This is a genomic window from Xanthobacter sp. 126 (genome assembly GCF_000526175.1).
GTDB classification, from domain to species: Bacteria; Pseudomonadota; Alphaproteobacteria; order Rhizobiales; family Xanthobacteraceae; genus Xanthobacter; species Xanthobacter aminoxidans.
In genome coordinates, this window is sequence record NZ_JAFO01000001.1 from 4,884,535 (window position 1) to 5,333,255 (window position 448,721).

A 448,721-nucleotide genomic window follows, 5' to 3' on the forward strand; every position below is an offset into this window, starting at 1 on the left:
CGCTTTGATGACGATCAGGCCGCGCCGAGGCTGAGCCGGCAATGATGCGCGTCAAATGGACGCCACGCGCACGGTCTCCCGGCAGCTGTCGCGAAAGGCCTTGGCGCTGCGGCGGAACAATGCCGCGTGCTGCCGCTGCGCCCGCTTGCGCAGTCGCTTCTGCGCCCGGTCCATGGCGAGGCCGAGCCGCTCCCGCGTGCCCTCCGCCAGCGCATCACCCGCCGCGTCCAGCATGGGCCGCAGGGTTTCGATGTCCTGATAGGCACCGAGCAGATCCCGCAGCCGCTGCGCGGCGCGGGCGCGCTTCGCCCCATGGCCGAAGGCCTCGGCGAGGAAACTCATCTGATACCGGTGGGTGACGACGCGCTTGCGCGCCTCGTGCATCGCCTCGGGCGTGTCGAAGGGCGCGCGGCGGGCGTGCCTGTAGGCCTTCACCAGCCCTTTGGCCACGTCCGCCTCCCGCGCCTGTGCCGCCAGCGTGTCGGCCAGCGCGGCACGGGCGGAGACGAGAAAGCCGCCGAGCGTGGCGCGATGCTCCCCGCCGTCCTCGGCGGCGTCATCGCCTAGCACCGCCTCGGCGTCGGTCTGGTCGCAGGCGAGGAGGAAACCGCCCTGGGCCATCACGTCCAGCGCATCGCGGGCCGCCACCTGGTCGCGGGCACCGGACAGCGCGCGCGCCACCTGCGCCGTGCGCCGCCGCTCGGCCTTCGCCTCGTCGCCCGGAATGAGGCGGAGCAAGGCGCGATACTGCTTCATGGCCTTGCGGGCGTCGTGCACCATCTCCACCGGATCAGGATCGGCCACCGCCGCGGCTACGGTCTCGATGGTCGCCGCGAGAGCGTCCGCCAGCGCGTCGCCCGCCGCGCGGGGCGGAGGCAAGGGCGGGGTCACGCGTTCGGCATCGAGGGTCGCGACATCCAGCATGGGCATTTTTGCTCCGGAACCGGGGCTCAACGGTCGCACACCGGGCCGGTTCCGTCCCGGTCCAGCATCAAGGCGGTGGCGATGCCACCTGCACCAGCGATGGCGCACAGCGCGCGGCCTGTCTCCATCACTCTCAACCGATGATACGCCCGTACCGCCAGGATTGCACCCGACGCGCCGATGGGATGGCCCCGCGCCAAGGCGCCACCTCCCGCATTCACCCGCGCCGCATCGAGCCCCAGCCGGCGGATGGCGACGAGGGCCTGTGCCGCATAAGCTTCCATCAGTTCCACATGATCCACCGAGCCCGGGGCGATGCCGACGCGAGTGCACAGGGCCTCCACTACCGCGATGGGCGCAAGCGCGGGCACGAGCGGATCGCCGCCGCGCGCCAGACATCCGGCAATCGTCACGTCCCCCGCCCGCCCGGGCCCCAGCAGGACGAGGCCGGCCGCATCCGCCTCCACCGCGATGGTGGCGGCGGTGACGCCATGGGACGCATCGCCCGCAAGCATCGGCAGCCGCGCCATCAGCGCGGGCGAGAGGCGGCGCGCGAAGGCATCGGCGGCAAGGCCGGCCACCGGCACGATCTCGCCCTCCGCCGCCGGCGCCGCCAGCGCCCGGCGGTGGCTCTCGGCGGCGAACGCCTCCTGCTCGGCGCGGGAGATGCCTTCCGCCTGAGCCATGCCGGCGGCGGAGGCATCGAGGGCGATCTCGCGTTCCGGCCAGGGGGTGAAAGCGGGCTGGCGATAGAAATCCGGCGGCCCGTCCTTCTCGCGCGGACGGTGGGCGCGCAGCGGCGCGGTGCTGAAGCTCTCCGCCCCGCCCGCCAGCACATAGCGCGCCTCTCCGGAAGCAATGCGCGCCGCGCCGAGGCGGATGGCATCGAGGCCGGAGCAGCATTGGGTGTCGAGGGTGAGCGCCGGCACACTTTCCGGCAGCCCCGCCGCCAGCGCGGCGACGCGGGCCATGTTGCCGCCGCCGGAGAGGGCGTTGCCGAGGATCACCTCGTCCACCGCGTCCGGCCCCACCCCCGCCGCCTCCAGCACCGGGCCGATCAGCGCCGCCGCCAGCTTGTGGGCCGGCACGTCGCGAAAGGCGCCGCCGCGCGGGGCGACCGCCGTGCGCATGGCGGCGAGGAGCGCGACCGTCATGGCAGAAGCTCGCAGTGGTCGGGCCACAGGCGGGCGATGGCGGGAAAGTCGGTTTTCCCCGTGGGCGTCAGCGGCCAGTCGGCCACCTGCGCATAAAGGCGCGGCACCTTGAACAAGGGCAGGCGGGATTTGAGGAAGCCGATGAGGTCGGCGCGGGCAGGCGCTTCCCCGTCGGCAGTGGAGAGGAAGGCCACCAGCCGTTCGCCGCGCTTGCCGTCCGCCACGCCCAGCACGGCGGCGGCGGCGATGGCGGGGTGGGTTTCCAGCACCCGCTCCACCTCCTCGGGAAAGAGGTTCTTGCCCGAGGTGACGATCATCCGCCGGGAGCGGCCGACGAGATGCAGGAAGCCCGCGTCGTCGAGGAAGCCCATGTCACCCACGCTCACTTCGTCGCCCTGCACGTACAGGTCGGGGCTGTCGCCGGTGGCGTAGTCCATGAACAAAAAGGGGCTCGCCACGAACACCCGCCCCGTCCGCCCCCCCGGCAGCCGCCGCCCCGCCGCATCGCGGATGGCGAGCCGCACGTCCGTGAAGGCACGGCCCACCGAGCCGGCGGGCACGTTTTCCGCCTCCTTGGCCACGGTCACGAAGGAGAGTTCGGAGGCGCCGTAGAATTCCGCGAAAGCGGCGTTGGGCATAAGGTGCGCGAGCATCTGGCGCCGCCCCGGCGGCCATTTCGCGCCGGAGCACAGCACGAGGGTGAGGCCCGGCAGGGTCTCGCCCTCGGCGGCGAGATGGTCCAGCAACAGCGCGATCTGCGTCGGCACGCCATAGAGCACGGTGGCGCCATGGATCCGTGCCAGCTCGGCGGCACTACGGGGGCGGAAGCTCGGGGAGAGCAGCACATGGGTGCCGGCATCGATGCCGCGCGCCAGTGCATAGAGGAAGAGCGAATGGGTGAGCGCGCCGGGGGCGAGGATCACGTCTTCAGGGCCGATACCGAACTCCGCCGTGTCCGCATCGAAGCTCGCGGTCCAGGAGCGATGCGCGCGGCGATAGCCCTTGGGCAGGCCTGTGGAGCCGGAGGTGAAGCCCACATAGAAGGGCAGGTCGGGAGCGGGCTCGGCGATCGCCTCCGCCGGGCCGGCGCCGATCGCTTCGGCCAGCCCCGCCGCGCCCTGCGCCGGATCGAGGCGGATGTCGCCCGCTTTCGCGCTCACGATCAGGCCCGGCCGGACCCGCTCTAGCACCTGCCGGCGCTGACCCTCCGGCCAGCCGGGATCGAGGATCTGCGCCTCCCGTCCCGCGCGGGCGGCGGCGAGGAACAGGATGGCGAGGGCCGCGCCGTTGGGCAGATCGAGCCCGATGCCGCCCGCCGGCGCTGCCGCGAACCGCGTCGCGCAGCGCGCCACCAGCGCGTCGAGGGCGGCGTAGGTCAGCGTCTCGCCGGCGCAGGTGAGGGCCGGCGCCTCCGGCCGCTCCAGAGCATGGCGGGCGAGATGGCGCGTGATGCTCACGGCCGGTGCGGCGCCGCGATCGACCAGTTGCGCAGGACCGTGGTGGCGAGCACGGCCGCGCCCACCGCCTTGATGAGGTCGCCCGGCACGAAGACGGACGTGCCGATGAACGCCTTGGCGAGGCTGATATGGGCCATCATCGCCAGCCCGGGAATGCCGAACGCATAGACCGTGAGGATGCCGCCGGTGATGGCGGCGATCAGCGCCGTCGCCAGCGCCGGCAGGTTGCGGACGGCGAGGCGCTCGGCGACGAGGCCGGTGACGAAGCCGCCAGCGACGTAGCCGATGAGGAAGCCGGCGGTCGGGCTCGCCAGGACCCCGAGGCCACCCCGCCCGCCCGCGAGCAGCGGCGCGCCGAGCAGCACCACGAAGACGAACAGCCCCACCGCCGCCGCCCCGGCGCGGGCGCCGAGCAGCAGGCCGGCGAGCATCACGCCGAGGCTCTGGGCGGTGATGGGCACGCCCGCCGCGATGGGCAGATAGATGGGCGGCACGAAGCCGAGCGCCGCGATCAGCGCGGCGATGAGGGCGATGCGCACCAGCGTGCGGGTCTCGAATGTCCGGTTATCCATGGGCAATATCCCCTTTTAAAATCTAGGCTTGCGCGCGGCGCGCGGCATGGGGCGCGGATGGCGCGGGGCGCCGAAGCCGCGGGCATCAAGAGCTTCCGCCACCTGATCGGACATGGCGAGCGCGCCGGAGAAGAAGGCGCCGATGAGGGGCAACCCCGGCCGGCGCGGGCTGCGCGCCCGCCAGGCTTCCTCGCGCCCCCGCCAGGTGTCGAGCAGAACCGGCACGAAGCGCAGCACCAGCGCCACCGCCAGCGCGATGCGCTCGGGATCGAGCCCGAAGCGCTTGAGCGGGCGCATGGGCAGGGCCAGCGCGTCCATCATGTCCTGCAGGCGGGTGGAGAGGGTGACGAGATCGGCGAGCAGCACCATCACGGCGATGCGCAGCACGCTCGCCAGCGCCACCTCGACGGATGCCGCCCACACTTGCAGCGCGAAGATGACCACGAGCAGCGGCGCAAGGCTGCGCCACTGGGCCAGCCGCCGGAGCCCCGGCCGGCCGAAGCTGGAATAGACGATGAGCACGGCGGCGAGCGCCATGGCCAGCAGCACCGGGCTGTCCAGCGGCACGATCAGCACGGAGAGCACCGCGAGCGCAACCAGCTTCACCCCGGCGGGCAGGCGATGCAGCAGGCTGCGGCCGGAGAGATAGCCGGCGATCACGGCAGCGCCCTCCCGGACGAGCGGGCCACGGCGATCTCGGCGCGGGCCCGCGCATCGGCCTCGTAGAGCGGGATGACCTCGGCCGGCGCGCCGTCCGCCGCCACCTCCCCGCCCTTCAGCCAGATGACGCGATCGAAGCCCGCGAACAGGTCCACGTCGTGGCTCGCCATCACCAGGGTCACATCCAGCGCCCCGAGGCGCGAGGCGAGGGTGAGGCGGGTGGTGAGGTCGAGGCTGGAGAAGGGCTCGTCCAGCAGCAGCACCGAGGGGCCGGCGGCCAGCGCCGAGAGGATGCAGACCAGCTGCTTCTGCCCCTCGGAGAGATCCGACACCGCCCGATCGCCCCAGCCGGCGCAGCCGTGGCGGGCCAGCAGCCGGTCGGCGGCGGCATTGGCCTCAGCCTTCGGCGTGCCCTGCTGGATGGGGCCGAAGGCGATCTCCTCCCGAACCGACGGGAAGATGATCTGGTGGTCCACATTCTGGAACACGAAACCCACCGTCGCCGGCAGCTTGCGGCGGTCGCGGCGGGTGTCGAGCCCCTCCACCGTCACCGTGCCGGTATCCGGCAGGATCAGCCCGTTGAGGAGGCGCAGCAGGGTGGACTTGCCCGAGCCGTTGTCGCCGACGAGGCCGATGCGCCGTTCGTTGAGGGTGAGGTTGAGATTGGAGAACACTGTGCGCGCGCCACGCGTCACCTCGACCCCGGCGAGCCGCGCAAAGGGCGCGGTGGCGGGGCGCGTGTCGGCGGCGGCGGGCATCTCGCTCATGAACTCTCCTGCTGGCGCTTCTTCCGATAAACGGTTCGCGCCGTGAGGCAAGAGCACCATGGGTATGGGAGGCGCCCCGAGGGTGCATCGCACACCGGAACGCCTCCAAACCCGGATTGATTTCCGCCGCCGCCGGGCGCATAAATCCCGCCGATCAAATCGATTAAAATCCGGCGCACCCGAACGCCGGAAGAGTGGAGAAAGCCATGTCCGGTCCTGCCGACCAGGGGAAAAACGGAACGATCGAGCGCAAGGGCGACCAGCCTGAGAAGCACGGCCTGAAGCTCAGGTCGCAGCTGTGGTTCGACAATCCGGACAATCCCGGCATGACCGCGCTCTATCTGGAGCGGTACCTCAATTTCGGCCTCACCCGCGAGGAATTGCAGTCCGGCAAGCCCATCATCGGCATCGCCCAGACCGGCTCGGACCTCTCCCCCTGCAACCGCCACCATCTGGACCTCGCCCACCGCGTACGCGCGGGCATCGAGGCCATGGGCGGCGTTCCGTTCGAGTTTCCGGTCCATCCCATCCAGGAGACCGGTAAGCGGCCCACCGCCGCGCTGGACCGCAACCTCGCCTATCTCGGCCTCGTGGAAATCCTCTACGGCTACCCGCTCGACGGCGTGGTGCTGACCACCGGCTGCGACAAGACCACCCCGGCCTGCATCATGGCCGCCGCCACCGTGAACATCCCGGCCATCGTCCTGTCGGGCGGGCCGATGCTGAACGGCTGGTGGAAGGGCGAGCGCACCGGCTCCGGCACCGTGGTGTGGAAGAACCGCGAGCGCTTCGCCGCCGGCGAGATCGGCTATGACGAGTTCATGGATGTGGTGGCGTCCTCCGCCCCGTCGGTGGGCCACTGCAACACCATGGGCACCGCCTCCACCATGAACGCGCTGGCGGAAGCCCTCGGCATGTCCCTGCCCGGCTGCGCCGCCATCCCGGCGCCCTACCGCGAGCGCGGGCAGATCGCCTACGACACCGGCAAACGCATCGTGGACATGGTGTGGGAGGATTTGAAGCCCTCCCAGATCCTCACCCGCGAGGCGTTCGAGAACGCCATCCGCGTCAATTCCGCCATCGGTGGCTCCACCAACGCCCCCATCCACCTCAACGCCATCGCCCGCCATGTGGGCGTGCCGCTCTCGGTGGACGACTGGCAGGCTGTGGGCCACAAGATCCCGCTGCTGGTGAACGTCCAGCCCGCCGGCGAATATCTCGGCGAGGAATTCCACCGGGCCGGCGGCGTGCCGGCGGTGGTGGCGGAGCTGATCGAGCAGGGCAAGATCCACGAGGGCGCGCTCACCGTGAACGGGCGCACCATGGGCGAGAACTGCAAGGGCAAGCTTTCCTGGGACCGCGAGGTCATCAAGGCCTACGACGCGCCCCTGAAGGAGGATGCCGGCTTCATCGTGCTGCACGGCAACCTGTTCGACAATGCGGTGATGAAGACCTCGGTGATCTCCGAGGAGTTCCGCGCCCGCTTCCTCTCCAACCCCAACGATCCGGAAGCCTTCGAGGGCCGCGCCGTGGTGTTCGACGGGCCGGAGGACTACCACCACCGCATCGACGATGCCTCGCTGGGCATCGACGAATACACCCTGCTGTTCATTCGCGGCACCGGCCCGCTCGGCTATCCCGGCGGCGCGGAGGTGGTGAACATGCAGCCGCCGGCCGCCCTCCTGAAGAAGGGCATCCATGCCCTGCCCTGCATCGGCGACGGCCGTCAGTCCGGCACCTCGGGCTCGCCCTCCATCCTCAACGCCTCGCCGGAAGCGGCGGCGGGCGGCGGCCTCGCGCTGCTGAAGACCGGCGACCGGGTGCGCATCGACCTCAACACCTGCACCGCCGACATCCTGCTCTCGCCGGAAGAGCTGGCCCAGCGCCGCGCCGACCTTCAGGGGCACGGCGGCTACAAGGCGCCGGAGAGCCAGACCCCGTGGCAGGAGATTCAGCGCTCCATGGTGGCCCAGTTCGACGAGGGCATGGTGCTGAAGCCGGCGGTGAAATACCAGCACATCGCCCAGACCATGGGCGTGCCGCGCGACAACCACTGATCGCGATGCGGACGGGTGGATGGGTCTTTCCCGTCCGCCCGCCCCGGTCCTAATCTCCCACCCCGCCGCCACGCCCCGGCGGCGCACGGGACTGACATCATGACCTCGCCCGCCGAAAAGCGCCGCGCCTTCCGCACGCTCCACGAGAGCGGCTGCTTCGTGCTGCCCAACCCCTGGGACGTGGGTACGACGCGCTATCTGGAGGCCGCCGGCTTCAAGGCGCTCGCCACCACCAGCGCGGGCTATGCTTTCTCCACCGGACGGCCGGACGGCGCCGTGGGGCGGGACGAGATGCTGGCCCACATCGCCGATCTCGTCGCGGCCACCGCTTTGCCCATGAATGCCGACTTCGAGGCGGGCTTCGCGCCCGACCCTGCCGGGGTGGCAGAGAGCGTCACCCTGTGCGTCGCGACCGGCGTTTCCGGCCTCTCCATCGAGGACGCGACGGGGGACGCGGCGCATCCGCTTTACGATCTCGACGACGCGGTGGCGCGGGTGCGCGCGGCGCGCAAGGCCATCGACGCCTCAGGCGCCGACGTGATCCTCACCGCCCGCGCGGAAGGCATCCTGGTGGGCCGCCCGGACCTCGCCGAAGTCATCACCCGCCTGAAGGCCTATGCGGCGGCGGGGGCGGACTGCCTCTATGCGCCGGGCATCAGGACACGGGACGACATCTCGGCCGTGGTGGAAGCGGTGGCACCGCTGCCGGTGAACGTGCTCATGCCGGGCGCGACGGGGCTCTCCGTCGCCGACCTCGCGGGGCTCGGCGCGCGCCGCATCAGCGTGGGCAGCACCCTGAGCCGCGTCGCCTGGGGCGCCTTCATCGCCTCGGTGGAGGAGATCCGCGACGCCGGCACCTTCGGCAAGTTCGCCGCCGCAGTGCCGTTCGCCGAGATCAACGGCTTCTTCCGCGCCGGGAGCGACAAGTGATGGCCGAAGATCACGCCATCCCCCTCGGCACGCCCGTGGACACCGCCCCCGCCCGCCGGCCGGAGCCGACCACGCTGGAGGGCCGCCACGTCCGCCTCGTGCCGTTCGATGCCGCCCGGCATGCCGCCTCGCTCTTCGCTTTGTCGCACGGGCCGGAGAAGGAGGCGCTCTGGGCCTATCTCTCCCCCGCGCCCTTTCCCGACGAAGCCGCCTTCACCGCCTATTACGCCGAGGCCGCGAAGAAGGCGGACCCGCTGCTCTTCGCCATCGAGGAAACGGGCAGCGGCCGGGCAGTGGGCCATGCCACCTACATGCGCATCGAGCCGGCGCAGCGGGTGATCGAGGTGGGCAACATCCTCTACACCCCCGCGCTCCAGCGCACGCGGGGGGCGACGGAGGCCATGTATCTCATGGCCCGCCACGCCTTCGAGGCGCTCGGCTATCGCCGCTACGAATGGAAGTGCAACGCGCTCAACGCCCCCTCCCGGCAGGCGGCGGCGCGGCTCGGTTTCACCTTCGAGGGGCTGTTCCGCCAGCACATGATCATCAAGGGCCGCAACCGGGACACCGCCTGGTTCTCCCTGCTCGACAGCGAATGGCCGCGCGCCAGGGCGGCCTTCGAGGCCTGGCTGGCGCCGGATAATTTCGATGAAAACGGCCGCCAGGTCCGGCGGCTGGAGGATATCCGGGCGGCCCTTTGAGGCGCGCCCGGCCAACATAAGAGGAACGCCATGGGTGGACGACTTCAGGGCAAGACCGCGCTGGTGACGGCGGCGGGACAGGGCATCGGCCGCGCCATCGCGGAGGCTTTCGTGCGCGAAGGCGCGAGCGTCATCGCCACCGACCTGGACGTCGGCAAGCTCGCCGGCCTCGCGGGCACGCAGACGCGGGGGCTGGACGTTCTCTCCACCGACGCGGTGACCGCGCTCGCCAAGGAGATCGGCCCGGTCAACGTGCTGGTGAACGCCGCCGGCTACGTCCATCAGGGCACCATCTTCGAGACCAGCGAGAAGGACTGGGACTTCTCCTTCGACCTCAATGTGAAATCCATGCACCGCACCATCTCGGCCTTCCTGCCGGGGATGCTGGAGACGGGCGCGGGCTCCATCGTCAACATCGCCTCGGCGGCCTCCTCCATCCGCGGCGTGCCGAACCGCTATGCCTATGGCACCACCAAGGCGGCGGTGATCGGGCTGACCAAGGCGGTGGCCGCGGACTTCATCCTGAAGGGCGTGCGCGCCAACGCCATCTGCCCCGGCACCATCCAGTCGCCCTCGCTGGACGAGCGCATCGCCGCCGTCTCGGCCCAGACCGGCCGCTCGCTGGAGCAGGTGCGCGCCGATTTCGTCGGCCGCCAGCCCATGGGGCGCCTCGGCACGCCGGAGGAGATCGCGGCGCTCGCGCTCTATCTCGCCTCCGACGAGAGCGCCTTCACCACGGGGCAGATCCACATCATCGACGGCGGCTGGGCGCTCTGACTCCAAGAAAGAGAACGCGTTATCCGCTCGGATTGCGATGCAATCAGAGCGGCGCGTGCTCTAGCGCGAAGGGATTTTCCAACATGCACATTCTGGTCATCGGCGGCGCCGGCATGGTCGGTCGCAAGCTCATCGAGCGCCTCGCCCGCGACGGCCGCCTCGGCGGCAAGCCCATCACCCGCATCACCGCCCACGACGTGGTGACGCCCAAGCCCCCCGAGGCGCCCTTTCCCATCGACACCCGCGTCTCCGACATCTCCGTGCCCGGCGAGGCGGCGGCGCTGGTGGCGGACCGGCCGGACGTGATCCTGCATCTCGCCGCCATCGTCTCCGGCGAGGCGGAAGCGGATTTCGAGAAGGGCTACCGCATTAATCTCGACGGCACGCGCCATTTGTTCGACGCGGTGCGGGTGATGGAGGGCTATACGCCCCGCCTCGTCTTCACCTCATCCATCGCGGTGTTCGGCGCGCCGTTCCCGGAGGCGATCCCGGACGAGTATTTCCACACGCCGCTCACTTCCTATGGCACGCAGAAGGCCATGGGCGAGCTGCTGCTGGCGGACTACACCCGGCGCGGCTTCTTCGACGGCATCGGCATCCGCCTGCCCACCATCTGCGTGCGGCCGGGCCTGCCCAACAAGGCCGCCTCCGGCTTCTTCTCCGGCATCATCCGCGAGCCGCTTGCGGGGCAGGAGGCGATCCTGCCCGTGTCGGAAGACGTGATGCACTGGCACGCCTCGCCGCGCTCGGCGGTGGGCTTCCTCATCCATGCCGCGACCCTCGACGGCGCCAGCGTCGGCACCCGCCGCAACCTCACCATGCCCGGCCTCGCCGTGACGGTGGGCGAGCAGATCGAGGCGCTGCGCAAGGTGGCCGGCGACAAGGCGGTGGCGCGCATCAAAAAGGTGCCCGATCCGGTGATCGAGACCATCGTCTCCGGCTGGCCGCGCAAGTTCGACGCCGCGCGCGCGACCGCGCTCGGCTTCAAGGCGGAAGGCTCCTTCGAGGAGATCATCCGCATCCATATCGAGGACGAACTCGGCGGCAAGATCGCCGACTGAGGACGGCGTTGCGCGCGGGCGGTTCTAGCCCGCGCGGCGCTTGAGCGAAAGCCGTGAAAAGCTCCCGCGCGGCGCCTGAGCCAAGGCGCCGCAAAGCCCTAGGCGGCGACCCCGGAGAGGCGGAGCGCGATGCGCTCCTCCAGCCGCGCGATGGCGGCGCCGATGTCCGGCAGCAGGCGGCGATAGGCGGTGCGGCGGGCCGGCGCGGGCAGGCTGCGGACGACTTCCGCGAGGCCCCAGGTCTCCAGCCGCAACAGGCCGAGGAAGGGCTGGCGACGGATGGCCCTGCGGCTCGCCTCGCCCAGCGCCACCACCACATCGAGGCGCGGCGCGCCGGAGAGCAGAAACACCCCGGCCGGTTTCGCGGAAAGCCCGTCGGCGGGGATGCTCTCCGCCTCCAGCGCGGCGACGAGGGCCGGATCGACCTGGCCCGGCGTGGCGGCGGCAGCGCTGAACGGGCGCAGATCGGGATGACGATGGAGCGCCACGGCTTCCGCCATCAGGCTGAGCGCCCCGTTGTCGGGGCACAGGAAGAGCACGGTCGGACGGCCGGGCATGCGAACCCCTTCATTTATAACGGGAATCGGTAAGCATCGCGCCCCCGCGCCCGCTGCTGATTCGGCACCCTAGACCGATGGTGGGACGAGGGTGTGACACCCCGGTGAGGGCCGCCGGAGGCTGATCGCTGGCGCGCTGGAACGTCCTGATAAGACTGGCGTTAACCATTCCGAAAATTTTCCGGGGGATGGATCACATGCTGGCGAACGTCGTGATTCGACACGGAATTCGCGCCGGCGCGTAGAATTTCGGAGAAGAGTCATGGCCAAGAAGCCGGAAGTCACCAGTGACGAAGTGAGCAGCCTCGCCGCGAAGGCCCTTCGCGATCCGGGCAGCCTCACCCACGCGGAGATCAAGTCCCTCGCGGCTTCCGCTCTGACCCAGTCCCCCGACAAGCCCAAGCCCGCAGCCAAGTCCGCTGCTGCGAAGACTGCCCCTGCGAAGGCGGCGGCTCCCAAGACTGCCGCTTCCAAGGCCGCCGCTCCCAAGGCCCCTGCCAAGGCGGCGGCTCCCAAGACTGTGGCTCCCAAGGCTGTGGCTCCCAAGGCGGCTACGCCCAAGGCTGCCGCGCCGAAGGCGACCGTGGTGAAGGCCGCGGCTCCGAAGGCGGCCAAGCCGGCGGCGGCGAAGGAAGCAGCGCCGAAGGCAGTGGCGGAGACCCCGGCCAAGGCGGCGAAGGCGAAGGCTGCGCCCAAGGCCGCAGCTCCCAAGTCTGCTGCTCCGAAGGTTGCCGCTCCCAAGGCCGCGCCCGAGGCCAAGGCTGTCGAGACGAAGGCCCCGGCCGCCAAGCCGGCGGCCCCGAAGGCGACGAAGGCTGCCGCTCCCAAGGCCGCCGCGCCGAAGGCTCCGAAGGCCGCCCCCGCCCCCAAGACTGAGGCGCCCAAGGCGGCTGCACCCAAGACTGATGCTCCCAAGGCCCCCGCCCCGAAGGCCGCCCGTGCCAAGGCCGCGGCGGTGAAGACGGCTCCCGCCCCCAAGGCTCCGGCCAAGGCGCCCGCGAAGGCCGCCGCCAAGCCGGCCCGCGCCAAGAAGGCCTGAGAGCCGGTCCTCAACTGAGGTCGCAGAAACAGGAACGCCGCCGCCGGGCATCCCCGGCGGCGGCGTTCTTTTGTTGAAGGTCCGGCAGGATCAGGGGGTGAGGACGCCCGTGCTGCCCAGGTTGAAGATCTGGACGCGCCGGTTGATGGCGGCTTCCGGATGCTTCACGTCCTGCAGGTTTTCCTCACCGAGGCCCACGGCCTGAAGCCGGCGCGGGTCCACGCGGAAGGTGGTGGCGAGCGCCTGCATCACCGCGTCGGCGCGCTCCTGGCTGAGCTTGAGATTATGCTCGCGCGTTCCGGTAGTGTCGGTGTTGCCCACCACCAGGAACTTGTAGCCGAGCAGGGTCGGGTTATGCATGGCATCGGCGATGGAGCCGAGCGTGCGGTAGGACGACGGCTTGATCATCGCGGAGTTGAGATCGAACTCGATCTCCACGTTGATCTGCGCCAGCTGGTCGAGCTGGACGGCCAGCGGCGGGCGGCTCTCGGGCGGGCCGGTATACTTCATGTGCGCGACGGCGAGGCCGCGCAGGGCCTCGGCCGAGACGTTCGGCACATCGGCGACGCTGGCCTGAAGGCCCTGAACGATCTGGGCGTTGGAGGTGGCGACCTGGGCCGAGGCCGGCGCGGCGAGGAGCACCGGCGCCAGCAGCGCGGCGGACAGCAGCAGGGCGGAACGCATCTGGAATTTCATCTGTCCCTCCCCCTTCACTGCTGATTGTAGCCGGCGTTGATGAGGGCACTCGTGCAGGCCTGGCTCACCACCTTGGAGGCTTCAAGCAGGCACGAGACGATGTTGCCGTCGCCGGGCACCATGCCGGGGCAATATTGCGCGCGGTCACGGTCGCAGACCTTGTAGACCTCGCGCTGCGCGGCGGCCCGCGCCTCGGTCATCTGGCGGATGCCCTCGTGGTTGGCGGCGCAGGCGGGGGAAAGGCGTCCCACATTCTGGCTGAGGCAGTTGTAGATGGCGCCGTTGCCCAGGTTCTGGCCGCGGCAGAGCTTCATGATGTCCTCGCCGCAATGCTGCGCCAGAAGGCCGGCGGCCTGCGCGTAACTCATGGTCTGCGCCTGGGCGCTGCCGGCGGCGCCTGCCGCGCCGAGCGCCATCAGGGCCGCGAAGGCCAATCCTCGAAGTTTCATATGTCCCCCCATAGCCCGGATTCGCGAGCTGAGGGGGAATTGACCACTCCGCCTCCCGCTTGGTCAACCAACCGGGGGCGCGGGCGTGGCGTGCTCAGGATGCCCGACGGTAAGTGCCTGCCTCGATCTCGTCGCCGGACGCCCCGACGAGGCCGAGGGGATCGGCGGCGAGCTCCAGATCGGGGGCGAGGTCACGGGCGGGCTCGACCTCCACCGGCGCGGCCTCGCGGCGCGGCGCGAGCGCGAGGTGGATGGTGAGCGCCATCACCGCCATGGCGGGCACCAGGATGGTCATGGCCAGCAGCGGCGAGGGCAGCAGCGCCGAGATGGACGTACCGATGAACCCGCTGCCGATCTGCAGGAAGCCGGTCAGCGCGGAGGCGGCGCCGGCGATGGAGCCGAAGCGGGCCAGCGCATTGGTGGTGCAGCCGGGCAGAAGCAGCGCGCAGCCGCAGGCCCAGAAGGAGATGGGCAGCATCACGCTCAGGGTCGAGAGCGCCACCACATGCGGGCCCACCGCCATGGCGATAGCGCCGGTGAGCACCAGCAGCAGGCCGGGCAGGATGAGCTGCTGCGCCTTGAATCGGTTGAGCAGCGGGCGGGCGATGAGGGTACCTAACATGAAGGCGCCAGTCTGCATCATCATGGCGACGCCGAATTGCGTGGGCGAGAGCCCCACCCGGTCGATGAGCACGAAGGGCAGCGCCGCCGCCAGCGTGTAGATGCCGCCCAGTGCCGATCCCGCGGTGAGCGCGGCGCGCATGAAGCCGCGGTCGGTGAGGAGGCGCCGGTAGCTTCGCGCGACGGCGCGGGGGGCGGCGAGGCGACGGTCCGGCGTGCGGTTGGTCTCCGGCACCCGCAGTACCAGGACCAGCATGAGGCTGAGCCCGAACACGGTCATGGCGACAAACACCGAATGCCAGCCGAAGGTGCCGAGCAGCAAGCCGCCGATGGTGGGCGAGACGGCGGGGCCGATGGCGAGAATGGTGCCGATGAGGTTCATCACCCGCGCCGAGGCCTGCCCGGTATATTGGTCGCGCACCAGCGCGCGGGACAGAGCGATGCCCGCCGCCGCGCCGATGCCCTGCAGGATGCGCCCGGCCACCAGCCAGCCGATGGTGGGCGCCAGCATGGCGACCACCGCGCCGGACAAATAGATGCCGAAGAAGCCGAGCGCCACCGGCCGCCGACCATAGGCGTCCGACAGGGGGCCGCAGACAAGCTGGGACACGGCGAAGCCGAAGAAGAAGACGGTGAGGGTAAGCTTCACTGTGGCAATCGACGTGCCGAACACCTCCACCAGCGTCGGCAAGGCCGGGGTGTAGAGGGAGAGGCTGACCGGGCCGAGCATGACCATCATGCCGCCGATGATCGACACCTCACGCTCGGTCATGAGCGGCGCGGGGGGGATCACCGCCGGAGATGGCGCCCTCACCGCCGCGCCTCCTTGAGCCGGGCCTCGCGCGCGCTCTCGCGGCCCGCGCAGTCGCGGGCGAGGTTGCCGCGGATGCGGTCGAGGAACTCACGCAACTGCGCGCGCTCCTCATCCGAAAACCCGCGGGTCGCCTCCTCGCGCGCCCGCGCCGCCGCCTGCTCGATCCCGTCCAGATAAGGGCGGGCCGCATCCGTGAGCGCGACGATCTTGGCCCGACGGTCGGTCGGGTCCGCCTCGCGCACCACCAGCCCCAGCGCCTCGAGGCGGTCCAGGAATCCCACCAGCGTCATGGGCTCCACGCTCATCTTCTCCGCGAGCGCCGACTGGCGCAGGCCGGGATTGATGTTGATGTGCGCGAGCGCCCGCGCCTCGCCGATGGTGAGGCCGAGGCCTGCACCGTCGAAGGCGCGGTCGATGCGGGCGCGATAGAGCCGCGCGGAATCCACGAGCAGGAAGCCGAGCGGCGGCGTGGTAGCAGGCGTGGGCGATCTCATAAGTGTCATATATAATAAGCTCCCCTTACTAACAACCCTATAGCCTCCTGATGCACGTCATTGCGTGCCCGGCCCGACGCGCTATGTGTGGAGCGACATCCCTCAGGGAGATTTGCGATGCCCTGGTCCCTGACCATCGGCCGTCTCGGCGAGACCGCCATCCGCATCCACGTGACCTTTCTCCTGTTCCTGGTGTGGATCTGGGCGGCCTATTACCGGTCCGGCGGGTCGCAGGCGGCGTGGGAGGGCGTGCTGTTCGTGGCGCTCCTGTTCTTCTGTGTGCTGCTGCACGAGCTGGGGCACGTCTTCGCCGCCCGCCGCTACGGGGTGAAGACGCCGGACATCACGCTCTGGCCGTTCGGCGGCATCGCCAATCTGGAGCGCATCCCGGAGAAGCCCTCGCAGGAGCTGGTGGTGGCCATCGCCGGGCCGGCGGTGAATGTGGTGATCGCGCTCGTGCTGCTGGCGGTGCTGAGCTTTACCTTGGCCGGCGGCGACCTCAAGGCGGAGGATCTGGCGAAGATCGAGGACCCGCGGACCTCCATGCTGGTCAAGCTCGCGGGGGCCAATATCTTCCTCGTGCTGTTCAACCTCATCCCGGCCTTCCCGATGGACGGCGGACGGGTGCTGCGCGCGCTGCTCGCCATGAAGATGGGCTTTGCCCGCGCCACCGCGCTTGCCGCCTCCATCGGCCAGGGCCTCGCCATCGGCCTCGGGCTGCTGGGCATCTTCACCAATCCGATGCTGATGATCATCGGCGTCTTCGTCTTCCTCGCCGCTTCCGGCGAGGCCGGGCAGGTGCAGCTGAGGGAAGCCTCGCGCGGGCATATCGTGGCGGACGCCATGATCACGCATTTTGAGACGCTCGGCCCGCAAGCCACGGTGGACGACGCGGCGGAGGCGCTCATCCGCTCCACCCAGAAGGAGTTCCCGGTGGTGGACGGCGCCGGCCACCTGCGCGGCGTGCTCACCCGCGACGCCATGATCCGGGCGCTCAAGGACCAGGGGCCGTCAACGCCCGTCATCGACGTGATGCAGCACGACATCCCGACTGTCGAGGCGCGCTCCAAGCTCGATGCGGCGCTGAAACTCATCACCAGCGCCCAGGTCCCCGCCGTCGGCGTCCTCGACACCGCCGGAGGGCGGCTGGTGGGCCTGCTCACGCCGGAGAATGTGGGCGAACTGATGATGATTCATGTGGCCCGAGACGCCAGAGCGGAGCGGGACAAGGGGCTGTCCACCTGATGTCATGAGCGACAGTCGCGAGGGCCTATTGCAGCAGTTCCCGCAATTGCGATTCCCGCGCCACGCGCTCGAACAGCTCGCGTTGGCCTTTCACCTTGTAGCTCGGCTCGCCACCGTCCGCAGGCAGTGCGCGAATGATGCGGTATAGGCCCGTGGGGGACAGAAAATCGCCGGCGAATTCGACGATCTGATCTATTGCGTATTTCCGGGACATGGTCAGCCTCCTACCGTGTCAGCCAGAGCACGAGCAGCACGCAGAAGATCGCGAAGGCGAGCAAGCCGCACAGGGCGGCAATGGATGTGAGCATGGGGTTCCTCGCCTTCGCGACTGAAACGCCATGCAAATCCAAATGGTTCGAATTCTTTTTCGTAATGACGGGATCTGGGCGGCACGAAGCCCGCAAAATCTTGCGCTCTACTTATCCAGCGTGGCAATGAGACGACGCGCAGGTCCGAGGGAATGCAGCGTTGCCGCCGCGGCGCGCGCCGGGAGCAGGTCGGCATCCTGAATCAGGATATCCAGAGGCAGCAGGAGACATGAACTTGGGCCGTGCCATGACCTGATTATTTCAAGCCATGAGAATTGAATATAACGACATACATTTAAAATTGCTCATTGATAATCTCGCATCTGGCGCGCATATTCATTTTGACTACATCGGAATGCCCCCTTACATATGTGGCATGGCTCGGCTGGCGTGGATGCGCGCGTGGAGGTGCGGCCACCGACTGCCGCAGGGCGCCGAACGAACGGCTCACAGAAGGCCCTCCAGAAGGGAGAGCGCGATGCCCGGTAGCCTCTACGAATTCGTGCACCTCAGAAACATCAGAAATTTTGAGAAGAAGATCGAGAGTGAAACGGACCCGGCCGTTCGCAAAGTTCTCGTTCGCCTGCTTGCGGAAGAAAAGGCGGAGCAGCGTCCTTCGCTTCCTCCCAAATCCTAGGCACGCGATCCGCCACCAGACAACGGCGCGGCCCTGTTGCGATTGACGCATTCGACCCGAGGCAACTTTATCTGCTCAGCAGGAAAAATTCATGCAAAGCTTGGCAGCGCTGGAACGGGCGATCAGATTATTTACTTCGATCGAAACGTCCTCCGTATCGGCCGATCGCGTTCTGATCCTATCGATTCTCGGAGACATCATCGCCGATTCGGATGCGTTTCGAATTCGCGATGGTCTCTCGTTGCGCCCCGTGACCCTTCAAAACGCCGGGTTTGTGCTGGTTTCAAATAACAACTGAAAACCCAGATCAGAATCACCATCTGCCTCTTCCTTCGGCGGAGGCCGATGTGAACCGAGCGGCTACCCCGCAGTGCCGCTCGGTTCATCCAATCCGTGTGGCAACCGGGGAGCCGCGACAGCGATTGTCCCAGGGCGGGAATGCGGTTCGGGCGCGGAACCCGCGCCAGCGGCTGGCGCCCGGCCTCACACCGAGCGCATCAGGCCGCCGTCCACCTTCAAATTCTGGCCGGTGATGTAGCCGGCGCCCTCGGAGGCGAGGAAGGCCACCGTGGCGGCGATCTCGGCGCTGGTGCCATAGCGGCCCATGGGCACGCCGGCGCGGCGCTCGTCGGTCTGCGGCAGGCTGTCGATCCAGCCCGGGAGCACGTTGTTCATGCGCACATTGTCGGCGGCATAGGTGTCGGCGAAGATCTTGGTGTAGGCGGCAAGCCCCGCGCGGAACACGGCGGAGGTGGGGAACATGGCCGCCGGCTCGAACGCCCAGGCGGTGGAGATGTTGACGATCGCCCCGCTCTTCTGCGCCACCATGACAGGGGTGACGAGCCGCACGGAGCGGATCACATTCATGAGATAAACGTCGAGGCCCTGGTGCCACTGCTCGTCGGTGATGGCGGTGATGGTGTCGCGCGGGCCGTGGCCGGCGCTGTTCACCAGCACGTCGATGCGACCGTAGCGGGCCATCACCTGATCCACGAACCGCGCGATGTCCTCGCTGTTCTGGTTGGAGCCAGTGACGCCGAGGCCGCCCAACTCCGCCGCCAGCGCCTCGCCCTTGCCGGACGAGGAGAGGATGGCGACGGCATAGCCGTCCGCCGCGAGGCGCCGCGCGCACGCCGCGCCCATGCCCGATCCGCCCGCAGTGACGACGGCGACCTTGACCTCTGCCATGTCGATCTTCTCCCTTTGGCGCATATCGCGCGCGCTCCCGACCGGAATGGCAGAAACAGCCACGTATAGGAAGGTCCTTCCGGCGAAGTGTCTGGTCTAACGTCCAAGTCTCCTTTATAGCCACGCTGGTTGCACTGCGAAGAGGAGCTGCTCGTGCGTGACCATGGGGTGTATCGCGGGCAGAATGCTGGCGCGGTGGAAGGTAAGCGCATCCTGCTGAGCGTGCTCGGCGTTTGCTTCTTCCTTTCCGCATGCGGCGAGGCGCAGAAACCGCAGGCGCAGGAGCCTCGGCCGGTGCGCACGGTCGTCGCCACCAACCGCGCGGCGAGCGACACGTTGAGCCTCACCGGCGTGGTGGAGGCGCAGAACGAGGCCACCTACGGCTTCCGCATTTCCGGCCGCATCATCGACCGGCTGGTGAATGTGGGCGATCGCGTCACCGCCGGCCAGGTGCTCGCCCGCCTCGATCCGCAGGACGAGCAGAACGCGCTGCGCTCGGCGCAGGCGGCGCTCGGCGCGGCCAATGCCAACCTCACCCAGACCCGCAACCAGTATGAGCGCCAGCGCCAGCTCCTCGCCCGCGGATTCACGCCGCGCGCCCAGTATGAGCAGGCCGAGCAGGCGTTTCTGAACGCCCGCGCGCAGGTGGACGACGCGGAAGCGCGCCTGCAGATGGCCGAGGACCGCCTCGGCTTCACCGAGCTGAAGGCCGACAGCGCCGGCGTCGTCACCCAGCGCCGGGCCGAGCCGGGCGAGGTGGTGCAAGCCGGCCAGCCGGTGATCGAGGTGGCGCGCCAGGACGGCCGCGACGCGGTGTTCGACGTGCCCGCCGCGCTGCTGTCCGGCATCCCCGGCGATCCCGAAGTGACGGTGGCCCTCGCCACCGATCCCGCCATCACCGCCACCGGCCGCGTGCGCGAGGTGGCCCCGCAGGCCGATCCGGTGACCCGCACCTTCCGCGTCCGCGTCGGCCTCAACAATCCGCCGGAGGCGCTGCGCCTCGGCACCACGGTGGTCGGCCGGGTGATGGTGGATCGCGGGCCGGTGGTGGAAATCCCGGCCAGCGCCCTCACCCGCCTCAACGACAAGCCCGCCGTGTGGGTGGTGGACCCCAAGTCCCAGACGGTGGCGCTGCGCACCATCGAGGTGCTGCGCTTCGGCCCGGCGTCCGTCAGCGTCGGCGAGGGGCTGAAGCCCTCCGAGATTGTGGTGACGGCGGGCGTGCAGGCGCTGCACCCGGGCCAGAAGGTGCGCCTGCTCGCGGCGCCGGCGGGAGCCAGCCTGTGAGCGGCGGCTTCAACCTTTCAGCCTGGGCGCTGAAACACCGCTCCGTCATCCTCTATCTCATGGCCATCTCCGTGGTGGCCGGCGTGATGGCGTTCCGCAACCTCGGCCGGGCGGAAGACCCCACCTTCGTCATCAAGACCATGGTGGTGCAGGCCAACTGGCCTGGCGCCACGCTGGAGGAGACGTTTCGGCAGGTCACCGAGCGGCTGGAGCGCAAGCTTCAGGAGACGCCGCAGCTCAACTTCCTGGAGAGCTACACCAAGCCCGGCGTCACCACCGTGTTCGTGAACCTGAAGGGCTCGGCCACAGCCGCCGAGGTGCCGGACATCTGGTACCATGTGAGGAAAAGCATCGCCGACATCCGCCACACCCTGCCGCAGGGCATCGTGGGGCCGTTCTTCAACGACGAGTTCGGCGACACCTTCGGCATCATCTACGGCTTCACGGCGGACGGCTTCTCCCATCGCGAATTGCGCGACTATGTGGAGGAGGCTCGCTCCGAGCTGCTGCATGTGCCGGACGTGTCGAAGATCGAGATCCTCGGCGCGCAGGACGAGCGCATCTTCATCGAATTCTCCATGGCCGAGCTGGCAAGCCTCGGCATCGACCGGCAGGCGGTACTCTCGGCGCTGGCGGCGCAGAACATCGTGCGCCCCTCCGGCGAGATCCAGACCGGCAAGGAGAACATATCCATCCGCGTTTCCGGCGCCTTCGCCTCGGAAGCCGACATCGCCAACGTGAATCTGGCGGTGAACGGACGCCTCATCCGCCTCGCCGACATCGCCACCATCCGCCGCGGCTTCGCCGATCCGCCCCAGCCCATGTTCCGGGTGAACGGCAAGGATGCCATCGGCCTCGCCATCGCCATGCGCGACGGCGGCGACATCCTCGCCATGGGCGCCAACATCGACCGCGCCATGACGCGCATCCTCGCCAACATGCCGGTGGGCATCGACGCGACTTTGGTGGCCGATCAGGCGGTGACGGTGAAGAGCGCCATCTCCGAGTTCATGGAGAGCCTGTGGCAGGCGGTGGGCATCATCCTCGTGGTGTCGTTCATCGCGCTCGGGGTCAGGGCCGGCGCCATCGTGGCGCTCGCCATCCCGCTCACGCTGGCCATCGTCTTCGCGCTGATGCAGCTCGCGCATATCGACATGCAGCGCATCTCGCTGGGCGCCCTCATCATCGCGCTGGCGCTGATGGTGGACGACGCCATGACCACCACCGACGCGACGCTGACCCGCCTCGCGGCCGGCGACGATCCGCCCACCGCCGCCTCCTACGCCTTCAAGGCCTATGCGGCGGCGATGCTGGCGGGCACGCTGGTGACGGTGGCAGGCTTCGTGCCGGTGGGCTTCGCCGCCTCCTCGGCGGGCGAGTACACCTTCACCTTGTTCGCGGTGGTGGGCATCGCCCTTCTCGTCTCGTGGATCGTGGCGGTGCTGTTCGCGCCGCTGCTTCAGGTGCTCATCCTGCGCCCGCCGGCGAAGGACAAGATCCCCGATCCCGACGCGCCGCCGAAAGGCGTGATGGGGATGTACCGCGCCTTCCTCATCCTCTGCCTGCGCCTGCGCTGGGTGACGCTCGCCGTCACCGCCGGCCTGTTCGTGCTGTCGGTGCTGGCGCTGCCGCTGATCCCGCGGCAGTTCTTCCCCTCCTCCGACCGGCCCGAGCTGCTGGTGGACCTCGCCTCGCCGCAGAACGCCTCCATCTACGCCTCGCAGAGCGTCGCCGAGGCGTTCGACAAGGTGCTGGCCAATGATCCGGACGTGGCCCGCTGGTCCACCTATGTGGGTCGCGGCGCCATCCGCTTCTACCTGCCCCTCGATGTGCAGCTGCCGAACGACTTCTTCGCCCAAAGCGTGATCGTGGCGCAGGACGTGGCCGCCCGCGAGCGCCTGCGCGCCAAGCTGGAAAAGGTGCTCGCCACCGATTTCCCGCAGCTCGTCGCGCGTATCGCGCCGCTGGAGCTGGGGCCGCCCGTGGGCTGGCCGGTGCAGTATCGCGTCTCCGGCCCGGACATCGAGAAGGTGCGCGCCATCGCCTTCGACCTCGCCAAGGTGATGGCCGAGAACCCGCAGGTGGAGACGGTCAATTACAACTGGATCGAGCCGGCGCGGCAGGTCTCCATCCGCGTGGACCAGGACGAGGCCCGGCTGCTGGGCCTCTCCACCGCGCAGCTCGCCGGCGTGCTCAACACCGTGCTTTCCGGCCAGCCGGTGACGCAGGTGCGCGACGACATCTACCTCGTCAACGTGGTGGCCCGCGCCACCGACGAGGAGCGGGTGTCGCTGGCCTCCCTCGCCACACTGCAGGTGCCGCTGCCCAACGGGCGCACCGTGCCCCTCTCGCAGATCGCCACCTTCGAGTACGGGCAGGACTATCCCGCCATCTGGCGGCGCGACCGGGTGCCCACCCTCACCGTCCAGTCGGACGTGAAGCGCGGCGTGCTGCCCGAGAGCGTGGTGGAAAAGCTCGATCCGAGGATCGAGTCCCTGCGCCGCACCCTGCCCGCCGGTTACGCCATCACAGCGGGCGGCACGGTGGAGGAGAGCGCGACCTCGCTCGCCTCGGTGGTGGCAGTGGTGCCGGTGATGCTGTTCCTCATGTTCACCGTGCTGATGTTCGAGTTGAAGAGCTTCCAGCGGCTCGTCATCGTGCTGTCGGTGGCGCCGCTGGGCCTCATAGGCGTGGTGGCGGCGCTGCTCGCCTCCGGCCGGCCGCTGGGCTTCGTCGCCATCCTCGGCGTGCTGGCGCTCATCGGCATGATCACGAAGAACGCGGTCATCCTCATCGGCCAGATCGAGGCGGACCGCGCGGCGGGCAAGACTGTGTGGGATGCGGTGGTCTCCGCCTCCTCCATGCGCTTCCGGCCCATCATGCTCACCGCGGTCTCCACCGTGCTGGGCATGATCCCCATCGCGCCCACCGTGTTCTGGGGGCCCATGGCCTTCGCGATCATGGGCGGATTGCTGGTGGGCACGCTGCTCACCCTCATCTTCCTGCCGGCGCTCTATGTGGCGTGGTTCGGACCCGACACCGGGCCGGAGCGCGTTGCGGGCGCGGGAAAGACAGCGCCGATCAAGACGCAGCCGGCCTGACCGGCACGCGGATGGCGGGCCTGCCCCGCCGCCGCCAAGGATCAAGAACACAGACGACCCGAGGATCGCCCGCCACGCCAAACGGCGACAGGCCCGCACCAGATGCGGCCTGCTTGTGAATGAGGTCTCAGATGGAACGGGAACCGGTACTCGTCGATCTCGCCCTGCAGGGCGGCGGCTCCCACGGGGCCTTCACCTGGGGGGTGCTCGACCGGCTCCTCGACGAACGCTGGCTCGAGATCGAGGGCGTCTCCGGCACCTCGGCCGGCGCCATGAACGCCGCCGTGCTGGCGGACGGCTTCGCCGCCGGCGGACGCGAGGGCGCGAAGATCGCGCTTGAGAGCTACTGGACCCACGTCTCCGAAGCGGCGCGCTTCAGCCCGTTCAAGCGCTCGCCCTTCGACAAGATGCTCGGCCGCTGGTCCATGGACACCGCGCCGGGCTTCATGATGATGGATTTCATGACGCGGATGTTCTCGCCCTACCAGTACAATCCCCTGGGCGGGAACGCGCTTGCGCCGATCCTGGAAAAGCAGATCGACTTCGAGCGGCTGCGCTCCTCACCGATCAAGGTGTTCATCACCGCCACCAACGTCCGCACCGGCCGTCCGCGCGTGTTCCGCAACGCCGAGATCACCCCGGACGTGCTGATGGCCTCCGCCTGCCTGCCCACGCTGTTCCAGGCGGTGGAGATCGACGGCGAGGCCTATTGGGACGGCGGCTATTCCGGCAACCCGACGCTGGCACCGCTGGTGAGCGAGCTGAAATCCGACGACACCATCCTCGTGCCCATCAACCCGCTGGAGCGGCCGGGCACGCCCAAGACTCCGGCGGAAATCCTCAACCGCCTCAACGAGGTGTCGTTCAATTCGGTGGCGATCAAGGAACTCTACATGATGGCGCTGCTCCAGCGCCACGTACACGAGCTTTCCGGCGACTCGGAAGCCTGCAACTGGGCGCGGATGCGGGTGCATGTGGTGCGCAACCCCATCATGAACGAGCTGGGCTTCTCCTCGAAGCTCAATGCCGAATGGGACTTCCTCACCTGGCTGCGCGACGAGGGACGCAAGGCCGCCGACCTCTTCCTCACCGAGCACGCCCACGACATCGGCAAGGCCTCCACCGTCAATTTCGACCAGCTGATGGCGGAGCTCTGATCCATGGGTCTCATCGGCATTCTGGTCGGCCTCGCCGTCCTCATCTTCCTGGCCTTCCGCGGCTCCTCCATCCTCATCCTCGCGCCCATCGCCGGCCTGATCGCGGCCGCCTTCTCCGGCGAGCCGTTGCTGGCAAGCTGGACGCAGACCTTCATGCGCAACGCGGCGGATTTCGTCGCGCAATTCTTCCCGCTGTTCCTGCTGGGGGCAGTATTCGGCAAGCTGATGGAGGATTCCGGCTCGGTCACCTCCATCGCCAACTACATGACGGAAAAGCTCGGCCCCAGCCGCGCCATCCTCGCGGTGGTGCTGGCCGGCGCCATCGTCACCTATGGCGGCGTGTCGCTGTTCGTCGCCTTTTTCGTGCTCGCGCCCATGGGCGTCGCCCTGTTCCGCGCAGCCGGCGTGCCCCGGCGCCTGATGCCGGCGGCCATCGCGCTCGGCACCTCCACCTTCACCATGTCGGCCATGCCCGGCACGCCCTCCATCCAGAACGCCATCCCCATGCCCTTCTTCGGCACCACGCCGTTCGCGGCGCCGGGGCTCGGCATCATCGCCTCGATCATCATGCTGGGCTTCGGCATGTGGTGGCTGAAGCGGCGGGAGAATGCGGCGCGTGCCGCCGGTGAGGGCTTCGGCTCGCTCATCGCCGCGCCGGATGAAAGCGCGGACCTCGCGGCGGACGACCCCATCGTGCGCGAGCGCGCCTCCACGGCCGGCCCGTTCGACCCCTCCGAGATCCATTCCAGCGATGAATCCCCCCGCGCGCCGCCGATCCTGCTGGCGGCGCTGCCCATCGTGGTGGTGATCGTCGTCAACCTCCTCATGTCCTTCGTGGTGCTGCCGCGCATGGACGTGAGCTTCCTCGCCGATCCCCAGTGGGGCGGCGTGACGCTCTCGGCGGTGGGTGGCGTGTGGTCGGTGATCGTGGCGCTGGCGGCGGCCATCGTCACCTGCATCATCATCAACTTCACCAGCGTGCCGGAGCTGCGCGCCACCATGACCGCGGGCGCCAACGCCTCGGTGCTGCCCATCCTGTCGGTGGCGAGCCTCGTGGGCTTCGGTGCCATCGTCGCGGCGCTGCCCGCCTTCACGGATGTGCGCAACTTCGTGCTGGGCATCGAGGGCGGGCCGCTGGTGTCGCTGGCGGTGGCCACCAACATCCTCGCCGCCCTCACCGGCTCGGCCTCCGGCGGCCTCACCATCGCCCTCGACGCGCTGGGGCCGACCTACATGAAGATCGCCCACGAGATCGGCATGGACCCGTCCCTCATGCACCGCGTCGCCGTCATCGGCTCCGGCACGCTGGACAGCCTGCCCCACAACGGCGCAGTGGTGACGCTGCTCTCCGTGTGCGGCGTGACCCACAAGGAAGGCTACCTCGACATCGTGATGGCCGCCGTGGTGGGCGCCCTCATCGCGCTGGCCGTGGTGATCGGGCTCGGCACGCTGGTGGGCAGCTTCTGAGCGGAAGGGAACGAAGCGATGCGCAAGGCGATCGTACGGCTGGTGACGCTGAGCCGCTGGGCCATGGTGCCGCTGTTCGCGGGGCTCTCGGTGGCGCTCGCCTTGCTCGTCGTCGCCTTCCTTCTGGAACTCGTGCGCTTCGCCATCGCCCTGCCGAGCATGAACGAGACGCACGTCATCATGGGCATCCTCACCCTCATCGACCTTGCCCTGGTAGGCGGGCTGCTGGTGGTGGTGATCTCCTCGGGCTACGAGAACTTCGTCGAGAAGATCGACCGCGCCGACACGCCCTCCTCGCCGGTCTGGATGACGCGCATCTCCTTCTCGGGACTGAAGCTGAAGCTGTTCGCCTCGCTCATGGCCATCACCGGCATCACGCTCCTGAAGGCGCTGATGCGGCTGGAGACGGACGTGAGCGAAGCCCAGGTGAGATGGCTGGTGGTCGCCAACATCATCTTCGTCGCCGCCTACGCCGTGCTGGCGCTGACCGACCGCTTCCACCCCTCCTCGCGCGAGGATTGACGGGGCGATCCCACCGCGCGGAGCGGCCCCACACCTACCCTATCGTCAAGTCCCAGCCGCGGCAAAGGCGCGCGATCTCTGGACTGGCGCGGCAAAATCGCTAATTTCGCGCCGCCGCCGGGCCGCATCCGCCACCCGGCAACCACCATTTCAAGCCGAACCTCATTTGCGGCAGCTCATTTCCGCGCGGGTTCGCCTGTTGATCGCCGAAGGACGTCGCGCCCCGTGACCCAAAACGCCCCCCAGCTTTCCCTGTCCCGCGACAAGATCAAGGTGCTGCTCCTCGAAGGCGTCAATGACAGCGCCGTCGAGATGATGCTCGCCGCCGGCTACACCAACCTCACCCGCCTGCCCAAGGCGCTGGACGGCGAGGCGCTGAAGGAGGCGCTGAAGGGCGTCTACCTGCTCGGCATCCGCTCGCGCACGCAGATCACCGCCGACGTGCTGGAGGCGGCGGACCGGCTCATCGCCATCGGCTGCTTCAGCGTCGGCACCAACCAGGTGGACATCGACGCCACCCGCATCGCCGGCATCCCGGTGTTCAACGCCCCCTTCTCCAACACCCGCAGCGTGGCGGAGCTGGTGATCGGCGAGATCGTGATGCTGCTGCGCCGCATCCCCAACCGCTCCGCCGCCGCCCATGAGGGCCTGTGGGACAAGTCGGCCACCGACAGCCACGAGGTGCGCGGCAAGACGCTGGGCATCATCGGCTACGGCAATATCGGCTCGCAGCTCTCCAACCTCGCCGAGGCGATGGGCATGCGGGTGATCTATTACGATCACACCGACAAGCTCCGCCACGGCAACACCGAGCCGGTGGCGACCATGGCCGAGGTGCTCTCCCAGAGCGACGTGGTGAGCCTGCATGTGCCGGAGACCCCCGCCACCCACGGCCTGATCGGCCGCGACGAGATCGCCGCCATGAAGAAGGGCGCCTATCTCATCAACAACAGCCGCGGCACGGTGGTGGACCTCGACGCCCTCGCCGACGCGCTGAAGGAAGGCCGGCTGCGCGGCGCGGCGGTGGACGTGTTCCCCGTGGAGCCCAGCGCCAACGGCCAGAAGTTCGTCTCCCCGCTGCAGGGCCTGCCCAACGTGATCCTCACGCCGCATATCGGCGGCTCCACCGAGGAGGCGCAGGAGCGCATCGGCGCCGAGGTGGCCCGCAAGCTGCTCGACTACAGCGACACCGGCTCCACCATGGGCGCGGTGAACTTCCCGCAGGTGCAGCTGCCCGCGCGCCCCACCGGCACCCGCTTCATCCAGGTGCAGCGCAATTTGCCGGGCATGCTCGGCCGCCTCAACGAGGTGCTGGCCCGCCACGCGGTCAACATCGCCGCCCAGTATTACGAGACCAATGCCGACATCGGCTATGTGGTGCTCGATGCGGACGCCTCCGCCGTGGACAGCCAGGCCATCCTTGGCGAGATCCGCGCCCTGGAAGGGACCATCCGCGCCCGCCTGCTCTACGAATACAAGGCCTGAGCCCGGAACCAACGACAAAAGACCCGCCGGCCGCGCCGACGGGTCTTCGATCCGGAAAGATGTTTCGCGCGGTCAGAACTTGTAGTTCACGCCGGCCTTGAAGGTCTGGATCTTGCTGTCGACCGAGCCCGCACCGATGGTGCCGTTGACCGTGTCGAGGACGGCATAATTGTAGTTGCCGAGATCCACGTAGAGATATTCGGCCTTCACCGTCCAGTTGTTCGTCACCGCGAACTCACCGCCGGCGCCGACCGTCCACCCCCAGGTGGTGGCCGCGCTGGAGGCGTTGACGATGCCCGTCGGATTGGTGACCGTGGCCTCGAAGACGCTGCGGCCATAGGCGGCGCCGCCCGTCACATAAGGCAGAAAGCGGTCGATGGCATAGCCGAGGCGCGCCCGGACCGTGCCGAAATAGCTGAGCGACGGCCCCGCGGTGAAATTGCCCACGGTGCCGGAGCTGTCCAGCGTCGCCAGCTCGCCCTTGATTCCGGACCATTGCAGGTCGGTCTCGACGCCCAGCACCACATTGTTGGCGAACTGGTAGTTGTAGCCGACCTGGCCGCCGGCGAAGAAACCGGAGGAATTCAGTGAGGCCTGGTCATAGCTGGTGAAGACGCCGCCATTGGAGGTGACCCCGGTGGCGGTGGGCTGGCCGCCGCCATAGCCCACGTTTCCGCCGATATAGAAGCCGGTCCAGGAGAAGACCTTCGTCGGAACGGCCTTCACCGGATACTTCATGGCGAGGTCCGCGGCGCCGGCCGTGACAGGAAGGGCAGCGAGGGCGGCGGCGCCGAGGAGGGGGAGGAGGTGACGATGCATGGCTCGGGTTCCGAACGAAAATAGACTGCTCATGCGCTGCGCGCCGGCCTATGGAGCCGACGGGAAAGCACTGCGGAATCCGGCGCGGTATCAGTGCGAAACCAGATCTCGTCCCGCGACATCTTCGCGAAGACCTGGAATGCCTTGCGGCCCGCCCTGCACTGAACGCTGATCCGAATGAGGGGATTTTTCCCCATCATGGTTAAAAATGACCTAAGCGGAGCTGCGCGGTGGGCGAAATCTGTCCGTCTTTCGTCTCAGGCGTGTGAATACATGCGCCGGCCCGGCACCGGCAGATCGGCGGTGAGGATGGTGCCGGTCTTCGATTCGGTGATGAAGAGCGTCCGGTTGTCCGGCCCGCCAAAGGCGCAATTGGTGGTGAGGTGCCCCTCCGGCGACCGGATGCGCAGCACCGGCTCGCCGAGCGCGCTGAACAGCCAGACCGAGCCGAGGCCCATGTGGCAGACGACGAGGTTGTCCTCCTCGTCGATGGCCAGACCGTCCGGCCCGCCGCCGCCCGAGAGCTGGATGAAGGTGCCCACCTTGCTCGCCGTGCCGTCGCGCATCAGCGGCACGCGCCATATGGCGTTGGCCCGCGTCACCGCGAGGAAGAGCACGGTCTCGGTCTTGTTGAGCACGAGGCCGTTGGGGCTGGGAATGCCCTTCAGCACGCAGTCGAGCCGCCCGTCTGTCCGCAGGCGATAGAGGCAACCGGACGGGTCGTGCAGGCCGGTCTGGCCCTGGTCGGTGAAATAGAGATCGCCATTGCTGGCGAAGATCAGGTCGTTCACGCCCTTGAAGCGCTGGAGCATCGCCCGTTCGAGATAGGGCTCCACCCGCCCGGTCGCGGGATCGAACAACATGATCCCGTGCCGGTGGTCGGTGATGAAGCCGCGCCCGTCCTTGTGGAACTTCAGGCCGTTGGGCTCGCCGTCATATTCCGCCTCGACGCTGACCTTGCCCAGCGGCGTCACCTTGATGATCCGTCCCCACGGGATGTCCACGACCCACAGATTGCCCTCGCGATCGAAGGAGGGGCCTTCAAGGAAGGTGGTCAGCGGCACGCCGCCGAACTGGACCTCGCTCCACTCGGAGCGGCGGCCCTCGATCCTGAGGGCATCGGGCATCACCACGAACGGGCGGGCGACCACGGCGGGCGGGGCGGCGTACATGCGTTTCCTCCTCGCGCGTCCGGCTGCGGGCGCACCGGCAGCCACTCGCCTCTGCGGGCGGTCGCGCGCTTGAGCTTTGCCTTCGGTTCTACACGCCAGGAGGGCCGGCGTGTAGCCGGATGAACGGCCGTATCCGTGTTGCCCGGGCACGCCAGCACCGCCGCCCGCACCGCCGAATGTCCCTTGCCAGCGGGCCGGTTTGCCTGCGTTCATACGGCCACGCTTGGCCGGATCAACGGCACGGCGACAGGGGGGATCGTCCATGGATTTCAGGCGTTCGGAACCAGGCGTCTTCCACGCCTTCGCACTGGGCCTCGCGGCAGCCCTCGCTTTGTCGGCGCCGGTGCAGGCCGCTGAAAACCTCGACCTCTATCTCGAAGGCGTGCGCGCCAAATACGGCCTGCCGGCTCTGGCCGCCGCCGTCACCCGCTCGGGCGAGATCATCGCGGCGGGGGCCGTGGGCAAGCGCGCCATCGGCCTCGACATCCCGGTGACGGTGGAGGACCGCTTCCATCTCGGCTCCGACACCAAGGCCTTCACCGCCACCGTCGCCGGAACGCTGGTGGAGGAAGGCAAGATCAAGTGGACGAGCACGCTCGGCGAGGTGCTGGGCGGCAAGGTGAAGGACATGGACCCGAAGCTCGCGGCGGTGACGCTGGAGCAGCTTCTCTCCCACACAAGCGGCATCCCCTCCGACAACGAGGAGATCGTCGGCATCTATTTCAATCCGGTGGGCTTCGAGAAAACCACCACCGCCTTGCGCCTCGACGCGCTGGAGCGCTGGAAGAAGCACGCCCCGGAGGTGCCCAAGACCGGCTCGCCATTCCAGTATTCCAACCTCGGCTACATCTTCGCCGGCGCCATGCTTGAAGAGGCTTCCGGCAAGCCGTGGGAGCGCCTGGTGGAGGAGCGCATCTATGCGCCGCTCGGCCTGAAGAGCGCCGGCTTCGGCCCGCAGGCCACCTTCGGCAAGTATGACGCGCCCATCGGCCACATGCTCGACGACAAGGGCAACGCCACGCCCATGGCCTGGGGGCCGTCGGCGGATATTCCGCCCGTGGTTGGCCCGGCCGGCATCGGCCACATGTCGGTGCTGGACTTCGCCCGCTGGGGCGACTGGAACGCGGGCCAGGGCAAGCGCGGCCCGCACATCGTCTCGCCGGAGACGCTGGCCGTCATCCACAAACCCCACGTCACCACCCCGCCGTTCAAGGACCCGCCCCCCGGCACCCCCTCCACCGGCGACTACGCCTTCGGCTGGGGCGTCGTGAAGCTCGACTGGACCAAGACGCCGGTGCTCACCCACAACGGCTCCAACAGCATGAACTTCGCCAAGATCCTGGTGGAGCCGGCGAGCGACATGTCGGTGGAGGCCGTCACCAACTATCCCGGCCAGAAGGCCGAGGCCGCCACCACCGAAGTGCTGAAGCACCTCTACGGGCAGTTCGCCCCGAAGTGAGGGTATGGGGCGCCCCGTTCCCCGGACAAGCGACGGCGCAACCGGAGCGCTGATCCGGGGTCCAGAGCAGGGCTCCCACGCAGCGTCATCGCCCGGCTTGTCCGGGCGATCCACGGTTGGGCCGTGTCGATCTTTCGGTCGTAGCTCACGCGGCTCGGTGGATCGCCCGGACAAGCCGGGCGATGACAAACGGATAGGATTGTGCCGGACCCGCCGGCGCCGCATGCCTCCGAGACGCTCCCACGCCGCCCCCTACCTCCCCTGCCCCTTGATCTCGATCAACGCTCTTCAGCCGGCTAAGGCCCATGTTTTCACGCGGTTTTTCAGCCGCGGATGGCGCGCGCCTCGGCGCCGAAGGAGCACAGCATGGCGAGCAACGACGACCTCCCGCCCGCGGCCGGCACCGACGCCATTCCCGCCGAGATGGAGCGCTCGCTGGCCGAGGAGCGCCAGCTGGCGGCGCAGGAGGCGGAACTGTCCGCCGTCGCCGCCTTGTCGGCCTCCCTTCAAGAGGCCCAGCCCACCACGGCGGCGGGCGTGGACGACGTGAAGGCCGGCATCGCCGCCATCCTCGCCGGCGCCTCGCCCGACGACGCCGTGCGGCTGCGCAAGTCGCTGGGCATGCCCAAGCCCACGGGCCATCCGCGCGTGACCAGCGACGAACTCTCCGACGACTGGCGCACCGGCGGCTATCCCTTCAAGTACAAGATGCTGCGGCGGGACTACGAGCAGCAGAAGTTCATCCTCCAGACCGAGCTTCTCAAGCTCCAGTCGTGGGTGAAGGATTCCCGCCAGCGGGTCATCATCCTGTTCGAGGGGCGCGACGCCGCCGGCAAGGGCGGCGCCATCAAGCGCTTCATGGAGCATCTCAACCCTCGCGGCGCGCGGGTTGTGGCGCTGGAGAAGCCGAGCGAGGTGGAACGCGGCCAGTGGTATTTCCAGCGCTACGTGGAACACCTGCCCACCACCGGCGAGATCGTGATGTTCGACCGCAGCTGGTACAACAGGGCCGGCGTCGAGCGGGTGATGGGCTTCTGCACGGATGACGAATATCGCGAGTTCCTGCGCCAGGCGCCGGAGTTCGAGCGCAATCTGGTGCGCAGCGGCATCCACCTCATCAAGTTCTGGTTCTCGGTGAGCCGGGAGGAGCAGCGCCGCCGCTTCAAGGAGCGCAAGGTGCATCCGCTCAAGCAGTGGAAGCTCTCGCCCGTGGATCTTGCCTCCCTCGACAAGTGGGACGACTACACCCGCGCCAAGGAAGCCATGTTCTTCCACACCGACACGGCGGATTCGCCCTGGACGGTCATCAAGTCCGACGACAAGAAGCGCGCCCGCATCAATGCCATGCGCTACGTGCTGCATTCCCTGCCCTACAAGGACAAGGACCAGAAGCGCATCGGCCCGCTGGAGACGCTGCTGGTGGGCCGCGCCAACACCGTGCACGAGCGCGGCGAGTATGTGATGGGCGGGCGCTAGACCATTTTCAAGCGAAGTGGATTCCGGTTCGCGTGAAGGACATGGGTCGCGTCGAAAACCTGAAGCCTTTCCGGCGAACCGGAATGGCTTCAGGCACACGACGCAACGGCACCCTGCGCCGCGGAATGCGGGGGGCGCCACGGCATGCCGCCGGTGGTGTCGGAATGACTTGTCTCGCCGACGGCATCGACGGTATGTCCTGTGCGGGCGCTGCCTTTTTCGCGCGGCGCCGGGGCCGCCCGAGGCATGGATAACACCACGCGTTCCGAACGCACGAAGGCCGCCGTCATCGAGGCAGCCCTCGCCATCATCGCCCGCGACGGGGCCGGCCGCCTCACCCTCGATGCCATCGCCAAGGAGAGCGGCGTCAGCAAGGGCGGGCTGCTGCACCAGTTCCCCAACAAGCGCGCGGTGCTCGCGGCCCTGCTGGAGTATCAGGCGGACTATTACACCAGGTTCGCCGAAGCCTTCGTGGCGGAGCACGGTGCAGCCTACGCCGAGCCGGCGCTCGCCGCGCAGATTGCCGTGTTCCGCGAGATCGTGAAGGGCTCGAACTCCATCGCCTTCGCCATCCTCGGCGTCGCGTCGCAGGAGCCGGCCTTCATGAGCCCGGTGCGCGAGCGCGACGAGCAGACCATTGCGCTCATCGTCAGCCAGGCGAGGGATCCGGGACGCTCGCTGGCCCGCCTGTTCTCCGCCCGCGGGCTCGCCCTCTCGGCCATGCTGGGCACCTGCCCGCTGGGGGACGTCGAGCGCGACCGGATGTTCGAATACCTGCTCGACGATCGAAACTGGCCAGCCGAGCCACCAGCCCCTGCGGACGCCGACAAGCCGCGGCGCTCCCTCCGGACCACCTCCTGACCTGCGCAGGCGGCATCCGGCATCCCCAGACACCGCGATTCCATCCCGGGACACCGCTGTGACGGACCAAGATACCGGGCCGAAAATATTTCGGATAAAAACCGTCCAGACGGTTTGTTGTCGGATCAATTTGAGCTAGACTGCAGGGGTTATTGCAGCCCGTCGCCGAAGCCGCTAACCGAAATCGGACCTCGTACCGATGCGGTGGCCTCCACCAACGGCAAAGCTGCCTCCCTCCGCCGGCGTGGCCGCAAACACCGCTGGTGGGGACAAGAGCTGCGGGCGGCATTGCCGCCCCCTTGCGCCGTCCGCAGCTCCCCCCTTCAAAGCTTCCATACAAGATCGCCACCTCGGTCAAAGCCCGCCGGACCGGTGCCGCGCGCAATGACGCGCCTTGCCTGCCCCCCCCCCCGCGCAGGCGGCTCGCCTTTTGTCGGAATGTGGAGTAGAAATAAGATATCCACATCTCACAGATGCGGAATAGGGCGGTGTCCCTGCGCCGTCCGTTGCGTCGCGTTGGGACCGAAGAGCGAAGACAAGATGAGCCTGACCCATCTCCAGCGCCTCGAGGCGGAGAGCATCCACATCATGCGCGAGGTCGTCGCCGAGGCCGAGCGCCCGGTGATGCTCTATTCGGTGGGCAAGGATTCGGCGGTGATGCTGCATCTCGCCAGGAAAGCTTTCTTTCCCTCCCCGCCGCCCTTCCCGTTGCTCCACGTGGATACCACCTGGAAGTTCCGCGCCATGTACGAGCTGCGCGACGAGGCCGCGCGCGACGCCGGCATGGACCTGCTCGTCCACCAGAATCCGGAAGCGCTGGAAAAGGGCATCAATCCGTTCGACCACGGCCCGCTCCACACCGACATGTGGAAGACGGAAGGCCTCAAGCAGGCGCTGGACAAGTGGGGCTTCGACGCGGCCTTCGGCGGCGCCCGCCGCGACGAGGAGAAGAGCCGCGCCAAGGAGCGCGTGTTCTCCTTCCGCTCGCAGAACCACCGCTGGGACCCCAAGAACCAGCGGCCGGAACTCTGGCACCTCTACAATGCCCGCAAGAACAAGGGGGAGAGCATGCGCGTCTTCCCCATCTCCAACTGGACCGAGCTGGATATCTGGCAATACATCCACCTGGAGGGCATCCGCATCGTGCCGCTCTATTTCGCCGCCCCGCGCCCCACCGTGGAGCGCGACGGACTGATCCTGATGGTGGATGACGAGCGCTTCCCCCTGCGCCCCGGCGAGGAGCCGCAGATGCGCTCCGTGCGCTTCCGCACGCTCGGCTGCTACCCGCTCACCGGCGCGGTGGAGAGCACGGCGAACACCCTGCCGCAGGTGATCCAGGAAATGCTGCTCACCACCACGTCCGAGCGCCAGGGCCGCGCCATCGACAAGGATGCCGGCGGCGCCGGCATGGAGAAGAAGAAGCAGGAGGGGTATTTCTGATGAGCGCGCCCCTCGACCCCGTCTACAAGACCGACGCCCTCATCGCCGAGGACATCGACAGGTATCTCGATGTCCACCAGCACAAGACCATGCTGCGCTTCATCACCTGCGGCAGCGTGGACGACGGCAAGTCCACCCTCATCGGGCGGCTGCTCTACGATTCCAAGATGATCTTCGAGGATCAGCTCGCCGCGCTCGAGGCCGATTCCAGGAAGGTCGGCACGCAGGGGCAGGAGCTGGATTTCGCGCTCCTCGTGGACGGCCTCGCCGCCGAGCGCGAGCAGGGCATCACCATCGATGTGGCGTATCGCTTCTTCGCCACCGAGAAGCGCAAATTCATCGTCGCCGACACCCCCGGCCACGAGCAATACACCCGCAACATGGTAACGGGCGCCTCCACCGCCGACCTCGCGGTAATCCTCGTGGACGCGCGCAAGGGCGTGCTGACCCAGACCAAGCGGCACTCCTACCTCGCCCACCTCATCGGCATCCGCAACATCGTGCTGGCCGTGAACAAGATGGACCTCGTGGGTTACAACCGCGAGGTGTTCGACAAGATCGTCGCCGACTACCGGGCCTTCGCCAGCTCCATCGGCATCACGGATTTCGTCGCCCTGCCCATCTCCGGCTTCAAGGGCGACAACATCACCGCCCTCTCCCCCAACACGCCGTGGCATGCCGGCCCGACGCTGATGGCGCATCTGGAGAGCGTGGAGATCGACGCCGCCCATGACGCGCAAAAGCCGTTCCGCATGGCGGTGCAGTGGGTGAACCGGCCGAACCTCGACTTCCGCGGCTTTGCCGGCCTCATCTCCGCCGGCACGGTGAAGCCGGGCGATGCGATCCGTGTGCTGCCCTCGGGCAAGACCAGCACGGTGGCGCGTATCGTGACGCTGGACGGCGATCTTGCCGAGGCCGTGGCCGGCCAGTCCGTCACCCTGTGCCTTGCGGACGAGATCGACTGCTCCCGCGGCGACGTGATCGCGGCGGCGGAGGCCCCCGTGCAGGCGGCCGACCAGTTCGAGGCGGTCATCGTGTGGATGGACGAGCAGCCCATGCTGCCGGGCCGCCCCTACTGGCTGAAGCTCGGCACCCAGACGGTCTCCGCCACCATCACCGAGCCGAAGTACCAGGTGAACGTCAACAACATGGACCATCTGGCGGCGAAGACGCTGGAGCTGAACGCCATCGGCTCCTGCAACATCGCCACCGACCGGCGCATCCCGTTCGAGCCCTATGCGGAGAACCGCGAGCTGGGCGGCTTCATCCTCATCGACAAGATGACCAACGCCACCGTCGGCGCCGGCATGATCCACTTCGCCCTGCGCCGGGCGGACAACGTCCACTGGCAGGCCACCGACATCTCCCGCGAGCACCATGCCGCGCTGAAGAACCAGAAGCCGGCGGTGGTCTGGCTTACGGGTCTTTCCGGCGCGGGCAAGTCCACCATCGCCAACCTGGTGGAGAAGAAGCTGGCCCGGATGAACCGGCACACCTTCCTGCTCGATGGCGACAATGTGCGCCACGGCCTCAACAAGGATCTCGGCTTCACCGCCGCCGACCGGGTGGAGAACATCCGCCGCGTGGGCGAGGTGGCGAAGCTGATGACGGATGCCGGCCTCATCGTCATCACCGCCTTCATCAGCCCGTTCCGCGCCGAGCGCGACATGGTGCGCGGCATGATGCAGCCGGGCGAGTTCTTCGAGGTGTTCATCGACACGCCGCTGGCGGAAGCCGAGCGGCGCGACGTGAAGGGCCTCTACAAGAAGGCCCGCGCGGGCCAGCTCAAGAACTTCACCGGCATCGACAGCCCCTACGAGGCCCCGGCCGCTCCCGAGCTGCGCGTGGACACCACCGCCATGGATGCCGAAGCCGCCGCCGAGGCCATCGTGCGGATGCTGATCCCGTAAGCGGGGCCGGTCAGACCGGCCCCGTCTCCTCCATCCGCACTTCCTTGAGCTTCTTGATGCCGAGCAGGCTCAGGGCGGCGTTCTCGTAGAAGGTTTCGCTCACGCCCTGCCGCACCTTGTGCAGGAAGTAGCGCTCGAAGCCGACCTTGGCGGTATGTACCCACGCGCCCTGCGACGACCAGTTGACGTTGCGCGGCGGGATCTGCGGCTGGGCGATGAAGGCGATGCCGCCGTCGCCGAAATCGGCAAGGCACACCGCGTTCCACGTGGCCACCGCCCGCGGCTTTTCTCCCGCGAGCAGGGCGGCGATGTTGGCGGCGGTGGCCGTGACCATGGATTCGATCATGAAGCCGGTCTTGGGCACGCCCACCGGCAGCGGCGTCTTGCCCATGGGCGGGATGGCGACGCACACGCCGATGGCGAAGATGTTGGGATAGGCCGGGCTCTGCTGGTGCCGGTCCACGATGACGAAGCCGCGGGGATTGGAAAGCCCCTCATGGCCGCACACCGCCGGCACGCCGCGGAAGGCGGGCAGGATCATGGAAAAGGCAAAGGGCAGATCGTGGGTGGCCTTCACGCTCGCATCCTCGTTCACCTCCTCCACGCTCATGCGGCCGGCCTCCACGCGGGCGACGCGGGCGTTGGTGATCCACTTGATGTGCTTCTCGCGCAGCGCGCCCTCCAGCAGGCCCTTGGTGTCGCCCACGCCGTCCAGGCCGAGATGGCCGATATAGGGCTCGGGCGTCACGAAGGTCATGGGCACGCGGTCGCGGACCTTGGCCTTGCGCAAGGCGGCGTCGAGGATGAAGGCGAATTCATAGGCCGGCCCGAAGCACGAGGCGCCCGCCGCCGCCCCGACCACGATCGGCCCCGGTGAATGCACCAGCGCATCGAACGCCGTGCGCGCCTCGGCGGCATGGTCGGTGAGACAGACCGACTGCGTATGGCCGGCGGGGCCGAGGCCCTCCACCTCGTCGAATGCGAGATCGGGGCCGGTGGCGATGACGAGATAATCGTAATCGAGCGTCGCGCCGTCGTTCAGCTCGATGGAATTGGTCTTCGGATCGAGCCGCTTCGCCCCCATGGGCATGAGACGGATGCCGCGTGACTGGAAGACCTTGGTGAGGTCCACCGTGATCTCCTCGGGCTTGCGCCAGCCGACGGCGACCCATGGATTGGACGGCACGAAGCTGTAGGTGGAGCCCTTGTTGACCACCACCACCTCGTGCTTCGCCCCCACCTTCTCCTTCATCTCGTAGGCCATGATGACGCCGCCGAGCCCGGCGCCGAGGATGACGATCCGCGACATGGTTTCCTCCAATTGGTGCGCCCGCCGGTCCTGCCGGCGGATGCCGGGCACGCTCGGGACCTGTTGACCCCACGTCGTGCCTCTTGACATTCAAGAATTAGAATTTCATTTTTTTGAATGTCAAGGGATTTGGACGTCGTCACGACGCACCGTCAAGGAGGAACCCCATGAGCGAAATCGCACAGGCCCGGGGCGGGTCCGGTTCAGGCTTCGCCTGTTCCCTGAAGGCCAAGGCATGGTCGCCTTACGTGGCCGGCATCCTCATCGGCCTTCTGCAGGTGCCGGCCTTCCTGCTCATCGAGACGGCGCTCGGCGCCTCCTCATCCTATGTCACCGTCGGCGGGATCGCGGCGTCGTGGATCGACCCGGCCGTGACCAACATCGACTATGTGGCCAAGCACATCGCCGCCACCGGCAAGAACTGGTGGCAGGTGGCGCTGGTCGTCGGCGTCGCCATCGGCGCGTTTCTCTCCATGCGCATCTCCGGTGCCCGCCGCCAGCCGATCTCGCCCATCTGGTCGCGGGCGCTCGGCACGTCGAGCCCCGGCGTCCGCTATGCGGTGGCATTCGGCGCCGGCTTCGTGATGCTGTTCGGCGCCCGCGTCGCCGATGGCTGCACCTCCGGCCATGGCCTGTCCGGCATGGCGCAGCTTGCCGTGTCCTCCACCGTCGCCGTCGCCGCCATGTTCGCCGGCGGCATCGCCACCGCGCTGCTCCTGCTGCGCCGCATCTGACGCGAACGGACCACAGGAAAGGCCAAAGCCATGTCTCTCGTCCAATCCATCGTCATCGGCCTGCTCATGGGCACGGTGTTCGGCGTCGCTCTCGAAAAATCCCGCGTGTTCGAGCCGGGCATGATCGTGGGGCAGATGCAGCTTCGCAATTTCATCATGCTCAAGGTGTTCCTCACCGCCGTCGCCACCGGCGCGCTGGTGATCGCGGCGCTGCACGGCTTCGGCCTCGTGAAGCTCGCCCCGAAGGCCACCTTCTATGCCGCCGATGTGGTGGGCGGCCTGATGCTCGGCGCAGGCATTGCCCTCGCCGGCGCCTGCCCCGGAACCGTGCTCGCGCAGGTGGGCGTGGGCTATCGCGATGCCCTCTTCACCCTCCTCGGCGGCATCGCCGGCGCCACCGCCTTCGGCTATGCCGAGCCGGTGCTGAAGCCGGTGCTCGCCGCTTCCGGGCCGGGCAAGATCACCTTCATGGACCTCACGGGCCTCTCCTATCCGGTGATGGCCGTCGGCCTCGCGGCGGTGCTGGTGCTGATCCTCGTGGGGCTGGAGGTGTGGCGGCCGTGGCGCGCCGATCTCGGCGCCGACGTGGACGGCGACTTCGGCCCCGCCGCGCCGGCCAAGGCCGCGCGCCCGCACCTCGAACCGGCGGAGTGATCGCCATGTCCACGCCGCGCATCGTCATCCTGGGCTCCGGCTTCGCGGCGCTGACCGCCGTGCGCGAGCTGCGACGCCGACGCGTCGGCGCGGACATCACGGTGGTGTCGCCCGCCCCCGTGCTCACCTACCTGCCGAGCCTCATCTGGGTGCCGGCGGGGCTGCGGCGGGCGGAGGACCTGACGATCCCCCTCGCAGGCTTCTTCGCCCGCCACGGTGTCCGCCACATCCCCGCCACCGTGGAGCAGGTGACGGACGGCGGGCGACGGGTTCACACCAGCGGCGGCGTCATCGAGACCGACGTACTGCTGATCGCCACCGGCGGCCGCTACATCCGCAAGCTGCCGGGCATCGAGAACGCCTTCATCCCCTGCGAGGGTATCGCCGTGGCGGACGCCCTGCGCCTGCGCCTCGCCGCCCTCGAACGGGGCACCATTGCCGTGGGGTTTGGCGCCAATCCGCAGGAGCCCTCGGCGGTGCGCGGCGGGCCCATGTTCGAATTCCTGTTCGGCCTCGACACCCTGCTGCGCCGGCAAGGGCGGCGGGAGGCGGTGGATCTGGTCTTCTTCAACGCCTCCACCCAGCCCGGCCAGCGCCTCGGCGCCAAGGCCGTCGGCGGACTCCTGAAGGAGATGGAGCGGCGCGGCATCAAGACCCACCTCGGCCACAAGCCGCTCAGTTTCGCGCCCGACAGGGTGGTGACAGAAGGCGGCGAGATTCCCGCCGACCTGATCCTCTTCACGCCCGGCCTCACCGGGCCGGCCTGGCTGGCCGAAAGCTGCCTGCCGCTCTCGCCCGGTGGCTTCATCGCGGCCGATGCCACCTGCGCGGTGCAGGGCCTCGATGATGTCTACGTGGCGGGCGACGCCGGCTCTTTCCCCGGCCCGGACTGGATGCCCAAGCAGGCCCACCAGGCCGACCTCCAGGCCCGCGCCGCCGCCCGCAACATCGTCGCCGCCCTCGCCGGCCGGCCGGAGCGGGAGACCTTCCGGCCGGAACTCGTCTGCATCGTCGATACGCTGGATGCGGGGATGCTGGTGTTCCGCGACACGCGGCGCAACTTCGCCTTGCCCCGGCTCGGCCCGCTGCACCATGTGAAGCGGATGTTCGAGGCCCATTACCTGCGCGCCTATCGCGCCGCCTGAGGCGGGTGCCGCCCCTTTCGCACCGCACAAAGATGCATTAAGCCCCCGGGACGAACGATCCCCATAGCCCCGGGTGCCCTTTTCCCATGATCCGCCTCGACAACATCAGCAAGCAGAACGGCCGGCAGCTCGTCTTCATCGAGGCGTCGGCGGCGCTGCTGAAGGGCGAGAAGGTGGGCCTCGTCGGCCCCAACGGTGCCGGCAAGACCACCTTGTTCCGCATGATGACCGGGCAGGAGACGCCGGACGAGGGCCAGGTCTCGGCCGATCGCGGCATCACCATCGGCTATTTCAGCCAGGACGTGGGCGAGATGTCCGGCCGCTCGGCCCTCGCCGAGGTGATGGACGGCGCCGGCCCGGTCAGCACCGTCGCGGCCGAGCTGAAGGAGATCGAGGCGGCGCTGGGCGATCCCGACCGCATGGACGAGATGGATGCCCTCGTCGAGCGTTACGGCGAGGTGCAGGGCCGCTTCGAGGAGCTGGGCGGCTATGCGCTGGAGGGCCGCGCGGCGGAGGTTCTCGCCGGCCTCGGCTTCTCCCAGGAGATGATGGACGGCGACGTGGGCAAGCTCTCCGGCGGCTGGAAGATGCGCGTGGCGCTCGCCCGCATCCTCCTCATGCGGCCGGACGTGATGCTGCTCGACGAGCCCTCCAACCATCTCGACATCGAGAGCCTGATCTGGCTGGAAAGCTTCCTCAAGGGCTTCGACGGCGCGCTGATGATGACGTCGCACGACCGCGCCTTCATGAACCGCATCGTCAACAAGATCGTCGAGATCGACACCGGCAGCCTCAATTCCTATTCCGGCGACTATGAGTTCTACGCCGGACAGCGGGCGATGAACGAGAAGCAGCAGCAGGCGCAGTACGAGCGCCAGCAGGCCATGCTGGCCAAGGAGATCGCCTTCATCGAGCGCTTCAAGGCCCGCGCCTCCCACGCCGCGCAGGTGCAGAGCCGGGTGAAGAAGCTGGAGAAGATCGACCGGGTGGAGCCGCCCCGCCGCCGCGAGGCGGTGGCCTTCGAGTTCGCCCCCGCGCCCCGCTCCGGCGAGGACGTGGCGAGCCTCAAGGGCGTCCATAAAAGCTACGGCAGCAAGGTTATCTACGAGGGGCTGGACTTCCACATCCGCCGCCGCGAGCGCTGGTGCGTGATGGGCGTCAACGGCGCCGGAAAGTCCACTTTGCTCAAGCTCATCGCCGGCTCCACCACGCCGGACGACGGCACGGTCAATGTCGGCGCCAGCGTGAAGATGGGCTATTTCGCCCAGCACGCCATGGACCTGCTGGAAGGCGAGCGCACCGTGTTCGAGACGCTGGAGGACGCCTTCCCGCAGGCCGGACAGGGCGCCCTGCGCACCCTCGCCGGCTGCTTCGGCTTCTCCGGCGACGACGCGGAAAAGCGCTGCCGCGTGCTCTCCGGCGGCGAGAAGGCGCGCCTCGTGATGGCCAAGATGCTGTTCGACCCGCCCAATTTCCTGGTGCTGGACGAGCCCACCAACCATCTCGACATGGCCACCAAGGAAATGCTGGTGGCGGCGCTGGCCGATTACGAGGGGACGATGCTGTTCGTCTCCCATGACCGGCACTTCCTCGCCGCCCTCTCCAACCGGGTGCTGGAGCTGACGCAGGACGGCATCCACCAGTACAATGGCGGCTACACGGAATATGTCGCCCGCACCGGTCAGGAAGCCCCGGGCCTGCGGAACTGAGGAACTGCGGGCAGCGGGGCGCTCACAGCGCCCGCTCGCCCGCCTCCATCACCTCGATCAGCGCCGGCACCACGGTGGCGCGCATCCTGCGGCCGTAGAACAGGCCGAAATGGCCGGCGCCCGCGACGCTGACGTGGCGGCGCAGGGCATCCGGCACGGCGCGGCACAGATCGTGCGCCGCCTCGGTCTGGCCGGGGGCGGAGATGTCGTCGTCCGTGCCCTCGACGGTCAGCAGCGCCCCGCGCAGTGCCTCGGCCCGCACCCTGTATCCGGCGATCTCCAGCGTGCCATGGGCGAGCGCATTGTCGCGGAAGATGGTGGAGACGTTCTCCATGAAGAATTCGGCCGGCACGTCCATCATGGTCCAGCACAGCCGGGAGAGCGGAAAGCACAGCGGATCGTCGCCATCGTCGAACAGCAGGCGCATGGGCAGCTCCCCGCCGGTGATGGACTGCCGCCAGAGGTAGAGGGCGAAGGTGTCGATCTGCCGCCACGCCGGGAATACGCGGCGCCCGGCGCCGGGCAGGCCCTGCGGCACCTCCTCCATCACCTGCGCCTCCAGCGCCTCCAGCGAGCGCTCCTGCAGCATCTTCCACAGGCGGGTGGGATTGCGCGCGGGGTCCATGGGCCCGCCCATCAGGCCGAGGCTCGCCACCGGCAGGCCTTCCTCCGCCAGCAGGCAGGCGGCGGCGAAGGCGGGCAGCGCGCCCTGGCAGACGCCGACGATATGCACCGGCCCCGTCACCGCCAGCGCGCGGGCCATCTGCGCCGTCTCCAGGCAGTTCTCGGCGAAGCCGAAGCGGCCGGCGCCGAGCGGGAGATAGCGCGCATTGGGCCATTCGGTGATGCCGACCCGTCCGGCCGCGGGCAACAGCGCGGCAACGAGGTCGCGCATCAGGAACGGGAAGCCGCCGGCGATGGGCGCCACCACCAGAACATTCCGGGCGGGGGCCACGCCATCGCGGGCATGCTGCCGCGAGAACAGCCGCAGCCGGCCGAACGGGAGGCTGGCCGGCACCGTATCGCACACCGTGCCGCTCGCCAGCCCGAATGCGCGATAGGCCTCCTCGGTCGCGCAGGGGAACGGGTCGGCCGCTGCGGGACGGAAGGGACGCAGATCGTCAAGCCACATGAGGCGCGGTCCGTCCTTTGCGGTCCGGGTGGGGGCGACGGCCTATCATAGCCGAACGCCCCCGGCGCACCATGGCCGGTGGAGGAGATTCTAAGCCGGCTTCAGAGCGACGCGGCCGCGCGGGCGGCCTGATCGTAGTGGCCGGAGAGGGTGCGCATCAGCGAGGCGATCTCGGAAAGCCGGGCCGGATCGATGCCGGTCGCGGCCACCGCATCGGCGAGCAGCGCCTCACGCACCTCGCGATAGCGCGCGCAGACGGCGCGGCCGGTGTCGCTCGCGGCCAGCGTCTTCTCCTTGCCGCGGCGGCCACCTTCCACGAGGCCGAGGCCCTGCAGCTTCTTCGCTGCATAGGTGACGAGGTGGGTATCCTCCACGTCGAGCACGAGGCAGAGGTCGGCGATGGTCTTCGGCCGGTCGCGATGGACCACGTGGTGCAGGATCAGAACGTCCAGCGCGGACAGGTCCGGGACGCCGGCCGCCGCCATGCAGCGCACCATCCAGCGGCCGTAGGCGTGGGTGAGCATGTTGAGCCCGAACTCGAACTCCGACAGCGCCGGCAGCGCCCCGTCCGCGAGATGGGCGGAGGAGACGATGGAGGGGCCGGCCTTGCGACGGGCTGCGCCCTCGGCGGCCTTGCTCTCGCCAGCCTTTTTGGGGGTGTCCTTGGTCACGGGATCGATCCTGACGAGACGGTCCTGGTTGGAGGACCGGGGGCGGTACGGCCCGCCCCCGGCCCGCACCTTCACTTCTTGTAGGTGGCGATGATCTCCTGGCCCGCCGGGCCGGCCTTGGCGAGCCACGCCTCGGTGAGGGTTCCGCCGATCTTCTCGAAGCCGGCCTTCAGCTCGGGCGAGGGCGGGGCGACCTTCATGCCCTTGGCGGCGAGGATGTCCATATAGGCCTTGGTCTTCTCCTCGGAGAGCTTCCAGCCGCGGGCCTCGGCGGCGGCGGCAGCCTTCAGAACCGCCTCCTGGGTCGGCTTGTCGAGGGCGTCGAAGGCGGCCTGGTTCACGAAGACGACGTTCTTCGGCAGCCAGGCCTGGATGTCGTAGAAATAGGGGATGCTCTCCCAGATCTTCACGTCGTTGCCGGTGGCGGACGAGGTGATGAGGGCGTTGACGACGCCAGTGGCGAGCGCCTGCGCCAGTTCCGCCTGCTGCACGGTGACGGACTGGGCGCCCACCGCCTCGCCGATGCGCGAGGTGCCGGCGTTGTAGGCCCGCCACTTGGCGCCCTTCAGGTCATCCACCTTGGCGACGGCGTTCTTGGAGAACAGGCCCTGGGGCGGCCACGGCACCGCGTAGAGCACCTTGATGCCCTGCGCCGCGAGCTTCTTCTCCACCGCGGGGCGGGAGGCATCCCACAGCTTCTTCGACGCGTCGTAGGAGGTGGCGAGGAAGGGCACCACGTCGATGCCGAAGATCGGGTCCTCATTCTCGTGGATGGAGAGGAGCACCTCGCCCGCCTGCACCTGCCCGGTGGCGACGGCGCGCTTGATCTCGGGCGCCTTGAACAGCACCGCGTTGGGCTGGAGCGTCACGGCGAGCTTGCCACCGCTGGCCGCCTCCACGTCCTTGGCGAACTGGGCGATGTTCTCGGTGTGGAAATTGTCGGCCGGATAGGCCGAGGCGAGGTTCCACTTGGTCTGCGCGGCGGCGGGCGCGGTGCTCGCCAGAGCGGCGAGGCCGGCGGCGAGGAGCGCGGGAGCAAGGGTGCGGAAAGGCGCCATATCTGGTCTCTCTCTGGTTCCTGGGAAGGTCTCGAACGTGTTGCCCTCATCGCAGCGGCGCGGGTCTGCGACCTTCGCCGCTGCGTTACGCTCATGTGCCGCGCGGGCTTTGCCGAAGGCCCGCGCGGAAACGCCCGAACTGCGGCATCAGCCGCCCGGGAACACCCAGCGCGGCAGCACCAGGGCGATCTCCGGAAACGTGGTGATGATGATGACCGCGATGTTGAGGAGAATGAAGAAGGGAAATGCCGCTTTCGCCACCGAGAAGGTATCGCGCCCGCTCATGTTCTGCAGCACGAACAGGTTGAAGCCCACCGGCGGGGTGATCTGCGCCATCTCCACGTGGATGACGAGGTAGACGCCGAACCACACGAGGTCGAAACCCGCCTGCTTCACCATGGGCAGCACGATGACCGCGGTGAGCACGATCATGGAGATGCCGTCCACGAGGCAGCCGAGGATGATGTACATCACGGTCAGCGCGAGGGCGAGCTTGCCGGGGGTGAGGTTCAGCCCCTGCACCCACTCCGCCAGGGCGACGGGAATGCCCGTATAGGCCATGGCCGCGGTGGTGAAGGCGGCGCCCGCGATGATGAGCATGATCATGCAGCTGAGCCGCGTGGCACTCATCACGCTTTCGACCAGCGTCTTCCAGGTGAGCGTGCCGCTCCACCACGCCAGCGCCAGCGCCCCGGTGACGCCCCATGCGGCGCACTCGGTGGCGGTGGCGATGCCCAGCACCAGCGACAGGAACACCGCCGCGATGAGCAGCAGGCAGGGCACGAGCCGCGCCGACTGCCGGAGCTTCTCGGCGAACGGCATGTGCGGGTCGCGCGGCGGCGTGCGGCTGGGATTGAGCAGCGACCACAGCATGATGTAGCCCGAATAGAGCCCCATCACGAGCAGGCCCGGCAGGAAGCCCGCCAGGAACACCTGCAGCACGGAGACGTTGGCCGTCACCGCATAGACCACCATGGGAATGGACGGCGGGATGAGCAGGCCGAGCGTGCCGGAGCCGGCCAGCGAGCCCAGGCTCATGCCCTTGTCGTATCCGCGCTTGTCCAGCTCCGGCAAGGCGATCTTGCCGATGGTGGCGCAGGTGGCGGCCGAGGAGCCCGACACCGCCGCGAAGATGCCGCAGCCGATCACGTTCACATGCAGCAGCCGGCCCGGCAGCCACTGCAGCCACGGGGCAAGACCCCGGAACATCTCTTCCGACAATCGGGTGCGGAACAGGATCTCGCCCATCCAGATGAAGAGGGGCAAGGCGGCGAGGGTCCACGAGGCGCTGGCGCTCCACACCGTGGTGGCGAGCACCTGGCCGATGGGCACCGGCGTGGTGAGCACCATGGCCAGCAGGCCGACGAGTCCCAGCCCGAGGGCAATCCACACGCCGGAGGCGAGAATGGCGATGAGGAAGACGAGGAGGACCAGCGAAAGCTGGATGAGATCGAGGTGCGGCATGGCTCAGACGCCGCCTCCCGATGCGATGCGCTCCACCAGTTCCTCGGGCGAGGAGACGGGTTCCTTCTCGTAGCGGGGGCGATTGCCGCGGGCGACGTTCACGAACTCGTCCACCATGGCGATCAGCAGAATGGCGAGGCCGGCGGCGTACCCCGTCTGGGGGATCCACAGCGGCACCGCGACGACGCCCTGGGACATGTCGTCGAAGCGCCAGGAATCATAGGTGAGGCGCCCGGCGTTCCAGGTGAAATAGGCGAGGAAGGCGATGGCGACGACGAGCGCGAACAATTCCAGCGCCTGCCGCCGCCGCCCGGTGAGCTGCTCCAGCAGCAGGCCGACACGGATCATCTCGCCATAGCGGAACGTGTGGGCGAGACCGAGGAAGGCCATGGCGGCCATGGACCAGGCGGCGAAGTCATCGCCGGAGGGAATGTTGATGCCGAACTGCCGGCCCACCGACAGGCCCATCATCAACAGGAAGATGATGATGAGAAACCCAGCGGCCACCACGCCGGACGCGAAATAAAGGCCATCGAGCAGCTTGCGGATCATCGCGGCGCCCCCGGGGTGCGCGCCGGGGTGTAAGCCGGGACCTGGGCGCAGATCCGCGCGGCCCCCGTTCGGTGACGGAATTCTTCGCTGGTCATCGGAACCCCTCTGGAGACCGGCGCCATTGTTCTGCCCGGCACGAAGACCCGGCATTCAGGCGCTCTTGAAGGGATGTTCTCCCGCCTTCGATATTTCGTCAACAAATTGTTGACGTTTTATCGGCCTCGTGACTTCCTTATTCCTGAGCGGGGCATCGTGCCTCGCGGGCGCGCCCTCGCTGCGTCCGAAACAGGGGAGCAGGAAGCCTGCCAACCCCGCCAGCCACCATCCAGACGGGAAACGGGGCCGATGTCGAGCGACGATGTGAAGACGAGCGCAGCCGCCGAAGCCGAAGCTGCGGCGGCCCCCTCTCCGTCCGCCTCCGCACCCTCCCCTGCACCTTGGGAATTCTGGATCGACCGGGGCGGCACCTTCACCGATATCGTCGGCCGCAAGCCGGATGGCAGTCTCGTCGCCCACAAGGTGCTGTCGGAAAATCCGGAGGCCTATCGCGACGCCGCGGTGCACGGCATCCGCGAAATTCTGGACCTTTCTCCCGGCGCGGCGATCCCGCCGGGGCTCGTTTCTGCCGTGAAGATGGGCACCACGGTCGCCACCAATGCCCTTCTGGAGCGCAAGGGCGACCGCACCCTGCTCGTCACCACCCGCGGCTTCAGGGACGCGCTCAGGATCGGCTATCAGGCGCGGCCGAAGATCTTCGCCAAGAAGATCGTGCTGCCGGACATGCTGTTCGAGAGCGTGCTGGAGGTGGACGAGCGGGTCCGCGCCGATGGCACGGTGGAGGCCGCCCCTGACCTTGCCACCGTACGCGCCGCGCTGGAGCAGGCGAAGGCGGACGGCATCGCGGCGGTGGCCATCGTCTTCATGCACGGCTACCGCTTTCCCGAGCACGAGCAGCAGGTGGCGGCGCTGGCGCGGGAGATCGGCTTCCCGCAGGTGTCCGTCTCCCACGAGGTCTCGCCCCTCATCAAGCTGGTAGGGCGCGGCGACACCACGGTGGCCGACGCCTATCTCTCCCCCATCCTGCGCCGGTATGTGCGGCAGGTGGCGGACGAGCTGTCCGGCGGGCGCAAAGCGGAGGGCGAGGCCATCCGCCTGATGTTCATGATGTCCTCGGGCGGCCTCACCGCCGCCGATCTGTTCCAGGGCAAGGACGCCCTCCTCTCCGGCCCGGCTGGCGGCGTGGTGGGCGCGGCGGAGACCGGGGCGCTGGCGGGCTTCGACCGCATCATCGGCTTCGACATGGGCGGCACCTCCACCGATGTCTGCCACTATGACGGAGAACTGGAGACCGCCTTCGACACGGAGGTTGCGGGCGTGCGCATCCGCGCCCCCATGATGCGCATCCACACGGTGGCCGCGGGCGGCGGCTCCATCCTGCATTATGATGGCGCGCGCTTCCGCGTCGGCCCGGATTCCGCCGGCGCCAATCCCGGCCCCGCCTGCTATCGCCGCGGCGGGCCGCTGGCCGTCACCGACGCCAACGTGATGCTGGGCAAGCTGATCCCGGATTACTTCCCGAAAATCTTCGGCCCCGCCCAGGACCAGCCGCTGGACGCCGAGGTGGTGCGCCGGAAGTTCTCGGCGCTGGCCGAGGAGATCGGTGGCGGCCGCTCCCCCGAGGAGGTGGCGGACGGCTTTGTCACCATCGCGGTGGAGAACATGGCCAACGCCATCAAGAAGATCTCGGTGGAGCGCGGCTATGACGTCACCCGCTACGCCCTGAACTGCTTCGGCGGCGCCGGCGGCCAGCACGCCTGCCTCGTCGCCGACGCGCTGGGAATGACCAAGGTGCTGCTGCACCCATTCTCCGGCCTCCTCTCCGCCTATGGCATGGGCCTCGCTTCCGTCCGCGCCCAGCGCACCCGCGCGGTGGGGGAGGAGATGGCCGCAACCGTCATTCCCGGACTGGTTGAGCTGAAGGCCGAACTGGCCGCCGCCACCTGTGCCGAACTGGCTGCGCAGGGCATCCTGACTGACTCGATCCTGACAGAGGCGAAAGCCCACCTGAGATATGGTGGAACCGATACTGCACTCCCGGTTCAGCTCGCCGACATCGCGTCGATGACCGCCGAGTTCGAGACCAAGCACCGGGCCCAGTTTGGCTTCGTCTCGCCGGAAAAAACCGTTGTGGTGGAAGCGCTTGAGGTGATTTCGGCGGGTGGCGGCGCCGGCATCGCCGAGCCTGACCTTCCGCTTGATGCAGGCACCCCTTCGGATACCTCCCAAACCCGCTTTTTCGCCCGCGGCGCATGGCATGACGCGCCCGTGGTGAAGCGGGAAAACTTCAGGCCCGGCATGGGCTTGCAGGGTCCGGCCATCGTCATCGAGCCGAACCAGACGGTGGTGGTGGAGAAGGGCTGGCGGGCGGAGGTCTCGGCCAAGAACCACCTGATCCTCACCCGGACGGAAAAACTCCTGCGTTCAGAAGCCGTTGGCACCCATGCCGACCCGGTGATGCTGGAGGTCTTCAACAATCTCTTCATGTCCATCGCCGAGCAGATGGGCGTGACCCTCCAGAACACCGCCTACTCCGTCAACATCAAGGAAAGACTGGACTTTTCCTGCGCCGTCTTCTCCGCCGAGGGCGATCTCGTCGCCAACGCCCCGCACATGCCGGTCCACCTCGGCTCCATGGACCGCTCGGTGGAAACGGTCATCCGCGAGAACGCCGGAAACATCCGCCCCGGCGACGTCTTCGCCCTCAACGCCCCCTACAACGGTGGGACGCATCTGCCTGATATTACAGTGGTAACGCCGGTTTTCGACGACGCCGGAAAAGCCATCCTGTTCTGGGTCGCCTCCCGGGGACACCATGCGGACGTGGGCGGCGTCGCCCCCGGCTCCATGAGCCCGCTGGCCACCCATATCGAGGAAGAAGGCGTTTATATCGACAACTTCAAGTTGGTCGCGGAAGGCACCTTCCGCGAGGCCGAACTGCGCGATCTGCTCACCTCCGCGCGCTATCCGGCACGCAATCCGGTACAGAATATCGCAGATCTCAAGGCGCAGATCGCCGCCAACGAGAAGGGCGTGCGCGAACTTCTGAAGATGATCGACACGTTCGGACTGGATGTCGTTCAGGCCTATATGGGGCACGTGCAGGATAATGCGGCTGAAAGCGTCCGCCACGTTCTCGATCGTCTTGACGACTGCTCCTTCCATTACGAGATGGACCAGGGCACCGTCATTAATGTCAAGATCTCGGTGGACAAGGAGAAGCGCGAAGCGACGGTGGATTTCACCGGCACCTCGCCCCAGCAGCCCACCAATTTCAACGCCCCCGCCCCCGTCACCCGCGCCGCGGTGCTCTATGTGTTCCGCGTCATGGTGGAGGACGAGATCCCCATGAATGCGGGCTGCCTGCGCCCCATCCGCATCGTGGTGCCGGAGGGCTGCATGCTGTCGCCGGTCTATCCGGCTGCGGTGGTGGCGGGAAATGTTGAGACATCGCAGGCAGTTACCAACTGCCTGTTCGGCGCGCTGAAGGCCATGTCCGCCTCCCAGGGCACCATGAACAACCTCACCTTCGGCAACGACGTCTACCAGTATTACGAGACCATCTGCTCCGGCTCCCCCGCCGGCCCCGGCTTTGACGGGACGGATGGCGTGCATGTGCACATGACCAATTCCCGCCTCACCGATCCGGAGGTGCTGGAGACGCGTTTTCCCGTTCTGCTGGAAGACTTTCACATCCGCCCCGGCTCCGGCGGGCGGGGGCGTTGGCATGCGGGATCAGGGACTTACCGGCGCATCCGCTTCCTTGAGAGGATGGACTGCGCCCTACTCTCCTCCCACCGCCGCATCCACCCGTTCGGCGTCGACGGAGGGGAAAAAGGCCAGTTGGGAGAAGGATTTGTGCGCCGGCTGGATGGCTCCACCGAGGTCCTTCAGGGCTGCGACCAGAAGGTGCTGGAGGAAGGCGAGGCGGTCATCATCGTCACTCCGACGGGAGGCGGATATGGCGATGCGAAGCTGAGGGAGAGGTAATCAAATCCTCCCACAGCCAACAAAAAAGGCGCCCGACGGGCGCCTTTTCGCTGCGGTGCGGCAAAATGTCAGTAGGCGAGCGCGCCGACCTTTTCCACCTGGATGGCGTCGCCGACGCGCACGATGCGCAGCGAGGTGCCATCGCGGCCGACCGGGCCGGGGAGGGAGACGATCTGCTCGTCGCCGGGCTGCTGGAGCACGGTGGACACGCGGACCACGGCCGGCGCAGCACCGGGCTCGCCGGCGGCGTCGAGGGTGGTCACCACCTGGTAACCCTTGGTATTACGAACAAAATAGGTGACGGCGGAAGCCTTGCCACCCAGATTGGTCACGATGGCCTGACGCTCGGCGGGGAGGGTCTCGCCAGCGAAGGCAGGGGCGGCCGCGATCACAGAGGTCGCGGAAAGGAGGCCGGCAACGCCGGCGAGGAGGATGTTCTTCATGTCAGCCTCGCTGCGCTCCGTGCGGCCCGCGGCCAAGATCTCGGTGCGCTTTAGCTGTGGTGCACCATAGCGGACTTGTTGCGATGCAGCACGCATATTTTCCGCATTCCAGAAATGCATTCCACGCAAATCTCCACCTACCTTGATACCCACTCAGCCCGGCGGCCCGAACAGGAGGCGCAGGCGGGCCCTGAATCCCCTGCTGACACCCCACTGCCGGTACATGTCCACCCAGGCATTCGAGACGATTCGGATGGGGTTCAGGCTCGATTCCACACCGGCCACGCCGAACACCAGCGGCTCGCCCTTCGGCGCCTCGGCGAAAGTGCCGAACACCCGGTCGAAGATGATCAGTACGCCGCCGAAATTGCGGTCGAGCACCGCGCTGTTGGCCGCGTGGTGCACCTGATGGTGGCGGGGCGTGTTCAGCACCCATTCCAGCAGCCCGAGATGGGGCGGCGCGGCGAGGTGGAGGAAGAACTGGTAGACGAGGCTCGCTCCCAGCATGCCGAACACCGCCAAAGGCGGGAAGCCGATCAGCACCAGCGGCAGGTAGAACACGAACCCGCCGGTGAGATGCCCGCCCCAGCCGAGCCTCACCGCCGCCGAGAGGTTGAGGCGGGTGGCGGAGTGATGGACGGCATGGGTCGCCCACAGCCAGCGCACCTTGTGCATGGCGAAGTGGTGGACATAGTAGCTCAGCTCCACCCCGAGGAAGAGCGCGATCCAGGCCGCGGCACCGCTCATGGGGATGTCGAACAGCCGGTGGCCGGAGACGAAGAACACCGGCGCCGCGACGATCCCCACGGTGAACGCGTCGATCACCTTGTGACCGACGGCGATGGCGAGGGAGGCGGCTGTCTCCCGCGGATCGTAGCTGTCGTGATGGTTGAGCCTGCGGAACAGGTATTCCACCAGCATCAGGGCGAGCGCGATCAGCGCGAAGGCGAGCGGATGGGGCACGGCGGTGCCTGTGGCGAGAATGCCGAACATAACGATGGTCCCGTGTGGAGCCCCCCTGCCCCGCCGCCTCGCCCCCCCGAGCGGTCAGCCGGGCCGCGACCTGGGGCGGAGGCCGCGACCCGGCTTTCCGAGCCTTCACGGCCCGGATCGGGAGATCAGGTCAGTAGCGGCTCACCGTGCCGGACCGGCTCACGCCGTTGCCGGCCGGGCCGGTGCTCGAACCCTGGTAGGAATAGGTGCCAGGGGAGGTGCGGGTGACGCTGCCGGTATGGGAAGCCGTGCCGCCGGCGGGGCCGGTGACGGTGGAGGCGCGGCTGCAGGTGCCGCCCGCGCAGCCGCCGGTGCCCGAGCTGTTGTAGGTGCCGCGCGGCGTGGTGGTGCTGCCGGTGCGCGTCCAGGCGGCCGCCTCGCCGATGCCCGAAAGCATGGCGAACCCGGCGACGGTGAGGATGGCGGCGGAACGGGAGAAGGGGATCAGGCTGGGCATCTCGGTCTCACTCAGGAGCCATCCCGGAGGGCATGGCCGGTTGCGATGGTGAGAGCGTGACGGCGGCCCGTTGCATCGCCTTTTCGTCCCAGTGAGGTGCTGTAACGTTTTGTATCCTCCACACGGCCGCGCATTGATGGCGGGCGCCCCTCCGGCGAAACTCGCCCCGTCCCAGCCGAGACCCCACCCCTTGGAGACCCGCTTTTGGCCCCGCGCACGCTGCTCATCGTCGAGGACGACCGCGAGATCCGCGCCCTGCTCGCGGACTTCCTCGGCCGCGAGGGCTATGGCGTGCTGGCGGCGGAGGATGGCGTCGCCATGGATCGCATCCTCGCCAGCGCTCGGCCGGACATGGTGATCCTCGACCTCATGCTGCCGGGCGAGGACGGGCTTTCCATCTGCCGCCGCCTCCGGGCGCGGGGCGGGATGCCCATCCTCATGCTCACCGCCAAGGGCGACGATGTGGACCGCATCGTCGGGCTGGAGATGGGCGCCGACGACTATCTGCCGAAGCCGTTCAACCCGCGCGAGCTGCTCGCCCGCATCCGGGCCGTGCTGCGCCGGGCGGACGGGACGCTGGCGGAGCCCGCGGCGCGCAACCGCCGCGTCACCTTCGCCGGCTTCGTGGCCGATCTCGACGCCCGCAGCGTCGCCGAGGCCCACGGCCCCCTTCTCGACCTCACCTCGGCGGAGTTCGAGCTGCTCGCCTGCTTCCTGGAACGGCCGAAGCGCGTGCTCTCCCGCGACCAGCTTCTGGACTGGACCCGCGGGCGCTCGGCCGACCCGTTCGACCGCACCATCGATGTCTCGATCAGCCGGCTGAGGCGCAAGCTCTCCGCCGTTTCGGAAGAGGCGGCCCTTCTCATCAAAACCGTCCGCAATGGCGGCTATCTGCTCACCGTCGATGTCCGCCAGCTCTGATCCGGCGATGCGCCGTCACCGCCGGTTCGGGCTCGGCACGCGGCTGGCGTTGATCGTCGTCGCCGGCCTTTTGGCGGTGCAGGTGCTGATGCTCGCCGCCTATGTGCTGGAGCGCCAGCGATCCTCCTCGCCCGTCGCCGTCCTGGTGGTGATGCAGCGGATCGCCGCGCTGGCGCAGTTGCTCGATCGGCTGCCCCCCGGCGAGCGCGATCTCGCCGTGCGCGCGACCGCCGGTCCGGGCTTCCTCGTCGCCATCCGGGCCGAGAAACCGGACATCGAGACGCCGCGCCTGCTGGGCTTTGCCGAGCGCCGGCTCCGGCTGCTCACGGGACTGCCGCCGGACCGCTTCATCGCGCTTTCCCTCGCCGGGGACGATCACCCCCACGGCCTCGTCGAGCGCCTGCGCGACCTGCGCGGCGCAAGGCTCACCGTGGCCTTTGCGCTGGCCGACGGCAGCTATCTGGAGATCGTGGCCGGAGGCGACGTGACGGTGCGCTTCCTCGGCCTGCCGGTGGGGTTTCTCGGCGGCATCCTCGGCTTCCTCGTGGCCCTCGCCGCCCTGCTCGCGGTGCGCCGGGAGACCCGCCCCCTCTCCGACCTCGCGGCGGCGGTGGAGCGGTTCGGCGCCCAGCTCCAGCCCTCGCATGTGAAGGAGCGCGGCGCCGCCGACATGCGGCTGGTGATCCGCACGGTGAACGCCATGCAGGCCCGCATCTCGGAGCTGGTGCGCATGCGCACTTTGGTGCTGGGGGCCATCAGCCACGATCTGCGCACCTATCTCACGCGCCTGCGGCTGCGGCTGGAGCTGATGCCGCCCGGCGACCAGGTGGAGAAGGCCCGCGCCGACCTCGACGGCATGCAGGCGCTGGTGGACGACGCCCTTGCCTTCGCCCGCGCCTCCTTCGCCCCCGCCTCAGGGGAGACCGTGGACCTCGCCGCGCTGGCGCGAGCCGAGTGCGAGACGCGCCGGGCGCAGGGCGCGGCCGTCACGCTCCATGGCGCCGACGCGGAGCGGGTGGTCGCCGGCAATCGCGGCGCGCTCGCCCGCGTGCTCGCCAATCTCGTCGGGAACGCCATCGCCTATGGCGCGTGCGCGGACATCACGCTTCAGGATCGCGGCGACGCGGTGGACCTCGTGGTGGAGGATCGCGGGCCGGGCATTCCCGCGGGCGAGCGGGAGACGGTGTTCGAGCCCTTCTACCGGCTGGAGCCCTCGCGCAACCGCGACAGCGGCGGCGCCGGGCTCGGGCTCACCATCGTGCGCCAGATCGCCGAGGGGCATGGCGGCCGCGTCACCATCGACGACCGCCCCGGCGGCGGCGCGCGCCTCACCGTGCGGCTGCCGAAGCCGGGCGTGAAGGAAGGCACGCCCTGAACCGGTCCGAGCCTGGGGCGAACCCGCTCACCGCTGCACCGAAATGTCCTCGCCCCTCAGGAAATAGGAGGCCGCGTCGAGATCGTCGGCGACCGACCAGGCCGTCTGTTCCGACGGGCGGTTGACCTTGATGTAGACCGTGCCGTCGCAGATGATCCGCGCGGTGCGCGGAAAGCTCAGTTCGGAGAAGGTGGCGGCGGTCCGGTCGGCGCCCAGAATGGGGCTGGTCTTCAATGCGAAGGTGCCGCTGGGATGGCCGAGCGTCAGGCTCCCGCCCTTCCCCGCCTTCAGCGCGCCGTCGCGCAGGGCCTGGTTGGGCACGGTCCCGGGGATGGCCGCGGCGGCCGCGAGGCAGGTGGACCCGCTCCCCGGCGCCGCCGAATGCATGATCGATTCAAGATAGAAGCGCGCGACGACATCCACCGTCTCGGCCTTCACCTCATGCCCGTCGAGGTCCGTGTAGGTCGCGGGCGCGGCGACCGAGACGGCGAAGGGCAGCGTCGCCTTGCCGATGGTGTCGATCGTGTACTGGTTCCAGCCGATCAACTGGGCGATCTTCAGCCGCAGCTCGGTGAGGCGGGCGAGCATGCCGGGCGGCGTCAGCACCGCTCCGGTGGGCGAGGGCAGTTCCAGTCCCGTGCAGCCCAGCCCGAAGTCCTCGGCCCGGAAGAAGCCGCAGATATTCACCATGTCGACGATGGTGACATCGATCTTGCTGCCGTCGCTCAACACGACGGTGTCCACCAGATTGCCGGTGGGAAAGGTCCGGCCGGTGAAACCGCCGCCCTGATCGCGGAAGTCCACCAGAATTTCCGCGCCCGTCCCCGGCACTCCGCCGATGGCGGTCTGGCCATCCACCAGCGCCTCGCCGTTGGCCACGTCGAGGGTCATGTACATCATCTTCTGCGTGTTGGTCGAATAGGCGCGCACGGTGAGGCGGCCGTCCCGGACGCCCGGGATCATGTTCTTCATCAGGGCGAACACCGGCACCCCGGCCGAGATGTTGCCGCAGTTCATCTTGTAGGTGACGGTCGCCGGCTGGTCGGGAAAGATCTGCACGAAGGTGTAGTCCACATCGGCGCCCTCGCGTGTGGAGGGCTGCACGATGGCGGTCTTCGACTGCAGGATGGTGTTGCCGCCGAGACCATCCATGCCCATCGGGTCGGGGGAGCCGCGCACGGCCAGCAGGAACTCTTCAAGCCCCTGGCCCGGCAGGGGGACGTTGCGCCCTTCGAAATAGAACCCCCGGCTGCTGCCACCCCGGATCAGGGTGATGGGGGCCAGCGTCTGCTCGAGATTGCGATCGAAGTGAAACAAGCCCATGGCGCCCGCCCGCCGCGCCGCCACATCGGGCGATCGCGTCCCTGATCTCGGCCTCCGAACGGAGACCCGGTGAACCGCTGCAAAGCTTGCGGCACCTCCAGGACGGCTGCGTTGACATAGGTCATCACGAGCGGGCGCGATCAGGCGATCGTCCCCCTTGCGGGACGGTCGTTCAGTCCTTCAGCGCCGCCTCGACGCCGGCGGCCACGGAAAAGAGGGCGGCATCCGTCCCCGGCGCGCCGGCCAGCATGAGGCCGGCGGGCAGGCCGCCTTCCCCGGTGAGGGGGAGGGAGATGGCGCAGCCGTCGATCATGTTGATGAGGGTCGGGTTGCGCAGGGCCATGAGATTGGCGCGGCCATAGGCGTCGTCGTCGGTCAGAAGGTCGGCGATGCGCGGCGGGGCGATGGCGACGGTGGGCAGGGCGAGAGCGTCGAAGCCGGCGAGCCGCGCGGCGGCGCGGGCGACGAGGCCGGCGCGGGCGGCGACCAGCTCCACATAATCCGCCGCCGACTGCTCGGAGCCGCGACGGACGCGCACGGAGACGCGCGGGTCGTAGCCCTCGCCCTTCTCGGCCAGCAGGCGGCGGTGGACCGCATAGGACTCGGCCGCGGCGAAGCCGCCCTTGGCATTGAGGGTGGCGATCTCGCCGAACTCGGGGAAGGGTGCGGAAACGATGTGCGCGCCGGCCCTGGCGAGACGCTCCAGCGCGGCCTCGAAGGCGGCGGCCACCGGCGCATCCAGCCCGTCGAGGGCGACCGTGGTCGGCACCAGAAGGCGAAGGCCCGCGACCGGACGCGCCGGCAGCGGCGCGTCACCGCCCGAAAGGATGGCATCGAGCGCCGCGCAGCAGGCCACCGAGCGGGCGATGGGGCCGATGGAATCGAGCGTCGTGGAGAGCGGGAACGCTCCGTCGCGCGGCACGCGGCGGGCGGTGGGCTTGAAGCCGACGAGGCCGCAGAAGGCCGCCGGGATGCGGCAGGACCCGCCAGTGTCGGTGCCGAGCGCCGCATGGGCCATGCCATCCGCCACCGCCACCGCGCCGCCGGAAGAGGAGCCGCCGGAGACGCGCGGCGTCGTCGCCCGCTCGAACGGGGCGGCGGGGTTGCCGGTATGGGGGTTCATGCCGAGGCCGGAATAGGCGAACTCGGTCATGGTGTTGCGGCCGACGAGCACGAAGCCGGCCCGGCGCAGGCGCGCCACGGCGGGGGCATCCGCCTTCGCCGGGGGAGAATCGCGCAGCACCTTTGAGCCCGCCGCCGTGACCTCGCCGGCCACGTCGAACAGGTCCTTCACCCCGACGGGGATGCCGGCGAAGGGCGAGGGCGCGGCCCCCGCCCTGCGCAGCAGGTCCTGCGCATCGGCGGCCGCGCGGGCCGCCTCCCGGTTCACCCGCACGAAGGCGCGCCCGCCCTCCCCGTCCGGGTCATCGATCCGGGCGATGCAGTCCTCCACCAGCGCCCGCGCCGTGGTGCGGCCGGAGGCGAGATCATCGGCGAGGGCGGCAAGGGTGGGCTGCATGGGGCGCGGGTCCAGAAAGGGAGAGGAATCAGGCCGGATCGAAATAATGGATTTCGAACAGGATGCAGCCTTTATCCGACTTGAACGGCCCATGCACGGCGCCCGGGGGACGCACCGCATAGGTGAAGGGCGCGAAGCTCTCGCCGCCCTCGCCCTTGTCGTCATTGCCGACCGTGAGGTCGCCGGAGACGAGGAACACCTCTTCCCAGTATTCGTGCACGAACGGCTTGGTGGTGAACACGCCGGGCTCGAACCTCAGGAGACGCGAGCGCGAGCCGGCGCGGTTCTCCTCGTCGAGGGCGCCGGCGAGGATCTTCTGCTGGATGCCGGAGGGATAGCCGGGGGGCACTTCCCACCCGGTGGTCAGGTCCAGGGTATGGAACTCGTCGTGGATCTTGTTGATCGCCATGGCTGTGTCTTCCGGTGGATCTCAGGTCACTCGGCCGCGCGGGCGGCGGCGAAGGGCTTCACCTCGTCAGAGAGGGCGTAGGAGGAGAGCATGTCGGCGAGCAGCTTTTCCGCCCCCGCCCAGTCATAGGTGCGGAAGGAATGGCCCTTCACCACGAAGGAGGCGCCCGCATAGAACATCTCGTACTGCGCATGGCGCGAGGCGAATTCCGAGCCCACCGCATCCCAGGCGAGCTTGTAGAACTTCACCTTCTCCTCGGCGCTCGCGGCCGGCGACTGCTGGGTCTTGCCGATGAGGCGGGCCAGCTCGGCGTTCTCGTAGTCGTGCACCGAAGAGGGCAGCATGATCATGCCGCCGCCAGCGAGTTCGCGCAGGGTGGTGATGAACTTGCCGTAGAGCTGCTGGGCCAGCGTCTGCGCGGCATAGAGGGTGTGGCGGTCGGGCACGAAATAGGGGCCGTAATAGCTGCCCTTGGCCTCCATGGCGGCGACGAAGGCATCCACCATAGCGGCCTCGGCGGCGAGCTGGCCGAGCGTCTCGCGCACCTGCGGGAAATTGGTGGTGCCGTTCACCTCGGTGATGCGGCGGGCGATGCCGAGCAGGAACTTCAGCTTCACCGAGAGGCGGATCTGCGCCTGGTAGTTCTGGTAGACGTGGGCCGGCGTCGCGTGGAACTGCTTGTTCGTCATGGCGATGTCGCGAGCGATGAAGATGCGGTCCCACGGCACCTTCACGTCATCGAAATAGAGCACCGCGTCGTTCTCGTCGAAGCGGCTCGACAGCGGGTTGTCGAACACGCTGGGCGAGGCCGCCTCATAGGACTTGCGGGAGAGGATCTTCAGGCCCTTCGCATTCATCGGGATGCAGAAGGAGAGCGCATAGGGCTCCTCGCCCTTCTGCAGGGGCTGGATGCAGGTGACGAACACCTCGTTGGCCATGATGCCGCCGGTGGCCAGCATCTTGGCGCCGCGCACGGTAATGCCCGAGGTGTCCTCGTCCACGACGGCGGCGGAGAGGAAGGGGTCGGCCTGCTCGGCCGCATTCTTGGAGCGGTCGGCCTGCGGGTTGATGATGACGTAGGTGAGATAGAGGTCGTTGTCGCGGGCGTAGCGGTAATAGTCCGAAAGCGCGCGGGCGCGGGCCGGGTCGTAGAGCTCGAACTGGTCGAGGCCCATATACATGCCGGAGATGCAGGAGGCGACGTGATCCGGCGCGCGGCCGAGGAAGCCGCCATGCAGCTCGGTCCAGGCCTCGAGGCCGCGGCGGCGGGTCTTCAGCTCCTCATAGCTGGTCGGAAGCTGCCAGATGCGGTTGGCGCGGGTGCCGGTATCGGTCTCGAAGGTCATCAGCTCCCGGTTTTCCGGGGCGCTGTGGAAGTCGAACATCTTCCCGACCGAGGCGATGGAGCGGCGGAAGGCGTGATGGGTGGTGGCATCGCCCACGCGCTGGCCTTCGATGAAGATTTCCCGGCCGTCCTTCAGGCTCTCGATATGCTCGGCACCGGTCTTGATCATGGCATGGTCCTCAAGTTCGGTTCAGCCGGCGACGGCCGCGAGCGTGCGGTAGCGTCCGGCATGGAAGATAAGCGGCTCGGCCACGGCCGAGCGATGGGCGACGACGCGTGCAATGAAAACTTCGTGATCGCCGCCGTCATGGATGGCGTGGGGCACGCACTCCAGATGCGCTGCCGCACCGGCAAGCAGCGGCGCGCCGCCATGGCCGCGCAGGTGGTCCACACCGGTCCACTTCTCGCCCTGGGCACGGGCGAAGCGGCCGGACAGATCCTGCTGGTCGTGGGCGAGAACGGAGATGCCGTAAGCCGCGGCCGACCGCAGAGCCGGCAGCGAAAGCGCCGTGCGGGCAACGGAAAACAGCACCAGCGGCGGGTCGAGCGAGACGGAATTGAACGAGCTCATGGTCATGCCGATGAGCGTGCCGTCAGCCGCCTCGGCCGCCACCACGGCGACGCCGGTCGCAAACGCCCCCAGCGTCTGGCGGAAGGCGCGCGGATCGAAGGCGGTGACGCTCGGAGAGCGGGGCGAAGACATGGGGAGCGGCGAAGACATGGGGCGATGTCCACATCACTAGATAGCTTTGTTATAAAGCTATTACCAAATGGCTGATAGACGTCAAGCCTCCTGCCCGGCTAAAAACATGTCCGCGCGCCGCCCCTCTGCAGGGAAAGGGTCTACGGTGCGCGGGAGCACGCGTTTCATGCCTCACACCAAGACCGGGCGCGGCCGGAGGCCACTGCCTTTGACGACGTCACGCGCCGCCTTGCTGATCGACGGGTCGGACACCGAGTTCCGCGAGTTGGTGCACGACATGCTGGCGTTCGCGGCTGCCATCCAGGAAGTGCGCAACCGCCTCGGCGGCCTCATCGGCCTGTCGGGCACGCAGTACACGATCCTGATGTCCATCGCCCGCCTGACCGGCAAGGTGCCGGAACTGGGCGTCGCCACCCTCGCCGAGCACCTGCATCTGTCGGGCGCCTTCGTCACCATCGAGATCAACAAGCTCGTCGCCGCGGGCCTCGTCAGCAAGGCCGTCAATCCCAGCGACCGCCGCCGGGTGCTGCTCGCCGTCACGCCCGAGGCCGAGCAGCGCCTCGCCGAGCTGACGCGGGTGCAGGCGCCGGCCAACGACACCCTGTTCGGCCCGCTCTCGGGGAGCGAATTCCGCGCGATGCGCGCCATCATCGCCAAGCTCGCCGGCACCGGCGAACGCACCCTGAAGCTGATCGATTATCTGGCCCCCGACGGGAAAATCGAGACGGCGCGCGAGCAGGTCTCCCCGCTGGTGTGAGGAGCGCGCCGCCCTCGCGCCCCGGACGCATCGCCGAATGCGCCCGCTCTTTCTCGCACCGTCATGCCCCGGCGCGTCCGGGGCATCCACCCGGCCGCCAGCTCGGTGCGCGGGCACCAAGAGCCGGCCCAGCCGCGCGGTGGATCCCCCGGACGAGCCGGGGGATGACAGCGTGTCTACAAATGCCCCGCCACGCCCCCGGCCCGCTCCGACACCATGCGGCCGTCGCTCATCTCCACGATGCGGTCGAAGATGTCCGACCAGCGCGGATCGTGGGTGACGACGCCCACCGCCACCTGCCGCTCGTCGGCGAGCGCGCGGAATACCTCCATCACCTGCCGGCCGCGCGTGCCGTCCAGCGCCGCCGTGGGCTCGTCCGCCAGCAGCAGCACCGGATCGTTGGCCAAGGCACGGGCGATGGAGACACGCTGCTGCTCGCCGCCGGAGAGCTGGGTGGGGTAATTGTCCTCGCGCTGGCCGAGGCCGAACTGGTCCAGCAGCTCCCGTGCCCGCTCCCGCGCCAGCTTCGGCCGCACGTCGTTGATCTCCAGCGCGATCTGCACGTTCTCAACGGCGGTCAGGAAGGGGATGAGGTTCGCCTTCTGGAAGATGAAGCCCACATGGGTGCGGCGGAAATCTCTCAGGCTGTTGAGCTTGGTCTGCGGATCGGCGATGGGCCGGCCGCGGAAATGGACGACGCCGGTGGAGGGCGGCTCCAGCAGGCCGGCGATCATCAGGAAGGTGGTCTTGCCCGAGCCGGAGGGGCCGACGATGCCGGTCAGCTCCCCGGCATTCAGCGCCAGCGTCATGTCGGAGAGCGCAGCCACCGCATTGGGGCCGGAGAGGTAGATCTTGCTGGCGCCGCGCACCTCCATCACCACGTCCGGCGACGGCGGGGCGAGGCGGGGGGCCGGGGCAGCTCCCGCGAGGGCGCTCATGCCAGCACCTCCTGCGCCCGCACCCGCATGGCGCGGCGGATGGCGAACCAGCTGGCGAACAGGCTGATGAGGAAGAGCGTGAAGGCGATCCAGGCGAGGTCGTCCGGCAGCAGCAGCACGGTGCGCGGGAAGTTGGGATAGAGGGTGAAGGAGATGGCCAGCGCCACCCCATAGCCCAGCACGCCGATCCACAGCGCCTGCTGCACGATGAGCCCGATGATGACGCGATCCCGCGCGCCGATGAGCTTCAGAAGCGCGATCTGGTTGATCTTCTCCAGCGTCAGCATGTAGATCGTCAGCGCGATGATGGAGCCCGCCACCAGCAGCGTCATGGCGGTGAAGGCGAGGATCTGCACGCGCAGCCGCCAGAGGCGGCCGTTCAGCAGCATGTCGCGCTCCTCGTCCTGGGTCAGCACCTCCACGTCGCCCCATGCCTTGATGCGGCGCTGCACCTCCTTCACGTCGGCATTGGGCTTCAGCTCCACCATCACCGCGGCGATGGAGCCGCCATCCCCCATCCCCATGCGCGAACGGCCCTTGGCGAGCCGGTTCAGCAGCACGGCCTCGGAGGGCAGCACGCGGTTGATGGATTGCGCATCAGGAATGGTGACGAAGAACATGCCGTCGCCGCCCATGTCCACTTGGCCCTTGGTGAGGCCCACCACCGTATAGTCGTCATGGCCGAGGCGGATCACGTCGCCCACGAGAAGCCCCGTGGACTGGTCGGCGATGGCCTCATAGCGGGTCGAGCGGAAGGCGCGCCCGTCGATGAGCGGGATCCAGGCGGCGGAATCCTTGGGGTAGTCCACCCCGGTCACGGCGAGGCGCACAGGCTTGCCGTCGATCGTGTATTGCTGGTTGTACTGGATGAAGCGGCGGGTGGAATCCACCCCCGGCACGCCCTCCACCCGCCGGTCGAGATTGGCCGGCACCGCCGAGGTCTCGGCGAAGGGGCCGGAGCGCCCGCCCTCCACCACCCAGAGGTCGGCGCCGATGTCGTTGATGATGAGCAGCGCTTCGTGGACGATGCCGCGATAAAGGCCGATCATCCCCATGGTGGCGCCCAGCAGCATGCCGATGCCCACCGCCGTCAGCGCGAAGCGCAGGGCGGAAAAGCGCATGTCCTTGAGGGCGATGTTCATGGGTGCGCCTCAGGGCAGCCGGGTGCCGAGGCTGACCGGCTGGAAGGCGTAGCGCCCCGCCGGGGCCAGCACCACGTCGGCCTCCTTCAGCCCGCGCGTCACCACCACGTTGGAGCCGCTGATGTAGCCGAGCGTCACCGGCGTCCAGCTGGCGCGACCGCGCTGGGCCAGCCACACGCCGGCCCGGCCGTCGCGGCGGATCACCAGCGATTCCGGAATGCCGATGACCTGCTCCGGCGATTGCGCCTCCACCGCCACATTGGCGCGCTGCCCCATGGCCCAGCTCTCGGGCAGGGAATCCAGCGTGATGTCGGCGGTGAACTCGCGCGTCTCCTGGTCCACCTGCCGCGACAGGCGCAGCACCTTGCCGTTCCATACCCGCCCCGGATCGGCGGCGAAGGTGATGCGCGCCGGCTGGCCGGCCTTGATGGTGGCGCGGGCGGATTCGTCGAAGCGGGCGGAAATGATGATGGAGGACAGCTCCACCACCTGCATCAGGTTCGCGCCGGGCAGCAGCAGGTCGCCGGGATTGCGCTCGCGGGAGATGACCACGCCGTCCAGCGGCGCGCTGATGGTGGCCTCGCCGAGGCGCGCCTCCAGCACCTTCACATTGGCCTCCTGCGAGAGGACCTGCGCCCGCGCCCGCTCGATGCCGGCCTCCGATCGCGCCATGTCCGCCTCGGCCTGCTTGAAGGCGGCTTCCGTGGTGGTCAGCTCCGCCTGCGAGGCGGCGTTGAGGCGCACGAGGGTCACGCGGCGCTCGTATTCGATCTTGGTCTTGTCGAGGACGGCCTGCGCGCGGGCGCGATCGGCCTGCGCCTCGATCACCATGCGCCCGGCGGCGCTCGCCTCCGCCTGAGCGGCGGCGAGCTGGTTCTGCAGGTCGACGGATTCGAGGCGGGCCAGCACCTGCCCGCGCTTCACCGTGTCGTTGCGGTCGGCCTCGATGACTTTGAGAAAGCCCTGGATGCGGCTCGTCACCACCACGCGGTTGATGGCGTCAAGGATGCCGGGGCCGTTGATCTCGAGGCTCATCATCCGCAGGCGCACCTCGTGGTAGGCCACCGGCACCGGCAGCACATACCACCAGAAGCCGGCGCCACCCGCCGCGAGGATGAGGAGCATGACCACGGCGAACCGCCGCCACCCGGCCGAATGGTCGGGCTTGAGGTGAACGGGCTGGACGCGCTCCGGCTTCACGGGCGCCCCCCGCGACGCGCGACGATGGGGGGTGCAAAGTCTTCGAAGAGGCTCACGCGGGCTGCTCCTCGTCCGCATCGACGATGGCGGTGCAGCCGTCGCCGCCGAGTTCCATCCGGTCCAGCACCTCTTCCAAGAGGCCGCGCCCTTCGGCGGGAGTCAAGGCGGTGAGGTCGAAGCCGAGGCGGTAGGCGAGCCCGTCCGTGCTCTGGAAGGAGCGCAGGTCGAACTCGTTGATGGCGTAGCGCATGAGCCGCGAACTGACGGGCGCGACCTTGATATGGCCGAGGTCCAGCACCTCGCTCTTGCCCTGCCGTTGCAGCGTGGAGGTGGTGGCGCCCCGCGCGAACCGGTCCGGGGCCTGCATGCCGGTCTGGTACAAAGCGAGGTAGGAGCCGGCGGCGATCACCTCGTCATGCACCGCGCCGTCCAGCGCCGCATATTCGAACGGCACATAGGGCATGGCCCGGTTGAGCTGGTCGGCGAGGCTTGCGGCCAGCGTCTCCAGCTTCGGCAGCGCGCGGGCCGGCGCCCGGAGCAAGGCCGAGCCGGCGACCCAGCTGATGAAGCCATTGAGCCGGCGGTCGGTGCGCATGGCGGCGGGCACGTTCAGCATCACGTCGTCCACCCCGCCGCGCGCCGCCACCGTCTGCGCGACGGCGGCGATGAGCAGCGCCGTCTCGGTGACGCCGGCCCCGCGCGCCCGGGCCTGGAGCCGCTGCTGACCATCGGCACTGAGGAAGGCGAACATCTCGCCGGACGGCCCGCCCTGGGTGAGGTCGAAGTTCGGCGTGAGGCCTTTGGCCCGGCGGCCGAAGTGCGGCACCGGCGGCGGGTCCACCGCATAGAGGCTGCGCAGATAGGCGTCGCGCTCGGCCATGAAGGCCGGGTCCGTCGCCCGCTCGAACGTGTTGACGTAGGTCGCGACATCCATCTCCGGCGGCGGCAGCGGGATGCCGAGGAAGGCCTGGAACAGCTCTTCCACGAACAGGCCGAGGGACCAGCCGTCGAACACCGTGTGGTGCCCGTGCGCCACCACCACGTCGCCCTCCGGCCCGCAGCGCAGGACGGTGATGCGATAGGGCGGGTTGGTGAAGGGGTCCATCTCGTCGTCCATCAGGGCGGCGATGCGGGCCTCCACCTCGGACTCGCTGGCCTCGGGCATATCCTCCACCACCAACGGCGGCTCGCCGGGAGGCAGAATGAAGACACGGGGGCGCCCGTCGTCGCCCAGCACGAAGCGCGAGCGCAGCGCCTCCTGCCGCTCCTCCACCAGCCGGAGCGCGCGGCGCAGGCGTTCGAGGTCCATGCGCGGGGTGATGCGGAAGGCGCGGTTGACCGTCCAGGCCGAGCGGCAGGCATGGCCGGTCTCGGGCTTCAGGAAGGAGCGCAGCAGCAGCCCCTGCTTGAGCGACAGCGGCACCTCGCGCTCGCCGCTCACATGCACCGGGGCGGACGCCGCCACCGACTCGGGCACTGCCGCGGCGGTGCGGCGCAGGGGCTCGGCGGGGGCGTGCCATGTGGCGTCGCAGACGCTTGCGGCAGTGCCGCCGAGGGCCTCCAGCGTGCCGGCGAAGGCGTCGAGGAAGGGGCGCCCGGCCCCGGCGTCGAAGGCCGCCGTGTCGAGGGCGAGGACGAGGCGCACGCCATCGCCCTCCGCCAGAGCATCGAGCCGCAGTTCATTGAACGGATCGGCCAGCGCCGCCAGCGGATCGGCGATGCCGAGCGCGGCGAGCGCCGCGGCGGAGGCCGCATCCACATAGGAGAAGCCCAGTTGCCGGAGCGCCGCTCCGGCGGCATTGAGCTTGGCGCCGAGGATGGCTTCCAGCGCCGCCGTGTCGATGGCCCGATGGTCGCGAGACATGGCGAGGCGCTGGCGGGTGCGACGCACCAGCCGGTCGGCTTCGCACAGCCGGTCCAGCAGCAGCGGCACGGAGGTGGAGACCGGGCCGAGCAGCCCGTCGCGTCGCGCCGGGTTGTGGCACTCGATGGCGAGCGCCGTCGCGCCGTGCCGGGTGGCGAGGGTGCGTGCGAGCGCGGAGAGCAGCAGCGCCTCCTGCTCGACCGCCGGCAAGGCGGCGAAGCCGGGCATGGCTATGTGGGCGGAGATGCGCCCCACCGGGCCGCGATTGATGCCGAAGCCGGCGGGCGCCAGCGCCAGCGAGCGCACACCCGTCGCGAGGGCTGGCGGCACGGCGCGCAGCACTTCCTTCCAGAAGGCGAGATGGCGCCCCTGCTCCGGCGCGCCATCGGCCGGGCGCCCCTCCGCCGCGAAGGCGGTGAAGGGCGCACCGGGTGCGGGGGCCGTCTCCACGGCCGCGATCAAAGCGGCGAGGGCGAGGTGGGGCGAGAGCGCATCCGCCGCCGCGCGGTGGGCGCGGGCATGGAGCGTCAGCGCGCCATCCGTCCCCTTCGAGACGCCGAACCGCCACAGCGGCCCCGGCTGCGTCACCGGCGCGAGGACGCTTGCGGAGGCGACCCATTCGAGATCGGGTGCGCCGTTGAGCACGATGGCGCCGGTCTCGGTGGCGGTGAGGCGCAAAGCGTCCTGCGCCGCAGTGAGGTCCGCCAGCGCCTGGGCCAGTTTTTCGAAGACCAGCCCAGCCGGGACGGCGCGCGAGGCCGCCACCTCCAACGCGCCGCGCACGGCCTGCGTGGTCATGGAGCGGGTGGCGAGGGCCAGCATCACCTCCTGCCGCACCAGCGGGCGGAAGGCGAGCGGGCCGGCGCTTCCGCCTGCCCCTTCGCCACCCGCCGCGAGGGCTTCCGCACTCGCCGCGCGGGCCTTCTGCGCCGCCTCGAAGGTGGCGGCCACCACGCCGGAGAGGCCGGTGATGGTGGGCGTCTGCAGGAACTTGGCCACCGGGATGTTCACATCCACATGGGCCTCGATGCGGTTCTTCAGCTCGAAGGAGGAGAGGGAATCGAGGCCGAGCTCCGACAGGCGCCGGTCTGGCGGGATGTCGGCGGCGGCCACCTTCAGCACCTTCGCCACCTCGCCACGGATGAGATCGGCCAGCATGGCGTCCCACTGCTCGCGGGGGGCGGCCAGCAGATCGGCCTGGATGCGCGAGCGGCCGGCGGAACGCTGCGCCAGCAGCGGCTTCACCCGCCCTGTCGCGGCGGTGCGGGCGAGCGCGCGGGCGATGGCGGACCAGTCGGCGCGGGCGAAGGCGGGGTTTTCCTCCTCCGCGCGCAGCAGCGTGCCGAGGGACGCCGCGGCTTCGGTGTCCGGCACCGGCTTCATGCCGATGCTTTCGAGATAATTGCCCAGCGCCTCGGAGCGGGAGACGAAGCCCGAGCCGGCGATGGAGCCCCACGCCACCGACGAGCCGGCGACGCCCCGCCCCTTGCGGAACGAACCCAGCGCGTTGAGGAAGGCATTGGCCGCCGTGTAGTTCGCCTGTCCGGGACTGCCGATGACCTGCGCCAGCGAGGAGAAGCCGACGAAGAAATCGAGCTTGGCGCCATGCTTTTCCACCGCGCGGTGCAGGCTCCAGCCGCCGCCCACCTTGGGACGAATGACGCGGCTGATCTGCGCCGCGTCGAGCTGGGCGAGGAACCCGTCCTCGATCACCGCCGCGCCGTGGACGATGCCCTTCAGCGGCTTGTCGGAGGCGGCATGGGACGCGATCACCGCCTCCACTGCTTCCGGGTCGGTGACATCGAGGGCGAGGGGCACGACTTCGGTGCCCCGCGCGCGAATGGCTGCGATGACCGGCGCCGCATCCTCATCCGGCGTGCCGTTGCGGCCCGCGAGCAGCAGGCGGCCGGCGCCCGCCTTGCTCAGATAATCCGCCACCGCGACGCCGAAGCCGCGCAGGCCGCCGGTGACGAGATAGCTCGCCTCGCCCGAGAGCTGCATGGGCTGGGCGAGGTCGATTTCCACCTCCACCTCCGGCTCGTCGAAGGTGAGCACCACCTTGCCGATGTGCTGCGCCTTGGCGAACAGCCGCATGGCATCCGCCGCCCGCGACACGGGGAAGCGCGTCGCCACCAGCGGCCGGTAGGCACCGCGCGCCACTTCCGCCTCCACCGCCCGCAGCAAAGAGGAGAGCCGCGCGGGGCGCTCGTCGGCGATGGTGGAGAGGTCGATGACGGAATAGGAATTGTTGTAATAGAGGGACTTGAGGCCGATGGGCTTGTCCTGCGCGAGGTCGCGCTTGCCGATCTCCACGAAGCGGCCGAACGGCGCGAGGCATTCCAGCCCCTTGTCGATGCCGGCGCCCGAAAGCGCGTTCAGCACCACGTCCACGCCGCGCCCGCTCGTGGCCGCGCGCACGTCCTCGGCGAATTCGAGGCTGCGCGAGTTCATCACGCAGGTGATGCCCAGCGCGCGCAGATGATCGCGCTTCGCATCCGAGCCGGCGGAGGCGAGGATGCCGGCGCCAATGTTGCGCGCCACCTGGATGGCCGCGAGGCCCACGCCGCCCGTGGCGAGATGCACCAGCACCTGCTCCTCCGGCAGCAGGCGGCCGATGTCCACCAGCGAATAGTGGGCGGTCATGAAGGCGGCCGGCAGGGTGGCGGCGTCCTTCAGATCCACCGTATCCGGGACATGCATGAGGAAGCGGGCATCGGCGGCGGCGAAGCGGCGCAGGAAACCCTTGCCCATGCCCATCACGCGGTCGCCGGGCGAAAAGCCGGTGACGCCTTCGCCCACCATCTGGATGGTGCCGGCGAATTCGAGGCCCAGGTTGCGCCACCAGGCGCCCGGCCCGTCCTGCTCGTCGGGCAGGATGGAGGTGGCGGCCATGATGTCGCGGAAGTTGAGGCCCACGGCCGCGACCTCCACCACCACCTCGCCCGCCTTCGGCGCCGGATAGGTGCACTCGCGCAGCACCACATTGTCGATGACGCCGGGCTGGGTCATCGTCACGGTGAAGTTGGAGCGGTCGGTTGCCGCCGCGATCACCCGGTGCTTCGGCGCCTGGGCCGAAAGCTCGCTCTGGCGCAGGCGTGGCACGAGGCGGCCGGCGCCGCGCAGCACGATCTCCGCCTCCGCGCTCTCCTCCGCCACCGCCTGGGCCAGCGTGACCCCGGCCGCGAAGGCCGCAGCATCCGCATCCACATGACGGACGGCGAATTCGGGGCATTCATTGGCGATGGTGCGGGTGAGGCCGAGGAGCGGCGCATCGGCGAGGCCGTCCGTGGTCATGGCGCCGTCGCCCGGCACCCGCCGCGCGGCGCGGCCGAGCACCACGAGGGTGGGCCGCAAAGGCGCGGTGCGCAGAAGGTCCAGCGCCTTGCCCACCGTGACGAGACCGTTGGCGGCCGGCTCCACGGCGGCAAGCAGCGCCTCGGTGGAGAGCGCTTCGGCCTCGGCGAGATGCGTGCCGGCGGTGGCGGCATAGATGATGCCGGCGAGCCCTTCCGGCGCCGCGAGCATCCCCTCCAGCCGGGCCGTGAAGGCATCGGCCTCCATGGCGAACAGAGGGGCGGGGTCCATGGTCTCCACCGTGGAGCCCTGCGCCTCCAGCGCCGCGGCCAGCGGCGCGGTTTCGGCCGCATCCCCGGTCACCAGCAGCCAGCGGCCCGTGCGCAGCGGGGCCGGCGCCTTGTCGGCATCGCTCTCATAGGTCTCGTCGATGACGACGGCGCCCTCGCTGGAGGACGCCTTCAGCGCGCCCAGCGTCTTCACCTGAAGGTTCTCCACCGCCAGCAGCGGCGTCCCGTCCGTCGCGTAGACGCGATAAATGCCGGTGTCGTCGCGTGGATCGGTGAAGAATTCGCAGATCACCTCGCTCGGCAGCGGGCCAGCCACCATCACCTTGCGGATGCCCACCGGGAGCATGAGGCGATACTTGCCGCCCACCTCGTCCATCTCCGGCAAGGGCTCGCCGGGGATCCACAGCCCCGCCTCCACGTCGTCCACCACGAGGCCGGCCTGCAGCACAGAGTCGAACAGGCCGGGGAAGGCGACAAAGCCGGTGCGCCGCGCCGCCTCGGCGCTGACGATGCGCGCCACCGCATGGCGCGGGCCGGGCAGCCAGAGCGCTTCCACCGCCTGGAAGCTCGGGCCGTAATCGAGCCCGTGGCGGGCGGTGAGGCGATAGAAATCCTCCCGCGTGATGGCGGGCGTTCCGGCGAGCACGGCCGGATCGAACGTCGCTTTGGGAAGCGTGAAGGCGTGCTGCCAGCCATAGGATTCCACCCGCAAGCGCCAGTCCTCCTCCGTGTCGCGCTTCAAAGAGGAGATGCGCAGGCGGCTGGTAACGGGATCATAGGAGGTGCGCAGCAGCACCACGTCGTCGGAACCGATGGAGAGCGCCTCCATGATCTTGAAGTCGCGCAATTCCACGGGGGCCGCGCCGAACAGCTCGCGCAGTGCCGCCGCCATCATCTCCACATAGCCCACGGTCGGGAACAGGCAGTCGCCGCCGGGACGATGGTCGGCGAGATATTTGAGGCTTTTGAGCGTGAGCTCGTTGGTCCAGGCCGGCTCCGGCCCGCTCTCGCGCCAGCCCAAGAGCGGGTGGCGGTCGGTGTCGAACAGGAATTGCCGTGCCTCCAGCGGCAGCTGCACCAGCCGCTCGGTGACCCACGGGCGGCGCGGCAAGGCCAGATGCTCGGCTCGGGCGGGGGCATCGGCCTCCCCGTCCTTGGCCGCCTCGGTCCAGTCGAAGGCGACGCCGTTCACATAGAGGTTCGCCATGGAGCGGGCCATGACGAGCCGGTCGTCGCCCTGCCGCTCCAGCGAGGGCACGGCCACGACAGACGCATTGCGCTCCTGTGCGATGCCGTGGATGAGCGGCGTCACCGTGCGGTGCGGCCCCAGCTCCAGGAAGGCGTCGATGCCAAGATCCAGGCAGAAATCGATGGCTTTCTTGTAGTTTACCGGCTGGCGCAGGTTCTGCCACCAGTATTCGCTGTCGAACCGCGTCTCCAGCATGGCGGTGACCGTGGAGACGATGGGGATGGACGGCGGCTTCCAGTCGATCTCGCCGAGGCCTTCGCGGAACTTCGCCTCGCAATCGTCGAGGTGGGGCGAGTGCCAGCCGAAATCCATGGTGAGGCGGCGGGCGGTGACATCCGGGAACAGCCGGCGCACCTCGGCGAGCACCGCGTCCACCGGGGCTTCCATGCCGGAGATGGTCTGGGCGGTGGGGCCGTTATAGGCCGCCACCACCACGCTGCCGTCGTCGGGCAGCAGAGGCGCGAGCTGGTCGTAGGTGACGCCCAGCGTCGCCATGGCGCCGCGCCGCGTGCTGCCGTGGGGGATGAGGCCGCGGTGGTAGATGATCTTCGCGCACGTCTCGAGGTCGATGCAGCCGGCGATGTAGGTGGTCGCCACCTCGCCGAAGCTGTGGCCCACCAGCAGTTCCGGCGTGAGGCCGCGCTCGCGCCACATGCGGTAGAGGCCGACCTGCATGGTGAAGATGGAGGCCTGAGTCACGTCCGCATCGTTGATGCGGGTCTTGTCCTCGGCCTTCAGCACCTCCTCCACCACGGACCAGCCGGTCCACGGCTTCAGCACGGCGTCGAACTCGTCCACGAAGGCGCGGTAGGTGGGCTCGGTGGTGAGCAGCTTGCGGCCCATGGCCCACCATTGTCCGCCCTGCCCCGAGAAGGTGAAGGCGAGCCGGCGCGGGCGAGCGCGGCCGGTGATGATGTAGGGGGCGACCGCCTCCGCCTCCTCGGCCGGCGCGTCGGCGCCCAGCGCCAGCATGCGCAGCTTATGGGGCAGGTCCTGCGCCACGCGGTCGGCCAGGATCACAGCGCGCTCGCTGAGATGATCGCGGCTGGTCTTCAGCACCTGCGATAGGCTGTCGTAGGCGACACCGGAAAGCGCGCCACCCTCGTCCACCGCCTCGGCCAGTTCCTCGGCCCAGAGCGCGAGCGCCGGCTTGCCGTTGGCGGAGAGGGGGACGAAGGCGGGGTCGTCGGACGGCACGGCGCGCGCGGGCGCTGCCTTCGCAGGACGTCCCCCGCCGTGCCAGCTCTCCACCGCCACCGAGGCGTTGGTGCCGCCGAAGCCGAAGGAGTTCACGATCGAGAGGCGCACCCCGTCCTCGGCATCGTAGGGGGTGGGCTCCACCGGCACTTTCAGGCCGAGGGCGTCGAATGGGATGTTGGGGTTCGGCCGCTCGAAATTCAGGTTCGGCGGCACGATGCCGTGGTGCGCCGAGAGCACGATCTTGATGAGGCCGGCGATGCCGGAAGCGGATTCCAGATGGCCGAGATTGGGCTTGAAGGAGCCCACCAGTACCGGCCGGTCCACCCGCCCGGAGCCGAACACGCGGCCGATGGCGCTCGCCTCGATGGGGTCGCCCACCGGCGTGCCGGTGCCGTGCGCCTCCACATAGCCCACGTCTTCCGGGTCGATGCCGGTCTGCTCCAAGAGGCTGTTCAGCATGGCCGTCTGGGCCACGTCGCTCGGGGCGGTGAGGGTCGGCGTGCGGCCGTCCTGATTGACCGTCGAGCCGCGCAGCACACCATAGATGCGGTCGCTGTCGGCCACCGCGCGGGCGAGCGGCTTCAGGAGCACGAGGCCGCAGCCCTCGCCGCGCACGAAGCCATCGGCGCGGGCGTCGAAGGTGTAGATGGCGCCGGTCGCGGACAGCATGTTGGCGCTGGAGAAGGCGACGAACGGGCCGGGGTCCAGCATCATGTTCACGCCGCCGGCCAGAGCCACGTCGCAGGTGCCCATGGAGAGGTGGCGGATCGCCTGGTCCACCGCCACCAGCGCCGAGGAGCAGGCGGTGTCGAGGGCGATGCTCGGGCCGTTGAGGTCGAGCCGGTGGGAGATGCGGTTGGCGGCGATGGAATAGGCCGAACCGGTGCCGGCGAAAATGTCGGTGGCAACGCGCCGGTAGCGCTGGGAATAGCTGAAGTCGGACGTGGAGATGCCCACGAACACGCCGGTGCGCTTCTTCTGCAGCGTGCGCAGGGTGATACCGGAATCCTCTACGGTCTCGAACGCCACCTGCAGCAGCAGCCGCTGCTGCGGGTCCATGGACATGACCTCGCGTGGGGCCATGTCGAAGAAAGCGGGATCGAAGTGGAACACGTCGCCGGTAAGAAAACCGCCCCATTTGGAATAGGAGCGCCCCGCGCATTCAGGGTCCGCATCGTAATAGTTGCGGTAATTCCAGCGATCGGCCGGAATTTCCCGGATGCCGCACCGTTTGCCGACGAGGAAGGACCAATAATCGGCCCCGCTGGCGATGCCGCCGGGAAAGCGGCAGCCGATGCCGACCACGGCGACGGCCAGGGATTCGGTGAGCCGGGGTTCGGCAAGCGTATGGGAGGCGACGGCTTTCAGCTCGCCGTCGAGCAGATCGACACTGTCCATCGGAAGCGCCCCTTCCGTGTGATCCCGCACCGCAAAATAGGCTCATACCAAAAATGTTGTCATCACCAATTCTTGAGTGAATGCATAAATACTTTTAAATGGTATTATAATACGAAGTATATTTACCAGACTACCGGTCATTCTGCTTCATTTCCGGGCAGCGTGAATGAAATGAATGCGCCAATACTGAAGCTTGCCCGCGACCCCACCTCCCTGCGGTTGTACCCACGCGAAAAGGCCGCCGGCACGCAGCGCGCCGGCGGCCTTTTCGGCGATGGTGATGGGGGCGGGCTCAGCCGTCCTCTTCCGCCGCCAGCAGCACAAGGTCGCTCAGGGTGAAGCGGTCGAAGTCGCGCAGCTCGCCCGGCGCGAGGATGGAAGCATCCGAATGGCGGGCCAGCGTCCACAGCGCCTCCGCGACGATGCGGCTGCCCACCGGGCCGAGATGCTTGCCCGCAGGCCCGGCCGGATCGCCCGCCTCGGCGAGGATGTAGAACCAGAGCGGCGTCGCCTCGCAGAACGGCAAGGTGGCAACCCGCTGGGCTTCCGGCAGAGCGGCGAGCAGCGTGTCGTCCCGGAGCGGCTTCAGGCCGAGATGCTGCGCCACAGCCTGCCCGCCGGGCAAACCGAGCCGGTAGCCGCGCGACAAATGCCGGAGCGCCGCCGCCTCCACCGTGTCCGGCGCGCCGGCGAGGATGGTGTCGAGCCGCCGGGCGCGCTGCGGCGCCTCCGCCTCCAGCGGCAGGAAGCCTTCCCAGGCGATGATGCGATCCGCCGGCAGGCCGTCCGGGCCGGAGCCGGAGGGGCCGAGGGCGGCGCGGGTGGACAGCGCCGCGGCTTCCGTGTCCCTCAGGTGGCGATTGTAGTCGTAGCTCGGCCGGGCAAGGCTGGGCGCGATGGCGAAGGCCGCCGCCCAGAATTCCACCGGGATGAAGATGTCCCCCGGCCTCTCCTGCCGCCACAGCAGCGGACCGTCGTGCAGCACCTCCTCCACCACCGCCGGATCGGCGATCTTGGGCAGGAGGTCGAACAGCACCATCCATTGGTAGCGCTGCCGCAGCGCCCGGCGCGCCGCCTCGAAGGAGCGGCCGGTGGCGACCAGCGCGTTGTGCGCCTTCAGGAAGGCGACGTGGAGCTGGCTGAGCGGCAGGCTGCGGTCGTTGCGCGCGTCGCTCATCCGCGGCACGCGATCACGGGCCGGGTCGAGGGCGCGGGGCAGGCGTGGCAGGTCGTTGCGCGCGCCCTTGCGCGGCGGCAGCGCCGGCTCTCCCAGCGGATTGCGCCACACCTCGCCCAGCAGCATCCGGCGCACGGCGGCGGGATCGCGCGGCGCATCATAGATGGATTCGAGGTCGAGGCAGCCGGATCGGCGGTTGAACAGGGTGGAGAAGGTACCCAGGGGAACGAAGGCCGGGGCGCCCGCGAGCGCCGCCTCCTCCGCCGGCCGGCGTTCCCAGACGAGATCGTTGAGCACGAACTCCACCAGGAAGGCATAGGCGGCGGGAATGTCGGCATCGCCCTCGGCGCGGCGGCGCGGCGCGCGCCCGCTTGGCGCCTCGGCGCAGGCGCCCATGGCGGTGGCGAGGCGGGCGAGGTCCTTCAGCGTCCGCGGTCCCTCGCCGATGCCGCGCGAGGGCGTCGCCAGCGTCGGGAACATGCGGCCGAAGCCATGGTCGCTCGGCCGCGCCCCCGCCTCGATGGCAAGGCTCCGGACGCGCGCGCTGATGGCCTCCCGGGTCGAGGGGCGCTGCTCGTCGCTTCCGGTGGTCATCTCAAGGGGCCTTTCGACACGCATTCTAGGGCACGCTCCTCTGATGCCCCCGCCCCGGGGCTCCCCCATACGTCACCATTTCAACGGTTCGGTCAGCATCATCCGAATGGGGGATGACCCCCTTTCGGACGTCTTGCAGCTTGAGGTGGTTGTGCAATGCTGCGCTCACGATCTCCGTGGGCCGCCCGCCGGCATCGGCGGGCGCCAGGGCAAGCCTCAAGGCACACTCTAAATCGCCGTCCGGTCCTCGCGGGGTGGACCATGGCGGCCCATCGGATCATGGCGACGCGATCGCCGGCCCGGCCGGAGATATCGCCGCGCGAAAAATGGGACGGACATGGGCGAACTCGATCACTACTCCCGCCTCGTCGGGGACGTTTACGAGCTTTCCGGAGATCCGCGTCAGTGGGGCATCCTGCTCGAAGGCGTCACCCGCTTCATCGACGGGCGCGTCGGCCAGCTCGCGGTCTTCAGCCTCAAGCAGCAGACCAAGCCCACCTGGCGCGTGTGGGGCCACGACCACAACGACTACAAGACCTTCCTCTATCGCCACGCGACGGAAGACCCCCGCCTCTCCTACATCCTCTCCAATCCCGGCCGCGTCATCTGCGGCGAGGACGGGGTGGACCCCGACCAGTTTCGCGCCTCCGCGCTCTTCCGCGAGGTGGTGGAGCCCATGGACATCGAGCATTCGCTCGTCTCCTACTTCGCCCAGGAAGCCGACGTGATGGCCACCATCTGCGCCATGCGCGGCCGCGCGCAGGGGCCGTTCGGGCAGGCGGAGCGGCAGAAGCTCGGCCTCGTGGTGCCGCACCTCAGGCGCGCGTTCGAGCTTTACGCGCTGCTCGACGAGGCCAAGGCCAAGGTGGGCGACATCGCCGCCGCCCTCGACATCGTGGATGCCGGTATCTTCCTGGTGGATGCGGAGATGCACGTCGCCCACGTCAACCGCGCCGGCGAGAGCATGGTGAAGTCCGGCGACATCACTGTCCGGCAGGGCAAGCTCGCCTTCCGCGACGACCGCGCCTCCCGGCAGGTGGCCTCCGCCGTCGCGCTGGCGCTGGCCGCCGCGCGGGGCGAGGCCAGCATCACCCATGCCGAGCACATGGAAGTGCCGCGCGCGGGCGAGGATGCCGGCCCCTACAGGGTGTCGCTGCATCCGCTGCCGGCGGGCGAGGGCAGCCCGCGCCTCGCCACCCGCTCGCAGATCGCGGTGGTGGTGCGCCAGCCCGGACGCGGCGGGGCTGACGTGGCACGGCGCATCCAGACCACCTTCAAGCTCACGCCTTCCGAGGCGGCGCTGGCGGCGGCGCTGGCGGTGGGGGCCTCCCTCGCCGACTTCGCCCAGCAGCGCAACGTGGCACTCTCCACCGCGCGCAGCCAGCTGAAGGCGCTCTACGAGAAGACCGGCACCAACCGGCAGGGCGAACTCGTCGCGCGATTGCGCGAGAGCGTCGACCTGTCGCTGGTCTGACGGTTCATCGCGCACCGGTTCATCGCGCATTCATGGCGCGTGGACATCATACGGCCGCGCCCGAGATGGCGCGGCCGCTCACGATTGAGGGGTTCAAACGGGCGTCTTCCGGCAGGGGCCGCAGACGCAGGACGATCCGGGGGCAAGAATGCTGGGGCGCAAGGGTCTGATCCTCGGGGCGGGGATCATCGGGTTTCTGGGGCTGGCCGCCCTCACCGACGCCATCATGTCGCGCAACGAGGCACCGGCCGAGCCGGGCAAGGCGCAACCGCTCGACCAGGGCTGGTCGAAGGAGATGCGCGAGCAGTTCTATTTCACCTCGCAGGGCTCCCAGCTGATGCCCTACGCCATGCTGCGGGCGCTGGAGCAGCCGCTGTCCGACAGGCCGTTCCTTGATCCCGCCCACGTGGCGGAGATGGGCTTCCTGCCAGCGGATGGCCCCTCGGCGCTCAATCCGGACGGCCTGCCCATCGGCTTCGTGAAGGACCCGCGCCCCGGCACGAGCGCGCTCGGCCCCATGGTGGGGCTCACCTGCGCCGCCTGCCACACCGCCGACATCGAGGCGAAGACCGGCGCGCGCATCCGCATCGATGGCGGCGCCTCGCAGGGTGACTACCAGCTCCTGATGGCGCGCCTCAGCAAGGCGCTCGACATCACCCTCGCCGATCCCGCCAAGTTCCAGCGCTTCGCGGCGCGGCTCGTGGCGATGGACCCCAAGGCCGTGCGCCCGGCGCTGGAAGCCCTCGCCACCGAGATCCGGCGGCTGGAGGCCGCCTCCTGGACGCCGGTGCCCTACGGGCGCGGGCGGCTCGATGCCTTCGGCCATATCCTGAACGCGGTCGCCGCCACCGCCCTCAACGAGCCGGCCAACTACCGCATTCCCGACGCGCCGGTGAGCTACCCCTTCCTGTGGACCACGCCCTGGCAGCGCTACGTGCAGTGGAACGGCGTCGCCGGCAACCCGCTCGGCCGCAACCTCGGCGAGGTGCTGGGCGTGTTCGGCCATCCGGACTTCGCCAACGGCAACCTCAGAGACGCCAGCTCCACCGCCCTCGGCGACAATCTGGTCCACCTGGAAGCCTGGGTCTCCACGCTGAAGCCGCCGCCGTGGCCGGAGAAGGAGCTGGGCAAGGTGGACGCCGCCAAGGCGAAGCGCGGCGCCGAGCTGTTCAAGGCCAATTGCGCCGGCTGCCACGGCGGCCCCGACTATCGCCTCACCCCGGCCGCCGAGACCGAGGGCGGGCGGCAGTGGCTGGCCGTCTCCATGGTGAACATCGACACCGTGAAGACCGACCCGAAGATGGCGATGAACTTCATCACCCGCTACGCCAAGCCCGGCCCCTTCACCCAATTGCCGCCCACCACACCCCGTCTGCCGGACGGGCAGGTGCTGGCCGGCTCGCTGCTGCTGGCGGCAGTGACCACCCTCACCGAGAACAATCTGCACGCCCGCGGCATCACCGGCGATGCGCGCAAGGCCGCCTATGGCTGGCGCTTCGCCCCCGGCAGCGACACGCCGCAATCCGGCTGGCTGCTGCCGCCGAGCTACAAGGCCGGCCCGCTCGCCGGCGTGTGGGCGACGGGGCCGTTCCTGCACAATGGCTCGGTGCCCACAATCTACGACCTGCTCTCCCCCGAGGAGGAGCGCCCGGCGGTGTTCTATGTGGGCTCGAAGCGCTTCGACGCGGAGAGACTGGGCTTCGTGTCTTCGTATGACTCCATTCCGGAGCCGGAGCGCGCCCGCGTTTCCCGCTTCGACACCGCCCTGCCCGGCAATTCCAACCGCGGCCACGCCTTCCCGACCGGAGCGAAGCTCTCCCCCGAGGATCGCTATGCCGTCATCGAATATCTCAAGGTCCTGGAGGGCCCCGATGTCCGTCCCTGAGGCCGCGTCGCGCGTGCGCCCCTACACGCCCTATCTCGACAAGCTCGCCGCCGTCCGCCCCGCCGAGCGCTGGCCGCTGGCGCGGGGCTGGATCGCCAGCGAGCCCCGCCCCTTCTTCGCCGAACTGCGCGCCCATGCGCCGGTCTACGAGACCAGCGAGGTGACGCTTGTCGCCAAACGGGCGGACGTGATCGAGATCCTGTCCGTGCCGAAGGTGTTCACCGTCGATCTCTACAAGCCCAAGATGGGCGACTTCATGCTCGCCATGGACGAGACGGTGGTGAACTACCGCGACAAGTCCGTGATGCGCGCCATCCTCGCCTGGGACGACCTGCCGAAGATTCGCGCCACCGTGGCCGAGGTGGCCGACGCCGCGCTGAATGCGGCGGGGTCCGAGATCGAGGCGGTGCAGAAGCTGGCGCGGCTCGTGCCCCTGCGCATCGTGCAGCGCTTTTTCGGCATCAAGGGGCCGGACGCCGACCTGCTCGACTGGTCCTATGCCAACCAGATGGACCAGTTCAACAATTTGCCCTACGACGACCGCCCGGACGCTGCCGCCATCCATCAGGCGGCGGAGGACAGCCGGGTGAAGCTGCGCGCCTTGTTCGCCGCCCTCATCCCGGCGCGCATCGCCGAGATCAAGGCCGGCACCGCGCCCGACGACAGCCTCACCCGCATCCTCAGCCTGAATCTGCCGGCGGCGGACCATTTCGGCATGGACCGGGTGGTCATCAATATCGGCGGCCTGCTCATCGGCGCTATCGAGACCACGGCGGAAGCCGTCATCAACGCCCTCGCCGAACTCTTCGCCCGGCCCGAAGTTCTGGCCGATGCGCGGGCGGCGGCCAGAGCGGGCGATGACGCGGTGTTCGACGGCTATGTGTGGGAGGCGCTGCGCTTCTCGCCCATCGTCGCCTTCATGTTCCGCGAGGCGGCGGCGACCTACACGCTCGCCAAGGGCACGGCGCGGGAGAAGGTGCTGGGCAAGGGCACGGTGGTGCTCCCCTTGAGCCTCTCCGCCATGTTCGACCCTGACTTCGTGCCGGAGCCGGACGCCTTCAGGCCGGACCGACCGTTCCACACCTACCTGCATTTCGGCTACGGGCACCACGAATGCCTCGGCCGCTATGTGGGCGGCACCATGATCCCCGAGATCGTGAAACGCGTGCTGCTGCGCCCCGCCGCCCGCCCGCTGGCGCCGGTGGACATGGCGGGCACGCCGTTTCCCCAGACCTATCGCATCGGCCTGACCTGACGGAGTAGAGTTGCGGGATGGCTCCCGTTCCCGACGTCCCTCCCGCCATCTGCCAGCCCGCGCCAGTCGCGAAACCCGCCTCGAAGCCTGCTGCCAAACCCGCCCCTGCCCCTTCGGGCAAGGCGGAGGAGGCACGGCAGGCGGCGGTGGCGAGGTATGGCGAGACGCTCTTTTACCGGGCCGGGGACGACCTCTTCGCCTTTCCGGTGCGCTATGCCCTCGCCCCGCCGGAGCTGGGCCTGCTTGGCTGCGTCATCCGCAGCCGCGAGACCGCCTTCGCCTTCCCCCTCTCGGACATGGCCACCGCCATGGCGGCCCATGCCGCGACGCCCGGCGTCGCACCCCCGCGCAAAGAAGGCGACCCGGCGCCGGATGACCCGACCATCCGGGTCACCGCCTTCTACCTCGGCCCCCACCCCGACTTCGCCGGCATGACCAGGACCATCGCCAGCGTGCGGCGGGAGGACAAAAGGCAGGGCTTCCTCAACGATCTGGAGCGGTTTCCGGCAGCGGGCGGCGATTATCTGGTGCGCATCTCGGAAGATCGCGGCGTGCTCGCCCGCCTGCCGGCGCGCCCCGACGCCGCCGACGCCCGCGCGCAGCTCTGGTTCCAGACGCCCGTCTGGTCGGCCGCCGTGGAGGTGCCGGCGAGCGCCCTGCTCCGCTGGGACACCATCCACGCCGCCATCGACGCCTTCGTCGCCGAGCATCTGGTGAAGGGCTATTTCAAGCGCTGAGGCCACCCGATACCGGCGCCGCACGCAACAAAGTTTTGATTCCCGCGCCCGTTCCCGGTAAGCCTCGCCGGCTGGAGGGCGCACCAGAAGCCTGCGATGTGGGCAGACCGGCTCGCGCTCTCCGTCCCCGAGTTGGAGGGGCGTTTCATCCGGCGGACGGACTTCATCCGCCAGGGCGTCGCGCTCCAGATGCGCGAACGCCATGACAAAGACAGACGCTCCCCTCTCCCTCGCAGACCTTCGTTCCGAGATCGACCGCATCGACGCGTCCATGCACCAGTTGCTCATGGAGCGCAGCGAGATCATCGATCGCCTGGTGCAGGTGAAGCACACGCAGGGCACCGAGGGCGGCTCCGCCTTCCGCCCCGCCCGCGAGGCGGACATGATGCGCCGGCTGGTGGAGCGCCACCGCGGCCTGCTCCCCCTCGACACGGTGGAGAGCATCTGGCGCGTCATCATCGCCACCTTCACCTATGTGCAGGCGCCCTATTCGGTTCATGCCGACCTCTCCGGCGGCGAGGCGCCCATGCGCGACAGCGCGCGCTTCCACTTCGGCTTCACCGTGCCCTTCCTGCCCCACATGGGCGCGCGCGGGGTGATCGATGCCGTGGCCGGCTCGCGCGGCGACCTCGGGCTGCTCGCCGCCGCCCCCTCTCCTTCTGCCGCCGATCCCTGGTGGACGGCGCTGGAAGCGGAAGGCGCGCCCAAGATCATCGCCCGCCTGCCGTTCGTGGAGCGCGACGACCACCCCGCCGGCCTGCCGGTGTTCGTGGTCTCCCACCCCATCGCGGATGCCGCCGTGCGCGAGGTCCGCGTCTATTCGCTGCGCGTGACGGGATGGAGCGCGGCCGCCGGCCGTGCCATACCCGCCTTCGCCGAGGTGGTGGTGGCGCCGGATGAAGCCCTCGACGGCGCCGCCTTGCTCGTGTCCCTGCCCCCCGGCCATGCCGTGGACGAGGTGACGGGCGCCCTCACTGAAGCGGGCGCGGGCATTCGCGCCGTCGCCGAGGTGGGCAGCCACGCCGCCACCCACAAGGTGGTGCGCCCCGCCGCCCGGCCGTGAAGAAAGATTGTCTGGAGTTACCCGAGATGTCCGCCGTGCTGAACGACCCGATCCCCACCGGCCGGCCTGAGCCGAAGCCGGGCGTGCTCGCCATCGAGGCCTATGTGCCGGGCAAGAGCCACGCGCCGGGGGTGGAGAAGGTGTTCAAGCTCTCCTCCAACGAGACCCCCCTCGGCCCGAGCGAGAAGGCCCTCGCCGCCTTTGCCGAGGCCGGCCGCCGGCTGGAGGACTATCCTGACGGCTCGGCGAGCGCGCTGCGCCAGGCCATCGCCAAGGCCAACGGGCTTGATCCCGACCGCATCATCTGCGGCGCCGGCTCCGACGAGATCCTGAACCTCGTGACCCACACCTATGTGGGCGCGGGCGACGAGGTGATCTATTCGGAGCACGGGTTCCTCGTCTACAAGATCGCGACGCTGGCCGCCGGTGGCGTGCCTGTCGTGGCGAAGGAGCGCGACCTCACGGCCGACGTGGACGCGATGCTCGCGCTGGTGACGCCGAAGACGCGCCTCGTCTTCCTCGCCAATCCGAACAACCCCACCGGCACCTATTTGCCGTTCGACGAGGTGAAGCGCCTGCACGCGGGCCTGCCCTCCAACGTGCTCCTCGTGCTGGACGCGGCCTATGCCGAATATGTCCGCCGCAACGATTACGAGACCGGGCTGGAGCTGGCGCTCTCCGCCGAGAACGTGCTCATGACCCGCACCTTCTCCAAGATCCACGGCCTCGCCGCGCTGCGCATCGGCTGGGCGGTGGGTCCGGCCCATGTCATCGACGCCATGAACCGCATCCGCGGGCCGTTCAACATGAACACCCCGGCCCTGCTGGCGGGCGCGGCGGCCATCGCCGATGCCGCCCATGTGGAGAAGTCGGTCGCCCACAATTCCAAGTGGCTGCCCTGGCTCACCGGCAAGATCGAGGCGCTCGGGCTGAAGGTGACGCCGTCTGTCGCCAACTTCCTGCTCATCCACTTCCCGGAGGAGCCCGGCCGCACGGCGAAGGAGGCGGATGCCTTCCTCATGCGCCGTGGCCTGGTGCTGCGGCAGGTGGCGAGCTACGGCCTGCCCAATGCCCTGCGCATGACGGTGGGCACGCAGGAGGCCAACGAGCTGGTGGTTGCCGCGCTGACCGAGTTCATGGCCGGCGGAGCGGCGGGGACCACCAAGGGGCCCGCCAAGTGATCCAGCCCCTCGTGCCCCGCCTCGCCATCATCGGCGCGGGCCTCATCGGCTCGTCGCTGGCCCGCGCCGCGCGGGAGAAGCATCTCGCCGGCACCCTCGTCGTCGCCGACGCCGACCCCGCCGTGTGCGAACGCGTGCGGCAGCTCGGCTTCGCCGACGTGGTGACGCAGGATGCGGGCGAAGCCGCGGACGGCGCCGACATCGTGGTCGTCGCCGTGCCGGTGGGCGCCTCGGGCAAGGTCGCCGAGGTGGTGGGACCGCGCCTCAAGCCGGGCGCCATCCTCTCGGACGTGGGATCGGTGAAAGGCTACGTGGTGGAAGCCATGGCGCCCTACGTGCCGGCCCATGCCCATCTCATCCCGGCCCATCCGGTAGCCGGAACCGAGTTTTCCGGCCCCGACGCGGGCTTCGCCACCCTGTTCGAGAACCGCTGGTGCATCGTCACCCCGCCCGAGGGCGCGGACCCGGCGGCCGTGGAGCGGATCGTCGCTTTGTGGCGCGCGGCGGGGGCGAACGTGGAGACCATGAGCGCCCAGCACCATGATCTGGTGCTCGCCATCACCAGCCATGTGCCCCACCTCATCGCCTACAACATCGTGGGCACGGCGGCGCATCTGGAGGAGACGCTGACCTCCGAGGTCATCAAGTTCTCCGCCGGCGGCTTCCGCGACTTCACCCGCATCGCCTCGTCCGACCCCACCATGTGGCGCGACGTGTTCCTGACCAACCGTGAAGCCGTGCTGGAGATGCTCGGCCGCTTCACCGAGGATCTGACCGCCTTGCAGCGGGCCATCCGCTACGGCGACGGGGACGTGCTGTTCGAGCACTTCGCCCGCACCCGCGCCATCCGCCGCTCCATCATCGAGCAGGGGCAGGAGACCGCCGCCCCCGACTTCGGCCGCCGCGCGGCGGAAAAGCCGAAGCACGAGGACAGCTGACCCTCGGGAAGAGTGCGCCGACCAATGTGACGCACGGACTATGACGCTCGGGCAGGCATTGTCACACCCGCGTGTCATATCCGCGTGTCCTGCGCCCTGTAGGGACCGGCGTCACCATTCCGCCGAAGTCTCGCGCGACCTGAGAGGGGTTCGCCCCGCCACAAGGAAGAAGATTCGGATGCTGGCGCGCCTGCTGCCCGTCGTCATGCTGCTCGCCGCGGCGCTCCTGCCCGGGGCGGCCGAGGCGCATCCCCATGTCTGGGTGACCATGAAGACCGAAGTGGTCTATGGCACCGACGGCAAGCTCTCCGCCCTCAAGCAGGCCTGGACCTTCGACGACGCCTTCACCGCCTTCGCCTTGCAGGGGCTGGAGAAGCAGAAGGACGGCACCTATGGCGACGACGTGCTGAAGCCGCTCGCCGAAGTGAATGTCACCTCCCTGAAGGAATACGACTATTTCGTCCGGGGGAAGACCGCCACCGGCAAGCTCGCCTTCAAGGACCCGGTGGATTATTACCTCACCTACGAGAACGAACTGTTGACCCTGCACTTCACCTTGCCGCTGGCCAAGCCCATCGCGGTGAAGGGCGCGGCCACCATCGAGATCTATGATCCGACCGTGTTCGTCTCCTTCTCATTCGCCGACAATGATCCGGTGAAGATGGTCGCAGCGCCCGCCGGCTGCACGCAGGAAGTCACTTCGCCGGAGCCGCCGGCCAGTTCGGCGCTCAACGAGGCCTTCTTTGCCGGCCTCACCGCCGGCAGCACCTATGGCGCGCAGTTTGCCGACAAGATCACGGTGAAGTGCCCGTGAGCGCATTCCCTGCGGCGGTCCCCGGGCGGATGCGCCGGGCGGGGATGATCGTTCTCGGGCTCGGCGCGGTGGTGCTGTTCGCCCTGCTGGTGGCGCTGGTGCTCTATCCAGACCTCGCTTTCGCGCAGGGTTTCGGCCCGCCCGGTAGCGGCGGACCGAAGGCGACGCCTTTCGGCCTCGGCGGCGGCGGCGCGCCGCCCTCCGGCATCACCGGCTTCATCCTCGCCAAGCAGTCTGAATTCTACCGCGCTCTGGTGCAGGCCGTGCGCGCGGCCAAAAAGGATGGCAATGCCACCTTCCTTCTCGCCGGCCTGTCCTTCGCCTACGGCGTGTTCCATGCCGCCGGCCCCGGACACGGCAAGGCGGTGATCTCCTCCTATCTCCTCGCCGATGGCGGCACGCTGCGCCGGGGCGCCGTGCTGTCGCTGGCCGCCGGCATGGTGCAGGCGGTGGCGGCCATCCTCTTCGTCGGCATCCTCGCGCTGGTGCTGGGGGCGACCGCCGTCTCCATGGCGCAGGCCATGACGGTGGTGGAGGTCGCGGCCTATGGCGGCATCGGCCTGTTCGGGCTCTATCTCGCGATCGTGAAGGGCCGCGCCCTCGTTGCTGCGGCGCGGGGCGATGTGGGCCACATCCATGCCGCCGACTGCGATTGCGGCGACAAACACGCCCCAGACCCCGCGCTTCTCGCCGGACAAGGCGGATGGAAGCGCGCCGCCATCGCCGTGGTCTCGGCCGGGGCGCGGCCCTGCTCGGGCGCCATCCTCGTTTTGACCTTCGCTTTGTCGCAGGGCGTGTTCATGAGCGGCGTCGCCGCCGCTTTCGCCATGGGCCTCGGCACCGCCGCCACCGTGACGGCCATCGCCGCCATAGCCGTCTATGGCAAAAGGCTCGCCGTCCGCATCGCCGGGCGCGACACGCGCTGGTCCATCATGGCGCGGCTGGGGGTGGAACTGGGGGCTGCGATCCTGGTGATGCTGTTCGGCTTCGGCCTGCTCACCGGCTACCTCGAAAGCGAGCGCCTGCTGCCGGGCTGATCTCCCGCAACGCAGCCAAATTCGGTTGCGATGCACCAAAATTCGTCACGCCCAGCTTTTCGGCAATTTCGTTGCGCCTTGAATTGGAACAACGAAATTGCCGGGTGCGACACTCCGTGCCAGCCTAAAGGCGAACGGTGCGCGTGATTTCCACGCGACGCCGTCCCCTGCCCGGCCCCGCTGGAGGCGTCGCGATGGCTCTGAAGCCTGTTTCGCTCGACGACAAATATGACCTGTCCCAGGAGCGCGTGTTCGTATCGGGCACGCAGGCCCTGGTCCGCCTCGCCTTGATGCAGAAGGAGCGCGACCGGCGCACCGGCCTCAACACGGCCGGCTATGTCACCGGCTATCGCGGCTCCCCCCTCGGCGGGCTCGACCAGCAGTTCCTGCGCGCCGAAAAGGTGCTGAAGGCCAACGACATCAAGTTCATGTCCGGCCTCAACGAGGATCTCGCGGCCACCGCTTTGTGGGGCTCCCAGCAGGCGGAGCTGCGCGGCGAGGGCAAGTATGACGGCGTGTTCGGCCTCTGGTACGGCAAGGGGCCGGGCGTCGACCGCTCCGGTGACGTGTTCCGCCATGCCAACAATGCCGGCACCTCCCGCCATGGCGGCGTGCTCGCCCTCATGGGCGACGACCACACCTGCGAAAGCTCCACCACCGCCCACCAGAGCGAGTTCCATTTCGTCGACGTGATGATCCCGGTGCTGAACCCCGCCGGCGTGCAGGAGATCATCGATTACGGCCTCTACGGCTGGGCACTGTCGCGCTTCGCCGGCACCTGGGTCGGCCTCAAGGCGGTGAAGGACACCATCGAATCCACCGGCATCGTGGACGGGCGGCTGGACCGCGTGCGCATCGAGCCGGCGCTGGGCTTCCAGATGCCCCCCGGCGGCCTCAACATCCGCCTCGGCGACACGCCGCTGGCGCAGGAGGAGCGGCTTCAGGAGTTCAAGCGCGACGCGGTGCTGCACTTCCTCAGGGCGAACCGGCTCAACCGCTTCATCACCTCCGGCGGCGCCCGCCCGCGCATCGGCATCGCCACCGTGGGCAAGTCGTACCTCGACGTGCGGCTCGCGCTCGACGAACTCGGCATCGACGAGGTGCGCGCCAACGATCTCGGCATCCGCATCTGGAAGGTGGCCTGCCCCTGGCCGCTGGAGACGCAGAGCCTCTACGAGTTCGCCAAGGGCCTCGACCTCATCATGGTGGTGGAGGAGAAGCGCTCCCTCATCGAGGTGCAGGTGCGCGAGGAGCTGTACGGCACCGCCAACCAGCCCGTCTGCATCGGCAAGAAGGATGAGCAGGGCCGCTGGATGTTCCCGGTGAAGGGCGCGCTAGACCCCAACGACATCGCCATCCAGCTCGGCCGCCGGCTCCTCGCCTACGGCGACATCCCGGACATCGCCGCGCGCGTGGCGGAGCTGGAGGAGGCGCAGCGGGTGCTCGCCGCCACCTCGGACGTGGCAACGCGCATCCCCTATTTCTGCTCCGGCTGCCCGCACAATTCGTCCACCAAGGTGCCCGAGGGCATGCGCGCCTATGCCGGCATCGGCTGCCACTACATGGTGCAGTGGATGGACCGGGAGACCACCGGCTTCACCCAGATGGGCGGCGAGGGCGCCAACTGGATCGGAGAATCCTCCTTCTCCAAGCGCGGCCACGTCTTCCAGAACCTCGGCGACGGCACCTACAACCATTCGGGCTATCTGGCGCTCCGCGCCTCCTGCGCCGCCAAGGTGAACGTCACCTACAAGATCCTCTTCAACGATGCCGTCGCCATGACCGGCGGCCAGAAGCATGACGGCGACCTCACCGTCCCCGTCATCGCCCGGCAGGTGGCGGCGGAGGGGGTCGAACGGGTCGTCGTCGTCACCGACGAGCCGGGGAAATACCCCGCCAACACGCTCTGGCCCTCAGGCCTCACCATCCATCACCGCGACGAGCTGGACGCCGTGCAGCGCGAGCTCGCCGCGGTGCACGGCGTCACGGTGCTGATCTACGACCAGACCTGCGCCTCCGAGAAGCGCCGGCGCAGGAAGCGCGGCCAGTTCCCCGATCCCGACAAGCGGGTGCTCATCAACGAGCGCGTCTGCGAGGGCTGCGGCGATTGCGGGGTGAAGTCCAACTGCGTCTCCGTGCAGCCGCTGGAGACCGAATTCGGCCGCAAGCGCGAGATCGACCAGTCGTCCTGCAACAAGGACTTCTCCTGCGTGAGCGGCTTCTGCCCCTCCTTCGTCACGGTGAAGGGCGCCAAGCCGAAGAAGAGCGCCGGGGCAGCGACGGGCGCGGACACTTGGCCTGAATTGCCGGAGCCGGCGCATCCCGAGATCCACGGCACCTATGGCGTCATCGCCACGGGCGTCGGCGGCACCGGCGTCGTCACCATCGGCGCCATCCTCGGCATGGCGGCGCATCTGGAAGGCAAGGCCTGCGGCATGATCGACATGGCCGGCCTCGCCCAAAAGGGTGGCGCGGTCTACAGCCACATCCGCCTCGCCAACGACCCCGCCGACATCACCGCCATCCGCGTGCCGGCGCGCGGGGCGGACGTGGTGCTGGGCGGCGATCTGGTGGTGGCCGGCACCAAGAAAGTGCTGGCGGCGGTGAAGCCGGGCAAGACCATCGTGGTGGTGAACACCCACGAGGTGCTGCCCGGCGACTTCACCCGCAATGCCGACTATTCGCTGCCCACCGAGCGCATCAAGCGCACCATCCGTGATCTGGTGGGCGAGCCGCAGACCCACTTCATTGAGGCGAGCCGCCTCGCCCAGGCGCTGTTCGGCAATGCGCTGGCGCAGAACGTCTTCATGGTGGGCTATGCCTACCAGTTCGGCGCCCTGCCCCTCTCGGCCGCCGCCATCGAGCGGGCCATCGAGCTGAACGGCGAAGCGGTGGCCATGAACAAGGCCGCCTTCCTGTGGGGCCGCCGCGCCGCCCACGATCCCAAGGCGGTGGAGGCCATCGCGACGCCCAAAGGGACTGTCTCCAGCGACGCCCGGCGCCTCTCCCAGAGCCTCGACGAAGTGATCGCCCGCCGCGTCGCCGACCTCACGCGCTACCAGAACCCCGCCTATGCCGCCCGCTACACCGCGCTGGTGGACAAGGTGCGCGCCGCCGAGCAGGCCAAGACGCCCGGCCGTGGCGGGCTCGCCGAGGCGGTGGCGAAGAGTTTCTACAAGCTTATGGCCTACAAGGACGAATACGAGGTCGCCCGGCTCTATGCGGACGGCGCCTTCCGCGCCCAGGCGGATGCGGCCTTCGACGGCGATCTCAGGTTCGAGTTCCACCTCGCCCCGCCGCTCCTCGCCCGCCGCAACGACGCGACGGGGGAGCCGCGCAAGATCACCCTCGGCCCGTGGATGATGAAGGGCTTTTCCCTGCTGGCGAAGCTGAAGGGCCTGCGCGGCACGGCGATGGATGTGTTCGGCTACACGGACGAGCGCAAGACCGAGCGGGCGCTGATCCCGGACTATGAGCGCACAATGGGCGAGCTTCTGGCGAAGCTCGATCCCGCCAACCATGCGCTCGCCGTCGCCATCGCCTCCATCCCGGAGAAAATCCGCGGCTTCGGTCCTGTGAAGGTGCGGCACCTCGAAGCCGCGAAGGCCGAGGAGAAGGACCTCCTCGCCCGCTTCCGCAACCCGCCGGCGCCGACGGCGGTGGCGGCGGAATAGGAGGTCTCCAGCGCCATAAAGGGCACTCCTTCCGTCGTCCTCCGGCTTGACCGGAGGACCCAAGGCACCGCGTGTCCCGGCGACTGGACGCCTGCTCCGGCGGAAAGATAGGCCCTCCGGTCAAGCCGGAGGGCGACGGCGGTGAGGGGAAGGCGGTGAGGACCCCCCTTAATTCCCGCCCAGGATGGCCTTCAGCTCCGTGCGGAACTCGCCCTCGATGTCCGGGCGGGACAGCGCATAGGCGACGTTGGCCATGAGGAAGCCGATCTTCGAGCCGCAGTCATAGACCGAGCCGTCGAACCGCACCGCGTAGAACGGCTCGGTTTCCTTCAGCTTCAGCATGGAATCGGTGAGCTGGATCTCGTTGCCGGCGCCGCGCTCCTGCTTGGCGAGCAGGTCGAAGATGCCGGGCTGGAGGATATAGCGGCCGGAGATGGCGAGGTTGCTCGGCGCGGTGCCGGCCTTGGGCTTCTCGACCATCTGGGTGATGGCCTTGGCGCCCTTCGCCGCATCGGCGCCGGTGCCGACGATGCCGTACTGGTGGGTCTGGTCGTCAGGCACCTCGTACACCGCCACCACGTTGCCCCCGGTCTCGTTGTAGGCCTCGACCATGGAGCCGAGGCAGCCGTGGCCGTTGCCATTGCCGGCCTTGGGCATGTGCAGCATGTCCGGCAGGAGCAGCGCGAACGGCTCGTCGCCGATGATGTCGCGCGCGCACCACACCGCATGGCCGAGGCCCAGGGGCAGTTGCTGGCGGGTGAAGGAGGTGGTGCCGGCCTTGGGCGTGTCGCGGTCGAGCTGCTCCAGCTCCTTGACCTTGCCGCGCTCCTGAAGCGTGCGCTCCAGCTCGAACTGGCGGTCGAAATGGTCCTCGATCACCGCCTTGTTGCGGCCGGTGACGAAGACGATGTGCTCGATGCCGGCGGCGCGGGCTTCGTCCACCACGTGCTGCACGACGGGCCGGTCCACCACCGTCAGCATCTCCTTCGGCACCGCCTTGGTCGCCGGCAGGAAGCGCGTGCCGAGGCCCGCGACGGGTAGGATCGCCTTGCGAATGGGTCTACGCATCTTGAGTAATGCCCCTCCTGAATACCCACGCCCGTCGTCTAGCACAGCTCGGCGCGGACGGCGCCCTGCGCGGCACGCCGCCGCCTGGAAACCTTTCCTGCCCCTATGGCAGCCGAGTGGCAACGGCAGAGATCTCGGCGGTGTTCCCCAACTTCGGTTAATGCCGCCCCAACAGCATACCAGCCGTTGAAACTTGCCATCCATTAACCGCGACGCAACCATATTGCCGCCCAGTAGGAGCCTCAGACGATCATCCCGGTGCCCTCGCGGCAGGCCGGAAACGGAAGGTTTTCAAGATGGCATCGACGACGCGCGAAAGGACCACCTTCGGAAGCGGCGTGGCCGTGACGCTCGCGCTGTTTGCCGGTCTCGTCAGCCCCGCCGCCGGACAGGCCCAGACGACCGGCTCCATCTTCGGCTTCCCGCCGGCCCAGCAGACCCCGCCGGCCGGCGCCGGCCATCCGCTGATGACGCCGCAGGCCATCGCCCAGGCCGAGGCGAACTTCCCCCAGTGCATCGCCAATCTGTGGCCGCTGGCCCAGTCCAAGGGCGTCTCCCGCCGCACCTTCGAGACGTACACCGCTTCGCTGCAACCGCAGATGAAGATCATGGACTATCTCGACAGCCAGCCGGAATTCTCCAAGCCCATCGGCGCCTATGTGAACATGCTCGTCACCGAGACGCGCGTGAAGAAGGGCCGCGAGATTCTGGAGCGCTACAAGCCCATCTTCGACCGGGCGGAAAAGGCCTATGGCGTCGACCGCTACGCCGTGACCGCCATCTGGGGCATCGAATCCACCTATGGCGACCCGGACGGCATCGGCCGGCGCAACGTGCTGGAATCCACCGCCACCCTCGCCTGCATCGGCCGGCGGCAGGACTATTTCCGCGATGAGTTCATCGCCACCCTGCAGATCCTGGAGAAGGGCGACGTGCCCTACGACCATCTGAAGGGGTCGTGGGCGGGCGCGTTCGGCCCCACCCAGTTCATGCCCACCTCGTTCCAGCGCTTCGCGGTCGACTTCGACGGCGACGGCAAGCGCAACGTGGTGGATTCCATCCCCGACATCATCGCCTCCACCGCCAACAATCTGAAGCTGGACGGCTGGGAGTTCGGCAAGGCGTGGGGCTATGAGGTGGCGTTGCCGCAGGGCTTCGACTACCGCCTCGCCAGCCGCAGCAACAAGAAGACGCTGGGGGAATGGAACGCCCTCGGCGTGCGCCGGGCCAACGGCGTCGCCTTCCCGCGCCCCACCGATACCGCCTATCTGCTGCTGCCGGGCGGCGCCAACGGCCCCGCCTTCCTGATGATGCGGAATTTCGACGCCATCCTGAAGTACAATCCGGCCGACGCCTACGCCCTCGCCATCGGCCATCTCGCCGACCGGCTGCGCGGCGGCGGCGCCTTCGTCCAGTCCTGGCCGAAGGAGGAGCGCGGCCTCTCCAAGGCCGAGCGGCAGGAAATCCAGGGCCGCCTCGCCCAGATGGGCTACGACATCGGCAATTTGGACGGCATCCTCGGCCAGAAGAGCCGCGTCGCCATCCAGGACTATCAGACCCGCGCCGGCCTGCTGCCGGACGGCTATCCCGACCTCGTCCTGCTCCAGCAGATGCGCCGGTGAAGGCGGGGCGCCGGCTTTACCGCGCCCCCTCCCAACCCGCCGTCGTCCTCCGGCTTGACCGGAGGACCCATGGTGCCGTTCGTCCCGAAGCCCCAACGTCTGCTAAGGCGGCGGGATGGGCCCTCCGGTCAAGCCGGAGGCGACGGGTGGGGACGCTGCGACGCCCCTCTCAGACCAGCCCGTCCACCGCCTCCGTCAGCCGCTCCAGATCCTCCGGGCGGGACAGGCGATGGTCGCCGTCCTTGATGAGGGAGAACACCACGTCGTCCTCGGCGAGGTAGCTCACGAGGCGCATGGCGTGTTCCCACGGCACGTCCTCGTCGCGCGCGCCCTGCAGGATGCGCACCGGGCAGCCGACCGCGAACGGCGCGCCGAGCAGCAGGTGGCGGCGCCCGTCCTCGATCAGCTCGCGGGTGATGACATAGGGGTCCTCGCCATAGAGCGTCGGCTTGAGGAAGCGGCCGGAGGTCTCGATCAGCTCGCGCACCGGGGGCGGGAACTTGTCCCACATGAGGGCCTCGGTGAAGTCCGGCGCCGGCGCCACCAGCACCAGCCCCTTCAGCCGCTTCTCCCCCCGCGCCGCGAGGGCGCGGGCGAGCAGCAGCGCGATCCAGCCGCCCATGGACGAGCCGATGACCACCTGTTCGCCGGAGGTGGCGTGGTCGAACACCGCCAGCGCCTCATTGAGCCAGCGCGAGACGGTGCTCTCCTCGAACGCCCCACCCGATGCGCCATGGCCGGAATAGTCGAACCGCACGTTGGCCTGCCCCCGCGCCTGCGCCCAGCGGGCGAGGTGCTCGGCCTTGGTGCCGGTCATGTCGGACTTGAAGCCGCCGAGCCAGAACAGCCCGGGCGCCGCGCCGGGGATGGCGCGGATGGCGATGGCGCGGCCGTCCACGTCGAGGGTCGAGGCGGTTTCGCCGGGGATGGTGTCGGTCATGGCGTCAGCTCAGGCGAAGGTGGCGAAATAGCGCGCGATGATGCGGGAATAGATGCGCGTCAGCACCTCGAGGTCGGCGACGGGCGTCGCCTCGTCCACCTTGTGCATGGTCTGGCCGACGAGGCCGAACTCCACCACCGGGCAGATGTCCTTGATGAAGCGCGCATCCGAGGTGCCGCCGGACGTGGAGGCCTCCGGCCGCCGCCCCGTCTCCGCCTCCACCGCGTCCGCCACCAGCTCCACGAAGGGTCCGGGCGCGGTGAGGAAGCTCTCGCTGGCGCCGGGCTGGAAGGCGAGATCATAGGTGAGGCCGGCGCCGTCCACCCGGCGGATGATCTCGGACTTCAGCGTCTCCAGCGAATAATGATCGTTGAAGCGCACGTTGAAGCGCGCGGTCGCCTCGGCCGGGATCAGGTTGAACACCGGATTGCCCACATCGATGGAGACCACCTCCAGATTGGAGGGCGGGAAGAAGTCCGAGCCGTGGTCGAGGGGCGCCGACGTCAGCTCGCCCACCAGCTTCAGGAGGCGCGGGATGGGATTGTCGGCGAGGTGCGGATAGGCGACATGCCCCTGCACGCCCTTCACGGTCAGGATACCGGAGAGGCTGCCGCGCCGGCCCACCTTGAAGGCATCGCCCATGGCCTCAGGGTTGGTGGGCTCGCCGAGGACGCAGTGGTCGATGACCTCGCCCTTCTCCTTCAGCCACTCCACCACCTTCACCGTGCCGTCGAGGGCCGGGCCTTCCTCGTCGCCGGTGATGAGGAAGGAGAGGCTGCCGGTCTCCGGCCGGCCATGGCTGAGCGCGGCGGCGAGGAAGGCGGCCACCGCCCCCTTCATGTCCACCGCGCCGCGGCCGAAGAGCTTGCCGTCCTCCACCGTGCCGGCGAACGGCCCGTGCAGCCAATGGGCGGGATCGCCCTCGGGCACCACGTCCACATGGCCGGCGAAGCAGAGGTTGGGCGAGCCGGTGCCGATGCGGGCGTAGATGTTGGGAATGGGAACGCCCCCGCTGTCGAAGGTCAGGCGCTCCACACGGTATCCGAAGGCCTCCAGACGGCGGGCGACGATTTCCAGCGCGCCGCCCGAATCGGGGGTGACGGACGGCGCCCGGATCAGTTCGGCCGCCAGCGTCAGCGCATCGGGGACGTTTGCCCGCAGCTCGGGCTTGACGGAAGCATCGGCGGTCATCAGGAAAGCCTCATCGCTACCGGGGGATGACGAGATAGCGGCAAAGGTGCGGGTCTTTCCAGCGCTTTTGTCGCGGTTTGGGGCGACCTTTACGCCTTTATCCCCCATCCGCCACGAGGCTGCCGCCTTCGGGCGACAGGAACGCCGCCGCGGAGGTTCAATATGAAGGTGAAGACGTCCGCGGCCTTTCTGGTCGCGCTCGCCCTGTCGGTTTTCCCCCTGGCCCAGGCCGGCGCCCAGCAGGCCGCCAGCCCGCCGGCGCAGGGGCAGCAGCAAGGGCAGCAGCAGGGCCACGGACAGGCTGCGCCTGCGGCGGCCACGCCCAATGCCGCCGCCTCGCCCCCCGCCGCACCCGGCACCCCCGCGCCCGCCGCAGGCGATGCAACGCCGACGCAACCGGCACCGAAGCCCGCGCCGGTGCCGCCGGACCCGACCATCGTCGCCGCCCGCGAGAAGATGGAGGCGGCCCGCTCCGCCCTCGATTCCATCGACGCCGCCCTCGCGGTGGAGGGCCTGCGCCCCGGCGACCTCGACGAACTCCGCCAGCGCCTCGATCCGGCCCGCAAGGACCTTGCCGCCGTTTCCGACCAGATCGCCCCCCGCGTCGCCGATGCGGAGAGCCGGCTCAGCGGCCTCGGCCCCAAGCCCGCCGAGGGCGCCACCGAAGAGCCGACCGTCGCCGCCGACCGCGAGCGGCTCACCAAGATCTCCGCCGAACTCGGCGCCGTCCTGAAGCAGAACCGCGCTTTGGTGCTGCGCGGCGACCAGATTTCCGACCGCATCAGCTCGCGCCGCCGCGCTTTGTTCACGGGTCAATTGTTCGAGCGGGTGGATTCCGTCATCGACCCGGACCTGTGGACCAACGCCTTCAACGCGCTGAATTCCGAGTTCCGCGCCCTGCGCTACTTCGGGAACGACTGGCGCGCCTATTCGGTGCGGCGCCTGTCGCCGCTGGCAGTGATGGGAATCCTTCTGGGCGGGCTCGGCATCCTGGTGGCTGTGGTCGCCGGCGGGCGGCTGCTGCGCAAGCGCCTGCGGACCCCGCCGCCGGAGCCCGGCGAGAGCTTCACCCGCCTGCGCTCGGCGCGCGAGGCGATGAAGGTGCTGTTCCTCAACGCCACCGTTGCGCCAGCCGCTGCCATGGCCGCGGTCGCCTTCATCGGCGCCTTCGAGATCATCCCGCCCCGTGCCGACGAGCTGGTGCAGGGCATCCTCATCGCCATCTTCATCAAGGCCATCGGCAATGCGGTGGGCCGCGCCTTCCTGGCGCCCAGCGAGCCGTGGCGCCGTCTGCCGACCCTCTCGGACGGCGCTGCCGCCCTCGCCTACCGCTATTTCTCCTTCACCGTGTGGACGCTGGCCATCGCCGCCGCACTAAACGCTTTCCACCGGGTGCTGTTCGCGCCCGTGGGACTGACGGTGGTGACGAGCGCGATCATGTCGCTGCTCATCGCCGGCTTCATCTCCCGCTTCCTCGTCGGCGCCGCCCGTGCGGAGGCCGATGCGGATACGACGAAGGACTCGGCGACCACCGACGCCGCCGCCATCGCAGCCACCGGCCCGGCACCGGCACCGCCGCGCTACATCCGCCTGTTCGTGTGGGTGGCGGTGTTCGCCCTCATCGGCGCGCTGGTGGCCGGCTACATCAGCTTCGCCGCCTTCGTCGCCGCGCGCATGGTCATCGCCGCCGCCGTACTCGGCGTGCTCTATCTGCTCTATGCCCTCATCGACGCCTTCTTCGGCGAGGGGCTTTCGGCCGAGACTCATCGCGCGCGGATGATCTCCAGCATGCTGGGCCTGAAGCCGGAGCGGGTGGAGCTGATCGGCGTCCTGGCGTCGGGCCTGCTCAAGCTGCAGCTGTTCGTGATCGCCGCTTTCCTCATCGTCGGCAGCTGGGGCACCTCCACCGCCGACATGATGGAGACGGTGGAGCGCGTGTCCTTCGGCGTGCGCATCGGCAACGCCACCATCACGCTGTGGAGCGTGGTCTATGCCGTGCTGCTGCTGCTCGTCAGCCTCGCGGCGGCGCGCGGACTGCAGAAATGGGTGTCGAGCGCGCTCCTGCCCCGCACCGGGCTTGAGCCCTCGCTGCAATCCTCCATCGCCACCATCGTCGGCTATGTGGGCACCATCGTCGCCGTCATGGTGGCCATGGGCCAATTGGGGCTGAACCTCGAGAACATCGCGCTGGTCGCCGGTGCCCTCTCGGTCGGTATCGGTTTCGGCCTGCAGTCCATCGTGTCGAACTTCGTCTCCGGCCTGATCCTGCTCGCCGAGCGGCCGATCCGGGTGGGCGACACCATCAACGTGAAGGGCGAGGAGGGCTATGTGCGCCGCATCTCGGTGCGCGCCACCGAGATCGAGACCTTCGAGCGCGCCACGGTGATCGTGCCCAACGCCGACCTCATCACCGGCATGGTGAAAAACTGGACGCACTCCAACACCACCGGCCGGATCATCGTCGCCGTCACCGTCTCCTACGACAGCGATGCGGAGGAGGTGCGTGACATTCTGGTCGGCTGCGCCTGCGACCATCCGCAGGTGCTCCAGACGCCGCCGCCGCGCGTGTTCCTGATGAAGTTCGCCGACGCGGGCATCGTCTTCGAGCTGCGCTGCGTGGTGGCCAACGTGGACTATGCGCTGACCGTGAAGAGCGACCTGCACTTCCAGGTGCTCTCGCGCTTCCGCAAGGCGCATGTGGGCATGGTGGCTCAGCCCTGGGCGGCGCTGGCCCGCGCGCCCCGCGACATGGTGCCCCCGCCGCCGGCGCCGCCCGATCCGCTGCAATAGGCCGGTGCCGGGAGGGCCGGGCGCGCTAACGCTTCCTCAACCCTCCCGGCGCACAAGACAGGGGGAATGCCGGGGGCCCGCCCCCCGAAAGCCCGCCCGAAAAGGCCAGCCGGAAGCCGAGACATGCGCGAACAGATCCTCCGCCGCTCCCTCCTCGCCGGTGCCGGCCTTGCGCTTCTCGCCGTCCTCGCCGGCTGCGCCACCACCGAGCAGATCGACACCCAGCCGGCCTTCTACATCAACCTCGCCAAGACCGGTAAGCCGGTGGACGCCGCCGCCGCGGCCTCGCTCCTCTCCGATTACCGCACCGCGCGCGGCCTGCCGGCAGTGACCATCGACGACACGCTGAGCCGCCTCGCGCAGGACCAGGCCAATGCCATGGCCAAGGCGGACAACCTCTCCCACGAGGTGGGCGGGCGCAATTTCATCACCCGCATCAAGGCCTCCGGCTACGACGCGAAGCGGGCGGTGGAGAATGTGGGCGCCGGCTACCACACCCTGGCCGAGGCCTTCTCCGGCTGGCGCGACTCTCCCTCGCACAACAAGAACATGCTGGAGCCGGGCGTGACCCGCATGGGCATCGCCACGGCCAACGCCCCCCATTCCAAATACAAGGTCTATTGGGCGCTCATCCTCGCCCAGCCAGACGACGCCTCGCGCTGAGGCGCCCGCGCCGGGGGCTGTTGCCCTGAACGCCCGCGCGCTTGCCTCATGAGCCTTCGGTCAAGCCCGCGCGGCGCCTGAGCGTGGCCCGCACGGCCTCGGTCGAAGGCCGAGGCCGATGGCGTGACAGCCAAGCTGCGCATGTTCGTGATCGTGCGGTACGGGCGGAGGGCTTTCCCGACGTGCCTTTCTCTGGCCTAATCAGCGCGTTGATACGTGACAGGCAGGAGAGGAAGATGAAGCGGATCGCTTTCGTCGTGTGCGCCTTGAGCGTCCTCGCCGGCCCGGCGCTCGCGTGCCCGGGCATGACCAACGCCTCCATCGGCGACACCACCACCACCGCCAGCAATCCGGTGACCCAGAAGGGCGGCTGATTTCGGCGCACCTGGCGCCTCGGCTTTCTCCCGGACGGAACCTCCGTTCCCCGGCCCTCGGGCCGGGGCTTTTTTATGCGCGGAACGCAAACGGCCGGCGGGATGCCCGCCGGCCATTGGTACGCTTTGGCCACGCTCAAACACCGCGCGGGCTGAAACCCGCCACGCCTTCACATATGGATGGCGCGCTTCTCCACGGCCATAGCCGCCTCCTTCACCGCTTCGGAGCGGGTGGGGTGGGCGTGGCAGGTGCGGGCGAGGTCTTCCGACGAGCCGCCGAACTCCATCAGCACCGCACATTCGTGGATCATCTCGCCGGCCTCGGGGCCGATGATGTGGGCGCCAAGCACCTTGTCGGTGGCGGCGTCGGCGATGATCTTCACGAAGCCGTCCGTGGTGTTGTTCACCTTGGTGCGGCCGTTGGCGGTGAAGGGGAACTTGCCGACCTTGTAGGCGACGCCTGCCGCCTTCAGATCGTCCTCGGTCTTGCCGACGGAAGCGACCTCCGGGAAGGTGTAGACCACGCCGGGGATCACGTCATAGTTCACGTGGCCCGCCTTGCCGGCCAGTTGCTCCGCCAGCGCCACGCCCTCGTCCTCGGCCTTGTGGGCGAGCATGGGGCCGACGATCACGTCGCCGATGGCATAGATGCCGGGCACGTTGGTGGCGAAGTGGTGGTCGGTGACCACGCGGCCGCGTGCATCCTTGGCGACGCCCGCCTCCTCCAGCCCGAGGCCGGCAGTGTAGGGGATGCGGCCGATGGCGACCAGCACCACGTCCGCCTCCAGCACCTCGGCGGCGCCGCCCGCGGCGGGCTCCACCGAGACCTTGAGCGTCTTGCCCTTGGTGTCCACGCCGGTGACCTTGGTGCCGAGCTTGAAGGTGAAGCCCTGCTTGTCGAGGATGCGCTGGAAGGACTTGGCCACGTCCGAATCCATGCCGGGCAGGATGCGGTCGAGGAATTCCACCACGGTGACCTGCGCGCCGAGGCGGCGCCACACCGAGCCCAGTTCCAGGCCGATGACGCCCGCGCCCACCACGATGAGCTTGCCGGGCACCTTGGGCAGCTTCAGCGCACCGGTGGAGGAGACGATGCGCTCCTCGTCGATGGTTACGCCGGGCAGCGGGGCCACGTCCGAACCGGTGGCGATGACGATGTTCTTCGTCTCCAGCACCTCGACCTTGCCGTCGGCATTGAGGGTGACTTCCACCTTGCCGGGGCCGAGGATCTTGCCGGCGCCCATGTAGACGTCGACCTTGTTCTTCTTCAGCAGGAACTCGACGCCCTTCACATTGCCGTCCACGCCGCGGTCCTTGAAGGCCAGCATGGCGGGCAGATCGAGCTTGGGAGCCGGGACGCCGATGCCCATCTCGCCGAACTTGTGGCCGGCTTCCTCGAACAGCTCGGAGGCATAGAGCAGCGCCTTGGAGGGGATGCAGCCCACGTTCAGGCAGGTGCCGCCATGGGTGCCGCGCTTCTCCACCACCGCGACCTTGAGGCCGAGCTGGGCCGCGCGAATGGCACACACATAGCCGCCGGGGCCGGTGCCGATGATGGTGAGATCGTAGGACATGCGGAGTTCCTTCAAGGTAAGGGGCCGGAGCGCGTCAAGGCGCGGCAACGGCCCTTTGCAAGGCGAGGCGGATACCGAGGCAGATCAGGAGTGCGCCGGTGACGCGATTGAACCAGCGGCCGAAGCGGACGAGCCCGTCGCGCACCGTCCGGCCGGTGAAGAAGAGGGTGACGAGGGCGAACCAGCACACCAGCAGCACGCCCATGGACAGCCCATAGAAGCCCTGCACCACCACGGGCGTCTCGGGGCTCACCAGCGTCGAGAACAGGGACAGGAAGAACAGCATCGCCTTAGGGTTCAGCGCATTGGTGAGAAACCCGAGGGCGAAGGCGCGCCTGTCGGACATGACACCGGCCGCCACAGGCGCGGCCTCGCCGTCCATGGCCGGCGCAGGCGCGGCCCAGGTCTTCACGCCCACATAGACGAGATAGGCGCAGCCCGCCCACTTCAGCACCGAGAAGGCAACCAGGGAGTGGGCGACGAGGAAGCCGAGGCCGGCCAATGTGTAGCTGGCGTGGAGAAGGATCGCGGACCCGATACCGAGGCTGGTGACGAGGCCGGCGCGCCGGCCGAACACCACGCTCTGGCGCACCACCATGGCGAAGTCCGGCCCCGGCGCGACCGCCGCGACGGCGAACACCGCCATGAGTGTGAGATATTCGGGAAGATGGCTCAGCATGGCCGGTTCCGAGCCTATCATTCAGCCGCGGGACGGTCGGCAAGCGCTTCCGCCTCGAACCGCAGGGCGTCGGCGCAGAAGTCGATCTCCTCGCCGTCTGGGCAGATCCATTCAAGGCTCGATCCGCCGGAGCCCACATGGGCGGTGGCGAAGAAGGCCGGATCGGAAAGGGGGCGGGTCGCCTCGCCCCAGGCGAACTTCTCAGAAAAGTCGAGGGTGGCGGAAAAACCGTCCGCATAGGTCAGCCGCACCAGCGGAAAGCGGGGCACCTCGACCGAGACGATGGTGTTTCCGAGCTTCATGCGATCTTCCCCGGCGACTGGCGCACGACGGCCTTCTTCCAGCAGGTGACCAATTCGTCTTCATGGGCCTTCGCCCAGTCCAGAACCGCCCTCAATTTGGGGGCGGGCAGCGATCCTTCCAAGACATCCCAGCTGTTCAGCGCGATCAAGGCCTGATGCTCGGCGAACCGGGCGTGGAAATGCGGCGGCGGATGATCGCTGAAGAAGAACTGGATGGTCACGCCCTCCACGATGGCGACGGTCGGCATTCTCACTTCCGTTCAGGTGGAGGATCAGCCGGAACGAGGCGCTCGACCACCCCCAGAAAGACCAGTCCCAAGACCACCGCGCCAGCGAAGAAAGCGAGCGCCCAGACTTGCTCGGGGAAGCTCTCGCTCATCATCAGGCCCGGACTGGCCATGACGATCTCGAACGCCCGTCCCCCGAACCAGCCGCTGAAGGCCGCGCAGACGGCTCCCGCATAGGCGAGAAGAAGGATGGCCAGACGCTTCCGGTGCCTAGCCATCCCCTTCACAGTCTCACAGATCCAGCACGAGGCGCGCCGGGTCTTCCAGGGTCTCCTTCACGCGCACGAGGAAGGTCACGGCCTCGCGGCCGTCGACGATGCGGTGGTCGTAGGAGAGGGCGAGGTACATCATCGGGCGGATCACGATCTGCCCCTTGATCACCACCGGGCGCTCCTCGATGCGGTGCATGCCGAGGATGCCCGACTGCGGCGCGTTGAGGATGGGGGTGGACATCAGCGAGCCGTAAATGCCGCCGTTGGTGATGGTGAAGGTGCCGCCCTGCATCTCGTCGATGCCGAGCTTCCCGTCACGCGCCTTGCGGCCGTAGCCGGCGATGGCCTTCTCGATCTCGGCGACGGAGAGCAGGTCCGCGTCGCGCACCACCGGAACCACGAGGCCCTTCTCGGTGCCCACCGCGATACCGATGTTGTAGTAGTTCTTGTAGACGAGATCCTGGCCGTCGATCTCGGCGTTCACCGCCGGGATGTCCTTCAGCGCCGCGATCACCGCCTTGGTGAAGAAGCCCATGAAGCCGAGCTTGGTGCCGTGCTTCTTCTCGAAGGCATCCTTGAACTGGCTGCGCAGGCTCATCACCGCGGTCATGTCCACGTCGTTGAACGTGGTGAGCATGGCGGCGGTGTTCTGGGCATCCTTCAGGCGGCGCGCGATGGTCTGGCGCAGCTTGGTCATCTTCACCCGCTCCTCGCGGGCGGCGTCGGTGGGCGCCGAGGGGGCGCGCACCGCCACAGGGGCGGCGGCGGGAGCCGCCGAAACGCCCGAAGCGATGGCGGCCAGCATGTCACCCTTGGTGACGCGGCCGTCCTTGCCGGAGCCGGAGACGTCGGCCGGGTTCACGCCGGTCTCAGCGGCGATGCGCCCAACGGCCGGGCCGTTGCTGCCGGCCGCAACAGCGGCGGCGGGAGCGGCGGCCGGCGCCGGAGCGGGCGCAGCGGCCGGAGCGGGAGCGGCGGGGGCAGCAGGCGCCGCCTCGGCGCCCGAGCCGGCACCGATATTGCCGAGCAGCGCACCGACGCCGACGGTCTCGCCGTCCTTGGCGACGATCTCGGAGAGGACGCCGGAGGCCGGAGCCGGCACCTCGACGGTCACCTTGTCGGTCTCGAGCTCAACCAGCGGCTCATCGGCCTTGACGGCATCGCCGGGCTTCTTGAACCACTTGCCGATGGTCGCCTCGGTAACGGACTCGCCCAGGGTGGGCACGCGGATCTCGGTCATTGTGTTCGCCCCTTGAGGGGGCCTCCCTCAGACTTCGGCTTGGGCCGGGCGTGGCGCCCGGCGCTCGATGAGCGACAGAATGGGCATCACCGCATAGGTGAAGCCCAGGTCCGCCTTGATGACGGGATCCCGAAGCGAGAGGCCGGTCGCGGCAGCCTCGTCGGGTACTTCGATGACGGCCATCCCCCAGATGCCCGCCGGGTCCGCCACCGGACCGACGGCGAGGGCCGTGCCGGCCTCCGCCTCGGCCTGCCAGAAGGCGAAGTGCGCACCCATGGCATCCATCTCGGCCGCGCTCGCGTCCGAGGGAAAGCTCGGGCGCGGCGGGGAAAGGCGGAGCAGGAAGTGCGGCACGGCGCGTCCTCTTTCGGGGCGGTTCTTCGGGTGTCGGATCAGCCCAGGGCTTCCTCGAGGAAGGCCTTGAGCTGCGCCATGTGCTTGGACATCAAGCCGGTGGCGGTGGCGGCGGACGCCGGACGGCCGGCGTAGCGCGGACGCCGCGCGGTGCCGCCAGCCTGCTCCAGCACCCACTCCAGATACGGCTGCACGAAGGCCCAGGATCCCTGATTCTTCGGCTCTTCCTGGCACCACACCACCTCGGCATTCTTGAAGCGGCCGAGTTCCTGCACCAGCGTCTTGAGCGGGAACGGATAGAGCTGCTCCACGCGCATCAGGTAGACGTCGTCCACGCCCCGCTTCTCGCGCTCCTCCAGCAGGTCGTAATAGACCTTGCCCGAGGACAGCACGACGCGGCGGATCTTGTCGTCCGGCTGGAGCTTGATGGCGCTCTCGTCCGGGTGCGACTGGGCGTCGTCCCACAGCACGCGGTGGAAGGTGGTGCCGGTCACCATGTCCGAGAGGTTGGACACCGCCCGCTTGTGGCGCAGCAGCGACTTGGGCGTCATCAGGATGAGCGGCTTGCGGAATTCCCGCTTCATCTGCCGGCGCAGGATGTGGAAGTAGTTGGCCGGGGTGGTGACGTTGGCCACCTGCATGTTGTCCTCGGCGCACAACTGCAGATAGCGCTCGAGGCGGGCGGAGGAATGCTCCGGACCCTGGCCCTCATAGCCGTGCGGCAGCAGGCAGACGAGGCCGGACATGCGCAACCACTTGCGCTCGCCCGAGGAGATGAACTGGTCGAACACCACCTGCGCGCCGTTGGCGAAGTCGCCGAACTGCGCCTCCCAGAGCACCAGAGTGTTGGGCTCGGAGAGGGTGTAGCCATATTCGAAGCCCAGCACCGCCTCCTCCGAGAGCATCGAATTGATGACCTCGTACTTGGCCTGGGTCTCGGACAGGTGGTTGAACGGCTTGTAGCGGGCCTCGGTCTCCTGGTCGAGCAGCACCGAATGGCGCTGGGAGAAGGTGCCGCGCTCCACGTCCTGGCCCGACAGGCGGACCGGGTGGCCTTCCAGCAGCAGGGAGGAGAAGGCGAGCGCCTCGCCGGTCGCCCAGTCGATGCCCTTGCCGTCCTCGATCGCCTTCTTGCGGTTGTCGAGGAAGCGCTGGATGGTGCGGTGGACCTGGAAGCCCTCCGGCACGGTGGTGATCTTCGCGCCGATGGCCTTCAGCTCGTCTTCCGGCAGGCCGGTGTTGCCGCGGCGCGGATCATCATCCTCATGGGTGGGCTTGAAGCCGGCCCAGCGGCCGTCGAGCCAGTCGGCCTTGTTGGGCTTGTAGGCCTGGCCGGCCTCGTGCTCGGCCTCGAGGCGGTCGCGCCACGCATTGCGCATGGTGTCCACCTCGCCGGCGGTCACGACTCCCTCGGCTTCCAGCTTCTTGGTGTACAGCTCGAGCACGCTCGCGTGCTGGCGGATCACCTTGTACATCTTCGGCTGGGTGAACGCGGGCTCGTCACCCTCGTTGTGACCGAAGCGGCGGTAGCAGAACATGTCCACCACCACCGGCTTGTGGAAGCGCTGGCGGAACTCGGTGGCCACCTTGGCGCAGAACACCACGGATTCCGGGTCGTCGCCGTTGCAGTGGAAGATCGGCGCCTCGATCATCTTAGCCACATCCGACGGATAGGGCGAGGAGCGCGAATAACGCGGATTGGTGGTGAAGCCGATCTGGTTGTTGATGATGAAGTGGATCGAACCGCCGGTGCGGTGACCCTTCAGGCCGGAGAGGCCGAGGCACTCGGCCACCACGCCCTGGCCGGCGAAGGCGGCATCGCCGTGCAGCAGCAGCGGCAGAACCTTGGTGCGCTCGGTGTCACCCAGTTGGTCCTGCTTGGCGCGGGCCTTGCCCAGCACCACCGGATCGACGATCTCGAGGTGCGACGGGTTGGCGGTCAGCGACAGGTGGACCTTGTTGTTGTCGAACTCGCGGTCGGACGAGGCGCCGAGGTGATACTTCACGTCGCCCGAGCCTTCCACCTCGTCGGGCGCCCAGGAGCCGCCCTTGAACTCGTGGAACAGGGCGCGGTGGGGCTTGCCCATCACCTGGGTCAGCACGTTCAGGCGGCCGCGGTGGGCCATGCCGAACACGATGTCCTTCACGCCGAGGTTGCCGCCGCGCTTGATGATCTGCTCCAGCGCCGGGATCAGGCTCTCGCCGCCGTCGAGGCCGAAGCGCTTGGTGCCGGTGAACTTCACGTCGAGGAACTTCTCGAAGCCCTCGGCCTCCACCAGCTTGTTGAGGATGGCGCGCTTGCCCTCGCGGGTGAAGGTGACTTCCTTATCGACGCCCTCGATGCGCTCCTGGATCCAGGCCTTCTCCTCGGGCGAGGAGATGTGCATGAACTCGACGCCGATGGAAGCGCAATAGGTGCGGCGCAGGATGGCGACCATCTGGCGGACGGTCGCGAATTCGAGGCCCAGCACATGGTCGATGAAGATCTTGCGGTCGAGATCGGCCTCATAGAAGCCGTAGGACGCCGGGTCCAGCTCCGGCGCCTCGCGCGGCGGGGTCAGGCCGAGCGGGTCGAGATTGGCGTGCAGGTGGCCGCGCATGCGGTAGGCGCGGATCATCATCAGCGCCTTGACGGAATCGCGGGTGGCCTGCTGCACCTCGGTGGCGGAGAACTCGACGCCGGACTTCTGCGCCTTGGCCTTCACCTTGTCGGCGATGGCCTTCTCCACCTCGATCCACTGGCCGTCCATGGCCGAGACCAGCTCGCCGTTGGCGTGCACCGGCCAGTTGGGCTTCTTCCAGGAGGCGCCGCGGGCGTTCTCGATCACCTGGTTGGGGTCGTCCTTCAACGCCGCGAAGAAGGCCTGCCACTCAGCGCTGACCGAATTGGGATCGGTCTCATAGCGGGCGTAGAGATCCTCGATCCAGGCGGCATTGGCGCCATAGAGGAAGGAGGTGTTCAGGAATACGTCGTTCTGTTCCGCGCGCGACATGGGCTTGTTCCCGGAAGACCGTGGCGCCTCACTCTCCTTGAGCGCATTTCGCGCGGAAAATGAAGCCCCAAGGCCGCTCGTCTGCCACAAATCCGGCGCCTGGCCCTTGCCGGACGCCCCGTCACCCCTGCGAGGCTCGTGGCGGCCTTCGACAGCAGTGCTCGACAACCTTCATATGGGCAGGGCGGCCACCGGCCGAAAGGCCGGGCCTCGCCCCGTCCGAACCGCGCTCGCCAGTCGCCGAACTTCATGGCGATTGCGCGGCGGATGCCTAGAGCGCGATCCGAGCGGATTGAATCAATCCGCTCGGTGAATCGCCCTCTAACTCCAAGAAAGAGAACGCGTGATCCGATCAGATTGCGATGCAATCTGATCGGCGCGTGCTCTTGCGGGAGCGGAATTCCAAGGCTTTCGCCTCGGTGGCTTTCGCCCAGGTCCCCCGCTCCCGGTCCATCCAAGTGGCGATCCCCCGGCCGGGCCGGGGGACGGCCCTCAGCCCTTCAGCACCTCGACGAGGGTCTTGCCGAGGCGCGCGGGGGACGGAGACACGCGGATGCCCGCCGCCTCCATGGCCGCGATCTTGTCCTCTGCGCCGCCCTTGCCGCCGGAGATGATGGCACCGGCATGGCCCATGCGACGGCCGGGAGGGGCCGTGCGGCCGGCGATAAAGCCCACCATCGGCTTCTTGCGGCCCTTCTTCGCCTCGTCGGCGATGAACTGCGCCGCATCTTCCTCGGCCGAGCCGCCGATCTCGCCGATCATGACGATCGACTCGGTCTTGGGGTCGGCGAGGAACATCTCCAGCACGTCGATGAACTCGGTGCCCTTCACCGGATCGCCGCCGATGCCCACCGCCGAGGTCTGGCCGAGGCCTTCCTGGGTGGTCTGGAACACCGCTTCGTAGGTCAGCGTGCCGGAGCGCGAGACGATGCCCACCGAGCCTGTCTTGAAGATGTTGGCCGGCATGATGCCGATCTTCGACTGGCCAGCGGTGACGATGCCGGGGCAGTTGGGGCCGATGAGGCGGCTCTTGGAGCCGGACAGGGCGCGCTTCACCTTCACCATGTCGAGCACCGGGATGCCCTCAGTGATGCAGACGATGAGCGGGATCTCCGCGTCGATCGCCTCGAGGATGGCGTCGGCGGCGCCCGGAGGCGGCACGTAGATCACCGAGGCATCGGCGCCGGTGGCTTCCTTGGCCTCGATCACGGTGTCGAACACCGGCAGGTTGAGGTGGGTGGTGCCACCCTTGCCCGGCGAGGTGCCGCCGACCATCTTCGTCCCGTAGGCGATGGCCTGCTGGGCGTGGAAGGTGCCGTTCTTGCCGGTGAAGCCCTGGGTGATGACCTTGGTGTTGGCGTCGATCAGCACGGACATCACGCAGCTTCCTTCTTCACGGCCGCGACGATCTTCTGCGCCGCATCATCGAGATCATCGGCGGGGATCACATTGAGCCCGCTCTCACGGATGATCTGCTTGCCTTCTTCCACATTGGTGCCTTCGAGGCGCACCACGAGAGGCACCTGGAGGCCCACCGCCTTCACCGCCGCGATCACGCCGTTGGCGATCACGTCGCACTTCATGATGCCGCCGAAGATGTTGACGAGGATGCCCTTCACGTTCGGGTCGGCGGTGATGATCTTGAACGCTGCCGTCACCTTCTCCTCGTTGGCGCCGCCGCCCACGTCGAGGAAGTTCGCCGGGCTCTCGCCGTAGAGCTGGATGATGTCGAGGGTCGCCATGGCGAGGCCCGCGCCGTTGACCATGCAGCCGATGGTGCCGTCGAGGGCGATGTAGGCGAGGTCGTACTTGGACGCCTCGATCTCCTTCTCGTCCTCTTCCGTCAGGTCGCGCAGCTCGACGAGCTTGGGATGGCGGAACAGGGAGTTGGAATCGAAGGACACCTTGGCGTCGAGCACGCGCAGGTTGCCATCCTTGGTGATGATGAGCGGGTTGATCTCCAGCATCGCCATGTCGGTCTCGACGAAGGCGGTGTAGAGCACCTCGGCCAGCTTGCTGGCCTGCTTGGCGAGATCACCGGAAAGGCCGAGGGCCTTGGCGATCTTGCGGCCATGGAAGCCCTGCACGCCGGTCACCGGGTCCACCGAGAAGGTCACGATCTTCTCAGGGGTGGAGTGGGCGACTTCCTCGATGTCCATGCCGCCTTCGGTGGAGACTACGAAGGCCACGTGCGAGGTGGCGCGGTCCACGAGCAGGGAGATGTAGAACTCCTTCTCGATGTCCGAGCCTTCCTCGATATAGAGGCGGTTCACCTGCTTGCCGGCCGGGCCGGTCTGGATGGTGACGAGGGTGCGGCCGAGCATCTGGCCGACGAATTCCTTCACCTCATCCACGGACTTGGCGAGGCGCACGCCGCCCTTCTCGCCGGCCTCGGGCTCCTTAAACTTGCCCTTGCCACGGCCACCGGCGTGAATCTGTGACTTCACCACCCAGAGCGGGCCACCCAGCTCCTTGGCGGCGGCTTCCGCCTCCTCGACCTTCAGCACGGGAATGCCGCGCGAGACCGGGGCGCCGAAGCTCTTCAGCAGCGCCTTGGCCTGATACTCGTGAATATTCATCTTCCGTGTCCCTCAGGGTTGCGATGTGTCCCTTTCCCCGCCCCGGTCCGTCCCGGGTCCCGCGCAATTGCGGGACCGCCCGGTCAAGACCGCCTCCACCGCAGAAGGGGGACCCGCGCCACCGCCCCGGCCCGAAGGACTGGAGCGAGGATGCGGTCTCCCCCGAGGAGGGGAACACTCGTCTCCTTCACCACGCCGGTTGTACCCCGGCACGAAAACGGCGCGCCTTGCGGCACGCCGTCATGAGCGAGATCACTTCCCGAGGCCGGGTGCGATCTTCAGGCAGGCCTCCACCAGTCCTTCGACTGCGGCGACCGATCTTTCGAACATGGCGCGCTCGGGCCGGTCGAGCTCGACCTCCACGATACGCTCCACCCCCCGCGCGCCGATGACGGCCGGCACGCCGAGATAGATGTCCCTGAGCCCGTACTCCCCATCGAGCCGTGCGGCGACCGGGAGCAGGCGCTTCTTGTCCTTCAGGTAGCTCTCCGCCATGGCGATGGCGGCGGCGGCCGGCGCGTAGAAGGCCGAGCCGGTCTTGAGCAGGTTGACGATCTCCGCCCCGCCGTCGCGCACGCGCTGGACGATGGCGGCGATGCGCTCCTCGCTGGTCCAGCCCATGCGGATGAGGTCCGGCACCGGGATGCCGCCCACGGCGGAATAGCGCACCAGCGGCACCATGGTATCGCCGTGCCCGCCCATGACGAAGGCGGTCACATCCTCCACCGAGACGCCGAACTCCTCGGCGAGGAAGAAGCGGAAGCGGGCGGAATCCAGCACGCCGGCCATGCCCACCACCTTCTCCGGCGGCAGGCCGCTGGTGCGCTGGAGCGCCCAGACCATGGCATCGAGCGGATTGGTGATGCAGATGACGAAAGCGTCAGGCGCATATTTGCGCAGGCCCGCGCCCACCTGCTCCATCACCTTGAGGTTGATGGCGAGGAGGTCGTCGCGGCTCATGCCCGGCTTGCGCGGCACGCCGGCGGTGACGATCACCACATCGGCACCGGCGATGGCATCATAGCTGGAGGCGCCCCAGATGCCCGCGTCGACCCCTTCCACGGGGGCGAGCTGGGCGAGGTCCAGGGCCTTGCCGTCGGGAACGCCGTCGGCGACGTCGAACAGCACGATGTCGCCCAACTCCTTCAGTCCAGCCAGAAGGGCGAGCGTACCGCCGATCTGGCCGGCCCCGATGAGGGCGATCTTGTTGCGGGCCATCCCAAATCCCCGGTAACCGCTGCGGAGCCGGCACATGAGACGAGCCGCCGCAGGAACGCGGCGCTTGACTACTCCCATCCGTCCGGGGGTTCAAGCCGGCCGCACTGCACAAATAGTGGCATCGAGCGGGATTTTGCCGCAAAAACGGGTCGTTTTGCGCTGATTTTCTGCTGATTTGCACCATGCGGAAAACCATCCCGCAGGGCGGTGCAGCGGCCTACCACCGGCGGGACGTGCGGCACCCCGTCCGGCGCCTCCCCGAGGTCGATCGGATCAGGCCTGCCCCTGAGGACGCAGGCGCAGGCATCGCCCCGAGACCTCCAGCGCGCCGGCATCCACCATCGCTCGCAGGGCGCGATAGAGCGCCTCGTGGGTCAGGCCCAGCTCAGCCGCCCATCGCATCTTGGGCTGGGAGAGTTCGAGAACGCCATGGCGCCCCTCAGTCTCAATGAAATGGACGATCCTCTCCCTTGCGGTCCGCAGAGCAAGCCGCTCGCTCTGGGCGCGCACGCGCCTCAATTCCCCGCTCAGGTGGCGGAGCCAGAGCGCCTGAATGTCCGCCCTGGCCAGAGCCTCCCGGAAGGTGGCGATGGGGATCGCCAAAGCGCAAACCGCAACGGCGGCGATGCCGTCGCAATGGTAGGCGGGCTGGTCGAGGCTTGCCTCGGCGAGGAATCCGTGCCGCGCCCGCTGGAAGACAACCTCGATCCCGGCCGGCGAATGGCGGACCATCCGGGCTTCGCCAGAAAGGACACAGAACATGAATTCCGGCGCCTTGCCGCGCCGGAACAGGTGTTCGCCTCTGGCGAAGGATCGCTCCGGAACGCGCCGCAGGGACAGGCTTTCGAGAAGCGGCCGGAGCAGGCCCGGTTCCATCCGTCACCCTTGGCGTTGATATGATCACCATCATAAGCGGCTGCGGGCAACCCGGCTAGGATCATCCCAAAACGGGAGGTTCCTTCATGCACCGGTTCATCATCGCCGCAGCAGCGGCCGCCACCCTGGCCACGGTCCCGGTCGCCATGGCCCAGCACGATCACGCCGGCAGAGGCGGCCAGCCCCACGACGGCGCGACCCCGCCAGCTGCTTCGGATGGCCGCGAATTCGTCAGAATGCCGGATCCTGTGGCGGAAAGGATGCTGGCGAACATGCGGGATCACCTGCAGGCGCTCCAGGAGATCAACGAGCAGCTTGGTCTCGGTCATTTGGATGCGGCGGCGCGCATCGCGGAGCAACGGCTGGGCATGTCGTCCCTCGGGCCGCATGGCGCGCAGGAGGTGGCTGGCTTCATGCCACAGGGAATGCAGGGCGCGGGGAGCGACATGCACCGCGCCGCGAGCCGGTTTGTCATCGTCGCCACCGATGCGGGCGTCTCTGGCGATATGCGACCCGTCTTCTCCGCCCTGGGCACGCTGACATCGGCGTGCGTCGCCTGTCACGCCGGCTACCGGGTCAGGTAACACAGCGCCGGAACGAAAAAATCTGCCCTCTCCCCGCACACGGCCGAGCGACCAGCCGGATAAAAAAAATTAAAACAACGTCAATATCAACGAACAAAAAGCAGGGAGAGGGCAGCCGGCCGGAGCACTTCGGGGCACTCCGGCGGAAGGGTGGCCCCGCGTTCGTCCGCGCGGCTGCGCGGAGGGGCGGGACGAGACGGTCTCAGCTTCCGGTCTTGAGCGAACCGAGCTGGACGAAGGCGGGCTTGGCGGCGGGGGCCGCCGGGCGGTTCGGATCGTGCTCCTTCAGCACCTTGAACACCCGTTCCGCCATGGGATTGGAGGCAATGAAGTCCGCATAGGCCTGCGACAGCATGGTCTGTGCGGCGGAATAGATCTCCTCCTCGCTCATGCCGTCGAACTCGGCCGAGACGAGGTACTGGCCCATGCGCCGCAGGATATGGAGGCGCAGCACCTGCAGCACTTCCGGCTGGTATTCCACCTGCAGCACTTCGAAGAATTCCTCGGCGCTTCCGAGAGACTTCAGCTTGTCGATGATGGACATGTCGCTCTTTCTCCTGTCGATCAGCCCAAGTCTGGTCAACCCAAGTCCGGGATGTCAGGCCGCCTCGTCCGCGCTCGCCGGCCGGCCGCGCTGGCGCTCGCCCTGCAGGTGGGTGAGGCGGGCCTCGAGGAACTCGATCCGGTCCAGCAGGGAGACGATGGCCTCGCCCACCGGGTCCGGCATGAGATGGTGCTCGAGGTCGATGCGGCCGTCGCCGAGCTTGCGGCGGTCCGAGGTGGGCTTCACCACCCGGCCGGGAATGCCCACCACCGTCATGGCCGGCGGGACATCCTCGATCACCACCGAATTGGCGCCGACCCGGCAGCCGGCCCCGACCGTGATCGGCCCGAGGATCTTGGCCCCCGCTCCCACCAGCACGCCGTTGCGCAGGGTGGGATGGCGCTTGCCCGACGTCCAGGACGTGCCGCCGAGAGTCACTCCATGGTACAGGGTGACGTCGTCGCCGATCTCCGCTGTTTCGCCGATCACCACGCACGCGCCGTGATCGATGAAGAAGCGCCGGCCGATGGTGGCGCCGGGGTGGATGTCCACATTGGTCAGGAAGCGGCCTAGCCAGGACAGGAAGCGGGCCGGGAACTTCACCCCCCGCCGCCACAGCCGGCTGGCGAGGCGGTGCCAGATGATGGCGTGGACGCCGGGATAGGTGAGCACGATCTCGAACGTGTGCCGCGCCGCCGGGTCCCGCGCCTTCACGCAGTTCACATCCTCGCGGATGAGCTGCCAGACCGTGAAGGACGCCGCCGGTGCATCCGGCGCGGCCGCCGTGGCGAGGGGCACCTCGGTACCGTGCCACTTCGGGCTTCCCATGATCATGGATCAGGCTCCCATCACGGCGGCGTGGCGGCGCTTCAGCGCTTCTTCGGTGAAGCTGTCCTCGTAGAGGCGGCGCAGCACCTGGGGCGTCACCGTCTCCTTGGTGCGCACCGAGAAGTCGCGCACCCGGGCGAGGATGGCACGGCCGCGCGCCTCGTCCACCGCCAACCCCTCGTCGGCGAGGGCCTTGGAGATGGCGGCAAGGCCGGAATGCTTGCCCAGCACCACGCGGTGGGAGCGGCCGAGCAGTTCCGGGTTCAGCGCCTCGTAGGTGCCGCGATCCTTCAGCAGGCCGGCAACATGAATGCCGCTCTCGTGGGTGAACACATCCTCGCCCACGATGGCTTTGGTGCGCGGCATGGTGCGGCCGGCGGCGGCCATCACTTTCTCGGCCAGCGGGCGCAGCGCGCACGGGTCAATGCCGCTTTCGGCACGGGCGGTCTGGCGCAAGGCGATGGCCACTTCCTCCAGCGCCGCATTGCCGGCCCGCTCACCAAGGCCGACCACGGTCACGCTGGCATGGCGGGCGCCGCCGGTGACGGCCGCGAGGGTGTTGGCGGTGGCAAGGCCCAGATCGTCATGGGCGTGGAACTCGATCTCGAGGTCCGTGGCGTTGGCGACGCGCCGCACCAGCGCATAGGTGGAGAAGGGATCGAGCACGCCCAGCGTATCGGCGAGGCGCAGGCGGAAGGCGCCCGCCTCCCGCGCCACCTCGGCCACCCGGCACAGGAAGTCGGGATCGGCGCGGGAGGCGTCCTCGCAGCCGATGGCCACCGTGAAGCCGAGCTTGGTGGCCAGCGTCGCCACATGCTTCAGGGCTGCGAGTGCCCAGTCGCGATCGCGGTTCAATTTGCCCTTGAGCTGGCGGTCGGAGGTGGGAATGGAGAGATTGACGTAGCTGACCCCGGCGGAGACCGCCGCGAACAGGTCCTCCTCGCTCATCCGGCACCAGGCGGCGACCCGCAGCGGCAGCTTGAGCGAGACGATGGAGCGCAGCGTCTCGATCTCCTCGTCGCCCATGGCCGGCGTGCCGGCTTCGATCTCGGGCACGCCGGCGGCGGCGAGCGCCTCGGCGATCTCGATCTTCTCCTTGCGGGTGAAGGCGACGCCCGGCGCCTGCTCGCCATCGCGGAGCGTGGTGTCGTTGAGGAAGACCGTGCGGGCGGCCGCTGCCCCCGCCGCCGAACCGCCGGCCTCCGCCGAGGACCGGCCGGAGCGCCCAGATGTCACCGATGGAGACTTCGCGAGCATGGTGTCTTCCTCAAGTCCCGTTGGCCCTGAACCGCGCCTGTGGTGAGCCGGAGCATCGAAGCCGCCCACCATTCGCCAGCAGCGCCTGACAGGGATCACGCAAACCGCGTGCCATTGCCGCAAGCCATTCTGGAATCGATGGAAATCAGGGAGCACCCAGCTGTCGCAAAGCCGACAGCCGGCAAGCTTGTCCGAGGTTCGACAGGATCACGACAGACGAGACACGTGCGACACACCGTGTTGTCGGTATCGAACATACGTATAATTACGTAGTTGCCCGGTCCCGTCCGGTCATTTCTTGCCGAAGACGGACGAATTCACGGGTGAGGGCAGATCATCGGACGGAACAGGCTGGCGGCACGCGCCGCTCAGGCCGGGCCGATCACCACCTTCACGTCGGCGGGCTTCGCCCAATAGGGTGCCGACGTCACCAGCACATGGGCGCCAGCCGCGGCATAGGCGGCGGCATTGGAGAGATTGACGCCGCCGGCCGCCGCCACCTTCGTGCCGGGAGAGCGTTCCACGGTGAAGGCGACCACCTGCCGGATGTCGTCTGGCGTCATCTTCTCGCACTGGAGCACGTCCGGCCGCGCGGGGAGCACGGCCTCCGCTTCCTCCGGCGTCTTCACCTCCACCACCACCTTCTTCTCCGGCGCCTGCCGGCGCAGCAGCGCGATGCCCTCGGCGGGATCGACGAGGAAGGCGGCGTGCTCGGGAAACAGCAGGAGGGTTTCCGACAGGCCGAGCCGGTGTGGGAAGGCGCCGCCGGAGCGGATGGCGGCGATCATCTGCGCCTTGGCACCGGGCAGGGTCTTGCGCGTCGTCACCACCGCCACCTCGGGCGACACCGCGCGGGCGGCGGCCACGATGTCGGCGGTGAGGGTGGCGATGCCGGAGAGATATTCCACCAGCGTCTGCGCCACCTTCCACGCCCGGAAGATGGGGCCGGCCGCGCCCTCGGCGATAAGGAAGGTGTCGCCCTTTGGCACCCGCGCGCCGCTCGCCGCCAGCAGGTCGGCCTTGGCGCCGGCGGCGATGAACAGCTCGCGCGCGAGTTCCACCCCGCACAGGGTGGTGTCGCCGCGCACGGCCATGGAGAGACGCGCCTCGCGGCCGGCGAGGCCGAGGCTTTCGGTCGTGAGGTCGCCATAGGGCGCATCCTCGGCGAGGAGGGCGTCCACCATGGCCTGCGTCCACCAGCGGTAGCTCATGCGCCCTATCCTCGCTCAGTCCCGATACAGCAGGATTAGCGTGGGCAGACCGCAGGGTCCACGAGACAAAGCGCGACGCGACACTTGGACGTCAGACCGGGGCCGCTGTCCGGGCCTCTTTGGTCGCGCGCCGCAACAGCGTAAGGCATTCGATGGTGGAGGCGAGATCCATCGCCGAGAAGCCGTCCAGCGTCTCGGGCGTCGGATCGGCGCCACGCGCGAGCAGCTTCTCCACCACGCCGGCCTTGCCAGCGGAAGCCGCATACATCAGCGCCGTGGCGCCATTGTCATTGGCGCTGTCGATGGCGATGCCCGCGTCCACCAGCGCGTCGATGATGTCGAGATGATCGCCCACGCAGGCGATCCACAGCGCGGTGTTGCCGTCCGCATTGCGGATGTCGAGGGCGGCACCGGCAGCGATGAGGGCCGCGACGGTGTCGCCGAGCCCCTCCGCGCAGGCCTTCATCAGCGGCGTCATGCCGTTCTCGGCGGTGGCATTCAGCCCGTCCGGCGGAAAGCCGCGGCTGGCGATCCAGGCCGAGAGCGCCGGATCGAGCGCGGCGGCGGACTGTTGCGCCTGCGCGTGGTTGAACCAGGCCTCATAGCCGCCGTCGACGCTCGTCACGTCGGAGAAGCCGAAATCCGACAAGGCCTGCGCATACTCCTGGCTGGCGTTGCCGTGATAGCAATAGATGACCACCGGCTGCGCCTTCGGCGTGGTGCCGATGATGTCGCCGAGATTGCCGAACGCCATGTTCCGCGCGCCCGCCACATGGCCGGCGGCGTAGGAATTGGCGTCGCGCACATCGAGCAGCAGGGCCTTGCCCGCGCCGACGATGGCCACCGCCTCCGCGACGCCGATGCGGCGGAAGGGCGTGCGCTGTTTCATGATGATCTCTCCCAATCCGGCGCCGATCCCGCTCAGGCGCCCCGGCCGGGATAGGCCGGCTCCGTGGTGATGCGGTCGTCGACGGCGGCGCGCCCGACGGTGAAGTGGTAGATGGACTGGAAGGCCGCGCCTTCGAGCCCCAGAAGCTGGTGCAGATCGTCATCGAAGAAGCAGCCGATGCCGGTGCCGCGGAAGCCCGCCGCCTCCGCTTCAAGATAGAGCGACTGGCCGACCATGCCCGCCTCCCAATGGAGATGGCGGTAGCGCCACGCCTCCGCCGTCACCAGCGGCTCGAACTCCGCCAACATGGCAAGGGCGAACGAGCTGTCGCTGGCGATGGCCTGATGGCAGCTCACGGTGCGGGCGATGCCACGGCAGTCGGTTTCCACCAGCCGATAGAGCGGCAGGTGCGCCGGCACGCCCTCCGGCTTTTCCCATGTGAAGTCGGAGCGCAGCGCGGCCTTGAGATCCGCGATCACGCCCGCCCGGCGCGGCAGGGCGTAGAGACCGGGGCTAAGCCCCTCCACGCGATGCACGAACAGAAGCGGATGGACACGGGCATCGAAGGGGGCGGCATCGAACGGCGCCGCCGCGCGCGGCAGCAGCGCATCCATGAGGCCGAGGAACACGTCGCGGGGCATGAGGCTGCCCTTGGCCGTGAAGCGCTGCGCGCTCCGCCGGCCGAGAATGACCGACGCCGCCCGCGCCTCGGCGGTCGCCTCGCGCGCCGGTAGAGCGGGAGCCGTCACCGCCTCCCTCGCATCGGCGCCTGCGCGATGCGTCGCGAGGCTCACCTGATCGATCACCGGCCAGCGATAGAGCGGATGCCGGTCCAGCACATTGGCCCGCCCCATCCAGCGCCCGCCGAATGGTGCCGCCGGCAGGGCCGGCAGATCGCCACCGACGGGGGCCAGCGCGATCAGGATGTCGGGATCCTCCCGCTCGGCCCCCGCGAAGTCCGCCGCCCGGTCAAGACCAACGCGACAGGCGATGTCGACGCTGGGGATGGCCTCCATCAGTCGCGCGGTCCAGCCGAGGCAGGAGGCGGCATAGCGCACGGCGGCCAGCGCGTGGCCGAGGTCCAGCTGGCAATAGCGGAAGGCGCGCTCGCCATATTTCCACGCCTCGCGCCAATGGATGGACGACAGCGCGAGGAACAGCGACGGCGCCCCGCCCGCCGGCCCGAATCTCTGCTCCATGGCGAAGCCGGAGGCGCCCGCCACCACCACCACATCCGGTCCCGGCGGCGCGAAGCGATGCTCCAGCACATGATCGCGGCTGACATAATGGTGCACGCCATCGTCGAGGCCGGCGATGCGCCCGGCGATCACATAGACCTCGGTGGGGTGCAGATTGCCGCTGGAGGGATTGCAGCGCAGCGCCCAGCGGTCGGGGCCGAGCTGCTTCCAGGCGGCGAGGCCGAAGGAAAGTTCGAGCAGCAAGGCGACGCCGGCAAGATCCAGCGGCGCGGGCGCCACCGTTCCCGACACCATCTGCGAAAAGGAGACGCCGAGCCCCTCCGCCGCCAGCGGCAAAGCGGTGCGCGGTGCGCCCTCATACTCCCGGAACGGATTGGGCTGCATGTCCCAATCCAGCGTCTCGGGGCCGGCGGCGTAGCCCTTCAGGCTGTGCTTGGTGCGGGCGTGGTAGGCCAGCGCCGCCTCGAAGGGACGCGCGGGGGGTAGCAGCGCGTTCATGTTCAGGACGCCTTCCGTTCGCCGGGGTCCGGACAGGGATGGGCCTCGCCGGGATGGGAGCAGCCCTCGAGCGGGCGCGCCCCCGGCACGGCCGGCCCCAGCAGGGAGGTGACGGGCTCGCGGTCGAAGCCGGCGCAGCGGGCGCCCTCCGCCTCCACCAAGGGACGGCGGATGAGCAATGGCTCCGCCAGCATCAGCGCGATGGCGGCCTCGGCCTCCACCGCCTCGGGCTTGACCTCGCCCGACTTCACCTTCGGCGCCGCCGGATTGAACCAGGTGGCGACCGGCGTCGCGCCGAAGAAGCTCTTCAGCCGCTCGGCCGTCCACGGCTCGGCCAGGAGGCTGCGGACGTCCAGCGTGTGACCGGCATTGGCAAGGGCGAGCTTCTGCCGGGCATTGGTGCCGCAGCCCGGCTTCTCCCAGAAGGTGACGTGGGCCACGGCGCCCTACTTCATCACAGAGAGCTGCACGAGCTGCGCGCCGCCATCGCGGCCGAGCACCGTATCCACCTTCTTGCGCACGCCCTCCAGCGTCAGCGGCTTCACCACTGCGCCATGGGCGCCGGCCTTGAGCCCGCTCACCGCCACCGCCTCTTCCGACTTGTCGGTGACGATGAGGATGCGCACGCCGGGAAACTTCGTCTTCATCTCGCCGATCAGCGCATCGCCGCGCGCCTTGAGCAGGCCGACGCCGAGCAGGACCACGTGCGGCATCAGCCAGCCCTGACCCTTCTCATAGGCCTCCTCGGGGGTGGCGAGCTCGTGGGTCTCGATCTCGTCGTGCAGCATGAACTGGAGCGCCGCGCGGGTGATCTCGTCCTCGTCCACCACGAAGACACGCCGCTGGTCCACCGCCTTGGACGTCTCAACGCCGATCTGCATCTGTCGCCTCGCTCATGACTTGCGTTTATCGCGCGCCGATCCCCGTCGTCGGCACCGCCCGCCTGCTGCGGCGGGCCGGGTTCGGGACCACGGCCGTCCGCGCGCGAGCGGGTTGATGGACCGTCAAGCAAGTTCCGTTCCTCGCCGGCAACGACAGTCCTGGACGGGATTGCTCCGGCAACGGCGCGTAGAGCGCACGGCATATGTCCCAATCCCGACACACGACCCACACCTGTCGGGTTCGACACACCATCCGAAAGGCCAAGGAAGGCCCCCTCGCACCCCCGGAATTTGATTGAGATCAAAGACCTGCGGGGAATCTGGCCGACTGGCACGCTGGTTGCTCCTGCCATGGCGCAACAGCGAGTGAGGGCTGAGTGCACGCCTAGGCCGGCTGCCAGCGATGCGCTCCTTCCCGTAACCCGCGGGGCGTTTCCGAATCGATATTGCTGACGAGAGAAACGGCCTCGCGCCAATTCGCGCGGTGGTCTTCCAAAGTAGGTTCGAAGGAGAGCAAGATGGCTTCGCTGCGACAGATCGCGTTTTACGGCAAGGGTGGCATCGGCAAGTCCACCACGTCCCAGAACACGCTTGCGGCCCTGACCGAGCTTGGTCAGCGCATCCTCATCGTGGGCTGCGACCCGAAGGCGGATTCGACCCGCCTGATCCTGCACGCCAAGGCGCAGGACACCATCCTTTCGCTGGCCGCGAACGCGGGTTCGGTGGAAGACCTCGAGCTCGAGGACGTGATGAAGGTCGGCTACAAGGACATCCGCTGCGTGGAGTCGGGTGGTCCTGAGCCGGGCGTCGGCTGCGCCGGCCGCGGCGTGATCACCTCGATCAACTTCCTTGAGGAGAACGGCGCCTACGAGGACATCGACTACGTGTCCTACGACGTGCTGGGCGACGTGGTGTGCGGCGGCTTCGCGATGCCGATCCGCGAGAACAAGGCTCAGGAAATCTACATCGTGATGTCCGGCGAGATGATGGCCATGTATGCGGCCAACAACATCTCCAAGGGCATCCTGAAGTATGCGAACTCCGGCGGCGTGCGCCTGGGCGGCCTGGTGTGCAACGAGCGCCAGACCGACAAGGAGTACGAGCTGGCGGAGTCCCTGGCGAAGAAGCTGGGCACCACGCTGATCTACTTCGTGCCGCGCGACAACATCGTGCAGCACGCCGAGCTGCGCCGCATGACGGTGATCGAGTATGCGCCGGATTCGGCGCAGGCCCAGCACTACCGCAACCTCGCGACCAAGGTGCACGGCAACTCGGGCAACGGCATCATCCCGACCCCGATCACCATGGACGAGCTGGAAGACCTGCTCATGGAGCACGGCATCATGAAGGCCGTGGACGAGAGCCAGATCGGCAAGAGCGCCGCCGAACTCGCCGCCGGCTGAACGAGGATCGACGGGTCGGCCCCCGCCGGCCCGTCCACCCGACGTCCGTCCCCGCGGCTTGCCGCGCATATTTGAACGGGACAGGGCGTGACCTTTGCGAATACGCCTTTTCACACACCGTACGCTGAAGACTATTTTAGGTTCCGGTCCCTCGCCGCAAGGCGGGGGACCTTTTGCGAGAACCTCCCCGCGGTGACGGCCAATACTTCGAAGTCTTCCCTCATGCCTTGCGGCTTCGTCGCCCCCAAGGGGCTTCGGCCCATCGTCCACTCCCCGACACATCGCCGATAAGCCTCAACGTCGTGTTCGCGACGCACCGTCGCTGCGCGCAATGCAACACTCCGCCCGCGCCCCCACGACGGCCCCATCTGTCACCTTCCCGACACGGACGCGCGTTGTTCCATGTATTCGCGTGTCGTCGAGACCCGACAATCGGCTGATCGGCATGACAAATCACTGAAAATGCGAGCGATTCACAAGTGACGCCGGCTTGGCACGCCGCTTGCCAGTCAGGGCTCAGGAGCCGTTGGGTTTGGCTCGGAGCGAATTCATGCACATCGTCGTCTGCATCAAACAGGTTCCGGATTCGGCGCAGATCCGCGTCCATCCCGTCACCAACACGATCATGCGGCAGGGCGTGCCGACGATCATCAACCCTTATGATCTGTTCGCGCTGGAAGAAGCGCTTCGCCTGCGCGACAAGTTCGGCGGCGAAGTCACGGTGCTCACCATGGGCCCGCCCTCCGCGGAAGATTCCCTGCGCAAGGCCCTGACCTTCGGTGCCGACCGCGCCGTGCTGCTGACCGACCGCTTCTTCGCCGGCTCGGACACGCTAGCCACCAGCTTCGCGCTCGCCACCGCCATCACCAAGGTCGGCCAGACCTGGGGCGTGCCGGACCTCGTCTTCACCGGCAAGCAGACCATCGACGGCGACACCGCCCAAGTCGGCCCCGGCATCGCCAAGCGTCTCGGCCTGATGCAGATCACCTATGTGGCCAAGATCGCCGAGTTCGATCCCGCCGAGCGCACCATCACCCTGGAGCGGCGCGCCGAGGGCGGCACGCAGGTGCTGAAGTCCAAGCTGCCCTGCCTCGTCGCCATGCTGGAAGCCACCAACGAGATGCGCCGCGGCACCATGGTGGACGCCCTGCGCGCCGCCCGCGCCGAGGTCGTGAAGTGGAATGCCAAGGACGCCGGCGTCACCGACCTCAGCTTCTGCGGCCTGAAAGGTTCGCCCACCATCGTGAAGCGCGTGTTCGCACCGAGCGCGCGCTCCGAGAAGGCCAAGTTCATCGAGGCCGGCGAGGGCGGCAACCTCTCCGAGGCGCTGATCGCCGAAATCTTCTCGCGCCAGCCCAGCCTCGAGGCCGACCTGACCGCGCTGGCGCGCGGCTTCTGACGGCCCCGGCCGCAGCGCCCGCGCGCCCTTCGTGACTCCCAGATCAAAGAGCCGACCATCATGAGCGAGCCAACCACCCCCAAAGCCCCCGCCGCCGGCGGACGCGCCTCCACCAAGAAGGAGCTGCCGGAACACTTCAAGGCGTACAAGCACGTCTGGGTGTTCATCGAGCAGGAGCGTGGCCAGGTCCATCCCGTGTCCTGGGAACTCATGGGCGCGGGCCGTAAGCTCGCCGACAAGCTGGGCGTGGAACTGGCCGCCGTCGTGGTCGGCGCCGAGGGCGAGACCGTGCGCGGCGCGGTGGCCGAATCCTTCTGCTACGGCGCCGACCTCGCCTATGTGGTGGCCGACCCGGTGCTCACGGACTATCGCAACGAGGCCTACACGGCCGCGATGACCGACCTCGTGAATACCTACAAGCCGGAGATCCTGCTGCTCGGCGCCACCACGCTCGGCCGCGACCTCGCCGGCGCCGTGGCGACCACGCTGCTCACCGGCCTCACCGCCGATTCCACCGAGCTGGACGTGGACGCCGACGGCTCGCTGGCCGCCACCCGCCCGACCTTCGGCGGCTCCCTCCTCTGCACCATCTACACGCTGAACTACCGCCCGCAGATGGCGACGGTGCGCCCGCGTGTGATGCCCATGCCGATCCGGGTGGAGAAGCCCATCGGCCGGGTCATCGAGCACAAGCTCGGCGTGGTGGAAGCCGACATCGTCACCAAGATCCTGAACTTCATCCCCGACCGCGATTCCAACAAGGCCAACCTCGCCTACGCGGACGTGGTGGTGGCGGGCGGCATGGGCCTCGGCTCGCCGGAGAATTTCCAGCTGGTGCGCAACCTCGCCATGGCCATGGGCGCAGAATATGGCTGTTCGCGCCCGCTGGTGCAGAAGGGCTGGGTCACCTCCGATCGGCAGATCGGCCAGACCGGCAAGACCATCCGGCCGCGGCTCTACATCGCCGCCGGCATCTCGGGCGCCATCCAGCACCGGGTGGGCGTCGAGGGCGCGGACCTGATCGTCGCCATCAACACCGACAAGAACGCGCCGATCTTCGACTTCGCCCATGTGGGCATCGTCACCGACGCCATCCGCCTTCTCCCGGCCCTGACGGAAGCCTTCGCCAAGCGCCTCTCGGCCCATTCCAGCGACAAGCTCGCCAGCTGACAGCCAGCGAAAGGAACATTCCGATGATCGACGAAAGGTTCGATGCGATTGTCGTCGGCGCCGGCATGGCCGGCAATGCCGCCGCCTACACCATGGCCTCCCGCGGCCTGAAGGTGCTGCAGCTGGAGCGCGGCGAATATTCCGGCTCCAAGAACGTGCAGGGCGCCATCCTCTACGCCGACATGATGGAGAAGATCATCCCGGACTTCCGGGAGGACGCGCCGCTGGAGCGTCACCTGATCGAGCAGCGCTTCTGGATGATGGGCGAGAACTCCCACACCGGCCTGCACTACCGGTCCGACGACTTCAACGAGGAGAAGCCGAACCGCTACACCATCATCCGCGCGCAGTTCGACAAGTGGTTCTCCTCCAAGGTCCGCGAGGCCGGCGCCCTGGTGGTGTGCGAGACCACGGTGACGGAGCTGGTGCAGGACGCCTACGGCAAGGTGATCGGCGTCAAGACCGATCGCGGCGGCGGCCAGATCCACGCGGACGTGGTGGTGCTGGCGGAAGGCGTCACGGGCCTCCTCGGCGCGCGGGCCGGCCTGCGCAAGATCCCGAAGCCCACCGAGGTGGCGCTGGCGGTGAAGGAGATGCACTTCCTGCCGCAGGAAGTCATCGAGCAGCGCTTCAATGTGAAGGGCAATGAGGGCGCCGTGATCGAGGCCGCCGGAACCATCTCGGAAGGCATGACCGGCATGGGCTTCCTCTACACCAACCGCGAATGCGTGTCGGTGGGCCTCGGCTGCCTGGTGTCGGACTTCCAGAAGAGCGGGGAGTCGCCCTACACGCTGCTGGAGAAGTTCAAGCGCCACCCCTCCATCGCCCCGCTGCTGGAAGGCTCCGAGGTGAAGGAATATGCCGCCCACCTCATCCCCGAGGGCGGCTTCAAGTCCATCCCGCAGCTTTATGGCGAGGGCTGGGTGGTGGTGGGCGACGCCGCCCAGCTCAACAACGCCATCCATCGCGAGGGCTCTAACCTCGCCATGACCTCCGGCCGCATCGCCGGCGAGGCCATCTTCCAGGTCAAGTCGCGCAAGGAGCCGATGACCACGGCGAACCTCTCGCTCTACAAGAAGATGCTCGACGACAGCTTCGTGATAAAAGACCTCAAGAAGTACAAGGACATGCCGCAGCTTCTGCACATCCAGTCGCAGAACTTCTTCCTCACCTATCCCCAGCTGGTCAACAAGGCCATGCAGAACTTCGTGCGTGTCGACGGCACCCCGAAGAAGGAGAAGGAGAAGATGACGGTGAAGTCCTTCACCTCCGCGCGGTCGTGGGCGGGCCTTTTCGGCGACGCCTTCAAACTCGCCCGCGCCTGGCGCTGAGGGATTTTCAGCTCAGCGCGTCCTGTTTTCCCACCTTGCGCGATGGGCCTTGCCCGTCGCCCGATTATCGGGAGATTTTTCATGGCCACCGAAACCGCCGTCCGTGTCGAGGACAAGCTTTTCCAGAACCGCTATCTGGTGGATGCTGGGCGCGCCCACATCAAGGTGCGGCCCCACACCACCCCCTCCGCCGCGCTGCGCTCCCTGCTCACCACCTGCCCGGCCCGCTGCTACGAGCTGAACGACAAGGGCCAGGTGGAGATCACCGCCGACGGCTGTGTCGAATGCGGCACCTGCCGCATCATCGGTGAGCCCTCCGGCGACATCGAGTGGAACTATCCGCGCGGCGGCTACGGCGTGCTGTTCAAGTTCGGCTGAGGCCTTCGGGCCCCAGCGGTAGCGAAATAGCGATCGGGAGCCGGCGCACGGCTTCCGGTACGCCATCTGGCGTCAAGTCGCCTTCGCCCCTAGATTAGGGGGCGGGAGGACGATTTCATGTCCGCATTTTCGTCAGGATCAACGGCCGGAGAGCCGGGGTTCGCCGAAGGTTTCGCATCCGACTTCGCCGTCGAGGCTCTCGACTGGCAGGGCCGGCCGCTGCGTTGCCAGGATTGTCCGCATGAGGACATCAAAGCCGAAGGGCGCTGCGATCTCGGCAAGGCGTGCGTCCTCGACCGTCGGCGCAAGCGCATCGACCGCTTCTTCGCGAACAATGCGGCGCTGGCCGCGCGCTATCTCGACCATCCCTATTTCGAGGTGCGGGCGCTGGCCGCCCGGCACGCCAGCGTCTTCCTCATCACGCCGCTGAAGGACGATGCCGAACCGGACGTGCGGATGGTCTGCGCCGAGCGCCTGCCCATCGCCCGCATTCGCGACATGCGTTTCGATCCCGAGCCGCGGGTGCGCATCGCCGTCGCCCAACGTCTGGAAGGCAGCGATCTCGTCGCCCTCATGTCGGATGTGGACTACACCGTGCGCATGGCGGCCGCCCGTCGCGCGCCGGTGGATGCGCTGGTCTATCTGATGCACGACCCGGAAGTGGACGTGCGGCGCATCGTGGCCGCGCGCCTCGCGCAGGTGCCCCTCGCCCGTATGGCCGACGACGCCGATCCGCTGGTGCGCGTGGTTGTCGCCGAACATCTCGATCCCGAACGGCTCGTCGCCCTGCGTGGCGATCCCGACATGCGGGTGCGCTTTGTCGTTGCCGAGCGGATCTCCCCGGCGTTCCTCGCGCCGCTCACCCACGACGACGTGCCGCCCATCGCCGAGGTGGCGCGGGAGCGCCTCACCGCCGGCTGAGCCGAGTTTCCCGCCTAACGATCCAACGGCCGGCCTCCCAGGACCGGCCATTTTCGTTTGCGCGCCTCATGACGCGAATGATTGGCGCTCGCGAAGTAGTTTTTGCTGCGACGCGGTATTTACTTGTGTTCAGCGCAAAAGACACGCTGCACTGCACGTATTCATCGACCTCTGGCGTCCAATTTGCATGTCGAAGCCGTTTCAGACTGGCAGAGCGAGCGGCCCTGCCCCCTTTTTCGCCGCTCGGAAATCGAGGATGCCATGGTCGAAGTCACAGCAAGCAACGTGAAATTCTCCGCCTATCGGGCTGATCCTGAAGGCGCGCCCAAGGGCGCGGTGGTGGTCCTGCAGGACGTCTACGGCGTCAATTCGGACATCCGCCAGATCGCCGACGGCTTCGCCGCCGCCGGCTATGTCGCCATTGCGCCGTCCCTGTTCGACAAGGTGAAATCCGACATCGAACTCGACGCCGCCGCGACGGACGAGGGCAAGGCGCTGACCGAGGAGGTCGGCACCGACTGGTCGCTGGAGGCGATCCAGGCCACCGTCGATACGGTCAAGGACGCCGGCAAAGTGGCCCTCGTCGGCTACGCCTGGGGCGGCTTTCTCGCCTACACCGCCGCTAACAAGGTGAAGGGCCTCGCCTGCGCCATCGGCTATCACGCCGAGGAGGGCATCCTCGACGGCATGTCCGAGAAGCGCCGCATCCCCACCCTCATGCACTTCGCCGAGGCCGATCCGACCATTGCCGAGGCGGACATGATCCAGTTCCGCGCCCGCCGGCCGGATGTGTCGGCCTTCTCCTATCCCGGCGCCAACCGCGGCTTCACCTACAAGGCGAACCCTGCTTATGACGCCTCCGCGGCCGAACAGGCCATGGAGCGCACCCTGTTCTGGATCTCCCAATACGTGGTCGGACAGGGCCCGGTGCAGCTGAAGAATGCCGGCGCCTATGCCCTCGCGAAGACCGAGAAGAAGGGCAAGAAGAAGTCCGAGGCCAACGACATGGGCCCGCCCATGGATTGACGCACGGAGGCCGAGCTTCGGCCTTCCGTCGCCGCGTGCCGGCGGGCGTTCCTCTTGACGCGCCGCCGGCCCGGACGTTTCATCCCGGTAGCGGGCGATGGGTCCGGTTCATCACCCCGGATCAGGGGACGCACATCCGCCGGAGCGTCGGACATGAGCGTGATCGAGCATGATTTCGGGGCAGGCAAGCGGCGGACGGAAAAGCGCTTCCGCGACCTCCTGAACCTCGATGCGCTGCACGAGCAGAACGTCCGTGCCAATCCCCTGCCCTATCTCGAGCGGGCGAGCGAGCGCATCTATCAGCTCGAAAAGACCATCTTCGAGGCGGCGCTGGCGGCCCGCCCGGCCTTCGGCGCCGAGGCCGACGACAAGGGGCCTGCCGTGACCCTCAGCAAGGCGGAATATGACCGCCTTCTCGCCTGCCGCGCCATCATCGATTCCGCCCTCGCCGAGATCCAGGCGCGGCCGGAGGAAGAGCCCCGTTGAGGCCCAGAAGTCCGTGAGCGCGCGGACGCGCCCACGGTGTGCACGTCAGTTATGGACGGAGGGCGGCGGGGTCCACTGATAGAGATCGCCCCAGCCGTTGAGGGCCTTCACCTCGTGGGTGAAGCCGAGGTCTCCGAGCGCGGCGGCAAAGCCCAGTTGCTCCCCGCTCTTCACGCTGGCGAGCAGCGGCACCTTCCGCCCCTGCAATTCACCGAGCAGCGCGGGGAGCACCGCATCACCCTTGGCGGCCGGCGCGACGGCGGCATAGGTGACATGGATCGCCTCGCTATTGCGGAAGCCCCATTCGAACGTGTCGCGCCGGGCGAGCAGCGCGCCGACGATGCCCTTCTCATTGTCCACCACCACCGGCGACAGGCCGGAGGTGCAGCAGGCTACGAGTTCGGACAGGAGCGTCTCCTGATCGGCTTCGTCTTCCGCGTTGAAGGGGACGGCGGCGGCCGCCTGCCGCAGCAGCCCCCACAGGCCCTGGACGTCGCTGAGGGACGCCATGCGGCGAGTCAATTCAGCCATGAAATGTATCTCCGGAGCAGACAGAAAAACAACATCGCCATCTTAGATCAAATGCTAGTAAATTCAATAATTACCGCTCATGATCCCAGAATAAGCAGATGCCTTCACCTGACCGCACGACAGTGTCATGAAGCATACGCCCACATCCCGGGGATGTGCGATGCGCGACACCCCGGCCCGCTGCCGGCCGCCGCCGCCGCTTGGCAAGAACCTTGCTGCGCGCACCGCGCGGGGACAGTCGATCGCCCCGCCAAACCCGTTTGGAGCCCCGGCCTCCGGAAAGTCCTTTCCCGGAGCGCGTCCTTTGGAGTGAGGCATGTCGACGAGCGAAGGTTTCTTCATTGACTGGGACGGCAATGCCCGCAGCGTCGATGATCCCGGCGGCGGATATCTGTGCGAGACCGACCGCGTGGCGAAATATGTGGCGGTGACGACCAAGACCGGCACGCTGGTGCACGAGGGCACCTTCTACAAGACCATGGAAGACATCGCGAAGGCCGGCATCAAGGCCGGCTTCGTGCCGGGCTCCCACCCCTGGGGCTCCAAGCAGGACGGCTTCTGAGCCTTCAGGCCGGCGCTGGCGACCGATCCGTGGCCGCCGGCGCCGGCTCTCCCCCCACACAGCAGACAACCCCGGAGAATTGGCGATGCTCCCGACGACCATTCTCATCGACGAGGCCCCGCGCTGCGTCGTCCGCCCCAACGACACAAAGGCCCTCAACCGCTTCCTGCGCAACGCGAAGGATTTCCTCCTCGCCGAGAAGCCGGAGGGCAAGATCACCCACCGCACCGCGGCCGAAGACGAGATGGCGAAGTGGAAGGATGCCCTCGCGCTGCACCAGGCCTGGGGCGGGTCCGACGAGGAATTCTTCGGCGTGCCGCTTTAGCGCCGCCCCCTCGCCACCCCTGCCGTTTCAGGGCCGCGCGGCGTGGCCCACGGTGTCGTGCGGATTGCCGGCGGTGTTGCGCATCCAGTCCGCGAGCTTCGCCATGGCGTCATAGATGGCGGTACGTGCGGCGGCATCCGCCACCGTCTCCTCCAGCGCGCCGCGCATGCACAGGAGCCAGGCATCGCGCTCCGCATTGCCGATGGAGAAGCCCATGTGCCGCTGGCGCAGCCGGGGATGGCCCTTTTCCGGCGAATAAAGCTTGGGGCCGCCGGTCCACTCGCTGAGATAGCGCTTCAGCACCTGCTTGGTGTTGCCGAGATCATCGGCGTGCATGGCGCGGATGCCTTCCGCCTCGGGCAGCGTGTCCATGCGCGCATAGAAGGCCTCCACCAGCCGATCGATGACGACCGCGCCGCCCAGGCGCTCATACATGGTTGTGGTCTCGGCGACGTCCGACATGATCTGTCCCTTCGGGCTCGGCCCCTATTCGTCCATGTTGGGCAGCAGGATGACCTCGGCCGGCGCACCGGCGCCTTGCGCCTCGACAAAGTCGAGAGCCGACACCAGCGAAAGTCCGCCATCGGCCTCCATCAGCACCACGGCGTCCGGCGGCATCCTGCCGAGCGCCTCGACCAGCTGAGCCACCGTCATCCGTCCTGCCCTCCTGTCGCGGCGCCGGGCTATTCCGGCCGTATCGGCGATCCCGCCTCGTCGAAGGCGACGATCACCGTGTCCTCATCCACCATGCGCACCTCGGCGCGCTTCAGCGTCCCGCTGCCATGGTAGCTGTAGCGATGGGCCAGCTCGACCTCGCCATAGACCATCTTGTCGAAGCCGGTCAGCTGGCCGGCCGCGTCGAACCAGGCCCGGATGAAGGTGTTGCGGTGGGTGAGCTGCGCCTCGGGGATGGGCTCCACCAGCCGGAACGGCATCTTCACGCCGGTATAGGTTATATAGAAGCGGCACTCGCCCAACATCTCCGGCGGCACAGCACTCGCGGCCTCTGAACTCATTCGCACGTCTCCCGACACCTGCACTTTCGCCATCACGACTGCCGATCAGTCGGGAGAAATCATGATTTCCATGGTCTCGTCGAAATCGTCATAGGGAAAGCCGGCGACCTCCGCCTCCACCAGCGGCACGCCGCACAGGCACACATCCGCACCCACGATGGCCACCGCTACCGGCTCCAGATGCGCCCCCTCGCACGCGCCCTCAGTGCAGGCGCCGCTCTCGATGTCGAACAGCGCCCCATGGCGGCCGCAGCGCAGATGCGTGCGCTCGGCATTGAAGAACTGGCCGCCGCCGATGTTGAGCCACGTGCCCTTGTGCGGACAGGCATTCACATAGCCCACCACCTCACGCGCGCCGGTGCGCACCACCACGATGCGGAACGGCCGCGCGTCCCCTTCCGGGGTCAGTCGGGACAGATCGAACGCCCTCGCCTCGCCGGGCGGCAGCTGGTGCGTCCCGCAGATGGCGAAGACCGCGATCTCGGCTTCGGTGTCCTGTTGCTCGGCAGATTGTTCGGCAGACATCACTTCCCCGCCCGCGCCCCCCGGAGGCGCCGGCCCCTGTCGCAAATGAAACAGTCCATGACCGGCTGGAGCAGCAGATCCGCGGCCGGCGTGAAACCACCCGGGATTAGCAGGAAGCGTGCCGAACGCCTGCGGCAACGACAATGGCCGGCGCGGGGCCGGCCACTCCGCTTCTGTCAGGTGCCTCAGAGCAACCCCAGCTCAAGCTGGACCTCGTCGCTCATGCGCGACTTGTCCCATGGCGGATCGAACACCAGCTTCATCTTCACGTCGCTGACGCCGGGAACCACCACCACCGCTTCCTGCACCCAGCCGAGCATCTGCCCAGCGACCGGGCAGCCCGGCGCGGTCAACGTCATGTCGATCTCGACCCCGCCATCCTCCTTGACCTCGATCCGATAGATCAGGCCAAGATCATAGATGTTCACCGGGATTTCCGGGTCGTTGACGGTTCTCAGCGCCGCGACGATGCCTTCGAGAAGAACGGCATCATCCTCGGCGAATTCTTCGAAATTGCGTACCTCGCCGTGGACGATCATGGTCGTCGGTGCGGCAAGGCCGTGCTCCACAGGCTGAGTCATGTGACCAATGCCTCCTGCCCCCTCATCGTACCCGATAACGTAGCAAGCACGATGCCAACGATGGCCGAGCTCTTCAATCCAGACCCTCGGCGAGGGCCGCGACAACTGGCCACCCGACCGCGCCGGTGGGGTCGAGCACCTTGAGCGCCTCGAGCTTCTCCACCGCCAGCTCCGGCTGGTTCTGGCGCAGGTGAATGAAGGCGAGCGCCTTGAGCGTGTAGAGGGCGAAGCGGCCCGGCCCATCGGGCAAAAGGTCGTAAGGCACCCAATTGCGCCAGTCCGTATCCCAGCCCGCCTGAGTCGCGGCCTCGACGAGCCCGCCCCGCGCCGCGGCTTCCGCCTCGTCCAGATTCCCCTGGTAGGTGTGGATCTTGTAGAGGCAGAAATAGACCGGCAGCTCGGACGGCGCCGTCGCGAGCGCCTGGCGGAACAGTTCGTCCGCGCGCGCCCGGTCCTTGCGATAGGCGATGACGCCCTGCTGCAGCAAAGCGTTCACCGGGCCGGACACCTCGCCGAAATTGATGACATCGGTGTTGGGAAGAAGATCGACGCTCACGTTGCTTCCCTTCGGTGGGGCGGGCGAAGGGCGCCGCTCTACTTGACCAGATGAGGATTGGGCGCGGCTTCGGTGAGCCGGGCGCCGCGGAAGGTCAGCGCCCGGCTCACCGCCTTAGCGATGACAAGGGCGCGGGCGTCCAGCCCGGTCCAGTCAGCTCCGCGGCCGCGTGGATCGATCTCCAGAAGCTTCACCCCGGCCGGAACCTCCGTACCGTCCCGCACCACGCCGCGCACCACGCCGTCGAACGGAGCGCGGATGGGCTCGTTGCCGAGGAAGCCGATATGGAAATCCTTGTAGACGCGGGTGCCGATCTCAATGGCCGTGTGCCAGCGGCCGGGCACGCTCGAATGCACGAAACGCTCGCTCGTCACGCCGCCGAGATCGCGGGGGATGTGGTCCGGCTCGTCCGTGGGACCGCGCTGGATCACCTGCCCCTCCTTGCCGGGGCGCGTCTCGATGGCGAGATCGCAATTGGTGCCGCCGCCGAACCCCGGCCCGAGGCCGATGGTGAGCCGCGCGAGGCGGCGCAGGTCCGGCGTCACCTGATACTTGTTCATGCGGGCATCGACGAGCAGCTCGATAGGCCCGAGGACGATGAGATCGAGCAGCCCCAGGGTGGTGACCAGCACATCGCCGCGCAGCAGGCCCTTGCGGACATCCACGCCGGTATCGGCCCGCACCGCGCGCACACCGTCCACGCGCACGTCGTCCTCATACAGAGCGTCGTGAAAGGCCATCTTGCGCCGGATCACCGGCGGCACCGGATCATGCGACAGCACAACGCCATAGCCGCCGCGATGCAGCTCGACGGCCACGGCCGACGCGATCTCGTTGGTGCCGAGTATGGTTGCAAAGCCATTGCGCGCCGCACCGCGTCCCTGCTGTAGCAAATCGCTCATAACGGTTCTCGTTTCCCCGGGGCGACAAGGCGTAAGCAAGAGGCGGGCCGTTTGGAACGGCCCCAGGCTCGGCCCCATGCCCCCGAGCTGCGCCCTCCGGCGGCCGGGTCTGCCCTCCCCGGCCGATCGCGCTGTCAGATTTGCGACAGCCCAGCCGCCTGTCCGGCCGCATTTGCACCAATGGCAAGTGGTGCCGCGCTTGCATGGGGCCGTCGCACATCGAAGGAGACAGCGCGATGGCCATGGCCGCAGACGAAATCGAGCGCCTCGTGAAGGAGGCTCTTCCAGACAGCCAGGTGATGATCATCGATCTCGCCGGCGACGGCGACCACTACGCCGCCCGCATCACCTCGGAAGCCTTCAAGGGCAAGAGCCGGGTCCAGCAGCACCAGATGGTCTATGCGGCGCTTGGCGAGCACATGGGCGGCACCTTGCACGCCCTCAAGCTGGAGACGCTGATCCCCAAGTGAGATCGTCCGCAGCGCCATACGCGTCGTGACGGGTTCCGGCCCATTTCACATCCACATTTTCATCCGCTTCGTTTCAATCAGGAGACTGCCCCATGGCCACCACTGCCGAACGTATCGAAGACATCATCGCCTCCAGCGATGTGGTCCTGTTCATGAAGGGTATTCCCGCCGCCCCCCAATGCGGCTTCTCGGCCGCCGTGGTGCAGGTGCTCGCCGGCGTCGGCGTGCCCTATCGCGCCGTGGACGTGCTGCAGGACCCGATGGTGCGCGAGGGCATCAAGGCCTTTTCCAACTGGCCGACCATTCCCCAGCTCTACATCAAGGGCGAGTTCGTCGGCGGATGCGACATCGTCCGCGAGATGTTCCAGGCCGGCGAGCTGACCCAGCTCCTCGCCGACAAGGGCGTCGCCGTCACCGCCTGACGGGTTGATCCAGAAAAAAGGGCCCGGACGCAAGAGCATCCGGGCCCTTTTGCTGCACTATGGAACGACCTCGAAAACATGCCGGGCCGGATGAAACAGTCGGCCCTCAAGTATTCGCAAAACCGAAAGCCCCCGCACCGGACATTCGTCCAGGCCGGCTCACGCCGCCTTGGTGGCCGCCTCGACCTTGAAGGCGTCCACATCGGCACGGGTCAGGCGGAACACGCCACGCCCGCCGGCCAGAGCCTGGTAGGTGAGCGGAACACGGTAGGACAGGAAATCGAACCATTCCTGCGGATTGAGGCCCTGGGGCCGCTCGCTGATCTCGGCGATGGTCCCGTTGGCCGCAAAGCGGGCGTGAATGATGACTGCTTCGTCGCTCATCTCATCTCTCCTCTCAACGTTCTTCACTGGCGCGGACCCGAAGGGCAAGACTTGGCCGCTCGAAGCCCGCACGACGACTTGATTACCCGGCACGCTTTTTGTTGAGCCCCCGGCAGCGCGCCACCGGAAGCTTTTGTCTTCAGTCACGGCCGGAAGGCTCCGCCCTTCCCGCCGCCGACAGTCCCGGCGCCCCGCGGGAGCGCCGCCCAGCGCGATCAGAAGCCCGAGAACTCGCCGAGCAGCTCGATGGTCACGTTCTCGGTGCCGAGCACGGTGACGTGCTTGGCGAGGCGGGACTTGGAGCCAACACCGACGATCGCGTCGAGGCTTTCGTTCTCCTCACGGGTGGTCTTGGAGAGGCCCTTGCGGCCTTCTTGGACGAACACGTGGGACGCGCTGCCGTCCTTGTCGCTCTTCTGGCGCTCCGCGAGCCCCGGCTCGACGGTGATGAGCGCCTCGAGGAGGTTCGTGCCCTCCCCGACTTCAATGGTCTTGCCCATGGGGAGGACCTTCAGCGTAACCGTGGACATCAACAACTCCTGTCGTTTCGTCTTAGTGTTTGGGGTGCGATTTTGTTGCGTTTCAGTAGATGGCGGCGCCCGCCCCTACATTGACCGAGGCATCCTTCATCGTTGCCACGATGAACTCGATCTCCTCCTCGCTCAGGTGGGTGTGGAACGGCAGCGCCACGGCGCGGTCGGCCACCTTCTCCGTCACGAGGAAGTCGCCCCGGCGATAGCCGAGGTCGAAATAGTGCCGCTGCACATGCAACGGCGTGCTGTAGCCGGCGGATTCAACCTTCTCCACCTTGAGATCCTCGACGATGGAATCGCGGCTCGACTTGGAGAAACGGGTGCCGAGATGGACCACGTAGAGGAACCAGTTCACCTCGGTCACGTCCGGCCCGATGAAGGGGTCCTTGATGCCCTCGAAGGACTGGACGTACTTCTGGTAGAGGTGCTCCACCGTGCGCCGCTGCTCGAGGATCTCATCGAGCCGGCGCAGCTGGGTCAGGCCCAGCGCGGCGGTGATGTCGCTCATCGCGCCCTGATAGGGCGCGCTCATGCTGACGACGACGGAGGACCGCTCCTCCAGCTTGTGGGAGCGGAAGCGCCGCAGCGCCACGGCGACGTCGATGTCGTCCGTCACCACCATGCCGCCCTCGCCGCACACGATGGGGAACGGCTGTGAGAAATCGAACACGGCCGTGTCGCCGAACGTCCCCACCAGCGCGCCCTTGTAGCGCGAGCCGATGGCCTCGGTGGAATCCTCGATGAGCGCCAGATTGTGCTTGCGGGCCAGTTCCTGGAAGTCCGTCCACGGCGCGGGATGGCCGTTGGTGTTGCCGGCGACGATGGCCTTGGTCTTGTCGGTGATCTTCGCCTCGGCCTTGGCCGGCACGAGGGTTCCCGCCCAATAGTCGATGTCGGCGAACACCGGGCGCGCGCCGGACAGGCTGATCGCGTGCACCGTCTCGCGGAAGGAATAGGGCGAGGCGATCACCTCGTCCCCCGGGCCGATGCCGTAGGCCTTCAGGGTGTAGAGCAGGCCGAGGGTGCCGCTCGGCACCGCGATGGCATATTTGCGGCCGAGATAAGCTGCGAACTCCGCCTCGAACTGCTCCGCGAGCGGTCCGCTGGACAGGCGCGGCGCCTGCATGGCCTCGGTCACGGCCTGCAGCTCGATGACGGTAATGTCCGGATCCGACAGGAGGATGCTGGTGGCCTCGCCACCCTCGGCCTCGCTCTCGCCGAGATCGAAATCGTCCAGGAAATCGGCGTCGCTCATCACGCGCTCCGCCGTGCGAGGATCACGCCTGTGGCAGCGCCGGGATCGGAGGTGATGTGGGCGCAGTGGTCCGCGGTGTCGAGCAGATGCACGTCGTATCTGGGATAGGTGCGGAACGGCGCCTCGGTGACGTCGGAGGCGTCGCACTGGGTCCAGGAGAGGGCCGGAAACCGCTTGCGCAGTTCGGCGAAGACCGGGCCCGCCGGCTCCTCGGCGGTGAGCACCTTCTCGATCTCGGTGAGGTCGCTGTCGCTCAGGGCCATAACCTTACTCTCCCGTGCCGGAATGAGACACGACCGGCGGCTTTGTCGCGGTCCGTCCCATGCCATGCAGGATCATTGCCAGTTTGGATCACTGCCAAAATCGACGTTCCGTGTCGTCGTTCAGAAGCTCCAGCAATTCCTTCAGCCGCTCGTGAATACTGTCGAGCTCCCAGAGGCGCTTGCCGTGGTTCTTGCGGAACAGCTGCCAGGAGGCCTGCTCCGGATCGAAGATCATCAGGGCGATGTCCACCACCCCGCCGTCGGGATCGATGTTACGCGAGCAGCACGCGCTCTCGATCCGGTAGCCGCCCTCCGTTGCGACGACGCGGGGCGTGACATAGCGATAGCGCTTGCGCGCCCTTATGGCGCGCTCGATGCGCTTCCTGTCGAGATCGTTCGGATGAGCGGGCAGCCTCATCGTCCTATCTCTCACGCTGTGTGGCGCGCGCGGCCGGCGCCGCGCCGCGAAGGGTCAGAGCGGCTGGATCTCTTCCTCGAGGCAGCCCACCACCAGGCGCTCGTTGAATTCGATGAGGTAGATGGGCGTGTTCGTGTCCGTGTGCTGGCCCACCTGCACGATCTCGCCGACGGTGCCGACACCCACCAGCAGCCCCTCGTCCGGCATGTCGGGATAGGACCCGTCATTGTAGAGATCGATGAGGGTCTTGACCTTCATGCCCCAGTCGTACTTGGGCAGGCGCGGTTCGAGCATCATGGCAATCAAACTCCGGGGGCGGGGGGCAGCGGGATGTCCTGTTCTTCGCGCGGAACGGCGCTTTCCAGTTCCTTGCGCTTCATGCCGACGCGGTTGCCGCTCTCGGTGAACTCGACGCCGTAGATGTAGAACTGCTGGAGGAAGGTACCGATGGAGACGACGTAGCCGATCTCGCCCTTCTTCGCGAGAACCTCGCCGATCTCCTTGCCGGCATAGGTTCCGTCGTTGCGGATGACCCGCTTCGCCTTCACCTTCTCGCCGAAATTGAAGTAAGGCGGCTCGGAAATCTCCACCACGTCGCTGTCGCGGACGATATTGCTCATAGCGGCATCTCCCTCAAGAGCTGCCCGCCCGCCTCGATGCGGGAGCGGGCGACTTCGCGCACGAACTCGTCGTCATCTTCCAGGAACCGGGCGAGCTGGGACGGCGCCACCCGGCCGGCGACCTCGTGGCGCACCCGCCAGTCCGCGTCGGACGCGAGGGCCGGAAGAAGGTCCGGGGCGAGGCGCTGGGCCACCTCCAGGCGGACGGCCGCGCTGCGGTCGCCGGCCATGCACATCAGCCATTCGGACGGCAGCCGCTGGGCCACCACCTTGCGCACCTCCGGCTCGGGATCGTCCACGAGGCGCGACAGCAGCGGCGGCGCGATGCGGCGGGCCACCACCAGGCGCACATAGTAATCGTCGTCCGCCAGCATGGGCGCCAGCTCCGCATCCTCCAGCAGCGAGACGATGCGGATGCGCACCTCGCGATGGGGATCGTTGCGCAGCGGCAGGATGAGCCGCTTGGGCAGCCGGCGCGCCGCATTCCAGCGCACGGTCTCCTCGGGGTCGTCGAGGAGCGGCTTCAGGAAGAACACGTCCGCATGCTTCGCCGCGATGGCGCGGACCTCGAAATGCTCGTGGCCCACGTAAGAATTGGCGAGCTTCGGATTCCAGTTGAAGAAACGGTCGATGCGCCGGGCGTAGCGGTCGTTCACGCAGGCTCGCCTCAGCTGGCACTTGCCGGCCGGCAGAAGGTCCGCCGCGTGGACGCAGCGCCGGCAGTCGATGTCTTCGCCGAGCCAGGTCTTGGCGTCCTCGATGTCGTCGTCAGTCTTCATCGTCCTGCCCCGCTCTGTTCAGCACGTCGAGCAAGAGCTTCGCGCCGATCTTGTCGGACGGATCGAGCTCGAGCAGCTTCATCACCGCGGCGCGCCCCTCGTCGAGATTGCCGAGGCGCATGTTGAGGTAGGCGTAGCCCTTCAGCGTGAACAGGAAGAAGCGCGGCATCAGGCGGTCGTAGCGGGAAAACTCCGCATCTTCGGCCCGCACGTCCCGCCAGTCGGCCGGGAGATTGGTCTCCCGCTGCGCCTTGGCGAGGCATTCCCGCGCCACCCCCAGGCACTCCCGCAGGCGGCCCTTGTAGAAGTAGAAGCGATAGAGGCCGATGAGCACCGCCGCATGGCCCGGGGCGATGGCCTCTGCCTTGCGCAGATGCGCTTCCGCCACTTCGTCCTGCTGGTAGGAGAGGCCGGCTTCCCACAGATGGAACTGTGCCTCCTCCGGCAACCCTCCGCCCATCACCGCGCTCGCAAGGAGTGCTTCGGGGGTCAGGATGTCGGGCTCGCCAAAGGCCTGTGCGGAACCCTTCATCCCCTGTCCCCGTCCTGTCCTTGAGCCGGTGCCGGTCGAACCCCGGCCCGGTGAAGCCCGGGGCGGCGCCAGGCCGCCCCGGAAGAGGGCTCTCCCCGCCGTCAGTGGGCGTGGGAGGAGCAGGTGGTCGCCTTGGGATCGTTGAAGACGAGCCCGGTCTTGGCGGCCGTGTCGGTGAAGTCGATGGTCACGCCATCGAGCAGCAGGCGGCTTTCCGCCGGCAGGAACAGCTTCACCCCGTCCTTCTCCACCACCACATCGCCAGGCTGCGGTTCGGGCAGCACGGAGATGTCGGCGTTGAGACCGGAGCACCCGCCGGGCGTCACATGCATGCGGAAGCCGGCGGTGGGGCCGCCGTCCGCCATGATCATCATGCGCATGAAGCGGGCGGCGGAGCGGGTCATGGTGAAGTTCATCGCGCAGCTCCTCAGGCGGTGGGCTGGTAGCGGGGATACGCGTTGTCGATCACGCAGGTATCGTCCACCGGACAGACCGCCGCGCACTGCGGCACGTCGAAGTGGCCGATGCACTCGGTGCACTTCTTCGGATCGATCACGAACGTCCCGTTCTTCTCCGAAATGGCCACGTTGGGGCATTCCGACTCACAGGCCGAGCAGCTCGTGCACTGCGACGCGACGATTTTGAGGGTCATGGCGATGCTCCTTGTCTTCGCCGGTCAGGCCGCGTTGATCAGCGCGCCCTGCCGGATCTCGGCGTCGCCACGCGCGGTGTGGACGATTTCGCCGGTCTTCACCTTGTTCAGGTATTCCTTGAACCAGGTGATCGCCGACTTCTCGATGAACTCGTGGGCGAAGGTGTCGACGGGCTCGATGCCGGCCTTGATGAGGTCCGCCTTCGGGCAGCCGCCGATCTTCGCCACGAACACCGCGTGGCAGTCGTTGATGGCGCGGATGATGGTCTCGAGGCTGTCCTCCTCGCCGTAGCCGCCCTGGCAGTACAGATCGACGCGGCGATGGCCGACGAACTTGGCGCCCGCCGTGGAAAGTTCCCACACCTGGAACTCCTTGGCGTGGCCGAAGTGCTCGTTGATGAGGCCCGAGCCCTTGGTGGCAACCGCGGTGAGCAGCTTGATGTCGCTCTGCTCGCCGGCGAGAGCCTCCAGCTCCTCCTGCTTCGCCGCCACCTTGGCGACGCGTTCTTCCTCGACGAGGGCCTGGTAGGCCTTGCGGCTGTCGAGGTCGTAATTGACCTCCATGGCCATGATCTTGTCGGTGGTGAACTCGGCGGAGCGGTCCTCGCCGAGGAGGCCCACGGCGTCGGCGCGGCACTGGCGGCAGTGACGCATCATGTTCATCTCGCCCTCGCACTCGTCCTGGAGCGCCTTGAGCTCCTGGGCGGTCGGGCCGCGCTGGCCGTTGAGGCCGAACACGGTGCCATGCTCAGGGGAGGAGATGAGCGGCATGATGTTGTGCAGGAACGCGCCACGCGACTTCACCGCGCGGTTCACCTCGACAAGATGCTTGTCGTTGATGCCGGGGATCATCACCGAGTTCACCTTGCACAGGATGCCGCGCTCGGTGAGCATCTCGAGGCCGAGCATCTGCCGGTCGGTGAGGAGCTTGGCCGCCTCATAGCCGGTGTAGCGCTTGTGCTTCCAGAACACCCAGGGATAGATCTTCGCGCCGACCTCGGGGTCCACCATGTTGATGGTGATGGTCACGTGGTCCACGTTGAAGCCGGCGATGGTGTCCACGTGGTCCGGCAGGGCAAGGCCGTTGGTGGACAGGCAGAGCTTGATGTCCGGGGCGGTCCGGTTGATCAGCTCGAAGGTCTTGAAGGTCTTCTCGGGGTTGGCGAGCGGGTCGCCGGGGCCGGCGATGCCGAGCACGGTCATCTGCGGAATGGTGGAGGCCACCGCCAGCACCTTCTTCGCGGCCTGCTCGGGCGTCAGCTTCTCCGAGACCACGCCGGGGCGGCTCTCGTTGGCGCAGTCATACTTGCGATTGCAGTAGTTGCACTGAATGTTGCACGCCGGGGCAACGGCAACATGCATACGCGCATAGTGGTGGTGGGCTTCTTCACTGTAGCAGGGATGGTTCTTCACCTTCTCCCAGATCTCGGTGGGCAGGTCGCCCTGGCCGGCCGACGAGCCGCAGCTCGCCTTGCCCGAACCACCCGAGGTGCCGCAGCCCTGGTGCTCGGCCTTGGCCTGCATGACCTCGGCCAGCTTATCGTCCATTCCGACGGCGTTCATGCCAACCGCGTTTTCTTGCTGTGTCGACGCGTGCATCTATCTGCTCCTCGCTTGCAGCAGGATCCCGATAAATCCTTGGCTGAGAGAGGAGCAACAGCCGTGCCAGCCCGACAGAGGACAGATACCTGATAAATATCAATCACCTAGAGGGGGAACATCTGGCTGTCGGCTTGTGAACATCGAGCCGCGACACGACTGACATGTTGGAAAAGTTACATGCTCGGCGTCGATTTACGGCCTGTCCTGGCGCGCATTTGATCGAGATCAATGCGAGCCCGAGAATCCCCTTCCCTCACCCGCTTCCGGGCGAAGGCGACAATCCCAAAAGCAAGGGGAGCATGCCCGGTGCCGGACATGCTCCCCCCTCACTCTTCACACCGGGCCGCAGCCCGCGTCAGGCCGACATGATGACGTCGAGCGCCTTCGGTAGCGACATGGCGATGGGCGTGATGGCGTGGGTGAGCAGGAAGCGCAACTCGTTCTTGGTGAGCGTGGCCTCGTCCACGATGGCGAAGTGCGGCGCGCGCGAGCGCTTGGCGATCTGCCGCGCATAGGTGCGCAGCATCTGGTCGTGGAAGCGACAGCCGAGGAACAGGAAGCTGCGCTCGGTGCGGCGGTTCTTCACCACGTCGGGGATGGGCGTCTGGATGTCGATCTCGGTGAGGACTTCCACATAGTCCGCGTCGGAGATCAGCCAGTTCTTCGCCGGCGCGGCGCTGCCGTGGGGCTTGTAGAGCACCGTCTTCCAGCCTTCGGCGGTGGCGCGGTCGCTCTCGGTGCCGGAGGGATCATAGAAGCGATACCAGCGGTCCTCGCCGATGCCGGCGCGGGTGATGCCCTGCGCCTCACCCCAGTCCGAACGGTCCGCGAAGGCCGCGCGCATGGCGCCGTCGTACCAGGTGTCCACGATCAGCGCGAGGGGCAGGCCCGCGAGGAAGGTGTGGAACGGCAGCGGCGGCACCTGCGGCCCAAACGCCTCCGCCATCAAGGCGGAGACGGTGTTGCGGTGCTTCATGCTCTCGATGTGCTGGGCCGCGGCCCAGCAATTGCCCTTGGCGCGCTTGGGCAGCGCCACCTTGGTGCCGAAGAAGACCGAAAGGTCTTCCGGCGTCACCGGGATGGCCGGGGCTCCGAGGGCGAGAAGGCCGGGCCCGAGGTAGGGCACGACCTTATCGGCGCGCAACTCCGCCGCCACGTCCTTCAGGACGGCTTCGGCGTCGGCGAGCTTCAGCGTCTCGATATTGGCGACGGAAATGTTCATCTCAGCTCACTCCTCCTCGCCACGCTTCTTCGCGTTGACGGTGATGGGCAGGGTGGTTCCCTCGGCCATCTCGGGCAGGTCGAGCACCCAGCCGTTGGCGATCTTGATCCAACCACCCCACAGGGACTCGTGCTCGAACTCGACGATCGGCTCCTCCAGGTCCTTCTTGGGGACGTAGATGGAAAGGCCGATTTCCGGCGAACGGCGAATCATAACTTTCATTTATTGGCTCCTTGATCGGGCTTTACTCGCCGCTGTGACCCGGCAGGACCGAAGCCCGAACGGGGACGCTGGTGATGCGCGCCGGGCGCGGGGCACCGCACGGAGCACGAAGGGGTGTGGCGTCGCGCGCCGGACGTTCGGCATGGCCGACATCAGACATGATCGGCGACGGCAGATGCATCGCCCGTGGCAGCCGCCCAGGCCGGCGACATGGCACGCAGGCGGGCCACGATGTCGGGCAGAACCTCCAGCACGCGGTCCACTTCATCGCTCGTATTCTCGCGCGACAGGGACAGGCGCAGCGCGCCATGCAGCGCGCTCGCGGGCAGGTTCATGGCGCGCAGCACATGGGAGGGCTCGGTGGAGCCGGAGGTGCAGGCCGAGCCGGTGGAGGCCGCGACGCCCGCCTTGTTGAGATTGTGCAGCACCGCCTCGCCATCGAGATATTCGAAGGCGACATTGGCAGTGTTGGGCAGGCGGTTGTCGCCGTCGCCGTTGAGGAGGGTGTGGCTGACCTGCTGCAGGATGCCCTGCTCCAGCCGGTCGCGCAGCGCCTTCACGCGGGTGCGTTCCTCCTCCATGTGGGCGAGGGCAAGCTCGGCCGCCGCGCCGAGGCCGATGATGCCGGGCACGTTCTCGGTGCCGCCGCGCCGCCCACGCTCCTGATGGCCGCCACGCACCAGCGGGCGGAACTTCACGCCCTTGCGCACATAGAGCGCGCCGATGCCCTTGGGGCCGTGCAGCTTGTGGCCGGAGAGCGAGAGCATGTCGATCTCGGTGGACTTGAGATCGATGGCGACCTTGCCAACCGCCTGTACCGCATCCGTGTGGAACAGGGCGCCAGCCGCATGGGCCTGTCGCGCGAGATCCGCCACCGGAAACAGCGTGCCGGTCTCGTTGTTGGCCCACATGACGGAGACCAGCGCCGTCTTCGGCGACAGCGCCGCGGCGAAGGCGTCGAGATCGAGCCGGCCCTGCCGGTCCACCCCGATGAGGTGGACCTTGATGCCGCGCGTCTTCTCCAGATGGGCAACGAGGGTGAGCACCGCCGGGTGCTCCACCGTGGTGGTTACGATCTCGTCCCGCCCCTCCTGGGTCTCCAGCGCGGAGAGGATGGCGGCGTTGTCGGATTCCGTGCCGCCCGAGGTGTAGATGATCTCGTGGTCGAACTGGGCACCGAGAAGGGCCTGCAACTGCTTGCGGGCCTTTTTCAGCGCCTCGCCCACATGCTCGCCGAAGGCGTGGGTGGATGAGGCGTTGCCGAAATGCTCCGAGAAGAACGGCAGCATCGCCGCGACGACGGCAGGGTCGGTGCGCGTCGTCGCGTTGTTGTCGAGATAGACCGGGCGCACGGCGCTCACCCCTCGGGTCGGCTGCGGCGTCTTGCTGTGTGGCAGGCCGTCAGCGGATGGGAGACGGCGCCGCCGGCGCCGGAACGGCCGGGGCAGCCGCGGCGGGAGTCGCAACGGGCTTGGGGGCGGCGGGCTTGGGGGCGGCGGAAAGCGCCGGGCCGGGCCCCTTCAGGCTCACCAGCGGCTTGTTCTGCGCGCCGGCGACGGGGATCAGCCGGATCAGCTCGCCGAGGCGCTCGACGATCTTGGACTGGATGCCCTCGATGGTCTCGCTCGCCAGTTTGCAAAAAACGCAGGCGCCGGTCATCTTGACCATGACCTTGGTGCCGTCGATCTCCACCAGCTCACAGTCGCCGCCGTCGCGGATGAGGTTGGGGCGGATTTCCTCGATCACCTCGCGGATGATCGCCTCGCGGCGGGCTTCACGGCTGAGCGCGGGCGCTTCGGTCTCGGCCAACATCGCAATATCCTCTCTGTGTTCTCTGTTCTGCCGCCCGTCGGAGGACGGCGCGCGGATGGTGGTCAGCCGAAGGATTTGCCGCAGGAGCAGCTGGAGGTGGCGTTCGGATTCTCGAAGGTGAAGCCGGAGCCTTCCAGGGCCACCACGAAGTCGATGGTGGTGCCGGCGAGCAGCTCGTGGCTCTTGTTGTCGACGAAGACGCGCACGCCCTCGCGCTCCACCACGGTGTCGTCGGGCTCGGCGTCGCTGACGAGGCCCATCTTGTACTGATAGCCGGCGCAGCCGCCGGTCTCGACCATGATGCGCAGGCCGCTGACGGGCTGGTCGGCATCATGGATCGCGTCGCGGACCGCATGAAGTGCGCTGTCGGTCAAATTGATCATTGCTCGACCTTCGCTTGAAAGACTGGTCTGGCGGGACAGCAGCAAGCCGCGTGCCAGACGGCAACGGGCTGATTTCTTTTGATTTTCAGGATCAGAGCTGTTGCCTTTGCGACGCGTGTCCGGTTTCAGACACGGCGCGGGCCGCTCCCGCGATCCGCACGCGCCGCGCCGGAACGGTGGCGCGCCGCCCCGCCGCCATGTCAGGCCATCGGCCTGCGATCCCCGCGTTTCCGCACCGTTGCAGGCTTCCCAAGCCCTGCGCGGAAGCCTCAGGCCGCCGCCCGCACGAGGGCCGATTGTCGCTGCCGGCGGGTTTCACCTCGGCCGCGACGCGAAGCGGCAAAGGGCTTGCATGAAGCGGAGCGCCTGCCCCTGCGCGGGTGGCACGCCGAACGCCTTCGGCGGAGGGCGGCACGCCTGCCCCGGATGATCCTGTCCGGGCAAGGTGCGCTGCTCGCGCCCGTGTTGAACCAAGACCCGTCTGAACAGTCGTGTGCTGAACCGGAGACCTTTTTGATGACCGCGATCGAGAACACCCCCCTGGGCCGGCTGGATAAAGAGGGGCGACTCCTGAATGCCGTGCTCAAGCAGCCCACCAAGCCTGGCCGCTTCGATTTCCGCGGCGACATTGCGCTGAAGTTCCAGCAGCAGCTCGCCGACGAGAAGCGCCCGCCGGAATACACCATGGAGCAAGTGCTGACCTTCGCCGAAGAGGGCAAGGCCACCATCCCGGTGCTGGCCGGCTACCTGCAGAATTTCGCCTTCCTCTCCGACGTGGTCGACGTGCTCGGCGACGCGCTGGCGCCCGATGGCAAATACTTCGTGTTCTGCAACAACATCGACCTGCTGGCGAAGTACCGCGTCACCTACAACGGCAAGACGTTCTACGTGCTCCCCTGCGACGAGAGCACCGTGTGGAAGGAGATGACCGACCTCCTCTCCATCGACAAGAACGACATCAAGAAGATGGACACCGGCGGCAAGACCGACGTGGTGCTCGATGCCGCCGCCGCGTGGCACGAGGACTACGAGATCATGACCTACGAGAAGGTCGTCTCCATCATGGAGCCGGTAAAGAACCGCAACGCGAACCGCCCGGTCTGATCCGGGGGTCTGCGCCCGTGCCGCCCGGCGGGACCGGGTGGCACGCCGGGCCGTCTTCGGCAGCGCATCGCGACACAAAAATGGCCGGGCAAGCCCGGCCATTTTCAGTCCCATAGGGAGTGCGTCTCAGACGCCGCCGCCCTCATCCGAGCAGGAGGTGATCTCCTCCTCATCGTCGTCCACTTCCTCGGCCAGCGTCACGCCGGTCACGCAGATGTCGTTGTCGAGCACGGTGAGGGCCACCGGAATGAGGCTCTTGCCCTTGCACGGTCCTTCGAGGCACACGCCGGTGCCCAGCTCGAACAGCGCGCCGTGCTTGCCGCACATCAGGCGGATGCCGTTAGGGTCGAGGAACTGGTTGCGCTCCCAGTCCAGTTGCACCTGATCGTGCGGGCAGCGGTTGATATAGCCGAACACCTGCCGGCCCCACCGCACCACGACGATCTTGAACGGCTGTTCGGTGCCGTCCTCCACCACCTGCATCAGCTCGAAGCCCCGCGCCCGCTGGCTGGGGATGTCGCTCATGGAGCAGATGACGTAGGCGACGGCGGCCGCCTCGTCCGGGCGGGCATCCTGTGGGGCTTCGTTGTCGATGACGGTCGGTTCCATCTTATCCTCGTTCACGATGCACGCGTCAGGACCGGGCCGCTGCCGGCACCGGGGGTAAGGGGAGCACCCGCCTCGGCCTTGGCCAGCAGGCGCCGGTTGGCGGCGAGGCAGAAGTCCCGCCAGGCGGCGGCGACGTCGCGCAGGATGGTCTGCACATAGTCGCGCGAGAGATGATGCTCGCCGGGAAAGTTGGAAAGCGCACAGGAGGTGCGGTTGAACGCGACAACATCGTCGAGCAGCGTCTGGATGAAGTCGCGGAACGGCAACTGCACGTCGCTCATCAGCGCGGAGCGGCCCTTCTCCACCGGCACGTCGGCCATGTCGAAGGGCAGTGTCTCGATGAGGTCGGCCGCGCGCTCATAGATGTCCTCGATGGCGCCGAGCATCGCCCTCTGGGTGAGCTGCTCGCGGTCCTGGCTGGCGAGCGCCCGGTTGAGGCGGATGCGATAGGCCTCGAACGCCGCATCGTTCTGGCCGGCGACCCAGTTGGCGAAGCAGGCGAGGCTGGCGGCATTCAGCGGCAGACCCTCGGGAATGGCCGCTCCCGTCTCCTCCGCCCGCTCGCGCGACAGGGCACGGTCGATGCGCCGCGCCGCCTCCAGCGCGCCTTCGAGGTAGCCTGCCCCCTGCGTCGCCGTCTCGGAGCTGCCGAGATGCAGCCGCCCGTCCCACAGCGGCCGCCGCAGCAGGGGATTGGAGAAGGCCACGTGCTCGCCCCTCGGCTCCGCCTTGTCGCGCGCCGAGCAGGTGAAGGCCTCGCCGGCCCAGTCCTGATAAAGCTGCTCGCCGCCTTCCGCCGCCGAGCCGAACACCTGCACCATCTGGCTGTCCATCAGCATGGACAGGCCATCGGCGAAGGCTTCGCGCAGATCGGGGGGAAAGCTCAGGAAGCCGCCGAGGGCCGCCTTGGCGCCGGTCACGTCGCAGGCGTCGAAGATCTCGCCGACGACCGCCTGCTCGTGGGTGACGAAGGCGTTGCCCGACTGGCCGGCGACCCGCCAGAAGGCGGAGGGATAGGCCATCACCACCTTGGCCTGCTGCGCCATCCAGGTGGGCGCGGCGCCCATGGCGTCGAAGGTCGCGCTGTCGAGTTCCGGGATGAAGCGCACCGTCTCCGCGACGAGGCGCGGCGGCAGCGCCACCACCACATGGCGTGCCTCGACGATGAAGAAGGCATCGTCCACCCGGAAGGTCAGGACCACATGGTCGCCCTTGTCCTCCACGCTGTGGAGCACGTGGTTGAGGCGCAGGCGCTCCTCGCCGATGCTTTCGGCGAGGACCGACACCAGACGCGCCATGCCGCCGGCCACCCGCCGTGCGCCGCCATGCACCTCCTGCGCGAACCCCTGCGGGTTCTTGTCCGCCTCGGTGAGGTGCAGCACCGTGCCTTCGTCATGCTGGGGGAAGGACGCAAGGCCGAGTTCCGCGATGAAGGCGGCAATGAGCGGCTGGGTGTCGGGCCAGAACCAGGTGGGACCCAGATCAAACGCCGCGCCGTTGCTGGAGGCGACCGCCGAGAGGATGCGCCCGCCGAGCCGGGGGCGCGCCTCGAACAGGGTGAAGCTGCGGTCCTGTTTCTTGAACTGCCGCGCCAGCGCGAGGCCGCAGAGCCCTCCGCCGATGATCGCCGTATCCAGCATGGAACAGTCCTCGCAAATCTTGCTGATTGGAGCCCTTGCAAGATTCGCGCACAGTCCCGGGAAATATGGCCTTGCGGGCATTTCCCACGCCCCACTACGGCAGACACGGTCGGCTTTGGGCCTCGCCCTGTGGGATCGCCCACCTCGGCTGCGTCGCATTTCCCGCGTGGTGCGACGGATTTCCGACACGGCGCCCGCCTTTACCTCCGCGCGATGGGGCGTCTTCTGGTCCGTCCGCGGGCGCGAACCCGCATCGACGCGAGACTTCCGGCGCCTTCACAAGACGAACCGAAGTCATGGCACCGACCCGCCCGACGGCTGGCACGAAACTTGATCCCGTCAGCGGACAGTTCGTTTGACCGATAGTGCCCCGGAGATTGGAAATGCTCGTCGCGTCCGAATTCGCCTCGTCCTCCCTTGACGATATCAAGGCTGCCCTTGCGGGTGGCACCCTGACCTTCTATTCCGTCGCCCGCCCGGTGAATGCCGACCATCCGGTGGACCGCAGCGGAAAGCTCGCGGCGTTCACCTTCGCCACCCCGGCCTTCACCACGCCCTCCGAAGACGGCTCGGAAGTGCCGAGCTTCGTCGATGCGGCGGTGAAGGCGGGCGAGGTGGGCACCCCCGGTTTCGCCCGTGCCGTGACCGCCGACGGCAAGACCGTCGCCGACTTCTCGGTCGGCCCCGGCGCCCGCGAGATCAAGCTCGCCGAAGTGTCCTGCTCGCCCGGCGCGCCGGTGAAGGTGGTGAAGTTCACCTTCAATCCCGAGGGCGGCTGGCCCGAGCGCCCTGATTATTACGACGCCCATCCGCGTCCCGGCTACAGCCTGCCCAAGGTGCGCTGAGCCACTAACCCGATGCCGTCCCGGGGCACCCCGCCCCGGGACGCGACTGCCCCCGGAAGCGAAGTCGCCTGCAGACCGTCCCACAGCCACAGGAGAGCCTTGCGTCATGTCCACCGTTCTTCCCGGATCGCTGGTGAGCACCCAATGGCTGGCGGACCATCTGTCGGCCCCGGACGTGAAGATTCTGGACTGCACCTGGCTGCATGAAAGTTCCAACATGGACGGCCGCACCCAGTATCGCGGACGCCATCTGCCGGGCTCGGTGCATTTCGACATCGATGCGGTGGCCGACAAGACCAGCCCCCTCCCCCACATGCTGCCGCCGGCGGCGGAGTTCGCCAAGAAGGTGGGCCTGCTCGGCATCGGCGACGGCGACAAGGTGATCGTCTACGACCGCATGTGCGGCGGCGCGGCCGCGGCGCGCGTGTGGTGGATGTTCCGCACCTTCGGCTATCACGATGTCGCCATGCTCGACGGCGGCTACGGCAAATGGGTGAAGGAGAAGCTCCCCTCCGACATGTCGCCGGTGCGGCCCGAGCCCAAGACCTTCACCGCAAGTCTCAATCCGGCCCTCGTGCGCTCCCTGGACCAGATGCTGGCGAACGTCGCCTCCGGCACCGAGCAGGTGATTGACGCGCGCGGCCCCGCGAAATTTGCAGGCAGCCAGGATGACGTGTTCCCGGTAAAGAAGAAGGGCCACATTCCCGGCGCCATCAACCTGCCCTGGGGCGACCTCATCGTCGAGGAGAGCGGGGAGCTGGTTCAGCCTGATGCCATCAAGGCGCGCCTCGCCTCCGCCGGCGTCGATCTGGCGAAACCCATCGTCGTCACCTGCGCCTCCGGCACCATCGCCTGCGTGGTCATGCTCGCCCTCTACCTCATCGGCAAGACGGACGTCGCGCTCTACGACGGCTCGTGGGCCGAATGGGGCCTGAAGGACGAGACGCCCATCGCGGCTGCGGCCTGAACGGGAGCGCACCATGGCCATCGACGACCTCACGCTCCTCGGTGACGGCGACGAATTCACGCTGCACGGCGCCGGCGACCAGACCCATTTCGTCCTGCGCTTCAAGCCGGACGGCATGGTTGCGGACATTTCCGGAGAGGACGCGGAACGGTTCCGCGGCGACTATGAAACGGTCCGGTCGCAGTATCCGGGCTGGAGTTCGGACCAGGTGCTGGCCCAGCTCTGGGATCAGGGCGGCTACAGCTGGCTCGCATCGCCGGAAGGCTGAGGCGCACGCCGCGCGCAGATGAAACACCGGTGAAAGCCAACGGGAGAACAACATGGCGACCACGCTCATCAAGACCACTTCCGACGGCCGCAAGCTCGAGGTCTCCGGCCTCGCGATCCTGTTCGACGGCCAGCTCGAAGCCTTCGACCTCACCGAGGTGAAGATGCACCCCAACCGCCGCAAGATCTGGGAGGTGCATCCGGAAGCCACCCACATCGCCGGCCGGGTGACGCTCACCAAGGAAGAGGCGGAAGCGGTCGAAGCCGCCTTCAAAAAGGCCGAGGCGGAGATCCTCGCCAGCCCCGCCGCCATCAACGAACGCTTCCGCATCGCCATGATGTGGCGGGCCCGCAGCGAAGGCATCGAGTGAAGAGCTGATACGCCCCGTCGGCGCGGCACACGGATCAGGTGAAGACGAAAGAGACCCGGCATGCCGGGGCTCTTGTCGTTTCGATGCCTACGAGAGCCGCCTATTCCGCGGCCTCCGGCAAGGCGAGCGGATCGTTGCCGTTGGCAGCCCCACGGGCGTTGCGCGCGAGGCGGGATTCGCCGTCCTCGGCGCCGAAGCAGATGTGGAATTCATCGCAATCCGAGCACACCGGCGCCGCGCACAGGGTGAAACCCTCGGAGCCGCAGACCATGCGGTAGAGGAACTTCTTCCACTTCATGTCCTGGCTGTTCTTGCGGGCGAGCGGGGCGAAGCGGCGGGTCATCAATTCCCGCAGCTCGGCGCGGCTCCTGAGCCCCAGATCCTGCCACAGATGGTGGGGGGACTGGCAGCGCCGGGAAATCATAGCAATGAAATGGGTCTGCAGCCGGCCGGCATCGGAAGAATAGATGCCGAGGATGTCGCGCACCGACTGCTCCTCGGGCGTCACCTCGATCGCCCGTGGATCGACCTGCGCGGCCAGCATCGGGGCGGACGCCGGAAACAGGATGGCGGCGAGGTCGAGGAAGGCCGCGCGGTCGAGGCCGATCGCATCGAGCCGGTCCCTGCCGTCCTCCTCCGCCTCGGCGAAGGCCAGGCCGACGATGGAGGCCGCCACGTGGACGTCGAACGCATCCGCAGCCGAAGAAGACGATGAGGCGATCAACCAGTCATAGACCTCTTCGGCGCGCATGGCGGCACTCCTTGAGCGACACGCGCGGGCCGGAAAGACCCGCGCTGGGGCACATCCGCCTCAGGCGGCGGCCTTCTCCAGGCCGTGGATCTGGCAACTGGCCGGGCAGACGCGCGCGCACGCACCGCAACCGATGCAGGCGCCCGTGTCGTTCATCACCATCACCTTCTTCTCGACCTCATCGTCCTCGTCATCATCGAGGGAGACGATGTCGCCGTCCTCGTTGATGCCCTTGAGGGTCATGACGTCGCGGCCGCACACCTTGTAGCAGCGGCCGCAGCCGATGCATTTGTCCTTATCGATGTCGAGCAGGTAGTCTGGCTGCCAGGCTCGACCATCCCTGGTTTCGTTAGACATCTGAAAATCGCCTTTCAAAAAATGCTAGGCGGCCTCGAGTCCCTTCAAGTCCGCGCGCTTCTTCTCAAGCTCGGAAAAGGCGTCGTGCGCCTTCTTGGCCACAACCATGATCTGCTCCCAGTTGATCGGGAGTTCTTCGGACAGATCGTGGAGGTCCATTTTGGACTGTGTCGCCTTGGCGGACAGCTTCTTGATCTCGGCCTTGAGTTCGTCCACGTCGCTCATGGGTGCACCTTGGGTCTGGTCAGTATTTCGCCACTTCGGGAAACTGGTTGATCATCTCCACGCCCTGCTGGACGAACTTCGTGCCCTCCTCGGCGAGCTTGCCGAGATTGTCGAAGCCGAACCGGTGCACGTCGCGCAGTTGCTTGTTGACGACGATCAGCCGTCCGCCGATGAGCACCATGCGGCCGAAGCCCTCGTGGCTCATCTTGAGCATTGGCGAGATCATCACCCGCGTCTCCTTCTCGATCATCAGGCAGATCGCGTTGAAGAACAGCTCCAGGCGCCAGATGGTCTCCGGGTCGGGATCGCCGATGAGGGGGAGCGCGCGGCGCGCCTCCTTGTCGACGATGTAGGGCTCGATCAGATCCAGATCGGCCTTTCCGTCCCACGCGCCGTGGGTGTCCTGGGCGCGCCAGACCTTGATGAGTTCCTTGATGAACGGGGAGTCAGCGGCCTCTGTCGGCTCGATGACTTGCGCTGCTTCGGCCATGACTATCCCTCACTCGTCGAAATCGAACGTGCGCTCCTGGCCCTTCGACATGACCTTGCGCAGCCACGGGGGCGGATTGCCCTGAAGGACCACCTCCAGCTTGCCGATGAGATCGGATATCTCCTCGGGCTGGTTGACCTTCATGGGATGAATGTTGTTGGCCACCACGCGGGCGGCGCCGGAGCCGCCGATGGCGGCCACGTAGAGGATGGTGCAATCCTTGATCGCATCGATCTTGGGCGCCAGCTTGTCCTCGTTGCCGTCTTCCTTCAGGTCACCGTCGAATTCGATGGCCTCGATGAAGTGATGGCCCTCCGGGCCGACCTCGTAGATGGCGATGTTCTTCGCCCAGCCGAAATGGGCATCGACCCTTTTGAGATCCTGGGTTGCGAATGCGACTTTCATGGAAGGCTCGCCTCTCTCGCGGTCTCGGTCCTTGCGGACTTCAGTGGTGGGCGGTGCTGGGTGCGGGCCCGAGATCGGGCGCGCCGGCGGGAACGGCACCATGCGCGGCGCCATGGCCGTGACCATCGCCGTCCCACGGGTTCTTCCACGTGTCGGGGGTCGCGTCGTGGTTCTGCTCGTGGTCGGCGATGCACATGTTGGCCAGCGTAAACATGAGGTCGCGCGTGCCGCGATAGCCGACCGTCATCTTGTGGCCAGAGCCGATGCGATCGAACATGGGAATGCCGATGCGATAGAAGGGGATGTTGAGCCGATCCGCCGCCTGGCGCCCATGGGAATGGGTGAGAAGGAGATCGCAGCCGCGCTCCTTCGCTAGCGTCTCCAGGTCCTCGAGATCGCCCAGCAGCACCTCGTCGCATGGCAGCTTCTCGAACACCGGCGACTGCGTCGTGGTGACGGCGGCGGTGATGTGCGTGCCCATCTCGTGCAGAGCGGAGGCAACATCGAACAGAAGGTCCGGCTCCGCGCCGATGGCGAGCTTGCGGCCGCCGAGGTGGAAGTGCGCATCCAGCATGGCATCCACCAGCTGGCCGCGCTGCCGGCGATAGCGGCGCGGCACTTCGCGTCCCGAGATCTGGCTCAGGAACATGAAGAATTCGTCGTTCGGCCCCAGCCCGCACAGGCGCTCGAACAGCCGATAGGGCGTGCCCGTCTTCTTCTGCATCGCCTCGGCCGCCGTCTTCATCTGGGTGCCGATGGCGATCGTCCAGGCGGCCTCGCCCATGGTGGCGATCTCGTCCACACCGATGCCGCCGATGGTGGTGGGCGTGAAGTCATCGGGAATATGCCCGTCGAGCGAGCCCGCGAGGTCCGGCAGGAAGGAGGGCTGGAGCCCGAAATCCTCCAGGATGCAGCGCAGTTCGTCGAGATCGCCGGGCTGCAGGTGGCAGCCGGGCAGCACATTCACCCGCTTCGGATTCTTGGGCGCATCCGGTTCCGGCTTCTTCACCAGCACCTCGACGATCTTGGCGACCGTCTTCTCCCAGCCGTCCTGGAAGGCGTCCTTGAAATCGGGGGTCGAGACATAGACCATCGGGAAGTCCGCAAGCTGCGGATACTTCGCGCGCACCATCTTGATGTACCCGTCCACGTCGTCACCCTTGGTCTCGGTGACGCCGGTGGAGCAGATGCCGATGATCTCGGGCTTGGTGCGGTTGTAGATGTTGAGGATGGCCTGCTCGACATTGTCGTAGCCGCCGAGCACGGTGGCGACCTCGCTCATGGCCGTGGTCTGGAGCGGGATCGCCTCCTTGAAGTGGCGCACGAACAGCACGAGGCCGAACGAGGTGCAGCCCTGCGATCCGTGGAGCAGCGGCATGGCGCCCCGGAGTCCCATGAAGGCGAGCGCGCCGCCGATGGGCTGGCTCATCTTCAGCGGATTGACCGCGCAGCTCTTCTTCCCCTGGACGAACTTGGCCATCTCGCCCTCCTATTCGGCGGCAACGAGCGTGGCCGGCGTGCCGAGCGGGGCGACGAGTTCGTCCAGCATGCCCTCGATCCGCTCGCCGCATTTCCCACAGCCGGAGCCGGCCTCGGTGCGGGCCGTCACCTCGGCGAGGTTGGAGGCGCCGGCGGCGACCGCATCCTCGATGGTGCCGACGGTCACGCTCTTGCAGTTGCACACCTTCTTGGCGCGGCGCGCGGCCTCGGCCAGCACCGGATCAGCCGGCGCGGGCTCCGCGACGCCGAGCGCCTCGAAGATCTCCTCGACGCGGCCCGAGCAGGCACCGCAGCCGCCGGACGCATTGGTGTGGGTCTTCACGCCTTCGACCGTGGTGAGGCTGTGCCCCTTGATGGCGTCCTCGATGGTGCCGAGGTCCACGCTCTTGCAATTGCAAATCTTCTTGGCGCGGCGCGCCTTCTCGGCAGCGACCGGATCGGCAGCCAGAGCGGCGGCCTCCGCCTCCATTTCGGCGATGGCGCGGTTCTGCCAGTTGTTGGCCGGATTGTCCCACGGGGCGGGCTTGCGCACCTGCTCCCAGATTGGGTTGTAGAGCGCCTTGTCGATCTCCTCGACGAGCTTCACCATGCCGATGTAGCCCATGTAGGCGTGGTGGCGCTCCTGGTTGATGTCGAGCCAGGGCATGGCGGCCTTGAGCGCGATGAACTGCGAGCGGCCGCCCGAGAGCATGATGTCGGCCTTCGCGTCCTTCAGCATCTTGTACATTTCGCGGGGCGTCATGTCGTCGATCATGTGGGCGTCCTGCCCCATCAGCTCCTTGATGCGCTCCTTGTCCTCCTTGGTGGACTTCTTGACCGAGGTGCCGACCAGCTCGAGGCCGGCTTCCTGCAGCGCCGCGACCACCGACCAGGACTTCACGCCGCCGGTGATGAGCAGAACCTTCTTGTCCTTGAAGCGATCCTTGAACTTGGCGATCGCCGCCCAGGCCTTCGCCTCCTCGCGCTCGATGAGCGCCTCGGTGCGGTCCATCAGCTCGGGATCGGCGCCGCGTTCGATGAGCATGCGGGCGATCTCGCGGAGCGAATCCGAGGAATCCTGGATGCCGTAGAAGGACCCCTCGAAGAAGGGGATGTCGTAGCGCTCCTCCATCTTGCGGGCCACGTTGATCATGGCCTTCGAGCAGACCATCATCGCAGCCTTGGCGCGGTGGGAGGAGGCCACATCCTTGTAGCGTCCATCGCCCGAGATGCAGGCGAGGATGCGGATGCCCAGCTCGTCGAGCAGCGGCTTCACCTGCCACAGCTCACCTGAAAGATTGTATTCGCCGATGATGTTGATGTCGTAGGGCGTGGTGTATTCCGGCTCCTCGGTGCCGATGACGTGCTCGAGGATGGCCTCGCCGGCCAGCTTGTTGCCGAGGTTCTTCGGGCCTACGAAGCCAGGCGAATTGATCGGGATCACCGGCGTGCCGAACTTCTCCTTCGCCGCCTTGCAGACCGCGTCGATGTCGTCGCCGATCATGGCGGGCACGCAGGTCTGATAGACGAAGACGGCGGGCGGATCGTACTTCTCGATGATTTCCTTGATGGACTTGAACAGGCGCTTCTCGCCGCCGAACACCACGTCCGTCTCGTTGATGTCCGTGGTGAAGCCGGTGCGCCAGATCTGCGAGCCGGAAGAGCGCGCGCCGCGGTTGTCCCAGCTGTTGCCTTCGCAGGCAATGGGGCCATGCACCAGGTGCGCGACATCGGTCAGCGGCTGAAGGGCGATCTTGGCGCCGTCGAAAGCGCAGCCGCCGGCGGCACCGCCGGGCTGGAGCTGCTTGGTGCACCCCTTCTTCTTTTCCGCTTCCGATTTGTTCTGGTTCTTCGCGCAGCCGGGCTCGTTGAACACTTGCTGGATCGTGGCGGAAACCGAGCTCATGGATCTCTCCTTCGGCGGACGGGCTGTGCAAAGATCGCGGGCGCGAACATCACATGGGGGGCGGACATAAAATGGGGCGGACTTCACTCTCCCTGTCGGGCCGGCCCGGGCGGGGCCCCGGGCCGGATCGATCACTTCACCTATGCGATCAACGGATGATGTCGAACGAATAGTCGGTCTTCGCAGGAACGATCGTGTTCTGATCGATGGTGTCGAAGATCTTGTCGAGGATGGTGATCAGGACGTTCATGCCGCCCTGATAGCCCCACACCGGACGGCGGTGGTGGTGGTGACGGTCGAACACCGGGAAGCCGATGCGGATCAGCGGGGTGCCCGTGTCGCGCTCGAGATACTTGCCGTAGGTGTTGCCGATCAGGAAGTCCACCGGCTCGGTGAAGAGCAGGGAGCGCATGTGCCAGAGATCGCGGCCGGGATAGACGTTGCAGTTCTGGCCGAAGGGCGAGCTGTCGAACAGCTTCTGGACCTTGTCCGCCCACTTCTGGTTGCCGTTGGTGGCAAGGACGTGGGTGGGCTCGGCGCCGAGTTCCAGCAGGAAGCTGGCGAGGCCCAGGCAGAGGTCGGGATCGCCGTAGATGGCGAACTTCTTGCCGTGGATGTGGGCGTTCGAGTCGGCGATGGCGTCGACGAGGCGGCCGCGCTCCTTGGCGAGCTCCTCCGGGATTTCCTTGCCGGAGATCCGCGAGATCGCCATGAGGAACTCGTCGGTGCCCTTCACGCCCACGGGGTGGTTGAAGGCGACGACTTCCTGGCCGTGGTTGGCGATGAGCGGCAGGGTCTTCTCGGTGCAGTATTCCTGCATGGAGATGGTGGCCTTGGCGTGGACAGCGTTGGCCGCCTCCTCAAGGGTGGTGCCGCCGTCATACATGCGGAACTCGCCGTCGGTCGGCGTGTCGAACACTTCCGAATTGTCGCCGAGGATGGTGTAGTCGACGCCCATCAGCCCGAAGATGCGCTTGACTTCACGCAGGTTGCCGACGGTGTAGCCGTCGAAACCGCCGATGAAGTTGATCTTCTCGTTCGGCTCGCGAACCAGCTTCGGGGCGGTGCCGGCCTTGCCGTCCCAGAAGTGCTCGAGCACGCCCTTGATGGCGTTGTCGTAGCCGGTGACATGGCTGCCGACGAAGGCCGGGGTGTGGGCGAAGGGAACGTCGTATTCCTGCGGGACCGAGCCCTTTTCCTTCGCCGTCTTGATGAAGGCGTTCAGGTCGTCGCCGATCACTTCCGCCATGCAGGTGGTGGAGACGGCGATCATCTTGGGCTTGTACATGTTGTAGGTGTTGGCGAGGCCGTCAATCATGTTGTTGAGGCCGCCGAACACCGCCGCGTCTTCCGTCATGGAAGACGACACGCAGGAGCTGGGCTCCTTGAAGTGACGGGACAGGTGGGAGCGGTAGTAAGCGACGCAGCCCTGCGAACCGTGCACGAAGGGAATCGTGTGCTCGAAGCCAACAGCCACGAACACCGCGCCGAGCGGCTGGCAGGCCTTGGCCGGGTTCACGGTCAGGGCCTCGCGGGCGAAGTTCTTTTCCTTGTACTCGGGAGTCTTGGCCCACTCGCGAATGCGCTCGACTTCGGCGGGATCGCGGGGGTTCTCGAACATCTTCTTCTTGTTGGCCAGCATCTGCTGGTACTCGGGACCGCGGAACAGCTCGAAGTGATCGAGCACGTTGTCTGCATTCTGTGGCATCTTGAACCCCTAATATGTGGGTCAAATATGGGAGCCCGTCCCGGGTGCCCCTCCCCGCGAAGGGAGGGGCTTCTGGTTCAGGCGCTCGAAAATCCGCCTCACTCGGCGGCGAGCAGCCCCGCCTGGCCGGGAGCCTGCTTCCACGGGGCCTTGGTCATCTTCCAGACGGGGGAGTTGATGGCCATGTCCATGTCGCGGGCGAAGATGGCGAAGCCATCGTAGCCGTGGTACGGGCCGGAATAGTCCCAGGAGTGCATCTGGCGGAACGGCACGCCCATCTTCTGGAAGACGTACTTTTCCTTGATGCCCGAGCCGACCAGGTCCGGCTGGACCTTCTCGACGAACTTCTCGAACTCGTAGCCGGTCACGTCGTCATAGATGAGCGTGCCATCCTTGACGTAGTGCTGGGCGGTGCGCTGATAGTCGTCGTTGTGGGCGAACTCGTAACCCGTGCCCACCACTTCCATGCCGAGGTCCTCGTAGGCCCCGATCACGTGACGGGGACGCAGGCCGCCCACGTACAGCATGACGGTCTTGCCTTCGAGGCGCGGACGATACTTGGCGATCACCGCGTCCATGAGAGGCGCGTACTTGGCGATGACGCGCTCGGCGCCTTCCTTGATCTTGTCGTCGAAGTAAGCGGCGATCTTGCGCAGCGACTCCGCGATCTTGGAGGGACCGAAGAAGTTGTACTCGCACCACGGAATCCCGAACTTCTCTTCCATGTGGCGGGAGATGTAGTTCATGGAGCGGTAGCAGTGCAGGACGTTCAGCTTCGCCCGCGGGGTGTTCTCAAGCTCGGCGAGCGAGCCGTCACCCGACCACTGGGCGATCACGCGCAGGCCCATCTCCTCGAGGAGGATACGGGACGACCAGGCGTCGCCGCCGATGTTGTAGTCGCCGATGATGGCGACGTCATAGGGCGTGGGCTCGAAGGGGGGAGCCTTGTTGGGGTCCAGCTTGTCGAACACCCAGTCACGCACCGCGTCGTTGGCGATGTGGTGGCCGAGGGACTGCGACACGCCGCGGAACCCTTCGCAGCGAACCGGAACGATGGTCTTGCCATCGTATTCCTTGGACTTCGACTTGGAGACGGCTTCGATGTCGTCGCCGATGAGGCCGATCGGGCACTCGGACTGGACGGTGATGCCGTTGTTGAGCGGGAAGAGCTCCTGGATTTCGTCCATGATCTTGGCGAGCTTCTTGTCGCCGCCGAAGACGATGTCCTTTTCCTGGAAGTCGGACGTGAACTGCATCGTCACGAAGGTGTCGATGCCGGTCGTACCGATATAGTAGTTGCGGCGGGCGGCCCAGCTGTACTGGCCGCAGCCCACCGGGCCGTGGGAGATGTGGATCATGTCCTTGATGGGACCCCACACCACGCCCTTCGAGCCGGCGTAGGCGCAGCCGCGGATCGTCATCACGCCCGGGATGGACTTGATGTTCGACTTCACGCCGCAGTCGGACTTGCCGGACTCATGGACATTGAGGTGCTTCGCGCGGCGCTTCGCGGTCTTCTCGGGATAAACCTTGAGGACTTCCGCGATGAGTTCCTTGTTCCGCGCCTTGATTTCAGCAACGTTTTGCGGTTGGGCCAAGCTCATTTCGCAATCTCGCTCTCGTTGGGTTGCCGTTTGGCAGGCCGGCCCCGCAATTGAGGCCGGCCCCAGGTCACTCGACGCGATGGCTTCAGCCGACGGCGAGTTCGGCGGCGGTCTTGCCGATCTGGCTCTCGTCCACGGCCTTCATGATGCCGTGCTCCATGAGCAGGTCTTCCAGCTCGTCCATGGTGATCGGGGTCGGGATGATGCCGTTGCCCGAGTTGCCATGCACCTTGGTCGCGAGGTTGCGGTAGTGCTGGGCCTGCGCCGAATCCGGCGCATACTCGATCACCGTCATGCGGCGCAGCTCGGCGTGCTGCACGATGTTGTCGCGCGGCACGAAGTAGATCAGCGTGGTGCCCAGCTTCTTCGCCAGGGACTCCGCCAGCTCGTACTCCTTGTCGGTCTGGCGCTCGTTGCACACCAGGCCGCCCAGGCGCACGCCGCCGGAGTTCGCATACTTCAGGATGCCCTTGGAGATGTTGTTGGCCGCATACATGGCCATCATCTCGCCGGACATCACGATGTAGATTTCCTGAGCCTTGTTCTCGCGGATCGGCATCGCGAAGCCGCCGCACACCACGTCGCCCAGCACGTCGTAGGACACGTAGTCGATGTCCTCGTAGGCGCCGTTCTCCTCAAGGAAGTTGATCGAGGTGATCACGCCGCGGCCGGCGCAGCCGACGCCCGGCTCAGGACCACCCGACTCCACGCAGCGGATGTCCTTGTAGCCGACCTTCATCACGTCCTCGAGCTCGAGGTCTTCCACCGAACCCGCGTTCGCGGCCAGCGAAAGGATGGTGTCCTGCGCCTTGGCGTGCAGGATCAGGCGGGTCGAATCCGCCTTCGGGTCGCAGCCCACGATGAGGATGCGCTGACCAAGCTCGGTCAGGGCCGCAAGCGTGTTCTGGGACGTGGTGGACTTGCCGATGCCACCCTTGCCGTAAAACGCGATCTGTCGCAGCGAAGCCATCTTGCTCTCCTTCGAAACCTTCAAACGAGGATTCGGTGGTCTCCGGACCGCCGCGGGGCACGCAGACGGAACCGGGGACGTTGCACTCCGGCGCGGATGCGGACGGGGCCCTTCCGGAGCCCACCAGCCAGCAGCCTGGCGCCTGACAGAGGAGTAGCAACGAGTGTGCCAGCGATTTCTTGGATGTTTTATCGCGCAAAATCAATATGTTGTAGATTTCATGCGGACATGTTCAGAACCCGACACACCCGTTTTGGCGGCCGACATGCCAGTTTAGGGCTGTTTGAAACAGGACACTGCCGGCCCCGCCCATACCCCTGTCGAAAGCCGACAATCGCCGCTCGGGTCCGCGTGTCGCATTTTCGACCTTGCCCCGCGACGGGAGCCCCCCAACGCAAAACGGGCCGGCAAAGCCGACCCGTTGCAATCCACCAAACAGAGAGCCCGCGCCCGTCGGCGCCGGCATCAGCCGATCATATCCTGCGCCTTGCTCAGGGCCGCGACGAAGCGGTCCACTTCCTCGCGGGTGTTGTAGAGGCCGAACGAGGCTCGGCAGGTGGCCGCGACGCCGAACCGCTCCAGCAGCGGCATGGCGCAATGGGTGCCCGCACGCACCGCGATGCCGTCATTGTCGATGAGCGTCGCAAAGTCGTGGGCATGGGCACCGGCGATCTCGAACGAGATGATGGCGCCCTTCTCCTTGGCGGTGCCGATGATGCGCACCGAGTTCAGCTCGCCCAGCCGCTCCTGCGCGTAGCGGCACAGCTCGTTCTCGTGGGCACGGATGCGCGCCTTGCCGATGGACTGGATGTAGTCGAGCGCGGCACCGAGCCCCGCGGCCTGCACGATGGCCGGCGTGCCCGCCTCGAAGCGATGGGGCGGATCGCCATAGGTAACGGAATCCTGCCGGACCATCCGGATCATCTCGCCGCCGCCGTTGAAGGGCGGCATGGCCTCGAGATGCTCATACTTGCCATAGAGCGCGCCAATGCCCGTGGGGCCATACAGCTTGTGGCCGGTGATGATGTAGAAATCGCAGTCGATGTCCTGCACGTCCACGTCGAGATGGACTGCCCCCTGGGAGCCGTCCACCAGCACGGGAATGCCGCGCGCGTGGGCGATCTTCACCACCTCCTTCACCGGGACAGTGGTGCCCAGCACGTTGGACATCTGGGTGATGGCGACCAGCTTGGTGCGATCCGTGAGCAGCTTCTCGAACTCGTCGAGAAGGAAGTTGCCCTCGTCGTCCACCGGCGCCCATTTCAGCACCGCGCCCTGATTCTCCCGCAGGAAATGCCACGGCACGATGTTGGCGTGGTGCTCCATGATGGAGAGCACGATCTCGTCGCCCGCCTTGATCCGGGCTTTACCGAAGGTGGCGGCGACGAGGTTGATCGCCTCCGTGGCGCTGCGGGTGAAGATGATCTCTTCCGGCCGCGCGGCGTTGAGGAAGCGCTGCACCGCGTGGCGTCCGCCCTCATAGGCCTCGGTCGCGGCATTGGCGAGATAGTGCAGGCCACGATGCACGTTGGCGTATTCGGAGGTGTAGACCTGCTGGATGCGGTCGAGCACCGCCTTCGGCTTCTGGGCCGAGGCGCCGTTGTCGAGATAGACCAGCGGCTTGCCGTTGACCTTGAGGTCGAGGATCGGAAAATCCTCGCGCACGCGCATCACATCGTAGGAACCGTTCGAGACCGCGGGGTGAAGAGCGGTCATGGTTCACTCCCGTCCCAGCAGCCAGGCGCGCGTCGCCTCGGCGAGGGCGGTGCGGATGCCCTCCTCGCCGATGGCGTCGATCACCTCGCCGACGAAGGCCTGGATGAGGAGCGCCTCGGCCTCCTTGGCGGGAATGCCGCGGGCCATGAGATAGAACTTGATCTGCTGGTCGAGTGTGCCGGTGGTGCAGCCGTGGCCGCACTGCACGTCGTCGGCGAAGATCTCCAGCTCCGGCTTGTTGCAGGATTCCGCCGTCTCGGTCAGCAGCAGCGCGCGGCTGAGCATCCGGGCGTCGGTCTTCTGCGCCGCCTGGCGCACGGCAATCTTGCCCTGGAAGATATCCTGCGAGGCGCCGTCCAGCACCGCGCGGAAGGACTCGCGGCTCTCGCCGGCCGGCGCCGCGTGATCGACGGAGAGCATGGTGTCGGCGTGCTGCTTGCCCGCGAGCAGGCTCACGCCGCCCATGTGGGCCTTCACGTTCTCACCCGCCAGATGCAGCAGAAGCTGGTTGCGCACCACGGCGCCGCCCGTGGTGAAGAAGGTGTTGGAGAAGCGCGCGTCGGCCCCAACCTTCGCCAGCACGGTGGCGAGATGGACGGCGTCGCTGCCTTCAATCGTCACCTTGACGCGCTCGAAAGTTGCGCCCGCGCCCACCACCAGTTCCAGCGCCGTATTGACCTGATACGCGATGCCCGCAGGCCCTTCATGGCTCTCGATGAGGGAAAGGCTGGCGCCATCTTCCACCACCACCAGCGAGCGCGTGAACGCGGCTACCGGGGTCTCGGCCGTGGTGACGAACACCAGCTCCACCGGCCGCGTGACAGCTGCGCCTGCGGCCACATGCACCACCACGCCGTCGCCCATGAGCGCGGTGTTGAGGGCGAGCACGGCATCCGAAGAGGCGACGGTTCGGCCGAGCCACGTCGCGGGGAGACCCGCCGGCTCAGCCAGTGCATCCGCCATGGAGGCGATGGTGAGGCCGGGCTCCAGATCCGAAAGGTCCGACATCTCCGGCACGAAGGTGCCGTTCACCACCACGAGGCGGCGGAAGCCGAGCGTCGAGAACAGGCTGCCGGCGGCCACCGCCTTCGCCTTGACATCCGCGTCCGGCAGCGGCGCGAGGGGCTTGGCGTCGCGCATCAGGGCGCGCAGGTCAGTGTATTTCCAGCTTTCCACCCGGCGGTGCGGCAGGCCCGCATCGGCGAAGGTGTCGAAGGCCGCGGTGCGCTGGGCCGCCACGTCGGGGCCGCCGGGCAAGCTGGCGCGGACAGCGGCGAAGGTCTCGGCCAGCGCCAGTTCGGCGCCGGTCTTCATGGGGCGGACGAGTGCCGGAGCTGGGGAAGCCATCACGCGGCCTCGCTCTGGTACTGGGCGTAGCCGGTGGCCTCGAGCTCCAGCGCCAGCTCCTTGCCGCCGGTGTGGACGATCCGGCCGGCGTTGAACACATGCACCACGTCCGGCACGATGTAATCGAGCAGGCGCTGGTAGTGGGTGATCACCAGCATGGAGCGCTCGGGAGAGCGCAGCGCGTTGACTCCGTTGGAGACCACCTTGAGCGCGTCGATGTCGAGGCCGGAATCCGCCTCATCCAGCACGCAGAAATAGGGCTCCAGCAGCATCATCTGGAGGGTTTCGTTGCGCTTCTTCTCACCGCCGGAGAAGCCCACATTCACCGGGCGCTTGAGCATGTCGGCGTCGATGCCGAGCGTCTTGCCCAGCTCGCGCACCTTGCGCACCAGCTCGGGGGAGGTCAGCTCCACCTCGCCGCGCTTCTTGCGCTGGCTGTTCACCGCCGTGTGCAGGAACGCCATGTTGGAAACGCCGGGGATTTCCAGCGGATACTGGAAGCAGAGGAACAGGCCGTGCGCGGCGCGCTCGTCCGGCGACAGATCGAGCAGGTTCACGCCCCGGAAGATGACCTCGCCGCCGGTGATCTCGTAGCCCGGCTTGCCGGAGAGGACGTAGGAGAGGGTGGACTTGCCGGCGCCGTTCGGCCCCATGATGGCGTGCACCTCACCGGGATTGATGATGAGGTTCATCCCGTTGATGATCTTGCGCCCCCCAGCGATCTCGGCATGGAGGTCCTTGATTTCGAGAAGGGGAGCCATGGTGAAGATCCTCTGGTTATTGTTGCCCGGCGACGCGACCTGAACGATGGGAAGGAAGGCGCGTCAGCCGACGCTGCCTTCCAGGCTGATGGAAATGAGCTTCTGCGCCTCGACGGCGAACTCCATGGGAAGCTGCTGGAGCACATCCCGGACGAAGCCGTTCACCACGAGCGCGACGGCATCCTCCTGCGAGAGGCCGCGTTGCATGCAGTAGAACAGCATGTCTTCCGAGATCTTCGAGGTGGTCGCCTCGTGCTCGAACTGTGCCGTGGGGTTCTTCGCTTCGATATACGGCACGGTGTGCGCGCCGCAGAGGTCGCCGATGAGGAGCGAGTCGCAATTGGTGAAGTTGCGCGCCCCGGCCGCCTTGCGGTGGGCCGAGACGAGGCCGCGATAGGTGTTGTTGGACTTGCCGGCCGAGATGCCCTTGGAGATGATCCGGCTCGTGGTGTTCTTGCCGAGATGGATCATCTTGGTGCCGGAATCCACCTGCTGGCGGCCGTTGGAAATGGCGATGGAGTAGAACTCGCCGGAAGAGCCCTCGCCGCGCAGCACGCAGCTCGGATACTTCCAGGTGATGGCCGAGCCGGTTTCCACCTGCGTCCAGGAAATCTTCGAATTCTTGCCGCGGCAGTCGCCGCGCTTGGTCACGAAATTGTAGATGCCGCCCTTGCCCTCGGCATCGCCGGGGTACCAGTTCTGGACGGTGGAATACTTGATCTCGGCATCATCGAGGGCGACCAGTTCCACCACGGCGGCATGCAGCTGGTTCTCGTCGCGCATGGGCGCGGTGCAGCCTTCGAGATAGGAGACGTATGAGCCCTTGTCGGCGATGATGAGGGTGCGCTCGAACTGGCCCGTATTCTTCTCGTTGATGCGGAAGTAGGTGCTCAACTCCATCGGGCAGCGCACGCCCGGCGGGATGTAGACGAAGGAGCCGTCGGAGAACACCGCCTGGTTCAGCGTCGCGTAGTAATTGTCGGTCGCCGGCACCACGCTGCCCAGATACTGCTTCACCAGATCGGGATGCTCGCGCAGGGCCTCGGAGATGGGCATGAAGATCACGCCCGCTGCCTTCAGCTCCTCCTTGAAGGTGGTGGCGACGGACACCGAATCGAACACCGCATCCACGGCGATCTTCGGCCGCTCGCCCTCGGGAATTTCGACGCCGGCGAGAATCACCTGCTCGCGCAGGGGAATTCCGAGCTTTTCATAAGTCTTCAGGATTTCCGGATCGACCTCGTCGAGGGACTTCGGCGCCTTGAACTTCTTGGGCTGCGAATAATAGTAGAGGTCCTGGAAATCGATCTGCGGGTAGCTTACGCGCGCCCACTCCGGCTCCTGCATGGTGAGCCAGCGGGCATAGGCGTCGAGGCGCCACTGCAGCATCCACTCCGGCTCTTCCTTCTTGGCCGAGATGAAGCGGATCACCTCTTCGGAAAGGCCCTTCGGCGCCTTCTCGGATTCGATATTGGTCTCGAATCCGTATTTGTACTGGTCGACGTCGATGGAGCGAACCTGTTCGACTGTGTCCTGTACGGCCGCCATCTGGTCCTCCGTTCAACTGTCAGGCTGCGGCGCCGTGCGCCGCGCGCAGGGGGTGAGGAGCGGAGCCCGGACGGCTCCGATCTCGTATTCGGTAGAGGGAATGCCCGCCGGGACCAGCAGGGATGGGTCCGTGCGGAACCGATCGGGCCGGCATCCCCGCCGCAGCACCGGGGGTCACGCCGGAACGCAGGTGTTCTCCACCGGGCAGACCACGGCGCACTGGGCTTTGTCGAAATGCCCCTCGCACTCCGTGCACTTCTTCGGGTCGATCACATACATGTCCCGCTTGAGGCTGATGGCAGCATTCGGGCACTCGAACTCGCAGGCACCGCACACGGTGCACTGGGACGCGACGATCTTGTAGGCCATGGGCTAGCTCCGCACTGTGCAGATTGGCAGGCGCAAAGCCTCTTTCAAGCAACGTGCCATCTGGCAACACGTTGATTTTTAATTGTTATTGTTTCTGTTCGGAGACTTTCCCGGCTGTCGTTCACCCGACAAGGTGTCGCAAGTGCGACAGCGCGCGCGTCTTGTGTCCCGGGCGCCGGGCCTGCTCGCCGGCCGCGTCCAGCCGGCACGAAAAAGCCCTCCCCGCCGGGCGGAGAGGGCCGATTTCGGTGCAGGTGCTACCGGATCAGAAACGCTTGATCTCGATGTCGTGCTTCTTGAGGGCGTAGCCGATCTGGCGGGGCGTGAGGCCAAGCAGGCGCGCGGCCTTGGCCTGAACCCAGCCGGCGCGCTCCATCGCATCCACCAGCCGCTCGCGCTCGGACAATTCCTCGTCGGCGTCGGCGGCACGCACCGGCATGGCCGGCGCGGACACGGGAACCGGCACGGTCAGCGGCGGCAGGCGCGGCACCGTGTTGGAATTGGCGGCCTCGCTGCTGATGGCGGAGTGCGACGGTATCACCGGCAGGGGGATATCTATGGGGCGGCGCGTCTGCGGCGCGTCCGCCGGGCTGCGCCACAGCAGCGCCGACAGGCATTCGTTGTGACGGCAGGCGAAATCGTCGCCCACGATGGCCCCGCCCTGCGCGAGGGTCGCGGTCCGCTGCACGCAATTCTCCAGCTCGCGCACATTGCCGGGGAAGCCGCAGCCCATCAGCACGTCCATGGCGTCCTGGTTGAAGTTCAGGTCGCGGCCGTTCTCGCGGTTGAAGCGGTCGAGGAATTCATTGGCCAGAAGGGGGATGTCGCCGCGCCGGTCGCGCAAGGAGGGCACGATCACCGGGATGACGCTGATGCGGTAATAGAGGTCGGCGCGGAACTCGTTCTTGGCCACCGCCTCTTCCAGGTTCTTGTTGGTGGCGGCGACGACGCGCACGTTCACCTTGAGGGTGTGGCTGCCGCCGACCCGCTCGAACTCCTGCTCCTGCAACACGCGCAGCAGCTTGGCCTGGAAGGCAGGGGAAATCTCGCCGATCTCGTCGAGGAAGAGCGTGCCCTTGTCGGCAAGCTCGAAGCGGCCCTTGCGCGCGCCGACGGCGCCGGTGAAGGCCCCCTTCTCATGGCCGAACAGCTCGGATTCCAGAACGGATTCGGGCAGCGCGGCACAGTTGAGCTTGATGAAGGGTCCCTTCGCGCGGGGGGAGAGTTCGTGGATGGCCTTGGCGATCAGTTCCTTGCCGGTGCCCGATTCGCCGCGCAGCAACACCGGCGAATGGGACTTGGCGACGATCATGATCTTGTCGAGCAGCCCGCGGATCTCGCGGCTGTCGCCGATGATGCCATCCACATAGACGCGCTTGCGCTCGCGGCCGACGGTGGACGGCTTCAGCTCCGACAATTCCTTCTGCAGGCGACCGCTTTCCGCCATCAGCCGCTCACGGTCGCGCGAGACGACGCGATGGAGCTGGACCGTCTGGCCGATGAGGTTCGCCACCATGGTGAGGAAGCGCACATCCGAATCGAGCCGGAACACGGACCGGCCGTCCCACACGCGGTCAATGGTGAGGGTGCCGATGACCCGAGAGGCGACCCGGATCGGCACGCCGATGAAGGAGACACGCGAGTCCTCGCTGGCGCCCAGCGCCTGCGCATCGGCCTCGCTGAAGGCGGGATGGGAGGCGACATTTTCCGCGATGAGGGGAACGGCGGTGGCGATCACCTGACCGATGGCCTTCTCCGGCAGTCGCGCCCGATAGCGCGCGTCCGTGCCTTCGTTCCAGCCGCCGCCGACGGTGATGTCGGGGATGCCGTCGTCTTCCAGCAGCGAAATCACGCCATGGCGCATCTGCATGAAGGACGACAGAAGATTTACCACGCTCGACAGCGTGGTTTCGAGGCGATTCGGAGCCGTCAGAATCTTCGAGATCTCGTAGATCCCGGTCAGAGCCACGTCGCTCAGCGAAACGAGGGGCACATGATGTCGAGGCTGCTCGCGCTCGATTTGCAACGCTTCCTGCTGAACCATGGTGCTCTCTCCATCACTCCAGGCACCGTCCCCACCCATTTTTTGTCTGATTAGCGACACTTTGATTTAGTTTCATTCGCATGTCGTGCCCAAGGTGAGGGCAAGATTTGATGCTTGTTTGAGCACGGGCACGTCAATTGTCGCATTTGCTGCGACAACTTGGCCATTTGAGGCGGCCATCGGGCGCCTGCTTGTCAGAGAAGGGACGAATTGACCGTCTCGCCGGCAAAAAGATTTCGCAGCGCGAAATCACTGGCCCTCTACTTGCCGCAACTTTCCTCACAATGCCTTTCGCAGTGCAGCGTAGAGGACGTGGGTACGGTGCCCCTTTCGGTCACCCGGCGCTCAGCGCGCCTCGAACAAGGCGAGCCGGGCGGCGGCAGTGTCCGGACGCTCGGCCCGCAGGAGACCGGTCATATCGGGCGCGGCGAGGGGGCGGAAGAACAGGAAGCCCTGTGCCAGTTCGCACCCGTTGTCGCGCAGGAACCGGGCCTGTCCCGCCGTCTCCAGCCCCTCGGCCACCACCCGCATGCCGAGCTTGCGGCCAAGCTCGATCACCGCGCAGACGATGGCCGTGTCGAAGCCATCGCGTTCGATGTCCTTCACGAAGCTCTGGTCGATCTTGATGGTATCGATGGGCAATTGCTTGAGGTGGATGAGGCCGGCATAGCCGGTGCCGAAATCGTCGAGGGCCACGCGCACGCCCGCGCGGTTCAGTTCGTCGAGGATCGGCGCCACATGGTCGGAACTGCGCCCGAGGAAGACAGTCTCGGTGATCTCCACGTCGAAATGGGACGGTTCCACGCCTGCGGCGTGGAACTGGCGCAGCAAAGTGGGCGCGAGGTCGCGGTTGGTGAACTGGGCGGGCGCGAGGTTGATGGCGACGCGGCCGCAATCGTAGCCGAGTTCGATCCAGCTGCGCACGTCGCTCGCCACCCGGCGCACCATGCGCTCGCCGATCAGCACCGCGAGCTCGGGGTCGGAGAGCGCGGCCTCGAAGGCGGAGGGCGAGAGGATGCTGTGCGGCGAGCGCCGCCAGCGCACCAAAGCCTCAACCCCGGCGAGGCGCCCCGTGATGAGCGACACCTTGGGCTGGTAGTAGGGCACGATCTCGTCATCGGCGAGGGCGCCGATCATGGCCCGGTTCAGCGCCACGCGCTCCAGAACCGCCTGTCGCATGGCCGGCGCGTAGACGACCACGCGGTTGCGGCCCTGCTGCTTGGCGGCATAGAGGGCGAGGTCGGCGTCCTTCATCAGCTCGCCATAGGTGCAATCGTGCTCGGGACAGGCCGCGATGCCGACGCTCGCGCGCGTCGTGAAGTGCCGGCCCGCATGCAGCAGCGGCCGGCGCAGCTCGGAGAGGAGACTCTGGGCGAGGCGCCGGCCGAGCCCCACCGGGTCCGGCCCCTCGACGGCGCAGACAAATTCGTCGCCGCCGAGCCGGGCGATCAGGGCCGGCTGGTCGACAAGGGCGTCGAGCCGGTGCGCCGTCTCCATCAGCACGGCGTCGCCGGCATCGTGGCCCAGGGTGTCGTTGACGTCCTTGAGCCCGTCGAGATCCATCAGCAGCACGCAGATGCCCTGCCCGGGCTTGCGCCGGGCGAGCGCGACCTCGAGCCCCTCGTGGAAGGCGGCCCGGTTGGGCAGGCCGGTGAGGGCGTCGTGGCTCGCCGCATAGCGCGCCTGCCGCTCGGCGGCGCGGCGGTCGGTGACGTCCACCAGGGCGGCGACGAGATTGGGCGACGGGCCGGAGGGCGTCACCGCGGCCGCCATCACGACCTGCCGCTCCTCGCCGTCGGCGAGCGTCACCGTGGTCTCGAACTCAGTGGCGATGCCGTCGCGCCGCAGGCGATCGCGAAGCGACTGGGCATCCTTGCCGCCGAGAGCGGCGTCCCACAGGCTGCCGGCATCGGGCAAATCGAGCCTCCCGCCGTAGAAGCGCCGCGCGGCCTCGTTCGACTTGACGTAACGGCCGTCTTCCAGCCGCGCCACCACCAGGGGAATCGGCACCGCTTCGAAAGTGTTCTCCAGGATGTCCTCGCTGGCGCGCAGCTTCTCGTTCGCCTCCCGCTCCGCCCGGACCAGCGACCAGAAGCGCCGCTCCGTGCGGTTGGCACGGGCAGCGACGAGCGCCAGCATGGTGTTGAGCACGGCGACGGCGAGGGCAAGGCCCACCCCCGTCTGCCAGCCCGACGAACGGTCGAGATAGCCGAAAAGCAACAGGGCGCTCGCCCCGAAGCCGCTGGAGACGAGCCAGCCGAACGGGATGGGAACGGCCAGATAGAAGACCGTCGGCAGCAGCATCACCACGAACAGGGCAAGGTCGCTGCGCGAACTCACCAGCACCGCGATGGCCGCCGATATGCCCCAGAGCCAGACGAGATAGTTGGCAGTCATCCGTCCCGGCGTAGTCGCGACCTGAACCGCCACCAGGCACAGCAGCGACAGCGCGACGACCACGAAGCGCGCACTCACTGCCGCCACGAAATGCCCGGTCCCGGCGAATCGCCAGTCGCTCAACAGGAACAGGGCGTTGAGGATGACCGAGGCGGCGAACAGGAAACGCCCGTGGCGCCGGGCCTCTTCGAGGTAGGCGACGCGGAATTGCCATTCTACAGCCTTGTCGACGAACTCACCGCCAAACGCGCTGAGACGAGCGTCCCCAGCGCCTCCGGCCCCGTCCGAGTTCCCGACCTGACCCCTGATACCTCTCATGTGACAGATTCTAATGGTCAATTCCGCCTTGCGCCAGCACGCGAGGGGCGCGGGGGGCGCGTAATCGTACCGCCGGCCACGATTTTCTTCGTACGTTTCTTTACATCCGCACGATTCGACAGGTCGTATCCACCGGTAATGTAATTTCGGGTGGAGATACACCCGGCAACTACTCTGGGATGCACGGATCAGAATTCACACCCGGATGCCTCCAGCGGACTCCCGTTCGGAAGCCGGGCGCGTTGCATGGCGCCCATTGCGTGCTGTACTGCGGCAGGACGACGCCAATGGAGCCGCCGATGCTGAAGGACAAGCGCATCCTCCTCCTCATCGGAGGGGGCATTGCCGCATACAAGTGCCTCGATCTGGCGCGCCGCCTCAAGGAGCGCGGCGCCACGGTCCGCGCCATCATGACCGAGGCGGCGGGGCGATTCGTGACACCGCTGTCGGTCGGGGCCATCACCGGCGAGCGGGTGTTCACCGACCTGTTCGATCTGACGGCAGAGCACGACATCGGCCATATCCGGCTGTCGCGGGAGGCGGACCTCCTCGTGGTTGCGCCGGCCACCGCCGATCTTCTTGCCCGCATGGCGCACGGCCTCGCCGACGACCTTGCCACCACCTGCTTGCTTGCCACCGACAAGCCGGTGCTCGTCGCCCCCGCCATGAACCCGCGCATGTGGGCGCATCCCGCCACCCGCCGTAACGTCATCCAGCTCAAAGCGGACGGGGTTTCGGTGGTCGGCCCCAATTCGGGCGCCATGGCCGAACGCGGGGAGTTCGGCGAGGGCCGCATGGCGGAGCCCATGGAGATCCTCGCCGCCATCGAGGCCCATTTCGACGACGGCGCGTCCCGCCTGCTCGCGGGCCGCCGCATCCTCGTCACCTCCGGCCCGACCCACGAGCCCATCGACCCGGTGCGCTACATCGCCAATCGCTCCTCCGGCAAGCAGGGCCATGCCATCGCCGCCGCCGCGCGCGCCGCCGGCGCCGAGGTGGTGCTGGTCTCCGGCCCGGCCGAGGCGGCGGACCCCGCGGGCGTGCGGGTGATCCACGTGGAGAGCGCCCGCGACATGCTGGCCGCCGTGGAAGAGAACCTGCCGGTGGACGCCGCCGTCTTCGCCGCGGCGGTCGCCGATTGGCGGGTGGCGGACGCGTCGGAGCAGAAGATCAAGAAGGACGGCGGCGGCGCCCCCACCCTGACGCTGGTGGAGAATCCCGATATCCTCGCCTCGGTCTCGCGGCACCACACCCTGCGCCCGCGCCTGGTGGTCGGCTTCGCAGCGGAGACCGAGCAGGTGGTGGCCCATGCGCGCGACAAGCGCCTGCGCAAGGGCTGCGACTGGATCGTCGCCAATGACGTGTCCCCCGCCACAGGCATCATGGGGGGCGACAGCAACACCGTACACCTCGTCACCGCCGCCGGCGTGGAGGATTGGCCCTCGGCCACCAAGGCCGAGGTCGCACGCCACCTCGTCGCCCGCATCGCCGCCGAACTCTCGGGAACCCATCCGTGACATCGCCTTCCGTGAAGATCCAGCGCCTGCCCCACGCCGCCGGCCTGCCCCTGCCCGCCTATGCGACCCCCGGCGCCGCCGGCATGGACCTCGCCTGCGCGCTCCCGGCCGATGCGCCGCTGCTGCTGGTGCCCGGCGCGCGCGCCGCCATTCCCACCGGCTTCGCCATCGCCCTGCCGGACGGCTACGAGGCGCAGGTGCGGCCGCGCTCAGGCCTCGCCAAGAACCACGGAGTCACCGTGTTGAATGCGCCGGGCACCGTGGATTGCGACTACCGGGGGGAGATCGCCGTCCTGCTCGTCAACCACGGCCGCGAGACCCTGGAAATCAGCCGCGGCATGCGGATCGCGCAGCTTGTCGTGGCGCCTGTCGTTCAAATAATGCTGGAAGAAATCGGAGAATTGAGCGAAACTGCACGTGGTTCCGGTGGTTTTGGATCCACAGGCCTCGGTTCCTCGTGATTTAGCCGTCGGTGGACGGCTGGGAGCAGTTTCATCTTTCGAGACGCCCGCCCTTAAAGGAAGCCGTCCCTCCGATGCCGCGCCTTTCCGACAAGAGCCTCCTCGCCATCGCCGCCGTGGTGGATGTGGCCGTCCATGCCCGTGGCGCACCGGTTGCCGCCAAGGCGCTGGCCGCCCGCCACGGACTTCCCCCCCGCCGGCTGGAGCCGGTGTTGCAGGCCCTCGTCCATGCCGGCGTCCTCAAGGGCGTGCGCGGCCCGCGCGGCGGCTACGAACTGGCGCGAGAACGCCGCCGGGTGTCGGTCGCCGAGATCGTGCGGGTGGTTGAAGGAGCCGAGGAGGAGAAGGAGATCATCCTGCCGCCGCTGGTGACGGAAGTGGTCCAGCCCGCCGTGGCTGCGGCCGAGGACACGTTCGACACCGCCCTCGACGGCGTGACCCTCGAAGACCTGTGCCGCGCCGCCGACGACAAGGGCCACGGCTCCGAGCACGAGAGGATCGACTTCGCCATCTGAGGCCCGGCATGCGGGCCGGCGACGGCCCGGCCGGACATGCGGGAATCGACCCGGGTGCAGAAAAGGGTTCTATTCCGCGAGCCAGAGTTCCCCCGAGGTAGAGCGTTCCCCACCCGCGAGGACAGGCCCCCGCCCTTTGTGCCGGACGCTGCGCGGCGCGCCGGGAGGCCCGCCCGGAGCAGATGAGACAAGACAAGAAGGAGATCGCCCATGGCACAACCCGCCGCCAAGATCGTGTCCTCCGCCCCCCTCGTGGGCCGGGGCAGGGTCTATGATTCCATCACCGAGACCATCGGCAACACGCCGCTGGTGCGGCTCAAGCGGCTGCCCGAGCTGCGCGGGGCCAAGGCGGACATCCTCGCCAAGCTCGAATTCTTCAATCCCATCAACAGCGTGAAGGACCGCATCGGCGTCGCCATGATCGACGCGATGGAAGAGGCCGGCGCGCTCGATGCGGACACAGTGCTGGTGGAGCCGACCTCCGGCAACACGGGCATCGCCCTCGCCTTCGTCGCGGCGGCGCGCGGCTACCGGCTCATCCTGGTCATGCCCGAGAGCATGTCCATCGAGCGCCGCAAGATGCTGACCCTGCTCGGCGCCGAGCTGGTGCTGACCCCCGCCAACCTCGGCATGAAGGGCGCCGTGTCGCGGGCCGAGCAGATCATCGCCGAGATGCCCAAGGCGGTGATGCCCCAGCAGTTCAAGAACAAGGCGAACCCCGAGGTGCACCGCCGCACCACGGCCGAGGAAATCTGGAACGACACCAACGGCAAGGTGGACGCCGTGGTGGCCGGCGTCGGCACCGGCGGCACTATCACCGGCATCGGCCAGGTGCTCAAGCCCCGCAAGGCCTCGCTCAAGATGATCGCGGTGGAGCCGGAGGATTCCCCGGTGCTCTCCGGCGGCCCTCCCGGCCCGCACAAGATCCAGGGCATCGGCGCCGGCTTCGTGCCGGAGGTGCTCGACCGCTCGATCATCGACGAGGTGGTGACCGTGGGCAACCAGACCGCCTTCGACACCGCCCGCGCCCTCGCCCGCTATGAAGGCATTCCCGGCGGCATCTCCTCCGGCGCCGCCGTGGCGGCCGCCTTGGAGCTGGCGGTGCGTGACGACATGGCCGGCAAGACCATCGTCGCCATCGTCCCCTCCTTCGCCGAGCGCTATCTCTCGACCGCACTGTTCGAAGGCCTCTGAGCCTCGGCCCGCGCCCCGGCACCGGCCGGGGCGCGGGCGCGCTCTGCTTTCTGCCCAAGCCTCTGGAGCCGCAGCAGCGCCGCATGGCGGGCCGGATCATAGCCGGCGCCACCGGCCCGCGCCGCCTTTCGCGCCGCGCGCAGCGCCCGTGCGATGCCCGCCGGCCCCTCGCAGAAGACCTCCAGCCCCCGCATCATCCGCCCCACCTGCATCTCGGCCGCCTCGGCCGCGAAGGCGTGCGCCCGTCTGCCCTTCCCATTCGCACCGGCCATGCCGCTCCTCCCTGATATCCGGCGATGCTGGAGCGGCGCTGGGGACAGGAGGATAAATTCCTATTTCGCGAACTCGGTAAAGCGGCACCATAGCTCCACTAAATCGTTGCCTCTAATAACTTTTAATTCCCTCTCCTACAAACGGCGGTTGCACTCTCTATCCACCTCCTCTTGCAAGGGTGGATGATTGATGTAGGAATTTTTACCTACAGTGAGCGCCGCCGATGAGCCCTTTGCCCGCCGCCCCCTCGGTCGCCCGCCCCTCCGCCGGCCCCGCCCGCGCCTCGCGGGGGTGCCGCCCGCCCGGCCCGAAACTTTGCTGCCATCTGGCCGTCGCGGTAGCTGCGGCGGACGCCGGAATGACCGTGGAGGCGCTGCTCTCGCACGGCCGCTCCACGGCGCCGGTGGCGCTGGCGCGGCAGCTCGCCATGTATCTCGCCCATGTGGGGCTCGGCCTGCCGCAAGCCACGGTAGCGGCGGCCTTCGGCCGGGATCGCTCCACCGTCGCCCATGCCTGCCGGCGCATCGAGGAATTGCGGGACGCGACGGCGTTCGACCAGAAGGTCGGCCGGCTGGAAGCCTGCCTGCGCTGGGCGGCGGAGGCGTGACCATGGCGACGGGATCTGCGCACGAAAGCGACGTGAAATCAGCATCTTCCGCCCGCCTTTCCGGGCGGGGGCGACGTCGGGCCGCAGCCAAGCCGGCGACGGACAAGCCGGGCTTCAACCCGGCGGAAAGCCCGCTCGCCTGGCTGGCGCGGCGGCAGGGCAAGGACGGCCGGACCCTGGTGGATGCGACACAGTTGCAGGCGGGAGAACGGCTCCGGGCCGATTTCACCCGGGCCAATCTCACCCCCCGGGTCACCAGCCGCTGGAGCGAGGTGTCGGGGGCCGGCACGCCGGAAGCTTTCACCGACATGGTGCTGGCGGCCAAGCTCCGGGTGTCCCGCGCGCTCACGGCGGTGGGGCCGGAGCTGTCCGGCGTATTGCTGGACGTCTGCTGTTTTCTCAAGGGGTTGGAGACGGTGGAGCGGGAGCGCCGATGGCCGGTGCGCACCGCCAAGGTGGTGCTGTGCCTCGCCCTCGACCGCCTCGCCGCCCATTACGGGATCTCCGCATCGGCCACCGGCCGCGACCGGGCGCCGACCCGCGCCTGGCAGGCTCCGGAGGCCGCTGAGGCCGAAAGCTAAGTCAGGACGAGGCCCTGGCAGTATCGCGGATGATCTGGAAGGCGGCGTCCACGTCGCCTTCCGTCGTCTCCATCGCCCCCGCCTGGAAGCGGATGGCGAGGTGGCCGTCGATGCGGGTGGGGGTGAGATAGAGATCGCCGCCGTCATTGATGGCGGTCAGCATCGCCAGCATATGGGCGTCGAGGTCGCGCCCGTCGCCGGGGTCGTGGCGGAAGGTGAAGAGGGAGAGCACCGGCGTGCTCGCCAGCGCGAAGCCCGGCTCCTGCGCGAGCCGCGCCGCCAGCGCCTGCGACCAGCGCACATGATTGCGCATCATCTCCCTGAGCCCGTTAAGTCCATGTGCCCGCAAGACAAACCACAGCTTCAGCGCGCGGAAGCGGCGGCCGAGCTGGACCGTCCATTCGCTGTAATTGGTGATGTCGTCGTGGCCGTGGGTCTTGAGGTACTCCGGCTGAATGGACAGGGTGCGCAGGTGGTCGTCCACACTCCGGAGGTAATGGGCGGAGCAGTCGAACTGCACCCCCAGCCATTTGTGCGGATTGAGCACGATGCTGTCCGCCGCTTCCACCCCCGCCCACAGATCCCGGAACTCCGGGCAGATCATCGCGGTCCCGGCCCAGGCGGCATCCACATGCACGAACAGGCCATGCCGGTGCGCGATTCGGATGAGTTCAGGTGCGGTATCGATGGCGCCGGTGCCGGTTCCACCGATGCACAGCACGAGCCCGGCCGGCCGGTGCCCGGCGGCGAGGTCGGCGGTGATGGCGGCCTCCAGAGCGGCCGGGTCCATGCCCCGGAGCGGCCCCGCCGTTGGTACCCGGATGAGGTTGTCGTGGCCGATGCCCGACACCCATGCCGCCCGATCGATGGAGGTATGAACTTCCGCCGAGGCATAGACCCGCAGCCGCTCCCGCCCCGACAGGCCGGTGGCGTTGCCGGTGAAGCCCAGCGCCCGCTCCCGCATGGTGAGGAAGGCGCACAGGGTGGCGGAGGAGGCGGAATCCTGGATGACGCCGGTGAAATCCGCCGGCAGGCCCACCGCCTGCCGCAGCCAGTCCAGCGCCACGCCCTCCAGCTCGGTCGCGGCCGGGGAGGTCTGCCACAGCAGGCATTGCGCGCCCATGGCGGAGGAGAGCATCTCCGCGATCACGCTGGCCGGGCTGGCGTTGGCGGGGAAGTAGGCAAAGAAACGCGGGTGCTGCCAGTGGGTCATGCCCGGCACGATGATGCGGCGGAAATCCTCGAACAGCGCCGCCATGGGCTCCGCGTCTTCCGGCGGGCTTTCCGGAAGCAGCGCCGCGATCTCGCCGGGCTTCGTGCGGGCGCGGACGGGCTGGTCCCTGAGCGTCTCGCGATAATCCGCCGCGAAGGTCGCCGCCTCGTGCGCCCAATGGCGGAAGGTGTCCCCGTCCATCTCCCCGACCATGTCCCGTCCCGTCCTCGTCACGCGCAGAGGGCCGGACATAGCCGACTTCACCGGCGCGGCAAACGCGCGGGTCCGCCGCAGCCGGCTTGAGCGGTGCAGGTGTCCTCCCGCCCACCCTCCCACCTTCGTGTCCGCCGCGGCCCCTTCTCCGTGCTAGTGTCTCAAGGGAAAGGGCTTTCCCCGGAGGCTCCGGCGCACTAAGACGGCGCGAAAGCTCCGGACGCAGGCGGCTGCCGCCCGCCGACGCGGAGCCCAGAAGACCGCAAGAGACGACCTGACCACAAGACGCGCCCAAGAGACGCAAGACGCGACGCAAAGGCGCGACGCAAGAACGAGGCCCGCGAGGATATGCCCCAGTACCGCTCCCGCACGTCCACCCACGGCCGCAACATGGCCGGCGCCCGCGGCCTGTGGCGCGCCACCGGCATGAAGGACGGAGATTTCGGCAAGCCGATCATCGCGGTGGTGAACTCCTTCACCCAGTTCGTGCCCGGCCACGTCCACCTGAAGGATCTCGGCCAGCTGGTGGCCCGCGAGATCGAGAAGGCCGGCGGCGTCGCCAAGGAATTCAACACCATCGCGGTGGATGACGGCATCGCCATGGGCCATGACGGGATGCTCTATTCCCTGCCGTCCCGCGAGATCATCGCCGACAGCGTGGAATATATGGTCAACGCGCACTGCGCCGACGCCATGGTCTGCATCTCCAACTGCGACAAGATCACCCCCGGCATGCTGATGGCCGCCATGCGCCTCAACATCCCGGCCGTGTTCGTCTCCGGCGGCCCCATGGAGGCCGGCAAGGTGCTGCTCTCCACCGGCGAGCGGAAGGTGGACCTCATCGACGCCATGATCTCGGCCGCCGACGACAAGGTGTCGGACGCCGACGTGACGGTGATGGAGCGCTCCGCCTGCCCCACCTGCGGCTCGTGCTCCGGCATGTTCACCGCCAATTCCATGAACTGCCTCACCGAGGCGCTGGGCCTCGCGCTCCCCGGCAACGGCTCGGCGCTCGCCACCCATGCCGACCGCGAGCGGCTGTTCGTGGAGGCCGGCCACCTCATCGTCGACCTCGCCCGCCGCTATTACGAGCAGGACGACGCCAGCGTGCTGCCGCGCGCCATTGCCTCGTTCAAGGCGTTCGAGAACGCCATGACGCTGGACATCTCCATGGGCGGCTCCACCAACACGGTGCTGCATCTGCTGGCCGCGGCCAACGAGGGCGAGGTGCCCTTCACCATGGCCGACATCGACCGCCTCTCCCGGCGCGTCCCGGTGCTGTGCAAGGTGGCGCCGGCGGTGGCCAACATCCACATGGAGGACGTGCACCGCGCGGGCGGCATCATGGCCATCCTCGGCGAGCTGGACCGCGGCGGCCTGATCCATACCGACCTGCCCACCGTGCACGCGCCGACCATGGCCGATGCGCTGGACCGCTGGGACGTGGTGCGCACGAAGAGCGAGAGCGTCGCCACCTTCTTCCGCGCCGCGCCGGGCGGGGTGCCGACCCAGGTGGCGTTCAGCCAGGCGCGCCGCTGGGACGACCTCGACCTCGACCGTGAGGCGGGCGTCATCCGCAATGTCGAGCACGCCTATTCCAAGGACGGCGGCCTCGCCGTGCTCTACGGCAACATCGCCCTCGACGGCTGCATCGTGAAGACGGCGGGCGTGGATGCGTCCAACCTCACCTTCGCCGGCAAGGCGCGCATCTTCGAGAGCCAGGACGCGGCGGTGGAGGCCATCCTCTCCACCGGGCGCATCCAGGCGGGCGACGTGGTGCTGATCCGCTATGAGGGTCCGCGCGGCGGGCCGGGCATGCAGGAGATGCTGTACCCGACCTCCTATCTGAAGTCGAAAGGCCTCGGGAAGCTCTGCGCCCTCGTCACCGACGGGCGCTTCTCGGGCGGCTCCTCGGGCCTCTCCATCGGCCACGTCTCGCCGGAAGCGGCCGAGGGCGGCAATATCGGCCTCTTGGAAGAGGGCGACACCATCGAGATCGACATCCCCAACCGCATCATCCGCGTGGCGGTGTCGGACGAAGTGCTGGCCGAGCGTCGCGCGGTGATGGAGGCAAAGGGCGCCGCCGCCTGGAAGCCGGAGAACCGCAAGCGCATCGTCTCCCAGGCGTTGCAGGCCTATGCGGCGCTCACCACCTCCGCCGCCCGCGGCGCGGTGCGCGACGTGAACAACATCCGCCGCTGAACGCAAACGGCGGCGGGCCTCCTCCCGCCGCCACCACCCCCGGGCCGGTCAGCCCATGGTGCTGCGGCAATAGAGATCGCGGCCGCCGTCCTTTGCCGCGTAGAGCGCGGCATCCGCCGCCGCGAACAGGTCGGCAAGATTCTCGCCCCGCGCGGTGGCCCCGCCGATGCTCGCCGTCACCCGGCCGCCGGAGGGATGGGGAATGTTCTCCGCCCTCAGCGCCGCCAGCAGCGCGGCCCCCACCGCATCGCAGCCGGCCTCGTCGGTGTCGGGCAGGATCACCGCGAATTCCTCGCCGCCATAGCGCGCCGCCGTGTCCTGCGCCCGGGCCGGCTGCCGCGCCAGCATGCCGCCGATGGCGGCCAGCACCGCATCTCCCGCCCGATGGCCCCACAGATCGTTCACCACCTGGTCGACGTCGATCACCAGCAGCGACAGCGGGCCGGCGAGGCGCCGGGCCCGGCGCACCGCGCGCTCCATCGCCTCGTCGAAGCTGCGCCGGTTGAGGAGGCCGGTGAGGTCATCCACCTGCGATTTGCGCGCAAGGTCGAGATTGAGGCGCAGCAGCTCCACCTCGTCAGCGGCCACCGCCGCGAGGTCCAGCAGCGGGCCGAAGTCGAACGCCTCCTGGTCCCTCGCCTCCCGCCCCATCACGCACAGCGAGCCGATGACCAGTTCAGGCGCCACCATCAGCGGCGCGCCGGCATAGAAGCGCAACGGCAGATGCGGCACGGCGGGATGGCCGGCGAGGCGCGGATCGCACGTCATGTCGCCGATCACCAGCGGCGCGCCGCTCTCCACCATCACGTTGCAGAGGCTGTCGCGCCGGGGGACGCTCGCCGGCACGAGATCCGACGTGCGCGATTTCTGCCACTGGTGGGTCGCGTCGATGAGGCTGAGGAAGGCGACGTCCGCCCCGTAGAGCCGGCGCGCCAGCCGGGTCAGGCGGTCGAATCGCTCGTCCGGCGGGCTATCCATGAGGCCGCATGTCGCAAGGACGGCGAGGCGGTCGGCCTCGTTGGCGGGGGGTGACCACACGGGCTGGGGACCTCGATCGATGACGCTGGGGCGGGCGGACCGGTCGGCGGCGAAGGTGGGGATAACTCCCGCTGAGGCGGGCAGGTACCCCCCGCCGGCGCAACGGGCGGGCAGGAGGCGCACAGGCGTCCACACAACCTGGGGGCGTGCCGCCCTTGCAGCGCCGGAGGTGGCGGGACGGATGATTCGCGGAGGGGAGGCATGCGAATCGCAAGATGATTCGCGGGCGCGGCGACGGCGCCCGACGCAGACGCATCGAATCGCGCGCAACGCACCTGATCGCGGGCACGACCCTGCGGGACCGATGGATGGAATGTCACGGGAGGGAGAAAGACCCGGAAAAGCCTGCTTGGTGCTTCAGGCCGGGTAGAAATTTGGTGGAGCCAGGCGGAATCGAACCGCCGACCTCTTGAATGCCATTCAAGCGCTCTCCCAACTGAGCTATGGCCCCACCGGGCCGCGGGCTGCGCACTTTCCGCTCGAACACCAAGGTCGAAAAACCTCGGTAGGAGAGCCAGTTAGCGCGCCGGGAAGTCCCGCGGCGGGGTGCCCGGCGATTGATGTCCGCCGAGCGAGAGCGGCCTTAAAGCACAGGCCGCGTCGGGTATCAAGCCTCTTCGTCGTCTTCGAGGCCCTCACCGATCAGATCGGAGACGTCGTCCCCATCATCTTCGTCTTCTTCGAGGAACGTGTCGTCGTCACCGGCCTCGATGTCGTCGTCCACGTCCACGTCGTCACCGACCACCACCTTGGTGGGGGCCGCAGCTTCCTCGTCGGCTTCCTCGAGGCTGATGACCTCGGCCTCGGCCTCCTCGCTGTCCGCCTCTTCGACGGCAGCTGCTGCACGCGGCTCCGCGCGGCTGCTGCCGCGGGCTGCGGGTTCAAAATAGGACCTCGGATAGGATTCCCCCGTGAACGGCGACACGATGGGGTCCTTGTTGAGGTCGTAAAACTTGCGCCCCGTAACCGGACAGATGCGCTTGGTGCCGAGTTCGGGCTTCGCCACGGCAAAGTTCCTCGGGAGCTGTATAAGGAGCGTGCTCCATTGGCGTTTCGTCCGCGCCCTGTCAAGGGCAGATCATCATGGCGTCGCAACAGCGTGACGCCGCGGGCAGGCGCGTGCTAGACGACGGCCCGCAAGGAATCCGCAAGGAACATGCGGCGATCGCCCCGGCCAAGGCCTGCGGCAGACCGCCCGAGCGAGGCAGGAATGGCCCATCCCGAACCCGCAACCGCAGGCGCTGCCGAGGCTCACGGCCACGGCACGGGCGAGGCCCGCCCCGCCACCGGGCGCCGCTCCCCCGCTTTGTCGGGCCGGGTCCGGGTGCCCGGCGACAAGTCGGTCTCCCACCGGGCGCTGATCTTCGGGCTGTTCGCGGAGGGCACCACCCGCATCACCGGCCTGCTCGAAGGCGAGGACGTGCTGAATACCGCCAAAGCCTGCGCGGTGCTTGGGGCCTGCGTCACCCGCACCGGCGAGGGCGCGTGGGAAGTGACGGGCACCGGCGGCCGGGGCCTCGCCTCCCCCGCCGCCCCGCTCGATTTCGGCAATTCCGGCACCGGCGTGCGCCTGATGATGGGCGCGGTGGCCGGCCAGCATGTCATCGCCGGCTTCGACGGCGATGCGAGCCTGCGCCGCCGACCCATGAAGCGGGTGCTCGATCCGCTCGCCCAGATGGGCGTCGAGGTGGTGGCGTCGGCCGAAGGCGGCCGCCTGCCGCTCACCCTGAAGGGCAGCAGTGCGACCAAAGCCATCACCTACGAGACCCCGGTGCCCTCCGCGCAAGTGAAGTCCGCCGTGCTGCTCGCCGGCCTCGGTGCCGAAGGCGAGACGGTGGTAATCGAGCGCGAGGCCACCCGCGACCATACCGAGCGGATGCTGGAGCATTTCGGCGCGGAGATTTCCGTCGAGCCCCACGGCGCCCATGGCCGCCGCATCACGCTGAAGGGCCGTCCGCACCTCGTCGCCGCGCCGGTGGACGTGCCGGCCGACCCCTCCTCCGCCGCCTTCCCGCTGGTGGCGGCGCTGATCGTGCCCGGCTCCGACGTCATCCTCACCGACGTGATGATGAACCCGCTGCGCACCGGCCTCATCACCACCCTCCTCGAAATGGGCGCGGACATCACCGTCGTCGCCGAGCGCACCGAGGGCGGCGAGCGGGTGGCGGACCTGAGGGTGCGCCATTCCCGCCTGAAGGGCGTGGAGGTTCCGCCCGAGCGGGCGCCGGCCATGATCGACGAATATCCCGTCCTCGCCGTCGCCGCGGCCTTTGCCGAGGGCACGACAGCCATGCGCGGCCTGTCCGAGCTGCGGGTGAAGGAGAGCGACCGCCTCGCTGCCGTGGCCGCCGGCCTTGCCGCCTGCGGCATCGCCCATGAGGTGAAGGGCGACGACCTGCTCGTCACCGGCGCCGCCACGGTCAAGGGCGGCGGGCCGGTGGAGACCCACATGGACCACCGCATCGCCATGTCCTTCCTGGTGCTGGGGCTTGCGAGCGAGGAGGGCGTCAGCGTGGACGACGTGGCCTTCATCGCCACCTCCTTCCCCACCTTCATGCCCATGATGCGCGGCCTCGGCGCCGTCATCGACTGACGGGGCAGCCATGGTCATCGCCATCGACGGGCCGGCCGCGTCCGGCAAGGGCACGCTGGCCCGGCGGCTCGCCGCTCATTACGGCCTGCCGCATCTGGACACCGGCCTGCTTTACCGGGCGGTGGCCGCGCGATGCATCGCGCTGGGCCGGCTCGCCGACGAGGCGGCATCCGAACAGGCCGCGCAGACGCTGGATGTGTCGGACCTCGATCCCGAAGCCCTGCGCACGGCGGAACTGGGCGAAGGCGCGTCCGTGGTGGCGGCGCGGCCGGGCGTGCGCGCGGCTCTCCTCGACCTGCAACGCCGCTTCGCCGGCCAGACGGGCGGCGCGGTGCTGGACGGGCGCGACATCGGCACCGTCATCTGCCCGGACGCGCCGGCGAAGCTCTTTGTCACCGCGCGGCCGGACGTGCGGGCCGACCGGCGCTTCCGCGAGTTGCTGGGACGGGGCGAGGATGTTTCCTATGACGCGGTGCTGGCGGACATCCTGAAGCGCGACGAGCGCGATTCCGGCCGCTCCAGCGCCCCCCTCCTCAAGGCGGACGACGCCGTGCTGCTCGACACCTCCGACCTCGGCATCGCGGCCGCCTTCGCGGCGGCGCTCGCCATCGTCGAGGCGCGCCGGGGCTAGGCGACCGGAACCTGCGGGCGGATCCGGGCAGCGAACACCTCCAGATCCGCCATGCGCTTGTCGAAGGCGGGCGCCAGCGGCTTCAGGACCAGCGCACGCGGCGCCAGCCCGCGTTCCAGCGCCGCCACCTGTTCCACCACGTCCGCCTCGGTGCCGATCAGAGAATCCGCGATCATCCGATCGAGATCGAACCACGGCGCCCAGTCCGGACGCACCTTTTCCGTGGTCGCCTTCATGCGCTCGACGAACGGGGCGAGGACGGCGCGCGCCTCCTCCTGCGCCCGTTCCCGGCTGTCGGCGAGGTGGAGGAAGCGCAGCAGGGTGAGGCACCGTCCCGCCTCAGGGTCGGCGGCGCGATACTGCCGGACGCTCTCCGCAATGCCGGCGAGGGGAAAGGGCGGCGCCGCCATGATGCCATAGCCGCGTCGGGCGGCGAGGGTCACCGTCTCGGCCGTCGCCGAGGCGATGTGGATGGGCACGGGCGCCTGAACCGGACGCGGCACCAGCTCAAGGCCGTTGACCTTGAAGAAGGCCCCGTCGCGGGTCACGGGACCCCCATCCAGCAGCGCGGCGACGAGATCGAGCGCTTCCAGCATCCGGCCGCGGCTATCCTCCCGGGCCACGCCGAAATGCGCCTCGTGCAGGGGAAACGGCCCGCCGCGGGCGACTCCGAGTTCGAGCCGACCACCGGAGAGGATGTCCACGGTGGCCGCGTCCTCGGCCACGCTGACGGGATGGTGCAGCGGCAGCAGCACCGCCGCGGCGCCGAGCCGGATGCGTGTGGTGCGGCCGGCGAGATAAGCGAGGATGGCGAGGCAGGAGGGGCTTGCCGCCTGCGGATTGAAATGATGCTCGGCGATCCACGCTTCCTCAAAGCCGAGAGCCTCCACCCGCTCAACGAGCGCGGTCTGCTCGGCATAGGCGGCGGCATAGTCCTGCCGGGGGTTTTCATAGGTGCAGAAGAGGCCCAGTCGCATGGCAATCCCCGGAGCGGAATGAGAGGGCGCCCGGCTGTGGCCGGCACCCGCGCGTGACATGACGCTATATTAATTTGAATACAGCTTTGGCGCCATGCTCCGGCCCCGCCGACCCGCGCTGCGACGTTTCGCCCTTTTCTCCCCGGCGGCGGCGCCCTATGCAGGACGCCGAACATCCGGAGCGCCCCATGGCCAGCTACGTCTTCCAGCCCCAGCCCCATCCGCATCTGCCCATCGTCGGCAGCGACGCGGTCTTCCCGGTGCATCGCATCTATTGCGTCGGCCGCAACTTCGCCGACCACGCGGTGGAGATGGGCCACGACCCCAACAAGGAGCCCCCTTTCTTCTTCCAGAAGAATCCGGACACGCTGGTGCGCTCGGGCTCGACCATCTCCTATCCCAAGCTCACCAAGGACCTGCACCACGAGGTGGAGCTGGTGGTGGCGCTGAAGGAAGGCGGCGAGGACATCCCCGTGGAGCGGGCACTCGACCATGTGTTCGGCTACGGCGTCGGCCTCGATCTGACGCGGCGCGACCTGCAGGGCGAGGCCAAGAAGCTCGGCCGCCCGTGGGAAACCGGCAAGGCCTTCGAGGAGTCGGCCCCCTGCTCGGCGCTCCTGCCGGTGGCGACCGCCGGGCACCCCGGCATCGGCCGCATCTTCCTGAAGATCAACGACCGGATGAAGCAGGAAGGCAACCTCAACCAGATGATCTGGAAGGTGCCGGAGATGATCGCGACCCTCTCCACCCTGTTCCGCCTCGCCCCCGGCGACCTCATCTTCGCCGGCACCCCGGCGGGCGTCGGCCCCGTGCACAAGGGTGACGTGCTGGAAGGCGGCGTCGAGGGCGTCGGCGAGATCCGCCTGACGGTGGACTGATCGGCAAGGTCGGTGAACAGGCCCGTGACGTCGTCACGGGCCTTGGCCGGCCGGCGCGGTGCCTGAACGACCCGCCCGGCGGCTTCAGGCGGCCCTGATCGCGAGCACTGCGTTCAGACCGCCGAAGGCGAAGGCGTTCACCAGGGCGATTTCCGCCGAGGCCGCCCGTGGCGCGTTGGGCACGCAGTCCACGTCGCACTCGGGGTCGGGCTCGCGGAAATTCAGCGTGGGCGGCAGGAAGCCGTTGCGCATGCCGAGCAGCGCCGCCGTCACGCCCAGCGCCCCCGAGGCGCCGAAGCAGTGGCCGGTCATGGATTTCAGGGACGACACCGGCACCTTGGCCAGCCGGTCGCCCAGCACCGTGCGCAGCGAGGTGGTCTCGGTCTTGTCGTTGAGCACCGTTCCGGTGCCGTGGGCCGCGACATAATCCACCGCGCCGGCATCCAGCCCCGCGTCGTCCAGCGCCGTGGCAATGGCGCGGGCGGTGCTCGAGGCATCGGGCGCCGTGAGGTCCGCGCCATCGGCGGTCATGCCGAAGCCGAGCACCTCGCCGAGGATGGTGGCGCCACGGGCGCGGGCCCGCTCCATCTCCTCCAGCACCAGCACGGCCGCGCCTTCACCCAGCACCAGCCCGCTGCGGTCCTTGGAGAACGGGCGGCAGGTGTCCCCCGCCAGCACGCGCAACGCTTCCCAGCTCTTCACCATGCCCAGCGTCAGCGGGGCCTCGCAGCCGCCGGTCACGGCCATGTCCAGCATCCCGCTACGGATCATCTGGAAGGAGAGGCCGATGGCGTGGGAGGCGGAGGAACAGGCCGAGGCGGTGCTGAAGCTCGGCCCGGTGATGCGGTAGGCCATGGAAATCTGGCTGGCCGCCGACGAGGGCATGACGCGCGGCACCGTGAAGGGCAGCGGGCGCGCACCGTCGCGCAGGATGCGCACATAGCCCTCTTCCAAAGTCTGGCAGCCCACCGCCGCGCCGAAGATGACGCCGGCCTTCTGCGGCGATACGCCCTCGGTGGCGCCGGCCGCCTCGGTCATCGCTTCCGCCGCCGCCAGCAGGGCGAACTGGCCGGACCGGTCGATTGTGGAAATCTGCCGCGGATTGAAGTGCGCCTCGGCGGAATAGCCGGGCACCTCCCCGACCACCCGCGTTTTCACCTGATCCTGCGGCACCAGCGTGAGCGGCCCGATACCGCCGCGCCCCTCCTGCAAGGCCGCGAGGTGGGCTGGAATGCCGAGGCCGAGGGCGGAAACGGCACCGATGCCGGTAATGGCGACCCTGCGGCTCATCGGGCCGGCTGCGCTGTGGAAACCTTGCCGCTCCGCGCGTCGATGAGCTGCTCGACGGCTTCGAGCAAGGCGAAGACCTTCACGTCATTGCTTTCCAGCACGCCTTGGGACGGCACCTCGATACCAAAGCGTTCCTCGATCTTGAAGATCAGCTCCACCATATCGAGCGACCCGATCCCGAGGTCCGCGACGCTGGTTTCGGCGTCGATGATGGTCGGATCGATGGATGCCTCTTCCGCGATGACCGCGAGGATTTCGGCCCTGCGTCCGCTGAATTCCGCCACGCAACTTCTCCGTACCCGGTCCACGGCGGCGGGGCCGCCGTCACCCCCTCCGGGAGGGGCTAAAATGCACAGCAGCACCGGAGCTGTCCACCTGCCGCCGCGTCGGGAGCCGGAACCCGCCCGCGCGCCGTGCCGTTGAGCCGGACACGCCCGCCGGTTGCGGGCGGCGAGGAGGCGCCATGACGCTCGAACCGCGACTCATTTCCGAGGCCGACGCAAGCCGCCTCGGCGTCATGCCGGGCTGGTGGGCCGTCGCCCCGGACGGCACGCCCACCGCGGGCCCGTATCCGACCCACGAAGCCGCCATCGTCGGCATCGCCAAGCGCGGGGCGGATCAGCCCACGGGCAGGGCCGGTCAGGACGGACCGCCACCGGAGGACTGAATGGGACAGGGTCTGAGACGCGCCATCGGCCCGCGCACGGTGCATCTGTGCGTGGACATGCAGCACTTGTTCGCTCCCGGAGGGCCATGGCCGACGCCGTGGGCGCCGCGCATCCTGCCGGTCATCGTGGAACTGGCAGCCTGGGCGCCCGGGCGCACGCTGTTCACCCGCTTCATCCCGCCCCATGCCCCGGAGGCGCTGCCCGGAAGCTGGCGCCACCTCTACGGCAAGTGGCGCGAGGTGACGCGGCAGGAGCTGGAGCCGGAGCTTCTGGAACTGGTGCCGGAGCTCAGGCGCTTCACACCGCCGGCACGGCTCGTCGACAAGACGCGCTATTCCGCCTTCTCCGCCCCGGCCCTGCTGCCGACGCTCGCCCATCTCGGCGCCGACACGCTGGTCCTTTCGGGGGCGGAGACGGATATCTGCATCCTCGCCACCCTGTTCGATGCGGTGGACTACGGCTACCGGGTGGTGGTGGCGCGCGATGCGGTCTGCTCCTCCTCCGATGCCGGGCACGATGCGGTGCTGGCCATGCTGTCGCAGCGCCTGTCCATGCAGGTGGAAGTGGCTGACGCGCAGGACATCCTCTCCGCCTGGTGCACCGCCAACGCCGCGTGAGGCGGGCCGCCCCCACGGTCGTCCTGCGTCCTGCTTACCGCCGCAGACCCAGCTTCAGGTCATAGGCGGTGAGCGCCGTCTCGTGCCCCGAATCGGCCCTCAGGCCCACATGGCCATCCGGCCGCACCACCAGCAGCGTGATGCCGGAGATACCCAGCCGCGCGGCATCGTCGACGGAGAGACTGGCGACGCCCGGCCCGCCGCCGGCCACCGCCGCCGCGAAGCTGGCGCCGTAGAGGGGGCCGGCACAGCGCTCTGCCAGCGCATGGTAAAGGCCGGCGAGCGTTTCGCCGCTCGCGCGCTCGCCGCCCAGCAGCAGGATGGTGTGGCCGGTGCGGTTGACGAGATCGTCCAGCATCAGCACCGCGCCGTCGGCCGTGCCCACCGCGATGCGGTCGGGCAGGCGCTGGCCGGGGGCCAGTCCCGGACCCGCGTCGCCCGCCACGATGGGCGAGGCGGCATAGTCCACGTCCAGCTCGGCCTCGGCCACCGCCTCGTGGTGGCGCGTCTGCGGATCGGCGAGCACCTCGCGGATGATGGCATTGCGCGCCTGCCGGTCGGCGGCGTCCTTCAGCATCTGGGCGCTGTCCGCCTCGTCGCCGGAGGCGGTGATGCGCTGGGCGACCGGCCGGCGCTCGGCCTCGTAGCTGTCGAGCAGCGTGTCGGCGCAATGGCCCTGCGCCACCAGCGCCAGCTTCCAGGCGAGGTTGAAGGCGTCCTGGATGCCGCTGTTCATGCCGTGCCCCTGGATGGGGCTGCAGGTGTGGGCGGCATCGCCCGCCAGCAGCAGGCGGCCGGACCGGTAGTGCTGCGCCACCCGCGTATAGCACTGGAAGCGGACGGGATTGGCGACATCCACGAAGCGCGAGGCCGGCAGGTAGCGTGCGAGGGTTTCCGACGCGTCCGCCACCAGATCGCTGTCGGGGCCGCTCGGCCGCACATAGGCGCGCCAGCGCTCGCCCGGCAAGGCGGTGAGGATGAGCGGGATCTCGTCCAGAAAGGCGTAGTTCGCCTCGAAGGCGTGGGGGAAGTCGGTGAGGGTGGCGTCGAACACCGCCCACGGCTCCTCGATGGGATGGCCGTCCTGCCCGATGCCGGCGAGGGTGCGCACGGCGCTGCGGTGGCCGTCGCAGCCCACCACCCAGCGGGAGCGGATCACCTTGGTTTCACCGCCGCTCTCCAGCATGGCGACGACGCCATCGCCGTGCGCCTCCAGGTCCACGAGCTTGGTGCCACGCGTCACCCCACCGCCGAGGCGGACGAGATAATCGGTAAGGATCTGCTCCGTCACCTCCTCGGAGATGCCGAGATTGTAGCCGTAGCGGCTGCCGGCGAGGCCGAGATCGATTTCGCCCAGCACCGCCCCGTCCGCATGGATGCGGGCGACGCGCTGCTTCACCCCGGCATCGAGCAGGGCATCGGCAAGGCCGAGGTGGTCGAACACCTCGATGGAGCGCGGATGCACCACGGTGGCGCGGTCCCAGGCCAGCGGCGCGTCGTGGGCGTCGATGATGAGGCTGTCCACGCCCCGCCGCTTCAGCTCGGCACCGAGCAGCAGCCCGGTAGGGCCGGCCCCCACCACCAGGACGGTCACGTCAGGAACCACGGCATTCTCCCCTTTTCCGGCAATGGAGCACGGCCTAGCTGAAACGCAAAGGGGGGCGGGTCTGGGGGCTCAGGCCGGCGGGGGCTGGCGGCGCCGGGACCAGAAGGGCGCATCGCGCCAGCGGGTTTCCATCAGCGCGTAGTGGCGGCCGAGGTCGGCGGTCTCGCCTTGCAGCGTGCGGTAGTCCTCGTCCCAGCCGGCGAAGGCCGAGCCATCCCCCGCCAGCGCCGCAGCCACCCCCGCACCGGCCCGCGCGCCCATGAGGATGGCGGCGGAGATGCCCTGCGAGGACAAGGGATCGAAAGTCATGGCCGCATCCCCCGCCACGCACCAGCGTGGGCCGTGGAGCGTGCGCGCGGCTGCGGTTTCCGCCGGGTAGGTCCGGGGCACGGCCGCGCCGGCCCCCTCCCCCGCTAGGCGCCGCATGTGAAGCGTTTCCGACAGCCGCCGCGCCCACCCGGGGACGCCATCCCCCAGAAGGTCGGCATCGGTGAGGAAGGCGAGGACGCGCCGGCCGCCCGGCAGCGGCGTCGTGTACCACCAGCCGTCCGCCACCGCCTCCACGCTGGTGCCGCGATAGGGGTGGGCATCGGCCAATGTCGCCACCAGCGCCACCTGACGGTCGAAGGCCTCCCGCCCCGAACCCATGTGCCGCGCGACGGCGGCGGCCCGCCCGGTGGCGTCCAGCACGAAGCGCGCGGCGAGGCGCCGGCCGTCCCGCAGCGTGATGTTCCAGCCATCGGAAACGGCGGCGATGGTCTCCAGCCGCCCCGCCACCAGCGTCGCGCCGGCCGCCTCGGCACGGGCGCGGGCATCGGCGTCGAAGCGGGCGCGGTCGAGCAGCCAGCCGCCACCGAGGGGATTGGCGAGGAAATCCGTCTCGATGAGGTCGTCGCTGGCCCAGCACGAGCGGGTGCCGTAGGCGGCAAGGTGACGGTCCTCGTCCAGCAGTCCCGGCCCGAAGGCGGCATCCACCAGCCCCGCCATGCCCGGCGGCAGGCTCTCCCCCGGCCATACCTGGCTGCGCGCATCGTGGAGCAGCACCACCCGCGGCCCCCGCCCCGCCGCGGCGATGGCGGCCGCCGCGCCCGCCGGGCCGGCGCCCGCCACGAGGAGATCGCACCTCATCCGATGAAGACGAGGCCGCCCGGATTGGGCAGCCCGTCGGCAAAGTCGGAGACGATGCCCACCTCGCCCTTCAGCTCCACCTTCTTGATGAGCCGCCCCCGCGTCTGCGAGGTGAAGAGATCGCCCTTGAGATTAAACGCCAGCCCGAACGGCATGGTCAGCTCCGCCCCGCGCAGGATGAGCGGGATGGGCGCGCCGAGGGGGTCGAAGCGCTTCACGCCATTGTCCAGCTGGTCCGCCACATAGAGGCGGTAGGAGGTGTCGTAGGCCATCTGGCGCGGGTTGCGGAAGCCGGTGAGCCAGTTGAGGTTGATGACCTCGCCGGTGGTCGCGTTGATGCGCGCCACCGAGGTTCCGCCCCAGCTCACCAGCAATGCACCATCCGGCGCGATGATGATGCCGATGGGCGAGACCAGCCCCGCCTCCGGCGGCACCAGCACGCGGCTTTTCCCATCCGGCGTGATGAGGGAGACGAAGCCCTTCTCCACCCAGTTGGCCACATAGAGATTGCCCTGCCGGTCGGCGGCGATGCCCATGGGCTGGGAGAAGCCCTCCGCGAACAGGGAGACCTCGCCCTTGGGCGTCACCCGCCGCACGTAGCCGGCATTCATGCAGGAGACGTAGAGATTGCCGTCGAGGTTGCGCGTCATGCCCTCCGGCCGCTCCAGCGGGGCGGAAAGGGCCATCACCGTCACACCGCCCTCGGCATCCACGAGGCGCAGGCTGTTGTCGTCGGAATTGGCCACGACGAGGGGAAAGGTCGCCGCCTGCGGATAGAGCGTGTTGGCGCCGTAGCTCACGTCCGGCTCGCGGGCAAAGCCCACCAGCGTCTCCACCTTCATGCGCGCCGGGAAGGCGCCATCGCGCGGGCCGGGGCGGTCGGCGACGACGCCGAGGCGGAACCAGTCCTGCGCCATGGCGGCGAGCACCGGCGGGCGGGTCAGCGCGCTGATGAAGCGCTCCCAGTCTCGGCGGCGGGCGTAGGCGGCGCGCCGCTCATCGATGGCGCGGGCGGTGTCCATCACCACCTTGTAGTCGGCCTCCGATAAGACCGTGTTCGGCACCCGCGCCGGCCAGAAGGCGGGCAGCACGGGAGAGATGGAGGACTGGTAGCCCGAGCGGCAGCTCGCCCAATCCGCCTGCCACGGCAGGCCGAGCCATTGGGTGATGCCGCCGGGGCCGAGGCGGGAGAGCGGGCCGGACTTGGACAGCGCCTCCGGCGAGGTCATGTCCGGGCCGTAGTCGGTGAGGTCCACTGTGCGGGCGGTGGAGGCGAGGCGCATGTCGGCCGTCCAGATCCACGGCACGCGGGCGATCCACGGGAATTCCTGCCCCGGATGGAACGGCCCGCCGACACACGCCTCCAGCGCCGCGCGGTCCAGCGCCGCCGGCTGGCCGCCGAGGGCGATCCCCTCCAGCCGTCCCGCGCGGGCCGGGCGGCCGGGGGTGAAGCGGCCGGCGGCCCAATTGCGCAGATGGGCGTATTGCAGCGGCGTCAGCGTCATCCACTGGCGCGGCTCGATGACATCGGGCGGCAGCACCAGATGGTCGCCATAGAGCTGCGGCTCCAGATCCGGCCGCACCTCGGGCGCGGCGGGGTCGCGGAACAAAGCGAGGATCTCCGCGCGGAAGGCGGCGTTGGCCGGCGATGCATCCGCGAGGCGGGCGCGGATGGCGGGGTGGGCGAAATCCTTCGCCGATCCGTAGCCGAATTTGGCGAGGAAGCCGGCGTTCACCCATTGCAGATCGGACAGGCGGGCGAAGATGGGCCAGACGTGCTCCTCGAACACGGTGGCGGGCGCCTTGCGCTTGCCGGCGGCGACCAGCGTCGCCTCCACCACGTCATGGAGCGTCACGAGGCTGGTCGCGATGGCCGGCGCGTAATTGGGGCCGACGCTGATGAGCCACGCGGGATCGGCGCGGAATTCCCGGCCGCCCATGCGCACCACGGCATCCACCGGGCCGTCGCCGGTGTCGTCGGCCCAGCCGTCATTGTCGGCATAGCCGCTCATGGGCGGTGCATCGGGGGCTGGGTGGCAGCGGCCGGAGGCGGGCATCACCACGAGGTGGCCGTCGGCGTCGGTCATCACCTCGCCGAGATTGACCGACTGGCCCTGAAAGGCGCCGCCATCGAGCCGCTGGGGCTTGGCCCCCGGCCCGGTCACGGTGCGCGGACCGGGAACGATGGCGAGGCTGGTGCGGTCCGCCACCTTGGCGTTGCGGCGGCCGGCGGCGGGGGCGCCGGGCAGGTCGAAGGGAATGTCGATGCCGTACCAGAGCGCCTTGGTATTGGCGACGGTGAGCGTCCAGGACACCTCCGCCTCGCGCGCCGTCACCTCGCCCAGCACGCGGCCCTGCGCATCATAGGCGTAGAGCCGGAACCGCGCGGCCTGCTTGGCCATGGCTCCGGCGTCATCCTTGAAGGGACCAACGGGCACGCCCCCCGGAACCTCGGGGCCGAAATAGAAGGCGTCCTTGCTGTTGCCCACCCGTGCCACGCCGATGGCGGGATGAACGGCGATGCGCGCCACCCGCTTCGGATCGATCCCGCCGGGGGCGGCGGATGCGGCGGCCGACGCCTGCGTGGCGGCCGTCACTCCAGCCGAAAGCCCCGCCGAGAGCCCCGCAACGAATGCGCGACGCGACAGCACCCCGTCCCCCATGGCCCCCTCCCGCTTGCGAGCGGCGCGAGACTATGCGGGCCGGGGCGGCGGCGTCCAGAGCTTGGCGGTAGTCGGATCAGCCGAAAGCGGTGCCCACATAGAAGGCGACCCGCGTGAAGGCGGCTTCCGCGCCCTTGGCGGCCCGTGCCTCATCCCCGGCCGAGAGCGGCACCGCATCCAGCGCAGCGACGAAGGTCTTCCAGTGGAGGCCCCGCCCCTCGGGCGCGGCGGCCAGATGCCGGGCGCCGAAGCGCTCGTCGAGGCCGAGGGCGGCGGCGGCCTTCAGCAGGAAGGCGGCGCCGAGGTTCGAGCCCTCCGCCACATAGAGCCAGCCGAGCGCCTCCGGCAGCGGCGCATCCGGGCCGAGGCCGGGCGCTTCGGCGGGCGCGGGCACGGGAAGGCCGAGATCGGCGAGATCGGCGGCGATGTCGGCGAGCCGGCGGCGGCCGGGAAGGTCCGGCAGCAGCGCGCCGAGGGCCGGGCTGTCATAGAGCGCGGCGATGTCGCGATGGAACAGATACTGCACCGTGAGGAAGCGCCCGTAGCGTTCGCGGCTCTCGAACGGCCGCCCGGCCATGATGGCGCTGTCCAGCCGCTCATGGGCGACATGGGTGAGGGCCTTGAGCGCCGAGGCACGGCTTTCGGCGCGGGCGGGGGAGCGGTCGAGTTCGGCGGTGGTCATGGCAGCCTCAATATTTGAACTATTCTCGATCAAAACAGATAATCTTGCGTGTCACAGGGGGTCATGACCTGTCTAGGTGGATATGCCGTATCCTGCAAGACGCTGCGGAAGCGTCTCCGACAAAGCGGGAAAGTCATCGCTGCACACGCGACGCCACGAAATCGACGGATGCCGCATCATCACATCAAACGACGGGCGGTGCCAGCTTTGCCATTCGGTGACAACAACTCCCGAAACGGGAGCTTTGCTGGAAAAATTCCAATCAACATTCGGAACGTTCGCGGCGGGGTGGCGATAGAAGCAGAGGGGCCGGCTGCGGCCCGGTCGAGTTCGCCGCAGCGTTGATGTAGGCTCGCCGCGGAGGCCGGCGCGCCGTCCGGCCCGAGGAGGAACGTCCATGCGTCCGTTCACCAAGTCTGCCCACTCCGTTCGGGCAACGCGCTCCCTTCCCCTTCTCGCCGCGCTCCTCACCGGCCCGCTGCTCATCGCGCCGGCCCTGGCTCAAGCCCCGGCGGCTGCGCCCGCGGCCGCCCCGGCCGCGAAGGTGGTGAAGGCCGACATCATCAACAACGAAGGCAAGACCATCGGCTCCGCCACCGCCACCGGCACGGAGCGCGCCACCATCGTGCGCGTGGCCCTCTCCCCCGGCGCGCTGCCGCCCGGCTGGCACGGCATCCACTTCCATCAGGTGGCCAACTGCACCGACACCGCCAAGTTCCTGGATTCCAAGGGCCATGTGAACCATCACGACAAGGCCCACGGCCTGCTCAACCCCAACGGCCCGGACCAGGGCGACCTGCCCAACATCTATGCCAATGCCGATGGCTCGGTGAACGCCGAGGTGTCCAGCACCACCGGCCTCACCGACAAGGATGGCCTCGGCCAGCCGGGCGGCTTCGCGCTGGTGATCCACGCCAGCCCCGACGACTTCATCACCCAGCCCATCGGCGGCGCCGGCGCTCGCATCGCCTGCGCCGCGTTCAAGCCCTGAGGGAGGCGGCACCCGCGACGCGGGATGTCGTCGTGGCACATCGTCATGGCTGGGCTCGTCCCGTAAGTTGGCTGTTGCCGACTCCCACCGCTAGGTACGGAACCCGCAGGAATGCGGGTTCCGGCTAGCCACGTGGTTTGGCCGGGAGCACCTTTTGAGCAGTGCGCCATCGGCCCGACGTGGGCGCCCCGCACAAGCCCGGGCTTGACGAGCTGCCCCAGCTGGACAGGCCGGGACGAACCCGGCACCCTTTTCTGATCGTTCGGTCCGGGACTGCCCCTTTTCGAGCCCGGCGGAGATTGCCCCCAATGACCACCAGCGCCACCCCACAGCCGCCCGTGAAGGCGTCCCCTGCCTTCCCGTTCGACAATTCCTATGCCCGCGACCTCGCCGGCTTCTATGCGCCCGTCCTGCCGACGCCGGTGGAAGCGCCGGCCCTTGTGAAGGTCAACACCGCCCTCGCCGAGCTGCTGGGCCTCGACCCCGCCCATCTTGCGACGCCCGAGGGTGTGGCGGTGTTCGCCGGCCTCGCCGTGCCGGAGGGGGCGGAGCCCATCGCTCTGGCCTATGCCGGGCACCAGTTCGGCCATTTCTCGCCGCAGCTCGGGGATGGCCGCGCCATCCTGCTCGGCGAGGTGGTGGGCCGGGACGGGCTGCGCCGCGACATCCAATTGAAGGGCTCCGGCCCCACCCCCTTCTCCCGCCGGGGCGACGGGCGGGCCGCGCTCGGGCCGGTGCTGCGCGAATACATCGTCAGCGAGGCCATGGCGGCGCTGGGCATTCCCACCACGCGGGCGCTGGCGGCGGTGACGACCGGCGAGCGCGTGGTGCGCGATCGCGCCCTGCCCGGCGGCGTGCTGGCGCGGGTGGCGGCGAGCCACATCCGCATCGGCACCTTCCAGTTCTTTGCCTCCCGCAAGGCGTTCGATGCGGTGAAGCAGCTCGCCGACTACACGATCGCCCGCCACTATCCCGACCTCGTGGGGGCAGAGACCCCCTATCTCGCCTTGCTCGACGGCGTGATCGGCCGCCAGGCGGCGCTGGTGGCGCGGTGGCTGTGCGTGGGCTTCATCCACGGGGTGATGAACACGGACAACATGTCCGTCTCCGGCGAAACCATCGATTACGGCCCCTGCGCCTTCATGGACGCCTACGACCCCAACACGGTCTTCTCCTCCATCGACGAGATGGGCCGCTACGCCTATGGCAACCAGCCGGACATCGCCCACTGGAACCTCGCCCGCTTCGCCGAATGCCTCATCCCCATCATGGGAGAAGACCGGGAAGCCGCCATCGCCGCCGCCAATGCGGCGCTCGGCACCTTCCCGAAGCGCTTCTATGCGGCCTACCACGCCGGGCTTGCCGCCAAGATCGGGCTGCCGGAGGCGGGCGAAGCGGATGTGGCCCTCGCCCATGACCTCCTCAACGTGATGATCGGCTCCAGGGCCGACTTCACCCTCACCTTCCGCCGCCTCGGTGCGCTGGCGGAGGACGAGGACGCGGGCGGGCCGGTGCGCGACCTGTTCCTCGACCGGGCAGCCTTCGATGCCTGGGCCGAACGCTGGCGCGCGCGCCTCGCCGAAACCGGCCGGTCCGGCACCGACATCCGCGCCGGGATGGATGCGGTGAACCCGCTCTTCATCCCCCGCAACCATCTGGTGGAAGAAGTCATCGCCGCCGCCATCGAGCGCGGCGACCTTAGCCCCTTCGAGCGGCTGAACACGGTGCTGGCGCGGCCCTATGAGGAGCAGCCGGACTTCGCCGCCTATGCGGGGCTGCCACCGTCCATGGAGGGGTATCGGACGTTCTGCGGGACGTGAGGGGGGCTCTCTTCCCCGCAAGGGGAGAGGGGAGCACGGCCCGAGGCTCCTGCGCTGGACCCCGGATCGGCGCTCCGGCTGCGCCGTCGCTTCTCCAGGGCACAGAGCCAATATCGCCGTCGTCCTCCGACTTGATCGGAGGACCCATGGTGACGTTTGTTCTGCGCTTCGGCTGCCCGCTCAGGCGAAGGGATGGGCCCTCCGGTCACGCCGGAGGGCGACGGCGGTTTGGGCCGCCCTCGCGTCCCGGACGCATGCAGCGCCAGCGGAATGCGAGCCGGGACGGATCCGCCGAAGGCGCTTCTTCAAACTACCGCTCTCAGGCATTGCCCCGCTGCGCGGGAACTCGTGCGCTGGTCCCCGGATCAGCGCTCCGGCTGCGCCGTCGCTTGTCCGGGGCGCAGAACCCGCATGGCCGTCGTCCTCCGACTTGATCGGAGGACCCATCGCGCCGTTTGCCGCGCCCTTCGGCCGCCCGCTTCGGCGGAGGGATGGGCCCTCGATCAAGTCGGAGGGCGACGCCGGGAAAGAAGGTCGGCGCAGAAACAAACGCGCGGCCCAAAAGAAAAGGGCGCGGCCGAAGCCGCGCCCTTTCCCAATTCCCGGATGGGAAGATGGATCAGAAGTCCATGCCGCCCATGCCACCCATGCCGCCGCCGGGCATGGAGGGCATGCCGCTCTCGCGCTTGGGCAGCTCGGCGACGAGCGCCTCGGTGGTGACGATCAGGGCCGCGATGGAGGCGGCGTCCTGGAGGGCGGTGCGCACGACCTTGGCCGGATCGACGATGCCGGCGGCGATCATGTCCACATACTCTTCCGTCTGGGCGTTGAAGCCGAAGGACGGATCGTTGGACTCCTGCACCTTGCCCACCACGATGGAGCCTTCCACGCCGGAATTCTCGGCGATCTGGCGGATGGGGGCCTCGAGGGCGCGCAGGACGATCTTGATGCCGGCCTTGATGTCGGCATTGTCGGAGGTGACCTTCTCCACCGCCGCCTTGGCGCGGAGCAGGGCGACACCACCGCCGGGGACGATGCCCTCTTCCACCGCAGCGCGGGTGGCGTTGAGCGCGTCGTCAACGCGGTCCTTCTTCTCCTTCACCTCGACCTCGGTCGAGCCGCCGACGCGGATCACCGCGACACCGCCCGCGAGCTTGGCCAGACGCTCCTGGAGCTTCTCGCGGTCGTAGTCCGAGGAGGTCTCCTCGATCTGCGCCTTGATCTGGTTCACGCGGGCCTCGATGTCGGCCTTCTCGCCGACGCCGTCCACGATGGTGGTCTTTTCCTTCTCGAGGATGACCTTCTTGGCGCGGCCGAGCTGGGCGATGGTGACGTTCTCGAGCTTGATGCCGAGATCCTCGGAGATCACGGTGCCGCCGGTGAGGATGGCAATGTCCTCAAGCATCGCCTTGCGGCGATCACCGAAGCCGGGAGCCTTCACGGCCGCGACCTTCAGGCCACCGCGCAGCTTGTTGACCACGAGGGTGGCGAGCGCCTCGCCTTCCACGTCCTCGGCGATGATGACGAGGGGACGGCCGGTCTGCACCACGGCCTCGAGGACCGGCAGGATCGGCTGGAGGCCGGAGAGCTTCTTGTCGAAGATGAGCAGGAAGGGCTCTTCCAGGTCGGCGATCATCTTCTCCGCATTCGTGATGAAATAGGGAGAGAGATAGCCGCGGTCGAACTGCATGCCCTCGACCACTTCGAGCTCGGTCTCGGCGGTCTTGGCTTCCTCGACGGTGATGACGCCCTCGTTGCCCACGCGCTGCATGGCGCCGGCGATCATCTCGCCGATGGAGGCATCGCCGTTGGCGGAGATGGTGCCGACCTGCGCGACTTCCGCGGAGGAGGAGACCTTCTTGGCGCGGGCGCGGATGTCGGCGATGGCCGCGGCGACGGCGAGGTCGATGCCGCGCTTCAGGTCCATCGGGTTCATGCCGGCGGCGACCGACTTGGCGCCTTCCTTCACGATGGCCTGGGCCAGAACGGTGGCGGTGGTGGTGCCGTCGCCGGCGAGGTCGTTGGTCTTGGAGGCGACCTCACGCACGAGCTGGGCGCCGAGGTTCTCGAACTTGTCCTCGAGCTCGATCTCCTTGGCCACCGACACACCGTCCTTGGTGATGCGGGGGGCGCCGAAGCTCTTCTCGATGACCACGTTGCGGCCCTTGGGGCCGAGGGTCACCTTCACCGCATTGGCGAGGATGTCGACGCCGCGCAGCAGCTTCTCGCGCGCGTCCGAGGAGAACTTTACTTCTTTGGCAGCCATAACGGCCTCCTTGTGATTCTGTTTCGGTGGACCGGCTCAGAAGCGCGGACGCATCACTTGGCGATGACGCCGAGGATGTCGCTTTCCTTCATGATGAGCAGGTCCTGGCCGTCGATCTTGACCTCGGTGCCGGACCACTTGCCGAACAGCACGCGGTCGCCGGCCTGCACGTCGAGCGGGACGAGCTTGCCGCTCTCGTCACGGGCACCGGCGCCCACCGCGATCACCTCGCCCTCCTGGGGCTTTTCCTTGGCGGTGTCGGGGATGATGATGCCGCCGGCGGTCTTCTGCTCGGCTTCGATGCGCTTGACGACCACGCGGTCGTGCAGAGGACGGAAGGACATGGGTCGTTACCTCTTCGGGGGGAGCGCGAGCCTTGGCCCGCCGTTCTGGCACTCCCGAATGAAGAGTGCCAAGCTCGTCGCGGAGATAAGGGCGCGCCCGGCGAACGTCAAGGCGCGCTGCAGCAATCGGTGGGCTAGCAAAGCGGTAACGAGCCGTGGGATAAGCTGTTCAGGAGCTGAGGCTTGACGGCGGGCGGGGGCGATGCGGACGGCATCGACGTCGACGGCGCAAGCCTTTATGGTCAGGCGACTGCCTGGGTGGTCGCATTCTTGTTCCAGGCGGCGGGAGGCCTCGGAAAGCACATGACGAAGATGGTTGCGGGATCCAAGTCTGCTTTCGAGCGATCTGTGTTCGGGCGGTCCGCGTTCGGATGGACGGCCTTCGGGCGGCCGCGCGCCGCGCTGGCCGGCGCTGCCCTTGCCGTGCTGGCCCTCGGCCTCGCCGGCTGCGAGACCACCCCTTCCGCGCCCCCGCCGGCCGCGCGCCCGGTCTTTACCAGCCCGATCCCGCCCGACCGGCTCGTCGGCCGCTGGGGCCTCGCCGCCTATCACCGGCCGGACGACGCCACCCGCACCGAGGCCCAGGCCAAGGCCTCCTGCGGCAACCAGCCCTATGTCATTACCGCCGGCACCAATGGCGGCGTGATGATGTATCTCGCCGACGACAACAAGCTGACCGAGCTGGTCTCCAAGCAGGTGGGCAACGGCCCGGTCTATATCGGCCCGCCCGACGACCCGGCCGGCGGCGAGCGCGACCGTCAGGTGGTGCGCTTCGACAACAACATCCTGGTGCTGAAGTTCGTCGATCCGGAAGTGGCCAAGCGCTACGGCACCATGGTCTACGTGCGCTGCTCGTGACCTGAGGGGCCGCGCGCCCCTCTTCTGCGCCGGAGGCTCACCGCCCGAAGGCAGCAAAAAAACCCAAGCATGGCTCAGCGCCCGAGGGCGCTGAGCATGGCGGACCCGCGGTTGGTGGGGTCGAACACGTGCAGGCCCAGTTCCTCGGCCAGTTCCCGGAAGGCGGCGATGCCGCGCACGGAATTGCCGCGCCCGTCGAGCCGCGGTGAATAGGTGGCGATGCCGAGCTGGCGGTTGACCACCCCGAGGATGCCGCCGCCCACCCCGCTCTTGGCCGGCACGCCCACGTCGAACGCCCAGTTGCCGGCGAAATTGTACATTCCGCAGGTGAACATCACGGCCAGCGTGGCACGCACCGCGTCCACCGCGAAAGCCGTCGTGCCGGTGAGCGGGTTCTCGCCGATATTGGCCAGCGTCGCCCCCATGCGGGCGAGGTCGCTGGCCGTCACCAGAATGGAGCACTGGCGGAAATAGAGGTCCAGCGTCGCGTCCACCCCGGCGGTGAGGGTGCCGGCGCTGGTGAGGAGGTGCGCGATGCCGCGGTTGCGGTGGGCCGTCTCCGCCTCCGAGCGGAACACCGCCTCGTCCACCGCGAGCCGCCGCCCCGCCGCCGCTGAAAAGCGATCCAGCACGAACTCCAGCGCCTCGGCGCCGAGATGCTCCACCAGCAGGCCGGAAACGGTGATGGCCCCGGCATTCACCATGGGGTTGAAGGGCCGGTTGGTCTTGGCATCGAAGACTATGGCGTTGAAGGCGTCGCCCGAGGGCTCCACCCCGACGCGGGAGAGCACCTTTTCGCGGCCGGCCACTTCGAGGGCGAGACAGAAGGCAAATGCCTTCGAAATCGACTGGATGGTGAACGCCACGTCGGCATCCCCCACCGAGACCACTTCTCCCTCCACCGAAACGGCGGCGATGCCGAAGCGGTCCGGGTCCACCAGCGCCAGCTCGGGAATGTAGTCGGCGAGGGCGCCGGAGATATCGGTGCGGCTGCGCTCATAGGTGTGGCGCACCACCGTCTCCAGACCGTAGCCGGCCGGCACCGCGGGAGCCGCGTGCGGGCTCGCATCCATCTCTTCCCCCTTGCCGACCACAGGCATGGACCAGGCGGCCGCGTCCCGGTGAGCAAAGCACAAGCCGTGCCACAGCGGCCCGCCCGACCCGTCCAGTCCGTTGCGCCGCAAGGAGGAAACCGCATCAGCTGGAATTAGTCTATTTCTAGTCTTGGTGCAGATCAGAACAGTTATCGTTTTGAGACAATCCAATATTATCCGACCTCGGCCCCTGCATATTGCCCCTGCGGTATCTGCTTAATAAAAGAGAATGAAGTATTCTCAATTGCGTCGAGCCCCGCGATGCCCGTCTTTGCACCTCATCCGTACGATCATCGCCGCCAGAACAAGGGCTCCCTGGGTCGCAAAAGCCGGCATAGTCTCGCCGGGAAACCGTTCACGACCATCGCGCTTACGGCCAGATCTCTGCTCACCACATCCGCTTTGATCGTGCCCGTCAGCTTCGGCACGGCACAGGCGCAGGAGGCGGCGCCGTCCGTCGCGTTGCCCACCGTGAACGTCGAGGGCGTGGCCGAGACCGCCTGGGGGCCGGTGGACGGCTATGTGGCCACGCGCTCAGCCGCCGGCACCAAGACAGACACGCCGCTCATCGAGACCCCGCGCTCCATCTCGGTGGTCACGCGGCAGGAGATGGACGACCGGGCGGTGCAGAACGTGGTGGACGCCGTGTCCTACACCGCAGGCGTGCTCACCGGCGCCTACGGGTATGATCCGCGGTTCGACGACATCTACATCCGCGGCTTCGCCGTAACCTCGCGGGGCGACTTCCGCGACGGCCTGTCCCAATTCTCCGGCAATTTCGCCTATTGGCGCACCGACCCCTCCGGCCTCGAGCGCATCGACGTCATCAAGGGACCGGCCGGCGTGCTCTACGGCCAGACCGTGCCGGGCGGCCTCATCAACCGCATCTCCAAGATGCCGGTGGACAAGACCTTCGCGGAAGTGGAGGCGCAGCTCGGCGACCCGGCCTGGTCGCAGGCCGCGTTCGATGTGGGCGGCCGGGCCAATGCGGACGGCAGCGTGCTCTACCGCCTCACCGGCCTCGCCCGGGCGGCCGACGGCACCGTGAGCTACACCACCAACAACGCCCTCTACCTCGCCCCGTCGGTGACGTTCCAGAACGACACCACGCGCCTCACCATCCTCGCCAACGTGCTGGACAGCCGGGTGCCGTCCAACACCCAGTATTGGCAGACCCCCACCACGCTCACCCGCATCCCCATGGGGACTACCTACAACTCCATCCAGCAGGCCCAGGAGCAGATCGGCTATATGCTGGAGCACGCCTTCAACGACGTGTGGAGCGCCAAGCAGAACGTCCGCTACGGCCACATCGACAACCAAAGCCTGTGGATGGACGCCAACGGCGTCGTGACCGGCCCGCTCATCTCCATGACGGCGGCCAACTACATCGAGACCGTGGACAGCTTCCAGGCCGACAACCAGTTGCAGGCCAAGTTCACCACCGGCCCGCTGGAGCACAAGGTGCTCGGAGGCGTCGACTATCTGTGGGCCAACAGCGATTACGGATATGGCGAGGGTCCGGGCGGGACCGTCAACATCTTCAATCCGGACGCGCCCAACCTGCTCGTCACGCCGGCGATCACCGGCACCTACGGCGCCGGCATCAGCCAGGTCGGCCTCTATGTCCAGGACCAGGTGACGCTCGGCGGCTGGCATCTCGTCCTCGGCGGACGGCAGGACTTCGCCTCCACAAGCCAGAGCACCGCCGGGATCGACACCGCCAGCCGCGACGACCAGGCCTTCACTTGGCAGGCGGGCCTCCTCTACGAATTCGCCAACGGCGTCTCGCCCTATGTGAGCTATGCTACCTCCTTCCTGCCCTCCATCAATGTGGACGCCAGCGGCAAGCTGCTGGAGCCCTCCACCGGCGAGCAGTACGAGGCGGGCGTGAAGTATCAGCCCAAGGGCGGGCGCAGCTTCTTCACCTTGTCGGCCTACCAGATCACCCAGAGCAATTATGCGGTGCCCGACCCGGTGAGCTTCAATTACCTCCCCATCGGGAATGTCCGCGTGCGGGGCTTCGAGGCGGAGGCGCTGATGGAGCTGGCGCAGGGACTGGACCTCACCGCGGCCTACACCTTCACCCAGGGCAAGATCATCGACAGCCTGGAGCTGAACACCATCGGCAACACGCCACCCAACATGCCGGCGCACATCGCCTCGCTCTGGGCCAAGTACACCGTGCAGGACGGGGCGTGGAAGGGCTTCGGCGTGGGTGCCGGCATCCGCTACATCGGGCCGTTCTTCTCGGACGGGACCAATCTCTACAAGAACGGCGCGCAATATCCGGTGGACGCCGCGCTCTATTATGAGAAGGACGACTGGAACTTCCAGTTGAATGCGAAGAACGTCTTCGGGCAGCAGAACGCGCTGTTGAACGAGGGCTACTGGTACTGGCAGCAGGGACGCTCGGTGATCGCCTCCGTGCGCTATCGCTGGTGAGCCCCGTGGCGAAGCCGGCACCGGCGAAGCGCTTCAGCCTGCGGCCGGGGCTGGTGTGGGCGCACCGCATCCTCGGCCTGTCCACCGCGCTGTTCCTGGTGATCGCCGGATTGACGGGCAGCGTGCTCGCCTTCCACCACGAGCTGGACGCATGGCTGAACCCCTCCGCCTACCGCGCAACGGCGGTGGGCACGCCCCTCTCGCCGGAGGCGCTGGCGCGCGCCATCGAGGCCGGCCATCCCGACCGGCGGGTTTGGTACATGTCGCTGGAGAGCGAAGCCGGCCATGCCGCCAGCGCCGCTGCCCTCGGCCGCATCGATCCAGCCACCGGCGAATCGGTGCCCATCCCGGCGGACGTGTTCCAGGTGGATCCGGTGAGCGGCGAGGTGCTGGCGGCGCGCCTGTGGGGGGCGTGCTGCTTCTCCGCCTTGAACATCATCCCCTTCCTCTACGAATTCCACCACAACCTGAGCCTTCCCGGCGCCTACGGCATCCTGCTCATGGGCGTGGTGGCGGTGCTGTGGCTGGTGGACGGCTTCGTCGGCTTCGCGCTGACCCTGCCGCGCGGGCGGCCGTTCCTCGCCAAATGGCGGCCGGCCTTCGCCATCAAGGGCGGCAGCGCCTTCCGCCTCAACCTCGACTGGCACCGCGCCGCCGGGCTCTGGCTGTTCGTGGTGCTGATCGCCCTCGCCATCTCCTCGGTGGCGATGAACCTGCGCCGCGAGGTGGTGGAACCGGTGGTGAGCCTGTTCTCGAGCCTCACGCCAACCCCCTTCTCCGCCCCGCCGCGGGAGAAGCTCGCCGAGCGCACCCTTTCCTTCGACGCCATGCTCGAGACCGGGCTCAAGGAGGCCCGCGCCCGCGGCTGGCAGGAACCGGCAAGCGAGATCTTCTTCTCGCCCCACTACGGCGTGTTCGGCGTCGCCTTCGGCGACCACGACGACCCCATGGACACGCGCTGGCTCTATTTCGACGGCGCGACGGCGGCGTTCAAAAACGCCATCATCCCCGGCGTCGGCACGGCGGGGGATGTCTTCATCCAGCTCCAGTTCCCCATCCATTCGGGCCGCGTCTTCGGCCTCACCGGACGCATCATCATCGCCGTGATGGGCGTGGTGATCGCCGGCCTCGCCATCACCGGCGTCGCGGTGTGGTGGATGAAGCGCAAGGGGCGCGTGGGGCGGAAGGCCAAGGCGCGGGCTGCGGGGGCCGACGCCCGGACGAAGGCGATGCCGGCCGAGTGAGGTGGGGGTTAAGCCCTCACTCGTCCATCTTCAGCGCGGCGATGAAGGCTTCCTGCGGAATCTCCACCTTGCCGAACTGGCGCATCTTCTTCTTGCCTTCCTTCTGCTTGTCCAGAAGCTTGCGTTTGCGCGTGATGTCGCCGCCATAGCACTTGGCGGTCACGTCCTTGCGCAGGGCCTTGATGGTCTCGCGGGCAATGATCTTGGCGCCGATGGCGGCCTGGATGGGGATGTTGAACAGATGCTGGGGGATGAGATCCTTCAGCTTCTCGCACATCACCCGGCCGCGCGCCTCGGCCCGCGTGCGGTGGACCAGCATGGAGAGGGCGTCCACCGGCTCGGCATTGACGAGGATGGACATCTTCACGAGGTCGCCGGGGCGATACTCGGTGATCTGGTAGTCGAACGAGGCGTAGCCCTTGGAGATGGACTTCAGCCGGTCGTAGAAATCGAACACCACCTCGTTCAGCGGCAGGTCATAGGTGACCATGGCGCGCGCGCCCACATAGGTCAGCTCGATCTGGTTGCCGCGCCGGTCCTGGCACAGCTTGAGCACGCTGCCGAGATAATCGTCCGGGGTGAGGATGGTGGCGCGGATCCACGGCTCGTGGATCTCCTCGATCTTCACCACGTCCGGCATGTCGGCCGGGTTGTGCAAATCGATGGTCGTGCCGTCCGTCATCTCGATCTGGTAGATGACCGAAGGGGCGGTGGCGATCAGGTCGAGGTTGAACTCGCGCTCCAGCCGCTCCTGGATGATCTCCAGGTGCAGCAGCCCGAGGAAGCCGCAGCGGAAGCCGAAGCCGAGCGCGGCCGAGGTCTCCATCTCGAAGGAGAAGCTGGCGTCGTTGAGGCGCAGCTTGCCCATGGCGGCGCGCAGATCCTCGAACTGGGCCGCATCTACCGGGAACAGGCCGCAGAACACCACCGGCTGCGCCGGCTTGAAGCCCGGCAGCATCTCCGCGCAGGGGCGCTTTTCCTCGGTGATGGTGTCGCCGACGCGGGTGTCCGCCACTTCCTTGATGGAGCCGTTGAGGAAGCCGATCTCGCCCGGTCCCAGCTCGTTCAGAACCACCATCTTGGGGGTGAACACGCCCACGCGGTCCACGTCATAGGTGGCGTCGGCGGCCATCATCTTGATGCGCTGGCCCTTCTTGAGCACGCCGTCGATGATGCGCACCAGCACCACGACGCCGAGATAGGTGTCGTACCAGCTGTCCACCAGCAGCGCCTTCAGCGGCGCGTCGCGGTCGCCCATGGGGGGCGGCAGGCGGGTGACGATGGCCTCCAGCACCTGATCGACGTTGAGGCCGGTCTTGGCGGAGATGCCGATGGCGTCCGACGCGTCGAGGCCGATCACGTCCTCGATCTGCGCCTTCACCTTCTCCGGCTCGGCGGCGGGCAGGTCCACCTTGTTGAGCACCGGCACGATGTCGTGGTTGTTGTCGATGGCCTGATAGACGTTGGCGAGCGTCTGCGCCTCCACGCCCTGCGAGGCGTCCACCACCAGCAGCGAGCCCTCCACGGCGGCGAGCGAGCGGTTCACCTCATAGGCGAAATCCACGTGCCCGGGGGTGTCGATGAGGTTGAGGACGTAGGTCTCGCCGTCCTTGGCCTTGTAGGAGAGGCGGACCGTCTGCGCCTTGATGGTGATGCCGCGCTCGCGCTCGATATCCATGCTGTCGAGCACCTGCTCCGTCATCTCGCGCTCGGAGAGCCCGCCGGTGATCTGGATCAGGCGGTCGGCGAGGGTCGACTTCCCGTGGTCGATATGGGCGACGATGGAGAAGTTGCGGATGTGCTTCTGGGCGCTGGCGGTCATCCGCGCCGCATAGCATCGGCGCGGGGCGGCCACAAGGCGAAGGCGCGATTAGGGTCGCGCTGGGACGCGCAACGGCGGCTTGCGCCACCTTCTCCCGCAAGGGGAGAAGGGAAGACGGGTCCTGCCGGCCTCCACAATGGAGAGCCATCCCACCCGTTAGCGCCCCCTCTCCCCTCGAAGCCGGCGATTGCCGGCTTCGAACTCCACGAGCCAAACTCGGCAACAGCCGAGTTTGGGCGGGAGAGGGCTGGGGTGAGGGGTATGCCTCTCCGGTTGCCGGGCCGTGTGAGGACCGGAACCAGCCCCCTCATCCGCCGCGCGGCATGCGCCGCGCGCCACCTTCTCCCGCGAGGGGAGAAGGGAAAGACCGCGTCGGCGGATCGTCAGGCTTCAAGAAAAACCTGCGCTCAGAGCCCCATCAGGCGGCGGGACTTGGAGGTCGGGTCGGGTTCCTCCGTCGCGTCCGCCTCGGGGCCGGGATCATCAGGCAAAGGCGGCAGGGCGACGATGGCGTCGGCCTTCTTTCCGGTCTCGGGCTTGCCGTTCTGCCTCGCCCGAGCGCGGGCATTGTCCGCGCCATTGCCGGCGGGCGGGGCGAGGATGACCGGCACCGGCTCCGCGGCCTTGCCGGTCTTGGGATCGGGACCCTTTGAGTCTGCGATTTTCGATGCGGGGGTCGCGCCGGCGGCGACGGGCTCAGGCGGCACGGGCACCTCGGCCCCCACCGCCGCCGCTCCGGGGGCGGCAGCCTCCGCCGCAGCAGTCTCCGCCGCCTTCGTCTCCACGGCCTTCTGCTCGACGCGCTTCTCCTCGGCCAGCTTCTGCTCCGCGATCTTCTTCTGCTCGGCGATCTTGGCGTCCTCGCTGGCGCGGACGGCGGCGATGGCCGCCTTCACCCGCTCGGCCTCGTGCTCCAGGATCGGGGTGGCGGAGACGCCGGGTGGTACCTCCCACACGAAGGCGTCGAGCCGGCCGGACACCGGCGACACCGGCGCCCAGCGGTCGGAAACAACCCCATCGGCGATCCAGGCGGGATCGCGATTGGCGCGCACGGCGCGGGCGGTCCACTCGCGGGCCTTGCCGATATCGGCATGCTCGGCCGCTTCCAGCTCCGCCATCAGCAGGCAGACGCGCTGGCTGGGATCGTCCAGCAGCGGCTCCAGCACGAGGCGGGCCTGGCGGAATTCCTGCGCGTCGATGGCCGCGCGGGCGAGTGCGATGGCGCTTTCCCGCTGGGAGGGCGCCTTGTTGGCGAGGGTGCGGATGCGCTTCAGGCGATCCAGCACCGCATCGCCGGGACGCAGATAGGCCTCCACATCGGCGAGTTCGGGATGCGGGTTCGCCGCAAAGGCGGTCTCGACGATCTTCGCCGCCTTGCGCAGCTCCCCGGCGGCGCCCAGCAGGCGGCCTGCGCAGGCGGCGGCGGGCACGAGGGTGGGGGCGAGATGCACCGCCTCCACCGCCTTCTCGCGGGCGACCAGCGGGTCGGTCTGTTCCAGCGCGATGGCCTCGGCGGCGAGCAGCACGGCGCGGCGGCGCTTGTACTGGGCCTTGTCGATGCCCTTCTGCGCCATCTGGCGTTCGAGAACCGTGCGGGCGCCGGCATAGTCCCCGGCGGCGCAGCGCGCCTCGATCACCGCATCGGCGGCCCAGCCGAGCATCGGGGCGGCCGAGGCGGCCTCCTCGGCGATGGCATAGGCGGCGGCCTTGTCGCCGGCCTTGCGGGCTTCCATGTGCAAGCCGCGCAGGCCGAGGAGGCGGGTGGAGGGATCGTCCACCATGGCGCGGAAGGCGGCGATGGCCACTTCCGGCTTGCCGTCGAGCTGGGCGGCCTGGGCGGTGAGGAGATGGGTCAAAGGCTCGTGCGGCAGGAGCCGCGCGGCGTCATGGCGCGCCTGCCGGACGGCGGCATTGTCGCCGATGCCCACCGCGAGCAGGCCGCGCGACACCGCTTGCCAGCCCTTCTCGCGCTTGCGACGGCGGGAGAAGGCGGCGATCAGCTTGGGCGAGCGGACGAGCAGCGAGAGCAGCCGCCAGAGCAGCAGCAGCACCCCGGAGACGACCGCGATGACGGCGAGGGCCACCGGCACGGTGGTTTCCACCCGCCAGCCCTCCCACACCACGGCGATCTCGCCCGGCCGGTCGGCGAGCCAGGAGACGCCGAAGGCGGCGGCGGCGAGGAGGATCAGGAGCAGGACGAGGCGGATCACGGCACCTTCCCCGAAATGGCAGCCAGCTGCTGCTGGAAGAGAGATCCGGCGGCCTTGACCGCGGCGGCCCGCGCCTCGATGTCGCGGATGACGGCGAGGCGCTGCTGCACGCTGTCGGGCAGCTGTTTCAAGGTCTTCAGGGCCTCGTCGAGCTGACCGGCGCGCACCTGGGTGACGGCTGTGCCGAGGAGCCCTTCCGAATCCACCGAGCCGGGGCCGGTGGCGGGGCGCACCTTCACGAGGTTTTCGGCCGAGGACATCAGCCGGTCCATCAGCGAAGCGCTGGTATTCGCCGGGGCGGGCGCGGCGGCGCCGAGGGCGGCGGCCCCTTCCTGGGCGAGGCGGGCGGCGAGCGCGGCGGAGGGCGCGAACCCCTTCTCGGCTGCGGCGGCGAAGGCGTCGAGCTGGCCGGCATTGGCGCCGAGCGTGGCGCGGGCGGCGGCAAGTTCGGCGGCGAAGGGGCGGCCGGAGACCACCGCATCGCGGAAGGCGGCGACCACCACGAGGCTGGACGCCGTGCGGTTGAACTGGGTGGCGGCGGCGCTCGCCTCCTCGATCTGCTTCTTCAGCGCGTCGAAGCGGGGGCCGATGGCCTCGGCCTGCTTCTCCAGCCCCTGCACCTGCGGCCCGAGGGCCTGCGTCTGGGTGGCGAGGGCCTGCACCTGCGGAGCGAGTGACTGGGTGGCGCCGATGAGCGCTTGCACCTGCGGGGCCAGAGCCTCCACCTTCGCGCCCGCCTCGCGGGTTCCGGTGGTGGCGGCGGCGACAGCCGTGCGCAGGGCGCTGTCGCTGCCCTTCAGGGCGTCCACGTCGCGGCGCAAGGCGGCCAGCGCCTCGCGGCCCTGCTCGGCGGCGGTCTTGAGATCGTCCACGCTTTTCACAAGCGCCGGAGGGATGGCGGGAGCTGCGGGGGCAGCGGACGGCGCGGCGGCGGGCGCGGCCTTCAGCCCGGCGAGGGCCTCCTGCACCGCCTTCAGCGTGGCCTCGTCGCGATCGAGTCGCTCGGAGAGGGCGGCGATGGCCCGGGGATCGACGGCGGGCCGGGCCTCCAGCGCGGCGATGCGCGACTGGAGCGGCGAGAGGTCCACCTTCGGCGCGGCCACCGGGGCCGGGGGATAAAGGATGGGCAGGGCGTACCACAGCCCGCCGGCCGCCGCGCCGCCGCCGATGAGGCCGGCGATCAGCGCCGCGAACACGGTGCCGCCGCCGCCCTTGCGAGGGGCTTCCGGAGCCGGATGCGGCGGGGGCGAGGGGTCGGCCGGCGTGTCGCCGTCCTGCCGAACCTCGGTCTCGGCCACCTGCTCGGCGCTCTTCTCGGGGGCTTCAGTGCCGACAGAAGCGTCGGCCAAAGCGGGAGCCGCCACGGGCTCTTCAGCCGGCGTGCCGGACGCGGCCGGCTCGGACGTAACCGGGGCGCGGGCGATCTCCTGCGCCTTCAGGTCGAGCGTGGGCGGAGTGCGGGGCGGTCGGGAGGAGAAGTTCTCCGCCTTCGGATCGTCGCTCGCCGGCGTATTGGTGGCCATCGGCGTCGCTCGTGCCTCCCTATTGGGTTCGGACCCGTCTTCGGGACCGGGATAGACCGGCCGGGGCCGGGCCGCAACCGCGGCGCCCGCCCCCGTCCCTCACAGCCGCGTCACAGCAGCGCGAACAATGCGTCCTCATTGGGCGCGGCGGCGACTTCCACCACCAGACCCTTGCGAACGAACGGCTCGGCCACCTGCTCGGACAGGCACAGTTCCCTCACACCGGTCAACGTGTCGTTAAGCCCCGCGCCTTCGACGCACCTGAGGAGCGTCTTCACCGTCCGCTGGGAGAAGTGCAGCGCGGCCTTAACGGTTCCGCTCTCAAGGGCCGCACGGGCCTCCTCGCTCAGGGCATCGGCCGGTTCGGCAGCATAGACGATGGCGAGGTCCAGCGAGATGCCGGGGGCGGCGAGCAGGCCGGCGAGATCGGCGGCGCGGTCCTCCCCCGCCGGGTTCAGCACCCGCGCGCCGGAAGGAAGTACCGCCGCAATGCGCCCGGCCAGCGCCGAGGCATCGCCGTCGCAATCGGTCACCTGGGCAAAGCCGATGGCACGGGCCTCCTTGGCCGTGCGCGGCCCCACCGCGAAGGCCGGCAGATGCAGGAAGCGCTTGCCGTCCGGGTGGGCGGCGAAGGCCGTCACCCCGTTGATGGAGGTAAAGGCCACCGCATCGAACGGGCGGTCCGGCAATGGTGTCGTGGTGGGGGCGATCCGCAGCATGGGATCGACGGTCACGTCATGCCCCAGCGCCCGAAGACGCTTGGCGGTCTGGTTCGCCGCAGGCAGCGGCCGAGTGACGAGAACATGCATGGGCAAAATCAATCGAGCGGAAGAACGGGGCAGAACAACGGCCGACGCGACCCGTGCCGCGCCGAAAAACACCGGACGCGGCGGCAGCCGCGCCCGAAACCCGAACTCCGGCGCGACCGAAATGGCCGCGCCGGAAACTCACAATCCCAGCGCGCGGGCCGGGGCGCTGGCGCGCAATTCGGTGCCCAGCGCGGTGCCAAGCGCGGCGGCATCGGCAATGGGTGCCGCGCCGGAGGCTTCCGCCGCATCCGCCCCATCGGGCGTCATGACGAGGCCGGAGAGGCGCACCTGATCGCCCTCCACCCGGGCGAGGCCGGCGATGGGGGTGCGGCAGGAGCCGTCGAGGGCGGTCAGGAACGCGCGCTCGGCGGCCAGCGCGATGCCGGTGTCGCGGCAGGCGATGGCGGCGATGGCCGCATTGGTGGCGGGATCATGCACGCGGCATTCGATGGCCACGGCCCCCTGCCCCACCGCCGGCAGGAATTCCGAGGTGGCCAGCACCGCGCTCGCCACCTCGGCGAGGCCGAGCCGCGTGAGGCCGGCGAGGGCGAGCAGCGTGCCGTCGAAATCCCCGTCCCGCACCCGTGCGAGGCGGGTGTGGACGTTGCCGCGCAGCAATTCGACCTTGAGGTCCGGCCGCAGGCGCCGCAATTGCGCCTCCCGCCGGAGCGAGGCGGTGCCCACCCGCGCGCCGGCCGGCAAATCGGCGAGGCCGGCACCGGATTTCAGGATCAGCGCATCGCGCACGTCGGCGCGCGGCAGGTAGCCGGCGAGGTGCAGGCCCTCGGGGAGATAGGTCGCGACGTCCTTGGCGGAATGCACGGCGAGGTCCACGCGGCCGTCCAGCAGCGCTTCCTCTAGCTCCTTGGTGAAGAGCCCCTTGCCGCCGGCCTCGGACAACGCCCGGTCCTGGATCTGGTCGCCGGTGGTGCGGATGACCTCGACGGCGACCTCGGCCGGCGCGACGTTCAGCGCCTCAGCCAGGGCCGCCTGCACCGCATGGGCCTGCCACAGGGCAAGCGGGCTGCCACGGGTGCCGATGCGCAGAACAGGGGATTTTCCGCCGGACATTTCTTCCAATTTCGTATTCTCGTTCAGGGATGCGTAGAATGCGCGAGGGATTCGAAACGGGATAGGCGGCGTTGCGGCGCAGCGCAATGGCGGCGCGCAACGTGGTGCGCGCGCCCTTGGGAGGATCAAGGTTTGCCCGATCTCATGGTGCTCGGCATCGAGACCACCTGCGACGAGACGTCGGCCGCGGTGGTGACGCGCTCGCCCTCGGGCGCGTCGGACATCCGCTCCAACGTCATCCGCTCGCAGGTGGAAATCCATTCGCCCTATGGCGGCGTGGTGCCGGAGATCGCGGCGCGCGCCCATGTGGAGGTGCTGGACCATGTGATCGCCGAGGCCATGCGGCAGGCGAACGTGGATTATTCCGAGCTTTCCGGCATCGCGGCTGCGGCCGGTCCGGGCCTCATCGGCGGGGTCATCGTCGGGCTCACCACCGCCAAGGCCATCGCGCTCGCGGCCAAGAAGCCGCTGGTGGCGGTGAACCACCTTGAAGCCCACGCCCTCACCGCGCGCCTCACCGATGGCGTCGCCTTCCCCTATCTCCTGCTCCTCGTCTCCGGCGGGCACACACAGCTCCTCGCCATCGAAGATGTGGGCAAATACACCCGCCTCGGCACCACTTTGGACGACGCGGTGGGCGAGGCCTTCGACAAGGTGGCGAAGATGCTGAGCCTGCCCTATCCGGGCGGCCCGCAGGTGGAGGAGCAGGCGAAGCACGGCTATTCCGCCCGCTTCGCCTTCCCGCGCCCGCTTCTGGGGCGGCGCGAGCCCGATTTCTCCCTTTCCGGCCTCAAGACCGCGGTGCGGCTGGAGGCGGATCGCCTGGCCCCCCTCTCGGACGAGGACGTGGCGGATCTGTGCGCCAGCTTCCAGGCGGCGGTGGTGGACCTCATCGCCGACCGCGTGCGCGCCGGCGCCCGCGCTTTCCGCGACCGGCTGGGGCGCGGCCCCACCGCTTTGGTGGTGGCCGGCGGCGTCGCCGCCAACGGCATGATCCGCGAGAACCTCGCCAAGGTGGCCGCGGAGCTGAACACCCGCTTCGCCATGCCGGCGCCGGTGCTGTGCACCGACAATGGCGCCATGATCGCCTGGGCCGGCGCCGAGCGCCTCGCCCGTGGCATCCGCGACCGCCTCGACGTGAGCCCGCGCGCCCGCTGGCCGCTCGATCCGGCGGCCGCCGCCTCCGCCACCGCGCGGGCCTGACACGGTGTCGGGTTCCAGCTTTCGCCGCATCGGCGTGATGGGCGCGGGCGCCTGGGGCACCGCTCTCGCCAATGCCGCCGCCCGCGCCGGGCGCGAGGTGGTGCTGTGGGGGCGCGACGCGCAGGCCATGGCCGACATGGCGTCGGCCCGCGAGAACCGGGCCGATTTGCCGGGCCTCGCGCTTGATCCCGCCGTCTCCCCCGTCTCCGACCTCGATTTGATCGCCGATTGCGACGCCGTGCTGCTGGTGGTGCCGGCGCAGGCCTGCCGGGAGGCGCTGGGGCATCTCGGCTCCCGCGTGCCGGCAGGCCTGCCCGTCATCTCCTGCGCCAAGGGCATCGAGCGCGGCACCCGCGCCTTCATGAGCGAGGTGATCGCCGAGGCCCTGCCCGGCGCCCGCCCCGCCGTGCTCTCCGGCCCCAGCTTCGCCACCGACGTGGCGGCCGGCCTGCCCACGGCGGTGACGCTGGCGGCGGGCGACGGCGCGCTGGCGAAGGATCTCGCGCAGGCGCTGGGCTCCTCCACGCTCCGGCTCTACCACTCCACCGACGTGCGCGGTGCCGAGATCGGCGGGGCGGCGAAGAATGTGCTGGCCATCGCCGCCGGCATCGTCGCCGGCCGCCGGCTCGGGGCCAGCGCCGCCGCCGCCTTGGTGGCGCGGGGCTTTGCCGAGCTGATGCGCTTCGGCGCCGCCTATGGCGCCCGGCCGGAGACCATCACCGGCCTCTCCGGCCTCGGCGACCTCATCCTCACCACCTCCGGCCCGCAATCGCGCAACTTCGCCTTCGGCCGCGCGCTGGGGGCGGGCGAGGCGGGCGCGGGAAAGCTGGCGGAAGGCGCCTTCACCGCCAGCGTGCTGGTGGAGATGGCGGCGGCCAAGGGCGTGGACGTTCCCGTCAGCGCCGCCGTGGACGCGGTGCTCGCCGGCCGCCTCGGCATCGACGGCGCCATCGAGGCGCTGATGGCCCGGCCGCAGCGCGCGGAGTGATCCAGACAGGGGCGACTTTAAACCGGCCGCGCGGGCTTATGCCTTCAGCCGGTCGAAGGTGCGGCCCATCTCCTCGCGGCTCACATGGGCGATGATGGCGGGGTCGAGCACATCCTCGCCGGCGCGGAAGGCGGCCTCGGCGTCGGGGTGGGCGAGCGCGATGCGCAGGGCGCCGAGCAGGTCGTAGAGCGCCCACGGCTTGCCGGCATCCCGCAGGGCCGACTGCAGCGCCCCCTGCACCAGTGCCCGCACCGTGCGATGGGATTCGGAGACCGGCACCTCGTCCGCCTCCCCCTCCAGCGCGGCGATGCAGGCCTCGGCATCGAAGGAGACGTGGCCGCGACAGGCCAGCGGGCGCACCGGATAGATGACGCAGATGCCCTCGGCGAGGAACGGGCATTCCCCGCCCAGCGCCATGGTGCCGGAGGCGGCGGGCGCGGTCGCCTGCGCGACGGCGAGGCGGGCGGGAAGGTCAATGCCCACCTTGCGGAAGCCCTCGGCCATGGCGCGGACATAGCGCGCCACCATCAGCACCTCGGGCATGGTGGCCGCCACCTGGATGCGGCAGCAGGTGCCGCAACCCTTGTGGCAGGCGAGCGGCGGCAGATCCTTGGTCTGCTCGGTCACATTGTGCTCGTAGCTGGAGAAGGCCTGCATCCAGATGCGGTCGACGATCTCGGCCGAGCCCGCATGGGCACCGAGGGTCGCGCCGAAGGCGGCGTGCTGGGCACGGAAAAAGGCGGCAGGACCATCGGACGCGGGGTCCGTCCCGGAAGCGATCGCCACGGCAAGCCTCCAAAAATGCGTCGCGCCCCAAACGGGCGATCCGGCACGCTGGCCAAAAGCCAGAGCCGGAGCATTGAGATGGAACAAGCTATGTACGTTCGGGAATAGCCATCAAGTCCGGGAAACTGCGTAGGGGTCCCGCCCTCCCTCACTGGAGAGGGCGGGAGGAGGCCGTCAGAAGTAGGTCGCCACTCCGCTCGTGTGCTCCACCGATGGCGGGTTGACGAAATAGGGGCTGACGAGGCGGCGCCATTCCTGGAACTCGGGCGAGTTGCGGAAGTGGACCATGTGGTCCTCGACGCTCTCCCAGGTGACGAGCAGGGTATAGCGCGTGGGCGTCTCCACGCCGCGCGCCAGCGACATGCCGATGCAGCCGCGCGACTTCTGGAAATAGGGCGCCGCCTCCCTCACCGCCGCCTCGAAGGCCGCCTCGGAGCCTTCCTTGATGTCGAGCGTGGCAACCTCATAGACCATGTGCGCTTCCTTGATGTGATGCGGCGACCGTCCGCGCCGCCGGCGGAGATTAATCCCTCGGCCTTGCCAAGCAAGGCGGGAAACGGCACATCCGAACCATCGATTGCGAACGCGAGCATTGCCATGGCCCACTGGCTCTACAAGTCCGAACCCTTCAAATGGTCCTGGGAGATGCAGGTGAAGGCGGGGGCCAAGGGCACCCACTGGGACGGGGTGCGCAACCACCTCGCCAAGCAGCAGCTCCTCGCCATGAAGATCGGCGACACCGGCTTCTTCTACCATTCCAACGAGGGCAAGGAGATCGTCGGCATCGTCGAGGTCATCAAGGAGGCCTACCCGGACCCCTCCGACCCCACCGGCAAGTTCGTGATGGTGGACATCAAGGCGGTGAAGCCGCTGAAGACCCCCGTCACCCTCGCCGCCGTGAAGGCCGAGCCGCGCCTGTCCGAAATGGCGTTGATGAAGTTCTCCCGCCTCTCGGTGCAGCCGGTGACGGACGAGGAATGGACCCTCGTCTGCGCCATGGGCGGCATCAAGGGGTGAGCCGCCCCATCACCGACCCGAACGCCTTCATCCGCGCCGAGACGCGCCTGCGCCCAGTACCGTTGGTGCCGGAGGTCTCTCTCCATGTGGCCGACGAGGCAGTGCCCATCTGGCATCGCACCGAGGAGGAACTGGGCGAACTCGGCCTGCCGCCGCCCTTCTGGGCCTTCGCCTGGGCCGGCGGGCAGGCGCTCGCGCGGCATGTGCTGGACCATCCCGAGACGGTGCAGGGAAAGCGCGTGTTGGATTTCGCCTCCGGCTCCGGGCTGGTGGGCATCGCCGCCATGAAGGCGGGGGCGACCTCTGTGACGTGCGCCGACATCGACCCGTTCGCGGTGGCCGCCATCGCGCTGAACGGGGCGGCGAACGGCGTCGCCCTCTCGCCCACGCGGGACGACCTCATCGGCCGCGACGACGGCTGGGACACGGTGCTCGCCGGCGACATCGCCTATGAGCGGGACCTTGCGGAAAAGGTCTTCGCCTGGCTCCTCGCCCTCGCCGGGCGCGGCGCGACGATTCTCATCGGCGATCCCGGCCGCACCTACCTGCCCCAGGACCGGCTGACGAAGCTGGCGGAATATTCGGTTCCGGTGACACGGGAGCTGGAAGACATGGAGATCAAGCGCACGGCCGTCTGGCGGCCGGCGTAGGACGCGCCCGCTCCCCGGACAAGCGAGGGCGCAGCCGGAGCGCTGATCCGGGGTCCAGCGCAAGAGTTCCGCGAAGCGGACAAAGCGCGAGAACGGTGGGGGTTCGGAAACGCCTTCGGCGGTCCGTTGCGCTGGACCCCGGCTCGCATTCCGCTGCGCTCCATGCGTCCGGGGCGCGAGAGCGGTTCTCGGGACAAGCGACAGCGTGTCCGATACGCGAGGGCTGCCCCTCAGCACTCCACCCGGTTCGGGCAGAACGCCTTGTGAAGGGCGGCGATCACCGCCAGCACCTCCTCGCGCGCGATGCGATAGAACACGCTGGTGCCCTCCCGGCGCGCCTCCACCAGCCCATCCGACCTCAGCCGCATGAGTTGCTGCGACATGGGCACCTGCTCGATGGCGAGTTCGTCGCGCAGCTGCGCGACGGATTTCTCGCCATCCACCAGCGCGCACAGAACCAGCAGGCGCTGCGGGTGGGACAGGCTGCGCATCAGTTCGGCGGCCCGCTCCGAAGCGGGGATCATCTCGACAACATTCATAGTCTTGAATTTATGATAATCGAATGTTAGATGCAATGGCAACGCGGGACACCCCGCACGGAAGGGACGCCCCAAAGAGCGCCTCAACGAAGCAGGATCTCGGGAGCAGGATAATGTCTGTCGATCGCATCGTCATGATGTTTGCGGGTTTTATGGTGCTGGCCTCGCTCGGCCTCGGCCTCACCGTGTCGCCCTATTTCTTCTGGCTCACCGCCTTCGTAGGCGCGAACCTGATGCAGGCGTCGGTCACCGGCTTCTGCCCGGCGGCCATCCTCTTGAAGAAGCTGGGCGTGAAGCCCGGCGTCGCCTTCACCTGAACTCCCGTTTCTGACCCCCGCCCGGCGCGAGGCCGGGCAGAGAGAGCCACCATGTCCCTGCGCTTCATCCCGCCCGCCGCGGCCTTCGCGGTGGCGATGGCTGCCCTTTTGCCTGCGTATGGCGCCTTCCCCGGCACCGCCCGCGCCGCCGATTTCACCGTGCGCAACGTGGAGGTGCCGGAGCTGAAGGGCGTCTTCGGCGAGGTCAAGAGCCGCACCGTGGTGCCCGCCCGCGCCCGCATCGGCGGCACCGTGCGCTCCGTCACCGTCTCCGAAGGCGACAAGGTGAAGGAGGGCGACGAGATCGCCCTGGTGGTGGACGACAAGAACGCCCTCTCGCTGAACGCCGCCGACGCCAAGATCAAGGAGCTGGCCTCCCAGCTCGAGAATGCGAAGATCGACTTGGACCGCGCCCAGCAGCTCGTCGCCCGGGGCTTCGCCAGCCAGGCGCGGCTCGATACCGCCAAGACCCAGTTCGACGTGGCCACCAACCAGGTCACGGCCTCCCAGGCCGACCGCGCTGTGGTGCTCCAGCGCGCCCGCGAGGGCGCCGTGCTCGCCCCCGCCGATGGCCGCGTCCTCACCGTTCCGGTGACGCCCGGCAGCGTGGTGCTGGCCGGCGACGAGATCGCCCGCATCGCCTCCGGCCCCTATTATCTTCGCCTCTCTTTGCCGGAGCGTCACGCCGCCTCCATCCGCGAGGGCGGCACGGTGCGCATCGGCGAGCGCGGCATTTCGCAGGACAAGGCCGGCTCTCCCGCCACCGCCCGGCCGGGCCGCATCGTGAAGGTCTATCCGGAGATTTCCGCCGGCCGCGTCATGGCCGACGTGGAGGTGAACGATCTCGGCAACTACTTCGTCAACGAGCGCACGCTGGTGTGGGTGGAGATCGGCAAGCGCGCGGTGCTGGCCGTTCCGGCCGCCCTCATCCGGACCCAGCACGGCATCGATTATGTGACGCTGGCCACCGCAGGCGGGCCACTCGACGTACCCGTCATCCTCGGCGAGCGGTTTGCCGGCGACGACGGCGAGCGGGTGGAAATTCTCACCGGCCTCAAGGACGGGGACGTGATCTCCGCGGCGGGGCACTGACCATGAGCGAGACCTCCAAGGGCGAGATCCATTCGGGCGAGACCCGCCCCCTCGGCATCGCCGGCGTGCTGACGCGCACCTTCATCGCCTCTCCCCTGACCCCGCTGCTGCTGCTCGCGGCCTTCGCCTTCGGCCTCATCGCGCTCGTCACCCTGCCGCGCGAGGAGGAGCCGCAGATTTCCGTGCCCATGGTGGACATCCGCGTCTCGGCCCAGGGGCTGAAGGCCGAGGATGCGGTGAAGCTCGTCACCGAGCCGCTGGAAACCATCGTCAAGGCCATCGACGGGGTGGAGCACGTCTATTCGCAGACCGAGGACGACGGCGTGGTCGTCACCGCGCGCTTCCTCACCGGCACCAGCCCGGATGCCGCCATCCTGCGCGTGCACGAGAAGGTGCGGGCCAATCTCGACCGCATCCCGGTGGGCATCACCGAGCCTCTGATCGTCGGCCGCTCCATCGACGACGTGGCCATCCTCGTGCTCACCCTCGTGCCCAAGCCCGAGGCCGCGAGCCGCTGGACCGCCAACGACCTCACCCGCGTGGCGCGGGAACTTCAGGCCGACATCTCCAAGCTGCCCGACATCGGCCTCACCTACATCGTGGGCGAGCAGCCGGAAGAGATCCGCGTCGCGCCCGATCCCGAGCGCCTCTCCCTCTACGGCATCACCCTGGCCCAGTTGCAGGGCAAGCTCGAAGGCGCCAACCGCACCTTCAACACCGGCACCGTCCGCGAGGCCAATGGCCAGCGCACCCTCGTCGCCGGCCAGACGCTGCAGACCCCCTCCGAGATCGGCGGCATCCTCCTCACCTCCCGCGATGGGCGCCCGGTCTATGTGCGCGACGTGGCGAACGTGACCCTCGCCACCCAGCCAGCCGAGCACTACGTCACCCATATCGAGAAGGGGCCGGATGGCCTCACCCGGCGCCCGGCGGTGTCGCTCGCCATCGCCAAGCGCCCCGGCACCAATGCGGTGGTGATCGCCGAGGAGGTGCTCAACCAGATCAAGGCGGCAAACGGCTCCACCCTCCCCGCCGACGTGGAGGTAAAGGTCACCCGCAATTACGGCGAGAGCGCCAACGAGAAGGCCAACGAGCTGCTGCTGCATCTCGGCCTCGCCACCGTCTCCATCGTCGTGCTGGTGGGCTTCGCCATCGGCTGGCGCGAGGCGCTGGTGGTGGCGGTGGTCATTCCCACCACCATCCTGCTCACCCTCTTCGCCGCCCGCCTCATGGGCTACACGCTGAACCGCGTGAGCCTGTTCGCGCTCATCTTTTCCATCGGCATCCTGGTGGACGACGCTATCGTCGTCATCGAGAACATCGCCCGCCACTGGGCCATGAAAGACGGGCGTTCCCGCGCGCAGGGCGCCATCGACGCGGTGGCGGAGGTGGGCAATCCCACCATCGTCGCGACGCTGACCGTGGTGGCGGCGCTGCTGCCCATGCTTTTCGTCTCCGGCATGATGGGTCCCTACATGAGCCCCATCCCGGCCAACGCCTCGGCGGCGATGGTCTTCTCCTTCTTCGTCGCCGTCGTCCTCACCCCCTGGCTGATGCTCAGGATCGCCGGCCGGGCGGGGCAAGGTGATGGCGGCACCCATGGCGGCGACCATGGCGGCGACCATGGCGAAGCCGCCGACGGCGGCCGGCTGGGGCGCTTCTATGTCAGGGTGGCCCGCCCCATCCTCGCCTCCCGCGCCCGCTCAGGTGCCTTCCTCGCCACCGTTGGGGTGGCGACCCTCGCATCGCTGAGCCTCTTCTACACCCACGCGGTGACGGTGAAGCTGCTTCCGTTCGACAACAAGACCGAACTGGCCGTCATTCTGGACATGCCGGCTGACACCCCTGTGGAACGCACCGATTCCACCCTGAATGCCATGGTGAACGCGCTCTCGGACCTGCCGGAGTCCGTTTCCTTCCAGACCCATGCCGGCACCGCCGCGCCTTTCAATTTCAATGGCTTGGTGCGCCACTACGGCCTCCGGGCCGCCCCCAAGCAGGGCGACATCCAGATCAACCTGAAGGAGAAAGGCGAGCGCTCCCGCACCAGCCACGAGATCGCGCTGGACGTCCGCAAGCGATTGAAATCAATCGCACTTCCGCCGGGCTCGTCGCTCAAGGTGGTGGAGCCGCCCCCCGGCCCGCCGGTGCTCGCGACCCTCCTCGCCGAAATCTATGGCCCCGACCCGGACACCCGCCGCGCGGTCGCCCGAAAGGTACGCCAAGCCTTTGAAAGTGTTCCATTTATCGCCGACGTGGACGACAGCTTCGGCACCCCCGGGGAGCGCGTTCGCCTGGCCATCGACCAGGACAACCTCGAATTCTACAAGGTGGAACAAGGGGATGTGTACGACGCCATCCGCGGTATCTTCGCCGGCGGCACCCTGGGCTATTCCCACCGCGGCGGCGGCCGGGCGCCGATCCCGATCCGGCTCGAAATGTCAAAGGGAAACAAGGCTGTAGACGAACGCACCCTGGCGACGCCCGTGCCTGCCAACGCCCTGCCCGGCGGGCGCGGGGTGGTGGAACTGGGCGACGTGGTCCGCGTCGTCCGCGAACCCGCCTCCTTCCCCATCTTCCGCCACAACGGCCGACCCGCCGAGATGGTCACGGCCGACCTCGCCGGCGCCTACGAGGCCCCCGTCTATGGCATGATGGCGGTGTCCAAGGCCTTGGAAAACATGGATTTCGGCGACCTGCCCAAGCCGGCGATCGCCCTCCACGGCCAGCCCTCCGACGAGGCGAAGCCGACCCTCCTGTGGGACGGCGAGTGGGAGGTGACGTGGGTGACGTTCCGCGACATGGGCGGTGCCTTCATCGTCGCCATCCTCGGCATCTACATCCTGGTGGTGGCGCAGTTCGGCTCGTTCAAGCTGCCGCTTGTCATCCTGACGCCTATCCCATTGACATTCATAGGAATAATGACCGGACACTGGCTGTTCGGCGCGCCCTTCTCGGCCACTTCCATGATCGGCTTCATCGCCTTAGCCGGCATCATCGTGCGCAACTCCATCCTGCTCGTGGACTTCATCCGCCACGCCCGCACACCCGGCCGTCCGCTCGAGGAGGTGTTGCTGGAAGCGGGTGCCATCCGGTTCAAGCCCATCCTCCTCACCGCCTTGGCGGCGATGATCGGCGCGGCGGTGATCCTGACGGACCCGATCTTCCAGGGTCTCGCCATCTCCCTGCTGTTCGGCCTCGCCTCGTCCACGGCGTTGACCGTGCTGGTCATCCCGGCCATCTACGTGGTGCTGAGAGGCCAGCGCTCGGCCGGACCGAAAGGGATGTGACGCGGAACGGTGGACAGCCGGAAAATCCCGTCCTCGCCGGGATTTTCCCCGCTTGACAGCATGGGGCCCCAAATCATAAATGGCGCCTCCCACGGTTCGGGGCCGTAGCTCAGATGGGAGAGCGCTGCAATCGCACTGCAGAGGTCAGGGGTTCGATTCCCCTCGGCTCCACCAGTTAAATCAATCAAGCTATTGAAATACAACAACTCTTGTTGACCGCAAGAGCCGCAACCCCATTGCCAACCCCACTCACAGACACCGGCTTTACCGGGATGGTACTGGACATCCCAGGACTATTGTCCCGTTGAACGAAAAAGGGGCCGCCTCTCGGCAGCCCCTCGATCTGCACGGCGGTGGGTTCGGGTCAGTGCCTGCCGAAGAGCGCCGGCAGTTCCTCGGGAACAACATCGACGGGCTTGATGGCGCTGCCCTGAAGCTGCTGGATGACGAGCGTCAGCGGATTCTCCGCGTCGCCTTTGAGCTTCAGGCTGTCGTTGAACATACCGAGGTGGCGGCCGATATCGACCAGCGCCGCGCGCTTGTCGGCGATCTTGATCTTCTTCAGGTACCCGAGCGCGGCGGCCAGAATAAGCGAGACCGATGGGGCGTTGGAAGCCGCCGCGGGCGCGCTTTCGGTTGGCGTGATCGTCGCGTTCATCATGCACCACACTGAATTTCTGGAGAGGCCGACTTTCGTGGGGCTGGCCCCTCTGCGTTCTGCTTCAAGGCCGTGGGACTAGCGCCCGCGATCGATCTCTTCCGCGATCTCGCCGTGACTTTTGTTGGTCCACTCCGGCAGGGGCCGTGCCGTCGGGTCGAGCGTCCAACCACTGCACCAGTCATACCGGGACCGGACTTGGGGCCAACGGCCCACGCCTCGCGTAGGGAGTGAGGCACGGCACTCGCCGTCCGGCCACGCATCCTGCGGACGAGCAGGAAAAAAGTGGACGCACGTGGCGCACGATGCGTCGGTCGGCGACAGGTTCCAGCGGCGATCGTCATACTTATTGAAGCGGGTCATGATCACCTTACAAAAAAGCGAAAGCGCGGCAGCCGATCAGCCACCGCGCCGTCCCCTTGCCATATCTCTTGTCCGACGTGGTCGCGGACAACGTGCGCTGGGTTCCCGACGAGCCAGCGCTGATCTTCAACGGCCGGACGCGGACCTGGCGCGACTTCGCCCGAGACATGGCTGCGATCCAGAACGGCCTTGCGTCCCTCGGTGTCGAGCACGGCAGCCGCGTTGCCGTGCTCGACCGCAACAGCGACGACTACGTCCTGCTCGGCTATGCCCTTGCGGGCATGGGAGCGGTCCTCGTCCCCGTCAACATGTGGCTGCGGGCGCAGGAAATCTCCTACATCCTCAACAACGCCCAGCCCGTGCTGGTCGTGACCAGCGAGGAGTTCGCCGACCTCGCGCTGGAAGCGATCGAGCCGTTGTTCGATAAGCCGAGGAGGGTCTTGCGGGGTGCGGAGCGCTCGGGGGTAGTGACCTTTGCGCAGATGTGCACCATGATTCCGGATGGTCCGGTGTCGCGCGCCCGCACCTGGGACGATCCCCATCTCGTGCTTTACACGTCCGGTACGACAAGCCGGCCCAAGGGCGCCATCATCTCTCACCGCCGCACGATCCTGGATGCGCTCAATGCGCTTCCAGTCTTCGGCATCCGTCGGAGCGAGCGGTTTTTCTGCTACATGCCGCTCTTCCACACGGGTGCATGGGATTATCTCAAGCTCTACTTCATGCGGCGCGGGGCCGCCGTAATCGCGGAACGGTTCGAACCCGAGAGCGCGGTCAAGCAGATCGAGACCCACCGCTGCAACGGCATGTTTGGGGTGCCTCTGGTGCTTCGCCAGATGACGGAAGCCAAGGCATGGGCGACCAGCGACATGAGCTCCATGCGGTTGATCGCCTATGCCAACTACGATCCGTCGACGCTCATCCTGAAGATCGTGGACGCCTTCCGTGCGCGTGGAGCCGAGAACATCGGCATTGCGAACGCGTATGCGGGACTGCGCCATGTTCGGCCTACCACAGAAGACTACATCAAGCTTGAAGACCCCAAGGCAATCGCGCTCGCTGCGGCGTACAAGGCCAAGTTTGGCGACGCACCGGGCGAACTCACCATCCTCAGCTATGACGCCGTTCACATCCTGAAGGCGGCGTTCGAGAAGGCCGGTTCGATAGACAATGCCGCCGTCAACGCCGCCCTGCGCAAGCTCAAGGTGGCGGACATTCCCGCTCTCGTGACCCGCTACACCCCCCAGCCTGACGGGCGCCTGTTCGACGACAAGGGACAGGTCGATCTGCGCGGCGTGGTCAGCGTTTGGAAGGGCAACGGGTGGCAGCCTCTCCTCAAGGCCTCGCAGTGACCGGCTGATTCAACGGAGGCGCCTGTCATGCTTGAACTGCTGCCGCAGCAGCTCCTGAACGGAATCGCGCTAGCCTTCGCCGCGGGCGATGACGGGGAGCTGTGGCGCTTCGTCGACATTGAGGCTGAACAGATCGGGCCGCGCATAGTGGCCGATGGGGTCGAAATCCAGCTTGGCGCCGATGATGTCGTCGAGATCGACCTCGGCGGTGAGGATGCCTTCCTCGTCGAGCAGCGGGCCGGCCAGCACTTCTCCCAGCGGGCCGACGATCACCGAGCGGCCGTGCATCATCCAGGCGTCGGAGGCGGCCTCGATGCGGCTGGCGTAGTCTTCGGGGAAGTCCGAGCGGCGCATCACCTGGCAGGCGCTGATGACGAAGCAGCGGCCTTCCATCGCCACATGCCGCATTGTGGAGATCCAGGTCTCCCGGTCGTCGGCGGTGGGCGCGGCCCAGATCTCGACGCCCTTGCCGTAATATGCCGCGCGCAGCAGCGGCATGTAGTGCTCCCAGCAGATCGCCCCGCCGAGCTTGCCGTAGGGCGTGTCGACAACGGTTAGGGTCGAGCCGTCGCCGAAGCCCCACACGAGGCGCTCCGAGCCGGTCGGCATCACCTTGCGATGCTTGCCGAGCAGTCCCTCCGGGCCGAGATAGAGCACCGTGCAGTGAAGCGTTCCGCCATCGCGCTCGATGACGCCGACCACCACATGGATGTCGTGCTCCGCGCAGGCCGCGGCGAGCTGGTCCACTTCCGGTCCCGGCACCGTGATGGCGCCGCGCACGTAGCGGACGAAATCCGCCCGCCCCTCGGCCGTCCGCCGGCCGACGCTGCAGCCGAAATCCAGCCCCTTGGGATAGCCGCCGACGAAGGCCTCGGGGAACACCGCGATCTTCGCCCCCGTGGCGGCGGCTTCGGCGATGAGGGCGACCGTGCGCTGGGTGGCGGCCGGGCCGTCGAAGGGGATGGTTGCGGCCTGGACAGCGGCCACCTTGATGCTGGGCATTTCGCTCATTCCTTGTTGTGTGCTGCGCCGTTCCACAGCGGGCGATCGAGGTCGAAGAGGTCGCGCGTGCGCGTGTAGGCCGTCGGGCCGTGCATCCGGGCGACGAGATCGAGGGCGAGGCCGTCCACCCGCGGACGGGCTGGATCGCCGGTCAGCACATGGGCAGCATAATGGGCGTGCAGCACCTCGCCGACGACCAGAAGCTGGCCCGGGCCGGTCTCCAGCAGATGGGTCATCAGGCATTCGAGGGCGACGGGGGATTCGGCGATGCGCGGCGGACGCACGCCGATGCTGGGGACGGCCGAAAGGCCCGCCAGCGCGATCTCGTCCACCTCGGGCGGGGCATCCACACAGGTCGCGTTCATGGCCTCGACGAGGGCGTGGGGGACGAGATTGACGACGAATTCCCCGGTCGCGCGGATGTTGGCGGCCGTGTCCTTCTCCGGCTCCGGCCGTGCGAGGATGCCAAGGGCGACCACCGGCCGGTCCGCGCCGAAGACGTTGAAGAAGGAATAGGGCGCTGCATTCACGACGCCATCGGCGCTCATGGTGACGACCCATGCGATGGGTCGCGGCAGGACGGTGGAGGCCAGCAGCCGGTAGCGCATCTCGGCGGAGAGGAGGCTGAAGTCGAAATGGCGCGTGGCGGGGCCATCCGAGGGCGCCGCGGCCTGTGTCTGGGTATCGGTCATGATGTCCCTGCGGCCGGCGTCAGGCGCTCCGGCCAGCTGGCGGACCACGGCCCTCGCGCGTGGCAGGGCCATCGTCTCCATGGTGACGGACGGCGGCCTCAGGCGCGAAGGATCTTCACGCTCTTCACATCGAAGCTGCCGGTGGCGATCTCCTTGTCCACCTCGCCGGCGATGGCCGTGTTGATGAACTTCGGCACGTCGGGCATACGCGGCAGGAGCTTGGCTTCCACGCCCCATTTGGCGAGGGTCTCCATCTGCGCGAGCTGGGCCGGAGAGAGGGCGACCTTGATGTCGGTGAAGGTCTTCGCGCTCCACGCCGGATCGTAGCTCGACGCCTTCTGGAGCACCGGCTCGGGAATGTTCTTGGCCGGCTCCAGCGAGCGGAACCAGCTGTTCGCCAGATCATTGTTCTGCGCGGCGAAGAACAGCGCCTGCGCGTTGGCGAGCAGCAGACGGCGCAGCACGTCCGGCTTCTGGACAAAGCGGTTGTTGGCGGCGAGCACGATGACCGGGCTCAGGTTTTCCGAGACGACCACGGCATTTCCCGTGCTCTCGAAGAAGCTCACGAAGGGATCGTAGGTGAAGAACGCATCGATGCGCTGGGCGCCCACGGCATCGGCCAGTTCCGCCGGGCCGACGTTCACGAAGGTCATGTCCTTGCCGGGCACGAGGCCGGCCTTCAGCACGGCATCCTGCGCATTCTGGAAGGCGGTGATGCCGAAGGTGCCGTAGACCTGCTTGCCCTTCAGGTCCGCCATCTTGGTGATGCCGGACTTCTTGGTCGCCAGCACCGCCGAGCGGAAGCGGGCCTGCGAGGAAACGGTCGTGACCGGGGCGCCGATGGCCATGGTGGTGACGGCGGCGAAATCGGAGAGCGTGCCGACATCACCCGCGCCGGAGACCAGCGCCTCGGTGATGGCCGGCGAGGCGGCGAGCTGGATCATCTCCATCTTCAGCCCGTTGCGGGCAGGGATGTCCGTGCGCATCAGCACATGGGCGATCTGGGCCGACACGGTGGTCGTGTTGAACCAGCACATGCGGACCACGTCCCCTTCCTGCGCGCGCAGGATGGAGGGGGCGGCCAAAGGAAGGGTGGCGGCGAAGCCTGCGGCCAGCTGGCCGAAACGGCGGCGTGAAAGTCCTGAGGTCACGATTATTCCCCTTTTTGCCATTCCGGCTTGAGCGTTTCCCACAGGTCGTTGACCGTGGAGACGAACCATGGATCGGAGCGCATCTCGGCCGTGCGCGGGCGCGGCAGCGGCACCAGAACCTCCTCGCGCACCCGCCCCGGACGGGGGCTCATCACCACCACGCGGTCGGCGAGGAACACCGCCTCATCGATGCCGTGGGTGACGAAGATCACCGTCTTACCCGCCTCCGAGGAGATGCGGGCGATCTCCTCCTGCAGCAGCACGCGGGTCTGTGCGTCGAGGGCGCCGAACGGCTCGTCCATCAGCAGGATGTCGGGATCTGGCGCCAGCGCGCGGGCGATGGCGGCGCGCTGCTTCATGCCGCCGGACATCTGGTGCGGGAACTTGTCCTCGAACCCATTGAGCCGGACCATGGCGATGAGCGCGCGGGCGATCTCGGCCCGCTCAGCCCTGCCCATGCCCTTGGCCTTGAGCCCGAATTCCACGTTCTGCTGAACCGTCATCCAGCCGAACAGCGCGTAGTCCTGGAACACGACCGTGCGCGAGGGATCGGGCTTGGTGATCGGCCGACCATCCTGGAGCAGTTGCCCGCTGGTGGCGGACTGGAAGCCAGCGATGATGCCGAGCAAGGTGGACTTCCCGCAGCCCGACGGTCCCAGCAGCGAGATGAACTCGCCGCGGCGGATGCGCAGCGTCACGCCATCCAGCGCGACGACGGGCTCCTCGGTCTTGGACCCGTAGACCTTCCCGACATTGCGGATGTCGATCTGCACGTCCTCGGGCGAGAACTGGGAGGAGAGACCGGAAGAGATGGCGGGAGAGATGAGTGCGGCATTCGCGGTCATGGCTCGTTCCTCAATTGCGCTCGGAGGGCGCCCAGGCATTCACCCGCCGCTCGATCCGCTCGAGGATGGCCGACATGGCGAAGCCGACGAGGCCGATGGTGACCATGCCGGCCACCACGTTGTTGATCTGGAACAGCATCCGGGACTGCTGGATCAGGTAGCCGAGGCCCGTCTGCGCGGCGATCAGCTCCGCCGTCACGACGCACATCCAGCCGACACCGAGGGCGATGCGAAGGCCCGGCAGGATGATCGGCAGCGAGGCGGGGATCAGCACGTCCCAGAACAGCTGCCAGGGCTTGGCGCCGAGGCAGAGGGCCGCGTTCATCTGGTTGCGGTCGAGGCCGCGCACCGCGGTGTAGGTGGCGACGAAGGCGGGAAAGACCGCGCCGAGGAAGACGAGGAAGTAGGACGCTGCATCCCCGAGCCCGAACCAGAGGATGGTGATGGGGATCCACGCCAGCGGCGGGATCGGCCGCAGGGCTTCCACCACCGGCCGCACGAAATCCGACACCGAGCGCCACCAGCCGCAGACGAGGCCCAGCGCCAGCCCGACCACACAGGCGAGCAGGAAGCCAACGGCGACCCGCTGAAGGCTGGCGGCAAGATGGATCCATAAGGAGCCATCCACGGCCATCCCCCACAGGGCCTGCGCCACGGCGAATGGCGACGGCAGGAGGAAGCCATCCACAAGCCCAAGCCCCGTCACCGCCTGCCAGAAGGCGAAGAAGGCGGCGAGGCCGAGGCCGGCGCGGACCGACTTGTCGGCGAGAAGTCGCGACCAAGGCATCTTCCGGGCCGCCGGCACCGACCTGTCGGGAACCGCTGTCATTGCGCCCGCTTCAGCGTTCGCTCCCATCGGAACATCCTCCTTCAGCCCGCCAGCCGGCGGCTCGTCCGTGCGATCAGCCATGACCAGAGGCTAAGATATGTCGGGTAATTCCGTCAATTCGTCAATGCCGGAAAAATGGCGATTGATCGGGCAATAACGCTGACATATGCGATCAAACAGGCAGCAAGTCGCACATTCTTTAAGCGCAGATATCGACTTTTTGTCGGATAAAACCGATGCTAGACCTCACCAGCCAGATCGGACATGGTGCACCCATCGGGGGAAAGTGACAGTGACGGCGGACATCGAAGAGAAGCTGGCCCGGATCGGCATCACCGGGACGCTCTACAAGCTCTATCTGACGGCAGTCGGCCTCGGCGGCGCCTCCATCACCGAGGTCGCCGCGAAGGCGGGCCTCGCGCGCACCACGGCGCACGACGCGCTGGCGAAGCTGGAGGAGGAGGGGCTGATCCGGTTCGTCGACCAGGGCAAGCGGCGCTTCGTGGTCGCCCAGGACCCCGGCGTGCTGCTGGAGCGCATCGAGGCGCGCCGGCAGATGCTGGAAGACGTCATGCCGGTCCTGCGGTCCATGTATCACCACGAGACCGGCAAGCCGAACGTGCGCTTCCATCCCGGCCCGGAGGGCATCCGCACCACCTTATGGGACACCCTTTCCGGCGGTGACACGGTGCTGCGGGCGACGCTTTCCATGAAAGAGCTGATGGCCGAGCCGGGCCTCGACGAGATGGAGCGCTATCTCACCGAGCGCGCGCGGCGGGGCATCTGGCTGCACGTGATCCGCTCGGCGGAGCGCGACATCGCCCCCATCTGGCCGTCGAGCCAAGAGCAACGGCGCGAACTGCGTTACGCGCCGCCGGCCCACCAGTTGGCGATGACCTGCTTCATCTACGGCAACAAGGTCGCGCTCATCTCCTCCGCCCGTGAAAGCTACGGCATGATCATCGACAGCGCCGAGTTCGCGGCCTTCCAGGCGTCCATGTTCGACGCCATGTGGAGCCTCAGCATCCCGACGTGACGCGGGGCATCATCCCTCCGCCCGTCGCAGAAGCCGCAGGGCATTGGCGGTCACGAGCACGGTCGCGCCGGTGTCGGCGAGGATGGCCGGCCACAAGCCGGTGACGCCGGCGACGGTGGTGACCAGAAACACCGCCTTCAGCCCCAGCGAGATGCCGATGTTCTGGCGGATGTTGCGCATGGTCCGCTGGGACAGGTCGATCATGCCGGCAATGTCCCGGACGCGGCCGTGCAGCACGGCGGCATCCGCCGTCTCCAGCGCCACGTCGGTGCCGCCCCCCATGGCGATGCCGATGTCGGCGGCAGCCAGTGCCGGAGCATCGTTGATGCCGTCACCCACCTTGGCGACGATCTCACCCTGCCGCTTCAGCTCGGAGACGATGCGCTGCTTGTCCTCCGGTAGAAGCCCGGCGCGCACCTCGATGCCGAGCGCGCGGCCGATGGCGGCGGCGGTGCGGGCGTTGTCGCCCGTCAGCATCATCGTGCGCAGCCCGCGTTCCTTCAGCGCCGCAAGTCCCGCCGCCGCATCCGCGCGCGGCTCGTCGCGCATGGCGATGGCGCCCGCGAGCACATCGCCGACGATGACGAGGGACACGGTCTTGCCCTCGTCGTTCAGCCCTGCAAGGCGATCTTCCGTCTGCGGATCGAGCGCCACCCGCGCAACCCCCGCTGCGACGGAGCCGAGGAACACCTCGCGCCCCTCAACGATCCCCGTCACCCCCTTGCCGCCCAGCGCACGACCCTCGCTCGCGACGGGAATGGAGAGGCCATCGGCGGCAGCACGGTCGAGAATGGCCTTCGCCAGGGGATGGCTCGATCCGCCCTCCAGAGCGGCAGCAAGGCGCAGCACCTCCGTTTCGGGCAGCGCGAGGCCGATCACGTCCGTCACCTTCGGCCGTCCCTCGGTCAGGGTGCCGGTCTTGTCGAGACAGACCACAGTGACCTTGCCCGCCGTCTCCAGCACCGCGCCCCCCTTCAGGAGCAGCCCGCGGCGCGCGCCGGCGGACAGGCCCGATGCGATGGCCGCGGGGGTCGAGATGACCAGCGCGCACGGGCAGCCGATGAGCAGGATGGCGAGGCCCTTGTAGACCCATTCGCCCCAGTCGCCGCCCAACAGCAGCGGCGGGACGGTCGCCACGAGAGCGCCGATGACCACGACGGCGGGGGTGTAGACCCGCGAGAAACGGTCGATGAGCCGCTCGGTGGGCGCACGCGCCTCCTGCGCCTCCTCCACCAGCTTCACCACGCGGGCGATGGTGTTGTCCTCGGCCGTCGCAGTGACGCGCACGGTGAGCGCCGCATCGCCGTTGACGGTGCCGGCGAACACACCCGCGCCGACGCCCTTGGTCACGGGCGCGCTCTCGCCGGTGACCATGCTCTCGTCGATCCCGCCCTCTCCCGCGACGACCTCGCCATCGGCCGCGATGCGGTCGCCCGGACGCACGAGGATGGTATCACCCACGGCGAGCTGCGCCGCCGGCACTTCCACGAAGTCGCCCCCCCGCGCCACCAGCGCCGTCTTCGGCACCAGGGCCGCGAGCGCCTTGATGCCATCGCGCGCCCGGCCCGCGGCGAAGCCTTCCAGCAGCTCTCCGACAAGGAAGAGGAAAACGACGGCCGCAGCTTCCTCCGCCGCGCCGATAATGACCGCGCCAACGGCAGCAATGGTCATCAGCGTTTCGATGGTGAAGGGCATGCCGACCGCTGCGGCTGCGAACGCACGGCGGGCGATGGGCACGAGGCCGACCAGCATCGCGGCGATGAACAGGGGGGTCTGAACCTGCGGCAGGATGAGGCCGGCCAGGAAGGCCGCCGCGAAGGCGGCACCGCTGGCAAGGGTCAGTCGCGCCTTGCCGTTGGACCAGAACCCGCCCTCTCCCGGTTCCGCGCCATGGGCGTGATCGTCGCCGGCGGTAGTTGCCGTTCGATCTGGAGGAGGGCTGGAGTGGTCGTGCCCCGCATGGGGATGATCCGCATGATCATGATCGCAGCACGCCTCGGGGGCCGCGGCAGGAGCGGACGTGCGGGCCGGCTCGGCGTTCGCGAGGGCGAGGCCATAACCCATGGGCTTCAGCCGCGCCGGCAAGGCCGAGAGATCGGCACCGGAAACGTGCCGCACGACCAAGGTCGCCGCCGCCACGGACACGCTCGCCTCCGCCACTCCGTCCAGACGGCTTGCCACGGCCTCGATCTTCGCTGCGCAGGATGCGCAATCCATGCCCGAGACGCGATAGCGAGTCTGAACCTGCCCGGCTGTCATGATGCCGCCTTTCCTTTGGTCATGGTGGCAGCCTAAATGCTCTAGTAACTAGAGGAGCAACCCCCATGGCTCCGGTGCAGGCGCACCTCACAATCGGCGAAGCCGCCCGTATCAGCGGCGTGAAGGTGCCCACCATCCGCTTCTACGAGGAGACCGGCCTGCTGCCGCACCTGCCGCGCAGCGAGGGCAACCGCCGGCTCTATGACGATGCGCAGGTGAAGCGCCTCGCCTTCATCCGCCATGCCCGCGAGCTGGGCTTCGGCCTCGATGCCATCCGCACGCTGCTGACCTTGCAGGATCGCCCCGACCAGCCCTGCGCCGAGGCCGATGCCATTGCCGGCGCTCGCCTCGACGAGGTGCGTCGGCGCATCTCCTCCCTGAGGGCGCTGGAAGCGGAGCTGGAGCAGATGGTGCAGGCCTGCGCCCACGGCGAGGTAGCAGAATGCCGCGTCATCGAGACGCTTGCCGACCATGGTCGGTGCAGTTTCCACCGCGACATCGAGACCTACCGCGACACGGCTCCTCAGGCGGCCACGCAAGTGCACGCGAGGACAAAGGGGCGACGCTAGCGACTACTCGGCCTCGTTGCCGGTGTCCGTCCTCCCGCCGAGCGCGCTACGCCGCAGGCGACTCGGCGAAGTGCTCGTCCAGCGCCGGATGGCGCGGCTGAAACTGGCGTTGGAGCCGTATCCCACCTCCGCCGCCACGGTCCGAATGGCGCTGCCAGTGGCGGTGAGGCGTGCGATGGCCTGCTCAGCGCGCACCTTGTCGATCAGCTCGGACAGGCTGGTCCCCTCGGCGGCCAGCCGGCGTTGCAGGGTGCGCCGGCTCATGAACGCGAGTTCGGCGATGCAGGCGAGGCTCGGCTCGGTGCCGGCTTCCATGAGGGCCGGCAGGATGGTGGTGATGGAGCCGGCCAGCGTGCCATCGCCGCGGATCACAGCAGAACCTGCGGGGACGGCAACGTCGGCAACCTGCCGCCCGTTCACATAAGGCCGGTCGAGCAACGCATCGGAGAAGACCATGGTCACGGTGCGGTTCGCCGCCGGGGCCACCTCGCAGCCGAACTGGGCGCTCATGCCCTCAACCCCGTGGCGCGGGTGAGGCGTCAGTTCCATCCGCTCGATCAGCGGACCCTCATGGCCCGTGCGCAGGGCCACGGTGCGGATCAACGCGGCCACATACTGGTGCACGAAGGACAGGTGCTCGGCATCCACGGGCACGCGAAAGGCGTGGCGTACCGCTCCGCCGCCGGGATCGGGCGTCAGGGTGAACAGCTCGTGGGAGCCGTGGTGCAGATAGGCGCGCGCCACCTTGGTGAAAGCCTCCCGCGGCGTGCGGGAGGTCATGACGATCTGGCCCAGAAAACCGAGCTCCTCGATCCCGGCATGGGCGACCATACGGCAGGGCACATCATGCCCCTCCCGCCGCACGACCTCCATCAGCAGGCGGATTCCAGCCATGAGGGGGATCGGACGGTCACGATCCTCGATCAGCCCCGCCGGCAGCCCGGCGTCGAGCAGCATCTGGTCGAGCGAGTAACCGCTATCGCACAGCCAGACCATGAGCGGCGCGATGGCCGCGGCGCGCACCAGAGGCAGTGTCGTGGTCACGGGTGCCCTCGTCTTCCAATCTCTTTCTCGACCGGCTTGGCTCACGGCGACCCGCCCTAGCTGCCGCCGCTCAAGCTGGACATTAACAGAGCCTGTTCACACGCTTTAACCGTGGCGCGCAAGATCAAAACCCGCACGGCGTGTGGACTTGGCTTCACACCCGCGCGAACGAGGGCCCTGTTACGAAACGTCAACGATTGCAAGGACGCACGCGAAAACCCGCATTCCATCAGAAAAGCCCTTGCGCAAGCCCACACTGCCGTTGCTGCGTGGCCACACCTGGCCGGGAATAGCGTGGGCGGGGCAGTTCCGCCCACGCGGCTGCGCTAGGATGGCGCGGCCGGCGCATGACAAGACCCGGCGGGGCGCCCCAGGACGGCGCCGGCTCAAGACGGGGGAATTATGGTCCGGGGGCATCAGTTCGAAACAACGGCCGCACACCGCTCGGCCGGGTCAGACGGCACAGCTCGCACGCGCCGGGGGGCGCGAATGGGATTACGCGCCGCGCTCGCCATCCTGGCCGCGGGCGCGATGCTGGCGATGGCACCCGCGCGCCCTGCCCACGCTGCGGACCTCAGCACGGCGCCCGCTGCGCAACCCCCGGCGGCGTCCGGCTGGCAGTATCAGGCCACCCTGTACCTGTGGGCGACCGGCATCGACGGCGACATCGGCATCCGCCGCCTGCCGGCCATTCCGGTGGACATCACCTTCGGCGACGTGATGCAGAACTTTCAGGGCGCGGTGATGGGCAACTTCATCGCCAAGAAGGACAACTGGACCCTGTTCGCGGACGTGTTCTGGTCGCAGCTCGGCACCAGTAAGAACCTGTCGACCGCCGGCCAGCCCCTCGTTGATTTCTCCCAGCGCCTGTTCATCCTGTCCGGCGCCGCCGGCTACCGGCTGCCGGTTGGCGATGCCGATTTCGACCTCTCCGCAACCGCCGGCTTCCGCTATCAGCAGCTGTCGGCCAACACCTCCCTCAGCTCCATCTTCGTGCCCTTCGCCATTTCCGAATCTGACTCCAAGGACTGGCTCGACCCGACCTTCGGTCTCGCGCTGCAGTGGAAGCTCAACAAGCAGTGGTTCCTGAACGCGCTTGCGGACGTCGGCGGCTTCGGATTGCCGGCGAGCTCCAAGCTCTCGGCGCAGGGCCTTGTGGCGGTGGGCTACAACTGGAATGAATCCTGGTCGACGGCGCTCGGCTATCGGGCCCTCTACACCGACTATGAATCCATCACCTCGCCCACCCGCGACTTCCGCTACAACACCACCATGCATGGGCCGTTCATGAGCATCGGCTACCACTTCTGAGCACACTTGCCGCGCCGAGGCGACGGCAGCCGCCTGGGCGCTGGCTGCGCTTTCTCTTGCGCTGCAGCGAGACTTGGTCTAGCTAGCCCGGCCTTCCGCACCCGCATACGGCAAGGAGGCCCGATGACCGCCTGCGGCCTCGATTTCGGCACCTCCAACACGACCCTCGGCCTGAACGGATCCAACGGCCCGCGCCTCGCGCGGCTGGAGGGCGCATCCGACACCCTGCCGAGCGCCATCTTCTTTCCCTGGACCGGCACGCCGCTGGTGGGCCGCGCCGCCATGGCCGCGTATGTGGGCGGCGAGCAGGGCCGCCTGATGCGCGCCCTGAAATCCGTGCTCGGCACGTCCCTCATCGAGGAGACGACGCCGGTCGGCCGCCGCCGGCTCGGCTTCAAGGGCGTCATCGGGGAGTTCCTCGCCGAGGTAAAGGCGCGCGGCGAGGCCGAGGCCAACGGGCCGCTGCGCGAGGTCGTCCTCGGCCGGCCGGTGCATTTCGTCGATGGCGATGCGGACGGCGACAGGCGCGCCGAGGAGACGCTGGGCTCCATCGCCCGCGACATCGGTTTCAGCGCCCTCTCCTTCCAGTTCGAGCCCATCGCCGCCAGCCTCGACTATGAGCGGCAGGTGGCCGGCGAGGAGCTGGCGCTGATCGCCGATATCGGCGGCGGCACCTCGGACTTCTCCATCGTGCGCATCGATCGCGGGCACCAGAACCGCGCCGACCGCGCCTCCGACATCCTCGCCAACGAGGGCGTGCGCATCGGCGGCACGGACTTCGACCGGCACTTGTCTCTGGCCGTGGTGATGCCCCTGCTGGGCCATGGCAGCCCGCTGAAGCGCAAGGGCCTCGCCATGCCGGCGGCGCTCTATCACGACCTCGCCACATGGTCCGCCATCAACCGGCTCTATGACGGGCGCACCGCGCGCTCCATTCGCGAGCTGGAACGCGCGGCGGCGCAGCCGGAGCTGGTCTCGCGCCTCGCCCGCGCCGTCGAAGAAGAGCGCGGCCACGGCCTCGCGCTCGACGTGGAGGCGGCCAAGATCCGCGTGGCCGAGGAGGGCGCCACGGAACTCGATCTCGCGGTGCTGGAGGCCGGGCTTTCGGTCGGCATTTCCCATGACGACCTCATCGCCCACACCGGGCTCCTCGCCGAGCGAATCGCCGGGCGGATCTCGTCCTGCCTCTCCGCCGCCGGACTGACGGCGGACGCCATCGATGCCCTGTTCCTGACCGGCGGCTCGACCCGCCTCGCCCATGTGCGCGCCGCCATCTGCGCCTGCGTCCCGCAGGCCCGGGTGATCGAGGGCGACACCTTCGGATCGGTGGGCACCGGTCTCGCCATTGAGGCGGCGCGGCGCTACGGCGGCTAAGGGTTCGCGCCGCCCACAGGTTGCGCGCATCCGCCCAACGGCCATGCTTCACGGCCATGCTTCCCTTGGGCGCGCGGGCATGCTGTTCTCTCCTCCGGACGGCGGCGATGACAAAGACCGGCCGCAGGAGGAAACATGAGGTACGCCATAGCCTTGGGCCTCGCGCTCGCCGCGACGGCCCTGTCCGTGACCACCCCTGCCGCCTATGCCCAGACGCCGGCCGCACCGGCCCAGGCTGTTCAGGCGCCGCAACCGCCCCTCACCGGCACCTGCTCGCAGCAGCGGCTTTGCCAGCTCAAGAAATTCTACGAGGTGGCCAACTTCAGGATTGGCGGCCGCTACGACCTGTCGAGCCCGGACAAATGGGCGAACGGCGGCGAAGGCGGCACGACGCTGGAATCCCTCGGCGCCGGCCCGGCGAAGACAGCCTACATCGCGCTCGGCACCCCGAAGCGCAACGCCGCCGGCGAGATCACCAACGCCGTGGTGATCAATTCCTTCTATTCCGGCGACGCCACCGACATGTACGCCCAGTGGGTGGAAGGCACGGCCCTTTCCGGCGGCTCGGTGATCGGGCCGGGCAAGCCCATCGATACCGACCAGTACTACGTGGTGCTGGTGGACGCCCTCGGCCTGTGGGGCACCAGCAAGCCCTCGGAAGGGCTTGGGCAGAAGTTTCCGCAATACAGCTACCAGGACATGGTGCAGGCCAATTACCGGATGCTGCGCGACCATCTGAAGGTCGCCCGCGCCTCGCTCGTCACCGGCGTCTCCATGGGCGCAACCCAGACCTATGTCTGGGGCGTGATGCATCCCGACTTCATGGACGGCCTGATGCCCATCGGCGGCACCAGCCAGTCGGACGGCGAGGACCCGGTGGGCAACTGGACCTTCCAGCTCATGTCCGCGGCCATCGAGAGCGACCCCCAGTGGCGCGCCACCGGCGGCAACTACTACAACCTGCCCAAGGACAAGCACCCCAACCAGGGCGTCGCCTTCGGCTGGTCGATCCTCAATCTCACCGGGTTCGACTTCCAGCACCGCTCGCAGCAGGACTGGTCGACGGTGCAGCGGGACGTCTTCTACTGGAACCCGCCCAACCCGCAGGCCGGCTCCTCCATCGCCGCCCGCTCACTGCTGTTCGATGCGGTCGATCTGCTGTGGCGTAATCGCGCCGGCGAGACCTACAACATCAATGCGGAGCTGAAGCGCATCAAGGCGCGCACCCTCGTGATGCACATCGAGAACGACCAGTGGCTCACCTTCGACCGCGCCAAGCGCACGGTGGAGAAGGTGCCCGGCGCGGACTTCGTGCATGAGAAGAGCCCGGTCGCCCATTACGGCGTCTTTCCCATCCTGAAGAACCGCCAGTTCGATCCCACCGTGGCCGCCTTCCTCGGCGACGTCTCCCGCCTCACCCGCAATCGCGAGATGGCGGCGAAGACCTACCGCACGCCCTCGGTCGCGGCCGACATCACACCCGACAAGTCGTTCTGGAACAGCTTCGTCACCTATCCCTTCCCGGTGAAGAAGACCAAGGCGAAGGACAGCCGCGGTGTCGAGTGGGACATCGGCTACATGGACGAATATGCGGGCACGTCTGCCAATCCCGACGTGCTGGTCATCGTCCACGGCAAGGGCGCATTCGGAGGCCACTACGGCAACATCATGCGCATCGCGCTGGAGCGTGGCCTGCGTGTGATCGCCGTGGACATGCCCCATTACGGCATGTCCGGCCCCGGCAACCTCGACAAGAGCCCCGCCCGCACCCTGCAGGACATGCGCGACGTGCTGCACGAGGTGGTGGTGAACCAGCTGAAGGTTCCGAAAGCCGCCTATCTCGGCCATTCCATGGGCGGGCAGATCGTGCTCGGATATGCCCTCTCCTGGCCCGAGGCGGTGACCAAGCTGATCCTCGAAGCACCGGCCGGCCTTGAGGAATATCCCCGCGAGGTCACGATCACGCCGGGCAAGAAGCTCGATTTGTTCGATCCCGCCTTCGCCCACGATTTCGACGCCTGGAAGAAGGCGTGGGACCAGACCGGCCTGCGCGAGCGGGAGAAGAACCTCACCGCCCCGCAGATCGACGATTTCTATCACTTCCGCAGCCGGGATCCCGTCACCGGGGCGGTGACTCCCCAGCGCAACGGCTACTTCCTGCGCGACAGCGAATATGCCCGCCTCCACACCGCCCAGCGCATCGGCATGATCAAGGGTGATCCGCGCGAGCTGCAGCAGTGGGTGGACGTGTTCACCTTCGACATCTACGCCATGGTGGCGGAGCTTCAGGAGAAGGATCCCAAGAGCCTTTACAAGCGGCTGACCGAGATCAAGGTGCCCATCTTCCTCGCCTTCGGCGACAAGGAGCCCTTCATCCCCGGCACCGCCTTCAACGGGCTCACCGACCTCTCCCGCCAGCTCGTGTTGCCCTTCATGCGCCGCATGAACACGGCGGGGCGCGACGTGCAGGTGAAGATCTATCCCGGCACCGCCCACTTCATCCACACGGACGAGCCGGTCGCCTTCGCCGAGGATGTGGTGGACTTTGTGGAGACCGGCCGTGTGCCCACCGGCGCGCCGGCGAGCATCGACCGCCTCATCCACGGCGCCCCCGCCGCCGCAGAGGCCGCCCCGGCCAAGGCTGCGGCGCCGACCGGATTGAACAAGTAGATGTCGCCACAAGGTTTGCGCTCCGGACCCGGAGCGCAAACCGCCCTCGGCGCGCCCCTGACAAGAGGCCTCCATGCAGACGCTCGACGTGAACGGCCTTCGCCTCGCCTACCGGGAATGGGGCGCGGGGGACACGACCGTCCTCTTCATCCACGGCAACCTCGCCAGCAAGGAATGGATCGAGCTGGCGGCCCCCCACTTCCCGCGCGGCGTGCGCACCGTGGCGGTGGACTGGCGCGGCTGCGGCGACAGCGACAAGCCGGCGCCCGCCGCCGACTTCTCCAACTATTCCATTGCCCAGCACGCCGACGACATGATCGCGGCGCTGGATGGTCTCGGCATTTCCTTTTGCCACCTCGCCACCCACTCCACGGGCGGCATCATCTCGACGCGCATGATCCTGAAGGCGCCGGAAAGGTTCGGCCGTGTGTTCTCCCTGTCGCCGGTCGGCCCACAGGGCATCGACTTCCCGCCCGAGAAGACCGCCTTCTTCGGCCAGATGAAGGAAAGCCGCGACCTCACCCGCCAGATCATGGCCGCGACCGCGCCGAGCCTGTTCGTGGATGAGACGCTGTTCACGGGCCCTGCCCGCTTCATCCCCGACGCCGGGCCGCGTGCCGCCCTGTTCGACCGGATCGTCGATCAGGTCTGGGCGGTGTCCGACGGCATCTGGTTCGGCACGCCCGACACCCTCACCAAGGAAGCCAAGAGCGGCGAGCTGAAGGGGAAGATGGCGACCATCCGCCATCCCCATCTCGTGGTCTGGGGCATGCGTGACGGCGTCATCAAGGAAGCCGACATGGTGGAGATGGCTGCGGTGATGCCCGATTGCCGCTTCGTCGCCGTCCCCGGCATCGGTCATTCCATGAATTTGGAGGCGCCGGAGCTTTATGCCGGCTATTTCGGCGCGTGGTTCGGCGGGCTCTGACCCTGCCGCCCTCCGCGCCTGTATCCGGGCGCGTCCAGTCCCGGAACCGGTCACTTCGCCCACCTCGAGCCCGAGCCGGTGACGCTACCGGAGCTTGACCACCGCGTCGCAGGTGGGGTTCAAAGGCAAGGGGGGCGCCGGATCATCCGGAGACCGATCGCGGGCCGAGCCGCCCTGCGCATCGGCCCCTGATGCCCGCCGATATGGAGTCCGCAGCCCATGTGGGACCGCCATCCGATCCGGCTCTCGCTCGTCCACATGCTGCCCAAGGTCGCCGACGTCCAGGGCGTGCCGCTCGCGCCACTGTTCGGCCGGGCCGGGCTTGCCGATGCGACGCCCCGTGATCGCGCGCTCGATGACACCTCGCTCGGCGGCGATCGCGTGGTGGCCCGCGGCCAGATCTCGACCCTGCTGTTCCATCTCGCCCGGCGCAGCGGGGAGGCCGCCATCGGGCTCGATCTCGCCGATGCGGCGGATCCCACGCGGCTGGGCCTGGCCGGCCGTGCCCTGTTCGCCGGGCGCACCCTGCGCGACTGCTTTTCCGCCCTTCACCACCAGATGCCGGACCTTCAGGGCGGCGTCTCGGTCGCGATCGAGGAGCGCGACGGCGTCGCGCGCTGGCGTCACCGTCTCGCCGACAGCGATCCCGAGCACGCGCAGGTGCTGAACGAGGGCGTCGCCACCTTCATCCTGCGCGCGATGCGCGCCATCGCAGGCGCGGACGCGGCGCCGCTGCACATCCGCTTCGCCCATCGCGCGAAGGCGCCGCCCACGCTCTACGAGGATCGTCTCACTGCCGGCGTCAGCTTCGGTTCGGGAGACGGAATCGAGATCACGTTCGATGCCCGATGGCTCGACAGCCCAAACGTGCTTTTCGCCCCGGCACCCGATGGGGGCGGTGCGCCACTCGCCGCTGTTAAGCTGAGCGACGATGCCCTCGTCGGCATGATCGAGACCCTGTTCGACAGCGCCGCCCTCACTGGCACCCTCTCCCTTGTGGATACGGCCCGCAGCCTCGGCCTGTCGCCCCGCACCCTGCAGCGGCGGCTCGCCCGGCTGGGCACGTCCTACGAAGAGCAGTTGGACCTCTGGCGGCACGCGCAGGCGCGGCTGCACCTCGGCGGTTCGTCGGTGCCGGTCGCGTCGGTGTCGCGCGCCCTGGGCTATGGCCATCCCGCGCATTTCGTCCGGGCATTCCGGCGCTGGGAAGGCCGCACACCCCTCGCCTTCCGGACCTCCGCACGGCTCGACCTGTAAGCGCCGAGTTGGCGCCAAATGGCAATTGAGAAGCCCCCGCCGCTCCCGCTAGAGCAAGAGCCGGCTAAGACCGTGACATGCGTGGGACATGAACGGGCGCAGGCCGAGCGCGGAACGGTCACTGGCGGAGAGGTCATGCACGGGCAGAGCGGCTGCGCCGTCGCACATCAGGGGACTGGCTCCGTCGAGGACGCACCAGCCGCGGCCGGCGATCCGGACATGATCCGGATCGCCGGCGGGCTGTTCCGCATGGGCTCGAACGATCATTATCCGGAAGAGGCTCCCGTCCATCAGGTGCATGTGGATGCCTTCCTCATGGATCGCACCCCCGTCACCAACCGCGCCTTCGCCCGCTTCGTCGCCGCGACGGGTTACGTGACAGTCGCCGAGCAGGCGCCACGGCCTGAGGATTATCCCGGTGCCAATCCCGCGCTGCTGGTGCCCGGCTCGCTGGTGTTTCGCATGCCTTTGGACGCAGGCGATCCCGACGACTGGACCCGCTGGTGGAAATTCGTGCCCGGCGCATACTGGCGCCACCCGCAGGGACCCGGCAGCGATCTAACCGGCATCGAGGACCACCCCGTCGTCCACATCTGCCACACCGATGCGGCCGCCTATGCGGCATGGGCCGGCAAGGCGCTGCCCACCGAGGCGGAATGGGAATTTGCCGCGCGCGGCGGGCTCGACGGCTCTGCCTACGCGTGGGGGGACGAACTCGTCCCCGGCGGCGTTCACCGCGCCAACACATGGCAGGGGCGCTTTCCGGTAGAGAACCTCGCCGAGGACGGCTTCGTCGGCACATCTCCCGTCATCGCCTTCCCGCCCAACGGCTACGGCCTCCTCGACATGATCGGCAATGTCTGGGAGTGGACCGACGACTGGTATCGCCCGCGCCATCCCGCTCCCGCGGAGAAATCCTGCTGCCTGCCCCGCAACCCGCGCGGCGGGACCATCGAAGACAGCCTGGAATGGGCAGCCCCCGGTCTCGCCCTGCCCCGCAAGGTGCTCAAGGGCGGCTCGCATCTTTGTGCGCCCAGCTATTGCCGTCGCTATCGGCCGGCCGCGCGCCAGCCGCAATCCGTCGATACCGGCTCCGTGCACATCGGATTTCGATGTGTGCGTCGCCTCACCAGCTGACGAGGTATCAGGTGACTGATCGTAACGAGAAGACTGAAGAGAAGGTCCCGAGCCGCCGAGATGTGCTGGCCGGAAGCGCCGGCTTCCTCGCGGCCGTTGCCGGTCTCTCTTTGCTCGCCCCCAGCGCGCGGGCGCAGGGCGCGCCGCGGCCCCACATTCTCTACATTCTCGCCGACGACCTCGGCTTCGCCGACGTGGGCTTCCACGGCTCGGACATCAAGACGCCGAACATCGACCGTCTCGCCGCCGGCGGCGCCAAGCTCTCCCAGTTCTACACCCAGCCCCTCTGCACGCCGACCCGCGCGGCGCTGATGACGGGGCGCTATCCCATGCGCTACGGCCTTCAGGTGGGCGTGATCCCGTCCGGAGGCACCTACGGCCTCGCCACCGAAGAATTCCTGTTGCCGCAGGCGCTGAAGGAGGTGGGCTATCGCACCTCCCTCGTGGGCAAGTGGCACCTCGGCCATGCGGACCAGAAATACTGGCCCCGCCAGCGCGGCTTCGACAGTTTCTACGGTCCGCTGGTGGGCGAGATCGACCATTTCAAGCACGAGGCGCACGGCGTCACCGACTGGTACCGCGACAACACGCTGGTGAAGGAAGAGGGCTACGACACCGACCTGTTCGGCGCTGAGGCGGTGCGGGTGCTGGGTGCCCATGATCCCAAGACACCGCTCTTCCTCTATCTCGCCTTCACCGCTCCGCACACGCCCTATCAGGCGCCGCAGCGCTATCTCGACATGTACGCGCACATCGCCGATCCCTCACGGCGTGCCTATGCGGCGATGGTCACCGCCATGGACGATCAGATCGGCCATGTGGTGGCGGCCCTCGAGGCCCGCGGCATGCGCGAGAATACGCTCATCGTCTTCCATTCGGACAATGGCGGCACCCGCAACAAGATGTTCGTGGGCGAAGGGGCGCTGGCCGGCGATCCGCCGCCCAACAACGCCCCCTATCGCGACGGCAAGGGCTCCCTCTACGAGGGCGGCACCCGCGTGGTGGCGCTCGCCAACTGGCCCGGCCGCATCAAGCCGGGGCAGGCGGACGGGGTGATGCACATCGTCGACATGCTGCCGACCCTCGCGAAGCTCGCGGGGGCAGACCTCAAGCAGTCCAAGCCGCTCGACGGCAAGGATGCCTGGGCGGCGCTCGCCGCCGGCGCCCCCGGCCGCGACGAGATGATCTACAATGTGGAGCCGACCACGGGCGCCGTGCGCGAAGGCAAATGGAAGCTCGTCTGGCACGTCCTGCTGCCGCCGAAGGTGGAGCTGTTCGATCTCGACGCCGACCCTGAGGAGAAGACCGACCTTTCGGCGCAGAACCCCGCGAAGGTGGCCGAGCTGAAGGACAAGGTGGTCGCCCTCGCGCGCACCATGGCGCCGCCCCTGTTCTTCTACAACGCCCTCAAGGCCACCCTATCCGCCCCGCTCGCGACGCCAGACGCCGGCCTCTACGAGCTGGAAATGGAGGACGACTGACGCCTTGCCGCCGCCGCGGCCGGGCTGAAGAGCGAGCCTTCAGCTTTGCATTGCCGTCGGCAGCACGATCTCGGCCCGTAGGCCGCCGTCGGGGCGATTGGCAAGGGTCAGTTCGCCGCCATGGGCCTTGACGATGCTGCGGGCGATGGCGAGGCCGAGGCCGATGCCGCCGGTCTCGCTGCTGCGCGAGGGTTCCAGTCGCACGAAGGGCTGGAACGCGTCCTCGAAGCGATCTTCCGGCAGGCCCGGCCCGTCGTCCTCGACCCGGATGGAGACGGTGCCCGGCCCTGTCTGGCCAACGGTGACTTCAGCGCGACGCCCATAGCGCACCGCATTGTCCACGAGATTGCGCAAGGCCCGCCGCATGGCGACCGGCCGGCATGGCAGCAGGACGTGAGCGGCCATCTGGTCCACCATCCGCGCATCTGCGCCGACACCGGCGAATTCCTCCACCACGTCCGCGCACAGATCCGCGATGTCCACCGTCCGGGTCTCCTCGCTGGTCGCTTCGGCGCGGGTGAAGGCGAGGGTCGCCTCGCAGATGGCGACCAGCTCGTCGATGGTCGCGACGATGTCGTTGCGCACCTCCACGTCGTCCACGAACTCCGCCTTGAGACGCAGGGTGGTGAGCGGCGTGCGCAGATCGTGGCTGATGGCGGCGAGCAGGCGCATGCGATCGCGCACGAACTGGCTGAGGCGCTGCTGCATGGTGTTGAAGGCGCGCGTCGCCGCCGCCACCTCGGACGGTCCACGCACGTCGAGCGGCGGGACACTTTCGCCGCGGCCGAACCGTTCGGAGGCATCGGCAAGGGAGCGCAGGGAGCGGGTCTGAAACCGCACGCAGGCCACCGTTACCAGCGAGACGGCCAGCGCCGAGATGAGGAAGGAGAGCACGATGGGCCGACTCCAGATGCCCGGCAGGCCCACCACCGCATCCACACGCAGCCAGCGCTGGCCCGAGAGCGGCACGCTGAGCGCCACAACGCCGAGACCCGGCCGCAGAGGGCGACTGGGCCCACCCGTGCCACGGCGCAGCCAGGGAAAGTCCTCGCTGCTGCGCTCGGGGCAGCGGCTGTCCCACAGGCCGTCGGTGTCGATGTGCACCGCTGGCGCTCCGTTGCCGACGCCATGCAGGCGCCGCGACAGGAGGCGGGCGAGCCCTTCCTCCGTGGAGGTCATCTCGTGCGGGTCGGGCGGGTCGGCGGAAACCCATGCGCAGGTGCCGCGCGTGGTGAAGGCGCCCGCGAGCCGGTCGGCCTGCTCCTGCGGCATGGATTCGATGAGGCGGGTGAGCGTCACCGTCTGGCTGAGCGCCTGCCCGCGCACGATGCCCGCCACCACCGCGTCATGCTCGCTCTGGAGAACTAGCACCAGCAGCACCTGCGCCAGCGCCAGAGTCGCCACCAGCAGCAGCACCAGCCGCCCGGCGAGGCTGCCGGGCCAAAGGAACAGCAGAAGCCGGTTCGCAAGTCCTCTCACGCCTCCACCTCCACCGGAGCGGCAAAGACGTAGCCATCGCCCCACACCGTCTTGATGAGGGTGGGGTTCTGCGGGTCGCGCTCGATACGGCGCCTCAGGCGGCTCACGAGGTTGTCGATGCTGCGGTCGAACACCTGGGCCGGGCGACCGGCGGTGATGTCGAGCAGCTGGTCGCGCGAGAGCACCACCGAGGGGCGCGTGACGAAGGCGAGCAACAGGCGGAATTCCGCGCTGCCGAGACGCACTTCGCTGCCGGTCTCGTCCAGCAGCACGCGCCGGCCGGGATCGAGCTGCCAGCGGTCGAAGCGGTAGAGCGCGGGATCGCCCTGCTGCGCCCGCGCCGGCCCCTGCGCCCGGCGCAGGATGGCGCGGATGCGGGCCAGCAGCTCACGCGGATTGAACGGCTTGGTGACGTAATCGTCGGCGCCCAGTTCCAGCCCGACGATCCGGTCGGTCTCCTCCGCCACCGCGGTGAGGAGCACGACGGGAATGTCGCTCGCCTGCCGCAGTTGGCGGCACAGGGTGAGCCCGTCCTCACCCGGCATCATGATGTCCAGCACCACGAGGTCGAAGGTGCCGGTGCGCATCTGCTGGCGCATGTCCACGCCGCCGGATGCGACGCTGACCCGAAACCCGTTCCGCGTCAGGTATTTGGCCAGGAGTTCGCGAATTTCGCGATGATCGTCGACGACCAGGATGTGCGGCGTGCGTTCCATCTTGCCGTTGGGCTGCCGTTCTCTCGGGTTGGGACGCGGGCGCCGGCCGCGTTCCCTTCGGTGCGACTTGAGCCGACCGGCAGGCGCCCGGCCACCGCGAAATTGTATCCAACTGTATCAGCGCCGCCGCGTGGGACGAACATTTACGAAGCGACCGCCGCGGGACAAATTTTCCGGACGCGGATAAGGCATGAACATCCGCAACGAACCCGTAGCCAGACCGCCCCGCGCGTCCAGCCAGCACGCTCAGGTTTCGTCTGGAGTTGCAAAGATGTCGTTTGCCGCCGTGCGCCGCACGCTGATCTTTCTCCACCGCTGGATCGCGCTGATCCTGACGCCCGTCTTCCTCGTCATCATCGTCACCGGCGCGGTGCTGTCCTTTCGGCCCATCGTGAACAGCGGACAGGGACCACAGCCCGGCACGACGGTGGACGTCGCCGCCCTCACCCAGATCGTCGGCACCATCGAGAGAGCCGGAAAACCCGGCGGGATCAGCGTGGTGGAGGGCGGCCGCACGCTGCAGGTCCTGTCACAGGACCCGGCCGTCGCGGGCAGCTGGGACGTCGCCAGTGGCGCCCACACCCCCGCGCCGTCCGGCGGCATCGACATCTTCCGCACGGCCGAGGGGCTGCACAAGACGCTGCTGCTCGGCCTCGGCATCGTGGTGGAGATCGCAAGCTTCCTGATGCTCGGGATCATGGTGGCCGGGCCCTTCCTGGCGTGGCTGCGCTTCCGCAACAGCCTGATGGGCTGGCACACCGCCATGGGCTGGCTCCTGCTGCCGCTCACTCTGACCTCGCCGGTGACGGCGGTGATGCTCTCGCTGCACATCGGCACCGGATCGCGCCCCGAGCTACCAAGGACCAAGCGTCCGGTGAGCATCACCCAGGCGCTCGCCATCGCCGGGCCTGATCTCGACCTGAGCCGTCTCGCCGGAGCCCGCCGGTTCCGTGGCGGCACGGTGATGCTGCAGATCGCGCCGGATGCGACCGGCAGGAACGGGGGCGGCTTTGTGGTCACCGATACCGGCGTCACGCCGCTCGTCGGCGGCCCGAACCTTGTCAAGCAGATCCATGAGGGCACCTGGGGCGGCGCCTGGTCGGGCGCGCTCAATTTCGGAATTTCACTGGTTCTTCTAGGTCTTACCGTCACCGGCCTGTGGTCCTGGGTCCGGCGCAAGGCGCGCAACCGGGTGCGTCCAGTGGCAGCGGGCGGCGATATCCTCGTCGCGCATGCCAGCCAGACCGGCACCGCCGCGCGGCTCGCGGGGGCAGTGTTCGAGGGGCTGATGGCCGGTGGGGAGAAGGCGACGCTTGCGCCCCTCGGCGCGCTGAAGCCGGCCGACATCGCCCGCTTTCCCCTTGTGCTCCTCGTCGCCTCCACCACCGGCGAGGGCGAGGTGCCGGACGGCGCCCGTGCGCTGCTCAGGCAGTTGAAATCCAGCGATCTCAAGGGGGTACGCTTCGCCATGCTCGCCCTCGGCGACCGCAGCTACGCCAACTTCTGCGGCGGCGGCCAGCGGGTGAGGGCGGCCTTGCTGGCGGCGAGGGCGGACGAGGCGGTGCCCCTCAGGGAAGCGGATGGCGAGCCATCCGGTGCCTTCCTCGCCTGGGTGGACGCGGTGCGCAGCGAACTCGCCCTGAACTGCACCATCGCCGGCCTGCCATCGGTCTCTCCGCCGGTCGCCTTTACCGTCGCCGACCGCCAGCGCCTCGATGTGCCCGGCACCGACAACGCGCGAGAAACATGGAAGATTTTTCTGCAGAGCGCGGAAGATCTCGCTTTCCGTCCCGGCGATCTGGTGCGCATCGCGGCGGATGCGGGAGAGCGGCCGCGTTCCTATTCGGTGGGCAGTTCCAGCCGGGTCGATCCGCGTCGTATCGCCCTGACCGTCCGGCTGCATGAATGGACCGCAGAGGATGGCGGGCGGCACCTCGGGCGGGTCTCCGGGTTCCTGTTACGTGAAGCGGAACAAGGGGTTACGGTCGAGGCCCGGCTTGATCCGCATCCCGGCTTCAACCCGCCGGCCGATCCCTCCTGGCCCATCATGATGATCGCCGCCGGCTCCGGCATCGCGCCCTTCCCCGGCTTCATCGCGGAACGGCGCGCCTCGGGGCGGGCGGGGCCGGCGTGGCTGATCTTCGGCAACCGCCATCGTGACGGCGATTTCCTGTGGCGCGATATGTTCGAGACGGCCCTCGCCGATGGCACGCTGACCCGCATGGATACTGCATTCTCGCGCGATTCCGACGACGGTGCGCGGGTGCAGGACCGGCTCCGACAGCATGCTGCGGAGGTATTTGAATGGCTCGTTGAGACGAAGGCCATCGTCTATATCTGCGGTCGCCGGGCCATGGCGGAGGCGGTATTAGAAAACCTTGCGCAGGTGCTGGTGACGGAGGGCGGGCTGAAGCCGGAGGCCGCGCGGGCGGAGATCGGGCAGTGGGTCGCCGAAGGGCGGGTCCGCGTGGACACGTTCAACTGATGGCGCATATTGGCGCACTTTCACCAGGTGTCAGGTGGGTGTCAGGTCGGCATTCGGTGCAGGTTCGGGACGAGATTCAATTTCGGGGCGGGAAGGCAGGTTGCGCGTGCATGGTTTAGACGGCCAGACCGACCCGGCGGCCCCCTCTCCGGCCGGATGTCCCCCGGTCGCGAGACCCGTGGGGGAGAGACCCGTGGGGTGGCGGCCTCGGCGGGCGAGATCCCTGCGGGCGGCCCTGGGCGTCGTCGGCACACTCATGCTCTCCGCCTGCGCGGTCGGGCCGGAATACGACACGCCGGAGCTGACCCTCCCCGGTCACTGGGGGGCGACGGCGAAGCGGGCGGAGGCGGCGCCGCAGCTGAAGGCATGGTGGCGGCGGATGGGCGACCCCATGCTCGATGCGCTGATGACGGAAGCGGTCGCCGGCAATCTCGATGTCGCCACCGCCAAGGCCAATGTCCGAGCCGCCCGCGCCTCCTACCACCAGCAGATGGGAACGCTGTTCCCGCAGATCACCGGCAATGCCTCCGGCACGCGGGGCGACAGCGGCGGCGGGGTGAGCCCCAATGGCGACATCACCGTCTCCAACGGCTACGGCCAGTATCAGGCCGGCCTCGATGCCAGCTGGGAGGTCGACCTGTTCGGCGCCAACCGCCGCGGGGTGGAGGCGGCGGCCTACAATGTGGATGCGGTGGTCAACAGTCTCGACGCGGTGCTGCTGACGCTGGTGGGCGATGTCGCCTCCTATTATGCGGACGTGCGCGGCTATCAGGCGCAGATCGCCCTCGCCCGCAGCACCGCCGCCTCGCAGAAGGAGACGGAGGCGCTGACCCGGCGCAAGCTCGATGCCGGCGCCGCCTCGGCCGTGGACCTCGCCAACGCCTCCGGCCTCGTCGCCTCCACCGAGGCCAACATCCCGGAGCTGGAGGCGTCCCTCGCGGCGGCCATCCACCGCATCTCGGTGCTCACCGGCCAGCCGCCGGCGGCGCTCATGCTGCGCCTGTCGCGGGTCAAGCCGGTTCCGACCCCGCGCCTGCCGGTGCCGCGCGGCATTCCCGCCGACGTGCTGACCAACCGGCCGGACGTGCGGGCGGCCGAACGGCAGCTCGGCCAGACCACCGCCCTCATCGGTCAGGCGGAGGCGAACCGCTACCCGTCCATCAGCATCACCGGCAACATCGACACCACCGGCTCGCGGCTCGGCGATCTCGGGCGCGCCTCGTCCATCAGCTGGGCCTTCGGGCCGACGCTCACCGTGCCGATCTTCACCGGCGGCCAGCTCAAGGCGCTGGTGGACGTGGCAGAGGCCAATCGCGACGTGTCCTTCATCGCCTACAAGGCGAGCGTGCTGACGGCGCTGGAGGACGTGGAGAACGCCTCCGTCTCCCTATCCCAGCAGCGCCTCAAGACCGGCAAGCTGACCATCGCCGTCACCTCCTACGGGGAGGCGGCGCGGCTCTCCCGGACGCTCTACGAGAACGGCTCCACGAGCTTCCTCGACGTGCTCACCGCGGAGCGCTCGCTCTATTCCGCACAGACCCAGCTCATCCAGAGCCGGGTCGCGACTACCAAATATTACATCGCCCTCAACAAGGCGCTCGGCGGCGGCTGGGACGGGGTGGTCGACACCTCGAAGCCCGAGGTGGTGGACCAGAACACCGGCCCCCACTTCGCCCGCATCGTGCCGCCCGCGAGCAGTGACGGGAGCGCCCGACCGTGAATGCCCTGCCGCCCCTCGACGAAACCCGCACGGCGCCGGCCGCCGGCGCGACCCGCACGAAGAAGAAGCCCAGCCGCCGGCTGTGGCGCTGGGGACTGCTCGCGCTCCTCATCGCCGCCGGCGCCTACGGCTACAGCCGCTACACCGCCCCGGTGCCCGGCACCGGGCTGATGACCGCGCCCGTCACCCGCGGCAATCTGGAGGAGACGGTGCTGGCCTCCGGCACGCTGAAACCCTCCAACCTCGTGGCGGTGGGCTCGCAGGCCTCGGGCCGCATCCTCTCCATCAAGGTGAAACTGGGGGATGAGGTGAAGAAGGGCGACCTCATCGCCCAGATCGATTCCGTGACCCAGGAGAATTCCCTGCGCACGGCCGAGGCGGCGCTGGCCAACACCCGCGCGCAGAAGGCCGAGAAGGAAGCGACCCTCGTGCTGAACGAGCAGACCCTCGCCCGCCAGAAGACCATGGTGGCGCAAAAGGCGGTTTCCCAGGCGGACTTCGAGGCGGCCGATTCCGCGGTGAAGGTGACGCGCGCGCAGCTCGCGGCGCTCGATGCCCAGATCATCTCGGCGCAGGTGGCGGTGGACACCGCCCGCGCCAATCTCGGCTACACGCAGATCACCGCCCCGGCGGACGGCACCGTGCTCGCCCTCGTGGCGCAGCAGGGCCAGACGCTGAACGCCACGCAGACCGCGCCCACCGTGGCCATCCTCGGCCAGCTCGACGTGATGATGGTGCGCGCGGAGATTTCCGAGGCCGACATCATCAAGGTCGCGCCCGGAATGCCGCTCTGGTTCACCGTGGTCGGCGCGCCGGACGAGCGCCACAACGCCAAGCTCGGCTTCATCGAGCCGGCGCCGGAAAGCCTGAAGAACGACAGCATCTTTTCCACCACCAGCAGCAGTTCGTCGTCCTCGTCATCGTCCTCCACCACGTCCTCGGCGATCTACTACATCGGCGTGTTCGACGTGCCGAACCCCAAGGGGCGGCTGCGCACCTACATGACGCCCGAGGTGCACATCATCCTCGGGCGGGCCGAGAACGTGCTCACCGTGCCCTCCACCGCGCTGGAGCGGACCGGCAAGGGCTGGCGCGTGCGCGTGCTCAATAGCGACGGCACGGTGGAGCGCCGCCCGGTGGAGGTTGGCCTCAACGACAAGGTGACGGCGGAGATCCGCTCCGGCCTTCAGGAGGGTGAACGCGTGGTGACGGGCGAGGCGGTGGCCGGCGCGGCCGGCGCCCAGCAGCAGCGCCGACCTCCGGGGCCGCCCATGGGCGGCCTCTGAGATGGCCATGAGCATGAACGCCCCGCTCGCCCAACCCGTGGCCGAGGCCGCCCCGCGCGAGGCGCCGCTGATCCAGCTCAAGGGCGTGTGGCGCGAATATCCCTCCGGCGAGGGCACCATCGCAGCGCTCAAGGGCATCGACCTCGATATCGCCCGCGGCGAGATGGTGGCCATCGTCGGCGCCTCGGGCTCAGGCAAGTCGACGCTCATGAACATCCTCGGCTGCCTCGACCGGCCCACCTCCGGTAGCTACCGAGTGAGCGGCAAGGAGACCGCGGCGCTGGAGCCGGACGAGTTGGCGGCGCTCAGGCGCGAGCATTTCGGCTTCATCTTCCAGCGCTACCATCTGCTCGGAGAACTCTCGGCGCTGGGCAATGTGGAGATCCCCGCCGTCTATGCCGGCGCCAACAGGGAGGCCCGGCGCGATCGGGCGGAGGCCATTCTCGCCCGGCTCGGCATGGCGGATCGCACCGGCCACCGGCCGGGCCAGCTCTCCGGCGGCCAGCAGCAGCGCGTCTCCATCGCCCGCGCGCTGATGAACGGCGCCGACGTGATCCTCGCCGACGAGCCCACCGGCGCGCTGGATTCCCGCAGCGGCGCCGAGGTGCTGCGCATTCTCGACGAGCTGAACGCCGAAGGCCGCACCATCATCATCGTCACCCACGACATGACGGTGGCCGAGCGGGCGCAGCGCGTCATCGAGATTCGCGACGGCGAGATCGTCGCCGACCGTCCCTCGTCCGCTGCTCGCACCCGCATGGCGAGCGTGCCCAAGGCCGCCGCCGCGCCGCCCTCGCGCATCGCCCGCTGGCGCGCCTTCGGCGACCGGCTCTATGAAGCCTTCATCATGGCGCTTTTGGCCATGAACGCGCACCGGCTGCGCACCTTCCTCACCATGCTGGGCATCATCATCGGCATCGCCTCGGTGGTGTGCGTGGTGGCGCTGGGCGAGGGCTCGCGGCAGAAGGTGCTCGCCAACATTTCCGGCCTCGGCACCAACACGCTGGAGATCTTCGCCGGCCGCACCTTCGGCGACACACGCTCGGGCAAGATCACCACCCTCGTGGTGGCCGATGCCGACGCCCTCGCCCGCCAGCATTATGTGGCGGCGGTGACGCCCACCGTCTCCAAATCCACCACCGTGCGCTACGGCGGCACCGAGGCGAGCGCCCTCGTCAACGGCGTCGGCGAGGGCTATTTCGCCGCCAAGGGCGTCAAGCTGACCCAGGGCCGGCTGTTCGACGCCGACAGCGTGCGGGGGCGCGAACTTGATGCGGTGATCGACGAGAACACGCGCCGCACCCTGTTTCAGGACGTGCCCGGCGGGCCGCTCGGCAAGGTGATCCTCATCGGCGACGTGTTCGCCCGCGTGGTGGGCGTCGCGGCGCCGCAGCAGGGCGGGTTCGGTTCCAGCCAGAACCTCTCCGTCTATCTGCCCTACACGTCGGTGCAGTCCCGCTTCGTGGGCTCGACCTCGCTGCGCTCCATCACCGTGAAGGTGGCCGACGACGCGCCCATGGACGTGGCCGAGCAGCAGGTGACGCGCTTCCTCCTGCAGCGCCACGGCACCAAGGACTTCTTCATCATCAACACCGACGACATCCGCAACACAATCACCGCCACCACCGAGACCATGACGGTGCTGATCGCCGCCATCGCGGTCATCTCCCTCATCGTCGGCGGCATCGGGGTGATGAATATCATGCTGGTGTCGGTGTCGGAGCGGGTGGGGGAAATCGGCGTCCGCATGGCGGTGGGGGCGCGGCAGAGCGACATCCTCAATCAGTTCCTCATCGAGGCGGTGCTGGTGTGCCTCGTGGGCGGCGTCACCGGCATCGGGCTGGCGCTGGGGTTCGGCGTGCTGTTCGCCTATTCGGGCTCGAACTTCACGCTGATTTATTCGGCGAGCTCCATCATCGCCGCCGTGGTGTGCTCCAGCCTCATCGGGGTCAGCTTCGGCTATCTGCCCGCGCGCAACGCCTCGCGGCTCGACCCGGTGACCGCGCTGGCGCGGGACTGACGCGCCCTCACCGCCGCCGCAGCCAGCGGCCGAAGCCGCGCCGCGGACGCGCCTTGCGGACAGCCGCCTCCCGCTGCGCGGCCTCCGCCTGCGCCGCCTCGGCCTCCTCCGTCTCGGCATGGCGCACCCGCTCCAGCGCCCGATCCGCGATCGCAACGAGGGCGGGATCGCCCGACGCGCGCAAGCCCTCCGCCGCCAGCCGGCAGAAGTCCGGGACGGCGGTCTCCATCGAGCGGGCGAACCAGGCGATGGCCTCTTCCGCCGCGCCGTCCGCATAGCGCGTGCGGGCATAGTCGAACTGGCCGCGATAATCCCCGCCCAGCGCCGCGCGGCGATACCAGCGGCGCGCCGCCGCCGGATCGACCGGCCGGCCCCAGCCCTGCTCCAGGAAGCGGCCGACCATGGCCATGGCCTTGGGATGCCCCCGCCGCGCCGCCCGCACGAACCAGTGGAGCGCAAGGGCCGGATCACCGGTGAATTCGGCGGCATTCACTAGCAGCGTGCCGAGGTTGAACTGCGCCCAGACATGCCCTTCGACAGCGGCCGCGCGATAGCGGCGCCCGGCCTCCTCGAGGTCGCGCGGCACGCCCCAGCCCAGCTCATGGCAGCGCCCCACCATGTTCACGCCGTCGAGGCTGCCCGCATCGGCGGCGATGACGAACCAGCGGTACGCGGCCTGCGGATCGCGCGGGACGCCGGTGCCGTCCAGCAGCATCTGGCCGTACACCACCTGCGCGCTCAAGATGCCGTTATGCGCCGCCGCCCGCACCAGCGCGGCACTCCGCGCCGGCTCGGCCGAAAGCTGCGCGCGCAGCTCATCCGCGCTCATGCCCTTCAAGGCGCTGTAGGAAATCCGCTCGTTCATCATGCCGCCCCGTCGCCGTCCCCGAGGGGTCGGAAGACGGGCGATTGACCGTCGCGCCGAGCCGCCCTGTCAATACGGCGGCGGCAGTTCTTAAATGGAAGAATTATGAATTGGAATGGCTACAGGCGACGTAATCATGTGTAGCTCTACGTATTACATCGTCTCCAGTAGCCCCTTTTCCGCCTTTCTTAGACCCGATCAAAAACATAATCGTTGCGCTGCGGAATGTGTCGACCTTATACCTCCTGCAACAGAATGATGACCGCGATTACATGGCCCCGATGAGAGCGGCCAGAGATTTCCTACAGCCAAGATCACGCCGGACAGAGCAGGACTGCGTTTTGAAGCCATTCGTTTCTACCAGATATTCCATCACAACTTATTCGCGAACATCCTCATCTCTAAAATATTGACGATGTGAGCCCGTGGCGCGCCGCCGCCAATTGCCGGGCCTTCTCACCTCACGGGGAAAGATCATGGGAGCGTTGAGCACACTTCGGCCCGCCATGTCGCGTACGACGGTGGGCGCCGGCCTTGCGATGACACTGTCGGCGGTGCCGCTGGCGGAGGCCTTCGCGCAGCAGGCGTCCGCGCCCACCGGCACCGACGCGGACCTGCCGACCATCGTCGTCGACGCCGATGGCGAGCCGGTCAATTCGCTTGAGGCGACCACCGGGCTCTCGCGCCTGCCCGGCACGCTCCAGGACACGCCGCAGACCGTCACCGTCATCTCCCAGCAGACCATGCAGCAGCAGGGCGTGACGACGCTGGAGCAGGCGCTGCGCAACGTTCCGGGCGTCACCGTCGGCATCGGCGAGGGCGGTGGCGGCATGAACGGCGACCAGTTCCGCATCCGCGGCTTCCAGGCCAAGGGTGACGTCTTCGTCAACGGCCTGCGCGACTTCGGCGTCTATGTGCGCGACAGCTTCGCCTACGAGAACGTGGAGGTGTTCAAGGGGCCAAGCTCGGAGAGCTTCGGCTCCGGCACTACGGGCGGCGCCATCAACATGCAGCTGAAGCAGGCGCATCGCGGCGACAAGTATGACGTGGACGGCCAGTTCGGCTCCGGCCCGCTCTATCGCGGCGTGTTCGACTTCAACAAGCAGATCGATGACACCACGGCCGCCCGCATCGTCGGCATGTTCAACGATCAGGACATCGTGGACCGCGACCATGTGGAGGCCAACCGCTACGGCCTCATGGGCTCGCTGGGCTTCGGCCTCGGCACCAACCAGACGCTCTATCTCAACTATCTCTACCAGCATGGCGACCGCACGCCGGATTATGGCGTGCCCGTGGTGACGCCGCTGTTCAACGACGTGAAGAAGTTCGGCGCCGTCGGCCAGCCGGTGACGGAATGGGGCGTCCCGCGCTCCAATTTCTACGGCAAGGAGACCGACCGCGACATCACCAACACCAACATGTTCACGGCGAACTACAAGAACGAGATCAACGACTGGCTGACCTTCACCAACGACAGCCGCGTCGGCTACTACACCCGCGATTTCGCGACCTCGGTGCCCGGCTGCAGCAACGGCTCCACCAACACCGTGCCCGCGACGCCGAAGACCTATGCCGCGAGCTGCACCGGCCAGTTCTTCGCGGGCAACAATCCGGCCATCACCTTCGGCGGCGGCAATCCCGGCTATCTGCAGGAGAGTCTCGCGGCCGAGAATGTCGCGACCATGGTCGCCAAGTTCAACACCGGATTCCTGCGGCACGAGCTGGTGGCCGGCATCGACTATTACTTCGTCAGCGACAGCCGCAACCTGATTGCCCTCTCCGGCAGCAAGGGGCTTTCCACCATCTGGAACCCGGTCTACGCCAATACGACCGGCTACTTCCTCTATGAGAACCCCTTCGGCAACAATGGCCAGAAGATCAGCAACACCTACGATTTCGGCGCCTTCGCCAGCGACCGCATCTGGTTGACGGACCAGCTCTCCATCCTCGGCGGCATCCGCTGGGACAATTACTCCACCGACTACAAATACTGGTGCGTGGACGCGCAGGGAACCTCCACCGTGCCGGGCTGCCTGAACAGCAAGGGCACCTGGATCTATGCCGATTCCGACACCCGCTTCTTCAGCCCCAAGGCCTCGCTGATCTGGGAGCCCACCAAGACCCAGACCTATTATGTCTCCTACGCCAAGTCCTTCAGCCCGCAGGGCGGCTTCCCGACCAACGACGTGACCGTCGTCAACCCGGTGCAGAACAATCTCTCGCCGGAAGACAACGAGACGTGGGAGGCCGGCGCCAAGGTCTCGGTGCTGGACGGCAGGCTCGGCCTCACGGCTGCGCTCTTCCGCATCGACAAGAGCAACGTCTTCTACACCGATCCCGTCACCGGCGATTCCGTGGAGAGCGGCGAGAACCAGCGGGTGCAGGGCATCGAGCTGGGCGTGACCGGCACCATCACCGACGCCTGGACCATCCAGGCCGGCTACGCCTATTATTCCAGCGAAATCCTCACCTCGACCACGCTGAGCTATGTGGGCAACGAGGTGCCCTTCGTCTCGCCCAACAACTTCACGCTCTGGACCACCTACGACCTCATCAAGGGCGGCGTGGTGCGGGCCATCCCCGGCCAGCTTCTGGTGGGCGGCGGCATCACCTATGCCGACGGCTATTTCACCAACAGCGCCAACACGGCCATCATTCCCGAGACCTTCTCGCTCGACGCGCTGATCTCGTACAAGCACGAGAACTACCGGGTGGCGCTCAACGGATACAACCTCACCAACGCGCTGAACTATTCGGCCGGCTGGGGCAACCGTGCCATTCCCGCCTCGGGCCGCTCGTTCACCCTGAGCGTCGGCTACACCTTTTAGTGGCCCTTCGCTGACCCCTCACGATCCGGCGGCGCGGTCAGATGGCCGGGCCGCCGCTCCCCGTTTTTGGATGCGCGATGCTCGTTGAAATCCCGAACCTGCTCGATGCGGCCGAAGTCGCCCATTGCCGCCGCGTGCTGGAGGGCTCGCCCTGGGTGGACGGCCGCGTGACGGCCGGCGCGCAGGCGGCGAAGTCCAAGCAGAATTTGCAGATTCCGGTGGAGTCGGCCGAGGCGCAGGAGCTGGGCGACCTCATCCTGAGGGCGCTGGGCCGCAACGGGATTTTCAACTCGGCGGCCATGCCGCTCCATGTGCTGCCGCCCATGTTCAACCGCTACGACGTGGGCATGAAGTTCGGCGCCCATGTGGATGGCGCCATCCGGGCCATCCCCGGCGCCCGGCGGCGGATGCGGGCGGATGTCTCCACCACCGTCTTCCTCACCGATCCCGCCGACTATGATGGCGGCGAACTCCTCATCGAGGACAGTTACGGCGTCCACGAGGTGAAGCTGCCCGCCGGCCATGCGGTGGTCTATCCCGCCAGCAGCCTGCACAGCGTGCGCGAGATCACCCGCGGCAGCCGCTGGGGCTCCTTCTTCTGGACCCAGTCCATGATCCCGGACGATGGCCGCCGCGCGCTGCTCTACGACCTCGACCTCGCCATCATGGCCGTGCGCAGCCGCCTGCCGGACGACGAGCCGGCGGTGCTCCAGCTCACCAATGTCTACCACAACCTGCTCCGGAGCTGGGCGCAGATGTGATCGAAAGCCCGCGCGGCGTTTGAGCGAAGGCAACGGGGAAGCCCGCGCGGCGCCTGAGCGAAGGCAGCGGGAAAGCCCCCCGCGCAGCGTTTGAGCGTCCCGCCATGCGGCGCCGGTCGGAGACCGGGGACGCCCGCGCTACTGGTTGATCTCGGGCTCCACCAGCCGCGCCAGATTGCGCAGGGAGTCCTGCCAGCCGAGATAGCAGGCCTCGACGGGAATGACGTCCGGGATGCCGGTCTGGGTGATCTCCACCTCGGTGCCCATGGCGACCTTCTTCAGCACGATGGTCACGTCGATATCGCCGGGCAGGGCGGGCGTGTCGAAGCGGTCGGTGTAGCGCACACGTTCGCCGGAGACCAACTCGTGAAACTCCCCGCCGAAGGCATCGCTGTGGCCGGTGGTGAAGTTGCGGAACGACATGCGGAAGGTGCCGCCCACCACGGCGTCGAGATGATGCACCGTGCAGGTGAAGCCGTTGGGCGGCAGCCACTTGGCGAGGGCATCGGCCTCGATGAAGGCGCGATAGACCTTCTCCGGGCTGGTGGTGAGGATGCGATGCAGGCGAACGGTGCCGGGCATGTCTCTTCTCCCTGTCAGAGGCGGCGGCGCCGCCCGTCACCCCAAAAGGACGAACGGCGCGCGACGCACCCGACACCCGCGCGCCGTTTTCCCGCTCACCCCACCTCAGGCAGGCGGTGGATGTATTTGTCGAGGGTGATGGGATAGTCCCGCACCCGCACCCCCGTCGCGTTGTAGAGCGCGTTGGCCACCGCCGCGCCCACCCCGCACAGGCCCAGCTCGCCCACGCCCTTCGCCTTCATGGGCGAGGATGTGGGATCGGCCTCGTCGAGGAAGATCACCTCCTGGTGCGGGATGTCCGCATGCACCGGCACCTCGTAGCCGGCGAGGTCGTGGTTGACGAAGAAGCCGTGGCGCGTGTCCACCGCCAGCTCCTCGAACAGCGCGGCGCCCACCCCCATGGTCATGGCGCCGATCACCTGGCTGCGGGCAGTCTTGGGGTTGAGGATGCGCCCGGCGGCGCACACCGCCAGCATGCGGCGCACCCGCGCCTCGCCCGTGGCCGCATCCACCGCCATTTCCACGAAATGGCCGGCGAAGGTGGATTGCTGGTAGCGCTTGCCGAGGTCGCCATATTCGATGGTGTCCTCGGCCGTCAGCCCGTCCGCTCCCGCCGCCTCGGCCAGCGGCACGGCCCGGTTGCCGGCGCGCACCTCGCCATCGGCGAACACGGCTTCCTGCGAATTGAAGCCGAGGGTGCGGGCCACCTCCTCGCGCAGCTTCATGCAGGCGGCGTAGACGCCGGAGGTGGCGTTGTTGGCGCCCCACTGGCCGCCCGAGCCGCAGGAGGCCGGCAGATCCGAATCTCCCAGCACCACGCGCACCTTGTCGAGCCCCACGCCCATCATCTCCGCCGCCGTCTGGGCGAGGATGGTGTAGCTGCCGGTGCCGATGTCGGTCATGGCGGTTTCCACCGTCACCCGGCCCTCGCCGTCGAGCCGCACCCGCGCGCCGGACTTCATGAGCAGGTTGTTGCGGAAGCCCACCGCCATGCCCATGCCAATCAGTTGGTCACCGTCGCGCACCTGCCCGGGCTTGGGATTGCGCCGGCTCCAGCCGAACCGCTCCGCGCCGAGGCGGAGGCACGCGACCAGCTGGCGCTGGGAGAAGGGGCGGTCGGGGTTTTCGGGATCGCGCTCGGTGTCGTTGAGGACGCGGAACTCCACCGGGTCGAGGCTCAGCTTCTCCGCCATCTCGTCCATGGCGATTTCCAGCGCCATCAGGCCCGGCGCCTCGCCAGGGGCGCGCATGGCGTTGCCCTCGGGCAGATGGAGGGTGGCGAGCCGCATGGCGGTGAGGCGATGGGCGCCGGCATAGAGCAGGCGTGTCTGGTTCACCGCCGTCTCCAGCCCGCCGCCGGGCAGGTCGCCGGACCAGCTCTCATGGCCGATGGCGGTGATGCGCCCGTCCCGCCCCGCGCCGATGCGGATGCGCTGGATGGTGGCGGGGCGGTGGGTGGTGTTGTTGGCCACGAGGTGGCGATGCAGCGCCACCTTCACCGGCCGCCGCGCCGCCCGCGCGCCCAGCGCCGCGAGCAGCGCATCCGCCCGGACGAACAATTTGCCGCCGAAGCCGCCGCCGATATAGGGCGAGATCATCCGCACCCTGTCCTTGGGCAGGCCGAGCATTTTCGCCAGATCGCTCCGGCCCCATTCGATCATCTGGTTGGAGGTCCACACCGTCAGCCGGTCGCCGTCCCAGGCGGCGGTGGAGGCGTATGGCTCCATCATGGCGTGGGTCTGGTCGGGGGTGGAATATGTGGCGTCGAGGCGCACGGGGGCGGCGGCGAAGGCGCCGTGGAAGTCGCCCACCGCCGTATCGGCCGGCCCGCCCATGCCGTCGCCCTTCTCAGGTCTAACGGCGCCGTCCATGGCCTTGGCGAGGTCGAAGGCGCCGGCGGCGGGGGCATAATCCACCTTCACCAGCGCGGCCGCGGCGCGGGCCTGCTCGAACGTATCGGCCACCACCAAAGCCACCGCCTGGTGATAGTGCTCCACCTCGGGACCTGCGAGGAGCAACGCCGTATTGTTGTTGCCCTTCTTCAGCGGCCCGGCATTGGCGGCCGTGACCACGGCGACGACGCCCGGCGCCCCCTCCGCCGTCGACGTGTCGAGCGCGGTGATGCGGCCCCTGGCGATGGTCGCGCCCACCACGAAGCCGTGGGCGGCATTGGGGGCCACGTCGTGCCGCTCATAGGCATAGGGCGCGGTGCCGGTGGTCTTCAATGGCCCGTCGATGCGGGAGACGGGTTGGCCGATGATCTTCAGCTGGTCGATGGGATTGTCGGCGGCGGGTGTCTCGAACTTCATGGCTCAATTCCTCCCGTCCGCGAGCACGGCACCGAGGGTGCGCTCCACGAGCGTCACCTTGAACGCATTGTCTGGCGTGGGCTTCGCGCCGGCGAGCAGACGCTCGGTCACGGCCTTGGCGCCGCGCGGCAGCTCGGCCTCCGCCTCTTCCACCCGCCACGGCTTGTGCGCCACGCCGCCCAGCGCGATGCGCCCGGTGCCATCCTCCTGGATCACCGCTGCGACGGAGACGAGGGCGAAGGCGTAGGAGGCGCGGTCGCGCACCTTGCGATAGACCTGCCGCCCGCCCACCGGCTTCGGCAAGGTGACGGCGGTGATGAGTTCACCGGGCTCCAGCACGGTCTCCATATGGGGGGTGTCGCCGGGCAGACGATGGAAGTCCGCCATGGCGATCCGCCGCGTGGCGCCGGTGGGCTGCACGGTCTCCACCACCGCGTCGAGGGCACGCATGGCCACCGCCATGTCGCTCGGATGGGTGGCGATGCAGGCCTCGCTCCCGCCGATGATGGCGAGCTGGCGCGAATAGCCGCCGAGCGCCGCGCAGCCGCTCCCGGGCGCGCGCTTGTTGCAGGCCTGCGCGGGGTCGTAGAAGTAGGGGCAGCGCGTGCGCTGGAGCAGGTTTCCGGCGGTGGTCGCCTTGTTGCGCAATTGCGCGGAGGCGCCGGCCAGCAGGGCGCGGGAGAGCACCGGATAGTCCCGCCGCACCCGTGCGCCGGCGGCAAGATCGGTGTTGCGCACCAGCGCGCCGATGCGCAGGCCGCCGTCCTCGCTCGCCTCGATCTTGTCGAGGCCGAGACCGTTCACGTCGATGAGGTGGGCCGGCGTCTCGATCTGCAACTTCATGAGGTCGAGGAGATTGGTGCCGCCGGCGATGAAGCGGGCGCCGGGGGTCGCTGCCGCCGCGCCCGCCGCAGCGGCCGGCGTCAGGGCGCGCTCGTAGGTGAAGGGCTTCATGCGCGCCTCCCCGCCACCTCGACGATGGCCTCCACGATGTTGGAATAGGCGCCGCAGCGGCAGATGTTGCCGCTCATGCGCTCGCGGATTTCCGCCTCGGTGAGTTCGACCGGTGTGGTGAGGTCGCCGGTGACGTGGCTGGGAATGTCGGCCTTCACCTCGGCGAGCACCGCCACCGCCGAGCAGATCTGCCCCGGCGTGCAATAGCCGCACTGGTAGCCGTCATGCGCCACGAAGGCCGCCTGCATGGGGTGGAGCTGGTCGGGCGTGCCCAGCCCCTCGATGGTGGTGACGCTCTGGCCCTCGTGCATGAGCGCGAGCGACAGGCAGGAATTGATCCGCCGTCCGTCCACGATCACCGTGCAGGCGCCGCACTGGCCGTGGTCGCAGCCCTTCTTGGTGCCGGTGAGGTGGAAGGTCTCGCGCAAGAGGTCGAGGAGCGTGGTGCGGGTGTCCACCTCCACTTCGCGGATGACCCCGTTGACCGTGAGGGAGACGCTCGCGTGGCTGGCGCCGGCCCCGGCCGGCAGCGGCATGGGCTGGGCCTCGGCGCCGCCGGGAAGGGAGGAGGCGACCGCCGTGGCGGCCCCGGCGAGGATCATGTCGCGCCGGTTGATATCGAGATCGCGGGTGCTCGCCATGGGTGCCTGATCCTCCTTCGGATGGGTGCCTGTGGCTGATGGAATCGGGTGCGGAGCGGCGCGAGCGCGGCCGTTGCCGTCAGGATGCGCATGGATTGGGACGGCCTGCCAGACGACGCCAGCCGAACCGGCGTCCAACGCCGGTTCGAACGTTCGGTTCCGCACTGCGGGATCACGGAACCGTCAGGTCGTCGCGGGCAGCGAGGGCCGGGCCTCGTCCGGCCACGTTGAGGGCAGGCCATGACGGTGGTGACGATTGCGCCTGCGGCGCCGGAACCTCTCAGTGACCCCCGCCGCCTCCGGCGCCGGGCTTGGGGCGCTTCATCAGAGGCGCGGCGATCACCAGAGCGACGAACAGGAAGGTGAGCAGGTAAAAGACATCCGAGAAGGCCATCACCAGCGCCTGCTGGCGCACGATCGCCGCCATCTGCTTCAGCGCCGCCGCCGAGGCATCGGAACCGAGCTTCGCGAAGCCGGCAGTGATGGTGTCGAGCCGTTCCACGGCCGCCGCGCTCGCCCAGTCCACACGCTCGTGCAGGCGGGCGAGATGCAGGTCCCAGCGGTTGTTCAGCACCGTGTTGATGAGCGCGAGCCCCACCGCGCCGCCGAGGTTGCGCATGAGGTTGAACAGGCCGGAGGCGTTCTTCATCTGCGCCGGCGGCATGGTGCCGAGCGAGATGTTGTTGATGGGGATCATCGCGATCATCAGCCCCACGCCGCGCAGGATCTGCGGGATGAACAGCTCCCAGAAATCCCAGTCCTTGGTGATGTAGGTCACCCACCAGGTGCCGACGGCAAACGCGGCGAAGCCGGCCCCCATCATGATGCGCGGGTCGATCTTGGTCATCAGCCGCCCGGCGATGGGCGCGGTGAGGAACATGGCGACGCCGGTGACGAACATGGTCTCGCCGATCATCAGCGCCGAGTAGCCGCGCACCCGGCCGAGGAAGACGGGATAGAGATAGGTGAGCCCGTAGAGCCCGATGCCCATGATGAAGCTGAAGGCCGAGCCGATGGTGAAATTGCGGTTCTCGAACGCGCGCAGGTCCACCACCGGATGATCGGTGGAGAAGACGCGAGCGAAGAAGGCGAGGGACGACACGGCGCACACGATGGCGAAGGCGACGATGTACTGGTCCTCGAACCAGTCGTTGGTCGGCCCCTCCTCCAGCACGAATTCGAGGCTGCCGAGGAAGCCCGCCATGAAGATGAGGCCCCACCAGTCGAACTTGTCGAGCAGCGCGAAATCCGGCTCGTCGAAGTCGATCAGCGTCACCGCCGCCAGCACCACGAACATGCCGGGAATGACGTTGATGAGGAACAGCCAGTGCCAGGAGAACAGGTCCGTGAGATAGCCGCCCACCGTCGGGCCGATGGTGGGCGCCAGCGTCGCCACGAGGCCGATCATGGGCGCCACGATGGGCTGCTTCTCGCGCGGGAACACCGTGTAGGCGGCGGCGAAGACGGTGGGGATCATGCCGCCGCCGAGGAAGCCCTGCAGCGCGCGGTAGACGATCATCTCGTTGATGGAGGAGGCGGTCGCGCACATGAAGCTCATGAGCGTGAAGCCCGCCGCCGAGGCCGCGAACAGCCAGCGCGTGGACAGCGCCCGCGACAGGAAGCCCGACAGCGGGATCATCACCACCTCAGCGATGAGGTAGGCCGTCTGCACCCAGGAAATTTCATCCGACGAGGCCGCGAGGCCCGCCTGGATCTCCGATAGGGAGGCGGAGACGATCTGGATGTCCAGGATCGCCATGAACATGCCGAACACCATGCACAGGAAGGCGAACATGCGCCGCCCGTCCACATGCGCGGCGGGGGCGGCAGGAGGCGCGGCAGAGGGAGCGCCCGCTGCGGATGGCTTCAGTGTCAGGGTGTCGGCCATGGCCGCGCCTCCTGTCCGGGCTCAGGACGCGGGCGAAGGGGTGGGCGCGGCGGCCGTGGAGGTGGCGGGGGTGGACTTGGTGTCAACCGTCGCCGTCACCGACATGCCGGGGCGCAGCTCGTGCTTGGCCAGCACCCTGGGATCGATGGCGATGCGCACGGGAATGCGCTGCACGATCTTGGTGAAGTTGCCGGTGGCGTTCTCCGGCGGCAGCAGGCTGAACACCGAGCCCGAGGCCGGCGACACGCTCACCACCTTGCCGGCGAACTCATGGTCCGGATAGGCGTCCACATAGACATCCACGCTCTGGCCGGGCTTCAGGCGGCCGAGCTGGGTCTCCTTGAAGTTGGCGTCCACATAGACGCCCTCCAGCGGCACCACGGCGACGAGGCGCGTGCCGGTCTGCACCAGCTGGCCCACCTGCGCGGCGCGGTTGCCGACCACCCCGTCGATTGGGGCGCGCACGATGGTGAAGTCGAGGTCGCGCTTCGCCTGGTCGCGGGCGGTCTTCAGCTCGTCGAGCACATGCGACGCCTCGGTGCGCTGGGCGGCGAGCACCACCACCTGCGCCTGCGCGGAGGCGATGGCGGCCTTGGCGGCCTCCACGCTGGCGGCGGTCTTGTCCTTGTCGGCGCGGGCATTGTCGACGGTGGAGCGGCTGGCGAAGTCGGAGCGGGCGAGCTTGTCCTGCCGGTCGAATTCCGCCTGCGCGCGCTTCTGGTCGGCCTCGGCCGAGGCGAGCTGCGCCTTCATCTGATCGACGGTGGCGTGGGCCGCCGTCTCCTGCTGGTCGAACCGCAGGAGGGTGGCCTGCTGGGTGGCGATCTTGTTCTCCGCCGCCTGGAGGGCGAGGCGATAGTCGCCGTCATCGATGCGGGCGATCACGTCGCCGGCCTTGACCCACTGGTTGGTGTCCACGTCCACGCTCTTCACATAGCCGCCGACCTTGGCCGCGATGACGGAGGTGTCGGCCGCCACATAAGCGTCGTCCGTCGACACCTGGAAGCGGCCCACCTGCCACCAGTTGAGGCCATACCAGCCGCCGGCCACCGCGAGGACGGCCAGGACCGTGCCGAAGATGAAGGGCTTGCGCGAGCGCGGCTTCGAAGGGTCCTTGGCGGGTCCCGGAACCTCCGCTTCCACCGCAGGCGCGGCGGGATGGGTCTCCTCCCGCCGCGCCTTGAGCACGGTCACGCCAGCCGAGGGGGTTTCGGGCTGCGCATCCGGCTGCGGTGCGGGTGCAAGAGCGGGCGACGCCGCTTCTTTCTTGATGATCTGAGCCACCTTGGTCTCTCCCGGCCAGCTGGGGCCTGACTGAACGGTTTAGTCAAAATCTGCAGCCATCATATTGAACTGAACGGTTTAGTCAATTACTTTGACAAAATGTTGGAACGGTCCCATGCAGGAACCCGCCGAAGGAGGGCGGACATGAACGAGGCACTCGAACGCGCCAAGGAGCGCGCCACGGACGGGAACGCCCCCTCTCCCGCCGAGCAGGATATGGAGGCCAAGAAGCGCCTCGACATCATCGACGGCGCGCGCCGCGTGTTCTTCCACAAGGGCTTCGACGGCGCCAGCATGGACGAGATCGCCCGCGCGGCGTCCGTGTCCAAGGCGACGATCTACGTCTATTTCCAGAGCAAGGCGGACCTGTTCCGCGCTCTGGTGGAGGCTGACCGCCGGCAATCGGCGGAACGCCTCTTCGAATTCGACGAGGCCGACGCCGACGCCGAGACCCTGCTGACGCGCATCGGCGTGTCCTTCATGAGCATGATGATCCGCCCGAACCACATCCGTCTCGTCCGCATGGTGTTCGGTGTGGCGGAGAAGTTCCCGGCCATCGGCCAGACTTTCTTCGAGACCGGCCCCTGCTACGGCGGCCGCCGTCTCGCCGAGCTTCTGCGGCGGCAGGTCGAACTCGGCCAGCTCGACGTGGACGACTGCCAGGCGGCCGCATTCGAATTCTTCAACCTGTGCCAGGGCAATCAGGTGAAGGCGCTGATGTTCGGCCTGTCCGACGCGCCGACGCAGGAGGACATCGAGCGCACGGTCGCCCGCGCCGTCCGGGTGTTCCTCGCCGCCTACGGGCTGAAGGAGAAGCCCACCGGCTGAAGCCCTCGCATTCGCCGGGCGTTTCGGGTGGGCCTGACCGGCTTCCGGCCGTATCCCTTGGCCATCGCGTCCCCTGCGCGGGAGAACCGATTGTCCGCGACGCACCGCCAGAACCGGGTGACGCCCCTCGGCATGTTCGAGGCGGTGCCCGCGCGCGGCCTGTTCATGGGCAACCGGGGCAATCTGCGCCGGCGGGACGGCACGCAGAAGATCTGGCACGCGCGCGGCTGGGTGTGCTGCGTCACATCCTTCCGGGGCCGGCGGATCGATCTTGATGATCCGCGCCGCTACACGCCGCTCTTCTTCATGGACGAGGCGGTGGCGCTGGCCGCCGGTCATCGGCCCTGCGGCGAATGCCGGCACGCGGATTATCAGGCGTTCAAGCAGGCGTGGCGCCGGGCCTTCGCCCTTCCCGAGGATGCGCCCCTGCGCGCTGGCGACATGGACAAGGCGCTGCATAAGGCCCGCATCGCGCGCGGCCATCAGGTGACGCACGTCGCCGCCCTGCGCGATCTGCCTGCCGGCACCTTCGTGGCGCTGGACGAGCGGCCGGGCGAGGCCTTCCTCGTGGACGCGGGCGCGCTCCACCGCTGGAGCCACGCCGGCTACGGCGCGCCTGCTTCAGTCGCATCCGGCACGGTCGTGACCGTGCTCACACCCCGGCCCACGGTGGCGGTGCTGCGGGCCGGCTATGCGCCGCGGATGGCGGCGCGGGGATGAGCGGCACCGCGAGGTGCCAAACCGCCCTGCCCCCCTCACTCCGCCGCGGCGGAGATGTTCTTCAGCGGCTGCTCCACCTCGCGCACGAGGCTTTCGCTGGAGATTTCCGAGAGGTTGCGCGCGCCGGTGAGCGTCATGGCCACCCGCATCTCCTTGGCGAAGAGATCGATGAGGTTTTCCACGCCCTTCTGGCCGTCGGTCGCCAGCGCATAGACGAAGGCGCGGCCCAGCAGCACGCCGTCCGCCCCCTGCGCCACCATGCGCACCACGTCGAGGCCGGAGCGGATGCCGGAATCGGCGAGGATGGCGAGGCTCCCCTTCACCTTGTCGGCGATGGGCGGCAGCGCGCGGGCCGAGGAGAGCACGCCGTCGAGCTGCCGGCCGCCATGGTTCGACACCACGATGCCGTCGGCGCCGAAGCGCACCGCGTCCTCGGCGTCCTCGGGATCGAGGATGCCCTTGATGACCATCGGCCCCTTCCAGAACTCGCGGATCCATTCGAGGTCGCGCCAGCCGATGGAGGGATCGAAATTGGCGCCGAGCCAACCGACATAATCCTCCAGCGTGGTCTTGTTGCCGCGATAGGCGGAGACGTTGCCGAGATCGTGCGGCGTACCCATCAGGCCCACGTCATAGGCCCAGAAGGGATGCAGCGCGGCCTGCACCATGCGGCGCACGGCGGCATTGGGGCCGGACATGCCGGAATGGGCATCGCGATAGCGCGCGCCGGGCACCGGCATGTCCACGGTGAAGACCAGCGTGCGGATGCCCGCCGCCCAGGCGCGCTCCAGCGCGTTCTTCATGAAGCCGCGGTCCTTGAGCACATAGAGCTGGAACCAGAAGGGCTTCTCCACCTTGGCGCGCACTTCCTCGATGGGGCACACCGAGACGGTGGAGAGGGTGAACTGGATGCCCTTGTCGAGCGCGGCCTTGGCCGCCTGCACCTCGCCACGGCGGGCGAACATCCCGCACAGGCCGACCGGGGCCAGCGCCATGGGCATGGCGAGCTTTTCGCCGAGCAGCGTCGTGGACAGGTCCACCTCGCCCACGCTCTTCAGCACGCGCTGGCGCAGGGCGAGCTGGGTGAGGTCGGAGACGTTGCGGCCCAGCGTCACTTCCGCATAGGCGCCGCCGTCGATGTAGTGGAACAGGAAGGGCGGCAGGCGCCGGCGGGCGGCTTCGCGATAGTCCGAGGCGGAGGAGATGATCACGGCGTCAGTTCTTTCTCTTGCTGGTTCTGGCGTTGGGCGACGCGGGACGAGCGACGGCGGCGCGCCGCGTCGTCCTCGATCTCCCGCAGGGTTTCCTCGACGAATTCGAGATGCAGCAGCGCGGCCTTGCGCGCCTCTTCGGGCCGCCCCGCGATGATGGCGGCGGCGATGGCGCGGTGCTGGTCGTCCAGCGCCTGCGCGGTGCTCGCGATGAGGTACAGCTTTTCCAGGCTGCGGGAGATGGAGTGGCGCAGCAGGTCGAACAGCCCCGCCATCACCTGCCGCATCACCGCATTGTGGGAGGCTTCCGCCACCGCCATGTGGAAGGCGGAATCGGCTTTCGCCTGCGTGGCCGCATCGGTGGCGCCGGCGGAGATGACATGCTCCAGCGCCGCCTGAAGGTTGGCCTTGTCCTGCGGGCCGGCGCGCAGGGCGGCGTGGAAGGCCATGTCCGCGTCCAGCGACTTGCGGATTTCCATGACGTCGTGCCAGTAGCCCGGCTCCCCCGCCGCCTCGGCCGCCAGCGGACCGAGCGCCTGCGCCAGCGGCGCATCGGCCGGCGCGGCCACATAGGTGCCCCCACCCCTGCGGCTCACCAGCCGGCCGCGACTCGCAAGATGCCGGATGGCCTCGCGCAGCGTGGGCCGCGACACGTTCAGCTCCGCCGCCAGCGCCCGCTCGGCCGGCAGGCGCGCGCCGGGCTGAAGGCCGCGTTCGGCGATGAGGGCTTCGATGGTGTCGGTCAGGTCGGCCAAGGGGCGGCTCCCATGCGGCATCGGGATATTGGTCAGTCCAATATCGCCATATGGCGCGGGAAAACTCTATGAACGGAGTGACGCCATGCCGCAAGTAGAAAATTGGCCTGACCAATTTACGGGCGCAACAGGCTCAGTCCGCCCATTCCGGATCGGTGGTGAAGGCGATGGTCAGCCAGCGGTCGGGCGTGTCGTTGCCGATGGCGGCGCCGATCTCGTCGCGGATCACGTCCCACTGCTCCAGCCGCATGGCCGGCCAGCCTTGGGGCACGATGAAGTAGAGCTCGATCTGCCGCCCCCGCCCGACCCGCGCGACATAGGAGCGGAAGGAGAGGAAGCCGTAGCGCGCCACGACGGCGGCGGCCACCGCATCCACATGCTCCTTCAGCGCAGGCGGGGTCACGAGCAGAATGTCCGCCAGCGCCTGCTTCACCGTGGCGAACGGCAGGGGGATGATGACGAGGCAGACCACCGCCAGCGCCACCGGATCGATATAGGGCGAGATCCACGCGCGCGGCGTGCCCTGCACCGCGAGGCCGACGAGGAACGCCACGAGCAGCGCGAAGGTGAGCCCGGCCGACATCAGCCACGCCTTGGCGTCGAGCGCGAGGAAATCGGAGCGGATCGTCCGGTTCGCCCGCCGCACGAACAGCGCCATGAACAGCGCCACCGCGACCGTGATGACCGCGTAGAGGATGGCCTGGTCGAAATCGAGCGCCCGGCCGCCCGACATGAGGCTGCCCACGGCATTGATGAGCGCATAGACCGACGCGCTCATGAGCAGGATGCCGTTAAGCCCCAGCACCATGGGCTCCAGGTGCCAGAACCCCATGGTGAAATGCGCGACGAGCCCCTTGGCCGAGGCCCCCGGCGCGGTGGAGGTCGCAATCAGCCGCGCCACCACGAGGGCGAGCACCGTCATGCTGGCGTCGGTGAGGGCGTAGACGCCATCGAACACGATGGCATAGGAGCCCGACAGCAGGCCGAACACGATGCCCAGCAGCGCCAGCAGCAGGGTCACGCCGATGGATATGCGCAGCACCCCCGGCTCGGTCATCCCCGCCCCTCCCCGCCCTCGTTCGGGACACAGACTATCCCGCGCCGGCCCCGGCTTGAAATCGCCGCGTTGAGGCGGGAAGCCGCGTGCAGGACGGGCCTCGGCAACGACAGCGGCGGGTCAGGACGACCCCACCACCTTCGTCTCCCTCACCTCGCTCGGGGCGCGCCGGCAGGGCATCGCTTTTCCTTATATGCGGATTGGAAAACGGTATTATTCCTCCATATCCGGCCTTCCTAGAGTGACCATCGACTTTGCGCCAACCCAGCCTCGGGGCGGCTCGCCAAACATGCAAAAGCGATGCTCACATTCCCGAACGATGCCAAGCTTCTGATCTGCGGACAGCTGACCGACGGGGCGGACCATGTTCCGATCCTCGACAAGTTCAGCACCAAACCCTGCGGCGTGGTCCACATCCCCTCGCGGGCACAGGTGCGCGAGACCGTGGTGCGCATGCACCGCGCCCATCTTGCCGACAGGCTCTCCCCCTATGAGCGCGGCCAGATTCTGGAGCGGGCGGCCGGCGAGGTCGCGGCGCGCGCGGAGCACCTCATCGACATGCTCCAGCGCGAGGCGGGGTTTACCCGCTCCGACGCTCTCGGAGAAATCAACCGCACCGTCGACACGCTGAAGCTCTCCGCCATCGAGGCTCGCCTTCTCACCGGGGATGTGGTGCCTTTTGGCGGCGCGCCCGGCCAGAAGAACCGCTTCGGTCTCACCATCCGCGTGCCGGTGGGCATCGCCTGCGCCATCACGCCGTTCAATGCGCCGCTGAACACGGTGGCGCACAAGGTGGGCCCTGCGCTCGCAGGCGGCAATGCCATCATCATCAAGCCGTCGCTGCACACCCCCTCGCCCTCCAATTTCCTGGCCGAGGCGCTGATCGCCGCGGGCCTGCCCCCGGACCTGATCGCGGTGCTGCATGGCGGGGGTGAGGTCGTGCGCTGGATCGCCGAGGAGCCGCTGGTCAGTTTCTTCGCCTTCACCGGCAGCACCGAGGTCGGCGGCATCATCCAGGGCTACGCGGGCCTGAGGCGGACCCAGATGGAGCTGGGCTCCATCGCCTGCACTTATATCGGCGATGACGCGAACCTCGACGCCGCCTTGCCGAAGGTCGTCGCCGCCGCCTATCGCAAGGCCGGACAGGTGTGCACCTCCATCCAGCTTCTCATGGTGCATCAGGCGCGCCTTGCGGAGGTGGGAGAACGCCTGCGTCCGCTCGTCGAGGCCATCGCCTATGGCGATCCGCGCGATCCGAAGACCGGCGTGGGTCCCGTCATCAGCCTCGAGTCCGCCGAGCGCATCGAACGCTGGATTGCCGAGGCGGAAGCCGCGGGCGCGCGCCGGCTCGTGGGCGGCCCCCGCCGAGGCGCGGTCGTGCCCCCCACCCTGCTCGAAGGGGTTTCCGCGTCCACGCCCCTCGGGTGCCGGGAGGTGTTTGGCCCGGTGATGTCGCTGGTGCCCGTCAGATCCCTGGACGACGCCATCGCCCGCATCAATTCCACCCCCTACGGCCTCGCCGCGGGCCTGTTCACCAACCGCATCGACGACGCGGTGAAGGCGGCATTCGCGCTCAGGGTGGGCAACGTCTTCATCAACGAGACATCCAGCTCGCGGGTGGACCTCATGCCCTATGGCGGCTCGAAGGACAGCGGCTTCGGTCGGGAGGGACCGCGCCACGCGGTGCGCGAGATGACCGAGGAGCGCCTCGTCAGCTGGACCGTGTGAGCCCGCAGAAGCAACTCAGGGCCGGGAAGAGAAAACAAAGAAAAATGAACACCGTTATGCGGTGAAGGGAGGACGACATGAAGAAGACGCCTTTGAACGGTTGGAAATCATCTCTTGCGGTGACGCGCCGTCGTGCGCTCGCGGTCGGCGGAGGGCTGCTCATGCTGGCCGCCGCCGGCAGTGCACGCGCGGATGACGGAGCGGTGAAGATCGGCATCATCACGCCCAAACAGGGGCCGAGCGCGGCCATCGGCCTGCACATGGCCCGGGGCGCGGAGCTCGCTGTGGCACTGGAGGGGGGGAAGGTCCTCGGCCGGCCGGTGGAGACCGTCTGGCTCGACGAGGCAAGCCCGCAGATCTCCCAGCAGAACATGCAGCGCATGGCCGACGAATATAAGGTCGCCGGCGTCGTGGGCGGCAATTCCAGCGCCGCGGTTCTGGCCATGATGAGCGTCGCCCAGCGCGAGAAGGTGCCGCTCATCGCCGCGGGCGCCGCCGCGCGCGAGATCACCGGCGCCAATTGCAACCGCTATACGTTCCGCACCCAGGCGCCGGCGCTGGTGCAGCTGAAAAGCGTGTTCGGCGACCTGAAGGGCAAGAAGATCTACTTCATGACGCCGTCCTACGCCTTCGGCCAGGACGTGCTGCGCTCGGCCCGCTCCCTGCTCCAGGAAGCCGGCGCCACCGAGGTCGGCAACGACGAGGTGCCGGTCAATACTGCGGACTACAGCTCCTACATCCTGAAGATCCGGCAGGCGAAGCCGGACGTGGTGGTGGGTGCGCTGGTCGGCCTCGACCTGTCCAACTTCATGAAGCAGTGGAACGAGCTGGGCATGAAGGGGCGCATCCCGATCTACGAGGTCGCGGTCAGCGACACCGACTTCTGGGATATCGGCGCCACCGCCGCCACCGGCACCCATGTGAAGCCCTGGTATTACAACGACCCCAAGAACAGCGAGCGCGAGAAGGCCTTCACCAAGGCGTACATCGAGAAGTACGGCCAGCCGCCCTCCGACAAGGCGTGGTCGGGCTGGGTCGCCATGCGCGCCCTGCTGGAATCCATCGACAAGGCGAAGTCCACGAGCCCGCAGGCGGTCGTGGCGGCGCTCGAGACCTGGCAGGCGAAGGACGGCGTCGTCCCCTACGGATTCCGGGCCTTCGACCACCAGCTGGTGCGCCCCGCCGTGGTGGTGCGGCTGAAGGACAAGATCACCGACAAGTGGGACTACATGGACGTGGTGCGCTGGACCTCCGACACCGCGGACACGACCGAGAAGGCCTTCGGCACGAAGGCCGAGATCGGCTGCACCATGGACCCGTCCTAGGCCCTGACCGAACAACAAGCTGACCAGAACGGGAACGCGTCATGGAGATCATCCTGTCGCAGGCCGCCAACGGACTTGTATTGGGATTCATCTACGTCCTGATCGCCGTCGGCCTGTCCATCACCTTCGGCATGCTCGGCATCGTGAACTTCGCCCATGGCGCGTTCTTCGCGCTGGGAGCCTATTTCGCCTACGAGCTGAAGATGCGGTTCGGCTGGCCTGCGGTGGTGTTCGCGCCCCTGCTGGTGGCGGCCATCGGCATCGTGGTCGAAATCGTGGTGATCCGGCGTCTCTACGGCAAGGACCCTCTGGTCAGCCTTGTCATCACCTTCGCCCTGGCGCTCCTGATCGAGGCGATCATCCGCTTCGTCTGGGGCGCCGACGGCAAGCCGCTTGCGCCGCCGGAGTTCCTGAGCGGCTTCGTCGAGCTCGGCCCCATCTTCATGACGCAGTACCGCGTGGCTGTCCTCGGCTTCACCATCCTCGCGCTCGTGGCGTTGTGGGCTTTCATGAATTTCACGCCCTACGGCCGCATCCTGAAGGCCGGCAGCCGCGATCCTGAAATGGTGGATATGCTCGGCATCAACCTGCCGCACGTGCTCACCGGCGTGTTCGGCCTCGGCTGCGGTCTCGCCGCTCTCGCCGGAGTGCTCGCCGGCCCGCTGTGGACGGTGTCTCCCTCCATGGCTGCCAACGCCATCATGCCCGCCTTCGTCATCGTCGCCATCGGCGGTCTCGGCTCCTTCGCCGGAGCGTTGGTGGCGGGCCTCGCGGTGGGGGTCGTCATGTCCCTCACCATCCAGTTCTGGCCCCAGGCCTCCACCGCCTCGATGTATGCCCTGATGCTTCTCGTGCTCCTGCTGCGTCCGCGCGGCCTGCTCGGCACCCGCTGGGAGCGTTTCGAATGAAACCGCTCCTGCGTGCACTCACTTCGCCGGTGGCGATTGCCGGCGTGACGCTCGTCGCCCTCACCGGCCTCGCCGTCCTCACCGGCGCCGCCATCAACCACGTCACCCAGATCGCCATCTATGCGCTCTACGCCGTGGGCGTGAATGTGCTGATCGGGTATCTCGGGCTGGTGCCGTTCGGCGCCTCCCTGTTCTTCGGCTGCGCGAGCTACGCGGTGGCGCTCACCCTCGGGCGCGTCCTCGGCAACGAGATACTGGCGCTCGCCTGGGCCATCCTGTTCTCGCTGCTGCTGTCCGCGGTGCTGGGCGCGATCATCCTGCGGCGCAAGGGGCTCTATTTCTCGCTCATCACCCTCGCCTGCTCGCAGGTGGCGTTCGAGATCGCCTTCAAGTGGACCGAGATGACGGGCGGCGAGAACGGCATCCAGAACGTGCCGCGCCCGCTGTTCCCCGATGCCGTCGCCTTCCACTGGTTCACGCTGGTGGTGGTGGTGCTCGGCCTCGCCGTGCTGTGGCAGCTGGCGCACACGCCATTCGGCCGGCTGATGCAGGCCGTGCGCGACAACGAGCAGCGCACCACCATGCTCGGCTACAACACCTTCGTCATCCGCTGGATCGGCTTCTGCATCAGCGGCATGGCGGTGGGCGCGGCCGGCGGTCTCCTCGCCATGATGCTCCAGGGCGCCTATGCCGACAACATGAGCTGGCAGCGGGCCGGCGACCCGGTGCTGATGGCGGCGCTCGGCGGCGTGCATCATTTCCTCGGCCCGATCTGGGGCGCCATCACCTTCCTCATCCTGGAGAACGAGCTCAGCGTCATCACCGAAAACTGGTGGCTGATCTTCGCGCCCATCATCATCGTGTTCGCGCTTCTGTCGCCGGAAGGCATGGCCGGCATTGTCCAGCGCTTGCGCCGGCGCGAAGGCTGGGCGCTGACCCGCAAGGGCATTCCCCCGCGTCCCGCGGTCATCCGTCCCTATGTATCGGCGCTGGCCGGCAGGGGCGCGGCGTCGAGCGAGCCGGTGCTCTCGGTGCGCGGGCTCAGCAAGAAGTTCGGCTCCATCGTGACGCAGGCCGACATCTCCCTCGATGTCCACGCCAACCAGCTGCACAGCATCATCGGCCCCAACGGCGCGGGAAAGACCACCTTCTTCAACATCCTCACCGGGCTCATCCGCCCGGATGACGGCCGCATCCTGTTCGAAGGCGCGGACATCACGACGCTGAAGCCGCACCAGCGCGCCCAGCGCGGCATCGCCCGCTCGTTCCAGATCCTCAGCGTGTTCCCGCATCTCACCGTGTTCGAGAATGTGCGGATCGCCGTCGCCCGTTCCCGCGGCTTCTGGCACGGCTGGTGGCGCGACGCGTACCGCGATGACGAGACCAACATGAAGGTGTGGTCCGCCCTCGCCGCCGTGGGCCTCGCCGACCGGGCGGCGGACCTGTCCTCCGAACTCTCCCACGGCGAGAACCGCCTTCTGGAGATCGCCATCACCCTCGCCGGCAACGCCTCGGTGCTGCTGCTCGACGAGCCGCTGGCGGGCCTCGCCGAGACCGACCGAAAGGTGGTGAGCGACCTCATCGTGCGGCTGTCCAGGAGCCATACCGTGATGCTCATCGAGCACGACATCGATCGCGTGCTCTCCCTGTCGGATCGCATCACCGTGCTGCACCAGGGCCGGCTCATCGCCGATGGCAAGCCGCAGGTCGTGGCCCGCAATCCCGAGGTCATCTCCGCCTACATGGGCAAGGCCAAGGGTGACGCCGGCACCGAACGCGAGAGCGTGCGCCCGCAGGTCCGCACGGAGGCTCCCGCCGCCGCGAAGCCGGTGCTCCTCTCCTTCAAGGACGTCTGCGCCGGCTACGGCGGCGGCACGGTGCTTGAGGGCCTGGACCTGGAGGTGCGGGAATCCGAGGTGGTGGCGCTGCTCGGCCGCAACGGCGTCGGCAAGACCACGGCGCTGCGCACCATGATGGGCGCCATCCACGCCCACGAAGGGCGCGTCACCTTCGCCGGCGAGGACATCACGGCACTTCGGGCGGACCGCATCAACCGCATGGGCATTTCCATCGTGCCCGAGGGCCGGCGGCTGTTCCCCAATCTCACGGTGCAGGAAAACCTGGCGCTGGCCGCCCGCACGGGCGGTGCCGGACTGGACGAGGTCTGCGATCTCTTCCCCAAGCTGCGCATCCTCATGCGCAACAAGGCGGAGAACCTCTCCGGCGGCGAGCGGCAGATGGTGGCCATCGCCCGCGCCCTGATGGTGCCGAGCCGCCTCATCCTGCTCGACGAGCCCTATGAGGGCCTCGCCCCGGCCGTGGTGCAGGAGGTGAAGGAGGCGGTGCTGAAGCTCACCACGCGGGCCAGTCTCGTCATCGTCGAGCACCACGCGGAGGAAGTGCTGGCCATGGCCGACCGCGCCTACGTGCTGGTCAACGGCCAGGTCGCCTTCGCCGGCACGGCGCAGACCCTCGCCCACGACATTGCCTTGCAGGACCGCCTGCTCGGCATCGCGGCCGCCTGATCTCTTTCACAAACAGCGGCGGGCGCGGGCCCGCCACGGAGAAGACGAAAATGACCCTTGTCGTTGCCGACCCCCATGCCCACGCCGACGCCACCAGCAAGCCCGAGGCGGTGACGCGCAATCTCGGCGAACTGTTGTGGATCCAGTATCCCGGCCATCACGGACAGGCGCTCTCCAAGGCCATCGTCACGCCGGACCTCGTGGGCAGCCGCTTCTTCGACCACCGCATCTCCTGCTACGAGCCGGGCGCGTTCGTGGAGAGCCACGTCCACAAGGTGCAGGAGCAGATCTATCACGTGCTCTCCGGCGAGGGCGTGCTGGTGGTGGATGGCGAGCGCCGCCTCGTGCGGTCCAACGACGTCACCTACATCCCGCCCGGGGTGGTGCACGAGTTCCATTGCACCGGCACCGACACGCTGGTTTTCCTCGTCATCACCAGCCCGCCCACCGACGATGAGCCGGCGGCGAAGGGCGGAGCCGGCGCATGAGCCGCATTCTCGTCACCGGCGGCGGCGGCTGGCTCGGCAGCGCCATCGTCCGCGCCCTCCTGGCGCGCGGCCACGCGGTGATCGCCACCGACGTGGTGATCCCCCCGGCGCTGGAGGCGCTCGCCGCCTCCGACCCGCACCTGACCTGCGCCACCGCGGATCTCGGCGAATGGCCGCAGGTGGTGGGCCTGTTCCGCGCCCATGCCCCCGACGCGGTCGTGCACTGCGCGGCCATCGTGGGCGTCGTGCAGTGCGCCGACCTGCCGCTGAAGGCCATGCGCGTCAATGTGGAAGGCGCAGTCAACGTGTTTGAGGCCATGCGCCTCTCCGGCGTGAAGCGGATGGTGCACGTCAGCACGGAGGAAACCTACGGCGACTTCACCGCGCCGGTGATCGACGAGGACCACCCGCAGAAGCCCACCAGCATCTACGGCCTCACCAAGCTGGCGGTGGAGCACTATGGGCGTGCCTACGGGCGCGACCACGGCCTCGAATGCATCAATGTGCGCACCTGCTGGGTCTACGGCCCGCATCTGCCGCGCCCGCGGATGCCCAAGACCTATATCGACGCCGCGCTGAAGGGTGAGGCGCTGCGCATTCCGGCCGGCGGCGATCTGGCCGTGGATCAGGTCTACATCTCCGACACCGTGGCCGGCGTGGTGCTGGCGCTGGAGAAGCCGGAACACCGCTTCGACGCCTACAACATCGCCACCGGCGCCGCGCCCACCCTCGCCGACGTGGCGGGGCTGGTGAATGCCGCCGTCCCCGGTGCGCGCATCACGGTGGACCCCGGCCCCTATCTCCACGGCGGCCGCATCCTGACCGCGCGCAAGGGCGCGCTCGACATCTCCCGCGCCCGCGCCGAACTCGGCTACGCGCCCCAATACGACATCGCGCGCGGCATCGCCGAGATGATCGCCATCAGCCGGGCCGCAGCCGGCCTCTGAAAGGAATGCGCACCATGAGGCCCCTGGCCATCGTCATCGGCGGAACCCGCGGGATCGGCCTGTCCTGCGTCAACCGCCTCGTCGCCGACGGATACGCCGTCGCCAGCACCTATGTCTCGGCCGGTGCCCCGCCCGAGCAAGAGCACGTGCGCGCCTATGCGGCGGACGTGACGGACGAAGCCTCCGTCGCGGCCCTGTTCGCGGCGGCGAAGGCCGATTTCGGGACTGCGCCGCGCGCCGTGGTGGTGAATGCCGGCATCAACGTGCCACCCGCCCCGCTCGCCGATTTCCCGAGCGCGGATTTCGCCCGGCTCCTGAGCGTGAACCTCACCGGCGCCTTCAATGCGCTGCGCGAGGCGGCGCGCCATGTGGAGGACGAGGGGGCCATCGTCGCGCTCTCCACCTCGCTGGTGCGCCGGCCGCTGCCGGGAGCCGGCCCCTACATCGCCACCAAGGCGGCGGTGGAGGCGCTCGTCCGCTCGCTCGCCATCGAGCTGGCACCCCGCCGTGTGCGGGTGAATGCGGTGGCGCCCGGGCCGGTCGATACCGATCTCTTCCGCTCTGGCAAGAGTGATGAGGCGGTGAAGCGCTCGGCCGCCCTCAGCCTGTTCAATCGGGTCGGCCAAGCGGATGAGATCGCCGAGGTGGTCAGCTTCCTCGTCTCCTCCAGGGCGAGCTGGATGGACGGGCAGATCGTCCAGCCCAACGGCGGCCTGGTCTGAGCTAGCGCCATGCCCGTGCCCGCCCCACTGTCCAGCGCCATCCCGCGCCAGATCGTTCTTGCCTCAGGCGGGAAGGGCGATGCGCGGCGGCTCCGGCGTGGCCCGGTCGGGCTCCTCCGGATCGGACAGCTCGACCCCCTGCCACCGGCCGCGCTCCACCAGTTCGCGGACGAGCTGGATCAGCTCCGCCCGCACCAGGGCGGTCGCGTCGGACATCTTGTCGGCGGGCTGGGAGAACATGTAGTTCGGCCGGGTAATGGACGCGTTGCTGATGCGCAGGCAGCGCCAGGTCTTGCTCTGCGCGGACCCGTGCACATGCACCGCCGCCATGGGCTTGATGGTCGCGCCCATGCCCTGCGACAGGCACGACATCAGGAGCGGCAGGGAGTCGATTTCGGCGAGGGGCATCAGCTTGATGTTGAGCCGCTCGTACTCGATCTCGATGCGCCGTCTCAAGCCATGTCCCTGGCTGGGCAGGATCAGGGGCAGGTCGACGATCTCCTCCAGCGTGATGGTATCGCGCCGGCGCGGGAAGAGTGGACTGTTGCACGGCAGGATGACGAACAATTCCTCGGTCAGCAGCGCCGTGCGGCTCCAGTCCGGCACGGCGGCGGGACCGAACAGAATGGCGAGGTCCAGCTGACCGCTGATGGCCATGTGCTGGATGTGGCCGCTCAGCCCCTCCACGATGTTCACGCAGACGCCCGGAAACCGCTCCTGCATCCGCTCGATCAACGGCATGCCCACTTGGCACAAGGTGGTGGGCGCAAGGCCGACGCTGACCCGGCCGGTGGTCTCCGCCGTGTTCTGGCGGGCGAGCGCCAGGGCATGGTCCAGCTGGCGCAGGATGAACTTGGCGTGGCGGAACAGGGTGTGGCCGTTGCTGGTGGGGCTCACGCCCTTGGCGGAGCGCACCAGCAGGGGTGCCCCCACCTCCTGCTCCAGCCGCGCGATCTGCTGGCTCAGGGCCGGCTGGGCGATGAGAAGCTGGCGCGAGGCCTTGGCGAAGCCCCCGCACTCCACGATCGCGACGAAGTACTTGAGCTGTCGCGTATCCATGCGCGCGTTCCCTCCTCCACCCGTTCTTCTTCTGGCCGCCCCTCCGGCTGGCACGAGCGGATGCCCTGGAGAGACGGCGCCCGCAATGAAGCGCCTATTCGGCAATGTCGCAAGAGCTTTGACGCCCCGCCGCCGGATACCGCATGACCGACGAATAGATCCCTCCGCGCGGCTTCCAAGGGGACCAGCGAGCCCCAACACCCACCATCATTTCATATTGCGAGTTCATATATCGCATTATGAAGTGAACCCGAGATCAAGAGAAACGGCGCCGGGCGCCGGTCAAGGAAGAGGACACTCCCATGCCCAAGGGCGCAGAACTCATCACCGAATTCCTCATCAAGGAAAAAGTGCCTTACGTGGTCGGCATCTGCGGGCACGGGAATGTGGGCATGCTGGACGTGCTGCATCAGGCCCGCTCGGACATCACGCTCATCTCCCCCCGGCATGAGCAGGTCGCCGCTCACATGGCAGATGGCTATTTCCGGGTGAAGCACGCGCCGCTCGCCACCCTCACCTCCTGCGGTCCCGGCTCCGCCAACATGGTGATGGGCACGGCGGTGGCGCTCACCGATTCCTCCGCCTTCCTCGCCATCACCGCCAACGTGCCCACCAGCCAGTTCAACCGCAGCCCCTTCCAGGAGCTGAACCGGCACAACCAGGCTGATTTCGCCAACGTCATGCGCCCGGTGGTGAAGCGCTCGTTCCAGCCGACGCGGGTGGACATGCTTCCGCTGGCCCTGCGCCAGTCCATGAGCACCATGCTGTCGGGCCGGCCCGGACCGGTCAATCTCGACGTGCCGTTCAACGTGTTCCAGGAGGAGGCCGATATCGGCCTCGAACCCGGCGCGCCTGCACTCATCAACGAGCGCCGCAGCGCCGCGGCACCGGAGGACGTGGCGACCGCCGTCGACCTCATGCTCGCCGCCGAGCGGCCCGTGCTGTTCATCGGCCACGGCGTCGCGCTTTCCGAAGCTGCGGATGAGCTCACGGCGCTGGCGCACCTTCTGTCGATCCCGGTCATCAGCTCGCCGAACGGCATGGGCTGCCTCGACATGGAGGACCCGCTCTCCCTCGGCTTCATCGGCCGCAACGGCGCCTATCCCGCCAACCAGGCCGGACGCACCTGCGATCTGGTGATCGCCGTGGGCGCGCGGTTCGACGATCGCTCGGCCTCCTCCTGGATGCCCGGCTATTCGTGGAACTTCCCCACCTCCAGGCTCATCCATGTGGACGTGGACCACGCCGAGATCGGCCGCAACTACGCGCCGACCCTGCCGATCCTCGCCGATGCCCGGTCCTTCCTGCGCCAGGTGCTGGCGGAACTCGACCGGCGCCGCGTTCCGGCCGGCGCGCGGCTCGCGCCCTGGCATGCCCTGATCGCCGGCTGGCGTGCGGAATGGGAGGCATTCGTCGCGCCCGGTTTCGAGATCGACAGCACACCCATCCGCCCCGAGGCCATCGTGCGCGCCTGCGCCGAGGTGCTGCCGGACGACGCCATCCTCACCTTCGATGCTGGCGTTCACCACAATTGGTTCATGCAGTTCTGGAAGGCCCGCCGGCCCCAGACCATGCTCAACAGCTGGGGCTATTCGGGCATGGGCTTCGGCCCGGCGAGTGCGCTCGGGGCGAAGCTGGCGGCACCCGACCGGCCCGTGGTCTCGGTGTGCGGCGACGGCGGCTTCACCATGGTGCCCCACGTGCTGTGCACGGCGGTGGAGTACAACATCCCCGTGGTCTGGGTGGTGTGGAACAACTTCGCCTGGGGCGCCATCCGCGACATCCAGTATGGCCTGTTCGAGGGCCGCGAGCTGGGCACCGCCTTCTATCGCGGCGAGAACGGCGAGCCCTACAATCCGGACTTCGCGCTGTGGGCCAAGGCGGCGGGCGTCGAGGCCGTCACCATCACCCGCACCGCCGATTTCGCCGAGGCCCTGCGCATCGCGGTGGCGTCCGGCCGGCCCTATCTGATCGACGTGCATGTGGACGCCAACGTCCGCCCGCCCGCGACCGGCGCCTGGGCATTGCCGCCTGTTCCGCACAAGGAGCCGGTGTTCGGCCGCCGCCTGCTGCCCGGCGATCTCGACCATGCGTTCTGAAGACCAGAGCAGCCCCGCCGCCGCGCCGGATGCCTACGACGTGGTGGTGATCGGCGCCGGGGCGGCCGGCCTCGCTGCGGCGGCCACCGCGGCGGCGCGGGGGTTGTCCGTGGCCGTGGTGGAGAGTTCGCCCTTCGTGGGTGGCACCTCCGCCATTTCCGGCGGCATGGTCTGGGCGCCGGGCAACGACAAATCCCCGCAATTGAACGACAGCCCGGACGCCGTGCGGCGCTATCTCGGCGCCACTGTGCCGGGGGATGCCGGGCGGGAGGCGCGGGAGGCCTTTCTTGCGCGCGCCGGGGAGGCCGTGGCCTTCCTGGAGCGCAACACCGCCGTGCGCCTGCGTCCGGTGCCATCCTATCCCGATTATTATCCCGACGTTCCGGGGGCGACGGCCGGCGGCCGGGTGCTGGAGCCGGTACCGTTCGATGCGCGCCGCCTGGGCCAGGCCTTCGCCCTGCTTCGGCCGCCCCTGCCGGAATTCACCCTGTTCGGCGGCATGATGGTGAGCCGCGCCGACATCCCCCACTTCCGCAAGGTGGGGCGCTCCCTGAAATCGACGCTCCGTGTCGCCCGGCTGATGGCCGCCTATGCCCTCCAGCGGCTCTCCGCCCCGCGCGGGACCACCCTCTATCTCGGCAACGCGCTCATGGCGGCGCTGCTGCGTTCCGTCCTCGACCGGAAGGTGTCGCTGCTGCTCGCGACGGCGGCGGTCGCGCTGGAACGGGACGAGAATGGCCGCGTCTGCGGCGTCACGGTGGAGAAGAACGGGGCGCGCAGGGTCGTGCACGCCAGACGCGGTGTCTGCCTCGCCTCGGGCGGATGCTCGCGGGATGACGCGCTCCGGGCCGCGCACCTTCCGGCCGCCGCCGGCCGCCTCACCGCCACCGTCGCTTCGGGCGCACCCGCAGGCGGTGTGAGGCTGGCGCTGGAAGCCGGCGCGCGCCTCGCCGAGCCGGCCGGCAACAACGCCTTCTGGGTGCCAGCCTCGCGCTTTCGCCGCGCCGATGGCAGCGAGGCGGTGTTTCCCCACACCGTGACGGATCGCGGCAAGCCGGGCCTCATCGCGGTGGACGCCACGGGTCGGCGCTTCGTCAACGAGGCCTTGTCGTATCACGAGTTCGTCCTCGCCATGCTGCGCGCGGGCAATCGGGCGGTGCCGGCCTTTCTCATCTGCGACAAGGACTTCCTCTGGACTTACGGCCTCGGCCGCATCCGCCCCTTCACCCTGTCGGTGCAGGCGGAACTGGACAGCGGCTATCTGAAGACAGGCGCCACCATCGAGGCGCTCGCCGAGCGCATCGGCGTGCCGCCGGACGTGCTCGCGGCCACGGTGACGCGCTTCAACGCCCATGCACGGGACGGAAAAGACCCCGAGTTCGGGCGCGGCGGCGACATCTACCAGCGCCATTTCGGCGATGCGGACGTCAAGCCCAATCCCAATGTGGCGCCCATCACCGCCGCCCCGTTCTACGCGGTGGCGGTGCATCCGGCCGATCTCGGCATGTCGCTCGGCCTCGCCACGGACGCCGGGGCGCGGGTGCTCGACGCGAACGGCGCGGCCATTCCCGGCCTCTACGCCTGCGGCAACGACATGAACTCCATCATGAACGGGGCCTATCCCGGCCCCGGCATCACGCTCGGGCCGGCCATCACCTTCGGCTACGTCGCTGCCACCAGCCTCGCCGCAGCCTGACCCCCAAAACCAAAAAAACGGAAGGACACGCCATGTTCGAGAACGTGCTCATCACCGGCGCCAACGGGCTGCTCGGCCGGGCGGTGGTGAAGGAGATGCAGGGCCGCACCCGTGTCACCGGCTTCGACCTCACGGCCGGCGATGCGCCCATCTCATGGGAAACCGGCAACCTGACCGATGCCGCCGCCGTCGCCCGCGCGGTGAAGGGCAAGGACGCCATCCTCCAGATCGCCGCCATCCCCAACATCTGGTCGGGCGGCGGCGAGAAGATCATGCAGGTCAACGTGGTCGGCCTCTATCTGCTGCTGGAGGCGGCAGAGGCAGCCGGGGTGCGCCGGGTGGTGATCTGTTCGTCGGATTCGGTGCTCGGCTACACCGTGCGGGAAGGCAAGATGGTGCCTCCATCCTATCTGCCCGTGGACCTTGCTCATCCGCTCAATCCCACCGATCCCTATGCGCTGAGCAAGCTGATGGGCGAGGAGGCGGGGCGCAGCTTCGCCACCCGTGGCATGGAGATCGTGGTGCTGCGCCCTGTCTTCGTCGCCTATCCCGAGATGTATGGCGAGATCCGCGCCCGCGCGGCCGCGCCCGAAACCTATCGCGGAACCCCGGCGGGCGGGCCGTCGTCCGCCGGCGGCGGGCCATGCTGGCACCATGTGGACCCGCGCGACGCGGCGCGCGCCTTCCGGCTGGCGCTGGAGATGAAGAACGTCACGTTCGAGCGCTTCCTGCTGTGCGCCAACGTCACCCTTTCCCCCGAACCGACGCTGAAGCGCCTTGCGCGCCTCCTCGGCCGCACGCCGGAGGTCCGGCGGCCGGAGGTCTACGCCCGCAACCCCTTCGCGCCGATCTATGACCTCGACCCAGTGCGCGAGCGCCTCGGCTTCGACGCGGAATTCGACGCGCGCGCCATCGCCATACCGGCCGCGGCCTGATGGTGACGTGACTCCGCTTGCCGCATTGCCGGCCCCCTTCCGGCGATGCGCGCAACAGGTGTATGGAAGGCACAAGTCAACCTTTGGCGAGGAAAGGACCGCGCCCATGCCGCCAGCCGTCAGCAAGGAGGACAAGGGCGAGACCACCGGCGAACGCGGTGGCGTTCAGTCCATCGAGCGTGCCGTCGCGATCCTGACCGAGGTCTCGCGCAACTACGGCATCAGCCTTGCCGATCTGTCCCGTGCCGTGGGTCTGCACAGCAGCACCACCTTCCATCTGGTGCGGACGCTGGTCGCCGAGGGCATGGTGCGGCAGGATCGCGAGACCAAGCGCTATCACCTCGGGCGCACCATCTACCAGCTCGCCGCCAGCGCCTCGAGCGAGGTGGAGCTGGTCTCCGCCGCGATGCCCTTCCTGGAGGACCTCGCGACCCGGACCCGCGAGTTCAGCCATCTCGCCCTGCGCAGCGGTCATGACATCATCATCGCCGCAAAGGTCGCGGGAGACGGCGCCTTCCAGATGACCGAACGCAACGGCTCCGTGCGCCCCGCCCATGCGACGGCAGTCGGCAAAGTGCTTCTTGCCGCCATGGGCGATGGGCAATTGGCGCGCTACCTGGAGAGTGCCCCCTTCGCGGCCTTCACCGCGCGCACCATCACCGATGCCGAACGGCTGAGGGCGGAGATCACCAGCGTGCGTGCCGCAGGCATCGCCTATGACGACACCGAGTTTCACGACGAGGTCCGCTGCCTCGCCGTCCCCATCCGCGACTTCCGCGGCGAGGTGGTGGCGGCAGCCGGCGTGTCGGGGCCGGTCTGGCGGCTCAGCCTGCCGCGGCTGCACGAACTCGCCGCGCAGGTGAAGGACACATCCGCGCTCATCTCCCGGGAGCTTGGCCACCGGTCCGGGACGCTCTGACACCCCAACGTCCCGCTGCACGATGGGCTGTCCCCGGCTCCGCCGCCGGACGCTGCCGCACGCCCGCAACTCGAACCGCAAGGAAGCGATCAAGGTAACGCCAGCCGGCACGCGAATCCCTGCGTGCGCCTCCGAGCGTCGCCACCTCCGCATGCCACGAGCACGGCGCAGCCCCGCTCCGGTCGTAGGCCATCACCCCATCGGCCTGCCGATCCGGCGTCAGGGGCTCAACACGAACGAATGCTCGAACCCCACCCCGATGGTGATCTGGTTGGGGCTTCCGGACAGTGTCGTCACGGGGCTTGCCGCCGCGGCCCCCGCCAAGCGCTGGTAGCTGCCGTAGAGGGTGGTCGTCCAGTCCGGGGACACCTCATAGGACAGGGACGAGGTGAGGCCGACGGACTTGATGCCGCCACCGGGCGCGTAGGGTGCGATGTGGCCGTTCAGCACCGCGGCGAGGGGCGAAACACCGAACTCCGTCTGCATCAGCGTGCTGTCGGCCAGCGACAGGCGCGGCCCGATGGACCAGGTGAACAAGCCCTTCTTCTGCACGACATCGGCCGAGAGGTTGGCGGCAAGGCCACCGGAGCTGCCGAGGCCCTGGAGCACCTCCACGCGGGTCCGCAATACGCCGGCTATTGGCCAGTATTCGGCGAATCCGCCCCCCTCCAGCGCCCAGGAATAGCCCGGCAGTCCAAGCAGGACGCCGCTCGGCCGCCCCTCGCGGATGCCCGCGAGCGGGCCGAGGCTGAAAGCGCCAAGATTGAACAGGCTGAAGCCGAAATTGTCGTCGGGCGCGCCGAAAGTCGCCGGCTCGTCTGCGCGCCGGATGTCGAACGAGGGTGAGAAGAACGGCCCGAAGGTCCGCGCACCGTCAAAGGACGGCCCCAGACTGAAGCTGCCGCCAAGCGTTACGATCCACGCGTCGGCTGCGGCGGACGTGGTCGAAGCCGAAGCCGTGCCGGCATCCTGCGCCTGCGCCCCGCACGGGACCGAAACGGCCAGCATCAGGAAGAGTGCGGGAAGCGGCCTAGCCATCGCCGGCTCCAGCCACCTTGTCGATCTTGATCGCAAGCTTCTTGATGCGATGCCAGAGGCTGCGCTCGGTGATGCCGAGTTTCTCGGCGGCACGGGCCTGCACGCCGCCGCTGTCCTTGAGGGCCTTCAGCACGAATTCGCGCTCGATGCGGGTCAGCTCGCCGTCGAGATCGCCGTTGAGCGTGTGAGGCTGTGCATCGGCTTCGCCGGTCGCCTCGAACAGCAGCAGGTCGCTGGGACCCACCAGATCGCCCCGCGCCACGATGGCCGCCCGCTCCATGCAGTTCTGCAGCTCTCGCACGTTCCCCGGCCAGCGGTAGCGCGTCAGCAGGGCCTGCGCCTCGGGGGACAGACCCTTGATGCGCTTGCCCATGTCGCGCGCCGCGGCGGCAAGGAAATGGTCGGCGAGGAGCACGATGTCGTCGCTGCGCTCGCGCAGCGGCGGCAGGGGGATGGGGAACACCGCGAGGCGGTAGTAGAGGTCCATGCGGAAGGTGCCGGCCGCGATCTCCTTCTGCAGATCCTTGTGGGTGGCGGCGATGATCCGCACGTCCACCGATACGCTCTTGCTGCTGCCTACAGGTTCGAAGCTCTGCTCCTGCAAGGCGCGCAGCACCTTGGCCTGAACCGGCAGCGGCATGTCGGCGATCTCGTCGAGAAAGAGCGTGCCATGGTCGGCGGCAGCGAAGCGGCCCTCGCGGGCGCCGGTGGCTCCGGTGAAGGCGCCTTTCACGTGGCCGAACAGTTCGCTCTCGATCAGGGTCTCCGGAATGGCGGCACAGTTGACGGCGACGAAGGGCAGGTCGCGCCGTGGGCTGTTGTAGTGGATGGCCCGGGCCACCAGCTCCTTGCCGGTGCCGCTCTCGCCCAGCAGCAGCACGCTGGCGCGGCTTGGCGCCACCTCCGTGACTTGGCGCAGCACGTCGCGGAAGGCCGGGCTGTCGCCCACCAGATTGTCGAAGCGGTAACGTCCCTCCAGCTCGGAACGCAGCCGCGCATTCTCGCTTTCCACGGCCTTGAGCCGCAGCGCCCGCGCCATGGTGGCGACCACGTCGTCGAGGTCGAGGGGCTTGGCCACATAGTCGAAGGCGCCGTCCTTGACGAGGTCCACCGCGCCCCGCACGGAAGCATAGGCTGTCATGATGATGACCGGCAGGTCGGGCCGCTCCTGCTTCAGCGCCTTCAAGAGGTCGCTGCCGCCCCGCCCGGGCATGCGCAGGTCGCTCAGCACAAGGTCCACCGGCTGGCTGGCGCAATAGGCGAGCGCCCTGGCGACGGTGTTGGTGGAAACGGCTTCGAAGCCGCGCTCGGCGAGGGCTGCCTCCAGCACCTCCCCGTGGCGGACCTCGTCGTCGACGATGAGTATCTTCGCGGCCATACGCGGCATCACCCCTGTTTGCCGAGCGGAAGGCGGATGGTGAAGATGGCGCCGCGCTCCGGTGCGTCGGCACACGTCACCTCGCCGCCATGCACCTCCACGGTGGACCGCACGGTCGCGAGCCCGAGGCCGGTGCCGTTCACCTTGGTCGTCACGAAAGGCTCGAAAAGGGTGGCCCGCACGTCTTCCGGGATGCCGGGGCCGTTGTCCTCCACATGGAGCACGGCCGCGTCCGCCCCGAGCTCCGCACGCACGATGATGTGGCCGCCATCGCCGGCGGCGTCCATGGCGTTGATGATCAGGTTCAGCAGCGCCTGGTGCAGCAGATCCTTGTCGCCCTGGATCGGCAGCGGGTGGTCCGGCAGGCGGGCGATGAGGCTGATGTTGCGGCGGCGCAGCTCCGGCGCCACGAAGTCGAGGGCCGGCCGGACGATGAAGATGACGAGATCGAGCGGGACCGCGGTGCATTGCGGGGGCCGGGCATAGTCCAGCAGGTCCTTCACCAGCCGGTCGATGCGCTGCACCTCGTCGAGGACGAACATCATCAGCCGGTCCTCGCCGGGCGCCATGGGGGCCTTGCGGCGCACCAGCTCCGCCGATGTCTTGATGATGCCGAGCGGGTTGCGGATCTCGTGGGCGATCACCGCCGCCGCCTGCCCGAGCGTCGCGAGCTGGGCCCGGTGGCGCGTGGCGGTCTCCCGGTCGCGCAGGGTCTGGAGCTGCTCGGTCATCGCATTGAAGCCGCTGGCCAGCGCCTCGATCTCGCGCCCGCCGGTCTCGCGCACGCGGATGGCATAGTTGCCCTCGGCCACCGCGCGCACGCCGCGGGTGAGGTCATGCAGGGGGCGGCTCATGCGCCTTGAGATGCTGAAGCCCACCAGCAGAGACAGCACGCCCGCGACCGCCGCCAGGGCGCCGAACAGCGAGACGGTGCCGAGGCGTTCGAACGTCGCCGACGTGCCGTTGAGCCGGCAGGCGATGATGCCCACGAGACGTCCGCTGTCGTCACGAAGGGCGCTGAACGCCGCCGCCGGCCCCAGGCCGAAGCTGCGCCTCTGGATGGCGAGGGGCGCGCCGGCGCTGAGGGCCGCCAGCGACTCCGGTGGCACCGGCAGCGGGGTCCGCTTGAGGTCTTCGAGATCGCGCAATTCACCGCCCTCGGTCACCTCGATCAGATGCAGGTCGAGCGAGCGGATGGTCTGCGGGGCGGTGAAGAACTGCTCATCCAGCAGATTGGCGATGAAGAGGAAGCCCGCCTGGTCGCCGATGCGCACCGGCTGCACCGCTCCGACCATCATGGCGCGGTGCCCGCCCTGCCGGACGAAGAAGATGGACGCGACCGCCTTGAGCGGCAAAGGCTGCATCAGTTCCAGGTCGCCGGTCGAGAACAGGACCGTGCCGTCGGCCGAGTAGAGGCGCACGAAATCATAGCCCACGGTGGTGAGCAGGTCGGCGAACGGCGCGATGGGCTCGGTGCCGCCCCGCGACACGGCGGCGGCGACGACGGCGGTGGCGCGCTGGGCCTCCTCGCGGCCCTCCGCAGCCTCGTTGGCCATGAAGGTCGCGATCTCGCCGATCCACTGCTCCACGTTGCGCTCGAACGTCACCGAGATGACCTCGGCGGCGATGAAGCTCGCCACCAGCACGGGCGGCACGCTGACCATGACGAAATAGAGGGTGAGCCGCAGCCGCAGGGGCAGCAGCGACCACCAGTTCAGCCAACGCGAACCGCGCCGTCGCGTCATCCGTCCTAGGACCTCTTGTTCCCGGCGCTGGCCTTCAGGGTGGGCGCGGCGTCGCAGCGTTGCAGCGTGGCGGCCGCGCGGTGCCAGTGGAGGGCGTGGCCGAACGCCTTGATCCCAATGAAACCTGTCACGACGATGGCGTCGGCGCCGTCCGGCGCGATGGCCACGGAATAGCGTGCGCCGGCCTCCGGATCGTAGATCCAGCCGCCCTCCCAACCGTCACCGCCCGGCGCGACGCCGGACATCACCTCCATGCCGCAGAGGGGGCGATCGCGCAGGGTCAGGTCGGCATTGTTCTCGTCGCGTACGGGCTGCGCATGCTCGTCCAGCGGGGACTTCAGCCACACGATGCGTCCACAGAGCGCGTCGCCGCACGGTGCGATCTCAACGGCGCCCTCGCCATCCTCGGTCATCCAGACGCCGGTGACGTCCGGCCCGGCGCAGGCCGGGGTCACCAGACCCAGCGTCAGAAGGCCGGCGATCAGGTTTCGCATGGGGTCAGCTCCGGTTTCGCAACGGCATAGGCTTCGGCATCTTCCCCATGGCCGACGAGCGCGACGCCCAGCAGGATGAGGCCGATGCCGGCGGCGGAGCGCGCGTCCACCGTCTCGCCGAACGCGAGCCATGCGAACAGCGGCACGCTCACATAGCTCAGCGCCGTCAGGGGGAAGGCGCGGCTGAGGGCGGTAGTGCGCAGCACCAGCATCCACAGCACGTAGGTCGCGAGGTAAAGGCCGACGGCCAGCCACGCGAACGCGGTTCCGGCTGCGGCGGCGAGGAAGTCCAGCCCCAGCGGAATGTCGCCGATGGCCTCGGCGGCGCCCTTGAAGGCGAGCTGGGTCGCGGTGTCCACGGCGAGGAAGACGGCGACGAGGATCAGGGTCGCGACGGTGGCGGGACGCAGCGTCATCGCGCGCCCTCCCTGCCCAGCCGTCGCAGGTCGGGGTCCCAGCGGGGGAAGGCCAATAACGGGGCGGCGAGGCGCAAGACCGCATGGAGTGCCCGATTGCGATGCTTCACCAGATGCGTGCGCGGCTCCAGCGCGCTGCCGAAGCGCAGCTTGGACGCATAGGCGGTCTGCCCGGTCTGCAGGTAGCGCCGGCCGATGCGCTGGCAGAAGCGCACGTTTTCCAGCCAGCTCAGGGCGTAGAGATCGTGCGCGGGGCCGAGCGGATAGGCCATGCCGAGAAACTTGTCGATCACCCGGTCGGGCTCGACGAACAGGAGGTTGAAGGCGGCAAGCTGCCCACCCACCCGATAGCAGGCGAAAACGGCATCGGTGCCGAGCGCCCGCGACACGGTTTCGAAATAGCCGTCCGGCAAATCCTCGAAATCGCCGTAGCGCACCTGGCTGCGGGTGCGGGTGGCCTCATAGAGCGCGCGCACCTCCCCTTCCATACCGGCGAGGGAGGTGCGCCACTCCACCTCCACCCGCTCGGCCCGCTTCATCTTGCGCCGGAGATCCTTGCGGGTGGCCGGCGAGAGGCGGGCGAGATAGCCATCGAGATCGCCGGTGCCGTCGAGGTCCAGCACCGCGACCGGCAGGCTCTCCACCGCGAAGTAGCGGGCGGCGGCCAGATGCGGCGCCAGCAGCGCCAGCTCGCGCGGCGCGAGGTCCTTGAACACCACGAGCCCGGTGCCGCGCCGCGCCGCCTCTGCCTCGACAGCGGCGATGAGGCCTGCGACGGCCTTCGCGCGTCCGGCCTCGCACAGGCGCGGGCTCAGCGCCACCGGGCAGGCGTCGGTGAAGGTCGAGCCGACGCCGAGCATCCGCCATTCCATGAGACCGGGTGCGCGGCGCGCGAGGCGATCGCAGAAGGCGGCCAGAGGTCCGTCCTGCAGCGGAGTGTCCAGCCGGTATTTCAGGGCGAACAGCGGGGCCGCCGCGGCAAGGCCCGCGCGGTCGCCCACGCTGACCGCCGCCAGCTCAAGGGCGGCCGGTGGGGAGGTCTCGCAGGCCGCGAGATAGGCCCACCCCTCGCTTTCGGGCGGGCGGGCGGCCTTCCAGGCCGTGGCATCGATGCCGGCCATGCCGGACACCATGCGGACAAGCGGGGCAACCGGCGCGCGGGCCGTGTCGCCGGGCCAGTCGCCGACCAGGGCATCATGCGACATGCGCCACCTGTCCCTGGGGAGGCTGTGTGGGGGGCGCCTGTGTGTGGGGCGCCTGCCGTTCGGCACGGCCGGCCGTCGCCCGGCGCGGCTCGCTTGCGGGTTGGCGCAGCGGCGCCTCCACCACGCCCCGGATGAAGGCCGAGATCCGGTCGGTGACGAGATGGCGCTGCCGGTCGAGGGTGACGAGGTGGTAGCTGTCGTCGAGCACCAGGCAATCCACGGTGCCGCCGAGGCGGCGTTGCAGCAGCACGGCATTGTTGAAGCTCGCCACATCGTCGTGGCGGGCATGGGCGATGAACACGGGCTGGCGAATGCTGCCGAGCTGCGGCTTCAGCATCGCCACCAGCCGCCACAGCTGCCGCAACGCCGCGGAGGGCGTGCCGAGGCTGCCGGCATCGGTATCGCCCAGCCGCATGGCGCGCACGATCACGCTGCGGATGCGTTCATCCTTGAGGCCGTAGGGCTCGCGCTCCACGAAGCGATAGCGCCGGCCCAGCGGCGTGTTGATGAGCAGGCGCAGCAGGAAGCCGTAGCGGGGGATGGACCAGCCGTCATAGCGCAGGGTCGGCGCCAGCATCACCACGCCGTCCACGCTCTCGGGATTGCGCGCGGCGAGCAAAGCGGCGAGCAGGGCTCCCATGGAGAGGCCGCCCACGATCACCTTGGTGCAGCGCGCTTCCAGCGTCGCGAGGGCAGCCTCGGCGCTGGCGTACCAGTCCTCGATCGTCGTCGCCGCGAGCTCCGCCTCGGTGCCGCAATGGCCTGCGAGCTGGCAGCACAGCACGGTGGCGCCGGTGGCGGCGAGCCGTCGCGCCACCTCGCGCAGTTCCACCGGGGTGCCGCCGAGGCCGTGGATGAGCAGCACCCCGACGGGGCCGCCCTCGATCATGATGCTGCGGTCGAGAGGCATGGGTTTCTCACAGGCTGGATGCGACGAGGGCGACACCGGCGGTGACGAGGGCGGCCCCGGCGTATTGCCGCGGCGCGATCCGCTCGCCGAGCCACAGGCGGCTCGCCACCGTGACGCCGAGGATGTTGAGGCTGGCGACGGGAAAGGCGATGGCGAGCGGCACCAGCGCGAGGATGCGCGTCCACACCAGGAACTCGATGGCGTAGATCGTCAGCCCCGCGATCAGCCATGGCTCGGCCATCAGCCTTACGGCGAAGCGCCCCACGCCGGTGCTGACGGCCGGAAGGCGGTCGGCGCCGCGCTTGAAGGCCAGCTGCCCGGCCACGTCGCAGGCGACGGAGGCGGCGAACAGGGCGACGAGGGACACGCTCATTGCAGGATGTCCCCCATGTGCCGGAGGATGCGGCCGTTGGTGACGCCGTTGACGGCGTTGGCGTTGCCGCGGGGATCGCGCCGCTGGTCACGGTCCAGATAAGCGCAGAGGGCGCGCAGCGCGCCATTGTCGCCCTCCGGCGAATAGTCGCCGCACACATCCATGCCCAGAACCGGCCGGTGCTCGGCGAAGACGGTGATGGCCTGAAGCACCTTGTGGAGGGGAAGCCGGCCCTGATCCCAGTTGGTCACCGCCTCGTCCGGGCCCAGCACATCCTTATCGAGGGTGATCCAGAGTGGAGTGTGCGGCAGCTCGGCGGCGATGGCCTCCACCCGTTCCGCGAAATCGCCGTCCTCGAGGCCGTCCCAGCGCAGGCCGTCGGCCCCGATCCCCGCCGCGCCGCGCACGCTCGCGACCTCGAAGCCGGGTCCGGCATAGAAGGTGGCGCCGGCCGCAAGCGGATGCATCTGAAGGCGCCCGGAGCGCAGCAGCGGCAGATCCGCGCCCTTCAGCTGCGGCGCGCTGAGGTCGGAACTGCACGGGCCCAGCGTCACCACCCGCGCCACGTTCCGCTGTTCCAGAAGGCGGCTCACCCACGAGCCGCAATTGAGCGTGCGGGGAAAGCGGGTCCAGTCCGGATGGTTGTCGAAATGCACGACGCTGACCGGCTGATCGAAGCGCGACACCAGAAGGTGACTCAGGTGATGGAAGTCGCCCGAGCCGTAGAAGCAGATCTCGCCGCGCGTCGGCGGGCCGAGCCGGTCGGCCAGCGTCCTGAGCGCGCTCCGGCCCGCCAGAAGGCGCAGCCGGGGCGCAAGGTCGCGGGCAAGGAACAGGTCGGCGTCACAGCCGGGCAGGCCGGCCATGACCTCGTCCTGCACGGTGAGCGCACCGTCCAGATCAATGACCTTGATGCGCATGGTGCTCACCGGGGCGTCACGCGGGTGAACAGCTGGTCCATCAGCGCCAAGGCGAGGTCGATCTCGGCGTGGCTGATGGTCAGCGACGGCGCCAGCGTGATGACGTTCTTGTGGTAGCCGCCAATGTCCAGCACCAGCCCGAAGCGCTCGCCGCCATGGACGAGATCGCCCTTCAGCGCCTCGTCCACCATGCGGTCGACGATGGCCTTGGAGGGGGTGAAGCTGTCGTGCGGCTCGCAGATCTCCACCCGCAGCGCGAGGCCGAGGCCGTCCACGTCACCGACGATGGCGTGCTTCGCCTTCAGCTCCTTCAGGCCGTCGAGGAAATGCGCGCCCTTCTCGGCCACGGAGGTGGCGAAATCCTCCTCCTGCATCATGCGCATGGCCTCGAGCGCCACCGCGGTGCCGAGCGGATTGGCATTGAAGGTCGAATGGGTGGAGCCGGGCGGAAACGCCTGCGGATTGATGAGTGCCTCGCGCGCCCACAGGCCGGACAGGGGATTGAGCCCGTTGGTGAGAGCCTTGCCGAACACGATGATGTCCGGCGCCACGCCGAAATGCTCGATCGACCACAATTTGCCGGTGCGGTAGAAGCCCATCTGGATCTCGTCCACCACCAAGAGGATGCCGTGGCGGTCGAGCACCTCCTTCAGCTCCGGGAAGAAGTTCGGGGGCGGGATGACATAGCCGCCGGTGCCCTGGATCGGCTCCACATAGAAGGCGGCGTATTCGCACTTGCCGGCCTTGGGGTCCCATACGCCGTTGTATTCGCTCTCGAACAGACGGGCGAACTGCTGCACGCAGTGGTGGCCGTGTTCCTCCTTCGTCATGCCGCGCGGGCCGCGGAAATGATAGGGGAAGGGGATGAAGTGGGCGCGCTCGCCGAAATGCCCGAAGCGGCGGCGATAGCGGTAGGACGAGGTGATGGCCGAGGCGCCCAGCGTCCGGCCGTGGTATCCGCCCTCGAAGGCGAACATCAGGCTTTTGCCGTCGCAGGCATTGCGCACCAGCTTGAGGGAATCCTCGATGGCTTGGGCGCCGCCCACGTTGAAATGCACCCGCCCCTTGTGCCCGAAGCGCGCCAAGGCGCCTTCGGCGATCTCGGCGGCCAGCTCGATCTTCTCGCGATGCAGATACTGGCTCGCCACCTGGGGCAGGCGATCGAGCTGGCGGCGCATGGCCTCGTTCAGACGCGGATTGGCATAGCCGAAATTGACAGCCGAGTACCACATCTGAAGATCAAGGAAGGCGCGGTCCTCGTCATCATAGATAAACGACCCCTCGCACCGCTCGAATATCTTCGGCTCCTGGGTGTAATGGACCGTATCCCCATGAGAACAATAGGTCTCCTCCAGTTCACGCAGGCGGGTGCACTCGGCGACGGACGTTGCGACTTCGGTCTGGCGACCGACTTCGGTCTGGCGATCAAGCATGGATGTCCTCGAACATAAGACGGGAGGGGGCCGCATGGCGGCGCGCACGGAACGGGTCCAGGAAAGCCAGGGCGTCGGCGAAGCCGGAAATTGCGCGGTGGGGGATGCCCTCGGCGGCGCAGAAGGCAGCGAGCGCGCCCTTGGCCAGGACAAAGTCGGCGCGGCGGGCAAGGCAGAAGTCGGATCGCCCGTCGCCCACCAGCACCACCCGGCGATTGGCTGGCACGGCGGCGCATTTGCAGGTGCCGCTTGGGCACTGTTCCCCGCGATTAGAAAAAGCCGCCTGCCAGCGGCCATTGGCCGTTTCCACCAGCCGATTACTGGTGACCGGCAGATCGATCCCGTTGGCGTGCAACAGGTGAATGATGGCGAGATCGAACCCGTCGGACACCACGGAGACGGTCGCGCCGCAGAGCCAAGCCCGGGTGACGAAGGCGGCGAAGTGCGGATCGAGCTTCACATCGGCGAGGGCTGCCAACATGGCGGCGCGTGACGCTTCCAGCAAAGCGACCTGCCGCGACATGCATTCCCGCGAGCCGATGCGGCCTGCGCACCATTCTTCTTCGATTTCCTGCCAGCTCCCATCCGCGAATGTCGCGAGCAGAAGATCCGTGGTGTCGACGAGGCTTATGGTGCCGTCAAAATCGAGAGCGAAGTGAAGTTGCATTTGGCCTCACGGACTGCGCGCTGTTCCCAACGCAAGCGTGGTGCCAACTGCTAACTGACTGATGCAAATACGTTATCCACGGAAGCGCGATGGCGGGCTGCCCCGAGATACGAAGGTTCCTCCAAAAATTGGAGAAGGGGATGTCGCCGCGAGAAGACAGGTCTGGCTGGCCCACGCCTGTACCGTGCACGGGGTGAGCCAGCGTCGGGCGTGCAAGGCCCTGAGCGTCGATCGCACCAGTACGCGTCTCGCTCTGGCACATCCTCCGCGCCTGGCATTGGCAAGCCGAAAGCAGGCGCTGTGACGGGCTGCCGGCCATTCTGAAACGTCGACTTGGCAGTGCATTTGCGCGGCAGCAGCCAGCGGGTGCCCCGCGCCTTAGAATCGATATAAATCATTGGTGTTGATAGGAAATTTCATTTTGCGCTAGATCTCACTCCGGTGTGCCGGGCGACCTTGCAGGATGATGTGCGCGCAGCCTGCCACCCACAGGCGGGGGCTGCCATGGGATGAACGGCGCCGGCGCGAGCGGAGGATAGGGCTTCAGTGGGTTGGGATATCGCCACATTGTTCAAGCGGCACGCGAGGGATATCGCGCAGGCGCTGCGTCGGCGTGGCCTGACGGCGGACATGGCGGCCGACCTCACCCAGGACACCTTCGTCCGCGTGCTGGCGTCCCCGCCGGCCGAAACCGCTCCGGTGAGCAACCCCGCCGCCTATCTCTTCCGGGTGGCGCGCAACCTCTCCATCGACCACCAGCGGCGCGAGCGGCTTCTGAACCGGGTAGACCTTGGGGCTGAAGGCTTCGAGGCGATCCTCGATCCCTCGCCGTCCCAGGAAGCGGCCGTCTATGACAGGCAGAAGCTGGCCTTGACCGCAGCGGCACTGGCCGAGCTGCCGGAAAGGACCCGGCGGGCCTTCGAACTGCACCGCATTGAGGAGATGACGGTCGCGGAAGTGGCGGCGGAGCTTGGCCTGTCCCGGTCGCGGGTCTGGGCCCTTGTGCGGGAGGCTTACGAGCATGTCGACCTGCGGCTGAACGGCCTTTGAGCGGCCGGCATCTGTGGCGCTGAACATTCGCGCGGGCCATTCGTATAATGATAGGAAGCGAGCGATGCTGCCGCCCTGGCAGCCTGCCTGCACGAGGAGCCTATGAGCGGAATTCCGGAAGAGCGCGTGCTGTTTCGGGAAGCCGCCGATCTGGCCATCCGCCTGCAGGATGATCCCGCCAACCCGGTCTCGCTCGAGATGGTTCGCGCCTGGGCCGCCCGCAGCCCCCAGCACGCCGCAGCCTGGGCGCGCGTCGCCCAGATCCATGGCATGACCGGCAGGGTCCTCGGCGACCAGCGGAAGGCCGCCGACGGCCACAGCGCGCTGACCCGCCGCACGGTCATCATCGGCGGCGTGATCGGCCTCGGCGCCGCCGCTGCGGGGACATGGCTCGGCCCCGAGGCAATCCGCCATGCCCGCGCGGACGAGGCCACATCCACGGCCGAGATCCGGCGCGTCGCGCTCACCGATGGCAGCTTGATCACGCTCGGCCCGGACAGCTTGGTGGCCTTCTATTTCTCCGAAGACAGGCGGGAGGTCACGCTGCTCGACGGAATGGCCTTCTTCGAGGTCGCGCGCGACCCGGCACGGCCGTTTTCCGTCCTGTCTGGATCGGTGTCGGCGACGGCGATCGGCACGGCGTTCGACGTGTCCAGCGATGGGGGTTCCGTGTCGGTTTCGGTCGATCAGGGAGAGGTGGAGGTGCATGCGCCGAACGCGATGCTCAGCGCTGGCGCGCGCCTGACTGTCGGCGACTGGATCACGCTCGATTCCTCCTTGCAGAAGGTCTCCCGCGGCGTGCGCGATGCCTCCCAGATCGCCGCGTGGCGGGAGGGCATGGTCATCGCGGATGGGGAGACCGTCTCGGCCATGGTGGCCAGAATCGCTCGCTGGCAGCCGGGGCGTGTCGTGATTGCCGACCCCTTCCTCGGGTCGCGCGTGGTGAGCGGGGTATTCGATCTGAGTGATCCCATACGAGCCCTTGAGGCGGTGGTTCGCCCCTTCGGCGCGAGGGTGCGCCGGATCGGCCCCTATGCGACGGTGATTTCGCCCGTCTGAGAAAAAGTGCCCGGACTGCAGGAGATTTCGGACCTCCGCTCGTAAGGCTCCATAGGGGCTCAGCAACCAGCCACACGGCCATGCGAGCCCCCGTGAACGCGACGGAGAAGCTGGGACATGCGGCCAGGGTCTGGGACGAGGGGTTTCGCCGGCATTGGGCGGAAGGTCATGGCCGCAACGCTGTTGGCGACGACGGCGATCCTGGCGCAGGGTGTGCTCATGGGCACCCAGGTTCATGCCCAGCCCAGCGTGCAGATCACCTTCAACATCCCGGCGGGCCCCCTGAGCCGGGCGCTGGCGACCTTCGGAAAGCAATCGGGGACGCAGGTGTCCTACGAGGCGGCGATCGCGAACGGCAAGACCTCGCCCGGATTTCAGGGGACCGCGACGCGCGAGCAGACCCTGGCGCGGCTTCTTCAGGGGTCGGGACTTTCCTACGCATTCTCCGACGCGACGAACGTCCTGATCACCCAGCCACGCCCCCAGTCCGGCGCGATGGGAAGCGATGGCTCGATTGTCCTCGATACGGTCAATGTCGAGGCGGAAGCGATCAACAATTGGGACGCGCCGGCGCCCTATGCCGGGGGCCAGGTTGCCACGGGCGCACGGCTCGGCGTGCTCGGAAACGTCAGCATCATGAATGCGCCCTTCAGCATCACCAGCTACACGTCCAAGGTGATCGAGGAGCAGCAGGCCGTGACGGTGGCCGACGTGATGGCCAATGATCCCTCCGTGCGGGTCTTCACCAATGGCATCAGCTCGTCGGCTGGCGCGGGCGAGGTCTTCTTCATCCGCGGTTTCAGCGTGACCAACCAGAGCATCCTGATCGACGGCTATGGCGGCATCTCGCCCGATCGCCTCATCCCGGTGGAAACCATGGAGCGCGTGGAGGTGCTGAAGGGGCCGAACGCGCTTCTCACCGGCTACACGCAGTATGGCTCCCTTGGCGGGTCCATCAATGTGGTGCCCAAGCGCGCCACGGACGAGGCCATCACGCGCCTCACGGCAAGCTATTTTTCCGATACCCAGCTTGGCACCCAGATCGATGTCGGGCGGCGCTTCGGCGCCAACAAGGAATGGGGCGTGCGCGTCAACGGGATCTTCCTGGATGGCGACACGTCCGTGGACGGCCAGGACGCCCGGCTTGGCGCCGCCACCCTGGCCCTCGATTATCGGGGCGAGGACCTGCGGGCGAGCTTCGACGCGGGCTATATCGACCAGAAGACCTATGCCCCCACCGGCGCCGCCGGCTTCGGCTTCGCCTCCGACATCGCCATTCCGCGCGCGCCGGACGCCAGCAAGCAGATCTACCAGGACTGGGAATATTCCGGCACCAAGACGGCCTATGGCCTCGCCAAGTTCGAGTATGACATCAACCCGGCATGGACACTCTATGGCGGCATCGGTGGCAGCACCTACAGGCAATCCATGCTGTCCACGGACATCTATGTTCTCGATTCCGCCGGGAACGCAACGGCCACCGCCTATTATAGCCCCATCAACGGTGGTGCCGTTTCCGCACAGGCCGGCCTCCGCGGCGCGTTCGCCACCGGCCCAATCGGCCACAAGATCAATCTGAACACTTCGTACCTTTACCAGAACCTGTACCAGGAAAGTAACTATTACGGATTTTTCTCCTTCGACACGAACATATACAACGCCCCCACCGTAGCCGCCCCGTCCACTGCGGGCTTCAGCGACGACCCCCCAAAATACTGGGACATCAACGCACCCGCCGTGACGCTGACGGACACGCTCTCCGTCCTTGACGAGCGCATCCTGTTCACCGCCGGGGTCCGCTATCAGCAGATCAAGGTCGATGTGTTCGATCCGGATGGAAGCATCGCCCAGGCTTATGACAAACAGGCGGTGACGCCCGCCTTCGGCCTCGTTGTGAAGCCGGTTGAGCGGATGTCGCTCTATGCCAACTACATCCAGGGCCTCCAGCAGGGACCCATCGCCTATCAGGGCACGGCGAACGCCGGCGAGGTCTTCCCGCCGATGATGACGGAGCAGATGGAAGCCGGCATCAAGTATGATTTCGGCGCCTTCACCGCCACCGCCAGCATTTTCCAGATCACCAAGCCCAGCAGCATCATCACCACCAACGCGGCCGGGGAGTCCGTCTTCAGCGTCAATGGCGAGCAGCGGAACCGGGGTGTCGAGGTCAACGTCTTCGGCCAGCTTTGGGAGGGCCTGCGCCTGCTCGGCGGTGTCGCCTATACTCAGGGCACCCTCACCCAGACCGATGACGGCCTCTATGACGGCAATGCGGCGGTTGGCGTTCCCAACTGGCAGACCAATCTCGGCATCGAATGGGATCCACAGGCCATTGCCGGCCTGACGCTGTGGGGCCGAATGATCGCCACCAGCTCGCAATATGTGAACCAGGCCAACACCCAGCAGATCCCAAGCTGGATCCGCTTCGATCTTGGGTCGCAATACAAGACGCAGGCCTTCGACCATCCTCTCGCACTGCGTTTCGCGGTGGAGAACGTCTTCGACAAGAGCTATTGGGCGGCTGTGAATGATGGCTGGGTCTCGACCGGCCTTCCGAGAACCTTCAAATTCTCCGCCGTGATGGATTTCTGAGGCAGAAGCTGGCCAACAGGGGCGTCTACCTCGCGGGCGACTGCAGCCAACGCGAGAGATTTGGCCGTCCGTCGGTGAAGATTAGATATCGGCCGGAAGCGGCCACGCTGCGAGGCCGGCGACGTACTCACTCCCCAGGGTCCGGACTCGATTGAGCCCGCATGCGCATGTCGCGGCGAGGAGGACGCCTGAGAGGACGTTTCGGGCGAGCCTGTCGTAGCGGGGGGCGACACGGCGTGAGGCCAGTCAGCGCGCTCGGAGCCGTGCAGCAATGCGTGCCACTTCGGGATTGTCCGGCTGAAGGTCCGCCAGGCGTTCCGCAAGCGCGCGGGCGCGGCTGACGTCTCCGGCGCCCAGCGCCGCATTGAGGACAAGTCCGATCAGCGCCGGATCGTTCGGGCTCTGCTCCAGCCCCTGCCGGGCCACGTCCTGTGCTTCGGTTTGGCGGCCGAGCGATTGCAGGGCGATCGCCTCCACATAGGCGTAGCGCGCTTCGGCGGGCGCCAGCGCGCGGGCGGCGGCCAGCGCCACGAGGGCGTCGTCGTAACGTTTCTGCCGCACGAGGGTGAGCCCGAGCGCATGGTGGAGGGCGGCGTCATTGCGCATGGCGAGGCCCTCGCGCAGCACCGTTTCGGCCTCCGCCTCGCGCTTCTGCCGCCGATAGAGGTCCGCCATGTTGATGCGCAGGGGCGCGAAGGTCGGATCGAGCTTGAGACCGGCGCGGTACTCCATCTCCGCCCTGGCTCCATCGCCCCGGCGCAGAAGGAAGGTGCCGAGATTGGCCCGCGCATCCGCCCGGTCCGCATTCAGCCTCTGGGCTGCCTCGTATTCGCTGAACGCAGCGAGGAGGCGGCTGCGCTCAGGCTCGCCCACCTCATCCAGCGGGACATCGGCGAGCTGGTCCGCCGCCTCCAGCCGCGCCGCGGCGGACGGATCTGAAAGAAGCGGCGATGCCCTCCGCCAGCGCTCCGCGCGCGGCAGGCCGGCCGCCGCCCGCAGCCCCGCCACACGAACCATGGGATCGGGATCGGCGAGGGCTGCCCGAACCGCGTCGTCGCTTATGCGCGCCGGGAACTGCGCCAGCGCCCCGACGGCGGTGGCCCGAACGAGGCCCGGCACGTCCCGATTTCCAGCCAGCGCGACAAGGGCCGCACGGGCCTCTGCTGCCCCAAGGCGCGCGGCATGAAGCGCCGGCCCCCAGCTCTGGAAGCCCTTGCGCTCCGGCCCATGCCAGCGCTCGAGCGCCTCGGCAGCCCAGCTCGCAGGCTTTTTCGTGTGGCAATCGGTGCAGGCATTGGGCGTGCCGAGCGCAACGGAGAGATCCGGGCGCGGAATGCGGAAGGAATGGTCGTGGCGTGCGTCGACCACCATGTAGGTGCGCTTCGGCATATGGCAGCCGATGCAATCCGGCGTCGCTGGCCCCGGGGCGTGGCCGGTGTGGCTCTGGACCGCGAAGCGCTCCGGCAGGTGACACTGGCCGCACACCGCCGCGCCGGGCGCCTTCAGGGCCGCGGTGTGCGGATCGTGGCAATCGGTGCAGGCGACGCCGCGCTTGTACATCAGGCTCTGCTTGAAGGCGTGATCGTTGAACACCTCGTCCTGATTCTGCCCGTCGGGCTCGAACAGGCCCTGCTCCAGCAGCACGGGCATGTGGGTCTGCGTCAGCGGCTGGCCGGGCTGCCAACTCTCGGACGTGACGCCGCGGCGGGCGTGGCAGCGCGCGCAGGTCTCGACAACGTCCCCAGCCGCCCGGTCCACACCATGGGCCGGGCTTCCGGTCTTCGGATCGGGGGTCCAGTCCACGACGGGCCGGGGTGCGGCCGCACTGGCAAATCCCGCATGAGACGTCGCGCGATCGCGCGGCCCCTTCGCCCAGGCGAGGTGTCCGGCCCCGGCGCCGTGGCAGCTCTCGCAACCGACGCTGATCTCGGAGAGGCGCGTGTCGAAGCGGTCGGCCGCCGCATCGTAGGCCTTGCGCAGCGCCGTGGAATGGCATTCCGCGCACATGTGGTTCCAATTCTGCTGCGGCCCGGACCAGAACAGCGGGTCGCCGGGCAGGGGCGCGTCGTCGCCATAGAGGTGGAACCAGCGCTGGCCGCCCTCGGAGGCCGGTCGGGTGTCATAGGCAAACGGCAGCGCCTGCACGCGCCCGTCCGGCATGGCGACCAGATACTGCTGAAGCGGGTAGAGCCCGAACGTATAGGCGATGGGGTAGATTGCCTGCTTCCTGTCCGAGCCAGCGATCTCCACGCGATAGCCTGTCCCCACTCGGAAGAAGCGAGCGCTCACCGGACCTTGACCGACCTCCGCCCCGTCGAAGCGCCCCTTGACGGTTGCTTCGGTTGGAAGGCTCATCGCGCCGGAATGCTGCGAGGCCAGCCAGGCCTTGGCCTCCGCCGCATGACAGCCCGCGCACGCCGCCGAGCCGACATATCCCTCCGGCGCCTGCGGCGTTAACGCCCCGATGCCGCCGGATGAAAGTTCGGCAGGTGCGGCCAGGGCACCCGCTTGGCGGTCTCGGTCGCTCCGCGCCGCAGCGATGAACGAAATCATCAAGGCTGTGAGGACACCAGCCAACAAGACTGACAGGATGCTCCTGAGCCGCATCCTCTTCTACCTTCCACTGTACAGGTCCAGCAACGAAGACTATGTCCCGGAGCGGTCTCGCCGCCCCGCCGGGGCCGACCTCATCTCTACCGCACTCATCGCCCCCACGCATCAGCCAAGGTCGCGTACCGACAGGCGACCATAGCTGATTTCGCCTTTAGAGATCATTGGACGGCCGTGATCGGGCGCGAGGGCGGCCGACGCGACCTTCTCCTCGCTCAGCCAGCGCGGTCCCCTCGCGTGGCACGACCTCAGCGCTCAAATTTTAAGTGAATTGACTGGCGTCAAGGCTATAATCGGACCTGTGACATCCTGATCGACATGTAATTATGTTCAGAGGTTACAGAGTAACGACGCCAGACTGATCATGTAGTGATGGTAAATTCGAGACGCGGGATGGAAGCGGGTCCGCTGACGTGAGCGGATATCTGGTCCGGCACCGGCCAATGCCATGCATGAGAAGAAGAACGCGATCACAATCGCCAACCAGGGAGGTCCGCCATGAAGCCAGCCACTCTCTTTTCGATGGCCTGCATCGGCCTCGGCGTAGCCATCGCTGGCCCCGCTGCAGCCCAGCAGACCCAGCCTGTGGGGCCGTACAAGGACTTCAAGGGCAAGATCGAGCTTGATGTGCGCGACTCGGTGGCGGATTGGGGTCCATTCACGCCCAGGAAGGCGCCGGAAGGTGCGCCCAACATCCTGTTCGTGCTTTATGACGACACCGGCCTGGCCGCATGGTCGCCCTATGGCGGGCGGATCAATATGCCGACTTTGGACAAGCTGGCTGCGGAAGGGCTGACCTATACGCAATGGCATACGGCAGCGCTGTGCTCGCCCACGCGCTCGACGCTGCTGACCGGCCGCAACCACACGCTCAACGGCATGGCCGCGATCACCGAGGGGGCCAACGGATTCCCCGGGGCGAGCGGGCGTATTCCGCCGCAGGCTGCGACCATCGCCGAAATCCTCAAGGACAATGGCTACAGCACCTTCTGGCTGGGCAAGAACCACAATGTGCCGGAGCAGGACGTGGCTTCGGGCGGAAATCGCAGCACCTGGCCCCTGGGCATGGGCTTCGACCGATTCTACGGCTTCATCGGCGGCGAGACCAATCAATGGTATCCCGATCTCGTCGAAGACAATCGCTTCATCGAGCCGCCTTCTGCACCGCAGGACGGCTACCATTTCTCGAAGGATCTGGCCGATCAGGCCATCCGCATGATCCGCGACCAGAAGGCCACCAATCCTTCGAAGCCGTGGTTCATGTGGTACAATCCCGGCGCCAATCACGCTCCGCATCAGGCGCCGCAAGACTTTATCGACAAGTACAAGGGCAAGTTCGACGACGGCTACGAGGCCTATCGCAGCTGGGTGCTGGCGCGCATGATCGAACGGGGCGTCCTGCCCAAGGACACGCAGCTGACGCCGCTCAACCCGCTACCGGCGGACGCCGCCTATGCCCCGGACATGGTGCGGCCCTGGGACAGCCTCTCTCCTGACGAGAAGAAGCTGTTCTCGCGCCTCGCCGAGGTCTATGCCGCCTTCTCGGAATACACCGATGTCCAGATCGGCCGCATCATCGACTATCTGGAAAAGTCCGGCCAGCTTGAAAACACCATCGTCATCTACGCGGCGGACAATGGCGCCTCCGGCGAGGGCTCGCCGAACGGCTCGGTCAACGAGAACAAGTTCTTCAACGGCTATCCCGACGATATCGCCGAGAACATGAAGCTGATCGACAAGCTCGGCGGCCCCGACACCTACGAGCATTTCCCCACTGGCTGGGCCGCCGCGTTCTCCACCCCGTTCCAGATGTTCAAGCGCTATTCGCAATATTCGGGCGGCACGGCGGACCCCCTGGTCATTTCCTGGCCGAAGGGCATCAAGGCGCGCGGCGAGATCCGCAATCAATACCACCACTCGGTGGATATCGTGCCGACCTTGCTTGATATCATCGGCATCGAGATGCCCAAGGTCTATCGCGGCGTGGAGCAGTTCCCCCTGTCCGGCGTCTCCATGCGGTATACATTCGATGCCGCGCCCGATGCCCCGACGCAGAAGAAGCGGCAGTTCTATGCGATGCTGGGCACGCGCGGTATCTGGGAAAATGGCTGGCTGGCGTCTGCCGTGCACGCGCCGTTCACGGGCAAGGGCAAGTTCGATCAGGACCGCTGGCAGCTTTACAACGTCGAGACGGACCGCTCGGAATCAAAGGATCTGGCCGACGCGCACCCCGAGAAGCTTGCGGCGCTGATCAAGGCCTGGAACGAGGAGGCGCGCACCAATCTGGCGCTGCCGCTCGATGACCGCACCGCGCCGGAGATGCTCGGCGTGGAGCGCCCCAGTGCCGAGCCGGCGCGCGACCGCTACATCTATTACCCCGGCACGGCGCCGGTGCCGGAGGGCGTTGCGGTCAACGTGCGCAACCGGTCTTACAAGATCCTCGCCAATGTGGAGATCGACACCCCCGACGCGTCCGGCGTGATCTTCGCTCATGGTTCGCGTTTCGGCGGGCATGCCTTGTTCATCAAGGATCACAAGCTCTACTACGTCTACAACTTCCTCGGCATCAAGCCGGAGCAGACCTTCATTTCCAATGTCGATCTGAAGCCCGGCAAGTACACGCTGGGGATGGAATTCACCCGCACAGGCGCCGGCCCGCACAGTGAATCGCTCGGCACGACCAAACTCTACATCGACGACAAGGTCGTGGCCGAAGGACCCATGCGGACCCAGCCAGCCAAGTTCACGCTCTCCGGCGACGGCCTCTGCATCGGCTATGACAGCGGCGATGCGGTGAGCCAGGACTATACGTCGCCCGGCACGTTCAGGGGTGGCACCATTCAGGGCGTGGCCGTGACCGTGGAGAAGGCCGCCTACACCGATCTTGCCCAGGAGGCCCAGCGTGCGCTTGCCCGCGATTGAGGCCGTCGGCACATCGCAAGCGGCCAGTGGCCATCTGGGTGCGGCCACCGTTCCGAGCAGCTTGAAGAGAGCCAGCAGCACCACGATCGCTTCACCGAAAAACGGAGCAGCTTCCTCGATCACCCATCAGGCCCGGAGGGGGGAGTCGGCGCTTTTCGTGAACGAGCTGGCCCTCAGAGGAAGCCGCGCTTCCCAGGGCCATGAACTGTGGTGAGACGGCAGCGCGGCGGCCTCAATGGTCAGAAGACGAGAGGTTCGGCTTTCGTACGATGCCTGCCATAGCGAGATCCCAGGCCTGGCCAAAATAAAGGTCCTGAGAGGCGAGATCAGTGAACTGGGAGTCGCCGAGCATGGCGCGGATCATCGGCTTGATCGAGGTTGCGTACAAAAGCTGATCGGCGATGAACAGGGAATCGCCCGCGACGACGAGGCCCTTGCTCTGCGCGCTTCGGACCAGATCCGCGAAGCGGACCATGAACGGATCTTCCGCGGCAGTGGGTGTCCCCACGCCGCCGGCTGGCACGGCCTCGGCGAGCGCCACACGGTTCAGGGCGAGCAATTCCGGGCGCATGTTGATGGAAAGGAGCGTGCGCGCATAGGTCCGCAGCCGTTCCAGGGGCGCCCCATCCACGCCCATCGCCGCGTCGATCTCGGCCATGACGCGGGTGCGTAGCTGATCCATCAGCGCCGTGAACAGCGCCGCCTTGGAGGGGTAGCGCCGATAGATGGTGTCCTTGCCAGCACCGCATTCGGCCGCGACCTGCTCCATGGTCGTCGCAGCAAAGCCCTGGGAGGAGAACAGGCGCGCGGCCGTGTCGAGGATCCGCTGGCCAAGTTCCTCCGCAGCCTGCTTCGTCGGCCGTCCACCGCGAGGCCGCGCGATCTTGGCAGCGGGATTGGCGGCAGGATTGGCAGATGCAGGACCGCGTGGGCGGGAATCGCTTGCGACCACCCCGCGCTTCACCTCGGCCTTCCCCGGTCTCATCTTGCTTGCCCCATCGCATGTCACGAAATGATTTAGAAGAAATCTAACCTGATCCAGAAACCAAACGCAACCGTTCCGTTGCTGAATCGCCACAAGCCACGTCGGGCAGACTTTCCGCCATCAAAATAACTGGACGATATCGTCCCGTTTCTGATACCGACTGATTGTGGTCAGGATGGTGTCGCGAGACGAGGCTGCGTGATGCGGAAGCTTTGCGGAAATTGCATATTATTTGGAATTTCTCTAAATATTCTTTGCCCGATCGGCGCCGCCCAAGCGCAGGATGCGACCATGCTTGGCACGGTCGTGGTGGATGCGACCGATGGCGAGAGAGCGTCGAACGAGACCATCGTCGCCCGCAGGGATGCCGCCTCGACCAAGACCGAGACGCCGATCGTCGAGACCCCCCAATCGGTTGATGTCATCACGCGCAAGCAGCTCGACGACCAGAACCCGCAGACCGTCGGCAATGCCCTGCAATACACTGCGGGCGTCTTCACCCCGGATGCGACGACGCGCTTCGACGGCCTGTTCATCCGCGGCTTCGGCGGCTTCGGGACATCCACCACCTTCGTCAGCTTCATGGACGGGCTGCGCCTGCCCCGCGGCCAGGCGTTCGGCCAGTTCCAGATCGACCCTTACCTGCTCGACCGGATCGACGTGCTCAAGGGGCCGTCGGCGGTGCTCTACGGGCAGGTGAGCCCCGGCGGGCTCGTGAACATGGTGAGCCGCGATCCAAGCGCATCGCCTTACAACGAGCTGAGGCTGGAGGCCGGCTCCTACGGCCGGGCGCAGGCCGGCTTCACGACGCAGGGCGCGTTCGATGATAAAGGCGTCTGGCAATACAGCCTGTCGGCCATCGGCCGCATCTCCGGCACGCCCTATGACGGGGTGAGCGAGCAGCGGATCGGCGTGGCCCCCGCGGTGGCCTGGCAGCCCGACGCGGACACGCGGCTCGTCCTGCGCGCCTTCTACGAGAACGATCCCGACGGGGGCTATTTCAACTCGATCTATCCCACCTTCCTGTCGCCGCCCAAGTATCGCAGCTTCCTGAACAGGAATTTCAACGTCGGCGATCCGACCTTCGACAGCTATACCCGCGAGCAGGGCGGCATCGGCTATTCATTCGAGCACCGCTTCAACGACTTCGTCGAGATCCGCTCAAGCGCCCGCTATACTGACGTTTCGGCCGAAACGCGCGGCATCCAGATGGCCGGCGCCATGACGTCCGGCGGCATCCTTCCCCGCCAGGCGGTGATCTCGACCGAGCAGGCCGGGGGTGTCGCGACCGACAACAACATGGTCTTCACCTTCGCCACCGGGCCGCTCAGCCACAAGGTCGTGGCGGGCCTCGATTATCAGTCGTTCTCCAGCGACTGGACCTACCAGTGGGGCTCGGCCCCGAGCCTCAACGTCGTCTTCCCCGTCTACGGCGTGACGCCCGGCCCCTTCCTCACCCTGATTGACAATACCCAGACCGTGCAACAGACCGGCCTTTATCTCCAGGATCAGATTGCGGTCGGCAACTGGCGTGCGGTGCTTGGCATTCGCCAGGACTGGACATCCCAGGAGACGGAGAACGACCTCGCCGGTGGCGCCACGACCAAACAGTCCGCTTCCGCCACCACATACCGCGCCGCGCTGCTCTATCTGTTCGACAACGGCCTTGCCCCCTACGCAAGCTATGCGACCTCGTTCGAGCCTGTGATCGGGGTGAATGCCGAGGGAGACCCCTTCATCCCCACCGAGGCCGAGCAGTTCGAGGTCGGCGTGAAGTATCAGCCGACCTTCATGAATGCGCTTTTCACGGTCTCCGCCTTCGACATCCGCCAGCAGAACGTGCTTACGCCCGGTCCCGTACTGGGCTTCAACATCCAGACGGGTGAAATCCGATCCCGCGGCCTGGAGTTTGAGGCCCGCGCCGATCTCAGCGCCAACCTTGAGATGATCGGCGCGCTGACCCTGCTCGACACCGAGGTGACGGCTTCGAGCGTCGCCGCCTACATCGGCAAGCATCCGCAGGCCGTGCCCAATTATTTCGGCGCGCTCTGGCTGAACTACAAATTCACCGATGGGGCGCTGAAGGGGCTCACCACCGGCGCCGGCCTCAGGGTGATCGGCCCAAGCTATGCCGATGATTCCAACCTCATCAAGGTCGATGGCTTCGCTCTGGTCGATCTCTCGCTGCGCTATGATCTCGGGATGCTGAGCCCGCAGATGAAGGGCGCGACCGCGACGCTCGACGTCCGCAATCTGTTCGACACGGTCTATTACACGAGCTGCACCTACGACATCTATTGCCAGTACGGCAGTGCGCGAACCTTCCTGGCGGGGCTGCGCAAGACATGGTGACGGGCCTCACCCGCAGGCGCCTGCTCTGCGTGACCCTCGCCGGCCTGCCCCTGCTCCGGGTGAGGGCCAGCGCAGCGGGCACGCTTCAGGTCACGGACATGCTGCAGCGGACGGTCACGCTGAAGCGCATGCCCGAGCGGATCGTGCTGCTCGACGCGCGCGATGCCATCAGCATGGCCCTGCTCGATCCCCGGTCCATGCAGCGTGTGGCCGGCTGGGCCGCACCAGAGACGCTCGACAGCGATGCGCTGCTCGCTGCCCTGAAGGCAAAGGCCGGCCGGGACATCCCGGTCGTCGGCGGGCTCACGCCGGGCAGCATCTCGGCCGAGGCCATCATCGCGCTGAAGCCCGATGTGGTGGTCACCACGCGCAACACCGAGGGCGCCAACGGCGAGCTCTCGGCGCAGCTCGGCGGCTTTGGCATCCCCGTCCTGTTCAGCGACAGCGCCAGCAGCGACAGCGGGCGGAGCGCCGCCGACGATCTGCCCGCGCTGATGCGCATGTGGGGCCGGCTGCTGGATCAGGACGCCCGCGCGGAGGACTTCCTCGCTTTCACCCGCGATCGCTTCGCGGCGGTTGCCGCATGCGTCGGGACGGCGCCGACGCGCAAGGTCTATCTGGAGGTCCAGTCCACCTATGACGATTGCTGCTGGGCCGCAGGCCGGCAGGTGTGGGGGGAGCTTCTGACCCGTGCAGGCGGCCGGGTGCTCGACGCCGCGACCGCGCCCTGGTTCCAGAAGCTCCATGTGGAGCAGCTCATCGCCGAGCAGCCAGATCTCTACATCGCGTCCGGCGGCGCCTTCGCCCGCGGAACGCGGCCGCCCATCGCACCTGGCCTTTCCATCCGAGAGGCGCAGGCCGGCCTTCAGGCCCTCGCTGCCCGGCCGGGTATGGACCTCGTGGCGGCAGTGAAGGCGCGCCGCGTATCCGGCATCTGGACTGGCCTCGTTGTCATCCGTCCGCTCAACATCCTGTTCGTGGAGCGCGTCGCGCGGTGGCTCCACCCAGATGCGTGCCGGGCCATCGACCCGGAAGCCACCCTGCGGGAGCTGAACGCCCGCTTTCTGTCGATACCCCTCGAAATGCCGTTGTGGGCGAGCCTCGACGGCACGACCCCTTAAGCACGCGTGAGGCCAGCCATGCTTTCAGCCCGCACCACCGTCGCCTTTCCCCGCATCGCCACGTTCCTGCCGGCGATCCTGGAGTCGCTGGCGGCCCACGACATGCCCGTCACGGCGCGGGAGGACACGTTCGTCGCCGTCTGCCCGTTCGGCGAGGCGCTGCTGACGCCCGGCCGGGAGAGCCTCGCCATCCAGATCCGCGCCGCATCCGGCCCGGAGCTGAACCGCGTCCGCCACGCGGTGACGGGCCTCGTCGGCTTTGTGGCGAAGAGCGAGGCGCTCCGGATCGTCTGGGCGGGCGACGCGGTGGGGCCGACCTTTCCGCCCGATCTGCGCATCCTCACCGTGCGCGACGTGCAGGCGATCACGCCGCGTATGCGTCGCGTGATCTTCGAGGGGCAGGATCTCGCCCGTTTCGACACGCGGGCGCAGATCCACACCCGCCTGCTGTTCCAGCCCGAGGATGCCGTCACCCCCGAATGGCCGATGCTGGACGACGCCGGGCTGATCGTGTGGCCCGGCGGCGTCCAGCGCCTGGGCTCGCGCGTCTATACCATCCGCCGTGTGGAGCCAGCGAACGGCCTGCTCTGGATCGACTTCTTCGATCATGGCGGCAACGGCCCGGGCGCCCGATGGCTGCGCCGCGCCGTGCCCGGCGACGTTGTGGGCGCGCTCGGCCCGGCCGCGCACGGCCCGAAACCGGCCCGTCGGATCCTGCTGGTCGGCGACGAGACCGGCCTGCCTGGAATCGCCCGCATCCTGGAGGATGCACCCGACGATATGGAGGGGCTGGCGCTCGTCATCGTCGCCGACGAGAGCGAACGCCAATTGTTCAGGATGCCGAAAGGCGTCGAGATCCAATGGCTGCTGCGCACCTCTCCGGCCGTCAACGGCGCGCAGACGCCGCTGTGCGCCGCCGTCCGGGCGCTGGACTGGAGCATCGGCCATGAGGACCTGTTCGTTTGGGTCGGCTGCGAGTTCCACGATTTCCGCGCCATACGCCACTTCCTGCGGGACGAGACGAAGCTGCCGGCATCCCGGATCGTCGCCTTCTCCCACTGGCGCCGCGGGATGAGCGAAGAGGACATCATCGCCATCGGCGGCGATGCGGTGGCCGCATGAGCGCGCCTCCACACGGCGCGGGCCTGCACTTGCAGATTCCAGATTCCGCTGCGCCCGGCCTCGCCGCCATCTATCAAAGACGCACGCACCGCAAGCAGGTGGCATTGCTCCTCGCGGCAGCAGCACTTCTCTGCTTCATGCTGATCGACCTCGCCGTCGGGCCGGCCGGATACGCATTTGCGGACATCATCCGCGCGCTGACGGCCCCCTCCTCGTCTCCCCCGGAGGTGCGCGCCATTCTCTGGACCATCCGGATGCCCACCGCCCTCATGGCGGGCGTGGTCGGCGCGTCCCTCGCGGTCGCCGGGGGGCAGATGCAGACCGTGCTCGCCAATCCGCTGGCGTCACCCTTCACGCTGGGCATCTCGGCCGCCGCGGGGTTCGGCGCGGCGCTCGCCCTCGCGTTCGGCTTCGCCATACTGCCCGCCTTCCTCGACTATGTGGTCCCACTGAACGCGCTTTTCATGGCGCTGCTTGCGGCGGGCCTCATCCACGCCTTCAGCCTGCAGCGCGGCGCCACCACCGAAAGCATCGTCCTGCTGGGGATCGCGCTCGTCTTCTCATTCAATGCCTTCCTCACCCTGGTGCAATTTTTCGCCTCCGAGCAGGCGGTCGCCGCGGTCGTCTTCTGGACCATGGGCAGCCTGACCAAGGTCACCTGGGCCAAGCTCGCCATCTCGACCATCGTGCTCGCCGCCGTGCTGCCGATCTTCGCGCACCGCGCCTGGTCGCTCACGCGCCTGCGCCTGGGCGAGGACAAGGCGGCGAGCCTCGGCGTCAATGTCCGCCACCTGAAGCTCGAGACCATGGCTCTGGTGGCACTGCTGGCGGCGGTGCCAGTCGCCTTCGTCGGCACCATCGGCTTTGTTGGCCTCGTGGGTCCCCATATCGCGCGCCTCCTCATCGGCGAGGATCAGCGCTTCTTCCTGCCCGCATCCGCCCTGTGCGGCGCAGCGCTCCTGTCGGCCAGCTCCATTCTCAGCAAGACGCTGATCCCCGGCACGCTCCTGCCCATCGGCATCGTCACTGCCCTCATCGGCGTGCCCTTCTTCGTGCTGCTGATCCTGCGCAGCGTGAGGACGGGGCCATGAAAACGGATATGAGCGAGGCGCTCGGCGTTCGCCTCGTCGAGGTCGGGGCGGGATATGGAAGAAGGCCGGTCATCGACGGTATCACCACGCCGCGTTTCACCGGTGGCGATCTCGTCGCGGTGCTCGGCCTCAACGGATCGGGCAAGTCGACGCTGCTCAAGCGGATGGCCGGCCTTCTCGAAGGCCCCGGGCGGGTGGAGCTTTCCGGCGCAGGCCGCGCCGATATCGGCTACCTGCCCCAGGACCTCCCGTCACCTGCGGGCCTCACCGTCTACGAATCCGTTCTCCTCTCCGCGCGGCGCGATGCGGGCTGGAGCGTCCCGGCCGCGGAGCTGTCCCGCGTGGAGGCGACGCTGGCGATGCTCGGCCTGACGCCGCTCGCCTTCCGCGGGCTCGACACCCTGAGCGGCGGCCAGCGACAGCTCGCCTCCATCGCCCAGTCGCTCGTCCGGCAGCCTCGCCTCCTCCTGATGGACGAACCGACCAGCGCCCTCGATCTGCACCGTCAGTTCGAGATCCTGAAGATCCTTCGCAATCTGGCCGAAGCACAGGGCGTCATCGTGTTTGTCTCGCTGCACGATGTGAATCTCGCCCTGAGGTTTGCGAGCCACGCAATGGTGATCGCGAACGGGACGCTGACGGCTTGCGGATCGAGCTCCGCGATTATCTCAACAGAAATGATGGAATCGACATTCAGAGTTTCTGCGCGGATTGAGACTTGCTCGAAGGGCATATCAATCATCATTGTCGATGATGATTGATATTTTTCTAACGCTGCGACATTCATTTTGTGATTTAGATGCAGCTGAACTCGATCTCCATTTTTCACGCTGGTTCTGAATGCCCGCCTCTCCGCGAAGGCGCCTAAAAAAACTTGCAGAAGACGTATCGTGCCCCGGAAATACTCCGGAAAACCTCCCGACGTTGCAAAATCGCGCCGAACCAGGCCCAATACCTAGAAGGTCGGAGTGATGAACTTGGACAGCTCGAGGCGCACCTGACTGCGCTCGGTTGCGTTTCCAGTCGGCACCCCGGCGAGATATTCCGTCCCGCCCCAAAACTGGGAATAGCCGACGGCAGCCGACCAAGAGGGAGCGAAGGCGTAGGAGAGCCAGGCCTGGAACTGATAGGTGGGATCCTGTGACAGGGTCTGGGTCCCGTTGCCAGCCTTGCTGTTGTCCCCGTACCAGACCACGTCGCCTGTCAGCTGAAGGCGAAGCCACTGGCGAGCCCTTGGTACCAGCCGGCCTGCATATCCAGCTTCCAGCGGTTCTCACCCAGGTTCAGCACCTCGCCTGCACTGTACTGGCCGATGGGCAGGAACAGATACGGCATGATGCCGATATAGGTCTGCGTCGCCTTGTTGTTCACCACCCAGATCGTGGTCGCGAGGATGGGATCGCCGAGGCCGGCGGCGGCGTCGAACGGGGCGCCACCGAGCCGGCCGTTGTAGAGGGTGCCGGCCGGGATGAGCACCTGCGGCGCTACCGTGAAGCCGCCGATGTCGAAGTAATGCACATAGCGCAGAATGTTGACGTAGGAATCAAGACCGGTGCCGTTGGAGATGGTCTACTGTGTCAGCCACGACCTGATCACCGGGCGGAAGGATAGGCCCGGCAGCAGCAGCCAGACAGACGCGCCGCCGACGGCCAGTGCCGCCATGACGATCAGCGCGCCGCCATAGCCGATGATGATCCCCCGCGCCGGATAGCGGTCGGCAATCCAACCGCCGAACAGGTTGCCGGCCGTCATGCCGAGGCCGAACACAGCCAGGGCCACCGGGATCAGGGTCACAGGCAATCCCGCGGCATCTGTCACGATCGGTCCGATGAAGGTGTAGACGGCGAAGATGCTGCCGACGCCAATAGCGGCGACCATCATCATGCCCCACACGGATGCCTTGCGAAGCGCCGACAGTTCCTGGATCACCGGCACCCCGTCCAGCGCAGGCGTGCGCGGCACCCACTGGCGGAGGGCGGCAAAGGCGAGGGCAGCGAGGATCGCGACGGCGAGGTAAGTCTCGCGCCATCCCAGCGTCTGCCCCATAAAGGTGGCCAGCGGCGAGCCGAAGATGGTGGCGACGGTCAGGCCCGTCATGACGATGGCGAAGGCTCGGCCCGCCTGGCCGGCGCCGACCACATGGGCTGCGACCACGGCGCCGGCACCGAAATAGGCGCCCTGCGGCAAGCCGCTGATGAACCGCGCCGCCATAAGCCAGCCAAGGTCGCTGGCCACCGCGGACAGAAGATTGCCGACGATGAACAGGGCCATCAGTGCCAGCAGCAGCGTGCGGCGATTAAGCCGGGCGGCCGTCAGAGTGACGAGGGGCGCGCCGGCGACCACGCCGAAGGCATAAGCGGTGATCGCACCGGTGGCCTGCGGCACGGTAAGGCCGAGGCCTTCGGAAAAGAGCTGGATGATGCCCATGCTCGCGAATTCCGAGGTGCCGATCACGAAGCTCCCCAAGGCAAGCGCGAGCAGCGTCCGCGTGTCGCCGCGATCGGCGGCGGTGTCACGGGCATGGGGACGAGTCGAGGACCGGTCGATATCGACCGGCAAGGCGGCGGGAGAACAGGCGGACATGTCTGTGATCCTTTCATTGCGGGCCGGCCGATGGGCGGTGGCCGTCGCCCGTTGAGATCGCATGACACCGGCGCGCTGATTAGACGGCCGCTTTTCACCGGATTTGGGAGATCGTTTCACAGATCGTGGGACGGAAGTCCGACGGCGTGTTAGGTCTCGCCCTACGGGCAAGCCAGATCAAAGGTCCGCCATGGACAATCGAGCCGGCGAGATGATGGTGTTCGTTCGCGTGGTGGAAGCGGGGAGCTTTTCCGAGGCGGCCCGGCTGATGCTGATGACGCCGTCCACGGTGTCCAAGCTGATCGCCCGACTGGAAGCGCGGCTAGGGGTGCGCCTGATCGAGCGATCGACCCGCCGGCTGGCGCTGACCGGAGAGGGCCAGTTCTATTACGAGCGCAGCCAGGCCCTGCTCGGCCAGCTCGATGAGACCGAGCAGCAGATCGCACAGGGTGGTGCCGAGGCCGAGGGTGTTGTGCGCGTCACGTCATCGGTGAGCTTCGGCTCCGCGGCCCTGGAGCAGATCCTGCCGGCCTTCTTCGAAGCCTATCCGAAAGTGATCGTCGACCTCTCCCTCTCCGACGAGGTGGTCGACCTCTATCTCGATCGCACCGATGTGGCGATCCGGGTGGGCAAGCTCATGGATTCCAATCTGATGGCCCGCAAGATCGGAGAGACACGGCGGCGCATCGTCGCCTCCCCGGCGTATCTCGCGCGCCACGGCACGCCCGCCACCCCGGAGGATCTCGTCCACCACAACTGCCTCGGCTTCAATTTTCGCCGGGCGATGCCGGTGTGGCCCATGCGCGAGGGCGGACGGATCATCGAGCGCATGCTGAGCGGGTCGCTGCTGGTCAACAACGGCGACACGCTGCGGCGCATGGCGATCGCGGGCGTGGGCATCATCAGGCTCGCCGACTACCATCTGCGCGAGCCCATCGCCCGGGGCGAACTGATCGAGCTTCTGGCGGACAGCGACCTCGGCGTCGCGGACGAGATCCATGCCCTGTTCCGGGGCGCGCAGTTCCTGCCCGCGCGCGTCCGGGCGTTCCTGGATTTCGCCGTTCCGCGCATGCAGATGTTTCTGGCGCACGGATAGGCACTTCCACACGATCTGCCCGCGCACGCGATGCCGCGCGTCGGCGGCGGGCCGCCGACGCGGGCCGATCGGAGCACGGCCTCACGCTGCGCCGGGGAGCGGCGCGGCCGGATTGACGAGGCCGCGCTCCCGCAGTTCGGCCCAGAACCCCACCGGGATGACTTCGCGCAGTGCGGCGCCATCCTCGGCGATCCGCTCCGGACGGCTGGCGCCGGGAATGACCGCGGCCACCGCCGGATGGGCGAGCGAGAACTGCAGTCCGGCCGCCTTCATCGAGATGCCGTGGTGATCCGCGATGGCCTTGATCGCCGCGATGCGCGCGCTCATGGCCGGCGTCACCGGAGCGTACTCAAAGTTCGGGCCGCCGACGAGCGCGCCAGAGCTGTAGGGGCCGCCGACCACGATGCCGAGGCCCTGCTCCTCAACCATCGGCATCACCCGCTGCAGAGCCCGGTCATGGTCGAGCAGCGTGTAGCGCCCGGCGAGGAGGAAGCCGTCGGGGCGCGGCTCCTCCAGCGCCAGAAGCAGCTCGATGGGCTCGACCCGGTTGACGCCAAGCCCCCAGGCCTTGATGACGCCCTCGTCGCGCATCCGGTCGAGCGCGCGGAAGGCGCCCTTGCGCGCCTCCTCGAACCGGCCGAGCCATGCGTCGCCATAGAAGTCCTGCGCCACATCATGGACGAAGGCGATGTCGATATGATCGACCTTCAGGCGCCTGAGGCTGTCCTCGATGGACCGATAGGTGGCGTCTTCCGAATAGTCGTTCACGATCTTGTTCGGGCGGCCATACTTGAAGACCTCGCCCTTCTCCCCGAGATCGCGGGCGCTGATGTCCTCGATCTCATCGAGGATCACACGGCCCACCTTGGTACTGATGACGAACTCTCGCCTCGGCTTGTCGGCCAGCACCTCGCCCATGCGCATTTCGGCGAGGCCCGCACCGTAGAAGGGCGCGTTGTCGTAGTAGCGGATGCCGTCATTCCACGCCGCCTCGACCGTGGCGCGCGCCTCCGCCTCTGGGATGTCGCGGAACATGTTGCCGAGCGGCGCTGCGCCAAAGCCGAGCTGCCCGAGCAGGAGATCCTTTAGTGCCATTAGTCTGAACCTTCCATCTGTGGTCCGAACCCAACGTTCGGCGTCACGGAAGGAATAGGGCGCGCCGGAGATCCGAAATAGGCGGGCAGTGATCTCAAGACTTTGGAAGGCGGTTCATAGGTGACGCCGGTCGGCGTGCTCTTCGCACTCGCGCCCGCCGACTGGTTGAGAGGTCTCAGCCGGCCCGCGGTGCAACCAGTTGCACCGGATGGGAGCCGGTCGGAAAAATTTCAGAACGTGCGTTGTACGACGGCGGCCGCGCTATGTCCTGAATTGTCACGATGGTGCATGTTAACAACGACATGACGTCCCGCATCAACCCACCACCGACTGCGCCAACCGCTGAAGGCATTGGCGCTGCGTTATCAGGTTGGGAACGACGCCAGAGATTTAATCCTCGGGCAGGCTCGGTGAGCACCACGGGCAACCGCTCATTAGCTCCGAGCGGTGCAACCGGTTGCAACACCGCAGGCGTCCAACGTCTGCGCAGCTAGCCACCGTCCTGGCGCCCGCCGCGCCTTACGATGGTCAACGAGGCGTTGGGCAAAGGACTTTGACGCACTTTGCCCCTCCAACGGCGACGCCATCCAAATATCAGGCTCGGCAGACCCGGTGAGCACCACCGGCATGCTCATCGGTCCGATCGCATTCTTGCAACCGGTTGCACCAGCAGGTCGCGACTGGCGGTCAGCTACCACAGGACGTGCCGGAAGAGGCACGGCTTGCCTTCGAAAGGCTCCTTGGCCAGGCGAGCGATCAGGTGCTCCGGGCCACGGGCCGTGCGCCGCTGCGTTCGAACCATGAACTTAAGATTGTCACTTGGTCGTTCACACGCTGCCCGGAGGAGGTCCAGGAGCGGCTCGTGGGTGCCGTGGAAGGCTACGCCCAAAAGCAAGCTCATCCCCTGCATGGCGGCGCGCTGAAGTGCAAGACCGTCATTATCCAGGGAGCGGGCCGGGCAGTGACCGGAGAGGAGCGGCTGCGTCGCCTTCTACGCTCGCTGGCAGCTCTTCACCCCGATACCGATACGATGAACGCCCTGGGTATGATCCTGTCGCGAAGAGCCGAGGCGCCCGGCGCTCTGGATCGCGAGCTGACAACAGGCATTGCCGCGGTCCTCGCCCAGCAATTGGAACGGCTTCTTGAACGGAAATCGTTCAAAACTCTGTTCTTCAACACCCTTTCGGCCCTGGCGGGGCTATTTCGCTATCGGGAAATCGACCGAACCGTACTGCTGGAAGGCATAGACCCGGTCGCGAGCCGGATACACGGCACCATCACCCAGTTCATTTCAAGTTTCAGCACCCAGCAGCAGTTCGACAGAAAGACGCAAAATGCCCTGTCTCTGCTGCAAAGCATCCAATCCTATCTGGAGGGCGGTGGAGAAACGCCATTCCAACGTCAGCGCTCTTCCAGGCATTGAGCCCGCGCCCCCGCGCGGCTGTCTTTTGGTTGCATTGGCTGCTGTTGAGGCCGGTGTGGAGGCATCCGGCCGCTCCAAAGGTGGACGTCCGCCCGAGTGGCAGCGCGATGCCGCGGGAGCCGAGATTCTTGCGGCGTGGGCCGGACTGACTAGCCGCACCATAAGTGCAAAGAGCCCCGCGCTCTTCGACTTCCTCTCTGATCTCTCCACGATCTTCGGCGAAGAAGACCTGCTGCGCATCGCTAATTCTGACGAGCACCGCAAACGCATTTGCAGGCTCGCGCGGAAGGTCGCCCCTACGACCTAAAAATCGATAGGTTTCGGGCCGCTCGCTGTCGCCCGCCGTCGCGCAAAGTCTCCGAATAACCGGAGACCCCAACCCTATGCACGCCGTCCCCCGCCTGATCCCCCTCAACGATGCGCTCGCGCCCCTCGGCGTCTCGCGCGCTTCGGCCTACCGCCTCGCGGGCTCCGGCCAGCTGGAGCTGCGAAAGGTCGGCCGCGGCACCTTCGTGACCGCCGCCGAGCTGGAGCGCTTCGTGTCCGCCGCGCCCGTCGCGAAGATCGCCCCGCCGCGCCGCTGAGGACCGACTCCCACACACAAGAAGTGCCGTCCCCCATGGGTGGCAGCCAAGCTCTTTGACAAGTTAGGAACACACATTGCCGCCGCGGCTATTCGCGTCGGCAGGATCGAACAATGAAGGGAGACGAACAATGACGCGCTAGCAGAGCATTTGAAACGAAAATGGGCGCCCGACAGCGCCCACTCCGAAATCTAAAAAACAGGATGGCGTAATGTACTTCTTCGAGCACGGCAATGTCAACGGAACCATCATCGGCTCTGGCGGGCGGTGGATGATCTTCTTCTCCAAGCCCATCGGCATGATGCACGATGGGCGCGTCTTCCCCAGCAGCGCCGCCGCCCTCGCCGAGGTCCGGGCCGCGTCGTGAAGCGCCTCCCGGCCCACGTCCTCAACGCGATCCGGCTTAGGGGGGAGATTGCCACCCTGATCCGGAGCCGCTCCGAGACCGGAAGGGAGTTCCCGCCCGCCGCCGGCCTCGCCCACACCCTTGCCCGGCTCGCCGTGGTTCTGGATCGGGATGGCCCGACCGTTTTTGGTGTCCAGCGAGCCGCCCGCGTGCTCGGCGCGGGCGTGCTTCCGGAGGGCTTGGTGCTCCCGGAGGTTCACCGGGCCTCCTCCGAGGCCAAACTCGGGAGGGGCTGGCGCCTCCCCGCTGCCGACACGATGGGCGTACTCCTCGGTGTATCGGAGCTGGAGCGCGCGGCACTTCGGCTGCGGCTGGTGGGCTCCGAGGACCTGCCCACCTGTGACCGGCGGCGCGCCGCAGAGCGCGCGCGCAAAGCCCGAACGAGGGAGGCTGGCGGAGCAACGCCCCGCCATGCAGCTCTCAGTTCGACGAGACCTTGGGAAGTCGCAGGAGTCTCGCGCGCCACATACTATCGGATGCAGAAGGCGATTGAGACAAATTCGTCCGCGTCTCCTTCTATTAAGAATAGGCGTGCGGACGAAACCGTCTCACGGGCTGCCGCAAACAATTCTGCTCCGGCGCTTGGAGCGCCGGCCAATGCCTCCCTTCGCCAACCCTTCGAGCCCGCCCCTCCAGCCCCGCCGATCATTCCGGACGGGATTCGCGACAGGGCGATGCGGGCCGCCGTCCTGCCGCATCCGCGGGTGCTCACGGCCCTGAAGGACGCGGCCGGGCCGATCGATATCGAGAACCTCGCCCTCGCTGCCGAGCTTCGCCGGGATGCGTGTCGCCGCGTCGTCGCCGATCTTACCGCATCGGGCATCGCCATCAGGACCGGCCGCGATGAGATCTCGGTCTCTGCCTCCTTGGCAGCGCTCTCCAGCGAGGCCGCCGCTCCCAACGAACATAGGTGAGAGTCATGCTCAACAGGAAGAACACTCGGGAAGGCGATGACGAATATTCGGGCGTCATTGCGCAGATCACCCCGCGCTCCCGCGTCGTGATCTGCCACGACCGCCTCCAGTTCATTGTGCAGGTCCGCGGCGGCGCCGCGTGGCGCGGACGCCGATTCTACTCCACCCGTGCCGCCCTGCTCGCCCAGCTCCACGAGGTGGTGGGCGACGTGGCGCCGGACGCGATGACGCTCCTCGCCCGCCTGCCGCCCTTTGCGCGGGATTACCGCGCCACACACGCCCCTCACGCGGCGCCGGAGGTCGCCGAGCTGGAGGTGTGCCCCTGCTAGGCGGGAAACGGGCGTGAGGGGCCTCGCCGTCGATCTGGAGGCACACGGGGCGCGGCCCTTACCCCCACCCCCGGCGCGGGTCCTCCCCGGCACCTGTGATCCGCCGTGACGAGGCACCGCATTATTTGAGCGTATCTCGACTGTCGAAAACCACATTTCCATTTCCACGATGTGAAATACATGCCGGAAACTGCATTTCCCGAGGAGGCCACGGCCGATCAGCTTGCCGCCCTCCTCGGCGTCACGGCGAAGACCATTCGGAATCATGCTGATCGCGGCGTTGTCGTGAAGGCCTCGCGCGGGAAATACTTGCTCGCTGCGTCCATCCGCAACCTGCTCGCGGATGCCAAGAAGGCGAGCCGTATCAACGACTTGGATCGCGAACAGCTCGCTCTTGTCCGGGAAAAGCGCAAGGCGGCCGAGCTGCGGAATGCCCAGACGGAGGGGGACCTGATCGAAGCGGCCGAGGCCGAGGAGGTGCTGGACTCGATCGTCGCGACCTTCCGTATCGGCCTCGATGCCCTTCCGGCCAGAATTACCCGAGACGTCGCGCTTCGGAAGCAAATAAAAGCGCAGTGCGACGCTACATTGACCGAGGCGAGCCAAAAACTTCAGGAGTTTTCCGACCCGTACCCAACCGCGCAACCTCCCAGAACGAAGGACGCTCACGATGACTGAAGAGGAGCAGATGACCAAGAACGAGATTCTGGCGCTCCTCTTTAGGCGTGCCGCTGAAATGACCCGCGAACCGATTGTGTTCGACGACGCCGAGACCACCGACGACACCACCAAGAACTGAGGAGACCACATCGATGTCCATCTTCAATAGCATCTCCCGCGCCTTCAAGGGGCCGAAAGAGCCGACCGCCGCCCAGATCAAGATGCTGCTCGCGAAAGCCGAGGTTGAGGTCGCGGAGGCTTCGACGGCCGTGGAGGCCATCGCGGCTCGATTGCCGTCCGCCGTCATGGCCGGCGAGGATGGGGTTGCGGCGCACCGGGAAGAGACCCGTAAGGCAGCCGAGAAGCTCTCCTACCTGAGGCAGGCGCAGGCCGTGCTCGCCGACAAGCTGGCTTCGGCTCAGGAGCAGGAAGCGGAGGACGCCCGCCGGGCCGCGTACGGCAAGGCGGATACCGCCCAGCGCGCCGCTCAGGTCGAGCTGGTCGCCAAGTACCCTGTCGCTGTGGCGGAACTGATCCGCCTCCGGGAGCTGGTCGCGGAGGCCGACCGCCTCCGCGAGGTCGCGAACCTCGATTTGCCTCAGGGTGCCTCTCCGCTCCTCGAAACCGAAGCCATCCGGGACGTGCAGGCGGCGCCTGCTCGGATCGTGTCCGAGGAACTCGTGGATGCGTGGTTCATGACTGAGGGCGACACCCCGGTGGACGCCGGTCGCGTGACGCGCCAGCAGGGCCGCCGTGGGGTCATCTATGCCGAGAGCGCCTTCGTCCCGTGCGAATTGCGCCGCGTCCGGAAGGTCACGAGGGCGCCGTGGTGCCCCCCGGTCTACGGCTCGCGGCTCGCGGACCTTGAGCTGCCGGACCTGAAGGCGGAGCCCGGCACGCCCCCGAAGCCAGTCACGGAATTCGTGCCCCTCGAAGTCGTGGATGCCGCGGAGTGATCACAGGGCCGGCGCCTCGGCGCGCCGGCCGCCATCCTCAAAGGAGATACAGGACATGACGACTAAGCCCCCCGGCACCCTCGCCGACGCCATCGCGCAATTGCGTGGCAAGCCCGCCGCGCCCCAGCCGGCGACCCTTGGCGAGGCCCTCGCGGCCGTTCGTGGCACCAAGGCCGCGACCGACGCCCCGACGCCCCCGAAGGCCGCCCACCGCCTCGCCGAGGGGGATGGCGATCCCCTCCCCGGCCTCCGCTCGTGGCTCAAGGACCGCCGCCATGGCCGCTGATCTCGCCAGCGCCTTGATGGCCGTCCGTGCTCGCCGAGCCGAAGAGGAGGAAGAGGAGCCCGCCGAGGTGGGCGAAGTCGATCATGAGCGCGAAGACGAGGCGGACATGGACGGTCTGGAGGATGCGGCCCGGAGGAGCCGCGACGCCAACCTGTCCCGAACCGGCCTGATCGACTTCGCGCAGTTTCGCGGTGTTCGACTCTCCCCCGAAGAGCAGGCTGCTCCGTTGGATGATTTGCGCAAGTTTGTGCTGGATCGCCTTGCAGGTCTTGCGATAATGTAGTGCAAGCCCTATATTATCTCTGTCGGAACTCCCATCTGACAGAGCTTCACAAAGGCTCCGGAAACCCCCACGCAGTCATCGGCGTGGGGGTTTTTGTTTTGGTAAAAGGCTAGGCTAGCAGCATCAGTCGATTTTGCAGGCCTTCATTATTTTGCCCAGCGCACTCTTTGAGCCGGATGCGTTAAAAGTGGTCTCGTGATAATTCTTCCCAAGCAATGTTATCACAACTGCCACAGAAGTTTTTGCATCTCTGACTTCTTTTAGAACATTCGCCTCAACATCAGACACTATTACCATACTTCCATCCACGTCATTAACCGTCCCATCAAGCTCTATAACACTTCCTTTGTCAATTTTGATGCGCAATTTTGGCCCAGCCGCATTCATCAACTTGAGTGTTTTTTCGTCTGACACCTTCTCGGGCGTGAGAAATAGTGCCTCAGGCGTTTTTTCAGCCCGGCAACGCAGACCGAAGCCGTAGCGCCCCTTGGCTGTCATCGCAACGTTGAGTGGCGCGTCGTCAAAGGCTCCCCCCGACGAGTCGGTGATCCATTGTGCGTGTGCGGAAGAGACCGAAATCAGAACTGCAACGGCAGCAATCAACGCCCGCATTATCCCCCTCCCCTTGTGGAGACGGGATGATGCAACTTTTCTCAGCGTAAATCACGCGGGCCAAGTTGAAGCAGCCGCGACCTATGGGGCGGAGCTAGCCCGCAATCTTCACCCCACAAACGTGCCCCATGCCTCCGTGAGCTTCCGCCGCTTCTCCAGCGCGTCAGAGCGGCGATAAGCCGCCTCGGTCGCATCGCCCACGGCATGGGCGAGCGCTGCCTCCGCAACTTCCCTCGGGAACACGGTGGCATCGCCCGCCCAATCCCGGAAGCTGGACCGGAAGCCATGGACGGTCGCGTCAACCTTGAGCCGCCGCAGGAGCGCCGTGAGGCTCATATCCGAGAGCGGCGCGCCCTTCCTCTGCCCCGGAAACACCAAGTCGTCAGGCTCTTGCTTGATCTGTGCCAGCGTCTCCAGAATCTCCACCGCGCGGGGGCAGAGCGGGACGCGGTGTTCCCGGCCCGCCTTCATGCGTGCCGCCGGCACGGTCCAGAGCTTGGCCTTGAGGTCCATCTCACTCCAACGCGCTCCCCGGACCTCTCCGGACCGGGCCGCCGTCAGGATGGCGAACTCCAGAGCGTAGGCGGACATGCCGCGCACGAGCCGCAGGCGCTTCACGAGGGCCGGAACGTCGCCATAGGGCAAAGCCTCATGATGCCCGCGCTGGAGCTTCTGGCGCTTCGGTAGCGTCAAAGCGAGGTGGCCCTTCCACCGAGCCGGGTTCTCGCCGGAACGCAGGCCCTTGGCCTTGGCGGCATCTAGGACGGCCTCAATCCTCCCACGGACTCGGGAGGCGGTTTCGTTCTTCTCGCTCCAGATGGGCGACAGAATCTTCAGCACGTCCTCGGTGCTGATCTGGTCAACGGCTGTGTCCCGGATGCTCGCGCAATAGCCCGCCTTCAGAAAGGCCCCATCCTCGCCGCGCTCAAGACTGAGAGTGGAGCGCCATTGCGCAACGTGCTTGGTGTTCCGCCATGCGGGCTCCATGGCCTTGATATGGGCTTCCGCAACCTCACCGAAGGTCGGGACCGATGCCGCCGCCCTGGCGTTGCGTGAGGCCGCGATGGGGTCCACCCCGGCGGCAATCTGCTCCCGCACCCTAACGGCGGCCTCGCGGGCCGCTGCCAGCGAGACGCTGATGGCGCTGCCCAAGCCCATTTCCCGAAGCTTCCCGGTCCCCGGCTCCGTTGGGGCGGACTTCCAGCGGAAGAGAAACACCCACCGGCGAGCGCCTGATTTGTCCACCACGAGATAGAGGCCACCGCCATCCGCGTGCCGGCCCGGCTCTTTGATTGTCTGGACTTGCCGGGCGTTCAGGCGGTTCAGAGCGATGGCCATGGGGCTCTCCGTTGGGGCGGGCGGGACGCCACAGATTCTGCCCTAACGCCCATCCCAACGCAAAACCGCGACGCAGGGGTACAGAGTGAGACACGGAGGAACACCAACGCCAGCGAAAAGCCTTATGGGCGTTACATTCTGAGGCTTTCGGGGATGATGCGAGACAAGCAGTTGGCGGAGAGGGGGGGATTCGAACCCCCGATACGGTTGCCCGTATGCCGCATTTCGAGTGCCGCTTTATGGGATTTGCGGGAGTTTGCGCGAGCTTGTGACGAATGGGTAAGACTCCGCAATATCAATGCGTTGAACCCTGCCCAAGCCTGCGACACCCAAGGTCGGATTTGCACCAACTTGCCCCCGTGTGCTTACTAGGTGCTTACTGGAATCGAGGCAGTAAGCAGGATGCCCAAGCTCACCAAGAGGCTGGTGGACGCCACAGCGCCCGCCGACACCGACGTGTTCCTGTGGGACGACGACGTGAAGGGCTTCGGCCTGAAGGTCACGCCCTCCGGCGGCAAGAGCTATGTCCTCCAGTACCGGACCCTTGAAGGCCGGTCCCGGCGATACCGCATCGGCCGGCATGGCTCGCCCTGGACCGTGGACGGCGCACGGGAGAAGGCGAAAGAACTTCTGCACGGCATTGCCCATGGGACTGACCCGCTCGCCGAGCGCGTTGCGGCCCGCACCGCAGCGACAGTTTCCGACCTCGCCGACCTGTACCTCCTGGAGGGTCCGGCCTCCCGCCCGAACAAGAAGGCCCGATCATGGGAAACCGACCGGGCCTTGCTGAAGGCGCACGTCCGGCCGCTACTCGGCACCCGCACCGTAAAGAGCCTCACGCGCGCCGACATCGGGCGATTCCAGATGGATATTGCCGAGGGCAAGTCAGCCCGAACGACGGATGCCAAGCGCGGTGCCAAGAGGGTGGTGGGCGGAAAAGGCATCGCGGCTCGCGCCACCGCGACCCTGAAGGCCATGCTCTCCTTCGCGGCCGAGCGCGGCATCATCACTGAGAGCCCAGCCTCTGGCGTGCGCCTCCTGAAGCAGGAGAAGGTGGAGCGCTTCCTGTCCGAGAAGGAGGTGGCGCAGCTCGCCGACACTATCACGACGTTGGAGGAAGCCGCCAAGCTGCCGCCCGCCTATGCCGGCATCTTCCGCATGCTGATGCTCACCGGCTGCCGGCTGGGGGAGATCGAGGGCCTGCGGTGGGACTGGATCGACGCCGAGCGCGGGATGATCCGTTTTCCGGACAGCAAGACCGGAGCGAAGGTGACGCCCCTTCCCTCCCCCGCTGCCGACGTGCTGGCGCTGTTCCCCCGGCGCGACGACGACCCCTTCGTGTTCCCGGCGACGCGCGGGGCGTGGGGACGCATCTCAGGTATCCCGAAGGCCTGGCGGGAGGTACGGACCGCCGCGAAGATGCCGGAGCTACGCTTGCACGATCTGCGGCACTCCTTCGCCTCCTTCGCGGTGGCGGACGGCGCGTCGCTGTATCTGGTGGGCAAGGTGCTCGGCCACAAGCAGGCGAGCACGACCGAGATCTATGCCCACCTGCGGGACGATCCGCTCAAGGCGGTGGCCGACGCCGCGTCGCAGAAGATCGCGGCGGCGATGAGGGCAGTCAAAAAAAGCTGATGCTGGGATTCACCGGCCGAAGGTTCTCCTCCTCGGCGATTGCTTCATCTATCGCACGCAGGGCCTCTTGGCATTCGATGATGCTCTTGATCCTGCCGTCTTTGTCGCCTTGTGCGATGACGCTGGTGCGGCGCGTCTGAAGCACGTACTCGCGAAGCTCCTTCAGCACCGCGATCTGCACGTCCACATCTGGCATGGTCTTCTCCTAGGTTTGGATCTGCTAATTGCGATTACAAAGCCGATACATTCGCTCAAAAAGAACAACCAAAAGGCTCCGATTCCCAATCTGGGAAATAAACCGGCCCGTGAACGATGACCTCGCGACGGGGCGAATTTGTCACTTCCCCTCTCCAGTATGCTCTAGCGTGACTTTCCCACTGGTCTGGCTCGCAATCTAGCCAGCTAGTATCGGCAATATGTACGGTAGATCCAACAACAATCTGAGCCTTTACAATCAATCTACATTCATTCGCAAACCATGTACGACATGCAAGCTCTGCATCATCACTACAATCAAACAAAAATATCGAGTGCTTCCTCGTGGGAAGAAACGGAAACTCTGCCAACCGAATTTTTTCCCACGCGTCTTCCTTATCAGGATTACTGTTAAACGCACCGTAAGATGTAATAGCTCCATCTAATTCTAGTTCTCGAATATATGAAATGCTATAAACTATCCCCTGCCCAAGGCGGGCAGTGTTAAGTAGTATTCCTTTTGCATGAGTAGCATGCCATAAATATATTGGCATTATTCTGAAAATATGCCCCCTAACATTCATTTCGTGCAGAGCATTATTCATTTTTTGACTTCCTCAACCTGACCCCCGGCCCCTCGCCGTTCTCGGCCACAAAGATCACGCCTGCGGCCTCTAGGGCTGCGCGGATGGCGGCGAGAGTATCCGGAGCCCCGCCACTATGGCCATTCTCGAAGCGAGTGACAGTCATGGCTGACACGCCCGCCAATGTGGCCAGCTCACGCACGCCAAGCCCTAGAGCTGCGCGGGCCATCTTGCACTGAGCGGGAACGATCGTCGCGCCTGTTGACACTGTAAACACTCTCCTGCATGTTTACCCTGTAAACACATTCCATATCACAGGAGCACGCGCATGGGCACCCATGACCGCGAACGGGAGAAGTATGTCCGCCAGTTCGAGATGGTGGAAACGACGGACCTACGCGCCTGCCTAGGCGCGGCCATCGAAGCGCTGGTGGATATTCTGGATCGACTGGAGCCAGAGCCGGACCTGGAGCCCGACAACGACGACGAGCCCAGCCTCGGCTGGTGCAATGGCGCGCCTACCTCGCGATACGGCGGAGATGACGACCGCGAGGCCGAAGACGAACACGATGAAGACGGCGGCGACCGCGAGCCGAGCCTCGGCGCTCCGGAGCGAGCGGCCTTCCGTCACGGATGGGTTCCCGCTGGCGACGGCACCCTGTACCCGGCCTGCAACTATTCTCAGGTGGCATGGGCAGCCGGCGCATCGAACGACCGAGAGCTGGGCGACGACAACGGCATTGCCGACGACGGCGGCCTGCAAGAGCAACTGCGGGGGGGGTGGTGATGATCGGCCGTCGCTCTTTCCTCCTCCGCGCCGCGCCGGCTTTGCTTATCGCCAAGCCGGCCCTCGCCTCCGCCGTCTGCACCCTGGAGGCGCCGACTGAGACGCCTCTGGATCGTATCCACCACCACATGAAGGGGCTGGAGGAGGCATTCTTGGACTACTACGGCCCCGGCACGCCCATCCATCCGTCCTTCACCGAGACCTCGCCCGCGAACCTCCAGCGCGACCCGACCATGGCTGCCTACGCCATCGTCCGCGCCGGCCCGACGCTCTATCCGAGGGCGACGGCGATTCTGGCCTACAACGATGGCGAGCCGTTGCTGGCTGCGGATCGCGCAGCTCACCGCTCATAACAGTCAGGTTTCGGGTTCGGTCGAGAGTGCCGCCGCGCAGGCGCCCCCAGCATCCGGCACCGATCCGTGCCGTATAGGATCAAGGGGTTAGGCCGCAACAGCAGGTATTCCCAAGCTCGCGCAGGGTGACGATGTATAGGCCGGGTTGACAAAACTACTCCTGTGAGTTCTTTTACCATAATGAACTCATAGGAGGCTTTTTAGTGCCCAGCATCGATCAGATCCGCGAGGCGGCCAAGGTTCGCTTCAGCGATGTCGCCTTCGCTATCGGCTCCACGCCTAAGGCCTTGCGGCTGTGGCTCGACAGGGGGCTCATCCCCTTGGATTCGGACGGGGCGGACGGGTGGCGCCTTTTCACCACCTATGACGTAGCCGTCCTTGCGTTGGCGAGGAAGATGGCCGACTTCGGCATCGCCGTCGATCAGGCTGGCCAAATTGCAAGCACTATTGTTGGCCTCGTCAAGGCCGGCTCCTTCGTCGAGCGCTATTTCATCGGAAAGATGCTCATCATCAAAAGAGACGAGACGCTCTCTTATTCAATCGACAATGATATTGGGCATCTCACTACACCGGCGCTGGTTATTCCTATTCACGACGTCATCGTCAATGCAATCGATCGAGCCCGAGCTAATCGATATCCAGAAACGGCAAAGGCCCACCGCGACGCAAAAGAAAAAGTCAAAGAGATGGAAGATCTGATCCTTAAAGATATCGCCAAGATGAAGAAGGAGACCTGATGTGAGCGATCTCCCCCAGCACCTCAATCGCCGGTGGTTTCGCACCACGGAAGCTGCGGAATATCTGGAACACGTCACGGGCGTCCCGCACGCCCCCGCCACGCTCGAAGGCTGGCGCGTCCGTCCGCCCAAGGGTGGTGGGCCGGAATTCCACCGCGTCGGCCGGTGCGTCACCTATTTTCGCGAGCAGCTCGACCTCTTCGCCCAGCGCCGCGTCGGCAAGCCCCTCAACTCCACCAGCGAGAATAGCCATGCACCCCTTCTTTGATGATCCCGAGGTCACCCGCATCCTGGACCACCTGCACGGCCTCGGCGGGAAGTATGCCGAGTTCATGCTCGCTGGCGTGGCCCATCTCGGCGACGCTGCCGGCCCGAACGAGTGGGACAAGCTGCTGAACCGGACACAGGAAATCATCCGTCAGCAGATCGAGGGCATGTTTCAGGGCGAGACCGATCCGGTGGCCCCGCACGCGATGGAACTGATGGTCGCCACCTGCAATGACGGCCTCTTCAAGGCCCTCGCCCTCGCGACCCAGCCGGTGGAGGGAAGCGCCTGATGATGGACACCCTCGAAAAGCCGGGCGCCGAAGTGGCTGGTACCCACCTCGGCGCCCCTTTGGAGATGGATTGGTCCCCTACTCCGGAGCCGGACTTTAGCTTCGGCCCTCTCCCTTCGCTACTGGAATGTGAGGCACTCGCGCAGGGCTTTCCCTCCCGCGAAGGGCTCGCGTCCCTGCGCGCCGCAGGGGTGTCGGATCGCATCATCGGCGATCTGCACATCACCGGGGCCAACGCCCGCTTCTTCTCCCGGCGCCGGTGGGACTACGACCCCTCCGGCATCCCGGTCTTGCTCGTCATGGTCCACGACCGCTACGGCGAGGTGGTGGACGTGATCGCGTGGCCCATCGGCCGGCCGGAGAAGTGGGCGCGGCTCACGGCGAAAGCCAACATCCTCGGCGAGGCCGCGCTGCACCTCGCCCACACCGACCCCCTGCCTGCCTACCGCACGCCGCTTGGCTGGCTCGCCGGAGGCGCGATCGGTGTCTGCATCCTCGATGCGACTTACGTGTGGAGGAAGCTCCGCTCCGGCCCTCCGCTCTCCGGTGAGGATCTGGAGCACGCGAAGGAAATTCAGGTGGCGCTCGCGCCTCCGGAGCCGCCGAAGGTCTACGTCCGCCAGCCCGTCAAGGGGAGGAAAGCCGCCTGATGGACCCCATCCCCCTGGACGCATTCGCCCGGCGCGGCACCCCGCCGCCTCGGAAGTCGCCCACCATCTTCACGGCCACCGACTTGATGGCCGAACAGTTCGAGCCCGTCAGCTACATCGTCCCCGGCTATGTGGCAGAGGGCTGCACACTCCTCGCCGGACGGCCGAAGTTGGGCAAGTCCTGGCTCTGCCTCGAATGGGCTCTCGCCGTCGCCGAGGGCGAGGTGTGCCTCGGCAACATCCGCTGCACGCAGGGCTCAGTGCTCTATCTCGCGCTGGAGGATAACCGGCGGCGGCTCCAGCGGCGGCTGCGCAAGCTGATGCTCGCCGGGCACGACGCCCCGGAGCGGCTGCTCCTCGCCACCGAGTGGCCCCGCGCTAGTGAAGGTGGTGTGGAGGAAATCCGGCGGTGGATCGATGAAACCTACGATGCGCGCCTCGTGATCGTGGACGTGCTGGCGATGTTCCGCCCCGCGCGGACGAACAAGGAACAGCCCTACGAGGCGGACTACAACGCGATCAAGGCGCTCCAGTCGCTCGCCGCAGAGACGGGCGTCGCCATCGTCGTGGTGCATCACACGAGGAAGGGCGCGGGCGATGCCGACCCCTTTGAGAAGGTGAGCGGCACGCTCGGCCTCACCGGCGCCGCTGACAGCGCCATCATCCTGGACCGAGACGGCAACGGCGCCAGCCTATATGCCCGCGGCCGAGACATCGAAGAGGTGGAAAGCGCGGTGGAATTCGACACCACCACTTGCCGGTGGCGCGTAATGGGTGAAGCATCCGAGGTGCGTCGCTCCGACGAGCGGACGCATATCCTCGACGTTCTGAAGGACGCCGACGAACCAATGGCCCCCAGTGACTTGGCGGGTGCCCTCGGATGGTCGAACAACAACGTCCGCGTGATGCTCTTCCGGATGGCGAAGGCGGGCGAGGTTGTTAAGTCCGGAAGGAAGTACGTTCACCCGGAGCGGATGGACCTCCTGAAGGGCGCGCGCCCGGATGACGAGGAGGAGGACTGAAAAGCATTACCGCCATTACCGGTGTTACAGCCCCTCGGCATTACACCCCCTGTAATGGTGACCACCTGTAACATCGGTAATGCCGGTAATGATCTGATTGGCTGGGTCTGCGGGGGCTTCCCCGTGGACCCTTTTCCATGTCTGAATCATTCTCTATCTATCTATTAATATTGATATCAGAGCTTACACACTATGATGGATGCACCCAGATACCTTCTTGACACTAACATCTTCAACATGATCGAAGATGGCCGCCTAGATCCTTCAATCCTAGATGGGGCAACACTCTATGCAACCCACGTCCAGATTGACGAGTTCAAGCAATGCTCACGTTCTGAACGGACCGCCGCGCTCCTGTCGCGCTTCCACGACCTGGGGCCAGAAAAAATTGAGACAGCCGGTCTAGTCTGGGACGTTTCGCGGTGGGATGAAGCCTGCTGGGGCAGCGAAGAGCTTTTGCAGAAGGTATTCGACAGAATTACAGAGCTGGATTCCCACGCGAGGAAGCGGGCGCGTGATCCGGTAAAAAATTGTTGGCGCGATGCACTACTCGCCTCTACGGCAATATATCGCGGCATAGTACTCCTGACGGCCGATGCCAATCTCGCGACCGCCGCAGAGCAGTTCGGCGCAACCGTGAGGCTTATCCAGAGCCGCTGACCTGGCCAGATTTAACGCGAGCGCCGCAAGCGGATTTCGTCCGCGCAGGACGCTTGCAGGCGCCATCATACTCACCAAAAGACTCACAAAGTCATGAGGCACCCACGGGATGCCATATAGTTGACCGCCTAGTATTTCGTCCACGATATAGTGGACATGCTCCATCGCATCCGCCAGTTCTTCGCTCCCGATAAGAAGTCGCTTGCCTCCCCGGACAGCGACTTGCTGGCGTTGTTCAGCGTCCCTGTCGCCACATCTTCGGGCGTGAGCGTTGGGCCTAGCTCGGCTCTTCAGGTGCCTGCCGTGGCATGCGCCGTGCGGGCTATCTCGGAAGCGGCGGCCACGCTGGACGTGAAGGTGATGCGCCGCGACGGCGAGACTGAAGCCGAGGTTGCCGACCATCCCGTCGCCGGCCTCCTGCGCGACCGCGTGAACGACTGGACGCCCGGTGCCGAGTTCATCCGGGACATCGTGGCATCTGCGCTGCTCTACGATCAGGGCGGCCTCGCGTGGGTGAACAGGGTGGGTGGCCGGCCGGTGGAGCTGATCGCCTACGATCCCGCCCACCTGAAGGCGCAGCGCCACGAGGACGGCAGCGGCGCCTATCGCTATCAGCTTAACGGCCGGGAGATTCCCGCGTCTGAGGTAATCCACCTCCGCAGTCCCTTCGGCCGCTCGCCGGTCACGCTGGCGCGGGAGAGCATCGGCCTTTCCATCACCTTGGAGAAGCACGCGGCCAAGCTCTTCGGCTCCGGCGCCCGCCCGGCTGGCATGGTGAGCTTTAAGGAGCGCATGACGCCGGATGCCATCCAGAAGGCGGCAGCGGCCTTCCGCGCCATGCTCGCCAGCGAGAAGACGGGCAACACGGCCTTCATGGATGCCGGCGCCGACTACAAGCAGTTGGTCCTCTCCTCGGTGGACAGCCAGTTCGCCGAGCTGGTGAGCTTCCAGATCCTACAGATTGCACGCGCCTTCCGCGTGCCGCCGCAGATGCTGTACGACCTGACGCGCGCCACATGGTCGAACGGCGAGCAGATGGGGCGCGAATTCCTCGTCTACACGCTGGAGCCCTGGCTTCGCGCTCTGGAGGGCGCCCTTCGCCTCGTGCTCTTCAGCGATGAGGAGTACCCGACGCACCGGGTGCATTTCGAGCGGGACGATCTGACCCGCGCCGACCTCGGCACCCGCGCCACCGCCTATTCCACGCTCATTTCCGCCCGCGTCGTGAACGCGAACGAGGTGCGCCAGTGGGAGGGCCTCGCTCCTTATGACGGCGGCGACGCCTTTGCCAATCCGAACACCGGAAGCAATCAGGCCGGAGCTGCTGCTCCGCAGGCGGACGGCGGCCGTCCGTTGGGAGGCGCAGCCTGATGGAACGCCTCTTCCTCGACACCAAGTTCATCACTGACGACACCGGCGCCGTGTCCGGCATCGCATGGCCCTTCGGCTATCCCGACCGTGTGGGCGACGTGGTGGAGAAGGGCGCATTCAAGGGCGCGGTGGGCAAGACCCTGCCCATGCTCTTCGCCCACGACCAGCGCGACACCGTGGGTGTGTGGGACGCCATCGCCGAGACGGAGAAGGGCCTGGAGGTTCGAGGCCGGCTCCTTGTGGATGACGTGGCCCGTGCCCGTGAGGTGCGCGCACTGGCGAAGGCCGGAGCCGTGTCGGGCCTCTCCATCGGCTTCATGACCAAGAAGGCCGCGCCCCGCAAAGGCGGTGGGCGGACCATCTCCGACCTCGACCTCTTGGAAATCTCGATTGTTGCCGCGCCCGCGCATCCCGGCGCTCGGCTCACCTCTGTGAAGGATGCGGAGCACTCAGACATGACGGAACAGACCGCGGCGGACACCACGCCGGAAGAAAAGGCGGCCCCCGTGGACGTTGCCGCCCTCGTGACCAAGGCGCTGGAGCCCGTGACCAAGGGCATCGGCGAGCGAATGGACAAGATCGAGGCCAAGCTCAATCGCCCGGCTGGCGGCGAGCGAAAGGATGATGAACCGGCGCCGGAGCTGAAGGCGTTTCGCACCTACCTGCGCATGGGGCCGAACGCCCCCGCCGATGAGGTGAAGACCCTCGTCGTGTCCTCCGATCCGCAGGGCGGCTATCTCGCTCCCGCCGAGATGAGCACCGAGTTTATCCGCGACCTCGTGGAGTTCTCGCCGGTTCGCTCCCTTGCCAGCGTCCGCACCACTGGCTCGCCATCGGTGCAGTATCCGAAGCGCACCGGCATCACGAATGCGAAGTGGAAGGGCGAGCTTCAGGCCAGCGAAGCTTCGGAGCCGTCGTTCGGCCAGCTTGAAATCGTGGTGAAGGAGGTAAACACCTATGTGGACATCTCCAATCAGCTCCTCGCCGACAGCGCTGGTGCTGCGGAAGCCGAGGTGCGGCTCGCCCTTGCTGAGGACTTCGGCCAGAAGGAAGGCCTTGCCTTCATCGAAGGCGACGGCGTGCTCCAGCCGATGGGCCTCCTGACGGACACCGGCATCGGCTACACCGCCAACGGCCACGCGACGAACCTTTCCGCCGACGCTCTCATCACGCTCATGTATGCCCTGCCTGCGGCCTATCGCCAGCGCGGCACCTGGCTGATGAACGGCAGCACGCTCGCCACCATCCGCAAGCTGAAGGATGGGCAGGGCAATTACCTCTGGCAGCCCTCCTATGCCGCCGACGTGCCCGAGACCATTCTCGGTCGCCCCGTGGTGGAAGCGGTGGATATGCCGGACGTGGCCTCTGGCGAGCATCCCATCATGTTCGGCGACTTCGCCACTGGCTACCGGATCGTTGACCGCCTGGCGCTCTCGATCCTGGTGAACCCCTACATCCGCGCCACGGAAGGCGTCACCCGCATTCATGCGACCCGCCGTGTTGGTGCTGGCGTGGTGCAGGCGGCAGCCCTCCGCAAGCTGAAGATGGCCACGAGCTGAGGAGGCCAACATCATGCGTGACATTGCATCCAACATCGCCGTGCGCGCCGTCATCGCCCCCGTGGTGGTTTCGGACAACACCGCTGCCGTGGGCACCGTCGTTGACGGACTTGGCTTCAACAGCCTCGCCTACGTGATCGCTACCGGCACCCTTGCCGATGCCGACGCCACCTTCATCGTGCTCCTGGAGGAAAGCGACGCCTCCGGCTCCGGCTTCACCGCTGTGGCGGACGCGGACATGATCGGCACCGAGGCGCTGGCCAGCTTCACCTTCGCCAATGACGGCGTGGTGCGGAAGCTCGGCTACATCGGCCACAAGCGGTACACGCGCCTCACCATCACCCCGTCCGGCAACAGCGGCAGCGCGCCTGTCTCGGCGGTGGCTGTGCTCGGTGGCGCGAGCGTTCGCCCGCAGGCCTGATCTTTGGGCGCCAGTTTCTGAGGGCACGTAGCGACCTGCCCAACAGCGGAAAGCCCGCCTCCCCGGCGCCCACCGAGCAGTCGGTTTCATGGGGGGACAAGGCGGGCACGGTCGCGAGCACCAGCGGTCTCCATCCCGCCAAGGACTCACCGGACCCGGAACCACGGGACCAAGGGAGGGGCCTCAATGGGGCTCCTCCCCCACCACCTAGGAGAACACGGGCATGGACCCGCACGCAGACGAATTCGACGCGGCCACGAACCTCGGCAGGAAGGCCCGCAACGTGACGCCCTCCGGATCCGACGTGGACCTGGACCCCATCCCGAAGACGGTGCTCTGCACCACTGACGGGACGCTGGCCTATGTGCCCGTGGACAATGCGGACGGTGGAGTCGTGAGCCTGACTGTCATGGCCGGCTACATTGCCATGCATCGCCCTCGCCGCATCAAGTCCACCACGACTTGCACCGTCTGGACGGTGGAGTGAGCCATGCCCGTGCGCGCCCCTCGCATCTGCGGCTGCGGCTATCGCATCGCCTCCGGCGAGCGGTGCCCGTGCGAGCGCAGGCGGAAGGCCGAAGCGGACAAGCGCAGACCCTCGGCTCGGGAGCGTGGGTACAGCACCAAGTGGGATGTGGAGCGTGCGGCGTACCTGAAGGCGAACCCGACCTGTGTGCGCTGCCCCAGCCCGGCGACCGTCGTGGATCACAAGGTGCCCCATCGCGGGGACATGAAGCGCTTCTGGGACCGGGGCAACTGGCAGGCCCTCTGCCGTCCCTGCCACGACCGGTGGAAGCAGAGCCTGGAGCGTCGCGGATGACGAAGCGCAGGGGGTACCGGGGGGTGGTTTCCGACTTCCCATGCTCGGCTTGGGACCGGCGGGGGTCCATCGCGCGAGATCGAGCCCAATTCATGCTTTTCAGTGATGATAAGCGCCGAACTTATAAGGTTCAGTGATGGCATACTCGACTGACCAGATTGTCGATACGCCCGACCTCAAGGCGCATTTGAACATCACCACGTCGGACGACGACGCCTTGCTGGCTGCCTATCTCGACGCCGCCCGCGGGGTGGTGGAAGGCTGGTGCGGCCCCTTCAACAACTACGAGGGTGGGGACTTTCCGCCCGCCCTTGTCCACGCCGTGAAGATGTACGCGGGCCATCTCTACGAAAACCGGGAGGCCAGCACCTTCTCGGGCTCTGCAACTGAGGTTCCGATGGGCTTTTTCGAGCTGATCGGACCCCACCGGAAGTGGGCGTTCTACGATGGCGAAGGCTGACACCAACGGCCTCGCCAGCCTCAACCGGCGGCTACAGGCCATCCCGAAGGCGGTCAAGGAGGCGGTGCAGCCTGCCTTGCAGAAGGCCGGCGGAGAGCTTGCCGGGGACATGAAGCGCCTGGCGGAGCGCTCCCGCGACACCGGCGACCTGATCCGCAGCATCGCCGTTACGCCGGCTGGGCAGAAGACACCCCCCTACTCCCAGCCCGGTGGCGAGCAGGTGGTGCCTGAGAACGCCGTCATGGTGACGGCCGGAAACACGTCCGTCCGCTACGCCCACCTTGTCGAGTACGGAACCACGAAGGCCGAGGCGCAGCCGTTCTTCTGGCCTGCGGTTCGGCTCAACAGGAAGAAGCTCACCGGCCGCATCAAGCGCGCCGTCTCCAAAGCAGTAAAGAACGCGAGGTAAGTTATGACTGCATCTACCACGGCCGGTGCGAAGATCTACATCGGCACCACCACCGAAGCTGCGAACCTGACGGCTTTTCAGGCTGACAGCTACACCGAGATCAAGGAGGTGGAAGACCTCGGCGAGTTCGGCGACGAAAGCTCTGAGGTGGAGTTCACCTCCATCGGGGATAGCCGGAAGCGCCGCTACAAGGGCACCCGCGACGCGGGCGTTCTGGAGCTCGTTTGCGGCCGTGACCCTCTCGACGCAGGGCAGGTTGCGGCTCTGGCTGCGGAGAAGGTGAAGGACGCCTACAACTTCAAGGTCGTCGTGAACGACGCCCCTGTCGGAGGCACCCCCACCACATACTTCTTCCGCGCCCTTGTCATGAGCGCGAAGAATAGCTTCGGAACTGTCGATAATATCGTGAAGGTCACGTTCAGCCTTGCGATCAACTCGGCCATCCTCGAAGAAGTCGCGGAAGAAGCGTGATGATGGAAGGGCACGTTCCCGTTATCCTTGGGGGCACTCAGGTGACGTTGGTGCCTTCGCTGGGCGCAGCAGTCGCTCTGTGCCGCAGCCATAAAGACTTCGCCGCGCTCCTTGAGCAGGTGGCGAAGTACGATCTGGAGGCATGCACGGCAGTAGTTCACCACGGCCTCGCGCGCACCTCAGACGAGTGGGAGCAATCCGCCGAAGAGGTGTACGAGACCGGGATGGTGGAGCTTGCGCCCCATCTTATCCGGTTCGTCGGCATCCTCGCCAATGGCGGCAAGCCCCTGCCCAAGGAGGAGGAGAAGCCCTCCGGCCCTTTCGGCGCGTGAGCCATCGCGATTACCACGCCTGGCTTTTCAGGGTGGCGACGGGATGGCTCGGGTGGCGGCCGGATGACGCTTACATGGCGGACATGGCCGACATTGAAGAGGCCTACCGCGGGCGCATGGACATGTTGAAAGCCATCTTCGGCAGCAACGACGGCAAGGCGGAAGAAGGCCCCAAGGTTTCCCTCGGCGAAAAATTCAGGGCGGCCATGTCAAAGCGTGGAACAGAGAAAGTAGTGAGCAGACCGTGAGCCCCGACCTTGCATTGCAGAAGGCACTCCTCGCCCGCCTCGCCGCCACGGCCGACGTGACGGCGCTGGTGCCCGCTGCGAATATGGTGGACGGCTTCGGCATCCCCCAGCGCTTCCCCTCGATTGTGCTGGGCGAGGGGCAGGTGGTGCGCGAGCCGTTGACGCTGGAGGCGCGACACCGGCGCATCTATGCCACGCTGCACATCTGGACGAAGAGCGCGCCCTCGGCACGCACCATTGCCGGCGCCGTCACCGCGGCGGTGGAAGGTTCGCCTCTGGTGGACCTTGAGGACGGGCACCATGCCATTTCCACGGTGGTGAGCGACACCCGATTCCTGCGCGACCCGGACGGCGAGACGGCGCACGGCGTGATGACGGTGGACTGCCTCATGGAGGTGGCGACATGAGAGCCGGCACCCTAGATCGCAACATCGTCATTCAGCGCGCGACCGAGGCGCGGGACGCCTTCGGAGTTGTCACCACCACATGGGCTACGCTCGCGACCATGCGCGCCGCGCTGGTGCAGGCAAGCACCACCGAGTTTCTTCAGGGCGCAGGCATTCAGGGCGACGCGGCCGTGATCTTCCGCACCCACTACCTGGATGGCGTGACGGTGCGCGACCGCGTGCTCTACGGCGACGTGGCGCACGACATCAAGGAGGTGAAGGAGATCGGCCGGCGCAAGGGCCTTGAAATCCGCACCGTGGCGAGGAACGCCCAATGAGAGGACGCAAGCCAGCCACCATCGAACCCGGCTCTTCGCCGGTGATGAAGGCACCCTCCCCGCCCGCATGGCTCCCGAAGGCCGGAAAGGCCGAATGGAAGCGGGTATGCCCGATCCTCGTGGATGAGCGGCGCACCCTCACCACGGCCGACTTGCCGACGCTCGCAGCCTATTGCGCGGCGGTAGCGCAGGTGCAGGAGGCGACCTCCATCCTGGAGGCCGAGGGCTTCACCTATCGCGGGCCTCAAGGTCCGAAGAAGCACCCCGCAGTGAGCATCCGCCACGACGCCATGACGCAGATGCGCCAGCTCGGCAGCGAACTGGGCTTGACGCCGGTGAGCCGCAGCCGGCCGGCTATGAGGGACCGAGATGATTCCGAAGACGCATCCGGCCTGGATCTTTGATGGATCGGATATCCCCGACCCGCTCGGCCATGGCGACCGGGCGGTGAGGTTTCTGCGCGCCCTGAAGCATCCGAAGAACCCGGCGCCGGGCCAGCCGTTTCAATTGGACTTCTGGCAAGAGCGCATCGTGCGCCGCATCTATGGCCCGCGGCATCCGGACGGCTCGCGCATCGTGAAGACGGTGGTGTTGCTCCTGCCGCGCGGCAATCGGAAGACCTCCCTTGCCGCGGCCCTCGCGCTCCTGCACGCCCTCGGACCGGAGCGTGTCCCCGGTGGCGAAGTCATCAGCGCGGCGGCAGATCGAAAGCAGGCCCGCCTCGGCTATACCGAAGCCCTTGGCATCATCCGCTGCGACAAGCGCCTCGGCGCCGTGACCTCCTTGCAGGACTACCGCAACCGGATCACGAGCAAGAAGTGGGGCAGCTTCTATGAGGCCATCTCCTGCGATGCCGGGACGCAGCACGGACGCACGCCCGTGTTCGTCCTCGCCGACGAACTGCACGCCTGGAAGAAGCGCGACCTTTGGGACGTGCTGAAATCCGGCCTCGTGAAGGTGAAGGGCTCGCTCCTGATCGTCGCCACCACGGCCGGCCGGGGGCAAGAGAACATCGCCCACGACATTGTGGAGGACGCCCGCAAGGTGGCCCGTGGCGAGGTGGACGATCCGTCGATTCTTCCCGTGCTCTTCGAGGCCGGGAAGGATGAGGACTGGCACGACGAACAGGTGTGGCATCGGGTGAACCCCGGCCTCGCCCACGGCTACCCCGACCTTGAAGGACTGCGGCAGCTTGCGCGCGAGGGCGAGCGGCGCATCGGCGATCGGGAGGCATTCCGCCAGCTCAACCTCAACGTCTGGCTGGACCATTCCGCCGAGCCCTTTGTCGAGATGGACGTCTATGATGAGGGGAATGGCGAGGTGGACCTCGGCGCCCTGGAGGGCGAACCGTGCTGGCTCGGGGTGGACCTCTCTTCCAACCGCGACCTGACGGCCGTGGTGGCGGCTTGGCGCGACGCCGACGACGGCTTCATCGTGCATCCGTGGTTCTTCTGTCCGGAGGACAACCTCAGGGAGCGCGCCGACCGGGATGGAGTGCCCTATCCCTCGTGGGCGAGCGAAGGCTTCATCGTGCCGACGCCCGGCAACGTGGTGGACTTCCGCCATGTGGAAAATGCCATCCGCGATCTATGCGCCCGCTTCCGGGTGCAGGAGATCGCCTTTGATCCACACCTCGCGCGCAACAGCCTGAACACCCTCTTGGAAGAGGGATTGCCCGCGGTGGAGATGCGGCAGGGATGGGTCACGATGGCGCCCGCGGTGAAGGAGTTGGAGCGCGCCATTGTGGGCCGGCGCCTCGCTCATGGCGGGCACCCGGTGCTGCGCTGGAATTTCGAGAACATCGCCGTCCACACCGATCCGGCCGGCAACAGGATGTTTCACAAGGGCAAGAGCCGGGACCGCATCGACGGCGCCGTGGCCTGCGCGATGGCGGTGGCGCGGGCGGCAGCGGGAGATGCAGGCGGCTCCGGTTTCGATGATGCCCAGGGAACCGACGAACTCATGAGGTGGCTCAATGGCCAATGAAGACGAGCGGCTTGTCGTAGCCCTTGAGGCGCGCATCCGGGACTTTGAGAAGAATTTCGACAAGGCGCAGCGCACAGCCAATTCGCGGTTCAACGCCATCGAGAAGCGCGCGCAGGCGTCTGCATCGAACCTGAAATCGGCATTCTCCGGCGCGGGAACGTCCATCGAGGCGGTGTTCGCCACGCTTGGTGGTGCGGGCATCATTGCGGGCGGTGGCCTTGCCGGCATCGTCGCCACGCTCAAAGGCGCGGCCACATCGGTGGCAGACCTCGCCGCAGAAGCGCAGAAGGCGGGAGTGTCCTTCGGCGCCTTTCAGGAGTTGAAGTACGCAGCCGAGCAGAGCCGGGTGGGCGTTGATGCCCTGACGGACGGCCTCAAGGAGATGCAGCTCCGCGCCGACGAATTCATCCGCACCGGCGCCGGATCGAGCGAGGAGGCATTCAAACGCCTCGGGTACACGGCGGCCGATCTAAAGAAGAAGCTCGCCGACCCTGCGGCCTTGTTCGAAGAGATCATCACCAAGCTCGGCCGATTCCAGAAGGCGGCACAAATCCGCATCGCCGATGAAGTCTTCGGCGGCACCGGTGGCGAACAGTTCGTCCGCCTCCTTGAGCAGGGCGAGGGTTCCCTCGGTCGGGCGCGCCAGCGTGCTCGCGAGCTGGGCATCGTCATCTCCGACGACGTGGGCAAGAAGGCGCAGGAGATCACGCGGCAGTTCGACGAGCTGGCCACGCGGATCGAGGTGGCTCTCAAGAGCGGGGTGCTGGAGGGCGCGACCGCCCTGGAGAAGTACAAGGCCGAGATCGCTGCCGTTGCCGCGCTCCTCGGTGCCATTGGCGCCGGCGCCTTGCTCGGTCCCCTCGTGGCGTCGCTCGCATCGGCGGCGGCCGGAGCTGTGGCAGCGGGAACGCAGATCACTCGCCTCACGGCCACCATCGTTGCGGTGACGGCGGCGCAGCGGGCGGCGACGCTGGCGACCGCTGGCCTGAGCACCGCCCTGCGGCTCCTCGGCGGGCCGACCGGGATTGCCATCGCGGCCGTGCTCGGAGGCATTGCCCTTCTCGCCCTGCGGCAGGATCAGGCCAAGCAGGCGACCGAGACGCATCAGAAGGCCATGGCAGAGCTGGACAAGGCCATCTCCGATGTGAGGGCCAAGGTACCCGGTGCCGAGGCGGCCCTGAAGTCCCTTGCCGATCAGCATGTCGATAATGCCAAGAAGGCGCTCGCCGACGCGCAGGCGGAGTACGAGTACGCCAAAGCGGTGGCCGCGCGGCAGAACCTCGGCGGCTGGGCTGGCAAGTACGGGACGAAGGCTCCCGCTGACAACACAGGCGAGATGGCGGCAGCGGCCGAGGCGAACCTGAAGCGGGTGGAGGAAGCCCAAAAGCGCCTGGACGAACTGGAGGCGAAACGCGCTCAGGGCCTTGCGACGAAGCCGGGGGCGAACCCCGACACCAGCTTGCCCGGCAAGGGCGCCGAAATCGTGAAGTCGGCGCAGGAGCGCGTGACCGCCCTGGAGGTGGAGCGCAACGCCCTCACCATGACGAAGCAGGCGGCGGCCGAATACACCTTCATGATGGAAGCCGAAGCACAAGCTCGGCAGGCCAACATCAAGCTCACCCCGGAGCAGAAGGCGAAGCTTGAGGAGCTGGCGAAGAAATACGCCGAGGTGACTGCGCAGATCGAGAAGACGAAGGAAGCGCAGGAGCAGCTCAACGAGATCAAGAGCATGGTGGGAAGCTTCTTCAGCGACCTCCGCTCTGGAATGGAGAGCGGAAAGAGCGCGGCGGACTCTTTCTCTGACGCCCTCAAAAACCTGATGAACCGCATCCTCGACATGATCCAGCAGAAGCTACTGGAGCAGCTCTTCAAGATGCTTTTCTCGACGGGCTTCGGTTTTTCCGAAGGCGGAACTGTCGGCAACACCACGGGTGCGAGCTTCACCAAAGCGGCCACAGGCGGGCTCATTTCCGGCCCCGGAACAGCAACATCGGACAGCATTCCCGCGATGCTCTCCGATGGCGAGTTCGTCGTGAACGCCAAGTCGGCGAAGAAGTTCGCCCCCCTTCTGGCTGCCCTTAACTCCGGGAAGATCCCCCACTTCGCCAAGGGCGGCAGCGTCGGCGGAGGCATGGCTTCCGCGATGGGCGGCGACCTCGTGGTGAATGTCGAGAACTATTCCGGCGCCGACGTGAAGGCGGAGAAGCGCCGAGGGCCGGACGGGCGGATGAACCTTCAGATGGTGATCGGCTCTGCCGTGAACAAGCACATCGTGAGTGGCCGGGCCGATGGCGCGATGCGTAGCCAGTTCGGTACCGCGCCCCAGACCGTAGAGAAAGGATGAAACATGGCAGTCACTTGGCCTCCCACTCTGCCGCAGAAGCCCTTTCGGGGGCAGTGGAACGAACAGTCTCAGGATGACGTGGTGCGGTTCCAGCCAGAGAGCGGCCCGCCGATTGTCCGGCGCAGGAGCACGGTGCAGACCTATGTCGCCACGGCCACGTTCCGGATGACGAATGAGCAGATCGCCGACTTCATGGTGTTCCACAAGGAGGATCTGAAGGGCGGAGCGCGGCGCTTTTCGTGGGCGCATCCTGTGTCGGGCGCTGCGGCAGAATGGACGTTCGAAGAGCCCTACAGCTACCGGCACGTCGATGATGACGTGTATGACCTGGCGGTGACGCTCAGGCGGATGCCGTAATCTGCTTACTGTGCGCTTACTAGGGAAACTTCCGCCGCTGGTGGAAGTCTGCTAAGTGCTTGATTCTGGCGGAGAGGGAGGGATTCGAACCCCCGATACGGTTGCCCGTATGCCGCATTTCGAGTGCGGTGCATTCGACCACTCTGCCACCTCTCCGCAGCGCCGGCGCCGGAGTTCCGCGAGGGAAATCCATGACGCCGGTGGCGTGGTCGTGCGCTTCTAGCGGACGTTGGGGCGAAGGACAAGCGGTCGCGCGCAGGTCCGTCGCGGGAACATGAACCGATCTGCGCGGCCGGAGCTGGGACCCCCCAGAGTCCAGCGCCACCATGGGGCGAGGCGCGACCCTCACACCGCCTTCAGGTGCCGCAGCGGCCGGCCGGAGGAGATGCCCTGGGCGGCGGCGATGATGGCGGCGGTGTCGAGGCCGTAATGGGCATAGAGGTCGGCGAGCGTCCCGGTCTGGCCGAAATGCTCCACCCCCAGCGCCCGCACCCGGTGGCCCGCCACGGCGCCGAGCCAGCCCAGCGTCGCGGGATGCCCGTCGATGACGGTCACGAGCCCGCAATGGCGCGGCAATGCCGACAGCAGCCGCTCCACATGGCTCTGCGCCCCGGCAAAACCGCGCTCGCGGGCGCGGGCGGCCGCCGTCCAGCCGGCGTTCAGCCGGTCGGCGGAGGTGACGGCGAGGAGGCCCACGTCGCGCCGGTCCTCGGCGATGAGGGCCATCGCATCGATGGCTTCGGGCGTCACCGCCCCCTGCACGGCGATCACCACATCGCAATTGGGGCCGGGCTCGCGCAGCCAATAGGCGCCGTCCACGATGGCGCGCTTCTGCGCGTCGGTGAAGACGCGCTTCGGCTGCTCCAGCGGGCGGGTGGAGAGGCGGAAATAGACCGAGCCGCCGGTTTCGTCGCGCAGCCAGTTGCGCTCGTCGGCGGCGCCATCCCCGTCGCGCTGCACATAGTCGAAGGCGAATTCCATCAGCACCGCCAGCTCGTCCACGAAGGCCGGCTCGAAGGCGGCGAGGCCATCCTGCGCCATGCCGATGAGCGGCGTGGCGATGGACTGGTGCGCGCCTCCTTCGGGCGCCAGCGTGATGCCGGATGGCGTCGCGACGAGGATGAAGCGGGCATCCTGGTAGCAGGCATAGTTCAGCGCATCGAGCCCGCGGCAGATGAAGGGGTCGTAGAGCGTGCCCACCGGCACGAGGCGGGCGCCGAACAGGGAGTGGGAAAGGCCGAAGGCGGAGAGCGTCAGGAACAGGTTCATCTCGGCGATGCCGAGTTCCATGTGCTGGCCCTTGGGCGAGAACTCCCAGGCGAAGGTGGAGGGGATGCGCTCGCGCCGGAACACGTCGGCCAACGCCTCGTGGGCGAACAGGCCGCGCCGGTTCACCCACGGCCCCAAATTGGTGGAGACGGTCACATCAGGCGAGGTGGTGACGATGCGGTCCGCAAGCGGGCTCTCGCCCTTGGCGAGGTCCTGCAGGATGAGGCCGAAGCCAGCCTGGGTGGAAATGCTGGGATTGGGCGGCGGGGCGAGCGCGGGCACGGCGAGCGCGGGGTCGGCATAGCGGCGCGGACCGCCCTGCGCGAAGGGCACGCGATCGAGGAAGGCGCGCAGATCGCCTTCAGGGCACTTCAGCCCCTCGAACGGCTCCCATTCGCGCCCCGTCCCGACGTTCATGGACGCGCGCAGCGCCTCCATCTGGGTCGGGGTCATGAGGCCGGCGTGGTTGTCCTTGTGGCCGGCCAGCGGCAGGCCGAAGCCCTTCACCGTGTAGCACAGGAACGCCACCGGCCGGTCGTGGTCGATGGCGTCGAAGGCGGCGATGAGGGAGGCGATGTCGTGGCCGCCGAGATTGGTCATCAGCGCGGACAGCTCGGCGTCCGAGCGCCGGGCGATGAGGGCGGAAACTTCGCCCTGATCGCCGAGGTCGTCCATCAGGCGCTTGCGCCAAGCAGCACCGCCCTGAAAGGTGAGCGCGGAATATTCGGCGTTGGGGCAGGTGTCGATCCAGCGCTTCAGGGCTTCCCCGCCCGGCTCGGCGAAGGCGGCCTGCTGCAGGGTGCCGTATTTCAGCACGACCACCTGCCAGCCCATCGCCTCGAAGATGCCGGTGAAGCGCTCGTAGAGGCCTTCGCGCACCACGCCGTCGAGGCTCTGGCGGTTGTAGTCGATGATCCACCAGGTGTTGCGCACCTCGTGCTTCCAGCCCTCCAGAAGCGCCTCGAAGACGTTCCCCTCGTCCAGCTCCGCATCGCCCACGAGGGCGATCATCCGCCCCTTGGGGCGGTCGCCGGCGAGGCCGTGGGCGTGGACGTAATCCTGCGCGAGGCTGGCGAACAGGGTCTGCGCCACGCCGAGGCCCACCGAGCCGGTGGAGAAGTCCACGTCGTCGGCATCCTTGGTGCGCGAGGGGTAGGATTGCGCGCCCTTGAAGCCGCGGAAATTCTCCAGCCGCTCCCGGCTCTGGCGGCCGAACAGATACTGGATGGCGTGGAAGATGGGGCTCGCATGGGGCTTAACCGCCACCCGGTCCTGCGGGCGCAGCACATGGAAATAGAGCGCGCACATGATGGCGGCCAGCGAAGCCGAGGAGGCCTGGTGGCCGCCGACCTTCAGGCCGTCGGTGCCGGGCCTGAGGTGATTGGCGTTGTGGATCATCCAGCTCGCCAGCCACAGCACCTTCTTCTCCAGTTCGCCGAGCACCGCGAGATCGGCGGCCGAGGGCGGGGCGGGCGGGGTCCGGGGGGCGGGAGAAGCGGAATGGGGGGAGGCCATGGCGTTTCCTCGGCGTGTGTCTTCGGCGATTTCTTCTTCAGCGGGCGAGCCGGAGCACCTGCCGCAACCGATTGTAGCGTGGGCGGAGCGGCGTTTCCGGTCGAATCGGCCTTACCTTGCCGCGACCTGCGCCATAAAATGCCGTGTGACGCAGCCGACGGAGCAGGATCATGCGCCTCGACGCCATCGACCGGAAGATCCTCGCCGTCCTGCAGGCGGATGGGCGCAAGAGCATCGCGGAATTGTCCGGGGAGGTGGGGCTTTCCCCCTCGCCGTGCCTGCGGCGGGTGAAGGCGCTGGAGGAGGCGGGGCTGATTTCGCGCTATGCGGCGGTGCTGGACCAGCGCAAGGCCGGGCTGCCGGTGAGCGTGTTCGTCTCCATCAAGCTGGAGCGCCAGCAGGAGGAGGCGCTGGATGCATTCTCCGCCGCCATTCGGGGCTGGCCGGAGGTGCTGGAATGCTATCTGATGACCGGCCCGCGCGATTACCTTTTACGGGTGGTGGCGGCCGATCTCGACGCCTATGAGCGCTTCCTGAAGGAGAAGCTCACGCGGCTCGACGGCATCGCCTCCATCGAAAGCTCCTTCGCGCTGGAACAGGTGAAATATTCCCACGTCCTGCCGCTGCCGTGACGGCCGGACGCGCAAGGAGGATCAGATGGCCATACGCGTCGGCATCGGCGGCTGGACGTTCGAGCCGTGGCGCGGCGTCTTCTATCCGGAAGGCCTGCCCCACGCGAAGGAGCTGCCCCACGCGGCATCCGTGCTGAAGACCATCGAGATCAACGGCACCTTCTATCGCACACCCTCCGCCAAATCCTGCGCCGACTGGGCGCGGCAGGTGCCGGACGGCTTCGTGTTCGCGCTCAAGGCGACGCGCTACGTCACCCAGCGCCGCGTGCTGGCGGAGGCGGAGGAAAGCGTCGGCAAGTTCATCACCAGCGGCATCGTGGAGATGGGCGACCGGCTCGGCCCCATCAACTGGCAGTTCCCGGCGACGAAAGCGTTCGACCCGGACGACATGGCCGCCTTCATCGCCTTGCTGCCGAAGGCGCGCGAAGGGGTCGCCCTGCGCCATGCGCTGGAGGTGCGGCACCCCTCCTTCGCCGTGCCCGAATTCGTCGAGCTGGCCCGCAAGCACAACGTCGCCATCGTCTTTGCCGACCACGAGACCTATCCCGCCATCGCCGACCTGACGGCGGACTTCACCTATGCCCGCCTCCAGCAGACCGCCGAGGCGGTCGAGACCGGCTATGGGGCCGCCGACCTCGCGCGCTGGGCGAAGGCCGCGAAGGCGTGGGAGGCCGGCGCCGTGCCCGAGGGCCTGCCGCAGGCGGGGGCGCCCGCAAAGGCGAAGGGAAAGACGGCGGCCAGGCGCGATGTCTTCCTCTACCTCATCGGCGGTGCGAAAGTGCGCAACCCGGCCGGCGCCATCGCTTTGCAGCGGCAGGTGGACGGCGAGTGAACAGCCGTTGACCTCAATCAACGCCGGACGTGTGCACTGCGGTAAAGAGATGATGCAGAGACGGTTCCCGACGCCCCGCGGGAGTGCCATCCTCCACCGGCATCGCGGGGGCGTGCCAGCCTCCTGAAGGTGTCCCTATGAAGCGCTCCCTTGCCATCCTCGCCGTCATCGTCGCCCTCGCGGCCGCAGGCGGCGCCGGGGCGTGGTATCTCGCGCACCGCAGCCGCGCCCTGCCCCCCGGCTTCGCCGAGGGCAACGGGCGCATCGAGGCCACCGAGGTGGACGTGGCGACCAAGGCCGCCGGCCGCCTGCTGGACGTGCTCGCCGAGGAAGGCGACTTCATCAAGCAGGGGCAGGTCATCGCGCACATCGACGTCTCGGACCTCGAGGCGGCCCTGCGCACGGCGGACGCTCAGGCGGCCCAGGCGCGCCAGTCCCGCGACACCGCCTTCCATGTGGTGGAGCAGCGCAAGGGCGAGCTGGACCTCGCCACCAAGGAGCTGGAGCGGCAGGAGACGCTGGTCGCGAAGGGCTTCGCCACCGAGCAGAAGGTGGACCAGTATCGCACCACCAAGCTCACCGCCGCCGCGGCCCTCGCCGCCGCCCAGTCGAGCCTTGCGGCGAGCGAGAGCGCCATCCGCGCCGCCGAAGCCGAAGTGGACCGCCTGAAGCGCCTTGTCGCCGACGGCACCCTCATCGCCCCCAAGTCCGGCCGGGTCATCTACCGCCTCGCCGAGCCGGGCGAGGTGCTGGGCGCCGGCGGCAAGGTGCTGACCTTCATCGACCTTTCCGATGTCTACATGACCATCTTCCTGCCCGCCGCCGACGCCGGGCGCATCGGCCTCGGCACCCCTGCGCGCCTGATGCTGGAGCCGCTGCCGGACCGCGCCGTGCCGGCCGCCGTTTCCTTCGTCTCGGCCCGCGCCCAGTTCACCCCCAAGCAGGTGGAAACCCAGCGCGAGCGCGACCGCATGATGTTCCGCGTGAAGCTCCGCGTCGCCCGGCCGCTGGTTGAGAAGTATCTGGATCATGTGAAGACCGGCGTCACCGGCGTCGGCTACGTGCGGCTCGATCCCGCCGCCCAATGGCCCGCGTGGCTCGACTCGGACCTCGTGCGCGACGCCGCCGATGCGCCGAAAGAAGCGGGAACGAAGGGTACGGGAGCCAAACCGTGAGCGAGGCCGCTCCGGCGGCACTCCCGGACGCCGTCCGGCTCGCCGGCATCCACCACGCCTACGGGAAGACGCGCGCGGTGGACGGGGTGGACATCACCATCGCGGAAGGCTCCGCCGTCGCCCTCGTCGGGCCGGATGGAGTGGGCAAGTCCACCCTGCTCGGCCTCATCGCCGGGGCAAAGCGCATCCAGACGGGCAAGGTCGAGGTGCTGGGCGCGGACTTCGCCGCGCGCAAGGCGCGGGAAGAGGCGCAGCCGCGCATCGCCTTCATGCCGCAGGGGCTGGGGCGCAACCTCTATCCCAACCTCTCGGTGGCCGAGAACATCGCCTTCTTCGCCCGCCTGTTCGGCGAGGATGCGGCGGCCAAGGGCGCCCGCGTCGCCCCCCTGCTCGCCGCCACCGGCCTCGACCCGTTCGCCGACCGGCTCATGCGCAAGCTCTCCGGCGGCATGAAGCAGAAGCTCGGCCTGTGCTGCGCGCTGGTACACGACCCCGATTTACTGCTGCTGGACGAGCCCACCACCGGCGTCGATCCCCTCTCCCGTCGCCAGTTCTGGGACTTCGTGGACACCATCCGCGCCGACCGCCCGCACCTGACCCTCCTCGTCGCCACCGCCGACATGGAAGAGGCCGCCCGCTTCGGCCGCGTGGTGCTAATGGACCAGGGCCGCATCCTCGCCGACGGCAGCCCGGCCGAGCACCTCGCCCGCACCGGCCAGCCAACGCTGGAGCGCGCCTTCATCGCTTTGCTCCCGGAAGGCCAGCGCGGCAACGGCGAAGCCGCGCTCCCGGTCGCGGCCATCCCGGCCGACGCGCCGGTGGCCATCGAATCCCGCGGCCTCACCCGCCGCTTCGGAGACTTCGTGGCGGTGGACGATGTGAGCTTCACCATCCGCCGCGGCGAGATCTTCGGCTTCCTCGGCTCCAACGGCTGCGGCAAGTCCACCACCATGAAGATGCTCACCGGCCTGCTGCCGGCAAGCTCCGGCGAGGCGCTGCTGTTCGGCGTGCCGGTGGACCCGAAGGATATCGAGACGCGCCGGCGCGTCGGCTACATGTCGCAGGCCTTCTCGCTCTACGGCGAGCTCACCGTGCGGCAGAACCTGGAGCTGCACGCCCGCCTGTTCGCCTTGCCGGAGGACGCGGCGGCCAAGCGCATCGCCGATCTCGTCGCCACCTTCGATCTCACGGACCATCTCGACGACCTCTCGGACGGCCTGCCCCTCGGCGTGCGCCAGCGCCTGTCGCTGGCGGTGGCGGTGCTGCACGAACCGGAGGTGCTGATCCTCGACGAGCCCACCTCCGGCGTCGATCCGGTGGCCCGCGACGGCTTCTGGGACCACCTCCAGCGGCTCTCGCGGGATGAGGGCGTGACCATCTTCGTCTCCACCCACTTCATGGGCGAGGCGGAGCGCTGCGACCGCATCTCCTTCATGCATGCCGGCCGCGTCATCGCCACCGGTACGCCGCAGGCGCTGAAGGACGCGCAGCACGCGGCGAGCCTGGAGGAGGCATTCGTCGCCTATATGGAGATGGGCGGCCGCGCCGCCGGCACCGAGGCCCGCCTGCCCCCGCCCCAGCCACGGCCGGCGGGAAAGCCTGCCGCCTTCTCGCCCCGCCGCCTCGCCGCCTATGCCTGGCGCGAGACGCTGGAGCTGAAGCGCGATCCGGTGCGCCTCGCCTTCGCGCTGCTCGGCACCGCCTTCCTGATGATCATCTTCGGCTACGGCATCACCCTGGACGTGGACAAGCTGCGCTTCGCCGTGCTCGACCGCGACCAGACGCCGGAAAGCCGCGCCTATATCGACGGCTTCGCCCACTCCACCTATTTCCGCATCCAGCCGCCGCTCGCATCGCCGGACGACCTCGACCAGCGGCTGAAGTCCAACGCCATCGCCTTCGCCATCGAGCTGCCGCCGAACTTCGGCGCCGATCTGCGCTCCGGCCGGCAGACGGAAGTGCTCGTCACCATCGACGGCGCCATGCCGTTCCGGGCCGAGACCATCAAGGGCTATGTGGAGGCGGTGCACACCATGTTCCTCGCCGATGCGGCGCAGATGGCGGGGCGCAGCTTCTCCGCCTTCGCGGGGCTGGAGATGCGCTACCGCTACAACCAGTCCTTCCGCAGCCTCGATGCCATGGTGCCGGCCAACATCGCGCTGATGCTCATCTTCATCCCGGCCATCCTCACCGCGCTCGGGGTGGTGACGGAGAAGGAGCTGGGCTCCATCACCAACCTCTACGTCACGCCGGTGACGAAGCTCGAATTCCTGCTGGGCAAGCAGGCGCCCTATGTGGGGGTGGCGCTGTTCAACTTCGTCGTGATGGTGCTGATGGCGCTGTTCCTGTTCGGGGTGCCGCTGAAGGGCTCGTTCCTCGGGCTGGCGCTGGGGGCCTTCGCCTATGTGCTGGCGACGACCGCCATCGGGCTCGTCTCCTCCACCCTCACCAACACCCAGGTGGCGGCGCTGTTCGGCACCGCCATCGGCACCATGATGCCCGCCACCCAGTTCTCCGGCATGCTCCAGCCGGTGGCCTCGCTGGAGGGCGGGGGATGGGTGCTCGGCACCTTCTTCCCCACCACCTATTTCATGCGGGTGAGCGTGGGCGCTTTCACCAAGGGGCTGAGCTTCACCGAGCTTCTGCCGTTCGTCATGGCCACCGCCGCCTTCTGGCCGGCGCTGCTGGCCATCGCCTTCCTCATCCTGCGGAAGCAGGAGACCTGACATGGCCGCGCCCGCCCCCTCCGCGAAAGCCCCCGCCCCCCGCCGGCTGCCGCTGGCCAACGTCCACTGGCTGGTGGGCAAGGAACTGCTCGGCCTGTGGCGCGACCGGGCGCTGTTGGTGCTGGTGGTCTATGCCTTCACCGTCGCCATCGTGCTGCAGGCCAACGGCATGAAGCACGATCTCAACCGCGCCGCCGTGGCGGTGGTGGACGAGGACAATTCCGCCCTCTCCAACGCCATTCTCGACGCGCTGCTGCCGCCCTCCTTCCAGCGCCCGGTGCCCATCGCCCCGCAGGACGTGGACCCGATGATGGACGCAGCGCGCTACACCTTCGTGCTGAATTTCCCGCCCAACTTCCAGGCGGACGTGCTGGCCGGACGCAGCCCCGAGGTGCAGCTGCTCATCGACGCCACGGCGCTGATGCAGGCCGGCCTCGGCGCCAACGACATCTCCGCCATCTTCCAGACCGAGGTGAACCGCTTCGTGCTGCGTCATTCGGAAGGGGTGGCGAGCCCGGTCAATCTCCAGATCCGCGCCGCGTTCAACCAGGGGCTGGAATCCTCCTGGTTCACCGGCACCATGGGCCTCATCACCAACATCACCATGCTCTCGGTGCTGCTCGCCGGCGCGGCGCTGATCCGCGAGCGCGAGCACGGCACGCTGGAGCATCTGCTCGTGCTGCCGGTGCGTCCCTCCGAGATCATGCTGGCGAAGGTGGTGGCGAACGGCGCGGTGATCCTCGTCGCCACTTTGGTCAGCCTCATCGCGGTGCTGAAGTGGGTGCTGGGCGTGTCCATCGCGGGCTCGATCCCGCTGTTTCTCGCCGGAGCGGCGCTCTATCTGTTCTTCACCGCGTCGCTGGGCATCTTCCTCGGCACGCTGGCCGGGTCCATGCCGCAGTTCGGGCTGCTGTTCTTCCTCGTGGTGCTGCCCATGAACATGCTGTCGGGCGGGTTCACGCCGCTGGAGAGCATGCCCGAATGGCTGCAGGTGGCCATGCAGGCCTCGCCCTCCACCCAGTTCGTGGCCTTCGCGCAGGCCATCCTCTACCGGGGCGCGGGGCTGGAAACGGTGTGGCCGCGCTTCGCCGCCACCTTCGGCATCGGCGCTTTGTTCTTCGCCGTGGCGCTGGCCCGCTTCCGCACCTTCCTCGCCGCGCAGCAGTGAGGAAGAGGGGAAAGGCTCAGATGTAGTCGACGAAGGAGGCGAGCTGCTCCTGGGAGAGGTCGCGCATCTGGGCGAGGGTGTAGGTGTCGAGCACCGTGCCGATGGCGTCGCGCACCCGCACCATGAGCAGGCGCACCTCGCAGGTGGCGATGTCGCAATCCTCGCACGGCTCGTAGGCGTTGCGGCTGGCGCAGGGGAAGGGCGCCAGCGGTCCGTCGAGGGCGCGGATCATCTCGCCGACGATGATGTCGTCCGGCGCCTTGGCGAGCCGGTAGCCGCCGAGCTTGCCCTTCTTGGACGAGAGGAAGCCGGCGTTGCGCAGCTCGCCGAGGATCACGTCGAGGAATTTCTTCGGGATATTGTTCGCCTCGGCGATATCAGCCACCTGCGTGGAGCCGCCGGGCGGCAGACGCGCCAGGTGCACCGCCGCCTTGAGACCGTATTTTCCCTTTTTCGTCAGCATGGAGCGCCCTCTTTCGGGCTTATGGGGACATCGCGCGTCGCCGTCAACGGCGGCCACGTGAAATTCGGGGCGGCGTCACTTGCCGCCGGAGCCGTCCTTCAGCTCGTAGCGGCTCATCAGCGGCGCCTGGGCGATGGCGAAGGCGAAGGTCAGCGGCAGATAGCCGAAGGTCTTGAAGGTGACCCAGGTGTCGGTCGAGACCGACCGCCACACGATCTCGTTCAGCACCGCCATGACCAGGAAGAAGATGCCCCAGCGGATGGTGAGCTTGCGCCAGCCCTCCTCGGTGAGCTTCACCATCCCGTCGAAGACGTAGGGCAGGAGCGGCTTCTTGAAATAGAGCCCGCCCAGCAGCAGCACGCCGAACAGGGCATTCACCATGGTCGGCTTCAGCTTGATGAAGTGATCGTCCTGCAGCCACAGCGTCAGGCCGCCGAACACCATGACCACCAGCGCCGACACCAGCGGCATCACCGCGATGCGGCGCGCCAGCACCCACATGGCGCCGAGCGCCAGCAGCGTCGCCACCATGAAGACGCCGGTCGCCACATAGATGCCGCCACGCCCGTTGGCGATGAAGAACAGCACCAGCGGGCCGATCTCCAGGCCGATCTTGAGCCACGGACTCATCTTGCGGGAGGCGGGCGAGGAGGCGGGCGCGGGCACTGGGGCTTGTGATTGGGTCATTCAGGCGGGCCGGCAGGAGAAAAGTACCGCCAATCCCGGCGGTTCAGCCGGAACGGCGCGACGTCCCCCATGTGGCGCGTGTTAGGCCAACAATCAAGCCGCGCGCGGGTTCAGCGCAGCGGACCGAGGCACGCGACCAGCTCCGGCCCCTCCTTCGGCACCCGCGCCTGCAACCGGGCGGCGAGGCGCTGGACGCCGGCGGTAGGGTTGCCGGCATCGCGCCGATGGGGATTGGGCAGCATCACCGCCAGCAGCGCCGCCTGCCGGGCATCCACCTGCGCCGCCGGAACGCCGAAGGCGCGCTCCGCCCCCGCCTGCACACCGAACTCCCCGTTCGGCCCCCATTCGGCGATGTTGAGATAGATCTCGATCAGCCGCCTTTTGCTCACCACCAGATCGAGCCAGATGGCGAGCGGCATCTCGATGGCCTTGCGGATGAGGGCCCGCCCCGGCCAGAGGAACAGGTTCTTGGCGATCTGCATGGGGATGGTGGAGGCGCCGCGCGTGTCCTCCAGATCGTCGGCCTTCTCGATGGCCTCCCGCAGCTCGGCGATGTCGATGCCGATGTTGTGGCAGAAGCTGGCATCCTCCGAGGCGATGACGGTGCGCACCAGTGCCGGCGACATCTTCTCGATGGGCGTCCACACGCGCTCCACCCGCTCGCCCGTGATCCAGCGGCCGATCATCAGCGTCGAGACCGGATTGACCACGTTGTAGAGGACGGCGAGCAGCAGCGGGATTACGGCGAGGACGACCACCACCCGAAGCACCAGACGGATCATCCTCAGCCCTCCCCACCGCCATGCGGCTTGACCTTGCCCCCTGGTTGGGGCACCCGGTGGCCCCCGTCAACGGTGCGCCCCGCTTGGGCGTTCCCACCTTGCCCTTCTCAGCCACGCTAGGCCAAACGGTGACCTCTTCCCTCAAGGATCGGCTCGACGCCGCCGCCGCCATCACCGAAACCCGGCTCGCCGCCGCGCTCGGCGATGCGGCGCTGCCCGGCGAACGGCTGCGGCCGGAGCGCCTGATGGGCGCCATGCGCCACGGCGCGCTGGGCGGCGGCAAGCGGCTGCGGCCCTTCCTGGTGATCGAGGGGGCGGCCCTGTTCGGCCTCACGGCGGAAGCCGCCGTCACCGCCGCCACCGCCATCGAGTGCGCGCACTGCTATTCCCTCGTCCATGACGACCTGCCGGCCATGGACGACGACGATCTGCGCCGCGGCCGCCCCACCGTCCACAAGGCCTATGACGAGGCGACCGCCATCCTCGCCGGCGACGGGCTGCTGACGCTCGCCTTCGACCTGCTGGCGGGCGAGGACGCCCATCCCGATCCGGCGGTGCGCATTGCGCTGGTGCGCGCGCTGGCGCGGGCGGCGGGCATCGGCGGCATGGTGGGCGGGCAGATGCTGGACCTCGCCGCCGAAGGGCGCTTTTCCGGCGGCACGCCCCTCGCCCACGGCGAGGACGCCATCCGCGACCTGCAGGCCATGAAGACCGGCGCCCTGCTCGCCGTCTCGGCCGAGGCGGGCGCGCTCCTCGGCGGCGCGGACGCGGGCCAGCGCGCGGCGCTCCTCGCCTATGGGCGGGCGCTGGGCGCGGCGTTCCAGATCGCCGACGACATCCTCGACGTGGAAGGCACGGCGGAAGAGGTGGGCAAGAAGGTGGGCAAGGATGCCGCCGCCGGCAAGGCGACGCTGGTCTCCCGCCTCGGCCTGCCCGAGGCGCGCCGGCTGCTGGACCGTCTCGTGGCGGAAGCGGCGGACGCCCTTGCCCCGTTCGGCGCGCACGGCGAGATCCTCGCCGAGGCCGCACGGTTCGTGGCCGCACGGCGCAGCTGAGCGCATTTTAGAGGGGAGCGGCCGGCGAACCGGCCGCCTCCAAAGGCGTCCTCAGAGGGCCATCCTCAGATCGCGAGGTCGCGCCTGTCCTCGACGGTGGAATCGGCGCGCATCCGGTAGACCATCGGCACGCCGGTGAGCACCTCGCGCTTCATGATGCCTTCGGGAGACAGCTTCTCCAGCACCATGATGAGGGCGCGCAGCGAATTGCCGTGGGCGGTCACGATCGTGGTCTCGCCCCGCAGCACGCGCGGTAGGATCTCCTGATTGTAATAGGGCAGCGTGCGGGCCACCGTATCGCGCAGGCTCTCGCCGCCGGGCGGGGGGATGTCGTAAGAGCGGCGCCACACATGCACCTGCTCCTCGCCCCACTTGGCGCGGGCGTCATCCTTGTTGAGGCCGGAGAGGTCGCCGTAGTCCCGCTCGTTCAGCGCCTGGCTGGCCAGCGTCTCCACGCCCTCCTGACCCATCTCGCCGAGCACCAGCGACAGGGTGCGCTGGGCGCGGGAGAGGAGCGAGGTGAACGCCACGTCGAACTTCAGGCCTTCGGCCTTCAGGAGCGCGCCCGCGCGCTTTGCCTCCGCGACGCCCTGCTCGGTGAGGTCGGGGTCACGCCAGCCGGTGAAAAGGTTCTTCAGGTTCCACTCGCTCTGCCCGTGACGGACGAGGACGAGGATGCGATCCGACATGAAAAGTCTCCAGACACTCAGAAATCGGCGAGGCCGAGCACGTCGGCCATGGAATAGAGCCCCGGCTCCCGCTTGGTCTCTCCGCATTTCGTCCAACGGGCGGCGACAAGCGCGCCGTTGGCGAAGAGCGTGCGGTCCTCGGCCTTGTGAACCAGTTCGATGCGCTCGGCGGCGCCGGCGAAGATCACCATGTGCTCGCCCACCACGGAGCCGCCGCGCAGGCTGGCAAAGCCGATATTGCCCTTCACCCGCGGGCCGGTGATGCCGTCGCGGCCGCGCTCGGAGCAGTCATCGAGCCTGCGGTTGCGGCCCGCCGCCGCCGCCTCGCCCAGCAGCAGCGCGGTTCCCGAAGGGGCATCCACCTTCCGGTTGTGATGCATCTCCACGATCTCGATGTCGAAGTCGTCGCCCAGCGTCGCCGCCACCCGGCGGGTCAAAGCGGCGAGCAGGTTCACCCCGAGGCTCATGTTGCCGGACTTGACGATGACCGTGCGCAGCGCCGCATCGGCGATGGCGGCATTGTCCTCGTTGGAGAGGCCGGTGGTGCCGATGACATGGGCGATCCCGGCCTCGGCGAGGCGGCCGGCGAGGCGCACCGTGGCGGCGGGGGTGGAGAAGTCGATCACCACGTCGGCGCCGTTCAGCGACGGAGCGACGTCGCTTTCCACGGTGACGCCGTTCGGAGCCGCGCCCGCCATCAGGCCCGCATCCTCGCCGAGATGGGGGGAGCCGGCATATTCCAGGGCACCCACGAGCTTCAGCCCCTCGGTCTCGGCGATGGCGCGGATGAGGGTGCGGCCCATGCGGCCGCCGGCCCCGGCGATGACGATGCGCAGATCGGTCACGGGTGTGTCCTTAAGATGGGCCGCGCTCAGGCGGGCGGCAGCTCGCGCCCGGTATAGCCGGAGATGATGAGGAAGTCGGCCACCGACGCCTCCTGCCGGATCGCTCGCGCCTTCTGGTAGGCGGGAGAGAAATAGCACGCGCGCGCCGTCGCCACGTCCTTGAACGCGGTGACGACATACCGTGAACGGCCATGGCCTTCCAGAAGATGATTGCGCCCCCCGCGCACCAGGAACCACGCACCGTATTCGGTGAAGGCCTCGGCAGCGGTAGCGGCATAGTCCTTGTACCGATCGGGATCGGTCACATCGACCTTGACCATCCAGTAGCCGCGCGGGTTGTCGGCCGTGCCCTCCGGCGGCTCCGGCGAGGGCTGCGGGCCGTCGAAGCCCTCCACCGCGGCGAGGTCGGCGATGGCGGTGGCCCGGCGCAGGTCGCGCACATGCTGGTAGTCGGGCGCGTCGTAGAGGGTCAGCGCGTCTTCGTAGGAAGGCATCTCCACCAGCACGTTGCGATGGCGCTTGATGCCTTCGAGCTGCTCGAAATCGCCGCCGCGGATCACGAACCGGAAGCCGTGCGACCGGGCGTAGGCGAGGTTCGCCTCCCGGTAGGTGATGTAGTCCACCGGATTGACCACATCGAGATTGAGGAACCAGTAGCCCTTTGCCATCGCTCCGCCCCCGTCACGCACCCTGAAGTTCGGCAAGGATTGCCTGTGCCGCCGCGACCGGGTCCTCGGCCGCCGTCACCGGACGGCCCACCACGATACGGTCGGCGCCCGCCGCCAGCGCCTCGGCCGGCGTGGCGATGCGCTTCTGGTCGCCCACCGCCGCCCCCTTCGGCCGCACGCCCGGCGTCACCACCCGGCGGTCGGGGCCGAGGATGGCGCGCACCATGGCGGCATCGGTGGGGGCGCAGATGACGCCGGCGATGCCGGCATCCCGCGCCTGCCCGGCGCGCAGGCGCACCGTCTCGGTGACGCCGCCAACGACGCCGGTGGCGGCGAGGTCGGCATCGTCATAGGAGGTGAGCACGGTGACGCCCAGCACCTCCAGCTTGCTCCCGGCGGCGCCGCGCGCGGCGGCGGCCATGGTCATGGGGTAGGCGTGCACGGTGAGGATGTCGAAGCCCCGTTCAGCTGCGGCGGCAGTGGCCCGCTCCACCGTATTGCCGATGTCGTGCAACTTGAGGTCGAGGAACACCTTCTTGCCGGCGGCGATGAGGTCGGCGGCAAGGTCGATGCCCCCCGAAACCGCCAGCTCCAGCCCGACCTTGTAGAAGCTCACCACGTCGCCGAGCCGGGCGACCGCGGCCTCGGCCGCGGCGACGGAGGGATAGTCGAGGGCGACGATGAGCTTGTCGCGGACATCCGCGCGGATCGGGGTGCCCTGAACAACCTGCGTCATGCCGTCTCCTCCATTGCGCGCCAGCGGTCCGGCTGCCGCGCGGGACCCGCGCGGAACCAGCAGCCGCCCCCGACCGGTGGCTGGTCGTGGGCGCGGGAGATGGGGTAGCCCGCCAGGTGGCACAGAAGCAAGGTGCCGACACCACCATGGCCGACGAAGAGGAGGCGCTGTCCCGCCCCGCCGAAGGCCGCAAGCGCCGCTTCCACCGCCGCGACGATGCGCGCCTGCGCCTCCACCGCCCGCTCCCAGCCGCGCACGCTCTCGGTGGGGCGGGCGAAGAAGGCGTCGGCCATCTGCTGGAATTCGGCTTCGGGCAGGTAGCCGGTGGCGGAGCGGTCGTTCTCCTCCATCCCGTCGCGGATGACGACCGGAAACCGGAGGGGCGTGGCAATGAGCGCCGCCGTCTCCTTCGCCTTCTCCTCGGTGGAGGAGATGACATGGCTGATGCCGGAGAGATCGAAGCGCGCGGCAAAGGCCAGCGTGCGCGCCCGCCCGACGGCGGACAGGCCCCAGCGCGGCACGGGGATGGCCGGGTCCACCTGGACCTGAGGATGGGTCAGATAGAGGAAATCCGTCACGGGCGGCACCGGCGGCGTAAGGCCGGCGCCGGACCGGCCGGGAAGAGGATCAGGGCCGGCGATAGGCCCAGACGCGGGCCGGGGGAATGTTGCGCCACACCCGCGGCGAACGCTCGCCCTCGATGGCGCCCGGCAGCAGCGGCACGGGCGAGACCACCGCATAGGTGAACTGCACGAAAGGCATACCGGAATGGGAGAGGTCGAACGCCTCATTGACCATCCGGTGGCGCTCGCTCTCCGGCATGGTGAACAGCGGCAGCGACGAAATGGTGCCCACCGCCTTGCCGGGCAGGCGATCCTTCAGCGTCTTGCCGAGCTGGTAGGCATCGCCGTTGATGACGGTGACGCCGGGATAGCGCAGGCGCAGCAGGGCGCAGAATTCGGGATTGTACTCGATCAGGAACAGGCGCTCGGGGGCGAAGCCCCGCTGGATCAGCGCCTTGGTGACCGGGCCGGTGCCGGGTCCAAGCTCGATGACCGGGCCGTCCATCTTGGGATCGAGGTAGCTCGCCATCATCTTGGCGAGCGCCGGGCTCGAAGGCGCGACCGCGCCGGTCTTGAGTGGATTCTGGAACCACGACTGCAGGAAACGCACCTCGTCCTTGAGGTTCGGCTTCTGGAGCAGGGGCTTCTGGAGCGGCCTGCGGTGGTCGTGGGACTGGAGCATCAACTGCACCTCGGGGCGCCCGAGCGGGTCGGATATCAGGCGCTTAGACGGGAAAGGGGGCCGGGTCAAGGTTCGCGGTTCGGGCGCAGGGCCCCGTGAAGCAGGTTGTCGAGGGCTGTCGCGAGGAGATCCTCCTCGGAAGCAACGAGAAAGGCGGAGCAGGTGAGCTTCAGGCTGACCATGCCATGCAGGACGATCCAGAAGGTCAGCGCGAGGCTCTCGATGTCGAGCCCGTCCCGCAGCCGCCCGGCGGTCGCGAGATCCTGGAACACGCCGCCGATGAGCGCGAATGCCGCCGCCCCGGCCGCATCCTTCCCCCCCAGCGCGGTGGCTGCGAAGCCCGGCTCCATGAAGATCAGCCGGTAGGTCTCGGGCTCGACGCGCCCGAACGCCGCATAGGCGAGCCCCAGGGCCTTGAGCCGCTGGAGCGGGTCCACGGTCTTGCCCGCCTCGGCCAGGGCGTCGAGCAGGGCGCGCATGCCGGCCTCACCGAGTTCGCGGGCGATGGCCTCGCGATTCTCGAAATGGAGATAGAGCGCCGCGGCCGAATAGCCGGCGGCCTCGGCGATGCGGCGCATGGTGAGCGCTTCGAACCCCTGGTCGAGAACGATCCGGCGTGCCTCGGCGAGGATGCGAGCGCGGGCGTCTTCCTTCCGGCGGGCGCGCGGCGAACCACCGGAGGGCGGAGGCGAGGACTTCACTTCGGACACGACGGCTCCCTGCCGCTTGACATGAACGATGTTCAGATTATGAACGATGTTTAGTGAACATTGTTCAGGGCCCCACCATAATGACCATCCCCGCTCCCCTGCAAGCCGTGGACGCGCCCCGAATCGCCCTCGTCGGAGCAACCGGCGCCATCGGCGGCAGCATCGCCCAGGCCCTGAACACGGCCGACACGCCGTTCGCCGTAATCGGGCGCTCCGCCGCCGGCCTCTCTGCCGCGTTCCAAGGGCACCCCCTCGCCAGCCCGCGCGTCTGGAACCCGGAGGACATGGCCAGCCTGCGGGCCGCCGTGCGCGGGATGGATACGCTCGTCCACATGGTGGGCGTGCCCTATGACGCCTTCCACCTCCACCCCCGTCTCATGCGGTCCGTGGTCGAGGCGGCCGAGGCGGAAGGGGTGCGGCGGGTGCTGCTCATCGGCACCGCCTATCCCTTCGGCCGGCCGCAAGCGGCGCGCGTGGACGAGAGCCATCCACGCATGCCGCACACCTTCAAGGGGCGGATGCGCAAGGAGCAGGAGGACATCCTGATGGAGGCCGACGCGCGCGGCGCGCTGCGGGGACTGGTCCTGCGCCTGCCCGATTTCTACGGCCCCGGCGTGGAGCGCAGTTTTCTCGCCGACATTTTCGCCGCCGCCGCGGCGGGGCGCCGGGCCAAGGTGGTGGGGCCCATCGACACCCCGCACGAATTCGTCTTCGTGCCGGACGTGGGGCCGGTGGTGCGGGCCCTGCTCAGCCGGGAAGAGGTTTTCGGCCGCAGCTACAATCTCGGGGGCGCGGGCACCATCACGGTGGGGGAGGTGGCCCGGCAGGCCTTCGCCCTCGCCGGCCGCACGCCGAAGCTGATGGTCGCGGGCAAGACCATGCTGCGCCTCGCCGGCCTGTTCGATCCGGTCATGCGCGAGCTGGTGGAGATGCACTATCTGATGACCACGCCGGTCATCTTCGACGGCAGCGCCCTCGAACGGGCCATCGGCCCCGTCGCGAAGACGTCCTACGCGGAAGGCTGCGCCCGATGCATGGCAGCGGCGCGCGCCGGCTGACCGCCGGCGGGGATCAGGCCCCCTCGCCGGCCGCGCCCTGGAAGAACTCCTTCACCTTGGCGAAGAAGCCGGCGGATTCGGGATGGGTCTCGCCGGAGCTTTCCTTGTCGAATTCGGCGAGGAGCTCCCTCTGACGCTTGGTCAGCTTCTGCGGCGTCTCCACCACCACCTGCACATACATGTCGCCGGCGGAACGCGAGCGCAGGATGGGCATGCCCTTGCCGGAGAGGCGGAAGCGCTTCTGCGACTGGGTGCCCTCCGGAATCTTCACCTTGGTCTTGTCGCCGTCGATGGTCGGCACCTCGACCGCGCCGCCGAGCGCCGCCGTGACCATGGAGATGGGCACGCGACAATAAAGGTCCGCTCCCTCCCGCTGGAAGAAGGCGTGCGGCTCGATGGACAGGAAGATGTAGAGGTCGCCCGCCGGCCCGCCGCGCACGCCGGCCTCGCCCTCGCCGCCGAGGCGGATGCGGGTGCCGTCCTCGACGCCGGGCGGGATCTGCACCGAGAGGGTACGCTCGCGCGTCACGCGCCCCGCACCGGCGCAGGCGCCGCACGGGTCCTCGATGACGCTGCCGCGGCCCTGGCAGGTGGGGCAGGTGCGCTCCAGGGTGAAGAAGCCCTGCGCATGGCGGATCTTGCCGGCGCCGCCGCAGGTGCGGCAGGCCTTCGGCTGGGTGCCGGGCTTGGCGCCGGTGCCGTTGCAGGCCTCGCAGGCGACGGAGGTTGGGATCTTGATCTGCGCCGTCTTGCCGACGAACGCTTCCTCAAGGGTGATCTCCATGTTGTAGCGCAGGTCCGAGCCGCGCCCGCGCTGCTGGCCGCCACCACCGCCGCGCCCGCGGCCCATGGTGCCGCCGAAGAGATCGTCGAAGATGTCGGCGAAGGAGGAGGCGAAATCGTTGCCGAAGCCGGGGCCGCCGCCGCCGTTCTCGAACGCGGCATGGCCGAAGCGGTCATAGGCGGCGCGCTTCTGGGGGTCCTTCAAGACCTCGTAGGCCTCGTTGACCTCCTTGAACATCACCTCGGCTTCCGCATCGCCCTGGTTGCGATCGGGATGCCACTTCATGGCGAGCTTGCGGTAGGAGGCCTTCAGCACCGTCTCGTCGGCGCCGCGATCGCAGCCGAGGGTTTCGTAATAGTCGCGCTTGGCCATGGCCTCAGAAGACCTCACTCAATTTCTCCGGCAGCGTCCGATCGATGATCGTCACTCCGGGCTGCTTTTCGCATTGCGCCATGCTTCGCCGATAATTCATCCAGGCGCCATTGGCCATACTTGTCGGCGACGTGCGCTTGTCCAAATGCTCATGGGCGAGGAGGGCAACCGCGGCCAAAGACGCAATCAACCCTGTACAAGAGATGCCGCCCTCGTCCACCACCTTGCCGTGCAGCACATCGAACTCGTCGAGCAGCGCGAGATGAAGTGTCATGAGGCGGCGAGGCTTGTTGGTCTTGATCGCGTCGAGGAGCACCATTTCCGCGGTGATCGCCCGGTCGTAATGATATTGGGCGGTCAGGCGCCTTGGCTGGTCCGCACCTGCCGATGAAACGATAAAGGCGCCCGCTGCGGCGCCTATCAAGACCGTTGCCGCACGCTTCATCGTCATACCGCGATCCGATGCCTGCCCCGGTTCGCGCCGGGGCAGGCATCTTTCTGGACTCTCGTCCGTTTGGGCGAAGGGATCAGGCCGACTTCTTCTTGTCGTCGTCGACCTCGGTGAACTCGGCGTCCACCACGTCGTCCGCCGGCTTGGCGCCCGCCTCGGCACCCGGCTGCTGGGCCGCGTACATGGCCTCGCCGAGCTTGAGGGAGGCCTGGGCCAGGGTGTTGGTCTTGGCGGTGATGGCCTCCACGTCGTCGCCTTCCAGCGAAGACTTGAGGTCGTTCAAAGCCGCCTCGATGGCACCCTTCTCCGCCGCGCCGACCTTGTCGCCATGCTCGGCGACGGCCTTCTCGGTGGAGTGGACGAGGGCTTCCGCGTGGTTCTTGGCTTCCACCAGGGCCCGACGCTTCTTGTCCTCGGCCGCGTGGGCCTCGGCGTCCTTCACCATCTTCTCGATGTCGGCGTCATTCAGGCCGCCCGAGGCCTGGATGCGGATCTGCTGCTCCTTGCCGGTGCCCTTGTCCTTGGCGGAGACCTGCACGATGCCGTTGGCGTCGATGTCGAAGGTCACCTCCACCTGCGGCACGCCGCGGGGCGCCGGGGGAATGCCCATGAGGTCGAACTGGCCGAGGATCTTGTTGTCCGCCGCCATTTCGCGCTCACCCTGGAACACGCGGATCGTCACCGCGGTCTGGCCATCCTCAGCCGTGGAGAACACCTGGCTCTTCTTGGTGGGGATGGTGGTGTTGCGGTCGATGAGGCGGGTGAAGACACCGCCCAGCGTCTCGATGCCCAGCGACAGCGGGGTCACGTCGAGCAGCAGCACGTCCTTCACGTCGCCCTGGAGCACGCCCGCCTGGATGGCGGCGCCGATGGCGACCACCTCGTCCGGGTTGACGCCCTTGTGGGGCTCCTTGCCGAAGAACTGCTTCACCACTTCCTGCACCTTGGGCATGCGGGTCATGCCGCCGACGAGGACGACCTCGTCGATCTGCCCGGCGGTGAGGCCGGCATCCTTCAGCGCGAGCCGGCAGGGCTCGACAGTCCGCTGGATGAGGTCGTCCACCAGCGCCTCGAACTTGGCGCGGGTGAGCTTCATGGTGAGATGCTTCGGGCCGGTCGCATCCGCCGTGATGAAGGGCAGGTTGATCTCGGTCTGGGTCGCGGACGACAGCTCGATCTTGGCCTTCTCGGCGGCTTCCTTCAGCCGCTGGAGGGCGAGCTTGTCGTTGCGCAGGTCGATGCCCTGCTCCTTCTTGAACTCATCGGCGAGGTAGCCGACGAGGCGCATGTCGAAGTCCTCGCCACCGAGGAAGGTGTCGCCGTTGGTGGACTTCACCTCGAACACGCCGTCGCCGATCTCCAGCACCGACACGTCGAAGGTGCCGCCGCCGAGGTCATAGACCGCGATGGTGCCGGCCGACTTCTTGTCGAGGCCGTAGGCCAGAGCGGCCGCGGTGGGCTCGTTGATGATGCGCAGCACCTCAAGGCCGGCGATGCGGCCCGCGTCCTTGGTGGCCTGACGCTGGGCGTCGTTGAAGTAAGCGGGGACGGTGATGACCGCCTTCTCCACCTTCTCGCCCAGGAACGACTCGGCCGTCTCCTTCATCTTCTGCAGGATGAAGGCGGAGATCTGCGAGGGGGAATACTTCTTGCCGTCGGCTTCCACCCAGGCGTCGCCGTTGTCGGCGCGCACGATCTGGTACGGCACAAGGTTCTTGTCCTTGGCGACGGTCGGGTCGTCATAGCGGCGGCCGATGAGGCGCTTCACCGCGAAGAAGGTGCGCTCGGGATTGGTGACGCTCTGCCGCTTGGCAGGCTGACCGACGAGACGCTCGCCGTCCTCCGTGAAGGCGACGATGGAGGGCGTGGTGCGCGCGCCCTCGGCGTTCTCGATGACTTTCGGGGTGGACCCCTCCATCACCGCGACGCAGGAATTGGTGGTGCCGAGGTCGATACCGATGATCTTGGCCATATGATTCTCCTTGCCGGCAGGCCGACCGGGCCCTTGCGGCACCCGAGGTGGAGGGCCGCGAGCCCCTCTCGCGACCGATCCGCCGGCCCCCTGAAACTTTAGAATTGGGGTTCGCCGCGAAAACGGCGATCGAGGCGCATATAGGGGGGGTGATTTGGCCCCGCAAGGCATGGTAGCAGGCGCCACGCTCCATTTTTCACAGCCGCGCGAGGAAAACGGATGGCCCCCTTCAAGCCAACCGCCGGGCCCGGTCCCGGAGCCGATCCGCGCACGGCCCTCATCCTCGTCGATCTGCAGGTGGACTTCCTGCCCGGCGGCGCCCTTGCGGTCCCCGGCGGCCATGGTGTCGTGCCCCTCGCCAACCGGCTCGCCGCAGGCTTCCGCAACGTCGTCCTGACGCAGGACTGGCACCCGCAGGGGCACATTTCCTTCGCCTCGACCCATCCCGGCCGAGCGATCTACGACATGATCGATCTGCCTTACGGCCCGCAGATCCTATGGCCGGACCATTGCCTGCAAGGCACGCCCGGCGCCGCCTTCGCGCCGGGTCTGGACGTGCCCCACGCGCAACTGGTGGTCCGCAAGGGCCACCACAAGGCCATCGACAGCTATTCCACCTTCTACGAGGCCGACCGCACCACGCCCACCGGCCTTGCCGGATACCTCCGGGAGCGGGGGATCGATACCGTCTATCTCGCCGGCCTCGCCCTCGATTTCTGCGTGTCGTGGTCGGCGGTGGATGCCGCGCGGCACGGATTTACCACCTACGTGATCGAGGACGCCTGCCGGCCCATCGACGTGGACGGCTCGCTCGCGGCCGCCCTGGCCGACATGGACAGGGTCGCGGTCCGCCGGCTGGCAGCGGCGGACCTTCTCGCCTGATCTGAGGACCGCGACGGCGGATTATCCCTGGTCGGCGGCGGTCATCATGCCGAAGGGGGCGCCGGTGGCGTCGCAGACGATGGCGATGCGGCCGACGCCGGGAATGTCGAAAGGCTCACGGATTACCTGCCCGCCAGCCGCTTTCAGCAGGTCCACGCGCGCGCCCACATCGTCCACATTGATGTAGCTGAACCAGTGGGGCGGCACCTGCGGCGGCAGGATCTCGGTCTTGTCCATCATCCCGGCCACCGGCTCGCCGCCGAGGGTCGCGACGTAATAAGCGTGGCCGCCGTCCATGGGCATCTCGCTGAAGGTCCAGCCCAGCGTCGCGGCATAGAAGGCCTGCGCCTTCTCCACGTCGTCAGTCATCAGCTCGTTCCAGTAGAATTTCCCGTGCGGGCCCATCGGCGCCTCCCTCGAACCGGCCGGATGGCCGGCGGCACTATGCCCGAGGCACGGCGCCGCCGCCACGCAGGGCGAGACCTACTCCACGATCAGGATGATCCGCCGCGAGCGCGGCTCCACCACCGCCGCCTCATTGCCGGGCAGGGTGACGTAGCGGTATTGGGAGAGGCCGGCGCCCGGCGTGTATCCGGCCTCGTCCAGCGTCTGGTAGCCCTCGTCGTCGAAGTCCGCGCCGTCGCCCGGCTGGCCATAGTCCTCCTGTGCCACGGCCTGCCCATAGCGGCCATAGGGCTCCCGGGCGGCACCGAAGCGGCGCAGGTCCACGTCGGGCGGCACCACCGCGCCCACCTCGGCGACGAAGCCGCCGGAAATGTACGCCGGCGGAACCGGGTGGCGGACCACATAGGTCTGGATGTAGCGCCGCTGCACCGGCGTAAACGTCACATAGCCGCCGGGCACCCCCACCGTGGTCTGGGCGGCGGCGGGGGAGACGCCCCCGGCGACCACCAGAGGGAGGAAGGCGACCGCGACCAGACCGGACAGCATCACCGGACGCGCCCGGCCTCGAGAAAAAAGACCATTCGACAGGAGATGATTGCGCATGACGACAACTCCTCTTCCCGACCCCAGCACCGGAAAGGCATCGTCCGCGGGGATTCTGTCGGCATATGGCCGAAACCTGAGATGAAATATATAGTTACCACCTTGTTAAAACCGGCGTCGGGACAAGGGAAAGCCACCATGCCGCTGCCGCCTCTTCTTCAATCTGCCAAGATCACGTGCGCAAAGATCACGGCGTCCGGGCGATGACGGAATCTGCGGCAGCGCCGGCTCCCCTCGAACTCCAGCCCGGTGCCCTCTGGTTCCGCGAGGCGCTGGACCGGGACGCGCAGGCGGCGCTGCTCGCCGACATCCGCGCGGTGCTCGAAGAAGCGCCCCTCTTCATCCCCACCATGCCCCGCTCCGGCCAGCCGTTTTCCGTGCGCATGAGCAATTGCGGGCCGCTCGGCTGGGTGTCGGATGCCGCGGGCTACCGCTACCAGAACTTCCACCCGGACACGCGCCGCCCCTGGCCGGCCATGCCGCCGCGACTGATGGAGCTGTGGGAGCGCCTCGCCGGCGGATCGGCGCCGCCCGAGGCGTGCCTCATCAATTATTACGCCCCGGACGCCCGCATGAGCCTGCACCAGGACCGCGACGAGGCCGACTTCACCGCGCCGGTGCTGTCGGTGTCGCTGGGCGATACCGCCGTCTTCCGTGTGGGCGGCGAAACGCGGCGGGGGCCGACGCGCTCCATCCACCTCTCGTCTGGCGATGTCTTCCTGCTGTCCGGGCCGAGCCGCCTCGCCTTCCATGGCATCGACCGCCTGCTGCCCGGCACCTCCCGGCTGGTCGAGGAGGGCGGGCGATTCAATCTCACGCTGCGACGCGTCACCGCCGCGTGATCGGCCACTTTTCCGCCACGTCATTCACAGAAAAGCCGGATTGCCGCCGGACACAGGCAGACCGGCCCGCAGGCGAAGGCCCGCTTTGGCCGGGTTCCGCCGGAGCCCTCGATGCGCCTCGCCTTCACGTCCGCCTTCCTCTCCGCCGCCTTCGCCGTCCTCTTCGCCTTATCGCTGGCCGCCCCGGCCGGTGCGACGGAGGTGATGTATCCGCGCGGCTCGGCCCTTGGCCTCGTGCCGCCGCCCGGCATGGTGGAGAGCAACCAGTTCGCCGGCTTCGAGGACGACGCGACGAAGTCCTCGATCCTGGTGGTGGACATGCCGGCCGATGCCTATGACCAGCTCCTGCCGGGCTTCAGCGCACAGGCCCTGAACACGCGGGGCGTGACCCTGGAAGACCGCGAGGACTTCCCCCTGAAGGACGCGAAGGCGGTCCTGTTCATCGGCCGCCAGACGGCCGGGCCGGTCACGGTGCGCAAATGGGTGCTGCTGGTGGGCAGCGACAAGGGCACGGGCATCGTCACCGTGCAGGTGCCCGAGGCGGGCGCGTCCAGCTATCCCGACAAGGTGGTGCGCCAGGCGCTGTCCACCATCACATTCCGCAGCGTCGCCGATCAGGCAACCTCCCTGCCCTTCGCCGTCACCAACCTCGCCGGCTTCCGCCCGGTGCGGGCGCTGGGCGGCACCACCCTGCTCCTGACCGACGGACCGAAGGATGCGCTGGACGGCCCCGACCAGCCGGTGTTCGTCGTCTCCATCGCCGGCGGCGCGCCGCGCGACGACGAGCGCCGCCAGTTTGCCCTGCGCGCCCTTTCCACCATTCCCGGCGTGAAGGACCTCAAGCTCGACCGCGCGGAGCCCCAGCGCATCAACGGACAGGCCGGCTTCGAGGTGATGGCCACCGGCACCGACGCCCGCACCGGCGTGCCCATCAAGGTGGTGCAGTGGATCCGCTTCGGACCCACCGCCTACATCCGCATGGTGGGCGTGACCAAGCTCGACGCCTTCCCCGACGTCTACGACCGCCTGCGGGCGCTGCGGGACGGCGTAGAGTCCCGCTAGGCGCGCATTGCGCCGGTACCACCCGCGGGATTACCCTTCGCGGTCACTTCCTCCGCCGGGGACCGCTCATGCCCATGTCCGGGCGCAAGGATGCGCCGAGGGAACCGCTGCCCGACAGCCCGCTCGCCGGCGCGCTTTCCCTGCCGGGGGCGGGGACGGACTTCGGCGCCATCGATGCGGACGAGGCGTGGATCGCCGTCATCCGCAAGATGGACGAGACCTATGCGGAGCTGGTCCGCCAGCAGGTGGAGCTGGAGGCCAAGAACACCGCGCTGGAAGAAGCCCAAGGCTTCATCGCCGGCCTCCTCGGCTCCATGACTGACGTGCTGGTGGCGTGTGACCTCTCCGGCCGGGTGGAGCAGGTGAATCTCGCCGCCGAGCGCGCCTTCGGCCTCAGGGCCGACGCCCTCCTCGGCCGCCCCCTGTCCGAGTTGCTGGACGCCGCGTCCGAAACCACGGCGGCGGATGTGCTCGCCACCGTCGCCCGGCGCCAGCGCATCGCCGACCGGGAATTTACACTGGCGACGCCGGACGGCCCGCTCGCCATTGCGGTCAACGGCGCGCTGAGGTTCGATCCGCGCGGACGGGCGGTGGGCATCGTGCTGGTGGGCCGCCCCATCGGCGAGCTGCGCGCCGCCTACGGCGCCCTCGCCAAGGCCCATGAGCACCTGAAGCGCACCCAGCAGCAGCTGGTCCATGCCGAGAAGATGGCGTCCCTCGGCCGCCTCGTGGCTGGCGTCGCCCATGAGCTGAACAATCCCATCTCCTTCGTCTACGGCAACGCCCATGCGATGAAGCGCTATGCCGAGCGGCTGATCGCCTATCTCGATCAGGTCCATGCCGGCGCGGACGCGGCCGCCCTCGCCAAGGCGCGGGGGGAATTGCGCATCGACCGGGCGCTGTCCGATATCCCCGCCACCCTCTCGGGCATGCTGGAGGGCGCCGAGCGGGTGCGCGACATCGTAGCGGACCTGCGCCGCTTCTCCTCCGACCGTCGCGAGGCGCGGGAGGTGTTCGACCTCGCCGGCGTGGTCCGCTCGGCGGTGGACTGGGTGGCCAAGTCCCAGATGCCAGACCTTCCCATCACCGTCGCCGTGCCCGAGGGGCTGGAGGCGGTGGGCCATCCCGGCCATATCCATCAGGTGATGATGAATCTCGTGCAGAACGCTGTGGACGCCATGGAAGGCCGCCCCGACCGCCGCCTGGAGATCACCGGCGCCCGCTTCCAGACGCCGGACGGGCTGCAGGTGGTGGTGCGGGTGCGCGACACCGGGCCGGGCATTCCCGACGCGCTCATGGACCGCATCTTCGACCCCTTCTTCACCACCAAGGCCGTGGGCAAGGGCACCGGTCTCGGTCTGTCCATCTGCTATCGCATCGCCGAAGAGCACGAGGGACGGCTCGAAGCCGCGAACCATCCGGACGGCGGCGCCATCCTCTCCCTCGTGCTGCCAGCGGCGCCATGATGCGGGACCTGAACGCGCCCTTCACCGTGCTCTGGCTGCAATCGGGCGGCTGCGGCGGCTGCACCATGTCGCTGCTCTGCGCCGAGGCACCGGACCTTGCCGCGACTTTGGCCTCCGCCAACATCCACTTCCTGTGGCATCCGACCCTCTCGGAGGAGACGGGGGACGAGGCCATCGCCGTGTTCGAGGCGGTTCTGTCCGGCGACATCCGGCTCGATGCCCTGTGCATCGAGGGCGCGCTGCTGCGTGGGCCGAACGGCACCGGGCGCTTCCATACGCTCGCCGGCACCGACACGGCGACCATCGACTGGGTCCGCCGGCTCGCGGCGGTGGCGGAGCATGTGGTGGCGGTGGGCACCTGCGCGGCCTATGGCGGGGTGACGGCGGCTGGGGTCAATCCCGCCGATGCCTGCGGCCTCCAATATGACGGGCGCCGGCCGGGTGGAGCATTGGGCGCCGATTTCCGCGCCCGTGCCGGCCTGCCGGTCATCAACGTGGCCGGCTGCCCGACCCATCCCAACTGGGTGACGGAGACGCTGATGCTACTCTCCGCCGGGCTGCTGCACGGCGGCGACCTCGACAGCTACGGACGCCCGCGCTTCTACGCCGACCACCTCGTGCACCACGGCTGCCCGCGCAACGAATATTACGAATACAAGGCCAGCGCCGAGAAAATGAGCGACCTCGGCTGCATGATGGAGCACCTCGGCTGCCTCGGCACCCAGGCCCATGCGGACTGCAACACCCGCCTGTGGAACGGCGAGGGCTCCTGCACCCGCGGCGGCCACGCCTGCATCAACTGCACCGCGCCCGAGTTCGAGGAGCCGGGCCACGCCTTCATCCAGACGCCGAAGATCGGCGGCATCCCCGTGGGCCTGCCCACCGACATGCCCAAGGCATGGTTCATCGCCCTCTCCTCGCTGGCCAAGGCGGCGACGCCGGAACGCCTGCGCCGCAATGCGGTGAGCGACCATGTGGTCACCCCGCCCGCCGTCCGGGACATCAAAAAGCGATGACCGAGGGCACGAAACGGCTGGTGGTCGGCCCCTTCAACCGCGTGGAGGGCGACCTGGAGGTGCGCCTCGACGTGGCGGACGGGGCCGTGAAGCAGGCCTTCGTCTCCTCACCCTTGTTCCGGGGCTTCGAGCGCATCCTGGAAGGGCGCGATCCGCGCGACGCCCTCGTGATCGCGCCGCGCATCTGCGGCATCTGCTCGGTGTCGCAATCCCATGCGGCGGCGCTGGCGCTGGCGGGGCTGGAGGGCGTGGTGCCCACCGACAACGGGCGCGTCGCCACCAACCTCATCCTCGCCACCGAGAATCTGGCCGACCACCTCACCCATTTCCACGTCTTCTTCATGCCGGACTTCGCCCGCGCGGCCTATGCCGACCGGCCGTGGTTCGCGCAGGCCGAGCGCCGGTTCAAGGCGGCGCACGGGCTGAGCGTGCGCGATGCCCTCGCCACCCGCACGACGCTGCTCCACGTCATGGGCCTGCTCGCCGGCCGCTGGCCGCACACCTTGGCGCTCCAGCCCGGCGGCGTCGCCAAGGGGGCGGACGCGCGGGACAAGATGCGGCTGCTGGCCACCCTCGGCTCCGTGCGCGCGGACCTTGAGGCCCGCCTCTTCGGCGCACCGCTGGAGCGCGTCGCGGCGCTGGCCGACGCGGAAGAGCTGGACGCGTGGCGCCGGACGGGGCCGGACGGTGATTTCCGCCTGTTCCTCACCATCGCCGAAGACCTCGGCCTCGCCGCGCTCGGCCGGGCCGACGACCGCTTCCTCTCCTACGGAGCCTATCCGCAGGAGGAGGGCCGGCTCTACACGGCCGGCACCTTCGCAGGCGGTCGCCTCGGCCCGGTCGACACCTCGGCCATCGCCGAGGATCATTCCTTCGCCCGCATGGAGGGGCGGGAGGCGCCGCATCACCCGTTCGAGGGCTCGACCTTTCCCGATGGCGCGGACGAAACCGGCTACACCTGGTGCAAGGCACCCCGCCTCGCCGGCCTTCCCTTTGAGACCGGCGCTTTCGCCCGGCAGGTCATCGCCGGCCAGCCGCTCGCCCGCGACCTCGCGACCAAGGAGGGCGCCAATGTGCGCTCGCGCGTTGTCGGCCGGTTGGTGGAGACCGCGCGCACGCTGATCGCCATGGAAAACTGGGTGCGCACGCTCCGGCCCGGCGAACCCTGGTGCGCGCAGGGTGCCCTGCCCCAGACCGGCCGCAGCTTCGGCCTCACCGAGGCGGCGCGCGGCGCGCTCGGCCACTGGATGGTGGTGGAGCGCGGCCGCATCGCCCGCTACCAGATCATCGCCCCCACCACCTGGAACTTCTCCCCCCGCGACGCCTCCGGCCAGCCGGGACCGCTGGAGACCGCCCTCGTCGGCGCGCCGGTGCGGCAAGGGGAGACGACGCCCCTCGCCGTGCAGCACATCGTGCGCTCGTTCGATCCCTGCATGGTCTGCACGGTGCATTGAGCAGCCATGGACGGGGCGGGCATCGCGGGCGAGACCATCGAGATTTCCGGCATCGTGCAAGGCGTGGGCTTCCGGCCCTTCGTCTATCGCCTCGCCCTGCGCCTCGGCCTCGACGGCACGGTCTCCAACGCCGGAGGGCGGGTGCTGATCCATACGGGTGGGCCGCGCGCGGCCCTCGATGCCTTCGCCGCGGCTCTGGTGGCCGAGGCCCCTCCGCTGGCGCGCATCGAGCGGGTGGAGCGCCGTCCGGCCGCCGTGCCGGAGCCGGGATTCCGCATCGTGGAAAGCGGGGCCGGCACGGTCTCCATCGGCGTGGTACCTGACGTGGCGACCTGCCCGGCGTGCCTTGCGGAGATTACCGATCCCAAGGCCCGGCGGCATCGCTACGCCTTCACCAATTGCACGGACTGCGGCCCGCGCTTCTCCATCGTCGCCGGCCTGCCCTATGACCGGCCGGCGACCACCATGGCCGGCTTTCCCATGTGCCCGGCCTGCCGCGCGGAATACGAGAACCCCGCCGACCGGCGCTTCCACGCCCAGCCCATCGCCTGCCCCGCCTGCGGCCCGCGCCTTTGGCTGGAGCGGGAGGGGGCGGAGAGCGCCTCCGCCGATCCAATTCCCGAGGCTGCCGAACTGCTGCGGTCAGGCCATATCCTCGCGGTGAAGGGCATCGGCGGCTTCCACATCGCCTGTGACGCCACCGATGCCGCGGCCGTCGCCACCCTCCGCGCGCGCAAGCACCGGCCGACCAAGCCGCTGGCGGTGATGGCCGACCTTGCCACCGCGCACCGCCTCTGCATCATCTCACCGGAGGAAGAGGCGGCACTGCTCGCCCCCTCCGCGCCCATCCTGCTGCTGCCGCTCCGGCCGGATGCGGACCTCGCCGCCGGCCTCGCGCCGGGCCAGAGCCATCTTGGCCTGATGCTGCCCTATACGCCGCTGCATCATCTGCTGATCGCGGCGACCGACCGCCCGCTGGTGATGACCTCCGGCAATCGCTCCAGCGAGCCGCAGATCTTCCGCGATGACGAGGCCCGAACCGGCCTTGCCGGCATCGTGGACGGCTTCCTCATGCACGACCGCCCCATCGCCCGCCGGCTCGACGACAGCGTGGCGCGCTTCGCCGCCGGCGGGCTCCGCGTGATGCGGCGCGGGCGGGGCTTCGCGCCGCTTCCTCTCGCGCTCCCGGAGGATTTCGCCGATGCGCCGCCGGTGCTCGCCATGGGCGGCGAACTCAAGAGCGCGCTCTGCCTCACCCACGGCGCCCGCGCCCTCCTCTCCCACCATCTGGGCGACCTCGACGAGCCGGCCACGGGCGATGCCTTCGAGACCGCTTTGGCGGACTATTCCGCCCTCTTCACCCACACGCCGCAGGTGATCGCGGCGGACCTCCACCCGGACTATCGCGCCAGCCGCCTCGCCGCCGCCATGGCCGAGGCGCGGGGGCTCAAGCTGGAAAGCGTGCAGCATCACCACGCCCACATCGCCGCCGCCATGGCCGAAAACGGTTGGCGACGCGCGGATGGCAAGGTGGTGGGCATCGCCCTCGACGGGCTGGGGCTGGGCGAGGACGGCACCGTGTGGGGCGCCGAGGTGCTGGTCTGCGACTATCGCGAGAGCCGACGCATCGCCCGCCTCTCCCCCATCCCCATGGCCGGAGGCGATGCCGCGAGCCGCGAGCCGTGGCGGGTGCTGCTCGCCCATCTCGACCGGGCGCTCGGCCGCGCCGTCGTTGATGGCGACGCCAGCCTCGCCGCGCTGTTTGCCGGAAAGCCGGTGCCGACCCTGCGGGCGATGATGGACAAGGGGCTCAATGCCCCCCTCGCCTCCTCCGCCGGCCGGCTATTCGATGCCGTGGGCGCCCTCCTCGGCCTCGCACCCGACTGGCTCTCCCACGAGGGCGAGGCGGCCATGGCGCTGGAGGCCGTCGCGGCGGGGGAGGCCGCGCCCTACCCGTTCGCCATCGCACCGCAGGGCAACCTCATCGAGATCGATCCCGCCCCGCTCTGGCGCGCCCTCCGCGCCGACCTTGCCGCCGCCCGGCCGCTCCCGGAGATGGCCGCCGCCTTCCATGCCGGTCTGGCGGAAGCCTTCGTCTCCGTCACGGCGCAGGCGGCAGACGAGGCCGGTACCCATGCCGTCGCACTCTCCGGCGGGGTATTCCAGAATGCCCGGCTGCTGGAGGAGACTGTCGCCCGGCTGCGGTCGCGCGGCCTCACGCCTCTCATCCCCGCCGAGCTGCCGGCCAACGACGGCGGCCTCGCCTTGGGGCAGGCGGTGGTCGCCGCAGCGCGACATATGGCGTGACGCCATACGGGCGGAGCCGTTCCCGTCCGGCGCGGGCGGGACTATGGTGGGGGTTATGACCACGCCCCATCGTCCCCACCCGCACAGCCGCCCCGAAGGCCGCGCCGCAGGTGTCATGAAAACCTTCCTCCTCGCCGGCTCCACCCTGCCCGCCCCCGGCCTCGCGCCGGGCCTGCATGTGGTCGCGACGCCCATCGGCAACCTCGCCGACGTGACGGTGCGCGCGCTGGAGACTCTGGCGGCGGCCGACGTGATCGCCTGCGAGGACACCCGCATCTCCCGCCGGCTGCTCGACCGCTACGGCATCCAGACCCACCTCATGGCCTATCACGACCACAACGGCGCCAGCGCCCGGCCGAAGCTGCTGGCCCGCCTCGCCGCCGGCGAGCGGGTGGCGCTGATCTCGGACGCGGGAACGCCGCTGGTGTCGGACCCCGGCTTCAAGCTGGTGGTGGAAGCTGCGGAGTTGGGCTTCCCCGTGCATCCCGTGCCCGGCGCCTCGGCTTTGCTCGCGGCCCTTGTGGCGGCGGGCCTGCCCACCGACTGCTTCCTGTTCGACGGCTTCCTGCCGCCCAAGGCCGGCCAGCGCCGCAATCGCATCTCCGCCCTCGCCGCCGTGCCGGGCACCCTTGTTTTCTATGAGACTGGCCCCCGCCTCGCCGAGAGCCTCGCGGACCTTGCCGACGTGCTCGGCCCACGCCGTGCCGCCGTCTGCCGCGAACTGACCAAGGCGTTCGAGGAGGTGCGGCGCGCCGATCTGCCCACCCTCGCCGCCCACTATGCGGACGCCGCCGACCCCAAGGGCGAGATCGTCCTCGTCATCGGCCCGCCCCTGGAAGAGGTGGCCGGCGATGCGGACGTGGACGCGGCGCTCATCCGCGCCCTCAAGGATACGTCGCTGAAGGATGCCGTCGCGGTCGTCGCCGGCGCCACCGGCCGGCCGAAGCGCGAGGTCTATGCCCGCGCCCTCGCGCTCACGCAGGCGCGTGGAGACGAAAAGCCCGGGGACGCCGACGCGGATGCCTGAGACGCCGGCCGGCCCTCCGCCCGACGCGGGCAAGCTGCGCCGCCGCGCCGCCCACGCTCGCGGGCTCGCGGGAGAGGAACGCGCCGCGACCCTGCTCGGCGCCCACGGTTTCCACGTGCTCGCCCGGCGGGTGCGCACCAAGGCGGGTGAGATCGACCTCATCGCCCGGCAGGGCGACCTCCTCGTCTTCTGCGAGGTGAAGCTGCGGGCGCGGCTCGATGATGCCGCCTTCTCCCTCCAGCCGCGCCAGCGCCGGCGCATTGCGGCGGCCGCTGAGACCTACCTCGCCGATCACCCGGAGCTTTCTGCGCTGAACATGCGCTTCGACGCCGTGCTGCTCGCCCGCACCGGGGAGGCCGAGCACCTGCCCGGCGCTTTCGAGATGGACGTGTGAGCCGAGTGGCGGTGGGCGCCACCCGACTATAGATAGGATCCAAGCCCCCATGGGGCAGCGGGAGATTGCCATGGCCCTGAAGGTCGCGGTCCAGATGGACCACATTGCCAGCATCAATATTCAAGGGGATTCCACCTTCGCCCTTCTTCTGGAGGCGCAGCGGCGGGGCCATGCGCTGTTCCACTACACGCCCGACCGCATGGCCATGCGCGACGGCGAAGTGTTCGCCGCCGTGGAGCCGCTGACCGTTCAGGACGAAGCCGGCGCCCATTTCACCCTCGGCGCGCGCGAGCGCATTCCCCTGACCGAGATGGACGTGGTGCTGATGCGCCAGGATCCGCCCTTCGACATGGCCTATGTGACGGCGACCCACCTGCTGGAGCGCATCCACCCGAAGACGCTGGTGGTGAACGACCCCGGCCATGTGCGCAACGCGCCGGAAAAGATCTTCGTCACCGAGTTTCCGGACCTGATGCCGCCGACCCTGATCTCCCGCGACCTCGCGGAGATCAAGGCCTTCCGCGCCGAGTTCGGCGACGTGGTGATGAAGCCGCTCTACGGCAATGGCGGCGCCGCCGTGTTCCGCCTGACGGCCGACGACCTCAATTTCGGCTCGCTCTACGACCTCTTCTCCGCGACCTTCCGCGAGCCGTGGGTGATCCAGCGCTTCCTGCCGGCGGTGAAGCACGGCGACAAGCGCATCATCCTGGTGGATGGCGAGGCGGCGGGCGCGGTGAACCGGGTGCCGAGCGAGGGCGACTTGCGCTCCAACATGGTGCGCGGCGGCGCGGCGCGGCCCACCGACCTCACCGACCGCGAGCTGGAAATCTGCGCCCGCATCGGCCCCTCGCTGCGCGAGAAGGGGCTGATCTTCGTCGGCATCGACGTGATCGACGGCAACCTCACCGAGATCAACGTGACCTCCCCCACGGGCCTGCGCGCCATCAAGCGCCTGGGCGGGCCGGACATCGCTGCGCAGATCTGGGACCGCATCGAGGCCCGCCGCGCCGCCTGAGACCACCGTCTAATCGACACCAACGCGGCGGCGCCCTCGGCCCGCCGCGCGAACCGCCGTGCCGGTGTGGGCGTTATCCGTCAGGACGCACCGCCGGACATAACAGGACCGACCATGGGACAGCCCTTCACCGCCTCCATCCCCCACCGCCTCGGCAAGGCCGAGGCGACGCGGCGCCTCCAAGCGGGGCTGACCGGCGTGCGCGACCGCTTCTCGCGCCACATTTCCATCCTGGAGGAAACCTGGACCGGAGAGCAGTTGGACTTCCGCATCGCCGCGCTGGGACAGACGGCGAGCGGCAAGCTTCAGGTGGCGGACGACGCCGTGCACCTCTCCGTGGAGCTGCCCTTCATGCTGGATCTCGTCGCCCGCAAGGCGAAGGACCTCATCCAGAAGCAGGGCCGCCTGATGCTGGAGAAGAAATAGGCCCGCTCAGGCCGTTTCCAGTTCCAGCGTCAGCGTGTCGATGGAGAAGGAGCCGTCCGCCTCGAACTCGAAGTGGGTCGCCACGTCCGCGCTGGCACCCGCCATCAGCGAGCGGATGGCGGCGACATGCAGCTCCGGCGTACGGATGCGCGCCACCCAGGAGGCGAACTCCAGCCTCAGGCGCCGGTGCGCCGTGCGCACCACCCGGAACCCCGCCTCCTCGGCGAGGCGGCTCCATTCGGAGGCGCTGTAGTCCCGCCCGTGGGAGGGATCGCGCAGCAATTCCACCGTCTGCAGGAAGGTGTCGGCCACCGGCCATTCGGGCGCGATCACGTCCATCATGACCACCTGCCCGCCCGCCTTCACCACTCGCCGCACCTCCGCGAGCGCCTGCGGCACGTCGCGCCAGTGGTGCGCGCTGTAGCGCGAGGCCACCATGTCGAAGCTACCGTCGGCGAAGGGCAGGCGCTCAGCGACGCCCTGCCGCGTGGCGATGTTCGCGAGGCCGCGTGCCTTCGCCTCGGCCGCGACAGCACCCAGCATGTCCTCGGACAGATCGTAGGCCACCACCTCGCCCGCGAACGGCGCGGCGGTGAAGCTCACATGCCCGCCGCCGCAGCCGAGATCGAGCAGCCGGGCGGGCCGCGCCTCTTCCACGAGGGCCTTGAGCGCATCGAGATCAGCACCCCGCGCATGCACGGCGCTCGCCACATAGGCGGCGGCCTGCGGACCGAACATCTCGACCACATGGGCCTCGTGACTGCGCGCGCCTGCACCCTCGGCGGCCATGGCTGATTTCCCCGATCCTCTTGCTACCTCCAGCATAGCCGGGGCGGCGTTTGACGCAAGCACGATTGTTCCTCTTTCGTTCTTGCGAGCGGGCCCGCCCTCCGCTACCTTGAGATGCAGACGGGCAGCAGGCGGGGGGCGGCTGTGATCCAGCGGGTGGCGACAGTCGCGTTCGAGGGCGTCGAGGCGCGCCCGGTGGATGTTCAGGTGCATGTGGCGGCCGGCCTGCCGGCCTTCACCATCGTCGGCCTGCCCGACAAGGCGGTGACGGAGGCCAAGGAGCGGGTGCGCGCAGCGCTCATCGCGTCAGGGCTTGCGCTTCCGGCGCGGCGCATCACGGTGAACCTCGCCCCTGCCGACCTGCCCAAGGAAGGCTCCCATTACGATCTGCCCATCGCGCTGGGGCTGATGGCCGCCATCGGCGCCATCCCCGGCGATGCCCTCGCCGGCTTCACGGTCGTGGGCGAATTGGCCCTGGACGGCGCCATCGCGGCCGTGGCCGGCGTGCTGCCGGCGGCCATCGGCGCCAACGCCCGGGGCCACGGGCTCATCTGCCCCGCCCCCTGCGGTGCCGAGGCCGCGTGGGCCAGCCCCGACATGGACATTCTCGCCCCGCAATCCCTCATCCAGCTCGCCAACCACATGACCGGACGCCAGGTGATGGGCCGGCCCGAGCCACGGATGAAGCCGCCGGGAGACACCATGCTCGACCTTCGGGACGTCAAGGGCCAGGAGACCGCCAAGCGGGCGCTGGAGGTGGCCGCGGCCGGGGGCCACAATCTCCTGTTCGTCGGACCGCCGGGCGCCGGCAAGTCCATGCTGGCGCAGCGCCTGCCCTCCATCCTGCCGCCGCTGTCGCCGGCGGAGATGCTGGACGTGTCCATGATCGCCTCGGTGGCCGGCACCATCGAGGACGGCGCGCTGATGGACCGCCGCCCGTTCCGCGCGCCGCACCATTCGGCCAGCATGGCGGCCATGGTGGGCGGCGGCGCCAAGGCCAAGCCTGGCGAGGTCTCGCTCGCCCACAATGGCGTTCTGTTCCTCGACGAACTCCCGGAATTCACGCCGCAGGTGCTCGATTCCCTGCGCCAGCCGCTGGAGTCGGGCGAGGTCCTGATCGCCCGCGCCAACCATCGCGTCACCTATCCCGCGCGCTTCCAGCTCATCGCCGCCATGAACCCCTGCCGCTGCGGCCGCGCCGGGGAGCCCGGCTTCACCTGCAAGCGCGGACCACGCTGTGCCGACGAATATCAGGCGCGGCTCTCCGGACCCTTCCTCGACCGCATCGATCTCCATCTCGAGGTGCCGTCGGTCTCGGCCTCGGACCTCGTGCTGCCGGCCCCGGCCGAAGGCTCGCGGGAGATTGCGGCGCGGGTCGCCATGGCGCGGGAAATCCAGCTGGAGCGCTATGCCGCCCTCGGCCGACCCGATGTGCGCACCAATGCCGAGGCTTCGGGGCCGTTGCTGGAGGCGGTTGCGACGCCCGATTCGGCCGGAGCGATCCTGCTTCGCGATGCCGCCGACGCCATGCGGCTCAGCGCCCGCGGCTATCACCGGGTTTTAAAGGTGGCGCGTACCCTCGCTGATCTCGATGGCGCGGACGGGGTCGGCCGCCGCCATCTGGCAGAAGCCCTCGCCTATCGCGCCGCGGCGGAACGGCCAAGGGCGGCGGCCTAGAGTGGCTGCGGCGTAGACCGGCTGCCGCGCAGAAATTGTCCGGCACCACAGCGGTGCCGGACGGGAGCGGAACGACCGCCGCCTCAGCGCATGGCGTTGACGGCGAGGCCCTCGATATAGGTGATCTGGGCGAGGTCGCCCGGCTGCACCTTCTGCACGTCTGCCAGCACCTTGTCGTTGGCGGCGCGCACCACGCGGACGTTGCCGTCCGGCCCCTCGAAGGTCACGGTGCCGGCGGCCGGGTCGAGGCCCACGAAGATGGAGGTCAGCGTGACCTCGCGGATGCCGAAGCCCTCCGGCCAGCCCGGCAGGCCGTCAGTGATGACGACCTCCGCCATCACTTCGCCCGGCTTGCCCTGGTGCGCCTTGCCGAGCGCGGTGACGACGCCCGGCGCCACGCGGATGAGCAGGTTCTCGCCCACCCGGTAGAGCGAGAGGTCGCCCAGCAGCGGGGGCGCGATCACCGCCCAGCGGCGGCCCGCGGGATCTTCCAGCACCACACGACGGGTAACGGGATCAACCGACACGAACTTGGCCTTATAGGCGAGCACGTTCACCTGCCCGATGCCCTGCACGAACACCTGGGTCACCTCGACCGGCATCGGACGCTGCTGCGCCTTAGCGCCCACCGGCCCCACAAGAGCGAGGCCGGCAAGGAGCGCGGCCGAAAGGTGCATGCGCGTGGAAATCATGTCGTCCCCCCAACGAATCACAGGCGCGGACGCGCCGGAAGCCTGCCGCTATCACCTGAGGCGCCGTAGCGGCAAGGCGGGATCGCGAGGCGCTGGCGCGGCGGGTCCACCCATTGTCACAATCGCGTCGGAAAACTATGGTGATGCTGGCGTTCAAGTCCTGGGCACCCGCCTGAAGCGGGGCAACTTCCAGGTCGCTCCTCGCAGCCAGTGCGGCGCGTCGGCCGGGCAGTACGCTCTGGACGGCGCACGGGCGGAGGAACGATACCAAGCGTTGGGTGAGGCACGCCCGCCGTCGGCGGCGGCCCGGAGTGGGGCTCGTTGCGATGAAAAGAATGGGACAGCCGGATCCCGGCTTCAACCTGCCAGCCCTGTTCGGCCGCGGCTTCGACGTCGCCCGCGACGCCGCACGGGATTTCGCCCGCGATTTCGCCAAGGACCTGAAGAAGGATTTCGGCCGCGAGGGCCCCACGCCCATGTTCGGGACCGAACCCGGTGCCTTCCCCTTCCTGCGGCCGCAGCACGCCGCCCCCGGTGCGCGCGCTGCCATGCCGGCGCCGCAGAAGCTGGTGACGGATTTCCGCGCCTATTCCGGCCTGCGCCACCGCGACGCCGTGCCGACCGCGCCGGAAAGCATCGTCCTCGGCCGGCTCGGCGCGCTGGAGGTGCGGCTCGCCCGCACCGCGCGCGACGTGCGCCGCGCCCAGCGCCTGCGCTACAAGGTGTTCTACGAGGAGATGTCGGCCACCCCCGACGCCACCACGCGCCTCGCCCGGCGCGACATGGACAGCTTCGACACCATCTGCGACCACATTCTCGTGCTGGACCACGACGCCGGCAAGATCGTGCTCGGCCGGCGCAAGCCCAAGGTGGTGGGCACCTATCGCCTGCTGCGGCAGGAGGTGGCGAACCGCCACGGCGGTTTCTACACCCAGGGCGAGTTCGATGTGGGCGGGGTCATCGCCGCCCATCCGACCCTGCGCTTCCTGGAACTCGGCCGCTCCTGCGTGCTCAAGCCCTACCGCAACAAGCGGACCGTCGAGCTGCTGTGGCACGGGGTGTGGACCTACATCCTGCGCAACAAGATTGACGCCATGTTCGGCTGCGCCAGCCTCGAGGGCACCGACCCGGCGGAACTCGACCTGCCGCTGTCCTTCCTGCACCACAACGCCATGGCCCCGGAAGAGTGGCGCGCGCGGGCCGTGGAGGGACGGCACGTCTCCATGAACCGGATCGCCAAGGCCGACATCGACATGAAGAAGGCGCTGCAGGCGCTGCCGCCCCTCATCAAGGGCTATCTGCGGCTTGGCGGCTTCGTCGGCGATGGCGCGGTGGTGGACCACCAGTTCGGCACCACGGATGTGCTCATCATCCTGCCGGTCTCGGTCATCAGCCCGCGCTATGTGGAGCATTTCGGGCCCACCGCGAATCGCCACGCCATCTGAGCGTTGGCAGGCCGCGCCGGGCCGTGCATAAGCTGCGCCCTCAGGAGAGGGCGCCATGATCGAGATCACGCCCCGCATCGCCATCGCCGAGGACGAGATCGAGCTCGCCTTCGTGCGCGCGTCCGGGCCGGGCGGGCAGAACGTCAACAAGGTATCGAGCGCGGTCCAGCTGCGCTTCGATGCGGCGCGCTCGCCCAACCTGCCGGAGGGCGTGAAGATGCGCCTCGCCCGCCTCGCCGGCCGGCGCATGACGCAGGATGGCGTCATCGTCATCCAGGCCCAGCGCTTCCGCACCCAGGAACGCAACCGGGAAGATGCCATCGAGCGGCTGGTGGAGCTGATCCGCGCCGCCACCGTGGTCATGCCGGTGCGACGGCCCACGCGCCCCACCCTCGCCTCCAAGGAGCGGCGCCTCGCCGCCAAGGACCGGCGGGGTCAGGTGAAATCCATGCGGCAATCGAAGCCGGATTCGGACTGAGAGTCGGTCAGAGAAGAAGTCAGCGCGCCGCCTTCAGCAGGCGGTCGGCGGCGGCCCGGGCCTCCTGCGTCACAGTCGCGCCGGCGAGCATGCGGGCGATCTCCTCGCGCCGCGTGCTGGCGGTGAGGGCGTTGACGCGGGTGGTCACCGGCGCATCCGGGTCCACCACGTCCATGGCGCTCGCCTTGGCGATGAGGAGGTGGTTGCGCGCCCGGGCGGCCACCTGCGGCGCGTGGGTTACGCACAGCACCTGCACCCGCTCGGCGAGACGGCCGAGGCGCTGGCCGATGGCGTCCGCCACCGCGCCGCCCACGCCGGTGTCGATCTCGTCGAAGATCAGCGTCGGTGCCGAGCCGCGATCCGCCAGCACCACCTTCAGCGCCAGGAGGAAGCGCGCCAGCTCACCGCCGGAGGCCACCTTCATCAGCGCGCCGGGTCGCGTGCCGGGATTGGTGCGCACCCAGAACTCCACCTGGTCCTGTCCGCCCGGTCCCGCCGCGGCAGGGTCGGTGGTGACGCGGGTGATGAAGCTCGCCCGCTCGAGCTTGAGCGGCGGCAGCTCCGCCGCAACCGCCTTGTCGAGCACGGCGGCGGCGCTGTGGCGCGCGCGGGAAAGGTCCTCGGCGGCGGTCCGATAGGCGGCCTCGGCTTCGGTCACGCTCGCTTCCAGCCGCGCCAGCGTGGCGGCGCTGCGGTCGAGGCGCTCCAGATCGGACTGATAGCGGGCGGCAAGGGCGGGCAGGTCGTCGGCGCTGACATGATATTTGCGGGCGGCGGCGCGGAGCGCGAACAGCCGCTCCTCGATCCGCTCCAGCTCGCGCGGATCGAAATCGGCATCGGCACGAGCGGCTTCCAGATGCTGGCGCGCCGTCTCCAGCGCATCAAGCGCCTGGTCGATGGCCTCGACGGCCGGGCGCACCAATGCCTGTGCGTCGCCGGCGCGGCGCTCCAGCCGGCGCACGGCGGCAGCCAGCGACGGCACGGGCGAGCTGCCGCCGGAGACCGCATCCAGCGCCTCGTCGAGATCGCCGGCGATCTTCTCCGAGCGCATCATGGCGGTGCGCCGTTCGGAAAGCGCGAGTTCCTCGCCCGGCTCCGGACCCAGCGCGGAGAGTTCTTCCACCGCGTGGCGAATGAAGTCGGCCTCGCGGGCGGCAATTTCCAGCCGCTCCCGTTCGTCTTTCGCCTCGGCAAGCGCAGCGCGCCAAGCGCGCCACAGGTCGCCCACGGCCGTGACCTTGCCGCTGAGGGCGCCGAAGGCATCGAGCAGGAGCCGGTGGCTCGCGGCGTCCACCATGGCGCGGTCGTCATGCTGGCCGTGCAGCTCGATGAGGCTCGCGCCGATGAGGCGCAGCGTCTGCACGCTCACCGCCTCCTCGTTGACGCTGGCGCGGGTGCGCCCGTCGGCCATCTGGATGCGGCGAATCACCAGCGGCCCCTCGTCGGGCAGCTCGGCTGCGGCGAGGATGGCGTGAGCTGGATGGTCGGCGGCGAGATCGAAGGTGAGCGTCACCTGCCCCTTGGGCTGGCCGTGGCGCACCAGAGCGCCGTCGCCCCGCCCGCCAAGGGCGAGGGACACAGCATCGAGCAGTATCGATTTGCCGGCACCCGTCTCACCGGTCAGGACCGTGAGGCCCTCCGACAGGGTGAGATCGAGCTTCTCGATAAGGACGATGTCCCGGATCGAGAGCGTCGCCAGCATGGAATATCAGCCAAGCCCCATCTTCTTGAACGCCTGGCTGATCCAGGACGCCTTGTTCTCCTGCGGCTCGGCCCCTCCGGACTGAACCAGCTTGTAGGCGTCCTTATACCACGAGCTGTCGGGGAAGTTATAGCCAAGCACGGCCGCGGCCGTCTGCGCCTCGCCGACGATGCCCATGGCCATGTAGCACTCGGTGAGGCGATAGAGGGCTTCCTCCACCTGCCGGGTCGTCTGGTACTGGGTCACGACGACCTTGAAGCGGTTGATGGCGCCCGTGTAGTTGCGCTGCTCCAGATAGTAGCGGCCGATGGCCATCTCCTTGCCGGCGAGCTGGTCGCGGGCGACCTCGATCTTCCGCTTGGCGGTGGCGGCGTACTCGGTGTTGGGATATTTGCGCACCACATTCTCGAGCGCGTCGAGGGCCTGGCGCGTCTTGCGCTGGTCGCGGGTGATGTCGGGAATGTTCTCGTAGAGCGCCGAAGCGACGAGATACTGGGCGTAGGCGGCGTCGGCCGAGCCAGGGTAGAGCGCGATGTAGCGCTTTCCGACGCCGATCGCCTCGTCGTACTTGCCCGCCTCGAAATAGGAATAGGTGGTCATGAGCAGCGCCTTGCGCGCCCATTCCGAATAGGGGTGGGCCTTGTCCACGTCCTCGAAGCGCTTGGCCGCCTTTTCCGGCTCCTGCCGGCGCAACAGGGTCAGGCCCTCGTTGTAGATCTTCTCGGCCGGCTCATCGGGGGGAATGGTGTCGTCCTTGTCGCTGGCGCAGCCGGAGACGAGGAGACCCATGGCCACGGCAAGCACCAGCATCCCGCCGCGCACGAGCGCAGACGTCAGCGCGGCACCACGCAGGAGGGCGCGCATGGGCAGGACATCGTTCAAGAATCGCATCACGGTTCAGCTTCCGTCCCGCGCCTCAAGGCGCCGCTTGTAACCGAAGGATCGCGCCGGGGAAAACCGCACGGCCGGCAAACTGCCAGCCGGGCATATCCGCCCCACTCCTCGACACGTTCCCTGCTCGTTTCCCCCCATTTCGGGCCACGGCAGGCACTGCCTGCGCGCGTCCGGAATACCTCGACCCCCGCGCCCATGGCCACGGCAGGAAAACAGCCCCTCCGCGCTATCGGTGCTTTCAGTCGGCAATGTGGCGGCGGGCGCTCGCGCGTGCCTTCGGCGGCGAGAGTGTGGCCGCCCCGCCACGCCGGCTCACGCTGCGCGAGGGCGAGCGGCATCTAAATCGGAACGGGGTTAAGACTTCGCAAGCGCGCGGCCGGTCTCGCCCTCCGGGCCGAGGCGACCGGCCCAGGCCAAAACAGAAGCGGCGCCCGAGGGGGCGCCGCAGCTTCAGGATGAGGAAGACCCGATTGGAAGATCAGATTTCCGGGGCGAACACCGGAACCGGGCTGGAGACGCCCATTTCGGCACCCACGGTGTCGCGGACCGGCCGGACCGGAGCCTCGACGAGGGCATAGTTGGCGCGGTCGGCGAGCAGGGCGTCTACCACCTGGAAGTTCAGCTTGTGGCCGCCGCGGAAGGAGCGATAGCGCGCCAGCAGGGGCATGCCGGCGAGGGCGAGGTCGCCCACCGCGTCGAGCGCCTTGTGGCGGACGAACTCGTCGGAGAAGCGCAGACCCTCGGGGTTCAGCACGCCGCTCTCGTCGAGGCAGACGGTGTTCTCAAGGGCGGCGCCGCGGGCATAGCCGGCAGAGCGCAGACGCTCCACATCCCTGAGGAAGCCGAAGGTGCGGGCGGGCGCCAGTTCGCGGCGGAACACGGCCGGAGACATGGTGGCGGCGAAGCGCTGGCGACCGATCAGATCGTGGCCGAACTCGATCTCCACCTCGAGGCGGAAACCGGCTTCGTAGGGCAGAAGCTCGCCGAAGGACGCGCCGTTCTCGACGCGGACGGGCTTGAGCACCTTGAGGAACTTGCGGCGGCCGCGCACTTCGGTGACGCCGGCGGCATCGATGGCGGCCACAAAATCGCCCGCGCTGCCGTCGAGGATCGGAACTTCGGGGCCGTCGATCTCGACCGTGGCATTGTCCACGCCGAGGCCGCTCAGGGCCGCGAGGACGTGCTCGACGGTGGAGACAAGGGCGCCGGAGCGATCGCCGAGAACGGTGGCGAGGTCGGTGGCCTGAACGGAACGGCGGCTGACGGTGGCCTTGCGGGGCGCCTGATCGGCGAAGGAGCGGATGAAGACGACACCAGTGTTCGCGGACGCGGGCTTCAGGGTGATGGTCGCTTCGACCCCGGCGTGAACGCCGACACCCTTGAGTGCGATTTCGCGAGCCAGAGTGGTCTGCATCTTTGGTGCGTCCCGTTTCGGGGAAGTTTCCGGCTAACGGGTGTGTCCCGCCTGCCGCACTCCTTCCCTCAAACCTTCACCTTGGGTCCCAACTTTCGCCCCGGTTGTACAAAGAAATTGTCAACACGGTCGGCGAGTCGGTCCCTCAGGATGGGTGCACCCTAGTCGTCACGGGGGGTGACGCCAAATCACGCTTGCTTACCCTCTGTTACGAACGCCATTTCTCAATTTCTGATTAACCATCAAATAGTTAGTGGCACGTTTCAGGGCGCCGGACAAGCCTCTGTTACAGCCGTTCGGAGGGTCCTGGGCAATCGAATCGGGAGAGATGTGGCGCGAAAGCCACAGGGTCCGGGCGTCTCGAAGCCGCCCGTGGGCGAACAGATCGGTTGCCGCGGATTGGCCGCGAAAAGGGCGGCAGGGGGGCCGGCAGCCGGCACCGGGGAGACCGGCGCCGGCCGAACTTTCATCGAACGTCCGTTCACCGGACCTCAGTTCGCCTGGCGGCGCAGGAAGGCCGGGATTTCCAGCTGGTCGTCGTCATGGTGCGGGCCGGGACGCGAGGGCACCTCGGCGGCCGGACGCATGGGCGGACGCTTGGCGAACTCGGACACCGGCGGCTCACCGCCACGCGAGGGCATGGTCGGGCGGGCATCGCGCGGCTCGCCACGGCCTTCGGCGCGGGGATCGGGACGCTGCTGCTCGGGACGGCGCTCGGGAGCGCGCATGCTGGGCTGCTCGCGGCGCGCGGGCTCGGGTTCCGGCTCCTCGCGGCGACCGACGTGGGCGAGGCGCTGCAGCAGCGTCATGCGCTTCTTGTCCGGCTGGGCCTGCTCCACCGGCGGCTCGCCCCGCTGGGCGCGGATCTGGTTCTGCGCGGGCAGCGGCAGCTCGTCGACACGGGGCATGCGCGGGGAACGCGGACGCTGGCCGGCCGGCGGGATGTAGGGGGCGAACTCGTCCTCCACCACCGGCGCGGGCTGGGGCGCGGGCTCCGGCTCGGCGAAATAGGTGGGCTTGGGCGGCGCGGTGCGGATGGTCACGTCGTCGATGGCGACAGCGCGGTCGGCCGGGGCCTGCTGGGACTGAGCCGGCGGGGCATAGGCCTGAGGCGCATAGGCCTGCGGCGCCTGGCCCTTCTGGGCGGCGTCTTCCATGGCGATCAGGTCTTCGGCCTGGATCGCGGCCACGGCGCTGCGGATCTGCGCCTCGCGGGTGGCCTCGACGGCGGCTCGGCCGGCGTTGGAGATCTTGCGACCGCCCAGATCGGGGAAGCGGTCGGCGACCGGCTGGAGCTGCTCGGGGATCACCGCCGGGTCGATGCCGGTGGCCACCACCGAGACGCGGATGATGCCGTCCAGCATCTCGTCGAAGGTCGCGCCGAGGATGATGTTGGCGTCGGGGTCCACTTCCTCGCGGATGCGGGTCGCCGCCTCGTCCACCTCGAACAGGGTCATGTCCTTGCCGCCGGTGATGGAGATCAGCAGCCCGCCGGCGCCGCGCATGGAGGTCTCGTCCAGCAGCGGGTTGGCGATGGCGGCCTCAGCGGCCTGGATGGCGCGCTTGTCGCCGGAGGCTTCGCCCGTGCCCATCATGGCCTTGCCCATGTCGCGCATCACGGCGCGCACGTCGGCGAAGTCGAGGTTGATGAGGCCTTCCTTCACCATCAGGTCGGTGATGCAGGCGACGCCCGAATAGAGCACCTGGTCGGCCATGGCGAAGGCGTCGGCGAAGGTAGTCTTCTCGTTCGCCACCCGGAACAGGTTCTGGTTCGGGATGACGATGAGGGTGTCGACGCTCTTCTGCAGCTCGCTGATGCCGTGCTCGGCGACGCGCATGCGGCGCTGACCCTCGAAGTGGAAGGGCTTGGTCACCACGCCGACGGTCAGGATGCCCAGCTCGCGGGCCGCGCGGGCCACCACGGGGGCGGCGCCGGTGCCGGTGCCGCCGCCCATGCCGGCGGTGATGAACACCATGTGCGAGCCGGACAGGTGATCGCGGATCTCGTCGATGACTTCCTCGGCGGCGGCACGGCCGACTTCCGGCTGGGAGCCGGCGCCGAGACCCTCGGTCACCGCCACGCCCATCTGCACCACGCGCTCGGCCTTGGTGAGGGCGAGGGCCTGGGCATCGGTGTTCGCCACCACGAACTCCACGCCGTGGAGCCCGGAGGTGATCATGTTGTTAACGGCGTTGCCGCCGGCGCCGCCCACACCGAACACCGTGATCCGGGGACGAAGCTCACGAATGTCGGGCATCTGAAGGTTGATCGTCATGCTATTGCTCCGTCCCGATCGGCCCTGTCCGCCGCTCGCGAATCCTTGATGACCTCTTTGTTACGGCAGCTTTCGTTAACCATGTCTAAAAGCTGTCCTTCAGCCAGCGGCCAACGCGACCGAAATAGCCCGGTCCCTCGCCCACTGCCGCCTGCCGCCGGCGCGGCTCGAAGTGTTCGAGCCCTGCCACCTGCGGATAGACGAGAAGACCTGCCGTCACCGCGAAGGCGGCGCCGCGCGCAGCCTCGGGAAGACGGGAAACGCCAAGCGGGCGGCCGATTCTGACCTGCGGTCCGATGACCCGCGCCACGAGATCGGCAAGCCCCTGAAGCTGCGCCGCGCCGCCGGTGAGCACGATGCGCCGGCCGGCATCCCCGGCATGGCCGGAGGCCCTGAGGCGATCGCGCAACAGTTCGACGATTTCCTCCGCCCGCGGCTTCACGATGGTGACGAGCCGGGACTTGGGGACCATGTGCGGCTGGTCGCGCGAATCACCCGACAAGGGCGGCACGGTCAGCATGTCGTGGTCGTCGGAGGAGACCGCCACCACGGCGCCGTGCAGCGCCTTCAGACGCTCGGCATCGGCAAGGCGCGCGGGCATCCCGCGGGCCACGTCATTGGTGATGTGCTGGCCGCCCAGCGCCACGCCGTCCACGTAGAGACAATGGCCGCCGGCGACGATGGAGAAGGTGGTGGTGCCAGCGCCCATGTCGATGAGGGTGACGCCCAGTTCCATCTCGTCGTCGGTGAGCGAGGAGAGCGCCGCCGCATAGGGCGCCGCCACCATGGCCTCAATGGAGAGGTGGCAGCGCTCAACGCACAGCACGAGATTCTTCAGCGCGGTGAGGTCGGCGGTGATGACATGCATGTCGGCGCCGAGCTCGCGGCCGAGCATGCCGCACGGCTCGCCGATGCCGCGCCGGCCGTCCAGCGAATAGCCCACCGGCAGTGCGTGCATCACGGCGCGGCCATCGCCCACCGCATAGGTGGAGGCGGCTTCCAGCACGCGGCGGATGTCGAATTCCTCCACCGCCGGGGCGGAGAGGCGCACCGCGGCCTCGTAATGCTGGGAGGCGAGCCGGCCGCCAGAGACGCCGACCACCACCGAGGCGATCTGCACCCCCGAGGCACGCTCGGCCATGTCCACCGCCTGGCGGATGGCGAGTTCCGCCTTGGCCATGTCCACCACCGCGCCACCCTTGATGCCGTGGGCGCGGGTGTGGCCGATGCCGAGCACGTCGATGGCGTGGGTGCGGCGCGTCAGCACGTCGGATGCGCCGCGCGGCTTCAGCCGGGCGATGGCGCAGACCACCTTGCTGGTGCCGATATCGAGCACCCCGACGATGCCGCCCTTCTTCGGCGGCAGCGGGCGCATCTTCGGCGCGAAGCCCTGGGCGAGCCGTCCCCTCATGCGGGGCCTCCCTTCTTTGACTTGGCGCGGGCCTTGAGCATTTCGGCACGGGCGGCGGCGGCAGCGTCGGACTGGCGCACCACCACGCGATCCGGCAGGCGCAGGTCGACGATGGTGATGTCGCGGTTGAGCAGTTTCTTCTCGCGGTCGAGGTCCATGAGGGCGACGAGGGCCCCCTCCAGATTCTCTTCCGGCAGGCGCACGTCGATGCCGTTGCGCGTCTTCAGCGTCCAGCGCCGCTCCGCGACGAAGATGGCGGCGCGCACCTGCTCCTTGAGGGCGGGCAGGCGGGCGAGGACATCGACGATCTCGCCCACATGATTCTGCGCGCCTTCGCCCACCACGATGGGCAGCTGCACGTAGCGCGGATCGTCCGAATAGGGGGCGATGGGCGTGCCGTCGCGGGCGATCACCTTGAGTTCGCCGTTAATCTGCCAGAGCGCATAGGCCTGACGCTCGGAGACCGCGATCTCGATCCGGTCGGGATAGAACTTGCGCACGCTGGCGCTGGCGATCCACGGCAGCGATTCGAGCCGGGCGCGCATCTCGTCCGCGTTCAGGAACAGAATGGAGGTGGAGGACTTGATGCCCGCCGTCTCCAGGATCTGCGCGGGCGTGACGTGATTGTGCCCGGAGATGTTGACTTCCTTCACCTTGAAGCCGGCGAGGTTGCCGGCGGCGTCCGCCACGTCGATGGCGATGCCCTTCGCCTCTTCCACATGGCCGCCGAGCACGGTGCCGTAGGCGGAGAAGCCGCCGATCACCGCTATGGCGAGGAGGCTGGCGCTGCGCCGGCCCAAGCGCGAGGTGGACATGCGCACCGACAGGCGGCGCAGGAAAAGCGCGAGGCGGCTGGCGGGCCGGGGATCGATGGCGAGGCGCTTGTGCCGCCCGGGGGGCGGCGCCGGGGCGCGGGGCGCGGCATCGGGCCTTGCGCCATAGCCTGCACCGGGGCGCTGCGGGGGTCGCCTGCCCGCGCCGGGGCGGGGTCCTAGCGATCCAGCGACGCGTCCTCCACCATCCATGTCACAAGCTCGCCGAATGAGATGCCCGCGTGAGCGGCCAGTTCTGGCACCAGAGACGTCCGCGTCATGCCGGGCTGGGTGTTGACCTCGAGACAGACGAGGCCAGAAGCATCGCCCTTCGACGGGTCGAAGCGAAAATCGCTCCGCGACACCCCCCGGCACCCGAGAGCTCGATGCGCCGTGAGGCTTAACATCTGCACCCGTTGGTAAATTTCAGGTAAAATGCGGGCCGGAAGGATGTGGCGCGAGCCACCCGGTGCATACTTGCTTTCGTAATCGTAAAACGCCTGCGTCGATTCGATTTCAATGACATCGAAGACCTTGTCGCCCATCACGGCGCAGGTCAGCTCGAGCCCGGCAATGAATTCCTCCACAAGAAGATTTTCGCCGAGGGTCCAGTCCTCGCGCGTCAATTCCTGCGGCGGGTGCTCCTGGTCCTCGCGCACGATGAAGACGCCGACGCTGGAGCCGCCGGTATTGGGCTTCAGCACGTAGGGCCGTTCCATGGCATGGGCCTTGGCGGCCGCGGCCCGGCTGACCAGCCCGCCCTTCGCCACCGGCACCCCGGCGGCGGCCAGCATGATGCGCGCCTGCGCCTTGTCCATGGCCAGCGCCGAGGCCAGCACGCCGGAATGGCTGTAGGGGATGCGCAGGATTTCGAGGATGCCCTGGATGGTGCCGTCCTCGCCCGGCGCACCGTGCAGCACGTTGAACACCACGTCCGGCTTGAGCCGCGCCAGCACCTCGGCGACATCGCGGCCCACGTCGACCGGCGTCACGCGGTAGCCGGCGCCTTCCAGGGCGGCGGCGCAGGCGGCGCCCGAATTGAGCGATACCTCCCGCTCGGAGGACCATCCGCCCATCAGCACCGCCACGTGTTTGGCCATCGACGTCATTCCCGTTCCGTTCTCGGCGCGCGCCGGCGCCTGCTCTGAAGAGAGCAGCTTTGCGCCAGCACCATGGCGCGGTCCGGTTTTAGGTTTTGCTAATGGCTCAGGCGGGCGGGAGCGGAAGGCCGATCCGCTTGATCTCCCACTCCAGCGTCACGCCGGAAGTCTCCTTCACCCGCCGGCGCACCTCCTCGCCCAGCCCCTCGATCTCCGCCGCCGTGGCGCCGCCGAGATTGATGAGGAAGTTGGTGTGCAGTTCCGACACCTGCGCGCGGCCGATGGTGAGGCCCCGGCAGCCGGCGGCGTCCACCAGCTTCCAGGCGCTGGTGCCCGGCGGGTTCTTGAAGGTGGAGCCGCCGGTGCGGCTCTTGATGGGCTGGGTCGCCTCCCGGCTCTCGGTGATCTTGGCCATCTCGGCCGCGATCTCCGCCGGATCGCCGGGGCGGCCCTCGAAGACGGCGCGGGTGAAGATCACGTCATCCGGCACGCCGCAATGGCGGTAGGTGAATCCCATCTGCGCATTGGTGAACCGCACCTTCGCGCCGGCGCGGGTGACGCCCTCCGCCTCCACCAGCACGTCCTTGGTCTCGCCGCCATAGGCGCCGCCGTTCATGCGCAGGGCGCCGCCAATGGCGCCGGGAATGCCGCGCAGGAAGGAGAAGCCGGCAAGCCCCGCATCCGCCGCAGCGCGCGCCACCTTCACATCCGGCACGCCGGTGCCGGCGACGATATGCGTGCCCTCGACGCTTACGTCGGTGAAGCCGCGGCCGAGACGGATCACCAGCCCGGGCACCCCGCCGTCGCGCACGATGAGATTGGAGCCGAGGCCGATCACCGTCACCGGAAGATCAGCCGGGATGCGGGCGAGGACATAGGCGAGGTCGTCGGCATCGGCCGGCAGGAACAGGAGCTGGGCCGGCCCGCCGACGCGGAACCAGGTGAAATCGGCGAGCGGCGCATTGGCGTTCAGCGTGCCGCGCAACTCCGGCAGGAGCGGCCGCAAGGCGGGCAGAAGATCAGGGAATGCGGCGGGGGCCGCCCCGCTGGTCTCGGCCATGCTCATGGTGTCACCGGTCCTTCGGGCGTGCCTCTCCCACACATGCGGCGACAGGGCAAGCCGGGCGATTTCCCGATTGCCGTCGACGTGGCATCATGCGGCTCCGTTCGCCTGGAGCTGCCCACCATGAGCGAAGACGCGCTTCCCCCCGACACCAAGCTCACCACCACCAAGCAACGCTGGGCCGAGGAAGGCCGCTTCCTCACCGGCCGCATCGCCCGCCCGGACGCCGAGCGCCTGCCGCCGGGCCAGCATCTGGTGCGCGACTGGCCGGTTCTCGACCTCGGCCTCCAGCCGGTGGTGACGCGGGAATCCTTCCGCCTCGACGTGACCGGCGCGGTGGAAAATGCCCTCTCGCTGGACTGGGCCGCCTTCTCGGCACTGCCCCAAAGCCGCAGCCTCAGCGACATCCACTGCGTCACCACCTGGTCGCGCTACGACAATAATTGGGAAGGGGTCTTGACCCGCGACCTGCTGGAAGTCGCGCGCCCCGCGCCCCATGCGGCGGCGGTGATGCTGCACAGCTATGACGGCTACACCACCAACCTGCTCCTGGCCGACTTCGCCTCCGAGGACGCCCTCATCGCCCACAGCTGGGAAGGCCGGCCGCTAACGCAGGAACACGGCGCCCCCGCGCGCCTCGTGGTGCCGCACCTCTATTTCTGGAAAAGCGCCAAGTGGATCAAGGCCATCGAGTTCATCGCCCGTGACAAGGCCGGCTTCTGGGAAGAGCGCGGCTACCACATGCGCGGCGACCCGTGGGCCGAGCAGCGCTATTCGGACGATTGAGGAATTACCGTCCCGAACGATCCCCGCAGGACTGTCATGGCCCGGCTCGTCCGGGCCATCCACACCGCCAGTCGTCCGGTGATGGGCGTCCAGCACCCACCTTGCCCCACCGTGGATCGCCCGCACAAGGCGGGCGATGACGGCGAGAAAGGACGCTGGAAAGAAGACACCGACCGCGCCACCCTCACGCCGCCCGGCGGCGCGTGACCTCGGAGCGGGCGAAGAGTTCGGCCACCCAGTCCACGAACACGCGCAGCCGGCTGGTGAGGTGGCGGCTCGGCGGATAGACCACGTGGATGGGCATCTCTCCGGCCGCCCACTCTGTGAGGATGGGCAGCAGTGCGCCCGAGGCGAGGTGCTCCTCCACCTGGAAAACCGGTGACATGACCGCGCCGAGCCCGGCTAGCGCGGCGGCGATGTAGGCGTTGCCGTCATTGGTGGCGACGCTGTAGCGCCCGGTCAGCTCCACCACCTCGTCGCCGCGCGTGAAGTCGAAGGGGTGGTAGCGCCCGCTCTGCTGGCTGAAGTAGCGGATGAGCTTGTGCGTCTCCTCGAAATCGAGGGGATGCCGGGGCGTGCCGTAGCGCACGAGATAGCCGGGCGATGCCGCCGTGACGAAGCGCAGCACACCGATGCGCCGCGCCACGAGGTTCGGGTCCTGAATCTCGCCGACACGGATCACGCAGTCCACGTTTTCGCCCAGGAGGTCCACCGGCCGGTCGGTGCAACCCACGTCCAGCGCGATGTCGGGATAGCGCTCCAGGAAATCCGGCAAGGCGGGCATCAGCAGTCGCGTCGCCAGCGAAGGCGAGATGTCGATGCGCAGCTTGCCACGCGGCACCGCCTGCGCGGAGGAGAGCGACCCGTCCAGTTCGTCGATGTCATGGAGAATGGCGAGCGCCCGCTCGTAATAGGCTGCCCCGTCGGGCGTTACCGTCACCCGGCGCGTGGTGCGGTTGAGGAGGCGGGTCTGCAGGTGCCCCTCAAGCGTCTGGATATGCTTGGTGAGCGTCGCCTTCGGCATCCTCAGGAGATCGGCGGAGCGGGTGAAGCTGCCCGTTTCCACAACCCGGGTGAATGCGCGCATTGCAGCAAGCTGGTCCATGCGAAGCCCTTGAATGCGTCATTGTTCCCAATCATGAACAATGAACTCACGAACTGGCGATTTATCCCCTTCTAGATCGCCAATATGGTTTCCGCATCGCACAAGGGCGTGAGAGCCAAGGAACGGCTTACCGCCCAAAAGGACGAGACAGATGACCCCGACCAGCCAGACCATCACCCTCGAGACCGGAACCGGCGCGCTGCCGGCGCGGCTCTATGGGTCGCGGCCGGAGAAGGGGTCGGCACCGCTCGTCTTCCACCTGCACGGCGGCGCCTTCACCGGCGGCAATCTGGAGTGCGGGGCCTATATCTCCGGCATCCTCGCTGCGGCCGGGGCGGTGGTCGTCTCGGCGGATTATCCGCTGGCCTGCGAACACCCCTTCCCCTTCGCCCTCACCGCGCTGTTTGCCGCCGTCACCGATGTCTACCGCCGCCGGGTCGCCCTCGCGGGGCGCGGGGCGCCGCTCTATCTCGCCGGGGAGGAATCGGGTGGCAACCTCGCCGCCGGCCTCGCCATGATGGCGCGTGACCAGCGCTCCCCTCCCATCGCCGGGCAGATCCTCGTCTCGCCCATGCTCGATCCCAGCCTCGCCACCGCCTCCATCCGCCGCGCCGATGCCGGCAGCTGCGGCTGCAAGTGGGCGGACGGCTGGCAGACCTATCTCGGTTCGCCCGAGAAGGCGGCCCATCCCTATGCCGCGCCCCTCGCCTCCTCCCGTCTCGGCGCGCTGCCGCCGGCTTTGGTGGTGAGCGCGGAGGACTGCCCCATGTGCGACGAGAGCCGGCGCTACGCCGACGCGCTCGCCTCGGCCGGTGTGCCGACCTGCGTGCACATCCTGCCGGGGCCGACCGAATGGCCCGACAGCATTTCGTGTCCAGCGCCGAAACCGGCCGCCTGGAGCAGCGCGATGCGCGACCTGTTCCGCGATTTCTTCGTTTCCACGCGTCCCGCTTCACGGTCCGGTCGGCTCAAGGCCGATCCGGCCGTCCTTTGACAGACCGACCGCCAAGGACTGCCCCCATGACCGCCCAGACTTCCGCCCCGAACGACACGCCCCCCACCCCTGAGTCCGCCTCCACCAAGCCCGCCGCGAAGAAGTCGCGCCTCCGGGAAGCCCTGCTGCTCGGCACCGCCGCGCTCTTCGCGGTGTTCGGCGTGCTTTATGGCCTGCCCAAGGAGGGCGGCGCCCACGCCGACAAGCCCGCCGCGGCTGCTGCGGCGGCCCCGCCGGCCGTGCCGGTCTCGGTGGCCACCGTCGAGCAGCGCGACACCCGCCTGTTCGACACCTTCTCCGGTCGTCTGGAGGCGGTCGAGCGGGTTGAAGTGCGCTCCCGCGTCGCCGGCGCCATCAAGGCGGTGCATTTCCGCGAGGGTGCGCTGGTGCGGGAGGGCGAACTGCTCGTCTCCATCGATCCCGAGCCCTATGAGGCCGACGTGGCCGAGGCCGAAGCGCAGGTCGCCTCCGTCCAGTCGCGGCTCGAACTCGCCCGCAACGAGCTGGAACGCGGCGAGAAGCTGTTCACCACCAAGACGCTCTCCCAGAGCACCCTGGACGAGCGCCTCAACGGCCAGCGCGCCGCCGAGGCCGGGCTCAGGGCCGCGCAGGCGAAGCTCGCCGCGGCGAAGCTCAATCTCTCCTACACCAAGGTCCGCGCGCCGGTGGCAGGCCGGGTCGGCAAGTCGGAGATCACGGTGGGCAATCTCGTTGCCGCCGGACCCGGCGCGCCGGTGCTCACTACGCTGGTGTCGGTTGATCCCATCTACGCCAGCTTCAGCGCCGACGAGGCGACCGTCGCCCGCGCCCTCGCCGGGCTCGGCGGCGGCGGCGATGTGGCCGACCGGCTCGACCAGATCCCGGTGCTCATGACCCTCGCCTCTGGCGTGCCGCCAGTGGAGGGCGTCATGCAGCTGGTGGACAACCAGGTCGATCCGCGCACCGGCACCGTCCGCGTCCGCGCCCGCTTCTCCAATCCGGACGGACGGCTCCTGCCGGGCCAATTCGTGCGGCTGGAAATGGGCCAGCCCAAGGCCGCGCCTGCCGTGCTCGTGAGCGAGCGGGCCGTGGGCACGGACCAGGACAAGAAGTTCGTCTTCGTGGTCGATGCCTCCAACAAGGCGGTGTGGCGCGAGGTCACGCTCGGCGCCCCGGTGGACGGCCTGCGCGTCGTCACCAACGGTCTTGCGGCCGGCGAGCGCGTGGTCGTCAACGGCCTCCACCGGGTACGCCCCGGCGCCGCGGTGACGCCCGAGCCCGTTCCCATGCGGGTGAGCGAGGCAGCGACGACCCGCACGAACTGACACGAGCCGCCTTCCCGACCTCAACCGGGAAGGCCTCCAGCGAATTCGCCTCGCCCCCTCCCCGCATGGAGGGGGTCGGGAGAGGGCTGCGCCGGACGTAAACGCCCCCTCGTCCGGTGCAGCCCCTCACCCCCATTGCCGGACCGATCCCGCGCGCAGACCGCCGCGGGGACGGCCGGTTGCGTCCCGCGTTCCGCCCTTTTCATCCAGCCGCCCCGAGGCGGGAGGGTTCCATGAACCTGTCCAGATTCTTCATCGACCGCCCGATCTTCGCCGGCGTGCTGTCTGTCCTCATCTTCCTCGCCGGCCTCATCGCCATGCGGGCCATGCCCATCTCGGAATATCCCGAGGTGGTGCCGCCGCAGGTGGTGGTGCGCGCCACCTATCCCGGTGCCAATCCCAAGGTGATCGCCGAAACCGTCTCGACCCCGCTGGAGGAATCCATCAACGGCGTCGAGGGCATGCTCTACATGTCGAGCCAGGCCACCACCGACGGCATCATGACGCTGACCGTCACTTTCAAGCTCGGCACCGACCCGGACAAGGCGCAGCAGCTGGTGCAGAACCGCATCTCCCAGGCCGAGCCGCGCCTGCCGGAAGAGGTGCGGCGCCTCGGCGTCACCACGGTGAAGTCCTCGCCGGACCTCACCATGGTGGTCCACCTCATCTCCCCCAACAACCGCTACGACACGACCTATCTGCGCAACTACGCGGTGCTGAACGTGAAGGACCGCCTCGCCCGCATCGACGGCGTGGGGCAGGTGCAGTTGTTCGGTGCCGGCGACTATTCCATGCGCATCTGGCTCGACCCCCAGAAGGTGGCCGAGCACGGCCTGTCCGCCGCCGACGTGGTGCGCGAGATCCGCGCCCAGAACGTGCAGGCGGCCGCCGGCGTGGTCGGCGCCTCGCCCGGCGCGCCGGGGCTCGACCTGCAACTCTCCATCAACGCCCAGGGCCGCCTCGCCAACGAGGAGGAGTTCGCCAACATCGTGGTGAAGAGCGGCACCAACGGCGAGATCGTGCTGCTGAAGGACGTGGCGCGCATCGAGCTGGGGGCTTCCGAATATGCCCTGCGCTCGCTCCTCAACAACACCCAGGCAGTGGCGGTGCCGATCTTCCAGGCGCCGGGCTCCAACGCCATCCGCATCGCCGACGACACGCGGCGGGTGATGGAGGAGATCAAGCAGAACATGCCGGAGGGCGTGGACTATTCCATCGTCTACGACACCACCCAGTTCGTGCGCGCCTCCATCGACGCCGTGGTCCACACGCTGCTGGAAGCGGTCGCGCTGGTGGTGCTGGTGGTGATCGTGTTCCTCCAGACCTGGCGGGCCTCCATCATCCCGCTGCTCGCGGTGCCGGTCTCCATCGTCGGCACGTTCGCGGTGATGTACGTCTTCGGCTTCTCCATCAATGCGTTGACGCTGTTCGGCCTGGTGCTCGCCATCGGCATCGTGGTGGATGACGCCATCGTCGTGGTGGAGAATGTGGAGCGCAACATCGAGGGCGGCCTCTCCCCGCGCGAGGCCACCTACAAGGCCATGCGCGAGGTGTCCGGCCCCATCATCGCCATCGCCCTCGTGCTGATCGCGGTGTTCGTGCCGCTCGCCTTCATCACCGGGCTCACGGGCCAGTTCTACAAGCAGTTCGCCCTCACCATCGCTATCTCGACGGTGATCTCGGCCGTCAACTCGCTGACCCTCTCGCCGGCCCTCTCGGCGCTGCTGCTGAAGGGCCACGATGCGCCGAAGGACTGGCTCACCCGCGTCATGGACCGGCTGTTCGGCTGGTTCTTCCGCGGCTTCAACAAGGCCTTCGTGCGGGGCTCCGGCGCCTATGGCGGCGTGGTGCGCCGGGTAATCGGCCAGAAGGTGCTGATGCTCGGCCTCTACGTCGTGCTGGTGGCGCTCACCGGCGTGCTGTTCAAGGCGGTGCCTCCCGGCTTCGTGCCGGGGCAGGACAAGCAGTATCTGGTGGGCTTCGCCCAGCTGCCCGACGGCGCCACCCTCGACCGCACCGAGGAAGTGATCCGCAAGATGAGCGACATCGCCCTGAAGGAGCCGGGCGTGAAGTCGGCCATCGCCTTCCCCGGCCTCTCCATCAACGGCTTCACCAACTCGTCCAACTCCGGCATCGTCTTCGTCGGCCTCGACGAATTCGAGGCGCGCCGCGACCCGTCGCTGAACGGCAATGCCATCGCCATGAAGCTTAACGGCAAGTTCGCCGGTATCCCGGATGCGATGACCGCCATGTTCCCGCCCCCGCCGGTGCAGGGCCTCGGCACCATCGGCGGCTTCAAGCTGCAGATCGAGGACCGCGCCGGCCTCGGCTATGCTGCCCTCGACGAGGCCACCAAGGCCTTCCTCGGCGCCGCCCGGCAGGCGCCGGAGCTGGCCGGCCTGTTCTCCTCCTATCAGGTGAACGTGCCGCAGCTCTTCGCCGACATCGACCGGGTGAAGGCGCGCCAGCTGAATGTCGCCGTCACCGACGTGTTCGAGACCATGCAGATCTATCTCGGCTCGTCCTATGTGAACGACTTCAACAAGTTCGGCCGCACCTACACCGTGCGCGTCCAGGCTGACGCGCCCTTCCGCGCCCGCGCCGAGGACGTGGGCACGCTGAAGGTGCGCTCGGCCACGGGCGAGATGATCCCGCTCTCCGCGCTGCTCAAGGTGCGCTCGTCGGCAGGGCCGGAGCGGGCCATGCGCTACAACGGCTTCCTCTCCGCCGACGTGAACGGCGGCGCCGCGCCCGGCTTCTCCTCGGGCGAGGCGCAGCAGGCGGTGGAGCGCATCGCCAAGGAGACCCTGCCCAAGGGCTTCTCCTTCGAGTGGACCGAGCTGACCTATCAGGACATCCTGGCCGGCAATTCGGCGGTGTTCGTCTTCCCGCTCGCCATCTTCCTCGTCTTCCTGGTGCTGGCGGCGCAATATGAAAGCCTGATGTTGCCGCTCGCCATCATCATGATCGTGCCGACCGGCCTGTTCGCCGCCATGACCGGCGTGTGGCTCGCGGGCGGGGACAACAACGTCTTCACCCAGATCGGCCTCATCGTGCTGGTGGGCCTCTCGGCGAAGAACGCGATCCTGATCGTGGAATTCGCCCGCGAGCTGGAATTCGAGGGCCGCACGCCGGTGCAAGCCGCCATCGAGGCGAGCCGGCTGAGGCTTCGGCCCATCCTGATGACCTCGCTCGCCTTCATCATGGGCGTGGTGCCGCTCGTCACCTCCATCGGCGCGGGCGCGGAGATGCGGCAGGCCATGGGCACGGCGGTGTTCGCCGGCATGATCGGCGTGACGGTGTTCGGCATCTTCCTGACGCCGGTGTTCTACGTGATGCTGCGGGGGCTGGCCGGCAACCGGCCGCTCACCCAGCACGGGCACGGGACGGTCGCGAGCGCAGGCACCCCTCACGCGCCTCATGCGCTCCAGCCGGGGGAATAGTCCCTCCCGCAGGCGCTTGAACAAACTCCCTCTCCCCTTGCGGGAGAGGGGAGCCGCAGCTCAGTGACCCACGCCCATCATCCCCAGCGCCTTCGCGAAGAAGTCCGGCCCGCCGAAATTGCCGGATTTCAGCGCCAGCACCATGGGTTCGCCCGGCTGGCCCTCGGTGCGCAGGAGCGGCACGCCGGGAGCGATCTCGGGGCCGACGAGGAAGGCGGGAATCTTCAGCCGGTCCACGCTCGCGCCGGAGGTCTCCCCGCCGGCCAGCACGAGGCGACGCACGCCGGCCGCCACCAGCCCTTCGGAAATGGCCGCCGTGCCGTGCTCGATGGCGACGCCCGCCGCATTGCGGCCGAAGCGGGCTTGCACCTCGGCCACCTGCTCGGGCGCCCCGCTCGCGGCAATGAGCACCGGCCCGGACGCGAGACGGGCCTTCGCCCAGTCCAGAGCGGCGGCGACCTCCGCGTCGGGATGGGTCACGAGCCGTTCCGCGGAAAGCCGCAGCACCGGCATCTGACCTTCCGCAACGGCAATCTGCTCCAGCGTCGCCTTGGAGCAGCTACCGGCGACGACGGCCGCATGACCGCCGATGCCCGCCGCCAGCGTAGCGCCGTCGCTCTGCTGCCGCAGCACCCGCCCGTCCGCGATCAGCGCGCGCGCCAGGCCGAGGCCGAGGCCCGAGGCGCCGGTGGAGAGTGGCAAGGCCGCCGCCGCGATGCCCACCGCTTCCAGATCCCGGTCGAACACGGCATCCACGATGGCCGCGGTACGCCCCTCCACCGCCAGCTTTTCCAGCCGGGCGGACACCGCATCGGCCCCAGCCGCCACATCCTTCAGCGGCACCAGCCCAACCCGGCCGGCGCTCTGGCGCGCGAGCACGCGCTTCAGGTCCGAATCCGTCATGGGGTTGAGGGGGTGGTCCTTCAGCGGGCTCTCGTTCAGCGGCACGTCGCCGACGAAGAGGTGGCCCATATAGACGGTGCGCCCGGTCTCCGGGAACGCCGGCGTCACCGGCACGATGGCGGCACCGGTGGCGACGCGCAGGGCATCGGTGACGGGGCCGATATTGCCGTCGTCGGTGGAATCGAAGGTGGAGCAGACCTTGAACAGGATGTGCGAGGCACCCCGCCCCTTCAGCCACGCATAGGCCGCCAGAGACTGCGCCACCGCCTCGTCCGCCGGGATGGACCGGCTCTTGAGCGAGACGACGACCGCGTCGGCATCGGGCAGCGCCAGCGCGGCATCCGGCACGCCGATGGTCTGGACGGTGCGCACGCCCTCCTTTGACAGCGTGTTCGCGAGATCGGAGGCGCCGGTATAGTCGTCGGCGATGACGCCGAGGGTGAGGGGCATACGAAATCCCTTGGGCTGCTTCTGTTGGGGCGTGGCCGTCGGAGTCGGGCCTTCCCTAATCGTTTCGATTAGAGCGCCAAGCGAGGCCTCGGGGAAGACCCCGCGCCGAGGGAAGTGCCGTCGGAGAGAGAACGAACCCGGAAAATCCGATCGCAGCCGATTCGGTCCCGCCCCGTTCCCGCTGCGTCCCCACCGCCCGCCCCGGCCTGTGCCGGAACGGGACAGTTCGCGGCCGGCCTCAGCCCGAGTTGCGCAGGCCGGCCGAGATGCCGTTGATGGAGAGCTGGATGCCGTGCAGCACCTTGTCGTCGCCGGGGCTGGCGCGGTGTTGGCGCAGAAGCTCCACCTGCAGGTGGTTCAGCGGATCGAGATAGGGGAAGCGGTTGCGGATGGAGCGGTCCAGCAGGGGATTGCCCTCCAGCAGCTTCTGCTGGTCCATGATGGCGAGGAGATGCTTCAGCGTCAGCTCGTACTCGGCGCGGATGCGGCCGAAGATGGCGGTGCGCAATTCCACGTCCGGCACCAGCTCCGCATAGCGCGAGGCGATGGCGAGCGAACTCTTCGCCAGCACCATGTCCATGTTGGACAGGAGCGTGCGGAAGAAGGGCCATTCGTGCTGCATCGCCTTGAGGAAGGACAGGCCATAGTCCGGCCGGCGCGCCACGAAGGCTTCCACCGCCGTGCCGAACCCGTACCAGGCCGGCAGCATCAGCCGGCACTGCGCCCAGGAGAACACCCACGGAATGGCGCGCAGCTTCTCGATGGAGCGCGTCTTGGCGCGGGAGGCCGGGCGCGAGCCGATGTTCAGCGTCGCGATCTCGTTGATGACGGTGGAGGACCAGAAATAGTCCTCGAAACCCTCGGTCTCGTAGACGAGGTTGCGATAGGCCGCGAACGCCGTATCCGAGATGTCCTCCATGGCGGTGAGGAATTCGGTGCGCGGCGCCTTGTTTTGCGGCTGGAGCAGGGAGGCCTCCAGCGTTGCCGAGACGAGGATCTCGAGGTTGCGGCGGCCCACATCGGGGTTCGAATATTTGGAGGCGATGATCTCGCCCTGCTCGGTGATGCGGATCTGCCCATTCACCGCCCCGCCCGGCTGGGCGAGGATGGCGTCATAGCTCGGCCCGCCGCCGCGACCCACCGAGCCGCCGCGACCGTGAAACAGGCGCAGCCGCACCTTGTGCTCGCGGAACACCTCGATGAGGCCGATCTCCGCCTTGTACAATTCCCAGCCGGAGGTGACGAAGCCGCCGTCCTTGTTGGAATCCGAATAGCCGAGCATCACCTCCTGCTCGGCGCCGCGGCTTGCCGCCAGCTTGCGATAGGCGGGAAGCGAGAAGGCGCGGTCCATCACCTTGGCGCAGGCCTTCAGGTCCGAGATGGTCTCGAACAGCGGGATGATGTTCACCTCGCTGGCAAGGCCCCCCGTCCCATCGCTGGCGACGAGGCCGACTTCCTTCAGCAGCAGCGCCACCTCCAGAAGGTCGGAGACGCCCTCGGCCTTGGAGATGATGGCGTTGGGGATCACTTCCCGCCCGAGCGCATGGTGCGCCGCAGCCGCCTCGCGGAGGATGTCGAGCTCGGAGCAGGTCTCTTCCGAATAGGCAATGAAGGGCGAGGCGAGCGGCCGGGGCGTCGCCAGCTCCTTCAGCAGCAGCGCGATGCGCGCCTCCTCGTCGAGGCCCGCATAATCGGTGCCGGGCACCGCCTTCTCCAGCAGCTCGGCGACGACGCGCTCGTGCACGTCCGAGTTCTGCCTGAGGTCGATGCAGGCGAGATGGAAGCCGAAGCAGTCCGCCGCCCGGCGCAGCAGCCGCAGCCGCCCGCGGGCCAGCACCTTCGATCCGTTCGCCACGAGCGAGTCGTGGATCACGTCGAGGTCGGCGCGGAACTCCTGCGCCGTGGCATAGGGCGCGAGCGCCTCGATCGTCGCCAGCGGCTCGCTGCGCAGCCTGCGGGTGGTCTGGCGCAGGCGCTCCAGAACATAAGCCAGGGCGAGGCGATAGGGCTCCTCGCGGTGCTCCTGGGAGCGGTCCGGCGAGCGGGCGGCGAGTTCCGTCAGAGCGTCAGATACGGTCACGAGTCGCTGGGCGAGGGACAGTTCCGCCCCGAGCGCCACCAGCTCCTCCTCGTAATGGGCGAGGATGCGGTCACGATGCAGGCGCACGGTTTCCTTCAGCACCTCGGCGGTGACGAAGGGGTTGCCGTCGCGGTCGCCGCCGATCCAGCTGCCGATGCGCAGGAAGGAAGGAAACTGCACCTCGTCCCCCGCCTCGGCGAGACGGTCCTCGATGGCGCAATAGAGGCGCGGCACCTCGGTGAGGAAGGTGTAGTCGTAATAAGAGAGGCCGTTCGCCACCTCGTCCAGCACGGTCAGCTTGATGCGGCGCAGCAGTGCCGTCTGCCACAGGGTCAGCACTGCCCGGCGCAGGATCTCCTCGCCCTCGTCCCGCTCCCGCGGGGTGGGCACGACGCGCTCGCGGCGGTCGAGCTCGGCGGCGATCTCCATCTCGCGGTTGAGCGTGCTCTTGCGCCGCACTTCGGTGGGGTGGGCGGTGAGCACCGGGCTCATGCGCGCGCCCGAGAAGAAATCCGCCAGCGCCTCGCGGCCGATCCCCATCTGCTCCGCACGGGAGAAGGCATAGGCCAGGCTGCCCGCGCGCGGCGCCGAGCCGGCGATGGCATGGGCGCGGTTGCGGCGGATGTGGTGCTGGTCCTCGGCGATGTTGGCGAGGTGGGAAAAGTAGCTGAAGGCGCGGATGGTATCGAGGGAGCGGTCGGCCGGCAGCGCCCCCAGAAGGGTACCCAGTTCATCGCGGGCCGCCTGGTCGTCGTCGCGGTGGAAGCGGATGGACAGCTGGCGGATGCGCTCCACGAGGTCGAACACCTCGTCGCCTTCCTGGTCGCGGACGGTGTCACCGAGAATGCGGCCGAGCAGCCGGATGTCGTCGCGCAGCGGCTGGTCCTTCACGTCCTCTGCGCGCGGCGCGATGCCGCTCGAAAGTGCCAAATTCGTCATCCGACTTCCCCCGGACTCGTCCGCTGCTGCGGCGCACGTCTCTTTCGACCTTAGTCTTAAGGAAATTGTGCAGGAGCGAAAGGCCGTTCCGGGCGAAGGTGATTTCACGCGGAGAGAAGACGCGCCTCGGCGACCCGGGCGGCACCGGACATCACCGCGAAGATGCAGGAGAAGAACCGCTCCACCGCGTCCCGCCCGAGCGGCGAAAGGCAGCCCGTGCCGCGCGCGCCGCGTTCCACCAGCCCGCGCTCCTCGCTCAGGCGCAGCAAATCGAGCACATGGGCCCGCGACAGGTGGAAGCGGCGGGAGAGATTGGCGATGGAGGGCGGCTCTTCACGGGCGGATTCGGCAGTGAACAGCGCGAGGAGCACCATGAGGCCGCCGTCGCGGTCGACCAGATCGAGGAGTTCCGGGGCGGCGGAGACGGGGCGGAAGCCGGAGAGGAAGCCCTCGCCCAGCGTCACCGCGAGAACCCGCGTGAAGGCGGGATCCGCGAGCCGGGGGGCGAGCCGGGCGAGTTCCGGATCGAACGCGCTGCCGGCGTCGAACACGAGGCGCCACCGCTGGTGCTGGAGCGCGACGAGCTTCTCCTGCGGCATCAGCGGCTTCACCCGCCGATCCTCGGCCGGCTCCGCCGACGTCAGATAGCCGCCCCAGCGCATGAGGGCGAGCATCGCCTTCGCGCGTCCCCGGCTGCACAGGCCGGTGGAGGTGCACAGGGCCACGATCCGCGCGGCGGTGAGCCCGCCGCCCTCGGCCGGCGGCAAAGCGTCGAGATAGAGCACCATGAGGCCGAACATGTTGCGGCCGCGATCACTGAGCACGCGGTTGAGCAGCCGATTGCCGCTGTAGAGCGCGCTGATTTGGCCGACAAGTTGCGCCACCGCGCGTGGGAAGGCGGGATGCGCGATGAGCGCGCCCCGCGCCTCGTCACCGCACGCCGCATTGAGCCAGTCCACGGCCGTCCCAGCCCGCACAGCCACCAGCCCCAGCACCCGCACCTCCGACACATCGTCCCGCAACGGCCCGCCGCCAGTGGGGCCAAGAATCGCCATTGCGGTATAACAGGATGACGCCTAGCTGACCCGAAGTCACCTCGGCGCGATGTCAACCCGGGCGTCACGCACAGGTGTCTGCTAAGGATGCCGAGGCCGCCATGCGACTGCGCCTGCTGACACGTTCCGCTTTCCTTGCCGCCACCCTCGCCGCACTGCCGCCGGCCGCCGTCGTCACCTTCGCGACGACCGCCCCTGCCGGCGCCGTAGTCTATTGCAGGACGGTCGGCGTGCCGAAGGGCTGCGTCGCCCGTCCTACCGCCCCTGCGGCGCGCGCTGCGGTTCATTGCACCCGGCCCGGCTATCCCGCAGGCTGCGTGCCGGGCGCCGGAGCCCCGGGCGTGGGCGTCACCCCTGGCGTCGGCGTCGGTGCGCCGGGGGTCGGTGTCGCCCCCGGGGCCGGCGTGAATGCCGGTGGCCCGGTCAACCGCGTCGGCGTGCGCTGATCGCGCGCGTCCTGAAACCCACTGGAGGCAACACCCCATGAAGTCCCTGCTCTGCGCCGCCGCCCTGACCCTCGCCTGCGCCGCCCCTGCGCTCGCCGACAAGGCCGCGGCCGACCAGTGCGCCGCCGGCCTCGGCCCCGACGCCAAGGCCGTCTATGCCGCCGCCGCGCCCGGCTTTGCCGGCGCTGCCGATCCGCGTGCGCTCGTCACCGAGAAGACCAAGGCCCTGGTGCAGTCCGGTGCGCTCTCCATGAGCAACGCCCGTCCCGCCGCCGAGGCGGCCGGCGCCTGCCTCACCCAGCTGCGCTGAACCAGACCGGCCGTCGGCTCCAGGCGAGCCGGCGGCCTTTTCCTGCCTTCCAGGCCGGCGGCGTGTTGTTCCCGGAGCGCTTGCCCGAAGCGGCCGCGCGGGTCTAAGGCTGGCGTCTCCCCGCCAAGACCGACCGGCCCATGCCCCACACGCCCGACACCCTTCTCGCCTTCCTCGCGCAGAACGACATTTCCGGCACCACCTACGAGCATCCGCCCGTCCACACGGTGGCCGAATCCCAGGCGCTGCGCGGCGACATTCCCGGCGCCCATACCAAGAACCTGTTCCTGCGCGACGGGAAGAAGACCTATTTCCTGCTGACGCTCGCCGAGGATACCCCGGTGAACCTCAAGGCCCTGCGCGGCCCGCTGGGGGCCAAGGGCTCGCTCTCCTTCGCCTCGCCCGAGGCGCTCATGGAGCATCTCGGCATCCTGCCCGGCTCGGTGAGCGTGCTGGCGCTCGCCAACGATACCGAAGGCCGGGTCCGCTTCGCCATCGACACCGCGCTCATGCGCGCCGACCTCGTGGGCTGCCACCCGCTCGCCAATGCCCGCACCACCGTGCTCACGCCGGACGCTTTGCGCGCCTTCTTCCGCCTGACCGGCCATGAGGCCATGGAAGTGGAGATTCCGCCGGCCGGCGAGGCCTAATGCCCCGCTCAACTGGCGCACGGCTTCAATTGGCGCAGGGCTTCATGGCGCTCTCGTCGGAGCCGGCTTGGGCCAGCAGCGTTCGCAGATCGATGTCCTGGATCAACGTCACGAAATTGCCGCCCGGCTTCAGCCTGAGATAGGTGCTGAGCAGCAGCGGGCCGGCCGGCAGCGCGCTGCGCACGCATCCCTCCGCCGACACCGCGAGCGATCCGCTGGCGCGCCGCCCCTTCGCCAGCTCGTCCGATTTCAGCGCCAGCGCCTCGCTGCGCGCCGCCTCCAGCTTGCGCCGGCCCTCGTCGGTCAGGCGGAACAGGGTGATGCGCATGCCCGCGCGCTCCTCCTCCTTGAGCGCCGCGAGGGCCTTCGGGTCCGTCTCCACCTCCAGCGTCGCCCGTACGGTTGTCTTGCGGGCCTCATCGCCCTGGCGCCAATAGGACATGACCACGAACGCCCCGCCGGGCACGGCCACGATCTCCTTGGGCGCACGCACCGCCGCGCGCAGGACGGTCAGATCAGCCGTTTCGAGATCGAGGGTGGCCAGCTGCGGCAGGGAGCTGACGGGAACATGGGAGCAGGCGCCCACGCAAAGAACGGCCACCAGCAAGGCGAGCGTCCGCACGGGGCGCGAGAGGGCGAGAAAGAAACGCATCCGATCTCTCATTTTGGGTTGAATAATTACTGTTTTACGATAAAAAATGAATGCGTCAAGGAAAGCTCTTTCATGCCATCAGATCGCATCGACCCCAAACTTCACCGCGTGGTGCGCCTCGGCCGCACCCTCTCGATCGCTACCCTCGTGATCCTTCTGCTGCTGATGGCGTCCGGCCTCGGCATCTGGCTGTCGCCGGGATTGGTGGAACGGGTGATCGTCCCGCGCATCGGCCTCGCCGGGCATCCCGTCGCCCTCGATGGCGCGAGCCTGTCCGCCGGCCTCGCGATTTCCGCGATCCCGCTGGGCATCCTGGCCTACGGCCTGCTTCAGGTGCGCCAGATCTTCCGCGATTTTGGCCGCGGCGAGATCATCTCCGCCTTGCTGGCGGTGCGGCTGGAGCGCTTCGGCGCGGCGGTGGCGCTCCAGGGCCTGATCGCCCCCTTCATCGGGGCGGCGCTGAGCATCGCCCTCACCCTCAACAATCCGCCGGGCTCGCGCGCTATCGCCGTCTCGATCTCCAGCCACGACGTGGTGGCGGTGATCGTCGGCCTGCTCGTCATCGGGGTGGGGGCGGTCATGCGCGAGGCGGCGCGCATCGCCGAAGAAAACGCGAGCTTCGTCTGAGCGGGGAGGCTATGGGAGCACCATGCCCATCATCGTCAATCTCGACGTGATGCTGGCGCGCCGCAAGATGCGTTCGCGCGAGCTTGCCGAGCGCATCGGCATCACCGAGCAGAACGTTTCCCTGCTCAAATCCGGCAAGGTGCGCGGCGTGCGCTTCGACACGCTGGCGCGCATCTGCGAAACCCTCGGCTGCCAGCCCGGCGACATTCTGGAATATGTGCCGGGGAAAGAGGATGAGGCGGACGAGGGGGCGGCGAACTAGTGGCGCGCCGCGCCGTCAGCCCGGATCGCCCACCGCCCGCGTGTCATAGGCGGCCTGGGCGGCGAGCACCGCGTCCATGTTGCGCTCGGCCCAGTGGGCGATGGCCGCCACCGCGTCGGTCAGCGTCCGGCCGAGGGGCGTCAGCGCATACTCGACCGTGACCGGCACCGTGGGGAAAACCGCCCGCGAGAGGAGCCCGTCGCGCTCCAGCTTCTTCAGCGTCTGCGACAGCACCTTCTGCGAGATGCCCTTGATGTCCCGCCTGAGGTGATTGAACCGCACCGGCCCGTCACGCAACCGGTCCAGGATCAGCACCGCCCATTTGTCGGCGATGCGGTCCAGCACCATGCGCGTGGGGCATCGCGCCTCATAGACGTCGAGGGGCCAGGTGAGACGACAGCTCTCGCCGGCCGGCTCCGGCCCGTCCTGCGGTTTCCCGGAAGTGACCATGTGAGTTCAAAGTGCTCTCTTTTGGGCTCGCTAGACCAAGAGTATGTATCCGATCGGAAGCTGGTTTCCAATGGAAACCTATCTTACGCCCCGCCGTCGGTGCGGACGAAGAGGAGAGCGATCATGTCGGGTCAGATTCTGGTTTTCGCGGCCAACGGCAATGTGGGCCAGCCGCTGGTCGAGGCCCTTCTCGCGAAGGGGGAACAGGTGAAGGCCGCCTCCCGCGCGGGCAAGGCCGTGGGCGGCGCGCAGGGTGTCGCCATCGACATGGACGATCCATCCACCTTTGCGGACGCCTTTACCGGGGTCGACCGCCTCTTCCTGCTCGCTCCCACCGGCTCCCTCGACATCACCGGCCGCCTTCTGCCGGTGATTGAGGCGGCGTCCGCCCGCAAGGTGAAGGTGGTGCTGATGACCGCGCTCGGCGTCGATGCGGACGACGCCATCCCCTACCGGCAGGTGGAACTGGCGCTGGAGCGCTCGGGCACGCCGTTCGTGATCGTGCGGCCGAACTGGTTCGCGGACAATTTCCACACCTTCTGGAAGGCCGGCATCGACCACGGCGTGATTGCCGTTCCCGCCGCTGACGGCAAGACGAGCTTCATCGACGCCCGCGACATCGCCGAAAGCGCGGCGGCCGCCCTGACCACGGATCGTTTCGATGGGAAGGCCTTCAACCTCACCGGCCCCGAGGCGCTGACCTATGGCGAGGCGGCGGCCATCCTCTCGCGGGTGACGGGCAAGCCCATCGCCTATACGGCGGTGAGCGACGATGCCTTCGTCGGCATCCTCACGGGGGCGGGCGTGCCGGAGCCCTATGCGCGCTTCCTCGCCACGCTCTTCCACCCCGTCCGCGAGGGCTGGACGGCGCGCGTCACCGGCGACGTGGAGACACTGACGGGCCATGCGCCGCGTTCGCTCGCGATCTATGCGCGGGACAATGCCGCGCGGCTCGCCTGAGCCGCGTCACAGGTCCATGCGGTAGCGGACGAAATCGTCCGCCGCGACGAAGCTGTCGTAGAGCCGGCGGGCGGGGTTGTCCTGCCGCGTGTGCCAGTAGAGGCGCGACCAGCCCCTCTCCCTGCCGAGGCGGACGAGATCCGCGATCAGCGCCCGGCCGATCCCGCCGCCGCGGCAGGCGGGATCCACGAACAGGTCTTCCAGATAGCAGACGGGGTTGGCGACCCAGGTGCCCTCGTGCAGGACGCTGTTGGAGAAGCCGACCGGCTCGCCGCCGCGCCGTGCGATGCGGCCGATGACCGGCACCGAGGGATCAAGGATGCGCGCCCAGGTGCGGGCGGTGATATCCGCCCCCACCTCGGTCTCGTAGAAAGCGTTGTAGCCCGCCCACAGGCGACGCCATGCGGCCTCGTCCTCAGGCCGGGCGTCGGCGATCAGCATGGCCTCGCCGATCCCCGCGCCCTGCCCGCTCAATTGCCCCCGTCCAGGAGGCGGCGGGCGATGACCTGCGCCTGGATCTCCGCCGCGCCCTCGAAGATGTTGAGGATGCGGGCATCGCACAGGATGCGCGACACCGGATATTCCAGCGCGAAGCCGTTACCGCCGTGGATCTGCAAGGCGTTGTCCGCCGCCGCCCAGGCGACGCGCGCGCCGAGCAGCTTGGACATGCCGGCCTCGAGATCGGTGCGGCGCCCCTCGTCCTTGGCGCGGGCGGCGAAATAGGTGATCTGGCGGGCGATCATGGTCTCCACCGCCATCATCACGATCTTGTCGGCGACGCGGGGGAAATTGATGAGCGACTTGCCGAACTGGATGCGCTCCTCGGCATATTTCAGGCCCACCTCCATGGCCGCCTGGGCGACGCCAACGGCGCGGGCAGCGGTTTGGATGCGGGCGCTCTCGAAGGTGGTCATGAGCTGCTTGAAGCCCTGCCCCTCCTCGCCGCCGAGCAGGTTCTTCGCCGGCACGGTGAAGCCGTCGAAGCCGATCTCGTATTCCTTCATGCCGCGATAGCCGAGTACCTCGATCTCGCCGCCGGTCATGCCCTCGGCCGGGAACGGGTTCTCGTCGGAGCCGCGCGGCTTCTCGGCGAGCAGGATGGAGAGGCCCTTGTAGCCGGGCTCGGCCGGATTGGTGCGCACCAGCAGGGTCATGATGTCGGCGCGGACCGGATGGGTGATCCAGGTCTTGTTGCCGTTGACCTTGTAGACATCTCCCTCCTTCACTGCGCGGGTGCGCAGCGAGGCGAGGTCGGAGCCGGTGTTGGGCTCGGTGAACACCGCCGTGGGCAGGATCTCGCCCGAGGCCAGCTTGGGCAGATAGTGCGCCTTCTGGTCATCGGTGCCGCCGGCGAGGATCAGCTCCGCCGCAATCTCCGAGCGGGTGCCGAGCGAGCCGACGCCGATATAGCCGCGCGACAGCTCCTCGGTGACGACGCACATGGCCTCCTTCGGCAGGCCGAGGCCGCCGAACTCCTCGGGGATGGTGAGGCCGAACACGCCCATTTCCGAGAGCTGGGAGATGATCTCCAGCGGGATGTACTCGTTCTTCAGGTGCCACTCGTGGGCATGGGGAGCGACTTCCGCCTCCACGAAACGATGCATCTCGGTGCGCATCGCCTCCGTGGTCTCGTCGAGGCCCGCCTCGCCGATGGTGCCGGCGAGATGCGCGTCGCGGATGATGTCGGCGAGCGCGGCACGGCTGGCCGCCGTGTTGCCGTTCTCCACCAGCGCCGCGATGGCGGGCTCGGCGGCCAGCGCCGCAATGGTCGCGCCGGAGACATAGAGATCGGGGAGCCGGACGATCTCGCCCTGGCTCATGGGAATGCCGCCGAGGATCTGCGCGACGTACTCGCCGAGGCCGATCTGCACGATCAGCTTCTCGGTGTCGCCGAACTTGCCCATCTCGGTCAGGCGGTCGGCATAGTGCACCAGCTCGCGCACGGAGAAGACGTAAGTCGCGAGCCAGGCGAGGCCGTGGGTGGCGCGCTGCTCCTTCTCCAGCAGAGCGGAAGAGATGCGCCCGCCGTCCGTCACCTTTGCCTTCACCAGCGAGGTCGCCTCGGCCAGCAGCTTCTCCAGGCTGTCGGTCGCGACACGCCCGAGCGCCACGGCGTCGAATTCCCCGGTGGGCACGGACTGAACGGCGGCGCTGGCGGACATGAACTCTCCCCCTTGATTGTGCGTTGCGCAATTGACCTATCCTTGCCCCGGAACCGGGCCAAGGCAACGCCTGATTACGAAAGCCGGGACCGGCCCGGATCAGACACCGCACCGCAAATGGTGCGGCGCATGCGCCTTGATACGGCATCCGCCGCCACGGTCGATCCGACTTTCGCCGTGAGGGGGCGGAGCGGGAGCCGGCCGTCAGGGCGTCTCGCTTTGCACCTCGGCGAGGCGGGCGGCGAGCTCCTCGAGGTTCTCGCGCATGTGGACGCAGGCCGAGACCGCCGAGAACAGGGCCGTCAGCGTCTCCGAGCCCACCGCACCGAAGGCGCCCTGGGTATTCAGCTCCTCCACGCGCCCCTCCAGCGCCGCCACGGCCGCGCTGGCCGCATCGGCACGGGTGGCAAGGTCGGCAACGGGCAGGCCGTCCAGCCGGTCGGCGATGGCTGACATCTGGGCGGAGAGCGTCGTCGTCGCGGCCGTGAGGGCCGCAGAGACGAGGCCGGCGACGGGCTCGTCCAGCGGCCGGTCGGCGTTGCGCAGCAGGATGATGGCGGAATGCCACAGTCGCCGGGCACCGCGCACGACAGGCGCGGGATCGGTCTGGGTGGTCAGGCGCCCGGCCTGCTCCGCCCGCACCTCCACGAGGCGCAGGTCGGCCGCGCGCAAAGCGAGACGCGCCCCGCCGTTGAGCTGGTCGATGACCGATGGATCGATCCCCTGCCCCAGCAGGCCGCCGCGTCCGAGGTCCAGCAGCCGCGCGGTCAGCCGCAGCGCCTTGGCACAATGGGGAAACAGCTTCCCCAGCGCCCGCTCGGGCAGGATGAGGATGGCGCACAGGAGGCCCACCGCCCCGCCCAGCGTGATTTCCGCCACCCGCGTCAGCCCAGCCAGCCACGGCGCGACATCGCCCGGATGGGCCAGCATGACGATGATGACCGTCACCGGCGCCAGCTTGAAGCTGGGCGAGCGGGCGGCCATGGCCGCAGCGATGAACAGCGCCAGCGACAGCACCATCAGCGTCTGGATCTGGGATGGTCCGGCCACCATCGCCCCCGCGACGCCGACGACGCCGCCCGCCAGCGTGCCCAGCGCCCGGTCGATGGCCACCGACAGGCTGGCGCCCAATGTCGCCTGCACCACGAGCACGGCCGTGAGCACCGCCCAATAGCCGTTGGGCAGGGAGAACTGCTCCGCCAGAAGATAGGTGACAATGCCGGCGATGGTGGCCCGAAGCGCGAGCTTGAGGTGGGCGAGGGCGATGACCTTGCCCAGCCGATCCCGCAGCGTGGGAACGCCCGATGCGGCTTCCGGCGTTGCATCCTCGGGCGCGACCTCTGAACGCCCGGCGGCCGGGGATTCAGCCGGTGGCGGTTCAGCCGGGGAATTGGGCTGGCGCGGCATGGGAGATCTCGGCGGGTCCGGACGCCGGATCAGATGGCGCCGTGTCCTCGCTGTCTAGCCGAAGGGGCCGGCCGCCACCAGCCGGACGGTGGACGGGCACGGGCGGCGCTTGCCATTCCGGCCGGAAAGCCCGATTTGACTTGAAACGGGAGACCACATGCTGCGGCGCATCTACCATATCGTTCTGGATGCGTTCTGGACGTTCTCCGCCGATGACGGCTGGGCCATCGCCAGCCATATCGCCTTGTCCGCGCTCATGTCCCTGTTCCCGTTCCTCATCTTCGTCACCGCTCTCGCCGGCTTCCTCGACCTTCGCCCGCTGGCGCAGGAGACCATCCAGCTCATCCTGGAGACCTGGCCGGAGCAGGTGGCCGGGCCCATCTCCCGCGAGATCTACAACGTGGTGAACCAGGTGCGCACGGACGTGCTCACCTATGGCGTCGTCCTCGCCCTCTATTTCTCCTCCAACGGCATCGAGAGCCTGCGCATCGGCCTCAACCGCGCGTATGGCATGAAGGAGATGCGCGCCTGGTACTGGCTCCGGCTGGAATCCATCGGCTACGTGCTGATCGCCGCCGCCGCCATGCTGGCCCTCTCCTTCCTCGTGGTGCTGGGGCCGCTGCTGTGGCAGACGGCAGTGGCGCAGGTGCCTGCGCTGGCGCCCTTTTCCCGCGTCATCACGCTGCTGCGCTTCGGGGCCACCTCCATCATTCTGGTGGTGTCCCTGCTGGTGGCGCACCTGTGGCTACCGGCGGGGCGGCGCAAGCTCGCCGAGGTCGCCCCCGGCATTCTGGTGACGCTGGTCATGTGGCTGGTGGCGGCCACCGCCTTCGGCTTCTATCTGGCGGAATTCCCGGCCAACTACGTGACCACCTATGCCGGCCTCGCCTCGGTGATGATCGCGCTGGTCTTCCTCTACCTCACCGCGTCCATCTTCGTGTTCGGCGGCGAACTCAACGCCGCCATCAAGCGCGCCTTCTCACCCCCATCCTCCATCGAGGAGCCCGAGGCGATGAAGGCGCTGTCCTGAGGCGGCCATGCGCGCGCTCCTGCCCGAGCCGCGGCCGGACGGCCGCCAGTCGGAGACCGCAAGGGCGGTCCAGCGCGGGGTGCTGCGCCATCTGGCGCTGGCCGGCATGGCCGGGCTGCCGGAATTCTCGCTGGTCAGCGGACGGCGGGCCGACATTCTCGCCATGGGGCCGAAGGGCGAGATCACCATCATCGAGATCAAGTCGTCGGTGATCGACTTTCGCACCGATGCCAAATGGCACGAATACAGGGATTTCTGTGACCGGCTGATGTTCGCGGTGCCGATGGACTTTCCCGTCGAGATTCTGCCCGAGGAGACCGGCCTGTTCGTCGCCGACGCCTTCGGCGCCGAATGCCTGAGGCCCGCGCCGCTCCATCCTTTGCCGGCCGCGACACGCAAGGCGCTGACCCTGCGTTTCGCCCGCGCCGCAGCCACGCGCCTCGCCGTGCTCTACGACCCGGACCTGCTGCGCGCGGACGTGTAGCGATTGCAGTTACGCCACCGGTGGGTCGCGCCAGCCCGCCGGGAGGCCGAAGGCGCTGGAAAAGCCGCGTTCTCCAGCCGGAGACAAGCGCAGCGCGCGGCTGTCGGTCGCGCGGTGCACCCATCCAAGATCCAGCGCGCGCTCCAGCAGCGCACCACCCAGGCGACCGGCAAGATGGGGCCGGCGCTCGCTCCAGTCGAGGCAGGTGCGGCAGAGCGGCCGCCGACCTATGACCACATCATCAAGCGCAAGGCCGAAATCGCAGAAGAGGCGGCGGCCCGTGTCGGTCACCAGTCCGGCACCGTCGGCGATCAGAACGTGGCCGTTGGTGCAGAGGCTGTCGGCGAGGGCCACGGCAAGGCGGCCGGCCATGTGGTCGTAGCAGGTGCGGGCGAGCCGCAGCGCGGCATCTCTGGGACCGATGGGACGATGGCGCTTCGGCCCGCCCGCCGCGACGGTCATCAAAGCGTGGAGCGCCTGCGCCACCTCTGCCGAGGCGAGGCGGTAGTAGCGGTGGCGCCCCTGTTTCTCCACCTTGACCAGTTCCGCTTCGGCGAGCCGCGCCAGATGGCCGCTCGTGGTCTGCGGCGTCACGCCGGCGCGATGTGCCAGTTCGCCCGCCGTCAGCGCCTGCCCGCCCATCAATGCCGAGAGGATGTTGGCGCGCGCCACGTCGCCGATCAGGCGGGCGACTTCGGCAACGGTATTTCCCGAAACCATGTTCGACATGCCGGAAAGCTAGCGGCCCGCACCGCCCGCGTCACCGCCGGATGCTTCGGCCGCCGCCGAAGCATGCCCGCGCCTTCGCCCGCTAGAGAGGCCGTGGAATTTCCAGTGAGGGACGCGATCACAATGGCTGGCAGGACACGCTTCGGTATCGAGTTGCTTTTGCTTCTGGTCCTCTCGACGCTCTGGGGTGCGTCCTACACCTTCATCAAGATCGGGGTGGAAACCATCCCGCCGCTGACCTTCATCGCCGCCCGAACCCTGATCGCCGGAGCCCTCCTCGCGGTCATCCTCCGGGCGCGCGGCATGCGGCTGCCGCAGGATCGGGCCACCTGGGCGCGCTTCCTGTTCCAGGCCGGGCTGAACAGTGTCGTGCCGTTCACCCTGATCGCCTGGGCCGAGCAGTCCGTGGACGCGGGCGTCGCCACCATCCTCAACGCCACCTCCCCCATCTTCGCCTTCCTGCTGACGGCCCTCGTGACCCGGCATGAAGCCGTGACCGCCCGCAAGCTCCTCGGCGTTGCGGCAGGTCTTGCGGGGACGGGCTTCATCGTCGGCTTCGGGGCTCTGGAGGGATTTGGCCAGCAAGTGTGGGCCCAGCTCGCCATCGTCGCGGCGACGGTCTGCTATGCCGGCGCCGCCATATTCGGCAGGTCGTTCAAGGGGCTCGACCCGATGATGCCAGCGGCGGGCTCCCTGCTCTGCGGCGCGGCGGTGCTCCTGCCGGTCAGCATCGCGGTGGACCGGCCCTGGACGCTGGCACCGAGCGCCAGCTCCCTCGTCGCGCTGGGGCTGCTGTCGGTCTTCTCGACCGCGCTCGCGTTCGTCATCTATTTCCGGCTGGTGCGGACGCTCGGCTCCATCGGCACCACGGCGCAGGCCTATCTCAGGGTGCCCATCGGCGTGGCGATCGGCGTCCTGTGCCTTGGCGAGACGCTGGCACCGGACGCCTGGATCGGGCTCGCCTGCGTAGTTGCGGGCGTCGTCGCCATGACGTGGCCGACGCGCAAGACGGCATGACTGCAAAGACCCGCTCTTGCCGAGCGGGCTCCGCTAGCGCGGCGCCCTTTTGGCCAGAATCCGCTGCAGGGTGCGGCGGTGCATGGAGAGGCGGCGGGCGGTCTCGGAGACGTTGCGGCCGCACAACTCATACACCCGCTGGATGTGTTCCCAGCGCACCCGGTCCGCCGACATGGGGTTCTCGGGCGGGGTAGGCTTGTGATCGGCATTGGCGAGCAGCGCCGCCACCACATCGTCCGCATCGGCGGGCTTGGCGAGATAGTCCACGGCACCGAGCTTCACGGCCGTGACGGCGGTGGCGATGTTGCCGTAGCCGGTGAGGACGATGGCGCGGGCGCCGGGTCGGTGCTTCTTAAGCGCGGAGATGACGTCGAGACCGGTACCGTCGCCGAGCCGCATGTCCACCACCGCATAAGCGGGGGCCGAGGTTTCGACGCGGGCGAGGCCGTCCGCCACCGTCTCGGCGGTGGCCACCTCGAAGCCGCGGGCCTCCATGGCCCGCGCGAGGCGCTGGAGGAAGGACCGATCATCGTCGACGATCAGAACCGACCGGTCGTCCCCCACCTCAGGCATCTCGTTCATCGCGTCTTCCTCAATCCCTCATCGGCAATGCCGGCAAACAAGCACGAGCTCCGGGGCTTTTACGCCGATACGCCCGTAGATTAATCCAATGCGCGTCCCTTTGTCGCGTCCCCATCCACCTCGATCGCCAGCGCCTTGCGCGGCCAGTGGATGCCGATAACCGCGCCGGTGGCCGGCGGAATGCGGTTTTCAAACGTCAGATTGGCCCCGGTGCGTTCCAGAAGCGTCTTGGCGATGAAGAAGCCGAGACCGAGACCGCTTTCCGCCTCAAGGTCGGCATCCTGCCGCTCGCGGGCGCGGGAGGTGACGTAAGGCTGGCCGATGCGCCCGGAAATCTCCGGCGAGAACCCCGGCCCGTCGTCGGCGACAACGATGTCGAGGCCCGACGGGGTCCATTGGGCGCTGATGTCCACGCGCGTCGCGGCGAAATCGACCGCATTCTCCACGAGGTTGCCGAGGCCATAGAGCAGCCCGGGATTGCGGGCGATGACCGGGGCGTCGGGATCATCCTTCACCGAGACCGCGATGGTGATGCCGAAATTGCGGTGCGGCTCCACCACCTCCTCCAGCAGCAAAGCCAGCGGCATGCGGTCGAACGGCGCGTCGCCGGACCTGAGCGAGGTCAGCGTCTGCAGGATGTCGCGACAGCGCGCCACCTGGTCGCGCAGCAGCGCCACGTCCTCGCTGTAGGGGCTGTTGTCGCCGATGGAGCGGTGCATCTCCTTCACCACCAGGGCGATGGTGGAGAGTGGCGTGCCCAATTCGTGGGCAGCAGCTGCGGCAAGGCCATCGATGGCCGTGAGGTGCTGCTCGCGGGCCAGCACCAGCTCTGTGGCCGCCAAAGCATCGGCCAGTTCCCGCGCCTCCTCCGCCACCCGCCACGCATGCATGCCGATGAACCCCACCGCCACCGACAGGGACACCCAGATACCGGCGAGGTAAAGGTCCGGCAGCACCGGCACATCGGGACCGGCCCACGGCAGCGGCCGGGTCCACAGGCCCACGGAGCCGGCGCAGGCGACGGCAAGAATGCCGAGCAACACCGTCGTGCTCCAGGCGAGCGCGGTGGCCGAGATCATCACCGGCGCGAGATAAAGCAGCACGAACGGGTTCTTCAGCCCGCCGGTAAGGTACAGCAAGGCCGTAAGCTGGAGCACGTCATAGGCGAGCAGCGGACCTGCCGCAGCGTCGCCGAGCCGGCGGGCGACGGGATACTTGACCCGCAGGAGCACGTTCACCAGCGCCGAGAGGCCGACCACCGCGAGGCAGGACGTCAGCGGCAGGGGGAAGCCGAGGCCGAGATTGACCACGACCAGCGCCGCAATTTGGCCGGAAATCGCCAGCCAGCGCAGGCGAATCAGGGTGTCGAGGCGCAGGCCGAACGATCTGCCATGGGGCGGCGTTACAAAGGCGGTGGTCATGGAGTAGCGATTCCGGTGTCCCGATGTGTGGAAGCGAGCCTCACGAAAGGGAATAGTGACCCTACTGCCATAGCAGCGGAACAATAGCGGCCTATGTCTTTTGTCGGCATTGACCAACCTTGGAAGTCGGCTCACGCTTGCGTCAACGTGCCGCCTTTCTAGGCAGCCAGTAACGGTGAGGACCACTCATGGCAATCGGCGAGTTCGCAAGTGCTACCCGGCTGCCGCGTCAAGGCGACGTTGGGCTCTCGACTCCGCTCTATTGGATGTACGAGATGGGCTATGCTGCGCTCAACCCATCCCGGGCCATGGCGGACGCCAGCCGGCTGTTCCTGAAAAATCCGATCAACCCGGTCTCGCATACCACCATCGGCAAGTCCATGGCGGCCGCGTGCGAGTTGTTCGAGCGCACCACCCGCCGCTACGGCAAGCCGGACTGGGGCATCACCCACACCTCGGCGGCCGGCCAGACGGTGCCGGTGCACGTGAACACGGTGTGGGAGCGGCCGTTCTGCCGGCTGCTGCATTTCGAGCGCGCGTTCGAATATCCGCCGCGCCGTCCGCAGCCGCGCCTGCTCATCGTAGCCCCGGTGTCCGGCCATCACGCCACGCTGCTGCGCGGCACGGTCGAGGCCATGCTGCCCACCCACGACGTCTACGTGACCGACTGGATCGACGCGAAGCTGGTGCCCATGTCGGAAGGCCGCTTCAGCCTGTCCGACTACGTGGACTACCTCATCTCCATCTTCCACCGCATGGGCGGCAACTGCCACGTCATGGCCGTCTGCCAGCCGGCGGTGCCGGTGATGATGGCCATCGCCCGCATGGAAGCGGAGGAAGATCCCTTCGTCCCCAAGTCCATGGTGCTCATGGGCGGCCCCATCGATACCCGCGAGGCCCCCACCGCAGTGAACACGCTGGCCCAGGACCGCGGCATCGAATGGTTCCGCCGCAACGTCATCACCACCGTGCCGTGGCCGCATCCCGGCGCGCTGCGCGAGGTCTATCCGGGCTTCCTGCAGCTCAACGGCTTCATGTCCATGAACCTCGACCGGCACCTGCAGGCCCATTGGGACCTGTTCCGGCACCTGGTGAAGGGCGACGGCGACTCGGCCGAGAAGCACCGCGATTTCTACGACGAGTATCTCGCCGTCATGGACCTGACCGCGGATTTCTACCTGGAAACTGTGGAGAATGTCTTCATCACCCACGCTTTGCCCAAGGGTGAGATCATGCATCATTCGCAGGTGGTGAAGCCGGACCTTATCCATCGCGTCGCGCTGATGACGGTGGAAGGCGAGAAGGACGACATCTCCGGCATCGGCCAGACCAAGGCTGCGCACAAGCTGTGCCCGCGGATCCCCGAGGACATGCGCGCCCATTGGGAGCAGCCGGGCGTCGGCCATTACGGCGTTTTCAACGGCTCGCGCTTCCGCTCGGAGATCGCGCCGCGCATTTCCGACTTCATCCTCTCCCAGGAATTCCGCAAGGATGGACGGGCCCGACCCATGCCGGCCCGCCCGGCGCCGGAGGCCGCGGGGGAGGAAGAGCCGGACGTGTTCGCCCTCAACAAGAATGTGACCGCGCTTTATCCCCGGATTGCGCCGACTTAGTGCTGGCGGCGCGGCGAAATTCTTGGGAAGATGCCGGAGGTAACTTCGCCCCGGCTGCCCAATGCTGTTTCGCCGCCAGACTCGCAATGAGGACCGCAAATCGTCGCTGACGCCCGGCGTCGAGACGATCGAGCTGTTGCTTGACGACGAGACGTTGCGGGTCGCGGTTCGCCGCCATCCCCAGGCGCGCCGGCTCACGCTCAGGGTGCGGGCGACCTCTCGGGACGTGACCCTCACCGCCCCGCCCCATGTGGCGCTCTCCTTCGCCCGTGCCTTCGTGGAACGGCATCGCGAATGGGTGCGCGTGCGCCTCGTGCGCCTGCCGGAGGTAGTGCCGTTCGAGGATGGCGCTGTCATTCCCCTGCGCGGCGAGCCGCACCGCGTCGCCCACCGCCCCGATGCGCGCGGAACGGTGTGGATCGAGCCAGCCGTGCGCGGCCTGCCCGCCCTCTGCGTCGCCGGCGAGGCGCCGCACATCGCACGGCGCGTGCAGGACTTCCTGAAGAAGGAGGCGCGGCGCGACCTTGCCGCTGCAGTGAAGCACTATACGCAGGCCCTCGGGGTCGAGGTCGGACGGCTCACGCTGCGCGACACGGCGAGCCGCTGGGGCTCCTGCTCAGCGCGCGGCGACCTCTCCTTTTCCTGGCGGCTGATCCTCGCGCCGGCGTTCGTGCTCGACTATCTCGCGGCCCATGAGGTGGCGCACCGGCTCGAAATGAACCATGGGGTGCGCTTCTGGCGGCTGGTGGAGCAGGTCTGCCCCAACCGCAAGGAAGCGGAGGCGTGGCTGAGGCGCCACGGCTCCGAACTCCATCGCTATGGCGAAGGCTGAGCTTCGCGGCGTCCTCAGGCGACCTTCTTGCGGCCGAGGCTGATCGCGCCGGGACCGGCGGCGAAATAGATCAGCAATCCGCCGATGATGCCCACGTTCTTGAGGAACTGGGTCTGCTGCGCCGCCTGGGCTGCGGCATCGGGGAAGGTCCAGAACATGTGCGAGATCATCGTCGCGACGACCGTGAAGCCCGCCATCCAGATGGCGGTCGCCCGCGGAAACAGACCGACGATGAGCAGCAGCGGCCCGACGACCTCGGTCGCGGCCGCGATCGGCGCGAGCACCTGCGGCAGGAGAACTCCCTTGCCGGCCAGAAAACCGGTGAAGCCGGAGAGATTGCTGAGCTTGCTGATGCCCGAGGGCAGGAACAGGGCCGCAAGGAAGATCCGTCCCACAAGCAGGGCGAGGTCATCAAGGGTACGCAAGGCGTCATCTCCAACACACACTTCCCCATGCGGAAGCCCGGCGAGTGTGTGATACCGCCGACGCTGCACTGCAACATCGGACAGGGAGGTTTCAGGACACTATTGCGTGTGGTCCCGCCCCGCCTCCTCGGCGGCGGCGAACATCAGCCGGGCCGCCACGGGGAGCGCAACCGACAGTCCTGCAAAGCGGAAAAGATGGTGCGCGCTCATGAAGGCCGGGTCGTAGCCCATGGCGAAGCCAAGGGCCGTCATGGCCTCGAGCGCCCCCGGCGCGAAGGCCGTGACCAGCTTGCCGAGATCGTCGCCCGTCAGCCATGCGGCCAGCAAGGCGAACAGGGTGGAGATCGCCACCGCCACCAGAAAGGCCCCGAGCGAGGCGAGCACATAGGCCCGGATGGTGGCGAGCGACGTGCCGATGAAGCGCACGCCCACGCTGCCCCCCAGCACCACGAAGGCCGGGATGAGCAGTTCCGCCGGCAGCACAGCGGTGGACAGGCGGGTGGCGTGAAGCACGGCGCTGCCGGCGAGCGCACCGAGGATCAGGCCGCCCGGTAGCTTCAACCGCGCCGCGAGCAGGGCCGCGCCGGTGCAGACGACGAAGAGGACGACAATCTCGCCGAGGGTCGAGACGTGGGGCGGTGGCGGCACGCCGCCCGCCGTCATGCCCAGTGCCGCCAGCACGTTGGGCAGGGCCGCCACCAGCAGGAACAGCCGCAGCGTCTGGGCGAAGGCGACCTGCCGCAGGTCCGCGCTGGTATCTGCCGCCATGGCGACCACGGTGCCGAAGGCGCCGGGCGCGGAGGCCCAGAAGGCGCTTTCCCGGCTCCAGCCGGCCACGCGGGTGAGGAAGAGCGTGCCGCCCGCCATGGTGCCGAGCACGCTTGCGCCGAGACAGGCCATGCTCACCGGCCAGGTGGCAGCGCGTGCGAAGGTCTCCGGCGTCAGCATGGTGCCCATGGAGGTGCCGAGCACCACGAACGCGAGGAAGCGCAGCCATTCCGGCACGTCGATGCGCACGCCCGCCAGCGCGAGGCCGATGCAGGCGACCAGCGAGCCCGAGATCCACGCCGCCGGCAGGCCCAGAAGCGCGAATATCCCGCCGCCGAGGGCGCCGGCCCCCAGCGTCACCGCCGCCGAGGCGGCCGAGCGCATCCTGAAAGGCAATCCCCTCACGCGGCGTCCGATCCCGCAGGCGGGGTCCGTTCCAGCCGAGTCCCCTCCAGCCACGCCACAAGGCGCCGGCTCGCCTCGGCGAGCTGGGCATCGCCCCGCGCGAAGCACAGGCGCATGAAGCCGTCGCCACCGAGGCCGAAGGCGGTGCCGGGGGCAAGGCCCACATTGGCCTCGTCCACCAAAGTGAGGCCCAGGCTGCGCACGTCGCGCCGCCCCTCGATGCCGAAGAACAGATAGAAGGCGCCGGGTGGCTTCACGAGGTCCACGCGACCGGTGGCGAGCAGCGCATTGCCCACGAGGTCACGGCCGCGGCGGGCGCGGGCGATCTGCTCGGCGACGAACGGCTCGCCCTGTTCCAGCGCCGCGATGGCGCCGCGCTGCATGAAGGCGGCAACGCCGGAGGTGGAATACTGGATGAGGTTCTCGATGATCTGACCAAGGCGCGGGTGCGCCTCCAGCCAGCCGATGCGCCAGCCGGTCATGGCCCAGTTCTTCGAGAAGGTCTGGACGAAGAGGATGTGGTCCTCCTCATCCATGATGTCGTGGAAGGAGGGCGCCCGCCCCTCCTCGCCATAATAGAAGCGGCCGTAGATCTCGTCGGCGATGATCCACAGGCCGTGGCGGCGAGCGAGCGAAAGCACCGCCTTCAGGTCGTCCAGCGTCGCCACGAAGCCGGTGGGGTTGGCCGGCGTGTTGAGGAAGATGGCGCGGGTTGCGGGCGTCACCGCCGCGGCGAGCCGGTCGTGATCGAGGGTGAAGCCCTCCGGCCCGTAATTGAAGGGCACGTAGACGGGGCGCGCGCCCGCCTTCTGCGCCGCAGCCGCGGCGTTGGGCCAGGTGGGGGAGGGAATGAGCACCTCGTCCCCCGCCCCGGCCACCAGGGCCACGGCCACATGGATCGCCTGCATCCCCGAGCCGGTGACGAAATAGCGCTCGGGCGTTTCCGGCACGCCGTAGAGGGCGCTCATGTAACGGGCGATGGCGGCCCGCAGCTCCGGCAGGCCGCGCTGCCAGGTGTAGAAGGTCTCGCCGGCGTGGAGGGCGGCGGCCGCCGCCTCGCAGATAAAAGGCGGGGTGGGCACATCGCCCTCGCCGGCCCACAGCGGGATCATGCCGGGCCGGTCGCGGCCGTAATTCATCACCTCGACGATCCCGCTTTCGGGCAGCGCGCGGACATGCTCGCGCACGCGCTCCAGATAGGGATCTTCCACGGGCAAGGCGGAAACGGGCGCAGCAGGGGACATCATGACTTGCTCGCGGGCACGAAGCGGGGTGGCGGCGCGGAGGGAAACCGGCGGGTGCGCCGGCGCGACTTATAGAGCCTCGGCGCGCCCGTGCGCCATCAAATGAAGTGGCAATCGGATCAGTCCCGGTGATGAATCGCGCCTCCCGTTGCGGCATTGCACGGATGCAATGGCTTCTTGCGAAGCGGGGCCGTTGCCGGTGCGGGGGTGGAGTTCTACGTCCTCAGCACCACACGCGCACCTTTGCGCGCCCGCCGGTTCAAACAGGATGCCCCCCATGTCGCAGACCGTCACCCCGGCCATCGATGCCGCTGCCATCGACCGCCTGTTCCTTTCCGCCCGCACCCAGAATGGCTGGACCGATGCCCCGGTCAGCGAGGCGGAAGTGCGCGCCCTCTATGATCTGGTGAAGTACGGCCCGACCTCCGCCAACACCCAGCCGGCCCGCTACGTGTTCCTCACCACCCCGGAAGCCAAGGAGCGCCTGCGCCCTGCCCTGCCGGAGAGCAACCACAAGATCCTGGCCGCGCCGGTGGTGGCCATCATCGGCTACGCCCTCGACTTCCACGACAAGATCCCCGAGCTGTTTCCGCACTACCCGCAGTTCCGCGACCTGTTCATCAACAATCCCGGGATGATCGAGCCCCACGCCTTCCGCAATTCCTCGCTGCAGGGCGCCTATCTCATGCTCGCCGCCCGCGCGCTCGGCCTTGATGTCGGCCCCATCTCCGGCTTCGACGCGGCGAAGGTGGATGCGGAATTCTTCCCCGGTGGCACCACCAAGACCAATTTCATCGCGGCCATCGGCCATGGCGATGCCTCCAAGGTGATGCCCCGCCTGCCGCGCCTCGCCTTCGAGGACGCGGCGCAGATCCTCTGATCGGACTTCCAGAATAAAAAAGGGCGCCCCGCGGGGCGCCCTTTGCGTTTGGGCCCAAGGCCTCAGTTGAGAAGGCCTCAGTTGAGGCCGATGGTGGTGAGGTCCTGGAACCAGTGCTGGGCCTGCACGAAGCTCTTCACCTTGGGGGAGAGGGCGTGCGGGTTCACGTCGTGCACCACCCAGACCAGAACGGCGTCGTCCACCACCTGCTGGTGCACCTGGGCGAGCAATTCGTCCTGCTTCTTGGTGTCGAAGGTGCGCTTCGCCTCGTCGATGAGGGCGTCGACCTTGGGGTTCGAGTAATAGCCCCAGTTCACGCCCACCGGCGCCACCTGCCGCGAATCGAAGAAGCGGATGAGGGCATAGAGCGGGTCGGAGGTGACATAGGCGATGTTGTTCGAGGTGATGCCCTCGTTCATCGGGTCCTTCGCCCCCTTGCGCCAGGCGGTGTAGAGCGCTTCCAGCTCCACCACCTTGAACTCCACGTCGATGCCGATCTCCTTGAAGCTCGCCTGCAGGAACTCGTTCATGGGCAGGGACAGCATCTGTCCGGTGCCGCCGGCGGCAATGATGAAGGTGGTCTTGAGCGGCTTTTCCTTGGAGTAGCCCGCCTCCTGCACCAGCTTCTTGGCGGCCTCTGGATCATACTTGAGGTCGAACGTGGGCTTGCCGAACCACGGGCTGGTCTTGTCCACCTGCCCCTTGGCTGGCTGGGCGAGTCCGTTCATCAGCTCCACCACGCCATCGCGATCCACCGCAAGGTTCAGCGCCTTGCGCAGGCGGATGTCCGTCCAGGGCGAGCCGGGCAGCACGGAAAGGTGATAGTTCCACACGTGCGGCGTGACGTTGGTCACGATCTTCATGCCGGCCGACTTCAGCTGCGGCACGGCGTCTGGCGCCGGCGTCTCGATGAGGTCCACCTGCCCGGCGAGCAGCGCGTTGGTGCGGGTCAGCGCCTCCGGCATGGGGATGAGGATCATCCGGTCGGTCTTGGGCAGGCGGGACTTGTCCCAGTAGTCGGGGTTCTTGACCAGCTCCAGCCGCTCGCGCGGCACCAGCTTGTCCTGCTTGAAGGGACCGGTGCCGGAGGGGTTCTGGGCGAACTTGTCCCAGTCCTTGCCGAGCTTCTCGTACTGGGCCGGGCTCGACACCAGGAACCAGAGCATCTGGTAGGGGAAGAACGAATCCACGTCCTTGGTGGTGATCTCCACCGTCATGTCGTCCACCTTGCGCCAGGAGGCGATGGACGGCAGGCGGGTCTTCACCTGGGCGGACTGGCGCTTGTCGAACTGGGGTGCCTTCTCGTCCAGCACCTTGTCGAGGTTCCACACCACGGCATCGGCATTGAAGTCCGAGCCGTCGTGGAACTTCACGCCCTTGCGCAGGGTGAACAGCCACTTCTTGGGATCGGCCGGGTCCACCTTCCACTCGGTGGCGAGGCCGGGCACCAGCTTGCCGGGCCGGTCGGCCACGTTCATTTCCCAGGCGACCAGCGGGTCGTACAGGGTGTAGCCGGTGAATTGATAGGCACCTGCCCCACGATCAGGCTGACCGGTGGTCTGCGGAATGTCCGCCATGGAGATGCCATAGCGGACCACGCTCTCCGCGCCCGCCGGCGCCGCCCCGGCAAGACCGAGGAAAAGCGCGGCGGCAAGAGAGGTTCGAAGCGTCCGGAAACGCAGCATCTATCATCCTTCCGTGAGTAAGCCCCACGGAAGGAAGGCAAGAGATATGCCGTATGCTTCGCTTTGCGAAACGGGCGTCAGCGGTTGCGGCGGGGCGGCCTGTTCGAGGATTTGCCCGAGGACTTGCCCCAGTTGAACACGCGGTGAGGGAACACCTCTCCGTTCTCGCCGTCGCCGATGGCGATGAGCGCGCCCTGGCAGGACACCGCCACATGGCCCTCGACGATGGGGGCGTCTCGGCCGCGCAGGATGATGCTCTGGCCGCAGCGCAGGCGGTGGGCTTCCTGCGGCGTCACGTTGAGCTGGGGAATCTCCTCCAGCGCCACCGCCACCGGATCGAGCGCATCCATCAGCGCCTCTTCGCTGGCCTCGGCGCGGTCACGCAGCTCATCGAGGGGCACGAGGCGCTCCTCCAGGAACGGCCCGACGCAGGCGCGACGCAGCTGGCAGATGTGGCCGCGCGAACCCAGCATGCGGCCGAGGTCGCGGGCGATGGCGCGCACATAGGTGCCCTTGCCGCACTCGGCCTCCAGCACCGCATGGTCGGCGTCCGGACGGTCCATCAGCTCGATGCGGAAGATGGTGACGGGGCGCGCCTCCAGCTTCACCTCCTCACCCTCACGGGCGAGGTCATAGGCGCGTTCGCCGCCGATCTTGAGCGCCGAATAGGCCGGCGGCACCTGCATGATCTCGCCGCGGAAGGTGGGCAGCGCCGCGATGATCTCGTCGTCCGAGGGGCGGAGTTCCGAGGTCTCCACCGCCTTGCCCTCGGAATCGTCCGTGTCCGTCTCGGTGCCGAAGCGCACGGTGAAACGGTAGGTCTTGCGGCCGTCCATCACATAGGGAACGGTCTTGGTGGCCTCGCCGAAGGCGATGGGCAGGCAGCCGGAGGCCAGCGGGTCGAGGGTGCCCGCATGTCCGGCCTTCTTGGCCCCGAAGATGCGCTTCACCACCGCCACCGCCTGGGTGGAGGTCATGCCCGTGGGCTTGTCGAGCAGCACCCAGCCGTCGAGGTCGCGCTTGGGCGCGCGGGGGCGGTTGTCCTGCTCGCGGCTGGCGCGGGGGGCGTCGCCGGCGGGGGGCGCTTCGGCCGCTTCAGGAGCGAGGGCGGTCTCGACAACGGATTCAACGATGGGCTCGGCGGCGGCTTCAGCCGCGGCTTCGGCAGTGGCTCGGACGGTCATTCGGCGTCGGTCTCTTTGTCGGTCGGAGTCTGGTCGGGCGCGTCCTCGGAATGGCTCTCAAGGGCATCGAGGTCCCGCTGCACCTGGGGGGAGCGCAGAAGGGCGTCCATGCGCGCGCCCTCGTCGAAGGACGTATCCTTGCGAAAGCGCAGCTCGGGCACGCTCTTCAGCTCCACGCGCCGCGCCACCTCGGTGCGCAGGCGGCGGGCATTGTCGGCCAGCGCCTTGATGACGGGCGTGATGTCCTTGCCGCCGAGGGGCATGACGTAGCAGGTGGCGATCTTGAGGTCCGGCGACATGCGCACCTCGGGCACGGTGATGATGTGCCCGGCGAGCACCGGATCGATATGGTCGCCGCGGGACAGCACGTCGGCCAGGGCATGGCGGACAAGCTCGCCCACGCGCAGCATGCGCTGGGAGGGGCCGCCTCCCGTGCGGGTATCGGGTTTCATTTTTGCTTCTGCTTCGTTCGGCGCCGGCAAAGCCGTGGCGCCTTCTCCTCGATTGTGGAGCGGACGGGCTTGGACCGTACCGTTCCGGTTAAGCGTCGACGCCTCCGGCTCTTTTCCCGTTCGGGGAAGAGACCGGAGGCGGAGACGTCGAGCGTTGCGCCCGTCGTCAGGTCACAGCGAGCGCTGGATCACCTCGACCCGGAAGCACTCGATCACGTCGCCAGCTCGCATGTCCTGGTAGTTCTCGAAGGACATGCCGCAGTCCTGGCCCGCATGGACGGTGTTCACCGCATCCTTGAAGCGATTCAGCGTGGCGAGCTTGCCCTCGTGGATCACCACGTTGTCGCGGATGAGGCGCACGTGCTGGCCCTTCTCCACGACGCCGTCGGTGACCTGGCAGCCCGCCACCTTGCCCACCTTGGAGACCAGGAAGATCTCCTTGATGAGGGCGTTGCCCAGCATGGTCTCGCGGTTGATGGGCGCGAGCAGGCCGCTCATGGCCTTCTTCACGTCATCCACGAGGTCGTAGATGATGTTGTAGTAGCGGATCTCGATGCCCGCCCGATCGGCCGCGTCGCGCGCTTCCTTGTTGGCGCGCACGTTGAAAGCGATGATCGCGGCGCCGGAGGTTTCCGCCAGCGTCACGTCGCTTTCGTTGATGCCGCCCGCGCCGGAATGGATGATGCGGGCCTGCACCTCGTCGTTGCCGACCTTCTCCAGCGCGCCGATGATGGCTTCCACCGAGCCCGACACGTCGCCCTTGATGATGAGGGGGAATTCCTTCCGCCCCGAAGCCTTCACCTGGCTCATCATCTGCTCCAGCGAGCCACGGATGGTGGCGGAACGGGCCGCCGCCTTCTCGCGCTTCTGGCGCTGGCGGTAATCGGTGATCTCGCGGGCGCGGGCTTCGTTCTCCACCACCGCGAGGCGGTCACCCGCCTCCGGCGTGCCGTTGAAGCCCAGCACCTCCACGGGCAGGGAGGGGCCGGCCGCGTCCACGGTGGCACCGGTGTCGGAGATGAGGGCGCGCACGCGGCCCCATTCGGCACCGGCCACCACGATGTCGCCCACGTGCAGGGTGCCGCGCTGGACGAGGACGGTGGCCACGGGGCCCCGGCCGCGATCGAGCTTGGCTTCCACCACGGTGCCTTCGGCGTCGCGGTTCGGATTGGCCCGCAGATCGAGCAGTTCCGACTGGAGGGCGATGGCCTCCAGGAGCTTGTCGAGGTTGAGATGCTCCTTGGCGGAGACCTCCACCTCGAGCGTCTCGCCGCCCATGCTCTCCACCTGCACTTCGTACTGAAGCAGTTCGGAGCGTACGCGCTCGGGCTTGGCGCCGGGCTTGTCGATCTTGTTGATCGCCACGATCAGCGGCACCCGCGCCGCGCGGGCGTGGTTGATGGCTTCCACCGTCTGGGGCATCACGCCGTCGTCGGCCGCCACCACCAGCACCACGATGTCCGTCACCTTGGCGCCACGGGCACGCATGGCGGTGAAGGCGGCGTGGCCGGGGGTGTCGATGAAGGTGATCTTCGAGCCCGAGGGCGCGGTCACCTGGTAGGCGCCGATGTGCTGGGTGATGCCGCCGGCCTCGCCGGAGACCACGTTGGCCTTGCGGATGGCATCCAGCAAAGAGGTCTTGCCGTGGTCGACGTGGCCCATGATGGTCACGACGGCCGGGCGGGGGAGCAGGGTCTCGGGGGCGTCCGGGGTATCGAACAGGCCTTCCTCGACGTCGCTCTCCGACACGCGGCGGACGGTGTGGCCGAGATCCTCGGCGATGAGCTCGGCGGTATCGGCGTCGATCACGTCGGTGATCTTCACCATCTGCCCCTGCTTCATCAGCATGCGGATCACGTCCACGGCCCGCTCCGACATGCGGTTGGCGAGTTCCTGGATGGTGATGGTCTCGGGCAGGATCACCTCGCGGGCGATCTTTTCCTTGCTCTCCTGCTGCCGATGCCCGGTCATGCGCTGGGTGCGGCGGCGGAACGAGGCGACCGAACGCTGGCGCTCTTCCTCACCCGACTGGGCGGTGACGAGCGTCAGGCGGCCGCGCTGCTTCTCCTGGCCGGCGGGGGCACGGGGCACCTTGACCGGAGCGACCGGACGCGCGGCGGGGCCGCGGCGGACGGCACCGCCCCCACGGCGCTCCTCTTCCTCGCTGCCACCTTCCGCAGGAGCGGTGGTACCAGCCGGACGCGGGGTGAGCGGACGCGCGGTGGTCGTGCCGGCGGGACGGGCGCTCGCGCCCTGCTCCTCGCCGCCGAAGCGCTTGCGCGCTTCCTGCTCGGCCTTGCGCTTCTTGTCTTCTTCCTGGGCGCGGCGGGCCTCGTCCTCGCGCTTGCGGGCCTCGGCGGCCTCACGCTCGGCGCGCTCGGCACGCTCGCGCTCGGCGCGGCGACGGGCCTCCTCCTCGGCAGCGCGGCGCTCCTCGGCCATGCGCTGCTCTTCCACCGCGCGAACGCGGGCGTCGGCCAGCGCGCTGGCGCGGGCGTTGCGCTCTTCCTCGGTCAGCGTGCGCAGCACCACGCCCGAACCGCCGGGACGCTGCTGGCCGGAACGCGAGGGACCACCGCCGCCGCCGGGACGGCGGTCACGATCCGAACCCGGACCGCCGGACCGCGGCGGCTGGCCGGGACGCGACGGAGCGTTGGGACGCGAAGACGACTGGCCGGACGAGCCGGTACGGGACGGCTGGCCGGAACCCGACCGCGATCCCTCGGCGGGACGCGGGCCGGAGGCCGCCGCAGGACGGGCCGCGGCGGGAGCGGGCGCAGCAGGCTTCGGCGGGGCAGCAGGGGCAGCGGCGACGGGAGCGGGCGCAGCAGGCGCCGCCTCCGGCTTGGCGGGAGCCGGCTCGGCAGCGGCAGGCGCCGCGGGCGCCGGAGCGGCCACAGGTGCAGCGACCGCCTCGGCAGCGGGTGCAGCCGGGGCCTTGGCTTCTGCCGGAGCGGGCGCGGGAGCCGGGGCGGCAGCCGGTGCAGCCACTGGGGCCTTGGCTTCGACCGGAGCGGCGGGCGCCGGAGCGGCAGGGGCGACAGCCGCGGGCGCGGGAGCCGGGGCGGGCGGCACAGGACGGGCGGCCGCAGCAGGGGCCGGAGCCGGAGCGACAGGCGCCTTCGCCTGCGCAGGCGGGGCAGCCGGAGCCGGCGCCGCAGGCGCGCTCCCGTGGCCAGCCTCACCTGGGGCGATGACGCGGCGCTTCACCTTCTCCACCACGACCGCCTTGGAGCGGCCATGGCTGAAGCTTTGGCGCACCGTTCCCTGCTCCACCGGGCGCTTCAGCGTGAGCGTCTTGCCGGGGGCGGGATGCAGCGTCTTGTCGCCTGGGGTCTTGGTGTCGTTCATTCCGTATCCGTTCCTTGCATCCGGCCGGGGTCATGCGGGAGATCAGCACCATGGCTCAAATCGTTGCCATGGCTGAGGTTTGGACCCTGCCCGAGCGTCTCGCCGATGGACGTACCCGTCCGCCAGCGCGAGAGCCTGTGGCAGCGCTCCAGAAACCCTTTGGCCGTCGGATGCGCGAGCAGCGCCGCATGTACCACATTTGACCGCCCTAACGCCAAGTCCAAATCGATGCCGGGAAAGCAATCGACCACGGCAGCCGCGCGGAAACCGGCAGCCTCGACCTGTCGCAGGAGGGCATTGAGCTTGCGCACCCCGTCCGGGCGCGCGTCACTGGCGTTGAGGACGACCAGCACATCGCCGGTGCCCAGGGCCGCCTCGACCTTGGTGTGGCCCGTCACGACCCGTCCCGCCTTGTTGGCGAGGGAGAGGGCGGCGAGCGCGTCTTTATAGATGAGCCGATCCACCAGATCGGCAAGATCAGGCGCAGCCTTGCCACGGCCCTTGAAGGCGCGGCCGAAGGCCTTCTTCTTCAGCGCCGCGTCGAAATCGGCCCGGGTGGCCCCCACCCAGGCCCCACGGCCGGGAAGCTTACGCGAAAGATCCGGGATGATGGCGCCGTCGGGCGCCACCACGAAGCGCATCATGTCCGCCACCGGCAGCACCCGCCGCGTGGCGAGGCACAGGCGCGACAGAGGCGCCCGCGCCGCAGACAAGCTGCGCGGCCCCCCGTCCGTCTCGTCCTCGTCCAGTATCGCGGGCACCAGTGGTCATCTCCTTAGGCTCAGGCGTCTTCGGCCGGGGTGTCTTCACCCTCGGCTTCAGGCTCGGCCTCGATCCAGCCCGCGGCGACGCGGGCCTGCATGATGAGGGCTTCGGCGTCCTCGCGGGAGAACTCGAAACCGTCCAGAGCGCCGGCATGGCGGATGGTCTCGCCGTCCTTGCGCTCGCTCCAGCCGACGAGATCGTCGGTGGCGCAGCCAGCGAGATCCTCGATCGTCTTGATGTCGTTCTCGCCGAAGGCCACCAGCATCTTGGAGGTGACGCCGGGCACGGTCTTCACCTCGTCCTCGACACCCAGCTCCTTGCGGCGGGCGTCGAGCGCCTCTTCCACTTCGGCGAGGTGCTTGAGGGCGCGGGACTGCAGCTCGGCGGCGGTGTCCTCGTCGAAGCCTTCGATGGAGGCGAGCTCGGAGATCGGCACGTAGGCGATCTCCTCCACCGAGGTGAAGCCCTCGGAGGTGAGCAGCTGGCCCATCATCTCGTCGAGATCGAGGGCCTCGGAGAACATCTTGGTGCGCTCGGCGAATTCCTTCTGCCGCCGCTCGCTCTCCTCCTGCTCGGTCATGATGTCGATGTCCCAGCCGGTGAGCTGGGTGGCAAGGCGGACGTTCTGGCCGCGGCGGCCGATGGCCAGCGACAGCTGGGCGTCGGGCACCACCACTTCAATGCGCTCGCGATCCTCGTCGAGCACCACCTTCACCACCTCGGCGGGGGCAAGGGCGTTGACGATGAAGGTAGCGATATCCGGGTTCCAGGGGATGATATCGATCTTCTCGCCCTGCAGCTCGTTCACCACGGCCTGCACACGCGAGCCGCGCATGCCGACGCAGGCGCCGACCGGGTCCACCGACTGGTCGCGGGAGATGACGGCGATCTTGGCGCGGGAGCCGGGATCGCGAGCCACGGCCTTGATCTCGACGATGCCGTCGTAGATTTCCGGCACTTCCTGCGCGAACAGCTTCGCCATGAACTGGGGATGGGTGCGGGAGAGGAAGATCTGCGGACCGCGCGGCTCGCGGCGCACGTCGTAGATATAGGCGCGGATGCGGTCGCCGGTCTTCACCGTCTCGCGCGGCAGCAGTTCGTCGCGGCGCAGGATGCCTTCGCCGCGACCGAGGTCCACCACCACGTTGCCGTACTCGACCCGCTTCACGAGGCCGTTCAGCACGTCGCCGATGCGGTCCTTGTATTCGTCATACTGCCGATCGCGCTCGGCCTCGCGCACCTTCTGCACGATGACCTGCTTCGCGCTCTGCGCGGCGATGCGGCCGAAATCGAAGGGCGGCAGGGTGTCGGCGATGGTGTCGCCCACCTGCGCCGCGGGATTGTGGCGGCGGGCGCCGTCCAGCGTGATCTCGGTGGCGGTATTCTCCACCTCGTCCACCACGAGCAGGTGGCGCGCGAGGCGCAGCTCGCCGGTCTTGGAGTTGATGTCGGCGTGGATGTCCGTCTCCTGGCCGTAGCGCGAGCGCGCGGCCTTGGCGATGGCATCTTCCATGGCGGCGATGACGATGCTGCGGTCGATGGACTTCTCCCGCGCGACCGCATCGGCGATCTGCAGGAGCTCCAGCCGGTTTGCGCTGACGGCGACCATCAGTGCTTCTCCTTCACGCTGCTGGCGTTGGCCGAGGAGGCGGCCGTCTCGAGGCCCGCCTTCTTCTTGGCGTTGGACTTCTTTCCATCGGGCTTCTTGCCCGCAACCTTGGATTTCTTCGCCTTCTTGCCGGCGACCTTGCCCGTGGCGCCCTTGTTGGCGACGGGGCCGCGGGCCGGCTTGGCCGGGGCCTCTTCCGCATCGTCGTCCAGATCGCCCGGCTCGAACGTGTCGTCGGCCTCCAGCGGATCGACGGTATCGAGGAAGTCCTCGGCCTCCTCGTCCAGCTCCTGGCCGGCAGCCTTCGCCGCGCGCAGCGCCTCGCGGATCAGCGCGTCAGTGAGCACGAGGCGGGCATCGTGGATGTCGCGGAGCGGCAGGCGGACGGTGGGTTCCTCGTCGGCCCGCGCATCGGTGCGACGCACCAGCGCATCGCCGTCCTCGGCACCGGTTAGGATGCCGCGGAAGCGCTTGCGGCTGTCCACCGGCACGCTCATCTCCACCTTCACCTCATGGCCCGCCCAGCGCACGAAGTCCGACAGCCGCACCAGCGGCCGGTCGATGCCGGGCGAGGACATTTCCAGGCGGTAGGCGCTGGTGATGGGGTCTTCCACATCGAGCACCGGCGAAAGGGCACGCGAGGCGGCCTCGCAATCGTCGATGGACATGGTTCCGTCGGGGCGCTCGGCCATGATCTGCACGGTGCCGCCGTCGCGGTTCGTCACCTTCACGCGGACCAGCCGATAGCCGAGGCCGCCGAGCACGCCGGAAGCGATGGCGGCGATGCGAGCCGCCACTCCGGTCTCGGTGATGAGGCGCGGCTCGTTGGGATCGTCGAGCACGGCGTTGATCTCGGTCATGTCACTCCGGGTGCGGATCGCTTCGCGCCGGCTTGCCGCCGGGCGTCGTCCGCTGGTTCATTTTCCGCCGGACGCGGCGGCTCGGCACCGGCGCCCGAAATTCGTGTGGCCATCAGGCCCGCCCGGCACCCCGGAGGGCGCACCCGATGTCGCTGGACACCGGATAAGCAGAAAAGGAGCGGGTCCCGACCGGGGCCCACTCTCATCACCTTCGACTGCGATGGCGCTGAGGCATCCCCATGGGGGACGGCGCTAATATAGACGGAAATGCCGGAGGCGCAAGCCTGCTTTCCGTCTGCCCTTTACACGCCGCCTGCACCCGCGCCGCGCGCATGGCACGCCTGCGGCGCCGGAGCCCCGCTGCCGCAATTGCGCCGCACGCGGGGTGTTCAAGCCCGCCGACCGCGCTCCACCTCGACCCGTCGATGGGGCCATCCGGCGCCGAAGAGCCCGCCATCGCCGTATCGTGATGGCCCGTCCGCGTTGGATTTGCGCGCCCGATCCGCCAAAGCTGCCGGATCAACCAGACATTCGAACCGCCGTCCCGAGCGAGGATCAAGTCCTTGCGTTTCTCGCCGGGCCGCGCGACCGCCGGGACGGAGCGATCCGTCCCGGCGGTTTACGCTCTCAGGCCAGTCCGTCCAGCTCCTGATCGGTCAGCGCCCCCGGCACGATGGTGACGGGGATGGGAAACCGCGCCGCATGGCCGGCGGCGAGAGAGGCCACCAGCGGCCCCGGCCCATCCTTTCCGGTCCCTGCGGCAAGCACCAGAATGGCGATATCGCGGTCCTCGTGGATCACGGAACCGATGGCCTCCGCCAGAGCGCCCTCGCGGATCACGGTCTCCGGAGCGACGCCGGCCACCTGCCGCGCCCGCGCGACATATTTGGCGAGCCGCGCTTCCATCTCTTCATGGGCCTCGGCCCGCATCAGGTCGGCGACGCCGAGCCACTGCTGGCTGACGCCCTCAAGCTCCAGGACGCCCAGCATCACCACCCCGCCCTCGGTACCGGCGGCACGGCGGGCGGCGTAATAGACGGCGCGATCGCATTCGGGGGTGTCGTCCACCACCACCAGAAACTTGCGGCGATGCCCGGGCTCGCGGCTCTGGCGCGGGGCTACGGTCCGCGTGGGGATCATGACGGCTCTCCCGGATCGGATCTTTGGGGCGGGGCCGCCCATGGTGGCACGGCGGCGGGGCCGCGGGGGAGAGGATTTTCCGCCCCTCCCCACCCGGTTCGCATCGGGCGCCGCATGGGCTAGAGGGAGGCGTCAGAGGCAATCGCGACGCCGCCCGGCGTCCGAAGGGGAAAGGACCAAGGCGTGTCAGAACTCAAGCTCGAACAGGCCCAGACCATCGTCACGACCGCGCTCGCCCATGCCCGGGCCGGCGGCATGAACCCGCTCGCCGTCTGCGTTCTGGACGCGCGCGGCGCGCTCAAGGCGGCCAGCTCCGAGGACGGCACCAGCCTCAACCGCATGGACATCGCCCTCGGCAAGGCGAAGGGCGCGCTGGCGCTGGGCATGGGCTCGCGCGCGCTGTTCAAGCGGGCGAAGGACCAGCCCTTCTTCATCGCCGCCGCCACTTCCGCCATCGGCGGCTCGCTGATCCCGGTGCCGGGCGGCGTGCTGATCCGCTCCGGGGATGGCAAGGTGATCGGCGTGGTCGGCATCTCCGGCGACACCTCCGACAATGACGAGGCCTGCGCCATCGCCGGCATCACCGCCGCCGGCCACGCGCCCGACCAGGGCGCGGACTAAGCGACCTCGCCCGACCAGGGCGCGGACTGGGCAACCGCCCGGAGGCGGCGAAACATTCCGCTGGCCGGGCGCGGAAATTTGGCTATAGTCCGCCGCGCGGACGGTGCCCCTCGGGGCGCCGCGTTTCCTGTTGGCAGTGCAATATGCTGATGGCGATGGAGAAACGGCAACGGGCGGTCGCTGGACCGCACCCGCGTTTCGCACAGCCTCGACCGTGCTGGACGACATCCCGGCCCGGCCGAGCGGAGACCGAGAGCCCGCCGCTACCTCCTGAAGGGACTTCTGGAGGGACACGGCGCCAGGGCTTCCGGCTCCTTCCCACTCTCTGTTGAAAGGATTGACCGATGTCGATCACGGCAGAGCGCAAGCAGGCGCTCATCAAGGACTTTGGTGCCAAGGACGGCGACACGGGTTCGCCCGAGGTGCAGGTGGCGATCCTCACCGAGCGCATCACCAACCTCACCGAGCACTTCAAGTCCCACAACAAGGACAACCACTCGCGTCGCGGGCTGCTCAAGCTCGTCTCGCAGCGGCGCAGCCTCCTCGACTATCTGAAGAAGAAGGACGAGGGCCGCTACAAGTCCCTCATCGGCCGTCTGGGCATTCGCCGCTGACGCCGGTTGCCGGCGCCGGCCGGGGAAAGGTTGGCGCCGCGCGCCCCCGCAACGGGGGCGCATTTGCGCAGCGGGCATGGGGCCTGCTGCGGGTCCGTGAATGGAAAGAGCCATGGCAGGATCGCCGGACGCAACCGTCGGAGCCCCCGTATGAGGGTTTGGCTTCGCGCGGCGCGTCCGGCCGTCTTGCTCATGGCTTTTTTCGTTTGCGCCTGAACTGAAAGAGCAAGACATGTTCGACATCCACCGCGAAGAGCTGGACTGGGGCGGAACCACCCTCACCCTCGAGACGGGCAAGATGGCCCGCCAGGCCGACGGCTCCGTGCTGGCCACCTACGGCGACACCAAGGTCCTCGCCACCGTCGTTTCGGCCAAGGAGCCGAAGCCGGGCCAGGACTTCTTCCCGCTGACCGTGAACTACCAGGAAAAGACCTACGCGGCCGGCCGCATCCCCGGCGGCTACTTCAAGCGCGAGGGTCGTCCGTCCGAGAAGGAGACGCTGGTCTCCCGCCTCATCGATCGCCCGATCCGCCCCCTCTTCCCGGACGGCTACAAGTGCGACACCCAGGTGGTCGTCACCGTGCTGGCGCATGACCTCGAGAACGATCCGGACGTGGTCGCCCTGGTCGCCGCCTCCGCCGCTCTGACCCTCTCCGGCATCCCCTTCATGGGTCCGGTGGGCGCCGCCCGCGTCGGCTTCATCGACAATGAGTATGTGCTCAACCCCACCGTGGACGAGGTGAAGGAAAGCTCCCTCGACCTCGTGGTCGCCGGCACGGGCGACGCGGTGCTGATGGTGGAATCGGAAGCCAAGGAGCTGCCCGAGGAGATCATGCTCGGCGCCGTGATGTTCGGCCACCGCCACTTCCAGCCGGTGATCGAGGCCATCATCAAGCTCGCCGAGAAGGCCGCCAAGGAGCCCCGCACCTTCGCGCCGCTCGACGTCTCAGAGATCGAGGCCAAGGTGAAGGAGATCGCCGAGCACGATCTGCGCACCGCCTACAAGATCAAGCAGAAGCAGGAACGCTACGCCGCCGTCGGCGCTGCCAAGTCCAAGGTGAAGAAGTATTACGAGGAGCTCGCCATCGGCGGCACATCCGTGCCGAACCCGCAGGTGGTCTCCGAGGTGTTCAAGGCGCTTGAAGCCAAGATCGTGCGCTGGAACATCCTCGACGACGGCATCCGCATCGACGGCCGCGACGTGCGCACCGTGCGCCCGATCGTCTCCGAGGTCGGCATCCTGCCGCGCGCCCACGGCTCCGCTTTGTTCACCCGCGGCGAGACGCAGGCCCTCGTGGTCGCCACCCTCGGCACCGGCGAGGACGAGCAGTTCATCGACAGCCTGGAAGGCACCTACAAGGAGCACTTCCTGCTGCACTACAACTTCCCGCCCTTCTCCGTGGGCGAGACCGGCCGCATGGGTTCGCCCGGCCGCCGCGAGATCGGCCACGGCAAGCTCGCCTGGCGCGCCATCCATCCCATGCTGCCGGCCAAGCACGAGTTCCCCTACACCCTGCGCGTGGTGTCGGAGATCCTCGAGTCCAACGGCTCGTCCTCCATGGCCACCGTCTGCGGCACCTCGCTGGCGCTGATGGATGCCGGCGTGCCGCTGCGCCGTCCGGTGGCGGGCATCGCCATGGGCCTGATCCTCGAGGATCAGAAGTTCGCGGTGCTCTCCGACATCCTCGGCGACGAGGATCACCTCGGCGACATGGACTTCAAGGTGGCCGGCACGGAGCAGGGCGTGACCTCACTCCAGATGGACATCAAGATCGCCGGCATCACCGAGGAGATCATGAAGGTCGCCCTCACCCAGGCGAAGGACGGCCGCGTCCACATCCTCGGCGAGATGGCGAAAGCCCTCACCACCGCACGCGCGGAACTCGGCGAGCACGCCCCGCGCATCGAGGTGATGAAGATCGCCGTGGACAAGATCCGCGAAGTGATCGGTTCCGGCGGCAAGGTGATCCGCGAGATCGTCGAGAAGACCGGCGCCAAGATCAACATCGAGGACGACGGCACCATCAAGATCGCGTCGGCCAACGGCGACTCGATCAAGGCCGCCATCAACTGGATCAAGTCCATCGCTTCCGAGCCGGAAGTGGGCCAGATCTATGAGGGCACCGTCGTGAAGGTGGTGGACTTCGGCGCCTTCGTGAACTTCTTCGGCTCCAAGGACGGCCTCGTCCACGTGTCGCAGATGGCCAACGAGCGCGTCGCCAAGCCCTCCGACGTCGTCAAGGAAGGCGACAAGGTGAAGGTGAAGCTCATGGGCTTCGACGAGCGCGGCAAGACCCGCCTGTCCATGAAGGTGGTCGACCAGACCACCGGCGAGGACCTGGAAGCCAAGGCCAAGGCCGAGCGCGAAGCCGGCCGCACCGCCTCCGAAGGCGAGGCCGGCGCGGCGGAGTGATCCTCCGCATCAGCGTTGAATTGAGAAGGGCGGCCGCGAGGCCGCCCTTTTATTTTCGGGGCTGCACAGCCGTCCCAAGCGCAACGATGTTCCCACAGAAATTATCCCGTGCTATTCTTTCCATATGAATGCACCGGGAGCCCCCATGCGCGCTGCCCCTCTCGCCGACGCCCCTCTCAGCCAGGGCGCCGTGCTGACCAAGGCGCTGCTGCGCGCCGCCGATCGGCTGGGCGTCACGGGCGCGACGCTCGCCGCAGTCATCGGCCTCAGCCCCGCCTCGCTGACCCGCATGAAGAAAGGCGAATTCGCGCTGGAGACCGGCACCAAGCCGTTCGAGCTGGCCATCCTGTTCGTCCGCCTGTTCCGCTCGCTGGACGCCATCGCCGGCGGGGACGAGCGCATCGCCCGCGCGTGGCTCGCCAACCCCAACACCGCGCTGGGCGACGCCCCCATCGAGAAGATCAGGACCATTCCGGGATTGATGGATGTCATCGCCTATCTGGACGCCCGGCGCGCTGTCGTCTGAGGCGCGGCCCTATGCCGGGCGCTGCTGGCGGCTGGTGGAGGCGCAGCACCTCACGTCCACGCTCAAACTGGTGGACGACACCGACGAGCAGAAGGTGCTGGAAGACCTCATCGAGGCTACCAAGCCGCCCCTGCCGCCGGAGTGCCGGCATCTCGACTACCTGCTGTTCACGCCCTTCCGCTACGAGCCGCCCTACCCCCACGGCTCGCGCTTCCGACGCGCTGGCCGCACGCCCGGTGTCTATTACGCGGCGGAGCGGCCGGAGACGGCGCTGGCGGAGCTGGCCTTCTATCGCCTGCTGTTCTTTTCGGAATCGCCGGGCACCCCCTGGCCGCAGAGCGCCGGCCAGTACACCGCCTTCGCCGCCGAGGTGCGGACGGACCGCCACCTCGATCTCACCAGGGCGCCGCTGAGTAGGGAGAGCGCGGCCTGGACCCACCCCATCGACTACGCGCCCTGCCAGCACCTCGCCGATGCGGCACGGGCGGCGGCGGTGGAGATCATCCGCTACTGCTCCGTGCGCGATCCCGACGCGGGCGCCAACCTCGCCGTGCTGACCTGCGCGGCCTTCGCCGCGCCGGCACCGGTGGAGCGTCGGACATGGCACATGCTGATTGGCCGCACGGGCGTCTCAGCCGTGTGCGAGGCGCCGCGCCAGCGGCTCTCCTTCGGGCGGGAGGCGTTTTCCGCCGACCCGCGCCTTGCCGGCATGGTCTGGGAGCGCTGAAGTCAGAACAGCTTCAGGCCCGGCGGCAGCGCAAGCCCGCCGGTGAGGGACTGCATCTTCTCCTGCATCACCCGCTCGGCCTTGCCGCGGGCGTCGGCCAGGGCGGCGACGATGAGGTCTTCGAGGATCTCCACCTCGTCCGGCTTCACCAGCGAAGGGTCGATGCGCACCGCCTTGCATTCGCCCTTGGCCGTGACGCGCACCGAGACGAGACCGCCGCCGGAGGCACCGTCCACCTCGACGGTCTCCAGTTCCGCCTGCATCTGCTGCATGCGGTCTTGAAGTTCCTTGGCCTGCTTCATCATGCCCATGAGGTCGCGCATCGCGGCTCCTTTCCAAAGCGTTTTCGAGCGAAGTGGATACCGGTTCGCGTGAAGAAAACGCGTTAACACAAAAACCTAGAATTCGATCTCGTCGTCGGCACCGGGTCCGGCGAGGTAATCCTCCTCGGAGGGCGCGAGGCCCTCGTCGGCGGGGGGCTCCTCGCGGGTGCGCACGTCCACCACCTCGGCGCCGGGGAAGCGGGCGAGCACGGCGGCCACCAAAGGATGGGCCTTGATGCCCTCCTCCCGCTCGGCTTTGACCGCCGCATTCTCCTCCGCCAGCGTCGGCCCGCCGGACTGGGAGGAGACCGAGACCATCCAGCGCCGGCCGGTCCATTCGTTGAGCTTGCGGGAGAGATCCTGAATGAGGCTGCCCGGCGCGCCGGGCACCAGCGCCACCTCCATGCGCCCGTCCTCCACATGCACGGGGCGCAGCTGCGTCTCGATGCCGTGCTTGAGGGCGAGGTCGCGGCGGGCTGCGGCGAGCGCCGCCACGTCGGCAAGGCTACCAAGCCGCGGTCCCTCCGCCGGCATGGCCGCGCGGGCGTCGGTACGGATTTCCGTGCGCGGCTGGGGATGGGCTTCCACCGGGCGGGGGGCGAGGGAGAGGCGCGGACCGCCACCGCCGCCACCACCACCGCCGGAGGGCAGGGACGGAGCAGCGGGCGCGGGCTGGTCCTTCAGCCGCCGCAGCGCGTCGTCCGGGGTCGGGAGGTCAGCGGCATAAGCGAGGCGCACCAGCACCATCTCCGCCGCCTGGGCGGGCTTCGGCGCCTGCTGCACTTCGCCGATGCCCTTCGAGAGCATCTGCCAGGCGCGGGCCAGCACCCGCATGGAGAGGCCCTGCGCCATCTCCGACCCGCGCACGCGCTCGGCCTCCACCAGCGCCGCATCATCCGCCGCGTCGGGCACGATCTTCAGGCGGGTGACGAGATGGGTGAAATCGGCGAGGTCGGTGAGGATGACGGCGGGGTCGGCGCCAGAATCATACTGGTCGCGGAATTCCGCCAGCGCGCGGGCGATCTCGCCCTTCATCAGCGCCTCGAACAGGTCGATCACGCGCCCCTTGTCGGCGAGCCCGAGGAGGCGGCGGACCTCATCCGCGCTCACCGTGCCGCCGCCGTGGGCGATAGCCTGATCCAAGAGCGAAAGGCTGTCACGCACCGAGCCCTCGGCCGCGCGGGCGACGATGGAGAGCGCCTCCGGCTCGATGGTGACGCCCTCGCGGGCGCAGATGCCGGAGAGGTGCGCGGCCAGCGTCCCCGCCTCCACCCGCCGCAGATCGAAGCGCTGGCAGCGGGACAGCACGGTGACGGGCACCTTGCGGATCTCGGTGGTGGCGAAGATGAACTTCACATGCTCCGGTGGCTCTTCCAGCGTCTTCAGCAGCCCGTTGAAGGCCGCCGTGGAAAGCATGTGCACTTCGTCGATGATGTAGACCTTGTAGCGCGCCATCACCGGGCGGTAGCGGGCGCTCTCGATGATCTCACGGATGTCGTTGATGGAGGTGTTGGACGCGGCGTCCATCTCCATCACGTCCACATGGCGGGATTCGATGATGTCGCGGCAGTGCTTGCCCATCACCGCGAGATCGAGGCTCGGGCCGCCGGCGGCGCCGTCCGCCGGCTCATAGTTCAGCGCGCGGGCGAGGATGCGGGCGGTGGTGGTCTTGCCCACGCCGCGCACGCCGGTGAGGATATAGGCCTGCGCGATGCGCCCCGAGGAGAAGGCGTTGCGCAGGGTGCGGACCATGGCCTCCTGGCCGATCAGGTCCGCGAAATTCTGCGGGCGGTATTTGCGCGCCAGCACGCGATAGGCGCCGGGCGAGGCTGCGGCGGGTGTTGGGGTGGCGGCCGGCGCCGACGGCGGCGCAGCTTCGGGCAGGCCGAGGTCGAAGCCCGGTCCGTCCTGCTGGTCGTCGGTGTGCTGCTCGTCGCTCATCTGGCCGCCTTCAGGGCCGGCGCTGGCCCTCCCCATACATAGCATCGCGCGCCCGCACGTCGATGGGCGGGGCGGCAAATCCCCACCGTCCACGGCTTTGCCCTCGGATGGGCCGAGAAAGCTGGCGTCCGGCGCGCGGTCGTGCTTACACCCGGTCGCCCCCAAACGCCGGACCCCATCGTGAACCAGCCTGCCCCGTTCATCGCCATCATCGGCGCCGGTCCCGCCGGGCTCGCGGCCGCGGAGGTGCTGTCCGTAGCGGGAGTGCAGGTGTCGCTCTACGACCGGATGCCCTCGGCCGCGCGGAAATTCCTGATGGCGGGGCGCGGCGGGCTCAACCTCACCCATTCCGAGGCAGCCGAAGCCTTCCTTGCCCGCTATGGCACGGCGGCGGAGCGCCTCGCCCCCGCGCTCGCCGCCTTCCCGCCGCAGGCGCTGCGCAACTGGGCGGCGGGGCTCGGAGAGGAGACGTTCGTCGGCTCCAGCGGGCGCGTCTTTCCGGAAAGCTTCAAGGCCTCGCCTTTGCTGCGCGCCTGGCTCGGCCGGCTGGCGGCCAACGGCGTCACCTTCCATCCCCGGCATGAGTGGCAGGGCTTCGGCACCAGCGGCGTGCTCCTGTTCGCCACGCCGGATGGTCCGGCCGCGGTGAAGGCGGATGCGGTCATCCTCGCCCTCGGCGGCGCCTCCTGGCCGCGGCTGGGATCAGATGGCGGCTTCGTGCCAGTGCTGCGCGCCCTCGGCGTGAGGATGAACGACTTCGTGCCGGCCAACATGGGCGTCCTCGTCCCGTGGTCCGAGGTTTTTCGGCAGAAGTTCGCGGGCACGCCGCTGAAGCGCATCGCGCTTACCTTCAACGGCGCGACGGTGAAGGGCGAGGCCATGGTGAGCGCGGCCGGGCTGGAAGGTGGCGCCCTCTATGCCCTCTCCGCACCGCTGCGGCGGGCGCTGGCGGACGGACCGGTGACGCTGCATGTGGACCTGCGGCCCGACCTCGATGGCGCAGAGCTGGCGCGGCGACTCGGCGGCGGGCGGGGCAGCGCCTCCCTCTCCACCTTCCTGCGCAAGGCGGCGGGGCTGGCGCCCGTGGCGGTAGGGCTCATCCGCGAGGCGACCGGCCCGACGCGGCCCGATCCGGCGACGCTGGCCCGCCTCGTCAAGGCGCTGCCGCTCACCATCACCGGCCATGCCGGGCTGGAGCGGGCCATCTCGTCCGCTGGCGGCATCGCCTGGGATTGCATCGGCCCGGATTTTTCGCTGCTCGGACTGCCCGCGCATCTGCCGCCAGTGTTCGTCGCCGGCGAGATGCTGGATTGGGAAGCCCCCACCGGCGGCTATTTGCTGCAGGCGGTCATTGCCACCGGCCGGGCCGCCGGCGCCGGCGCTGAGGCGCGCCTCAGCCGCTGAAGCCGCCGTTCGCGAGATAGTCCGCCTCTTCCGGCGTGGTCTCGCGGCCGAGGATGGCGTTGCGGTGGGGGAAGCGGCCGAAGCGGTCGATACACTCCTGGTGGATGAGCGCGAAGCGTAGCCCATCCTCCTGCCCCAGCGCCCGATAGAGCGCCACGCATCGCGCCTGCGCCGCCCGGTCCTCGGCATGCATGAAGGGCAGATAGAAGAAGCTCCGCAGCGCATCCGGAATGGACGGGTCCTTGTCGAAGCCGCGATCCAGCGCCTTATCCGCCGCCGCCGACGCCATGGCATCGGTGGCGAAGGCCTGCGGGGTGCCCCGGAACACATTTCGCGGCACCTGATCGAGCAGGATGATGCGGGCCAGCGCGCCGGGCGCGGTGCCCTGCCAGCCATCGAGGGCGCTTTCCGCCGCCGCCTCATGGGCCGGCAGCAAAGCAGCGCGCACTTCCGCGTCGAAGGCCGGACCGCCGCCGAACCACTTCTCGCGACCGGCGGCCTGCCAGAAGGAGAGCACCGCCTCGGGGGTGGGGACGGGCGCGCTCATCGGGCCATCCCCGGAGGCGCCAGCGGATTGTCGGTGAGCGCGGCGCGGTCCGGCATATCCACCTGCGGGATGCCGAGAAAGGCGTTGAACAGGCGGGCGATCACCTTGGGGTCGAGGTCGCGCACGATCATCACGAGGCGGCTCCTGTGGTCGTCGTCGGGCCAGCCGGGAAGGCGGGCGGGCGGATGCATCACATGCTGCACGGCATGAATCACCACCGGCGTGTCCGGTTCCTCGGCAAGCTTCACGATGCCCTTCATGCGCAGCAGCTTGGCGCCATGGGTGCCGCGCAGCAACTCCAGAAAGAGATCGAGAGTCGCCGCGGGGATTGCGGCATCGGTGGCGAGGGTGAAGGCGCGGATGCGGCTGTCGTGGCGGTTGGGATCGAGGCCGGCGGGATCGACCTCGGCCTGCGCGGCGGCCACGTCCTCGGCGGCGAGCCAGCGGGCGACGTCCGGGATCCGCGTCTTCGCATCGAACAGGCCGGCGCCGAGCAGGGCGTCCGCCGTCGCCTCCCCAGCCGCCGCATCGACGATCTTCGCCGCCGGGGCGAGGCGATGCAGCCGCGTCTTCAGCGCTTGGAGGGCCTCGGTGTCCGTCACCAGGTCGGACTTGGTGAGGACGATGCGGTCGGCCACCGCCGCCTGCTTCACCGCCTCGTCATGGGCATCGAGGGTGGCATCGCCGTTGACCACATCCACCACGCAGACGATGCCATCGAGCCGGTAGCGCAGGCCAAGATAGGGGTGGGTCATCAGCGTGTGGATCACCGGTGCCGGATCGGCGAGGCCGGTGGTCTCGATGACGACGCGGGAGAAGGGCGGCAGGCGATCGTTGTCGCGACCGCGCAGCAGGTCCTCCAGCGCGGCGACCAGATCGCCCCGCACGGTGCAGCACAGGCAGCCGGACGAGAGCATCACGATGCCCTCCTCCACCGGCCGCACGAACAGATGGTCCAGCCCCACCTCGCCGAACTCGTTGATGAGGACGGCGGTGTCGGCCAGCGCCGGATCGGCGAGGAGCGCGTTGAGCAGCGTCGTCTTGCCGGCGCCGAGAAAACCGGTGAGCACGGTGACGGCGATGGGATCCGGCGGCCCGCGGCGGGGCGCGGTGGCTTCGGTGGCGGATGCGCCTTCTGAAGGGAAGGCGTCGGAGGAGCCCGGCATGGGGTGTCTCCCGGA

At 68.1% G+C, this 448,721-nt stretch carries 415 protein-coding genes, 3 tRNA genes and 4 pseudogenes; 202 read left to right on the forward strand and 220 right to left on the reverse strand.

The window, feature by feature from the left end:
• Nucleotides 1-51: 51 nt before the first annotated feature.
• Genes XAN126_RS0123110 through XAN126_RS0123135 form a run of 6 tightly spaced genes read right to left on the reverse strand, consistent with a single transcriptional unit; the run spans nucleotide 52 to nucleotide 5,534 of the window.
• The gene (locus tag XAN126_RS0123110) at nucleotides 52-930 is read right to left on the reverse strand and encodes a CHAD domain-containing protein (protein WP_024280925.1); all 879 of its coding nucleotides are present in this window, start codon (nucleotides 928-930) and stop codon (nucleotides 52-54) included.
• A 20-nt stretch (nucleotides 931-950) separates the two neighbouring features.
• Nucleotides 951-2,078 carry a thiolase family protein gene (locus tag XAN126_RS0123115; protein ID WP_024280926.1) on the reverse strand — a complete coding sequence of 376 codons (1,128 nt, stop codon included), beginning with the start codon at nucleotides 2,076-2,078 and terminating at the stop codon, nucleotides 951-953.
• Complete coding sequence (locus tag XAN126_RS0123120; protein ID WP_024280927.1) at nucleotides 2,075-3,535, reverse strand: AMP-binding protein; 1,461 nt, start codon at nucleotides 3,533-3,535, stop codon at nucleotides 2,075-2,077. Before XAN126_RS0123120 ends, XAN126_RS0123115 begins: the two co-directional genes overlap by 4 nt.
• Entirely contained in the window at nucleotides 3,532-4,107 is a 576-nt protein-coding gene (locus XAN126_RS0123125) for a BioY family transporter (protein WP_024280928.1), read from the reverse strand. Before XAN126_RS0123125 ends, XAN126_RS0123120 begins: the two co-directional genes overlap by 4 nt.
• A 15-nt stretch (nucleotides 4,108-4,122) precedes the next feature.
• The gene (locus XAN126_RS0123130; protein WP_024280929.1) at nucleotides 4,123-4,767 is read right to left on the reverse strand and encodes an energy-coupling factor transporter transmembrane component T; all 645 of its coding nucleotides are present in this window, start codon (nucleotides 4,765-4,767) and stop codon (nucleotides 4,123-4,125) included.
• Entirely contained in the window at nucleotides 4,764-5,534 is a 771-nt protein-coding gene (locus XAN126_RS0123135; protein WP_024280930.1) for an ABC transporter ATP-binding protein, read from the reverse strand. The genes XAN126_RS0123130 and XAN126_RS0123135 overlap by 4 nt, the downstream gene beginning before the upstream one ends.
• 206 nt (nucleotides 5,535-5,740) lie before the next feature.
• Between XAN126_RS0123135 and XAN126_RS0123140 the strand changes: the two genes are divergently transcribed.
• The 5 genes from XAN126_RS0123140 to denD all read left to right on the forward strand — a co-directional run bounded on the left by XAN126_RS0123140 (nucleotide 5,741) and on the right by denD (nucleotide 11,060).
• Complete coding sequence (locus XAN126_RS0123140) at nucleotides 5,741-7,591, forward strand: IlvD/Edd family dehydratase (RefSeq protein WP_024280931.1); 1,851 nt, start codon at nucleotides 5,741-5,743, stop codon at nucleotides 7,589-7,591.
• A gap of 99 nt (nucleotides 7,592-7,690) precedes the next feature.
• Complete coding sequence (locus XAN126_RS0123145; protein ID WP_024280932.1) at nucleotides 7,691-8,521, forward strand: isocitrate lyase/phosphoenolpyruvate mutase family protein; 831 nt, start codon at nucleotides 7,691-7,693, stop codon at nucleotides 8,519-8,521.
• Nucleotides 8,521-9,222, forward strand: coding sequence for a GNAT family protein (locus XAN126_RS0123150; protein ID WP_024280933.1), 702 nt, complete (start codon nucleotides 8,521-8,523; stop codon nucleotides 9,220-9,222). Before XAN126_RS0123145 ends, XAN126_RS0123150 begins: the two co-directional genes overlap by 1 nt.
• Before the next feature lie 30 nt (nucleotides 9,223-9,252).
• Nucleotides 9,253-9,999: an SDR family oxidoreductase gene (locus XAN126_RS0123155; RefSeq protein ID WP_024280934.1), complete on the forward strand. Its 747-nt coding sequence runs from the start codon at nucleotides 9,253-9,255 to the stop codon at nucleotides 9,997-9,999.
• Nucleotides 10,000-10,082: 83 nt separating this feature from the next.
• The gene (gene denD, locus XAN126_RS0123160) at nucleotides 10,083-11,060 is read left to right on the forward strand and encodes a D-erythronate dehydrogenase (RefSeq protein ID WP_024280935.1); all 978 of its coding nucleotides are present in this window, start codon (nucleotides 10,083-10,085) and stop codon (nucleotides 11,058-11,060) included.
• 98 nt (nucleotides 11,061-11,158) lie between these two features.
• On the opposite strand, the gene XAN126_RS27370 is transcribed toward denD, so the two are convergent.
• Entirely contained in the window at nucleotides 11,159-11,617 is a 459-nt protein-coding gene (locus tag XAN126_RS27370) for a hypothetical protein (RefSeq protein WP_024280936.1), read from the reverse strand.
• Nucleotides 11,618-11,879: 262 nt separating this feature from the next.
• Between XAN126_RS27370 and XAN126_RS26640 the strand changes: the two genes are divergently transcribed.
• A complete protein-coding gene (locus XAN126_RS26640) occupies nucleotides 11,880-12,656 on the forward strand; it encodes a histone H1 (RefSeq protein ID WP_155982387.1) in 777 nt (258 codons plus the stop codon).
• Between the two features lie 90 nt (nucleotides 12,657-12,746).
• Here the strand turns inward: XAN126_RS26640 and XAN126_RS0123175 are convergent, their stop codons facing one another.
• The 4 genes from XAN126_RS0123175 to XAN126_RS0123190 form a co-directional block, all read right to left on the reverse strand.
• Entirely contained in the window at nucleotides 12,747-13,352 is a 606-nt protein-coding gene (locus XAN126_RS0123175) for an OmpA family protein (protein WP_038225366.1), read from the reverse strand.
• Between the two features lie 14 nt (nucleotides 13,353-13,366).
• Complete coding sequence (locus tag XAN126_RS0123180; protein ID WP_024280938.1) at nucleotides 13,367-13,801, reverse strand: hypothetical protein; 435 nt, start codon at nucleotides 13,799-13,801, stop codon at nucleotides 13,367-13,369.
• A 94-nt stretch (nucleotides 13,802-13,895) separates the two neighbouring features.
• Nucleotides 13,896-15,236 (reverse strand): multidrug effflux MFS transporter, encoded by a 1,341-nt coding sequence (locus tag XAN126_RS0123185; RefSeq protein WP_029877639.1) that lies wholly within the window; start codon nucleotides 15,234-15,236, stop codon nucleotides 13,896-13,898.
• On the reverse strand, nucleotides 15,233-15,739 hold the full coding sequence (locus XAN126_RS0123190; RefSeq protein ID WP_245272325.1) for a MarR family transcriptional regulator: 507 nt from the start codon (nucleotides 15,737-15,739) through the stop codon (nucleotides 15,233-15,235). The genes XAN126_RS0123185 and XAN126_RS0123190 overlap by 4 nt, the downstream gene beginning before the upstream one ends.
• 108 nt (nucleotides 15,740-15,847) lie before the next feature.
• Between XAN126_RS0123190 and XAN126_RS0123195 the strand changes: the two genes are divergently transcribed.
• A complete protein-coding gene (locus tag XAN126_RS0123195) occupies nucleotides 15,848-16,975 on the forward strand; it encodes a site-2 protease family protein (RefSeq protein WP_024280941.1) in 1,128 nt (375 codons plus the stop codon).
• 25 nt (nucleotides 16,976-17,000) lie between these two features.
• Here XAN126_RS0123195 and XAN126_RS0123200 read toward each other — a convergent pair whose 3' ends face one another.
• A complete protein-coding gene (locus tag XAN126_RS0123200) occupies nucleotides 17,001-17,189 on the reverse strand; it encodes a hypothetical protein (protein WP_024280942.1) in 189 nt (62 codons plus the stop codon).
• 572 nt (nucleotides 17,190-17,761) lie between these two features.
• On the opposite strand from XAN126_RS0123200, the gene XAN126_RS28815 reads away from it, so the two are divergent.
• Together XAN126_RS28815 and XAN126_RS28520 are read left to right on the forward strand one after the other, a co-directional pair.
• Complete coding sequence (locus XAN126_RS28815; protein ID WP_197024085.1) at nucleotides 17,762-17,920, forward strand: hypothetical protein; 159 nt, start codon at nucleotides 17,762-17,764, stop codon at nucleotides 17,918-17,920.
• A gap of 91 nt (nucleotides 17,921-18,011) precedes the next feature.
• Nucleotides 18,012-18,218, forward strand: coding sequence for a hypothetical protein (locus XAN126_RS28520; RefSeq protein ID WP_155982388.1), 207 nt, complete (start codon nucleotides 18,012-18,014; stop codon nucleotides 18,216-18,218).
• 185 nt (nucleotides 18,219-18,403) lie between these two features.
• Here XAN126_RS28520 and XAN126_RS0123220 read toward each other — a convergent pair whose 3' ends face one another.
• Nucleotides 18,404-19,108: an SDR family oxidoreductase gene (locus XAN126_RS0123220; RefSeq protein WP_024280943.1), complete on the reverse strand. Its 705-nt coding sequence runs from the start codon at nucleotides 19,106-19,108 to the stop codon at nucleotides 18,404-18,406.
• Between the two features lie 153 nt (nucleotides 19,109-19,261).
• On the opposite strand from XAN126_RS0123220, the gene XAN126_RS0123225 reads away from it, so the two are divergent.
• The 6 genes from XAN126_RS0123225 (at nucleotide 19,262) to serA (ending at nucleotide 28,127) form a co-directional block, all read left to right on the forward strand.
• Nucleotides 19,262-20,395, forward strand: coding sequence for an efflux RND transporter periplasmic adaptor subunit (locus tag XAN126_RS0123225; protein WP_245272326.1), 1,134 nt, complete (start codon nucleotides 19,262-19,264; stop codon nucleotides 20,393-20,395).
• Nucleotides 20,392-23,496 carry an efflux RND transporter permease subunit gene (locus tag XAN126_RS0123230; RefSeq protein ID WP_024280945.1) on the forward strand — a complete coding sequence of 1,035 codons (3,105 nt, stop codon included), beginning with the start codon at nucleotides 20,392-20,394 and terminating at the stop codon, nucleotides 23,494-23,496. Before XAN126_RS0123225 ends, XAN126_RS0123230 begins: the two co-directional genes overlap by 4 nt.
• A gap of 131 nt (nucleotides 23,497-23,627) precedes the next feature.
• The gene (locus XAN126_RS0123235) at nucleotides 23,628-24,653 is read left to right on the forward strand and encodes a patatin-like phospholipase family protein (protein ID WP_024280946.1); all 1,026 of its coding nucleotides are present in this window, start codon (nucleotides 23,628-23,630) and stop codon (nucleotides 24,651-24,653) included.
• A 3-nt stretch (nucleotides 24,654-24,656) separates the two neighbouring features.
• On the forward strand, nucleotides 24,657-26,120 hold the full coding sequence (locus XAN126_RS0123240; protein ID WP_024280947.1) for a GntP family permease: 1,464 nt from the start codon (nucleotides 24,657-24,659) through the stop codon (nucleotides 26,118-26,120).
• Nucleotides 26,121-26,138: 18 nt separating this feature from the next.
• Nucleotides 26,139-26,642: a YqhA family protein gene (locus tag XAN126_RS0123245; RefSeq protein WP_024280948.1), complete on the forward strand. Its 504-nt coding sequence runs from the start codon at nucleotides 26,139-26,141 to the stop codon at nucleotides 26,640-26,642.
• Nucleotides 26,643-26,867: 225 nt separating this feature from the next.
• Nucleotides 26,868-28,127 carry a phosphoglycerate dehydrogenase gene (gene serA / locus XAN126_RS0123250; protein ID WP_024280949.1) on the forward strand — a complete coding sequence of 420 codons (1,260 nt, stop codon included), beginning with the start codon at nucleotides 26,868-26,870 and terminating at the stop codon, nucleotides 28,125-28,127.
• 72 nt (nucleotides 28,128-28,199) lie between these two features.
• Here the strand turns inward: serA and XAN126_RS0123255 are convergent, their stop codons facing one another.
• Complete coding sequence (locus XAN126_RS0123255; protein ID WP_024280950.1) at nucleotides 28,200-28,946, reverse strand: outer membrane protein; 747 nt, start codon at nucleotides 28,944-28,946, stop codon at nucleotides 28,200-28,202.
• 257 nt (nucleotides 28,947-29,203) lie between these two features.
• Nucleotides 29,204-30,118: an SMP-30/gluconolactonase/LRE family protein gene (locus XAN126_RS0123260; protein ID WP_024280951.1), complete on the reverse strand. Its 915-nt coding sequence runs from the start codon at nucleotides 30,116-30,118 to the stop codon at nucleotides 29,204-29,206.
• Between the two features lie 262 nt (nucleotides 30,119-30,380).
• On the opposite strand from XAN126_RS0123260, the gene XAN126_RS0123265 reads away from it, so the two are divergent.
• The 5 genes from XAN126_RS0123265 (at nucleotide 30,381) to cysN (ending at nucleotide 37,264) form a co-directional block, all read left to right on the forward strand.
• A complete protein-coding gene (locus XAN126_RS0123265; protein WP_024280952.1) occupies nucleotides 30,381-31,577 on the forward strand; it encodes a serine hydrolase domain-containing protein in 1,197 nt (398 codons plus the stop codon).
• A gap of 366 nt (nucleotides 31,578-31,943) precedes the next feature.
• Nucleotides 31,944-33,053 (forward strand): polyphosphate kinase 2, encoded by a 1,110-nt coding sequence (gene ppk2 / locus XAN126_RS0123270; RefSeq protein WP_024280953.1) that lies wholly within the window; start codon nucleotides 31,944-31,946, stop codon nucleotides 33,051-33,053.
• Nucleotides 33,054-33,299: 246 nt separating this feature from the next.
• A complete protein-coding gene (locus XAN126_RS0123275; RefSeq protein ID WP_024280954.1) occupies nucleotides 33,300-33,914 on the forward strand; it encodes a TetR/AcrR family transcriptional regulator in 615 nt (204 codons plus the stop codon).
• Between the two features lie 540 nt (nucleotides 33,915-34,454).
• The gene (cysD, locus tag XAN126_RS0123280; protein WP_024280955.1) at nucleotides 34,455-35,354 is read left to right on the forward strand and encodes a sulfate adenylyltransferase subunit CysD; all 900 of its coding nucleotides are present in this window, start codon (nucleotides 34,455-34,457) and stop codon (nucleotides 35,352-35,354) included.
• Entirely contained in the window at nucleotides 35,354-37,264 is a 1,911-nt protein-coding gene (cysN, locus tag XAN126_RS0123285) for a sulfate adenylyltransferase subunit CysN (RefSeq protein ID WP_024280956.1), read from the forward strand. The genes cysD and cysN overlap by 1 nt, the downstream gene beginning before the upstream one ends.
• 10 nt (nucleotides 37,265-37,274) lie before the next feature.
• Here cysN and XAN126_RS0123290 read toward each other — a convergent pair whose 3' ends face one another.
• Entirely contained in the window at nucleotides 37,275-38,573 is a 1,299-nt protein-coding gene (locus XAN126_RS0123290; protein ID WP_024280957.1) for an FAD/NAD(P)-binding oxidoreductase, read from the reverse strand.
• 167 nt (nucleotides 38,574-38,740) lie between these two features.
• On the opposite strand from XAN126_RS0123290, the gene XAN126_RS0123295 reads away from it, so the two are divergent.
• The 4 genes from XAN126_RS0123295 (at nucleotide 38,741) to XAN126_RS0123310 (ending at nucleotide 42,815) form a co-directional block, all read left to right on the forward strand.
• Nucleotides 38,741-39,307 (forward strand): YeeE/YedE thiosulfate transporter family protein, encoded by a 567-nt coding sequence (locus XAN126_RS0123295; RefSeq protein WP_024280958.1) that lies wholly within the window; start codon nucleotides 38,741-38,743, stop codon nucleotides 39,305-39,307.
• A 30-nt stretch (nucleotides 39,308-39,337) separates the two neighbouring features.
• Nucleotides 39,338-39,961: a YeeE/YedE thiosulfate transporter family protein gene (locus tag XAN126_RS0123300; RefSeq protein WP_024280959.1), complete on the forward strand. Its 624-nt coding sequence runs from the start codon at nucleotides 39,338-39,340 to the stop codon at nucleotides 39,959-39,961.
• A 5-nt stretch (nucleotides 39,962-39,966) separates the two neighbouring features.
• A complete protein-coding gene (locus tag XAN126_RS0123305) occupies nucleotides 39,967-41,106 on the forward strand; it encodes an FAD-dependent oxidoreductase (RefSeq protein WP_024280960.1) in 1,140 nt (379 codons plus the stop codon).
• Nucleotides 41,107-41,192: 86 nt separating this feature from the next.
• Entirely contained in the window at nucleotides 41,193-42,815 is a 1,623-nt protein-coding gene (locus XAN126_RS0123310; RefSeq protein ID WP_024280961.1) for an ABC-F family ATP-binding cassette domain-containing protein, read from the forward strand.
• Between the two features lie 22 nt (nucleotides 42,816-42,837).
• Here XAN126_RS0123310 and XAN126_RS26645 read toward each other — a convergent pair whose 3' ends face one another.
• From XAN126_RS26645 to XAN126_RS0123335, 5 genes are all read right to left on the reverse strand, one after another.
• Nucleotides 42,838-43,947, reverse strand: a complete 1,110-nt coding sequence (locus tag XAN126_RS26645; RefSeq protein WP_024280962.1) for a hypothetical protein — start codon at nucleotides 43,945-43,947, stop codon at nucleotides 42,838-42,840.
• Nucleotides 43,948-44,048: 101 nt separating this feature from the next.
• Nucleotides 44,049-44,540: a winged helix DNA-binding protein gene (locus XAN126_RS0123320; protein WP_155982470.1), complete on the reverse strand. Its 492-nt coding sequence runs from the start codon at nucleotides 44,538-44,540 to the stop codon at nucleotides 44,049-44,051.
• Nucleotides 44,541-44,689: 149 nt separating this feature from the next.
• On the reverse strand, nucleotides 44,690-45,676 hold the full coding sequence (locus XAN126_RS0123325; protein ID WP_024280964.1) for a TRAP transporter substrate-binding protein: 987 nt from the start codon (nucleotides 45,674-45,676) through the stop codon (nucleotides 44,690-44,692).
• Nucleotides 45,677-45,823: 147 nt separating this feature from the next.
• The gene (locus XAN126_RS0123330; protein ID WP_024280965.1) at nucleotides 45,824-47,140 is read right to left on the reverse strand and encodes a TRAP transporter large permease subunit; all 1,317 of its coding nucleotides are present in this window, start codon (nucleotides 47,138-47,140) and stop codon (nucleotides 45,824-45,826) included.
• 3 nt (nucleotides 47,141-47,143) lie between these two features.
• Complete coding sequence (locus XAN126_RS0123335; RefSeq protein ID WP_024280966.1) at nucleotides 47,144-47,692, reverse strand: TRAP transporter small permease; 549 nt, start codon at nucleotides 47,690-47,692, stop codon at nucleotides 47,144-47,146.
• A gap of 345 nt (nucleotides 47,693-48,037) precedes the next feature.
• Here XAN126_RS0123335 and XAN126_RS0123340 point away from each other — a divergent pair, with 345 nt between their 5' ends.
• A complete protein-coding gene (locus XAN126_RS0123340; protein ID WP_024280967.1) occupies nucleotides 48,038-51,739 on the forward strand; it encodes a hydantoinase B/oxoprolinase family protein in 3,702 nt (1,233 codons plus the stop codon).
• A 68-nt stretch (nucleotides 51,740-51,807) separates the two neighbouring features.
• On the opposite strand, the gene XAN126_RS0123345 is transcribed toward XAN126_RS0123340, so the two are convergent.
• From XAN126_RS0123345 to XAN126_RS28525, 3 genes are all read right to left on the reverse strand, one after another.
• Nucleotides 51,808-52,182 carry a hypothetical protein gene (locus XAN126_RS0123345; protein WP_024280968.1) on the reverse strand — a complete coding sequence of 125 codons (375 nt, stop codon included), beginning with the start codon at nucleotides 52,180-52,182 and terminating at the stop codon, nucleotides 51,808-51,810.
• 153 nt (nucleotides 52,183-52,335) lie between these two features.
• On the reverse strand, nucleotides 52,336-53,175 hold the full coding sequence (locus XAN126_RS0123350; protein ID WP_024280969.1) for a sterol desaturase family protein: 840 nt from the start codon (nucleotides 53,173-53,175) through the stop codon (nucleotides 52,336-52,338).
• Nucleotides 53,176-53,305: 130 nt separating this feature from the next.
• Nucleotides 53,306-53,632: a hypothetical protein gene (locus XAN126_RS28525; RefSeq protein ID WP_024280970.1), complete on the reverse strand. Its 327-nt coding sequence runs from the start codon at nucleotides 53,630-53,632 to the stop codon at nucleotides 53,306-53,308.
• Nucleotides 53,633-53,836: 204 nt separating this feature from the next.
• Between XAN126_RS28525 and XAN126_RS0123360 the strand changes: the two genes are divergently transcribed.
• A complete protein-coding gene (locus XAN126_RS0123360) occupies nucleotides 53,837-54,553 on the forward strand; it encodes a response regulator (RefSeq protein ID WP_024280971.1) in 717 nt (238 codons plus the stop codon).
• A 7-nt stretch (nucleotides 54,554-54,560) separates the two neighbouring features.
• Nucleotides 54,561-55,928 (forward strand): ATP-binding protein, encoded by a 1,368-nt coding sequence (locus tag XAN126_RS0123365; protein ID WP_024280972.1) that lies wholly within the window; start codon nucleotides 54,561-54,563, stop codon nucleotides 55,926-55,928.
• A gap of 27 nt (nucleotides 55,929-55,955) precedes the next feature.
• On the opposite strand, the gene XAN126_RS0123370 is transcribed toward XAN126_RS0123365, so the two are convergent.
• The 5 genes from XAN126_RS0123370 to XAN126_RS0123390 form a co-directional block, all read right to left on the reverse strand.
• Nucleotides 55,956-57,251, reverse strand: coding sequence for a PrpF domain-containing protein (locus tag XAN126_RS0123370; protein WP_024280973.1), 1,296 nt, complete (start codon nucleotides 57,249-57,251; stop codon nucleotides 55,956-55,958).
• A gap of 172 nt (nucleotides 57,252-57,423) precedes the next feature.
• Nucleotides 57,424-58,770, reverse strand: coding sequence for an amidase (locus XAN126_RS0123375; RefSeq protein WP_024280974.1), 1,347 nt, complete (start codon nucleotides 58,768-58,770; stop codon nucleotides 57,424-57,426).
• Nucleotides 58,771-58,798: 28 nt separating this feature from the next.
• Nucleotides 58,799-59,179 carry a hypothetical protein gene (locus XAN126_RS0123380; protein WP_024280975.1) on the reverse strand — a complete coding sequence of 127 codons (381 nt, stop codon included), beginning with the start codon at nucleotides 59,177-59,179 and terminating at the stop codon, nucleotides 58,799-58,801.
• A gap of 26 nt (nucleotides 59,180-59,205) precedes the next feature.
• Nucleotides 59,206-60,693: a 4-hydroxyphenylacetate 3-hydroxylase N-terminal domain-containing protein gene (locus XAN126_RS0123385; RefSeq protein ID WP_024280976.1), complete on the reverse strand. Its 1,488-nt coding sequence runs from the start codon at nucleotides 60,691-60,693 to the stop codon at nucleotides 59,206-59,208.
• A gap of 21 nt (nucleotides 60,694-60,714) precedes the next feature.
• Entirely contained in the window at nucleotides 60,715-61,245 is a 531-nt protein-coding gene (locus XAN126_RS0123390; RefSeq protein ID WP_245272327.1) for a flavin reductase family protein, read from the reverse strand.
• Nucleotides 61,246-61,435: 190 nt separating this feature from the next.
• On the opposite strand from XAN126_RS0123390, the gene XAN126_RS0123395 reads away from it, so the two are divergent.
• The gene (locus XAN126_RS0123395; RefSeq protein WP_024280978.1) at nucleotides 61,436-61,984 is read left to right on the forward strand and encodes a MarR family winged helix-turn-helix transcriptional regulator; all 549 of its coding nucleotides are present in this window, start codon (nucleotides 61,436-61,438) and stop codon (nucleotides 61,982-61,984) included.
• A gap of 176 nt (nucleotides 61,985-62,160) precedes the next feature.
• Here the strand turns inward: XAN126_RS0123395 and XAN126_RS0123400 are convergent, their stop codons facing one another.
• The 5 genes from XAN126_RS0123400 to XAN126_RS0123420 all read right to left on the reverse strand — a co-directional run bounded on the left by XAN126_RS0123400 (nucleotide 62,161) and on the right by XAN126_RS0123420 (nucleotide 76,330).
• Nucleotides 62,161-62,922, reverse strand: coding sequence for an ABC transporter ATP-binding protein (locus XAN126_RS0123400; RefSeq protein WP_024280979.1), 762 nt, complete (start codon nucleotides 62,920-62,922; stop codon nucleotides 62,161-62,163).
• Entirely contained in the window at nucleotides 62,919-64,064 is a 1,146-nt protein-coding gene (locus XAN126_RS0123405) for an ABC transporter permease (protein WP_024280980.1), read from the reverse strand. Before XAN126_RS0123405 ends, XAN126_RS0123400 begins: the two co-directional genes overlap by 4 nt.
• A gap of 9 nt (nucleotides 64,065-64,073) precedes the next feature.
• Complete coding sequence (locus XAN126_RS0123410; protein ID WP_024280981.1) at nucleotides 64,074-65,264, reverse strand: efflux RND transporter periplasmic adaptor subunit; 1,191 nt, start codon at nucleotides 65,262-65,264, stop codon at nucleotides 64,074-64,076.
• A gap of 52 nt (nucleotides 65,265-65,316) precedes the next feature.
• Nucleotides 65,317-74,559, reverse strand: a complete 9,243-nt coding sequence (locus XAN126_RS0123415) for a type I polyketide synthase (RefSeq protein ID WP_024280982.1) — start codon at nucleotides 74,557-74,559, stop codon at nucleotides 65,317-65,319.
• A gap of 292 nt (nucleotides 74,560-74,851) precedes the next feature.
• Complete coding sequence (locus XAN126_RS0123420) at nucleotides 74,852-76,330, reverse strand: hypothetical protein (protein WP_155982389.1); 1,479 nt, start codon at nucleotides 76,328-76,330, stop codon at nucleotides 74,852-74,854.
• Nucleotides 76,331-76,667: 337 nt separating this feature from the next.
• Here XAN126_RS0123420 and XAN126_RS0123425 point away from each other — a divergent pair, with 337 nt between their 5' ends.
• The 10 genes from XAN126_RS0123425 to XAN126_RS0123470 all read left to right on the forward strand — a co-directional run bounded on the left by XAN126_RS0123425 (nucleotide 76,668) and on the right by XAN126_RS0123470 (nucleotide 90,388).
• On the forward strand, nucleotides 76,668-77,804 hold the full coding sequence (locus XAN126_RS0123425; protein ID WP_024280984.1) for a hypothetical protein: 1,137 nt from the start codon (nucleotides 76,668-76,670) through the stop codon (nucleotides 77,802-77,804).
• Between the two features lie 148 nt (nucleotides 77,805-77,952).
• A complete protein-coding gene (locus XAN126_RS0123430) occupies nucleotides 77,953-79,689 on the forward strand; it encodes a di-heme-cytochrome C peroxidase (RefSeq protein ID WP_024280985.1) in 1,737 nt (578 codons plus the stop codon).
• Entirely contained in the window at nucleotides 79,676-80,944 is a 1,269-nt protein-coding gene (locus tag XAN126_RS0123435) for a cytochrome P450 (protein WP_024280986.1), read from the forward strand. Before XAN126_RS0123430 ends, XAN126_RS0123435 begins: the two co-directional genes overlap by 14 nt.
• Nucleotides 80,945-80,961: 17 nt before the next feature.
• Nucleotides 80,962-81,681, forward strand: a complete 720-nt coding sequence (locus XAN126_RS0123440) for a hypothetical protein (protein WP_155982390.1) — start codon at nucleotides 80,962-80,964, stop codon at nucleotides 81,679-81,681.
• Nucleotides 81,682-81,883: 202 nt separating this feature from the next.
• The gene (locus XAN126_RS0123445) at nucleotides 81,884-82,744 is read left to right on the forward strand and encodes a chorismate mutase (RefSeq protein ID WP_024280988.1); all 861 of its coding nucleotides are present in this window, start codon (nucleotides 81,884-81,886) and stop codon (nucleotides 82,742-82,744) included.
• 26 nt (nucleotides 82,745-82,770) lie between these two features.
• Nucleotides 82,771-83,925, forward strand: a complete 1,155-nt coding sequence (gene hisC, locus XAN126_RS0123450; protein ID WP_024280989.1) for a histidinol-phosphate transaminase — start codon at nucleotides 82,771-82,773, stop codon at nucleotides 83,923-83,925.
• The gene (locus tag XAN126_RS0123455; protein WP_024280990.1) at nucleotides 83,922-84,863 is read left to right on the forward strand and encodes a prephenate/arogenate dehydrogenase family protein; all 942 of its coding nucleotides are present in this window, start codon (nucleotides 83,922-83,924) and stop codon (nucleotides 84,861-84,863) included. Before hisC ends, XAN126_RS0123455 begins: the two co-directional genes overlap by 4 nt.
• A 178-nt stretch (nucleotides 84,864-85,041) precedes the next feature.
• Nucleotides 85,042-85,677 carry a DUF1007 family protein gene (locus tag XAN126_RS0123460; RefSeq protein WP_024280991.1) on the forward strand — a complete coding sequence of 212 codons (636 nt, stop codon included), beginning with the start codon at nucleotides 85,042-85,044 and terminating at the stop codon, nucleotides 85,675-85,677.
• Nucleotides 85,674-86,714, forward strand: a complete 1,041-nt coding sequence (locus XAN126_RS0123465) for a nickel transporter (protein WP_029877655.1) — start codon at nucleotides 85,674-85,676, stop codon at nucleotides 86,712-86,714. The genes XAN126_RS0123460 and XAN126_RS0123465 overlap by 4 nt, the downstream gene beginning before the upstream one ends.
• A gap of 194 nt (nucleotides 86,715-86,908) precedes the next feature.
• A complete protein-coding gene (locus XAN126_RS0123470) occupies nucleotides 86,909-90,388 on the forward strand; it encodes an indolepyruvate ferredoxin oxidoreductase family protein (RefSeq protein ID WP_024280993.1) in 3,480 nt (1,159 codons plus the stop codon).
• 168 nt (nucleotides 90,389-90,556) lie between these two features.
• Here XAN126_RS0123470 and galU read toward each other — a convergent pair whose 3' ends face one another.
• Complete coding sequence (galU, locus tag XAN126_RS0123475) at nucleotides 90,557-91,456, reverse strand: UTP--glucose-1-phosphate uridylyltransferase GalU (protein WP_024280994.1); 900 nt, start codon at nucleotides 91,454-91,456, stop codon at nucleotides 90,557-90,559.
• Between the two features lie 296 nt (nucleotides 91,457-91,752).
• Between galU and XAN126_RS0123480 the strand changes: the two genes are divergently transcribed.
• Entirely contained in the window at nucleotides 91,753-93,078 is a 1,326-nt protein-coding gene (locus XAN126_RS0123480) for a lytic murein transglycosylase (protein WP_024280995.1), read from the forward strand.
• 169 nt (nucleotides 93,079-93,247) lie between these two features.
• Here XAN126_RS0123480 and XAN126_RS0123485 read toward each other — a convergent pair whose 3' ends face one another.
• Both XAN126_RS0123485 and dapE read right to left on the reverse strand, forming a co-directional pair.
• Nucleotides 93,248-94,018, reverse strand: coding sequence for an alpha/beta hydrolase (locus XAN126_RS0123485; protein ID WP_024280996.1), 771 nt, complete (start codon nucleotides 94,016-94,018; stop codon nucleotides 93,248-93,250).
• Nucleotides 94,019-94,027: 9 nt separating this feature from the next.
• Entirely contained in the window at nucleotides 94,028-95,209 is a 1,182-nt protein-coding gene (gene dapE, locus XAN126_RS0123490; RefSeq protein ID WP_038225370.1) for a succinyl-diaminopimelate desuccinylase, read from the reverse strand.
• A 162-nt stretch (nucleotides 95,210-95,371) separates the two neighbouring features.
• Between dapE and XAN126_RS0123495 the strand changes: the two genes are divergently transcribed.
• The 3 genes from XAN126_RS0123495 (at nucleotide 95,372) to XAN126_RS28530 (ending at nucleotide 99,036) form a co-directional block, all read left to right on the forward strand.
• Nucleotides 95,372-97,999, forward strand: a complete 2,628-nt coding sequence (locus XAN126_RS0123495) for a DUF3772 domain-containing protein (RefSeq protein ID WP_024280998.1) — start codon at nucleotides 95,372-95,374, stop codon at nucleotides 97,997-97,999.
• A gap of 123 nt (nucleotides 98,000-98,122) precedes the next feature.
• A complete protein-coding gene (locus XAN126_RS0123500) occupies nucleotides 98,123-98,662 on the forward strand; it encodes a CAP domain-containing protein (RefSeq protein ID WP_024280999.1) in 540 nt (179 codons plus the stop codon).
• A 236-nt stretch (nucleotides 98,663-98,898) separates the two neighbouring features.
• Nucleotides 98,899-99,036: a hypothetical protein gene (locus XAN126_RS28530; RefSeq protein ID WP_155982391.1), complete on the forward strand. Its 138-nt coding sequence runs from the start codon at nucleotides 98,899-98,901 to the stop codon at nucleotides 99,034-99,036.
• 170 nt (nucleotides 99,037-99,206) lie between these two features.
• Here XAN126_RS28530 and lpdA read toward each other — a convergent pair whose 3' ends face one another.
• The 12 genes from lpdA to XAN126_RS0123565 form a co-directional block, all read right to left on the reverse strand.
• Nucleotides 99,207-100,610: a dihydrolipoyl dehydrogenase gene (gene lpdA / locus XAN126_RS0123510; protein WP_024281000.1), complete on the reverse strand. Its 1,404-nt coding sequence runs from the start codon at nucleotides 100,608-100,610 to the stop codon at nucleotides 99,207-99,209.
• Nucleotides 100,611-100,644: 34 nt separating this feature from the next.
• The gene (locus tag XAN126_RS0123515) at nucleotides 100,645-101,286 is read right to left on the reverse strand and encodes a LysE family translocator (protein WP_024281001.1); all 642 of its coding nucleotides are present in this window, start codon (nucleotides 101,284-101,286) and stop codon (nucleotides 100,645-100,647) included.
• Nucleotides 101,287-101,306: 20 nt separating this feature from the next.
• Nucleotides 101,307-101,591, reverse strand: a complete 285-nt coding sequence (locus tag XAN126_RS26650; RefSeq protein ID WP_024281002.1) for a DUF2442 domain-containing protein — start codon at nucleotides 101,589-101,591, stop codon at nucleotides 101,307-101,309.
• A complete protein-coding gene (locus XAN126_RS0123525; protein ID WP_024281003.1) occupies nucleotides 101,588-101,839 on the reverse strand; it encodes a DUF4160 domain-containing protein in 252 nt (83 codons plus the stop codon). The genes XAN126_RS26650 and XAN126_RS0123525 overlap by 4 nt, the downstream gene beginning before the upstream one ends.
• Nucleotides 101,840-101,841: 2 nt before the next feature.
• The gene (locus tag XAN126_RS0123530) at nucleotides 101,842-102,096 is read right to left on the reverse strand and encodes a hypothetical protein (RefSeq protein WP_024281004.1); all 255 of its coding nucleotides are present in this window, start codon (nucleotides 102,094-102,096) and stop codon (nucleotides 101,842-101,844) included.
• A gap of 13 nt (nucleotides 102,097-102,109) precedes the next feature.
• The gene (odhB, locus tag XAN126_RS0123535) at nucleotides 102,110-103,330 is read right to left on the reverse strand and encodes a 2-oxoglutarate dehydrogenase complex dihydrolipoyllysine-residue succinyltransferase (RefSeq protein ID WP_024281005.1); all 1,221 of its coding nucleotides are present in this window, start codon (nucleotides 103,328-103,330) and stop codon (nucleotides 102,110-102,112) included.
• Nucleotides 103,331-103,357: 27 nt separating this feature from the next.
• Nucleotides 103,358-103,684 carry a YciI family protein gene (locus XAN126_RS0123540; protein WP_024281006.1) on the reverse strand — a complete coding sequence of 109 codons (327 nt, stop codon included), beginning with the start codon at nucleotides 103,682-103,684 and terminating at the stop codon, nucleotides 103,358-103,360.
• Nucleotides 103,685-103,722: 38 nt separating this feature from the next.
• Nucleotides 103,723-106,677 (reverse strand): 2-oxoglutarate dehydrogenase E1 component, encoded by a 2,955-nt coding sequence (locus tag XAN126_RS0123545; RefSeq protein ID WP_024281007.1) that lies wholly within the window; start codon nucleotides 106,675-106,677, stop codon nucleotides 103,723-103,725.
• A 492-nt stretch (nucleotides 106,678-107,169) separates the two neighbouring features.
• Entirely contained in the window at nucleotides 107,170-108,054 is an 885-nt protein-coding gene (gene sucD, locus XAN126_RS0123550) for a succinate--CoA ligase subunit alpha (protein ID WP_024281008.1), read from the reverse strand.
• Complete coding sequence (gene sucC, locus XAN126_RS0123555) at nucleotides 108,054-109,256, reverse strand: ADP-forming succinate--CoA ligase subunit beta (protein WP_024281009.1); 1,203 nt, start codon at nucleotides 109,254-109,256, stop codon at nucleotides 108,054-108,056. The genes sucD and sucC overlap by 1 nt, the downstream gene beginning before the upstream one ends.
• Nucleotides 109,257-109,508: 252 nt before the next feature.
• Nucleotides 109,509-110,474 carry a malate dehydrogenase gene (mdh, locus tag XAN126_RS0123560; protein WP_024281010.1) on the reverse strand — a complete coding sequence of 322 codons (966 nt, stop codon included), beginning with the start codon at nucleotides 110,472-110,474 and terminating at the stop codon, nucleotides 109,509-109,511.
• A gap of 273 nt (nucleotides 110,475-110,747) precedes the next feature.
• Nucleotides 110,748-111,350, reverse strand: a complete 603-nt coding sequence (locus XAN126_RS0123565) for a Crp/Fnr family transcriptional regulator (RefSeq protein WP_024281011.1) — start codon at nucleotides 111,348-111,350, stop codon at nucleotides 110,748-110,750.
• A gap of 86 nt (nucleotides 111,351-111,436) precedes the next feature.
• Here XAN126_RS0123565 and XAN126_RS0123570 point away from each other — a divergent pair, with 86 nt between their 5' ends.
• On the forward strand, nucleotides 111,437-111,934 hold the full coding sequence (locus tag XAN126_RS0123570; protein ID WP_024281012.1) for a hypothetical protein: 498 nt from the start codon (nucleotides 111,437-111,439) through the stop codon (nucleotides 111,932-111,934).
• Nucleotides 111,935-112,136: 202 nt separating this feature from the next.
• On the opposite strand, the gene nifW is transcribed toward XAN126_RS0123570, so the two are convergent.
• From nifW to XAN126_RS0123610, 8 genes are all read right to left on the reverse strand, one after another.
• Nucleotides 112,137-112,478 carry a nitrogenase stabilizing/protective protein NifW gene (gene nifW, locus XAN126_RS0123575; protein ID WP_024281013.1) on the reverse strand — a complete coding sequence of 114 codons (342 nt, stop codon included), beginning with the start codon at nucleotides 112,476-112,478 and terminating at the stop codon, nucleotides 112,137-112,139.
• A gap of 54 nt (nucleotides 112,479-112,532) precedes the next feature.
• Nucleotides 112,533-113,312 (reverse strand): serine O-acetyltransferase, encoded by a 780-nt coding sequence (gene cysE, locus XAN126_RS0123580; RefSeq protein ID WP_024281014.1) that lies wholly within the window; start codon nucleotides 113,310-113,312, stop codon nucleotides 112,533-112,535.
• 3 nt (nucleotides 113,313-113,315) lie between these two features.
• Nucleotides 113,316-114,563: a homocitrate synthase gene (gene nifV, locus XAN126_RS0123585; protein WP_024281015.1), complete on the reverse strand. Its 1,248-nt coding sequence runs from the start codon at nucleotides 114,561-114,563 to the stop codon at nucleotides 113,316-113,318.
• 368 nt (nucleotides 114,564-114,931) lie between these two features.
• Nucleotides 114,932-115,774: a ModD protein gene (gene modD, locus XAN126_RS0123590; RefSeq protein ID WP_024281016.1), complete on the reverse strand. Its 843-nt coding sequence runs from the start codon at nucleotides 115,772-115,774 to the stop codon at nucleotides 114,932-114,934.
• Nucleotides 115,775-115,865: 91 nt separating this feature from the next.
• On the reverse strand, nucleotides 115,866-116,663 hold the full coding sequence (locus tag XAN126_RS0123595) for an ankyrin repeat domain-containing protein (protein WP_024281017.1): 798 nt from the start codon (nucleotides 116,661-116,663) through the stop codon (nucleotides 115,866-115,868).
• 32 nt (nucleotides 116,664-116,695) lie between these two features.
• Nucleotides 116,696-118,360: a nitroreductase family protein gene (locus tag XAN126_RS0123600; RefSeq protein ID WP_024281018.1), complete on the reverse strand. Its 1,665-nt coding sequence runs from the start codon at nucleotides 118,358-118,360 to the stop codon at nucleotides 116,696-116,698.
• Between the two features lie 2 nt (nucleotides 118,361-118,362).
• On the reverse strand, nucleotides 118,363-118,800 hold the full coding sequence (locus XAN126_RS0123605; RefSeq protein WP_024281019.1) for an ArsC/Spx/MgsR family protein: 438 nt from the start codon (nucleotides 118,798-118,800) through the stop codon (nucleotides 118,363-118,365).
• Between the two features lie 6 nt (nucleotides 118,801-118,806).
• Complete coding sequence (locus XAN126_RS0123610) at nucleotides 118,807-119,241, reverse strand: response regulator (RefSeq protein WP_024281020.1); 435 nt, start codon at nucleotides 119,239-119,241, stop codon at nucleotides 118,807-118,809.
• Nucleotides 119,242-119,759: 518 nt separating this feature from the next.
• Here XAN126_RS0123610 and nifH (XAN126_RS0123615) point away from each other — a divergent pair.
• From nifH (XAN126_RS0123615) to XAN126_RS0123650, 8 genes are all read left to right on the forward strand, one after another.
• Complete coding sequence (gene nifH / locus XAN126_RS0123615; protein ID WP_024281021.1) at nucleotides 119,760-120,644, forward strand: nitrogenase iron protein; 885 nt, start codon at nucleotides 119,760-119,762, stop codon at nucleotides 120,642-120,644.
• A 550-nt stretch (nucleotides 120,645-121,194) separates the two neighbouring features.
• Nucleotides 121,195-122,043 carry an electron transfer flavoprotein subunit beta/FixA family protein gene (locus tag XAN126_RS0123620; protein WP_024281022.1) on the forward strand — a complete coding sequence of 283 codons (849 nt, stop codon included), beginning with the start codon at nucleotides 121,195-121,197 and terminating at the stop codon, nucleotides 122,041-122,043.
• A gap of 60 nt (nucleotides 122,044-122,103) precedes the next feature.
• Nucleotides 122,104-123,213 carry an electron transfer flavoprotein subunit alpha/FixB family protein gene (locus XAN126_RS0123625; protein ID WP_024281023.1) on the forward strand — a complete coding sequence of 370 codons (1,110 nt, stop codon included), beginning with the start codon at nucleotides 122,104-122,106 and terminating at the stop codon, nucleotides 123,211-123,213.
• A gap of 23 nt (nucleotides 123,214-123,236) precedes the next feature.
• Nucleotides 123,237-124,544: an FAD-dependent monooxygenase gene (locus XAN126_RS0123630; RefSeq protein WP_024281024.1), complete on the forward strand. Its 1,308-nt coding sequence runs from the start codon at nucleotides 123,237-123,239 to the stop codon at nucleotides 124,542-124,544.
• An 81-nt stretch (nucleotides 124,545-124,625) separates the two neighbouring features.
• Nucleotides 124,626-124,922: a ferredoxin family protein gene (locus XAN126_RS0123635; RefSeq protein WP_024281025.1), complete on the forward strand. Its 297-nt coding sequence runs from the start codon at nucleotides 124,626-124,628 to the stop codon at nucleotides 124,920-124,922.
• A gap of 117 nt (nucleotides 124,923-125,039) precedes the next feature.
• Entirely contained in the window at nucleotides 125,040-125,843 is an 804-nt protein-coding gene (locus XAN126_RS0123640; protein ID WP_024281026.1) for a 4Fe4S-binding leucine-rich repeat protein, read from the forward strand.
• A gap of 261 nt (nucleotides 125,844-126,104) precedes the next feature.
• A complete protein-coding gene (locus XAN126_RS0123645; protein WP_029877660.1) occupies nucleotides 126,105-126,869 on the forward strand; it encodes a dienelactone hydrolase family protein in 765 nt (254 codons plus the stop codon).
• A 153-nt stretch (nucleotides 126,870-127,022) separates the two neighbouring features.
• A complete protein-coding gene (locus tag XAN126_RS0123650) occupies nucleotides 127,023-127,355 on the forward strand; it encodes a hypothetical protein (RefSeq protein ID WP_024281028.1) in 333 nt (110 codons plus the stop codon).
• Between the two features lie 45 nt (nucleotides 127,356-127,400).
• Here XAN126_RS0123650 and XAN126_RS0123655 read toward each other — a convergent pair whose 3' ends face one another.
• On the reverse strand, nucleotides 127,401-127,886 hold the full coding sequence (locus XAN126_RS0123655; protein WP_024281029.1) for a hypothetical protein: 486 nt from the start codon (nucleotides 127,884-127,886) through the stop codon (nucleotides 127,401-127,403).
• Nucleotides 127,887-128,202: 316 nt separating this feature from the next.
• On the opposite strand from XAN126_RS0123655, the gene XAN126_RS0123660 reads away from it, so the two are divergent.
• Both XAN126_RS0123660 and XAN126_RS0123665 read left to right on the forward strand, forming a co-directional pair.
• Nucleotides 128,203-128,448 (forward strand): hypothetical protein, encoded by a 246-nt coding sequence (locus XAN126_RS0123660; protein WP_024281030.1) that lies wholly within the window; start codon nucleotides 128,203-128,205, stop codon nucleotides 128,446-128,448.
• An 85-nt stretch (nucleotides 128,449-128,533) separates the two neighbouring features.
• Complete coding sequence (locus tag XAN126_RS0123665; RefSeq protein ID WP_024281031.1) at nucleotides 128,534-128,773, forward strand: hypothetical protein; 240 nt, start codon at nucleotides 128,534-128,536, stop codon at nucleotides 128,771-128,773.
• A gap of 27 nt (nucleotides 128,774-128,800) precedes the next feature.
• Here the strand turns inward: XAN126_RS0123665 and XAN126_RS0123670 are convergent, their stop codons facing one another.
• The 7 genes from XAN126_RS0123670 to XAN126_RS0123700 form a co-directional block, all read right to left on the reverse strand.
• Nucleotides 128,801-129,235 carry a group II truncated hemoglobin gene (locus XAN126_RS0123670; protein ID WP_024281032.1) on the reverse strand — a complete coding sequence of 145 codons (435 nt, stop codon included), beginning with the start codon at nucleotides 129,233-129,235 and terminating at the stop codon, nucleotides 128,801-128,803.
• A gap of 24 nt (nucleotides 129,236-129,259) precedes the next feature.
• Nucleotides 129,260-129,427 (reverse strand): hypothetical protein, encoded by a 168-nt coding sequence (locus XAN126_RS28820; RefSeq protein WP_169124951.1) that lies wholly within the window; start codon nucleotides 129,425-129,427, stop codon nucleotides 129,260-129,262.
• 29 nt (nucleotides 129,428-129,456) lie between these two features.
• Entirely contained in the window at nucleotides 129,457-129,789 is a 333-nt protein-coding gene (locus XAN126_RS0123680; protein ID WP_245272329.1) for a DUF6156 family protein, read from the reverse strand.
• Between the two features lie 45 nt (nucleotides 129,790-129,834).
• Complete coding sequence (locus tag XAN126_RS0123685) at nucleotides 129,835-130,314, reverse strand: Rieske 2Fe-2S domain-containing protein (protein ID WP_024281034.1); 480 nt, start codon at nucleotides 130,312-130,314, stop codon at nucleotides 129,835-129,837.
• Between the two features lie 185 nt (nucleotides 130,315-130,499).
• On the reverse strand, nucleotides 130,500-130,895 hold the full coding sequence (locus tag XAN126_RS0123690; RefSeq protein WP_024281035.1) for an iron-sulfur cluster assembly protein: 396 nt from the start codon (nucleotides 130,893-130,895) through the stop codon (nucleotides 130,500-130,502).
• Between the two features lie 73 nt (nucleotides 130,896-130,968).
• Complete coding sequence (locus XAN126_RS0123695) at nucleotides 130,969-131,451, reverse strand: hypothetical protein (protein ID WP_024281036.1); 483 nt, start codon at nucleotides 131,449-131,451, stop codon at nucleotides 130,969-130,971.
• 38 nt (nucleotides 131,452-131,489) lie between these two features.
• Nucleotides 131,490-132,353: a xanthine dehydrogenase gene (locus tag XAN126_RS0123700; protein ID WP_024281037.1), complete on the reverse strand. Its 864-nt coding sequence runs from the start codon at nucleotides 132,351-132,353 to the stop codon at nucleotides 131,490-131,492.
• Nucleotides 132,354-132,589: 236 nt separating this feature from the next.
• Here XAN126_RS0123700 and XAN126_RS0123705 point away from each other — a divergent pair, with 236 nt between their 5' ends.
• The gene (locus XAN126_RS0123705) at nucleotides 132,590-132,823 is read left to right on the forward strand and encodes a BolA family transcriptional regulator (RefSeq protein WP_024281038.1); all 234 of its coding nucleotides are present in this window, start codon (nucleotides 132,590-132,592) and stop codon (nucleotides 132,821-132,823) included.
• Nucleotides 132,824-132,915: 92 nt separating this feature from the next.
• Nucleotides 132,916-133,245, forward strand: coding sequence for a Grx4 family monothiol glutaredoxin (gene grxD, locus XAN126_RS0123710; RefSeq protein ID WP_024281039.1), 330 nt, complete (start codon nucleotides 132,916-132,918; stop codon nucleotides 133,243-133,245).
• 159 nt (nucleotides 133,246-133,404) lie between these two features.
• On the opposite strand, the gene XAN126_RS0123715 is transcribed toward grxD, so the two are convergent.
• From XAN126_RS0123715 to XAN126_RS0123795, 17 genes and pseudogenes are all read right to left on the reverse strand, one after another.
• Nucleotides 133,405-133,629 carry a hypothetical protein gene (locus tag XAN126_RS0123715; protein WP_024281040.1) on the reverse strand — a complete coding sequence of 75 codons (225 nt, stop codon included), beginning with the start codon at nucleotides 133,627-133,629 and terminating at the stop codon, nucleotides 133,405-133,407.
• Nucleotides 133,630-133,844: 215 nt separating this feature from the next.
• Nucleotides 133,845-134,159, reverse strand: coding sequence for a ferredoxin (locus XAN126_RS0123720; RefSeq protein ID WP_024281041.1), 315 nt, complete (start codon nucleotides 134,157-134,159; stop codon nucleotides 133,845-133,847).
• A gap of 52 nt (nucleotides 134,160-134,211) precedes the next feature.
• A complete protein-coding gene (locus XAN126_RS0123725; protein ID WP_024281042.1) occupies nucleotides 134,212-135,417 on the reverse strand; it encodes a DegT/DnrJ/EryC1/StrS family aminotransferase in 1,206 nt (401 codons plus the stop codon).
• Nucleotides 135,417-135,680 (reverse strand): hypothetical protein, encoded by a 264-nt coding sequence (locus XAN126_RS0123730; protein ID WP_024281043.1) that lies wholly within the window; start codon nucleotides 135,678-135,680, stop codon nucleotides 135,417-135,419. The genes XAN126_RS0123725 and XAN126_RS0123730 overlap by 1 nt, the downstream gene beginning before the upstream one ends.
• An 88-nt stretch (nucleotides 135,681-135,768) precedes the next feature.
• Complete coding sequence (locus tag XAN126_RS0123735) at nucleotides 135,769-136,098, reverse strand: hypothetical protein (RefSeq protein WP_024281044.1); 330 nt, start codon at nucleotides 136,096-136,098, stop codon at nucleotides 135,769-135,771.
• Nucleotides 136,099-136,152: 54 nt separating this feature from the next.
• Nucleotides 136,153-136,392 carry a nitrogen fixation protein NifZ gene (locus XAN126_RS0123740; protein WP_024281045.1) on the reverse strand — a complete coding sequence of 80 codons (240 nt, stop codon included), beginning with the start codon at nucleotides 136,390-136,392 and terminating at the stop codon, nucleotides 136,153-136,155.
• Between the two features lie 8 nt (nucleotides 136,393-136,400).
• Entirely contained in the window at nucleotides 136,401-136,718 is a 318-nt protein-coding gene (locus XAN126_RS0123745) for a nitrogen fixation protein NifZ (RefSeq protein WP_024281046.1), read from the reverse strand.
• Nucleotides 136,715-137,497, reverse strand: a complete 783-nt coding sequence (locus XAN126_RS0123750) for a 4Fe4S-binding leucine-rich repeat protein (RefSeq protein WP_024281047.1) — start codon at nucleotides 137,495-137,497, stop codon at nucleotides 136,715-136,717. Before XAN126_RS0123750 ends, XAN126_RS0123745 begins: the two co-directional genes overlap by 4 nt.
• Nucleotides 137,487-138,029 carry a hypothetical protein gene (locus tag XAN126_RS0123755; RefSeq protein WP_024281048.1) on the reverse strand — a complete coding sequence of 181 codons (543 nt, stop codon included), beginning with the start codon at nucleotides 138,027-138,029 and terminating at the stop codon, nucleotides 137,487-137,489. Before XAN126_RS0123755 ends, XAN126_RS0123750 begins: the two co-directional genes overlap by 11 nt.
• Nucleotides 138,030-138,130: 101 nt before the next feature.
• Nucleotides 138,131-138,445, reverse strand: coding sequence for an iron-sulfur cluster assembly accessory protein (locus tag XAN126_RS0123760; protein ID WP_024281049.1), 315 nt, complete (start codon nucleotides 138,443-138,445; stop codon nucleotides 138,131-138,133).
• Between the two features lie 11 nt (nucleotides 138,446-138,456).
• On the reverse strand, nucleotides 138,457-138,681 hold the full coding sequence (locus tag XAN126_RS0123765; RefSeq protein ID WP_024281050.1) for a 4Fe-4S binding protein: 225 nt from the start codon (nucleotides 138,679-138,681) through the stop codon (nucleotides 138,457-138,459).
• Between the two features lie 24 nt (nucleotides 138,682-138,705).
• Nucleotides 138,706-140,244 carry a nitrogenase cofactor biosynthesis protein NifB gene (gene nifB, locus XAN126_RS0123770; protein ID WP_155982392.1) on the reverse strand — a complete coding sequence of 513 codons (1,539 nt, stop codon included), beginning with the start codon at nucleotides 140,242-140,244 and terminating at the stop codon, nucleotides 138,706-138,708.
• Nucleotides 140,245-140,638: 394 nt separating this feature from the next.
• A complete protein-coding gene (locus XAN126_RS0123775) occupies nucleotides 140,639-141,505 on the reverse strand; it encodes an SIR2 family protein (protein ID WP_024281052.1) in 867 nt (288 codons plus the stop codon).
• Between the two features lie 6 nt (nucleotides 141,506-141,511).
• Nucleotides 141,512-141,727: a putative nitrogen fixation protein NifT gene (nifT, locus tag XAN126_RS0123780; protein ID WP_024281053.1), complete on the reverse strand. Its 216-nt coding sequence runs from the start codon at nucleotides 141,725-141,727 to the stop codon at nucleotides 141,512-141,514.
• Nucleotides 141,728-141,879: 152 nt separating this feature from the next.
• Entirely contained in the window at nucleotides 141,880-143,079 is a 1,200-nt protein-coding gene (gene nifS / locus XAN126_RS0123785) for a cysteine desulfurase NifS (RefSeq protein WP_024281054.1), read from the reverse strand.
• Between the two features lie 187 nt (nucleotides 143,080-143,266).
• Nucleotides 143,267-143,539, reverse strand: a pseudogene (locus XAN126_RS0123790) (NifU family protein); the annotation flags it as partial.
• A gap of 62 nt (nucleotides 143,540-143,601) precedes the next feature.
• The gene (locus tag XAN126_RS0123795; protein WP_024281056.1) at nucleotides 143,602-143,922 is read right to left on the reverse strand and encodes an iron-sulfur cluster assembly accessory protein; all 321 of its coding nucleotides are present in this window, start codon (nucleotides 143,920-143,922) and stop codon (nucleotides 143,602-143,604) included.
• Nucleotides 143,923-144,438: 516 nt separating this feature from the next.
• On the opposite strand from XAN126_RS0123795, the gene XAN126_RS0123800 reads away from it, so the two are divergent.
• Nucleotides 144,439-145,026, forward strand: coding sequence for a hypothetical protein (locus tag XAN126_RS0123800; RefSeq protein ID WP_024281057.1), 588 nt, complete (start codon nucleotides 144,439-144,441; stop codon nucleotides 145,024-145,026).
• Nucleotides 145,027-145,152: 126 nt separating this feature from the next.
• Here the strand turns inward: XAN126_RS0123800 and XAN126_RS0123805 are convergent, their stop codons facing one another.
• Together XAN126_RS0123805 and XAN126_RS0123810 are read right to left on the reverse strand one after the other, a co-directional pair.
• Nucleotides 145,153-145,635, reverse strand: coding sequence for a Rieske 2Fe-2S domain-containing protein (locus tag XAN126_RS0123805; RefSeq protein ID WP_024281058.1), 483 nt, complete (start codon nucleotides 145,633-145,635; stop codon nucleotides 145,153-145,155).
• 11 nt (nucleotides 145,636-145,646) lie between these two features.
• The gene (locus tag XAN126_RS0123810; RefSeq protein ID WP_024281059.1) at nucleotides 145,647-147,275 is read right to left on the reverse strand and encodes an FAD-dependent oxidoreductase; all 1,629 of its coding nucleotides are present in this window, start codon (nucleotides 147,273-147,275) and stop codon (nucleotides 145,647-145,649) included.
• Nucleotides 147,276-147,658: 383 nt separating this feature from the next.
• Here XAN126_RS0123810 and XAN126_RS0123815 point away from each other — a divergent pair, with 383 nt between their 5' ends.
• The 4 genes from XAN126_RS0123815 (at nucleotide 147,659) to XAN126_RS0123830 (ending at nucleotide 149,725) form a co-directional block, all read left to right on the forward strand.
• A complete protein-coding gene (locus tag XAN126_RS0123815; RefSeq protein WP_024281060.1) occupies nucleotides 147,659-148,120 on the forward strand; it encodes a hypothetical protein in 462 nt (153 codons plus the stop codon).
• 106 nt (nucleotides 148,121-148,226) lie between these two features.
• Nucleotides 148,227-149,087: a 3-mercaptopyruvate sulfurtransferase gene (sseA, locus tag XAN126_RS0123820; protein WP_024281061.1), complete on the forward strand. Its 861-nt coding sequence runs from the start codon at nucleotides 148,227-148,229 to the stop codon at nucleotides 149,085-149,087.
• A 13-nt stretch (nucleotides 149,088-149,100) separates the two neighbouring features.
• Nucleotides 149,101-149,355, forward strand: a complete 255-nt coding sequence (locus XAN126_RS0123825) for a hypothetical protein (protein WP_024281062.1) — start codon at nucleotides 149,101-149,103, stop codon at nucleotides 149,353-149,355.
• A 52-nt stretch (nucleotides 149,356-149,407) separates the two neighbouring features.
• A complete protein-coding gene (locus tag XAN126_RS0123830) occupies nucleotides 149,408-149,725 on the forward strand; it encodes a hypothetical protein (protein ID WP_024281063.1) in 318 nt (105 codons plus the stop codon).
• Between the two features lie 100 nt (nucleotides 149,726-149,825).
• Here the strand turns inward: XAN126_RS0123830 and XAN126_RS0123835 are convergent, their stop codons facing one another.
• The 17 genes from XAN126_RS0123835 to XAN126_RS26655 all read right to left on the reverse strand — a co-directional run bounded on the left by XAN126_RS0123835 (nucleotide 149,826) and on the right by XAN126_RS26655 (nucleotide 170,120).
• A complete protein-coding gene (locus tag XAN126_RS0123835; protein ID WP_024281064.1) occupies nucleotides 149,826-150,476 on the reverse strand; it encodes a nitrogen fixation protein NifQ in 651 nt (216 codons plus the stop codon).
• 60 nt (nucleotides 150,477-150,536) lie between these two features.
• Entirely contained in the window at nucleotides 150,537-150,833 is a 297-nt protein-coding gene (gene fdxB / locus XAN126_RS0123840; RefSeq protein WP_024281065.1) for a ferredoxin III, nif-specific, read from the reverse strand.
• Nucleotides 150,834-150,857: 24 nt separating this feature from the next.
• Complete coding sequence (locus XAN126_RS0123845; protein ID WP_024281066.1) at nucleotides 150,858-151,058, reverse strand: CCE_0567 family metalloprotein; 201 nt, start codon at nucleotides 151,056-151,058, stop codon at nucleotides 150,858-150,860.
• Nucleotides 151,059-151,077: 19 nt separating this feature from the next.
• The gene (locus XAN126_RS0123850) at nucleotides 151,078-151,548 is read right to left on the reverse strand and encodes a NifX-associated nitrogen fixation protein (protein WP_024281067.1); all 471 of its coding nucleotides are present in this window, start codon (nucleotides 151,546-151,548) and stop codon (nucleotides 151,078-151,080) included.
• A 9-nt stretch (nucleotides 151,549-151,557) separates the two neighbouring features.
• On the reverse strand, nucleotides 151,558-151,953 hold the full coding sequence (nifX, locus tag XAN126_RS0123855) for a nitrogen fixation protein NifX (RefSeq protein WP_024281068.1): 396 nt from the start codon (nucleotides 151,951-151,953) through the stop codon (nucleotides 151,558-151,560).
• 40 nt (nucleotides 151,954-151,993) lie between these two features.
• Nucleotides 151,994-153,433: a nitrogenase iron-molybdenum cofactor biosynthesis protein NifN gene (gene nifN / locus XAN126_RS0123860; RefSeq protein ID WP_024281069.1), complete on the reverse strand. Its 1,440-nt coding sequence runs from the start codon at nucleotides 153,431-153,433 to the stop codon at nucleotides 151,994-151,996.
• 9 nt (nucleotides 153,434-153,442) lie between these two features.
• Nucleotides 153,443-155,338 (reverse strand): nitrogenase iron-molybdenum cofactor biosynthesis protein NifE, encoded by a 1,896-nt coding sequence (gene nifE / locus XAN126_RS0123865; protein ID WP_024281070.1) that lies wholly within the window; start codon nucleotides 155,336-155,338, stop codon nucleotides 153,443-153,445.
• 148 nt (nucleotides 155,339-155,486) lie between these two features.
• Nucleotides 155,487-157,046, reverse strand: a complete 1,560-nt coding sequence (gene nifK, locus XAN126_RS0123870) for a nitrogenase molybdenum-iron protein subunit beta (RefSeq protein ID WP_024281071.1) — start codon at nucleotides 157,044-157,046, stop codon at nucleotides 155,487-155,489.
• Between the two features lie 98 nt (nucleotides 157,047-157,144).
• Entirely contained in the window at nucleotides 157,145-158,650 is a 1,506-nt protein-coding gene (gene nifD, locus XAN126_RS0123875) for a nitrogenase molybdenum-iron protein alpha chain (RefSeq protein WP_024281072.1), read from the reverse strand.
• An 85-nt stretch (nucleotides 158,651-158,735) separates the two neighbouring features.
• Entirely contained in the window at nucleotides 158,736-159,620 is an 885-nt protein-coding gene (nifH, locus tag XAN126_RS0123880; RefSeq protein WP_024281073.1) for a nitrogenase iron protein, read from the reverse strand.
• Nucleotides 159,621-160,085: 465 nt separating this feature from the next.
• Nucleotides 160,086-161,336 (reverse strand): cysteine desulfurase, encoded by a 1,251-nt coding sequence (locus XAN126_RS0123885; protein ID WP_024281074.1) that lies wholly within the window; start codon nucleotides 161,334-161,336, stop codon nucleotides 160,086-160,088.
• A gap of 3 nt (nucleotides 161,337-161,339) precedes the next feature.
• Nucleotides 161,340-162,683 carry a Fe-S cluster assembly protein SufD gene (gene sufD / locus XAN126_RS0123890; RefSeq protein WP_024281075.1) on the reverse strand — a complete coding sequence of 448 codons (1,344 nt, stop codon included), beginning with the start codon at nucleotides 162,681-162,683 and terminating at the stop codon, nucleotides 161,340-161,342.
• The gene (gene sufC, locus XAN126_RS0123895) at nucleotides 162,683-163,444 is read right to left on the reverse strand and encodes a Fe-S cluster assembly ATPase SufC (protein ID WP_024281076.1); all 762 of its coding nucleotides are present in this window, start codon (nucleotides 163,442-163,444) and stop codon (nucleotides 162,683-162,685) included. The genes sufD and sufC overlap by 1 nt, the downstream gene beginning before the upstream one ends.
• A gap of 63 nt (nucleotides 163,445-163,507) precedes the next feature.
• Nucleotides 163,508-164,992 carry a Fe-S cluster assembly protein SufB gene (gene sufB / locus XAN126_RS0123900; protein ID WP_024281077.1) on the reverse strand — a complete coding sequence of 495 codons (1,485 nt, stop codon included), beginning with the start codon at nucleotides 164,990-164,992 and terminating at the stop codon, nucleotides 163,508-163,510.
• A gap of 174 nt (nucleotides 164,993-165,166) precedes the next feature.
• Nucleotides 165,167-165,361, reverse strand: a complete 195-nt coding sequence (locus tag XAN126_RS0123905; RefSeq protein ID WP_024281078.1) for a 4Fe-4S binding protein — start codon at nucleotides 165,359-165,361, stop codon at nucleotides 165,167-165,169.
• Between the two features lie 265 nt (nucleotides 165,362-165,626).
• Nucleotides 165,627-167,405, reverse strand: a complete 1,779-nt coding sequence (gene nifA, locus XAN126_RS0123910; protein ID WP_024281079.1) for a nif-specific transcriptional activator NifA — start codon at nucleotides 167,403-167,405, stop codon at nucleotides 165,627-165,629.
• Between the two features lie 345 nt (nucleotides 167,406-167,750).
• Nucleotides 167,751-170,120, reverse strand: a complete 2,370-nt coding sequence (locus XAN126_RS26655) for an EAL domain-containing protein (RefSeq protein ID WP_024281080.1) — start codon at nucleotides 170,118-170,120, stop codon at nucleotides 167,751-167,753.
• A 299-nt stretch (nucleotides 170,121-170,419) separates the two neighbouring features.
• On the opposite strand from XAN126_RS26655, the gene coaBC reads away from it, so the two are divergent.
• The 4 genes from coaBC (at nucleotide 170,420) to cysK (ending at nucleotide 173,807) form a co-directional block, all read left to right on the forward strand.
• A complete protein-coding gene (gene coaBC / locus XAN126_RS0123920) occupies nucleotides 170,420-171,637 on the forward strand; it encodes a bifunctional phosphopantothenoylcysteine decarboxylase/phosphopantothenate--cysteine ligase CoaBC (RefSeq protein ID WP_024281081.1) in 1,218 nt (405 codons plus the stop codon).
• Complete coding sequence (gene dut / locus XAN126_RS0123925) at nucleotides 171,634-172,098, forward strand: dUTP diphosphatase (protein WP_024281082.1); 465 nt, start codon at nucleotides 171,634-171,636, stop codon at nucleotides 172,096-172,098. Before coaBC ends, dut begins: the two co-directional genes overlap by 4 nt.
• A gap of 74 nt (nucleotides 172,099-172,172) precedes the next feature.
• On the forward strand, nucleotides 172,173-172,613 hold the full coding sequence (locus XAN126_RS0123930; RefSeq protein WP_024281083.1) for an Rrf2 family transcriptional regulator: 441 nt from the start codon (nucleotides 172,173-172,175) through the stop codon (nucleotides 172,611-172,613).
• 210 nt (nucleotides 172,614-172,823) lie between these two features.
• A complete protein-coding gene (gene cysK, locus XAN126_RS0123935) occupies nucleotides 172,824-173,807 on the forward strand; it encodes a cysteine synthase A (RefSeq protein WP_024281084.1) in 984 nt (327 codons plus the stop codon).
• On the opposite strand, the gene XAN126_RS0123940 is transcribed toward cysK, so the two are convergent.
• Nucleotides 173,774-174,079: a hypothetical protein gene (locus tag XAN126_RS0123940; RefSeq protein WP_024281085.1), complete on the reverse strand. Its 306-nt coding sequence runs from the start codon at nucleotides 174,077-174,079 to the stop codon at nucleotides 173,774-173,776. The genes cysK and XAN126_RS0123940 overlap by 34 nt on opposite strands.
• Before the next feature lie 224 nt (nucleotides 174,080-174,303).
• Here XAN126_RS0123940 and XAN126_RS29195 point away from each other — a divergent pair, with 224 nt between their 5' ends.
• Nucleotides 174,304-174,687, forward strand: a complete 384-nt coding sequence (locus tag XAN126_RS29195) for a helix-turn-helix domain-containing protein (protein WP_081762764.1) — start codon at nucleotides 174,304-174,306, stop codon at nucleotides 174,685-174,687.
• Nucleotides 174,688-174,689: 2 nt separating this feature from the next.
• On the forward strand, nucleotides 174,690-175,268 hold the full coding sequence (locus XAN126_RS0123950) for a DUF6456 domain-containing protein (protein ID WP_197024087.1): 579 nt from the start codon (nucleotides 174,690-174,692) through the stop codon (nucleotides 175,266-175,268).
• A gap of 1 nt (nucleotide 175,269) precedes the next feature.
• On the opposite strand, the gene XAN126_RS0123955 is transcribed toward XAN126_RS0123950, so the two are convergent.
• Nucleotides 175,270-176,682: a pyridoxal-dependent decarboxylase gene (locus XAN126_RS0123955; RefSeq protein ID WP_024281087.1), complete on the reverse strand. Its 1,413-nt coding sequence runs from the start codon at nucleotides 176,680-176,682 to the stop codon at nucleotides 175,270-175,272.
• Nucleotides 176,683-177,042: 360 nt separating this feature from the next.
• On the opposite strand from XAN126_RS0123955, the gene ilvD reads away from it, so the two are divergent.
• Nucleotides 177,043-178,896, forward strand: a complete 1,854-nt coding sequence (ilvD, locus tag XAN126_RS0123960) for a dihydroxy-acid dehydratase (protein WP_024281088.1) — start codon at nucleotides 177,043-177,045, stop codon at nucleotides 178,894-178,896.
• A 48-nt stretch (nucleotides 178,897-178,944) separates the two neighbouring features.
• Here ilvD and XAN126_RS0123965 read toward each other — a convergent pair whose 3' ends face one another.
• From XAN126_RS0123965 to XAN126_RS0123975, 3 genes are all read right to left on the reverse strand, one after another.
• Nucleotides 178,945-179,934, reverse strand: a complete 990-nt coding sequence (locus XAN126_RS0123965; protein ID WP_024281089.1) for a sensor domain-containing diguanylate cyclase — start codon at nucleotides 179,932-179,934, stop codon at nucleotides 178,945-178,947.
• Nucleotides 179,935-180,309: 375 nt separating this feature from the next.
• Nucleotides 180,310-180,385, reverse strand: a tRNA-Ala gene (locus XAN126_RS0123970).
• 156 nt (nucleotides 180,386-180,541) lie between these two features.
• Nucleotides 180,542-180,940: a TIGR02300 family protein gene (locus tag XAN126_RS0123975; RefSeq protein WP_024281090.1), complete on the reverse strand. Its 399-nt coding sequence runs from the start codon at nucleotides 180,938-180,940 to the stop codon at nucleotides 180,542-180,544.
• 204 nt (nucleotides 180,941-181,144) lie between these two features.
• Here XAN126_RS0123975 and aroA point away from each other — a divergent pair, with 204 nt between their 5' ends.
• Nucleotides 181,145-182,527, forward strand: a complete 1,383-nt coding sequence (gene aroA / locus XAN126_RS0123980; RefSeq protein WP_024281091.1) for a 3-phosphoshikimate 1-carboxyvinyltransferase — start codon at nucleotides 181,145-181,147, stop codon at nucleotides 182,525-182,527.
• A gap of 10 nt (nucleotides 182,528-182,537) precedes the next feature.
• The gene (gene cmk / locus XAN126_RS0123985; protein WP_024281092.1) at nucleotides 182,538-183,158 is read left to right on the forward strand and encodes a (d)CMP kinase; all 621 of its coding nucleotides are present in this window, start codon (nucleotides 182,538-182,540) and stop codon (nucleotides 183,156-183,158) included.
• Here cmk and XAN126_RS0123990 read toward each other — a convergent pair.
• Complete coding sequence (locus tag XAN126_RS0123990; protein WP_024281093.1) at nucleotides 183,155-184,135, reverse strand: LLM class flavin-dependent oxidoreductase; 981 nt, start codon at nucleotides 184,133-184,135, stop codon at nucleotides 183,155-183,157. The two genes, cmk and XAN126_RS0123990, sit on opposite strands and share 4 nt — an antisense overlap.
• A 188-nt stretch (nucleotides 184,136-184,323) precedes the next feature.
• On the opposite strand from XAN126_RS0123990, the gene XAN126_RS0123995 reads away from it, so the two are divergent.
• Nucleotides 184,324-185,013 (forward strand): fumarylacetoacetate hydrolase family protein, encoded by a 690-nt coding sequence (locus XAN126_RS0123995; protein WP_024281094.1) that lies wholly within the window; start codon nucleotides 184,324-184,326, stop codon nucleotides 185,011-185,013.
• Between the two features lie 84 nt (nucleotides 185,014-185,097).
• On the opposite strand, the gene XAN126_RS0124000 is transcribed toward XAN126_RS0123995, so the two are convergent.
• Both XAN126_RS0124000 and XAN126_RS0124005 read right to left on the reverse strand, forming a co-directional pair.
• Nucleotides 185,098-186,303 carry a beta-ketoacyl-[acyl-carrier-protein] synthase family protein gene (locus tag XAN126_RS0124000; RefSeq protein ID WP_024281095.1) on the reverse strand — a complete coding sequence of 402 codons (1,206 nt, stop codon included), beginning with the start codon at nucleotides 186,301-186,303 and terminating at the stop codon, nucleotides 185,098-185,100.
• The gene (locus XAN126_RS0124005) at nucleotides 186,300-186,587 is read right to left on the reverse strand and encodes an acyl carrier protein (RefSeq protein WP_024281096.1); all 288 of its coding nucleotides are present in this window, start codon (nucleotides 186,585-186,587) and stop codon (nucleotides 186,300-186,302) included. The genes XAN126_RS0124000 and XAN126_RS0124005 overlap by 4 nt, the downstream gene beginning before the upstream one ends.
• Nucleotides 186,588-186,766: 179 nt before the next feature.
• Between XAN126_RS0124005 and XAN126_RS0124010 the strand changes: the two genes are divergently transcribed.
• On the forward strand, nucleotides 186,767-186,970 hold the full coding sequence (locus XAN126_RS0124010) for a hypothetical protein (RefSeq protein WP_024281097.1): 204 nt from the start codon (nucleotides 186,767-186,769) through the stop codon (nucleotides 186,968-186,970).
• Nucleotides 186,971-187,588: an isochorismatase family cysteine hydrolase gene (locus XAN126_RS0124015; RefSeq protein ID WP_024281098.1), complete on the forward strand. Its 618-nt coding sequence runs from the start codon at nucleotides 186,971-186,973 to the stop codon at nucleotides 187,586-187,588.
• A gap of 34 nt (nucleotides 187,589-187,622) precedes the next feature.
• On the opposite strand, the gene XAN126_RS0124020 is transcribed toward XAN126_RS0124015, so the two are convergent.
• The 4 genes from XAN126_RS0124020 to XAN126_RS0124035 form a co-directional block, all read right to left on the reverse strand.
• Nucleotides 187,623-189,194 (reverse strand): FAD-dependent monooxygenase, encoded by a 1,572-nt coding sequence (locus XAN126_RS0124020; RefSeq protein WP_024281099.1) that lies wholly within the window; start codon nucleotides 189,192-189,194, stop codon nucleotides 187,623-187,625.
• 69 nt (nucleotides 189,195-189,263) lie between these two features.
• Nucleotides 189,264-190,322, reverse strand: coding sequence for a tryptophan 7-halogenase (locus XAN126_RS0124025; protein WP_024281100.1), 1,059 nt, complete (start codon nucleotides 190,320-190,322; stop codon nucleotides 189,264-189,266).
• The gene (locus tag XAN126_RS27375) at nucleotides 190,319-192,985 is read right to left on the reverse strand and encodes a LodA/GoxA family CTQ-dependent oxidase (RefSeq protein WP_024281101.1); all 2,667 of its coding nucleotides are present in this window, start codon (nucleotides 192,983-192,985) and stop codon (nucleotides 190,319-190,321) included. The genes XAN126_RS0124025 and XAN126_RS27375 overlap by 4 nt, the downstream gene beginning before the upstream one ends.
• Nucleotides 192,986-193,061: 76 nt before the next feature.
• On the reverse strand, nucleotides 193,062-193,667 hold the full coding sequence (locus XAN126_RS0124035) for a biliverdin-producing heme oxygenase (RefSeq protein ID WP_024281102.1): 606 nt from the start codon (nucleotides 193,665-193,667) through the stop codon (nucleotides 193,062-193,064).
• Nucleotides 193,668-194,064: 397 nt separating this feature from the next.
• Between XAN126_RS0124035 and XAN126_RS0124040 the strand changes: the two genes are divergently transcribed.
• On the forward strand, nucleotides 194,065-194,658 hold the full coding sequence (locus XAN126_RS0124040) for a superoxide dismutase family protein (RefSeq protein ID WP_024281103.1): 594 nt from the start codon (nucleotides 194,065-194,067) through the stop codon (nucleotides 194,656-194,658).
• Nucleotides 194,659-194,966: 308 nt separating this feature from the next.
• Nucleotides 194,967-196,478 carry a protein adenylyltransferase SelO gene (locus tag XAN126_RS0124045; RefSeq protein ID WP_024281104.1) on the forward strand — a complete coding sequence of 504 codons (1,512 nt, stop codon included), beginning with the start codon at nucleotides 194,967-194,969 and terminating at the stop codon, nucleotides 196,476-196,478.
• A 619-nt stretch (nucleotides 196,479-197,097) separates the two neighbouring features.
• Here XAN126_RS0124045 and groL read toward each other — a convergent pair.
• Both groL and groES read right to left on the reverse strand, forming a co-directional pair.
• Entirely contained in the window at nucleotides 197,098-198,744 is a 1,647-nt protein-coding gene (groL, locus tag XAN126_RS0124050; protein ID WP_024281105.1) for a chaperonin GroEL, read from the reverse strand.
• 53 nt (nucleotides 198,745-198,797) lie between these two features.
• Entirely contained in the window at nucleotides 198,798-199,088 is a 291-nt protein-coding gene (gene groES / locus XAN126_RS0124055) for a co-chaperone GroES (RefSeq protein WP_024281106.1), read from the reverse strand.
• 303 nt (nucleotides 199,089-199,391) lie between these two features.
• Here groES and XAN126_RS0124060 point away from each other — a divergent pair, with 303 nt between their 5' ends.
• Nucleotides 199,392-199,946: a hypothetical protein gene (locus XAN126_RS0124060; RefSeq protein WP_245272330.1), complete on the forward strand. Its 555-nt coding sequence runs from the start codon at nucleotides 199,392-199,394 to the stop codon at nucleotides 199,944-199,946.
• A gap of 74 nt (nucleotides 199,947-200,020) precedes the next feature.
• On the opposite strand, the gene glsA is transcribed toward XAN126_RS0124060, so the two are convergent.
• The gene (gene glsA / locus XAN126_RS0124065) at nucleotides 200,021-201,019 is read right to left on the reverse strand and encodes a glutaminase A (RefSeq protein ID WP_024281108.1); all 999 of its coding nucleotides are present in this window, start codon (nucleotides 201,017-201,019) and stop codon (nucleotides 200,021-200,023) included.
• A 429-nt stretch (nucleotides 201,020-201,448) separates the two neighbouring features.
• On the opposite strand from glsA, the gene XAN126_RS0124070 reads away from it, so the two are divergent.
• Together XAN126_RS0124070 and XAN126_RS0124075 are read left to right on the forward strand one after the other, a co-directional pair.
• Nucleotides 201,449-203,485, forward strand: a complete 2,037-nt coding sequence (locus tag XAN126_RS0124070; protein WP_029877673.1) for a TonB-dependent siderophore receptor — start codon at nucleotides 201,449-201,451, stop codon at nucleotides 203,483-203,485.
• A 5-nt stretch (nucleotides 203,486-203,490) separates the two neighbouring features.
• Nucleotides 203,491-204,729: a PepSY-associated TM helix domain-containing protein gene (locus tag XAN126_RS0124075; RefSeq protein WP_197024089.1), complete on the forward strand. Its 1,239-nt coding sequence runs from the start codon at nucleotides 203,491-203,493 to the stop codon at nucleotides 204,727-204,729.
• 16 nt (nucleotides 204,730-204,745) lie between these two features.
• Here XAN126_RS0124075 and lepA read toward each other — a convergent pair whose 3' ends face one another.
• The 5 genes from lepA to hemC all read right to left on the reverse strand — a co-directional run bounded on the left by lepA (nucleotide 204,746) and on the right by hemC (nucleotide 212,164).
• Nucleotides 204,746-206,551, reverse strand: coding sequence for a translation elongation factor 4 (gene lepA / locus XAN126_RS0124080; protein ID WP_024281111.1), 1,806 nt, complete (start codon nucleotides 206,549-206,551; stop codon nucleotides 204,746-204,748).
• 407 nt (nucleotides 206,552-206,958) lie between these two features.
• A complete protein-coding gene (locus tag XAN126_RS0124085) occupies nucleotides 206,959-208,761 on the reverse strand; it encodes a heme biosynthesis HemY N-terminal domain-containing protein (RefSeq protein ID WP_024281112.1) in 1,803 nt (600 codons plus the stop codon).
• Nucleotides 208,758-210,284 (reverse strand): hypothetical protein, encoded by a 1,527-nt coding sequence (locus XAN126_RS0124090; RefSeq protein WP_024281113.1) that lies wholly within the window; start codon nucleotides 210,282-210,284, stop codon nucleotides 208,758-208,760. The genes XAN126_RS0124085 and XAN126_RS0124090 overlap by 4 nt, the downstream gene beginning before the upstream one ends.
• A 110-nt stretch (nucleotides 210,285-210,394) precedes the next feature.
• The gene (locus XAN126_RS0124095) at nucleotides 210,395-211,093 is read right to left on the reverse strand and encodes a uroporphyrinogen-III synthase (RefSeq protein ID WP_024281114.1); all 699 of its coding nucleotides are present in this window, start codon (nucleotides 211,091-211,093) and stop codon (nucleotides 210,395-210,397) included.
• 138 nt (nucleotides 211,094-211,231) lie between these two features.
• Entirely contained in the window at nucleotides 211,232-212,164 is a 933-nt protein-coding gene (hemC, locus tag XAN126_RS0124100; protein ID WP_024281115.1) for a hydroxymethylbilane synthase, read from the reverse strand.
• Between the two features lie 144 nt (nucleotides 212,165-212,308).
• Here hemC and tsaD point away from each other — a divergent pair, with 144 nt between their 5' ends.
• Together tsaD and XAN126_RS0124110 are read left to right on the forward strand one after the other, a co-directional pair.
• Nucleotides 212,309-213,367: a tRNA (adenosine(37)-N6)-threonylcarbamoyltransferase complex transferase subunit TsaD gene (tsaD, locus tag XAN126_RS0124105; protein ID WP_029877675.1), complete on the forward strand. Its 1,059-nt coding sequence runs from the start codon at nucleotides 212,309-212,311 to the stop codon at nucleotides 213,365-213,367.
• Between the two features lie 4 nt (nucleotides 213,368-213,371).
• Nucleotides 213,372-214,355, forward strand: a complete 984-nt coding sequence (locus XAN126_RS0124110; protein WP_024281117.1) for an NAD(P)H-dependent glycerol-3-phosphate dehydrogenase — start codon at nucleotides 213,372-213,374, stop codon at nucleotides 214,353-214,355.
• A 36-nt stretch (nucleotides 214,356-214,391) separates the two neighbouring features.
• Here the strand turns inward: XAN126_RS0124110 and XAN126_RS0124115 are convergent, their stop codons facing one another.
• Both XAN126_RS0124115 and XAN126_RS0124120 read right to left on the reverse strand, forming a co-directional pair.
• Nucleotides 214,392-215,141 (reverse strand): YkgJ family cysteine cluster protein, encoded by a 750-nt coding sequence (locus XAN126_RS0124115; protein ID WP_024281118.1) that lies wholly within the window; start codon nucleotides 215,139-215,141, stop codon nucleotides 214,392-214,394.
• A 174-nt stretch (nucleotides 215,142-215,315) separates the two neighbouring features.
• The gene (locus tag XAN126_RS0124120) at nucleotides 215,316-215,615 is read right to left on the reverse strand and encodes an antibiotic biosynthesis monooxygenase family protein (protein WP_024281119.1); all 300 of its coding nucleotides are present in this window, start codon (nucleotides 215,613-215,615) and stop codon (nucleotides 215,316-215,318) included.
• A gap of 123 nt (nucleotides 215,616-215,738) precedes the next feature.
• Between XAN126_RS0124120 and XAN126_RS0124125 the strand changes: the two genes are divergently transcribed.
• Together XAN126_RS0124125 and XAN126_RS0124130 are read left to right on the forward strand one after the other, a co-directional pair.
• Nucleotides 215,739-216,158: an EVE domain-containing protein gene (locus tag XAN126_RS0124125; protein ID WP_024281120.1), complete on the forward strand. Its 420-nt coding sequence runs from the start codon at nucleotides 215,739-215,741 to the stop codon at nucleotides 216,156-216,158.
• Entirely contained in the window at nucleotides 216,119-216,808 is a 690-nt protein-coding gene (locus XAN126_RS0124130) for a methyltransferase (protein WP_051460676.1), read from the forward strand. The genes XAN126_RS0124125 and XAN126_RS0124130 overlap by 40 nt, the downstream gene beginning before the upstream one ends.
• Before the next feature lie 230 nt (nucleotides 216,809-217,038).
• Here XAN126_RS0124130 and XAN126_RS0124135 read toward each other — a convergent pair whose 3' ends face one another.
• Nucleotides 217,039-217,332, reverse strand: coding sequence for a metalloregulator ArsR/SmtB family transcription factor (locus tag XAN126_RS0124135; protein ID WP_029877678.1), 294 nt, complete (start codon nucleotides 217,330-217,332; stop codon nucleotides 217,039-217,041).
• Nucleotides 217,333-217,460: 128 nt separating this feature from the next.
• Here XAN126_RS0124135 and XAN126_RS0124140 point away from each other — a divergent pair, with 128 nt between their 5' ends.
• The 4 genes from XAN126_RS0124140 to XAN126_RS0124155 all read left to right on the forward strand — a co-directional run bounded on the left by XAN126_RS0124140 (nucleotide 217,461) and on the right by XAN126_RS0124155 (nucleotide 222,220).
• Entirely contained in the window at nucleotides 217,461-217,664 is a 204-nt protein-coding gene (locus tag XAN126_RS0124140) for a DUF2892 domain-containing protein (protein WP_024281123.1), read from the forward strand.
• Between the two features lie 51 nt (nucleotides 217,665-217,715).
• Nucleotides 217,716-218,756: an efflux RND transporter periplasmic adaptor subunit gene (locus tag XAN126_RS0124145; protein WP_024281124.1), complete on the forward strand. Its 1,041-nt coding sequence runs from the start codon at nucleotides 217,716-217,718 to the stop codon at nucleotides 218,754-218,756.
• A gap of 2 nt (nucleotides 218,757-218,758) precedes the next feature.
• A complete protein-coding gene (locus tag XAN126_RS0124150; protein WP_051460677.1) occupies nucleotides 218,759-222,046 on the forward strand; it encodes an efflux RND transporter permease subunit in 3,288 nt (1,095 codons plus the stop codon).
• A 98-nt stretch (nucleotides 222,047-222,144) separates the two neighbouring features.
• Nucleotides 222,145-222,220, forward strand: a tRNA-Ala gene (locus XAN126_RS0124155).
• Nucleotides 222,221-222,410: 190 nt separating this feature from the next.
• On the opposite strand, the gene XAN126_RS28825 is transcribed toward XAN126_RS0124155, so the two are convergent.
• Nucleotides 222,411-222,704 (reverse strand): hypothetical protein, encoded by a 294-nt coding sequence (locus XAN126_RS28825; protein WP_197024090.1) that lies wholly within the window; start codon nucleotides 222,702-222,704, stop codon nucleotides 222,411-222,413.
• 440 nt (nucleotides 222,705-223,144) lie between these two features.
• Between XAN126_RS28825 and XAN126_RS0124170 the strand changes: the two genes are divergently transcribed.
• Nucleotides 223,145-224,419, forward strand: a complete 1,275-nt coding sequence (locus XAN126_RS0124170; protein ID WP_245272402.1) for an AMP-binding protein — start codon at nucleotides 223,145-223,147, stop codon at nucleotides 224,417-224,419.
• Nucleotides 224,420-224,488: 69 nt separating this feature from the next.
• Here XAN126_RS0124170 and XAN126_RS0124175 read toward each other — a convergent pair whose 3' ends face one another.
• The 5 genes from XAN126_RS0124175 to XAN126_RS0124195 all read right to left on the reverse strand — a co-directional run bounded on the left by XAN126_RS0124175 (nucleotide 224,489) and on the right by XAN126_RS0124195 (nucleotide 228,896).
• Nucleotides 224,489-225,421: a carbon-nitrogen hydrolase family protein gene (locus XAN126_RS0124175; RefSeq protein WP_024281128.1), complete on the reverse strand. Its 933-nt coding sequence runs from the start codon at nucleotides 225,419-225,421 to the stop codon at nucleotides 224,489-224,491.
• Between the two features lie 5 nt (nucleotides 225,422-225,426).
• On the reverse strand, nucleotides 225,427-226,113 hold the full coding sequence (locus XAN126_RS0124180; RefSeq protein WP_051460987.1) for a flavin reductase family protein: 687 nt from the start codon (nucleotides 226,111-226,113) through the stop codon (nucleotides 225,427-225,429).
• Nucleotides 226,114-226,211: 98 nt separating this feature from the next.
• Complete coding sequence (locus tag XAN126_RS0124185) at nucleotides 226,212-227,264, reverse strand: ABC transporter substrate-binding protein (protein ID WP_024281130.1); 1,053 nt, start codon at nucleotides 227,262-227,264, stop codon at nucleotides 226,212-226,214.
• A gap of 2 nt (nucleotides 227,265-227,266) precedes the next feature.
• Nucleotides 227,267-228,109, reverse strand: a complete 843-nt coding sequence (locus tag XAN126_RS0124190; RefSeq protein WP_024281131.1) for an ABC transporter ATP-binding protein — start codon at nucleotides 228,107-228,109, stop codon at nucleotides 227,267-227,269.
• A 10-nt stretch (nucleotides 228,110-228,119) separates the two neighbouring features.
• Nucleotides 228,120-228,896, reverse strand: coding sequence for an ABC transporter permease (locus XAN126_RS0124195; RefSeq protein ID WP_245272331.1), 777 nt, complete (start codon nucleotides 228,894-228,896; stop codon nucleotides 228,120-228,122).
• A 334-nt stretch (nucleotides 228,897-229,230) separates the two neighbouring features.
• On the opposite strand from XAN126_RS0124195, the gene XAN126_RS0124200 reads away from it, so the two are divergent.
• On the forward strand, nucleotides 229,231-229,974 hold the full coding sequence (locus XAN126_RS0124200; RefSeq protein ID WP_024281133.1) for a helix-turn-helix domain-containing protein: 744 nt from the start codon (nucleotides 229,231-229,233) through the stop codon (nucleotides 229,972-229,974).
• Nucleotides 229,975-229,983: 9 nt separating this feature from the next.
• Here XAN126_RS0124200 and XAN126_RS0124205 read toward each other — a convergent pair whose 3' ends face one another.
• A complete protein-coding gene (locus XAN126_RS0124205; protein WP_024281134.1) occupies nucleotides 229,984-232,233 on the reverse strand; it encodes a heavy metal translocating P-type ATPase in 2,250 nt (749 codons plus the stop codon).
• Between the two features lie 65 nt (nucleotides 232,234-232,298).
• Here XAN126_RS0124205 and XAN126_RS0124210 point away from each other — a divergent pair, with 65 nt between their 5' ends.
• Complete coding sequence (locus tag XAN126_RS0124210) at nucleotides 232,299-232,802, forward strand: helix-turn-helix domain-containing protein (protein WP_024281135.1); 504 nt, start codon at nucleotides 232,299-232,301, stop codon at nucleotides 232,800-232,802.
• 3 nt (nucleotides 232,803-232,805) lie between these two features.
• On the opposite strand, the gene XAN126_RS27380 is transcribed toward XAN126_RS0124210, so the two are convergent.
• Nucleotides 232,806-233,846 (reverse strand): AraC family transcriptional regulator, encoded by a 1,041-nt coding sequence (locus XAN126_RS27380; protein ID WP_024281136.1) that lies wholly within the window; start codon nucleotides 233,844-233,846, stop codon nucleotides 232,806-232,808.
• Nucleotides 233,847-234,335: 489 nt separating this feature from the next.
• On the opposite strand from XAN126_RS27380, the gene XAN126_RS0124220 reads away from it, so the two are divergent.
• The 7 genes from XAN126_RS0124220 (at nucleotide 234,336) to XAN126_RS0124255 (ending at nucleotide 244,004) form a co-directional block, all read left to right on the forward strand.
• A complete protein-coding gene (locus XAN126_RS0124220; RefSeq protein WP_024281137.1) occupies nucleotides 234,336-235,157 on the forward strand; it encodes an outer membrane beta-barrel protein in 822 nt (273 codons plus the stop codon).
• A 123-nt stretch (nucleotides 235,158-235,280) separates the two neighbouring features.
• Nucleotides 235,281-236,531 carry an Hsp70 family protein gene (locus tag XAN126_RS0124225; protein ID WP_024281138.1) on the forward strand — a complete coding sequence of 417 codons (1,251 nt, stop codon included), beginning with the start codon at nucleotides 235,281-235,283 and terminating at the stop codon, nucleotides 236,529-236,531.
• A gap of 135 nt (nucleotides 236,532-236,666) precedes the next feature.
• Nucleotides 236,667-239,201: an alpha/beta hydrolase gene (locus XAN126_RS0124230; protein ID WP_024281139.1), complete on the forward strand. Its 2,535-nt coding sequence runs from the start codon at nucleotides 236,667-236,669 to the stop codon at nucleotides 239,199-239,201.
• A gap of 73 nt (nucleotides 239,202-239,274) precedes the next feature.
• Entirely contained in the window at nucleotides 239,275-240,129 is an 855-nt protein-coding gene (locus XAN126_RS0124235) for an alpha/beta hydrolase (RefSeq protein WP_029877685.1), read from the forward strand.
• 219 nt (nucleotides 240,130-240,348) lie between these two features.
• A complete protein-coding gene (locus tag XAN126_RS27385; protein ID WP_051460678.1) occupies nucleotides 240,349-241,386 on the forward strand; it encodes an AraC family transcriptional regulator in 1,038 nt (345 codons plus the stop codon).
• Nucleotides 241,387-241,605: 219 nt separating this feature from the next.
• The gene (locus XAN126_RS0124250) at nucleotides 241,606-242,523 is read left to right on the forward strand and encodes a formylglycine-generating enzyme family protein (protein ID WP_038226872.1); all 918 of its coding nucleotides are present in this window, start codon (nucleotides 241,606-241,608) and stop codon (nucleotides 242,521-242,523) included.
• An 11-nt stretch (nucleotides 242,524-242,534) separates the two neighbouring features.
• Entirely contained in the window at nucleotides 242,535-244,004 is a 1,470-nt protein-coding gene (locus tag XAN126_RS0124255; RefSeq protein ID WP_051460679.1) for an arylsulfatase, read from the forward strand.
• Between the two features lie 39 nt (nucleotides 244,005-244,043).
• On the opposite strand, the gene XAN126_RS0124260 is transcribed toward XAN126_RS0124255, so the two are convergent.
• Both XAN126_RS0124260 and XAN126_RS0124265 read right to left on the reverse strand, forming a co-directional pair.
• On the reverse strand, nucleotides 244,044-245,483 hold the full coding sequence (locus tag XAN126_RS0124260; RefSeq protein WP_024281142.1) for an ATP-binding protein: 1,440 nt from the start codon (nucleotides 245,481-245,483) through the stop codon (nucleotides 244,044-244,046).
• Nucleotides 245,480-246,199 (reverse strand): response regulator, encoded by a 720-nt coding sequence (locus XAN126_RS0124265; protein ID WP_024281143.1) that lies wholly within the window; start codon nucleotides 246,197-246,199, stop codon nucleotides 245,480-245,482. The genes XAN126_RS0124260 and XAN126_RS0124265 overlap by 4 nt, the downstream gene beginning before the upstream one ends.
• A 271-nt stretch (nucleotides 246,200-246,470) precedes the next feature.
• Between XAN126_RS0124265 and XAN126_RS0124270 the strand changes: the two genes are divergently transcribed.
• From XAN126_RS0124270 to XAN126_RS0124285, 4 genes are all read left to right on the forward strand, one after another.
• Nucleotides 246,471-248,684 (forward strand): PepSY domain-containing protein, encoded by a 2,214-nt coding sequence (locus XAN126_RS0124270; protein WP_024281144.1) that lies wholly within the window; start codon nucleotides 246,471-246,473, stop codon nucleotides 248,682-248,684.
• Nucleotides 248,685-248,877: 193 nt separating this feature from the next.
• The gene (locus tag XAN126_RS0124275; RefSeq protein ID WP_051460680.1) at nucleotides 248,878-250,404 is read left to right on the forward strand and encodes an efflux transporter outer membrane subunit; all 1,527 of its coding nucleotides are present in this window, start codon (nucleotides 248,878-248,880) and stop codon (nucleotides 250,402-250,404) included.
• 110 nt (nucleotides 250,405-250,514) lie between these two features.
• Nucleotides 250,515-251,690: an efflux RND transporter periplasmic adaptor subunit gene (locus tag XAN126_RS0124280; RefSeq protein ID WP_245272403.1), complete on the forward strand. Its 1,176-nt coding sequence runs from the start codon at nucleotides 250,515-250,517 to the stop codon at nucleotides 251,688-251,690.
• 7 nt (nucleotides 251,691-251,697) lie between these two features.
• Nucleotides 251,698-253,710: a MacB family efflux pump subunit gene (locus XAN126_RS0124285; protein ID WP_024281147.1), complete on the forward strand. Its 2,013-nt coding sequence runs from the start codon at nucleotides 251,698-251,700 to the stop codon at nucleotides 253,708-253,710.
• A 7-nt stretch (nucleotides 253,711-253,717) separates the two neighbouring features.
• Here the strand turns inward: XAN126_RS0124285 and XAN126_RS0124290 are convergent, their stop codons facing one another.
• A complete protein-coding gene (locus tag XAN126_RS0124290) occupies nucleotides 253,718-254,575 on the reverse strand; it encodes a tetratricopeptide repeat protein (protein ID WP_197024091.1) in 858 nt (285 codons plus the stop codon).
• A 476-nt stretch (nucleotides 254,576-255,051) separates the two neighbouring features.
• Between XAN126_RS0124290 and XAN126_RS0124295 the strand changes: the two genes are divergently transcribed.
• Nucleotides 255,052-257,406 carry a TonB-dependent siderophore receptor gene (locus XAN126_RS0124295; RefSeq protein WP_024281149.1) on the forward strand — a complete coding sequence of 785 codons (2,355 nt, stop codon included), beginning with the start codon at nucleotides 255,052-255,054 and terminating at the stop codon, nucleotides 257,404-257,406.
• Nucleotides 257,407-257,483: 77 nt separating this feature from the next.
• Nucleotides 257,484-258,167, forward strand: coding sequence for a Fe2+-dependent dioxygenase (locus XAN126_RS0124300; RefSeq protein WP_024281150.1), 684 nt, complete (start codon nucleotides 257,484-257,486; stop codon nucleotides 258,165-258,167).
• A 138-nt stretch (nucleotides 258,168-258,305) separates the two neighbouring features.
• Here XAN126_RS0124300 and XAN126_RS0124305 read toward each other — a convergent pair whose 3' ends face one another.
• From XAN126_RS0124305 to XAN126_RS0124330, 6 genes are all read right to left on the reverse strand, one after another.
• Nucleotides 258,306-258,749: an SRPBCC family protein gene (locus XAN126_RS0124305; RefSeq protein ID WP_024281151.1), complete on the reverse strand. Its 444-nt coding sequence runs from the start codon at nucleotides 258,747-258,749 to the stop codon at nucleotides 258,306-258,308.
• A 95-nt stretch (nucleotides 258,750-258,844) separates the two neighbouring features.
• On the reverse strand, nucleotides 258,845-261,058 hold the full coding sequence (paoC, locus tag XAN126_RS0124310; protein WP_024281152.1) for an aldehyde oxidoreductase molybdenum-binding subunit PaoC: 2,214 nt from the start codon (nucleotides 261,056-261,058) through the stop codon (nucleotides 258,845-258,847).
• A gap of 3 nt (nucleotides 261,059-261,061) precedes the next feature.
• Nucleotides 261,062-262,012 carry a xanthine dehydrogenase family protein subunit M gene (locus tag XAN126_RS0124315; protein WP_024281153.1) on the reverse strand — a complete coding sequence of 317 codons (951 nt, stop codon included), beginning with the start codon at nucleotides 262,010-262,012 and terminating at the stop codon, nucleotides 261,062-261,064.
• Nucleotides 262,009-262,653: an aldehyde dehydrogenase iron-sulfur subunit PaoA gene (paoA, locus tag XAN126_RS0124320; RefSeq protein ID WP_024281154.1), complete on the reverse strand. Its 645-nt coding sequence runs from the start codon at nucleotides 262,651-262,653 to the stop codon at nucleotides 262,009-262,011. The genes XAN126_RS0124315 and paoA overlap by 4 nt, the downstream gene beginning before the upstream one ends.
• Before the next feature lie 280 nt (nucleotides 262,654-262,933).
• Nucleotides 262,934-264,541: a DHA2 family efflux MFS transporter permease subunit gene (locus XAN126_RS0124325; protein WP_024281155.1), complete on the reverse strand. Its 1,608-nt coding sequence runs from the start codon at nucleotides 264,539-264,541 to the stop codon at nucleotides 262,934-262,936.
• A gap of 21 nt (nucleotides 264,542-264,562) precedes the next feature.
• A complete protein-coding gene (locus XAN126_RS0124330; RefSeq protein WP_024281156.1) occupies nucleotides 264,563-265,825 on the reverse strand; it encodes an HlyD family secretion protein in 1,263 nt (420 codons plus the stop codon).
• A 144-nt stretch (nucleotides 265,826-265,969) separates the two neighbouring features.
• Here XAN126_RS0124330 and XAN126_RS0124335 point away from each other — a divergent pair, with 144 nt between their 5' ends.
• Together XAN126_RS0124335 and XAN126_RS0124340 are read left to right on the forward strand one after the other, a co-directional pair.
• Entirely contained in the window at nucleotides 265,970-266,653 is a 684-nt protein-coding gene (locus tag XAN126_RS0124335; RefSeq protein ID WP_024281157.1) for a TetR/AcrR family transcriptional regulator, read from the forward strand.
• 90 nt (nucleotides 266,654-266,743) lie between these two features.
• Entirely contained in the window at nucleotides 266,744-267,373 is a 630-nt protein-coding gene (locus XAN126_RS0124340; RefSeq protein WP_024281158.1) for a hypothetical protein, read from the forward strand.
• A 35-nt stretch (nucleotides 267,374-267,408) separates the two neighbouring features.
• On the opposite strand, the gene lldD is transcribed toward XAN126_RS0124340, so the two are convergent.
• The 3 genes from lldD to XAN126_RS0124355 all read right to left on the reverse strand — a co-directional run bounded on the left by lldD (nucleotide 267,409) and on the right by XAN126_RS0124355 (nucleotide 270,396).
• A complete protein-coding gene (gene lldD / locus XAN126_RS0124345) occupies nucleotides 267,409-268,584 on the reverse strand; it encodes an FMN-dependent L-lactate dehydrogenase LldD (RefSeq protein ID WP_024281159.1) in 1,176 nt (391 codons plus the stop codon).
• Entirely contained in the window at nucleotides 268,581-269,339 is a 759-nt protein-coding gene (locus XAN126_RS0124350) for an FCD domain-containing protein (protein ID WP_024281160.1), read from the reverse strand. Before XAN126_RS0124350 ends, lldD begins: the two co-directional genes overlap by 4 nt.
• Nucleotides 269,340-269,472: 133 nt before the next feature.
• Entirely contained in the window at nucleotides 269,473-270,396 is a 924-nt protein-coding gene (locus tag XAN126_RS0124355; protein ID WP_024281161.1) for a cation transporter, read from the reverse strand.
• 300 nt (nucleotides 270,397-270,696) lie between these two features.
• On the opposite strand from XAN126_RS0124355, the gene XAN126_RS0124360 reads away from it, so the two are divergent.
• The 7 genes from XAN126_RS0124360 (at nucleotide 270,697) to XAN126_RS0124390 (ending at nucleotide 279,039) form a co-directional block, all read left to right on the forward strand.
• Nucleotides 270,697-272,124: an aldehyde dehydrogenase family protein gene (locus XAN126_RS0124360; RefSeq protein ID WP_024281162.1), complete on the forward strand. Its 1,428-nt coding sequence runs from the start codon at nucleotides 270,697-270,699 to the stop codon at nucleotides 272,122-272,124.
• A 77-nt stretch (nucleotides 272,125-272,201) separates the two neighbouring features.
• The gene (locus XAN126_RS0124365; protein WP_038225389.1) at nucleotides 272,202-273,449 is read left to right on the forward strand and encodes an ABC transporter substrate-binding protein; all 1,248 of its coding nucleotides are present in this window, start codon (nucleotides 272,202-272,204) and stop codon (nucleotides 273,447-273,449) included.
• A 41-nt stretch (nucleotides 273,450-273,490) separates the two neighbouring features.
• Nucleotides 273,491-274,357 carry a branched-chain amino acid ABC transporter permease gene (locus XAN126_RS0124370; protein ID WP_024281164.1) on the forward strand — a complete coding sequence of 289 codons (867 nt, stop codon included), beginning with the start codon at nucleotides 273,491-273,493 and terminating at the stop codon, nucleotides 274,355-274,357.
• A complete protein-coding gene (locus XAN126_RS0124375) occupies nucleotides 274,354-276,882 on the forward strand; it encodes a branched-chain amino acid ABC transporter ATP-binding protein/permease (RefSeq protein ID WP_024281165.1) in 2,529 nt (842 codons plus the stop codon). The genes XAN126_RS0124370 and XAN126_RS0124375 overlap by 4 nt, the downstream gene beginning before the upstream one ends.
• 50 nt (nucleotides 276,883-276,932) lie before the next feature.
• Nucleotides 276,933-277,370, forward strand: coding sequence for a cupin domain-containing protein (locus tag XAN126_RS0124380; RefSeq protein WP_024281166.1), 438 nt, complete (start codon nucleotides 276,933-276,935; stop codon nucleotides 277,368-277,370).
• The gene (locus XAN126_RS0124385; RefSeq protein WP_024281167.1) at nucleotides 277,367-278,317 is read left to right on the forward strand and encodes an NAD(P)-dependent oxidoreductase; all 951 of its coding nucleotides are present in this window, start codon (nucleotides 277,367-277,369) and stop codon (nucleotides 278,315-278,317) included. The genes XAN126_RS0124380 and XAN126_RS0124385 overlap by 4 nt, the downstream gene beginning before the upstream one ends.
• A gap of 14 nt (nucleotides 278,318-278,331) precedes the next feature.
• Complete coding sequence (locus tag XAN126_RS0124390) at nucleotides 278,332-279,039, forward strand: SDR family oxidoreductase (RefSeq protein ID WP_245272332.1); 708 nt, start codon at nucleotides 278,332-278,334, stop codon at nucleotides 279,037-279,039.
• Between the two features lie 63 nt (nucleotides 279,040-279,102).
• Here XAN126_RS0124390 and XAN126_RS0124395 read toward each other — a convergent pair whose 3' ends face one another.
• Nucleotides 279,103-280,098, reverse strand: a complete 996-nt coding sequence (locus XAN126_RS0124395) for a LysR substrate-binding domain-containing protein (protein WP_024281169.1) — start codon at nucleotides 280,096-280,098, stop codon at nucleotides 279,103-279,105.
• A 302-nt stretch (nucleotides 280,099-280,400) separates the two neighbouring features.
• On the opposite strand from XAN126_RS0124395, the gene XAN126_RS0124400 reads away from it, so the two are divergent.
• The 4 genes from XAN126_RS0124400 (at nucleotide 280,401) to XAN126_RS0124415 (ending at nucleotide 285,747) form a co-directional block, all read left to right on the forward strand.
• Nucleotides 280,401-282,197, forward strand: coding sequence for a thiamine pyrophosphate-binding protein (locus tag XAN126_RS0124400; RefSeq protein ID WP_024281170.1), 1,797 nt, complete (start codon nucleotides 280,401-280,403; stop codon nucleotides 282,195-282,197).
• Nucleotides 282,187-283,893 carry an FAD-dependent oxidoreductase gene (locus tag XAN126_RS0124405; protein ID WP_024281171.1) on the forward strand — a complete coding sequence of 569 codons (1,707 nt, stop codon included), beginning with the start codon at nucleotides 282,187-282,189 and terminating at the stop codon, nucleotides 283,891-283,893. Before XAN126_RS0124400 ends, XAN126_RS0124405 begins: the two co-directional genes overlap by 11 nt.
• A gap of 32 nt (nucleotides 283,894-283,925) precedes the next feature.
• Nucleotides 283,926-284,828 carry an NAD(P)-dependent oxidoreductase gene (locus tag XAN126_RS0124410; protein ID WP_024281172.1) on the forward strand — a complete coding sequence of 301 codons (903 nt, stop codon included), beginning with the start codon at nucleotides 283,926-283,928 and terminating at the stop codon, nucleotides 284,826-284,828.
• Between the two features lie 106 nt (nucleotides 284,829-284,934).
• The gene (locus XAN126_RS0124415) at nucleotides 284,935-285,747 is read left to right on the forward strand and encodes an IclR family transcriptional regulator (protein WP_051460681.1); all 813 of its coding nucleotides are present in this window, start codon (nucleotides 284,935-284,937) and stop codon (nucleotides 285,745-285,747) included.
• Nucleotides 285,748-285,966: 219 nt separating this feature from the next.
• Here the strand turns inward: XAN126_RS0124415 and XAN126_RS0124420 are convergent, their stop codons facing one another.
• Genes XAN126_RS0124420 through XAN126_RS0124470 form a run of 11 tightly spaced genes read right to left on the reverse strand, consistent with a single transcriptional unit; the run spans nucleotide 285,967 to nucleotide 296,326 of the window.
• The gene (locus XAN126_RS0124420; protein ID WP_024281174.1) at nucleotides 285,967-286,785 is read right to left on the reverse strand and encodes a MipA/OmpV family protein; all 819 of its coding nucleotides are present in this window, start codon (nucleotides 286,783-286,785) and stop codon (nucleotides 285,967-285,969) included.
• Nucleotides 286,778-288,163, reverse strand: a complete 1,386-nt coding sequence (locus XAN126_RS0124425) for a sigma-54 dependent transcriptional regulator (RefSeq protein WP_024281175.1) — start codon at nucleotides 288,161-288,163, stop codon at nucleotides 286,778-286,780. The genes XAN126_RS0124420 and XAN126_RS0124425 overlap by 8 nt, the downstream gene beginning before the upstream one ends.
• Before the next feature lie 8 nt (nucleotides 288,164-288,171).
• Nucleotides 288,172-289,908: an ATP-binding protein gene (locus XAN126_RS0124430; RefSeq protein WP_024281176.1), complete on the reverse strand. Its 1,737-nt coding sequence runs from the start codon at nucleotides 289,906-289,908 to the stop codon at nucleotides 288,172-288,174.
• A 5-nt stretch (nucleotides 289,909-289,913) separates the two neighbouring features.
• Nucleotides 289,914-290,402: a DUF2147 domain-containing protein gene (locus tag XAN126_RS28545; RefSeq protein ID WP_024281177.1), complete on the reverse strand. Its 489-nt coding sequence runs from the start codon at nucleotides 290,400-290,402 to the stop codon at nucleotides 289,914-289,916.
• Nucleotides 290,390-290,818 (reverse strand): EamA family transporter, encoded by a 429-nt coding sequence (locus tag XAN126_RS28550; RefSeq protein ID WP_024281178.1) that lies wholly within the window; start codon nucleotides 290,816-290,818, stop codon nucleotides 290,390-290,392. Before XAN126_RS28550 ends, XAN126_RS28545 begins: the two co-directional genes overlap by 13 nt.
• On the reverse strand, nucleotides 290,815-292,023 hold the full coding sequence (locus tag XAN126_RS0124445) for a GNAT family N-acetyltransferase (RefSeq protein ID WP_024281179.1): 1,209 nt from the start codon (nucleotides 292,021-292,023) through the stop codon (nucleotides 290,815-290,817). Before XAN126_RS0124445 ends, XAN126_RS28550 begins: the two co-directional genes overlap by 4 nt.
• Nucleotides 292,013-292,933, reverse strand: coding sequence for an alpha/beta fold hydrolase (locus tag XAN126_RS0124450; RefSeq protein WP_024281180.1), 921 nt, complete (start codon nucleotides 292,931-292,933; stop codon nucleotides 292,013-292,015). Before XAN126_RS0124450 ends, XAN126_RS0124445 begins: the two co-directional genes overlap by 11 nt.
• 7 nt (nucleotides 292,934-292,940) lie before the next feature.
• On the reverse strand, nucleotides 292,941-293,306 hold the full coding sequence (locus XAN126_RS0124455) for an EamA family transporter (RefSeq protein WP_024281181.1): 366 nt from the start codon (nucleotides 293,304-293,306) through the stop codon (nucleotides 292,941-292,943).
• Nucleotides 293,303-294,226, reverse strand: coding sequence for a hypothetical protein (locus XAN126_RS0124460; protein ID WP_051460682.1), 924 nt, complete (start codon nucleotides 294,224-294,226; stop codon nucleotides 293,303-293,305). Before XAN126_RS0124460 ends, XAN126_RS0124455 begins: the two co-directional genes overlap by 4 nt.
• Before the next feature lie 5 nt (nucleotides 294,227-294,231).
• Nucleotides 294,232-295,659 carry an aminotransferase class III-fold pyridoxal phosphate-dependent enzyme gene (locus XAN126_RS0124465; RefSeq protein ID WP_024281183.1) on the reverse strand — a complete coding sequence of 476 codons (1,428 nt, stop codon included), beginning with the start codon at nucleotides 295,657-295,659 and terminating at the stop codon, nucleotides 294,232-294,234.
• Nucleotides 295,652-296,326: an HAD-IB family phosphatase gene (locus tag XAN126_RS0124470; RefSeq protein WP_024281184.1), complete on the reverse strand. Its 675-nt coding sequence runs from the start codon at nucleotides 296,324-296,326 to the stop codon at nucleotides 295,652-295,654. Before XAN126_RS0124470 ends, XAN126_RS0124465 begins: the two co-directional genes overlap by 8 nt.
• A gap of 546 nt (nucleotides 296,327-296,872) precedes the next feature.
• On the opposite strand from XAN126_RS0124470, the gene XAN126_RS0124475 reads away from it, so the two are divergent.
• The 3 genes from XAN126_RS0124475 (at nucleotide 296,873) to XAN126_RS0124485 (ending at nucleotide 301,027) form a co-directional block, all read left to right on the forward strand.
• Nucleotides 296,873-297,376, forward strand: a complete 504-nt coding sequence (locus tag XAN126_RS0124475) for a sigma-70 family RNA polymerase sigma factor (protein ID WP_024281185.1) — start codon at nucleotides 296,873-296,875, stop codon at nucleotides 297,374-297,376.
• Between the two features lie 102 nt (nucleotides 297,377-297,478).
• Entirely contained in the window at nucleotides 297,479-298,435 is a 957-nt protein-coding gene (locus XAN126_RS0124480; protein ID WP_024281186.1) for a FecR domain-containing protein, read from the forward strand.
• Between the two features lie 168 nt (nucleotides 298,436-298,603).
• Nucleotides 298,604-301,027, forward strand: coding sequence for a TonB-dependent receptor (locus XAN126_RS0124485; protein ID WP_024281187.1), 2,424 nt, complete (start codon nucleotides 298,604-298,606; stop codon nucleotides 301,025-301,027).
• 246 nt (nucleotides 301,028-301,273) lie between these two features.
• Here the strand turns inward: XAN126_RS0124485 and XAN126_RS0124490 are convergent, their stop codons facing one another.
• A complete protein-coding gene (locus tag XAN126_RS0124490; protein WP_051460683.1) occupies nucleotides 301,274-303,277 on the reverse strand; it encodes a tetratricopeptide repeat protein in 2,004 nt (667 codons plus the stop codon).
• Nucleotides 303,278-304,135: 858 nt separating this feature from the next.
• On the opposite strand from XAN126_RS0124490, the gene XAN126_RS0124495 reads away from it, so the two are divergent.
• Complete coding sequence (locus tag XAN126_RS0124495; protein WP_024281189.1) at nucleotides 304,136-306,559, forward strand: arylsulfatase; 2,424 nt, start codon at nucleotides 304,136-304,138, stop codon at nucleotides 306,557-306,559.
• Between the two features lie 232 nt (nucleotides 306,560-306,791).
• Here XAN126_RS0124495 and XAN126_RS0124500 read toward each other — a convergent pair whose 3' ends face one another.
• Nucleotides 306,792-307,523, reverse strand: a complete 732-nt coding sequence (locus XAN126_RS0124500) for a TetR/AcrR family transcriptional regulator (RefSeq protein ID WP_024281190.1) — start codon at nucleotides 307,521-307,523, stop codon at nucleotides 306,792-306,794.
• Between the two features lie 312 nt (nucleotides 307,524-307,835).
• Here XAN126_RS0124500 and XAN126_RS0124505 point away from each other — a divergent pair, with 312 nt between their 5' ends.
• Genes XAN126_RS0124505 through XAN126_RS0124525 form a run of 5 tightly spaced genes read left to right on the forward strand, consistent with a single transcriptional unit; the run spans nucleotide 307,836 to nucleotide 313,991 of the window.
• Nucleotides 307,836-309,896: a TonB-dependent siderophore receptor gene (locus tag XAN126_RS0124505; RefSeq protein WP_024281191.1), complete on the forward strand. Its 2,061-nt coding sequence runs from the start codon at nucleotides 307,836-307,838 to the stop codon at nucleotides 309,894-309,896.
• Entirely contained in the window at nucleotides 309,890-311,017 is a 1,128-nt protein-coding gene (locus tag XAN126_RS0124510; RefSeq protein ID WP_024281192.1) for an ABC transporter substrate-binding protein, read from the forward strand. The genes XAN126_RS0124505 and XAN126_RS0124510 overlap by 7 nt, the downstream gene beginning before the upstream one ends.
• Before the next feature lie 18 nt (nucleotides 311,018-311,035).
• Nucleotides 311,036-312,139, forward strand: a complete 1,104-nt coding sequence (locus XAN126_RS0124515) for a siderophore-interacting protein (RefSeq protein ID WP_024281193.1) — start codon at nucleotides 311,036-311,038, stop codon at nucleotides 312,137-312,139.
• Entirely contained in the window at nucleotides 312,136-313,230 is a 1,095-nt protein-coding gene (locus XAN126_RS0124520; protein WP_051460684.1) for an iron ABC transporter permease, read from the forward strand. Before XAN126_RS0124515 ends, XAN126_RS0124520 begins: the two co-directional genes overlap by 4 nt.
• Nucleotides 313,227-313,991, forward strand: coding sequence for an ABC transporter ATP-binding protein (locus XAN126_RS0124525; protein ID WP_245272333.1), 765 nt, complete (start codon nucleotides 313,227-313,229; stop codon nucleotides 313,989-313,991). The genes XAN126_RS0124520 and XAN126_RS0124525 overlap by 4 nt, the downstream gene beginning before the upstream one ends.
• Nucleotides 313,992-314,433: 442 nt before the next feature.
• Here the strand turns inward: XAN126_RS0124525 and XAN126_RS29200 are convergent, their stop codons facing one another.
• Nucleotides 314,434-314,748 carry a transporter gene (locus tag XAN126_RS29200; protein ID WP_051460686.1) on the reverse strand — a complete coding sequence of 105 codons (315 nt, stop codon included), beginning with the start codon at nucleotides 314,746-314,748 and terminating at the stop codon, nucleotides 314,434-314,436.
• A gap of 90 nt (nucleotides 314,749-314,838) precedes the next feature.
• Nucleotides 314,839-315,813 (reverse strand): annotated as a pseudogene (locus XAN126_RS0124535) (MFS transporter); the annotation flags it as partial.
• 190 nt (nucleotides 315,814-316,003) lie between these two features.
• On the opposite strand from XAN126_RS0124535, the gene XAN126_RS0124540 reads away from it, so the two are divergent.
• Complete coding sequence (locus tag XAN126_RS0124540) at nucleotides 316,004-316,909, forward strand: LysR family transcriptional regulator (protein ID WP_024281197.1); 906 nt, start codon at nucleotides 316,004-316,006, stop codon at nucleotides 316,907-316,909.
• A gap of 81 nt (nucleotides 316,910-316,990) precedes the next feature.
• Here the strand turns inward: XAN126_RS0124540 and XAN126_RS0124545 are convergent, their stop codons facing one another.
• Nucleotides 316,991-318,004, reverse strand: coding sequence for an aldo/keto reductase (locus XAN126_RS0124545; RefSeq protein WP_024281198.1), 1,014 nt, complete (start codon nucleotides 318,002-318,004; stop codon nucleotides 316,991-316,993).
• An 862-nt stretch (nucleotides 318,005-318,866) separates the two neighbouring features.
• Between XAN126_RS0124545 and XAN126_RS0124550 the strand changes: the two genes are divergently transcribed.
• The 9 genes from XAN126_RS0124550 (at nucleotide 318,867) to XAN126_RS0124595 (ending at nucleotide 323,845) form a co-directional block, all read left to right on the forward strand.
• Entirely contained in the window at nucleotides 318,867-319,427 is a 561-nt protein-coding gene (locus tag XAN126_RS0124550; RefSeq protein ID WP_155982394.1) for a hypothetical protein, read from the forward strand.
• Nucleotides 319,428-319,810: 383 nt separating this feature from the next.
• A complete protein-coding gene (locus XAN126_RS0124555) occupies nucleotides 319,811-320,011 on the forward strand; it encodes a helix-turn-helix domain-containing protein (protein ID WP_024281200.1) in 201 nt (66 codons plus the stop codon).
• Between the two features lie 211 nt (nucleotides 320,012-320,222).
• Nucleotides 320,223-320,378, forward strand: coding sequence for a hypothetical protein (locus XAN126_RS28560; protein ID WP_155982395.1), 156 nt, complete (start codon nucleotides 320,223-320,225; stop codon nucleotides 320,376-320,378).
• Nucleotides 320,375-321,331 carry a hypothetical protein gene (locus tag XAN126_RS27400; RefSeq protein WP_024281201.1) on the forward strand — a complete coding sequence of 319 codons (957 nt, stop codon included), beginning with the start codon at nucleotides 320,375-320,377 and terminating at the stop codon, nucleotides 321,329-321,331. The genes XAN126_RS28560 and XAN126_RS27400 overlap by 4 nt, the downstream gene beginning before the upstream one ends.
• 5 nt (nucleotides 321,332-321,336) lie before the next feature.
• Nucleotides 321,337-321,660, forward strand: coding sequence for a hypothetical protein (locus XAN126_RS0124570; RefSeq protein ID WP_024281202.1), 324 nt, complete (start codon nucleotides 321,337-321,339; stop codon nucleotides 321,658-321,660).
• Nucleotides 321,661-321,840: 180 nt separating this feature from the next.
• The gene (locus XAN126_RS0124575; protein ID WP_024281203.1) at nucleotides 321,841-322,338 is read left to right on the forward strand and encodes a type IV toxin-antitoxin system AbiEi family antitoxin domain-containing protein; all 498 of its coding nucleotides are present in this window, start codon (nucleotides 321,841-321,843) and stop codon (nucleotides 322,336-322,338) included.
• 134 nt (nucleotides 322,339-322,472) lie between these two features.
• Nucleotides 322,473-323,276, forward strand: coding sequence for a hypothetical protein (locus tag XAN126_RS0124585; RefSeq protein ID WP_024281204.1), 804 nt, complete (start codon nucleotides 322,473-322,475; stop codon nucleotides 323,274-323,276).
• 55 nt (nucleotides 323,277-323,331) lie between these two features.
• Nucleotides 323,332-323,562 carry a hypothetical protein gene (locus XAN126_RS0124590; protein ID WP_024281205.1) on the forward strand — a complete coding sequence of 77 codons (231 nt, stop codon included), beginning with the start codon at nucleotides 323,332-323,334 and terminating at the stop codon, nucleotides 323,560-323,562.
• On the forward strand, nucleotides 323,552-323,845 hold the full coding sequence (locus XAN126_RS0124595) for a hypothetical protein (protein WP_024281206.1): 294 nt from the start codon (nucleotides 323,552-323,554) through the stop codon (nucleotides 323,843-323,845). The genes XAN126_RS0124590 and XAN126_RS0124595 overlap by 11 nt, the downstream gene beginning before the upstream one ends.
• A gap of 123 nt (nucleotides 323,846-323,968) precedes the next feature.
• Here XAN126_RS0124595 and XAN126_RS28565 read toward each other — a convergent pair whose 3' ends face one another.
• Nucleotides 323,969-324,457: a hypothetical protein gene (locus tag XAN126_RS28565; protein ID WP_155982396.1), complete on the reverse strand. Its 489-nt coding sequence runs from the start codon at nucleotides 324,455-324,457 to the stop codon at nucleotides 323,969-323,971.
• 108 nt (nucleotides 324,458-324,565) lie between these two features.
• A complete protein-coding gene (locus XAN126_RS0124600) occupies nucleotides 324,566-325,795 on the reverse strand; it encodes a site-specific integrase (protein ID WP_024281207.1) in 1,230 nt (409 codons plus the stop codon).
• Nucleotides 325,796-326,197: 402 nt separating this feature from the next.
• On the opposite strand from XAN126_RS0124600, the gene XAN126_RS0124605 reads away from it, so the two are divergent.
• Nucleotides 326,198-327,430, forward strand: coding sequence for a site-specific integrase (locus XAN126_RS0124605; RefSeq protein ID WP_024281208.1), 1,233 nt, complete (start codon nucleotides 326,198-326,200; stop codon nucleotides 327,428-327,430).
• Here the strand turns inward: XAN126_RS0124605 and XAN126_RS0124610 are convergent.
• Genes XAN126_RS0124610 through XAN126_RS28035 form a run of 3 tightly spaced genes read right to left on the reverse strand, consistent with a single transcriptional unit; the run spans nucleotide 327,417 to nucleotide 328,438 of the window.
• The gene (locus tag XAN126_RS0124610) at nucleotides 327,417-327,626 is read right to left on the reverse strand and encodes a hypothetical protein (RefSeq protein WP_024281209.1); all 210 of its coding nucleotides are present in this window, start codon (nucleotides 327,624-327,626) and stop codon (nucleotides 327,417-327,419) included. The two genes, XAN126_RS0124605 and XAN126_RS0124610, sit on opposite strands and share 14 nt — an antisense overlap.
• Nucleotides 327,627-327,681: 55 nt before the next feature.
• Nucleotides 327,682-328,230, reverse strand: a complete 549-nt coding sequence (locus XAN126_RS28570) for a hypothetical protein (RefSeq protein ID WP_155982397.1) — start codon at nucleotides 328,228-328,230, stop codon at nucleotides 327,682-327,684.
• Nucleotides 328,223-328,438, reverse strand: coding sequence for a helix-turn-helix transcriptional regulator (locus tag XAN126_RS28035; protein WP_081762873.1), 216 nt, complete (start codon nucleotides 328,436-328,438; stop codon nucleotides 328,223-328,225). The genes XAN126_RS28570 and XAN126_RS28035 overlap by 8 nt, the downstream gene beginning before the upstream one ends.
• 99 nt (nucleotides 328,439-328,537) lie before the next feature.
• Here XAN126_RS28035 and XAN126_RS28830 point away from each other — a divergent pair, with 99 nt between their 5' ends.
• From XAN126_RS28830 to XAN126_RS0124725, 24 genes and pseudogenes are all read left to right on the forward strand, one after another.
• Nucleotides 328,538-328,996 carry a hypothetical protein gene (locus XAN126_RS28830; RefSeq protein WP_024281210.1) on the forward strand — a complete coding sequence of 153 codons (459 nt, stop codon included), beginning with the start codon at nucleotides 328,538-328,540 and terminating at the stop codon, nucleotides 328,994-328,996.
• Nucleotides 328,996-329,349 (forward strand): hypothetical protein, encoded by a 354-nt coding sequence (locus XAN126_RS0124620; RefSeq protein WP_024281211.1) that lies wholly within the window; start codon nucleotides 328,996-328,998, stop codon nucleotides 329,347-329,349. The genes XAN126_RS28830 and XAN126_RS0124620 overlap by 1 nt, the downstream gene beginning before the upstream one ends.
• Before the next feature lie 203 nt (nucleotides 329,350-329,552).
• A complete protein-coding gene (locus XAN126_RS0124625) occupies nucleotides 329,553-330,086 on the forward strand; it encodes a MerR family transcriptional regulator (protein WP_024281212.1) in 534 nt (177 codons plus the stop codon).
• A gap of 1 nt (nucleotide 330,087) precedes the next feature.
• Nucleotides 330,088-330,354: a hypothetical protein gene (locus tag XAN126_RS0124630; protein ID WP_024281213.1), complete on the forward strand. Its 267-nt coding sequence runs from the start codon at nucleotides 330,088-330,090 to the stop codon at nucleotides 330,352-330,354.
• Nucleotides 330,338-330,643, forward strand: coding sequence for a hypothetical protein (locus XAN126_RS0124635; RefSeq protein ID WP_024281214.1), 306 nt, complete (start codon nucleotides 330,338-330,340; stop codon nucleotides 330,641-330,643). Before XAN126_RS0124630 ends, XAN126_RS0124635 begins: the two co-directional genes overlap by 17 nt.
• The gene (locus XAN126_RS0124640) at nucleotides 330,643-331,293 is read left to right on the forward strand and encodes a hypothetical protein (protein WP_024281215.1); all 651 of its coding nucleotides are present in this window, start codon (nucleotides 330,643-330,645) and stop codon (nucleotides 331,291-331,293) included. Before XAN126_RS0124635 ends, XAN126_RS0124640 begins: the two co-directional genes overlap by 1 nt.
• A complete protein-coding gene (locus XAN126_RS0124645; RefSeq protein ID WP_024281216.1) occupies nucleotides 331,293-332,315 on the forward strand; it encodes an AAA family ATPase in 1,023 nt (340 codons plus the stop codon). The genes XAN126_RS0124640 and XAN126_RS0124645 overlap by 1 nt, the downstream gene beginning before the upstream one ends.
• A 192-nt stretch (nucleotides 332,316-332,507) precedes the next feature.
• Nucleotides 332,508-332,975 (forward strand): hypothetical protein, encoded by a 468-nt coding sequence (locus XAN126_RS28575; protein ID WP_155982398.1) that lies wholly within the window; start codon nucleotides 332,508-332,510, stop codon nucleotides 332,973-332,975.
• Between the two features lie 156 nt (nucleotides 332,976-333,131).
• Entirely contained in the window at nucleotides 333,132-334,346 is a 1,215-nt protein-coding gene (locus tag XAN126_RS0124650) for a phage portal protein (RefSeq protein ID WP_024281217.1), read from the forward strand.
• Nucleotides 334,346-335,905 carry a phage major capsid protein gene (locus tag XAN126_RS0124655; RefSeq protein ID WP_081762777.1) on the forward strand — a complete coding sequence of 520 codons (1,560 nt, stop codon included), beginning with the start codon at nucleotides 334,346-334,348 and terminating at the stop codon, nucleotides 335,903-335,905. Before XAN126_RS0124650 ends, XAN126_RS0124655 begins: the two co-directional genes overlap by 1 nt.
• A gap of 13 nt (nucleotides 335,906-335,918) precedes the next feature.
• Nucleotides 335,919-336,326: a hypothetical protein gene (locus XAN126_RS0124660; protein ID WP_024281219.1), complete on the forward strand. Its 408-nt coding sequence runs from the start codon at nucleotides 335,919-335,921 to the stop codon at nucleotides 336,324-336,326.
• A gap of 223 nt (nucleotides 336,327-336,549) precedes the next feature.
• Nucleotides 336,550-336,813 (forward strand): hypothetical protein, encoded by a 264-nt coding sequence (locus tag XAN126_RS0124665; protein WP_024281220.1) that lies wholly within the window; start codon nucleotides 336,550-336,552, stop codon nucleotides 336,811-336,813.
• Between the two features lie 3 nt (nucleotides 336,814-336,816).
• On the forward strand, nucleotides 336,817-337,146 hold the full coding sequence (locus XAN126_RS0124670) for an HNH endonuclease signature motif containing protein (protein WP_024281221.1): 330 nt from the start codon (nucleotides 336,817-336,819) through the stop codon (nucleotides 337,144-337,146).
• Nucleotides 337,147-337,282: 136 nt separating this feature from the next.
• The gene (locus XAN126_RS0124675) at nucleotides 337,283-337,606 is read left to right on the forward strand and encodes a head-tail connector protein (RefSeq protein WP_029877715.1); all 324 of its coding nucleotides are present in this window, start codon (nucleotides 337,283-337,285) and stop codon (nucleotides 337,604-337,606) included.
• A complete protein-coding gene (locus XAN126_RS0124680; RefSeq protein ID WP_024281223.1) occupies nucleotides 337,593-338,015 on the forward strand; it encodes an HK97-gp10 family putative phage morphogenesis protein in 423 nt (140 codons plus the stop codon). Before XAN126_RS0124675 ends, XAN126_RS0124680 begins: the two co-directional genes overlap by 14 nt.
• Before the next feature lie 3 nt (nucleotides 338,016-338,018).
• Nucleotides 338,019-338,486 carry a hypothetical protein gene (locus XAN126_RS0124685; protein WP_024281224.1) on the forward strand — a complete coding sequence of 156 codons (468 nt, stop codon included), beginning with the start codon at nucleotides 338,019-338,021 and terminating at the stop codon, nucleotides 338,484-338,486.
• Between the two features lie 41 nt (nucleotides 338,487-338,527).
• Nucleotides 338,528-338,818: a hypothetical protein gene (locus XAN126_RS0124690; protein WP_155982399.1), complete on the forward strand. Its 291-nt coding sequence runs from the start codon at nucleotides 338,528-338,530 to the stop codon at nucleotides 338,816-338,818.
• A 74-nt stretch (nucleotides 338,819-338,892) separates the two neighbouring features.
• Entirely contained in the window at nucleotides 338,893-339,066 is a 174-nt protein-coding gene (locus XAN126_RS0124695; protein WP_155982400.1) for a hypothetical protein, read from the forward strand.
• Complete coding sequence (locus tag XAN126_RS0124700; RefSeq protein WP_024281227.1) at nucleotides 339,063-339,473, forward strand: DUF3168 domain-containing protein; 411 nt, start codon at nucleotides 339,063-339,065, stop codon at nucleotides 339,471-339,473. The genes XAN126_RS0124695 and XAN126_RS0124700 overlap by 4 nt, the downstream gene beginning before the upstream one ends.
• On the forward strand, nucleotides 339,470-339,790 hold the full coding sequence (locus XAN126_RS0124705; protein ID WP_024281228.1) for a phage head closure protein: 321 nt from the start codon (nucleotides 339,470-339,472) through the stop codon (nucleotides 339,788-339,790). The genes XAN126_RS0124700 and XAN126_RS0124705 overlap by 4 nt, the downstream gene beginning before the upstream one ends.
• A 44-nt stretch (nucleotides 339,791-339,834) precedes the next feature.
• Nucleotides 339,835-340,110, forward strand: a pseudogene (locus XAN126_RS0124710) (phage terminase small subunit P27 family); the annotation flags it as partial.
• Nucleotides 340,111-340,146: 36 nt separating this feature from the next.
• Nucleotides 340,147-341,776, forward strand: a pseudogene (locus XAN126_RS0124715) (terminase TerL endonuclease subunit).
• Complete coding sequence (locus XAN126_RS27410; protein ID WP_024281231.1) at nucleotides 341,766-344,120, forward strand: hypothetical protein; 2,355 nt, start codon at nucleotides 341,766-341,768, stop codon at nucleotides 344,118-344,120. The pseudogene XAN126_RS0124715 and the gene XAN126_RS27410 overlap by 11 nt, the downstream one beginning before the upstream one ends.
• A 3-nt stretch (nucleotides 344,121-344,123) precedes the next feature.
• Nucleotides 344,124-344,477 (forward strand): hypothetical protein, encoded by a 354-nt coding sequence (locus tag XAN126_RS0124725; RefSeq protein WP_024281232.1) that lies wholly within the window; start codon nucleotides 344,124-344,126, stop codon nucleotides 344,475-344,477.
• Between the two features lie 66 nt (nucleotides 344,478-344,543).
• Here the strand turns inward: XAN126_RS0124725 and XAN126_RS0124730 are convergent.
• Nucleotides 344,544-344,633: transfer RNA gene (locus XAN126_RS0124730), tRNA-Ser, on the reverse strand.
• A 189-nt stretch (nucleotides 344,634-344,822) separates the two neighbouring features.
• The gene (locus XAN126_RS0124735; RefSeq protein WP_024281233.1) at nucleotides 344,823-347,261 is read right to left on the reverse strand and encodes a 1-deoxy-D-xylulose-5-phosphate synthase N-terminal domain-containing protein; all 2,439 of its coding nucleotides are present in this window, start codon (nucleotides 347,259-347,261) and stop codon (nucleotides 344,823-344,825) included.
• A gap of 167 nt (nucleotides 347,262-347,428) precedes the next feature.
• On the opposite strand from XAN126_RS0124735, the gene XAN126_RS0124740 reads away from it, so the two are divergent.
• From XAN126_RS0124740 to XAN126_RS0124760, 5 genes are all read left to right on the forward strand, one after another.
• On the forward strand, nucleotides 347,429-347,893 hold the full coding sequence (locus tag XAN126_RS0124740; RefSeq protein WP_024281234.1) for an Lrp/AsnC family transcriptional regulator: 465 nt from the start codon (nucleotides 347,429-347,431) through the stop codon (nucleotides 347,891-347,893).
• A 25-nt stretch (nucleotides 347,894-347,918) separates the two neighbouring features.
• A complete protein-coding gene (locus XAN126_RS0124745; protein ID WP_024281235.1) occupies nucleotides 347,919-348,725 on the forward strand; it encodes a DUF72 domain-containing protein in 807 nt (268 codons plus the stop codon).
• A gap of 137 nt (nucleotides 348,726-348,862) precedes the next feature.
• Nucleotides 348,863-349,900, forward strand: a complete 1,038-nt coding sequence (locus XAN126_RS0124750) for an HlyD family efflux transporter periplasmic adaptor subunit (protein WP_024281236.1) — start codon at nucleotides 348,863-348,865, stop codon at nucleotides 349,898-349,900.
• The gene (gene rbbA / locus XAN126_RS0124755; protein WP_024281237.1) at nucleotides 349,897-352,626 is read left to right on the forward strand and encodes a ribosome-associated ATPase/putative transporter RbbA; all 2,730 of its coding nucleotides are present in this window, start codon (nucleotides 349,897-349,899) and stop codon (nucleotides 352,624-352,626) included. Before XAN126_RS0124750 ends, rbbA begins: the two co-directional genes overlap by 4 nt.
• Nucleotide 352,627: 1 nt before the next feature.
• Nucleotides 352,628-353,794 (forward strand): ABC transporter permease, encoded by a 1,167-nt coding sequence (locus tag XAN126_RS0124760; protein WP_024281238.1) that lies wholly within the window; start codon nucleotides 352,628-352,630, stop codon nucleotides 353,792-353,794.
• 16 nt (nucleotides 353,795-353,810) lie between these two features.
• On the opposite strand, the gene XAN126_RS0124765 is transcribed toward XAN126_RS0124760, so the two are convergent.
• The 3 genes from XAN126_RS0124765 to XAN126_RS0124775 form a co-directional block, all read right to left on the reverse strand.
• Nucleotides 353,811-354,257: an Rrf2 family transcriptional regulator gene (locus XAN126_RS0124765; RefSeq protein WP_024281239.1), complete on the reverse strand. Its 447-nt coding sequence runs from the start codon at nucleotides 354,255-354,257 to the stop codon at nucleotides 353,811-353,813.
• Nucleotides 354,258-354,332: 75 nt separating this feature from the next.
• Nucleotides 354,333-354,944 carry a septation protein A gene (locus XAN126_RS0124770; RefSeq protein WP_024281240.1) on the reverse strand — a complete coding sequence of 204 codons (612 nt, stop codon included), beginning with the start codon at nucleotides 354,942-354,944 and terminating at the stop codon, nucleotides 354,333-354,335.
• A 110-nt stretch (nucleotides 354,945-355,054) separates the two neighbouring features.
• Nucleotides 355,055-355,726: a biosynthetic peptidoglycan transglycosylase gene (locus XAN126_RS0124775; protein ID WP_029877718.1), complete on the reverse strand. Its 672-nt coding sequence runs from the start codon at nucleotides 355,724-355,726 to the stop codon at nucleotides 355,055-355,057.
• A gap of 128 nt (nucleotides 355,727-355,854) precedes the next feature.
• On the opposite strand from XAN126_RS0124775, the gene XAN126_RS0124780 reads away from it, so the two are divergent.
• On the forward strand, nucleotides 355,855-356,781 hold the full coding sequence (locus XAN126_RS0124780) for a polyprenyl synthetase family protein (RefSeq protein WP_024281242.1): 927 nt from the start codon (nucleotides 355,855-355,857) through the stop codon (nucleotides 356,779-356,781).
• Between the two features lie 65 nt (nucleotides 356,782-356,846).
• On the opposite strand, the gene XAN126_RS0124785 is transcribed toward XAN126_RS0124780, so the two are convergent.
• The 7 genes from XAN126_RS0124785 to XAN126_RS0124815 form a co-directional block, all read right to left on the reverse strand.
• Entirely contained in the window at nucleotides 356,847-357,470 is a 624-nt protein-coding gene (locus XAN126_RS0124785; protein ID WP_024281243.1) for a 2,3-bisphosphoglycerate-dependent phosphoglycerate mutase, read from the reverse strand.
• Between the two features lie 17 nt (nucleotides 357,471-357,487).
• Nucleotides 357,488-358,315, reverse strand: coding sequence for a 4-hydroxy-tetrahydrodipicolinate reductase (dapB, locus tag XAN126_RS0124790; protein WP_024281244.1), 828 nt, complete (start codon nucleotides 358,313-358,315; stop codon nucleotides 357,488-357,490).
• A 26-nt stretch (nucleotides 358,316-358,341) separates the two neighbouring features.
• On the reverse strand, nucleotides 358,342-358,983 hold the full coding sequence (locus XAN126_RS29400; protein ID WP_024281245.1) for a DUF1330 domain-containing protein: 642 nt from the start codon (nucleotides 358,981-358,983) through the stop codon (nucleotides 358,342-358,344).
• A 13-nt stretch (nucleotides 358,984-358,996) separates the two neighbouring features.
• Nucleotides 358,997-359,719 (reverse strand): orotidine-5'-phosphate decarboxylase, encoded by a 723-nt coding sequence (gene pyrF / locus XAN126_RS0124800; RefSeq protein ID WP_029877719.1) that lies wholly within the window; start codon nucleotides 359,717-359,719, stop codon nucleotides 358,997-358,999.
• Nucleotides 359,716-360,297: a histidine phosphatase family protein gene (locus XAN126_RS0124805; RefSeq protein ID WP_024281247.1), complete on the reverse strand. Its 582-nt coding sequence runs from the start codon at nucleotides 360,295-360,297 to the stop codon at nucleotides 359,716-359,718. The genes pyrF and XAN126_RS0124805 overlap by 4 nt, the downstream gene beginning before the upstream one ends.
• A 49-nt stretch (nucleotides 360,298-360,346) precedes the next feature.
• Nucleotides 360,347-360,964, reverse strand: coding sequence for an rRNA adenine N-6-methyltransferase family protein (locus tag XAN126_RS0124810; RefSeq protein WP_024281248.1), 618 nt, complete (start codon nucleotides 360,962-360,964; stop codon nucleotides 360,347-360,349).
• A gap of 65 nt (nucleotides 360,965-361,029) precedes the next feature.
• Nucleotides 361,030-361,674 (reverse strand): TetR/AcrR family transcriptional regulator, encoded by a 645-nt coding sequence (locus XAN126_RS0124815; protein WP_024281249.1) that lies wholly within the window; start codon nucleotides 361,672-361,674, stop codon nucleotides 361,030-361,032.
• Between the two features lie 53 nt (nucleotides 361,675-361,727).
• Between XAN126_RS0124815 and XAN126_RS0124820 the strand changes: the two genes are divergently transcribed.
• Nucleotides 361,728-362,732, forward strand: a complete 1,005-nt coding sequence (locus tag XAN126_RS0124820) for an NAD-dependent epimerase/dehydratase family protein (protein ID WP_245272335.1) — start codon at nucleotides 361,728-361,730, stop codon at nucleotides 362,730-362,732.
• Nucleotides 362,733-362,745: 13 nt separating this feature from the next.
• On the opposite strand, the gene dnaJ is transcribed toward XAN126_RS0124820, so the two are convergent.
• The 3 genes from dnaJ to dnaK all read right to left on the reverse strand — a co-directional run bounded on the left by dnaJ (nucleotide 362,746) and on the right by dnaK (nucleotide 366,311).
• Nucleotides 362,746-363,888, reverse strand: coding sequence for a molecular chaperone DnaJ (gene dnaJ, locus XAN126_RS0124825; protein WP_024281251.1), 1,143 nt, complete (start codon nucleotides 363,886-363,888; stop codon nucleotides 362,746-362,748).
• 4 nt (nucleotides 363,889-363,892) lie between these two features.
• Nucleotides 363,893-364,339: a hypothetical protein gene (locus XAN126_RS0124830; protein ID WP_024281252.1), complete on the reverse strand. Its 447-nt coding sequence runs from the start codon at nucleotides 364,337-364,339 to the stop codon at nucleotides 363,893-363,895.
• Between the two features lie 76 nt (nucleotides 364,340-364,415).
• On the reverse strand, nucleotides 364,416-366,311 hold the full coding sequence (gene dnaK / locus XAN126_RS0124835) for a molecular chaperone DnaK (RefSeq protein ID WP_024281253.1): 1,896 nt from the start codon (nucleotides 366,309-366,311) through the stop codon (nucleotides 364,416-364,418).
• A 219-nt stretch (nucleotides 366,312-366,530) separates the two neighbouring features.
• Between dnaK and pncA the strand changes: the two genes are divergently transcribed.
• Complete coding sequence (gene pncA / locus XAN126_RS0124840; RefSeq protein ID WP_024281254.1) at nucleotides 366,531-367,193, forward strand: bifunctional nicotinamidase/pyrazinamidase; 663 nt, start codon at nucleotides 366,531-366,533, stop codon at nucleotides 367,191-367,193.
• A gap of 21 nt (nucleotides 367,194-367,214) precedes the next feature.
• Here pncA and XAN126_RS0124845 read toward each other — a convergent pair whose 3' ends face one another.
• Both XAN126_RS0124845 and XAN126_RS0124850 read right to left on the reverse strand, forming a co-directional pair.
• The gene (locus tag XAN126_RS0124845) at nucleotides 367,215-367,598 is read right to left on the reverse strand and encodes a VOC family protein (RefSeq protein WP_024281255.1); all 384 of its coding nucleotides are present in this window, start codon (nucleotides 367,596-367,598) and stop codon (nucleotides 367,215-367,217) included.
• A gap of 78 nt (nucleotides 367,599-367,676) precedes the next feature.
• Nucleotides 367,677-368,144, reverse strand: coding sequence for a hypothetical protein (locus tag XAN126_RS0124850; protein WP_155982401.1), 468 nt, complete (start codon nucleotides 368,142-368,144; stop codon nucleotides 367,677-367,679).
• A gap of 260 nt (nucleotides 368,145-368,404) precedes the next feature.
• Between XAN126_RS0124850 and XAN126_RS0124855 the strand changes: the two genes are divergently transcribed.
• From XAN126_RS0124855 to XAN126_RS0124900, 10 genes are all read left to right on the forward strand, one after another.
• Complete coding sequence (locus XAN126_RS0124855) at nucleotides 368,405-369,043, forward strand: alpha-ketoglutarate-dependent dioxygenase AlkB (RefSeq protein ID WP_024281257.1); 639 nt, start codon at nucleotides 368,405-368,407, stop codon at nucleotides 369,041-369,043.
• A gap of 111 nt (nucleotides 369,044-369,154) precedes the next feature.
• A complete protein-coding gene (locus tag XAN126_RS0124860; RefSeq protein ID WP_024281258.1) occupies nucleotides 369,155-370,105 on the forward strand; it encodes a hypothetical protein in 951 nt (316 codons plus the stop codon).
• 68 nt (nucleotides 370,106-370,173) lie between these two features.
• The gene (locus tag XAN126_RS0124865; protein WP_024281259.1) at nucleotides 370,174-371,571 is read left to right on the forward strand and encodes an ATP-binding protein; all 1,398 of its coding nucleotides are present in this window, start codon (nucleotides 370,174-370,176) and stop codon (nucleotides 371,569-371,571) included.
• Nucleotides 371,568-372,587: a HupU protein gene (locus XAN126_RS0124870; RefSeq protein WP_245272336.1), complete on the forward strand. Its 1,020-nt coding sequence runs from the start codon at nucleotides 371,568-371,570 to the stop codon at nucleotides 372,585-372,587. The genes XAN126_RS0124865 and XAN126_RS0124870 overlap by 4 nt, the downstream gene beginning before the upstream one ends.
• Nucleotides 372,584-374,041 carry a nickel-dependent hydrogenase large subunit gene (locus XAN126_RS0124875; RefSeq protein ID WP_024281261.1) on the forward strand — a complete coding sequence of 486 codons (1,458 nt, stop codon included), beginning with the start codon at nucleotides 372,584-372,586 and terminating at the stop codon, nucleotides 374,039-374,041. The genes XAN126_RS0124870 and XAN126_RS0124875 overlap by 4 nt, the downstream gene beginning before the upstream one ends.
• 6 nt (nucleotides 374,042-374,047) lie before the next feature.
• Nucleotides 374,048-376,348, forward strand: coding sequence for a carbamoyltransferase HypF (hypF, locus tag XAN126_RS0124880; RefSeq protein ID WP_024281262.1), 2,301 nt, complete (start codon nucleotides 374,048-374,050; stop codon nucleotides 376,346-376,348).
• Between the two features lie 115 nt (nucleotides 376,349-376,463).
• Nucleotides 376,464-377,375 (forward strand): 16S rRNA (cytidine(1402)-2'-O)-methyltransferase, encoded by a 912-nt coding sequence (rsmI, locus tag XAN126_RS0124885; protein ID WP_051460690.1) that lies wholly within the window; start codon nucleotides 376,464-376,466, stop codon nucleotides 377,373-377,375.
• On the forward strand, nucleotides 377,368-377,769 hold the full coding sequence (locus XAN126_RS0124890; RefSeq protein ID WP_024281264.1) for a YraN family protein: 402 nt from the start codon (nucleotides 377,368-377,370) through the stop codon (nucleotides 377,767-377,769). Before rsmI ends, XAN126_RS0124890 begins: the two co-directional genes overlap by 8 nt.
• 70 nt (nucleotides 377,770-377,839) lie before the next feature.
• Nucleotides 377,840-378,784 (forward strand): glutathione synthase, encoded by a 945-nt coding sequence (gene gshB / locus XAN126_RS0124895; protein ID WP_024281265.1) that lies wholly within the window; start codon nucleotides 377,840-377,842, stop codon nucleotides 378,782-378,784.
• Between the two features lie 114 nt (nucleotides 378,785-378,898).
• Nucleotides 378,899-379,210 (forward strand): polyhydroxyalkanoic acid system family protein, encoded by a 312-nt coding sequence (locus tag XAN126_RS0124900; RefSeq protein WP_024281266.1) that lies wholly within the window; start codon nucleotides 378,899-378,901, stop codon nucleotides 379,208-379,210.
• Nucleotides 379,211-379,216: 6 nt separating this feature from the next.
• Here the strand turns inward: XAN126_RS0124900 and XAN126_RS0124905 are convergent, their stop codons facing one another.
• Nucleotides 379,217-379,999, reverse strand: a complete 783-nt coding sequence (locus XAN126_RS0124905) for a class I SAM-dependent methyltransferase (protein ID WP_024281267.1) — start codon at nucleotides 379,997-379,999, stop codon at nucleotides 379,217-379,219.
• A gap of 144 nt (nucleotides 380,000-380,143) precedes the next feature.
• Between XAN126_RS0124905 and XAN126_RS0124910 the strand changes: the two genes are divergently transcribed.
• A complete protein-coding gene (locus XAN126_RS0124910) occupies nucleotides 380,144-381,676 on the forward strand; it encodes a YifB family Mg chelatase-like AAA ATPase (protein WP_024281268.1) in 1,533 nt (510 codons plus the stop codon).
• Between the two features lie 83 nt (nucleotides 381,677-381,759).
• On the opposite strand, the gene XAN126_RS0124915 is transcribed toward XAN126_RS0124910, so the two are convergent.
• The gene (locus tag XAN126_RS0124915; RefSeq protein WP_024281269.1) at nucleotides 381,760-382,368 is read right to left on the reverse strand and encodes a hypothetical protein; all 609 of its coding nucleotides are present in this window, start codon (nucleotides 382,366-382,368) and stop codon (nucleotides 381,760-381,762) included.
• A 326-nt stretch (nucleotides 382,369-382,694) separates the two neighbouring features.
• On the opposite strand from XAN126_RS0124915, the gene XAN126_RS0124920 reads away from it, so the two are divergent.
• Both XAN126_RS0124920 and arfB read left to right on the forward strand, forming a co-directional pair.
• Nucleotides 382,695-383,813, forward strand: a complete 1,119-nt coding sequence (locus XAN126_RS0124920) for a GNAT family N-acyltransferase (protein WP_029877722.1) — start codon at nucleotides 382,695-382,697, stop codon at nucleotides 383,811-383,813.
• Between the two features lie 55 nt (nucleotides 383,814-383,868).
• On the forward strand, nucleotides 383,869-384,291 hold the full coding sequence (arfB, locus tag XAN126_RS0124925; protein WP_024281271.1) for an alternative ribosome rescue aminoacyl-tRNA hydrolase ArfB: 423 nt from the start codon (nucleotides 383,869-383,871) through the stop codon (nucleotides 384,289-384,291).
• Nucleotides 384,292-384,310: 19 nt separating this feature from the next.
• Here arfB and recN read toward each other — a convergent pair whose 3' ends face one another.
• The 8 genes from recN to murB all read right to left on the reverse strand — a co-directional run bounded on the left by recN (nucleotide 384,311) and on the right by murB (nucleotide 394,966).
• Entirely contained in the window at nucleotides 384,311-385,993 is a 1,683-nt protein-coding gene (gene recN, locus XAN126_RS0124930; RefSeq protein ID WP_024281272.1) for a DNA repair protein RecN, read from the reverse strand.
• Between the two features lie 6 nt (nucleotides 385,994-385,999).
• A complete protein-coding gene (locus XAN126_RS0124935) occupies nucleotides 386,000-386,884 on the reverse strand; it encodes an outer membrane protein assembly factor BamD (protein ID WP_029877723.1) in 885 nt (294 codons plus the stop codon).
• Between the two features lie 481 nt (nucleotides 386,885-387,365).
• Complete coding sequence (gene lpxC / locus XAN126_RS0124940; protein WP_024281274.1) at nucleotides 387,366-388,301, reverse strand: UDP-3-O-acyl-N-acetylglucosamine deacetylase; 936 nt, start codon at nucleotides 388,299-388,301, stop codon at nucleotides 387,366-387,368.
• Nucleotides 388,302-388,792: 491 nt separating this feature from the next.
• Nucleotides 388,793-390,577, reverse strand: coding sequence for a cell division protein FtsZ (gene ftsZ / locus XAN126_RS0124945; RefSeq protein ID WP_024281275.1), 1,785 nt, complete (start codon nucleotides 390,575-390,577; stop codon nucleotides 388,793-388,795).
• A gap of 85 nt (nucleotides 390,578-390,662) precedes the next feature.
• Nucleotides 390,663-391,988 carry a cell division protein FtsA gene (gene ftsA, locus XAN126_RS0124950; RefSeq protein ID WP_024281276.1) on the reverse strand — a complete coding sequence of 442 codons (1,326 nt, stop codon included), beginning with the start codon at nucleotides 391,986-391,988 and terminating at the stop codon, nucleotides 390,663-390,665.
• Nucleotides 391,985-392,803, reverse strand: a complete 819-nt coding sequence (locus XAN126_RS0124955; protein WP_024281277.1) for a cell division protein FtsQ/DivIB — start codon at nucleotides 392,801-392,803, stop codon at nucleotides 391,985-391,987. Before XAN126_RS0124955 ends, ftsA begins: the two co-directional genes overlap by 4 nt.
• A 176-nt stretch (nucleotides 392,804-392,979) precedes the next feature.
• Entirely contained in the window at nucleotides 392,980-393,900 is a 921-nt protein-coding gene (locus XAN126_RS0124960; protein WP_024281278.1) for a D-alanine--D-alanine ligase, read from the reverse strand.
• Nucleotides 393,901-394,006: 106 nt separating this feature from the next.
• Entirely contained in the window at nucleotides 394,007-394,966 is a 960-nt protein-coding gene (gene murB / locus XAN126_RS0124965; RefSeq protein ID WP_024281279.1) for a UDP-N-acetylmuramate dehydrogenase, read from the reverse strand.
• Between the two features lie 120 nt (nucleotides 394,967-395,086).
• Between murB and XAN126_RS0124970 the strand changes: the two genes are divergently transcribed.
• Together XAN126_RS0124970 and XAN126_RS28580 are read left to right on the forward strand one after the other, a co-directional pair.
• Complete coding sequence (locus tag XAN126_RS0124970; RefSeq protein WP_024281280.1) at nucleotides 395,087-395,749, forward strand: sulfite oxidase-like oxidoreductase; 663 nt, start codon at nucleotides 395,087-395,089, stop codon at nucleotides 395,747-395,749.
• A 36-nt stretch (nucleotides 395,750-395,785) separates the two neighbouring features.
• Nucleotides 395,786-395,956, forward strand: a complete 171-nt coding sequence (locus tag XAN126_RS28580; protein ID WP_155982402.1) for a hypothetical protein — start codon at nucleotides 395,786-395,788, stop codon at nucleotides 395,954-395,956.
• On the opposite strand, the gene XAN126_RS0124980 is transcribed toward XAN126_RS28580, so the two are convergent.
• Nucleotides 395,934-396,854 carry a LysR family transcriptional regulator gene (locus XAN126_RS0124980; RefSeq protein WP_024281281.1) on the reverse strand — a complete coding sequence of 307 codons (921 nt, stop codon included), beginning with the start codon at nucleotides 396,852-396,854 and terminating at the stop codon, nucleotides 395,934-395,936. The two genes, XAN126_RS28580 and XAN126_RS0124980, sit on opposite strands and share 23 nt — an antisense overlap.
• A 151-nt stretch (nucleotides 396,855-397,005) precedes the next feature.
• On the opposite strand from XAN126_RS0124980, the gene XAN126_RS0124985 reads away from it, so the two are divergent.
• From XAN126_RS0124985 to XAN126_RS0124995, 3 genes are all read left to right on the forward strand, one after another.
• Nucleotides 397,006-397,848: an alpha/beta hydrolase fold domain-containing protein gene (locus XAN126_RS0124985; RefSeq protein WP_024281282.1), complete on the forward strand. Its 843-nt coding sequence runs from the start codon at nucleotides 397,006-397,008 to the stop codon at nucleotides 397,846-397,848.
• A gap of 26 nt (nucleotides 397,849-397,874) precedes the next feature.
• Nucleotides 397,875-399,152, forward strand: coding sequence for an efflux RND transporter periplasmic adaptor subunit (locus XAN126_RS0124990; RefSeq protein ID WP_024281283.1), 1,278 nt, complete (start codon nucleotides 397,875-397,877; stop codon nucleotides 399,150-399,152).
• 233 nt (nucleotides 399,153-399,385) lie between these two features.
• Nucleotides 399,386-402,595: a multidrug efflux RND transporter permease subunit gene (locus tag XAN126_RS0124995; RefSeq protein WP_024281284.1), complete on the forward strand. Its 3,210-nt coding sequence runs from the start codon at nucleotides 399,386-399,388 to the stop codon at nucleotides 402,593-402,595.
• Nucleotides 402,596-402,655: 60 nt separating this feature from the next.
• Here XAN126_RS0124995 and otnK read toward each other — a convergent pair whose 3' ends face one another.
• The 3 genes from otnK to XAN126_RS0125010 all read right to left on the reverse strand — a co-directional run bounded on the left by otnK (nucleotide 402,656) and on the right by XAN126_RS0125010 (nucleotide 408,022).
• Nucleotides 402,656-403,948, reverse strand: a complete 1,293-nt coding sequence (gene otnK, locus XAN126_RS0125000; protein WP_024281285.1) for a 3-oxo-tetronate kinase — start codon at nucleotides 403,946-403,948, stop codon at nucleotides 402,656-402,658.
• A gap of 238 nt (nucleotides 403,949-404,186) precedes the next feature.
• Entirely contained in the window at nucleotides 404,187-406,967 is a 2,781-nt protein-coding gene (gene ppc / locus XAN126_RS0125005) for a phosphoenolpyruvate carboxylase (protein ID WP_024281286.1), read from the reverse strand.
• 104 nt (nucleotides 406,968-407,071) lie between these two features.
• Nucleotides 407,072-408,022, reverse strand: coding sequence for a hypothetical protein (locus XAN126_RS0125010; protein ID WP_155982403.1), 951 nt, complete (start codon nucleotides 408,020-408,022; stop codon nucleotides 407,072-407,074).
• A gap of 101 nt (nucleotides 408,023-408,123) precedes the next feature.
• On the opposite strand from XAN126_RS0125010, the gene XAN126_RS0125015 reads away from it, so the two are divergent.
• The 3 genes from XAN126_RS0125015 (at nucleotide 408,124) to XAN126_RS0125025 (ending at nucleotide 409,428) form a co-directional block, all read left to right on the forward strand.
• Complete coding sequence (locus XAN126_RS0125015; protein WP_024281288.1) at nucleotides 408,124-408,468, forward strand: hypothetical protein; 345 nt, start codon at nucleotides 408,124-408,126, stop codon at nucleotides 408,466-408,468.
• Nucleotides 408,469-408,505: 37 nt separating this feature from the next.
• On the forward strand, nucleotides 408,506-408,778 hold the full coding sequence (locus XAN126_RS0125020; RefSeq protein WP_024281289.1) for a hypothetical protein: 273 nt from the start codon (nucleotides 408,506-408,508) through the stop codon (nucleotides 408,776-408,778).
• Nucleotides 408,779-408,918: 140 nt separating this feature from the next.
• On the forward strand, nucleotides 408,919-409,428 hold the full coding sequence (locus XAN126_RS0125025) for a prolyl-tRNA synthetase associated domain-containing protein (RefSeq protein ID WP_024281290.1): 510 nt from the start codon (nucleotides 408,919-408,921) through the stop codon (nucleotides 409,426-409,428).
• Between the two features lie 25 nt (nucleotides 409,429-409,453).
• Here XAN126_RS0125025 and XAN126_RS0125030 read toward each other — a convergent pair whose 3' ends face one another.
• The gene (locus tag XAN126_RS0125030) at nucleotides 409,454-410,080 is read right to left on the reverse strand and encodes a hypothetical protein (RefSeq protein WP_024281291.1); all 627 of its coding nucleotides are present in this window, start codon (nucleotides 410,078-410,080) and stop codon (nucleotides 409,454-409,456) included.
• Between the two features lie 72 nt (nucleotides 410,081-410,152).
• Here XAN126_RS0125030 and XAN126_RS0125035 point away from each other — a divergent pair, with 72 nt between their 5' ends.
• Nucleotides 410,153-410,707, forward strand: a complete 555-nt coding sequence (locus XAN126_RS0125035) for a DUF2975 domain-containing protein (RefSeq protein WP_024281292.1) — start codon at nucleotides 410,153-410,155, stop codon at nucleotides 410,705-410,707.
• Between the two features lie 22 nt (nucleotides 410,708-410,729).
• Entirely contained in the window at nucleotides 410,730-410,969 is a 240-nt protein-coding gene (locus tag XAN126_RS0125040) for a helix-turn-helix transcriptional regulator (RefSeq protein ID WP_024281293.1), read from the forward strand.
• A gap of 15 nt (nucleotides 410,970-410,984) precedes the next feature.
• Here XAN126_RS0125040 and XAN126_RS0125045 read toward each other — a convergent pair whose 3' ends face one another.
• Complete coding sequence (locus tag XAN126_RS0125045; RefSeq protein ID WP_051460996.1) at nucleotides 410,985-411,317, reverse strand: helix-turn-helix domain-containing protein; 333 nt, start codon at nucleotides 411,315-411,317, stop codon at nucleotides 410,985-410,987.
• Between the two features lie 225 nt (nucleotides 411,318-411,542).
• On the opposite strand from XAN126_RS0125045, the gene XAN126_RS0125050 reads away from it, so the two are divergent.
• The gene (locus XAN126_RS0125050) at nucleotides 411,543-412,379 is read left to right on the forward strand and encodes an SDR family oxidoreductase (RefSeq protein WP_024281295.1); all 837 of its coding nucleotides are present in this window, start codon (nucleotides 411,543-411,545) and stop codon (nucleotides 412,377-412,379) included.
• Between the two features lie 6 nt (nucleotides 412,380-412,385).
• Here XAN126_RS0125050 and XAN126_RS0125055 read toward each other — a convergent pair whose 3' ends face one another.
• The 3 genes from XAN126_RS0125055 to XAN126_RS27415 form a co-directional block, all read right to left on the reverse strand.
• A complete protein-coding gene (locus XAN126_RS0125055; protein ID WP_024281296.1) occupies nucleotides 412,386-412,820 on the reverse strand; it encodes a GNAT family N-acetyltransferase in 435 nt (144 codons plus the stop codon).
• A gap of 29 nt (nucleotides 412,821-412,849) precedes the next feature.
• Nucleotides 412,850-414,541, reverse strand: a complete 1,692-nt coding sequence (locus XAN126_RS0125060; protein WP_024281297.1) for an acyl-CoA dehydrogenase family protein — start codon at nucleotides 414,539-414,541, stop codon at nucleotides 412,850-412,852.
• A gap of 204 nt (nucleotides 414,542-414,745) precedes the next feature.
• Nucleotides 414,746-415,948, reverse strand: a complete 1,203-nt coding sequence (locus tag XAN126_RS27415; RefSeq protein WP_024281298.1) for an FUSC family protein — start codon at nucleotides 415,946-415,948, stop codon at nucleotides 414,746-414,748.
• A gap of 157 nt (nucleotides 415,949-416,105) precedes the next feature.
• On the opposite strand from XAN126_RS27415, the gene XAN126_RS0125070 reads away from it, so the two are divergent.
• Complete coding sequence (locus tag XAN126_RS0125070) at nucleotides 416,106-416,978, forward strand: YihY/virulence factor BrkB family protein (RefSeq protein WP_029877728.1); 873 nt, start codon at nucleotides 416,106-416,108, stop codon at nucleotides 416,976-416,978.
• A gap of 7 nt (nucleotides 416,979-416,985) precedes the next feature.
• Nucleotides 416,986-417,462 carry an MmcB family DNA repair protein gene (locus XAN126_RS0125075; RefSeq protein ID WP_024281300.1) on the forward strand — a complete coding sequence of 159 codons (477 nt, stop codon included), beginning with the start codon at nucleotides 416,986-416,988 and terminating at the stop codon, nucleotides 417,460-417,462.
• Nucleotides 417,463-417,471: 9 nt separating this feature from the next.
• Here XAN126_RS0125075 and XAN126_RS0125080 read toward each other — a convergent pair whose 3' ends face one another.
• Nucleotides 417,472-418,191: a helix-turn-helix transcriptional regulator gene (locus tag XAN126_RS0125080; RefSeq protein WP_024281301.1), complete on the reverse strand. Its 720-nt coding sequence runs from the start codon at nucleotides 418,189-418,191 to the stop codon at nucleotides 417,472-417,474.
• 123 nt (nucleotides 418,192-418,314) lie between these two features.
• Between XAN126_RS0125080 and XAN126_RS0125085 the strand changes: the two genes are divergently transcribed.
• The gene (locus XAN126_RS0125085; protein WP_024281302.1) at nucleotides 418,315-419,208 is read left to right on the forward strand and encodes an EamA family transporter; all 894 of its coding nucleotides are present in this window, start codon (nucleotides 418,315-418,317) and stop codon (nucleotides 419,206-419,208) included.
• A 33-nt stretch (nucleotides 419,209-419,241) separates the two neighbouring features.
• On the opposite strand, the gene XAN126_RS0125090 is transcribed toward XAN126_RS0125085, so the two are convergent.
• Both XAN126_RS0125090 and XAN126_RS0125095 read right to left on the reverse strand, forming a co-directional pair.
• Nucleotides 419,242-419,790: an ActR/PrrA/RegA family redox response regulator transcription factor gene (locus XAN126_RS0125090; protein ID WP_024281303.1), complete on the reverse strand. Its 549-nt coding sequence runs from the start codon at nucleotides 419,788-419,790 to the stop codon at nucleotides 419,242-419,244.
• Between the two features lie 80 nt (nucleotides 419,791-419,870).
• Entirely contained in the window at nucleotides 419,871-421,211 is a 1,341-nt protein-coding gene (locus tag XAN126_RS0125095) for an ActS/PrrB/RegB family redox-sensitive histidine kinase (protein WP_024281304.1), read from the reverse strand.
• Between the two features lie 188 nt (nucleotides 421,212-421,399).
• Here XAN126_RS0125095 and phaZ point away from each other — a divergent pair, with 188 nt between their 5' ends.
• Nucleotides 421,400-422,824, forward strand: a complete 1,425-nt coding sequence (gene phaZ / locus XAN126_RS0125100) for a polyhydroxyalkanoate depolymerase (RefSeq protein WP_024281305.1) — start codon at nucleotides 421,400-421,402, stop codon at nucleotides 422,822-422,824.
• A 61-nt stretch (nucleotides 422,825-422,885) separates the two neighbouring features.
• Nucleotides 422,886-423,656: a SprT family zinc-dependent metalloprotease gene (locus XAN126_RS0125105; RefSeq protein WP_024281306.1), complete on the forward strand. Its 771-nt coding sequence runs from the start codon at nucleotides 422,886-422,888 to the stop codon at nucleotides 423,654-423,656.
• 14 nt (nucleotides 423,657-423,670) lie between these two features.
• Here XAN126_RS0125105 and XAN126_RS0125110 read toward each other — a convergent pair whose 3' ends face one another.
• From XAN126_RS0125110 to XAN126_RS0125120, 3 genes are all read right to left on the reverse strand, one after another.
• Nucleotides 423,671-424,081, reverse strand: coding sequence for a DoxX family protein (locus tag XAN126_RS0125110; protein WP_024281307.1), 411 nt, complete (start codon nucleotides 424,079-424,081; stop codon nucleotides 423,671-423,673).
• Nucleotides 424,082-424,180: 99 nt separating this feature from the next.
• Nucleotides 424,181-425,233, reverse strand: coding sequence for an AbrB family transcriptional regulator (locus tag XAN126_RS0125115; protein ID WP_024281308.1), 1,053 nt, complete (start codon nucleotides 425,231-425,233; stop codon nucleotides 424,181-424,183).
• A gap of 17 nt (nucleotides 425,234-425,250) precedes the next feature.
• Nucleotides 425,251-426,501: a pyridoxal phosphate-dependent aminotransferase gene (locus XAN126_RS0125120; RefSeq protein WP_024281309.1), complete on the reverse strand. Its 1,251-nt coding sequence runs from the start codon at nucleotides 426,499-426,501 to the stop codon at nucleotides 425,251-425,253.
• A 274-nt stretch (nucleotides 426,502-426,775) separates the two neighbouring features.
• Between XAN126_RS0125120 and XAN126_RS0125125 the strand changes: the two genes are divergently transcribed.
• Nucleotides 426,776-427,378 (forward strand): malonic semialdehyde reductase, encoded by a 603-nt coding sequence (locus tag XAN126_RS0125125; RefSeq protein ID WP_024281310.1) that lies wholly within the window; start codon nucleotides 426,776-426,778, stop codon nucleotides 427,376-427,378.
• Nucleotides 427,379-427,455: 77 nt separating this feature from the next.
• On the opposite strand, the gene XAN126_RS0125130 is transcribed toward XAN126_RS0125125, so the two are convergent.
• The 8 genes from XAN126_RS0125130 to XAN126_RS0125165 all read right to left on the reverse strand — a co-directional run bounded on the left by XAN126_RS0125130 (nucleotide 427,456) and on the right by XAN126_RS0125165 (nucleotide 438,424).
• Entirely contained in the window at nucleotides 427,456-429,063 is a 1,608-nt protein-coding gene (locus XAN126_RS0125130) for an ABC transporter substrate-binding protein (protein WP_029877732.1), read from the reverse strand.
• Between the two features lie 77 nt (nucleotides 429,064-429,140).
• Nucleotides 429,141-430,247, reverse strand: a complete 1,107-nt coding sequence (gene truB, locus XAN126_RS0125135; RefSeq protein ID WP_024281312.1) for a tRNA pseudouridine(55) synthase TruB — start codon at nucleotides 430,245-430,247, stop codon at nucleotides 429,141-429,143.
• Nucleotides 430,244-430,699, reverse strand: a complete 456-nt coding sequence (rbfA, locus tag XAN126_RS0125140) for a 30S ribosome-binding factor RbfA (protein ID WP_024281313.1) — start codon at nucleotides 430,697-430,699, stop codon at nucleotides 430,244-430,246. The genes truB and rbfA overlap by 4 nt, the downstream gene beginning before the upstream one ends.
• A gap of 171 nt (nucleotides 430,700-430,870) precedes the next feature.
• The gene (infB, locus tag XAN126_RS0125145) at nucleotides 430,871-434,050 is read right to left on the reverse strand and encodes a translation initiation factor IF-2 (RefSeq protein ID WP_024281314.1); all 3,180 of its coding nucleotides are present in this window, start codon (nucleotides 434,048-434,050) and stop codon (nucleotides 430,871-430,873) included.
• Nucleotides 434,047-434,811 carry an RNA-binding protein gene (locus XAN126_RS0125150; RefSeq protein WP_024281315.1) on the reverse strand — a complete coding sequence of 255 codons (765 nt, stop codon included), beginning with the start codon at nucleotides 434,809-434,811 and terminating at the stop codon, nucleotides 434,047-434,049. The genes infB and XAN126_RS0125150 overlap by 4 nt, the downstream gene beginning before the upstream one ends.
• Before the next feature lie 20 nt (nucleotides 434,812-434,831).
• Nucleotides 434,832-436,424: a transcription termination factor NusA gene (gene nusA, locus XAN126_RS0125155; protein WP_029877734.1), complete on the reverse strand. Its 1,593-nt coding sequence runs from the start codon at nucleotides 436,422-436,424 to the stop codon at nucleotides 434,832-434,834.
• Nucleotides 436,424-437,284, reverse strand: coding sequence for a ribosome maturation factor RimP (gene rimP / locus XAN126_RS26695; protein WP_024281316.1), 861 nt, complete (start codon nucleotides 437,282-437,284; stop codon nucleotides 436,424-436,426). Before rimP ends, nusA begins: the two co-directional genes overlap by 1 nt.
• A gap of 627 nt (nucleotides 437,285-437,911) precedes the next feature.
• Nucleotides 437,912-438,424 (reverse strand): universal stress protein, encoded by a 513-nt coding sequence (locus XAN126_RS0125165; protein WP_024281317.1) that lies wholly within the window; start codon nucleotides 438,422-438,424, stop codon nucleotides 437,912-437,914.
• A 183-nt stretch (nucleotides 438,425-438,607) separates the two neighbouring features.
• On the opposite strand from XAN126_RS0125165, the gene XAN126_RS0125170 reads away from it, so the two are divergent.
• The 5 genes from XAN126_RS0125170 to XAN126_RS0125190 all read left to right on the forward strand — a co-directional run bounded on the left by XAN126_RS0125170 (nucleotide 438,608) and on the right by XAN126_RS0125190 (nucleotide 443,325).
• A complete protein-coding gene (locus XAN126_RS0125170; protein WP_024281318.1) occupies nucleotides 438,608-439,045 on the forward strand; it encodes a heme-binding protein in 438 nt (145 codons plus the stop codon).
• Between the two features lie 344 nt (nucleotides 439,046-439,389).
• Complete coding sequence (gene rpsO / locus XAN126_RS0125175; protein ID WP_024281319.1) at nucleotides 439,390-439,659, forward strand: 30S ribosomal protein S15; 270 nt, start codon at nucleotides 439,390-439,392, stop codon at nucleotides 439,657-439,659.
• Nucleotides 439,660-439,891: 232 nt separating this feature from the next.
• A complete protein-coding gene (pnp, locus tag XAN126_RS0125180; RefSeq protein WP_024281320.1) occupies nucleotides 439,892-442,072 on the forward strand; it encodes a polyribonucleotide nucleotidyltransferase in 2,181 nt (726 codons plus the stop codon).
• A 145-nt stretch (nucleotides 442,073-442,217) separates the two neighbouring features.
• Nucleotides 442,218-442,598 carry an antitoxin Xre/MbcA/ParS toxin-binding domain-containing protein gene (locus XAN126_RS0125185; RefSeq protein WP_024281321.1) on the forward strand — a complete coding sequence of 127 codons (381 nt, stop codon included), beginning with the start codon at nucleotides 442,218-442,220 and terminating at the stop codon, nucleotides 442,596-442,598.
• The gene (locus XAN126_RS0125190; protein ID WP_024281322.1) at nucleotides 442,558-443,325 is read left to right on the forward strand and encodes an RES family NAD+ phosphorylase; all 768 of its coding nucleotides are present in this window, start codon (nucleotides 442,558-442,560) and stop codon (nucleotides 443,323-443,325) included. Before XAN126_RS0125185 ends, XAN126_RS0125190 begins: the two co-directional genes overlap by 41 nt.
• A gap of 2 nt (nucleotides 443,326-443,327) precedes the next feature.
• Here the strand turns inward: XAN126_RS0125190 and XAN126_RS0125195 are convergent, their stop codons facing one another.
• Together XAN126_RS0125195 and XAN126_RS0125200 are read right to left on the reverse strand one after the other, a co-directional pair.
• Nucleotides 443,328-443,648 (reverse strand): YbaB/EbfC family nucleoid-associated protein, encoded by a 321-nt coding sequence (locus tag XAN126_RS0125195; protein WP_024281323.1) that lies wholly within the window; start codon nucleotides 443,646-443,648, stop codon nucleotides 443,328-443,330.
• A 75-nt stretch (nucleotides 443,649-443,723) separates the two neighbouring features.
• Entirely contained in the window at nucleotides 443,724-445,589 is a 1,866-nt protein-coding gene (locus tag XAN126_RS0125200; protein ID WP_024281324.1) for a DNA polymerase III subunit gamma/tau, read from the reverse strand.
• 180 nt (nucleotides 445,590-445,769) lie between these two features.
• On the opposite strand from XAN126_RS0125200, the gene XAN126_RS0125205 reads away from it, so the two are divergent.
• Complete coding sequence (locus XAN126_RS0125205; protein WP_024281325.1) at nucleotides 445,770-446,993, forward strand: TIGR03862 family flavoprotein; 1,224 nt, start codon at nucleotides 445,770-445,772, stop codon at nucleotides 446,991-446,993.
• Here XAN126_RS0125205 and XAN126_RS0125210 read toward each other — a convergent pair.
• Complete coding sequence (locus XAN126_RS0125210) at nucleotides 446,983-447,540, reverse strand: DUF924 family protein (RefSeq protein ID WP_024281326.1); 558 nt, start codon at nucleotides 447,538-447,540, stop codon at nucleotides 446,983-446,985. The two genes, XAN126_RS0125205 and XAN126_RS0125210, sit on opposite strands and share 11 nt — an antisense overlap.
• Nucleotides 447,537-448,706, reverse strand: coding sequence for a GTP-binding protein (locus tag XAN126_RS0125215; RefSeq protein WP_024281327.1), 1,170 nt, complete (start codon nucleotides 448,704-448,706; stop codon nucleotides 447,537-447,539). The genes XAN126_RS0125210 and XAN126_RS0125215 overlap by 4 nt, the downstream gene beginning before the upstream one ends.
• Nucleotides 448,707-448,721 lie beyond the last annotated feature (15 nt).

Excerpts from the sequence above, each read along its gene's own strand:
- XAN126_RS0125030 (WP_024281291.1), bottom strand. The coding sequence starts at position 410,080 with ATGCGTTTCTTTCTCGCCCTCTCGCGCCCCGTGCGGACGCTCGCCTTG.
- XAN126_RS0125035 (WP_024281292.1), top strand. The coding sequence starts at position 410,153 with ATGCCATCAGATCGCATCGACCCCAAACTTCACCGCGTGGTGCGCCTC.
- rsmI (WP_051460690.1), top strand. The coding sequence starts at position 376,464 with ATGAAAACCTTCCTCCTCGCCGGCTCCACCCTGCCCGCCCCCGGCCTC.
- XAN126_RS0123825 (WP_024281062.1), top strand. The coding sequence starts at position 149,101 with ATGGCCATCGACGACCTCACGCTCCTCGGTGACGGCGACGAATTCACG.
- XAN126_RS0124480 (WP_024281186.1), top strand. The coding sequence starts at position 297,479 with ATGAGCGGAATTCCGGAAGAGCGCGTGCTGTTTCGGGAAGCCGCCGAT.
- XAN126_RS0124360 (WP_024281162.1), top strand. The coding sequence starts at position 270,697 with ATGCTCACATTCCCGAACGATGCCAAGCTTCTGATCTGCGGACAGCTG.
- XAN126_RS0124990 (WP_024281283.1), top strand. The coding sequence starts at position 397,875 with ATGACCGCCCAGACTTCCGCCCCGAACGACACGCCCCCCACCCCTGAG.
- XAN126_RS0124785 (WP_024281243.1), bottom strand. The coding sequence starts at position 357,470 with ATGTCGGATCGCATCCTCGTCCTCGTCCGTCACGGGCAGAGCGAGTGG.
- sufB (WP_024281077.1), bottom strand. The coding sequence starts at position 164,992 with ATGGCGGCCGTACAGGACACAGTCGAACAGGTTCGCTCCATCGACGTC.
- groES (WP_024281106.1), bottom strand. The coding sequence starts at position 199,088 with ATGTCCTTCCGTCCTCTGCACGACCGCGTGGTCGTCAAGCGCATCGAA.
- XAN126_RS0124460 (WP_051460682.1), bottom strand. The coding sequence starts at position 294,226 with ATGCGCATCAAGGTCATTGATCTGGACGGTGCGCTCACCGTGCAGGAC.
- XAN126_RS0125050 (WP_024281295.1), top strand. The coding sequence starts at position 411,543 with ATGTCGGGTCAGATTCTGGTTTTCGCGGCCAACGGCAATGTGGGCCAG.
- XAN126_RS0123350 (WP_024280969.1), bottom strand. The coding sequence starts at position 53,175 with ATGTTCGGCATTCTCGCCACAGGCACCGCCGTGCCCCATCCGCTCGCC.
- XAN126_RS0124660 (WP_024281219.1), top strand. The coding sequence starts at position 335,919 with ATGCGTGACATTGCATCCAACATCGCCGTGCGCGCCGTCATCGCCCCC.
- XAN126_RS0124995 (WP_024281284.1), top strand. The coding sequence starts at position 399,386 with ATGAACCTGTCCAGATTCTTCATCGACCGCCCGATCTTCGCCGGCGTG.
- XAN126_RS0124540 (WP_024281197.1), top strand. The coding sequence starts at position 316,004 with ATGGACAATCGAGCCGGCGAGATGATGGTGTTCGTTCGCGTGGTGGAA.
- XAN126_RS0123990 (WP_024281093.1), bottom strand. The coding sequence starts at position 184,135 with ATGCGACTGGGCCTCTTCTGCACCTATGAAAACCCCCGGCAGGACTAT.
- arfB (WP_024281271.1), top strand. The coding sequence starts at position 383,869 with ATGATCGAGATCACGCCCCGCATCGCCATCGCCGAGGACGAGATCGAG.
- XAN126_RS0123795 (WP_024281056.1), bottom strand. The coding sequence starts at position 143,922 with ATGATCAATTTGACCGACAGCGCACTTCATGCGGTCCGCGACGCGATC.
- XAN126_RS0124235 (WP_029877685.1), top strand. The coding sequence starts at position 239,275 with ATGCAGACGCTCGACGTGAACGGCCTTCGCCTCGCCTACCGGGAATGG.
- XAN126_RS0123715 (WP_024281040.1), bottom strand. The coding sequence starts at position 133,629 with ATGAGCGACGAAGCAGTCATCATTCACGCCCGCTTTGCGGCCAACGGG.
- XAN126_RS0124410 (WP_024281172.1), top strand. The coding sequence starts at position 283,926 with ATGTTCGAGAACGTGCTCATCACCGGCGCCAACGGGCTGCTCGGCCGG.
- XAN126_RS0123195 (WP_024280941.1), top strand. The coding sequence starts at position 15,848 with ATGCCCTGGTCCCTGACCATCGGCCGTCTCGGCGAGACCGCCATCCGC.
- XAN126_RS0123325 (WP_024280964.1), bottom strand. The coding sequence starts at position 45,676 with ATGGCGCCTTTCCGCACCCTTGCTCCCGCGCTCCTCGCCGCCGGCCTC.
- XAN126_RS29195 (WP_081762764.1), top strand. The coding sequence starts at position 174,304 with ATGAGCCCTTTGCCCGCCGCCCCCTCGGTCGCCCGCCCCTCCGCCGGC.
- denD (WP_024280935.1), top strand. The coding sequence starts at position 10,083 with ATGCACATTCTGGTCATCGGCGGCGCCGGCATGGTCGGTCGCAAGCTC.
- XAN126_RS0123255 (WP_024280950.1), bottom strand. The coding sequence starts at position 28,946 with ATGCATCGTCACCTCCTCCCCCTCCTCGGCGCCGCCGCCCTCGCTGCC.
- XAN126_RS0123220 (WP_024280943.1), bottom strand. The coding sequence starts at position 19,108 with ATGGCAGAGGTCAAGGTCGCCGTCGTCACTGCGGGCGGATCGGGCATG.
- XAN126_RS0123370 (WP_024280973.1), bottom strand. The coding sequence starts at position 57,251 with ATGGGCTTGTTTCACTTCGATCGCAATCTCGAGCAGACGCTGGCCCCC.
- XAN126_RS0123545 (WP_024281007.1), bottom strand. The coding sequence starts at position 106,677 with ATGTCGCGCGCGGAACAGAACGACGTATTCCTGAACACCTCCTTCCTC.
- XAN126_RS0123335 (WP_024280966.1), bottom strand. The coding sequence starts at position 47,692 with ATGATCCGCAAGCTGCTCGATGGCCTTTATTTCGCGTCCGGCGTGGTG.
- XAN126_RS0123295 (WP_024280958.1), top strand. The coding sequence starts at position 38,741 with ATGAGCGAAATCGCACAGGCCCGGGGCGGGTCCGGTTCAGGCTTCGCC.
- sseA (WP_024281061.1), top strand. The coding sequence starts at position 148,227 with ATGTCCACCGTTCTTCCCGGATCGCTGGTGAGCACCCAATGGCTGGCG.
- XAN126_RS0123480 (WP_024280995.1), top strand. The coding sequence starts at position 91,753 with ATGGCATCGACGACGCGCGAAAGGACCACCTTCGGAAGCGGCGTGGCC.
- XAN126_RS0125070 (WP_029877728.1), top strand. The coding sequence starts at position 416,106 with ATGCTGCGGCGCATCTACCATATCGTTCTGGATGCGTTCTGGACGTTC.
- rimP (WP_024281316.1), bottom strand. The coding sequence starts at position 437,284 with ATGACCGAGATCAACGCCGTGCTCGACGATCCCAACGAGCCGCGCCTC.
- XAN126_RS28580 (WP_155982402.1), top strand. The coding sequence starts at position 395,786 with ATGGCCCGGCTCGTCCGGGCCATCCACACCGCCAGTCGTCCGGTGATG.
- lpdA (WP_024281000.1), bottom strand. The coding sequence starts at position 100,610 with ATGTCCTACGATCTCACCATCATCGGCACCGGCCCCGGCGGCTATGTG.
- XAN126_RS28525 (WP_024280970.1), bottom strand. The coding sequence starts at position 53,632 with ATGCCCAGCCTGATCCCCTTCTCCCGTTCCGCCGCCATCCTCACCGTC.
- ppk2 (WP_024280953.1), top strand. The coding sequence starts at position 31,944 with ATGGCGAGCAACGACGACCTCCCGCCCGCGGCCGGCACCGACGCCATT.
- XAN126_RS0124470 (WP_024281184.1), bottom strand. The coding sequence starts at position 296,326 with ATGCAACTTCACTTCGCTCTCGATTTTGACGGCACCATAAGCCTCGTC.
- otnK (WP_024281285.1), bottom strand. The coding sequence starts at position 403,948 with ATGCCCCTCACCCTCGGCGTCATCGCCGACGACTATACCGGCGCCTCC.
- XAN126_RS28565 (WP_155982396.1), bottom strand. The coding sequence starts at position 324,457 with ATGCGGGCGTTGATTGCTGCCGTTGCAGTTCTGATTTCGGTCTCTTCC.
- fdxB (WP_024281065.1), bottom strand. The coding sequence starts at position 150,833 with ATGTCTAACGAAACCAGGGATGGTCGAGCCTGGCAGCCAGACTACCTG.
- XAN126_RS0123620 (WP_024281022.1), top strand. The coding sequence starts at position 121,195 with ATGCACATCGTCGTCTGCATCAAACAGGTTCCGGATTCGGCGCAGATC.
- XAN126_RS0123685 (WP_024281034.1), bottom strand. The coding sequence starts at position 130,314 with ATGTCTGCCGAACAATCTGCCGAGCAACAGGACACCGAAGCCGAGATC.
- cysK (WP_024281084.1), top strand. The coding sequence starts at position 172,824 with ATGGCACAACCCGCCGCCAAGATCGTGTCCTCCGCCCCCCTCGTGGGC.
- ilvD (WP_024281088.1), top strand. The coding sequence starts at position 177,043 with ATGCCCCAGTACCGCTCCCGCACGTCCACCCACGGCCGCAACATGGCC.
- XAN126_RS0123805 (WP_024281058.1), bottom strand. The coding sequence starts at position 145,635 with ATGGAACCGACCGTCATCGACAACGAAGCCCCACAGGATGCCCGCCCG.
- pnp (WP_024281320.1), top strand. The coding sequence starts at position 439,892 with ATGTTCGACATCCACCGCGAAGAGCTGGACTGGGGCGGAACCACCCTC.
- XAN126_RS0123610 (WP_024281020.1), bottom strand. The coding sequence starts at position 119,241 with ATGCAGATCGGCGTTGAGACGTCCAAGGCGGTGGACCAGCGGCGTGTC.
- XAN126_RS0123305 (WP_024280960.1), top strand. The coding sequence starts at position 39,967 with ATGTCCACGCCGCGCATCGTCATCCTGGGCTCCGGCTTCGCGGCGCTG.
- XAN126_RS0124425 (WP_024281175.1), bottom strand. The coding sequence starts at position 288,163 with ATGGCCGCGAAGATACTCATCGTCGACGACGAGGTCCGCCACGGGGAG.
- XAN126_RS0123850 (WP_024281067.1), bottom strand. The coding sequence starts at position 151,548 with ATGGCCGAAGCAGCGCAAGTCATCGAGCCGACAGAGGCCGCTGACTCC.
- coaBC (WP_024281081.1), top strand. The coding sequence starts at position 170,420 with ATGCTGAAGGACAAGCGCATCCTCCTCCTCATCGGAGGGGGCATTGCC.
- grxD (WP_024281039.1), top strand. The coding sequence starts at position 132,916 with ATGGCCACCACTGCCGAACGTATCGAAGACATCATCGCCTCCAGCGAT.
- sucD (WP_024281008.1), bottom strand. The coding sequence starts at position 108,054 with ATGTCCGTGCTGATCGACGCCAACACCAAGGTCATCACCCAGGGCTTC.
- truB (WP_024281312.1), bottom strand. The coding sequence starts at position 430,247 with ATGACCGTCCGAGCCACTGCCGAAGCCGCGGCTGAAGCCGCCGCCGAG.
- XAN126_RS28530 (WP_155982391.1), top strand. The coding sequence starts at position 98,899 with ATGAAGCGGATCGCTTTCGTCGTGTGCGCCTTGAGCGTCCTCGCCGGC.
- XAN126_RS0124420 (WP_024281174.1), bottom strand. The coding sequence starts at position 286,785 with ATGGCTAGGCCGCTTCCCGCACTCTTCCTGATGCTGGCCGTTTCGGTC.
- XAN126_RS0123930 (WP_024281083.1), top strand. The coding sequence starts at position 172,173 with ATGCCGCGCCTTTCCGACAAGAGCCTCCTCGCCATCGCCGCCGTGGTG.
- XAN126_RS0125025 (WP_024281290.1), top strand. The coding sequence starts at position 408,919 with ATGCCCCACACGCCCGACACCCTTCTCGCCTTCCTCGCGCAGAACGAC.
- XAN126_RS26645 (WP_024280962.1), bottom strand. The coding sequence starts at position 43,947 with ATGTGGCTTGACGATCTGCGTCCCTTCCGTCCCGCAGCGGCCGACCCG.
- XAN126_RS0124935 (WP_029877723.1), bottom strand. The coding sequence starts at position 386,884 with ATGCGATTCTTGAACGATGTCCTGCCCATGCGCGCCCTCCTGCGTGGT.
- XAN126_RS0123145 (WP_024280932.1), top strand. The coding sequence starts at position 7,691 with ATGACCTCGCCCGCCGAAAAGCGCCGCGCCTTCCGCACGCTCCACGAG.
- XAN126_RS0123905 (WP_024281078.1), bottom strand. The coding sequence starts at position 165,361 with ATGGCCTACAAGATCGTCGCGTCCCAGTGCACCGTGTGCGGTGCCTGC.
- XAN126_RS0124130 (WP_051460676.1), top strand. The coding sequence starts at position 216,119 with ATGGACCCTCGTCTGCGCCATGGGCGGCATCAAGGGGTGAGCCGCCCC.
- XAN126_RS0125190 (WP_024281322.1), top strand. The coding sequence starts at position 442,558 with ATGTCATCGCCTATCTGGACGCCCGGCGCGCTGTCGTCTGAGGCGCGG.
- XAN126_RS0123390 (WP_245272327.1), bottom strand. The coding sequence starts at position 61,245 with ATGTCTTCGCCGCTCCCCATGTCTTCGCCCCGCTCTCCGAGCGTCACC.
- XAN126_RS0123115 (WP_024280926.1), bottom strand. The coding sequence starts at position 2,078 with ATGACGGTCGCGCTCCTCGCCGCCATGCGCACGGCGGTCGCCCCGCGC.
- XAN126_RS0124305 (WP_024281151.1), bottom strand. The coding sequence starts at position 258,749 with ATGCCCGGCACCGTTCGCCTGCATCGCATCCTCACCACCAGCCCGGAG.
- XAN126_RS0124590 (WP_024281205.1), top strand. The coding sequence starts at position 323,332 with ATGACGACTAAGCCCCCCGGCACCCTCGCCGACGCCATCGCGCAATTG.
- gshB (WP_024281265.1), top strand. The coding sequence starts at position 377,840 with ATGGCCCTGAAGGTCGCGGTCCAGATGGACCACATTGCCAGCATCAAT.
- XAN126_RS0124295 (WP_024281149.1), top strand. The coding sequence starts at position 255,052 with ATGGGAGCGTTGAGCACACTTCGGCCCGCCATGTCGCGTACGACGGTG.
- XAN126_RS28570 (WP_155982397.1), bottom strand. The coding sequence starts at position 328,230 with ATGAATAATGCTCTGCACGAAATGAATGTTAGGGGGCATATTTTCAGA.
- XAN126_RS0123300 (WP_024280959.1), top strand. The coding sequence starts at position 39,338 with ATGTCTCTCGTCCAATCCATCGTCATCGGCCTGCTCATGGGCACGGTG.
- XAN126_RS0123955 (WP_024281087.1), bottom strand. The coding sequence starts at position 176,682 with ATGGACGGGGACACCTTCCGCCATTGGGCGCACGAGGCGGCGACCTTC.
- XAN126_RS27375 (WP_024281101.1), bottom strand. The coding sequence starts at position 192,985 with ATGGGGGACGGGGTGCTGTCGCGTCGCGCATTCGTTGCGGGGCTCTCG.
- XAN126_RS28520 (WP_155982388.1), top strand. The coding sequence starts at position 18,012 with ATGCAAAGCTTGGCAGCGCTGGAACGGGCGATCAGATTATTTACTTCG.
- XAN126_RS0124375 (WP_024281165.1), top strand. The coding sequence starts at position 274,354 with ATGAAACCGCTCCTGCGTGCACTCACTTCGCCGGTGGCGATTGCCGGC.
- XAN126_RS0124510 (WP_024281192.1), top strand. The coding sequence starts at position 309,890 with ATGGTGACGGGCCTCACCCGCAGGCGCCTGCTCTGCGTGACCCTCGCC.
- murB (WP_024281279.1), bottom strand. The coding sequence starts at position 394,966 with ATGAGCATGGCCGAGACCAGCGGGGCGGCCCCCGCCGCATTCCCTGAT.
- XAN126_RS28820 (WP_169124951.1), bottom strand. The coding sequence starts at position 129,427 with ATGACGGTGGCTCAGCTGGTCGAGGCGCTCGGCAGGATGCCGCCGGAC.
- XAN126_RS0124120 (WP_024281119.1), bottom strand. The coding sequence starts at position 215,615 with ATGGTCTATGAGGTTGCCACGCTCGACATCAAGGAAGGCTCCGAGGCG.
- XAN126_RS28545 (WP_024281177.1), bottom strand. The coding sequence starts at position 290,402 with ATGCGAAACCTGATCGCCGGCCTTCTGACGCTGGGTCTGGTGACCCCG.
- XAN126_RS0124385 (WP_024281167.1), top strand. The coding sequence starts at position 277,367 with ATGAGCCGCATTCTCGTCACCGGCGGCGGCGGCTGGCTCGGCAGCGCC.
- XAN126_RS0125195 (WP_024281323.1), bottom strand. The coding sequence starts at position 443,648 with ATGCGCGACCTCATGGGCATGATGAAGCAGGCCAAGGAACTTCAAGAC.
- XAN126_RS0123400 (WP_024280979.1), bottom strand. The coding sequence starts at position 62,922 with ATGAGCGCCCTCGCGGGAGCTGCCCCGGCCCCCCGCCTCGCCCCGCCG.
- XAN126_RS0124445 (WP_024281179.1), bottom strand. The coding sequence starts at position 292,023 with ATGTCGCATGATGCCCTGGTCGGCGACTGGCCCGGCGACACGGCCCGC.
- XAN126_RS0123240 (WP_024280947.1), top strand. The coding sequence starts at position 24,657 with ATGGGTCTCATCGGCATTCTGGTCGGCCTCGCCGTCCTCATCTTCCTG.
- ftsZ (WP_024281275.1), bottom strand. The coding sequence starts at position 390,577 with ATGACGATCAACCTTCAGATGCCCGACATTCGTGAGCTTCGTCCCCGG.
- XAN126_RS0123810 (WP_024281059.1), bottom strand. The coding sequence starts at position 147,275 with ATGCTGGATACGGCGATCATCGGCGGAGGGCTCTGCGGCCTCGCGCTG.
- XAN126_RS0124680 (WP_024281223.1), top strand. The coding sequence starts at position 337,593 with ATGGCGAAGGCTGACACCAACGGCCTCGCCAGCCTCAACCGGCGGCTA.
- XAN126_RS0125040 (WP_024281293.1), top strand. The coding sequence starts at position 410,730 with ATGCCCATCATCGTCAATCTCGACGTGATGCTGGCGCGCCGCAAGATG.
- XAN126_RS0123140 (WP_024280931.1), top strand. The coding sequence starts at position 5,741 with ATGTCCGGTCCTGCCGACCAGGGGAAAAACGGAACGATCGAGCGCAAG.
- cysD (WP_024280955.1), top strand. The coding sequence starts at position 34,455 with ATGAGCCTGACCCATCTCCAGCGCCTCGAGGCGGAGAGCATCCACATC.
- XAN126_RS0123330 (WP_024280965.1), bottom strand. The coding sequence starts at position 47,140 with ATGCCGCACCTCGATCTCATCCAGCTTTCGCTGGTCCTCCTCGTCTTC.
- XAN126_RS26640 (WP_155982387.1), top strand. The coding sequence starts at position 11,880 with ATGGCCAAGAAGCCGGAAGTCACCAGTGACGAAGTGAGCAGCCTCGCC.
- groL (WP_024281105.1), bottom strand. The coding sequence starts at position 198,744 with ATGGCTGCCAAAGAAGTAAAGTTCTCCTCGGACGCGCGCGAGAAGCTG.
- XAN126_RS0124270 (WP_024281144.1), top strand. The coding sequence starts at position 246,471 with ATGTCGTTTGCCGCCGTGCGCCGCACGCTGATCTTTCTCCACCGCTGG.
- XAN126_RS0124175 (WP_024281128.1), bottom strand. The coding sequence starts at position 225,421 with ATGCCCAGCATCAAGGTGGCCGCTGTCCAGGCCGCAACCATCCCCTTC.
- XAN126_RS0124545 (WP_024281198.1), bottom strand. The coding sequence starts at position 318,004 with ATGGCACTAAAGGATCTCCTGCTCGGGCAGCTCGGCTTTGGCGCAGCG.
- XAN126_RS0124620 (WP_024281211.1), top strand. The coding sequence starts at position 328,996 with ATGATCGGCCGTCGCTCTTTCCTCCTCCGCGCCGCGCCGGCTTTGCTT.
- XAN126_RS0124000 (WP_024281095.1), bottom strand. The coding sequence starts at position 186,303 with ATGAGCCGCAGGGTCGCCATTACCGGCATCGGTGCCGTTTCCGCCCTC.
- XAN126_RS0123525 (WP_024281003.1), bottom strand. The coding sequence starts at position 101,839 with ATGCCGACCGTCGCCATCGTGGAGGGCGTGACCATCCAGTTCTTCTTC.
- XAN126_RS0124335 (WP_024281157.1), top strand. The coding sequence starts at position 265,970 with ATGAACGAGGCACTCGAACGCGCCAAGGAGCGCGCCACGGACGGGAAC.
- XAN126_RS0124725 (WP_024281232.1), top strand. The coding sequence starts at position 344,124 with ATGGCAGTCACTTGGCCTCCCACTCTGCCGCAGAAGCCCTTTCGGGGG.
- XAN126_RS0123565 (WP_024281011.1), bottom strand. The coding sequence starts at position 111,350 with ATGGAACCGGGCCTGCTCCGGCCGCTTCTCGAAAGCCTGTCCCTGCGG.
- XAN126_RS0124670 (WP_024281221.1), top strand. The coding sequence starts at position 336,817 with ATGCCCGTGCGCGCCCCTCGCATCTGCGGCTGCGGCTATCGCATCGCC.
- XAN126_RS0124300 (WP_024281150.1), top strand. The coding sequence starts at position 257,484 with ATGCTCGTTGAAATCCCGAACCTGCTCGATGCGGCCGAAGTCGCCCAT.
- XAN126_RS0124665 (WP_024281220.1), top strand. The coding sequence starts at position 336,550 with ATGGACCCGCACGCAGACGAATTCGACGCGGCCACGAACCTCGGCAGG.
- XAN126_RS0124960 (WP_024281278.1), bottom strand. The coding sequence starts at position 393,900 with ATGGCCAAACACGTGGCGGTGCTGATGGGCGGATGGTCCTCCGAGCGG.
- XAN126_RS0123755 (WP_024281048.1), bottom strand. The coding sequence starts at position 138,029 with ATGAAGGGTTCCGCACAGGCCTTTGGCGAGCCCGACATCCTGACCCCC.
- XAN126_RS0125020 (WP_024281289.1), top strand. The coding sequence starts at position 408,506 with ATGAAGTCCCTGCTCTGCGCCGCCGCCCTGACCCTCGCCTGCGCCGCC.
- odhB (WP_024281005.1), bottom strand. The coding sequence starts at position 103,330 with ATGACCGAGATCCGCGTGCCCACCCTGGGCGAGTCCGTTACCGAGGCG.
- XAN126_RS0124765 (WP_024281239.1), bottom strand. The coding sequence starts at position 354,257 with ATGCTGACGAAAAAGGGAAAATACGGTCTCAAGGCGGCGGTGCACCTG.
- XAN126_RS0124205 (WP_024281134.1), bottom strand. The coding sequence starts at position 232,233 with ATGACAGCCGGGCAGGTTCAGACTCGCTATCGCGTCTCGGGCATGGAT.
- XAN126_RS0123640 (WP_024281026.1), top strand. The coding sequence starts at position 125,040 with ATGTCCGCATTTTCGTCAGGATCAACGGCCGGAGAGCCGGGGTTCGCC.
- XAN126_RS0124915 (WP_024281269.1), bottom strand. The coding sequence starts at position 382,368 with ATGATTTCCACGCGCATGCACCTTTCGGCCGCGCTCCTTGCCGGCCTC.
- XAN126_RS26655 (WP_024281080.1), bottom strand. The coding sequence starts at position 170,120 with ATGAGAGGTATCAGGGGTCAGGTCGGGAACTCGGACGGGGCCGGAGGC.
- XAN126_RS27410 (WP_024281231.1), top strand. The coding sequence starts at position 341,766 with ATGGCCAATGAAGACGAGCGGCTTGTCGTAGCCCTTGAGGCGCGCATC.
- XAN126_RS0124495 (WP_024281189.1), top strand. The coding sequence starts at position 304,136 with ATGAAGCCAGCCACTCTCTTTTCGATGGCCTGCATCGGCCTCGGCGTA.
- XAN126_RS0123420 (WP_155982389.1), bottom strand. The coding sequence starts at position 76,330 with ATGACCACCGGAAGCGACGAGCAGCGCCCCTCGACCCGGGAGGCCATC.
- XAN126_RS0124450 (WP_024281180.1), bottom strand. The coding sequence starts at position 292,933 with ATGCCTCTCGACCGCAGCATCATGATCGAGGGCGGCCCCGTCGGGGTG.
- XAN126_RS0124890 (WP_024281264.1), top strand. The coding sequence starts at position 377,368 with ATGCCTGAGACGCCGGCCGGCCCTCCGCCCGACGCGGGCAAGCTGCGC.
- XAN126_RS0123690 (WP_024281035.1), bottom strand. The coding sequence starts at position 130,895 with ATGACTCAGCCTGTGGAGCACGGCCTTGCCGCACCGACGACCATGATC.
- XAN126_RS0123775 (WP_024281052.1), bottom strand. The coding sequence starts at position 141,505 with ATGAACATTTCCGTCGCCAATATCGAGACGCTGAAGCTCGCCGACGCC.
- XAN126_RS0123460 (WP_024280991.1), top strand. The coding sequence starts at position 85,042 with ATGCTGGCGCGCCTGCTGCCCGTCGTCATGCTGCTCGCCGCGGCGCTC.
- XAN126_RS0123155 (WP_024280934.1), top strand. The coding sequence starts at position 9,253 with ATGGGTGGACGACTTCAGGGCAAGACCGCGCTGGTGACGGCGGCGGGA.
- XAN126_RS0123885 (WP_024281074.1), bottom strand. The coding sequence starts at position 161,336 with ATGACCGCTCTTCACCCCGCGGTCTCGAACGGTTCCTACGATGTGATG.
- XAN126_RS0125015 (WP_024281288.1), top strand. The coding sequence starts at position 408,124 with ATGCGACTGCGCCTGCTGACACGTTCCGCTTTCCTTGCCGCCACCCTC.
- XAN126_RS0123500 (WP_024280999.1), top strand. The coding sequence starts at position 98,123 with ATGCGCGAACAGATCCTCCGCCGCTCCCTCCTCGCCGGTGCCGGCCTT.
- XAN126_RS0125115 (WP_024281308.1), bottom strand. The coding sequence starts at position 425,233 with ATGCGCTCGGCCGCCTCGGCGGCGGTGACGCTGGGGGCCGGCGCCCTC.
- XAN126_RS0123735 (WP_024281044.1), bottom strand. The coding sequence starts at position 136,098 with ATGAGGCTGCCCGCTCATCCGAACGATCTCGACAGGAAGCGCATCGAG.
- XAN126_RS0124430 (WP_024281176.1), bottom strand. The coding sequence starts at position 289,908 with ATGACGCGACGGCGCGGTTCGCGTTGGCTGAACTGGTGGTCGCTGCTG.
- XAN126_RS0124775 (WP_029877718.1), bottom strand. The coding sequence starts at position 355,726 with ATGATCCGTCTGGTGCTTCGGGTGGTGGTCGTCCTCGCCGTAATCCCG.
- XAN126_RS0123340 (WP_024280967.1), top strand. The coding sequence starts at position 48,038 with ATGTCGAGCGACGATGTGAAGACGAGCGCAGCCGCCGAAGCCGAAGCT.
- XAN126_RS0123405 (WP_024280980.1), bottom strand. The coding sequence starts at position 64,064 with ATGAACATCGCCCTCAAGGACATGCGCTTTTCCGCCCTGCGCTTCGCG.
- XAN126_RS0124845 (WP_024281255.1), bottom strand. The coding sequence starts at position 367,598 with ATGGGCCCGCACGGGAAATTCTACTGGAACGAGCTGATGACTGACGAC.
- XAN126_RS0123530 (WP_024281004.1), bottom strand. The coding sequence starts at position 102,096 with ATGGCTAGGCACCGGAAGCGTCTGGCCATCCTTCTTCTCGCCTATGCG.
- nifA (WP_024281079.1), bottom strand. The coding sequence starts at position 167,405 with ATGGTTCAGCAGGAAGCGTTGCAAATCGAGCGCGAGCAGCCTCGACAT.
- XAN126_RS0124140 (WP_024281123.1), top strand. The coding sequence starts at position 217,461 with ATGTCTGTCGATCGCATCGTCATGATGTTTGCGGGTTTTATGGTGCTG.
- XAN126_RS0124090 (WP_024281113.1), bottom strand. The coding sequence starts at position 210,284 with ATGGCCACCAATACGCCGGCGAGCGACGATCCGAAGGCGGAGAACTTC.
- XAN126_RS0123670 (WP_024281032.1), bottom strand. The coding sequence starts at position 129,235 with ATGTCGGACGTCGCCGAGACCACAACCATGTATGAGCGCCTGGGCGGC.
- lepA (WP_024281111.1), bottom strand. The coding sequence starts at position 206,551 with ATGACCGCCAGCGCCCAGAAGCACATCCGCAACTTCTCCATCGTCGCC.
- XAN126_RS0123800 (WP_024281057.1), top strand. The coding sequence starts at position 144,439 with ATGACCGCGATCGAGAACACCCCCCTGGGCCGGCTGGATAAAGAGGGG.
- XAN126_RS0123660 (WP_024281030.1), top strand. The coding sequence starts at position 128,203 with ATGTCGACGAGCGAAGGTTTCTTCATTGACTGGGACGGCAATGCCCGC.
- XAN126_RS0124555 (WP_024281200.1), top strand. The coding sequence starts at position 319,811 with ATGCACGCCGTCCCCCGCCTGATCCCCCTCAACGATGCGCTCGCGCCC.
- XAN126_RS0123835 (WP_024281064.1), bottom strand. The coding sequence starts at position 150,476 with ATGCGCGCCGAAGAGGTCTATGACTGGTTGATCGCCTCATCGTCTTCT.
- XAN126_RS0124655 (WP_081762777.1), top strand. The coding sequence starts at position 334,346 with ATGGAACGCCTCTTCCTCGACACCAAGTTCATCACTGACGACACCGGC.
- XAN126_RS0125120 (WP_024281309.1), bottom strand. The coding sequence starts at position 426,501 with ATGATGTCCCCTGCTGCGCCCGTTTCCGCCTTGCCCGTGGAAGATCCC.
- XAN126_RS0123425 (WP_024280984.1), top strand. The coding sequence starts at position 76,668 with ATGGGCGAACTCGATCACTACTCCCGCCTCGTCGGGGACGTTTACGAG.
- rbfA (WP_024281313.1), bottom strand. The coding sequence starts at position 430,699 with ATGAAACCCGATACCCGCACGGGAGGCGGCCCCTCCCAGCGCATGCTG.
- XAN126_RS0124380 (WP_024281166.1), top strand. The coding sequence starts at position 276,933 with ATGACCCTTGTCGTTGCCGACCCCCATGCCCACGCCGACGCCACCAGC.
- XAN126_RS0123700 (WP_024281037.1), bottom strand. The coding sequence starts at position 132,353 with ATGAGCGATTTGCTACAGCAGGGACGCGGTGCGGCGCGCAATGGCTTT.
- XAN126_RS0125055 (WP_024281296.1), bottom strand. The coding sequence starts at position 412,820 with ATGCTGATCGCCGACGCCCGGCCTGAGGACGAGGCCGCATGGCGTCGC.
- XAN126_RS0124635 (WP_024281214.1), top strand. The coding sequence starts at position 330,338 with ATGCACCCCTTCTTTGATGATCCCGAGGTCACCCGCATCCTGGACCAC.
- sufD (WP_024281075.1), bottom strand. The coding sequence starts at position 162,683 with ATGGCTTCCCCAGCTCCGGCACTCGTCCGCCCCATGAAGACCGGCGCC.
- XAN126_RS0124640 (WP_024281215.1), top strand. The coding sequence starts at position 330,643 with ATGATGGACACCCTCGAAAAGCCGGGCGCCGAAGTGGCTGGTACCCAC.
- XAN126_RS0123135 (WP_024280930.1), bottom strand. The coding sequence starts at position 5,534 with ATGAGCGAGATGCCCGCCGCCGCCGACACGCGCCCCGCCACCGCGCCC.
- XAN126_RS28830 (WP_024281210.1), top strand. The coding sequence starts at position 328,538 with ATGGGCACCCATGACCGCGAACGGGAGAAGTATGTCCGCCAGTTCGAG.
- nifE (WP_024281070.1), bottom strand. The coding sequence starts at position 155,338 with ATGAGCTCGGTTTCCGCCACGATCCAGCAAGTGTTCAACGAGCCCGGC.
- XAN126_RS0124190 (WP_024281131.1), bottom strand. The coding sequence starts at position 228,109 with ATGACCGCGAATGCCGCACTCATCTCTCCCGCCATCTCTTCCGGTCTC.
- XAN126_RS0124405 (WP_024281171.1), top strand. The coding sequence starts at position 282,187 with ATGCGTTCTGAAGACCAGAGCAGCCCCGCCGCCGCGCCGGATGCCTAC.
- XAN126_RS0123625 (WP_024281023.1), top strand. The coding sequence starts at position 122,104 with ATGAGCGAGCCAACCACCCCCAAAGCCCCCGCCGCCGGCGGACGCGCC.
- cysN (WP_024280956.1), top strand. The coding sequence starts at position 35,354 with ATGAGCGCGCCCCTCGACCCCGTCTACAAGACCGACGCCCTCATCGCC.
- XAN126_RS0124685 (WP_024281224.1), top strand. The coding sequence starts at position 338,019 with ATGACTGCATCTACCACGGCCGGTGCGAAGATCTACATCGGCACCACC.
- XAN126_RS0124855 (WP_024281257.1), top strand. The coding sequence starts at position 368,405 with ATGACGGAATCTGCGGCAGCGCCGGCTCCCCTCGAACTCCAGCCCGGT.
- nifB (WP_155982392.1), bottom strand. The coding sequence starts at position 140,244 with ATGAACGCCGTCGGAATGGACGATAAGCTGGCCGAGGTCATGCAGGCC.
- sucC (WP_024281009.1), bottom strand. The coding sequence starts at position 109,256 with ATGAATATTCACGAGTATCAGGCCAAGGCGCTGCTGAAGAGCTTCGGC.
- XAN126_RS0123245 (WP_024280948.1), top strand. The coding sequence starts at position 26,139 with ATGCGCAAGGCGATCGTACGGCTGGTGACGCTGAGCCGCTGGGCCATG.
- XAN126_RS0124675 (WP_029877715.1), top strand. The coding sequence starts at position 337,283 with ATGGCATACTCGACTGACCAGATTGTCGATACGCCCGACCTCAAGGCG.
- XAN126_RS0125085 (WP_024281302.1), top strand. The coding sequence starts at position 418,315 with ATGGCTGGCAGGACACGCTTCGGTATCGAGTTGCTTTTGCTTCTGGTC.
- XAN126_RS0125105 (WP_024281306.1), top strand. The coding sequence starts at position 422,886 with ATGCTGTTTCGCCGCCAGACTCGCAATGAGGACCGCAAATCGTCGCTG.
- XAN126_RS0123190 (WP_245272325.1), bottom strand. The coding sequence starts at position 15,739 with ATGACACTTATGAGATCGCCCACGCCTGCTACCACGCCGCCGCTCGGC.
- XAN126_RS0124315 (WP_024281153.1), bottom strand. The coding sequence starts at position 262,012 with ATGAAGCCCTTCACCTACGAGCGCGCCCTGACGCCGGCCGCTGCGGCG.
- nifT (WP_024281053.1), bottom strand. The coding sequence starts at position 141,727 with ATGAAAGTTATGATTCGCCGTTCGCCGGAAATCGGCCTTTCCATCTAC.
- XAN126_RS0124980 (WP_024281281.1), bottom strand. The coding sequence starts at position 396,854 with ATGGACCAGCTTGCTGCAATGCGCGCATTCACCCGGGTTGTGGAAACG.
- XAN126_RS0123740 (WP_024281045.1), bottom strand. The coding sequence starts at position 136,392 with ATGCTCGAACCGCGCCTGCCCAAGTACGACTGGGGCATGAAGGTCAAG.
- XAN126_RS0124610 (WP_024281209.1), bottom strand. The coding sequence starts at position 327,626 with ATGCCAGATGTGGACGTGCAGATCGCGGTGCTGAAGGAGCTTCGCGAG.
- XAN126_RS0123950 (WP_197024087.1), top strand. The coding sequence starts at position 174,690 with ATGGCGACGGGATCTGCGCACGAAAGCGACGTGAAATCAGCATCTTCC.
- XAN126_RS0123845 (WP_024281066.1), bottom strand. The coding sequence starts at position 151,058 with ATGAGCGACGTGGACGAACTCAAGGCCGAGATCAAGAAGCTGTCCGCC.
- XAN126_RS0124955 (WP_024281277.1), bottom strand. The coding sequence starts at position 392,803 with ATGTCCACCTCGCGCTTGGGCCGGCGCAGCGCCAGCCTCCTCGCCATA.
- XAN126_RS0125060 (WP_024281297.1), bottom strand. The coding sequence starts at position 414,541 with ATGTCCGCCAGCGCCGCCGTTCAGTCCGTGCCCACCGGGGAATTCGAC.
- XAN126_RS0123175 (WP_038225366.1), bottom strand. The coding sequence starts at position 13,352 with ATGAAATTCCAGATGCGTTCCGCCCTGCTGCTGTCCGCCGCGCTGCTG.
- XAN126_RS0123705 (WP_024281038.1), top strand. The coding sequence starts at position 132,590 with ATGGCCATGGCCGCAGACGAAATCGAGCGCCTCGTGAAGGAGGCTCTT.
- XAN126_RS0124905 (WP_024281267.1), bottom strand. The coding sequence starts at position 379,999 with ATGGCCGCCGAGGGTGCAGGCGCGCGCAGTCACGAGGCCCATGTGGTC.
- nifD (WP_024281072.1), bottom strand. The coding sequence starts at position 158,650 with ATGAGCTTGGCCCAACCGCAAAACGTTGCTGAAATCAAGGCGCGGAAC.
- mdh (WP_024281010.1), bottom strand. The coding sequence starts at position 110,474 with ATGGCCCGCAACAAGATCGCCCTCATCGGGGCCGGCCAGATCGGCGGT.
- XAN126_RS0123235 (WP_024280946.1), top strand. The coding sequence starts at position 23,628 with ATGGAACGGGAACCGGTACTCGTCGATCTCGCCCTGCAGGGCGGCGGC.
- pncA (WP_024281254.1), top strand. The coding sequence starts at position 366,531 with ATGGCCCCCTTCAAGCCAACCGCCGGGCCCGGTCCCGGAGCCGATCCG.
- XAN126_RS0123440 (WP_155982390.1), top strand. The coding sequence starts at position 80,962 with ATGGCTCCCGTTCCCGACGTCCCTCCCGCCATCTGCCAGCCCGCGCCA.
- XAN126_RS0124220 (WP_024281137.1), top strand. The coding sequence starts at position 234,336 with ATGGGATTACGCGCCGCGCTCGCCATCCTGGCCGCGGGCGCGATGCTG.
- XAN126_RS0123635 (WP_024281025.1), top strand. The coding sequence starts at position 124,626 with ATGGCCACCGAAACCGCCGTCCGTGTCGAGGACAAGCTTTTCCAGAAC.
- XAN126_RS0124135 (WP_029877678.1), bottom strand. The coding sequence starts at position 217,332 with ATGATCCCCGCTTCGGAGCGGGCCGCCGAACTGATGCGCAGCCTGTCC.
- XAN126_RS0124750 (WP_024281236.1), top strand. The coding sequence starts at position 348,863 with ATGAAGCGCTCCCTTGCCATCCTCGCCGTCATCGTCGCCCTCGCGGCC.
- XAN126_RS0124735 (WP_024281233.1), bottom strand. The coding sequence starts at position 347,261 with ATGGCCTCCCCCCATTCCGCTTCTCCCGCCCCCCGGACCCCGCCCGCC.
- recN (WP_024281272.1), bottom strand. The coding sequence starts at position 385,993 with ATGCTGGCGACGCTCTCGATCCGGGACATCGTCCTTATCGAGAAGCTC.
- XAN126_RS0123495 (WP_024280998.1), top strand. The coding sequence starts at position 95,372 with ATGAAGGTGAAGACGTCCGCGGCCTTTCTGGTCGCGCTCGCCCTGTCG.
- XAN126_RS0125185 (WP_024281321.1), top strand. The coding sequence starts at position 442,218 with ATGCGCGCTGCCCCTCTCGCCGACGCCCCTCTCAGCCAGGGCGCCGTG.
- XAN126_RS0123650 (WP_024281028.1), top strand. The coding sequence starts at position 127,023 with ATGAGCGTGATCGAGCATGATTTCGGGGCAGGCAAGCGGCGGACGGAA.
- XAN126_RS0124875 (WP_024281261.1), top strand. The coding sequence starts at position 372,584 with ATGACCGAGGGCACGAAACGGCTGGTGGTCGGCCCCTTCAACCGCGTG.
- XAN126_RS0123275 (WP_024280954.1), top strand. The coding sequence starts at position 33,300 with ATGGATAACACCACGCGTTCCGAACGCACGAAGGCCGCCGTCATCGAG.
- XAN126_RS0124010 (WP_024281097.1), top strand. The coding sequence starts at position 186,767 with ATGACGCTCGAACCGCGACTCATTTCCGAGGCCGACGCAAGCCGCCTC.
- XAN126_RS0124850 (WP_155982401.1), bottom strand. The coding sequence starts at position 368,144 with ATGCTGTCCGGTCTGGTCGCGGTCGCCTTCCTCCCTCTGGTGGTCGCC.
- nifH (WP_024281021.1), top strand. The coding sequence starts at position 119,760 with ATGGCTTCGCTGCGACAGATCGCGTTTTACGGCAAGGGTGGCATCGGC.
- XAN126_RS0123375 (WP_024280974.1), bottom strand. The coding sequence starts at position 58,770 with ATGCAGCCCACCCTTGCCGCCCTCGCCGATGATCTCGCCTCCGGCCGC.
- XAN126_RS28560 (WP_155982395.1), top strand. The coding sequence starts at position 320,223 with ATGTACTTCTTCGAGCACGGCAATGTCAACGGAACCATCATCGGCTCT.
- XAN126_RS0124370 (WP_024281164.1), top strand. The coding sequence starts at position 273,491 with ATGGAGATCATCCTGTCGCAGGCCGCCAACGGACTTGTATTGGGATTC.
- XAN126_RS0123680 (WP_245272329.1), bottom strand. The coding sequence starts at position 129,789 with ATGAGTTCAGAGGCCGCGAGTGCTGTGCCGCCGGAGATGTTGGGCGAG.
- XAN126_RS0123750 (WP_024281047.1), bottom strand. The coding sequence starts at position 137,497 with ATGAAGACTGACGACGACATCGAGGACGCCAAGACCTGGCTCGGCGAA.
- XAN126_RS0124150 (WP_051460677.1), top strand. The coding sequence starts at position 218,759 with ATGAGCGAGACCTCCAAGGGCGAGATCCATTCGGGCGAGACCCGCCCC.
- XAN126_RS0123995 (WP_024281094.1), top strand. The coding sequence starts at position 184,324 with ATGGCCAGCTACGTCTTCCAGCCCCAGCCCCATCCGCATCTGCCCATC.
- XAN126_RS0124230 (WP_024281139.1), top strand. The coding sequence starts at position 236,667 with ATGAGGTACGCCATAGCCTTGGGCCTCGCGCTCGCCGCGACGGCCCTG.
- XAN126_RS27415 (WP_024281298.1), bottom strand. The coding sequence starts at position 415,948 with ATGCCGCGCCAGCCCAATTCCCCGGCTGAACCGCCACCGGCTGAATCC.
- XAN126_RS29400 (WP_024281245.1), bottom strand. The coding sequence starts at position 358,983 with ATGGCAAAGGGCTACTGGTTCCTCAATCTCGATGTGGTCAATCCGGTG.
- XAN126_RS0124695 (WP_155982400.1), top strand. The coding sequence starts at position 338,893 with ATGGCGGACATGGCCGACATTGAAGAGGCCTACCGCGGGCGCATGGAC.
- dapE (WP_038225370.1), bottom strand. The coding sequence starts at position 95,209 with ATGACCGCCGATGCTTCCGTCAAGCCCGAGCTGCGGGCAAACGTCCCC.
- XAN126_RS0124180 (WP_051460987.1), bottom strand. The coding sequence starts at position 226,113 with ATGACCGATACCCAGACACAGGCCGCGGCGCCCTCGGATGGCCCCGCC.
- XAN126_RS0124745 (WP_024281235.1), top strand. The coding sequence starts at position 347,919 with ATGGCCATACGCGTCGGCATCGGCGGCTGGACGTTCGAGCCGTGGCGC.
- XAN126_RS0123600 (WP_024281018.1), bottom strand. The coding sequence starts at position 118,360 with ATGAACGCGCTGCTACCCCCCGCGCGTCCCTTCGAGGCGGCGCTGGCC.
- XAN126_RS27385 (WP_051460678.1), top strand. The coding sequence starts at position 240,349 with ATGTGGGACCGCCATCCGATCCGGCTCTCGCTCGTCCACATGCTGCCC.
- XAN126_RS0123760 (WP_024281049.1), bottom strand. The coding sequence starts at position 138,445 with ATGAACTTCACCATGACCCGCTCCGCCGCCCGCTTCATGCGCATGATG.
- nifV (WP_024281015.1), bottom strand. The coding sequence starts at position 114,563 with ATGCTCGCGAAGTCTCCATCGGTGACATCTGGGCGCTCCGGCCGGTCC.
- XAN126_RS0123665 (WP_024281031.1), top strand. The coding sequence starts at position 128,534 with ATGCTCCCGACGACCATTCTCATCGACGAGGCCCCGCGCTGCGTCGTC.
- XAN126_RS28550 (WP_024281178.1), bottom strand. The coding sequence starts at position 290,818 with ATGACGCTGCGTCCCGCCACCGTCGCGACCCTGATCCTCGTCGCCGTC.
- XAN126_RS0124760 (WP_024281238.1), top strand. The coding sequence starts at position 352,628 with ATGGCCGCGCCCGCCCCCTCCGCGAAAGCCCCCGCCCCCCGCCGGCTG.
- cmk (WP_024281092.1), top strand. The coding sequence starts at position 182,538 with ATGGTCATCGCCATCGACGGGCCGGCCGCGTCCGGCAAGGGCACGCTG.
- XAN126_RS0123745 (WP_024281046.1), bottom strand. The coding sequence starts at position 136,718 with ATGAGCAATATCGTCCGCGACAGCGACGTGGTGGAGATTTCCGAGCCG.
- XAN126_RS0125095 (WP_024281304.1), bottom strand. The coding sequence starts at position 421,211 with ATGACCACCGCCTTTGTAACGCCGCCCCATGGCAGATCGTTCGGCCTG.
- XAN126_RS0125090 (WP_024281303.1), bottom strand. The coding sequence starts at position 419,790 with ATGAACGAGATGCCTGAGGTGGGGGACGACCGGTCGGTTCTGATCGTC.
- XAN126_RS0123595 (WP_024281017.1), bottom strand. The coding sequence starts at position 116,663 with ATGAAACAGCGCACGCCCTTCCGCCGCATCGGCGTCGCGGAGGCGGTG.
- aroA (WP_024281091.1), top strand. The coding sequence starts at position 181,145 with ATGGCCCATCCCGAACCCGCAACCGCAGGCGCTGCCGAGGCTCACGGC.
- hemC (WP_024281115.1), bottom strand. The coding sequence starts at position 212,164 with ATGTCCGGCGGAAAATCCCCTGTTCTGCGCATCGGCACCCGTGGCAGC.
- XAN126_RS0124605 (WP_024281208.1), top strand. The coding sequence starts at position 326,198 with ATGCCCAAGCTCACCAAGAGGCTGGTGGACGCCACAGCGCCCGCCGAC.
- XAN126_RS0123150 (WP_024280933.1), top strand. The coding sequence starts at position 8,521 with ATGGCCGAAGATCACGCCATCCCCCTCGGCACGCCCGTGGACACCGCC.
- XAN126_RS0125010 (WP_155982403.1), bottom strand. The coding sequence starts at position 408,022 with ATGGCGATTCTTGGCCCCACTGGCGGCGGGCCGTTGCGGGACGATGTG.
- XAN126_RS0125125 (WP_024281310.1), top strand. The coding sequence starts at position 426,776 with ATGTCGCAGACCGTCACCCCGGCCATCGATGCCGCTGCCATCGACCGC.
- modD (WP_024281016.1), bottom strand. The coding sequence starts at position 115,774 with ATGAGCTACCGCTGGTGGACGCAGGCCATGGTGGACGCCCTCCTCGCC.
- XAN126_RS0124830 (WP_024281252.1), bottom strand. The coding sequence starts at position 364,339 with ATGACGATGAAGCGTGCGGCAACGGTCTTGATAGGCGCCGCAGCGGGC.
- XAN126_RS0125130 (WP_029877732.1), bottom strand. The coding sequence starts at position 429,063 with ATGCTGCGTTTCCGGACGCTTCGAACCTCTCTTGCCGCCGCGCTTTTC.
- XAN126_RS0124390 (WP_245272332.1), top strand. The coding sequence starts at position 278,332 with ATGAGGCCCCTGGCCATCGTCATCGGCGGAACCCGCGGGATCGGCCTG.
- XAN126_RS0125165 (WP_024281317.1), bottom strand. The coding sequence starts at position 438,424 with ATGATCCCCACGCGGACCGTAGCCCCGCGCCAGAGCCGCGAGCCCGGG.
- XAN126_RS0123200 (WP_024280942.1), bottom strand. The coding sequence starts at position 17,189 with ATGTCCCGGAAATACGCAATAGATCAGATCGTCGAATTCGCCGGCGAT.
- XAN126_RS0123720 (WP_024281041.1), bottom strand. The coding sequence starts at position 134,159 with ATGTCCACGGTTACGCTGAAGGTCCTCCCCATGGGCAAGACCATTGAA.
- XAN126_RS0123435 (WP_024280986.1), top strand. The coding sequence starts at position 79,676 with ATGTCCGTCCCTGAGGCCGCGTCGCGCGTGCGCCCCTACACGCCCTAT.
- XAN126_RS0123415 (WP_024280982.1), bottom strand. The coding sequence starts at position 74,559 with ATGGACAGTGTCGATCTGCTCGACGGCGAGCTGAAAGCCGTCGCCTCC.
- XAN126_RS0124860 (WP_024281258.1), top strand. The coding sequence starts at position 369,155 with ATGCGCCTCGCCTTCACGTCCGCCTTCCTCTCCGCCGCCTTCGCCGTC.
- XAN126_RS0124290 (WP_197024091.1), bottom strand. The coding sequence starts at position 254,575 with ATGAACGAGCGGATTTCCTACAGCGCCTTGAAGGGCATGAGCGCGGAT.
- XAN126_RS0124485 (WP_024281187.1), top strand. The coding sequence starts at position 298,604 with ATGGCCGCAACGCTGTTGGCGACGACGGCGATCCTGGCGCAGGGTGTG.
- XAN126_RS0125045 (WP_051460996.1), bottom strand. The coding sequence starts at position 411,317 with ATGGTGCTGGACCGCATCGCCGACAAATGGGCGGTGCTGATCCTGGAC.
- nifN (WP_024281069.1), bottom strand. The coding sequence starts at position 153,433 with ATGGCCAAGTTCGTCCAGGGGAAGAAGAGCTGCGCGGTCAATCCGCTG.
- phaZ (WP_024281305.1), top strand. The coding sequence starts at position 421,400 with ATGGCAATCGGCGAGTTCGCAAGTGCTACCCGGCTGCCGCGTCAAGGC.
- XAN126_RS0123570 (WP_024281012.1), top strand. The coding sequence starts at position 111,437 with ATGCACCGGTTCATCATCGCCGCAGCAGCGGCCGCCACCCTGGCCACG.
- XAN126_RS28575 (WP_155982398.1), top strand. The coding sequence starts at position 332,508 with ATGATGGATGCACCCAGATACCTTCTTGACACTAACATCTTCAACATG.
- XAN126_RS0124400 (WP_024281170.1), top strand. The coding sequence starts at position 280,401 with ATGCCCAAGGGCGCAGAACTCATCACCGAATTCCTCATCAAGGAAAAA.
- XAN126_RS0124035 (WP_024281102.1), bottom strand. The coding sequence starts at position 193,667 with ATGACCACCGCCGAACTCGACCGCTCCCCCGCCCGCGCCGAAAGCCGT.
- XAN126_RS0124865 (WP_024281259.1), top strand. The coding sequence starts at position 370,174 with ATGCCCATGTCCGGGCGCAAGGATGCGCCGAGGGAACCGCTGCCCGAC.
- XAN126_RS0124465 (WP_024281183.1), bottom strand. The coding sequence starts at position 295,659 with ATGCTTGATCGCCAGACCGAAGTCGGTCGCCAGACCGAAGTCGCAACG.
- XAN126_RS0123380 (WP_024280975.1), bottom strand. The coding sequence starts at position 59,179 with ATGGCGATCAACAAGATCCACGACGAGTTCCATACCCTGGACCTGACC.
- nifX (WP_024281068.1), bottom strand. The coding sequence starts at position 151,953 with ATGAAAGTCGCATTCGCAACCCAGGATCTCAAAAGGGTCGATGCCCAT.
- XAN126_RS0124415 (WP_051460681.1), top strand. The coding sequence starts at position 284,935 with ATGCCGCCAGCCGTCAGCAAGGAGGACAAGGGCGAGACCACCGGCGAA.
- XAN126_RS0124645 (WP_024281216.1), top strand. The coding sequence starts at position 331,293 with ATGGACCCCATCCCCCTGGACGCATTCGCCCGGCGCGGCACCCCGCCG.
- XAN126_RS0124650 (WP_024281217.1), top strand. The coding sequence starts at position 333,132 with ATGCTCCATCGCATCCGCCAGTTCTTCGCTCCCGATAAGAAGTCGCTT.
- infB (WP_024281314.1), bottom strand. The coding sequence starts at position 434,050 with ATGAACGACACCAAGACCCCAGGCGACAAGACGCTGCATCCCGCCCCC.
- XAN126_RS0124195 (WP_245272331.1), bottom strand. The coding sequence starts at position 228,896 with ATGCCTTGGTCGCGACTTCTCGCCGACAAGTCGGTCCGCGCCGGCCTC.
- XAN126_RS0124060 (WP_245272330.1), top strand. The coding sequence starts at position 199,392 with ATGACGAAGATGGTTGCGGGATCCAAGTCTGCTTTCGAGCGATCTGTG.
- XAN126_RS0124015 (WP_024281098.1), top strand. The coding sequence starts at position 186,971 with ATGGGACAGGGTCTGAGACGCGCCATCGGCCCGCGCACGGTGCATCTG.
- XAN126_RS0124325 (WP_024281155.1), bottom strand. The coding sequence starts at position 264,541 with ATGGCCGACACCCTGACACTGAAGCCATCCGCAGCGGGCGCTCCCTCT.
- XAN126_RS0123765 (WP_024281050.1), bottom strand. The coding sequence starts at position 138,681 with ATGACCCTCAAAATCGTCGCGTCGCAGTGCACGAGCTGCTCGGCCTGT.
- lpxC (WP_024281274.1), bottom strand. The coding sequence starts at position 388,301 with ATGCAGACCACTCTGGCTCGCGAAATCGCACTCAAGGGTGTCGGCGTT.
- XAN126_RS0123815 (WP_024281060.1), top strand. The coding sequence starts at position 147,659 with ATGCTCGTCGCGTCCGAATTCGCCTCGTCCTCCCTTGACGATATCAAG.
- XAN126_RS0123730 (WP_024281043.1), bottom strand. The coding sequence starts at position 135,680 with ATGGCCCTGAGCGACAGCGACCTCACCGAGATCGAGAAGGTGCTCACC.
- glsA (WP_024281108.1), bottom strand. The coding sequence starts at position 201,019 with ATGGATGCGAGCCCGCACGCGGCTCCCGCGGTGCCGGCCGGCTACGGT.
- XAN126_RS0124810 (WP_024281248.1), bottom strand. The coding sequence starts at position 360,964 with ATGCTCCAGTCCCACGACCACCGCAGGCCGCTCCAGAAGCCCCTGCTC.
- XAN126_RS0125075 (WP_024281300.1), top strand. The coding sequence starts at position 416,986 with ATGCGCGCGCTCCTGCCCGAGCCGCGGCCGGACGGCCGCCAGTCGGAG.
- tsaD (WP_029877675.1), top strand. The coding sequence starts at position 212,309 with ATGGTGCTCGGCATCGAGACCACCTGCGACGAGACGTCGGCCGCGGTG.
- XAN126_RS0123630 (WP_024281024.1), top strand. The coding sequence starts at position 123,237 with ATGATCGACGAAAGGTTCGATGCGATTGTCGTCGGCGCCGGCATGGCC.
- XAN126_RS0124040 (WP_024281103.1), top strand. The coding sequence starts at position 194,065 with ATGCGTCCGTTCACCAAGTCTGCCCACTCCGTTCGGGCAACGCGCTCC.
- XAN126_RS0124395 (WP_024281169.1), bottom strand. The coding sequence starts at position 280,098 with ATGGATACGCGACAGCTCAAGTACTTCGTCGCGATCGTGGAGTGCGGG.
- XAN126_RS0123485 (WP_024280996.1), bottom strand. The coding sequence starts at position 94,018 with ATGACCGACACCATCCCCGGCGAAACCGCCTCGACCCTCGACGTGGAC.
- XAN126_RS0123725 (WP_024281042.1), bottom strand. The coding sequence starts at position 135,417 with ATGAGCGACGCCGATTTCCTGGACGATTTCGATCTCGGCGAGAGCGAG.
- XAN126_RS0124970 (WP_024281280.1), top strand. The coding sequence starts at position 395,087 with ATGAGCGAAGACGCGCTTCCCCCCGACACCAAGCTCACCACCACCAAG.
- XAN126_RS0125200 (WP_024281324.1), bottom strand. The coding sequence starts at position 445,589 with ATGAGCGACGAGCAGCACACCGACGACCAGCAGGACGGACCGGGCTTC.
- XAN126_RS0124985 (WP_024281282.1), top strand. The coding sequence starts at position 397,006 with ATGACCCCGACCAGCCAGACCATCACCCTCGAGACCGGAACCGGCGCG.
- nusA (WP_029877734.1), bottom strand. The coding sequence starts at position 436,424 with ATGGTCGCCGTCAGCGCAAACCGGCTGGAGCTCCTGCAGATCGCCGAT.
- nifH (WP_024281073.1), bottom strand. The coding sequence starts at position 159,620 with ATGGCTTCGCTGCGACAGATCGCGTTTTACGGCAAGGGTGGCATCGGC.
- XAN126_RS28815 (WP_197024085.1), top strand. The coding sequence starts at position 17,762 with ATGCCCGGTAGCCTCTACGAATTCGTGCACCTCAGAAACATCAGAAAT.
- XAN126_RS0124045 (WP_024281104.1), top strand. The coding sequence starts at position 194,967 with ATGACCACCAGCGCCACCCCACAGCCGCCCGTGAAGGCGTCCCCTGCC.
- paoC (WP_024281152.1), bottom strand. The coding sequence starts at position 261,058 with ATGAAGTTCGAGACACCCGCCGCCGACAATCCCATCGACCAGCTGAAG.
- XAN126_RS0123180 (WP_024280938.1), bottom strand. The coding sequence starts at position 13,801 with ATGAAACTTCGAGGATTGGCCTTCGCGGCCCTGATGGCGCTCGGCGCG.
- XAN126_RS28825 (WP_197024090.1), bottom strand. The coding sequence starts at position 222,704 with ATGAACGCGACGATCACGCCAACCGAAAGCGCGCCCGCGGCGGCTTCC.
- XAN126_RS0124600 (WP_024281207.1), bottom strand. The coding sequence starts at position 325,795 with ATGGCCATCGCTCTGAACCGCCTGAACGCCCGGCAAGTCCAGACAATC.
- XAN126_RS0123445 (WP_024280988.1), top strand. The coding sequence starts at position 81,884 with ATGACAAAGACAGACGCTCCCCTCTCCCTCGCAGACCTTCGTTCCGAG.
- XAN126_RS0123645 (WP_029877660.1), top strand. The coding sequence starts at position 126,105 with ATGGTCGAAGTCACAGCAAGCAACGTGAAATTCTCCGCCTATCGGGCT.
- pyrF (WP_029877719.1), bottom strand. The coding sequence starts at position 359,719 with ATGACGCAGGTTGTTCAGGGCACCCCGATCCGCGCGGATGTCCGCGAC.
- rpsO (WP_024281319.1), top strand. The coding sequence starts at position 439,390 with ATGTCGATCACGGCAGAGCGCAAGCAGGCGCTCATCAAGGACTTTGGT.
- nifW (WP_024281013.1), bottom strand. The coding sequence starts at position 112,478 with ATGTCCATCATCGACAAGCTGAAGTCTCTCGGAAGCGCCGAGGAATTC.
- XAN126_RS0123385 (WP_024280976.1), bottom strand. The coding sequence starts at position 60,693 with ATGATCAAGACCGGTGCCGAGCATATCGAGAGCCTGAAGGACGGCCGG.
- XAN126_RS28035 (WP_081762873.1), bottom strand. The coding sequence starts at position 328,438 with ATGGCCCGCGCAGCTCTAGGGCTTGGCGTGCGTGAGCTGGCCACATTG.
- XAN126_RS0123345 (WP_024280968.1), bottom strand. The coding sequence starts at position 52,182 with ATGAAGAACATCCTCCTCGCCGGCGTTGCCGGCCTCCTTTCCGCGACC.
- XAN126_RS0124250 (WP_038226872.1), top strand. The coding sequence starts at position 241,606 with ATGATCCGGATCGCCGGCGGGCTGTTCCGCATGGGCTCGAACGATCAT.
- XAN126_RS0124870 (WP_245272336.1), top strand. The coding sequence starts at position 371,568 with ATGATGCGGGACCTGAACGCGCCCTTCACCGTGCTCTGGCTGCAATCG.
- XAN126_RS0124515 (WP_024281193.1), top strand. The coding sequence starts at position 311,036 with ATGCTTTCAGCCCGCACCACCGTCGCCTTTCCCCGCATCGCCACGTTC.
- XAN126_RS0124770 (WP_024281240.1), bottom strand. The coding sequence starts at position 354,944 with ATGACCCAATCACAAGCCCCAGTGCCCGCGCCCGCCTCCTCGCCCGCC.
- XAN126_RS0124585 (WP_024281204.1), top strand. The coding sequence starts at position 322,473 with ATGTCCATCTTCAATAGCATCTCCCGCGCCTTCAAGGGGCCGAAAGAG.
- XAN126_RS0123430 (WP_024280985.1), top strand. The coding sequence starts at position 77,953 with ATGCTGGGGCGCAAGGGTCTGATCCTCGGGGCGGGGATCATCGGGTTT.
- cysE (WP_024281014.1), bottom strand. The coding sequence starts at position 113,312 with ATGATCATGGGAAGCCCGAAGTGGCACGGTACCGAGGTGCCCCTCGCC.
- XAN126_RS0123260 (WP_024280951.1), bottom strand. The coding sequence starts at position 30,118 with ATGTACGCCGCCCCGCCCGCCGTGGTCGCCCGCCCGTTCGTGGTGATG.
- galU (WP_024280994.1), bottom strand. The coding sequence starts at position 91,456 with ATGCGTAGACCCATTCGCAAGGCGATCCTACCCGTCGCGGGCCTCGGC.
- XAN126_RS27370 (WP_024280936.1), bottom strand. The coding sequence starts at position 11,617 with ATGCCCGGCCGTCCGACCGTGCTCTTCCTGTGCCCCGACAACGGGGCG.
- XAN126_RS0125080 (WP_024281301.1), bottom strand. The coding sequence starts at position 418,191 with ATGTCGAACATGGTTTCGGGAAATACCGTTGCCGAAGTCGCCCGCCTG.
- XAN126_RS0124575 (WP_024281203.1), top strand. The coding sequence starts at position 321,841 with ATGCCGGAAACTGCATTTCCCGAGGAGGCCACGGCCGATCAGCTTGCC.
- XAN126_RS0124570 (WP_024281202.1), top strand. The coding sequence starts at position 321,337 with ATGCTCAACAGGAAGAACACTCGGGAAGGCGATGACGAATATTCGGGC.
- ftsA (WP_024281276.1), bottom strand. The coding sequence starts at position 391,988 with ATGAGGGGACGGCTCGCCCAGGGCTTCGCGCCGAAGATGCGCCCGCTG.
- ppc (WP_024281286.1), bottom strand. The coding sequence starts at position 406,967 with ATGACGAATTTGGCACTTTCGAGCGGCATCGCGCCGCGCGCAGAGGAC.
- XAN126_RS0123310 (WP_024280961.1), top strand. The coding sequence starts at position 41,193 with ATGATCCGCCTCGACAACATCAGCAAGCAGAACGGCCGGCAGCTCGTC.
- XAN126_RS0124145 (WP_024281124.1), top strand. The coding sequence starts at position 217,716 with ATGTCCCTGCGCTTCATCCCGCCCGCCGCGGCCTTCGCGGTGGCGATG.
- XAN126_RS0123830 (WP_024281063.1), top strand. The coding sequence starts at position 149,408 with ATGGCGACCACGCTCATCAAGACCACTTCCGACGGCCGCAAGCTCGAG.
- dnaJ (WP_024281251.1), bottom strand. The coding sequence starts at position 363,888 with ATGGCCAAGCGCGACTATTACGAAACCCTCGGCTGCGATCGCGGCGCC.
- XAN126_RS0124285 (WP_024281147.1), top strand. The coding sequence starts at position 251,698 with ATGAGCATGAACGCCCCGCTCGCCCAACCCGTGGCCGAGGCCGCCCCG.
- dnaK (WP_024281253.1), bottom strand. The coding sequence starts at position 366,311 with ATGGCCAAGATCATCGGTATCGACCTCGGCACCACCAATTCCTGCGTC.
- XAN126_RS0124920 (WP_029877722.1), top strand. The coding sequence starts at position 382,695 with ATGAAAAGAATGGGACAGCCGGATCCCGGCTTCAACCTGCCAGCCCTG.
- XAN126_RS0123655 (WP_024281029.1), bottom strand. The coding sequence starts at position 127,886 with ATGGCTGAATTGACTCGCCGCATGGCGTCCCTCAGCGACGTCCAGGGC.
- XAN126_RS0124520 (WP_051460684.1), top strand. The coding sequence starts at position 312,136 with ATGAGCGCGCCTCCACACGGCGCGGGCCTGCACTTGCAGATTCCAGAT.
- XAN126_RS0124210 (WP_024281135.1), top strand. The coding sequence starts at position 232,299 with ATGGCTCCGGTGCAGGCGCACCTCACAATCGGCGAAGCCGCCCGTATC.
- XAN126_RS0125215 (WP_024281327.1), bottom strand. The coding sequence starts at position 448,706 with ATGCCGGGCTCCTCCGACGCCTTCCCTTCAGAAGGCGCATCCGCCACC.
- XAN126_RS0124455 (WP_024281181.1), bottom strand. The coding sequence starts at position 293,306 with ATGAGCGTGTCCCTCGTCGCCCTGTTCGCCGCCTCCGTCGCCTGCGAC.
- XAN126_RS0123940 (WP_024281085.1), bottom strand. The coding sequence starts at position 174,079 with ATGGCCGGTGCGAATGGGAAGGGCAGACGGGCGCACGCCTTCGCGGCC.
- XAN126_RS0124595 (WP_024281206.1), top strand. The coding sequence starts at position 323,552 with ATGGCCGCTGATCTCGCCAGCGCCTTGATGGCCGTCCGTGCTCGCCGA.
- XAN126_RS0123365 (WP_024280972.1), top strand. The coding sequence starts at position 54,561 with ATGCGCCGTCACCGCCGGTTCGGGCTCGGCACGCGGCTGGCGTTGATC.
- XAN126_RS26650 (WP_024281002.1), bottom strand. The coding sequence starts at position 101,591 with ATGAAGCTCGGAAACACCATCGTCTCGGTCGAGGTGCCCCGCTTTCCG.
- XAN126_RS0123125 (WP_024280928.1), bottom strand. The coding sequence starts at position 4,107 with ATGGATAACCGGACATTCGAGACCCGCACGCTGGTGCGCATCGCCCTC.
- XAN126_RS0124355 (WP_024281161.1), bottom strand. The coding sequence starts at position 270,396 with ATGACCGAGCCGGGGGTGCTGCGCATATCCATCGGCGTGACCCTGCTG.
- sufC (WP_024281076.1), bottom strand. The coding sequence starts at position 163,444 with ATGGCTCCCCTTCTCGAAATCAAGGACCTCCATGCCGAGATCGCTGGG.
- XAN126_RS0123290 (WP_024280957.1), bottom strand. The coding sequence starts at position 38,573 with ATGTCGCGGATCGTCATCCTCGGCGCCGGGCTCGGCGGCGTCATCATG.
- XAN126_RS0124225 (WP_024281138.1), top strand. The coding sequence starts at position 235,281 with ATGACCGCCTGCGGCCTCGATTTCGGCACCTCCAACACGACCCTCGGC.
- XAN126_RS0125210 (WP_024281326.1), bottom strand. The coding sequence starts at position 447,540 with ATGAGCGCGCCCGTCCCCACCCCCGAGGCGGTGCTCTCCTTCTGGCAG.
- XAN126_RS0123110 (WP_024280925.1), bottom strand. The coding sequence starts at position 930 with ATGCCCATGCTGGATGTCGCGACCCTCGATGCCGAACGCGTGACCCCG.
- XAN126_RS0124125 (WP_024281120.1), top strand. The coding sequence starts at position 215,739 with ATGGCCCACTGGCTCTACAAGTCCGAACCCTTCAAATGGTCCTGGGAG.
- XAN126_RS0123470 (WP_024280993.1), top strand. The coding sequence starts at position 86,909 with ATGGCTCTGAAGCCTGTTTCGCTCGACGACAAATATGACCTGTCCCAG.
- paoA (WP_024281154.1), bottom strand. The coding sequence starts at position 262,653 with ATGGCGAGCACCCGCGATCTCGATATCAACCGGCGCGACATGATCCTC.
- XAN126_RS0124265 (WP_024281143.1), bottom strand. The coding sequence starts at position 246,199 with ATGGAACGCACGCCGCACATCCTGGTCGTCGACGATCATCGCGAAATT.
- XAN126_RS0124705 (WP_024281228.1), top strand. The coding sequence starts at position 339,470 with ATGAGAGCCGGCACCCTAGATCGCAACATCGTCATTCAGCGCGCGACC.
- XAN126_RS0124900 (WP_024281266.1), top strand. The coding sequence starts at position 378,899 with ATGGGACAGCCCTTCACCGCCTCCATCCCCCACCGCCTCGGCAAGGCC.
- XAN126_RS0124505 (WP_024281191.1), top strand. The coding sequence starts at position 307,836 with ATGCTTGGCACGGTCGTGGTGGATGCGACCGATGGCGAGAGAGCGTCG.
- hisC (WP_024280989.1), top strand. The coding sequence starts at position 82,771 with ATGTCCGCCGTGCTGAACGACCCGATCCCCACCGGCCGGCCTGAGCCG.
- XAN126_RS0124365 (WP_038225389.1), top strand. The coding sequence starts at position 272,202 with ATGAAGAAGACGCCTTTGAACGGTTGGAAATCATCTCTTGCGGTGACG.
- XAN126_RS0124525 (WP_245272333.1), top strand. The coding sequence starts at position 313,227 with ATGAAAACGGATATGAGCGAGGCGCTCGGCGTTCGCCTCGTCGAGGTC.
- hypF (WP_024281262.1), top strand. The coding sequence starts at position 374,048 with ATGGACGGGGCGGGCATCGCGGGCGAGACCATCGAGATTTCCGGCATC.
- XAN126_RS0124025 (WP_024281100.1), bottom strand. The coding sequence starts at position 190,322 with ATGAGGTGCGATCTCCTCGTGGCGGGCGCCGGCCCGGCGGGCGCGGCG.
- XAN126_RS0123265 (WP_024280952.1), top strand. The coding sequence starts at position 30,381 with ATGGATTTCAGGCGTTCGGAACCAGGCGTCTTCCACGCCTTCGCACTG.
- XAN126_RS0124095 (WP_024281114.1), bottom strand. The coding sequence starts at position 211,093 with ATGCATGTTCTCGTCACTCGGCCGCTGCCTGCGGCGAACCAGACCGCC.
- nifK (WP_024281071.1), bottom strand. The coding sequence starts at position 157,046 with ATGCCACAGAATGCAGACAACGTGCTCGATCACTTCGAGCTGTTCCGC.